At 42.4% G+C, this 442691-nt stretch carries 395 protein-coding genes and 3 tRNA genes (2 of these 398 only partly in view); 230 read left to right on the top strand and 168 right to left on the bottom strand.

The features are described 5' to 3' along the window. The 4 genes from AB3N61_RS12095 to AB3N61_RS12080 all read right to left on the bottom strand — a co-directional run. A protein-coding gene (locus AB3N61_RS12095; protein WP_367897701.1) for a PilZ domain-containing protein crosses the window boundary here: on the bottom strand, positions 1-924 show its 5' portion. Its footprint begins 540 nt before the window's first position; only the first 924 of its 1464 coding nucleotides appear in the window; it begins with the start codon at positions 922-924; its stop codon lies off the left edge, out of view. After that, the gene (locus AB3N61_RS12090) at positions 896-2755 is read right to left on the bottom strand and encodes a SpoIIE family protein phosphatase (protein ID WP_367897700.1); all 1860 of its coding nucleotides are present in this window, start codon (positions 2753-2755) and stop codon (positions 896-898) included. The genes AB3N61_RS12095 and AB3N61_RS12090 overlap by 29 nt, the downstream gene beginning before the upstream one ends. A 525-nt stretch (positions 2756-3280) precedes the next feature. After that, positions 3281-4705, bottom strand: coding sequence for a Kelch repeat-containing protein (locus AB3N61_RS12085; protein WP_367897699.1), 1425 nt, complete (start codon positions 4703-4705; stop codon positions 3281-3283). 153 nt (positions 4706-4858) lie between these two features. Next, positions 4859-5746, bottom strand: a complete 888-nt coding sequence (locus AB3N61_RS12080) for a pirin family protein (RefSeq protein ID WP_367897698.1) — start codon at positions 5744-5746, stop codon at positions 4859-4861. Positions 5747-5886: 140 nt separating this feature from the next. Between AB3N61_RS12080 and AB3N61_RS12075 the strand changes: the two genes are divergently transcribed. The 8 genes from AB3N61_RS12075 to AB3N61_RS12040 all read left to right on the top strand — a co-directional run bounded on the left by AB3N61_RS12075 (position 5887) and on the right by AB3N61_RS12040 (position 10332). After that, complete coding sequence (locus AB3N61_RS12075) at positions 5887-6183, top strand: ArsR/SmtB family transcription factor (RefSeq protein WP_367897697.1); 297 nt, start codon at positions 5887-5889, stop codon at positions 6181-6183. A 6-nt stretch (positions 6184-6189) separates the two neighbouring features. Continuing rightward, positions 6190-6666 (top strand): SRPBCC domain-containing protein, encoded by a 477-nt coding sequence (locus AB3N61_RS12070; RefSeq protein WP_020771027.1) that lies wholly within the window; start codon positions 6190-6192, stop codon positions 6664-6666. Positions 6667-6677: 11 nt separating this feature from the next. Beyond that, positions 6678-7568, top strand: a complete 891-nt coding sequence (locus tag AB3N61_RS12065) for an alpha/beta fold hydrolase (RefSeq protein WP_367897696.1) — start codon at positions 6678-6680, stop codon at positions 7566-7568. 60 nt (positions 7569-7628) lie between these two features. Further along, complete coding sequence (locus AB3N61_RS12060) at positions 7629-8099, top strand: ankyrin repeat domain-containing protein (protein WP_367897695.1); 471 nt, start codon at positions 7629-7631, stop codon at positions 8097-8099. 383 nt (positions 8100-8482) lie between these two features. Continuing rightward, positions 8483-9307, top strand: coding sequence for an outer membrane protein beta-barrel domain protein (locus AB3N61_RS12055; protein ID WP_020771061.1), 825 nt, complete (start codon positions 8483-8485; stop codon positions 9305-9307). Between the two features lie 6 nt (positions 9308-9313). Beyond that, positions 9314-9601 (top strand): TRL-like family protein, encoded by a 288-nt coding sequence (locus AB3N61_RS12050; RefSeq protein WP_020771028.1) that lies wholly within the window; start codon positions 9314-9316, stop codon positions 9599-9601. Between the two features lie 2 nt (positions 9602-9603). After that, on the top strand, positions 9604-9966 hold the full coding sequence (locus AB3N61_RS12045) for a TRL-like family protein (RefSeq protein ID WP_367897694.1): 363 nt from the start codon (positions 9604-9606) through the stop codon (positions 9964-9966). Between the two features lie 3 nt (positions 9967-9969). Further along, positions 9970-10332 carry a TRL domain-containing protein gene (locus AB3N61_RS12040; RefSeq protein ID WP_367897693.1) on the top strand — a complete coding sequence of 121 codons (363 nt, stop codon included), beginning with the start codon at positions 9970-9972 and terminating at the stop codon, positions 10330-10332. A gap of 196 nt (positions 10333-10528) precedes the next feature. On the opposite strand, the gene AB3N61_RS12035 is transcribed toward AB3N61_RS12040, so the two are convergent. Together AB3N61_RS12035 and AB3N61_RS12030 are read right to left on the bottom strand one after the other, a co-directional pair. Beyond that, positions 10529-13507, bottom strand: coding sequence for a SpoIIE family protein phosphatase (locus AB3N61_RS12035; RefSeq protein ID WP_367897692.1), 2979 nt, complete (start codon positions 13505-13507; stop codon positions 10529-10531). Between the two features lie 321 nt (positions 13508-13828). Continuing rightward, a complete protein-coding gene (locus AB3N61_RS12030) occupies positions 13829-14680 on the bottom strand; it encodes an NmrA family NAD(P)-binding protein (protein WP_367897691.1) in 852 nt (283 codons plus the stop codon). Positions 14681-14809: 129 nt separating this feature from the next. On the opposite strand from AB3N61_RS12030, the gene AB3N61_RS12025 reads away from it, so the two are divergent. After that, positions 14810-15715 (top strand): AraC family transcriptional regulator, encoded by a 906-nt coding sequence (locus AB3N61_RS12025; RefSeq protein ID WP_367897690.1) that lies wholly within the window; start codon positions 14810-14812, stop codon positions 15713-15715. Positions 15716-15828: 113 nt separating this feature from the next. After that, the gene (locus AB3N61_RS12020) at positions 15829-19011 is read left to right on the top strand and encodes a SpoIIE family protein phosphatase (protein ID WP_367897689.1); all 3183 of its coding nucleotides are present in this window, start codon (positions 15829-15831) and stop codon (positions 19009-19011) included. Positions 19012-19035: 24 nt separating this feature from the next. Here AB3N61_RS12020 and AB3N61_RS12015 read toward each other — a convergent pair whose 3' ends face one another. The 3 genes from AB3N61_RS12015 to AB3N61_RS12005 form a co-directional block, all read right to left on the bottom strand. Beyond that, positions 19036-19797, bottom strand: a complete 762-nt coding sequence (locus tag AB3N61_RS12015) for an ABC transporter permease (RefSeq protein WP_020771029.1) — start codon at positions 19795-19797, stop codon at positions 19036-19038. After that, positions 19794-20729 carry an ABC transporter ATP-binding protein gene (locus AB3N61_RS12010; RefSeq protein ID WP_020771055.1) on the bottom strand — a complete coding sequence of 312 codons (936 nt, stop codon included), beginning with the start codon at positions 20727-20729 and terminating at the stop codon, positions 19794-19796. Before AB3N61_RS12010 ends, AB3N61_RS12015 begins: the two co-directional genes overlap by 4 nt. 254 nt (positions 20730-20983) lie before the next feature. Further along, on the bottom strand, positions 20984-21307 hold the full coding sequence (locus AB3N61_RS12005) for a DUF2834 domain-containing protein (RefSeq protein WP_020771046.1): 324 nt from the start codon (positions 21305-21307) through the stop codon (positions 20984-20986). Between the two features lie 154 nt (positions 21308-21461). Here AB3N61_RS12005 and AB3N61_RS12000 point away from each other — a divergent pair, with 154 nt between their 5' ends. Next, positions 21462-22892 carry a RecQ family ATP-dependent DNA helicase gene (locus AB3N61_RS12000; protein ID WP_020771057.1) on the top strand — a complete coding sequence of 477 codons (1431 nt, stop codon included), beginning with the start codon at positions 21462-21464 and terminating at the stop codon, positions 22890-22892. Here AB3N61_RS12000 and AB3N61_RS11995 read toward each other — a convergent pair. After that, entirely contained in the window at positions 22889-24865 is a 1977-nt protein-coding gene (locus tag AB3N61_RS11995; RefSeq protein WP_367897688.1) for an ATP-binding protein, read from the bottom strand. The two genes, AB3N61_RS12000 and AB3N61_RS11995, sit on opposite strands and share 4 nt — an antisense overlap. A 505-nt stretch (positions 24866-25370) precedes the next feature. On the opposite strand from AB3N61_RS11995, the gene AB3N61_RS11990 reads away from it, so the two are divergent. From AB3N61_RS11990 to AB3N61_RS11970, 5 genes are all read left to right on the top strand, one after another. After that, positions 25371-26327: an NAD-dependent epimerase/dehydratase family protein gene (locus AB3N61_RS11990; RefSeq protein WP_367899095.1), complete on the top strand. Its 957-nt coding sequence runs from the start codon at positions 25371-25373 to the stop codon at positions 26325-26327. A 393-nt stretch (positions 26328-26720) separates the two neighbouring features. After that, entirely contained in the window at positions 26721-27869 is a 1149-nt protein-coding gene (locus AB3N61_RS11985) for a cytochrome-c peroxidase (RefSeq protein WP_367897687.1), read from the top strand. 33 nt (positions 27870-27902) lie between these two features. Then, positions 27903-28988, top strand: coding sequence for a metallophosphoesterase family protein (locus AB3N61_RS11980; protein ID WP_367897686.1), 1086 nt, complete (start codon positions 27903-27905; stop codon positions 28986-28988). Positions 28989-28997: 9 nt separating this feature from the next. Continuing rightward, positions 28998-29441, top strand: coding sequence for a c-type cytochrome (locus AB3N61_RS11975; protein WP_367897685.1), 444 nt, complete (start codon positions 28998-29000; stop codon positions 29439-29441). Positions 29442-29452: 11 nt separating this feature from the next. Next, the gene (locus AB3N61_RS11970; protein ID WP_367897684.1) at positions 29453-29935 is read left to right on the top strand and encodes a hypothetical protein; all 483 of its coding nucleotides are present in this window, start codon (positions 29453-29455) and stop codon (positions 29933-29935) included. Between the two features lie 180 nt (positions 29936-30115). On the opposite strand, the gene AB3N61_RS11965 is transcribed toward AB3N61_RS11970, so the two are convergent. From AB3N61_RS11965 to AB3N61_RS11890, 16 genes are all read right to left on the bottom strand, one after another. Continuing rightward, positions 30116-30865 (bottom strand): hypothetical protein, encoded by a 750-nt coding sequence (locus tag AB3N61_RS11965; protein ID WP_367897683.1) that lies wholly within the window; start codon positions 30863-30865, stop codon positions 30116-30118. 128 nt (positions 30866-30993) lie between these two features. Further along, positions 30994-32472: an MBOAT family O-acyltransferase gene (locus AB3N61_RS11960; protein WP_367897682.1), complete on the bottom strand. Its 1479-nt coding sequence runs from the start codon at positions 32470-32472 to the stop codon at positions 30994-30996. A 58-nt stretch (positions 32473-32530) separates the two neighbouring features. Continuing rightward, positions 32531-33745: an adenylate/guanylate cyclase domain-containing protein gene (locus tag AB3N61_RS11955; RefSeq protein ID WP_036090647.1), complete on the bottom strand. Its 1215-nt coding sequence runs from the start codon at positions 33743-33745 to the stop codon at positions 32531-32533. 78 nt (positions 33746-33823) lie between these two features. After that, complete coding sequence (locus AB3N61_RS11950) at positions 33824-34900, bottom strand: carboxylate--amine ligase (RefSeq protein ID WP_367897681.1); 1077 nt, start codon at positions 34898-34900, stop codon at positions 33824-33826. Further along, positions 34901-35446, bottom strand: coding sequence for a hypothetical protein (locus AB3N61_RS11945; protein ID WP_367897680.1), 546 nt, complete (start codon positions 35444-35446; stop codon positions 34901-34903). 100 nt (positions 35447-35546) lie between these two features. Next, positions 35547-36311, bottom strand: a complete 765-nt coding sequence (gene pstB / locus AB3N61_RS11940; RefSeq protein ID WP_020771022.1) for a phosphate ABC transporter ATP-binding protein PstB — start codon at positions 36309-36311, stop codon at positions 35547-35549. 34 nt (positions 36312-36345) lie between these two features. Further along, complete coding sequence (gene pstA / locus AB3N61_RS11935) at positions 36346-37290, bottom strand: phosphate ABC transporter permease PstA (RefSeq protein ID WP_020771041.1); 945 nt, start codon at positions 37288-37290, stop codon at positions 36346-36348. A 22-nt stretch (positions 37291-37312) separates the two neighbouring features. Next, positions 37313-38395: a phosphate ABC transporter permease subunit PstC gene (gene pstC, locus AB3N61_RS11930; protein ID WP_367897679.1), complete on the bottom strand. Its 1083-nt coding sequence runs from the start codon at positions 38393-38395 to the stop codon at positions 37313-37315. A gap of 61 nt (positions 38396-38456) precedes the next feature. Further along, positions 38457-39296, bottom strand: a complete 840-nt coding sequence (locus AB3N61_RS11925) for a phosphate ABC transporter substrate-binding protein (RefSeq protein ID WP_036090626.1) — start codon at positions 39294-39296, stop codon at positions 38457-38459. 173 nt (positions 39297-39469) lie between these two features. Further along, the gene (locus AB3N61_RS11920; RefSeq protein WP_367897678.1) at positions 39470-39925 is read right to left on the bottom strand and encodes an LA_3150 family lipoprotein; all 456 of its coding nucleotides are present in this window, start codon (positions 39923-39925) and stop codon (positions 39470-39472) included. Between the two features lie 21 nt (positions 39926-39946). Continuing rightward, positions 39947-41623, bottom strand: a complete 1677-nt coding sequence (locus AB3N61_RS11915; protein ID WP_367897677.1) for a hypothetical protein — start codon at positions 41621-41623, stop codon at positions 39947-39949. A 426-nt stretch (positions 41624-42049) separates the two neighbouring features. Continuing rightward, positions 42050-42643 carry an energy transducer TonB gene (locus AB3N61_RS11910; protein ID WP_020771049.1) on the bottom strand — a complete coding sequence of 198 codons (594 nt, stop codon included), beginning with the start codon at positions 42641-42643 and terminating at the stop codon, positions 42050-42052. Continuing rightward, positions 42640-43059, bottom strand: coding sequence for an ExbD/TolR family protein (locus tag AB3N61_RS11905; RefSeq protein WP_020771021.1), 420 nt, complete (start codon positions 43057-43059; stop codon positions 42640-42642). The genes AB3N61_RS11910 and AB3N61_RS11905 overlap by 4 nt, the downstream gene beginning before the upstream one ends. A gap of 3 nt (positions 43060-43062) precedes the next feature. After that, on the bottom strand, positions 43063-43482 hold the full coding sequence (locus AB3N61_RS11900; protein WP_036090623.1) for an ExbD/TolR family protein: 420 nt from the start codon (positions 43480-43482) through the stop codon (positions 43063-43065). Between the two features lie 32 nt (positions 43483-43514). Continuing rightward, positions 43515-44327, bottom strand: a complete 813-nt coding sequence (locus tag AB3N61_RS11895) for a MotA/TolQ/ExbB proton channel family protein (protein WP_020771039.1) — start codon at positions 44325-44327, stop codon at positions 43515-43517. Between the two features lie 178 nt (positions 44328-44505). Then, positions 44506-46560 (bottom strand): glycosyl hydrolase family 5, encoded by a 2055-nt coding sequence (locus tag AB3N61_RS11890; RefSeq protein WP_367899094.1) that lies wholly within the window; start codon positions 46558-46560, stop codon positions 44506-44508. Between the two features lie 771 nt (positions 46561-47331). Here AB3N61_RS11890 and AB3N61_RS11885 point away from each other — a divergent pair. Then, a complete protein-coding gene (locus AB3N61_RS11885; protein ID WP_367897676.1) occupies positions 47332-47721 on the top strand; it encodes a nuclear transport factor 2 family protein in 390 nt (129 codons plus the stop codon). A 162-nt stretch (positions 47722-47883) separates the two neighbouring features. Here the strand turns inward: AB3N61_RS11885 and AB3N61_RS11880 are convergent, their stop codons facing one another. From AB3N61_RS11880 to AB3N61_RS11860, 5 genes are all read right to left on the bottom strand, one after another. Continuing rightward, positions 47884-50838, bottom strand: a complete 2955-nt coding sequence (locus AB3N61_RS11880) for a TonB-dependent receptor domain-containing protein (RefSeq protein WP_367897675.1) — start codon at positions 50836-50838, stop codon at positions 47884-47886. Positions 50839-50867: 29 nt separating this feature from the next. Next, a complete protein-coding gene (locus AB3N61_RS11875; RefSeq protein WP_367897674.1) occupies positions 50868-51485 on the bottom strand; it encodes a hypothetical protein in 618 nt (205 codons plus the stop codon). 53 nt (positions 51486-51538) lie between these two features. After that, positions 51539-52771, bottom strand: coding sequence for a hypothetical protein (locus AB3N61_RS11870; RefSeq protein WP_367897673.1), 1233 nt, complete (start codon positions 52769-52771; stop codon positions 51539-51541). A gap of 134 nt (positions 52772-52905) precedes the next feature. Further along, complete coding sequence (locus AB3N61_RS11865; protein WP_367897672.1) at positions 52906-53217, bottom strand: LIMLP_04285 family protein; 312 nt, start codon at positions 53215-53217, stop codon at positions 52906-52908. Positions 53218-53389: 172 nt separating this feature from the next. Beyond that, positions 53390-55078, bottom strand: a complete 1689-nt coding sequence (locus AB3N61_RS11860; RefSeq protein WP_367897671.1) for a putative bifunctional diguanylate cyclase/phosphodiesterase — start codon at positions 55076-55078, stop codon at positions 53390-53392. A gap of 538 nt (positions 55079-55616) precedes the next feature. Between AB3N61_RS11860 and AB3N61_RS11855 the strand changes: the two genes are divergently transcribed. Further along, positions 55617-56738 (top strand): alkane 1-monooxygenase, encoded by a 1122-nt coding sequence (locus AB3N61_RS11855; protein ID WP_020770213.1) that lies wholly within the window; start codon positions 55617-55619, stop codon positions 56736-56738. Positions 56739-56869: 131 nt separating this feature from the next. Here AB3N61_RS11855 and pepN read toward each other — a convergent pair whose 3' ends face one another. Genes pepN through AB3N61_RS11840 form a run of 3 tightly spaced genes read right to left on the bottom strand, consistent with a single transcriptional unit; the run spans position 56870 to position 61272 of the window. Then, entirely contained in the window at positions 56870-59416 is a 2547-nt protein-coding gene (gene pepN, locus AB3N61_RS11850) for an aminopeptidase N (RefSeq protein ID WP_367897670.1), read from the bottom strand. A gap of 2 nt (positions 59417-59418) precedes the next feature. Then, positions 59419-60678 carry an MFS transporter gene (locus AB3N61_RS11845; protein ID WP_367897669.1) on the bottom strand — a complete coding sequence of 420 codons (1260 nt, stop codon included), beginning with the start codon at positions 60676-60678 and terminating at the stop codon, positions 59419-59421. Positions 60679-60687: 9 nt separating this feature from the next. Continuing rightward, positions 60688-61272 (bottom strand): NUDIX hydrolase, encoded by a 585-nt coding sequence (locus AB3N61_RS11840; RefSeq protein WP_367897668.1) that lies wholly within the window; start codon positions 61270-61272, stop codon positions 60688-60690. Positions 61273-61913: 641 nt separating this feature from the next. Between AB3N61_RS11840 and AB3N61_RS11835 the strand changes: the two genes are divergently transcribed. From AB3N61_RS11835 to AB3N61_RS11825, 3 genes are read left to right on the top strand one after another with little or no spacing between them, the layout of a single operon-like run. Next, complete coding sequence (locus AB3N61_RS11835) at positions 61914-63935, top strand: ATP-dependent helicase (RefSeq protein ID WP_367899093.1); 2022 nt, start codon at positions 61914-61916, stop codon at positions 63933-63935. A 4-nt stretch (positions 63936-63939) separates the two neighbouring features. Then, positions 63940-64584 carry a tetratricopeptide repeat protein gene (locus AB3N61_RS11830; protein ID WP_020770254.1) on the top strand — a complete coding sequence of 215 codons (645 nt, stop codon included), beginning with the start codon at positions 63940-63942 and terminating at the stop codon, positions 64582-64584. Next, positions 64488-66848, top strand: coding sequence for an LIC_12586 family protein (locus tag AB3N61_RS11825; RefSeq protein WP_367897667.1), 2361 nt, complete (start codon positions 64488-64490; stop codon positions 66846-66848). The genes AB3N61_RS11830 and AB3N61_RS11825 overlap by 97 nt, the downstream gene beginning before the upstream one ends. Positions 66849-66986: 138 nt before the next feature. Here the strand turns inward: AB3N61_RS11825 and lpxB are convergent, their stop codons facing one another. The 7 genes from lpxB to sucC are packed head-to-tail and all read right to left on the bottom strand — an operon-like array spanning position 66987 to position 74495. Further along, positions 66987-68264 carry a lipid-A-disaccharide synthase gene (lpxB, locus tag AB3N61_RS11820; RefSeq protein WP_367897666.1) on the bottom strand — a complete coding sequence of 426 codons (1278 nt, stop codon included), beginning with the start codon at positions 68262-68264 and terminating at the stop codon, positions 66987-66989. Then, positions 68212-69066, bottom strand: coding sequence for an LpxI family protein (locus tag AB3N61_RS11815; RefSeq protein WP_020770187.1), 855 nt, complete (start codon positions 69064-69066; stop codon positions 68212-68214). The genes lpxB and AB3N61_RS11815 overlap by 53 nt, the downstream gene beginning before the upstream one ends. A 2-nt stretch (positions 69067-69068) precedes the next feature. Next, the gene (locus tag AB3N61_RS11810; RefSeq protein ID WP_367897665.1) at positions 69069-69308 is read right to left on the bottom strand and encodes an FmdB family zinc ribbon protein; all 240 of its coding nucleotides are present in this window, start codon (positions 69306-69308) and stop codon (positions 69069-69071) included. A gap of 25 nt (positions 69309-69333) precedes the next feature. Further along, positions 69334-70767, bottom strand: coding sequence for a hypothetical protein (locus AB3N61_RS11805; RefSeq protein WP_367897664.1), 1434 nt, complete (start codon positions 70765-70767; stop codon positions 69334-69336). Between the two features lie 18 nt (positions 70768-70785). After that, positions 70786-72384, bottom strand: a complete 1599-nt coding sequence (locus AB3N61_RS11800) for a TolC family protein (RefSeq protein ID WP_367897663.1) — start codon at positions 72382-72384, stop codon at positions 70786-70788. A gap of 27 nt (positions 72385-72411) precedes the next feature. After that, complete coding sequence (sucD, locus tag AB3N61_RS11795) at positions 72412-73296, bottom strand: succinate--CoA ligase subunit alpha (RefSeq protein WP_020770232.1); 885 nt, start codon at positions 73294-73296, stop codon at positions 72412-72414. A 26-nt stretch (positions 73297-73322) separates the two neighbouring features. Beyond that, the gene (gene sucC, locus AB3N61_RS11790; RefSeq protein ID WP_020770261.1) at positions 73323-74495 is read right to left on the bottom strand and encodes an ADP-forming succinate--CoA ligase subunit beta; all 1173 of its coding nucleotides are present in this window, start codon (positions 74493-74495) and stop codon (positions 73323-73325) included. 496 nt (positions 74496-74991) lie between these two features. Between sucC and AB3N61_RS11785 the strand changes: the two genes are divergently transcribed. Continuing rightward, positions 74992-76479 carry a sulfurtransferase gene (locus AB3N61_RS11785; protein WP_367897662.1) on the top strand — a complete coding sequence of 496 codons (1488 nt, stop codon included), beginning with the start codon at positions 74992-74994 and terminating at the stop codon, positions 76477-76479. Positions 76480-76581: 102 nt separating this feature from the next. Here the strand turns inward: AB3N61_RS11785 and AB3N61_RS11780 are convergent, their stop codons facing one another. The 3 genes from AB3N61_RS11780 to AB3N61_RS11770 form a co-directional block, all read right to left on the bottom strand. After that, positions 76582-77028: a DoxX family protein gene (locus AB3N61_RS11780; RefSeq protein ID WP_020770258.1), complete on the bottom strand. Its 447-nt coding sequence runs from the start codon at positions 77026-77028 to the stop codon at positions 76582-76584. A gap of 256 nt (positions 77029-77284) precedes the next feature. Continuing rightward, positions 77285-77920, bottom strand: a complete 636-nt coding sequence (gene ruvA / locus AB3N61_RS11775; RefSeq protein WP_367899092.1) for a Holliday junction branch migration protein RuvA — start codon at positions 77918-77920, stop codon at positions 77285-77287. A gap of 312 nt (positions 77921-78232) precedes the next feature. Then, the gene (locus AB3N61_RS11770) at positions 78233-79339 is read right to left on the bottom strand and encodes an MBL fold metallo-hydrolase (RefSeq protein WP_367897661.1); all 1107 of its coding nucleotides are present in this window, start codon (positions 79337-79339) and stop codon (positions 78233-78235) included. Between the two features lie 191 nt (positions 79340-79530). Between AB3N61_RS11770 and AB3N61_RS11765 the strand changes: the two genes are divergently transcribed. Both AB3N61_RS11765 and AB3N61_RS11760 read left to right on the top strand, forming a co-directional pair. Next, on the top strand, positions 79531-80472 hold the full coding sequence (locus tag AB3N61_RS11765) for a fatty acid desaturase family protein (protein ID WP_367897660.1): 942 nt from the start codon (positions 79531-79533) through the stop codon (positions 80470-80472). 11 nt (positions 80473-80483) lie between these two features. After that, positions 80484-83609: an efflux RND transporter permease subunit gene (locus AB3N61_RS11760; protein WP_367897659.1), complete on the top strand. Its 3126-nt coding sequence runs from the start codon at positions 80484-80486 to the stop codon at positions 83607-83609. A gap of 153 nt (positions 83610-83762) precedes the next feature. Here the strand turns inward: AB3N61_RS11760 and AB3N61_RS11755 are convergent, their stop codons facing one another. Together AB3N61_RS11755 and AB3N61_RS11750 are read right to left on the bottom strand one after the other, a co-directional pair. Further along, positions 83763-84242 carry a hypothetical protein gene (locus AB3N61_RS11755; protein WP_020770181.1) on the bottom strand — a complete coding sequence of 160 codons (480 nt, stop codon included), beginning with the start codon at positions 84240-84242 and terminating at the stop codon, positions 83763-83765. Beyond that, the gene (locus AB3N61_RS11750) at positions 84239-84421 is read right to left on the bottom strand and encodes a hypothetical protein (protein ID WP_020770200.1); all 183 of its coding nucleotides are present in this window, start codon (positions 84419-84421) and stop codon (positions 84239-84241) included. The genes AB3N61_RS11755 and AB3N61_RS11750 overlap by 4 nt, the downstream gene beginning before the upstream one ends. A gap of 306 nt (positions 84422-84727) precedes the next feature. On the opposite strand from AB3N61_RS11750, the gene pyrB reads away from it, so the two are divergent. The 13 genes from pyrB to AB3N61_RS11685 all read left to right on the top strand — a co-directional run bounded on the left by pyrB (position 84728) and on the right by AB3N61_RS11685 (position 96527). Then, a complete protein-coding gene (pyrB, locus tag AB3N61_RS11745) occupies positions 84728-85654 on the top strand; it encodes an aspartate carbamoyltransferase (RefSeq protein WP_020770246.1) in 927 nt (308 codons plus the stop codon). Positions 85655-85664: 10 nt separating this feature from the next. Further along, positions 85665-86024, top strand: coding sequence for a DUF2203 domain-containing protein (locus tag AB3N61_RS11740; RefSeq protein WP_020770201.1), 360 nt, complete (start codon positions 85665-85667; stop codon positions 86022-86024). A gap of 4 nt (positions 86025-86028) precedes the next feature. Next, the gene (locus tag AB3N61_RS11735; RefSeq protein ID WP_020770228.1) at positions 86029-87255 is read left to right on the top strand and encodes an LL-diaminopimelate aminotransferase; all 1227 of its coding nucleotides are present in this window, start codon (positions 86029-86031) and stop codon (positions 87253-87255) included. 181 nt (positions 87256-87436) lie between these two features. Next, positions 87437-88456 carry an adhesin OmpL37 family surface protein gene (locus AB3N61_RS11730; protein ID WP_367897658.1) on the top strand — a complete coding sequence of 340 codons (1020 nt, stop codon included), beginning with the start codon at positions 87437-87439 and terminating at the stop codon, positions 88454-88456. Next, positions 88456-89112, top strand: a complete 657-nt coding sequence (locus AB3N61_RS11725) for a PROCN domain protein (RefSeq protein ID WP_367897657.1) — start codon at positions 88456-88458, stop codon at positions 89110-89112. The genes AB3N61_RS11730 and AB3N61_RS11725 overlap by 1 nt, the downstream gene beginning before the upstream one ends. Positions 89113-89220: 108 nt before the next feature. Further along, positions 89221-90342 carry a PAS domain-containing protein gene (locus AB3N61_RS11720; protein WP_020770264.1) on the top strand — a complete coding sequence of 374 codons (1122 nt, stop codon included), beginning with the start codon at positions 89221-89223 and terminating at the stop codon, positions 90340-90342. A 208-nt stretch (positions 90343-90550) separates the two neighbouring features. Next, entirely contained in the window at positions 90551-91978 is a 1428-nt protein-coding gene (gene rho, locus AB3N61_RS11715) for a transcription termination factor Rho (protein ID WP_020770244.1), read from the top strand. A 20-nt stretch (positions 91979-91998) separates the two neighbouring features. Beyond that, positions 91999-92199, top strand: coding sequence for a 50S ribosomal protein L31 (gene rpmE, locus AB3N61_RS11710; protein ID WP_008592280.1), 201 nt, complete (start codon positions 91999-92001; stop codon positions 92197-92199). 376 nt (positions 92200-92575) lie between these two features. After that, positions 92576-93370, top strand: a complete 795-nt coding sequence (locus AB3N61_RS11705; RefSeq protein ID WP_020770233.1) for a pentapeptide repeat-containing protein — start codon at positions 92576-92578, stop codon at positions 93368-93370. After that, positions 93357-93548, top strand: coding sequence for a hypothetical protein (locus AB3N61_RS11700; protein WP_008592353.1), 192 nt, complete (start codon positions 93357-93359; stop codon positions 93546-93548). Before AB3N61_RS11705 ends, AB3N61_RS11700 begins: the two co-directional genes overlap by 14 nt. Before the next feature lie 136 nt (positions 93549-93684). Beyond that, positions 93685-94002, top strand: coding sequence for a hypothetical protein (locus AB3N61_RS11695; RefSeq protein WP_367897656.1), 318 nt, complete (start codon positions 93685-93687; stop codon positions 94000-94002). Between the two features lie 43 nt (positions 94003-94045). Further along, positions 94046-95971: an esterase/lipase family protein gene (locus AB3N61_RS11690; RefSeq protein ID WP_367897655.1), complete on the top strand. Its 1926-nt coding sequence runs from the start codon at positions 94046-94048 to the stop codon at positions 95969-95971. Positions 95972-96089: 118 nt separating this feature from the next. Continuing rightward, complete coding sequence (locus AB3N61_RS11685) at positions 96090-96527, top strand: hypothetical protein (protein WP_367897654.1); 438 nt, start codon at positions 96090-96092, stop codon at positions 96525-96527. Positions 96528-96594: 67 nt separating this feature from the next. On the opposite strand, the gene AB3N61_RS11680 is transcribed toward AB3N61_RS11685, so the two are convergent. From AB3N61_RS11680 to AB3N61_RS11670, 3 genes are all read right to left on the bottom strand, one after another. Further along, positions 96595-97254, bottom strand: coding sequence for a TetR family transcriptional regulator (locus AB3N61_RS11680; protein ID WP_367897653.1), 660 nt, complete (start codon positions 97252-97254; stop codon positions 96595-96597). Further along, a complete protein-coding gene (locus tag AB3N61_RS11675; protein WP_367897652.1) occupies positions 97244-98245 on the bottom strand; it encodes an SDR family NAD(P)-dependent oxidoreductase in 1002 nt (333 codons plus the stop codon). The genes AB3N61_RS11680 and AB3N61_RS11675 overlap by 11 nt, the downstream gene beginning before the upstream one ends. Positions 98246-98403: 158 nt before the next feature. Next, entirely contained in the window at positions 98404-99504 is a 1101-nt protein-coding gene (locus AB3N61_RS11670; RefSeq protein ID WP_367897651.1) for an AraC family transcriptional regulator, read from the bottom strand. Between the two features lie 750 nt (positions 99505-100254). Here AB3N61_RS11670 and AB3N61_RS11665 point away from each other — a divergent pair. Beyond that, complete coding sequence (locus tag AB3N61_RS11665) at positions 100255-102006, top strand: C45 family autoproteolytic acyltransferase/hydolase (RefSeq protein ID WP_367897650.1); 1752 nt, start codon at positions 100255-100257, stop codon at positions 102004-102006. A 113-nt stretch (positions 102007-102119) separates the two neighbouring features. Here AB3N61_RS11665 and ispG read toward each other — a convergent pair whose 3' ends face one another. Further along, complete coding sequence (gene ispG / locus AB3N61_RS11660; protein WP_367897649.1) at positions 102120-104117, bottom strand: (E)-4-hydroxy-3-methylbut-2-enyl-diphosphate synthase; 1998 nt, start codon at positions 104115-104117, stop codon at positions 102120-102122. 192 nt (positions 104118-104309) lie between these two features. Here ispG and AB3N61_RS11655 point away from each other — a divergent pair, with 192 nt between their 5' ends. The 9 genes from AB3N61_RS11655 (at position 104310) to mdoH (ending at position 119293) form a co-directional block, all read left to right on the top strand. After that, on the top strand, positions 104310-104936 hold the full coding sequence (locus AB3N61_RS11655) for a hypothetical protein (protein ID WP_367897648.1): 627 nt from the start codon (positions 104310-104312) through the stop codon (positions 104934-104936). 350 nt (positions 104937-105286) lie between these two features. Next, positions 105287-106183 carry a hypothetical protein gene (locus AB3N61_RS11650; RefSeq protein ID WP_367897647.1) on the top strand — a complete coding sequence of 299 codons (897 nt, stop codon included), beginning with the start codon at positions 105287-105289 and terminating at the stop codon, positions 106181-106183. Positions 106184-106313: 130 nt separating this feature from the next. After that, positions 106314-108308 (top strand): hypothetical protein, encoded by a 1995-nt coding sequence (locus tag AB3N61_RS11645; RefSeq protein ID WP_367897646.1) that lies wholly within the window; start codon positions 106314-106316, stop codon positions 108306-108308. Between the two features lie 225 nt (positions 108309-108533). Beyond that, positions 108534-108851 carry a hypothetical protein gene (locus AB3N61_RS11640; RefSeq protein WP_020770179.1) on the top strand — a complete coding sequence of 106 codons (318 nt, stop codon included), beginning with the start codon at positions 108534-108536 and terminating at the stop codon, positions 108849-108851. Between the two features lie 70 nt (positions 108852-108921). Beyond that, the gene (locus tag AB3N61_RS11635; protein WP_367897645.1) at positions 108922-110199 is read left to right on the top strand and encodes a hypothetical protein; all 1278 of its coding nucleotides are present in this window, start codon (positions 108922-108924) and stop codon (positions 110197-110199) included. Positions 110200-110486: 287 nt separating this feature from the next. Next, positions 110487-114974 (top strand): glutamate synthase large subunit, encoded by a 4488-nt coding sequence (gene gltB, locus AB3N61_RS11630; RefSeq protein WP_367897644.1) that lies wholly within the window; start codon positions 110487-110489, stop codon positions 114972-114974. A gap of 155 nt (positions 114975-115129) precedes the next feature. Beyond that, positions 115130-116725: a glucan biosynthesis protein gene (locus AB3N61_RS11625; RefSeq protein ID WP_232421016.1), complete on the top strand. Its 1596-nt coding sequence runs from the start codon at positions 115130-115132 to the stop codon at positions 116723-116725. Further along, positions 116712-117122: a hypothetical protein gene (locus AB3N61_RS11620; protein ID WP_367897643.1), complete on the top strand. Its 411-nt coding sequence runs from the start codon at positions 116712-116714 to the stop codon at positions 117120-117122. Before AB3N61_RS11625 ends, AB3N61_RS11620 begins: the two co-directional genes overlap by 14 nt. After that, positions 117119-119293 (top strand): glucans biosynthesis glucosyltransferase MdoH, encoded by a 2175-nt coding sequence (gene mdoH, locus AB3N61_RS11615; protein WP_367897642.1) that lies wholly within the window; start codon positions 117119-117121, stop codon positions 119291-119293. Before AB3N61_RS11620 ends, mdoH begins: the two co-directional genes overlap by 4 nt. Positions 119294-119458: 165 nt before the next feature. Here the strand turns inward: mdoH and cfa are convergent, their stop codons facing one another. From cfa to AB3N61_RS11580, 7 genes are all read right to left on the bottom strand, one after another. Beyond that, a complete protein-coding gene (cfa, locus tag AB3N61_RS11610) occupies positions 119459-120577 on the bottom strand; it encodes a cyclopropane fatty acyl phospholipid synthase (RefSeq protein ID WP_020770237.1) in 1119 nt (372 codons plus the stop codon). Positions 120578-120789: 212 nt separating this feature from the next. Then, complete coding sequence (locus AB3N61_RS11605; protein ID WP_367897641.1) at positions 120790-121905, bottom strand: glycosyl transferase; 1116 nt, start codon at positions 121903-121905, stop codon at positions 120790-120792. Beyond that, entirely contained in the window at positions 121905-122705 is an 801-nt protein-coding gene (locus AB3N61_RS11600; protein ID WP_020770194.1) for a TrmH family RNA methyltransferase, read from the bottom strand. Before AB3N61_RS11600 ends, AB3N61_RS11605 begins: the two co-directional genes overlap by 1 nt. Beyond that, positions 122702-123574: a class I SAM-dependent methyltransferase gene (locus tag AB3N61_RS11595; protein WP_367897640.1), complete on the bottom strand. Its 873-nt coding sequence runs from the start codon at positions 123572-123574 to the stop codon at positions 122702-122704. Before AB3N61_RS11595 ends, AB3N61_RS11600 begins: the two co-directional genes overlap by 4 nt. Positions 123575-123578: 4 nt before the next feature. After that, complete coding sequence (locus AB3N61_RS11590) at positions 123579-124826, bottom strand: class I SAM-dependent rRNA methyltransferase (protein ID WP_367897639.1); 1248 nt, start codon at positions 124824-124826, stop codon at positions 123579-123581. 67 nt (positions 124827-124893) lie between these two features. Continuing rightward, entirely contained in the window at positions 124894-126180 is a 1287-nt protein-coding gene (locus AB3N61_RS11585; RefSeq protein ID WP_367897638.1) for a citrate synthase, read from the bottom strand. A gap of 154 nt (positions 126181-126334) precedes the next feature. Next, a complete protein-coding gene (locus AB3N61_RS11580; RefSeq protein ID WP_367897637.1) occupies positions 126335-128590 on the bottom strand; it encodes a transglycosylase SLT domain-containing protein in 2256 nt (751 codons plus the stop codon). Positions 128591-128647: 57 nt separating this feature from the next. On the opposite strand from AB3N61_RS11580, the gene AB3N61_RS11575 reads away from it, so the two are divergent. The 6 genes from AB3N61_RS11575 to AB3N61_RS11550 all read left to right on the top strand — a co-directional run bounded on the left by AB3N61_RS11575 (position 128648) and on the right by AB3N61_RS11550 (position 133636). Continuing rightward, positions 128648-129928, top strand: a complete 1281-nt coding sequence (locus tag AB3N61_RS11575) for a hypothetical protein (RefSeq protein ID WP_367897636.1) — start codon at positions 128648-128650, stop codon at positions 129926-129928. Between the two features lie 288 nt (positions 129929-130216). Then, complete coding sequence (locus AB3N61_RS11570) at positions 130217-130987, top strand: hypothetical protein (RefSeq protein WP_020770206.1); 771 nt, start codon at positions 130217-130219, stop codon at positions 130985-130987. A gap of 118 nt (positions 130988-131105) precedes the next feature. Then, entirely contained in the window at positions 131106-131570 is a 465-nt protein-coding gene (locus tag AB3N61_RS11565; protein ID WP_367897635.1) for a GNAT family N-acetyltransferase, read from the top strand. 166 nt (positions 131571-131736) lie between these two features. Next, positions 131737-132180 carry a bactofilin family protein gene (locus AB3N61_RS11560; protein WP_008592184.1) on the top strand — a complete coding sequence of 148 codons (444 nt, stop codon included), beginning with the start codon at positions 131737-131739 and terminating at the stop codon, positions 132178-132180. 17 nt (positions 132181-132197) lie between these two features. Beyond that, positions 132198-133172: a PdxA family protein gene (locus AB3N61_RS11555; protein ID WP_020770238.1), complete on the top strand. Its 975-nt coding sequence runs from the start codon at positions 132198-132200 to the stop codon at positions 133170-133172. After that, positions 133172-133636 (top strand): hypothetical protein, encoded by a 465-nt coding sequence (locus tag AB3N61_RS11550; protein WP_020770229.1) that lies wholly within the window; start codon positions 133172-133174, stop codon positions 133634-133636. The genes AB3N61_RS11555 and AB3N61_RS11550 overlap by 1 nt, the downstream gene beginning before the upstream one ends. On the opposite strand, the gene AB3N61_RS11545 is transcribed toward AB3N61_RS11550, so the two are convergent. Then, positions 133611-134309 carry an ArsR/SmtB family transcription factor gene (locus tag AB3N61_RS11545; RefSeq protein WP_367897634.1) on the bottom strand — a complete coding sequence of 233 codons (699 nt, stop codon included), beginning with the start codon at positions 134307-134309 and terminating at the stop codon, positions 133611-133613. The genes AB3N61_RS11550 and AB3N61_RS11545 overlap by 26 nt on opposite strands. Positions 134310-134381: 72 nt before the next feature. On the opposite strand from AB3N61_RS11545, the gene AB3N61_RS11540 reads away from it, so the two are divergent. The 5 genes from AB3N61_RS11540 to AB3N61_RS11520 are packed head-to-tail and all read left to right on the top strand — an operon-like array spanning position 134382 to position 138347. Beyond that, entirely contained in the window at positions 134382-134954 is a 573-nt protein-coding gene (locus AB3N61_RS11540; protein WP_367897633.1) for a class I SAM-dependent methyltransferase, read from the top strand. Between the two features lie 53 nt (positions 134955-135007). Continuing rightward, the gene (locus tag AB3N61_RS11535; protein WP_020770236.1) at positions 135008-135337 is read left to right on the top strand and encodes an ArsR/SmtB family transcription factor; all 330 of its coding nucleotides are present in this window, start codon (positions 135008-135010) and stop codon (positions 135335-135337) included. 41 nt (positions 135338-135378) lie between these two features. Next, a complete protein-coding gene (arsB, locus tag AB3N61_RS11530) occupies positions 135379-136443 on the top strand; it encodes an ACR3 family arsenite efflux transporter (RefSeq protein WP_367897632.1) in 1065 nt (354 codons plus the stop codon). Continuing rightward, the gene (locus AB3N61_RS11525; RefSeq protein WP_367897631.1) at positions 136440-137063 is read left to right on the top strand and encodes a hypothetical protein; all 624 of its coding nucleotides are present in this window, start codon (positions 136440-136442) and stop codon (positions 137061-137063) included. Before arsB ends, AB3N61_RS11525 begins: the two co-directional genes overlap by 4 nt. 21 nt (positions 137064-137084) lie before the next feature. After that, positions 137085-138347, top strand: a complete 1263-nt coding sequence (locus tag AB3N61_RS11520; RefSeq protein WP_367897630.1) for a circularly permuted ATPgrasp domain protein — start codon at positions 137085-137087, stop codon at positions 138345-138347. Between the two features lie 59 nt (positions 138348-138406). Here the strand turns inward: AB3N61_RS11520 and AB3N61_RS11515 are convergent, their stop codons facing one another. Together AB3N61_RS11515 and AB3N61_RS11510 are read right to left on the bottom strand one after the other, a co-directional pair. Next, positions 138407-139261 carry a sterol desaturase family protein gene (locus AB3N61_RS11515; RefSeq protein WP_367897629.1) on the bottom strand — a complete coding sequence of 285 codons (855 nt, stop codon included), beginning with the start codon at positions 139259-139261 and terminating at the stop codon, positions 138407-138409. A 69-nt stretch (positions 139262-139330) separates the two neighbouring features. Next, positions 139331-140383, bottom strand: coding sequence for a helix-turn-helix domain-containing protein (locus tag AB3N61_RS11510; protein ID WP_367897628.1), 1053 nt, complete (start codon positions 140381-140383; stop codon positions 139331-139333). 518 nt (positions 140384-140901) lie between these two features. Here AB3N61_RS11510 and AB3N61_RS11505 point away from each other — a divergent pair. Further along, positions 140902-141888, top strand: a complete 987-nt coding sequence (locus AB3N61_RS11505; RefSeq protein WP_198289320.1) for an ATP-binding protein — start codon at positions 140902-140904, stop codon at positions 141886-141888. Here AB3N61_RS11505 and AB3N61_RS11500 read toward each other — a convergent pair. The 8 genes from AB3N61_RS11500 to AB3N61_RS11465 form a co-directional block, all read right to left on the bottom strand. Then, a complete protein-coding gene (locus tag AB3N61_RS11500) occupies positions 141885-142955 on the bottom strand; it encodes a protein-glutamate methylesterase/protein-glutamine glutaminase (RefSeq protein ID WP_036089947.1) in 1071 nt (356 codons plus the stop codon). The two genes, AB3N61_RS11505 and AB3N61_RS11500, sit on opposite strands and share 4 nt — an antisense overlap. Then, a complete protein-coding gene (locus AB3N61_RS11495; protein ID WP_020770259.1) occupies positions 142952-143761 on the bottom strand; it encodes a CheR family methyltransferase in 810 nt (269 codons plus the stop codon). The genes AB3N61_RS11500 and AB3N61_RS11495 overlap by 4 nt, the downstream gene beginning before the upstream one ends. Positions 143762-143764: 3 nt before the next feature. After that, a complete protein-coding gene (locus AB3N61_RS11490; RefSeq protein WP_367897627.1) occupies positions 143765-144280 on the bottom strand; it encodes a chemotaxis protein CheW in 516 nt (171 codons plus the stop codon). A gap of 12 nt (positions 144281-144292) precedes the next feature. Then, on the bottom strand, positions 144293-147244 hold the full coding sequence (locus AB3N61_RS11485; RefSeq protein WP_367897626.1) for a methyl-accepting chemotaxis protein: 2952 nt from the start codon (positions 147242-147244) through the stop codon (positions 144293-144295). 34 nt (positions 147245-147278) lie between these two features. Further along, positions 147279-149306: a chemotaxis protein CheA gene (locus AB3N61_RS11480; RefSeq protein WP_020770872.1), complete on the bottom strand. Its 2028-nt coding sequence runs from the start codon at positions 149304-149306 to the stop codon at positions 147279-147281. Further along, positions 149296-149604 (bottom strand): lipid asymmetry maintenance protein MlaB, encoded by a 309-nt coding sequence (locus AB3N61_RS11475; RefSeq protein WP_367897625.1) that lies wholly within the window; start codon positions 149602-149604, stop codon positions 149296-149298. The genes AB3N61_RS11480 and AB3N61_RS11475 overlap by 11 nt, the downstream gene beginning before the upstream one ends. Positions 149605-149633: 29 nt before the next feature. Beyond that, a complete protein-coding gene (locus AB3N61_RS11470; RefSeq protein WP_020770679.1) occupies positions 149634-149996 on the bottom strand; it encodes a response regulator in 363 nt (120 codons plus the stop codon). A gap of 558 nt (positions 149997-150554) precedes the next feature. Next, positions 150555-151823, bottom strand: coding sequence for a response regulator (locus tag AB3N61_RS11465; RefSeq protein WP_367897624.1), 1269 nt, complete (start codon positions 151821-151823; stop codon positions 150555-150557). A 392-nt stretch (positions 151824-152215) separates the two neighbouring features. Here AB3N61_RS11465 and AB3N61_RS11460 point away from each other — a divergent pair, with 392 nt between their 5' ends. Then, positions 152216-152602 carry a DUF1304 domain-containing protein gene (locus tag AB3N61_RS11460; RefSeq protein ID WP_367897623.1) on the top strand — a complete coding sequence of 129 codons (387 nt, stop codon included), beginning with the start codon at positions 152216-152218 and terminating at the stop codon, positions 152600-152602. Positions 152603-152737: 135 nt separating this feature from the next. Here the strand turns inward: AB3N61_RS11460 and AB3N61_RS11455 are convergent, their stop codons facing one another. The 3 genes from AB3N61_RS11455 to AB3N61_RS11445 form a co-directional block, all read right to left on the bottom strand. Further along, complete coding sequence (locus tag AB3N61_RS11455) at positions 152738-154315, bottom strand: HEAT repeat domain-containing protein (RefSeq protein ID WP_412758373.1); 1578 nt, start codon at positions 154313-154315, stop codon at positions 152738-152740. A 32-nt stretch (positions 154316-154347) separates the two neighbouring features. Further along, a complete protein-coding gene (locus tag AB3N61_RS11450; RefSeq protein WP_367897621.1) occupies positions 154348-155028 on the bottom strand; it encodes a hypothetical protein in 681 nt (226 codons plus the stop codon). Between the two features lie 84 nt (positions 155029-155112). Beyond that, positions 155113-156387: a hypothetical protein gene (locus AB3N61_RS11445; protein ID WP_020770649.1), complete on the bottom strand. Its 1275-nt coding sequence runs from the start codon at positions 156385-156387 to the stop codon at positions 155113-155115. A 579-nt stretch (positions 156388-156966) separates the two neighbouring features. Here AB3N61_RS11445 and AB3N61_RS11440 point away from each other — a divergent pair. From AB3N61_RS11440 to AB3N61_RS11310, 27 genes are all read left to right on the top strand, one after another. Further along, positions 156967-157818 (top strand): hypothetical protein, encoded by an 852-nt coding sequence (locus tag AB3N61_RS11440; RefSeq protein WP_367897620.1) that lies wholly within the window; start codon positions 156967-156969, stop codon positions 157816-157818. A gap of 109 nt (positions 157819-157927) precedes the next feature. Further along, positions 157928-159109: an MFS transporter gene (locus AB3N61_RS11435; RefSeq protein ID WP_036090446.1), complete on the top strand. Its 1182-nt coding sequence runs from the start codon at positions 157928-157930 to the stop codon at positions 159107-159109. A gap of 40 nt (positions 159110-159149) precedes the next feature. Continuing rightward, positions 159150-160034 carry a 4-hydroxy-tetrahydrodipicolinate synthase gene (gene dapA, locus AB3N61_RS11430; protein ID WP_367897619.1) on the top strand — a complete coding sequence of 295 codons (885 nt, stop codon included), beginning with the start codon at positions 159150-159152 and terminating at the stop codon, positions 160032-160034. Between the two features lie 55 nt (positions 160035-160089). Continuing rightward, positions 160090-160851 carry a 4-hydroxy-tetrahydrodipicolinate reductase gene (gene dapB, locus AB3N61_RS11425; protein ID WP_052005235.1) on the top strand — a complete coding sequence of 254 codons (762 nt, stop codon included), beginning with the start codon at positions 160090-160092 and terminating at the stop codon, positions 160849-160851. Between the two features lie 12 nt (positions 160852-160863). Then, on the top strand, positions 160864-161703 hold the full coding sequence (gene cdaA / locus AB3N61_RS11420; protein ID WP_020770781.1) for a diadenylate cyclase CdaA: 840 nt from the start codon (positions 160864-160866) through the stop codon (positions 161701-161703). Continuing rightward, entirely contained in the window at positions 161696-162760 is a 1065-nt protein-coding gene (locus AB3N61_RS11415) for a hypothetical protein (protein WP_020770691.1), read from the top strand. Before cdaA ends, AB3N61_RS11415 begins: the two co-directional genes overlap by 8 nt. After that, positions 162757-163137 carry a holo-ACP synthase gene (acpS, locus tag AB3N61_RS11410; protein ID WP_020770763.1) on the top strand — a complete coding sequence of 127 codons (381 nt, stop codon included), beginning with the start codon at positions 162757-162759 and terminating at the stop codon, positions 163135-163137. Before AB3N61_RS11415 ends, acpS begins: the two co-directional genes overlap by 4 nt. Positions 163138-163143: 6 nt before the next feature. Then, positions 163144-163365 (top strand): tetratricopeptide repeat protein, encoded by a 222-nt coding sequence (locus AB3N61_RS11405; protein ID WP_020770751.1) that lies wholly within the window; start codon positions 163144-163146, stop codon positions 163363-163365. Positions 163366-163374: 9 nt separating this feature from the next. Then, the gene (locus AB3N61_RS11400) at positions 163375-163758 is read left to right on the top strand and encodes a bactofilin family protein (protein ID WP_020770824.1); all 384 of its coding nucleotides are present in this window, start codon (positions 163375-163377) and stop codon (positions 163756-163758) included. 22 nt (positions 163759-163780) lie between these two features. Beyond that, on the top strand, positions 163781-164041 hold the full coding sequence (locus AB3N61_RS11395) for a hypothetical protein (protein ID WP_024864096.1): 261 nt from the start codon (positions 163781-163783) through the stop codon (positions 164039-164041). Between the two features lie 7 nt (positions 164042-164048). Further along, positions 164049-164918: a 30S ribosomal protein S2 gene (gene rpsB / locus AB3N61_RS11390; RefSeq protein ID WP_020770855.1), complete on the top strand. Its 870-nt coding sequence runs from the start codon at positions 164049-164051 to the stop codon at positions 164916-164918. 11 nt (positions 164919-164929) lie between these two features. After that, the gene (gene tsf / locus AB3N61_RS11385) at positions 164930-165529 is read left to right on the top strand and encodes a translation elongation factor Ts (RefSeq protein ID WP_020770773.1); all 600 of its coding nucleotides are present in this window, start codon (positions 164930-164932) and stop codon (positions 165527-165529) included. Between the two features lie 3 nt (positions 165530-165532). Further along, positions 165533-166285 carry a UMP kinase gene (gene pyrH, locus AB3N61_RS11380; protein WP_020770666.1) on the top strand — a complete coding sequence of 251 codons (753 nt, stop codon included), beginning with the start codon at positions 165533-165535 and terminating at the stop codon, positions 166283-166285. Next, on the top strand, positions 166275-166829 hold the full coding sequence (gene frr / locus AB3N61_RS11375; protein ID WP_020770650.1) for a ribosome recycling factor: 555 nt from the start codon (positions 166275-166277) through the stop codon (positions 166827-166829). The genes pyrH and frr overlap by 11 nt, the downstream gene beginning before the upstream one ends. Positions 166830-166831: 2 nt before the next feature. Further along, positions 166832-167557, top strand: a complete 726-nt coding sequence (locus AB3N61_RS11370; RefSeq protein ID WP_020770882.1) for an isoprenyl transferase — start codon at positions 166832-166834, stop codon at positions 167555-167557. Next, on the top strand, positions 167550-168464 hold the full coding sequence (locus AB3N61_RS11365; RefSeq protein ID WP_020770618.1) for a phosphatidate cytidylyltransferase: 915 nt from the start codon (positions 167550-167552) through the stop codon (positions 168462-168464). Before AB3N61_RS11370 ends, AB3N61_RS11365 begins: the two co-directional genes overlap by 8 nt. A gap of 7 nt (positions 168465-168471) precedes the next feature. Beyond that, a complete protein-coding gene (gene dxr, locus AB3N61_RS11360; protein WP_020770838.1) occupies positions 168472-169641 on the top strand; it encodes a 1-deoxy-D-xylulose-5-phosphate reductoisomerase in 1170 nt (389 codons plus the stop codon). Beyond that, complete coding sequence (locus AB3N61_RS11355; protein WP_020770713.1) at positions 169635-171326, top strand: site-2 protease family protein; 1692 nt, start codon at positions 169635-169637, stop codon at positions 171324-171326. Before dxr ends, AB3N61_RS11355 begins: the two co-directional genes overlap by 7 nt. 9 nt (positions 171327-171335) lie before the next feature. Then, positions 171336-173072, top strand: a complete 1737-nt coding sequence (locus tag AB3N61_RS11350; protein WP_367897618.1) for a proline--tRNA ligase — start codon at positions 171336-171338, stop codon at positions 173070-173072. A gap of 17 nt (positions 173073-173089) precedes the next feature. After that, positions 173090-174304 (top strand): tryptophan synthase subunit beta, encoded by a 1215-nt coding sequence (trpB, locus tag AB3N61_RS11345; RefSeq protein WP_020770597.1) that lies wholly within the window; start codon positions 173090-173092, stop codon positions 174302-174304. Further along, the gene (gene trpA, locus AB3N61_RS11340) at positions 174301-175107 is read left to right on the top strand and encodes a tryptophan synthase subunit alpha (protein WP_020770814.1); all 807 of its coding nucleotides are present in this window, start codon (positions 174301-174303) and stop codon (positions 175105-175107) included. The genes trpB and trpA overlap by 4 nt, the downstream gene beginning before the upstream one ends. Before the next feature lie 284 nt (positions 175108-175391). Then, positions 175392-177719, top strand: a complete 2328-nt coding sequence (locus tag AB3N61_RS11335) for a CHASE2 domain-containing protein (protein WP_367897617.1) — start codon at positions 175392-175394, stop codon at positions 177717-177719. Between the two features lie 24 nt (positions 177720-177743). Beyond that, positions 177744-179657: a 1-deoxy-D-xylulose-5-phosphate synthase gene (dxs, locus tag AB3N61_RS11330; protein ID WP_367897616.1), complete on the top strand. Its 1914-nt coding sequence runs from the start codon at positions 177744-177746 to the stop codon at positions 179655-179657. Positions 179658-179703: 46 nt separating this feature from the next. Beyond that, positions 179704-180174, top strand: coding sequence for a tetratricopeptide repeat protein (locus AB3N61_RS11325; protein ID WP_020770601.1), 471 nt, complete (start codon positions 179704-179706; stop codon positions 180172-180174). A 138-nt stretch (positions 180175-180312) separates the two neighbouring features. Beyond that, complete coding sequence (locus AB3N61_RS11320) at positions 180313-180933, top strand: GNAT family N-acetyltransferase (RefSeq protein WP_367897615.1); 621 nt, start codon at positions 180313-180315, stop codon at positions 180931-180933. Positions 180934-181029: 96 nt separating this feature from the next. Then, positions 181030-181971, top strand: a complete 942-nt coding sequence (locus AB3N61_RS11315; protein ID WP_367897614.1) for an alpha/beta hydrolase — start codon at positions 181030-181032, stop codon at positions 181969-181971. A gap of 4 nt (positions 181972-181975) precedes the next feature. Further along, positions 181976-183031 (top strand): alcohol dehydrogenase, encoded by a 1056-nt coding sequence (locus AB3N61_RS11310; protein ID WP_367897613.1) that lies wholly within the window; start codon positions 181976-181978, stop codon positions 183029-183031. Positions 183032-183208: 177 nt separating this feature from the next. Here AB3N61_RS11310 and AB3N61_RS11305 read toward each other — a convergent pair whose 3' ends face one another. Both AB3N61_RS11305 and AB3N61_RS11300 read right to left on the bottom strand, forming a co-directional pair. Then, positions 183209-183709 carry a hypothetical protein gene (locus AB3N61_RS11305; RefSeq protein WP_367897612.1) on the bottom strand — a complete coding sequence of 167 codons (501 nt, stop codon included), beginning with the start codon at positions 183707-183709 and terminating at the stop codon, positions 183209-183211. After that, positions 183706-184074 carry a hypothetical protein gene (locus AB3N61_RS11300; RefSeq protein ID WP_367897611.1) on the bottom strand — a complete coding sequence of 123 codons (369 nt, stop codon included), beginning with the start codon at positions 184072-184074 and terminating at the stop codon, positions 183706-183708. Before AB3N61_RS11300 ends, AB3N61_RS11305 begins: the two co-directional genes overlap by 4 nt. Before the next feature lie 277 nt (positions 184075-184351). Here AB3N61_RS11300 and AB3N61_RS11295 point away from each other — a divergent pair, with 277 nt between their 5' ends. Continuing rightward, entirely contained in the window at positions 184352-185038 is a 687-nt protein-coding gene (locus AB3N61_RS11295; protein ID WP_020770770.1) for a hypothetical protein, read from the top strand. Between the two features lie 437 nt (positions 185039-185475). Next, complete coding sequence (locus AB3N61_RS11290) at positions 185476-186354, top strand: SDR family oxidoreductase (protein WP_367897610.1); 879 nt, start codon at positions 185476-185478, stop codon at positions 186352-186354. Between the two features lie 247 nt (positions 186355-186601). On the opposite strand, the gene AB3N61_RS11285 is transcribed toward AB3N61_RS11290, so the two are convergent. Continuing rightward, positions 186602-189136, bottom strand: a complete 2535-nt coding sequence (locus tag AB3N61_RS11285) for a Crp/Fnr family transcriptional regulator (protein ID WP_020770789.1) — start codon at positions 189134-189136, stop codon at positions 186602-186604. Between the two features lie 174 nt (positions 189137-189310). Between AB3N61_RS11285 and AB3N61_RS11280 the strand changes: the two genes are divergently transcribed. Next, positions 189311-190447 (top strand): DUF1343 domain-containing protein, encoded by a 1137-nt coding sequence (locus AB3N61_RS11280; protein WP_367897609.1) that lies wholly within the window; start codon positions 189311-189313, stop codon positions 190445-190447. Positions 190448-190626: 179 nt separating this feature from the next. On the opposite strand, the gene AB3N61_RS11275 is transcribed toward AB3N61_RS11280, so the two are convergent. Continuing rightward, positions 190627-190863, bottom strand: a complete 237-nt coding sequence (locus AB3N61_RS11275; RefSeq protein WP_020770642.1) for a hypothetical protein — start codon at positions 190861-190863, stop codon at positions 190627-190629. 6 nt (positions 190864-190869) lie between these two features. Beyond that, positions 190870-191520 carry a hypothetical protein gene (locus AB3N61_RS11270; RefSeq protein WP_367897608.1) on the bottom strand — a complete coding sequence of 217 codons (651 nt, stop codon included), beginning with the start codon at positions 191518-191520 and terminating at the stop codon, positions 190870-190872. Between the two features lie 43 nt (positions 191521-191563). Between AB3N61_RS11270 and AB3N61_RS11265 the strand changes: the two genes are divergently transcribed. From AB3N61_RS11265 to AB3N61_RS11255, 3 genes are read left to right on the top strand one after another with little or no spacing between them, the layout of a single operon-like run. Further along, positions 191564-193714: a carboxy terminal-processing peptidase gene (locus tag AB3N61_RS11265; RefSeq protein ID WP_367897607.1), complete on the top strand. Its 2151-nt coding sequence runs from the start codon at positions 191564-191566 to the stop codon at positions 193712-193714. Then, positions 193711-194757, top strand: coding sequence for an LIC11966 family surface protein (locus AB3N61_RS11260; RefSeq protein ID WP_020770847.1), 1047 nt, complete (start codon positions 193711-193713; stop codon positions 194755-194757). Before AB3N61_RS11265 ends, AB3N61_RS11260 begins: the two co-directional genes overlap by 4 nt. 53 nt (positions 194758-194810) lie before the next feature. Then, the gene (locus AB3N61_RS11255; RefSeq protein ID WP_367897606.1) at positions 194811-195440 is read left to right on the top strand and encodes a CDGSH iron-sulfur domain-containing protein; all 630 of its coding nucleotides are present in this window, start codon (positions 194811-194813) and stop codon (positions 195438-195440) included. Between the two features lies 1 nt (position 195441). Here the strand turns inward: AB3N61_RS11255 and AB3N61_RS11250 are convergent, their stop codons facing one another. Further along, a complete protein-coding gene (locus AB3N61_RS11250) occupies positions 195442-196374 on the bottom strand; it encodes a hypothetical protein (protein WP_367897605.1) in 933 nt (310 codons plus the stop codon). A gap of 449 nt (positions 196375-196823) precedes the next feature. On the opposite strand from AB3N61_RS11250, the gene AB3N61_RS11245 reads away from it, so the two are divergent. Next, entirely contained in the window at positions 196824-199547 is a 2724-nt protein-coding gene (locus AB3N61_RS11245; protein ID WP_367899091.1) for a TonB-dependent receptor plug domain-containing protein, read from the top strand. Here the strand turns inward: AB3N61_RS11245 and AB3N61_RS11240 are convergent. After that, positions 199544-201004, bottom strand: a complete 1461-nt coding sequence (locus AB3N61_RS11240; RefSeq protein WP_367897604.1) for a bifunctional ADP-dependent NAD(P)H-hydrate dehydratase/NAD(P)H-hydrate epimerase — start codon at positions 201002-201004, stop codon at positions 199544-199546. The genes AB3N61_RS11245 and AB3N61_RS11240 overlap by 4 nt on opposite strands. A 1-nt stretch (position 201005) precedes the next feature. Continuing rightward, a complete protein-coding gene (locus AB3N61_RS11235) occupies positions 201006-202160 on the bottom strand; it encodes an LIC_12708 family protein (RefSeq protein WP_367897603.1) in 1155 nt (384 codons plus the stop codon). 360 nt (positions 202161-202520) lie between these two features. Here AB3N61_RS11235 and rimP point away from each other — a divergent pair, with 360 nt between their 5' ends. Both rimP and nusA read left to right on the top strand, forming a co-directional pair. After that, positions 202521-202946, top strand: a complete 426-nt coding sequence (rimP, locus tag AB3N61_RS11230; RefSeq protein WP_232421038.1) for a ribosome maturation factor RimP — start codon at positions 202521-202523, stop codon at positions 202944-202946. Between the two features lie 2 nt (positions 202947-202948). Beyond that, positions 202949-204319 carry a transcription termination factor NusA gene (gene nusA / locus AB3N61_RS11225; protein WP_020770631.1) on the top strand — a complete coding sequence of 457 codons (1371 nt, stop codon included), beginning with the start codon at positions 202949-202951 and terminating at the stop codon, positions 204317-204319. Between the two features lie 65 nt (positions 204320-204384). Here the strand turns inward: nusA and AB3N61_RS19015 are convergent, their stop codons facing one another. Then, a complete protein-coding gene (locus AB3N61_RS19015; RefSeq protein WP_412758419.1) occupies positions 204385-204636 on the bottom strand; it encodes a hypothetical protein in 252 nt (83 codons plus the stop codon). Here AB3N61_RS19015 and infB point away from each other — a divergent pair. The 7 genes from infB to dut are packed head-to-tail and all read left to right on the top strand — an operon-like array spanning position 204527 to position 212859. After that, positions 204527-207427: a translation initiation factor IF-2 gene (gene infB / locus AB3N61_RS11220; protein ID WP_412758412.1), complete on the top strand. Its 2901-nt coding sequence runs from the start codon at positions 204527-204529 to the stop codon at positions 207425-207427. The genes AB3N61_RS19015 and infB overlap by 110 nt on opposite strands. Before the next feature lie 7 nt (positions 207428-207434). Continuing rightward, a complete protein-coding gene (rbfA, locus tag AB3N61_RS11215; RefSeq protein ID WP_020770775.1) occupies positions 207435-207788 on the top strand; it encodes a 30S ribosome-binding factor RbfA in 354 nt (117 codons plus the stop codon). Positions 207789-207822: 34 nt separating this feature from the next. Next, positions 207823-208671 (top strand): tRNA pseudouridine(55) synthase TruB, encoded by an 849-nt coding sequence (gene truB / locus AB3N61_RS11210; protein WP_367899090.1) that lies wholly within the window; start codon positions 207823-207825, stop codon positions 208669-208671. A gap of 51 nt (positions 208672-208722) precedes the next feature. Further along, positions 208723-208989 (top strand): 30S ribosomal protein S15, encoded by a 267-nt coding sequence (gene rpsO, locus AB3N61_RS11205; protein ID WP_020770754.1) that lies wholly within the window; start codon positions 208723-208725, stop codon positions 208987-208989. An 11-nt stretch (positions 208990-209000) separates the two neighbouring features. Continuing rightward, positions 209001-211088: a polyribonucleotide nucleotidyltransferase gene (pnp, locus tag AB3N61_RS11200; RefSeq protein ID WP_020770709.1), complete on the top strand. Its 2088-nt coding sequence runs from the start codon at positions 209001-209003 to the stop codon at positions 211086-211088. Between the two features lie 42 nt (positions 211089-211130). Continuing rightward, positions 211131-212423 carry a M16 family metallopeptidase gene (locus AB3N61_RS11195; protein ID WP_020770621.1) on the top strand — a complete coding sequence of 431 codons (1293 nt, stop codon included), beginning with the start codon at positions 211131-211133 and terminating at the stop codon, positions 212421-212423. 1 nt (position 212424) lies between these two features. Further along, on the top strand, positions 212425-212859 hold the full coding sequence (gene dut, locus AB3N61_RS11190; RefSeq protein WP_367897601.1) for a dUTP diphosphatase: 435 nt from the start codon (positions 212425-212427) through the stop codon (positions 212857-212859). Positions 212860-213063: 204 nt separating this feature from the next. Here dut and AB3N61_RS11185 read toward each other — a convergent pair whose 3' ends face one another. Both AB3N61_RS11185 and AB3N61_RS11180 read right to left on the bottom strand, forming a co-directional pair. Further along, on the bottom strand, positions 213064-213483 hold the full coding sequence (locus AB3N61_RS11185; protein ID WP_020770784.1) for a type II toxin-antitoxin system VapC family toxin: 420 nt from the start codon (positions 213481-213483) through the stop codon (positions 213064-213066). Beyond that, positions 213477-213716: a type II toxin-antitoxin system Phd/YefM family antitoxin gene (locus tag AB3N61_RS11180; protein ID WP_020770823.1), complete on the bottom strand. Its 240-nt coding sequence runs from the start codon at positions 213714-213716 to the stop codon at positions 213477-213479. Before AB3N61_RS11180 ends, AB3N61_RS11185 begins: the two co-directional genes overlap by 7 nt. A gap of 280 nt (positions 213717-213996) precedes the next feature. Between AB3N61_RS11180 and AB3N61_RS11175 the strand changes: the two genes are divergently transcribed. The 13 genes from AB3N61_RS11175 (at position 213997) to AB3N61_RS11115 (ending at position 229290) form a co-directional block, all read left to right on the top strand. Next, a complete protein-coding gene (locus AB3N61_RS11175) occupies positions 213997-216870 on the top strand; it encodes an FtsK/SpoIIIE family DNA translocase (RefSeq protein ID WP_367897600.1) in 2874 nt (957 codons plus the stop codon). 100 nt (positions 216871-216970) lie between these two features. Then, on the top strand, positions 216971-217702 hold the full coding sequence (locus AB3N61_RS11170) for a LolA family protein (protein WP_020770625.1): 732 nt from the start codon (positions 216971-216973) through the stop codon (positions 217700-217702). 25 nt (positions 217703-217727) lie between these two features. Continuing rightward, a complete protein-coding gene (locus tag AB3N61_RS11165; RefSeq protein WP_020770794.1) occupies positions 217728-218855 on the top strand; it encodes a helix-turn-helix domain-containing protein in 1128 nt (375 codons plus the stop codon). 8 nt (positions 218856-218863) lie between these two features. After that, entirely contained in the window at positions 218864-220189 is a 1326-nt protein-coding gene (gene rimO, locus AB3N61_RS11160) for a 30S ribosomal protein S12 methylthiotransferase RimO (RefSeq protein ID WP_367897599.1), read from the top strand. Next, complete coding sequence (gene pgsA, locus AB3N61_RS11155) at positions 220186-220920, top strand: CDP-diacylglycerol--glycerol-3-phosphate 3-phosphatidyltransferase (RefSeq protein WP_020770675.1); 735 nt, start codon at positions 220186-220188, stop codon at positions 220918-220920. The genes rimO and pgsA overlap by 4 nt, the downstream gene beginning before the upstream one ends. Continuing rightward, complete coding sequence (gene trpD, locus AB3N61_RS11150) at positions 220910-221920, top strand: anthranilate phosphoribosyltransferase (protein ID WP_020770617.1); 1011 nt, start codon at positions 220910-220912, stop codon at positions 221918-221920. The genes pgsA and trpD overlap by 11 nt, the downstream gene beginning before the upstream one ends. A gap of 54 nt (positions 221921-221974) precedes the next feature. Next, on the top strand, positions 221975-222313 hold the full coding sequence (gene yajC, locus AB3N61_RS11145) for a preprotein translocase subunit YajC (RefSeq protein ID WP_020770750.1): 339 nt from the start codon (positions 221975-221977) through the stop codon (positions 222311-222313). A 41-nt stretch (positions 222314-222354) separates the two neighbouring features. After that, positions 222355-223065: an SRP-less Sec system protein gene (locus AB3N61_RS11140; RefSeq protein ID WP_020770643.1), complete on the top strand. Its 711-nt coding sequence runs from the start codon at positions 222355-222357 to the stop codon at positions 223063-223065. Positions 223066-223075: 10 nt separating this feature from the next. Then, on the top strand, positions 223076-225019 hold the full coding sequence (gene secD / locus AB3N61_RS11135; protein ID WP_367897598.1) for a protein translocase subunit SecD: 1944 nt from the start codon (positions 223076-223078) through the stop codon (positions 225017-225019). Then, complete coding sequence (secF, locus tag AB3N61_RS11130) at positions 225012-225950, top strand: protein translocase subunit SecF (protein WP_020770734.1); 939 nt, start codon at positions 225012-225014, stop codon at positions 225948-225950. Before secD ends, secF begins: the two co-directional genes overlap by 8 nt. Beyond that, a complete protein-coding gene (locus AB3N61_RS11125) occupies positions 225947-227266 on the top strand; it encodes a bifunctional diaminohydroxyphosphoribosylaminopyrimidine deaminase/5-amino-6-(5-phosphoribosylamino)uracil reductase RibD (protein ID WP_367897597.1) in 1320 nt (439 codons plus the stop codon). The genes secF and AB3N61_RS11125 overlap by 4 nt, the downstream gene beginning before the upstream one ends. Next, positions 227251-227856 (top strand): riboflavin synthase, encoded by a 606-nt coding sequence (locus AB3N61_RS11120; RefSeq protein WP_020770716.1) that lies wholly within the window; start codon positions 227251-227253, stop codon positions 227854-227856. Before AB3N61_RS11125 ends, AB3N61_RS11120 begins: the two co-directional genes overlap by 16 nt. 228 nt (positions 227857-228084) lie before the next feature. After that, the gene (locus AB3N61_RS11115; protein ID WP_020770886.1) at positions 228085-229290 is read left to right on the top strand and encodes a bifunctional 3,4-dihydroxy-2-butanone-4-phosphate synthase/GTP cyclohydrolase II; all 1206 of its coding nucleotides are present in this window, start codon (positions 228085-228087) and stop codon (positions 229288-229290) included. Here the strand turns inward: AB3N61_RS11115 and pdxH are convergent. Genes pdxH through AB3N61_RS11100 form a run of 3 tightly spaced genes read right to left on the bottom strand, consistent with a single transcriptional unit; the run spans position 229287 to position 231903 of the window. Further along, positions 229287-229928 carry a pyridoxamine 5'-phosphate oxidase gene (gene pdxH / locus AB3N61_RS11110; RefSeq protein ID WP_020770805.1) on the bottom strand — a complete coding sequence of 214 codons (642 nt, stop codon included), beginning with the start codon at positions 229926-229928 and terminating at the stop codon, positions 229287-229289. The two genes, AB3N61_RS11115 and pdxH, sit on opposite strands and share 4 nt — an antisense overlap. 4 nt (positions 229929-229932) lie before the next feature. Beyond that, complete coding sequence (locus AB3N61_RS11105) at positions 229933-230778, bottom strand: prepilin peptidase (RefSeq protein ID WP_367897596.1); 846 nt, start codon at positions 230776-230778, stop codon at positions 229933-229935. A gap of 9 nt (positions 230779-230787) precedes the next feature. Then, positions 230788-231903 (bottom strand): pyridoxal phosphate-dependent aminotransferase, encoded by a 1116-nt coding sequence (locus AB3N61_RS11100; RefSeq protein ID WP_367897595.1) that lies wholly within the window; start codon positions 231901-231903, stop codon positions 230788-230790. A gap of 368 nt (positions 231904-232271) precedes the next feature. Here AB3N61_RS11100 and AB3N61_RS11095 point away from each other — a divergent pair, with 368 nt between their 5' ends. From AB3N61_RS11095 to AB3N61_RS11065, 7 genes are all read left to right on the top strand, one after another. Then, complete coding sequence (locus AB3N61_RS11095) at positions 232272-235301, top strand: AAA family ATPase (RefSeq protein ID WP_367897594.1); 3030 nt, start codon at positions 232272-232274, stop codon at positions 235299-235301. Between the two features lie 34 nt (positions 235302-235335). Further along, positions 235336-235818, top strand: a complete 483-nt coding sequence (gene smpB / locus AB3N61_RS11090) for an SsrA-binding protein (RefSeq protein ID WP_020770603.1) — start codon at positions 235336-235338, stop codon at positions 235816-235818. After that, positions 235819-237195 carry a ribosome biogenesis GTPase Der gene (der, locus tag AB3N61_RS11085; RefSeq protein WP_367897593.1) on the top strand — a complete coding sequence of 459 codons (1377 nt, stop codon included), beginning with the start codon at positions 235819-235821 and terminating at the stop codon, positions 237193-237195. Next, entirely contained in the window at positions 237192-237827 is a 636-nt protein-coding gene (gene plsY, locus AB3N61_RS11080; RefSeq protein ID WP_367897592.1) for a glycerol-3-phosphate 1-O-acyltransferase PlsY, read from the top strand. Before der ends, plsY begins: the two co-directional genes overlap by 4 nt. An 81-nt stretch (positions 237828-237908) precedes the next feature. Then, positions 237909-238595 carry a hypothetical protein gene (locus AB3N61_RS11075; protein ID WP_367897591.1) on the top strand — a complete coding sequence of 229 codons (687 nt, stop codon included), beginning with the start codon at positions 237909-237911 and terminating at the stop codon, positions 238593-238595. Positions 238596-238658: 63 nt separating this feature from the next. Continuing rightward, positions 238659-238871 carry a hypothetical protein gene (locus AB3N61_RS11070; protein ID WP_008592748.1) on the top strand — a complete coding sequence of 71 codons (213 nt, stop codon included), beginning with the start codon at positions 238659-238661 and terminating at the stop codon, positions 238869-238871. 113 nt (positions 238872-238984) lie between these two features. Continuing rightward, positions 238985-239917: a DMT family transporter gene (locus AB3N61_RS11065; RefSeq protein ID WP_367897590.1), complete on the top strand. Its 933-nt coding sequence runs from the start codon at positions 238985-238987 to the stop codon at positions 239915-239917. Here AB3N61_RS11065 and AB3N61_RS11060 read toward each other — a convergent pair. From AB3N61_RS11060 to AB3N61_RS11045, 4 genes are all read right to left on the bottom strand, one after another. Then, positions 239914-240135 carry a hypothetical protein gene (locus AB3N61_RS11060; RefSeq protein WP_036090349.1) on the bottom strand — a complete coding sequence of 74 codons (222 nt, stop codon included), beginning with the start codon at positions 240133-240135 and terminating at the stop codon, positions 239914-239916. The genes AB3N61_RS11065 and AB3N61_RS11060 overlap by 4 nt on opposite strands. A 12-nt stretch (positions 240136-240147) precedes the next feature. Then, positions 240148-241359 carry an EAL domain-containing protein gene (locus tag AB3N61_RS11055; RefSeq protein WP_367897589.1) on the bottom strand — a complete coding sequence of 404 codons (1212 nt, stop codon included), beginning with the start codon at positions 241357-241359 and terminating at the stop codon, positions 240148-240150. A gap of 191 nt (positions 241360-241550) precedes the next feature. After that, positions 241551-242792 (bottom strand): MFS transporter, encoded by a 1242-nt coding sequence (locus tag AB3N61_RS11050; RefSeq protein ID WP_367897588.1) that lies wholly within the window; start codon positions 242790-242792, stop codon positions 241551-241553. Between the two features lie 3 nt (positions 242793-242795). Then, on the bottom strand, positions 242796-243476 hold the full coding sequence (locus tag AB3N61_RS11045; protein WP_367897587.1) for a heme oxygenase (biliverdin-producing): 681 nt from the start codon (positions 243474-243476) through the stop codon (positions 242796-242798). Between the two features lie 249 nt (positions 243477-243725). Here AB3N61_RS11045 and AB3N61_RS11040 point away from each other — a divergent pair, with 249 nt between their 5' ends. Continuing rightward, positions 243726-245054, top strand: a complete 1329-nt coding sequence (locus tag AB3N61_RS11040; RefSeq protein ID WP_367897586.1) for a Fic family protein — start codon at positions 243726-243728, stop codon at positions 245052-245054. A gap of 8 nt (positions 245055-245062) precedes the next feature. On the opposite strand, the gene AB3N61_RS11035 is transcribed toward AB3N61_RS11040, so the two are convergent. Next, positions 245063-246115: a serine/threonine protein kinase gene (locus tag AB3N61_RS11035; protein WP_367897585.1), complete on the bottom strand. Its 1053-nt coding sequence runs from the start codon at positions 246113-246115 to the stop codon at positions 245063-245065. Between the two features lie 161 nt (positions 246116-246276). Next, positions 246277-248100, bottom strand: coding sequence for a motility associated factor glycosyltransferase family protein (locus AB3N61_RS11030; RefSeq protein ID WP_367897584.1), 1824 nt, complete (start codon positions 248098-248100; stop codon positions 246277-246279). A 77-nt stretch (positions 248101-248177) separates the two neighbouring features. Between AB3N61_RS11030 and AB3N61_RS11025 the strand changes: the two genes are divergently transcribed. The 3 genes from AB3N61_RS11025 to thiH are packed head-to-tail and all read left to right on the top strand — an operon-like array spanning position 248178 to position 252900. After that, positions 248178-250961 carry a chromosome segregation SMC family protein gene (locus tag AB3N61_RS11025; protein WP_367897583.1) on the top strand — a complete coding sequence of 928 codons (2784 nt, stop codon included), beginning with the start codon at positions 248178-248180 and terminating at the stop codon, positions 250959-250961. A 9-nt stretch (positions 250962-250970) separates the two neighbouring features. Continuing rightward, a complete protein-coding gene (locus tag AB3N61_RS11020; RefSeq protein WP_367897582.1) occupies positions 250971-251783 on the top strand; it encodes a thiazole synthase in 813 nt (270 codons plus the stop codon). Continuing rightward, positions 251764-252900, top strand: a complete 1137-nt coding sequence (gene thiH, locus AB3N61_RS11015) for a 2-iminoacetate synthase ThiH (protein ID WP_367897581.1) — start codon at positions 251764-251766, stop codon at positions 252898-252900. The genes AB3N61_RS11020 and thiH overlap by 20 nt, the downstream gene beginning before the upstream one ends. A gap of 82 nt (positions 252901-252982) precedes the next feature. Here thiH and AB3N61_RS11010 read toward each other — a convergent pair whose 3' ends face one another. The 3 genes from AB3N61_RS11010 to AB3N61_RS11000 form a co-directional block, all read right to left on the bottom strand. Further along, positions 252983-253270: a Cys-rich protein gene (locus AB3N61_RS11010; RefSeq protein ID WP_020770848.1), complete on the bottom strand. Its 288-nt coding sequence runs from the start codon at positions 253268-253270 to the stop codon at positions 252983-252985. A gap of 23 nt (positions 253271-253293) precedes the next feature. Then, a tRNA-Met gene (locus AB3N61_RS11005) sits at positions 253294-253367 on the bottom strand. Between the two features lie 124 nt (positions 253368-253491). Continuing rightward, positions 253492-254739: a hypothetical protein gene (locus AB3N61_RS11000; RefSeq protein WP_020770641.1), complete on the bottom strand. Its 1248-nt coding sequence runs from the start codon at positions 254737-254739 to the stop codon at positions 253492-253494. Between the two features lie 319 nt (positions 254740-255058). Here AB3N61_RS11000 and glnA point away from each other — a divergent pair, with 319 nt between their 5' ends. Both glnA and AB3N61_RS10990 read left to right on the top strand, forming a co-directional pair. Next, entirely contained in the window at positions 255059-256480 is a 1422-nt protein-coding gene (gene glnA / locus AB3N61_RS10995) for a type I glutamate--ammonia ligase (RefSeq protein WP_020770730.1), read from the top strand. 221 nt (positions 256481-256701) lie between these two features. After that, entirely contained in the window at positions 256702-258417 is a 1716-nt protein-coding gene (locus AB3N61_RS10990; RefSeq protein WP_020770797.1) for a hypothetical protein, read from the top strand. Between the two features lie 44 nt (positions 258418-258461). Here the strand turns inward: AB3N61_RS10990 and AB3N61_RS10985 are convergent, their stop codons facing one another. After that, positions 258462-259220, bottom strand: coding sequence for a hypothetical protein (locus AB3N61_RS10985; protein WP_020770858.1), 759 nt, complete (start codon positions 259218-259220; stop codon positions 258462-258464). A gap of 237 nt (positions 259221-259457) precedes the next feature. Here AB3N61_RS10985 and AB3N61_RS10980 point away from each other — a divergent pair, with 237 nt between their 5' ends. After that, entirely contained in the window at positions 259458-261380 is a 1923-nt protein-coding gene (locus AB3N61_RS10980; protein ID WP_020770765.1) for an alginate export family protein, read from the top strand. A gap of 233 nt (positions 261381-261613) precedes the next feature. Next, the gene (locus AB3N61_RS10975) at positions 261614-263020 is read left to right on the top strand and encodes a cytochrome c biogenesis protein CcdA (protein ID WP_367897580.1); all 1407 of its coding nucleotides are present in this window, start codon (positions 261614-261616) and stop codon (positions 263018-263020) included. A 297-nt stretch (positions 263021-263317) separates the two neighbouring features. Here the strand turns inward: AB3N61_RS10975 and AB3N61_RS10970 are convergent, their stop codons facing one another. Together AB3N61_RS10970 and AB3N61_RS10965 are read right to left on the bottom strand one after the other, a co-directional pair. Next, the gene (locus AB3N61_RS10970) at positions 263318-264280 is read right to left on the bottom strand and encodes a prolipoprotein diacylglyceryl transferase (protein ID WP_020770874.1); all 963 of its coding nucleotides are present in this window, start codon (positions 264278-264280) and stop codon (positions 263318-263320) included. 71 nt (positions 264281-264351) lie between these two features. Continuing rightward, positions 264352-265368 (bottom strand): M23 family metallopeptidase, encoded by a 1017-nt coding sequence (locus AB3N61_RS10965; RefSeq protein WP_020770816.1) that lies wholly within the window; start codon positions 265366-265368, stop codon positions 264352-264354. A 59-nt stretch (positions 265369-265427) separates the two neighbouring features. On the opposite strand from AB3N61_RS10965, the gene pcnB reads away from it, so the two are divergent. Beyond that, on the top strand, positions 265428-266891 hold the full coding sequence (gene pcnB, locus AB3N61_RS10960; protein WP_036090346.1) for a polynucleotide adenylyltransferase PcnB: 1464 nt from the start codon (positions 265428-265430) through the stop codon (positions 266889-266891). A 7-nt stretch (positions 266892-266898) separates the two neighbouring features. Here pcnB and recJ read toward each other — a convergent pair whose 3' ends face one another. The 6 genes from recJ to AB3N61_RS10930 all read right to left on the bottom strand — a co-directional run bounded on the left by recJ (position 266899) and on the right by AB3N61_RS10930 (position 272324). Further along, complete coding sequence (gene recJ, locus AB3N61_RS10955) at positions 266899-268803, bottom strand: single-stranded-DNA-specific exonuclease RecJ (protein WP_367899089.1); 1905 nt, start codon at positions 268801-268803, stop codon at positions 266899-266901. 2 nt (positions 268804-268805) lie between these two features. Further along, positions 268806-269126: a bactofilin family protein gene (locus AB3N61_RS10950; protein ID WP_010515397.1), complete on the bottom strand. Its 321-nt coding sequence runs from the start codon at positions 269124-269126 to the stop codon at positions 268806-268808. 174 nt (positions 269127-269300) lie between these two features. Further along, the gene (locus tag AB3N61_RS10945; protein ID WP_020770822.1) at positions 269301-270470 is read right to left on the bottom strand and encodes an iron-containing alcohol dehydrogenase; all 1170 of its coding nucleotides are present in this window, start codon (positions 270468-270470) and stop codon (positions 269301-269303) included. An 82-nt stretch (positions 270471-270552) separates the two neighbouring features. Continuing rightward, complete coding sequence (locus tag AB3N61_RS10940; protein ID WP_020770676.1) at positions 270553-270876, bottom strand: flagellar biosynthesis anti-sigma factor FlgM; 324 nt, start codon at positions 270874-270876, stop codon at positions 270553-270555. A 12-nt stretch (positions 270877-270888) separates the two neighbouring features. Then, on the bottom strand, positions 270889-271638 hold the full coding sequence (gene rsmI / locus AB3N61_RS10935; RefSeq protein ID WP_367897579.1) for a 16S rRNA (cytidine(1402)-2'-O)-methyltransferase: 750 nt from the start codon (positions 271636-271638) through the stop codon (positions 270889-270891). Next, positions 271635-272324, bottom strand: a complete 690-nt coding sequence (locus tag AB3N61_RS10930; protein WP_367897578.1) for an LIC11073 family putative lipoprotein — start codon at positions 272322-272324, stop codon at positions 271635-271637. The genes rsmI and AB3N61_RS10930 overlap by 4 nt, the downstream gene beginning before the upstream one ends. A 94-nt stretch (positions 272325-272418) precedes the next feature. On the opposite strand from AB3N61_RS10930, the gene AB3N61_RS10925 reads away from it, so the two are divergent. Beyond that, complete coding sequence (locus tag AB3N61_RS10925; RefSeq protein ID WP_412758372.1) at positions 272419-273138, top strand: LIC_20245 family lipoprotein; 720 nt, start codon at positions 272419-272421, stop codon at positions 273136-273138. Here AB3N61_RS10925 and nadE read toward each other — a convergent pair. Together nadE and AB3N61_RS10915 are read right to left on the bottom strand one after the other, a co-directional pair. Then, positions 273135-275024 (bottom strand): NAD(+) synthase, encoded by a 1890-nt coding sequence (gene nadE / locus AB3N61_RS10920; RefSeq protein WP_367897577.1) that lies wholly within the window; start codon positions 275022-275024, stop codon positions 273135-273137. The two genes, AB3N61_RS10925 and nadE, sit on opposite strands and share 4 nt — an antisense overlap. Before the next feature lie 130 nt (positions 275025-275154). Further along, a complete protein-coding gene (locus AB3N61_RS10915) occupies positions 275155-276402 on the bottom strand; it encodes a 3-deoxy-D-manno-octulosonic acid transferase (RefSeq protein ID WP_367897576.1) in 1248 nt (415 codons plus the stop codon). A gap of 6 nt (positions 276403-276408) precedes the next feature. Here AB3N61_RS10915 and AB3N61_RS10910 point away from each other — a divergent pair, with 6 nt between their 5' ends. Further along, positions 276409-277026 (top strand): dehalogenase, encoded by a 618-nt coding sequence (locus AB3N61_RS10910; RefSeq protein ID WP_367897575.1) that lies wholly within the window; start codon positions 276409-276411, stop codon positions 277024-277026. On the opposite strand, the gene AB3N61_RS10905 is transcribed toward AB3N61_RS10910, so the two are convergent. Next, on the bottom strand, positions 276998-277738 hold the full coding sequence (locus AB3N61_RS10905) for a flagellar filament outer layer protein FlaA (protein WP_412758371.1): 741 nt from the start codon (positions 277736-277738) through the stop codon (positions 276998-277000). The genes AB3N61_RS10910 and AB3N61_RS10905 overlap by 29 nt on opposite strands. 99 nt (positions 277739-277837) lie before the next feature. On the opposite strand from AB3N61_RS10905, the gene AB3N61_RS10900 reads away from it, so the two are divergent. From AB3N61_RS10900 to proC, 3 genes are read left to right on the top strand one after another with little or no spacing between them, the layout of a single operon-like run. Next, a complete protein-coding gene (locus AB3N61_RS10900; RefSeq protein ID WP_367897574.1) occupies positions 277838-278527 on the top strand; it encodes a hypothetical protein in 690 nt (229 codons plus the stop codon). A gap of 14 nt (positions 278528-278541) precedes the next feature. Next, positions 278542-279207 (top strand): YggS family pyridoxal phosphate-dependent enzyme, encoded by a 666-nt coding sequence (locus AB3N61_RS10895; protein ID WP_367897573.1) that lies wholly within the window; start codon positions 278542-278544, stop codon positions 279205-279207. Continuing rightward, positions 279204-279983 carry a pyrroline-5-carboxylate reductase gene (gene proC, locus AB3N61_RS10890; RefSeq protein ID WP_367897572.1) on the top strand — a complete coding sequence of 260 codons (780 nt, stop codon included), beginning with the start codon at positions 279204-279206 and terminating at the stop codon, positions 279981-279983. Before AB3N61_RS10895 ends, proC begins: the two co-directional genes overlap by 4 nt. 117 nt (positions 279984-280100) lie before the next feature. Here proC and AB3N61_RS10885 read toward each other — a convergent pair. Continuing rightward, positions 280101-280173: transfer RNA gene (locus AB3N61_RS10885), tRNA-Met, on the bottom strand. 199 nt (positions 280174-280372) lie between these two features. On the opposite strand from AB3N61_RS10885, the gene AB3N61_RS10880 reads away from it, so the two are divergent. From AB3N61_RS10880 to AB3N61_RS10825, 12 genes are all read left to right on the top strand, one after another. Further along, on the top strand, positions 280373-281437 hold the full coding sequence (locus tag AB3N61_RS10880; protein WP_020770619.1) for a sensor domain-containing diguanylate cyclase: 1065 nt from the start codon (positions 280373-280375) through the stop codon (positions 281435-281437). Positions 281438-281503: 66 nt separating this feature from the next. Continuing rightward, positions 281504-281734 carry a hypothetical protein gene (locus AB3N61_RS10875; protein ID WP_020770850.1) on the top strand — a complete coding sequence of 77 codons (231 nt, stop codon included), beginning with the start codon at positions 281504-281506 and terminating at the stop codon, positions 281732-281734. 240 nt (positions 281735-281974) lie between these two features. Continuing rightward, entirely contained in the window at positions 281975-282943 is a 969-nt protein-coding gene (locus AB3N61_RS10870) for a retropepsin-like aspartic protease (RefSeq protein ID WP_412758370.1), read from the top strand. Next, the gene (mnmA, locus tag AB3N61_RS10865) at positions 282936-284090 is read left to right on the top strand and encodes a tRNA 2-thiouridine(34) synthase MnmA (RefSeq protein ID WP_367897570.1); all 1155 of its coding nucleotides are present in this window, start codon (positions 282936-282938) and stop codon (positions 284088-284090) included. The genes AB3N61_RS10870 and mnmA overlap by 8 nt, the downstream gene beginning before the upstream one ends. After that, positions 284087-286351 (top strand): alpha-hydroxy-acid oxidizing protein, encoded by a 2265-nt coding sequence (locus AB3N61_RS10860; RefSeq protein ID WP_020770732.1) that lies wholly within the window; start codon positions 284087-284089, stop codon positions 286349-286351. The genes mnmA and AB3N61_RS10860 overlap by 4 nt, the downstream gene beginning before the upstream one ends. A 254-nt stretch (positions 286352-286605) precedes the next feature. Continuing rightward, a complete protein-coding gene (locus AB3N61_RS10855; RefSeq protein WP_020770876.1) occupies positions 286606-287817 on the top strand; it encodes a PilZ domain-containing protein in 1212 nt (403 codons plus the stop codon). A gap of 64 nt (positions 287818-287881) precedes the next feature. After that, positions 287882-288781, top strand: coding sequence for an RluA family pseudouridine synthase (locus AB3N61_RS10850; protein WP_367897569.1), 900 nt, complete (start codon positions 287882-287884; stop codon positions 288779-288781). Next, complete coding sequence (nhaC, locus tag AB3N61_RS10845; RefSeq protein WP_020770843.1) at positions 288778-290226, top strand: Na+/H+ antiporter NhaC; 1449 nt, start codon at positions 288778-288780, stop codon at positions 290224-290226. Before AB3N61_RS10850 ends, nhaC begins: the two co-directional genes overlap by 4 nt. A 188-nt stretch (positions 290227-290414) precedes the next feature. Then, positions 290415-292421 (top strand): plastocyanin/azurin family copper-binding protein, encoded by a 2007-nt coding sequence (locus tag AB3N61_RS10840; RefSeq protein ID WP_367897568.1) that lies wholly within the window; start codon positions 290415-290417, stop codon positions 292419-292421. 51 nt (positions 292422-292472) lie between these two features. Continuing rightward, the gene (locus AB3N61_RS10835; RefSeq protein WP_020770698.1) at positions 292473-292787 is read left to right on the top strand and encodes a PLDc N-terminal domain-containing protein; all 315 of its coding nucleotides are present in this window, start codon (positions 292473-292475) and stop codon (positions 292785-292787) included. A gap of 16 nt (positions 292788-292803) precedes the next feature. Beyond that, positions 292804-293838: a multicopper oxidase domain-containing protein gene (locus AB3N61_RS10830; protein WP_020770599.1), complete on the top strand. Its 1035-nt coding sequence runs from the start codon at positions 292804-292806 to the stop codon at positions 293836-293838. Continuing rightward, entirely contained in the window at positions 293835-294443 is a 609-nt protein-coding gene (locus tag AB3N61_RS10825; RefSeq protein ID WP_367897567.1) for an SCO family protein, read from the top strand. The genes AB3N61_RS10830 and AB3N61_RS10825 overlap by 4 nt, the downstream gene beginning before the upstream one ends. 151 nt (positions 294444-294594) lie before the next feature. On the opposite strand, the gene AB3N61_RS10820 is transcribed toward AB3N61_RS10825, so the two are convergent. The 3 genes from AB3N61_RS10820 to AB3N61_RS10810 all read right to left on the bottom strand — a co-directional run bounded on the left by AB3N61_RS10820 (position 294595) and on the right by AB3N61_RS10810 (position 295841). Further along, positions 294595-294936 carry a DMT family protein gene (locus AB3N61_RS10820; protein ID WP_052005237.1) on the bottom strand — a complete coding sequence of 114 codons (342 nt, stop codon included), beginning with the start codon at positions 294934-294936 and terminating at the stop codon, positions 294595-294597. 91 nt (positions 294937-295027) lie between these two features. Next, positions 295028-295423: an Hsp20/alpha crystallin family protein gene (locus tag AB3N61_RS10815; protein ID WP_367897566.1), complete on the bottom strand. Its 396-nt coding sequence runs from the start codon at positions 295421-295423 to the stop codon at positions 295028-295030. A 10-nt stretch (positions 295424-295433) separates the two neighbouring features. After that, the gene (locus tag AB3N61_RS10810) at positions 295434-295841 is read right to left on the bottom strand and encodes an Hsp20/alpha crystallin family protein (protein WP_020770722.1); all 408 of its coding nucleotides are present in this window, start codon (positions 295839-295841) and stop codon (positions 295434-295436) included. Between the two features lie 267 nt (positions 295842-296108). Here AB3N61_RS10810 and purU point away from each other — a divergent pair, with 267 nt between their 5' ends. The 3 genes from purU (at position 296109) to AB3N61_RS10795 (ending at position 299794) form a co-directional block, all read left to right on the top strand. Beyond that, positions 296109-296972 (top strand): formyltetrahydrofolate deformylase, encoded by an 864-nt coding sequence (gene purU / locus AB3N61_RS10805; RefSeq protein ID WP_367897565.1) that lies wholly within the window; start codon positions 296109-296111, stop codon positions 296970-296972. Positions 296973-297011: 39 nt separating this feature from the next. Then, positions 297012-298418: an SLC13 family permease gene (locus AB3N61_RS10800; RefSeq protein WP_020770639.1), complete on the top strand. Its 1407-nt coding sequence runs from the start codon at positions 297012-297014 to the stop codon at positions 298416-298418. Positions 298419-298573: 155 nt separating this feature from the next. Next, positions 298574-299794 carry a CapA family protein gene (locus AB3N61_RS10795; RefSeq protein WP_367897564.1) on the top strand — a complete coding sequence of 407 codons (1221 nt, stop codon included), beginning with the start codon at positions 298574-298576 and terminating at the stop codon, positions 299792-299794. Here AB3N61_RS10795 and AB3N61_RS10790 read toward each other — a convergent pair. Together AB3N61_RS10790 and AB3N61_RS10785 are read right to left on the bottom strand one after the other, a co-directional pair. Next, positions 299791-300195 (bottom strand): type II toxin-antitoxin system VapC family toxin, encoded by a 405-nt coding sequence (locus tag AB3N61_RS10790; protein ID WP_367897563.1) that lies wholly within the window; start codon positions 300193-300195, stop codon positions 299791-299793. The two genes, AB3N61_RS10795 and AB3N61_RS10790, sit on opposite strands and share 4 nt — an antisense overlap. After that, on the bottom strand, positions 300179-300457 hold the full coding sequence (locus tag AB3N61_RS10785) for a FitA-like ribbon-helix-helix domain-containing protein (RefSeq protein ID WP_367897562.1): 279 nt from the start codon (positions 300455-300457) through the stop codon (positions 300179-300181). Before AB3N61_RS10785 ends, AB3N61_RS10790 begins: the two co-directional genes overlap by 17 nt. A gap of 316 nt (positions 300458-300773) precedes the next feature. On the opposite strand from AB3N61_RS10785, the gene rpsF reads away from it, so the two are divergent. From rpsF to AB3N61_RS10720, 13 genes are all read left to right on the top strand, one after another. Then, the gene (rpsF, locus tag AB3N61_RS10780; protein WP_036090335.1) at positions 300774-301049 is read left to right on the top strand and encodes a 30S ribosomal protein S6; all 276 of its coding nucleotides are present in this window, start codon (positions 300774-300776) and stop codon (positions 301047-301049) included. Next, positions 301042-301482 (top strand): single-stranded DNA-binding protein, encoded by a 441-nt coding sequence (locus AB3N61_RS10775; protein ID WP_020770685.1) that lies wholly within the window; start codon positions 301042-301044, stop codon positions 301480-301482. Before rpsF ends, AB3N61_RS10775 begins: the two co-directional genes overlap by 8 nt. 14 nt (positions 301483-301496) lie before the next feature. Beyond that, a complete protein-coding gene (gene rpsR, locus AB3N61_RS10770; protein WP_020770767.1) occupies positions 301497-301811 on the top strand; it encodes a 30S ribosomal protein S18 in 315 nt (104 codons plus the stop codon). A 10-nt stretch (positions 301812-301821) separates the two neighbouring features. After that, positions 301822-302286, top strand: coding sequence for a 50S ribosomal protein L9 (gene rplI, locus AB3N61_RS10765; protein WP_020770849.1), 465 nt, complete (start codon positions 301822-301824; stop codon positions 302284-302286). Between the two features lie 12 nt (positions 302287-302298). Further along, a complete protein-coding gene (dnaB, locus tag AB3N61_RS10760) occupies positions 302299-303621 on the top strand; it encodes a replicative DNA helicase (RefSeq protein WP_020770672.1) in 1323 nt (440 codons plus the stop codon). A gap of 123 nt (positions 303622-303744) precedes the next feature. Next, the gene (aspS, locus tag AB3N61_RS10755) at positions 303745-305550 is read left to right on the top strand and encodes an aspartate--tRNA ligase (protein WP_036090417.1); all 1806 of its coding nucleotides are present in this window, start codon (positions 303745-303747) and stop codon (positions 305548-305550) included. 4 nt (positions 305551-305554) lie between these two features. Continuing rightward, positions 305555-306523 carry a PhoH family protein gene (locus AB3N61_RS10750; protein WP_036090330.1) on the top strand — a complete coding sequence of 323 codons (969 nt, stop codon included), beginning with the start codon at positions 305555-305557 and terminating at the stop codon, positions 306521-306523. Further along, positions 306523-308931, top strand: coding sequence for an HD family phosphohydrolase (locus tag AB3N61_RS10745; RefSeq protein WP_020770825.1), 2409 nt, complete (start codon positions 306523-306525; stop codon positions 308929-308931). The genes AB3N61_RS10750 and AB3N61_RS10745 overlap by 1 nt, the downstream gene beginning before the upstream one ends. Before the next feature lie 64 nt (positions 308932-308995). Then, a complete protein-coding gene (gene ybeY, locus AB3N61_RS10740; RefSeq protein WP_412758411.1) occupies positions 308996-309415 on the top strand; it encodes an rRNA maturation RNase YbeY in 420 nt (139 codons plus the stop codon). After that, positions 309388-310161, top strand: coding sequence for a DNA repair protein RecO (gene recO, locus AB3N61_RS10735; protein WP_367897561.1), 774 nt, complete (start codon positions 309388-309390; stop codon positions 310159-310161). The genes ybeY and recO overlap by 28 nt, the downstream gene beginning before the upstream one ends. A gap of 265 nt (positions 310162-310426) precedes the next feature. Beyond that, positions 310427-312193, top strand: a complete 1767-nt coding sequence (argS, locus tag AB3N61_RS10730; protein WP_367897560.1) for an arginine--tRNA ligase — start codon at positions 310427-310429, stop codon at positions 312191-312193. After that, positions 312190-313446 (top strand): nicotinamide-nucleotide amidohydrolase family protein, encoded by a 1257-nt coding sequence (locus tag AB3N61_RS10725; protein ID WP_367897559.1) that lies wholly within the window; start codon positions 312190-312192, stop codon positions 313444-313446. Before argS ends, AB3N61_RS10725 begins: the two co-directional genes overlap by 4 nt. Further along, complete coding sequence (locus AB3N61_RS10720) at positions 313443-314531, top strand: hypothetical protein (RefSeq protein ID WP_367897558.1); 1089 nt, start codon at positions 313443-313445, stop codon at positions 314529-314531. Before AB3N61_RS10725 ends, AB3N61_RS10720 begins: the two co-directional genes overlap by 4 nt. A 5-nt stretch (positions 314532-314536) precedes the next feature. Here the strand turns inward: AB3N61_RS10720 and AB3N61_RS10715 are convergent, their stop codons facing one another. From AB3N61_RS10715 to lepB, 9 genes are all read right to left on the bottom strand, one after another. Then, positions 314537-315547: a hypothetical protein gene (locus AB3N61_RS10715; RefSeq protein ID WP_367897557.1), complete on the bottom strand. Its 1011-nt coding sequence runs from the start codon at positions 315545-315547 to the stop codon at positions 314537-314539. Between the two features lie 231 nt (positions 315548-315778). Beyond that, complete coding sequence (locus AB3N61_RS10710; RefSeq protein WP_367897556.1) at positions 315779-316774, bottom strand: response regulator transcription factor; 996 nt, start codon at positions 316772-316774, stop codon at positions 315779-315781. A gap of 1 nt (position 316775) precedes the next feature. After that, positions 316776-317900 (bottom strand): LIC_12097 family sensor histidine kinase, encoded by a 1125-nt coding sequence (locus AB3N61_RS10705; protein WP_036090326.1) that lies wholly within the window; start codon positions 317898-317900, stop codon positions 316776-316778. A 5-nt stretch (positions 317901-317905) separates the two neighbouring features. Beyond that, positions 317906-318670: an endostatin-like outer membrane lipoprotein LenA gene (gene lenA, locus AB3N61_RS10700; protein ID WP_367897555.1), complete on the bottom strand. Its 765-nt coding sequence runs from the start codon at positions 318668-318670 to the stop codon at positions 317906-317908. Then, on the bottom strand, positions 318606-318986 hold the full coding sequence (gene secG, locus AB3N61_RS10695; RefSeq protein ID WP_367897554.1) for a preprotein translocase subunit SecG: 381 nt from the start codon (positions 318984-318986) through the stop codon (positions 318606-318608). The genes lenA and secG overlap by 65 nt, the downstream gene beginning before the upstream one ends. Before the next feature lie 134 nt (positions 318987-319120). Continuing rightward, positions 319121-319873 carry a triose-phosphate isomerase gene (tpiA, locus tag AB3N61_RS10690; protein WP_367897553.1) on the bottom strand — a complete coding sequence of 251 codons (753 nt, stop codon included), beginning with the start codon at positions 319871-319873 and terminating at the stop codon, positions 319121-319123. 21 nt (positions 319874-319894) lie between these two features. Beyond that, positions 319895-321082, bottom strand: coding sequence for a phosphoglycerate kinase (locus AB3N61_RS10685; RefSeq protein WP_020770774.1), 1188 nt, complete (start codon positions 321080-321082; stop codon positions 319895-319897). A 3-nt stretch (positions 321083-321085) separates the two neighbouring features. Continuing rightward, positions 321086-322093, bottom strand: a complete 1008-nt coding sequence (gene gap / locus AB3N61_RS10680) for a type I glyceraldehyde-3-phosphate dehydrogenase (protein ID WP_020770702.1) — start codon at positions 322091-322093, stop codon at positions 321086-321088. A gap of 202 nt (positions 322094-322295) precedes the next feature. Continuing rightward, positions 322296-322853, bottom strand: coding sequence for a signal peptidase I (lepB, locus tag AB3N61_RS10675; protein WP_367897552.1), 558 nt, complete (start codon positions 322851-322853; stop codon positions 322296-322298). Between the two features lie 249 nt (positions 322854-323102). Between lepB and AB3N61_RS10670 the strand changes: the two genes are divergently transcribed. The 5 genes from AB3N61_RS10670 to topA all read left to right on the top strand — a co-directional run bounded on the left by AB3N61_RS10670 (position 323103) and on the right by topA (position 328889). After that, positions 323103-323660: a gamma carbonic anhydrase family protein gene (locus AB3N61_RS10670; protein WP_367897551.1), complete on the top strand. Its 558-nt coding sequence runs from the start codon at positions 323103-323105 to the stop codon at positions 323658-323660. Positions 323661-323711: 51 nt separating this feature from the next. Further along, entirely contained in the window at positions 323712-324782 is a 1071-nt protein-coding gene (locus tag AB3N61_RS10665) for a hypothetical protein (protein ID WP_367897550.1), read from the top strand. Between the two features lie 123 nt (positions 324783-324905). Further along, entirely contained in the window at positions 324906-325835 is a 930-nt protein-coding gene (gene cysK / locus AB3N61_RS10660; protein WP_020770710.1) for a cysteine synthase A, read from the top strand. A 322-nt stretch (positions 325836-326157) separates the two neighbouring features. After that, positions 326158-327006 carry an oxygenase MpaB family protein gene (locus tag AB3N61_RS10655; RefSeq protein ID WP_367897549.1) on the top strand — a complete coding sequence of 283 codons (849 nt, stop codon included), beginning with the start codon at positions 326158-326160 and terminating at the stop codon, positions 327004-327006. Between the two features lie 38 nt (positions 327007-327044). Next, positions 327045-328889, top strand: a complete 1845-nt coding sequence (topA, locus tag AB3N61_RS10650; protein ID WP_367897548.1) for a type I DNA topoisomerase — start codon at positions 327045-327047, stop codon at positions 328887-328889. Between the two features lie 89 nt (positions 328890-328978). Here topA and AB3N61_RS10645 read toward each other — a convergent pair whose 3' ends face one another. Further along, complete coding sequence (locus AB3N61_RS10645) at positions 328979-329779, bottom strand: ABC transporter ATP-binding protein (RefSeq protein ID WP_020770812.1); 801 nt, start codon at positions 329777-329779, stop codon at positions 328979-328981. After that, positions 329766-331247, bottom strand: a complete 1482-nt coding sequence (locus AB3N61_RS10640; RefSeq protein WP_020770626.1) for an HDOD domain-containing protein — start codon at positions 331245-331247, stop codon at positions 329766-329768. Before AB3N61_RS10640 ends, AB3N61_RS10645 begins: the two co-directional genes overlap by 14 nt. Positions 331248-331361: 114 nt before the next feature. Here AB3N61_RS10640 and AB3N61_RS10635 point away from each other — a divergent pair, with 114 nt between their 5' ends. Then, positions 331362-331649 (top strand): hypothetical protein, encoded by a 288-nt coding sequence (locus tag AB3N61_RS10635; RefSeq protein WP_020770764.1) that lies wholly within the window; start codon positions 331362-331364, stop codon positions 331647-331649. Positions 331650-331729: 80 nt separating this feature from the next. Then, positions 331730-331972 carry a hypothetical protein gene (locus tag AB3N61_RS10630; protein WP_020770807.1) on the top strand — a complete coding sequence of 81 codons (243 nt, stop codon included), beginning with the start codon at positions 331730-331732 and terminating at the stop codon, positions 331970-331972. Positions 331973-332006: 34 nt separating this feature from the next. Here the strand turns inward: AB3N61_RS10630 and AB3N61_RS10625 are convergent, their stop codons facing one another. The 4 genes from AB3N61_RS10625 to AB3N61_RS10610 all read right to left on the bottom strand — a co-directional run bounded on the left by AB3N61_RS10625 (position 332007) and on the right by AB3N61_RS10610 (position 334354). Beyond that, entirely contained in the window at positions 332007-332177 is a 171-nt protein-coding gene (locus AB3N61_RS10625; protein WP_367897547.1) for a type II toxin-antitoxin system HicB family antitoxin, read from the bottom strand. A 245-nt stretch (positions 332178-332422) separates the two neighbouring features. Further along, positions 332423-333271, bottom strand: coding sequence for a hypothetical protein (locus tag AB3N61_RS10620; protein ID WP_367897546.1), 849 nt, complete (start codon positions 333269-333271; stop codon positions 332423-332425). 187 nt (positions 333272-333458) lie between these two features. Further along, positions 333459-333815, bottom strand: coding sequence for an aspartate 1-decarboxylase (gene panD, locus AB3N61_RS10615; protein WP_020770793.1), 357 nt, complete (start codon positions 333813-333815; stop codon positions 333459-333461). Positions 333816-333820: 5 nt separating this feature from the next. Then, positions 333821-334354 (bottom strand): type II toxin-antitoxin system antitoxin SocA domain-containing protein, encoded by a 534-nt coding sequence (locus tag AB3N61_RS10610; RefSeq protein ID WP_036090410.1) that lies wholly within the window; start codon positions 334352-334354, stop codon positions 333821-333823. Positions 334355-334368: 14 nt separating this feature from the next. Between AB3N61_RS10610 and lipB the strand changes: the two genes are divergently transcribed. From lipB to AB3N61_RS10580, 6 genes are all read left to right on the top strand, one after another. After that, entirely contained in the window at positions 334369-335022 is a 654-nt protein-coding gene (gene lipB, locus AB3N61_RS10605) for a lipoyl(octanoyl) transferase LipB (RefSeq protein WP_020770878.1), read from the top strand. Between the two features lie 65 nt (positions 335023-335087). Beyond that, a complete protein-coding gene (locus AB3N61_RS10600) occupies positions 335088-336104 on the top strand; it encodes an LIC_12071 family protein (RefSeq protein WP_367897545.1) in 1017 nt (338 codons plus the stop codon). Positions 336105-336110: 6 nt separating this feature from the next. Next, positions 336111-336815, top strand: coding sequence for an STAS domain-containing protein (locus tag AB3N61_RS10595; RefSeq protein WP_367897544.1), 705 nt, complete (start codon positions 336111-336113; stop codon positions 336813-336815). 38 nt (positions 336816-336853) lie between these two features. Further along, positions 336854-338443 (top strand): murein biosynthesis integral membrane protein MurJ, encoded by a 1590-nt coding sequence (gene murJ / locus AB3N61_RS10590; RefSeq protein ID WP_367897543.1) that lies wholly within the window; start codon positions 336854-336856, stop codon positions 338441-338443. A gap of 20 nt (positions 338444-338463) precedes the next feature. Beyond that, positions 338464-338685, top strand: a complete 222-nt coding sequence (locus AB3N61_RS10585; protein WP_036090404.1) for a DUF167 domain-containing protein — start codon at positions 338464-338466, stop codon at positions 338683-338685. Next, on the top strand, positions 338678-343627 hold the full coding sequence (locus tag AB3N61_RS10580; RefSeq protein ID WP_367897542.1) for an LA_1737 family protein: 4950 nt from the start codon (positions 338678-338680) through the stop codon (positions 343625-343627). The genes AB3N61_RS10585 and AB3N61_RS10580 overlap by 8 nt, the downstream gene beginning before the upstream one ends. A gap of 54 nt (positions 343628-343681) precedes the next feature. Here AB3N61_RS10580 and groL read toward each other — a convergent pair whose 3' ends face one another. Both groL and groES read right to left on the bottom strand, forming a co-directional pair. Continuing rightward, positions 343682-345319, bottom strand: coding sequence for a chaperonin GroEL (gene groL, locus AB3N61_RS10575; protein WP_020770883.1), 1638 nt, complete (start codon positions 345317-345319; stop codon positions 343682-343684). An 18-nt stretch (positions 345320-345337) separates the two neighbouring features. Further along, positions 345338-345625 carry a co-chaperone GroES gene (groES, locus tag AB3N61_RS10570; protein WP_020770638.1) on the bottom strand — a complete coding sequence of 96 codons (288 nt, stop codon included), beginning with the start codon at positions 345623-345625 and terminating at the stop codon, positions 345338-345340. Between the two features lie 237 nt (positions 345626-345862). Here groES and AB3N61_RS10565 point away from each other — a divergent pair, with 237 nt between their 5' ends. The 3 genes from AB3N61_RS10565 to amt all read left to right on the top strand — a co-directional run bounded on the left by AB3N61_RS10565 (position 345863) and on the right by amt (position 350291). After that, on the top strand, positions 345863-347374 hold the full coding sequence (locus AB3N61_RS10565; RefSeq protein WP_367897541.1) for a deoxyribodipyrimidine photolyase: 1512 nt from the start codon (positions 345863-345865) through the stop codon (positions 347372-347374). A 79-nt stretch (positions 347375-347453) separates the two neighbouring features. Beyond that, positions 347454-347789, top strand: coding sequence for a DUF962 domain-containing protein (locus AB3N61_RS10560; RefSeq protein WP_020770677.1), 336 nt, complete (start codon positions 347454-347456; stop codon positions 347787-347789). A 228-nt stretch (positions 347790-348017) separates the two neighbouring features. Then, complete coding sequence (gene amt, locus AB3N61_RS10555; RefSeq protein ID WP_367897540.1) at positions 348018-350291, top strand: ammonium transporter; 2274 nt, start codon at positions 348018-348020, stop codon at positions 350289-350291. Positions 350292-350296: 5 nt separating this feature from the next. On the opposite strand, the gene AB3N61_RS10550 is transcribed toward amt, so the two are convergent. Then, a complete protein-coding gene (locus AB3N61_RS10550) occupies positions 350297-351574 on the bottom strand; it encodes an adenylate/guanylate cyclase domain-containing protein (RefSeq protein WP_036090400.1) in 1278 nt (425 codons plus the stop codon). A gap of 233 nt (positions 351575-351807) precedes the next feature. Between AB3N61_RS10550 and AB3N61_RS10545 the strand changes: the two genes are divergently transcribed. Continuing rightward, positions 351808-352497 carry an oxidoreductase gene (locus AB3N61_RS10545; RefSeq protein WP_367897539.1) on the top strand — a complete coding sequence of 230 codons (690 nt, stop codon included), beginning with the start codon at positions 351808-351810 and terminating at the stop codon, positions 352495-352497. A gap of 98 nt (positions 352498-352595) precedes the next feature. Here AB3N61_RS10545 and AB3N61_RS10540 read toward each other — a convergent pair whose 3' ends face one another. From AB3N61_RS10540 to AB3N61_RS10530, 3 genes are all read right to left on the bottom strand, one after another. After that, positions 352596-354356 (bottom strand): acyl-CoA dehydrogenase family protein, encoded by a 1761-nt coding sequence (locus AB3N61_RS10540; RefSeq protein ID WP_367897538.1) that lies wholly within the window; start codon positions 354354-354356, stop codon positions 352596-352598. Positions 354357-354698: 342 nt separating this feature from the next. Next, the gene (gene lipL32, locus AB3N61_RS10535) at positions 354699-355505 is read right to left on the bottom strand and encodes a major surface lipoprotein LipL32 (protein WP_008592267.1); all 807 of its coding nucleotides are present in this window, start codon (positions 355503-355505) and stop codon (positions 354699-354701) included. A gap of 262 nt (positions 355506-355767) precedes the next feature. Continuing rightward, positions 355768-356166 (bottom strand): ParB N-terminal domain-containing protein, encoded by a 399-nt coding sequence (locus AB3N61_RS10530; RefSeq protein ID WP_020770623.1) that lies wholly within the window; start codon positions 356164-356166, stop codon positions 355768-355770. A 195-nt stretch (positions 356167-356361) separates the two neighbouring features. On the opposite strand from AB3N61_RS10530, the gene metK reads away from it, so the two are divergent. From metK to AB3N61_RS10515, 3 genes are read left to right on the top strand one after another with little or no spacing between them, the layout of a single operon-like run. Then, positions 356362-357522 (top strand): methionine adenosyltransferase, encoded by a 1161-nt coding sequence (metK, locus tag AB3N61_RS10525; RefSeq protein ID WP_020770880.1) that lies wholly within the window; start codon positions 356362-356364, stop codon positions 357520-357522. After that, a complete protein-coding gene (locus tag AB3N61_RS10520; protein WP_367897537.1) occupies positions 357522-358481 on the top strand; it encodes a transketolase family protein in 960 nt (319 codons plus the stop codon). The genes metK and AB3N61_RS10520 overlap by 1 nt, the downstream gene beginning before the upstream one ends. Positions 358482-358522: 41 nt before the next feature. Then, entirely contained in the window at positions 358523-358837 is a 315-nt protein-coding gene (locus AB3N61_RS10515; protein WP_036090316.1) for an ATP-dependent Clp protease adaptor ClpS, read from the top strand. Between the two features lie 90 nt (positions 358838-358927). Here AB3N61_RS10515 and AB3N61_RS10510 read toward each other — a convergent pair whose 3' ends face one another. Both AB3N61_RS10510 and lsa23 read right to left on the bottom strand, forming a co-directional pair. Continuing rightward, positions 358928-360103, bottom strand: coding sequence for a MaoC family dehydratase (locus AB3N61_RS10510; RefSeq protein ID WP_020770653.1), 1176 nt, complete (start codon positions 360101-360103; stop codon positions 358928-358930). A 74-nt stretch (positions 360104-360177) separates the two neighbouring features. Next, positions 360178-360777 (bottom strand): surface adhesion protein Lsa23, encoded by a 600-nt coding sequence (lsa23, locus tag AB3N61_RS10505; RefSeq protein ID WP_020770681.1) that lies wholly within the window; start codon positions 360775-360777, stop codon positions 360178-360180. A gap of 98 nt (positions 360778-360875) precedes the next feature. Here lsa23 and AB3N61_RS10500 point away from each other — a divergent pair, with 98 nt between their 5' ends. Beyond that, complete coding sequence (locus AB3N61_RS10500; protein ID WP_412758369.1) at positions 360876-362843, top strand: M3 family metallopeptidase; 1968 nt, start codon at positions 360876-360878, stop codon at positions 362841-362843. Positions 362844-362849: 6 nt separating this feature from the next. Here AB3N61_RS10500 and AB3N61_RS10495 read toward each other — a convergent pair whose 3' ends face one another. Both AB3N61_RS10495 and AB3N61_RS10490 read right to left on the bottom strand, forming a co-directional pair. Continuing rightward, positions 362850-363086, bottom strand: coding sequence for a hypothetical protein (locus tag AB3N61_RS10495; RefSeq protein WP_020770757.1), 237 nt, complete (start codon positions 363084-363086; stop codon positions 362850-362852). A 120-nt stretch (positions 363087-363206) separates the two neighbouring features. Next, complete coding sequence (locus AB3N61_RS10490) at positions 363207-363860, bottom strand: glutathione S-transferase family protein (RefSeq protein ID WP_367897535.1); 654 nt, start codon at positions 363858-363860, stop codon at positions 363207-363209. 177 nt (positions 363861-364037) lie between these two features. Between AB3N61_RS10490 and AB3N61_RS10485 the strand changes: the two genes are divergently transcribed. From AB3N61_RS10485 to AB3N61_RS10465, 5 genes are all read left to right on the top strand, one after another. Then, positions 364038-364820 (top strand): SDR family NAD(P)-dependent oxidoreductase, encoded by a 783-nt coding sequence (locus tag AB3N61_RS10485; protein WP_367897534.1) that lies wholly within the window; start codon positions 364038-364040, stop codon positions 364818-364820. A gap of 18 nt (positions 364821-364838) precedes the next feature. Then, on the top strand, positions 364839-366023 hold the full coding sequence (locus AB3N61_RS10480) for a sterol desaturase family protein (RefSeq protein WP_367897533.1): 1185 nt from the start codon (positions 364839-364841) through the stop codon (positions 366021-366023). A gap of 156 nt (positions 366024-366179) precedes the next feature. After that, a complete protein-coding gene (locus tag AB3N61_RS10475; RefSeq protein WP_020770652.1) occupies positions 366180-367361 on the top strand; it encodes an acyl-CoA dehydrogenase family protein in 1182 nt (393 codons plus the stop codon). 88 nt (positions 367362-367449) lie between these two features. Then, positions 367450-369621: a 7TM diverse intracellular signaling domain-containing protein gene (locus tag AB3N61_RS10470; protein ID WP_367897532.1), complete on the top strand. Its 2172-nt coding sequence runs from the start codon at positions 367450-367452 to the stop codon at positions 369619-369621. A gap of 209 nt (positions 369622-369830) precedes the next feature. Then, on the top strand, positions 369831-370538 hold the full coding sequence (locus tag AB3N61_RS10465; protein WP_412758368.1) for an START domain-containing protein: 708 nt from the start codon (positions 369831-369833) through the stop codon (positions 370536-370538). A 13-nt stretch (positions 370539-370551) separates the two neighbouring features. On the opposite strand, the gene AB3N61_RS10460 is transcribed toward AB3N61_RS10465, so the two are convergent. After that, positions 370552-371412, bottom strand: a complete 861-nt coding sequence (locus AB3N61_RS10460) for an LIC_11366 family protein (protein ID WP_367897531.1) — start codon at positions 371410-371412, stop codon at positions 370552-370554. Positions 371413-371550: 138 nt separating this feature from the next. On the opposite strand from AB3N61_RS10460, the gene asd reads away from it, so the two are divergent. Genes asd through AB3N61_RS10445 form a run of 3 tightly spaced genes read left to right on the top strand, consistent with a single transcriptional unit; the run spans position 371551 to position 374598 of the window. Further along, on the top strand, positions 371551-373773 hold the full coding sequence (gene asd, locus AB3N61_RS10455; protein ID WP_020770661.1) for an archaetidylserine decarboxylase: 2223 nt from the start codon (positions 371551-371553) through the stop codon (positions 373771-373773). Between the two features lies 1 nt (position 373774). Next, complete coding sequence (locus tag AB3N61_RS10450) at positions 373775-374104, top strand: DUF971 domain-containing protein (RefSeq protein WP_367897530.1); 330 nt, start codon at positions 373775-373777, stop codon at positions 374102-374104. After that, positions 374101-374598: a hypothetical protein gene (locus AB3N61_RS10445; protein ID WP_020770745.1), complete on the top strand. Its 498-nt coding sequence runs from the start codon at positions 374101-374103 to the stop codon at positions 374596-374598. The genes AB3N61_RS10450 and AB3N61_RS10445 overlap by 4 nt, the downstream gene beginning before the upstream one ends. A 28-nt stretch (positions 374599-374626) precedes the next feature. Here the strand turns inward: AB3N61_RS10445 and ilvA are convergent, their stop codons facing one another. The 7 genes from ilvA to AB3N61_RS10410 all read right to left on the bottom strand — a co-directional run bounded on the left by ilvA (position 374627) and on the right by AB3N61_RS10410 (position 380116). After that, a complete protein-coding gene (gene ilvA / locus AB3N61_RS10440) occupies positions 374627-376144 on the bottom strand; it encodes a threonine ammonia-lyase, biosynthetic (protein WP_367897529.1) in 1518 nt (505 codons plus the stop codon). Positions 376145-376191: 47 nt separating this feature from the next. Then, positions 376192-376626 (bottom strand): DoxX family protein, encoded by a 435-nt coding sequence (locus AB3N61_RS10435; RefSeq protein ID WP_020770683.1) that lies wholly within the window; start codon positions 376624-376626, stop codon positions 376192-376194. Positions 376627-376664: 38 nt separating this feature from the next. Continuing rightward, the gene (locus AB3N61_RS10430; protein ID WP_367897528.1) at positions 376665-376883 is read right to left on the bottom strand and encodes a hypothetical protein; all 219 of its coding nucleotides are present in this window, start codon (positions 376881-376883) and stop codon (positions 376665-376667) included. A 135-nt stretch (positions 376884-377018) separates the two neighbouring features. Next, on the bottom strand, positions 377019-377489 hold the full coding sequence (locus AB3N61_RS10425; RefSeq protein ID WP_367897527.1) for an SRPBCC family protein: 471 nt from the start codon (positions 377487-377489) through the stop codon (positions 377019-377021). Positions 377490-377556: 67 nt separating this feature from the next. Continuing rightward, the gene (locus AB3N61_RS10420) at positions 377557-378012 is read right to left on the bottom strand and encodes an SRPBCC family protein (RefSeq protein WP_020770596.1); all 456 of its coding nucleotides are present in this window, start codon (positions 378010-378012) and stop codon (positions 377557-377559) included. Between the two features lie 114 nt (positions 378013-378126). Beyond that, a complete protein-coding gene (locus AB3N61_RS10415) occupies positions 378127-379695 on the bottom strand; it encodes an MFS transporter (protein ID WP_020770851.1) in 1569 nt (522 codons plus the stop codon). A gap of 61 nt (positions 379696-379756) precedes the next feature. Continuing rightward, on the bottom strand, positions 379757-380116 hold the full coding sequence (locus AB3N61_RS10410) for an ArsR/SmtB family transcription factor (protein ID WP_367897526.1): 360 nt from the start codon (positions 380114-380116) through the stop codon (positions 379757-379759). 324 nt (positions 380117-380440) lie between these two features. Between AB3N61_RS10410 and fliN the strand changes: the two genes are divergently transcribed. The 17 genes from fliN (at position 380441) to AB3N61_RS10325 (ending at position 397168) form a co-directional block, all read left to right on the top strand. Next, the gene (gene fliN, locus AB3N61_RS10405) at positions 380441-381514 is read left to right on the top strand and encodes a flagellar motor switch protein FliN (RefSeq protein ID WP_020770724.1); all 1074 of its coding nucleotides are present in this window, start codon (positions 380441-380443) and stop codon (positions 381512-381514) included. Continuing rightward, complete coding sequence (gene fliO, locus AB3N61_RS10400; protein WP_020770604.1) at positions 381511-382299, top strand: flagellar biosynthetic protein FliO; 789 nt, start codon at positions 381511-381513, stop codon at positions 382297-382299. The genes fliN and fliO overlap by 4 nt, the downstream gene beginning before the upstream one ends. Before the next feature lie 56 nt (positions 382300-382355). Further along, the gene (fliP, locus tag AB3N61_RS10395; RefSeq protein WP_367897525.1) at positions 382356-383150 is read left to right on the top strand and encodes a flagellar type III secretion system pore protein FliP; all 795 of its coding nucleotides are present in this window, start codon (positions 382356-382358) and stop codon (positions 383148-383150) included. After that, positions 383147-383410, top strand: a complete 264-nt coding sequence (fliQ, locus tag AB3N61_RS10390) for a flagellar biosynthesis protein FliQ (protein WP_020770865.1) — start codon at positions 383147-383149, stop codon at positions 383408-383410. The genes fliP and fliQ overlap by 4 nt, the downstream gene beginning before the upstream one ends. Before the next feature lie 9 nt (positions 383411-383419). Then, complete coding sequence (gene fliR / locus AB3N61_RS10385) at positions 383420-384199, top strand: flagellar biosynthetic protein FliR (protein ID WP_020770785.1); 780 nt, start codon at positions 383420-383422, stop codon at positions 384197-384199. A 53-nt stretch (positions 384200-384252) separates the two neighbouring features. Further along, positions 384253-385464, top strand: a complete 1212-nt coding sequence (locus AB3N61_RS10380) for an EscU/YscU/HrcU family type III secretion system export apparatus switch protein (protein WP_367897524.1) — start codon at positions 384253-384255, stop codon at positions 385462-385464. A 15-nt stretch (positions 385465-385479) separates the two neighbouring features. Then, entirely contained in the window at positions 385480-387597 is a 2118-nt protein-coding gene (locus AB3N61_RS10375) for a flagellar biosynthesis protein FlhA (protein ID WP_020770725.1), read from the top strand. A gap of 39 nt (positions 387598-387636) precedes the next feature. Continuing rightward, on the top strand, positions 387637-388911 hold the full coding sequence (gene flhF, locus AB3N61_RS10370; RefSeq protein ID WP_367897523.1) for a flagellar biosynthesis protein FlhF: 1275 nt from the start codon (positions 387637-387639) through the stop codon (positions 388909-388911). A gap of 40 nt (positions 388912-388951) precedes the next feature. Next, positions 388952-389857 (top strand): MinD/ParA family protein, encoded by a 906-nt coding sequence (locus AB3N61_RS10365; protein ID WP_020770813.1) that lies wholly within the window; start codon positions 388952-388954, stop codon positions 389855-389857. Continuing rightward, positions 389854-390339: a hypothetical protein gene (locus tag AB3N61_RS10360; protein WP_367897522.1), complete on the top strand. Its 486-nt coding sequence runs from the start codon at positions 389854-389856 to the stop codon at positions 390337-390339. Before AB3N61_RS10365 ends, AB3N61_RS10360 begins: the two co-directional genes overlap by 4 nt. Before the next feature lie 241 nt (positions 390340-390580). After that, positions 390581-391381, top strand: a complete 801-nt coding sequence (whiG, locus tag AB3N61_RS10355) for an RNA polymerase sigma factor WhiG (protein WP_008592176.1) — start codon at positions 390581-390583, stop codon at positions 391379-391381. 153 nt (positions 391382-391534) lie between these two features. Continuing rightward, entirely contained in the window at positions 391535-393517 is a 1983-nt protein-coding gene (locus AB3N61_RS10350) for a FapA family protein (RefSeq protein ID WP_367897521.1), read from the top strand. Positions 393518-393522: 5 nt separating this feature from the next. Continuing rightward, entirely contained in the window at positions 393523-393888 is a 366-nt protein-coding gene (locus AB3N61_RS10345; RefSeq protein ID WP_020770739.1) for a hypothetical protein, read from the top strand. A 65-nt stretch (positions 393889-393953) separates the two neighbouring features. Further along, the gene (locus AB3N61_RS10340; protein WP_367899084.1) at positions 393954-395162 is read left to right on the top strand and encodes a hypothetical protein; all 1209 of its coding nucleotides are present in this window, start codon (positions 393954-393956) and stop codon (positions 395160-395162) included. Continuing rightward, on the top strand, positions 395162-395443 hold the full coding sequence (locus tag AB3N61_RS10335) for a DUF370 domain-containing protein (protein ID WP_008597280.1): 282 nt from the start codon (positions 395162-395164) through the stop codon (positions 395441-395443). The genes AB3N61_RS10340 and AB3N61_RS10335 overlap by 1 nt, the downstream gene beginning before the upstream one ends. Positions 395444-395505: 62 nt before the next feature. Further along, entirely contained in the window at positions 395506-395991 is a 486-nt protein-coding gene (gene gmk / locus AB3N61_RS10330; protein ID WP_367899083.1) for a guanylate kinase, read from the top strand. 73 nt (positions 395992-396064) lie between these two features. Continuing rightward, the gene (locus tag AB3N61_RS10325) at positions 396065-397168 is read left to right on the top strand and encodes a DUF3089 domain-containing protein (RefSeq protein ID WP_367897520.1); all 1104 of its coding nucleotides are present in this window, start codon (positions 396065-396067) and stop codon (positions 397166-397168) included. Here AB3N61_RS10325 and AB3N61_RS10320 read toward each other — a convergent pair. The 7 genes from AB3N61_RS10320 to fliF all read right to left on the bottom strand — a co-directional run bounded on the left by AB3N61_RS10320 (position 397134) and on the right by fliF (position 404112). Beyond that, positions 397134-397526 (bottom strand): TOBE domain-containing protein, encoded by a 393-nt coding sequence (locus tag AB3N61_RS10320; protein ID WP_020770644.1) that lies wholly within the window; start codon positions 397524-397526, stop codon positions 397134-397136. The two genes, AB3N61_RS10325 and AB3N61_RS10320, sit on opposite strands and share 35 nt — an antisense overlap. Positions 397527-397532: 6 nt before the next feature. Continuing rightward, positions 397533-398174, bottom strand: a complete 642-nt coding sequence (locus AB3N61_RS10315; protein ID WP_020770708.1) for a periplasmic-type flagellar collar protein FlbB — start codon at positions 398172-398174, stop codon at positions 397533-397535. Positions 398175-398331: 157 nt separating this feature from the next. After that, positions 398332-398904: a flagellar export protein FliJ gene (gene fliJ, locus AB3N61_RS10310; RefSeq protein WP_020770705.1), complete on the bottom strand. Its 573-nt coding sequence runs from the start codon at positions 398902-398904 to the stop codon at positions 398332-398334. Between the two features lie 3 nt (positions 398905-398907). Continuing rightward, the gene (locus tag AB3N61_RS10305; RefSeq protein WP_367897519.1) at positions 398908-400272 is read right to left on the bottom strand and encodes a FliI/YscN family ATPase; all 1365 of its coding nucleotides are present in this window, start codon (positions 400270-400272) and stop codon (positions 398908-398910) included. Between the two features lie 246 nt (positions 400273-400518). Then, positions 400519-401442: a flagellar assembly protein FliH gene (fliH, locus tag AB3N61_RS10300; RefSeq protein ID WP_008592071.1), complete on the bottom strand. Its 924-nt coding sequence runs from the start codon at positions 401440-401442 to the stop codon at positions 400519-400521. Position 401443: 1 nt separating this feature from the next. Next, a complete protein-coding gene (locus tag AB3N61_RS10295; RefSeq protein ID WP_367897518.1) occupies positions 401444-402412 on the bottom strand; it encodes a FliG C-terminal domain-containing protein in 969 nt (322 codons plus the stop codon). After that, entirely contained in the window at positions 402412-404112 is a 1701-nt protein-coding gene (gene fliF, locus AB3N61_RS10290; protein ID WP_020770743.1) for a flagellar basal-body MS-ring/collar protein FliF, read from the bottom strand. The genes AB3N61_RS10295 and fliF overlap by 1 nt, the downstream gene beginning before the upstream one ends. Positions 404113-404357: 245 nt before the next feature. On the opposite strand from fliF, the gene AB3N61_RS10285 reads away from it, so the two are divergent. Next, positions 404358-405098 (top strand): TrmH family RNA methyltransferase, encoded by a 741-nt coding sequence (locus AB3N61_RS10285; RefSeq protein WP_367897517.1) that lies wholly within the window; start codon positions 404358-404360, stop codon positions 405096-405098. 28 nt (positions 405099-405126) lie between these two features. After that, a complete protein-coding gene (locus AB3N61_RS10280; RefSeq protein ID WP_020770629.1) occupies positions 405127-406008 on the top strand; it encodes a DUF4349 domain-containing protein in 882 nt (293 codons plus the stop codon). A gap of 229 nt (positions 406009-406237) precedes the next feature. Here the strand turns inward: AB3N61_RS10280 and AB3N61_RS10275 are convergent, their stop codons facing one another. From AB3N61_RS10275 to AB3N61_RS10250, 6 genes are all read right to left on the bottom strand, one after another. Further along, a complete protein-coding gene (locus AB3N61_RS10275) occupies positions 406238-407344 on the bottom strand; it encodes a discoidin domain-containing protein (RefSeq protein ID WP_367897516.1) in 1107 nt (368 codons plus the stop codon). Position 407345: 1 nt separating this feature from the next. Continuing rightward, entirely contained in the window at positions 407346-408359 is a 1014-nt protein-coding gene (locus AB3N61_RS10270; protein ID WP_367897515.1) for an N-acetylneuraminate synthase family protein, read from the bottom strand. A 274-nt stretch (positions 408360-408633) separates the two neighbouring features. After that, complete coding sequence (locus tag AB3N61_RS10265) at positions 408634-410589, bottom strand: LTA synthase family protein (RefSeq protein WP_367897514.1); 1956 nt, start codon at positions 410587-410589, stop codon at positions 408634-408636. Positions 410590-410591: 2 nt separating this feature from the next. Next, complete coding sequence (gene feoB, locus AB3N61_RS10260; RefSeq protein WP_367897513.1) at positions 410592-412733, bottom strand: ferrous iron transport protein B; 2142 nt, start codon at positions 412731-412733, stop codon at positions 410592-410594. A gap of 3 nt (positions 412734-412736) precedes the next feature. Continuing rightward, on the bottom strand, positions 412737-412970 hold the full coding sequence (locus AB3N61_RS10255; RefSeq protein WP_020770792.1) for a FeoA family protein: 234 nt from the start codon (positions 412968-412970) through the stop codon (positions 412737-412739). Next, positions 412967-414268 (bottom strand): ABC1 kinase family protein, encoded by a 1302-nt coding sequence (locus AB3N61_RS10250; protein ID WP_020770612.1) that lies wholly within the window; start codon positions 414266-414268, stop codon positions 412967-412969. Before AB3N61_RS10250 ends, AB3N61_RS10255 begins: the two co-directional genes overlap by 4 nt. 195 nt (positions 414269-414463) lie before the next feature. Between AB3N61_RS10250 and AB3N61_RS10245 the strand changes: the two genes are divergently transcribed. Then, positions 414464-416467 carry a helicase gene (locus AB3N61_RS10245; RefSeq protein WP_020770863.1) on the top strand — a complete coding sequence of 668 codons (2004 nt, stop codon included), beginning with the start codon at positions 414464-414466 and terminating at the stop codon, positions 416465-416467. Positions 416468-416589: 122 nt separating this feature from the next. On the opposite strand, the gene AB3N61_RS10240 is transcribed toward AB3N61_RS10245, so the two are convergent. Then, entirely contained in the window at positions 416590-416862 is a 273-nt protein-coding gene (locus AB3N61_RS10240) for a hypothetical protein (protein ID WP_010515454.1), read from the bottom strand. Positions 416863-416947: 85 nt separating this feature from the next. After that, positions 416948-419497: a methyl-accepting chemotaxis protein gene (locus tag AB3N61_RS10235; RefSeq protein WP_257587973.1), complete on the bottom strand. Its 2550-nt coding sequence runs from the start codon at positions 419495-419497 to the stop codon at positions 416948-416950. Between the two features lie 97 nt (positions 419498-419594). Here AB3N61_RS10235 and AB3N61_RS10230 point away from each other — a divergent pair, with 97 nt between their 5' ends. Next, on the top strand, positions 419595-420548 hold the full coding sequence (locus AB3N61_RS10230; RefSeq protein WP_020770885.1) for a metallophosphoesterase: 954 nt from the start codon (positions 419595-419597) through the stop codon (positions 420546-420548). Between the two features lie 7 nt (positions 420549-420555). Here AB3N61_RS10230 and AB3N61_RS10225 read toward each other — a convergent pair whose 3' ends face one another. Continuing rightward, positions 420556-421674 carry a tetratricopeptide repeat protein gene (locus AB3N61_RS10225; RefSeq protein ID WP_020770630.1) on the bottom strand — a complete coding sequence of 373 codons (1119 nt, stop codon included), beginning with the start codon at positions 421672-421674 and terminating at the stop codon, positions 420556-420558. A 249-nt stretch (positions 421675-421923) separates the two neighbouring features. Between AB3N61_RS10225 and ilvB the strand changes: the two genes are divergently transcribed. The 4 genes from ilvB to AB3N61_RS10205 all read left to right on the top strand — a co-directional run bounded on the left by ilvB (position 421924) and on the right by AB3N61_RS10205 (position 428521). Beyond that, the gene (gene ilvB / locus AB3N61_RS10220; RefSeq protein WP_036090303.1) at positions 421924-423633 is read left to right on the top strand and encodes a biosynthetic-type acetolactate synthase large subunit; all 1710 of its coding nucleotides are present in this window, start codon (positions 421924-421926) and stop codon (positions 423631-423633) included. Next, positions 423630-424109 (top strand): acetolactate synthase small subunit, encoded by a 480-nt coding sequence (ilvN, locus tag AB3N61_RS10215; RefSeq protein WP_020770835.1) that lies wholly within the window; start codon positions 423630-423632, stop codon positions 424107-424109. Before ilvB ends, ilvN begins: the two co-directional genes overlap by 4 nt. Positions 424110-424320: 211 nt before the next feature. Continuing rightward, a complete protein-coding gene (locus AB3N61_RS10210) occupies positions 424321-426396 on the top strand; it encodes a methyl-accepting chemotaxis protein (RefSeq protein ID WP_020770726.1) in 2076 nt (691 codons plus the stop codon). Between the two features lie 49 nt (positions 426397-426445). After that, a complete protein-coding gene (locus tag AB3N61_RS10205; RefSeq protein ID WP_367897512.1) occupies positions 426446-428521 on the top strand; it encodes a methyl-accepting chemotaxis protein in 2076 nt (691 codons plus the stop codon). Here the strand turns inward: AB3N61_RS10205 and hemW are convergent. Together hemW and AB3N61_RS10195 are read right to left on the bottom strand one after the other, a co-directional pair. Continuing rightward, a complete protein-coding gene (gene hemW, locus AB3N61_RS10200; RefSeq protein ID WP_412758410.1) occupies positions 428518-429696 on the bottom strand; it encodes a radical SAM family heme chaperone HemW in 1179 nt (392 codons plus the stop codon). The two genes, AB3N61_RS10205 and hemW, sit on opposite strands and share 4 nt — an antisense overlap. Beyond that, the gene (locus tag AB3N61_RS10195; protein WP_367897510.1) at positions 429692-431476 is read right to left on the bottom strand and encodes a glycoside hydrolase family 3 protein; all 1785 of its coding nucleotides are present in this window, start codon (positions 431474-431476) and stop codon (positions 429692-429694) included. The genes hemW and AB3N61_RS10195 overlap by 5 nt, the downstream gene beginning before the upstream one ends. A 108-nt stretch (positions 431477-431584) precedes the next feature. Here AB3N61_RS10195 and AB3N61_RS10190 point away from each other — a divergent pair, with 108 nt between their 5' ends. Then, on the top strand, positions 431585-432265 hold the full coding sequence (locus tag AB3N61_RS10190; protein WP_367897509.1) for an arylesterase: 681 nt from the start codon (positions 431585-431587) through the stop codon (positions 432263-432265). Positions 432266-432403: 138 nt separating this feature from the next. After that, complete coding sequence (locus AB3N61_RS10185; RefSeq protein WP_412758409.1) at positions 432404-434518, top strand: molybdopterin oxidoreductase family protein; 2115 nt, start codon at positions 432404-432406, stop codon at positions 434516-434518. 39 nt (positions 434519-434557) lie between these two features. Here AB3N61_RS10185 and AB3N61_RS10180 read toward each other — a convergent pair whose 3' ends face one another. Genes AB3N61_RS10180 through AB3N61_RS10165 form a run of 4 tightly spaced genes read right to left on the bottom strand, consistent with a single transcriptional unit; the run spans position 434558 to position 436295 of the window. Continuing rightward, positions 434558-435010, bottom strand: coding sequence for a VOC family protein (locus tag AB3N61_RS10180; protein WP_367897507.1), 453 nt, complete (start codon positions 435008-435010; stop codon positions 434558-434560). Positions 435011-435014: 4 nt separating this feature from the next. After that, positions 435015-435410 (bottom strand): hypothetical protein, encoded by a 396-nt coding sequence (locus tag AB3N61_RS10175; RefSeq protein ID WP_020770602.1) that lies wholly within the window; start codon positions 435408-435410, stop codon positions 435015-435017. 1 nt (position 435411) lies between these two features. Next, on the bottom strand, positions 435412-435915 hold the full coding sequence (locus AB3N61_RS10170; RefSeq protein WP_367897506.1) for an SRPBCC family protein: 504 nt from the start codon (positions 435913-435915) through the stop codon (positions 435412-435414). After that, positions 435912-436295, bottom strand: a complete 384-nt coding sequence (locus AB3N61_RS10165; RefSeq protein WP_020770736.1) for an ArsR/SmtB family transcription factor — start codon at positions 436293-436295, stop codon at positions 435912-435914. The genes AB3N61_RS10170 and AB3N61_RS10165 overlap by 4 nt, the downstream gene beginning before the upstream one ends. Before the next feature lie 101 nt (positions 436296-436396). Here AB3N61_RS10165 and AB3N61_RS10160 point away from each other — a divergent pair, with 101 nt between their 5' ends. Then, entirely contained in the window at positions 436397-436999 is a 603-nt protein-coding gene (locus tag AB3N61_RS10160) for a DJ-1/PfpI family protein (protein WP_367897505.1), read from the top strand. On the opposite strand, the gene AB3N61_RS10155 is transcribed toward AB3N61_RS10160, so the two are convergent. Further along, positions 436982-438040 (bottom strand): ThiF family adenylyltransferase, encoded by a 1059-nt coding sequence (locus AB3N61_RS10155; protein ID WP_367897504.1) that lies wholly within the window; start codon positions 438038-438040, stop codon positions 436982-436984. The two genes, AB3N61_RS10160 and AB3N61_RS10155, sit on opposite strands and share 18 nt — an antisense overlap. Before the next feature lie 79 nt (positions 438041-438119). Between AB3N61_RS10155 and AB3N61_RS10150 the strand changes: the two genes are divergently transcribed. From AB3N61_RS10150 to clpX, 8 genes are all read left to right on the top strand, one after another. Further along, a complete protein-coding gene (locus AB3N61_RS10150) occupies positions 438120-439064 on the top strand; it encodes a GTP 3',8-cyclase MoaA (protein ID WP_367899082.1) in 945 nt (314 codons plus the stop codon). A 1-nt stretch (position 439065) separates the two neighbouring features. Next, positions 439066-439308 (top strand): MoaD/ThiS family protein, encoded by a 243-nt coding sequence (locus tag AB3N61_RS10145; protein WP_020770875.1) that lies wholly within the window; start codon positions 439066-439068, stop codon positions 439306-439308. 1 nt (position 439309) lies between these two features. Next, a complete protein-coding gene (locus AB3N61_RS10140; protein ID WP_367897503.1) occupies positions 439310-439747 on the top strand; it encodes a molybdenum cofactor biosynthesis protein MoaE in 438 nt (145 codons plus the stop codon). Continuing rightward, positions 439734-440345 (top strand): molybdenum cofactor guanylyltransferase, encoded by a 612-nt coding sequence (locus tag AB3N61_RS10135; protein ID WP_367897502.1) that lies wholly within the window; start codon positions 439734-439736, stop codon positions 440343-440345. Before AB3N61_RS10140 ends, AB3N61_RS10135 begins: the two co-directional genes overlap by 14 nt. Before the next feature lie 141 nt (positions 440346-440486). Next, a tRNA-Gly gene (locus AB3N61_RS10130) sits at positions 440487-440558 on the top strand. 34 nt (positions 440559-440592) lie between these two features. Then, a complete protein-coding gene (gene tig / locus AB3N61_RS10125) occupies positions 440593-441981 on the top strand; it encodes a trigger factor (protein ID WP_020770827.1) in 1389 nt (462 codons plus the stop codon). Further along, a complete protein-coding gene (clpP, locus tag AB3N61_RS10120; RefSeq protein WP_020770662.1) occupies positions 441972-442565 on the top strand; it encodes an ATP-dependent Clp endopeptidase proteolytic subunit ClpP in 594 nt (197 codons plus the stop codon). The genes tig and clpP overlap by 10 nt, the downstream gene beginning before the upstream one ends. 12 nt (positions 442566-442577) lie before the next feature. Then, positions 442578-442691, top strand: the beginning of a protein-coding gene (gene clpX, locus AB3N61_RS10115) for an ATP-dependent Clp protease ATP-binding subunit ClpX (RefSeq protein ID WP_020770752.1). 1158 nt of this gene lie beyond the right edge of the window; 114 of the gene's 1272 nt are visible here — the first part of the coding sequence; it begins with the start codon at positions 442578-442580; its stop codon lies off the right edge, out of view.

Genomic DNA, 442691 nt, shown 5'->3' with positions numbered 1-442691 from the left:
TAGAACGCAGAGTTTTCCTTCTTTATTCCTCAGTCTATCTAAGATCGTTCTGTAAAAGAAATTCTGCCTATGAAATACCGCCTGTGCGGATTTCAGATTCAAGGTACATTTATGAAGACTTTTTCCTAAAAGGTTGGTTCCTTCGTTTGTATCCCGATAGATCGCATCCATCATCTCGAAATCGCCTGCGTAGCCTAATGGCTTTGTTGTGGCTCTTTTTACGAAAGGATCCAAGAAAAGATAACATTGTAGTTCTTCCCTAAGATAAGAGAAGTTGTAGTTGATCTCGACCGGATCCAGCTCGTGGTAGAGTTCGTTTGTTTTTTCCTTTAAGAAATTATAAATCGGGCTCAAAAGAAGAAATACGGATTTATAAATTTCTTCTTTCAGATTGTATCCCACAGCGTATTCATGATCGTTTAGGCTGGATTCGAGTTGAGACAATAAAGGTTGGATACTTTGGATTTTCTCCTTGGTTTGAAATACTATGGATAAGGCTTTCTGATGGGGAGTTTTCGGTTCTGCAGATTCTACTCGGATCTTTATCCCGGTTAAGGAATCGTGAATGGCGCGAAATAGGTCTAAATGGATCGGTTCGTCAAACTGAATCCCGTATTCCCACCCTTTTTCAGATCTTTTTTCCCAGCGAATCACTCCGCTTAGTTTGCGACTGTATTGTAGAACATCGGTAAATATGCTCATGTCCAACACAGAGCCGAGTACGGCTTCCCCCGAGATCCTTTTTTCGCAGATGATCCTCGTGCCGTATTTGGAAATATCCCCCAGCGAGGCTTTCGCGGAACTTTCCTCTTTATTCACTGAGTGAATTTTATAGAAGCAGCTATATGTCGGAATAAAAACTTCTTCTTTAGGGAGGAGTTTTTCGTAACTTTTATCAATTTGATTTGATGAGGTCTTTCCCATTATGATTTCTTAATTTACCTAAAAGATTTATCGCCGTTTGATTTTGGGGTTCGAAAGAGAAGACCTCTTTAAGTAGAAGTTCCGCCCTTCTTCTGTTCCCGAGACGGCGATACGAATCGGAAAGTACCAGAAGATTATTCACGTGATCCGGTTGGCGGTAACGAAAACGTTCCCCTTGCTCCACGGATTCTTTGTAATCCCTATGTCTGTTGAAAGTTTTGGCAAGAAAGTAGAGATAATTACTTTCACCAGGATAGATTTCCACTAATCGTATTGCGGCTTGAATAGACTCTTCTATATCTCCGTTTTTAGAAGAGGAAGATACTAATTCCTTGAGAACTTCTAGATCTTCAGCGTGTTTATAACCGTTTGTGTGCGTTCCGTTTTCGGAATATTGAGATGGGGCTCGTAAGGAATTACCCGGTCCATTCTCCCTTTTTGCCGGATCGAAGGAGATTTTTACTAAGGAAAGGTCGTCGATTATATCTCCCGAGTCTTTTAAGATGGAAACTATTTCCCTTAATTCGCCTTTTCCTTGTTCGACGATATGTAGGAAGAAGTTTTCGTCTTCTACCATACTTTTGCCGCCTATGGTTGGATCGAACACCATCAGGTCTTCTCTTCCGTCTGATCCGAGGATCAGTTTATCTCCCGGTTGGAGCTGGAATAAACTTACGAAAAATCTGCTTTTGATCTCCAACATTCCGATCTTTCTAAAGTATATCTGAGAATCGATAAAGGAGGCTCTTCCGTCTCTGTATAATACCGGAAAAGGATGTTCTGCATTTATGTAGTATACCAGACCGGATTCTTCGTCCACGAGTCCGATCACAAGAGAGATCATCATCGCTCCGTCGAAACTTTCGAAGGTCTTTTGCAGTTCAATCACTGCGTTTCTTAACCAACGCTCCGGATATTGGTTTTGGTTCGTTTCCAACATTTTGGTCCTTTGGATCATAGCATGAAATACAGCGCCGAAAACGATCGCCCCACCTGCACCTTGCAGGGATTTTCCCATAGCGTCTGCATTTACAAAAACGACGTATCTTCTCCCCTTGAGAGTGATAACGTTCGAAACGCTTATATCTCCGCCGATCTCTTGGGTCCAATTTTTAAAGGTGAATTTCTTCTTTTGGCTAGTGAAGAATTCCACAGGAACGATCTCACTTTTGGAGAGATTCAAACTTAAAGGTTGCAATACCAGAGAGGTGAGGAAATAATCCCCGTCCTGCTGGGACTTCAAGGTGCTGATTACATCCATCTTTTCGAATTCGGATTTTGTGAGATTGAATTTGAAATGAGCTATGGTAACCGAAATGATCATGGTCCCAGCTAAAAAATACAGGTTATTGATTATCGAGATCAATTTGTAGTCATGATCGAAAATCAGATTTACTACTAGATATTGAACGAGAATGATCCCGCTATTTAAGGCTCCTTTTACGGCATTCCAAGGTAGGAATAGGTTCACGGCGATCAAAACTAGATTTAATCCGGCATAATACGAGGATTCGAATCCTCCTAAACGTGCCGTCATTAAGGTGATTATTCCGCCGACAACAAAGGTAAAGACAAACGCATGCACCGTATTCCAAGCGTTTGGTTTGGAAAAACGTAATATTATATATTGTATCAATACGAAAAAGGAAGCGAAGGCTCTTAACGATAGAAAATAGCCGAGGTTCTCGTCCAAATATTCTTTCGGAATGATAAAATAATCTAAACCTCCGAATATAGGGACCAGGGTGAAACCTAGGATACAGACGGTTTGGATCCATTTTTTTTCGAGGGCCCAGACGAATCGCCTGAAACTTTGCTCTTGATGAATCATCAGTTGAAACCTTTTTTGAATGTTTTTTGGGGATTCGGGAGACGTTAGTTGCGGAGGTAAGTTAGTCAATAAATATTTTATTCAATCCTGCGGAATCTATTTTATTTGGAACGTTTGTGTTAGTCGATCTTAATTGATAAGATTTTTGTTTTAGTTCGCATAACAATTTAGCAGTCTCTTGCGCGGTGCAAAAACTTTAAGTAATTCGAATGCGAAGCTTTGGTGCTTTGCGAAAAGAAAATCCTAATTTAGGATTCTGGCAGTATATTATTCGAATTTGCGGATATATTACGATTAGAATGTTTGTTAAGATGTGCTCTCTTTCTTCTCTACGGGGAGGAGTATTTTTTCCGTTTTAATATTAAATATTTATAATTCTATTTTTATGAGTTTGGATATTTTTTCTGCCGCAGCCGAGTTTGAAAAGGATTGGATTGGCGACATGGCCTAGTGTTATTATAAAAAGCTGAAAAGTCCTATTTTCAGCTTCTTCTATTTTAATATTTCTGAATATTATTGAATATATTAAAGGCGGACTTTCCATAGGTCATTTTGAAATTCATTGTTTCCATTTGCATCTATTCCTTGTCCGCCGAAGATCCAGATATTTCCCCTGGAGTCGGTCCATCCGCTTGGTCCAAAGCGACCTCCCGGATAATAGCTAGTTCCTGCTTTTCCTTTGGGTCCGAAGTTGCCTGCCTGGGTAACAAGATTCGTTCCTCCTTTCCAAGTCCAGTTCTTCCCATCGAAGATCCAAAGATCATTCAACTGTCCGGAGTCACCGTTCGCGTCCACTCCGAATCCTCCGAAAATCCAGATCCTACCATTCGGAAGTTTTCCTCCTATACCGTTTCCCCTAGATCCGATTCGATTCTGAGAACCGGCAATATTCTTTTTCCCATATATTCCAGTCTGGTTCGCCGAGTTAGAACCTCCTTTCCAGGTCCAATTGGTTCCATCGAATTTCCAGAGATCGTTAAATTCACCGTCGTAACTAGAGCCGCCGAATAACCATAAATTGTCGGAAGAGTCGACCCAAGATATGGACTTTCCCCGAGAGGAAGGAATATTACTAACTGCAGGAACGTTGACCGTTCCCCAATTTCCATCCCCAGGGCCTCCTATCGTTTTTGGTCCTGCCACCCAAGTCCAATTGGTCCCATCGAATTTCCATAGATCGTTCAGCGTAGATGGAGTGCCAAAGGATTCTTCTAAACCGGCGTTTGCTCCGAATATCCATAAATTATCTGCTGAGTCTATCCATCCTGCTGCTCCTTGCCGTCCTCCCGGAAAATTGGCAGCATTAGCTATACCCTTGGTGCCATAAACTCCGTTTGTATTTTTGGTATTCGGACCCGCTACCCAGGTCCAATTGATCCCATCAAATTTCCAAAGATCGCTAAAACAATCCCCACTGTTTATACCCGCGCAACCTCCAAAAAGCCAAAGGTTTCCGGAGGAATCGACCCAAGTGGTTCCGCTTACTCTTGCTCCAGGTTCATTCGCTGGATCAGCTACACCTTTCGTTCCATAAGCTCCGGCGGAGTTGACTGTATTCGCTCCTTTTACCCAAGTCCAATTCGTACCGTCGAATTTCCAGAGATCGTTTAATCTTCCGAAACCTGTGCCAGGATCTCTACCGATTCCGCCGAATAACCATAATTGATTCGAGGAATCTATCCATTGCATTGCGTCTTGGCGTCCTCCGGGAAAGTTCGCAGGATCAGCCACTCCTTTTGTTCCATATACACCTAAGCCGTATCCACCTCCGAGTGCATCAAAGGATCGACCACTTATCCAGGTCCATTCGGCAGGTAAATCGGAAGATCCTCCTAATAATGCCAGCAAAGCAAGAGCGCTATTTCCGCCGCTTCCATTCGAACAAGAGAATAAGAAGAATATAAAGAAAACGGCATATATGTTTTTTCGAATTCGTTTAAAGAGGGTCATGGAGACATCCCAAGTGTTAGGTATTAGGTAATAGTATCTAGATTCTTTGAGAATATCTATTGGTACTAATACCTAATTATCAGGGATAGGCCGTAGTTATACGGAGTCCTTTCGAAAGAAGGCGAGCCTGATCTCCATTTGAAACGAATGTTCTTATTCTGAGCCTTGGAGTTTTTCTAAGACACCCATTTTTCCGCTTTCATAATCTTTTAAGGCTTCTGCAATTTCAGAGGACGTGTTCATTACAAATGGCCCGTATCCAGAAATTGGTTCATCGATAGTTGCACCTCCCAAAAACATAAGCTTCGCATCTTGGGTAGCCTTAAGAGTAAAAGTATCATTCTCTTTTTCTAAAACTGCAATTTCTGCATTTTCAATTAACTGAACCTCGTTGATTGTGACAGATCCATATGCTACGAAAACAACAGCTGTTTGATTGACTGGAACCTTAAACTCAACCAGTTTGTCGGCCTTAAGATTAATGTCCCACAGATTGATCGGAGTAAAAGTCGATGCAGGACCTTTTGTTCCATTAAAATCACCGGCGATTACTCTTACATTCCCAGCTCCATTTGGAAGTTGGATCACTGGAATATTTTCCTTCTTGATCGATTGGTATTTGGGTTTGGTCATCTTATACTCTTTAGGTAAGTTGACCCAAAGTTGAACACCATGTAATTCGCCACCTTTTTCGGAAATTTCCTTTCCATGAAACTCCTCATGGACTAGTCCTGAGCCTGCTGTCATCCATTGGACATCACCTGCTTTAATTACGCCACCGCCCCCGGAAGAATCTCTGTGTTCTATTTCTCCCGAATAGATGATTGAAACTGTCTCAAATCCTCGATGAGGGTGTTCTCCAACGCCGAGACGATGGCTTGATCTTGATGGAGGAAATTCGGCAGGGCCTAAATAATCCATAAGTAAAAATGGGGAAATATCTTTAGCTATGTCGTTGTAACTGAAGATGGATCTTGCTGGAAAACCGTCTCCGACCCAATGCGGTGTATTCGCTCGCTGAGTAAATAATATCTTTTTCATATATAATAGACTGTTATTTTTGCATCTTTCATTGCGGAGAATTGTAAAAAATACTCAAGTAAACGCTTGACTATTTCGATGGATAGCTTATACTCAAGTAAATGCTTAACAATTCATCTTTGGACAGGATCTTCTATGCTTTGTCAGATCCAACTCGCCGTGATATAGTAGAAAGATTAACTAAGAAGCCAGCTTCTGTAAGCGAGCTTGCCAGTCCCTTATCCATGAGCTTGGCTGCGGTTGTGCAGCATATACAAATATTGGAAGAAAGCGGTTTGATCAAAACGCAAAAAATAGGTCGGGTGCGTTCTTGTAAGGTTGAAACGAATTCATTGGAGCTGATCGAAAACTGGGTCTACCAGCGCAGAAAATTCTGGGGAAGAAATTTGGATCGATTGGGAGAATTTTTAGAAAAGAAGGAGAAGGAAAAGAAGTAAGGAATCATGGAAAAATTGAAAGTTGCTCACGAAATTTTTAGTATTGAAAGAGTGTATCAATCCTCCCCGGAGTCCGTGTATTCCGCATGGAGTAATGTGGAAGCAAAATCAAACTGGTTCATTGGACCAGGTGAATGGTCGGTAGTACAGAGAAAATTGGATTTTCGCGTGGGGGGAGAAGAAACTCTACACGGTCGTTTTCCTAACGGAAGGGAAACCTTATACAAAGCTAGGTTTTCCGATCTAATCGAGAACCAAAGGATCGTTTTCACGTATGATATGATCTTGAGCGGAAAGATCCATTCGGTATCCATCGCTTCCGTGGAGATCGAAAAAGTAGATTCTTCTGATACGAAACTCACGTTTACGGAACAGGTTGCATTTTTAGACGGGACCTTTGGTCGGGAAGGTATGGCTTCCAGAAGAGAAGGAACCTTAGCACATTTGATAAGATTAACCGATTATCTTGAAAAAGTAAAATAAGGTGTACTAAGATGAAAGTTTATAATTTAATACATTATGTTTTTATACTGTTTTTTCTGGCAGCTTGTTCGGCTAGTAGGCCGTTTCAACTCCGGGAGACTCCTCCTAAGATAGGATCTGAACCTATTGAAAAAGGTCTGGCTCCGATCAGAGGTATCCAGATGTATTACGAGATCCATGGCGAAAAGGATGGAATCCCTCTAGTCCTGCTGAATGGCGGTGGTTCAACGATAGAAGTGACTTATAGTAGAATTCTTCCGATTTTCGCTCAAAATCGAAAGGTAATCGCTTTGGATGAGCAGGGTCATGGAAGAACAACCGATAGAAATGCTCCAGTCAGTTTTGATACTTCTGCGGAAGATGTAGTCGCTCTTCTCAAATTTCTTAAAGTTGAACAGGCGGATATTTTCGGGTTTAGTAACGGTGCAAGCGTGGCTTTACAAATAGCGATAAAATATCCGAAACTTGTGCGCAAACTTGTATTTGCCTCTTCCATTACAAAGAGAAACGGAGCCTATCCTATGTTTTGGAATTTTATGAAGAACGCAACTTTCGAGAATATGCCTCAGGCCCTTAAGGATGCCTTTCTAAAAGTTAATCCGGACCCTCAAAAATTGTATACGATGTACGAGAAAGATGCTGTTAGAATGCGTAACTTCAAAGATCTTAGCGATAAAGAAATAAGAACTGTCGGAATTCCTACTTTGATCCTACTCGGGGATAGAGATGTTCCAAAATTGGAGCATGCGGTTGAGATGGTCCGGATGATTCCCAAGGCAAGGCTTTTGGTCTTACCTGGCGGGCATGGTGATTATTTAGGAGAAGCTATCATGTCCCAAGGAAAGGATCGATATCCTGAATTGACATCCGCCTTGATACAAGATTTTCTGGATTCTCCGTGAAGATAAGATCAAAATCCGGATACGAACAGTCTATTTTCTAAATATAGATCGGGAAATTATATGTTAGATTGGATTAAAAATTGGATGGAAAATTACAAGGCGACAAAAAGGGGAAAAGAATTATTCTCTAAGATCCAAACCGGAGACAAACAAGGTTTCAGAAAAATTTTGGATCTTATTCCCAACAATGGCGAGCTGAAAGAATGTACTAAAGGGCTTTTGGGTTTTTGCGCATCCGAGATCCAAGATCCGTTTTATTTGGAAACTTTACTGAACGTAGGCCTAGACCCGAATCTTCCGGATGGAAACGGGATTTTCCCAATTCATAAAGCGGTGGAAAACGGTAAGTTGGAGCCTGTTCAGATATTGTTGGAGCATGGGGCGGATCCGAATGTTGCCGATCCGAAAGGAGTGACTCCATTACATATTTCTTATAGTTACGACGGTCTCTCTGAAATTACCGAACTTCTGATTTCCAATGGCGCAGACACGGAAAAAAGAGATAATTTAGGCAAGAGATATTTAATGTAATTTCACCTGCTGTCGAAAATTTCGCATTGAATGAGGATGTTCTAGAATAATTATCGTACGCTTTCTTCCGATTACTTTCTAACAATCTCGATGAAAGCGTATTTTCTAAATATTCTTTAAAACAATTTTTCTCTTCTGCACTTTTATGCCCAAGATGAAAATTCGAATTTTCTACTTGTACATTGATCTCAAATCGAAGGTTGTTTTTTGCTCAAAATAGGATTTTAATCCTGATTTTCGCGAAAATAATTCCGCAAAACGGCTAACGAACCCCATTCTGGTCAAAAAACCGTAAAAAATTCCGATCTGAATAACTTTTTTCTGGCCCAATTGGGGAAAGAATGTATAGCTTCCGTAGCTAAACTTAATCGGGCAGGCTTTGGATGCTAAGTTTTCGTTCTTTCTTCTATCTATTTTTATATTTTATTCCTGTGTTTTTATTAGCGGAACCGAATCCAGGACAAGCGGAGCATCCTTACGGATTTTATAAAGGGATCTTTCTTCTTTCGGGCACTACCGGAAATTCTTTCCATACGGGAGGAAGCATCATCTCGAGAGAAAAAGAGATACAAAAAAATCTGAAAACGGAGACAACTTCCGGTCAGACTCCTCTTCGTCTTCTTGGTCAGGACGTTTCTCCTCCGTTGGGCCTTCCTAATTCTCAATTTTCCACTCCGACTTCTTTTCGGTTTTTTTTCGAATATGGAGTAACTGATAAGATCGGATTGGGTTTTGCGGCTAGTTCTTTCTCCATGGATGCGACTAATAATAGGGAATATTTAGATCTTCCCCGTTTATCTTCAAGCCAACCGAACCCGACATACGTAGAGGCTTTTCCCTATACTAAAAGATTTTATAATGATGTAATGTATTCTTTGGTAGTTTCCTTCCATCCAGTATCTAGATCTAGGGTAGATCCCTTCATAAATTTGGAAGCCGGGCTTGTTCAATATTCGACCAGTTCGAGAAATATACATCCGAGTTCCGTATTCGAACCGATTACTTCCACAGGAACGGGATACGGTGCGAGAGCGGGAGCAGGTGTAAATTTTTTCTTAACGCCTGAGTTCGGTTTACAATTGGAAATTTCGGGTCAAAAAAAATGGCTTAAATCGGATATTATCGGAAATACTACTTTGGAATCCGTTCAGATCCAAATGGGATTTTTATTCAATTTCGAAAATATTGCTAAATATTCCGAAAGGTAAACCTGCTTGAATCGAATTCTATTTTCTATTTTTACGGTATTTGCTTTATATACTTGTAAAGGTATCGTCTATCGTCAGGAAAAGATCCCAGGGAAAATCGGAAATGTGGAAGGTTTAAAAAGTGCAAAAGTGTGCGCATATAATTTTCTATTTTTGGTTTCCGCCGGAGATGCGAGTATAACGGAAGCGAAACGACAGGGAGAGATCTCTCGGATCCATTCCATTGAAATTGAAGTCTCTTCTTTCTTTTTTATTTTTTTTAGACGTCATTGTTTGATCTTAACGGGAGATTGAGTATGGATCCTGGAGTTTTTTACAAAAATTCTGTCGGAACATCTTTTAAAGTTTTGTTCGTGTTACTTTCCTTCTTTCTCGGATTAAACTGTATGAGTTTAGGAGATTCTTATCGTCCGATCCCCGGGCTTCTATATAATAGTGTATCTTTCGACGGTGATTTTAATCCTCAGAATACGGTTCGTCCTCTCAGATTCGGGAAAGGATGTGTACATCATATTTTTAGGATCTATTCTTGGGGAGATGCGGCAGCGGGATCCATTGCTTGGAGAGAATTGATCACAAAAATATCATATATAGATCATAGTGTGACGGATTTTTTCATCTTCTACGGACGATATTGTACGTATGTGTATGGAGAATAATTTATGAGGATTCCCGTTTTTTTCTTAGTCCTACTTTTATTTTGCTCCTGTTTTCCGGAATATAGAGTTCCCTATAGCGCTTTAATCATTAGCGCCAAACACACTTCCCGAGGAGAATCTAATTTATTCTATCCTTCTCGCCCGGACCAAAATTCGAATATAATCGGCCAGGCAAGGTTAATTAAAGAAGGTCGTTCATGTTCTTCTTCCGTTGCCTATTTGGACACGTACGTTTTTATAAAAGGTGGAAGCGTTAGGGACGCAGCTCAAAGCGCCGAGATAAAGTTGATCGGTTCCATTGAATATTCGCATTTAAATATATTTGGGATCTTCATAAAAGAGTGCGTTATCGTGCGAGGGGAATAGGTGATTTGGTTCTTTCAAAATTTGTTTTTCTTCCCTGTTTTCATGAAATATTTAGATCCGGAAGGATCTCGATTCTACAGGGGCATGGAGGTTTTTTGAATCGATTCGACTCGTATCTATTTACCTTTAGTGTCTGACATTTCTTTCGATGCCTTTTGCGGTTTTCAGAAAACCATGGAATGAAATGTGGTAAAATTCAAGATTCCATATCTAATAATCTTTTCAACTTACGAATATTCTTATTTTCCGGATCTATCTCTTCCGCTGTTTTTGTGAAACCGATTGCTTCTTCTCTGTTTCCTAATAGTCTATTTAGATCGGATAAGTGGACTAGATTTTGTACGTTCATAGGCTGCATTTGGTTTACCATCATAGCCGCTTCCAAAGATTGAGCTAAGTTCCCGATCCGTTTTTCCGCGATGGAAAGATAGTACCAAAGTTCAGCCGTATCAGGGTCTTGACTCAAATATTTACTTAAAACTTTGACTGCTAAAGGATAGTCTTTTTCTTTAAAGCTGATCAGACCTAGTAGTTTATTCAATTTTTGATTATTATTATCCGTTGCGTATGCGTCTAGTAGAATGGAGATCGCCTTTTGTGCCTCTCCGTTACGGTATAATTCTTTTCCTTCTTTATAAAGGCTTTGTAGAACTACTTTATCAGCAAAATCGTTTCGATCTTCATTCTGTTCTATCGCAGGAGCGTTCACTTCTTGGAAGCCGATCCTAAGGATGGAGAGATCGTCTATGACTTCCCCGATACTTCTGATATTCTTCTCGATCGTTTTTATATCTCCTTGAGATCTTTCCACAACATCTAAGAATACATTCTCGTCTTCGTTTATGACCCTCTTGTTATTATGTTCGGAAAGTAAAAGATCGTCTCTACCGTCCGACGCGAGTATGATTAGGTCTCCGGGATGCAGTTGGAATTTTTTCACCTTAAATTCGAACTCCGAGTCCAATCCTAATTTACGAAGTTCTAATGTATTTTCTATAAAGGATGCCTTCCCGTCCCTATATAATACCGAGAACGGGTGTTCTGCATTCCAATAATACATTTCTCCGGTATCATCGTCGATCAATATCACGGTCGCGGAGATTACCATTGTCCCGTCGAAACTTTTGAATACCGAGTGGACTTCCGTATAAGTTTCGGCCAACCATTCTTCCGGAGTTTTAGCTAATATTCGCTTGTTAGCGGCGGATCTTGCCATGATGGAATTCATCACGACCCCCATGACCAAAGAACCTCCCGCTCCTTGCATCGATTTTCCCATGGCGTCTCCGTTCATTGCCATAGTAAATTTTCTATAATTATCAGGGGTTCCCAATCTGAGATTTCCGGTTAAGCAGATATCTCCACCGAGTTCTCCTTGTTTGTTGCGGAATTCGAAATATTTCTTTTGTCTGATGATGAAGTTCGTGTTAACTTTGGAAGACTTGTTTGCGTTATAAAAGAGCGGTTTTGCAAGTAGAGAAGTTAAGAAGTAGTCCCCATCTTGCTGGATCTTGAGTCTTTGGACCTCTTCCATTTTTTCCTGAACTTCTTTCGTACGTTCTTCTACTTTTTCTTCCAGATGGTCCGCATGTTCCTGCAGTTGCTCCCGAGCGCCTCGGATAGAGTCCACCATCGAATTGAATGACAGAGATAAAAAACCGATCTCATCCATAGCTTTAATCGGAACATTTACGTTCAGATCTCCATGGTTGACCTTCTCAACACCGGATAATAAATTATTGAGAGGATGTATTAAGCTGACTCTGAGTAGGATAGGGAATGCTATCAATATAAAGATAGTCGTTCCGAAAATGATCAGTATCAACCAACGAGCGACATCGTGGATCACTTGTCTGAATTCTACATAGGCGAACCCTACCTCGTATCTGGTCTGTCCGATTACAAAATCATAATGGATATAAAAATCTCCAGCGACCCTGAAAAGCCTGGAGCTTAAAGGGAGATCCGTTTCTTTCATTTCTTTAAGGGTGATTGTCTCTAATTCGGATTCCGTTTTTCCTTTATGGATCTTTTTATTCTTTTCTACTCCTTCTTTGAGTTGTTGGGTTTTATAATATTTTTCTCCTTCTTTTAGAATAGTCTGGTTTAAACCGTCTTTCGAAAAAAGGATCTCATATTTATGATCGAAAATCCCCGGCCCGATCGGACGCGATAGAACGTATCTTACATTGGGAGGAAAGTTCGTGTGACCGTTTCGGATTTCCGTTTTGACCGCGTTCATCTCCACTAAATCCTCTTTTTCGATGGATTTGTCTGTTGAGAATAACGTAATGTAGCTGATCGCTCCTAAGGCTAACACAACCGTAACCACGGCGCTGGAAAGTATCTTGCCCATGAAGCTTGTCGGTTCCGGAGAATGGTTCAGATACGCACTTTGAATGGAAAATATCGTAATTACCGATAGGATAAAGTATGCTATCGCATAAGTATCATAGGATAAAACTCCGGACTTATTTAGTATGTTATTGTAAGCATTCAATAGGTTCAGGGTGACGGTAAGTAAAAATGCCCTTAGGGCGATCCCTTCTTTTCTTGCCGGGAGTGCGAGTTTCATGAAATACAGCGGCAGAAAAATAAACGATTTTACAAGAATGCGGGCGGGAAGAGCCAATAAATCCGCCGAAGTATTCCATTTATGGAATATTCCGGAATAATGGGAGAAATGGATCGTTTTTCTAATCAAAATAACGGTACTGATGATAAAACAAAGGAGGATGGCAAGGCTAGCTTCCTTTCCGAAATCGAAGCTATAATGGTGTGCAGAAAAAAGATAAATTTTCTCTTTCCCCGCGGTTTTTAGGATAAAGTGTATCCAGGCTGCTAAGGCGATCACTAAGGATAACGGAATGACCACCTTGGATTCTTTCGGATGAATGTTTCTTGGAAAATTATAACAGAAACCGATAAATCCGACGATCCCGAAGATCACAAAAACGGTTAAGTATCTATGATATGCAGCTACTGGATGAAATATGGAATAGGAAAGAAAGTATCCCAAAAACATGATCCCATATCCCATGTACATTATAATTAAATAATATGTAGGCAGGGTCCTGTTCTTCTTGAACACCAAAAATCCGCTGAGAACGAATGTTAAAAGGAATAAGGAGAAAACTCCGCTTGCATGATGAGAAAATAGAATGGAGGCTTCCATATCGGACTTGTTAGATTTTGATTAAATGACTAAATGTCAAGAGGATTCCGGAATACTGGATAAATAGCAGGCAGCGAAATTGTAATTTCGGATTTTTATCGATCGTTTGATCGACAAAAAGATTTTTATGAAGTGAAAACGAGAGATATTAGAAAATCAGTTCAAATTTGTTTCAGAATTTATGCTAAATTGCGGAGCGCACTAAATCTTTCGTACTATTTTCTTCATTCGTCTTTTTAAGATTAGGTGATTGAAGATTTTGCAAGCGCTCGACCTTAAACGAACCGTGGATCTGATCAAGGTCGAACAAGAAAATCGGTTTTAATTCAACCAAACCTTTTTGTTTTGATTTGCATACTCATCAAAAGAGATAGGATCCTTTCCTGTAATCTCCCGAACGGTATTTAGTATGGGAGAAGAATGGCCTTCTTTTAAAGCACCTGCGATGAATACCATAAAACTTGCATAGTCCTCTGGAACACCCGCTTGTAAAAGGTTTGTCTTGAATGTTTCCGGACTAATATCAGAGTAACTGACCTTTATACCGGTATGTTTGGAAATTTTTTCGGCAACTTCTTCGTGCGTGAGCGCTTCTTTTCCGGTCAATGTGATCCCTTTTCCGTTAAATTGGTCGTTCAAAAGCGCGGAAACCACGGAAGAAGATATATCCTCCGTATGGATAAAGCTGGTCTTGGCATTTCCCGCCGGGAAAGATATCTTCTTATCCTTTAAGATCCCGGGGAGCCAGTATGTTTGGAAATTCTGCATGAACCAATTCGGCCTTAAGATCGTGTAAGGAACTCCCGAGTTTTCCAAACTTATTTCCAATTTTCTGAATGGAGCTTCAGGTGGAGCGAAGTCCACTCCCATGGCGCTCATCAAGACAACCTTTTTTAGAGAAAGCTCCTTTGCTTTTTCGAACCAAGGGTTTAATACCGCATATTGGTCCGTATATCCTGGGGGAGAAAGGAAGAAGGCTCTCTCCACTTTTTCCAATATCTCTATCCCTTTTGTAGGTTGGGTTGCATCCGCAAATACCCAATGTAGTCCGGGAGCTTCTTTGCCTGCTTCTGGTTTTCTTGTACCCGCATACACTTCATGTCCTAAGTCCAGTAGTTTAGAAATTACGGAACCGGAGATCTGTCCTGCTCCGCCATAAACGAAAATTTTCATTCGATCTGTTCTCCTGTAACTTTTGATGATACAAGATGTTTGTAAATTAGGCTATGTCTCAGGAACTAAAAAACATATCCAAGAGTATAAATGAATCGACTTTTAGATATGCTAGTCTATTTTTAAAATATGGATATTCTCTCCGAAATATTGACCAATGCCGGTTGGAAGGCTGATTTACTCGCCAGGACTTCTCTTTATAAACCCTGGGGATTTCGTTTTCCATGCGAGAGGAGTGGTGGATTCCACATTCTTTCCCAAGGTTCCTGTTATGTTAGGATCCAACAAAAACTCATCCCTCTAGAAAAGGGGGATATTCTGTTCGTTGCGAAAGGTTTAGATCATGAGTTAGTGTATTCCCCAAAGGATAAGGTTGTGGATATTTCTAAATTTCGAGATATGTCCGAAAAACAAAAGAAGTCCGAAAAACTTCCCTTAACTACGTTCGTTTCCGTTAGGTACGAGGTCCCGGGATCGGCACAGCATCCGTTCTTCTTGGAACTTCCGGATTATATTTTAGTAAAGTCTTCCGATGTTCTGGCGCATCATCCATTAAACACCACTCAAGTATTGGTTTCCCAAGAATTGGATTCGGGTATCGGTTCCGATCTAATACTACAGAGGTTAACCGACATTCTTCTTTATTACGTAATCCGACATTGGCTCGAAACACATCCTACTACTTCTCCCGGTTGGAGAAACGTTTTTAAGGACGAAAAGATCTTAAGAGCATTGGAGGCATTACACGGAAAGGTTTCTTATCCTTGGACCTTGGAAAAATTATCCAGAGCGGTGGGAGTTTCTCGGGCTTCCGTTGCAAATCGATTTAAGGAAGTTTTGGGATGTACTCCCATGGATTATTTGGCAAAATTAAGAATAGAGAAGGGGAAAACTCTGATGGAGAAGGAAAATTTTACTCTGGAAGAGATTGCGAGGACTGTCGGTTATTCATCCGCATTTGCTTTTTCGAAAGCTTACAAAAGGATCCACGGTCTTTCTCCTCGAAATTCCGAGCAGGAGAGATTGGGGGCATAGTCGATTTCTTCCGTATAGGATCGTCTAAATACGGGATCTCCTATAACCGGTTCTAATCTACAAACAATCTTCTTGACGGAAACCGGTTTCAAGATTCTTTTTAGGCTTCCGATATGGATCAATTCTATTTCAATTTTTACTTTTTCGGTTCATTATTAGCCTGTCTTTTTTCCATTTACGTTACCTTCTTCTTCTTAAGTATCAAGGACAGAAGTAAGGCCGCGTTCCATTTGGGTCTTTCCACTTTGGCGATGACCCTTTTTCATTTCGCTTATATTATCGCGTTCATTTCTTTCGATCAATGGACCATCATACATCGTTGGCTGGCAATTCCTTCTCCTATGATGGGATTTACGCAATGTTTCATATTCTTCTTTTATTTTCCGAATCCTCGTAACGTTAAGTTCGGTTTAACCGTTTATTCTATTTTATATGCAGGGCTTGCGATCGTAACTGCTACATTTATCGCAGTGACATTACAATCGGATCATCGTTTTAATATAGGAAGTAATTATTGGGATTTCGAATCCCATAAGTTCTATAAAATTTTTTCCATTATAATTTTGATATATAACTTTTCCTTTTTAGCTTCCGCCACTTGGAGGGCAGTCGTGGAAAAAGGAAAAGAAAGAAGATGGATCATTTATATTGCGATCGCGTATTCTACGATCACCATCATTCCGGGTATCCTGAATGTGATGAGCAGGGATGGGTCCATTTCTAGGAAAGTTTTCCAGCATACTACGGACATCGCGCTCGTAGTCGGTCTCTTTTTGGTCCTGATCATTTATGCAAATGCCACCAAAGAAAGGACCACCATCTTAAGTAAGATCGTAGCCGTGACTATGGCTACTTTTCTTTTGGCGTTTCAGTTGGTTGGTTATGCGATATTAAACGGTTACGATACGGCTTTTGATTCCTTGAAAGGACAAGCTTCCGAACTTGCAGCCGTCCAAGGAAAAAAGCCGGAAGGATTTGCCTATCTTCTCTCCTTCGATCCCGAATCCAAAGAATTCATCATGGAAAAGGGGGAGAAGGACTCTCGATTCGATTCGGAAGATCGATTGGAGATCAAGTTTTTCAATCTGACTCGGAAACTTACCGATCTAGGGACATTGAGTGCAAAGGATAGATGGGAGAGATCCAAGGTAATCCTTTCCGATTCTCCGAAGGAATTTTACGCCTATTCCGAAGGGATAAAGGATTTTTACGGATCAAAGGGAGATGCAAAAGTATCAGATGCGGAGCTGGTCGATTTTTTTAGGTTTCTGAATCGAAAATTGAATATTGTTAAAAATAAATTTTCCAATCTTCCTTCTAAAACGGATCAGGCCGCCGTATCCAAACTTCTAAATTCGGAAGAGATCGGTTTAAAGTCGGTCCTAGAGCAGGTCCGTAAAAAAGTGGAGAAGGATATTTCTTCCGGAAAATCCGAGTTGGAGGTCAGAACTTCGTTTATTCTTCCGTTAACTTCTTTAAGAGAAGTAGGTGAAAGAATGTATAGAGGAGCCAAATTTAATAAGGCCAACGAAAAAACTCCTGAATTCTATTTGGCCTATTTGGTAATCCACCCTCAAAACGGGAAAATTTACGAAGTCGGATTCACTTATAAATCCTTCCGAGAATATCTACATTCACCTTCCTTAATATTAGTGATCTGTCTTTTGGCCATGGTTGTCACTATCAGTTTCGGATTCAGATTTTTCTTTCAAAACGCGATCGTAAAGCCGATGGAAGAGGTTGTGGTAGGATTGACCGAGGTGAATTCGGGAAATTTGGAATATAGATTGGTTCCGAGAGTGGAGGATGAGATCGGATTTATCGCTCGTTCTTTCAACAGAATGGCAAGGTCCATTCAGGCCGCTAGAAAAAGATTGGAACAATATGCTAACGAATTGGAGGAAAAAGTAAAGGATAGAACCAAAGAATTGGAACAGACCTTAAACGAGGTGCAGGAATTAAAACAACAACAGGATGCGGATTATTTCTTAACTTCTCTTCTGATCAAACCGTTAGGTTCGAATAAGGCAAATCAGGAAAACGTAAAGGTGGAATTTCTTTTGAAACAAAAGAAAAGGTTCACTTTTAGGAAACATGAGGATGAGATCGGCGGGGACCTGAATATTTCCAATCATATAGATTTGCAAGGGAGATCTTACACCGTTTTTCTGAACGGGGATGCGATGGGTAAATCCATGCAAGGTGCAGGCGGTGCTTTGGTTCTGGGATCCGTTTTTGAATCGATCATAGAACGAACTAGAGTAGTGGACACGATCAAAAAACAATCTCCGGAACGATGGTTAAAAAACGCATTTATAGAATTGCACAAAGTATTCGAGAGTTTTGACGGTTCAATGCTTGTTTCTTCCGTGATGGGATTAGTAGATGATGAACTTGGAATATTGTATTACATTAATGCGGAACACCCTTGGACAGTGTTGTATAGGGACGGGATCGCAAGTTTTATTGAGAACGAGTTCATGTTCCGCAAATTGGGGACTACGGGCATAGAAGGCACTATTTTTATCAAAACTTTCCAATTGGAACCCGGAGATTCTATCTTTGTTGGGTCCGACGGTCGGGACGATATTATCGTAGGTACTGATTCGGATGGGGACAGGATCATAAACGATGACGAAAAGTTATTCTTAGACTCCGTTGAAAAAGGAAGAGGGGATCTTCAGGAAATATATAATGTTATTATAAATAATGGGAAATTGAGCGACGACCTATCCCTCATCCGATTGTCATTTATAGGGAACGGAAAACAACAGATCCCTCAGGATGAAAAGAGGCAGAGGATCAAGGAGCTGCTTAGGAATGCAAAGGAAACCTTCTTGAATAAGGATACTCAAGAAGCGCTTAGTTATTTGGAAGAGGCGGAATCTTTGGATAGCAGGGTTCCCGAGGTGAAAAAGAATTTTATTAAATTATTCCTGAAACTGAAGGATTACCAGAAAGCTGCCAGATACGCCGAGGATTATTTTAAGATGAATCCGATCGACAGCGAGATCCTATACGTGGCTTCTTTTGCGGCAAGGAAGGCCGGTCAGATCAGAAAGGCCTTGGATTTTAGCGAACGTCTACGTTTAAGGGAGCCTTCCCATATTAAAAATCTGACAAATCTTGCCGAGATCTACATAGCTGTCAAAAATTTCGACAGAGCGGAATCTATCTTGAAAGACGCATTACGTTTGGATCCGCGCAACGAATCCATTTTAAAGGTGGAAGCACTTCTTAAAAAGTATTCCGGCCGATTGGAGAACGGGAGTGGACAGCCGAAGGAATCTAAATAAGAGGACCTTCGGCAAATAAATTTATTATTTCTTAATATGATATCCGGTTTTGAACATCCAAGCGATAACGCAAAGACAAGAAATCAGGAAGAATAATATCATTGTTAAGCTGATTTCCAGGCTAACATCGCCGATTTCGTAAAAGCTCCATCTGAATCCGCTGACTAAATATAGGATAGGATTGAATAGAGTAACCGTTTGCCAAAAAGGAGGAAGCATATTTGCGGAATAGAAACTTCCTCCCAAAAATACCAAAGGTGTGATGACAAGCATCGGGATCACTTGTAGTTTTTCGAAATTATCCGCCCATATCCCTATGATAAAACCGAATAAACTGAATGAAACGCAAGTCAGTATCAGGAAGAACACCATCAGAAACGGATGAGCGATCTTGATTTCCACAAATAAAGAAGCGGTCGCAAGCATGATGGACCCTAATATCAGAGACTTAGTGGCGGCAGCACCTACAAAACCTATGACAGCTTCCATACTGGAAACCGGCGCTGAGAGAATTTCGTAAATGGTCCCGGTAAATTTAGGAAAATAGATACCGAATGACGCATTTGAAATACTTTCCGTCAATAATGAAAGCATAATGAGTCCCGGAACAATAAAAGAACCGTAGGGTACTCCGTTTACTTCTTGTATCCTTGATCCGATTGCGGAACCGAAAACGATAAAATACAAAGAAGTAGAAAGAACCGGTGACGCAATACTTTGCATCAACGTCCTTCTTGTCCTTGCCATTTCGAAAAAATAGATGGCTTTGATTGCATTCAAATTCATTTGGATTCCTTCACTAATTGTACGAAAATTTCTTCCAAACTGCTTTGGGTGGTATTCAAATCCCTGAATTCAATTCCGGATTTTTTCAATTGTTCCAAGAAACTTGCGATCCCGGTTTGTTTTTCCTGGCCGTCGTAGGTATACAATAATTGTTTTCCGTCGTTCTTTAATTCCAGTTCGTAACCGTTAAAGTTGTTCGGTAAACTTTGGAGAGGAGAAACAAGATCCAATAAGATCTGTTTTTTCCCGAGTTTATGCATGAGTTCTGTTTTCTTTTCTACCAGGACTAACTCTCCCTTATTCATGATCCCGACCCTGTCAGCGATCTCTTCCGCCTCTTCGATATAGTGTGTCGTGAGAATTATAGTGACACCTTTGTCTCTTAAGGCTCTTACTACATTCCACATGTCCTTTCTGAGTTCTACATCCACTCCTGCGGTGGGTTCATCTAAAAATAAGACTGTCGGTTCATGTGATAATGCCTTTGCGATAAGCACCCTTCTCTTCATTCCTCCGGATAAGGTCATAATCATCTGGTCCCTCTTTTCCAAAAGAGAAAGAGACGTTAGGAGTTCTTCGATATATTCTTTGTTAGGCGATTTTCCAAATAGTCCCCTGCTGAAATTTACGGTAGTCAAAACGGATTCAAATGCATGGACGGTGAGTTCTTGGGGAACAAGACCGATCATGGATCTTGTTTGCCTATAATTTTTGATAATATCGTAACCGCCTACGGAAACAGAACCGGAACTAGGAGTAACGATCCCGCAAATTACGGAAATCAAAGTGGTTTTTCCGGCACCGTTGGGACCTAAAAGGGCGATGATCTCTCCTTTTTCAATATCCAAGTTTATGTTTTTTAAGGCTTGGAATCCATTCGAATAGGATTTGGAGAGATTTTGTATCGAAACAATGGGGGAGTTGGACTTCATACGATTCCTTCAAACCGTTCAATAAATTATAAGAGCCTATCCTAAAGGTTCAGGCTCTTGAAGCCCGAGGTCGAATACTGATCGATAACCTAAGTTTTTGAACGGGCTATGAGATTATCCAAAATATTAAACGGGAATGGATTGGCCCACACCAATTTTAGAAGAGAGAAAGGTTTTGTGATTTAGTGGAAAAGGGTCGGTTCCCGTAAATCGGAAACCGAATGTTGGAATTCTTACAAATGGAGAGAACCGTATCAATTTCGATCTTGTTTTGCTCGGAGATAAATATAGTAAGCCGCTCCCACTGCCACACCGGGAACCACACCTAGTAAAAGTGCGATCCATCCATTTTTGATCCCTTTTGTTTTTGCTTCGTATACGATCCAGACCGCTAATACTAGCCAGGTAAAAATGATATCCAGTGCATAAGCGCTGGAGAAAGGATTCACAAATCCTCCTAAAAACGCGCCGATAATATCGAAGTTTTGCGATAAAGGTGGAAGCACTAAATACAAAAAGCCCGCGGTAAATAGGGAGCCTAATAGGATCAGCAGAATTCTAAATGTGGAAAGATTCATTTTCGTTCTCTTGGTTGAAAGTTATTAGCAAAGGATTAGGATTTTTGTAAGGAGCGCGAGAGAAATTTAAAGACGGAAACTTTTTTGTTCTAGAAAAGAATAAAAAACAGGATTGGCAAAAAGTGGATTGGATCCAAAAAGGAAACCAGTCCGAATGCCCGATTTACAAGAATTAAAAAAGAAGTTCGGTGTCTCCGAATTCAGATCCTCTCAAGAAAAAATTATCAGAGACGTTTTAGAAGGCAAAAACTGTTTAGTGATCATGCCGACAGGGATGGGCAAATCCTTATGTTACCAATTGCCTGCTCTGGCCTTGGAAGAATTGACTGTAGTAATTTCTCCATTGATCGCTCTCATGCAGGACCAAGTGGATAAATTAAAATCTTTGGGGATAGACGCGGAATTTGTGAATTCATCAATTTCAAAGGAGGAACGTACACTTCGTTATGAAAATATAAAGAAGGGAAAATACAAAATTCTTTATGTTTCTCCTGAAAGATTTCGCAAATCCTCATTTTTGGAAATTTTCAAAACCAGAAAAGTCTCTTTGTTGGTGGTGGATGAAGCGCATTGTATCAGTCAATGGGGACATGATTTTAGACCTGATTATACAAAAATCTCCGAATTCAGAAAGATATTAAAATATCCTACGATCATCGCGTTGACTGCCACGGCGACTAAGGATATACAAAAGGATATGATCCGACAGATCGGATTATCCGAATCCGAGATTGAAATTTATAATGAAGGGATCTCTAGACCGAATCTTTATTTAGAAGTAAGGACTTTTGTGGATTCTTCTTCCAAATCGAAGGGACTCATCTCTTATCTAAAAAATCTAAAAGGAAATACGATCGTATATTTTAATCTGATCAAAAATATAGAAAGTTTTTCGGAAGCTTTAGATATGGAAAAGATCCGTTATAAAGTATATCATGGCATGCTTCCTGCCGATAAAAGAAAAAAAATACAAAACGATTTTCTACATTCGAAAGATACGTTACTTTTAGCTACGAATGCGTTCGGAATGGGAGTGGATAAGGCGAATATTCGGACAATTATCCACGCAGAGTTACCTTCTTCTTTGGAATCCTATTATCAGGAAATAGGAAGAGCGGGGAGGGACGGTAATTTATCGGATTGTCTTCTGTTTTATAACCAGGATGATCTGTCCGTTCTTATGGATTTTATCGAATGGCAGAACCCGGACAAAAATTTTATCAGCCGAGTTTATCAGGTTTTAAGATCGGTGGGAGAAAAATTATCCTCCCTGGGTTACGAAGAATTGCAATCAATGGTGGTACATAAAAACAGAGGGGATCATCGTCTGCAAACGGTGCTTAGTCTTTTCGAAAGACATGGAGTTACTTCCGGAGAATTAGAAAGGGGATCGCTGGTGTTACGTGGAGAATTACCGGAAGTTTTGACGGATCCGAAAATATTGGAGGAGCGAAAGAAAGCGAGTTTAAACCGTCTGTATCAAATGCTCATGTATTTGAAATCGGAGAAATGTAGAAGGGAATTTTTATACGGATATTTCGGTGCAACTTTTCATTCTTGCGGAAATTGTGATATTTGTTCTTAAACTCTTGGGATACAGAACGTAAATTTGCATCCTTTTTTCTCTTCCGATTCGACTGAAATTCTCCCGTTATACGCTTTTATAATACTATAGACCAAAGGTAAACCTAGGCCGGTCCCGGATTCGTTTTTGGTTCCTAAACGAGTGGATTTGATCTCCGTGGAGAACAGATTCGGGATCATATCTTTCGGTATTCCGATCCCCGTATCTTCTACGAAAAATTCCGGATCATTCTTCTCGTTGGAAAATCCTATACTGATCGTATCATTTTCTTTGCAGAACTTTATGGAATTGGAAACTAGATTGATGAATATTTCCGAAAATAAGGTCCTATCTACGTTTAACTTAACGTCATCCGGGATTTTGTTAATGATCCGGATCTTTTTTGCTTCCGCTTGAGGAAGAAGTTTTGCCAATACTCCTTCTACCTCCGGATACACATAAATTAGGTTATTGTCCAAAGGAAAAGAACCTGATTTTAGTCTATTTAGATCCAAAAGTGTCGAGATCATTTCTAATGATTGGGACGAAGTATTCTCCGCTCTTGAGATCCATTCCAATAAGGACTTGTCATCCAATTGTTTGTAATCGTTCCGGATCAATTGTAATATTCCGATGACTGTCGTGATAGGGGACCTTAAGTCATGGGTTACTAAAGATAAAAAAGTGTCCTTGAGTGAATTCGCTTCTTCTGCAACGTGTTTCGCTTCCGCTAATTGTTTGGTTCTTTCCGTGACCTTTTGTTCCAGCGATTTTTGGAGTTCTTCCAGTCTTACAAAAGCGTTCGAGAATCTAACCGAAAGCATTATGGTTTGGGAGAATAGGAATGCGAGAAGTCCCCAGCTTGCCAGATATTCCGCATTTATTAGCAGGCTTTGGTTTAAAATATCGTTTAATGTTGTTAAAAATAAGATTAATGAGCCAACGGTAAATAAGATTGAGCCTTCCCTTCTTCTCACGATACAAATGGTGATCATTACGAAAAAGTAAAGTATGCTTACACCCACGAAACCTTGGAATATTCGAATATAGTCCATATACTCCGTGGACGGAAGTGCAAGGACTAGGACGAAGAATATGGAACTGACACCTATGGATATATTGTTGAAGTAGCGATGGAATTGTTCGTCAGGAAAGACTGCTTTTAGAAAGACGGAAAATAAGGGAAGTGCCAAGACAAAAGTTAGGATATCCAGTTTATGGATATACACCCAAAAAGAATCCGTTGTGACCTCGTATATGAATACCGATCCGGTAAAAAATCCTCTGATACTCAGATCTATGCAGAATAATCCGAACCAAAGCGCTGATTTGTCGACTCTTCTCATCAGGAATAGGATCAAATGATATAATCCCATAAAGAATGTGGCGCCAAAAACCACCCAGCCGAGAGCGACCTGCCTTTTTTTCTCTTCGAATACGGCTAAGGTATTTCCTAACTTAATGGGCTTACGAAGTCCACCGGTAATATGATAAAAATTTGATATTTGTAAGGTAAGTTTTAATTCTTTGGACCCTTCGTCTATTAGAACGATAGGATGTTTATACGAAGGGATCATTTCCGTTCTGGAACTTCCGATCCTTCCATTCTCGATCAATAATTTTCCGTTCAGAAATAGTTTAAATGCGGTGGAGACGTCTCCTATTTGAAAAGCCAAGTCTTTTACCGGTCTGTCCAATAGGACGGTGAGTTTATAAGTCCCGAGTCCTTCTCCCTCATGTCTTTTGCCGTTCTTTATAAACGAGTTCCAGGCGCCGGGAACGGGGATAAATCCGTCTTTTATGAAAGTTTCCGGAGTTAGGATCCCGTCGGCAAATTCCCAATGTCCGTTTAAGGCAACGGTTGAGAAACGATCTCTATCCCAATCTCTCAGATCTAAAATTCCTTCCTTTGCTTGTGGAGAGTAGATCTCGGCTTCTTGAGAGCATCCCATAAATGCCAAGAGGAATAGCAAATGAAAGATAGATGGCCTCATTCCGATATCTGGTCTCCAGTTTATTCTTCGCTAGAAACCTGTATAGAAAATTGTATAAGATTATTTTTAAAAAAAAACGAAAAACCGTAAGGTGGATCCATTTAACGCCGAGTTACCTGATATAAATCATTTCATGATTAGGTTGAAGTATTGTGGAAAGATCCGATTTATAATTTTTATCAAAGTTTTCACGATTGAAAAACGTAAAAACCAAAACAATGGATATATGCTCTTCCCAAAATCATAAAAGGTCGGTGAAGATTTATTCGTTTACTTGCAAAGTAAAAATATGCTCTGGAATCAATATTCTGCGGAATCAACCTTCAAGATAGCGATCCTAGAAATTCTAAGAAAGTACAACCTGAAACATTAATTCGATGCAAAGGACAGGAAGAAGGAACAATACTTGCAGTTAGACTCCGTCCTAATTTCAGCAAGACCGATCTTCGGATTTTCTAGTATACTTCCCAAACTTTTTCTTGGAGAATTGGATTTTGGAGAAGATATGAATCTATTTATCACTGGCGCGTCCGGCTTCGTAGGCGGCGCAATTGCCCGCCATCTAAAGGAAAAACATAAGATAAAAGTATTGTCCAGATCTCCAAAGACGGACTCTAGTTTGTCTGAACAGGGGTTTGAAATTGTAGGCGGAAGTTTGGAATCTATTACTCCTCAAAATTTGGCAGGAACCGATATCGTAATCCATTGTGCTGCTTTCGTAGGTCCTTGGGGAACATACCAAGATTTTTGGAAAGGAAATGTGGAAGGAACTACTCGATTGTTAGAGGCTTCTCAAAAAGCAGGGGTCAAACGGTTTATTCATATGGGAACGGAAGCGGCTTTATTTTATGGGCAGGATATGATTCAGATAGACGAGACTTATCCTTATCCTAAAAAAACTCCTTACTATTATAGCCGTACTAAAGCGGAAGCGGAAAAAAGAGTAGTCTCTGCTAATCGTCCCGGGTTCGAAACGATTGTTTTAAGACCTAGGCTTGTTTGGGGACCAGGAGATACATCCGTTCTCCCCGTTTTGAAAAAGATGGTGGCGGAAGGAAAGTTTATGTGGCTGGATCAGGGAAGAGCCAAAACTTCCGTGACCTGCATCCCGAATTTGGTGCACGCAACCGAACTTGCGTTAACCAAGGGAATACCGGGCCAAATCTATTTTATCACAGACGACGAAGTCAAAACCGTAAAAACTTTTTTGACCGAGATGATGCAAACCCAAGGGATTACACTTCCTAAGGCTTCCATACCTTCTTTTATAGCAGGGTTTTTAGCGATGATAGTTGAGGGGATCTGGAGAATTTTAGGAATTCGTAAAGAACCTCCGATGATGAGGTTTCCTGTGGATATTATGGGAAAAGAATGTACCATCCGCATAGACAAGGCCAAGCGAGAATTAGGATACAAACCTGTAGTCAGTGTGGCACAAGGTTTAGATTTGATGAAAGGTTAAGCGCCTTGCATTAGGCTTCGATATTAGAAGTGTATTTCCGGTTCGCCACAATCACCTCTTGGCGGACCTTCAGAAAATTTTTAAGAAAGATAAAACCTGGCAAACTGGGAAATAAATAAGAAATAAATTAGTTCCTTATTAATATATTGGAACGGCTTGGAATACGTCGCTTTACTTGAATTCTACTGTAAGAATGTTTAGTCTTTTATTATAAAACATACTTTAAATAAAACGAATGTTTTAACTTGCTAATGTATTTTGACATTTGCTCTCAAGTTGGAAGATAAAAAATTCTTAGAAACATCGTTTTTTCTGCCTTAGGGTCTTGACCTATTTTAATTCTAGAACTATTCTAAGCGAAAATTTTATCGGCCATTTCGAATGAAAGTTCTTATGTTTTCACAAACCCGTTCCAAATTTTTAGGATATATATTTATTATATTCATATTTTATTGTACAGGTTGTGATTCTCAGAAGAAAAAAGAGATAGATCTTACCGAACTGACTTATGTTCCGAGCGGGATTTTAGGACTCCCGGATTTACCTGTCCCTAAAAATAATCCTCAATCCGCCGATAAAGTTTCGTTAGGCGCCAAATTATACTCAGACAAACGATTTAGCTTGGATGGAACAGTCTCTTGCGCCACCTGTCATAATCCGGAACAGGCGTTTGTAGACAAATTGAAGGTCTCTAAGGGGATTAAAAATTTTACCGGAACGAGAAATGCTCCTACCGTATTGAACGCTGCCTATTACAAAACACAGTTTTGGGACGGAAGAAGGAAAGATCTGGAGGGACAATCCAAAGATCCTCTTTTAAATCCCGTAGAGCACGGCTTATCCAGTCATGATGATCTAATAAAGATCGTAAAAGCGGATCCGGATTATTCTGCAAGGTTCAAGACAGTATTTGGGGTCGATTCGGATTCGATCCATATAGATCATGTAGCCTTAGCAATCGCTTCTTTCGAAAGGACGATCATTTCGGGAAATTCTCCATTCGATCGTTATAGGTTCGGAAAAGAAGAGAAGGCTCTTTCCGAGTCCGCGATCCGGGGTTTAGCTTTGTATATGGGAAAGGCACGATGCCAAGACTGTCATACGATAGGCGAAACGAACGCAATTTTTACGGATGATAAATTCCATAACCTGGGAGTGGGTTTTAAAAGGATCCAACCTAAGCTGGAAGAGATCCTTCAAAAAAAAGCGGAATCCAAGACCGGTCCGACTTCCGACGAAGAAATACTTACGAATCTAGAATCTTCCGAGCTAGGTAGATTTGCCGTTACGGGAATTAATGAGGATCTGGGAGCGTTTAAAACTCCCGGTCTACGAAATATCGCATTAACTTCTCCTTATATGCATGACGGAAGTCTAGCGAGCTTAGAACAGGTCATTGATCTGTATGATAGAGGCGGAGAAACAAATCCGTTTTTAAGCAGCGGTATTCGTCCGTTGGGGCTGACCGGTCAAGAGAAAGCGGATCTGGTGTCTTTTTTAAAATCCTTAACAAGTCCGGTTTTGCCTAAAATGCCGAAATAAACGGACCTTATACGTTTTCACGAGGAGGGAGTTATGGAAGAAGGAAAGCTAAGTAGGAAAGATTTTTTACGCAGAACGGGTGGTCTACTCGCTGCGAGTATCGTACCGATGAGTTTGGTGGAGATTGCTTGCGGGGGAAGAGGGAAAGGTACTCATGAAAAATTTACTTTCGCTTTTATATCGGATCCTCACCTAACGCATATTAAAGGAACGAATTTTGTTCGGAATTTCGATAGCGGTCTGAATAAGGCGATCGAAACGGTCAACCTGATGTTCCCTAGGCCCGACTTTGTCGTATTTGGAGGAGATCTGGCGCAGTTAGGAAAAAGAGAAGAATTGGATCACGGTATGGAACTTCTTTCCAAACTTAAGGTTCCTGTTAAATACGTGATCGGAGAGCATGATTATTATTTAGATTTGGGAAATTATTGGCAGGATAAGATCAGCAAACTCAATTATTCTTTCGATCATAAAGGGGTTCATTTTGTGGTTTTGAATAGTATTTTAACCTATGATACATGGATCAAACGTTGGAAGACTCCGGAAGAAAGAATGAACGAGATGGCCCGTTTGGATAATCCGAACGGTTCTCCGTTTATGGTGGGTGACGACCAGATTACCTGGTTGAAAAAGGATCTGGAAAACGTAAAAAGTGGAACTCCGTTAGTGGTTCTTTCTCATTCCCCTTTATATAAAATTTATAAACCTTGGAATTTCTGGACGGACGATGCGGAAACGATTCAATCTATTTTGAGTAGATTTGATAATGTAACCGTTTTTCACGGGCATGTTCACCAAGTTTTATACAACCAAATCAAAAATATTAGTTTTTATGCATTGATGTCTACTGCTTGGCCATGGCCTTATCCGGAGAGTTATACTCAGTCACCGAATTATATCCCAAAGATGACTGTTTTTATGAACCGTCAAGATCCATTTCATGAAAGAGACGGAACGGGTTGGGCGTTCGTGAACATGGATAATGCAAGAGAGGAAATGCATTATAAACTTTGGGAAAACAAGGATCGGATCGTAAAATACGACGATTCTGCAGGTCATCCGGTGGATTCTGAATACCAAAAACCGGAATCTAGAATCCTTCCTCAGACTCACTATTAGGAGAATCTTATGGACCATCCGCATATTTTTAGAGATCGATCTAAATCCAAAATTTTAGTCGGGATCAGTGTTTCCATATTCTTTTTGATTTTCGGGACGGTATCCTTAGTCTTCGGAGACGATTGGGATAAATCGAACGAAGATAAATGGAATGCAGCTTTTATGGAAACGGTTGCACAGGGAGAAAAACTTTTTCATGGGCCTCAATTGGGAGGAAATACGGTCCAATGTGCCATGTGTCATCCGAATGCGACGAATACTCATCCGGAAACTTATCCTAAGTTTCAAAAACAGATCGGAAAGGTTTCCACATTGAGGGAAATGATCAACTGGTGTATCCAAAACCCTTTGCAAGGAAAACCTTTGGCGTATGACGATCCTAAGATGATCGCTCTGGAAGCATATATTATGTATGAAAGAAGGAACTCGGTCTTGTCTCCGGGAAAACATTAGGGGAAATGAATATGATCCGATCTAGTTTGTTTTTAGGGATCCTTTTGATTTTGTCCCTCTCCTTGGTTTTTTGCGGATCCGAGATCAGCGATTCCAGATGTAAATCGGATCTGGAAAAAGGACTCTCTTTGTTTGGGACTGTGGAAGATATTCAGGCGGATAAACCTGTCTCAGTAAAAGAATCCATCTCTTCGGGAAGTAAGGATCTTCTCTACATCCCCTTCTCCGCAAAAGTAAGACTAAAGGAAGATGTTCGCAATTATGTTCATCATGCCCAAGAAGGAAGGTATCACAGGGAATATGTGGGTTGGGTAATGCAAAATTCCGTAAACAAATCCGGAACGGAGAAATTATTACATTTTTCGCTGCTTGCTAACCTTTCTTCCTCTCGGTGGTATGATGCGAAAAGTGGGCAAATCATTCCCTTAAAAGGAGTTCTAAGATATAAAAAAGAAGGAAGTGAATGGGTTTCCCTGGGTGCATTTGATAATTAACATTTTTGAATATGCAATGGTCGAGATCTTCTCGGTTTTCAGCAATCCGAGAAGATCCCGCTTTCATTACCACAGCACTTGATCCGCAGGGACCCTTGCGGATTCTTTTTATATGAGAATGCTCATTAGAATGTGTACAATCCAACAAGTGATCGTTCTAACGGAGCAATTGGAACTTCTCTAAGGTAAGGATTCTGCGTATTCTTTCAATTTGGATAAGAACCGATCTGCTTCCGGATAGGACAAATGTAGAGCATCGCTGTCTTCGTAGACATCTTTATGATCGATAAACCAAAGATATTGAGAAGGAGGAAAATATTTCTGAACAGTCTCTCTGGTCCTTGTTTCCTTTGCGGAGACCAGGATTTCGGGATGCATGGGCATTTCGAAAAAAATGGGCCGGACACCTTTGGATTCTAATTCTTTTAAGACGGAAGATAGATACGTCATTCTATCATCCAATTTTTTCTGATCTACCGCGGCTCCATACCAACGTTTTACTTCTTGTAGATGTTCTTCTTTTAGTCGATTGGAAATTTCAAGAGCTTGTTTTTCCGCTTCGGGATTTTGTTTTGCTTCGGCGGCAAAAAGGCGATCCGTAAATTGGAGCACAAATCCGACTGCATAGTTTAAGGGTTGTTTTTCCGATCTGAGGACCGGGAAATTCCGTCTGGTAAAAACGAAAAAGGGATCGGTATTCTCTAAGGAGAATTTTTCGTTCTCTTTTACGGAAAGTTGATTTACTTCAATCAAAACGAATTTGGGAGAAGTATCCGAATATTTTAATATAGATAATCCTGTTAATGCACCTTCTCCCACTAGAGAAAGATTAAACCAGCCAGTGCCGGGTTTTGGTAACATTCTATCCGACATGGAAGATCCAACGATCACAAATTTGGAATCTTTTCCTTCCGTTAAAAAACTTTCCACCCGGACCCGATTATGCTGCCACCAACTCTGCTTGGGTATTTTATAGGGTGAAAAAAAATGCACAAAACCGGAATACAACCCTAAGAAAATCAGAAAAATAGTAATGAGTCGGATAAAAAATTTCATAGTTAAAACTGAAAATAGATAAATGCCGCAGATGGTCCTTTGTTTAAAACGATCAGAAAGAGTAGGAATGCATAACCTATTATCGAAACTTTTTCGATCGTTTCTTCCGAATACTTCTCTTTATAGTCCGTCCTAGAAGTTAGGTTATCGATATGTATCCGGTTCTGGGCTTCCAGAGCCGACCGGCTCTTAAACCATCCGTATAGATGATATAAAAACACCGGAATGGAAAAGAATATTAAGAATGTGCAAAGTTCCCAGTCTGTTCCCAAACTTAAATTCGTTCCTAATAATTTTAAATATTTCACCGCTGTTCCAAAATCAGGCAACCGGAATAGTAGCCACAAAAGAGAAACGCTTAAGAATACGAATCCGGCCTTTATAAAGGAGAAAAAACGATTCTCGGGTAGTTTGAAGGGAAAATTCTGTTCTAAAAATCTTTCGATCAATAACAAGAGCCCGTGACCGATTCCCCAAACCATATATCTCCATTCAGCTCCGTGCCAAAGTCCGCCCAATGCCATGACCAAAAATAGATTTATATAGGTCCTTACATTTCCTTTTCTATTTCCTCCCAAGGGAATATACAAATAATCCCTAAGCCAAGTAGAAAGAGAAATATGCCATCTTCTCCAAAATTCCGAAAAGGTGGAGGATATATAAGGAAAATTGAAATTTGTAGGAAGTTTATAACCGAATAGGAATGCGGTTCCGATCGCGATCAATGAATATCCCGCAAAGTCCGCAAAGATCTGAGCGGAATAACCGAAAATCAATAGTATTAAAGTAAGAGTAGAATGATGGGAATTATAAGGAAAATCGATAACGAAAGTAAGATCGTTCAGGTTGTCCGCGATCACCGTTTTTAAAAAATAACCTAGGATCAATATTTTTGCAGCCTGGATCCATGGAATATCTTTGAAGTATTTTGTTTTGATCTGCGGAAAAAATTCCTTTGCCTTAACGATAGGCCCTGCTACCAACTGGGGAAAAAAATTGATATAGAGAGAAGATTGCAGGATCAGTTTAGGGTAGGGAACCTTCTCTTTGAAAATTTCCGGACCTATCCTATAAAAATCCACCACCATGCTGATCCCATGGAAGGTATAAAAGGAAATACCGATCGGAAGCGGGATTAGAAAGATCCAATGTAGATCCGAGGTCCCCGAATTTCCCAAGAAAGTTTTGGCGAATAGCCCGCTATATTTAAAGAAAAATAATACGGTTAGGTTCAGGACTACACCTAATGCTAAAACCCCTTTTTTGGATCTAAATTCCGGGGACTGGATCAGATATACGATACTCGCATTCCAAAAGATAGAGAATAAAAGTAAGATGAGTAACCAAGGATCCGTGTATGCGTAAAAGTAAAAACTCGCGGCGACTACTGTCAGAAGTTGAAATCTTTTTAAGAAGGGGATATAATAAATAGTAAAGGTAATGAGTAGGAATAAAAAAAATCCAAAACTATTAAAATTCATAGGAAAGAAAATCTGACTGGTTCAAATTCTTTCCTGGAATCCTTAGGTCAAGAACCTATTATACTTCTCTGGCTCCCTTTACCAAAAACATTTCGATCTCTCCCTTGTTCTTGGCTTTTATCAATCCTCTGGACTCGCAGATAAAATCCTCTCTCACAAAATGGAACGTATCCAAGGAGATATTCACTTCTCCCGCTACTCCGGAACTTTCCATACGACTTGCGGTATTGACCGTGTCTCCCCAAATATCGTAGGCGAATTTTTCGGTCCCAATGACGCCGGCGACCACACTTCCCGTATGGATCCCTAAACGTAATTCCCAGGTAGGAAGGCCTAATCTCATTCTTTCTTCCTTTTGCTTTTTCATAAATTGTTGGAATTCCAAACCGCAGAACACGGCATCTCTTGGATGAGTACGATTCGGAGTAGGAAGTCCACCCACCGCCATGTAAGCATCTCCGATGGTTTTGATCTTCTCCAAGCCGTATTTTTTGGCGATCCTATCGAATTCCGCAAAGAAGAAGTGTAGTTCTTTCACAAGTTCTTCGGGACTCATTTTTTCGGCAATTTGCGTGAAACCCGCCATATCCGTGAATAATACCGTAACACTATCATAACGTTTTGGTTGGACACGATCGTTCATTTTTAATTCGTCCGCTATCGATTCGGGAAGAATATTCCGAAGCAGGTTGTCCGATTTTTTTCTCTCTATATTCAGGTTCCTGCTGAGTATAAAGATCAGTATACCGGTCAGGATTTGAACGAAAATATAGTTTCCTCCGAGATCCATATATTCGGAGTCTCTATCTTTCTGCGGAACGATAAAATTCGGATAAAAGTATTCGAATATATATAGAAATCCCGTAACAAATGCGTAAAATCCATAAATAAGAAATATATTATGGTTTTTTAAAAGAATAGTGGCGATCACCAATGCAGGAATAAAATAATAATGGTTTCCTCCGTTAGATCCCCCATGTAAAAACCAAAGAGAGGATAAATATACTAGTATTGTCAAATTTAGAGGCCAGAACAGAACGTAATAAATATTCCTAAATCTGGAAAAATAGTACATAATAAGGAGGATAGAACCGGATATTAAATTTAGAAGAATGACCCGATGTGAATATTCTGTTTTCTCTTCGAAGAAGGAGCCTAATATATTCAAACTTCCGTTTACAAGGGAAATTGCATTGAACAATCTATGCTCTAAGGAATTCTTCTTTGGGTCCCCAAAGATCAAATAAATAAGCTGGATTAATTTTTGTTTCATAAGATTGTCCGGAACTTGAGAAGTCTGAATATTCGGAGCAGGGCTAAAACTTTCATAAATCGGAAAAAATTGCAAGTCTCAACTGGAGAGATCGGACACAATCCTGTCTCCGAAATAAAAATTGTACAAAACTTTTAGTATAGAAAATAGACCCGCACCTTTCGCTTTTGATTGTCTGGAAATCTCAAATAGTATCTTCCATTGGGAGATTAGTATGGAATATCGTTCTTTGATGGAAAATCTGGGATCGTATAAGTTGGTGGATTCCGAAGTGACCCCGTTCAGTTCCACTACCTTCAGATCTTTTCCTTCCAAAAAATCTTTGAGAGACGAAAATCGGATATCGTATCTTCCAAAATAAAAACCCGTAAAAGAGGAAGAGATCTCGTGGATCTTGTTCTCCAATTCAGGAGTGATCCATTCAGATCCGTCCAAAAATAAAGTTCCTTGGCAATGATTTCCTGCTTCCGTAAGAAGTATATTTTCTCCTAGTCCAGGGATTCGTTCCCAAACTTCTGAAAATCTTTTTCGGAATTTTTCCTTTTGTATTTTAAATCTGGGATGGGTTTCCACTAATTTGGAAAGAGATGAGGTCCCGTCTCCGATCAACTTTGGAAATACTTTTCTGGTGATCGAGAATATATTACCTTTGGTTTCGTTCGGATATCTATAATAAAAAACTCCAACCTCGAAAGGACCAGGGTGATATTCTTGGATAAGTAGATCCACATTCGATTCTAACAAACAATCTTCCAAATGTTTTTGACTTAAGATCTTTCGGACACCTTGTCCTCTTTGCCCGGAATCCGGCTTGAGTATGATGGGAAATCCTAATCCAAAAGTATTCATTTTTTCTAAAATAGAATTTACGTCTTTGGAACCTTTCGGAACTAGGAAAAATTTTAATACGTGCTGAGGATCCAAATTTTTTAAGATCTGATATTTCGATTCTCCTACGAGACCTCCTAACGGAATGCCTGGATTGACGGCTGCAATTGACCCGAATCCTAAGGAAGAAAATGAACCGGATCGAATAGATCGAATGGATTCAAAAACGATATACGGGATCAAAGGTAGATACAACTTCCAAGTGGGCCAAAATTCCATCGGATCGGATTGTTCGAGTAAATCTTGCTCGGTTTGTATCTCTAACATTTAGATGACCGGATCCCAAGCGAGAATAGAAAGATTCGCTTTGTATTGTAGTGTGGAGATCGCAAAACCGAAACTTTCCGGAATATCGTCGAACCCGAGATCGTGCTCAAGCGCAACTCTTACGATCGCTTCATGGTGGATCGTATGCTCTTGTACATAAAGTAATTCTCTATCCCAGGAAGATTTTACCACATTTTCCGAACCGGAAGAAGAATGGACTAAATAAGAAACTTCAACTTCTCCCTCCCAATCTTTTAGCTTGAATTCTCTTACTAATTCTTGAAATCGATAAGCGGCTGCTTCGGGGGAATTTTCGTAGATAGGATTTCTTTCTCTTTGGTCGTAGGTAACAAACCTTATATCAAATCCGTTTAATAAAGCTTCCGCAAATTCTAAACAATGTCGGACCTGTTTACCTATACTCGCCCCGGACAGTAAATGTAAAGGGCGAGCATAATTTCTTTCCGGGAGCCTAAGGAGTAATTCTGCGAATCTTAAAAAGATGATCTCGAGAGAATCTATTAAATCTGATTTCGTCTGCCTCATTGAGGGAAACTTCGAATAGTAACGATTTAAGTTACAGTATAGAATAAAAAAACGCCCACAGAATGCGGGCGTTTTTGCTCGGGAAACATATACATTCGGATCAGCCGAATTTACCTGAAATATAATCTTCCGTTTCCTTTTTAGAAGGATCATGGAACATCTTTTTGGTAGTATCGAATTCCACCAAACGGCCCATATAGAAAAAACCGGTATAATCGCTTACCCTAGCTGCTTGTTGCATATTATGAGTAACAATCACTATCGTATAAGAGTCCTTGAACTCGGAGATAAACTCTTCCACTTTTTTAGTGGAGATCGGATCCAATGCGGAGCAAGGCTCATCCATTAAGATCACCTCCGGATTCATTGCGATCGCTCTTGCGATACATAATCTTTGTTGTTGTCCTCCGGATAGCCCAAGTGCGCTATCATTCAACCTGTCCTTGACCTCTTTCCAAAGTGCGGACTTTCTCAGACTTTCCTCGACTATATGGTCCATTTCGTCCTTGGAGACTCTGCCGTTCAGTTTCAGACCGTAAGCGATATTTTCATAAATAGATTTAGGAAAAGGGAAGGACTTTTGGAAAACCATTCCGACCCTTTTTCTAAGTTCCACAACGTTCATTAGGGGATCATAAATGTTGATACCGTCAATTTCCAATTTACCGTTTACTTTGGAACCGTCGATCACGTCGTTCATACGATTGATCGATCTTAAAAAAGTGGATTTTCCGCAACCGGAAGGTCCTATGAACGCAGTGACCTTCTTCGCATGAATTTCCAAAGAGATATCATGTAATGCCTGGTTTTCACCGTAGAAAAAGTTGAAATGGCGGGATTTTATTTTTACTTTTGTATCTTTCATCTGAGATTAACTCCTCGCATCTCCAATAAAAACGTTATACATGGGTCTTGCCCCTGGATTTTCTGATTCTGTATCTTAAGAATGTTGCGAAAAAACTCATCCCGAAGGTAAGAGTTAATAATACGACCGTTGTTGCATATTGTTTCGGCATCGCAGCATCCACGTCCGGCGATTGGGTCGCCAATACGAACAAATGGTAGCCTAATTGCATAAATTGATCGGAAAGGTGAGAAGGTAATTCCGGCAAGGAATACACAACTCCTACGAATAGGATTGGAGCCACTTCTCCAGCTCCTCGTCCGATCGCAAGGATTGCTCCCGTTAAAATCCCGGTCAAAGAATTCGGTAAGATCAATTTCCAGATAGTCTGCCACTTAGTTGCGCCTAACGCGAGACTGGACTCTCTCATTTCTCTCGGAATACTTCTCATAGTTTCTTCCACGGAAATAATAACTACGGGTAAGGTGAGAATTGCTAGTGTAGCTGCAGCCCAGATTAGAGCCGGTTTGCCCCAAACAGGAGTGGTATTGTTCGCAACATAATCCATTCCTTTTCCGATAAACTGGATGAAAAAACCGACACCGAACAGACCGAATACGATGGAAGGAACTCCCGCCAAGGTATTGATGGCAAACCTGACCGTCATAGCGAACCTGGAATCTCTTGCAGTGTATTCGGAAAGAAAGATGCCGGTAGCTGTTCCTATCGGAATACTACATAGGACCATTATAAAAACTAGATATACTGTTCCATAGATAGCCGGAAAGATCCCGCCTTCTAAGTTATTATTCCTAGGAGCTTCGGTCAGGAATTCCCAACTGACTCCTGAAAATCCCTTATAGAATATATTCCCGAGCATGAGTAGGACAGCTGATAGAATCAGTCCCGTAGCAAGCATGGGAGCTCCGAGAGCTAATATGGAATATATTTTATCTCGGATGACTCTTTTTCTTTTGAGTCTGACTTTTTTCCATTTCAAAGAAGTTTACCAAATTTTGTTCTTAGGAGCCTTGGAACTTTCTCATAAGCCGCTTTTTGACGTACAGCTCAGTGATGGCGTTCAAGGAAAAAGTGAATAGGAACAGAAGTACTCCCAGGAAGAACAGTATATTATAATGTTCCGATCCCCAGATAACTTCTCCCATCTCCGCACCGATCGTGGCGGCAAAAGTCCTGCTCGGATCAAATATGCCGAAACTCATCATTGGAGCGTTGCCAGTAGCCATAAGGGCGATCATCGTCTCTCCGAATGCTCTTCCGACGCCCAAAAGTACAGCGGCGAAAACTCCAGGCAATGCAGCAGGAAGCATCACTCTATAAGCGGTCTGCCATTCCGTAGCTCCTAATGCCAAGGAGGCCTGTCTATACGATTGAGGCACTGTGCTTAATGCGTCTTCTGCCACCGTAAAAATGATCGGAGTAACCGCTATCGCAAGGCCTATTCCTCCGGTGAGAGCGTTTAATCTGAAATCTATATCGAAGGTTGCTTTTACCACGGTGGCTACGTCCATTAAGCAGAAAAATCCGATCACTACGGAAGGGAAGTTAGCAAGCATTTCGATGGCAGGTTTAACGATCTCTCTTACTTTTCTAGGTACGAAAAACGTAATATTCAATGCAGCTAGAATAGCCAAAGGTGCTCCGAGTAAGATCGCTATGATCGTAGTTTTTGCAGTCCCTACGATCAAAGGTAAAATACCGAATTTAGGAACGGAAGAAACAGGCTGCCAAACCTTGCTGAAAAGATTTTCGAAAAGGGAAAGTTTTTCGGGCTCAGGAGAGGGGACAGCTACCGTTTTATTCAACTCCAATGTATCTCCGTCCGGATTGTATTCCGTAGGAGTATCCGAACTGGAATCAGGGTTATATTCCGTAGGGGCCTCGGAGCTTTGTGTAGTAGAGCTGACTTGCGGAGAATCCGAGAAGAATAAGGAAGAAGCTTCTCTAAAGACGAAGAAAAATATGAGAAGAATAATAAGGATGGAGGTTGCGGCGGTTCCTTTTACCAAGGTTTCCGCGAAAACGTCTATTTTTCTTCTGCTCGGATGTAAAAGATATCTCAGCAGAGGATCGAGTTTGCTCATTGAATATTCCGATTTCTGGATTTAAGATCGGCTCCCGTTTCCGGGAGACGATCTCACAATATTACTTTTTCTTAAGAGGGAAGTAACCTACGTCCTTCACTACTTTTTGTCCGTCTTTTCCGATCACCCAATCGATAAACTTTTTGGTTTGGTCTTTTGGTGTTTCTCTTAGATAAAAATAAAGATATCTGGAGATAGGATACTTGTTGGTCAAAATATTCGCTTCGGTCGGAAGTTCCGCTTTAGAATTTGCATCCGCAGAGACCGCTAGATCTTTGACTCCGGAAGCGTAAGCCGCACCGCCGTAACCGATGCCCCATTTATCTTTGGAGATCGCGTTCACTAGTGCCGCAGTTCCTACCATATGTTGTGCAGAGGGATCAAAGTCTTGTTTTTCCAAAACATGCTCTTTGAAATACTCATAAGTCCCGGAGTTGTTCTCACGGCTATAGAGTACGATTTTGTGATCTTCTCCGCCAACTTCTTTCCAATTGGTGATCTTTCCCGTGAAAATTTTACGGATCTCTTCTACGGAAAGTTTCGCAAGTGGATTCTTTTTGTTTACATAAAGAGAAATACCGTCGATTGCAACCTTGATTTCCACGCCGTTGGATTTATATTTTTCCTTTAACTGTTGGATTTCTTGAGGTTTGAGAGGACGAGAAGCGGAACAAATATCCGTGGTCCCGTTGATCAGAGCCGCAATCCCGGTTCCGGAACCTCCTCCGGTTACTTGGAATTGAACGGATTTGTCAGGGAAGGTTTCGGTCCATTTTTGGACCAGGATAACCATTGTGTCGGATCCTTTAATTGTGATTGTCTTTTTCTCTTCCCCGGATACGGAAAATGAAGAAAGAACGAATACTAATAAGACAATAAGTCTTAAACCTATCTTTTTCATCTATTTGATATTTCTCCTGAAATATTTTTGGATCGTAAACGAGAACCGTTACGAAAGGATTTCTCAAATATTACAATCCTGATACACTCTGTTCTATTGCATAGATTTGGCATTCTAACGCATTCTACGAAAGTAAGTCCCTGCCTGCAAGAAAGTACAGGGACTTTTTAGGATTAGTTGTTAGGAAATCCTACCGCCGCTTTGATCTTATTACCACAATCTCCCCCGGCTTGCCCCAGGTTTGGATCACAGGTATAATACCTAAAATTCACAGGACTCGCATTTGTAGGGATCCCTGAGCCCAAGAAGCCTAAACTACCGCAAGTAGAAGTGGAAAGAGCGGATTTTCTAAGTTCCGTATCCAGAGAATGTCCGAACATTACGTAAAGATAATAATTTGTGGGAGAGATTGTGGAATTGGAAGTTCCTAATACGGTAAAATGATCGTAACATTCTCCGGTATAGTCCGTGAAATTTCCCGCGACCTCCACTACTACTATGGATTGGTTCCCATCGTCGGGAGTTCCAACTAAGGCTCCTAATAAAGCCGAATCATCCTTTGTCTCTGAAGAGCAAGAAATCGCCAATAATCCCAAAAGTGGAAGTATGAATTTAAGTTTAGATTTCATAAAATTTACCTTCTCCTCTTCTTAATCTAACCTGGTGTTCAAGTGGTCCGGTGAAACTGTTCCGGTCCAGAAAGTTGCCTGAAGTTGGAAATAGACGGTTTGGTTATTTATAACCGCAGGTTCACGAGTTACCGGATCCACTCCTAATTTTAAAATAGGGATCTGGTAGAACAATTGGGCCTTGAACAAGTGTTTGTCCCCGAACAGGTTCAAACCGACCCAATAGTATTTTTTCATATCCGTTTCTTCTATCTTACCGTTACGATTGAAATCTCCTTTTAGGAAATCATATCTGAAAACGGGCATAATATAATACTTATCGAATATTTGAATATTATAACCGACGGTCGCTTGCCATCCGGAAAGATTGTTTGAAGCCGCTCCCGTATAAGTAGTATAGGCTCCGCTCAAATAGATGCCGTTCCAAGACATGGTTCCGTCGTAGGTATAGCCTCTTAGGTCCAGATTTTTTTGGCAGTAACTGGTTTGGTAGCTGGCAACAGTGCAATCGTAAGTGCTATTGTCCGCAGTCGTTTGAGTCGTAAAAAGATACTGAGTTGGAGCTCCTCTTGGGATTGCTCCGTCCACTGCAAGAGTGGACGCAGGACCGGAACTAAAGCTTGCGTTCTTAGTCTGCATGGCGGCGGCACCCAGGGAAATTTTCAGATCTTTTTGGAAGATCTCTTCCCCTTCCTGCCAACCGACATTACTTCCGTTTTCCTTAACAAGACCTCCGAGAACATTCCATTGGACTCTGGCAAAATATAGAGGAGAATTTAAGATAGGCTGGTGTGGTCTTCCTGCAACCGTTAGATCCTGGCGTCTACCTGTTCCATAGTCACCCCCTGCACCGTGTCCGTTACCTGCCATTAGATCGATGGTCAGATATTTTTCGTATTTCCCTTCGAAAAAATCTTTCAAAGGGGAAAGTCTTAGATTCACACCCATATCGAACTGGGGATAAGCGTTAGTCATATAAGAACGTTCTAATGCGATGAAGTTTGCGGAAGACATCAGATATTCTCTGTGGAATTGAGTAGGTAATTGACCGAAACTCAACCGTGCTCCTAATATCGGAATATTCACAAAAAGGAATGCTTCTTGGATATAACCTCTCCCTTCTTTCAAGGAAACATTGGTTACTTCTCCTGTAGAGTTCCTGGATTGAGTGATATAAGGGGCGTTCAGCATATTTTCTCCCCTGAGGTTGATCATCATTCCCCACCAAGACCCGCCTTGGTATTGGATCCCTAAACGAAGACGTCTGAAATGCCAATCTACTGAATTGAAATCCTCGCTTCCGTTATTATAGTTGGACCCTGTTTGTGCCGAAATACCCCTGAATTGCATTCTTCCAGTGACGGTAAGTCTTTCCTTTTGGATTTCTTCCGGTCTGTTTGTTAAATGATTCGGATATGGGTTGAATTTAGGATCGTTCTTGTTGATTGCCTTATCCATTTTGCTCTTAAAACGACCGGGACCTGGTTTGGTGAATAATTGTCCGTCTTGGTCTTCATAGAGAGTGAATTCATCCGGCTTCGGTTTTTCCACTTTAGGAGGTTCGCTTGCTTGCGCAAGTTCCGTTCCTGGAGAGCTTCCCTGGGAGAAGATCGCCTGGGAATAGATTACAAGTCCTAGAATAAGAAAATGGGGTTTTTTCCCCCCTAAGTTCTTTCTTTTTTTAGATTTCTGCTTCATTCAGAGTTACCTTTCGATTCGCTTCTAGGTTTTTTGCTCGAGCGAATTCTTTTTTACGTTTAGGTAACAGAATGACCTCTTTATGTTACAAAATGATTACATAAAGGCAAGGATTTTGTTACAAGCCGTGTTTTTGGAGGTTTTATGCAATTTAGGTATCATTTAAGTTACAGAAATAATACCGGATTATCTAATCGTATGATAAGTCCTTCGGTTCCAAATCGAAACTTTTCTTCGTATCGATGAAGGTCGGATAGAAGGAAGAGCATTCTTGCCGTAAGCAAAAGGATCGGAAAACGAAACTTGAAGTCGTTCATTTAAAAGTCGGAATATATAAATTCACTCATTCTTTTTGGGAAAATAAATGGAGTGTAAAGGGAAAAGGGATCTTCTTCTTACGGAGAAGAAAGAAGAAGATCGATCGTGTTAATAGAGAGAGAAATTTACCGGAATATAAACTTTTACTGTAATCGATTTTCCGTCCGCTTTGGAAGGGGAATATCTTTTCTTATAAAAAGCCTCAACTGCTGCATCTTCTAATCCGTAACCTAAGGATTTTCCGACGGGTTTAACTCTTAGAACCTCTCCGGTATCTGCAATAATTACTTCAAGAGTGACTCTTCCGGTAATACCAGCAGATCGAGCTTCATCCGGATATTTAGGAGTAAGATTCGGAGTAAGATCTATCGGCTCCGTAGCGCCTAGTAAGAGTGCATCCTGAGCTCCTGCGATCCGAGAATCCTCTTTTTTCTTGATAGTATCTGTAACTTCGAATTCTCCATCATCTGGAGCTTCTCCCACATTCGGATCCTGGATCACAAGATTCTCCACGAAAGCGACTTCGTCGATCAGCTTATCCAGGTGATCATACGTAGTAGGAGGAGTGTACCAGAAAAGAAGTGCTGCGATTTGTAGAACAGCGGAAGAACCTAAGAAGGTTTCCATTCTGTAACGGTCCACAAATCTGCGGAGACCGGACTTTTTTTTGGAAGAAGGAGGAGGAGAAACAACTTGGTTCATTTTAGACCTCCTCCTTGTGTGGTTTTAGTAACTAGAGAAATTTTTAAAGCGCCTGCTTCTTTCAAAAGTTCGAATACATTGTCCAGGTCCGCGTAATCCAATTCTTTATCCGCGTGGATCAGAACTTTCAGATCCGGAGTTGTTGCAAGTTTTGCACGAACATTATTGATCGCTTCATTCAAGGGCATCCTTACTTGGTTGAAGTATATGGACTTCTCCTTATCCGCGCTTAAATATAAATTTGCGATTTTTTTATTAAGCTGCTCTCCACCGGGTACATCCGGAAGAGCGATGGGAAGATCGGGGTCCGTATCCAGGACCGAAGTCACCATGAAGAATACCAAAAGAAGAAAGGCGATATCGGCCATGGAGCTGACCGGAATAGAAGGTGGAGCTTTTTTCTTTTTAAGTGCCATATCTTATTTTAATCTTTTTACGGAGACTTGTTTAAATCCTCTCAACTGCACGGCAGAAAGAGCATCCAGCATATTTCCGTATTTTGTTTCACCGGTCGTTTTGATCAGAGCGACTTTCTCATCGATGTTGGGGATCTCCAGATCGTTCAGATCTTTTCTGAATTCCTTCAGATCCTTGTAATCACGAGTTCCGAGGACTTTATTCCTCATCTTGATCGTTTCGCCGGCCACCAATATCTCGTAGATATTCTCGCGTAATACTAAGGTAGGGTTGGAGTTTTTTCGGGGAAGTTGGATATTTAGTCCCTCCTTCACGAAAAACACCGCGGTCACCATAAAAAATACGAGAAGAAGAAACGCGATATCCGACATGGAAGAGGCGGAAATTTCCTCCAAACCTCTTTTTTTCCTAAGCTGAATCATATTCCTGTCCTAATAAATTGGAAATACTAAGCTTAAGCTCTTGCGTTACGTTTCAGGAATTCTTTATAAATTCTGTTTGCAGCTTCTTCTACTTCGGAAGTAAATCCGTCGATCCTGGAAGTCAGGTATTGGTGGAAAGTCATCGCCGGGATCGCGATGATCAAACCGGCCGCGGTGGTGATAAGAGCTTCTTTGATACCGCCCGCTACCACTTTTGCGTTCACTTGGTCCGCGTTTGCGATCGCATCGAATGCGTTGATCATACCGGAAACTGTTCCTAAGAACCCGATGAGAGGAGCGATAGTCGAAACAGCCGCTAAGATCACAAGACCTCTTTCCAGGACCACGATCACTTCCGCAGCTTCTCTTTCGATACCTTTTGCGAAAATTTCAGCGTTACCCGCGGAAACATCGATACCGTTTTTCAGAATGTCGGAAATTTTATAAGAAGGATTCGCTTCGATAAATTCTTTCGCACCTTCGAAACCTTTTTCATCCACCTTCTCCCCTAAATCTATATTAAATCCTTTCGGAAGAAGTTTGGAAGTAGTGAGAAAGTAGATCCTTTCGAAAATAATTCCGAGAGCGATGATGGAAGAGAGAGCCAATGGATACATCGTCCATCCACCCTTATTGAACAGATCCACAAATCCCCATGTTCCGCTTTTTTCGACCGGGGCAGGTTGTTCGGCAGGTTTTTCTGCGGACGGTTGTTCGGTTTTATTTGCGTCGGTAGGCGCAGCATCTTGAGAGAAAGTAGGTAGAGTTGCAGTAAGAACGAATCCTCCTACAAGTGCAATGGCGATCCATTGACGTAGAGAGAGATTAGTATATCGATTATGCATAGCTTTCGGAAGCTCCATAAGAAGTAATGAGACATTTTTACGAGATTTGAGTTACATATTTATTACGAAGCGGTTACGGGTTGGTTAGTTTGGGAGCGTAAGGGTCGCATTCCATTTTTCGGAGTTTTGATTGATTCCGTTTTGTAACCAAAATTAGGAATACGACCGTTTCTAACGATTATTTAGAAGGATAACCTCCGTAGGTCATTTTTCCGATCATATAGATCGGACTCTTCTTTTGTACCAAAACTCTTGTTTTGAGCTCGTTTTGGATGGATGATAGAAGAGTATCCGAATAGCTGGTTCCTGCCGCATCTACTGCTACTAGGAAGTGAACCGAGTTCTCCGGATCTTCATCCGCATCCAGATCGTCCCAAACCGCTAAAATATTTCCGGAACCGTTCACTCTACTCGGATCAGGGAAAAAAACGGCTTCGTTGGATCTATTTTGGGGGCTTGTGGGAATTCCTTTATTATAGATTACTTTGTCGGTGATCAGAACTAGATCGGAACCGGAAAAATGAGGAGGAATGTATACTTCCGTAGGAGCATCGGAACGTTTACCTGTCCAGATCACTACGATAAATCTTCTATCTCCGAAATGATTTGTGCCGGTATCTGTAGTCCGAACCGCTCCCCATTTAAAGACATTATTCCATGTATCATATCCGATCGTATTATAATAGAAACTCATGAGAGAACCTTGGATCTTTCTTGGATAACCTCTTTGTAGGACGTGATAGTCCATATTGGATTTGGTTCCATAATTTCCGATTACGGAGAAGTCCTCGTCGTTCCAAGCATCCTTAGCGGTCAGAAGTTTGGAAGTATTACCATTCATGTATTCTTTATGATTATCGTAATAATAGTCCCAATGCCATTCCGTACCGGACACGACAGGGTTATAGAAATCGGCGAATCGAGTTTTCTTAGACTGTTGCTGGTCGGAGATTTCCATGGCTTGGTAGACTCCGCTGATTAAACGTGCAGTGTCCTGAGCTCCTACTCCTTTCAATTTCATTCCGAACTCGCTTAAGAAAACGGGAATATCCAAAAATCTAGCTTCTTTTCTTATCTCATCCAATGCTTTGAAATAAGTTCCATTGTCGATCCCCGTTAGATCCAAACTCAATCTACCTGCATCGTAAAAGTGAGAATTAAAAACAAAACCTTGGCCAGGTTTAGAAGTCAAATAACCTCCGCCTGTCGCAATTCCGCCGAAGTTGGTATTCCAAAATACCATCGGCTCCGCGTACACCCATTTGTTTTCCCAACCGTTTTGGTCCAAGGATTGTCTTACCTTATAATAGAAAGGCCAAAGTTTTTGGTTGTCCCATTGAGCGGGCGAAAGGCCTTCCATACCTCCGTCTGCCGGTTCGTTGAATGGATCCAGTCCGAGAACATAATCGAACTCTTGACTAGATAAGTTATTTTTAATATAGGATAAAACTTTTCCGATCTGCCAGATATATTCCGTTTGCATGTTCCTAGTACCATTGGGAACCGAGATCGGGGCGTTATTCCAAAAATTACGGAATCCTCGGCGGACCGCTTCGTTGGTAAAAAGATTTTGGCCCCAAATAAAACAGATCCCGCAGGATTCCTGAGGGTAAGATCCGCCTGAAATTATCCACGCAGGAGCTCCGTTTCCGGTATACCAAGAACCTTTATTAAATAAATATCTGGAGAATAAGTCCTGGTGATAATCCAATAAGATGTACATTCTGCGCGCTGCGGCCGCTTTAAGTTGAAGGATGACAGCATCCAGATATGCATAGTCGATCGTATCCACGGAAGGATGGACTCCTTCCCAAGCGATTAAATATCGAACCATATTGGAGCCTGCAGATTGACCAAGAAGAGAGAAAGCATTCTCCGCATCCGCAGTATTTCGAAATGGCTTAAATCCATCGGAAAGAAGTTTCGTATTCCCAGCTAAATTAAACCCTCTGAAATACGTTTCCCTTCCTAAACCATCCACGAAGATCCGATCCGTTGACCCGGAATAAGATTTTGTTCCCAGTAGAATTTTCCGATCGGATTCGGAACCTATATAATCCAGAGAGTGAGAAACGGTTGCGGAGTCTGTTGCGGCATTTACTTCGTATTTGTTTGTTTGTCCTTCCGATTCGGATATGTTTAACAAAGAAAAAACGGAATTATCGATATTGCCTGAGCCTACGTTCCCACAAGAAGAGAAACAAACAATCATCAATGCCATTAGTATTTTCATATAGAGCTTAGGAGTCATGTGTAGCGATCTGAGATGAAAAATTTCGAATGGAAAGAAATTTTTAATGAAGTGGAAATTAATTTAAAAAAGACGAACTTATTTATTCATCTCGTTATTTTTTATTAATCGAGAGAGATAAGTGAATTGTAAGAGAATTATTTCAGTCGTGAATTATGATGGAGTAGTGATTTTAAAATTTGGACTATGGTGAGCGGCTGATGTGTGGAGCCTGCTTCTGTTTGGGAAAACATGTGCAAAAACCGCCAAGCGAGAACAGTCAGTGTTTGCTGTAGTTCAAATAGAATGAAGCTTGGATGGTTCCGATTCAAAATTAGTTTTTTGTGATACGGGATTTTTTCTTTAAAGTTAGTATTTACATCAGATGGCTTTTATTTACTTACAATTTTGGTGTTAATACTTCATGTTCTTTACTTTAGATGTTTTTGTTGCTTATGTAAGAGAAGTATAATTCATTCATTTTATACATTTAAGAAAGGATAATCGGCCGAAACAAGGCAGGAGTTTTGCTGAAACTCTTATAAAGGAACTAATTTTCTAATCCCGGACGGCAGTAAAATCAATTAGAAGAGTCTCGCAGCTCTCAGGTCTAAAGGGGGAGGGCCACATTTGGGATTACAATCCTGGGTGGAATGAATGCGTTTCTCCATACTATTAAGAATACTAAGGATTTAAGAAATGTGTATTTTTTGTTGACTATCTGAGTGTAGAATAAAAGTGTGTATATACACATATTGGAGTGTTCGAGGCTATATGAATACCCTGGAAAAAGAATGGTTGGAAAATTTTATTCGGTTTTGGGCGGCGCCTCAAAGCCGGTTTGAATTATTGCGTTCCCTATTTGCAGAAAATATCAAATTGATTGCACCAGGAACACCAACAGTGCGCGGGTTGAGGCGTGCGCTCATGTTGTTTGAAAAAACATTCCAAGAGATGCCTGACCTGCACGCAACTATACATCGTTATGCATTTAGAGACGATATATTATTCATAGAGATGACTTTCATGGCGACCATCGCGGGTGAATCATTCGCTTGGGATAACATTGATCGGTTTTTGTTAGCTAATGGAAAAGCTTTGGAAAGAAAGGCATTTTTTGATCCAACGGAATTGCAGAGACGTATCGGTAATCATTCCAAGTGAACTTGATTAGCATTTTGGGGAATTCCATGCCCCCATAAAAGTTTCACATGTAGACCAGTTCTAAGAAATTGTCTCCTTGCTAACCGAAGAGAGTATTCAAACTAATTTCAAAAAAAAGCCCTGCAACTATAGCAGGGCTTTTTAGTCGGAGAAGAATCCGAATTACATTTTATAACTTGCGGAAATCGAGATAGAGATACCTTCCCTATATTTGAAATAGGTTTGTTCTACCCCGTATACGTTATCCACTTGAGTCGCTTTGAACATAGTGTTGGTAATATTCCGGACCGCAAATTTTAGATCTAGATGTTCTCCTTTTTGCCATCCGTAGATAAAATCCAAAACGCCAGCGGGCTGATGAATAGCGTTTGGCAAACCGTTTCCGCCGACGACGACTATCCTTTCCGAGAAATAATTATAGTATAATCCGAGACTATGGTGTTTTTCCTTATCCGGAAAGTAGGTAAACTTAAGATTGAATACTCTTTCAGATTGTCCTTGCAGGGATCTTTTAATATCCGTAGGAGCAAGTCCAAAAAGTTCGGAATAAATGGATACATATCCGAGTCTTGCCGCGTAGTATTCGGATTCGTTTAGAACGGTTACCTTTGATTTAATGAAGAATAGATTTCCTTCGATCCGGAAATGATTCCAGAAATCTTTTCTATAATCTAACTCGATCCCTTCGATATCTCCTTGCTTTGCGTTTGCATAGGTATATCGAACCTGCGGTTGTCCTGCTACAGGGATACCGATTTGCTCGATAGGATCAGACATTCTCTTTTTGAAAATTGCCGCTCCGATATAATCGGTTGCGGTCATATACCATTCGTATCTCAGGTCGTAGTTATGTATGTAGGTACGATTTAGGTTTGAATTTCCTTGCACTCGGTCCGCACCGAAATACGGAGTAAAAAAGAAGGGGGATAATTCCCGAAGATCCGGTCTGGTTACCGTTTCGGAATACCCAAGTCGCAAGTTCATATCTTCTTTAAATTCCCAGGTTAGGTTTGCAGAAGGAAGAAGGTCCCTTGTTCTTAGATTTCCTATCCCGTTATTATCCGCCTGGCAGATCCCGTTCGCAATAGAGTATTCTCGGATTACGCTGTTTTTTATACTACAGCCGCTTCCGTAAATTTGAGAAAGAGAAGTTTCATACAGATAAGAATCTTTTAAAGCAAACGTTGCAACCGACTGACTACTATCTTCATATCTAGCTCCACCTAAAAAGTTTAGCTTGGATGCGATAGGCATTTCCAATTGAGCAAAATAAGCATGTAATTTTTGTCCGGCATTGTACGCATTATTATCTCCGAACCTTTCTCTAAACTGTCTATCTCCGTTCAGTAAGGTAATTGGGTTGAAAGTGATCTCTCCTGGTACCGGATAAAAGTCGATCGCACTTGGTGCGACGGCTAAATTTTCCTGAAATTCCCTAAATCGGAAAGTTTTAGTCCGATCCAAAGCCATTCCTCCAAACTTAAATTTGGACTGTAAACCGTCCCATTGTTTGAAAGGAATCGTATATTTCGCGTTTAAGGAAGCAACATCGTCGATTGTATTCGAAAAGTATCGTTGTCCATCCGGGTTTCCGGCCCTTCTCGGAATACTATTAGTACTTAACCAAAGTTGATTTCGTAAATCCGGTTGGTCTCTATCTGCTCTGGCAAAGTTTCCATGCCATTCGAATTTATGAGGTCTATCTCCGAACGGAGTCCATGCATGAGTTCCACCTACGGTTTGGTTGATTAACGTTCTGCTAGTCCATTCCAAGGATTGGCTGATATAGTTGAAATTATCCACTCCGTTAGCTCCGGTGGCATTTCTAACTATCTTATCCGACTGGATTGTATAGAGTAATTTGTAATAGATCTGTTGACCTTCCTTTAACTGAAAGGTGACATTCGCGTTATTTCCGAAATTTACTTCTTCGTTCCAGGTCTGGACATCTTCTCGTTTCAGCACCGCTAAGGAGGTAAAATCCGTTAAAAGAGGACTTACAGCATTTTGAGCTTGGAATCTGCCTTCCACACTTTGACGGTACCGAAAGTTTCTGGAATAAGTAGATCCGACTAAAACTCCGATCCTCATGTCTCCACTTTGGTTTAATTTATATGTATTACCGAATGAAAAATTAAATGATTTATCCCAAGGAGCGGTGATTTCTTTAGAAGACCATTCATTAGAAAAACCTGAAACAGCCATAGTACTAACGGTTTGTTGCGATAAATTGCTACTCGGTGCAAAAGGAATAGCGTCCGGAAGGGCGCTTACAACTCCAGGGAGCTTTTGGTTACTACCTGTCATCCCCAAAATGTTCGCAGCCCCACCACCTTCAAAAGTCTGGAAGGGACGGCCTGTAGTAATACTATTATAACCTAAGCCGAAACCCATACTTGCTTCCATTTTATCCGGGTAGTCTTTTGTCTCAATTTTTACTATACCTCCTGAAAATTCTCCGGAATCTTCAGGTGCGAAAGTTTTGATGATACGAATGTTTTTGATGACACTCGCTGGAAATAAATCCAAAGGGATCACCCTTTTATCCGGTTCAGTCGAAGGAACCACGGAATCGTTTAACACGGTAGTCGAGTATCTTTCACCTAAACCCCTTACAAAAACGAATTTTCCGCCCACAAGTGTAATTCCGGTAACCCTTCTAAGAACATCCCCTGCGGAGGAATCCGGACTTTTTTTAATCGCTTCTTCCGAGATCCCATCGGACACAGTCCCGGATTTTTTCTGCAATTGCAATAGAGCAGACTCTGATTTATTCAACCCTCTCCCTTGCACATTTACAGTATCCAAAGTTTTTGCGCCTAAGGTAACATTTAAGTTTACCGTTTTGCCTGCTTGGATCGTAACATCTCGGACTACAGGATCATATCCGGAATATTTGAATTCCACCTTATGCTGTCCCGGGGGAAGATCCATATTGAATTTTCCGTCAAAATCCGTACGCATCGCTTTACCTGCGGATCGAACGATGACTGCAGTCAAATTAAGAGCATCTCCCGAATCTGCGTCTATGACGGTTCCTATTAAACGCCCCGTAGCCTGAGCTTGCAAGACCGTCGTTGTTAAAAACAGCGAGAGAATGGCTAAGTATTTTTTCATCTGATGTGTTTTCCCTGGATTATTTTTTGTCATGGAGCGACGATACAAACTTTGTATCTTCCACCTGTAGATAATATGGATTTGATTTCTTCTAAGGAAATGATCTTCCCTGATGTGGAAATTTTGACTTCTTCCACGGAGATCATTTCGATCGCGTTGTGTTTACGAGATTCTTTGGTCCGTATTTGGACAGAGGTATCCGGTGTTTGTAATGAAATCGGTTCCTTAAATCGGGAGCGAATTCTGGCAATCCCCATCGATTGTCTAAGGTGAAAAAAATTCTCCCTTTCCTGGGGCTTCATATACACCATCCCGTATCTTTCCAATAGGATATTGGGCATAAGTATATTTTCTATTTCGTGAGCAGTGCAGATCGAGGCTGGAAATTCTGTTTTTGAAGTTAAAATATCATTTAAAAAAGTGCGAACAGCGTCTTCAGGATTTGCGGCAGAATGATTTAGAGTGTATTCTGCTTTGACTTCGGCTAATAAACGAGCTATATATTTTCTTTTCTCTTCGGGTTGATTGGAGTATGTAGAGAGAACATCTTCTTTGTAGCTGTCCAAATTTTTCCCACAAAAGGAAGAGAATGAGAAGGAGAAAAGGGCAAAGAGTAAAAATGTTCCTGAGATATTTTTTTGTTTCATTCTTTCGGTAAAATCGGTCCCGACCTCGGGACCGATTTTTTAGTTATTCGAAATTAATTGGCTCTATAATAGGTCCAACCGTTATACCATTGTCCGTCTGAACCGTTTCCACCATTAACGGAAGCATTCAATAATGTGTAGTTCGGTACTGTTGAGAATTCACAACTGGAGTCTTCGCCGGTGGTTGTGATTGTTGCATCCGCATCGGCTGTAACGGAAGAAAAAGCTGTCGTAGCAAAAACATTGGTGAAGCCTACAGTAGTCGCAGGACCGCCGCCGCCATTAGCGGAAACCTGACCGTTACCGGAGGATCTTTGTACCATTACACCGTTAGAAAGATTTCCTTGGAAGCCTTCTCTGAATCTTGCAATTTGGGAGCCGGAAACGACATCCGGTATACCTACGAGGGTAAAGTTAGTGATAGTCGCGCTAAATGAATCGTCACGATAGCCGGCTACAGGTGCGGCTCCATTTGAGGCAAATCCATCCATCTCAAAATTTCGAGGATCGGCGGAATAGACTCCTCCGCAAGCGGATGGGTATTTATGGGAGATGAACTCGGTAACAGTTCCGCCGTAGGCTTCGTCTAAGTCCAAGTCGTCATCCATGGTACCAGTAACAAGAATATGATCCATATTCACGCTTCCACCCCAAGCTTCTATTCCATCATCTAAACCTCTATGAATTTGAACGTATGAAATAGTAGTTCCACTTCCAACTCCATACATGGAGAGACCGTTTAGTTCATCGTTTGTTGAAACTTCGTTACCTGCAAATTCGATCCGTACGTAGTTTAATATTCCGGAATTATCAGTTTCAGTTGCGGCAGCAGTAGTTAGTCCGTATGGTTGTGGATTTACACCTTCTGTTTCCCCCGCAGCTGCGCCGGAAGCATTCCCAACGATTACGATACCACCCCAATCCCCAGGTGCGCGAGAACCTACATCAAAACCGGATGTAAATACAATTGGGGAACCCGCTGTTCCATCTGCGAAAATTTTTCCACCTTGGAGTACTAGGATATATGATCCTGGAAATCCTTTAACCGTGGTTCCGGCAGCTACGTTTAGAGTGCCTCCGTTTTCAACGGTCACGATTCCGCATAAGGAAACAGTTCCGGACCAGTTATCCGTACCTGTGATACTTCCCGATTTGCAACCGCCGCTCAATAAAGCTAAGAATGCCGCAGAGTCATTTGATTTACTTGCCGGTGGGCAATTGATGTAAGTTATAGAAAGTGCAAAGACCGAAAAAACACTAAGCACTCTTTTTATTTTTGTTTTCATAAACAAAATATCTCCTTCGAATGATCCGAATATTCGCTTATTTGCGCTGAAATGTTTTCGAACCTACAATAGAACATAATCCTTTATCTTTACGTACACGTTACGTCTGGATTAGAGTTGGATTAAAAACTTGGTTACCAAGGTAAAAGAAGGAACAATAGTCCGAACCCGCCAAGGATCCCGTAATCAGTATATCTTTCCTTATCAGGATAGTTTTCCTGTTCCTTTTGTTTCCACTCCACAGGTTTGGCTTCTACAGTAACGGACGTTCTGTCAAAACCTCTACGGGAGCCGTCTTCGAACTCAACGATCACACCCTGTTCCGTCTGAGAGGTTTTTACGTTCTCGATCACTTCTTTGGTTTTGATATTGGTCACGGTGTCCGCAGAAAGGGTCCCCAAACATATTAGAAAAATTGAAATTGTAATAAAAGTTCTCGTAATCATAATGTAATACTTCCGATTCGCTCTATCCTCCTTATGGAAAGTATGGATACTCCTGCAATTCGATTAAGGAGAGAACTGTTACAAACAGATTAAATGTAATAAAGGGAAAGGCCGGAAAGTTTGGATTCGGATCGATCGATGCGGACCAGTCGATCTGTTGTTAAAAGTTGTTTTAGGTTTGGACGAACTTCTCCAATTCTTCCAAAAGGATCGGTTTACTTAAGAAATATCCCTGCGCTTCATCGCAACCCAGATCCTTGATTTTCCGCATTTGAGCCTCGGTTTCCACACCTTCCGCGGTGATTCGAAGTCCTAAACTTTTTCCCAAAGCAACGATCGTTTTGGATATTGCCAAAGAATTCGGATCCGTTAGAATTTTGCGTACGAAGGATTGGTCCACTTTGAGTGTTTTGAGCGGAATTTTACTTAAATAAGAAAGGCTGGAGTAACCTGTTCCAAAATCGTCCAAGGCGAGGGAAATCCCCCAGGAATGTAACTCTCCTAAAATTTCCAAAGCTGGCTGCGTATTGGTGATTAAACTCGATTCGGTGATCTCCAATTCCAGATCTTCCACACTCAAATCGTTTTTCTCCAAGATATCTAAGACCTTCTTCGTGATATTCTTATCTTCCAATTGTTTTACGGATAAATTCACCGAGATACGGATCGGGGGAATTCCTCTTTTTTTCCAATTTCCTAAGTCCTCCATTGATTTGGAAAGGACCCATTCGCCCATCTCAGCTATAATCCCACTTTCTTCCGCGATCGGTATGAAGATAGTAGGGGAGATGAGCCCGTATTCCGGATGTTTCCATCTGAGTAATGCTTCTGCGGAGATCTTTTTTCCGGTTTGTACTTCTATTCTGGGCTGGTACTGAAGGAATAATTGGTTTTTAGATATTGCAAGTCTTAGGTCTTTTTCGAGTAGGTATTTCTCCTTCATTCTTTCCTTCCATTCGGAAGAATAAGTTTGGATCTTTGTGGTCCCCGAAAGTTTTGCTTGGTTTAAAGCAGTCTCCGATTTCCATAAAAGTTGATCGGACGATTTTCCATCATAGGGAAAAACCGAAATTCCAATCTGTATCTCGGAAGAGATCTGATGGTCTACCACATTCAAAGGAGAAGATACGCTGTTTTGGATCTTTCCTGCCCAGATCTCCGAATCCGTTTCTAAAATTTGGGAAGAAGAAGGTGAAGGAAAGAAAGAAAACTCTCCATCTCCTGTCCTTGCCAGGATGGTTTCCGGGCCGAGCATCGTTTCCAATTTTTGGACTAAAGCTCTCAGATATAGGTCCCCTATATGCACACCGAAATTGGATCGGATCTGTTTTAAGTGAGTCGCTTCTAAAGATAGAACAGGAAAACTTAATATTTCCTCTCTCATGGAAAGTTCATGAAGGGAACTACTCAGTCTTTCCAAAAATAGATCCCGATTCGGTAGTCCGGATAAACCGTCATAGTTAGCCATATAATGGATGAGCTCGTCTAACTTGCGCACAGCGGTAACCGTGTCCGCCATCAAGGAACCGGCTTCATCTTGGAATATTGTGGGTAAATTCGGGAGCTCTCTCTCACTCAGATATCTATTCAATGATCTTGAAGTAAGCATCACCGGAGCTAAAAGTTTATGTAAGGCGAGAAGAGTGGCCGCAGTTCCTGCAAGAGTTGCCGCAAGAGCAATCCCTAAAATTTTAAGGGCGGTTTGAAAATCCTGTACGGTGGATAAAATGAAAAATAATAAAAGTGTGATTAAGGGAACATGTGTCCCAAAAAAGGCCACAAGCATAATTTTACTGGAATAGGTTTTAAGAATTCGGATACGACTAAGATAGGAATAGAAATTTAATCCGTTAAGACTCATTAAGGGTTTCCTCGGAATGGGAACGTTATACGTTTTCGCGTGGGGGAAGTTTTTCGTCTTAAGGAAGGTGAAGTTTTCTTCTCATAAACCATGCTTTTGAAGAGGCCTTCCGAAACAAGGATAAAAATCGAAGGGGCTAGACCGAAGTGTGTAGTTGATAATTTATTTTTTAGATGTAGGAGTTCGACAGGCCCACATGTATGAGATTCTTCCACTTGTAAGGGAAGACTATTGTAAATTCTGTAACAATGTTGCGGCAGAACCTCCGTGAACTCTGTCCGAATCAAATGCAAAAACATGTTTCGCACAGAGACACGGAGCACACAGAGAGTTGGAAAAGAGCAAATGTATCTCTACAGTTCCCGCACCATTCCTTTATGATTTCCCGATCCGGCTTATTATAAAACAATTGTTAGAAAAAATATTCGTTTTGAAATTTTTTTCTTGCCTCGAATTCAGCGTATGTTATAATACCAAACGTTCGAAATAAATTAAATCGATTGATTTTCCCGGAAAATCTGGGATAGGAGAGAGAGAAATGAGTGTTGGGAAAAGATTATCCTTTTTGATTGCATACCTAATTCCGGTTTTGGCCGTGTTAGGTTATTATTTGGGTGGATACTATAATTTTTTAACTTTGGCGGTGGTTTTCGGGATTCTTCCGATCATGGACCTTTGGATCGGTCCGGATGCGAGCAATCCTAAGGAAGAAGATGTCCCTGAATTGCAAAAGGAATTCTATTTTAGATTCCTGACCTATGCTTGGGCTTGGATCCAGTTCGGATTGGTGATTTGGGCTCTGTGGGAAGTCCAAACCCAACCTCTTTCTACATTGGAATGGGGAGCTTTTGTTTTAGCGATCGGTGTGAATACAGGTGGGATCGGAATCACCGTAGCACACGAATTGGGGCATAAGAATACAAAGATCGAGCAATGGTATTCCAAGTTCATTCTTATGACCGTATGTTATATGCACTTCTTCATAGAACATAACCGAGGCCATCATGTGAATGTTTCCACTCATGAAGACCCGGCTTCCAGCAGGAAAGGGGAGTCCTTCTTTTCTTTTTATCCAAGAACCGTTTTTGGAAGTTTGACAAGCGCTTGGAATTTAGAGAAAAAAAGATTAGGTAAGCTGGGAAAATCCGTTTGGACTTTGGAGAATGAGATGATCACATCCATGATCATTCCTCTTTTATTTATTTCCGCGGTGACGGGGATATTTTATGCGATCACCGGAAATTTGAACTGGCAGGTGCCTGCATTTTTCTTTGTGCAAAGTTGGATCGCATTCTCTCTGTTAGAGTTGGTGAACTATATCGAACATTACGGCTTAGCTCGTAAGGAAGTTTCTCCCGGAAAATTCGAGAAGGTTTTACCGATCCATTCTTGGAACCAAAACTTTAGTTTGTCTAACGCGTTTTTGTTCCAATTACAAAGACATTCCGATCATCATGCAAACGCAGGAAGAAGATACCAATCCTTACGTCATTTCGAAGAAAGTCCGCAACTCCCTTACGGATACGAATTGATGATCCTTTTGGCTTTATTCCCACCTTTATGGTTTAAGGTAATGGATAAAAAATTAGATGAATGGAAAAAACAACATGGAGAAACTTCGGTAAACTCCTCCGGAAAAAGGGAACCTGCTACCACATAATCCAGTCTAAAATATAGATCTTTTTGGTTAAGAGTTGGAGGCTGCCCTCTAACTCTTCTTTTTTCTTAGGGAATTAGAAAGACCGTTTAGATCTTATAGACCGTTTCAAAAATTAGGTTATCGCTTAGTGTTTAGTCACGGGCTTCAAGTGCCGATAGGCTCTTATACTTTTCCAAAACTTTCAAGGTTCTTTGCATATCGTCCCTCTGCTGTTGGAGATCCTTTCTCAATAATTCCGGTAGTTTTTTATTTTGGTCCAGAAACTCTTGTGTCCTTTTTAACAGATTCGGATCCGGCTCAAAAGAAGGGAACATGAGATGTCCGAATGCGGAGGCAAAATGAGGATCTCTTGTTTCATACACGGAGATCACCGAGTTAAAATACTCCTCCGTATAAGTAACCAGCAGATCCTTTTGGTGATTCCATTGGAATCCTCTCATCCCATATCTTAAAAAATCCGTCGAATCTCCGTCGATCGGTTTCAAAAATCTTTCCCAGGATTCTTTTTTGGTTTTAGGGTCCGGGAAGGAGACTTTTGCTAAGAACGCTTTTTTTGCTCCCAGATCGGTATTGTCTTTAGTAACTTCTTCTTCGATCCGTTTAGAAGATTCCGGATCTCCGTGGGCGCTTAGTCTGGAAAGAATGACCCAACGTCTCTCTTGGTCCATTGCGATCCCTGGAATACTTTTTTTCTGATCCAATAATTCTTTTAAGTATGCGAGTTGTTCGGGAGATTTAGAAGTATTTTCTAATATTCTAAACCATAGGATCTGTTCTTGTTCCGGGTTTTGGGCTAAAAGCGATTTTTGCTTGGCGATACGATTAAGTTGATCGGACCAGGTTCGCTTTTCAGTCTCCGGAATATAATTGTCTATTACCGTCAAAGCTTTGGTAAGTATATGACTGTTTCGAACGGAAAGGTCAGGTTCTTTCAGTCCTTGGTCCAAGGCTAATTCCAAAAATTCCTTGGGAGAAAGTTCCGCATCTCTTACCATCTGCCATAAACTTCCCCATACAACTCTTCTGGAAAAACGATCCTTTAGAGTGTGTAAGCTTCTTTTTAAGATTGGAAGCGATTCTTTACTTAGATAGGTTTTGGCATAGGCGAAGTCTTCGGTGTTTAAGAGTAGAAGGTCCGCTTCTCCGGTATAATTTTCCTCCAATAGGGTTTCTTTTCCTTTTACGAGAACTCTTTTTTTCCAGACTTCTTCCAATACTCCGTTCTTTTCTCGGAATAATGTTGCTTGAAGTGCGTGCGTGCGTAAAAGTCCGTTTGTTGCGGAAGGTCCTTGGTGTAAAAACAATCTACCGTTTTGTCGGACAGGACTGAGAGTGTTGACTCCTGTAGTTTCCAACCATTCCTTACTCCAACCTCGGATATCGATGCCGCTTGTTTCCGACATGCAGGAAAGAAAATCGTTTAGGACTGTGTTCTTTTCGGCATGTCTTTTAAAATAAAGCCGCATCGCATCCCTGAATTTTTCTTCTCCCACGTAGTACATCAATTGGCGAAGAACGGAAGCCCCTTTGGAATAAGAGATCCCGTCGAAATTGCTGATCGCTTCCAAGGTATTTTCCGCTTTTCCGGCGATCGGGTGGGTTGTGGAAAGTTGGTCTTCTCTATAAGCCCATTCTTCCCTTACATAAAAATGTTCTAATGCGTCCGGGAAAATTTTCCCTTTGGACATGGAATAATAAGAAAGATAATCCGCAAAACTTTCGTTTAGCCAGAGATCGTTCCACCATTTCATTGTGACCAGGTTTCCGAACCACATGTGTACCATTTCGTGATACACAGTGTTGGCTCTATTTAGATATTCCGAGTAGATCCGTGGCCCGCGGAAAATATAACTTTCGGAAAATGTGACCGCTCCCACATTTTCCATGGCTCCCATATTGAATTCAGGCACGAATATCTGGTCGTATTTTCCGTACGGATAGGGAATCCCGAAATATTCCTGTAAAAAACCGAACGCTTCCTTGGTGATCGCAAACAAATTCTCCGCATCCATATATTTGGAGAGGGACTTACGGCAGAATATTCTAAGAGGGATCTCTCCCGCTTTATCTTCCCAAACCGCATAAGGACCTACGATGAGAGAGAATAGATACGTGGAGAATTTTTTGGTCTTCTGGAACTTTATGTTTTTATAATTTCCCTGGGTCTCTTCCGATTTCGGGACCGTGTTGTGGATATAGGTCCATTCCGAAGGTCCGGTAATCTCCAACTCGTAAGTCGCTTTTAGATCCGGCTGGTCGAAAGAGGGGAATAATCTATGAGCTTCGAACGGCTCGAAGTCCGTATGCATGTATTCCGCTTTGTCGGAAGGATCCGTAAATTTATGAAAGCCCGAACCGCTATGATCGAAGGCATTTTTGTATTTTACTTTGAGTTCGTTTTTACCTTCCGCTAATAATTCTCCGGATAAGAATAGTGCGGATTCTTTTTTTTCGTAATTTGTTTCTTCTTTACCGTTCAGCCAAAGGATCTCGATCTTTTTGGAAATAAAATCCACTTTGAGTTTCCCTTTTTTGCCGCCGTTGTATACGAATCGGACTGTGGTCTCTCCCTCGTATTCTTGGGATCCTTTTTCTAGTTTTAATTTTAAGGTGTAATCCACTTCGGAGATCTGTCCGGAGCGGAGCATTGCCTCTTGTTGGGTAAGAATATTATCCATATTTAAACCGTTATATCCTTTAGATCCATTTTTCTTAGACGAGGTGCGATCGCGGTAACGATCCCTACCGTTAAAAGAGTAAGAGTTCCTCCTAATACCACGGAAGGGACTAGGCCAAATGCTTTGGCGGCGGCTCCCGATTCGAATGCTCCCAACTCGTTAGAAGAACCTATGAAGATATTATTTACCGCGGAGACTCTTCCCCTCATATGTTCCGGGGTATACATCTGAACGATCGTATGTCGGATCACAACACTTACCATATCGAAGGAACCGCTTACGACCAGGGCTGCGCAAGATAGATAAAAATTCTTGGAGAGCGCGAATACGATCATACAGATCCCGAAACCGAATACGCTACTGAGTAGTATAATTCCGGAATTTGTTTTGGGAGGTTTGACTGCGATAAATAACGCACAAAGCACCGCACCGATCGCTGGAGCCGATCTTAATATTCCGTAATATTCCGGGCCCATTCCTAAAACTTCTCGGGAGAATGTCGGTATAAGTGCAACTGCTCCTCCGAATAATACCGCAAACAGATCCAAACTGATCGCGCCTAAGATCAATTGGTGGCCGAATACGAACTTCCAACCGGTTCCCAAACTTTTCCAGATGGATTCCTTCTCTCCTTGTTTTTCCGGAACAGGTTTGGACGGAACTAATAATAGCAGGAATAAGGAAAAAACCATAATGCAGAAGTCCGCAAGATAAGCCGTTTGTACTCCGTTAAATCCGGTCAGAAGTCCGCCAAGCATCGGACCTAAAACCGCGGAACCCTGCCAAGCAACACCGCTCCAAGTCGCAGCATTCGGAAAAATTTCCTTAGAGACTAATTGGGTTTGAAAAGCTGCGATACTAGGGGATAAAAACCCTCTGCAGATCCCGGAGAAAAAGATCACAGAATAGATCGGATAGACCCAATAATTTTCGATAACCCATTCGAAACCGGGAAGAGTGAATAATAAAAGTAAGAAAGAACTGAAAGTCAAACCGGTGAGTGAAAGGAAGATGATCTTTTTTCTTGGAATACTGTCCACAACCAATCCGGAAAATAGGGAAACTGCAACGTTAGGCACAAGCTCTGCAAATCCTATGAGACCCACGAAGAATGCATCGTGAGTGATATGGTCAATCTGCCAAAAGACCACAGTGGATTGCATAATGAATGAAAGTGTGACCAAAAATTTTCCGGCCAAAAAATTCCTGAATTCAGGGACCTGTAAAGAGACGAATGGGCTCGTGCTTGCGGTTTTTGTCATGAGATAGTTCTACTTCTTCTTTTCTCCGTATTTTAAAAAGAACAATCCGAATGCGGCGACGACCATCCCATGGTGCAGGATATTCTTATCTAAAATTTCGGGGACTTTGTTTAGAGGATATTGATACACTTCTATTTGTTCGCTTTCATCCAGATCCTGTCCACCAGGGTGAGGATAAATATTTCTGGCAATATAAGTATGACACCAGTTATTCAGGATTGCCGGATTTGCGGAAATTTTTCCTAAATATTCCCAATCATCCGAGGCAAAACCGGTCTCTTCTCTCAATTCTGCCTGAGCGGATTCTAGGAGGGAGTTTTTGTCCGCGATCCCACCGGGGATTTCCAGACAATAAGAATGTAAACCGTGTCTGTATTGATCGATCAGGATCACGTTTTCGTCCTGGGTGAGTGCGATCACATTCACCCAATCCTTAGATTCTATTTTGAAAAAATTCCCTGAGATCGTTTTGTCCGGAGAAACTTTCGGAACGGAGACTAACTCGAAAATCGGGGTTTTGAATATGGAAGTTTCTCTTCCTGCTTCCCAGAGATTGGAATCGGGGAGGTAATTTTCTGGGAGGAATTCTTGCATAGTCGAGCTTTCTTCCAGTGTTTTGAAATCCATTCAGATTCGCAAACCTTTGCCTGTACACGGTTGACAAGAAGAGAAAAATCAGGATTATGTCGCTTATACCTGGGGTTCGAAAATCAGGATTTTTCGGATCCAGGGATTATTTTGCCCTCATAAATCGGATGAAAGAAGAAACGAATCAAAGTCTGGAGCTAGATCTGTTTTCCCATTTGGAAATTCCAGAAGAGAAGTCGGAGGAGCCTGGACAAGAGCCGCCGCTCCTCAGCTTTTCGGAAAGTATTTCGATGGAAGAAGAAGGTCCGCAAATGGTAGAAACTCCCGCTCCGTCTCCGCACGAAGAGATACAAGAGGAATCCTACGGTTCTTCTTTTTATGAAGAAGATGATTTCATGGAACCTGAGTCAACGGTAGGAACTCCAGAGCAAGTCGAAGTCTCAATTCCCGCTTTGGAAGAGTCGGATTCCTTAGAAATTCCAATTTCGGCCGAAGTTCCATCGAATTTAGAGGAAGTTTCAAGGGAAAAGGATGTCGACGCATCCGAAGTATCCCCGACCTCCGAAAATTCTAGTTCCGAAGAAAAACTTCCCGCCCCCAAAAGAAAGAGAGAAGAAAGACCGAAAGAGTCTCGGGATTCCGCTTCCATTTTTCAGAGTCTTTCTCCCGAACAAGCCCGCGCAGTCCAAACGGTCCACGGGCCGCTTTTGATTTTTGCAGGTGCCGGTTCCGGAAAAACAAGAGTGATCTCGAATCGGATCGCCCATATGATCCAAGATCATCATATTCCTGCGGGAAAGATCGTTGCATTGTCTTTCACAAACAAAAGTGCCAAAGAAATGGGAGAAAGGGTCCGCAAACTTATTCCAAGGAACTTATTAAAAGGGATCGTACTTTCCACCTTCCATTCTCTCGGGCTCGGAATATTAAAAAAACATATTGAAAAGCTGGGATACAAACATCCGTTCCTTCTTCTGAACCAAGCGGACCAAGAAGGACTTGTCACAGGCATGCTTGTGGCCCAAAAGTTGGAGCCGAAACGTCCTCAGATCATGGAAGTCCTTTCTAAAATTTCCAGGATCAAAAACTCAGGGTCGGATTATTTGGCGGATATGAGAACCTCTATGAATGAGGGAGATCTTTTAGCTGCTTCTCTTTTTCAACAATACCAAGATACTTTAAAAGAACAGAACTCGATCGACTTCGACGATTTGATCCTTCTTCCTTCCAAACTTCTAAGACAGTTCGAAGAAGTAAGAGACGAATACCATAAAAAGTACCAATACTTCATGGTGGACGAGTTCCAGGATACCAACCCGATCCAATACGAATTTTTAAGAGCGCTCATGGGTGAATCGGACAATCTCTGCGTAGTCGGGGACGACGATCAATCCATCTATGCATTTAGAGGTTCGGATGTAAGCTTGATCCTTGGATTCGAGAACGATTTTAAAGGTGCGAACGTTATCCGTCTTTTGGAAAATTATAGATCCACGGATATCATAGTCTCCGCCGCAAACTCTCTCATTCGTCATAATCTTTCCAGAAGATCCAAGGAACTTTTTTCCAAGGTACCCGGCGCCCTCAAGGTGAAGTATGTGGAAAGAGGGGACGAAAAAGACGAAGCGGAATGGGTAGCGGAAAATATCCGAGAAGAGATCATAAAAGAGAAAAGAAAGGGAAGCCAGATCGCGATCTTATTCCGTACGAACTTCCAATCCAGACCTTTCGAAGAAGCATTCCGAGCCAGGGAAATGCCTTACAAGGTGGTAGGCGGTTATAACTTCTTCGACCGTAAAGAGGTCCGAGACTTGATCTCTTATATTCGTCTTATCGCAAACCAAAAGGACGATGCGTCTTTATTACGAATTATTAATTATCCGAAACGGGGGATCGGTGCAGGATCCATTTCTCTTGTGCATGAAAAAGCGGCTCAGAACAAGGAGTCACTCTATGAGACATTATTCCGAGTATGCGAATCCCCCGATTTTATCCCGGATCTGAACCGTAAAATCTCCTCCGAGATCTATAATTTCGTAAATCTGATCGAAAAGGCAAAGAAAAAGTTCTCTTCTTCGCCCAGATTATTTTTCGCCTTACGAGAGTTAATCGCAGATCTGGGACTGGAAAAAGAGATCGTTTTGGAAGAGAAAGAGGAGAAGGTAGCAAAGGCTCGTATTTACAATATGTCCGAGCTTGTGAATATGTTGGCTTTCTTCGAAGAGAACAACGACTCCGGCGAAAAGCCTACTTTATTCGACTTTATCAACCGTTTGGCGATGCTTATGGAAGACGAGCCTTCGGATGAGAAGGAGGACAATCGAGTACAGTTACTCACCATTCACCAGTCCAAAGGGTTGGAATTCGAGTCTGTTTATGTCGTAGGATTAGAAGAGGGAATTTTGCCTTCCGGAAGGGCTACTGTAGAAGACCAATCTGTGGACGAAGAGCGGCGTTTAATGTATGTAGCGATGACTCGGGCGAAGAGGCATTTATGCTTGACAGGTGCCGCCAATCGCCGCAAATTTGGGGAGCAATTGGCCTCCGAGCCTTCTCGCTTCCTTAAGGAGATAGATCCGGAGACTTTGGACTGGCTTTCCAACGAGGAAACCAGGCAGCAGGAGACTAGCGATTTCCTGCAAGAACTCGAAAAATTGAAAATCGGATGAGAAAATGAGTAAATATCTGACAATATTGTTTATCGGAGCTCAATTCCTCCTCTACTGTGCAAGTACACAAAAAGAAGGGGCGGTTTCCGCCAATTTAGAGACCCAGGTCCGAGCGGAAATCAAGGGAATAGACCAACAATTAAGCGATCTACACCCTGAAGATAAAAGACGTTCCGAGCTACTCCTCCAAAAATCCAAACTACTACTAAAAATCGAATCTTTCAAAGAAGCTTCTCTCGTTTTGAGAGAATTGCAAAACTCCAAAGAAGGTCGCAATCTTCAACATTTGGACCATTATTTAGGTTCTGCCTATCTCGGGATCAATGACTATGATAATGCTATCGTGCATTTCCGTAAGTCGGACAATGTGGATCGCGATTTTGAGTCGGTAACCCGCAAAAAAATGTGGGCAAAAGCCTATTTCGAAGACGAGAAATACGGCCAGGCTTTGGGTATTTTAGGTAGAGCTTCCAGAGAGAAAAATTTCGAAAAAGATCTATTCTACTATGAAACCGTAGTGGTCAGCTTCTACAGAATTAAGGAATACAAAAGATGTCAGTTGGTTCTGGAAGAGGGATTACAGAAATTTCCGGAAAGCCTAGTACTGAAGGAAACCTCGGAGAAAATCAACCAGGTTCTCCAACGGTAATTTTTTTCTCTTTTTCTCTCCCTAAAAATCCATTCTTCAAAAAGGACAGTGTGACGTTCCGGATCGCTGTCCCATCTAAATTGTATCGATTCGTATCTTCTTCTTTTTCAAAGATACAATCTATCACCGAAAAACCTTCCTTTAGAAAGATCTCCATTGCTCTTGTTGTGGTATTTCTTCTTTTAGCCGCTGCAAAAGAAACAGCAGAATGGTACTTCGTGAGAAGAGTTCTGGACCTCCGAGGAGTGAAGGAACTCACACGAGGATTCATTAACGAAGAACTGGATAGGGCGGTGACTTTGGGAGTCGTAGAATACGAATTCCCGAACCATGTATTTATAGAAGATTTGAAAATTTCCAGCGACGAAGACTTTGCTTCCCAACGGATGATCTTCAAAGCGAACAAGATTGAATTATTACTACGAGGTCTTTGGAAAGGACAACCTTCCGTAAAAGCGATCCGAGTGCGTAATGCACAACTGAGTATCGATCTGGAAGATCGGATCTCGGGAGAAATTCTTTCCTATATCCATAAGATCAATATTCCAGAGATCCGATTAGAGGATACAACAGTCACTGTTTATAAGGGTGGCAAAGTACTTCTGGAGAATGTAAAGGGGATCGATTTTACGATCAGAAAAGAAGATACTAAGATCAATGTCCAAATTTCCGACTCTTTATTTCCTATTCCGGGTTTTAGATATGTTAGCGGAAAGTTCAGTACGGATATCGGAAGTAAGAACATGAACCTCGAGATCTTGTTCAAGAATGCAAAGGCGGAATCTTCCGGAGGTTTGTATTCGGAATTCTCCCAATTCTATCCGAAAAAAGGAAAAATTTCCGGTCGGGCTGTTTTAGAATCGGACGGAACCAATCTGAAGGTCCAAGGTAATACAGAATTTTCTAATGTAAAAGGGATCGTATTACAGGAACTTCCTTTACAAAGTGAAGTTTGGGAATGGAAAGAGATAGATCTGGAACATGAATGGACTCGCTCTCAAAAAGGAGAATTCTTTACGGAAGAGCACAAGATATTGGTGGGAGAAGATAAACTCACTCTTCTGAAATCTAAAAACGCAAAAGGACTAAAATCCTGGGATTTAAGCCTTACGGTCCAAGATCTAGACGATATCCGGAATTTTCTACCTGTTTCTTCCGATCTGGAAACGCTAGGCGGAAGTCTGGATCTACATTGGAAGGGAACGGAGACCGGAAGTTACGGAGATTGGATGAAGTCCGAGGCAAAATTTTCTCTCCAAAATTTTAAATGGAAGGATCCTTATTTGGACCTGGAAATCAAAGATGCGGAGTTAGGCTGGAACCTTTCCGGGATTTTGGAAGCAAAACTGAAAGGAAAACAATTCGGTCTTCCCTGGTCTGCAAATCTGAAAGGTAAAACAGGATACAGAAAGGGAGTCAAAGGAGACGGGAGTTCCTATTTTCCTTTACAGGGAGAGTATAATCTCGAGTTAGAGACTGACTCCATCGTTCTTTCCAACTTTTTTCCTTTGTATAGTTCCGTTCGTCAATGGATCAGAGAAGATATCCATACCAGAATGGAAAAATTGATCCCTGAAATTAATTTTACCAGAACTCCTATCTATAAATATTTTTTGGAAAATCCTACGGGAAGTCTCAAACTTCTTGCTAAGGAAGTGAAATGGGATCTTGGACTTCCTAGTATGGGAAAATTGGATGTAGGTTTGAAATTTGCACCTTCTCAATCTCGTTTGGATGCAAGTATTACGGGTTCCGGAACCGCTAAGTTGAATTCTTATTTTACTTACGGAACGGATAATCCTTACTTCGGGATCGATTTTGAGACCATCAATTTAGCTTGGGGAGTTCCTAGCTTTTCTTTCTGCGGCGGTGAATTGATCCCAGAAACTTTGGACTCCGACGGTAATATTAGATTTAACGGAAATAATTTCTTAGACATTCACGATAGAATGTACATCACCATAGACAAGGTGAAACTTTCCAATACGATCTGGAAAGGTAAGGGAGAATTTCCCGTGCCTGTTCCTCCTAAGTTCGAGATGGGATTCGATTATTGGAACCCTGGGAGTCCTCCAAAGCGAAATGTGTATTGGAAAGGCGGAAACGTGAACGCTACTGCGAACTCTTATGTGGATTCCGACTTCGTAAAATATTTTGTGACAGGGAATACTTACTCACTTTCCAGTGAATCCATTTCGGCGGTTCCTATCTCCGCGTTTGCATTTAAGATCAAAGAGAATAGCGCGGGTTGCGTGAAAGAGTAAGGTCGTGCCCACCCTCATTGGGCGGGGGCCGGCGCGGTGGTACGCGCTTACCGAAAAGTTCCTTATCACAAAACTTGCATTCCTGCAAACTATTTTTGTGTCCTATACTTGTAGGAGTTCCTACAGGCCGAGATCTTCTTAGACGGTAGTTGGCTTTTCTTTCAAGAATTGAAGGATTGCCCGGCTCGCGTTCTTAGAACTATGCTCCTCTCCTAAGGATTCCTTTACGGAGCGGATCTCTTCTATCATCTGGTTCCTGTACTTTTTGTTTTTTAGGATGGCCATTGTTTCTCTCACGGTTTCTTCCGGAGTACATTCGGCCTGTATGAGTTCCTTCACGGTTTCTCGTCCGCTCAGGATATTGACGAGCCCTATAAAAGGTGTACGGATGAGAAGGGCAGAGATAAAATAACTGAGCAGGCTGACCTTGTATAGGATCACCATCGGTTTTTCAAAATATACAACTTCTAAGGTTGCCGTTCCGGAAGTTACAAGGACAATATCGGAAATTTCGATACATCTCAAGGAACGATCGAATAAATATTCGATCTTAATACCTGGATGAGCTTCTTCCGTTTCCTTAATTTTCGTTTGGATAAACTCTTCTTCTTTTACGTTGATATTCGGAATGAGAAAGCGAACATGTTTTTTCTCCGCTTCGGCTTCGGCATGAATAAGTGCCGCTGATCGGAGTAATGTATCCAACATTCTATGGATCTCACCGGATCGGGAGCCGGGCATAAGAGTGATCGTCTGTAGATGCGCTAGTTGTTTCTCGTCGACCGGGATCGGGGCCTCTTTTCGGATCTTCTCCTTAATCCTCTGGGCAATCGGATGCCCTACAAATACGGAACGAACTCCGTAATCGTCGTAGATCTTTTTCTCGAACGGAAATAATACCAACATCAGATCGATAGATTCTTTGATCTTATGGATCCTTCCGAAATTCCAGGCCCAGAGTTGGGGAGAAACATAGAAGATCACTTTGATCCCTAATTTTTTAAGTCTAGCTGCAAGCCTTAGATTGAATCCTGGATAATCGATCAGGACGGCATGTGTGCAAGAACGCGCAACTGCTTCTTCTACCAATCGATCCATAAGCGCTTTTAAAAATTTGTATTTGAATAGTACCGCGGTGAATCCGATCACGGAAAGTTCTTCCATATTTTCTATGGAGTCGAAACCTTCTTCCAACATTCTGGGGCCGCCAATCCCAAAAAACGTAAAGTCAGGATCATGTTTTTTAAGTTCTTTTAATACTTCTGCCCCGAGTAGATCGCCTGAATGTTCCCCGGCTAACATCATAAATACGGGAGAAGAGGGTACGGAAAGGTTTTCCGTCCTGATCTTGTCTCCGGCCTTTTTAGGCTTTAGGGAGCTTTTTTTGGGAAGAGTTAATTTTCGAGACGTTGCCACGGCCGATGCTCAAGATATGGATTTTCAATTTTTCTGCAAGGTTAATAAATTCGGAGGGATTTACGATTATGGTCTCTCCTTCCCGAACTGCGAGCGTATCGCAGTTATGCTCGCTCATTACTTTTAAGGTTTCTACTCCGACTGTAGGTAGATCGAATCTAGGGTCTTGGCTTGGTTTGGAACTTTTGCAAACGACTGCCTTTCTTTTTTTGGCGAAACTTCCGCCTCTTCGAATTGCTTGGTCCGTTCCTTCCACCGCTTCGACTGCCAATACGGATTTGTCTACGACGACTACCGCTTGGCCAATATCCAGGTGTGCGATCTTCTCCGCGTATTCCATTCCGAAGATTACGTCTTCAACCTGTTTTTTGTCCAATGCTCTTTTTGTATAACGTCCTTCCGGAAGTAGAAGAGACTTTAAGTAAGTTTTTTGGGAAATAATATGAATACCTTGTTTTTCGAAATCTTCCGCCACCGTTTTGAAGATGGAATAATCATGGCGATTTACCATTCTGGCGAGTAAAGCGAGCGCTTTTAGATCGAAGTTCAGGCTTTTGAATATGATCTCTTTTTTAACTTTTCCTAATAGAAGAAGTCTATCTATCTGATTTGTTTTGCATACTTTTAACACTCCGCCGATCTTCGCGATCCGGATCGGGATCACTCTATCCGGATAATTTCCCGGAGTAAAATCGGACTCGGCTATGGAAAGAAAGAACGGATCTTCCCCGGCGGCTAGAGCTTCTCTCATGCCTATCTGAGGAAGATTTCCTCCTCCCGCTAATATTCCTAAACGTCCCAAACTTAGTTGGAAGAAGAACCGGAAGAGCCGGTGGATGATTCGGAACTTTTGGAAGAAGATTTATAGTCCGTAACGTAAAACCCGGAGCCTTTGAAGATAATCCCTCCTCCGTTAGAGATCAACCTATCTACTTCTCCGGTTTTACCGCAAAGAAGACAGGTAGTTAAGGGATCGTCCTTCATGGATTGAAAATGTTCGAAAGTTTGTCCGCAAGCCTTGCATCTATAATCGTAAGTAGGCACTGATTTTCCTCGCTCGATCTAAAGATCAAAATAAAAACTTAAAACTAAACGCTGCCGCATTGGAATCGGATCTTTTTTCCGCTTGTTGCATACAGAGTTTGAATAGAACTCCCTCCGTGGAGGTAAGGTCTTCTTCCGGAGAAATTCCTTGTAATACGGTTTTTTCTCCTACTAATAAAGACGCCGATATCGCTCCGTTTGCGGAAAAAATTCCTAATTGGAATCGTTTCTTTCCGCCTGAATTCCCAAGTATATATTTGTTCCTATTGATGGAGATACTCTCTCTGTCAAGGTCGATTTGATAGGCGGACTTCCACTCGCCGGGTCTGCCTGAATACAATTTAAAAATAGGAACGGATTCTTCTCCGCTTAAACTTGCCGTTAAAAATTCCAAAGATCTAAAAGGTTCTTCTACGATCCTACAAATCTCTTTGTATTTTCCCGTTTTAGATCTGTGTAGAACGATCCCATAATCTCCGTCTAAGGCTAATTTTTCCGTAGGAATATATTCTCCATGAAATCCCGGAGGAAGTTTATCTTCCGTCCAAAATGCAAAGTCCCAGGCTTGGCTTTTTTCGGACTGGGAGAATGCTAAAAATGTTTCCTCGGCCTTTACGTTTGGATAAGGATCTTCTTCTAAAAAATGGGAGAAGATCCAGCCCGAGATCTGCAACTCAGGAATATATACTTGGACCCAATTTCCTTTTCTTCCTTGTACTGTTTCGGAACGGGGATCCTTGTCTAATGCGTAAAGTAAGACGCCTTTTTTCAAACGAGCTTTTCCGGGGTTTTCCGTTCCCGGGCCGGTCCTAAGATTCGTATTCTCTCCGGTGTTTTTAAATCTGGATCCGAGTAACGTGGAGTCTTCTCTAACGGAAAGAAAACCTAATAATTCTGAAAGATTGTTTTGGTCGGAGTCAGAAAGTTTAGTCTCTCTTCTCAAAACTTTTTTCAAAACGGAAGAATAAGAAGAAATCCCTAATGTAACCGGATTACTTCGGATCAGTTCCTTTAAGTCACGCAAGAATAGAATATCATCTTCCCATTCTCCTGCGATCTCGATCCTGGAAAGGATCGCCTTTTGTCTCCAGTATCCGCCCGGTCTGAGTTGTAGGATAAAAGGATCTTCGAATACGGGAAATTCCCCCTTGGATTCGAGGGATTTGCCAGAGCTGATGCCGTTCTCTTTTAGGAGTCTTGCCGAAATTTTCGCCCTGTCTTCCGAGTCTTTAGTGATCAGTTCCGCGTTTAATTTGAGAATTGACTGGGAAGCGTAAAAAAGATCTTCCGGAGTAGGAGAGGAGGACTTTTTTACAAGGGAGATTACCTTCTCCCATTTTTCCTTTTTATAATATTCGTAAATAGTGTCGGATGGTTTGGGCCAAAAACGAACGGTAAGCCATACGATCAGCCCGAATAATACGATCCCGAATATAGAAAGGAAAAATCCGCGTTTCAAAGAGAACTACGAAACCTTTTATTCCAAATTAGGAAGAAGTTTTTCCGCATCCAGATCGAATCTTTCCAAAAGCATGTTTTTAGCGATATAGTATCTCATGAGATCTATATTAAAATTCACTTTTGCTTGGGTAAGACTGAGCTGGTCTCTTACCAAAGTATCCAACGCGTTCTTAACTGCTACCGCATCCGCTCTTCCTTGTTGGAAGCTTCGAACCACACCGTTATAATAGTTTTGAGTTTCTTTTTCGGTGACTATCGAGTTTTTATAAATTTTATAACTAGCTTCTAAAGAATCGATCCTTCCTCTTAGATCGTCTCTCACTTCATTCTTAACTTCGTTCTCTTTTAAAGTTGCCTGACGCACTCCGATCTCGGAATCTCTTCTGCCTGCTGCCACTCCCTTATCGAATAACGGATAAGCGAAACTTACTTTTCCGTTGAAGTCTTTGTAACGTGCAGACTGCACGCCGTCTGTAGCGTCCGTAAAATTTTTATCAGGGCTAGTGATCGTTTGCGCTTGTGAAGAAGCGGAGCCTGAAAGAGTCAGACTAGGCAACTGATCACTTTTGGCGTTTTTTAACATAAGTTCGGCGATCTCTTTTTCTCTGACTGCGTTTAGATAATCCGATCTCTTTTTGTAAGCGATCTCTAAGTCTTTATTGTAATCGGGTTTCTCCGGAATTTCTTCCATGAGGTCCGTTTCTTCCGAAAGATCCAAATCGCTCTCTAATTTTAAAGTACGAGCCAATTTTCTTTTTGCCTCGTCCTTTTGAACGACTGCGGTTTCTAATTGGCTATCGGCTTGTGCAAGTAAGGCGTTCCACTGGTTGACTTCGAATCCTTCCGAAAGTCCTAAACCTTGTTTACGCACGGTAAGATTTCTAATATTGCTTACGTTTTCTTTTAATCTGCGGAATGTTTTTAAGGACTGTAATTTAACCGAATAATCCCAGAAATCCACAAGGGATCCTACGATCGCTTCAGAGATCTGCAAAGAGACTTGGCTTTTCGCCATTTCTTTTTGGTTATCCAGGATCTTCTCCTGATTCCTTCCTTTATAACCGAACGAATTCTTTAGTAAGTCCTGAGAAACCGTAGCTGTAATAAATCCCGTATAAAGAGGAGGAAGTGCGAGTCCTGCAAAACCGGAAGTGAGCGGGTTGTTCTTATCCTCGAAAGCGTTGGAGTCGAATCTTCTATTACCCGCTTCTAACTTGAAGTAGGTCCCGGTAGCACGGATGGTTTTTTCAATCCCTCCCTTGATCGTATCATCGGAAGTTTTTGTTCCGGTAAAGACGTTGTTTTGGTTCAAAGGAAGCACGGTTTGCCTGAAACTCCCGTCGGCTACTAATCTCCAAGAATATTGGGACTCGGCTTTCAGGTAGTTTGAATCGGTTTTTGCCAATTCATATCTTAGGTTTTGTAATTTGAAGTTACTATCTAAAGCCCTTTTGACGGTTTCTTCCGTAGTTAACTTCAGGACTTTTCCGGATTTATTTTCTTGGGAAAATACTCCGGAAAGACCCGAAAGGAGGATAAGGTTCGAAACCAAAAAGACGGAGATCGTCTTCCAGCTCATTGTATTGGTCCAAAAATTCCCGTTTTCTAATTTCATAACCTTTCCTCCGATTAAAGTATTAGATTAACCTAATGCTTTTTTCATTTTTTCGCCGACTTCGGCGATAGATTGGCAAACAGAAATGCCTGCATCCTGCATAGCTTTCATTTTGGAGGAAGCAGTTCCCATCCCTCCGCTGATGATCGCACCCGCATGCCCCATCCTTTTCCCAGGAGGCGCAGTTTGGCCTGCGATAAACCCTACTACAGGTTTTTTAACATTAGCTTTGATATAAGCGGCAGCTTCTTCCTCGGAAGTTCCACCGATCTCTCCGATCATTACGATACCTTTGGTTTCAGGGTCTTCGTTCAGAAGTGTTACCGCTTCTGTGTGGTTCATTCCTGGAACAGGGTCTCCACCGATACCGATCACAGTGGACTGTCCCAAACCATGTTGGCTTAACTGTGCAACCGACTCGTAAGTTAAGGTCCCGGAACGGGAAACGATACCGATTGTTCCTGCTTGGTGTATAAAACCGGGCATGATCCCCATTTTCACGTTGTACTTCGGAGAAATGATCCCTGGACAGTTCGGTCCGATCAGTCTGGTTTTCGAATTTCTTAAAGCGCTATACACTTTCAACATATCGTGAGTTGGGATTCCCTCAGTGATACAAACCACCAGAGGGATCTCGTTAAAAATTCCTTCTAAGATCGCGTCAGCAGCGAATGGAGGCGGAACGAAAATGATGGATGCGTTTGCACCTTCGTTCACCATCGCGTCTTTTAGGCTATTGAATACCGGAACCGCCTTACCGACTAAGTCGGCTTTTTGTCCCCCTTTTCCTGGAGTGACTCCGCCGACCACATTGGTTCCGTACTCGATCATCTGCTGGGCATGGAAAGAACCTTCTTTACCGGTAATACCCTGAACTACAACTCTCGTATTGTTATCTACTAATACTGCCATGTTATATTAAGTTAACCTTATGTTTTTTATTTAATGGCTTCCGCCACTTTTTTGGCCGCGGTTCGAAGATCTTCTTCCGCGATGATATTCAGACCGGATTCGTTTAGGATCCTTTTGCCTTCTTCCGCATTGGTTCCTTTCAAACGAACCACTAACGGAACGTGGATATTTACAGCTTTAGCGGCTTCGATGATCCCCAGGGCGACTCGGTCACAACGAACGATCCCTCCGAAAATATTCACGAAGATCCCTTTTACGTTCGGATCACCCAAGATCAGTTTGAATCCGTTAGTAACGGTAGTAACGTTCGCTCCACCGCCTACGTCGAGGAAGTTGGCCGGTTCTGCTCCTGCAAGTTTAACGATGTCCATAGTTGCCATTGCAAGACCTGCACCGTTCACCATACAGCCGATGTTTCCGTCTAACTTAACATAGTTGATATTGTATTCGCTAGCTTGGACTTCCAAAGGATCTTCTTCGGAAATATCTCTAAATGCTGCGTTTTCAGGATGGCGATACAATGCATTCTCGTCCAGATCGATCTTACAGTCACCTGCCACGATCTCGTTCTCTTTGGTAAGGATCAAAGGGTTGATCTCTAATAAAGATGCATCTTCTTTAATATACGCATTGTAAACGGAAGTCAAAAGTGCTTTGAAAGACTTATGGGATTCGGCTGGAAGTCCCAGGTCGAAAGCGAGTTGGGAAGCTTGGTTCGGTTGTAATCCGATGCCCGGATCGATTGCGATCTTTAGGATCTTTTCAGGATGAGTTTCCGCAACTTCTTCGATCTCCATTCCACCTTCGGTAGAAGCCATGATGATTGTTTTGCGGATCGCGCGATCTAATAAGACACTTAAATAAAATTCCTTCGCGATATTGATCCCTTGCTCCAGATAAACTTTCAGGACTTTTTTACCTTCGACTCCGGTTTGAGGAGTGATAAGTTGCATGCCAAGGATCTTGTCGATAGCTGCTAATGCGTCTTCTTTGGTTTTGGTGACTTTAACTCCGCCGCCTTTTCCTCTTCCACCCGCGTGGATTTGGGCTTTAACGACAACTACAGATGCTCCCGTTTTGGAAGAAACTTCTTCATGGGCTTTTGCACCGTCTTCTTTTTTATCAATTACTACGCCGAAAGGAACTTTGGCGTTATGGCGTCTCAGGATTTCCTTGGCCTGGTACTCGTGAATTTTCATGAATCAACCTTGTTTTTTTGGATGTGAGTTCAGTTTGGAATGCTTTTTCTAAGGATTTTACCTGGAAGAATCCTGTCCATCCCCTTTCAGCAGGAGTTCCAACAAGAGATTTTAAATGAAGAGACAAACCTAAGTCCAAAAGCCTCCGCGACTTCACGTCTCTGCGTGAGCCTATGATTTTTACTTTTGAAGATGTTTCGGGCCGGGGGTTCGGACAAAAAGATTCCTCGGAGAGGGCGGCAGCGGCGGGACTCCAGATTTGCAGCTCATCTGGGTCCTAGTCTCACATTCGGAGCAATACTGTTGCTCCTCTGCGCTGCGACTGGGGGAGTCATCTCCCTTCGAGACATATCTGTGGTAATACTTTAGAAACTCACTCAATATATTCTCCGTTATTACGCCCGTTTTTCTGTTATATTGTATATTTCGGGTGATTTTGTAATCCTTCCAAGCAAAAAGAGCTAACTCGTGGCTTGCCGCGTTAGGAGAAATATATATGAAGGTGATCTATATTGGGCTAATACTCGGCCTAGTTTCGGGGACGTTTGTCTCCTGCGATTCAGGGGGTGGCGATTCTAATTCCGCATTGGCGGTTTTGGCAGGTTTTGGAAATTCCATTCCGGTCAGTTCGGCTTCGGATTTAACGAATGAGTCTGCGGCTTCTTATGATGATAACGAATGGGGGCTCATCACTGCTTCTCGTCTGGAGTCTTGGGTAAGCGATTGGCAAAACCAAAAGCCTGCTCATATCAGCGGTAAACTTGTGATCTTACAGAGTAGTCTTGCGAATAATTTTTCGGGAGATACGAGCGGGAGATCCTACATCAAGTCTGATAATGCGAACGGAGTCTATGTGTATCATCTGGACGATTTCCAAGCTGGATTTCGTTTTAATCAACAGAGAAATACCGGACTCATTCGTAACTCAGTTCGTTACCAAGCGGATGGGGCAACTGTGGACCAATGGCTTCAGGTGTATGGGATCAATTTGAATACGGATCTGGTAGTTTTTGCGGTCGGGTCCGCGAACAATAACGGTACCGCTTATACGAACGGAAGTCAAACCCAGGATATTACGAGAGGGATTTATTGGTTGAGATATTGGGGAGCGGATATCAAACATCTTGCGATCTTAAACGGAGATATCAGGACCAATTTTACGAACGCTACTTATCTTTCCGCGACGAAGGATACGGCCCCTAATGCTAACGGGAATTTTAGCGTAAAACAATTGAAAGTGGATAATACGATCATCACTCTAACTTTAGAAGATATCATTAAGATCGTAAAAGCGAATGGGGCGGCCTCCGTTTCCGGACTTACCGGGACACAGATCATAGTAGATGCAAGACCTACCGCTCAGTTCGATCAAACTGTCGGAATCACGAATGCAGGAGCGAATCATATCACTACCGCTTGGAATGATTCCGGCGCTCCTGCTGCAGGTGTGAGTGGAACTCCTAAGAAGTATGTTTTGTTTGAGACCAGGATCAAAGGAGCGAAAACGTTTCCTTGGGCTTCTCTATTGGACACTTCTGCTACGGGATATAGATTCAAGGATAAGGCGACTCTTGCCGGTATTTTTGCAAATACTGGAACCGGTGGAGCGGGTTATACTGCAGGAGCTACGATTGTTTCCCAATGTAGAACAAATTTCGAAGCTCAGGTGAACGGTTTTGTATCTCAGAATATATTAGGATATCCTACTGTATTCTATGACGGTTCTCTGGTCGAATGGACTTCTCTTGTTGCGGAATATCCGGACTCCACAGAAGGTACTAGTTTTAACAAACTTTCTGTAACTTCTCCTTTCAGAACGGATACTAGTGATTTGAGTTATGCTCCGAGCGGGACCATCAATTATAATTCATACGCTTCCGGTGGAACTGGTAGCCCCTATGTGACTGTGGCCCAAGCTGATATCGATCCTTCTGCAACTACTACACGTAAGGCGCAATTGGAAGATAAGGCTTATAAATATTAATTTCGAAAACCTCCGTGTTCTCGGTGGGCTCCGTGCGATCTAAAAGTGTAAAAACATTTCGCACGGAGAACACTGAGTTCACAGAGGGGTTGCAATTTTATTTTAGAGTGAAGAAAGGATCGCTAGATCCAAAGAGTAAGCTCCTCCGCCTGTAATCGCTAACGCGATTGCAAGTCCGATGGCCAATATTTGGAATTCGTAACCTTCTCCTTTTTGAGCTCCGAACCAGTTGATAAAAAATCCATGTTCTCTGTGAACGAGTAGGGCTGCACCTAACATGATGATACCGATTGAAATTGCGGAGAAACGAGTGAGTAGTCCTAGGACGAGTGCCACCGAACCGAAGGATTCACCTATGATGACTAAGAATGCGATGATCCCTGGAAGTCCCGCAGTTTGTGTAAAATAACCGTAGGTTCCTTTGAATCCGTAACCGCCGAACCAACCCAATAACTTTTGGGCGCCGTGCGGGAAGATTACGATCCCGAGGGTTAATCTTAAGACCAGTGGAACGATATCGTTGCTGGTTGCTAAAAGTGTTTCTAACATTTTGAATACTTCCTTCTATTAATTTAGGAATTAATAGTTTATTATTAAAGTATATTACTTTGAATATGAAGTATTTCTTACAAGTTTTTTTCACCTGGGTCGGCCAAAAATCGGAAATTTTTTCAGGTAGGAACTCCCGTTTCCGGACTTGAGTTGAAGAATACGGCAATAGATTGCCGATTTGGCAGGTACCCAAAGAGGCAAAAGGGAGGTTCGCGCTGTTATTTGTTTCTCGGCAAGGTAGAACCGCGCTAATTTATAGATTTTTCAATATCTCTCGGATCAGTTCTCCTGTATCCGTAAAACTTTGTTTTTTTAGGATTTTCTCCACTTCCTTTAAAGCGGATTTGTCTTCAAATCCTAATTGAACGAGTGCTTGTACTGCGGTTTCCTTAAAACGATCTTCCGGAGAAGGAAGTCTTTCTTTGGAAGTTTCCGGAATAGAAGGATCCTCGGAACCTGCTTCCAAGAATAATTCCAGTTTTTTTAGATTTTGTTTTACTTCGAAAAAGATTTTTTCGGAGGTTTTGGCCCTGACTTTCGGGATTTTTTCCAGGTCCTTTGCTTCTCCTGAGGAAGCGATCTTATGCAATTCCCAAGGACTGAAGAAGGATAAAACTTTGAGAGCGGTCATTTCGCCGATCCCATGCAAGCCCTTCATCACTTTGAAAAATTCTTTATCTCTTTCTTGCAGGAATCCGAAAAGTTTTTGTCCTCTTTCGTTGATGGAATGATGTATATGCAGTCTGACTTCTTTTGCGGAAGTTTGGTATTCTTTCAGTTCCCAATAGGTTTTGAAGGAAATTATTATTTCATAAGTTACTCCGTGAACATCTAAGTACACGGTACCAACTTCTAGTTTTCGGATGGAACCTTGGAGTCCGGAGATCATTTCAGGAAGGTTAAAAAGGGATACGTTTGGAGGCAATCATTTCCGCAAATCCTAAAAATTTCGGTTCGCTCTTAATTTGTATTTTTGTTTATTCGGCGGGGAACTTGTTTTACTTCGCTTTGCTAATATGTATAAGTTCCTTCCTTCTCTGCCGTCAAAAGAGGGGGAAGAAAAACTTATGCATATTAATATATTGTAATGTATTTTAGGGCCGTTTTTCGTAAATCGATTTTAAGGAAACATCCTTGAATACAATTTTCGACCTGAATTCAAGAAAAGTTTCAGTAGTCTTTTAAGGTAGATTTTTGGAAATCATTCCAGGTCTATTCCACTTCCGATAGTCCAAGGTAGAATTTTAACCCCATCCTTATTTCCCCAGGAAATTCCGTCGGAACTAGGATAGATCCCTTGTGTATCCGGCGAAGAAGGAAAAGATAATCTTTGTTTTAGATCCAGCATTGGCTCCTTGGGAAGATCGTCCCCTAAAGGAAATGTTCCCCAATGGATAGGTGCAAATGACTTTGCATTTAGATCCTTGGTCGCCACCAAGGCTTCCTCGGGTCCGATATGCGCATATTTCATAAACCATCTAGGTTTATACGCTCCGATAGGTAGAAGTGCGAGATCGATGGGTTTACCCAGTCGTTCCGAGATATTTTTAAAATGGGAAGAATATCCTGTGTCTCCTGCAAAGTAGACGATCTTTCCTTGGGCTTCAATAGAATAACTTCCCCAGAAATATTGGTTAGTGTCCGTGAATCCCATTCTACTCCAGTGATGTGCAGGAAGAAATGTGATGTTTACCGAATCCTTACCGCTAACTTGGCCTAACTCTTGGGAGACGGTTTTTCCCAGCTTTTCTTCTTCCGAAAAGGATTGCATGCCGGAAGGGAGAAGTATCAGTAGGTCCGGATTTTTACTTCTTAGGTAACGCAATGTATCCCTGTCCAAATGGTCCCTATGAGCATGACTCACTACTACAAAATCAACCGGAGGAAGATCCTCTTTCGGGATAGGAAGTTCGACTAGTCTAGACACAAGGATAGGAGCTTCAAAAATAGGGTCCGTCAGAACATTTACCGTTTTTCCATTTTTTGTGGAAGAGATCCAAACCGTTGCATGCCCGAACCATACCACTCGCACTTTTCCTTCCGGAGCGATCAAATCTTCCGAGTTTCTTTCCAATACTAAGGGAAGTTCTTCAGTTAGTCCTTCTACAGTAGGTGGATCTTTGGGACCTAAGACCTTCCAGCGCAGAATTGCCAAAGGAGATTTACCCTGTAATTCTTCATCCGGATCCAAATTATGATATCTGCCTTCTCTATAACTGGGGGACTTTAGTCTGTCCGGATCCAGGGGAAAACAATAGAAGGACGAGAATGCAAGTAAGAGAGTCGCAGGATAGAATATTAAATTCATATTGTTGTTTTGGACCTCTTGTAACATTTTTGGAGCCGAATTTTTTCAAAAGAACAGGGTCGGTTTAATTTATTTCCATTCTGTCGGCCTGGATGAGAACTAAATATTTTTTTTCAAACCGACCGATGTCGCCGCTACCCAATTCAGCAGGTTGCTTGCAGAAAATTCCGATCTCACCCGATCTATCCTAAATGGAAGCTTCTATCCAAATCAGGGAACTACCTTTTGCGAAAAATAGAAAACTTTCGCTGACGGTATTAATTCTATTTATCGGCTTCCATTATTTGTTACCCTGGGGACTCTTAAATGAGGAGTTTCCATATTGGATAGCTTGGGTTTTTGCCGCAGTTTTAGGACCGGTATCCTATACTTTTTGGAATTTGATCCATGAAAGTATCCACGGGAATTTTTCAAATGAAAGAAAACAAAATCATCTTTGGGGACGATTCCTTTGTATCGTGTTCGGAGCTCCTTATTCCGTTCTGAAATGTAGTCACTTGATGCATCATAAGTTCAATAGGGAGCCCGGGGATAGGATCGAATTTTTTGATCCTTCTTCTCGAAAGCCTAGATGGTTCCAGAATTTGAATTATTATTTCAGAATTACTGTGGCCACATACATTTTCGAAGTTGGTACTGGGCTTTTACTTTCACTACCGTCTCGTTGGACAAAACCGATCGTGGATCAATTCATTGAGTATCCGATAGAGGAAGGTTTTTTTAAATGGATCTATCGCCCCGAAATTTTGGAAGAATTACGAAAGGATATTTTTTGGATCTTGGCCTTTTATATTCCTTCTTTTTTGCTTTTCGGGAGTAATTGGCCTTTGTTGGTATTTCTTCTTCTGAGTAGATCCTTTTTTATATCATTTTTTGATAATGCGTATCATTATGGGAAAGAAATTAATGATAAAAATTCGGCTTATAATTTAACTCTACCTGAAACGGTAAGCGCGTTTTTTTTACATTTTAATTATCATAGGATCCACCATCGATTCCCGGGATGTTCCTGGGATCGATTGCCGAAACAGATGGAAGTTTGCGGAGAAACCTGGGATAAAAGTTTTATAAAACAAGCATGGAGCCAATGGGGCGGGCTCTTAGAACCTTTGGATGGAAAAATTTCTAAATAAAAAGAAAATATATGAGAACAATAATACAATCTTTCATACACAATAGACTCTTCATGTATTTGGGGGTCATATTCATTTTTGCCGCGGGGGGAATGTCCCTTTGCGGTTTGCGCAGGGACGCTTTTCCGAACGTAGATATGAAACAGCTCGTAATCACTACGAAATTTCCCGGGGCTTCTCCGGCGGACGTGGAATTGCGGGTAACGTATCCTATCGAAGAAAAGATCAAGGAAATAGACGGCATTGATGAGATCCGTTCCTTCTCCCGTAACTCCGTTTCGGACATAGACGTTCGTGTAAGCTTAGAGGAAAAGGATCCGGAAAAAGTTTTGGATGAGATCCGAAGAGCCGTAGACAATGCTATCTCCGATTTTCCTCCGCAGGTTACGGAAAAACCGAAAATTACGGAAAGAAAATCTGGTTCCTTTCCGATCATGGATTTCTCCGTTTATGGCGGTAAGGACGAGATAGAACTTCATACTATCGCGGAATTTATAGAACTGGAATTGGAAAAGATCCCGGGAATAGCCAGAGTGGACGTATTCGGAAAACGTGATAGAGAATGGCATATACTCGTAAACGCGGACAGATTAAAACAATACCAATTGGATCTTTCGGATATTACAAGAACGATCCGTACTCGGAATATTAATTTACCTGCAGGTTCCGTGGATTCGGAGAATGCATTCGATCTCAGGATTGACGGTGAATTTAAAAGTCCTTCCGAGATCGGAAAGATCCCTATACGGACCAACGATATATTCTCCACCGTGCGTATCGGAAATCTGGCAAGGGTAGAGGATACGTTCGAATATCCGAGATTCCTTGCGATCGCAAACGGACAGCAGGGGTTGGTTCTTTCCGTGATCAAAAAAGAAAGAGCGGATGCGATAGAAGTCGCAGACATGGTCCAAACCAGACTAAAAGAACTGGAAAAAGTTTACCCTGAAAGCATTAAAACATTCAAATTAAATGATGAAGCAAAAAGGACTAAGAACAGATTGAACGTGGTTTCTTCGAACGCGCTCATCGGGTTTTTAATCGTTTTCGGGATCCTGTTTTTGTTCTTGGATTTCCGGACTGCAACTTTGACTTCCATGTCCCTGCCGATCTCGATGCTTATGACATTTGCGGCGCTTCCGTTCTTTGACGTTTCCTTCAATATGATCTCCATGATGGGACTCATCATCTCTCTCGGGATGCTTGTGGATAACTCCATTGTGATTTCGGAAAACATTTATACCTATATAGGCGAGAAGATGGACAAAACTTCCGCCGCCTTGAAAGGGACCACGGAAATGTTGGTGCCGATATTCGGATCATATCTCACTACCGTGGCCGCATTCCTTCCCATGTTATTTATGGCGGGGATCATGGGGAAATTTATCTGGCAGATCCCGCTTGTGGTGATCATCGCATTGACTGCAAGTTTGATCGAGTCTTTCTTATTTCTTCCCTCCCGTATCGCGGCTTTTGCGAAAACTCCGGAAGAATTAAAGAAGGCATCCAAATTCAGAAGAACCTTGGACGATTTTTTTGCAAGAATGGAGGAAAGGTTCGCCGATTTTGTAGCTTTGATGATCCGAAATCGTAATAAATCCTTCTTTGCGATCCTGCTAATCGTTATGAGTTCCTGCGGTGTCATGTCCCAGATGGACTTTATTCTTTTTCCGAAGGAAGATATTGAGATCTTCCTGATCAAAGCGGAGTTTCCTCCTTCTTCTCGTATCTTCCAAACCAGAGATAAGATGAAGTATATGGAAGAGATCTTGAAAAAGATCCCTAAAGAAGAATTGGTGAGCTACTCCACCAAGATCGGAGTGCAACAAACAGATCCGGACGATCCATTATCAAGATTCGGAGAAAACTTAGGAGTGATCATGGTATATCTCACTCCGGAATCTCAAAGGGTGAGAAAAGCCTCCGAAATATTAGCTTCCATTGAGGATGATATTCGAAAAACTCCAGGACTCTCCGATGTATATTTGGAAGAAATGGCGATGGCACCTCCGATCGGAGCACCTATTACGATCGGAGTACTCGGAAAAGATTACGAAGTTCTAAAAAAAGTTTCCGCTGATCTACAATCTTTCTTAAAAGGGATCAAGGGTGTACATTCGGTTCGAGATGATTATCGGAACGGACGAAAACAGATGTATATCCAGCTCGATGAGGGATTGGAAAGTTTTACCGGAGTTTCAACCTTCTCCGCTGCAAACATGCTCCGAACAGCATACGATGGAGAAAGAGCGGGTAATGTTCGGCAAGGGAAGACCAAAATTTATCTGAGAGTCATGTACGATAAGAGTTTCCGAAAAAATCCGGAAGAAGTCAAAAGTATTCCTCTTCGGAATAAGGCCGGAAATATCACCAACCTTGCCAAAATTTCCAGAATGGATCTGAAAGATTCTCCTGAATTACTTTCTCATAGGGATTTTGAAAGAGCGATCACGGTGAATGCGGATATTAAGATGGAATCCGGAATGACTTCGAGAGAAGCAAATCAGAAGGTAATCGACGAGTTCAAACCTTTGATCGAAAGACAATATCCCGGAGTATCCATTGTGTTCGGAGGAGAGGAGAAGGACACACAAAGATCCATGGCCTCGCTCGGAAAAGCGGGACTCATCGCGTTACTCGGGATCTTTATTATTCTTGCGTTAACCTTGCAGAACGTGGTAAGGCCTATACTAATCTTGAGCACAATTCCACTTGGGTTTGTGGGGATCGTAGCAGGATTCGTATTGTCCGGAAAGGCATTCAGTTTCTTAGCTATGATCGGTATCATCGGACTCGCAGGAGTGTTAGTAAACGCCTCCATCGTGCTTGTGGATTGTATCGATTCTATCCGTAAATCTTCCAATGCACCTTTGGATGAGATATTACTCGAAGCAAGCCGCAGAAGATTCCGTCCTATCTTATTAACCACATTGACTACCGTTGCGGGACTTCTTCCTACTGCGTATAGTGTTGGTGGATCGGATCCGGTTTTGATTCCTATGACCTTAGCCTTAGGTTGGGGACTTGGATTTGGGACACTGGGAAGTTTACTTTATGTTCCTGTAACACTTTCGGTATTCACTAATCTAAGAGCTAAGATGGGGTTTACGTCGAAGCCCGCGCCTAAGCATCACTAAGAAAGCAAAAATAAAGGCGCACGGAACTCACCGAGGACACAGAGAAAAATTGGGAAAACTAAACACCAAAAACTCTCTGTGAACTCAGTGTTCTCTGTGCGAGATGATTATACTTTGAATCTTTCTAAAGCCTGGTACTGAAACTTGATGATTTTAAGATCGATCTTGTTCTTCTAAAATTGCTTGGAGTTCTGCAATCGCTTCAAAGTCTTTTGGGCGACCGCTTGCTTTTTTAAGTTCGATCAGTTTTCGTAAACCGATACATTTACATTTTTGTCCAAAAATTTCCAGATCTATTGTGTCATTCTTTAAACTTTCGTAATTTCCACCGGGAACCTCTGCTAGAAGATCTATATCTCCTAGATCCGTACTTAAGGTGAAATTCAAGCCAGAAGAAAGAGTTCTTTCATCGAATTGAAAAGGTAAATTTGGAGGAGCTCCTCTTAGATATGGATGTAAGGAAGAAAACATTTCCGAAATCTTTTTGCGATTTTCAGAGGATCTAGAATAGATCAGATCAATGTCGGTAGTTAAACGGGAAGAACCGAAGGCAGTTGCCGCAAGACCTCCGATTAAAATATAATCTATCTCGGCATTCTCTAATAGTTCTAATATCTTCTCAAATTTTGTCATTTATGAGATTGCAGCCATTTCTTTCCTGCCCGTCTTGTTTCTTCGGCAACCTGTTGGAGTTCCTCCAATTTACGAATACGTTCCGTCGGTGTCAATTTTAGATTCTCCCGAATTAAGGTTCGATCTATATCATTCTTATATATATCTATAATTTCCTGGATGGAATCTTTCTCGGTCATAGAAAACTTCTACTAAAGATACTCTTTTACAAAGGTTGGGAAAGCTTTTTTTAAACGATTCAATCTCTTCACTAACCGGAATCGAAGCACCATTAAGAGGAAAGTCTCAGAGGATTAAGAGGCTCGGAGATATTTTCACACAGAGGCACAGGGCCGCAGAGAGGATTTGAATTTTAGTTAACCCAACTCCGTGTCTTTGTGGCTTTGTGTGGGAAAAACGCTGTGTCTCTTTTTGACTCTGTATCTCTATGCGAAACTCGCTAATTCTCTTGCCTCCGATCCAGGTCGGATCAATCTGTCCAGAAAATGGCGTACGAGCATAAGAATATCCTGGATACGGACCAGTTTTCCAAAGAGGATCTGGACTTTTTAGTCGAAAGAACTCGAGAGATGGAAAGGCTGGTGGAGCAAAATAAGGCCTTTGGGATCTTAGAAGGCAAACTTCTGGCATCTTTATTTTTCGAAGCTTCTACAAGAACCAGGCTTTCCTTCGAGGCCGCCATGGAAAGACTGGGTGGAAGGGTTATCTCCACTGTTGGTTTCCAATTTTCTTCCATCTCTAAGGGGGAAACCCTGTATGATACCATGAAAATGGTAGAGGCTTATGCAGACATAGCGGTCATCCGACATCCGGTAGAAGGTTCTTCTAGGATTGCGGCAGGTGCCGTAAAGATACCGGTCATCAATGCGGGAGATGGGGCAGGGCAACATCCTACTCAAGCGCTACTGGATCTATACACGATCATTTCCGAAAAAGGAAAATTGGATGGACTTACTCTTGCCTTCATCGGCGATCTAAAATACGGAAGAACGATACACAGTTTGATCAATCTTCTCCGCCATTATAAAGTTCACTTGTACCTGATTTCTCCGCCTGAGCTTGCGCTACCCGAGTCTTATAAGAAGGGGCTTGCAGGATTTCCGATCACTTTCGAAGAATCGGACGATATCAAAAAAGTTTGGGAATGCGACGTAGCCTACGTTACCCGCATCCAAGAAGAGAGATTTCCGGATCATAGGGAATACGAAAGATTAAAAGAATCCTTCAAGTTGAACAAAGAATTGATACTTGCTTCCAAAAAAGAGACAACAGTGCTTCATCCTCTTCCAAGAGTGAACGAACTCTCTACGGATGTCGACGATCTTCCGAACGCGGCATATTTTCGTCAGGCAAAATACGGAGTGGTGAGCAGAATGACATTACTCTGCCTTTCGTTAGGCGTTCGTTTTTAAACGGAGTGGAATGGAACGTAAGATCTGGACATATGAAGAAGCTCGTAAAATCCTTCCCTATGTCCGATCCATCACGGAAGAATTTTACGAAACCGTGGGAAAGGTTCACCAAGAACTGAAAAACGGATTATACCAGGAGAATGAACAAGAAGCCAGAGAGACCAAAGTGGAAGAACTTCTGGTGGAATGGTCCGGAAAGATCCGAGAACTTGGTATAGAGGTCAAAGGGCTTTGGCTCGTGGACTTCGACAACGGAAAAGGTTATTATTGTTGGCATCTGGGAGAAGAGGATCTTCTTTTCGAACACGGATACGACGAGGGTTTTGCGGGACGCAAACCGATCCAAAACATAGACGAGGATTACGAATAATTCAATGGCGAATATAAACGAAAATTATCTGAAATTAAAAGCTGGGTACCTTTTCCCGGAGATAGCAAGAAGAGTAAAAGTTTATTCAGAAAAACATCCTAACGCGAAGATCATCCGATTAGGGATCGGTGACGTTACTCTTCCTTTGGCTCCTGCCGTTGTGGATGCGCTTGTTTCTGCATCGAAAGAAATGGGAACTCCGGAAGGATTCCATGGATACGGACCGGAGCAGGGATATTCTTTCTTACTCAAAGCAATTGCGGATAATGATTACGCTCCTCTTGGTGTAAAACTGGACGAGAGCGAAATTTTTGTATCCGACGGATCCAAATGTGACTGCGGAAATATCCAAGAAATATTCTCTGGGGACGCAAAAATCGCGATCGGTGATCCTGTATACCCTGTGTATGTTGATACAAACGTAATGGCAGGAAGAACGGGAGAAGCTGGACCTGACGGAAGATATGCTAACCTGATCTATATGCCTTCCACTAAAGAAAATGGATTCCAGCCTGATTTCCCGAAAGAGAGACCGGATCTGATCTATTTATGTTTTCCTAATAATCCCACCGGAACAGTTGCTTCTAAAGAATCTCTCAAAGCTTGGGTGGAATACGCGAAAAAGAATAATAGTATTATACTCTACGATTCCGCATACGAGGCATTCATTTCCGAACCGGGAGTTCCAAGATCCATTTACGAGGTAGAAGGAGCTAAAGAGGTCGCGATAGAATTTCGCTCCTTCTCCAAAACCGCAGGATTTACCGGACTTCGTTGCGCTTATATCGTAATTCCTAAAGAATTAAAGGGAAAAACAAAAGACGGTCAGGAAGTTTCGATCGGACAACTTTGGAGCAGAAGACATACTACCAAGTTCAACGGTGTTTCTTATGTGACTCAAAAAGCGGCAGAGGCAATCTACTCTCCTCAGGGCAAAAAAGAGATCCGCGCAAGTATCGATACTTATATGAGTAATGCCAAACTCATCCGAGAAGGATTGATCAAGGCGGGATACGAAGTATTCGGCGGGGTGAACGCGCCTTATATCTGGCTCAAAACCCCGAATAATCTCAGCTCATGGGACTTCTTCGACCATTTATTGGATAAGGCCCAGGTGGTAGGAACTCCAGGCTCAGGTTTTGGACCGGCTGGAGAGGGTTACTTCAGACTTTCCGCCTTTGGCAAAAAAGACGATGTAATCGAAGCAATCCGCCGGATTAGTTCTCTTTAATTTTATCAAAATTTCGCACAGAGCTCACAGAGAACACGGAGGGGTTTCTTTCATGTAGGAACCGCCAAATCCTCTGTGATCTCCGTGGCCTCCGTGCGAACCAAAAAACCTGACTTAATTCCTCAAAAAAAGAGAATATACATTTCGAGACCCTGCCGATAGACTACTAGTAGGGAAAGCTATGGGTTCGAAATATACACGCATTCTTCTTTTATTATTCGCTGCGGCGCCGATTTTTTTCACGGATAGGACTTACGCGGTTTCTCCCGACCAGACAAATCTCGCGATCCTGATAGATGAGAATAAGATAAATATAAAGTTCATCAATATTTGTGTGAGTAATCTTGCACCACCGTTGGAAGAAGGTGCGGGACCTAAATCCCAGGCAGGAGTGGCAACCGCTGCGGAGAATGCCCAATCGGGACAAAAGACAACGACCGGTGGGCAGGAAGAACTTTTCAAAAAATTGAATACTTTGGACAATTATAGATCCTTCAAAAAGGCAAACCAAGCGGACTTCAACGGAAATATGTGGTATTTCCAAAGTAATTACAGTTTATCTTATAAAAACCTGAAATCCGCCCAAGGGGAAATGAAAGATATTTTCCAGGTAGTTCACGAGAATTATATCAAAACCGCTCGTATTCTTTTGGAAGCCGCTTCTCCGATGATCATTCGTTCCAACGATAAGATCGCACAACATTTATTGAAGCTTGGTTTCCGAGATCTGAAATCTTCGGAGGACAATTTTACCAGCGCTTATAATTCTTCTCCGTACCAATTCAGAGTGAAGCTGGTCCTTTTCGGAGAAGGGATCAAGATCGCAAGAAGGGCCAGAAGATTCGCACTTCTTGCAATGATCGCATCCAAAACTCCGAATGACGATAAGCGCGAATTCCAGTTCGTGAACCTGGACGAGGTCAGAAATATCGCGGAGAAAGAAAATATTTCCGATTACGATCGTATCAGAAACACACTTATCGATTATATAGATAACGAATTACTCTCCCAAAAGATCGCTCCTCCCGGAGAAGGAAAGGACAATCCGGTAGATATACTGGAAGTCCACGATGATAATTATAGTTTTATCACGAATGGAAGGGTTTCTTTTTTAGAAAAAAGTAATGAAGAGATCCGTGTGGACGATATCAACAAAAAAGAAGCGCTACCTCCGGTTCCTCCGCAAGGAGGGAGCAACTAATGGATCTTCCGACTCCTGCCGAGATCATTTCCCTGAGAGTAAAGGGAAGGGGGGTTTGGAAATGGCTGGTAGTATTTTCCGTACTCGCGGCTACAATTCTGGCAGGAAGGATCTATTCTTCTCAGTCCACACAAGGATTCAGAGAAAGAAAAAAATCAGTGGATTCGAAAGTTAGGATACTAAGAGAGATCGGAAATTCTTTCGAATCTTCGGAACTCAAAAAAGATCTGCAAAAAATAGAAAATTATTCCGCAGACCTGAACTCCGCTTCCAAAGCGGGAAGTATTCAGGAAAAGACGGATAGCCTAGCGTTACTCGAAAGAGCGTTGCCTGAATCCATGAAACGTTGGTCCGAATTCGCGGAAACTTCTTCCGATAAATTACTCCAACATGTGGCAAAAGAATCCCGTTTTTTAAAAATGGAATCCGAAGATCGTCATCCGCTTACCGCCAAGGAAGAAGAGAAGGCAAACGATTACTTTAGAATGGCAAGAGAGGAATGGCTTTCCGGAAATAAATTCCGCCGAGACGGTAATCATCTTTACGCATTAGTTCTATATAAGAGATCTTTAAAATACTCCCTTTCCAGCTTGAAAGTATCCAAACTTCCTTATCCGGAAGAATACCGCAAAGCTGCAGACCGCCTCATTAAGTAATAGTCTCAAATCAAAAAAACTATCCTAAGCGCAGAAAAAAGTAGAGGAATTTTCTCGGTTAGGCTTCAAAAGAAGTCATTCGGGAGGAAAATTATCCTCCTTCTTCCAATGAGAATCGAAGTTTTATATAAATTTTTTCTCTATAGCCCTGCCAGTCATTTACCTGTTTGGGAAGAAGGAAAAGGTATACTAGGATTACTCCCTAAAGAAAGAGTTTTAATGGAACTTGCGGACTTAAGCGCTTCCGAAAGGGAGTTCGAAAGGATCCCTGAAGAGTTTCTTATCCGAGAAATTCCGGAAACCGTTCTTGCATTTTTCCAAAAACAGAGGGCAATACCTGTTCTAGGTCCCTTGGGAGAAAAATTAGAAGACTGGGACAAGCCCAGGTTTCTCGCAGAACTGAGTAGATCGTCTTGGATGGCAAAGGAGACGGAAAAACCAAAACCTTCTCCGCAAAAAACGGAAGAAGAAAAAGAGAAACAAAACCAGTGGTTTATGGAAGTACTTCTCCAAAACTTTCCGGATGGACTGATTGCCACAGACCTGGATGGACATACCGTATTTTATAACGAAACGTTCGAAAAAGAGATACTGGTCAAAAAATGGTTTAGAGACAGTATTCTTCAGGCGGAAAAACTTCTGAAAGAAATGTCCAAAGACCTACTGGGAAATTATCTCAAGACCCACGAGTTAAGATTGGAAGAAGGTAGACTTTCCGTTCAGACATTTCTTCCCGATCTGGATTCCATCGTTAGAGTATCTATCCTAAAACAAAAAGGAAAACCTCTGGGTTATCTGTATCATTTCTCCCCGGCTTCCGCAAAACTAAACAGCCAAGACGGAGAAGGGATGGAATTCCCTTCCGTTACGGAAGCGTTCAATCAAAAACTTCCTCTAGAGACCGTATTAAAGGAAGTGGAAGGAAGTTATATTTACCATACACTCAAAAGAAACCAAGAGAACGTTTCCCATGCAGCTTTGGATCTGGGAGTACCAAGAACCACATTACAAAATAGAATTAAGTTTTTGGATCTAACGGGTAGGTTTAAATTGAATAAGGACCAGCCGATTCCTAGGAAAAAAACCGGTAAACAAACTTCGACCAAGAAGACTGTTCCACAAACAAACAAACCTGCAATCGCGGAATCCAAAACTAAACCGGCTTCTAAAAAAAAGTCGGTAAGTTCGAAGAAAAAATCCGCGTCTAAAAAAAGGACAAAGCAAAAATAAAATCCTTGACAGAGCCTGTAATCTGGAAATAGTCCACATTAAGAGCCGACCCTTTCCTCTCTTCCGAGCAGATCGTTCGTTTGAAAAAATAAGGGATTCCCCGGTCGCTTAAAAAAGAACCGACTACCCGGACCCTTCAAAACCCGCTCTTAATCGAATAAAAATGAATACAGGAAGGTTCTCCTTCCAAATCCAATAACGGTATTCCATGGCTAACCCAAGACGAGACTCCAAGCCCCGAAACAACTATCAAAACAACAATAACGACTCTTCCAACGATACAAACGAAGAAGAACCGAATTTACCGGAAGATGATCCGGAAACGGCGGAGATTCGTTCCCGAAAAAGACGTCGGGGTTCCTATGAGGGACCTACGCCCGCTCCTATAGATCTAGTAGCGCTCAAAAAAACATCCATTGCGGAACTGATCGAAGTCGCTAAAAACCTTGGCGTAGAGAATACAGGCGGACTAAAAAAGCAAAACTTAATATTCGCCATCCTACAGGCCCAAGCAGAGAGAGAAGGACAGGTCCATGCAGCGGGGGTAATGGAAAGATTACCCGATGGATACGGTTTCCTAAGATCTCCCGATTATAACTATGTTCCGGGACCGGACGATATTTATGTGTCTCCTTCTCAGATCAAATTATTCGGGCTCAGGACCGGAGACACTGTAGAAGGTCAGATCCGTCCACCGAAAGAATCCGAAAGATTCTTCGCGATGCTCCGTGTAGAAACCGTAAACGGTTATACACCGGACGTAGCAAGCAAACGTGCGTTATTCGACAACTTAACTCCGCTATATCCGAACGAAAGATTGAGAATGGAACATGATCCTTCTCAACTCGATACAAGGATCGTAGATCTAATGTGTCCGATCGGAAAAGGACAAAGAGCACTTATTGTTGCGCCACCTAGAACAGGTAAAACGATCCTGATGCAAAACGTAGCCAATGCGATCACAAGCAATCACCCAGAAGTTACTTTGATCGTTCTACTCATTGACGAGCGTCCGGAAGAAGTGACCGATATGGCCCGTAATGTAAGAGGTGAAGTGGTCAGCTCAACATTCGACGAACCTGCTACCCGTCACGTACAAGTTGCGGAGATGGTGATCGAAAAGGCAAAACGTCTTGTGGAACATGGAAGAGATGTGGTCATTCTACTCGACTCCATCACCCGTTTAGCTCGCGCTTATAACCAGGTCATTCCGACTTCCGGAAAAATACTCTCCGGTGGTGTGGACTCAAACGCACTTCACAAACCGAAACGATTCTTTGGAGCCGCACGAAATATCGAAGAGGGTGGATCTCTCACGATCATCGCAACGGCGCTCGTGGATACCGGATCCAAAATGGACGAGGTCATCTTCGAAGAATTCAAAGGTACCGGTAATATGGAGATCCACCTGGACAGAAAACTCTCCGACAAGCGGATTTTCCCGGCAATTGATATCAATAAGTCCGGAACCAGGAAGGAAGAACTTCTACTACCTAAGGAAACCCTTCAGAAGGTCTTTGTTCTCCGAAAAGTGCTTTCTCCCATGAGCATCACAGAAAGCATGGAATTATTACTCGAGAAGATGAGGCAGTCTAAGACTAACGAGGCTTTCTTGGGTAGCATGAACGCCCAATAGGCTTTGGAAAAGGGGACAACATGAAAACAGACATCCATCCTAAATACGCTGACGCCAAAATTCGCTGCGCTTGTGGGGCAGTTTACGAGACTCGCACTACGGTCGGAGACATCCACGTGGAAATTTGCTCCAACTGCCACCCATACTTCACCGGAAAATCCAAAATTCTGGATACAACCGGTCGAGTGGACAAGTTCAAGAAAAAATACAAGATCTCCTAATCGACTTTGGGAGAGATTCGAGTGCAAGGTGGATTGCTATCTATCGATAGCACCGACTTGCATTCGGCAGTCGTCTTCTCGCTCCAAGGGGTTTTCATTCAAGCGTATCGAGTCCGGCAAAAATTTTGCCTCCTTCCGTTCGGCAACCCTTCGGGTTTTTCGCTCCCTACGGGTCGCTCAAAAGGGTCGCTGCGAAGGGGGCGTCCCCTTCGCTTGCAGCGAAGGTCGGGCTCCTTCCGAGCTGCGCTTGCGCTCCGGTCGCTTCGCGACTGCTACGCACTCTTCGGATCCCTGACGCGGACAAAAAAGAAATCTTCCTTCCTAAAAGTGCTTTCCTGCGCTATCAACAAAGTCTAATCTAAGAAAGGCAATCATCATGTCAGTAATGGATTTTAACAGATACAAAGAGATCAACGACCAAAGGTTGAACTATAGAGAAATGGAAGATGCAACCGTGGTTTCCAATTATCGGAACGTTGGTTGTGGAGACGGGTATCGTATTTATCTCAAGATAGACGAAAACAGAAAAGTCACCGACGCAAGTTATACTACCACTGGTTGTGGGTTCGGGATCGTTGCACTTGCTATGGCAACAGAGATCGCAAAAGGAAAATCCATAGACGAACTAAAAAACGTCACTGTAGACGACGTTGAAAAACAATTCGAGTTCCCGGAACGCAGAAAAAATTATCCTGAATCTGCAGTAGCTGCTCTCCAACAAGCGATCCATGATTACGAAACCGGAGCGGGAGTCCCGAAGGAAAGAAGGATTACTGCTGCCAAAGCAAAAGAAATACTCTCCCAAAAAGGAAACCTAAGAGGAGAGGATCTATCTTCTATCATATTAGAAAAAGAAGATTTACATGGTGTGGATTTTTCCGGAGCGAATCTAAATAATGCATTCTTAACCAATTGTAATTTTTCGGGTGCTAATTTCGAAGGAGCACGACTTCGTGGTGCATTCTTGAATGGAGCGGACCTAACAGGCGCCAATCTAAAAGGTGTGGATCTACGCTGGGCAAAACTTGCAGGAGCCAAGATCGAAGGCGCTGATTTTACGGATGCAGTCTATGATATAGGCACTCGAGTGGACCAAAGACAAATACATATTTTCTCTTCCATGAAGAAGGAAGGAAAAGATATCTATATGGAGAAACATGAAGCCGGGTGATAAAGCTAAACTGACCAAAAGAAGTTTTCTTTTAAAAGGAGTGATCGTACTTACCGGCGCTCAAGTAGAGATCCAGGAAATCAACGGAGACAAGGTGTCCGTTCTTTATAACGATCGGGAAGGTTACCCGCACACGATCGAAGATCTCACTCTCGCGGATCTAGCACCGATTGAATAAAACTCTGTCGCGCTTGCGACTTTGCGCAAAAATTCTCAGTGTCTCTTAAAACTCTGCACCTAACACGGATCAAGTTTTAAATCTGCTTTACAAATCGACAGGAAAGTTTTAAGTTCCTCGCGGAGAAATTAGAGAGATGATACAAAGAACACTCATTATTATGCTATTGGCTGTGGTTACTTCTATATCCGCAATATCCTGTTCTTGGATGGACGATGTTCCGATCCTCACCTGGTTTGTGGATGACGACGAGGAAGAAAGAGAAGAGTTTCATGACCTTTTGGTATTGATAGCGATTGCTTCAAATAGAGGTAATAACGGAAATTTGACCGTAGAAAATCTGGAAGTAAAAACAAAAATCGCTTCTTTATCCGATACAAACAGGGCAGCATTCTGCTCCTTATTGCAAACTCAAAACAAAAAAGATTTCCAAAATTACTGTTTGAATCCTTAAGAGAGTTCGAACAGAGTTCACAAAGAACACGGAGTTAGGTCACATGGGTAAAACTTTTCGTAACTCCTTTAACCTCGGTGGGCTCCGTGTTCTCCGTACGAAAAAAAACGTTTTGCAAAAGTTTTTCATTCTAGGCCTTGTTTTCTTCTTCCAATGTACAACGGCGACATATTCCACAATTTCCTATTCAAAATACGAACAGATTCGTACTGTTCGTGAAAACGCGATCTCTTCCAAAAATTTAAGTCTGATCACGACTCGTTTTTTAAAAAGTAACGATCTATACAAAAGATACCAAGAAACTCCGCAGGTAGTCATCTACGATTTGGACAATCGTTTAGTGGCAATAAAAACCAGAGAACTTGCGTATTATCTGTCCGAATTATGTTATCATGCCGGATCGGACCTGGATCTGGAAGATCCAATGTTTGCAAGAATGTTCGCTTCTTCTTTAGTGTACTCCTATACATATTTATTCGATAAGAAGGCGATCCCTGCTGCGGATCCTTTCTCAATGGAATTTAGGTTTGCACTTGAAACATACAATAGATCACTCGCACAATTAGTTCGATTTGCCAAAAAGAATAGAAAACTTGCCAATCTAACGGACTTAAGTCTTCCGCTTATAAGAGGCACTCTTTCCATGACTAAAGCGGAAGTGGATACCGCTTGGACGCCAAAAAATTTTTTGGAAGTAGAAGTCGCTTACGATTATAAGAACGGAGGATTTTCCAATCAAATCAGTAAATTCGGGATAGGAACTCCTTTAATTCTCATCCGAAAACATCCCGAAAAAGAACCTATCGAAAGAAGAAAATACGAATTCGTAGCGGGTGTAGGCCAGGCTTATCCCGGAACGGCTCTTGTAACATTGGAAGAATCTTATTTAGAAAATCGTAATTTAAATCTGAAGGCGATCATACATCTGTATGATCCGGTTCATAGGGACCGGGTCCAATTTTCCGGATTAGATCTGCCGATGGAGAGCGATACAACCACTCCGCTTGCATATATGTTATCGGGAGCGGAAAAGAGGGACGGATTTTTCGCTAAGTTTGACGGAGAGGAAGCCTTGCAACGAAAGGGGCTTTATCTGGTCTATCCTTATCGAAAAGGAAAGATACCTGTGGTGTTTGTGCACGGTCTTGCTTCTTCTCCATTTATATGGTTTCCCATGATTAACGAACTTTTAGCGGATCCTAAGATCAAGGACAATTACCAATTTTGGGTCTACTGGTATCCTACGGGAAATCCGATCACCATTTCCGCGGCGGATTTTAGGGATACACTTCGAGACCTGCGAAAGACGTATGATCCAAAGGAAGTAGATTCCTCTTTTGATAAGATGATGATCGTAGGTCATAGTATGGGTGGACTTCTTTCCAAGCTGACGGTGACCAGAAGTAAAAAAGAAGATTGGATGAAAGTTGCTAACGTTCCCCCCGAAAAATTCGATTCTTTGAATTCCGAATCCAAGGAAGAGGTTCGACGAGTATTCGATTTTAAACCATTACCTTTTGTGAAAAGGGTAGTATTTATAGCTACACCTCATAGAGGTTCCAATCTTGCCGAAGGATTTTTGGCTTCTATCGCTAGGATCTTGTTCGTTCTTCCTAAAGGTGCTCTTAATAATATAGGAAAAGTTTATAAGTTTTTAACCTTAGACTCCGAGGAAGAGTCCATTCTTCCGGAAACCTATGGAGTGGATGGGCTTTCTCCGAACAGCTTGTTCATGAAGGTAACCGGAGAATTAAAACCGGAAGTTCCGTTCCATTCTATTATAGGGAATTCTAAGTTTAGGGATTTGGAATGGATCAACGATTCCGTAATATCTTACGATAGCTCTCATTTGGACGGGGCCGAGTCCGAAATCCTGATCGATTCGGATCATTCTGTCCAAGATCACATGCCTACGATTATAGAGATCAAAAGGATTCTCTGGGAACATTCAGGGATTTCCGGAAGATAGATCGCCCTCCTTTATTGTTTACTCAATATATTATTTACTAATAATATTATAAAAGTTTTGTTCTTGTTATTTTGTTCGATTTTGTCGCGGTAAAATTGAGTATGTAATTTGGTATATAATGTATTACTTATATACAATTTGGGATAAAAATTTTTTTATAAAAAATAAACAAATTCATTTGCTTTGGATGTGGGGTCGCTTTTTATTCGAAAAAAAAAGTGAGATTTTTACTATGTTAAGAATTTTTGTGTCTGTATTGTTGGTGCTTAGCGTTAGTTTTGCTAGTACTTCTTGTTCGGATCTTGATGATCTAAATCCGTTTAACACCGAGGATGATCAGGAGGAGGCTATGGATAACTTTATTAAACTTTGGTTTATCGTAGTTGCGACCGGGCAAGCCATGGCAAATAACCCTCCGCCTTGGTTTCCTACCTCTACAAATGTGGAAGATGCCAGGGCTGACTGGAATAAATTAGATCCTGCTAAAAAAGCAGAGGCTTGTGCAATCGCATTTGCCAGTGGGGAGAAACCTCCTGCGGAGCTTTGTACGAAATAGAAAGCGAATTAACTCGGATCGGTGGCGTGGCGGAATTTCCTTGGTCAGCACGTTGCCGGTCTTTTCTTTAAGAATTCATTCCTTTCCATAACCAATCAAAGGACTCGGAAAGTACCTGATCCAAATCTCCTTCTAAGAGCCAAAGGTTCTTATTTTGGAATGCCTCTTTTACTTCTTTGGGAGGATTGTGATGCTGCCAAAGCATCAATGCTAAAAAATAAAAACGTAATATAAATTTTCTGGCATTCGAGATCGTAAGTCCGGTTTCTCTGGAAAGCCAGATTCTTGCCAGTTCGTCCATTCCATCGGAAGTGTTCTTTTTGAATTCGTATAAAAAGGCCCGGTCCACATTACTTTCTAAAATTCCGGGTATTATAAGGCCTACGAACATGAAAGTTTCGTTTTTGGAAAACTGATGAATGATCTTCTCCTTTAGTTTCGCTAAAGAATATTCGGGGCCTTGCAGTAACTCCGCCATTTCCTTAAAAAATAATTCCGTTTCCTGTAAATGAAGAGTAAGAAAAATTTCTTCTCTCGTTTTGAAATAAAAATAGATCACACCCTTTGTGACTCCTGCGGCCTCCGCAATCTCCTGGGTGCTGGGCAGCGGATGTTTTTGTTTCACCAGAAGCTTCCGCAAAGCAGCCACAATGGACTGCTTTCGGATCTCTTTTTCTTCCGGCCTTCTGGCTCTTTTTTTATCCACTCTCAGGAAACTATACGGCACCCGACAACATCCAGTCAACTGTCTCTTGCAGAGATTTTTTGATAGGCATAGGCTTCCATTGGAATTCCTTTGCTAATCGATCCGAATCGTATTCCTGTTTTCTTTGGAGATAATCTTGCACTATCTCCGAGTTGATCTGTCTATCCAAACCTGTGACTGCATGTTTTAATGCGTCCAGATAGGGCATGGCACGAACGATAAAAGAAGGAAGTTCCTTTCCGGTCGTTTTTACCTTTGGATGGATCTCCTTAACTAGTTTGCAAATTTGAGAAACGGAAAAAGTTTCCCCGGTTGCGATATATCTTCCTTGTGCGGAGGGATTTTCATAGGCAAGGATATGCGCCATCGCAACATCTCTCACATCCACATAGGAGAAAGTCATCTTCGGTGCGAATGGAAGTTGTCCGTTTAGGATGTCTTGGATTAGCTTTAAAGAAGATGTTGGTTGAGTGAACTGGGGACCCAAAATGGTACCAGGTAGAACAGTCACTAAGTTTAAGCCCAATTTTTTCGAAAGTTCCCAGGCCAGTTTTTCGGATTTGGTCTTGGATATTGCATAAGGTTCTTTCGCTGAATCATTCCAAGCGGATTCATTCAGAGGAGGTTCTCCTTCTGCAATTGTGCCCACTGCCGCAATGCTGGAAGTATAAATGATCTTTTTGATCCCCGCTTTATAGGCTTCTTCCAGAATATTTCTGGTTCCGTTAATATTCGGTTCCACTACTTCTTTCCACGGATCTTTAGCTGTCAGGTTGAACGCTGCTGCTACTTGAAACAGACCATCCTGTCCTTGGAGAACCTTGCGAAGAGATTCTCTATCTCCCAAATCCGCGGAGACCAGTTTCACTCCTAACTTTTTCAGGTTGGCTGTCTTCTTTGCATCATTCGAATCTCGGACCGCAGCCGTTACTTCATAACCTCTTTCTTGAAGAAGTTTTACTAAAGAAAAACCTAAGTGTCCATTTGCACCCGTTACCAATACTTTTTGCATGAGTTCCTACCTCGTTAATTAATATACTATTAGACATTAAATAATATACTACTGGTAAATTATATAGCAAAAACTAATGATGAAGGAGAAACGTTTGAAAATCTTCATGGCTGTCAATTTGGCAGTATTTGAGGAGGGGAGTGGTTTTAGAATTCATCTTACTGTTTCGGATTACCCCCATCCTTCCTATACGTCGCTGGTGACATCCCCGTAAACTTCACAAACTGTGAATGAAACGTTGACTTCGAATTAAAACCAACGGCAAAAGCGATATCTAACACCGAACTATCAGGTTCTTCCTTTAAACGTTTGCATGCTTCCTGCACTCTGTATCGATTGATGAGTTCGTAAAAATTCATTTTGTGAACTTCGTTTAAATATCTGGAAGTTTGGTGCAAATTCAGTCCGAGTTCTGCAGCTAAATCCACAAGTCTTAGTTCGCTATCCCTGTATAAATATTTGATTTCTAATAGTTCTTTCAGTTTTGCATTTGCTGCTTCTATTTCTTTGGTGAGTAGAGGAGTGTTTTGGTATTTCGCATTTTGTATGACTTCGCTGATTTCGCTAAAAAAACCTGGATGTCTTTCTCTGACTAAGAAGAGTAGAAGGACCATGACGCAGATGAGAGAAGCTCCTAGATCGAACAAATATTTGTTCTTTAGAAAGTAGGCGGTTCCTATGAGTCCGTTTGCGAATACGGGCAGAAGTAATACTAACCATACCAATTTTAATTCGTACATTTCGTATCTTCTGCTGACCTTGTGATATAGATAAAGGCAAAATAGGGAATATACGGAAACTTGGATACTTGCAAGAAAACTCCCTAAATGAGCCCAATCCAGCCTGAATTCCTTTGCACCTTGTAGTACCTGGGTTTTTAGTTCGGAACTATCTTGAGAAAAGTAGGCAGATTCAAAAACGGCGAATAATAATACGGGTGAAAAATGGAGTCCATAACGAATGAGTCTTTCTTTTGGACTTTCTTCTTCGGTTTCTAAGAAGGAACGGATATAGGTATAGATGAGCGGTCCTACGAAAAGGACGCTAGTATGTAAGAATATAAATAGATAAGGAATTTCTAATAGATCATCCTGCAGATACCAGGAATATCTAAGTAGTATGGTCCCGGTAAGGGTCATAATGAGCACTAAGATCCGATTCCCGGAGCCTGGACGGATAATTTCCAGATAGGCGTATAGAAATGCGGCTCCCGCTCCGAACTGCAGGAATTTTAGGAAAAATATATGTAGGAGTTCCATGACTGACTTTTTGGATCGGATGCTATTTGATTTCTCATCCTGTTTTCTGCCAAATAGATTTGGGTCCCTGCGGCCAAATGCGGAGTGCTCTCGATCGTGCCTCCGGCTATCTCGAGCTTGCTCGCTCTCTACGGATCGCTCGCAAGGTCGTTGCCAATCGAACGACCCATAGGGAGTGAGATTCCCGAAGGGTAGCGGAGCAAAGCGAAGCTAAATTTCAAACCAAACAAATTGCACCATAATCACAGACCAGCTCCCTATGGGTCGCTGCGGTCAAATGCGGAGTGCTCATTTTAGCAAGGCTTTCGATTCAGGCTAGTGGTTTTGATATAACTTTTCTCTCGTTTGCCCTTCGGCCACCGACTCGCTAAAGCGGTCGTTACCTCGCTCCCTATGGGTCGCTGCGGTAGGGATACGAAGGGCTTTAGTCCGGGCGAAGCCAGGATGAGCGCGAATGCGCGAACCCGAAGTAGCCCGGTCCGAGCATCGCTCGGAACCGCCCGACATTTTGTCTGTAGGACTTCCTACAAAATTACCCCGCGAAAGAGGCTTGAAAAGGAAGGGATTTACTGATAGAGGGAAAATTGTCGTTACCAGGGTACCACCGACCGGCCCCCGCCCACGAGGGTGGGGAGTAATTACAGCCAAATCGTGCATTGGACCTCCTACAAATGTCCGATCCGATAAGTTCGGCTATCCGAACCTATGGAGGCGGTCGATGAGTGGGCGAAGATCTGCTATGATAAGCCTATGAATTCGGAAACATATCCTCTAGCTGTATTACAACTCAAAGGCTCCCAGGAAGAGATGGGACGACAATTCGGTGAGATAATGAATACGATCGGACAATTCGAACCGATCTTCGATTTTTATCCTGTGATGGCCCGCAATCTTTTGTTGGGAAGTTTACCTCGTAACAATCGGAATTTTTTGGCGAAGGGGGCGACTTCTTTGCTGGTGAATTGGATGTCGAGAAGGATGAAGAAGAATAGACCTTCCGAATTTTCGGCTCGCACCATCGCTGCTCTGACTGCGGCAGGTCGTTCTCCGAAACTAGAGAAGGAACTTTTTACTATGGATTCTTTCCAAAACTCCGTCGGTTTTTTGGGTGCAATCCAACTTCTCCCGGAACTTGCGCATATGAGTCCGAGTAGAAATCCTCAGATGCTTCCCGCTTGTACGAGTGTTGCCGTTTGGGGGGAGCAAAGCCGGGATGGTAAGTTATATCACGCTCGTAATTTCGATTTTCCAGGTGTGGAAGTTTGGGACAAACGTCCGATTGTTGTTTTTTGCACTCCCGAAAAAGGTTTACGTTACGGTTATATTGCTTGTAGAGGTGCGGATGTTCCCGGGATCACCGCTTTTAATGAAGCTGGGCTAACGATTGCTTTCCATACTCGCTTTCATAAAAAAATCGGCTTTAACGGTTTGGGTGTGATCGACTTCGGTCATAAGATCATTTCGGAAGCGAGATCTATCGAAGAAGCTGTGAGTATCGCCAAAAAACATAAGATCAATTCTACTTGGGGACTCATCGTCACCAATCATAAGGAGAAGGGCCCGAAGGCTGCGATCATCGAAACCAATTATGGGAATGTGGATGTGGTTTATCCTAATTTAGGAAAAGATCATATTGTGAATACGAACCATTACCAAAGTGAAAGATTACAGGAAGGAGAGATAATGGCGGCTCCTGTTTTCTATCATCATTGTATCAGTCGTTTTGATCGAGCGGAAGAACTTCTTTCTTCACAAAAGAAGAAAAAAGGGACAAGTGTTGTGGATCTTCAGAATATCTTGAATGATTCGATCGATTGTTCCAGCGGCGAATCTCGCACTATGGGATCTACCATTCGTCAGATCACTTCCGTAAAGTCCGTGGTGATGAGCGTGGAAGCTCGTAAAATTTTCGTCTCAGTGGGAACTGCTCCTACGGGAAGCGGTCCTTATATGGAAATTCCTATGGTTTGGGGAGAGCCAGGTTATAAGGTTTTGGATCTTTCGGATATTAAAAAGGATAAAGGGCGGAAGGTTCCGAAATCCAAGGTCGCTAAAGCGGGTTCTGCGATTCAATATTATAAAAAAGCAATGCTTATTAACGACGACCCGGGAATGGGCGGTATTGACGATATAATTCTGGAATTACAGAAGGCAAATGAGGAATTTTCCGGCAAAGATCCTTCTATACTTTTTTTAGAAGCAATTTTATATCTGGAAAAAGGGAATCTGAATAAGGCTTCGTTCCTATTGGAACAGGCGGAAAGTTTGGAGACTTCTTCTTTCAGAAAACAACAAAGTGCATTGTGGTTGGCAAGGACTCAGTCCGTTTTGGGTAAACAAAAAATAGCGGATCATTTTTACGATAAGATCAAAAATTCTAAAACGGAATTTGCGACTCAAGTCTGGAAAAAGAAGGTTTTCCAAGACAAGGGTAAATATTCCGCGAGAAAACTGAGGCAGGTGTCTCCGAATTTTATTATCGTAGAAGCGAACGAGCTTTAAAGAAAGGTTTCGCACAGAGAACACTGAGGGCACGGAGTATATTGAAATGATCGCCATGTAGGAGTTCCTACATCCGGTCTCCTCGGTATTCTCAGTGGGCTCTGTGTGAAATTTTAAATACTTGTAACTGATTCTCTTTCCATCCACATTCCGGAGTCTTTGATCAGTTGGACCAGTCTTTCGTCTGCTTCTTCGGAAGGAACGTTTTTGAGTACGATCTCTTTCCCTCTATATAAATGCACTTTGCCTGGGCCGGCTCCCACATAACCGAAATCGGCATCCGCCATTTCTCCTGGACCGTTTACGATACAGCCCATGACTGCGATCTTGACTCCTTTGAGGTGGCCTGTTTTTTCTTTGATGCGTGCAGTTGTGGTCTGTAGATCGAATAACGTTCTTCCACAAGAAGGGCAGGAGATATATTCCGTTTTTGTAAGACGTAATCTGGTTGCTTGTAGGATATCAAATCCTAGTTGTAGTACAGCTTCCGGTTCGCTGTCGATTACCTTGATCCGTAACATATCCCCGATCCCGTCGGTCAACATTCCGCCGATCCCTATCGAGGACTCGTACAATGCGGTCTCCATATCCGGATATTCCGCACTCAGGAAGATCGGGTAATCGAAATCACTGAGTATTCGGGCTAGTTTTCTATAATCGTGCAATATATGAAAGGTTTGGACCGAGAACGTTACGGATTCTATTCCTGCATTCTTGAATTCCTCGGGTAATCCTTTTAGACTTTCAAGTTGGTAGGCCTGGACATTGAGTTCGGTGATCCCTTTGCCTTCTCTTTTATGCAAAAATTCTAATAAAGAATCCCTGTTTTGAAAATGATGGAACGGATCAACTGTCACTTTAGGGAAAGGGATCAGATCTTCCAATACGTCTTCGAGCAAAAGTTCGTTTTGTTCAACGATAACTCCCATCGGAACGGAGGAGGATTTGCTTGCGGATATACATTCTTCTCTTAGGAATTCGTCGGAAGGAAGAGGTACGGAGACCATTTCCAATTCCAAGGATCTGGATCTTGCATAATTTTTGAGCGAAGCGAGCTCCTGCGAAAATCCGCTTTCCGATTCGAAAGGTAAAACTGATTCGATCCGAACCGAATGATTTTCTCCTATCGGAAGATTTCCCACTTGGATCGGCCTGCTATAAAATTTTTGGTAAGAATAAGGATTTCTGAATTCGGAATATCCTTGGTTTTGCGTTTCCGGAAATCTGAGTTTATTGTATTTGTCCGCGAGTAATCTTGCGACTGGAACTTCGTGGATCGGATCTTCCGTTAAAGAAACTCGGATCGTGTCTCCGAGCCCGTCTTCCAATAATGAACCGATCCCGATCGCGGATTTGATCCTTCCGTCTTTTCCGTCTCCTGCTTCCGTCACTCCTAGATGTAACGGATAATCCATCTGCAATTCGATAAAACGACTGCATAATAATCTGTAAGCCTGAACCATTACCTGCGGATTCGAGGCCTTCATGCTGACTATAATATCTTTATAAGAAAGACTTTCTGCGATACGGATAAATTCAATCGCGGACTCCACCATACCTTGCGGTGTGTCTCCGTATTTATTCATGATACGATCGGATAAGGATCCGTGATTGGTGCCTATTCTCATCGAGACTCCCAACTCTTTACAACGAAGTACTAATGGACTGAATACTTCCGAGATCTTTTCTAATTCTTCTTTGTATTCTTGTTCCGTATAATCCCTAACTGCGAATTTTTTCTTATCAGCGAAGTTACCCGGATTGATGCGGACCTTCTCTACCCATTCTACCGACTTCATTGCGACACTCGGAGTAAAATGGATATCCGCTACAAGCGGGACTTTGCTTCCTAAACGTTTGAGCTCCTTGCGGATATTCGGTAAGTTATCCGCATCCGGTTGAGAAGGTACGGTCAATCGAACGATCTCACAACCTGCGGCTTCTAATTCCAGAATTTGTCTAACGGAGTTTTCGGTATCCCTTGTGTCCGCAGTGATCATGGACTGGATACGGATCGGATTGTTTCCACCGATGCCAATATCTCCTACTTTTACCTCTCTGGTCCTGCGGCGTTGGTAAGAGAATGGAGAATGATTGTATCGGAAGTTCATGAGTGCTCTCTTGTTCCATTAAGAAGAGAACGAACCGCTTGTCATTTAGGATTTTTCCGGAATTAGCCCCAATCGGAAAGGTTTTTTAAGGAATTGTAGTACGTTTTATTGCGGAGCGTAGCAGCCAAAAGGGCGGACAAATTCATTAAATTGACTGAAAAAAGCCAATCAACAGGATTGCAGGAACCGGATATGAATCTGTTGAAACGGTTTTTTGCTAGGATCGAATCCCCTGATGATGCGGAGTTTTTTTTGAACTCGGCCTCTTATGTTTTGCTTTTGATCGCGTTTTTGCAAAGTATTCTTTATACCTTTCTTTTGGGTTCCTTTCTCAATTTCTATATGGATATTCTTCTTCTTTCTATCTTCGGGATCGTGATCCGATTCTCTAGAAGTAGGGTCTCCGTTATCCTTCTTTGTATTTTTTCCTCGGTGATTCTTTCGGGAACTATTTTGACTTTGTTCGGGATCTGGACAAGCGTTGGAAATAATATATTGCTAGAGTTACTATTACTTCTTCTTTCGATCCGTATTGCACTGGCGAGTTTTCGATTCCATAAGCTGAAAAATACAAAACTAGTTTGGAAAAATCTTTGGATCAGACATCTTATCGCTCTCGGTCTGGCATTTATAATTTCTGCTTCTCTCTTTATTTCTCTTATATTGGTCTCTAAATTTTTAGGGATCACCAAAATGAACAGTCTTCATGGAGAGGTTATTTTCGAATCTTTTCCTATTTCTTATATTCTTCTTTTACTTCCGATCTTTCCTTGGGCGAAAAAAAGAAGAATGTATTCCGAACCTGAAATCCTTTCCTGAAGCCTTGCCATTCTTTCCTTTTTTAATGATGTTTGGGGGGAAGAGCGACTGTAGTGAACGTTATATTAAATATGAGCTTTTCCTCACTTTTTTTCTAACAGGAATAAAAAATCTAAAAAAAAGATCACCACGATTTGTTGTGCTGGTAAGTTGCCGGGGAGTCTATATGCGCGCATAACGTATCGATTGATCCGTAGTTTTGAAATCAAACCATCGGATCAATTCATATAACACCCGTTTGTTCCTAAATTTGTGTCGTTCATTCCGAGCCAATCCGGGAAATTTCTAAAAAACTCGGAAAAATTCACCGGGTATCGATTAGTTGGGAAAAACGTTAGATGGGAATTGGGATGGATCCTATATATATAAAAAGCCGTTTTACCAAGATACTACCCGTGTTCGGGATCTTTTTTGTTTTATATTGTTCCGAGGATGCAAAGAGTATTGCGGAGTTGACCGCTGCCGCGAAGGCGGTTTTAGACGGAGTGACAGCTCCCATTCCGGTTCCTCCTGGGGATCCTGCTCCTCCGGGGCAGCCTGTGAATGCGCCTGATTTGCAAGATTCTACGATCACAAGTTTCGATATTTCCGATCCGGACGAGCATAGTTATCTCGGTTTGTTTTCCATACAGGCCATCAATTTTAACCTACCGGTCCATGATAATACAACTGTCTCCGCATTTATAGGAGGCCAAAGTATGAAACTGATGCCGGATAATACGGTGGTGAATTCATTCTCACATTGGACAGTCACCGCTGGACAATTGGCTCAGCCGGGGGCGAATCCTCCCGCGTTAGTCGGTCCTAGCGACAGAAAGCTGAAGATATTGATCGTTGCTCGGAATGAATTTGGTATTTCTTCCAAAGTGAAACAAGTGGGCCAAACCCATTTTTGCACCGGAGCTGCCGTACTTCCTGCGACTATAGGAAACTGCGGAACATTCTGTGCGACCGCTACGTTAAGCGGGGATCAGGTGGAATTTAAAGCCCAGAAGACGATTGCCCAGGATAATTTCGAATATTTATACATAGATGTTGGTGCGGCTCAGCCGATTTCTTTTTCCATTCCCGCTGTTTCTTTGGGATTTTTCGAAAAATTCGAACCGATCGCCGCCGGGACATACGAAGCAACTACTAGTTTGAATCGTTCCACTTTCGAATATATGTGTGTGGAAGTCAGCGCGTATTCTTTTGTGGATCCGCCTTTTGACATTGATTTTATCAAAGGGAAAGTGATTATTCCTTAATCTTAATACGTATGTGAAAATTAAAAAAAATAATGTTTATCGGGATCTAATGAATAGGTTATTTAATTTTTTATTAATATTCAGTTTTTCTTTTTTGGCAGGATGTTCTTCGGAAGGAGGGGTTGATCCTATGTCCGCGTTTCTTGCGGTCATTTCTCCTTCTCCTCCTGGGGAAGATATTCCGCCGCCTGGAGAAGCAGGAACTCCCGCATGGGTAAGTGCTTCCGACGCAATGTTCAGTGATAAGGTGGAGATTCACTGGGAGCCGGTTCCTGCCCAAGAATACAGAGTATTCAGAAAGTTGGCATTCGAATCTTCATACCAGCAGATCGGTTCGGTGACTGATCCCGCTTTTACGGACTCTATTTCGAACTCTCAAAGTTCTTTTCAGTATGCGATCCAAGTCGTCGATTTGGAAGGGAAAATTTCTCCGATTAGTCTTTTTGATACTGGAACGGTCGGTTTCAATTCTTCTTGTTCCACAAAGTTGAATTCCTTAGGAGGAGGAACTTCCCTTTACGCCCGGTTTAAAAACGGTTTTCCGGGGGCTGCAGTATCAGTTTCCTCTTGGGGAAATTCCGTGTTAGTTACTAGCGGAGGGAATGTTTATTTACTGAATGCGAATGGAGATATGATCGGTGTTTGGACCGGGATCTCCCCTAAAACGATCGTCGTGGATGCTGCCAATCGTATTTTTGCTTTGGCGGGAATGAAGGTATTCGAGCTGAATTCCGACTGTTCCCAAACAAGTTTGATCGATCTTCCATCGGATTCCGAACCTAAGGATTTGGCCTTGGATACCGCGGGAGATTTGTATATCAGCGAAGCGAATTTTGATACGGGGACAGACCGTATTTTTAAATATTCTTCTGCCGGTAATTTACTCAAGACTTGGGATCTTCCGGGAACATTCAGAGAACCTTATGCGATCTATATTCATCCTTCCGACAATAGTTTGTTAGTTGCGGATAATTCTTCCTTTAATTTATTCCAATACGATATAAGCGGGGATACTCCTAATCAGATTGCATCCAAACAGATTACAGTAGGACAAATTATCGATATGACGATGAGTGGTTCACAGATCCTGGTTGCCATTCAAAAAAATACCTTTCCGGAAAACGGACCTCATCTAGTTCGATTCCATAGCGGGATGTCCGGAGGTTCCGCGACTATGAAGATCAATCCTGCCGGGCCTTCTACCATCGCAAGTATCGCGACCGATAATCGGAATGGAAACGTTTTTGCTGTGGATACCGAACGATCTTCTATCCTTTCTTGTGCCGCTCCTATCTTTACGAATTGTTCTCCTGTATTGATCGGAATTTCTCCTTTGAGGATCGTTCAAGATACAAAGAAAAATTTTTACATTCTTCATGCAACAAAACAGATCACTAAGCTGAACCCGAACGGAGCTCATCTTTCTAATTTTGTTTTACCTTCTTTCCAGGGATCCTCCGTACAAGGTGCGGATCTGGAAATTGACGGAGACTTCTTATATATTTCCGGTAGAAATTCTTCGGATACAAAGGTTTTGGTAAAAGTTAAAACGGACTTTACCGGGGTGACCACTCGCACGTTACCTGCGAATTCATTCGTTCCTTTCACGAATATCGCCGTTACGGACGGAAAAGTATTCAGTGATTTTGTGGATATGGGGGAAGAAGACTTCTTCACTTATTTGAATTTCTCTTCTATCAATGGGGGAGGGGACGGAAATTATTTAGATAATTCTTATAGAGAATTTTTTATCATGAGTACACAAGAGTTGGAAACGGACTATGCCGGGAATTTTTATCATATGATCGTAGGAATGGGCGAAAGTGATATTCATACTTCCATTTCTAAGTTCAATTCCAATACTTTAGATTGGAATAATTTGGCCCAATCCGCTACGACTCCTTTCAAACAGATCACAACGGACAAGTCAGGGAATTTATATACCCTAGAAGGAACTTCGAATAACGGATACAAAGTGTTTAAGCGGGATGGGAACTTTACGGAATTGAATCAAACTTCGATTCCTACGAACCAGATTTCTCCGTCGGCTTTTTATGTTTCCGATACGGGAGATTCTTCCTTTTTAGCGACTCCTTGGAGTTTGCACAAAATTATGTTACCTTAATTTATTTCGCACAGAGCACACAGAGAGCACGAAGGTGTGAGCAGTCTGTTGGAATTCCTATAAGATTTCCTCCGTGGCCTCCGTGCGAAACTTTCGCCTATCGGTAGAAACTAAATTTTCCAAAAGTAAAAAAAATCCATCTCTCGAATTTGAGATCGGGGGGTGGAAAATCCGATACTTTGGTTATAGAAAGTCTAAAAAGATTTTCAAACAAAGGGCCTCGGTATGGAATATCTGGAACCAAAAGACCTGACGGAGAATAAATCATACCGCATCCGCCTAACCGTTGCGATTTATAGAAATAATATTTTATCTTATAAGAATGATATAGTAGTTCCTTCCGTTTACATTAGGAGGAACGAAGCGAGAGCTCATATCCGAAAAGAAGTGACAGAACGTCTGGCCCATTCTTCTTTTTTCCGTTCTCCCCGTCCGGATTATGATCTGGTCCGTTATTCCGAAGAGGCCACTTGCAACACATTCTTGAGATACAGGATCATCAGCGGAAGCCCCAGCGAAGAAACGATTCCTAAGACTGTTTAAGAGAGATCCGTAACTTAATTGTCTTGAATTCCGGTCTAGGGTTGTAAAAACTTGACTGCGAATCCAGATTATGGCAGGTCCAGACAGAAAGGTCATAGAAAAAAATTCCCATGGAGAGTACGTTCTAACCGCGTACGGGGAATTTTTAAGTTATTTCCATACTCATATCCAACTTTTCGGGACCTTGATCTCCGCTAAAAAAATCCCTGCTAAAGAACAAGAAGCTCTTAAATCAAAGATACGTTCTTATATCTCGAGTAATGTCCAAAAGACGGATCATTTTTTCGATCAACTTCCTCAATTCGCTCAGTTTCTCGGAATGGGTTCGGGGGAACTTTCTTCCTACATGAACCGAAACTTCTTGGGGGCGTTAAATAAGGTAAAAACGAAACTTATCGAACAAGAGTCCGCCGCAGAGCAAACCCCTCGTAAGAAAAAATATTCTAAAATTTCTGAAGAGATCTTAGAAGGACTTGGATTTACATTTCCCGCAGGTCATAAATTCGAATCGGAAGAAGGAATGATCTATTTGGTAGATATAGCTACCGGCAAAAAAAGAGAAGCAGCTGCCTTGGGAGAAGTAGCCAGAGAAACCGCAGCAGCGGGTGCCGCTGCCAGACCTGTCCAAGCTGCTCCGGTGCGTAAAGGACCGGAAACTCCTATTTTAGAAGAAATATTAAAAAAATATGGTGAACTATTCTCCGGTAAACCTTTGATTATGAAGGTAGAAGAATTGGAGGAAGACGATTCTCCAGTCCAGGTGGGAGAAGATATCCTAGCGGATGTGGATGATCTCCATTTCGACGGGGATTTTGGAGGCGATTCTCCAAGTTTCTCCGAACCTCCTGTGAGTATTCCGTTTTCCAAATATATGGATCAGGTCGGGAAGGTCCGGGTATTCCAAAAAGCGGGACAGCTGGAAGAGTATAAACGTTGGGTGGCTTCTTTACCTGTCGAAGAGAATGCACTCGTACAATTACAAACTTCTCTTTTAAAAGAATCTAAAGGAGAAGTGGTAGAATGGGATGGGACCCTCGGCCAATTAGGAGCTCGCACCGGTCTTTCGGAATCTAGACTCAGAAAGGTTTTGGAACTAGGTCGTGATTTTTTCCGCATTCGAAACCAATTGGAATCTTCTTGGAACAAGGCGAGAACTGCAAGCCCGGCGGTGGCCGAACTTGTAAAAAAAGCCTGGCCTCATATCCTGAGGGTCATGGATGAATATCCTGATTTCGCTCAGATCAAAGGAAAGATGGACCAGCTTCTTTCTCGTATCCCTGACTCTAGCCAAAGAAAGATCCTAACCGATCTATTCTTAAACCCAGTTCTTTCGATCCGCAGAAACTAGTTTCGCACAGAGACCACGGAGGGCTTGCTCTACCTTATATCTCCGTGAACTCAGTGCTCTCCGTGCGAACCTGAGGCTGATATAAGCCGTATATATGCGATTTGGCTCTGGATTCCTTTAAAAAGATCGTTTTCAAACTAGGCACTCGTAAATTTACTGGTCTAAGAATCGGACATTTGCTACAAAATTCAGCCAAACATCGCGTGGGTGGGGGTTCCCCGTCCGTGGACCAAGGCAAAGAGTAGAGTCCCGGATTTTATACCAACCCTAAAGAGGAACCTTAGCGGATGTTACACCTTGACGAACAGTTGCGGATCCAAAAGTACTTGGAGGAGAACGGTCTATACGACAGATCCTTCGAGCGCGATAACTGCGGAGTAGGCTTCGTCGCTTCTTATAAGGGCGAGTCCAGTCACCGAGTTGTATCTATGGGTTTGAAGGCGGTCGCATGCCTTACCCACCGTGGAGCCGTAGATGCAGATATGCAAACCGGAGACGGCGCCGGGATCATGATCCGTATTCCTAAAAAACTGTTTGCGAAATACATCGAAGAGATGGGTCACAGACGCCCAGATGAGGATTCTATCGGTGTGGGGATGGTGTTCCTACCAAGAGAGGACATAGACAAACAAGATGTTTGTCGTAGTCTCATCGAATCAGCACTAATGCAATTCAACTTCAAGCTATATGCTTGGAGATATGTTCCCGTAAATCCGGAGGTTCTGGGACCTAAGGCGAACGCTTCTCGGCCTCAGATCGAACAAGTATTGATCGGAAAACCGGATGGGATGTCAAACGAGGATTTCGAGACTAAATTATTCCTGATCCAAAAGAAAGTGATGAGAGATGCGCTCAGGCTTTCCATGAGCGAGGATTTCTATATTTGTTCCTTCTCTTCCGAAAGGATCACATTCAAGGGATTATTCAATGGAAACCAGGTCTCTCAGTTTTACGAGGATCTAAAAAGTGAGGAGATGGTTTCTCCTTATTGTATCTTCCACCAAAGATATTCCACAAACACTTTCCCAAGCTGGGCTTTAGCTCAACCTTTCCGGATCTTAGCACATAACGGAGAGATCAATACCATCGTAGGGAATAGGATTTGGATGCTTGCAAGGGAAGAGGAACTGGCCTGTGAAAAATGGGGGGAGTTCCAAAAAGAGATCCATCCGATCATTCGACCTCATTTATCCGACTCTGCAAGTTTAGACAACGCAATGGAAGCGATCGTACGTTCCGGTAAGGACGTTCTTCATGCAAAAGCGATGTTGATACCGAATGCGTGGAGTAAGAACGTTCAGATGACTGAAGGACTGAAATCATTCTACGAGTACAATAATACTCTTACCGAACCATGGGACGGGCCGGCTGCACTTGCTTTCGCAGAAGGTGATTGGGTCGGAGGAAGTTTAGACAGAAACGGACTTCGTCCTGCAAGATATGTGGTCACCGAGGATGGACTCGTCGTCATGGGCTCCGAAACCGGTTTAGTCCACATCGACGAAGAGATCATCACCAAAAAAGGAAGATTAGGTCCTGGTGATATGCTCGCGATCAACCTGAAAGAAGGTAAGATCTATTTTAACGAGGACGTCAACGCTCTATTCGAGAAAAAATACGATTATAGAGAATGGTCCAAAGAGAATGTGGAGTATCTGGATCAAACTATTGATGAATCTATTACTAAAACCATCACTTATTCCGGAGACGAACTGAGAAGAAGACAGATTCTTTTTGCGTATTCTCCATATAAACAAAAAGCGGTAATTAAACCTCAGGCGATCGCAGGTAAAGAAGCGATCGGTTCCATGGGAGATGATACTCCTCTTTCTATCCTAATGCTTTCTCGTATCGGACTATATACTTATTTCCGCCAGAGATTCGCTCAGGTGACAAACCCTCCGATCGATTATCTGAGAGAGAAGGGAGTTACTTCTCTTTATACTCGTCTCGTAAAGAAGACAAATCTTTTCGCGGATGAAAAACCCCAGAATTGTCTAGTACTTTCTCATCCATACCTAACCAATCTCGGATTACAAAGGATTAGGGACAAGGACGGAAAACAATACAAAGTCCTGACTTTGGATGCAACTTTCGAAGCTCATCATGAAGAAGGTGCGGCAAGAAATTATCTAGAACTTGCATTGGACCAATTACTTGCGGATGCGGTAAAAGCTGCGGAATCCGAAGTGAATATACTGATCTTATCGGACAAAAAACTGAACAAAGACCGTGCACCTATTCCTATGGAATTGGCAGTAGCAGCGGTCCATAATCATTTGATCCGAAACAAAAAACGTGCAGCGACTAGTATCTTAGTGGAAACCGGATCCGCATTCGAAATCCATAATGTGGCGGTTCTGTTAGGATATGGAGCTTCCGGTGTGAACAGTTACCTGATCTGGGACACTCTTCATGACCTATGGTCCAAGGGAGATTTCGATGCGGAAGACGGTACTCGTCCATCTTTCGCTACTCTATGCAGCAACTATCGTGCAGGGGTGGATGACGGACTTCTGAAGATCATGTCTAAGATGGGAATTTCCATCATGTCTTCCTATGTGGGCGGACAGGTATTCGAAGCGATCGGTCTTTCTCGAACTCTAATTTCTAAATACTTCCCGGGAACTTATTCTAGAATTTCCGGGATCGGTATCGGGGGTATCGAGCAGAATATTCTGCGCAACCACGACTCCGCATTCAATAAAGAGATTAATCCGGAAGACTTTATCTCCGAAAAGGACGACCAACCTCATAGATGGTCTCCTAAAGTAGTAAAATTCATCCGCAAAGCGGCGGTGGATAATGATTATGAAGCATTTTTGGAAGCTTCTAAGTTAATGGAAGAAAGTGATCCGATCAATATCAGAGATCTATTCGATTTCGTAGATCGTGCACCTGTTCCGATCGAAGAAGTAGAAACGGTTTCCGAGATCCAAAAACGTTTCTTAACCCCCGGTATGAGCCATGGCGCTCTTTCTATCGAAGCTCACACCGACCTTGCGGTCGCAATGAACCGCTTGGGAGCGAAATCTTCCTCCGGAGAAGGTGGAGAGAATCCATCTCGTTACGTCGTGGATTCGAAAGGGGATCTGGCGAATTCTTCCATCAAACAAGTCGCTTCTGGAAGATTCGGAGTGACTTCCGAATATCTGAACTCTGCAAAAGAGTTGGAGATCAAGATCGCTCAAGGAGCTAAACCGGGAGAAGGTGGACAACTTCCAGGCAAGAAGAACAACGAGGAGATCGCGACGAACCGCCATACTCCTCAGGGAATCGATCTGATCTCTCCTCCTCCTCACCACGATATTTATTCGATCGAGGACTTGTCTCAGTTAATCTACGACTTGAAACAAGCCAACCATACCGCTCAGGTTTCCGTTAAACTGGTATCCGAAGCGGGAGTGGGAACGATCGCAGCCGGTGTTGCAAAAGCGAACGCCGACGTGATCCTGATCTCGGGGCATGTGGGGGGAACCGGAGCTGCTTCTCTTACTTCCATCAAACATGCCGGATCTCCTTGGGAGCTTGGGCTTTCGGAAACACATCAAGTTTTAGTAATGAACGGTCTGCGTGATAGAGTGGTTCTCCGTACGGACGGAGGTATCGTTTCCGGAAGGGACGTGATCATCGCTGCATGTTTAGGTGCGGAAGAATACGGGATCGGGACCGCTTCCCTTGTGGCGTTAGGTTGTATCATGGCAAGAAAATGCCATTTGAATAACTGTCCTACGGGGATCGCTACCCAAGACCCTAAGTTCAGAGCGAAGTACAAAGGATCTCCCGATCAGGTCGCTACTCTGATGACTCTTCTTGCTATGGAAGTTCGTGAGTATCTGGCTAAGTTGGGATTCCGCTCTATGGACGAGATCATAGGCAGAACGGACCTTCTGAAACAGATTACACGTTATGAACAAGACCGCTTGGATTCTTTGGATTTGAATCCGATTTTGGTACGTCTTCCTCTTCTTTATGACCCTAAGAAGAAAAAAGACAGATTCGTAAGAAGAGAATCAGTCGGTGAAGTTCTGGACGATCGTATCCTAAAAGATGCGGAGCCTGCGTTAGAAGGAAAAACTTCTATGTCACTTTCTTATTCGGTGAAAAATACGAACAGGACTGTGGGAGCGAAAGTTTCCGGAATTATCGCACGTAAATACGGCTCCAAAGGTCTTCCCGGAAAATTGGAAATTATTCTCGAGGGAACCGCAGGTCAGTCCCTAGGAGCATGGCTCGTAAAAGGAGTACAGATCACTCTTCACGGGGATGCAAACGACTATGTTGGAAAAGGACTTTGCGGTGGAACGATCGTAATTCGCAAACATAGACGTTCCAAATTAAAAGCGTATGAGAATGTGATCATCGGCAATACCTGTCTTTACGGTGCTACTTCCGGAAAACTTTTCAGTTCCGGTAGAGCGGGAGAAAGATTCGGAGTAAGAAACTCCGGAGCGGATGCGGTTGTAGGCGGAGCAGGCGATCACTTCTTAGAATACATGACTAGCGGGACAATCGTTTGTTTGGGAACAGTCGGTAAGAATATGGGCGCCGGAATGACCGGAGGAAAGGCTTACTTCTTCCAGAAAGATTGGGAGTTGGAACCTTTAATCAACAAAGAATACGTGAAAATCGTGGATCTAGAAAACGAAGATTACGATATCATAAAGTCTTTAATTACTGAACATACCAAGTTAACCGGATCCGAACTTTCTGAAGAGATCTTGAAAGCTTGGGATGATTCCAAAAAGTATTTTGTGAAAGTGACACCTAAATAAAGTTAATTTTTAGGATCTGATTTCGCGTATCAAGGGCAAGGTTGAGATGAGTTCGATGGGGATTCGGGCTTAAAAGACCTTGCCCTATCTATGTACGAATGATACACTGGTCATGAGATCCGTTCTGTCGAAAGGAAGGATAAGAATTGTTACGTTTGCATATAATTCTAGCCTTTGTGGCGACTGCCTTACTCTTTGCCGTCGCAGATAGACAGCAGAGGCGGGATAGAGAAGAACCCGATTTCTCTTCTTCTCCTTTGCTTAGCGTGAGAGAGGGGGAAATTTCCGACCAACAAACTCATCCTACCTTCAAATTCTCATTCTCCGACCTCAAATCAAGAGCGAGGGCATTATCCAAACTACGTTACATTCCGCCTAGACGTTCCACTACCGACTTTTTAAAAGGTCTGCCTTGGGACCAATACAAGAATATTTATTTCCGTCCCGAAAGATCCGTATGGAAAAAGGAAGGAAATCCTTTCCAGTTGCAGTTTTTACATCCTGGGCATTTATACAATACCAATGTAAGAGTATTCGAAGTACGAGGTGATTTCGCAAGAGAGATCCCTTACGATCCTTCCGCCTTTGATCTATCCAAGTTAAAAGGTGTGGGAGAACTTCCACCTAACCTGGGTTATTCGGGATTCAAGATCCACTTTCCGATCAATACACAAGAACATACGGATGAGTTTGCCGTCTTCCAGGGTGCAAGTTATTATAGGATCATTTCCAAAAAACAATGGTATGGGCTTTCCGCTCGTGGGATTGCAGTCAATACTGGTATGCCTTATCCGGAAGACTTTCCTTCTTTTCGGGAATTTTACGTAGTCAAACCGGACAAGACCGATTCTTCGATCACGGTATATGCTCTTCTTGACGGAAAAACTGCTACTGGTGCTTACGAATTCCAGATCACTCCGGGAAAAATTTCCGCCGTTAAAGTAAGTGCAGAGGTGACTCTGAGGACGAAGGTAGATCGGCTTGGGATCGCTCCTTTAACCAGTATGTATTGGTATAGCGAGACGCGAGGAATTCCTAAAGGACAAGCATATCCTGAATCCCACGATTCCGACGGCTTATTGATCCATTCCGGAAAAGGAGAATGGATCTGGAGGCCCCTTGACAATCCGAAACGTAGCACTACATATTCTTTTCATGACGAAAATCCAAGAGGGTTCGGACTGATCCAAAGGGACCGGGAATTCCAGAATTACCAACATAGCGAAATGAAATACCACCTCCGGCCGAGCGCCTGGGTGGAACCTGAAATTCCCTTTGGAAAAGGGGCAGTTCATCTTTTGGAAAATCCTACCATCCAGGATTCGGATGATAATATGGGGGCTTATTGGATGCCTGAGCCTCTTCCCCAACCCGGAACTCCATTCGATTTTTCTTATACGGTTCGTTGGCCGGATACGGATCCGCTTCCTGATTCTTTGGCAAAAGTGGTAGCTACCCGGATCGGGGACGCACAAGGAGATCCGGACTTGAAGATGTTCTATGTGGATTTCAAAAGTTCCAACTTAAGTTCTTTGGATCCGTTCGCATACATTCAGGCAAGGATAGATACGGGAGAAAATGCGGAATTATCCGAATATTCCGTTCAAAAGATAGAAGAGACAGGAGTATGGAGACTAACCTTCGGAGTATATCCTAAGAACAAATTTAGGCCATCCGATCTGAAGGCGGCATTGAGCAGAAACCAAGAAATCATTTCTGAAACCTGGAATTTCGTACTTGAGCCGAACTAAGAAAAAACAGGAATTCGAGAGAGACTCGGGTCCTTCGGGAAATCCTCATCTTTCCAAAGAATGGGAACGTCTGGAACTTTACTTAAGAGGGATGGGGATCGAAGATAGTTTAGAGATCCATAATACTCTTTCCAAAGTTTTCGAAAAATCCAACTCCTCGGACAAAAATATATTCGAAATTTTTAAAGAAGAAACCTCCGTAAAATTACATCGTGAGTGGGAGAGTAGCTTGCCTCCTTTGGAGCCCGGTTCAATGGTTCCTAGACCGATCGATTTCGGGCCGCTTGCGGACTTGGCTTCTCCTTCTGCGGAAAAACCGGAACCCGTTGCTCTGGTCCTTACTGCATTATTTTGGGCCGCTGTTTATATCTCTCTGGCTTTTTGGTATTTTTCATGACGACGGAAACTTTTCCTACAAGTATACCCGAGCCTGAAGGGATCTTAAAAGAAGCCTTTGACTCCAGAAAGTTTACGTATAGAAGATTGGGTTTCGTGGGAGTTCTCGGACTTCTTTCCTTATTCGGGATTTATTTAGAATATCGTTTTCTTCTAATAAACGGGATCTCTCCGCTTGAATGGGCGACACTTTTGCTTTTCTGTTTTTTATTTCCTTTATTGGCATTCGGTGCCACCACCGCGATTTTTGGGACGATCCAAAGGATCAGAGGCGGAGATCCCACACGTATCTCCGGTTTGATTGCCGGACAGAAAGTGCACCCGAACGAACTCCCGCCGACCGCAGTAGTGATCCCGATCCATTGCGAGGATGTCGCTAGAGTAGCAGCAGGTCTGGAATCCATGATGAAGTCCGCTGCCTCGGTGGGTCTCGGAGAAAACTTGGACTTCTTCTTATTATCCGATACTACCGATCCGGACATTTGGCTACAGGAAGAGAAAGCATTCTCTAAACTTTCCAGAAAACCGGAAACAAAGGGAAGGGTATATTACAGAAAAAGAAGGATCAACCTGAACAAAAAATCGGGGAATATCGCGGATTTCTGTAGGAGATGGGGAAGACGTTATAGGTATATGATCGTCTTGGATGCGGACAGTCTGGTAACCGGTGAATGTATGCTGAATCTGATCCGTCTCATGGAAGCGGTGCCTAACGCAGGAATCATACAAACCGTACCAAAGATCGTCCGAGGAAAAAGTTTGTTCCAAAGGCTCGCACAATTCGGGACCTGGCTGGGTAATCCTATTTTCGGAGCGGGATCTTATTATTGGCAGGTATTTTCGGGGCCTTTCTGGGGCCATAATGCGATCGTACGATTAAAACCGTTTATGGAACATTGCGGACTTCCCGGTTTACCTGGAGAAGGTGCCATAGGAGGAAAGATCCTTTCCCACGATACGGTAGAAGCGGCCTTAATTAGAAAAGCTGGATATACTGTTTGGTTTGCATACGATTTAGAAGGTTCTTACGAGGAATGTCCTCCCAATCTTCTGGAAAGTTTGAAAAGAGACAACCGTTGGTGCCAGGGTAATCTACAACATTTTTGGTTCTTGTTCGTAGGTGGACTGCGGATTTCCAGTAGGATTCATATCCTTCTGGGGATCTTATCTTACGGAAGTTCTCTTCTTTGGGCTTTACTTTTGATTGCCACTAGTTTTACCGTAATGGCGGATACTGATTATTATCGTTTGGCATCTATTCCGGAAGAATGGGCACAATTTCAGGAAAGCATGTACCTTCCCGTATTCTATGGATTACAAATTTATACTATATTAATATTATTCATGCCTCGAATTCTTTCTTTTTTGGACGGTTTATTTTTCCGTAGAAAAGAAAGTGGGATCGGATTTTTCTCTTTTATCTTTTCCTTTTTTGTAGAGTTTATCCAGTCGGTGATCTTGGCTCCAGCCTATATGGTCCAATATACCAGATTTCTATGGATGACTTTCTGGAATAGAAAGATAGAATGGGGGCCTCAAAACAGGGATCCGGCTCAGGGGATCGATAGAATGGCAGCGGCTCGCGCCTTACTCCCTCAGGCATTTTATGGTACAGGAATTTCTATATGGTTATTCGTTTATTATCCTGTTCTTTTTTATTGGTTATTACCGATCACCGGCGGTTGGCTTCTTTCTTATTTCTGGGCAGTATGGACTTCGTCTTCTAAGCAGGGGGAACTTTGGAAAAGAAGGGGATTTCTTTTAACTCCCGAGGAAACCAAAAAGGATCCTCTTTTGACGGATACTGAAAAATTTGAAAAAGAATATTCGGAGTTTTTGGAGGGAATGGGATCGGGAAGAGGGATTTTTCTGTCCGTAGTAGATCCTCTTCTATTCCGTTTTCATACTTCTCGTTTGAGAACTCGAAAGAAAGAGTCGGATGCACGCAAAAGATATATGGATACTCTGGTCTCTAACTGGAAAGAATCCGGTCCTGATTCTTTGAATCCAAAGGAAATGAATAGACTTCTTTGGGATAAACGTACATTAAACGACCTACATTTTTGGTTTTGGGAAACGGATCTTTCGAAAACACATCCGTGGTGGAAGGAAAGATTTTTAGAATACCAAACCAGGATACGCAGAGAACAGATTGTTTCCTGGTTTAGATAACGAAGTCGCAGAGTAAGCAAGAGTTACTGAGTTGTTTTCGCGCAGAGATGCGAAGTCGCAGAAGTGATGCGATGTTGGAGTTCCTACATCGCCTTCACGATTCGATTAAAGTTTCAAAAACCTTGGTGCTCTCCGTAATCTCAGGGTTCTCGGTGCGAACCCTTTTTACCTCACAGCTTGATAGACTTCTTCTCTGGCTCCTTTAGAAAACACGAACTGCCAGAGTTGGATTTTCCGGGAGCGAAATGCACCTGCACAGCTTAAAAGATAAAATTCCCACATTCGTCTGAATCTTTCTCCGTACTTCTTCTGGATCCGGCTCCATCCCTTTTCAAAATTATGATACCAGGCCATGAGTGTCTTATCATAATCCGGACCGAAATTGTGAAGATCTTCCAATACGAAAAGGTTTTCACTCGCCTTGGTAATCTGCGCTGCAGAAGGAAGATGTGAATTCGGAAAAATATATTTTTCGATCCATCTATCGGTCACTTTGTGAGAATCATTGGAGCCGATCGTATGAAGTAAAAATAATCCTTTATCCTTTAGAGATTTATAAACTATTTCCATATAGGTTCGATAGTTTTTGTAACCGACATGTTCCATTTGGCCCACGGAAAGGATGGAATCGAAATTGTCTTTCACATCTCGATAGTCCAACAATTCGTATTTTACCTTTAGGTTTTTGGATCTTGCTTCGGCGAGTGCCAATTGTTCTTTGGATACGCTGATGCCAAAAACTTCCGCTCCATATTCTTTGGCTGCATATCTGGCAAGTCCTCCCCAGCCACATCCTATATCCAATACCTTCATTCCCGGTTGGAGATCCAACTTCCGGCAGATCAGATCCATTTTGTTTTCTTGGGCTTGGTCTAAGTTGTTAGCGTTCTTCCAATATGCGCAGGAATAAACCATTTCCTTGTCTAACATAAGCTCGAATAGATCGTTCCCAAGATCGTAATGTCTTTCTCCGACCACGAAAGCCCTGTTTTTAGACTGTCGGTTTAATATTACGGATTCTAGATATAGAAATAGATTCCCCCAGGTCTTCGCTGCTTTCTCTATACCTTTATCTAATAGCCTCCGGACTGTTTCGTCGAAACGATCGCATTCGAACCAACCGTTCATATAAGCTTCCCCCAAACCGAGAGAGCCGTTGCTGAGAATTTTTTCGAATAATCTATCGTCCTTTACTCGGATGTCCCAATCCGCATTTCCTCCGAAGCTGACTCCTGCCTTTGCAAATAATTCTTCTACTTTACCGCGAACTCTTTCTTTCCACATGATGTTCCTCCCTAAGCAATCGCAGTCGGGGCTTAAAATACTCGATTTTTATACGGAAGAAAAGTAAAAAAAGTAGGAGAGCGTGTTCCAAAGGGTTAACACTCTTTAAGCGAGGAGTTGATATTCGTCAATCCTCGACGGTAAGTAGCGGTTTGAAATAGTTGTGGACCGTATTCTATTTTGCCAAACGCATGTTAGTCGAATGAAGATACTTACTTGATAAGTTCAAGGATCGAATCTTGGATCTCTTGGATGGCGTCGTTTTGAAATCTGGGATCCGGAATAACGTTAGAGGATATCGCGACCTTGGAAGCTTCCTCCCAACGGAAAGAAAATAGGTCCTTTTGAGAGATATAGGAGGATCGATAATGAGATTGTAGCGCTTCTACCAAATATTTGTATTCAGGAAAGTTGCCTCTATCAGTGTAAAGTATGGGAGTTTCTGCAAAATAGGACTCACTTAAGATCCCATATCCCGGTTTGGTCAATACGAAGTCGCTAGCTCTAAGTAGATCCGGATAATGGCAATGTGGAATGGTTACGATCCCCAGATTATTTTTAGCCTCTATCTTCCATTCGATTCCTCCGATTACGATCCTTCTTTTGGAAGGGTCCCATTCTCTCCAATCGAATTGAGAGGAATCGATTCCATAAGCTCCGAAAGAAAAAAGATAATATTCAATTCCTTCTTCAAAGCCGTAATACTTTCTGGCCTCTTCTTTAGTTAGATTGGGCTTACGTCCTAATAAACCGATGTTTTTGGTTGAATGGATGGAAGTGACCGGACAAGAAAGGGGAAGAACCAGCCCCAAATCGCAAAGCGCGTATTCTTTCTTTAACTCTTCGGAATATTTTTGGAATATGGAAGATTTATAATATGAATAGATATAATCCCAGGTAAAATTTCCCAAAAATAAGGAAGGGATCTTTAGATCGTAGGAGATGAGAAAGGGAAAAGAAGAAGAATCAGACCAAATTATATCCGGTTTTTCTCTTTTAATCACTTCCGTTTCCGATTGTAGGAGTGATTCTTTATTCTTCTTAAATTCTAAAATTTCGGATTCGGTGGAATCCAGATCCATTCCGAGAGAATCTTTCTGGACGATACCAACGTCGCTTCTCGTTTTTCGAAACTGGATCCTTGGTCTGACTTTTCCCCAAATACCTGAAAGATCCAGGGAAGATGTAAATTCTTCTCCTCTGGGAGAATGAATGGTCGCGGTCCATTCGGGATTTTGGAGTAATATCCGGATGATCGCTTCTAAGCTGCGGCTAATATGACCAAAGCCGTGGCCGCTCACGAATGCGGAAATATGGATCTTTTTCATTACCGATTCTGTCGAAGTACTTCGTACATTAAAATTCCTGCGGACATTGCCAGATTTAAACTGTCTGCCACTCCCTTCATGGGAAGAGAAATATAATGGTCACTTTGAGATCTTGTATATTCACTTAGACCGTATTGCTCGCTTCCGAAAACAAGCGCGACCTTTCCTTTTAAATCCGCATCCCAATATAAGGAGTTTGCCTCGGGGGTCACTGCGAAAGTTTTATAACCTGCATTTTGTAGAATAGGATAAAGTTCCTTAATATCGGACTGGAAAACATCCAAGGTAAATATTGTTCCGGTGGAAGAGCGGATAACGTTCGGGTTGAATAGATCCAGTCTTGGGTCCGCAACGAAAACCTTATGAAATCCTGCGCCTTCTGCGGTCCTTAAAATGGTGCCGAGATTTCCCGGTTTTTCCACACCTTCGATTACGAGTATCGGATCGTCCGATAGTTTCGTATTAGGGGATAAGGAAAAGTCAGGCAACTCGGCGGTGGCAATCAAACCGTCCGGTCTATCCCTGTATGAGATTTTTTCGAAAATCTGTTTCGGAACGAGGATCGTTTTCGCATCTATAGAAGATACGAGGTCTTCTTCATTTTCGCCTAAATAACAAGCGGGGCAGATAAGTAAATATTCGAATTTGACCTTGCCTGAGACTTTCGCTCTTTGAATCTCTCTAAAACCTTCTATAAAAAATGTACCGGATTTCTCCCGGTTCTTTTTTTCTTTTAATCCGGAGATATATTTCAGCTTTTCATTTGAAAAACTGCTGATTTCCAAAATGTTTTTTTTCAAAGTTTTACTCTATTCGAATAAAATACGCAGTTGGAACCCGCCGGATGTAATCTTCCCGTGGACTCCGAAATGGAAAGTTCTTCCGTGAGATAATTCCCGGGAGTTTTGATCCTTCCTTCCAGAATCCTTCGAAGCGCCAAAGGACTGAATCCTGTGGAATGACAGGTCAAGAATACGAACTCCGGCTTATTATCGCATAATTTCATAAGAAGGTCCATCATCTCAGGCAGATCTTTTTCGATTTTGAATACTTCTCCGCTTGCTCCTCTTCCGAAAGTGGGAGGATCCAAAATGAAACCTATATATTTTTTCTCTCTTCTGATCTCTCTATTCAGGAATTTTAATACATCTTCCACGATCCAGCGCACTTTTTTTCCTGCGAGACCGGAAACTTGTGCATTCTCTCTGGCCCATTCTACCATTCCTTTGGAAGAATCCAAATGGCAGGCATCCAAGCCGCCGGCTAATACGGATAAGGTGGAAAGTCCCGAATAAGCGAATAAATTTAAAACCTCTCCCTGTCCGGATAGTTGTGAAGAAACATTTCGGATCCGATCCCAATTACTCAATTGTTCCGGAAAGATCCCAAGGTGCCCAAACGGTGTAAAACGTATCTTAACCGTTAATGGCGGGATCTGGATAAGAAACTCGTCTTCCGAATCCGGTCTGGATGCCCCTTTCCAACTCCAATTTCCACCACCCTTATCGCTTCTGTGATATTCTCCATCGGCGTCTTTCCAAAGAGAAGGTTGAGTAGGCGGCCATGCGGCAACCGGAGAAGGACGGATCACTTTATACGGGCCCACTTGTTCTAACTTTTTGAAATTTCCGGAATCGATGAGTTGGTATGTATTTTTCGTAGTGCTCATAAGTTCACTGATCTAAGGGCTCGCATTTTTTATAGATATGGACCTTGAAATATTTCCCTTCCGGAAATTCCTTACGCGTAGGATGATCCGGTTCCGGTCTTAATTTGAAAAGATCTTTGTACTTCCATCCTTTGTTTGCCAAGGTTTCTCGACCAATCTTTTCGAATTCGGACTCCAAGATTCTTCCGGAACAAGAAAGTAAGATCAGGTCTCCTCCCGGTTCCAAATGAAAGAGTGCCTTACTAATTAGACTACGATATGCTTTTTTGCCTGCGGGGATAGAGGCCTGGTTCGGAGTCAGATTGGGTGGATCCAATATGATAAGTGAAAATTTTCGGCCTTCTAAAAATCCCCAGTCTTGGAATAGATCCGCTCGGACAAGAAGATGTTTGCCTTTTGTGAAGATCGTGTTTTTTTTCTCGAAATTCGGGATCTCTTGTTCGGGTAAAATGCGGGACGCAAATTCTTCAAGAGCTTCTTTCGCTCCATCGGCAGATAAGACCGACTTTGCCCCGGCTTCTTCCAAACAAACGGAAGTGAGTCCGGTATGAGAGAATAAGTGTAGGCAATCTCTGTCGCGGGCTAATTCCGATTTTTCTAATATAAACGAGCGAAGATTTCGTACATCTAAAAAGAATCCGCCTTTCTGACCAGGGATCTTCGTTTTCCAATGTACCTGATTCAGAAAAATTTTTTCCTCGTAGGGGATTTCCTTTTTGCCACGCAGAAAACGAACAGGCAAAGATTTTTCTGAACCGATTCTCTGGGGAGAGATCCAAACGATCTGTTTTGGGATTGGTTCTTCCACACTAGGAGCTGCCGAATAAAGAAGCCGAACTACTAATCTGGAAAACTTTTGTAAAGATTGAGAGTAGGTCTGGACGACCCAAGTGGATCCATATCGATCCACTGTAACTCCAGGAAAAAGATCGTTCTCTCCATGTATAAGTCTGTATGCGTTCGTTTTTGTTCTAAGAGGTTTTCGAAGTTCTAATGCATTCTCAATCGTTTGCCTTAATTGAAAAAGGGAGAAATCATTTCCTCTTTGGATGATCCGTATTCCGATCGGACCGGAAGAAGAATAGATCCCGAATCCTAATGTTACGTTCGTTCCGGAAACAAGCCTCATCCAATCTCCATCTTTGAATGCGGAGATCGCAGTGGATAATTTTCCGTTTAAGATCCACGGATGTCCCGAATTCAGGATGAATTCGGTTGTTTTGTTGAGTTGGTAACGGCGAAAACGGTTCATTCCAGAATACGTAAAAAAAGGACAGAGCGTAACCCTGTCCTTTTAAAATTATCAGCCTTAAAAAATTTTACTTTTTCTTAGCGTCGTCATAAGAAGTATTCGTAGCACCCGTATAGATCTGACGAGGTCTTCCGATCTTCATATCGGGAGATTCGATCATTTCTTTCCATTGAGCGATCCAACCCGGAAGACGTCCCATCGCGAACATTACAGTAAACATGTTCACAGGAATTCCAAGCGCGCGATAGATAATACCGCTATAGAAGTCCACGTTCGGATACAATTTTCTTTCCACGAAATAAGAATCTTTGAGCGCAGCTTCTTCTAATTCTTTAGCGATATCTAATAGAGGATCGTTCACTCCAAGTCTAGAAAGAACCGCGTCGCATGCTTTTTTAATGATCTTAGCGCGAGGGTCGAAGTTTTTATAAACCCTATGTCCGAATCCGGAAAGACGGAATGCGTCGTTTTTATCTTTTGCTTTTTCTACGATCTTTTTCACAGGAAGACCGGAAGCTTTGATCTCTAGTAACATTTCTAACACTTCTTGGTTGGCTCCTCCGTGACGAGGCCCCCAAAGTGCGCAGATCCCTGCGGAGATCGCCCCATACAAGTTTGCGAGCGATGAACCCACCAAACGAACGGTAGAAGTGGAACAGTTTTGCTCATGGTCCGCGTGAAGGATCAAAAGCAAATTGAGAGCTTTTACGATTTCCGGATCGATATAATAGTCTTCACTCGGAACGGAAAACATCATATTCAAGAAGTTGCTGCAATAATCCAGGTGGTTCATTGGGTGAACTGTGGGTTGGCCCAATGATTTTTTATAAGCGAACGCAGCGATCGTAGGAAACTTCGCTAAAAGACGAACCATAGAGATATGTCTATGATCCGGATTTTCCGGATCATAAGAATCTTGGTAATAGGTGGAAAGGGAACCGATCATTGTGGACATGATCGCCATCGGGTGACCGTCTTTTGGGAATCCATTATAAAGACGTTTTAGATCTTCATGGATCAAAGTATGCATAGTCAGCTCTTTGTCCCATTCTTGTAGTTCTTTGTCGGAAGGAAGATGACCGTAGATCAAAAGGTAAGCCACTTCGGTGAAGCTTGATTTTTCGGCCAATTGTTCGATCGGGATCCCACGGTATCTTAAGATCCCTAATTCTCCGTCCAGGAACGTAACCGCGCTAGTGCAGGCTCCGGTATTTAAATAACCGTTATCTAATGTAATGTATCCTGTTTGCTGTCTGAGTTTGGAGATGTCTATGGCCTTTTCGTTTTCCGTTCCCGTAATGATGGGTAGTTCATATTCTTTACCGTCGATTTTTAAGATTGCGGTGTTTGCCATTTTTTACTCCTGTTAGATGAATGATATCGGACGAACCGGCATAAGGTAGACCTTGGGACATTGAGACGAAATGAAAGACTCGGCCCGGTCCTTAGAACTATCCTATGAATCGGAAATTCTAGACAATCCAAAAAAAAGAATCCGTTTTGTCCGCTCAGCGGTTTTTGTACTGCCTTAAACTTTGGTAATTATAGTAGTTCGACGTTACGATCCTGCAATAATCACGGGGTTCTTTGAGAGGAAGTTCCTCTAAAAAATGATTAAAATCTCCGTGATAATGATTTCGTTTCCATTTTCTGAGATTTCCGGGACCTCCATTATAAGCAATAGAAGCCCATTTCAAATCGTTTTCATTGGAGGAGAGAAGGTATTTTAGGAATTTTGCACCCATTTGGATAGAAATTTCCGGATCAAAAAGAGAATAAGGACCAAGTCCCAAACCTTGGGCTAACCCTTTTCCGGTAGGTCCCATAATCTGCATGAGTCCTCTCGCATTGGAAGAAGAGACTGCATTCTCCTTAAAAAAGGACTCCTGTCTCATGACCGCATACACGATATCTTCTTCGATCCCGAACGATTGGGAATAATGAGAAACAATATCCCTATGGGGTCTCGGATAGATCCTGGAAGCGAGTTTAGAAGGAAGAAGGATCACATCATCAGGGATCCTTCTTCTTTTCATTAGATTTCTTGTATGGAAGACTGTCAGATATTGGTTACCGGTCACCTCTCCCAGGGCGGCCAAAATTTCGTCTTTTTCCTCTTCGGATGATCCGGTTTGTAAAACGTATTTATCCACGAGAGAACTTGCGTAAGCCATTTCTCCGATCTCTAAATATTCTTTAGCATTTTGTAATAGATGGTTTCCTCTCACCTTGCTATGAGCGGAATCGATCCGAATATCCAAGGAGAAGGAGTCGGGAAAATAAGCGAATTCCAGATCTCTTCCCAGGATCTTGTCCGAATATTTGGGATCTCCCGAGGTTAAGGAAAGATATTCGAATAATGAATCCTTACTTCTAAGAGGACTATCCGGTTTCTGTATGGAAGAGATCTCCGTCGCAAATTCTTCCCGGATCACTCTGGTGTAATAAGAACCCGGAATGAATTTATAATAAGATCGTAACCAAGAGAGAAGTTCTTCCTGTTTACCCTTGGATTTTAAACTTCTCAAATACCAATAGACTAATCTACCTTTGACGGGAAGATTCGGGATCCGCTTTAGAGCCTCTTTCCAATACGATTCTTCCAGAAAATGGGAATGATCCCCGATCAAAAGATCGATCAGCTCGTCTTGTCGGATCAAATTATAAGGATTTTTTTCCAGAGAAGAAAGTAGTCCGTTAAAATATTTATCCCTTTCTCCCAAACGTTTATAAGCTCGTGCATACGCATATTCAACGGATTCGGAAGAAGAAAGATTCGTTTTTTCTAATAAATCCAAACCTGATTTTGCAAGATTTTGGTTGGAAAGTTCCACGGACATCGCCGCGGTAAATTCGGGAAAATATTCCGCAAAACTTCTATGCCTGGAAAAAATGGAAGAAAGTCTTTCCGGATAATATTGGACTAACCCTCTTGCGGCTGCTTTCCAGCTTTCCGGCCTTTCAAATGTGGTAGAACTAAAATATTGGTGGGATGAAATGAAGGATTTTTTATCGCTACTATTTAAGAATGGCAGAAATAATACTCCTTTTTCCAAAGGGATCTGTTTATAAAAAGATTCTCCTTTCCAAGTCCTTAGATCCGTATAAATATCTTTTTTAACGTAAGAAGGAACATTTCCATCTTCTGCGAGAGCGTATAAAAGATTTTCTCCTTTTTGTGTTTCACCGAATTTGTACAATGCCTTGGCGTATCTATAGTAAGCCATGGCTCCGAAATATTCTTTTTTATCCTTCTCCGAAAAACTTTCGGCGTAATCTTTTGCCTCTTTGAATTCTCCGTTTTCGTAATGAATCCTTAGTATTTCCCCGATCACATTTTTATACACCGGATCATAGTCCGGAGGAAGTTTTTTTAAATATGAGATAAGTTCGGAAGAAGATACACTTTTTCTTTTAACCATTTCCTCATACAATTTCCAAAAACTCATTTTGGTGATTGCATTCAAAGGGGGGAGAGGGTTCTTGATGATACCCTGAAGTTCGTCCTTGGTGACGCCTACTACAAGTCTGCCCTTTAAAAGGGAAACCAGATATCTAAATTTATTTCCATGGTCTCCGTCCGGATGGTTTTCATGAAAACGTACGAGAGCATAGACCTCGGACTCTTTGGAAGGGGACCTTTCCCGGAAAATCCTGCGTATTTTTTCTAAACTATAGGATTTGACCAAGTATTTTAGGTCGTCGTCCGCAAAAAGACTGCCGACAACTAGAAACGGGAGTAACCCCAGAATCGTTTTTTTCATGCGATTCTTCTCACTTAATCCGCCTTAAAAAGGGTTCAACTCCAAAAAGGAGTCTTTATGCATATATCGGTATCAAATACGGAATGGCCTGAAATAACTTTAAAACATCCGGACTTCGAAAGTAAAAAACTGGATCGAAAACCGGATACGGAAGTCCTGCGACTCAAAACAAAAATATTAGACCATTATAGCGGAAGTATCTTAACACATTTGAGGCCCTCACATTGTTTCAGGGCGGACTTATTCGGAAGATTCGTATTCCATTCTCCCCGTCTGGACTGGATTAGAGAAGACGGGATCACCGAAAGAGAAGAAAAACTTCTCCGCTTGTTCTTCCAAGAATTATTGGATGAGCTAAAAGGGAATCTGGTTTGGGACCCCGAGTTATTTTTCTTATGTTCCGCGTTCTTACTTTGCGAGGACAGAATTCGAGATTACCAGGAATTGGTGGATTCTTTCGGAGAAGAGCTGAAAGAAGCAAAAGAAGGAAGAAGATTATTATACTTCTTAGGCGCAATCCCCGAGTCCGAAAGTTTTCTGAAAGAAGGTCTAGAAAGAAAAGAAAGGATCAGCTATAACCATAAACGACAAGGATTAAACCAAGAAGAGCAGAATGAATTATTCGATCTGGTAATTTCTTCCCAAGAGCCTGATCTGGCAGGACTTGCTTACTTCTATTTTAAGGATAAAAGAGAAGGCATCCGAAATATAAAAGTTTTAGATGCGAGCATTGCGAGAAGGATCGAAGAATTTTCCAGAACGGAAGCGGATTTTTTCTTGGACCAATATTCGCTCCGGCATTCGATCCTGGATAGATTCTTCTTAGTCAAAAAATGTAAACCGAGAGACTTCGTATTCGAATGGGTCGCAGAGGAAAAAAAGAAAAACGGAAGAGAAGAACTAAAAGAAACTCTACGTGATTCCATCCAAGAAGGAAGCGACGACTCCTTATTCGAACGTTATAAGATCTTAAAAGAACAAGGGATGTCCTACACTCTCAGACCGTTCGAACTTTTGGTGCTTTGGAATTCTACCTTGGCAGGAGAATTGGATTCCGAAATGATCGGAGTCCGCGCTCAAACTCCCGGTTCCTATCTAACCCAAAGAGCGATTGCAGTCCAAGAATTTAAGGATAAAAAATTCGAGGCATTCCGAGAGAGATTGGTCCTGACAGGAAGATTCCAATACTCTCCCGAGATGGTATATCTAAAAGCGATCTCTCTGTTAGAGACGGGTCCAGTGGAAGAAGGTGTTCAGCTTATGGAGTCCTTGGTGTATAAATTCCCGCAGTCCGATTTTTTAAGATTGGTTTTGGACAGGTATAAAAGTAAGAGTTAAGGATTCTGATGTAGGAATTCCAACCTGGGTTTCAAGACAGCCCCCACCCTGCATTGGGAATGGGGGGAGTGGCTTGTGGGAGCGCGCATTTTCCTTATCACAAAATTCTTCCTCTGTCAATAAAATCTTCCTTTTCAAATCCATGTAGGAATTCCTACAAAATCTAAAAAATTCTCTCTCTAAACTCCATGTTCTCTGTGCGAAACTTCCTCTAATTTGAGTGTAAATTGGCTGGAGAATTTCCTTGCCTTAGAACTGTACTTCTTTTACAATTTGCCCTAAGACCCCATGGCCATCACCCAAGAACAGATCCTCGAACTCCAACGTCATCAAAAGATGATCCAGCAATTGGAGAAAATCCAAAGATTGTCCAAAAACGACGAACAAAAGTATCGGGTATCCCGGGATCTGGAAAAATATCGAAATCGGATGAGGGAGATTTCCCCCGAGGGAATTCCGGATAATCTCGAAACTGCCGCAGAGCAGATCCGTATGTTCCGTGAAAATCCGGACGCCGCTGGCCGCATCTTGGCCAAGTATCCGATCATGAAAATTTCTCCGAATTCTAACGATACGGAAGTGAATCAAATCGGAACCTGGATCAACGTTTTAGATCGGGAGTATCTTCCTATATTAAATGAAACTCATATTCGTTTCGATTTCTCTCACGGGAACGAGAAGGACGGAGTGGTCAAACATATGGAAAATATCCGCCGGAACATTAAGGTTCTAACCGAGACGATCGAAGAATACCAAGCCGCCGAAAAACAGGATTTCAGAGAACAGTTAAGCCGGATGAAAAACAAACAGACCCGTATTTTTATCGCGGAAGCTTTCGAAATGTTCCAAAAGTTTAATGAATTCCTCTCCAAGGTTTTGGGCGAGTTCAAAGCGGGCGGGGGAGTGATCATGAATATAGAAGATCGGATCACTTTTAATTCTCGTTTTGAGAAGGCTACCGAGTTGGAAGGCAAATCTATTCCGGAGGCTTTGGAAGAATTTAGGGAATTCACTGCGGAAGTTTTAGATCGAATCAACGTTCCGAATATCAAACACTAGATCCAAAATTCGTTTGTATCAGGCGAAGGAGTAAAGTAAAAAAGATTTTGAACTTTTTATTGGGAGATGTTTACAACTTTGCGGCTTTGTGTAAATATCTCCGAGCCTCTTGGTATAGATGAATCATACGATCAGAAAACTTTCTTCCGACGAAACCCCTCCTATGGATCTCTTACTTCTTGCAGATCCTGATCAGGAGATCATTCTTTCTTATTTGGATAGATCTTCCGTGTTTTTGATGGAGTCGGAGAAGGGAGAGTTGATCGGAGTCTACCTTCTTCTTCCCACCCGACCACATACTGTGGAAATCGTGAATATTGCGGTCTCGGAAAAATTCCAAGGCCAAGGATTCGGAAAAAAATTACTCGCTCATGCCTCGGAAACCGCAAGGTCCCAAGGATTTCTAACTTTGGAAATTGGAACGGGCAATTCGAGCATTGCTCAATTGGGCCTCTACCAAAAATCCGGCTTCTCCATTTCTGGGATCGATTTTGGATTTTTTCTCAGGAATTATCCGGATCCAATCTGGGAAAATGGGATCCAGTGCAAGGATATGATCCGATTGAGCCGGCATTTTTCTTAGGATTTTCCGGAAATTCCGGGGCATGAGTTCCTATAAACTGCTACAGTCCGAGACCGGAGTAAAAACCGTATCGAAACTAAAAAATTCCTTTTCCTATGCCCAGGGGGCCGTTTAGCTTGTGTTTACACCGGATCTATTCGATCCGAGTCTATAGGATTCAGAATTCATGGCACTTGTTAAGAACTCCTCCGAAGTTACAAACTCCACAATCGGCGAAAATTCCTACTTTAACGGAAAATTCTTTATCAACGGATCCTTAAAGATTGATGGAAAGTTCGAAGGAAAATCTCTCCAAGCGGAACAATTGTATATCGGAGCTTCCGGTAAAGTTCGCACAAACATCACTGCTGCCAGCGTTATTATAGAAGGTATCGTAATCGGAAATATCACCGCTCGTAACAGAGTGATGCTTCTTCCTACTTCCAGAATTTTGGGAGATATCCGCACTCCGGAATTGATCATTCAGAATGGAGTGGTGTTGGAAGGACGTTGTATCATTTCCAGCGACCTAAAACATTCCAACAAAGACCATATCGAATTGGAATATGCTAAGGATTCCTTAACCTTAGAAAGACTTTTCGGTAAACAAACAGCAGCTAAGGAAGCTTAGATCTCCGGTTTTCGGCTTTGGTTCCCATCCTTATCACAGAGGGAGACCCTTGTGGGATCGGGCCGGAAATTCTTCAAAAGTCTAGGGAGAAGTTAAACACTCTCTCCCGACAAAGACAGATCCTACTTATTCGTTCTAATTCTTCTCTTTCCTATTCTGATTGGCAGGAAATCAAAGATCCATTTTCCCTTACTTCTCCTGGATTGTATCTTTGGAGAACGAGTTCACTTTCTTCTTCCGAACAAAAATCTTTGGCAATCGGTAAACCGAGTGCGACTTCAGGTAAGGCCGCTTTTTCAAGTTTAGAAGAAGCAGTCCGAATCCAAAAGAAAATCGGCGGTAACTTGATCACTCTTCCTTTGAGTAAAGAATGGGTGATCAAAGCCGGAATAAAAAAATTCACAGGCCATACGGAATATCTGGCTGAGATCTATCGGAAAAAAACCTACATGCTAATGGCAGGTAGAGAACTGAATGTTCTTCCTTTAACCACTCATGTACCTTTGAAGAAAGTTCCTTTCTACTTGAAAAAAATCCATTTAACCAGTTTCATTTCTGCCGTACGATCCGCTCCTATCTCGCAAGGAAAAATTGCATTCTTAGGTTTGAATCCTCATGCAGGAGAAGGTGGTAAGGTGGGAGACGAGGAGAAGAAGATCCTGATGCCGATCATTTCTAAGATGAGAAGGGCAGGATTAGACGTCACGGACCCTATCTCCGCAGACGGTGCGTTCAGCGAAACTTCCCGGGCAAAGTATTCTTTGTTTTTGGCTTGTTACCATGACCAGGGGCTCATCCCTTTTAAGATGTGGGAGGGAAAATTCGGAGTGAATTTGACTTTGGGACTGGATTTTATCCGGGTTTCTCCGGATCACGGAACCGCTTTCGATATCGCGGGTCTCGGAAAAGCGGATCCTGAGAGTTTTCTGCAATGTTTAGAGTGGGTGTCTAAGCCGGTTTCTGCCGAAAATGATCTTAGGAGATCTTATTGATGTTTCTCGCCCAGTCAGGTTCCTTATTACAGCAGATCGTATTTCCCATTTTTTTAATTTGGTTTGTGGGTTTGACATTGGTGCTGATCCGAAACGATATAGAGATCATTTGGAAGATCGCTACCTTTTTCGTATTTGTGTTCTACTTCTTTCAATTTTTTCCCGAGTTAAAAGAAGCGTATGAAAGATTGTCCAAATCTTATCCTTCCGAGATCTTGAGCTGGCTTTACGGTATTCCAAGGGCGATTTACTTTTTCCTATTATTCCTCTGGCCGATCGCAGTGGTCCGCATGTATTATACGGCCTCTCCCGTTTTAGCGAATATGACAGCAAGGACTTTGGTGGCAGCGACCTTGGCATATTGGATTTTCTTTTTGGCGTATCACCAGTTCACGGGGCAGATCGATGAGTTCTTTAAGACCAAGTTTATCGAGTGGATCACGATCGTTCCGACGGGGAAGTGAAGCCGCCTTTCTTTAACCGAATCCCCTTATTCGCAAATTCCAAAGGACCTTCCGGGATACGATACGCATTGTATCCTTCTGTTCTTAAAATTTTGACCGCTTCTTCCGAGAGGACACAATATTTCCCTCTGCAATAGGCTAAGATCTTTTTACGTTTAGGAAGTTTATCCAGCCTGGATTTTAGTTCTTTAAGAGGAATAGAGATAGAACCAGGCAAATGTCCCGCGTTGTATTCGTTTTCAGGCCTCACGTCGATTAATACAGTATCTTTGGACAATACTCGCTTTAGAAAGTCTTTATAATCTAATCCTTCCGTCTCTTGATCCGGATCGAAGAAAGACTTCATCTCCATTTGGATCTCCGCATTGAATTTATTGCCTGCAGAATAGATTGTATTGAATATTAGGATACCTGCTTCTTCTATTTGATAAAAAATGTTCCTGCCTTCTTTTCTGTCCCGGACAAGTCTTGCTTCCTTTAAGATCTGAAGGTGATGGGACGTCGAAGCGATACTCATTCCGATCTCTTTAGACATTAGATCGACATTTTTTTCCGCTTGGATTAATAGGTCCAATAGTTCGATACGTTTTGGATCGGAAAGTGCCTTTCCGTATTTTGCTAGGGAAGAATAGATAAAATTCTTAAATTCCCGCCCGGTTTTTATAGAGTTCATAGATCCTCAAATATTCAAATAAACATTTGAATATTTGATTGACAAAGTCAAGCTATTTATTCGAATAGGGGCATGAAAGTTAGAGATAGCGGGATGCCCGAGGCGGCTTATTGGGTCACCCTTTTCGATGTTCCTTTGATTTTAGAAAGAATGGATTTGCTTCTTGTGGAAGGGAATATCGTCGAATTTGGTTCCGGATACGGGACTTTCACCCTTCCTCTTGCTGAGAAAAATAAAAGCAGTATCCTTGCTTTGGAGATTGAGCCGGAACTTGTACGGGACCTAAAAGAAAAGGCAGAACTTATGGATCATAAGGGGATTTCGGTTTTGGAAAGGGATATTATTTCTTCGGGGACCGGGTTAAAAGAAAACTCTGCGGATTATGTAATGATCTTTAATTTGTTACATTATGAAGATCCTGTTTCTATTTTAAAAGAGGCGTTTCATATCTTAAAACCGAGAGGAGTTGCCGGAATCGTACATTGGAATTACGATCCGAATACTCCTCGAGGACCAAAGATGGAGATCCGTCCTAAGCCAGAGGATATACATAGGTGGGCAATAGAGGCGGGATTTAAAATCGGATCGGAAAAACCGATCGATCTTCCTCCTTATCATTACGGTTTCATTGCGAAAAAGGAATAGAGATCTAATTTACACTTGTGCTAAATTACGGGGCTCATCTTGAATAGACCATAATGGGAATTACCAAGACAGAGTTATTTAATAAGAGGCAGAATAAGATTGCCTCTTATGCAAAGGCACTAGGGCATCCTGCCCGTATCGCGATCTTGGAGTACGTCCTCAAAAGAAAAGCCTGCATCTGCGGAGACTTGGTCGAAGAACTCGGACTAGCCCAGGCCACGATCTCCCAACATCTAAAAGCATTAAAAGATGTGGGTATTCTGCAAGGGACCATCGAAGGCCCGTCTATATGCTATTGTATCAATAAAAAAACTTGGAATGAGATCGAAGGATATTTCGTTCCTTTTCTTTCTCAGGTCCCCGAAAGCGGAAATTCCTGCTAAAACCTCTTGACATTAATCGTAATATTGCGATTTAACGATTAATGTCTTCTAATCTCGTTTCCGAAAAAAAATTATCATTTATAGATAAATTCCTGACTATTTGGATTTTTATCGCTATGGGGATAGGGATCTCCCTCTCTATTTGGTTCCCCGGTTTTGTAGTTTGGATCCGAAGTTCGGATTTTGGAGGTACAAATGTCCCGATCGCTATCGGGCTCATTTTTATGATGGTCCCACCTTTGGCTAAGGTGAATTTTGCAAGAATCCCTAAAGCATTCGGACGGATCGATCTGATCCTATATTCTTTATTTTTAAATTGGGTGATCGGTCCCTTGCTGATGTTCGGGTTGGCATTCCTTTTCTTTCCGGAAAATCCGGAATACCGGGTAGGGTTGATTCTGATCGGAATTGCGCGTTGTATTGCGATGGTTTTAGTATGGAACGATCTTGCGGACGGTGATCGTGAGGTCGCTGCAGGGCTTGTCGCTTTAAACAGTATCTTTCAGCTCCTTTTTTACGGGGTTATCGCTTATTTTTTTGTAAGCGTTCTTCCCGGGACTTTCGGATTTACGAACTCTTCCATACATATAAGTTATTGGGATATTGTATACAGCGTATTGATCTATTTAGGGATCCCGTTTTTACTGGGTTTGGGAATTAGAAACGCAAGTTTACGCCTCAAAGGAGAAGAATGGACGACTCAAAAATTATTACCATCCATATCTCCCATAACCCTGATCTTTTTACTTTTGACGATAGTCTTCATTTTTAGTCTAAAAGGGGAATCGCTTATAAATATCCCTTGGGACGTTCTTCAAATATCCGCTCCTTTGCTTGTTTATTTTCTTTTAATGTTCTTTCTGAGTTTTGCTTTAGGACTTTTAATAAAAGCGGATTATCCAAGGAACGTGGCGGTTTCCTTTACTGCTGCGGGAAATAATTTCGAATTAGCGATCGCTGTTGCGATCGGGACCTTTGGTATCGCTTCCGGGCAGGCGTTTGTCGGGATTGTTGGACCGCTCGTGGAAATTCCGGTCCTCGTTCTTTTAGTGGAGATCGCGAAAATATTCAGAGAGAAATTTTATGTAAAGGGTAAGACCGCATGAGCGCTCTTTTTAGTCCGATCCAGGATTTTTTAAGCAAAAGAAAAAACGAATACTCATTTATTTCGGAAGAAAGAAAGGAAATATTGCTTCAGTTTGCAAACGAGATTAGAGGATTAAAATTAGATCAGAATTATTGCGAGATGATATTCGTATGTACTCATAATTCCCGTCGAAGTCAAATTGCACAAATGTTTGCATTCGCCTGCGCGGAATATCTTGGACTTTCCGGGATCCGGTCCTATTCAGGAGGAACTGAGGTTACTTCCTTTCATTCAAACTCGGTCCAAGCGCTTGCCAAGATCGGCTTCAGGATAGAAAAGGAACAAGAGACGGAAAATAATCCTAGATACCTTGTCTCTTACAAAGATAACGCTCTTCCTATCTCGGCATACTCCAAACTTTATTCGGATCCTGCGAATCCTAAGAAGAAATTTATAGCCGTTATGGTTTGTTCTTCTGCAGATGAAGCTTGTCCTTATGTTCCTGGAGCAGGAAAAAGGATCAGTCTCCCGTACTCGGATCCGAAGGAATTCGACGGCACGTCCGAAGTTCTAAAAAAATACGTAGAAACATCTGAAACGATCGCAAGAGAACTTCTTTTCGTAATGGATCATGTCTAAGGATAAAGAGCGGATCTTCGAATGGAAACTAACTTAGCGGAAATACTGAATGAAAAATGTTCTTGTTCTACTTTGAACAAAGAACGCCTGAGTGAAGAAGCGTATAAATTCCCTGTTCCTGAAATCAGGACCCGGGGGATCGAACATTTTTATTCCGAAACACCTTCTTTTATCAATATTTCGGATCAGGAGAAGATCCGCCAAATTTTATTTTCTATTCGGAAGGCCTTACGTTTACCGGCAGTACGAGATCGCATTTTGTCGGATTACGATCCGATCGAAAGAACAAAGGATATTTCCGGAGGGGTCTTTCTTAGTTTGGATTTTCATCAGACAAAGGAAGGTCCTAAGCTCATCGAGATCAACACGAACGCAGGTGGGGCTTATTTACAGTTAAAACTTTTGGAAGCCCAGATCGGATGTTGTAAGGTTGTGGATATCGCCTTGCAGAATGCGGAAGCTCTCCAAACTTTGGAGGAAAAATTTTTTTCCATATTCATGGACGAATGGACTTCCAATGGAAGAACGGGAAGGCCGGGCTTTATCGCTATTGTGGACGAAAATCCATCCGATCAGTTTTTATATCCGGAGTTCTTGTTATTTAGAGACTTATTCAGATCCAAAGGTATCCAATCGGAGATCCTCGGCCCGGAGCAGATCGAACTTATAGGAGAAGAACTTCACTTCGAGGGAAAGAAGATCGATCTGATTTACAATAGATTGACTGATTTTCATTTATCCGATGTTTCGAATTCTAAAATTTTCCAAGCGTGGAAAAATGAAAAAGTAATCCTTACTCCGAGTCCGGTCGATTACGACTTATTCGCACGAAAGACGAACCTTCATGTTCTTTCGGATAACGATTTTCTAATAAAAGCGGGGTTTGATAAGAAGGATTCGGAAATCCTAAAATCATCCGTTCCTGATACGAAAATTGTAAACTTAGGGAATGCGCAAGAACTTTGGGAAAAACGAAAGCATATATTTTTTAAACCTAAAGAAGGTTTTGGCGGTAAGGCCGCTTATTATGGAGGGAAACTTACAAAAGGAAAGTTTTCGGAAATCATAAATGGGGAATACATAAGCCAGGAATTTATTCCTCCATCCGTTCGGGTCACATCCGTCACCGGAGAAGAAAGAGAATTAAAGATGGATATAAGGGCATATATCTATAACGACGAGATTCTACTTTTAGCTAGTCGGTTGTATCAAGGACAGACTACGAATTTTAGGACTCCTGGCGGAGGTTTTTCTCCTTTATATACATTGCCTGAAATCGTATAGATTGGGTTAGGATCCGCACCCGGTTCGGGGCGGATCGATTTCCAGTCGTTTGTATTCGGTTAGATACTCTCCTGCAATTCTCTTCGTTCCGGTTTTCTGTTGGTTATCTCCGCAAAAGTTTTTTCGTATTCCGGATGAACTGTTCCGAATAGATAATCCCAAACTGTAGTATAAAGTCCAAAGTTGTATCGGAAACTTTGGTGGTGCATATCATGGTTCGTATTCGAATTCACCAATTTTAAAACCTTATTCGTACCCATCCAGCTTGGAAAAATTTCGTAACCGCTATGACCTAGGACATTACGTATGATTTGGAAGGTCATAAAGATCATCAAAGCCAGAGGATGGATCGGGAATGACATGGCAACGATGGGCATAATAAGAGAATGGATCAATGCTTCCCAAGGACTGAAAGAATAGGCCGTCCAAGGAGAAGGTGTTACGGAGTCATGGTGTATCTTGTGCACTCTCTTATAGAGCCATCGAGTATGCATTAATCTATGTGTCCAATAGAAGTAAAAGTCCTGGATCACGAAAATTAATATCATACTTAAAATAAGATATCCCCAACCATGATCTTCTATACGTCCGTAAAATTTAAAGTATCCGTATTTTCTAAATAGAAATACGATCAAAGTCACGGAGGTGTATACAAGTACTGAAGAAACAGAATATAAGAATTCTTTTCTAAACTGAGACGGCTTTGCATTCTTCTCTTGTATCTTCCTATGTTGGAACGGATGTTTCCAAATGTAGAAGACCAAAAACGCCAAGCCGGCGAATAGAACGTATCTTACAAAATCTATTAGGAATATGATTGGGATTTGGGGAACCAAATCCATCATGTATTGAAATAATTGTTTGTGAAAGCACATATTTGATCCTTTGCTCCTGTGTAGGATTTGATGGATCATTAAAACATTTTTCCGGAATTGTATCCGATGGATTCCGGACAATATCTGATCGATTCCGGATTCGATCGGTTATTTTACCTGGTTTTTTTGTTTTCTAAAATCGCTAGGGGTCATTCCTACAATTTCTTTGAATGCTCGGTTGAATGGTGCAAGGGATCCGTAGCCTAGATCCATTGCGATCCTAAGCACTTGAAAATCGTTTTTACTCGGATCTGAAAGTATAAACTTTGCTTCCTGTATCCTGAATTGATTTAGGAATTCGTTGAAGTTCCGATATCCTAGTCCTTTATTGATCAACCTACGGACCTTCTTCTCCGGAACGTTTAACTGTTTGGCCAAGACGGAAATGGTCAGGTTTTCCTGCAGAAACACTTTTTGGACCTTTAAGAGAGAATCCAATTTTTGCAATAGGGTTTCGTCTAAAGGTTCATCGGAAACTTCTTCCGTTTGTATTTCTTCCGTCGGAAAAACGTTGTCTCTAAACTGGAATATCCGAAAGGAAATGAAAAATACCAATATAAAAATGAAAGAGGAGTTGATCAGATCTAATTGGAGGGAATATCCGGAATCTTTGGTGATCACTTCCATCAGTACGACGGACATACTATAGATCCCGGTTACCCAGGAGAAGATTACCCTGAATTCTCTTCTGGATTCCAGCAAATCGATATTCTTATCTTTTAAAACTTTTCCTAAGGTGAGTAAAATGAGTCCAAGGTAAAATACCTGGGGCATGCTGAACAACACTTTGGCAAAAATGGTGTTTTGGCTTCTTATATCCGAGGCAAGAAAAACATAAAAACAGAATATATTCAGGGAAAGGAATAATACCGCATGCCAGGTTTTTAATTTGAACCCGTCTTCGAAAAGGCTTGTTACGAACAGATAAAAGAAGATAGAAACCGAAAAACATCCGGTATGTACCAGGATTAGAATAAACGTATTCGTAGAATGGTCCAACCAAGGACAAATAAAATAAGCGATCAACGAGGAAGTGAATAAACTTCCTAGAATACTACGAGTGCTTAGTTTTACCCTGATGAGGAAGTTCAGGATCAAAAATCCTAACTGAGCGATCGTGGCCGCTTTTAAATAATGGATTAAGTCGGTAGTTTCTAACATTTGTACTAAAAATAGATATTTATCCTAGGGCTCCTTTTAGGAAGGAACACTTTTCAATGAATACACTGTCTTTCAATCTAAAATTCATTCGGCAAGTATTTGTCGAAATTTAAGAAGAGTTGCGATAATTCGTAACTTAAGTAAGCTAATATTTCAGGGAAAGGAAGGCTTTTCGCGGAACAAATCGTCCTATAACGTAGAGAGGACCATCGATGTCGGTTTCCAATACTTCCAATCCGGATTATATATCTTCAGAAATTTTTCTTAGGTCGAAGCTAATACCGATCTTCGATGTCTGGTCTTCCTCTTTTCCGAAGGAAGAGTTTGCGGTCTTTGATCCCGACCTGAGATGTGTATACTTTCGATTACCTTCTTTTCATCATGGGTCCGGGAACGCGGATTTTTTGGGGAAAAAATATTCTGAATTTGGTCCGGATTTTTTGCCAATCGAGGATGATAAATTTTTACACGTCCTAAAAGGAAGCTCTTTTGAAATTGAGAGTAATTTTGGGGATAGAATGTTTCAGATCCGTATCTCTCTTCTTACGTTTCCGGATACCGAAACGAACCTGATCTTTTTGGCATTAAATGAGCTCGCCAACGAAAGAGGCGCAGACATTTCGAATATTACCGATAAACAAATGTCTTTTTTGAAGCGGGAACAATCTTTATACAGGGAGATCATTTCCATATTTAACTGGAGACAAGAGATAGAAGGGAAGGGGGGAAATAGGATTTGGATGCAGCAGGCTCTTCCCAATTTGAATACTTCCTTAATGCAGGGTTCCGGTATAGGAGCTTTAATTACTTCCTTGGGAGCTTTGTTTGAGACAGCTCAGAAAGATGATAAGAATGCAATCGTACCCCTGGCTTTTATGGATCTGCTGGAAGAGAATTTTCAAGTTACGAAAAGACTGATCAAAACGATGGCTGATGCCCAAATCGTTTTTGAAGAAAATTATCTGAACACGGAAGAATTATCCTTAGCCGAAATTTTGAATCTTGTGGACGAGCAAGTGGATTATATGCATGATATGCTTCAGATCAAGAAGCAGAATGTGGTAATGTCCGTTTTGAAAAACTTAGAATCTCAAAAAGTCGTTATCTGCAAAGAAGCTTTAAAAACGATCGTAAGAGAGATTCTCATAAATGGTATGAAATATTCGCCCGATGGTGCGGAGATCATCGTTCTTTATCTTAGGACAGATAACAATTTTATAATGAAATTCATCAATCCTCCGAATTATAAAGAGATAGAGAATTTGGACTGTAAAAATTCCGAAGAGATCGCACTATTCCAACCCTTTTTCAGACTAAAAAAAGCTGTAGATGAAAGATATACCAAAGAGGAATTCGGGATCGGTCTAGGGTTGCCTGTCGTTCGAAAGTTGGCTGAAGATATGAACGCCAGAGTCTATTTTACAGTCACAAAATCTAATATTTACGAAAAAGAAGAACGCGAAGTTTGTATTTCTTTGCAGTTTCCGATGATTGTTCAGCGTTAGAATCGACTTCCGGAATGTCCGGCTTTCGAAAGTATTTCGGAAGCCATTCTTCTTAAGGGAAGTATCGCTTCCGCTGCTCCTAATTCAATTGCTTCCTTAGGCATTCCGAACACTACGGAACTAGATTCATCCTGGGCCACGGTGTGTGCACCGGATCTTTTCATTTCTAATAATCCTCTAGCCCCGTCATCTCCCATTCCTGTCATGATGATCCCTACTGAGTTCTTTCCTACCTGTTGAGAAACCGAACGAAAAAGTACATCCACGGAAGGTCGATGCCGATTGATCGGGGGACCGTCTTTTAGATCCACGTAAAATCTTGCTCCGCTCATTCGAATGGTCATATGTCTGTTTCCCGGAGCGATCACTGCTCTTCCGGGTGGGATCTCGTCGCCTTGTTCGGCTTCCTTTACTCCTACCTGGCAGATGGAATTCAAACGTTTGGCGAATTGTGCGGTGAATTTTTCAGGCATATGTTGTACGATTGCGATCGGAGGGGAAAGAGGGGGAAGTTCCGTAAGGATCGTTTCTAACGCGTTTGTTCCTCCGGTAGAAGTTCCTATGGCGACTAATTTCCATGTGGTATCCGCGGATAATTTATGGTCGATAGGATTTTTAGTTAGTAGAGGTTTGCTAGTATTCGAGATCGCTAATTTGGAAATTCTTGATTGGGAAGCCGCCTGCACAATCCTTAGGAATGTCTCAGCGGATTCCTCCAAAAAACCGCCTACATTCAATTTCGGTTTCGAAATGATATCCACGGCTCCCGAGCTGAAAGCTTCCATCGTGACAGCAGCTCCTTCCTGAGTTAGGGAGGAGCAGATCACTATCGGAGTAGGTCTTTCCGCCATAATTTTTTTTAAAAAGGATATTCCATCCATTCTCGGCATTTCGATATCTAGTACGATTACGTCCGGCCAATAATTTTGCATTTTTTGGAGAGCGAAAATCGGATCCGACGCGGTAAAAATTTCCGAGACATTCGGATCTTTTGTTAAGATCGTAGTTAAATTCTGGCGAACGACTGCGGAGTCGTCCACTATCATTACAGAATAACGTCCGCTCATATTTTTTGATAAACGGAAGTCCGTATTAATTTAAAATTACTTCGAATGCCCGTTAATGATTCAGAGTGACCTATAATAAGGATCGCTCCGGGAGAAAGAATGGATTCGATCATATCTATGATCATTTGTTTTTCTTTCGTTTCGAAATAGATCATTACGTTCCTTAGAAAAACTATGTTCGGTTTGAAACTTCCGGGTAATTTGTCGAGAGTCGTAAGGTTTGCCACTTCGAAACGGATCCTGGATCGGATCTCCTTCGCAAAAGTAAAATACCCGGTGAATTCCTCTTTTCCTTTCAGACAATAACGTTTTAGATAATGTTCCGGTATCTGTTCCGAACCCTGAAGCGGATAAAATCCGTTTCTTGCCTTTTCGATACTATCATTGCAAATATCGGTTCCAAGGATCGACCAATTGTCAGTACCCAATTTGTCCTGCATGATCAATCCGGCGCTATATGCCTCTTCTCCGGTGGAGGCGGCGGCGCTCCAGATCCTAGTGGGAGAATTATTCCGATTTTCTAATATACTTTCAAGGAAATTATAATGGGCAGGTTCCCTAAAAAAATGGGTCACATGAGTCGTAATCAGACTAATGAAAATATTTCTCTCTTCTTTATTTAGATCGTCCCTAATTATATTCAGATATTCTCCGTAAGAGTTGCAATTACGGGCTCGTACACGCTTGGATAAACGGCTAGCGATCAGGTTCTTTTTCTTTTCACCCATACGGATGCCCGTATATTTGAAAATTAGGGTCGCAAAGGAAACGAATTCGGATTGGCTTAGGGTAAAGTTCGCATTCATCCTTTATGACCCTGCTGCAGCGAGGTTTTCGATCTCTTCCTCAGTTTTCTCGTATAGGGAAATTACTTCGTTAAAATCAAGCATCATTGCCGGATTGAGAAGTATGATCACCCTGTTCTCGAGTTTTCCTATTCCTCGGATAAAATCGGTCTTGATATTAGCTCCGAAAGCGGGAACCGGATCCACACTTTCCGGGGGTATTGTCGCAACCTCATTCACCGAATCTACTAAAATCCCGGCGATAACCTTATTATCATCATTAGGGATTTCTAAAATGATAATACAGGTGCGCTTCGTAGGTTCAATGTCGCGGCTCTGGAATAATTTTGCCAGGTCCATTACGGAGACCACGTTCCCTCGAAGATTGATTACCCCGCTGATGAACTTGGATGTTCTGGGGACCCTTGTAGGTTCGCGAAATTCTAAGATCTCCCTTACCTTAAGGATCTCCACTCCAAACTCGTCCTGACCCAGTCGAAAAGTGAGATATTGGTTTGCATTAATTTGCATTGCTCTCATCGGAATATCTCCTTAGAACCTTCCGAACTTCGATTCATTGAAGTCATGGTTTCCGTTTCGGTGTTCTTTTGAACTGCCGGAAGATTTTCCCGCGTATGCCGGCTCGAAAGTGGAACCGGAATAAACTTCGTCTACACCGTTGATTTTGAAATGTTGGACCACCTTCTGCAAACCTTGGGCTTGGGCAGATAACTCTTCCGCCATACTGGACAACTCTTCGGAAGCGGCGGCATTTTGTTGGGTAACACGATCCAATTGGCTCATTGCCGTATTGATTTGTCCCACTCCTTGTTTTTGCTCTCGACTTGCGGCGGAAACTTCTCGGATCAGATCCGAAATTTTAGTGATATTCGGGATGATCTCTTCGATTAAGCTTCCCGCTCTCTCGGCTACATTCACCGAATTTTTGGCGAAGTGACTGATCTCTCCCGCGTAACTTTGACTTCTTTCAGCGAGTTTTCTCACCTCGTTGGCTACCACTGCGAATCCCATTCCATGTTCCCCTGCACGGGCCGCTTCGATAGCTGCATTCAATGCAAGAAGGTTGGTTTGATACGCTATATCTTCCACGGAAGTGATCTTTTCGGCGATATCTTTCATGGCTTGGACCGCAAGACGGACGGCTTCTCCACCTTCGTTGGCATGGTTAACCATGCTGGAGGCCATTACTTCAGTCTGTCTTGAATTGTCCGCGTTCTGTTCAATCGTCGCCGTCATTTCTTCGAGAGAAGCGCTTGTTTCTTCTACGTTAGCCGATTGTTCCGTTGCACCTTGACTCATCGTTTGAGAAGTGGCGCTTACTTCTTCGGCTGCGCTTGCAAAAGAAGAAGCGGCTTTTCCTACTTCCGAAATACTTTTGGAAAGTTTGTCGATGGTACTATTTACCGAGTCTCTTAGTTCGCCTAATTTACCTTTATAGTTTCCTTTTACGAATTGGGTAAGATCTCCTTGTTCTAAAGAGGATTGGATATCCATCACCTCATTGATCGGCCCGACTATCGCCTCTAAAGTCGCGTTTACTCCTTCGATAATCCGCTTGAAGTCTCCTTTGTGTTTGGTTGCATCGGCCCTAGTATCTAATTTACCTAATACAGCTGCCTCGGCCAATTCGTTGGCATCCGTTATTAGCCCTTTGATATTTGCGCGTACTTGATCGATTGCTTCGTTGATAAATCTTTTTTTACCGGGAAGTTTTTCGATATCGGCATCCATATTTCCTTCGCCGAATTGTTTGAAACACTCCATCGCTTTTTTCTTAACGGCGATATGAGAGAAGACCATATCATTAATACCATCCGACATGGTTTTGAAGGCGCCTTTGAACTTGGAACTGTCGATCTTAATGTCTATATCTCCGGCTTCATGTTCTTGGGACATTCTGGACATCTCTTCGATCAAACCTTTGATATTCGCTCTGACTTGATCGATTGTCTCGTTTATAAATTGTTTTTTACCGGGAAGTTTTTCGATATCGGCATCCATATTTCCTTCGCCGAATTGTTTGAAACACTCCATCGCTTTTTTCTTAACAGCGATATGAGAGAAGACCATATCATTAATGCCTTCGGACATGGTTTTGAAGACGCCCTTGAACTTGGAACTGTCGATCTTAACGTCTATATCCCCGGCTTCGTGTTCCTTGGACATTTTCGACATTTCGGTTATTAGGCCTTTGATATTCGCTCTGACTTGATCGATTGTCTCGTTTATAAATTGTTTTTTACCGGGAAGTTTTTCGATGTCGGCATCCATATTTCCTTCGCCGAATTGTTTGAAACACTCCATCGCTTTTTTCTTAACGGCGATATGAGCAAAGACCATATCATTAATACCATCCGACATGGTTTTGAAGGCACCTTTGAACTTAGAACTGTCGATCTTAACGTCGATATCTCCGGCTTCGTGTTCCTTGGACATTTTTGACATTTCGGCTATTAGCCCTTTGATATTCGCTCTGACTTGATCGATTGTCTCGTTTATAAATTGTTTTTTACCGGGAAGTTTTTCGATGTCGGCATCCATATTTCCTTCGCCGAATTGTTTGAAACACTCCATCGCCTTTTTCTTAACGGCGATATGAGCAAAGACCATATCATTAATACCTTCGGACATGGTTTTGAAGGCACCTTTGAACTTAGAACTGTCGATCTTAACGTCGATATCCCCGGCTTCATGTTCCTTGGACATTTTCGACATTTCAGATAAAAGGTCCTTCAGAGATGTTTGGAGCACGGATAATTGTAATAGTAGACCGTTTTGATCCGAATGATCCAAATCGATCTCACTAGATAGATCTCCTGACGCGATCTTTTTCGTTATCTTTGACAAAAGAGAATAATCTCCGCCTAATTGTTGGCGGATTTGTATTCCGATCCTCCAACTAAGAATGGCAAATAACGTTATTATTCCTAACGAAAGTGAGATCAATAGGATGGATACGCTTAAAACGGAAGACTCGGTTTCCACCCCTTTTTGTTTAAAGGACGCTGTGGCATATTCCGATCTGTTTTTTAGAGAAGTAAGAAACTTCTTGGCTGCTATCTCTTCTTTAGCTTTGAATTCGTTTTGTTCTAAAGTATTAGCGTTTTCGAGTAGGATCCCGTTTGCGAAGGTTTGTAAATATTCTTCCGTATAGGATTTAACGGATGAGATCAGTTCTTCCTCTTTTTTATCCGAGACGCGAGCGGCACTTTCGGATAAGTAGGAAGAGATCGTATCCCGATTTTTTCTGATTTGGGACACGATTTCCGACCTACGGTTCTGATCCGTATTCGAATAATTTTCGAGAACCAACGACCTTAATTCCGAAAAAGAAGCCGATATGTTTTCCCAATTTGAAGAAGAGGGCGAACTACTTCCGTCTTTATGGATGCGATTCATCTGGTAGATGGAAAGTCCGTCTATAATTCCAAGACCGACTAAACCTATTAGAATAATTGCAAGTAACTTCTGTGCAATGCTCATATTTTTCCTCCGACTCCCGGTTGGGACGTCAATATTAATTCGAAGCCCCCGAGAGGCTGGTAATTTGCTGATTCAGTTCATTGTTTAGTGTGTTTTCGTTGTTTAACCTGACTTTGGAAAGCAACGTTGTCGTATCTATAATCATTGCTACGGAACCGTCTCCCATAAGAGCGAATCCGCTAACACCCTGGGCATCTTCAAAAAGTCCGCCTAACGGTTTTATGACGGAATGGATCCTACCTAAAAGTTCGTTAACGATCAATCCCGCTTGAAGATTCCCCGAGTTTACGATGACTAGGTTCCTTCTTCCTTCCGTTCCTATCGGTTCTCCGAACCAGTCGTTCATATCAACGCAAGGCAGGACTTTGTCGCGAACCTTGATATAATTTTGTTCTCCGACTAGGAATTCCTTAGGATGGAATTCCATACATTCCTTCACCATGTCTAAAGGGATCGCATATTTGTTTTTTCCGATCCTCAAAAGGAATCCGTCGATATTCGCGAGAGTAAGTGGAAGTATGATCTTAAATGTGGTCCCTTTTCCCTTTTCTGAACTGATCTCTATTCTACCTCGTAACGACTCTACGTTTTTTTTGACCACATCTAATCCAACCCCTCTTCCTGAGAGTTCGGTTACGCTTGTAGCCGTGGAAAATCCAGGTTCGAATAAAAGTGAATAGATCTGGTCCTCTTTGATCGCATCTCCTTCCTTATAAAGGCCTTTCTCCTTCGCTTTTTTAAGGACTGATTCGGGATCTATTCCTCTTCCGTCATCGGATATCTCTATAAAGATCTCGCCGGCCTTATGCGAAGCAGCTAATATTATCAATGCTTCGGAAGGTTTTCCTAAACTTGTCCTTTCTTCTTCCGAAGACTCGATTCCGTGATCTATAGAATTTCGGACCATATGCGTTAACGGATCGACTAGATTGTCTATTAAGTTTTTATCAAGTTCGGTTTCTCCGCCCCTGATCTCCAATCGGATGGATTTTCCGGTTTGTTTTCCCAGTTCGAAGACCACTCTAGAATACCTGTTAAATAGGGTTTGGACGGGGACCATTCTGAGTTTTAAACTATTGGAACGTATTTCTTCTAAGAGACGAGACATCCTATGCGTGAGTTCCTCTAAGAATTCGTCCTTTAGGTTTAGAGCTATCTGATGAAGGGCGGAAGAGATAACTACAACTTCTCCCACTTGATCTACTACTAAGTCCAACTTATCCGCATCGACCCGTATACTTCTGGAGGCCGAACTTTTATTTTTAGGCCCGGTTTCCGATTTTTCCTGAAATCCGTTTTGATAAGTGATACCATTTTGATCGGAGTGAATAGAAGAAGGATCTGAAACGGATTCGAGTCGGATTTTCATATCCGAGCCGGCAAATTCGAAAGATTCTAGGATCTCTTCCTCAGTAAGATCCGACTTATAAACAACTTCTATATCGAAAAAGCAACCGGATGCTTCCAGGTCAGAAAATTTAGGGATCTTTTCTTCATCCAATACGATCTCGCTTAACGTACCTTTTTCCGAAAGATATCTTAGGAAAGGGTATGGATCCAATCCGTTAACGAATAAATTACTACCGCATGAAATATATATCTTCCAAGTTTTGTAATTGTCGTTATCCGAATTTTTTTCGGGGGTTATTTTGACCGAAGTTAGGGAGCCGGGGCTATGTTTGGAAAGGTCGAAAATAAGATTTTCACCTTCTTTTAATATCTCCTCGCTTTCGAATTCTCCTAATTCGAAATTTTCCAAGCGTAAAAATAAGTGGTCCTTACATTGTAGAATAATTCGGATCAGATTGCTTGAGGGTTCCAAATTACCGGAACGTACCTTATCTAAGGTTTCTTCTAAAAAATGTACGAAGTCCGCAATTTTGGAGAAATCGTACATACCGGCGGTCCCTTTAATTGTATGGACCGACCTGAATAACGAATTCAGTAGTTCCTTTTCTCTGTTCCCTTCACCGATCTTAACTAAGTCTCTTTCGAGAGACTCGAGCATGTCCCTGGTCTCGGAAACGAAATCCGTAAAGCCGGGTTTTTCCCTAGGATCCATGGTTTATTCCTTCGTTTGCCGTTCCGAGATACGAACCTAATAGAAAATCTTTATTATAAAATCTTATTATTCTTTCCACAGATTCTGAAGGAGACATCACGACTAGTTTGTTTCCGTTTGCCTCAAGTTCCTTACGTATTGAGAGTAAAAATTGCAAAGAGGATGTGTCGAACTCGTTAATTTCAGAAAGATCCAAACTCAGATCGGTGTCCGTGTATGGAAGGAGCCGGGAGCGTATTGCAGCTAACTTACGAGCTCTTAATTCTCCCTTGATTTTTATTTTATTTTTACGGTTCATATCCATCGACAAAATGAAAAGTTTGTTCTTTAAACCACTAATTTAGAAACGGAGGAAAGTAGTTGGTCCATACTGAAAGGTTTTGTGATCCATGCCCGTATCCCTTGAGCTACTAACTTTTCCTTCATTGCAGTTTGGGATTCTGTAGTTAACATTACGATCGGAAGGAACTGATAGTTACCGGAAGATTTGACCTTTTCAACGAACTCTACTCCGTCCATGATAGGCATGTTCACATCGCAAACGACCAGCTTAAGATCGTTGCTCAGTAACTCTAAACCTTGAGCTCCATTCTCCGCTTCCAATACTTCGTAACCTTTTGATTCCAAGGTTACCTTCACTAATTTTCTCTGGGCAGGAGAATCATCTACGATCAATATTTTTTTAGACATACAATATACCTCACACTCGACAGAGTCTACGTATCTAATCCGATTGAGTTGCATTAGATACTCTTTATGTAATTGGATCTTATTCCGGATTTTATTTCGGAAGAGGATTGTTACTTAACTTTCCCGAATGAAATAGACGATGGGAGAAGCAAAATCATTCAATAAATTTCGTTTAATAGAAATATTTCTTTGCGGAATGATTTTTTTATAGAACGGGTTGCTTGGAAACCGTATAACGTGACTCAATTATTTTCTGAATGAACGATAGCTTCCTTTGTAATATTTAATTTAAAGTTCATTGAATGTCAAATGAGGCAAAATTCGTCTGATTTGCATTCTGGATTTATCCCTTGTGAGGTATGATTGTTCGAAAAGTACGTCATGTCCTTTTGGCGTTCGTTTGTTATTCCAAAGTATGAAATATATTTCGAGGGATTCTTTTGATTTGGTATCAAACATTTTATATGAATAGGAAACATTTTCTGTATAATTTGCTTTTTGGAGACACGATTCCCGAAAATGAGGATTACGTGTTTGGAATAATAGAATTAGCGTGTTCTAATTTTTAATAGGCAAAGAAACTGTGGCTAGTACTACTTCTACAGGTTTTTCTCCTATAGAATGATCAAGAACGTTATGTATGCTGAATATCCCACCGTGTTTTTTTATTACAAAATCGACTATCGTTAACCCTAAACCGGTAAAATATTCCTCACCTTCCAAGGTTTCATCCACGAAACCCGCGAGTCGATAGAACGGTTGTTTGACCAGTAGTTCTTTGTTTTTAGGGATACCTGGGACCGATCGCAGATCGAATTCGTTTTTCAGATTGATATTCAAGTATCCCCCGGAAACGGAAAGATAAATGTTTATGACAGAATTATTAGATGAATATTTCAGGGAATTTACCAACAATTCGCTGAATATTCTGGAAAGTGACTCCGCGTCCACATCTAGATTGAACCCATTGGGAGGAGGCGTTATTTGAGGGATGAATATGTTCTTTTTTTCCCTATATTGTTGGTTGGAATTCTCCAAATGTAATCTGGATTTTTCCAATAGATCATAGATCTCGGAACTATTCGTCTTTCTCAAGGAATTTTGGAAGTCCTTGTTGAGAATCGATAAACTCTTTTCTAGAGAGCTAAGCCCTTTTTTCACATAAAATGAATTCTCAAATAGTAATTCTATAATGTCTGAGGAGAAATTATAGCCCGATTCTTCCCTTTTAGCGTTCGCCTGGAGCATTTCGACTATACTTACGATTGCTCCGAAGCCTCCTCCGCTAAAAAAGCTTTGTTTGAGATTATTGAGAGTACTTTTGGAAAGATCTACATTCTTTTCCAGATCGGTCAGCCAGGATTGTTTGTACAGGATCCAATTCAGTTGGGCTTTAAGACGTTCTTCGTTCTCCTGTATCAGGATCCTTTCACTCTCCTTTAAGCGTATAAATTCCGAAATCCTGTTTAAGACTTGGTATAATCTTTCCCTATTGATCGGCTTGATAAGATAGTCGAAAATCCCCAACTTCATCACTTCGATAATAATTTCAGGAACATCGTTCCCGGAAATTACGATGAATAGAGACTCGGGCTTTTTCTCTTGTATCTTTTTGATAAAATCAAATCCGTTCATTACGGGCATTTCTAGATCGACTAAAAAGAGGGAATAGTCAGCTTTTTCGGCCATTTCGCTGCCGATTTTCCCGTCTGGAGCAGTATCCGCCTCCACGCCGAAACTTCTGGCTAATCTAGCGATCAATTCTCGATTTTCCTCCTGATCTTCTATGATCAAAATTGGATTATGTAGGTTTAATCTTAATGCCATGGTCAAAACAGTGCGTGTTTCAAAAATTTTGCATATAGAATGTTTAAATTCGGTGCTTTAAACTTCCATTTTTCGGACCTATTGAAATTTATTTCCTAAACGTTGTAAAGATGAAAATGTGAAATATTTTATATTAAATCATAAATAATTAATATAATGGATCTCGGATCATTACGTCATTCTCCCTTTCATGCATGGAATTGGTCCTGGTTAAATCAAAATTAATTATAGAAAGTTCCGCTGGGAAAATCGAAGAAGTACATTATATCCGGTTCAATCCACCTCTTTTATGGCTCTTTACCGAACAAACGTTAATTTTTAAAAGAATCCTCTTTACAAAAAAGGATCATATATTAAAACTCCCCGGGATTTTAATCCGGGGGGAAAACGTAATGATTTTAGCCGCAAGAATTTTGGCAGGTATCGTCGGCCTATTGCATGTTTGGATCTTTATTATGGAAAGTGTATTATGGATGCGACCTCGCATTCATAGAAGATTCGGAGTTTCGGATACAAAAACGGCAGAGGCGATGAAGGCTGTTTTTTTGAACCAAGGTTTTTATAATTTATTTCTTGCCATTGGAGCATTGTACGGAGCGATCTTTTTCGAGATCCATCCCGGTTATGCTCCGGCGATCTTGGCATTCTCTTGTCTTTCCGTTTTCGGAGCAGGGCTTGTGTTGTTAGTTTCTAAACCTGCAATGGCAAGGGCTGCGATTATCCAAGGACTTCCTCCTTTGATTGCAGTTGTTCTGTATTTTATTTCCTGTAACGGATAAATTTTTATGATCGATCCACTTGAAAGTTCTGGGGGCAACTTGAAGGCTACCTTCGGGTGGATCGATTTTTATTTAAGATCACTCGATACAAAATATTGCGGAAAGTAGATCCGAATCAATCAAGTCTCTCGAAAATTACGGATGATTTTTAGAAAAATCTAATATATACCAATTGACCCATTCGTTCCTGGAGTTGAACTTTAGCCCTGTTATGGATTTTAATGCGGAAATGATCAACTTTCTGTTTCGAAACGGAGAATTTTCTTGCAGCAATCTAATAAGGATCGGAACACTTGCCGGATCTTTTTTTGCTCCTAATTGAGAAACGGCCACCTGATGAAGATTGATATTTTCGCTTTCCGCATATTTTTCCAAAATTTTGCGAGATTCCTCTCCCCGAATGGAGGTGATCGCAGATAATGTAATCGGAGCTAGATCCGGAAAATCTTCCGTTTTTTTATCTAATAGAGATAAAGACTTCGGGGAAGCGATCATTCCTAAACTTTCAGAAGCGATCTTGGCAAGTTTTTGGTCATTTGATCTGCTTGCCTCCTCCACATAAGGAAGAGCCTCTTCCGAACCTATTGCGCCTAATGCCCAAACGGCTCCGTATTTTGCTTCCGTTAGATCTTCTTTTAGTGTCTTAACTAGAACCGGGATACTTTTTTTATCGCCCAAATATCCCAAGGACTGTGCGATGATCTCTCTATCGGGAATAGTAGGATCTAATAACGTTTTTTCTATCTCTTCTCTTGCTTTGGAAAATTTGATACGACCTAAAACATGAGATGCGGGAGCTTTTGTTAGGGGTTTCCCTTTCACTAAAACCTCTAAAATACGGGTAGAAAAACTAGGATCCGGAACTCCAATCAAAACATCTGCCGCCCTGTATCGGATCTCCTTGTCTTGGTTTTCTAAAATGGGAAGCACTAGGGGCAAAATTTTAGGGTCCTTGATCTCAACGAGAGCAATGGAAGAGTTCTCCCTTCCCTTATCAAAATCCGCCTGTAAAGCTTTTACTAAAAGTGGAATGGATTTTTTGCTTCTAACCTTTCCCAGTGCCAGGTAGGAGGCCGCCAACGTGGGGCCGGGCTCGGAATGTGAGGCGAGATCGATGAGATAATCTTCTGCTTCGAGAATATTCAATTTTCCTAATGCCATAGCGAAAGTTTTGGCCTTGTCCGAGTCCTTATTCAATTTTGCCCGGGTCAAAATGAAGTTTCCGGATTGCCTTGCGTTGATCCGGACTAAAGTATCTACAGCCAGTAAACGAATACTCGCGTCTTCATGATTTAAAAGGCTCGCCACACGATTTCCCGCTTGAGGATCTTCCATTCGTGAAATAGACTCCAAAACGGTTCCCAGATCAATGCCCGACTTAGGATCCAGAAAGTTTAGAATTTCAGGAAGAGAAGATCTGTCTTTCCAGATCCCTAATGCCAGGATTGCAGGTCCTCTTGTGATCGCTTCCGAGGATCTCATCCATTCTCGTGCGATTGGAATGAACTTCCTTTCGTTTCTGGATGCTAATTCCAAAATTGCCTGGGATCTCATCCTCGGATTTTGGCTTTTTAGATCGGATACCAATTGTTCCAGGCTTGGTCCTTCTTCTTCTTGGACTTCGGGTAAAAGTTCTGGGCGAGGAGGACCGAAACATCCAAAAGTCGATCCGAACACCATCGTAGCATATATGAGAGATAATCTAAATATCATAAAAACAGAATGTAATTTGAACATCTTTAATATCATCTAGGCACCGATTCGGAAGCTTGTATCAGTTGTGTTAATTCCTTCTGCCAAGCTGCAAGATCGGAATTTGCTTGAGGGATCTGGGAAGTATCCATTCTACCTTGTTGGATCGCGTATTGGACCAATTGGATCCTGGATTCTAATTCGGAAATTTTATAAGAAAAATAGGCCCTCTGTTCTTCCGGAGTTACGTTCGGATCTGTCGGCCTAGTGGGGACGGAACCGGGGTGGTCATATTTGCTTGCATTTCTCGATAATGCAAACTTGGATTCGGCAGAAGTGATCTTATCCAATAGTTCTCTTGCTTTTTTTTCGTCTTCCGAAGTAAGCGGAGGGCGAAATTCTTTCGGAATATATATATTACGCGGGAATCTTGCCGCAAAGTCGATCCATTCCTCTCTTATCTTTTCTCTTTCTTCTTCCGATTTTTTTTCTCTAAATGCCGCAGGCCAAAGTCTTTTAGCGGAACCTTCCAAGTCTGGATCTTCCTCGAAAGGGTGAGGAGCGTCCGGGAATTCCAAGGTATCACTGCCGTATTTTCGATCCACTGCTTCGGAAGCTTCTTCTCCTAGACTGGGAGACGGTGCTTTTTTTTCCGGCCAAATAATAAATAAAAAACAAAGAATAAGAATAAACGCTCCTGAGATCCAGGGCCAGTAAGAACGAAAGAATTGCATTTTAATAAAAAGGAAACTGAAATTAGGAAAATTGATTTATAGACCGTTTCCCGCCCGAAACCGAGCGGGAAACACTTCGAACTCTTAAACGAATATCCCGATGACCCAGGAAATAAACTGGCCGAACAGAGTGTCCGTCAGGAATTTTTTCAAGTCAATCGGATTACGATTTAAGGAATCGTAATACCAAGCGGTGTATTCGCTCACTTGCGGGATGGAATAACCGTATCTGGAATTGATCGCTTTGATCAATTCGTTCGCAAAGACTGCATGACCGTACATATTCGGATGGACACCGTCCAAACCGAAAATTCCCGGCTGGCCGGGGAGAGGCCAGTTTGCCTTTGCATAGCCCGGACTATAACCGGAAGGACTTTTGATCAAACGACCGTTCTCTTTCAGATCATCGAAAAGGACTTTAAGATCCGCTAATGCAAATCCCATAGCGACAGCCTGAGCCTTCACCTCGTTGTTTATGGAAGTTAAGAAATTCGTAATAGTATTCACTTCATTCTTATCTAAAACTTGAGAAGGATCGGAAACTGAAGAACGGAAGAAGGCCTTAAGACCGGAGTAGTTCGTTCTACCTTGAGGATCGTTATAGTTTTCCAAAAATGCGATAGAGGTCACATTCGGTACGGTGAACAGTACTCCACCTTTAATGGATCCGATCGCAGCCATTTTGGACATAGTGGAACGGATATCTCGGAGAAATCTTGCTTGGTCCAAGCAGTCCGTAGAAGTGCTCAACGCAGTACAAAGTACATGATTTGCAGCCGCCGTCCCGAATAAGAAGCTAGGTTTTACGGCCTGCATAACTTGCATCTGAGTCCCGGAACTTCTTAAACCGAATTGATGGAATTTATCCGGAGATTGACAATCCGGAACTTGGACCCAACGATAGGTATACCAATACCAAGTAGCCCAGTACCATTCCTTGGCCCATGTCGTTGCGTTAATGTTCTCACACTTACCGGAAGTTTGCAGAACCGTAGTGTAATCCGCACCGGTGATCCCTGCATGTGTCGGAAGTCCAACAGTTGATCCGTTCCCTCCGATAATGGAAGCAGCGATGCAGAATACCCCACAATCACCTTTGAGCACGTCTTCGAAATTCAAATAGGGCCCATTTAACACGTTATACGAAACGTTCGAGCCGGCTTGTTTGGAAACTAAAACCGGATAAGCCCAGTTTTGAGTTTTTTCTTCTACGGTTGCGCCATAAAAACCCTGGCTTAAGGAGTCGCCGATTACTCCGGGTCTGGAAAACATCTGCACTTGGCTTTGTGCCGAAAGCGTAGAAGCCCCCACGATTAGGAAAATCCCGCTTAGGATTTTCCGAAAGTTTCGAATGTTCATTTTTAAATTAACTCCACTCTCTATTGAAGGAGATTTCTATATTCTCTTCGAGCCAAAGCATATAAGGTGGAGTTATGAAGTCAATTTCCAAATGGAAAATATTTTTTTCTATATTGAACATTCGTAATATTACAAAGTGACAGCTTTGAGCGAACGGTGTTAGTAGTTAATGTTTGATATATAATTAAATTTTTATAATATATTCTTGTATCCCTCGTATAAGTGATTCGATGGCAGGCTATATGATCGTAAACACTGTTCGTTCCATGGATCTGCTACTTAAGGGCTCGAGCAGGCGCCTCTTTTGTGTATACTTTTACTTCGGTTTGCAGTGTATCCCCAAACGACTAAGAGTGTGGCCCTTCGCAGTGCAGTTAGTCGAAAGTGTTGTAGAATATCGGAAGATTGTATTGGAAGGTCCACGGTGATGCCTTGTCCTAAGAAATTGTCCACATTACAAAAAGTGATCAGCTGTTTATCGTGCTGTCGTTTTTGCGGTTTTTTATTGCCAGAACATCCAAATAATGGATTGAACCGATCTTGTTTTCGCCTAAGATCATATTTAAAAAGAAATAAATTATGTTTAAACTGTCCCGGATCGTCTTATTGCTTTTTTTATTTCAAATCGATTGTTTAACCGTGTCCTTAAATCGAAGGATAGAAAGAGTCGATTATGATCCTATTCAATTCAAGAACATATTAGGGTTATATAAAGATAAAGAATCCGAGCTTTATGTGAAGTTTTTGGGAAAAAATGAAGATGCTTTGGAAAAGGAATTTTATCTAAAAATCCCAAATTCCAATTCTTTAATTTCTCAGGAAGATTTTGCCAAAGGAATATTCGAAGTGTGTACGGATTGTTCTCTTATTAAATCTTCGGTCCATAAATTCCGAGAAGGTCAAATCCCTTTATTGTTCGGCGATATTATTATAGATATGGCGAATACTGCTATTAGAAAAAATTTATACGAAGTTGGAGTAAATATTTTAAGTGAAGAGGTTACATTTAAAGATATTGAATCGGCGAAATGGGATGGAGGTTCTTTTCTTCTTTTGCAAAAGTCGGATGGCAAAAAGATCGTTTTGATGGATTGTGGAAATGAGTTTTGTCGACCATTCCAGCATGATGAGTATTTTCTAAAGGACTGGAAAATTCCCATCCCTTTGACTAAATGGGCTCCAAAAAACGGAGTTCGGGTCCGGATTGGAGCTACAGCCAATTACGTTTGGATGGAGGCGGATGAAAAATTAAAAAATCGTGAAAACAATAAAATAACGGCGGTAATTCCCGATCGTATAGAACGAAAAGATCCTGCAAAACCTTTCTTTTATATACTGTATCCTTTTACATATTTAGGAGATATACTGCTAACCCCGATCTATACGATTGCATTAATCATCGCTGGACCAAGTTACGGCGGGAAGAGATAAATTTTTAAAAACTTCTATTGTTCCTATATGAATTCCGCGGTCTCGATACGAACCGAAATCTTGCGAATTCCGCTTGCCGGGGGAGTTGATCTTTCTCAAGATCCTTACCGTGATACTTTTCTATTATCTCTCTTCTATCCTGGGTCTACTTGCGGGAAATATGTTCAATTACACCGCCATAATCCTTTCCCAAAGTATATCGGATTCGGATACGTTTTCGGCTTACGTATTCTTCTTCGTATGTTTTCCCCTGCTGTTTTTGAGTTTCACTGCGGGGAGATTATTGGATAAGTATTCCAGGAAATGGTTACTTGCAGCGGCTCAGATCTCAATGGCCTGCGGTTCCGGATTTGCCGCTTTGGCCTTACATTTAGGTTGGATCTCTCCCGGAAAACCGTATCTTCTTTTAGTATCTTCGGTGCTTTCCGGGATCGGGCTTTCTTTTGTGATGCCCGGAAGATTTGCGATCCTCGGTGATCTATTAGAACATTCTAAAATAGGAAAACACAGTGTTTGGTTGAACACTCTTGTACTTTTCGGATACGGACTTGCGCCTTTGGTGGCCGGATATTTTAAGGAATACTTCTCCTTTAAATATGTTTTTATGGGAATTGGTTCCGCTTATATTCTGAGTGTTTTCTTTTTGGTATTGATCCCGGTACAGATGAGAGAAAGAGGTCACACTGTTTCCGGCCCGGGGATCTCGGAACTAGTTGCTTATTTAAAAAAATCCACTCTGGTTTCTCAATTCCTTTTACTTATGGGCGCAGTTGTCCTGTTAGTCGGTCCCGTCCAGGTACTTCTTCCTAAATATGCTAAAGAAATATTAGGATTAAGTGAAGGAGCAAGGGGCGCATTACTTTCTTCTCTTGGAATCGGGCTTGTGATCGGAGGAGGAGTTACGTTTCTTCTTCATGGTTTAAAAAAGAAGGGGCATATTCTTTTTGGATCGGCCCTTTTCAGTTGTTTACTTTTTTCTTTGGTTCCTTTTCTTGCCGACAGTTTGGTGTTGACCGTAATATGTTTTTTCTTGTTCGGCTTTGTGACCGGAGTGATCATCACGCTTATCCCGGCTGGGATCCAACAAAATACGGAAAATCATATCAGAGGTCGGATCCTCTCTTTATATAGCCTGGTTTTTCTCTTGGTTCCTGCATTCTCCGGAATTTTGTCCGGATTTTTCTCGGACCGGATCGGAATTCCTTCCACATTCGTATGGTCCGGGTTTTTGGAAATGGGTGTATTAATCTATCTTAGCTGGAGAATGGATCAGGTAAGGAGTCATTATTAAACGGTTGCCAAATCGTCCAGGGATCAGGAATTTATATATTATGTTTCAAGGCGTATTTACTGCCATTATTACCCCATTTAGGAACGGGAAAATAGATTATGATTCCTATTTTTCGCTTTTGGACAAACAGATCCAAGCGAGGGTAAGCGGGGTTGTGCCATGCGGTACCACCGGCGAATCTCCCACTCTTTCCCATGAAGAACACGCGGAACTGATCCGCGAAACCGTGAAACATGTCAAAAAGCGGATTTTGGTCGTGGCCGGTACAGGTTCCAACTCCACCAGAGAGGCTGTGGAACTGACAGAGGCAGCCTGCAAGGACGGAGTCGACGGTATACTCCAAGTGAATCCGTATTACAATAAACCTACTCAAGAGGGTTTATTCCTTCATTTTAAAGAGGTCGCGGATCATTCTTCCGTGCCTGTGATGTTGTACAATATTCCCGGTCGGACTTCCGTGAATTTATTGCCGGAAACCGTTCTTCGTTTATCGGAACACCCTAAGATCAGATCTATGAAAGAAGCTACGGGGGACCTGGGACAGATGTCCAAGCTCATTTCTCTGGTTGGGGACAAGATGACTGTTCTTTCCGGAGACGATAATTTGACTTTGCCTCTTCTCTCCTTAGGTGGAAGGGGCGTGGTTTCCGTGATCTCGAATCTATTTCCTGAAAGTTTGGTGAAGCTTGTCGAATCTTTCCAAACAGGAGACTTGGCAGGCGCTCAAAAAATCCATTATGATTTCTTGGAATTATTCGCGTTGGCGTTCATCGAGACCAATCCTATTCCGATTAAAGCAGCGATGAGCTGGAACGGATTCTGCTCGGCTGAGATCCGTCTTCCGCTGACTTCTTTGAGTGCAGGTCCCGGCGCGGATCGTTTGAAAAAAATAGTTTCCGACCTTTTAGCGAAAGGTTATAAATAAGGTATTCGATTTGGCCCGCAAGAATCGTGTCGCAGTCATTGGCGCTTCCGGCAGAATGGGGAAGGCTATTATCCAAGTGCTTTCCCAATCGAAAATTTCGGAACTTTCCGCTGCGGTAGTAGGTAAAGGTTCCGTTTATTTGGGTTTGGATTCCGGTTTACATTCCGGACTCAAACAAAATGAAATTTTGTTTTCTGACGATCTTTCCAAATCCGTCGCCGAATCGGATACGGTGATCGATTTTTCTATCCGGGAAGTATTACCCGAAGTTCTATCTATCTGCAAGGAATCCAAAAAACCCGTTGTTGTAGGTACTACAGGTCTTGCGGATTCTCATAAGGAATTGTTAAAAGAAACTTCTAAAATAATTCCGATCGTGTATTCTCCCAATATGTCGATCGGTGTGAATTTACTTTTTAAACTGACCGAAATTGCAGCGAAAGTGATGGGGGACCTGGCGGATATAGAGATCCAAGATATCCATCATCGTCATAAAAAAGACGCACCTTCCGGAACTGCGGAAAAACTCAAAGCAATCCTTTTGGAGACTCTTTCCAGGACGGAGTCGAATATTGTACACGGTCGCCATGGAATTCTTCCGGAAAGGGACCCTAAAGAAATCGGGATCCATACTCTTCGAGCGGGAGAGGTAGTGGGAGATCATACCGTCTATTTTTTTACTCCGGAAGAAAGAGTGGAAATTTCGCATAAAGCCCAGGATAGAAAAACTTTTGCAGTCGGCTCGGTAAAAGCCGCCGAATTTTTGATCGGAAGAGAAAAGGGCCTTTATGATATGTTTTCCGTATTAGGGTTATAAAGGGTTCTTGGAATGGATTTTTTAAAAAACATCAGTTTATTCCAAAGTGATAAGTTCGGGATCGTGATGATCCTGGATATCCTGATCGTTAGTTTTTTAATTTATCAATTTTATTCCACCCTTCGTAGAACAAGAGGGGTGCAGCTTCTTTTGGGGATCGGTTTTATTTGGGTGCTCGGGATCTTCGCCCAAACTTTGAACTTTGAACTTTTGGATTGGATCATAGATAATATCCGTCCGGCGCTTGTGTTTGCGATCATAGTACTTCTGCAGCCGGAACTTCGCAAGATCACGGGTGATATGGCGAGGCTAAGATTATTCCGTCCTTTCCTTTTGAAAACCGTAACCGATCTGGACGAGATCGTAGAAGCGGCAAAGATCATGGCTAAGAATAAAACAGGTTCTCTCATTGCGATCGTTCGAGAACATAGTCTCAAGGATATCGCGGAGCAAGCAGTCCAACTGGATGCGATTCTTTCCACGAGTCTGCTCCTTACCATATTCAAAAAAAATACTGCACTTCACGATGGAGCAGTCATCATTGAGCAGAACCGTATCGCATGCGCGGGAGCATTCTTACCGATGGCCCAAAATTTGGACGATGCTCGTATGGGAGCAAGACATAGGGCGGCCCTAGGGATCGCGGAAGAATCGGATGCCGTTGTAGTCGTCACTTCGGAAGAAACCGGAGAGATTTCAGTATGTTATGACGGGGAAATGATCCATCCGGTCAAACCGATCGAATTAAAAAATCTTTTGAACACTATTCTTCATGAAAAGAAATCAGGACCGGGAAATCCGAATTCCGATAAAAGGTTAGAATCGGAAGAAGCAGGGGACTCGAATGATTAAGGCCCTTCTGAACAATTGGCAGGCAAAATTAGGCTCTATCATTCTTGCCACATTATTCTATATTAATTTACAAAATTCTAAAATTCTTGTAAGAGAAGTAAACATCAAGATTGAATATCCTAAATTAAGTAACGGATTGATCATCGCCAAGGGGTCGGATACTACTTTTCCGGTTAAAGTGGAAGGGGTGCGGGATTACGTAAACTTCTACACTCCTTCCTTGAAGGCTTACATTTCTCCGGCGGATCTTCATCCCGGGGAAAATATTGTAAACGTGGTCCGATTTGGAGGAACAACTCCAGGATTAAGGATCTCTAAAATTCCGGGAAAGGAGAAGGTCCGGATCATTGTCGAGTCCAATGTCAGCAGGACACTGGTGCTTGAGCCAAGATTCCAAGGAGATCCGCCTAAGGATTATATCAAATCTTCTCATTTCGTTTCTCCCACTAGCCTAGTCGTTGTAGGTAATCCATCCGAGTTCGATAAAGTAGGTAGGGTAGCCGCTCTGCCTGCTATCTCTTTGAAGGATAAAACGAAAACATTCACTCAGAAATTTAAGGTACCGGATCTTCCTGCGGGATTAAAATACAGGGACAATATAAGAGAAGTTTCCGTAACGGTGAATATTGTAGCGGATTCTTCCACTCCGGGAGAGAGTATTGTTTTAGGAGTTCCCGTAAAATGCCAGAACCTGGATAAAAATCTGGAAGCGGAATTTTCCGAACAGGAAGTTTCAGTAAAATTACAATCGAAAACTCCGCTACGAAGTATCCAGATCATCAAGGGTCTAAATGCGAGTGTGTTCTGTTCCCATAAATACGATCCCAAAACAAAAAAGATACTGCCCGATAGCAAACCGGTGGTTGCAAAGATCCGTTTGGAAAAAGCACCTAGTTTAAAATCCGTCGAGATCCAGGGAGTTTTTCCCGATCGAATTTCCATTTTGTATAGAGTCCGCCCGGATATCGGTCAGGATGGAACCGGAAGCGAAGAAGGGGGAGACGGAAACTCGGATCCGGGCTCGGAAGAACCTCTGCCGGAGCCTGAGGAAGAATGAAGATCACAGTAGGGAATGATATAGTAGAAAATTCCAGGATCAGGGACTTACTCAATAAACACGGCGAAAGATTTTTGAAAAGAGTGTTTTCCGAAACCGAGATCGCATACTGCTCAGGAAGGAAGGATCCTGTACCACATCTTAGTGGAAGATTTTGTGTAAAAGAAGCATTTATCAAGGCGATAGAGCCGGGACACAAGGTCCTTCTTGACATGAGAGAAATCGAACTTTTCGGGAAGGAATTCGGAAAAAAAGAATTGGTACTTCACGGAAAATCGAAAGAATTGTTCCTCGAGAAAGGTTATAGTGGTGTTTCCGTATCCATCAGCCATGCGGAAAATTATTCCACTGCAATTGTCGTTCTCTATAAGGAGTGAGCTATAATGATCACCGAGTCTTTTAAACAAACTCTGAAATTGTACGACGAAGGTCTCGCATTGTACAAGAATAGAAAGTTCAAGGAAGCTTGGGAATTGTTCAAAAAAGCAGTAGAGATCACTCCAAACGACGGACCATCTAAAAAATATATAGGACGCTGCGAAGCATTTATAGCGAATCCTCCTCCGGAAGATTGGGATGGGGTTTTCGAGATGAAAACGAAATAATCTGGTATCATGTCAAAAAAAGCCGCAACTGCATCCAAACCAAGCCGCACTGTAACCGAATTCGGGACTATCTCCACTGTTTTAGGAAGAGGCACGCATTTCTCTGGCATTCTGAATTTCAAAAAACCGTTGGAGATCTCCGGTGAGTTCCAAGGAGAAATAGAATCCGAAGGATTTCTATTAGTCAGCGAGGGAGCCAAGGTCAAAGCCAATATCAAAGCCGGTACAGTAATCGTCGGAGGAGAGATCACAGGAAATGTGATCGCTACCCAGCGCTTGGAAATGCTTCCAAGCGGAAAAGTAAACGGAAACATTAAGACTGCCAAACTGCAGATCGCAGACGGCGTGATCTTCGAAGGCAACTGCGAGATGATCCTTCCTAATAAGGATTGACCCCTAGGTCCAACCTGGAACATTGGTATCTGCTAGCCCGAAACGACCTATGGACGGCGGAAAAGCGGCCAAAATCGCATTAGCCATCTTTTTAGGAACCTTGGCCGGAGCCGTAGTCGGAGTAATCATCGACAACGTTTTTGGGGTCCATATCCTCTCCGTCTACCTCTTACAAGAACCGGTTCGGCTGGAACTTTACGTAATTAAAGTCGAAGCACAAGTTACCCCTGCAAGTCTTTTGGGACTTGTGGCGACATTGTTCTTCGTACTAAAAAAGGGGTAAACAACTCATGTCAGTAATTTCCATGAAGAATTTACTGGAAACCGGAGTACACTTCGGTCACCAGACAAGAAAATGGAATCCGAAAATGGCTCCCTATGTCTTCACTGCAAGAAACGGGATCCATATCATCGACCTTCAAAAAACCGTTCAAAAAGCGAAAGAAGCTTATGACGCATTGAAGAAGGTTACTTCCGAAGGAAAAAAAGTCCTATTCGTAGGAACGAAAAAACAAGCGAGAGGAGCGATCGAAAGAGAAGCACTCCGTTGTAGTATGTTCTTCATTAATAACCGTTGGCCGGGCGGACTTTTAACCAACTGGAATACCGTAAAAAAATCCATCGCTCGTTTGAAAAAACTAGAGGGAATGGAAACGGATAACACCTTCGAAAAAGAAGTAAAAACTAAAAAAGAAGTATTATCTCTTCGCAGAGAGTTGGATAAACTCCGCAAAACTTTGGGTGGGATCAAGGACATGACCAGCATTCCTGAAGTTCTTTTCGTGATCGATCCTAAAAAGGAAGAGATCGCCGTAAAAGAAGCTCGTAAACTTGGTCTAAAAATTTTCGCAGTGGTGGATACCAACTGTGATCCTGAATTGATCGACTATCCGATTCCAGGTAACGACGACGCAATCCGTGCGATCTCCTTATTCCTCGAAACCATGTCTAACGCGGTAATCGAAGGGACCGGAGGAGTTGTGGAGCAGCCTCGCTTCAGCGAAGATCTGGATTCGGAAGCGCTTGCTCTGGAATACCAAGGTGAGTACGACGAAAGTGGTAAGTTCATCATGGACGAGGATCCGGTTACTCCTAAAAAAGAAGAATCGGCTCCAGCAGCGGAAGTTACTACCACTATTGAAATCGATAAAGGCGAGTAAGAGGGAAGATCATGTCAGCATCTACTACCGACCTTATTAAGGAACTGAGAGACCGCACCGGTGCGGGATTGATGGATTGTAAAAAAGCTCTTCAAGAGAACAATAACGATCTAGATAAATCTGCAGATTGGTTGCGTGAAAAAGGGATCGCTAAGGCTTCTAAAAAAGCGGGACGTGTGACCAAAGAAGGAAGAAATATTTCCTATATCCACGGAGACGGAAAGATCGGAGTCCTTTTAGAATTAAACTCCGAGACCGACTTCGTTGCACGTAACGAGGCTTTTGAAGCGCTCGGAAAAGAGATCTGTCTGCAAATTGCGGCAATGTCTCCATTATACGTGAGCGAAGAACAAGTCCCTGCGGAAGATATTGAACGCGAAAAGAAGGTGATCGAAGCACAACTTAAGGAAGAAGGTAAAAAACCTGAACAGATCGAAAAGATCGTTCCGGGAAAGATCAAAAAATACTTCTCCGAAGTTTGTCTTTTGAACCAAGCGTTCATCAAGGATAATAACAAGACGGTTGATGATCTGGTTAAGGAAGCAATCGCGAAGTTCGGTGAGAATATCACTGTTGCCCGCTTTACTCGTTACCAGGTTGGCGGCCTCTAAACCTTGTCTCAGGAAACTTCTAAGTATAAAAGAATTTTGATTAAACTCTCCGGCGAGGCACTTGCCGGAGAGGGAGAATTCGGGATCGATAGCAATAAGGCCCATTCTCTTGCGGAAGAGATCAAAGAAGTTCATTCATTAGGAGTTGAGATCGCTCTGGTTGTCGGTGGGGGAAACCTGATCCGCGGAGCGAGTCTTGCTAAGATGGGAATGGACCAAGCCACCGCAGATTATATGGGGATGCTTGCCACCATCCAAAACGCATTGGCTCTACAAGATGCCTGCGAGAAAAAGGGACTCTACACAAGGGTTCAATCCGCAATCGATATCCATTCCATCGCAGAAAGTTATATCCGCCGAAGAGCGGTCCGACACTTGGAAAAGAAAAGGATCGTGATATTTGCAGGCGGGATCGGTAACCCTTACTTTACCACTGATACCGCGGCAAGTTTAAGAGCGGTAGAAGTTGGATGCGAAGTCATCCTAAAAGCCACCAAGGTGGACGGTGTGTACGAAGCGGATCCAAAAAAAGATCCTAGCGCAAAAAGATATACTCATATCTCCTTTATGGAATCCATCAAACGTAGACTGAAGGTTATGGATTCTACCGCCCTCAGCCTCTGCATGGAAAACAATATGTCGATAATCGTATTTGACATTTTTAAACGGGGCAATTTAAAAGATTTGGTTCTTGGGGACAAAAAAATAGGTACCCTAATTTCCAACTCGGAGGATATTCGGATCGATGGCGAATGAAGAATTAATCAACGCAATGAAATCCAAGATGGATAAGACCGTGGAACTCCTAAAAAAGGACTTTGCGGGAGTCCGGACTGGAAGGGCCAATCCGGCATTGATCGAAGATCTGAGAGTGGAATATTACGGAACTCCTACTCCGATCAATCAATTGGGAAATATCTCCGCTCCGGAGCCAAGGCTTCTAGTGGTTTCTCCTTATGATAAGGGAATCATGAAAGATATCGAAAAGGCGATCCAAGCTTCGGGACTAGGCTTACAACCTACGAACGACGGGGTAGTCATTCGTATTATCATTCCGGAACTGACAGGGGAAAGACGTAAAGAATTGGCAAAAGTGGTGAAATCCAAATCGGAAGAAAAAAAGGTCGCTATCAGGAACATCCGCAGGGATGCGATGGAAGATCTTAAAAAACATTCCGAAGGAATTTCCCAGGACGAATTAAAAACTCTGCAAGACCAGGTGCAAAAAATTACGGATTCTTACATTGACAAATTATCCGCAATTACCGCCGAAAAAGAGAAGGAAATCACTACGGTCTAAGTTTGGCTTCTTCCCAAAAAAAAATTCCCCGTCACGTTGCCGTCATCATGGATGGGAACGGAAGATGGGCGACATCTAAGGGACTCTCCAGGTCCGAAGGACATAGGGCAGGGGCGGACGCGATCGATCGTCTTATGGACTCTAGTCTTTCCTTAGGTTTAGAGGTAGTTTCCTTATACGCATTTTCTACCGAAAACTGGAAGCGTCCGATCACTGAGATCCGATCCATATTTAATCTATTGGTGGAATTTATAGATTCTCGTTTGGACAAGATCCACGCCAAGGGAATTAGGATATTACATTCCGGTTCTAAAAAAAAGCTTAGTTCCTTAGTTTTATCTAAAATCGATCATGCGGCAGAAATTACCCGCAAAAACCGAAAATTAACTGTGAACTTTTGTTTAAATTACGGGTCTCAAGAAGAGATTTTAAATGCATTTTCCAGATTAGTGGAAGAAAGAAAGAAGAAGTCCATCTCTATCCAAAAACCGATCAGCATAAAAGAACTCGAAAAATATTTGTATACGTACCCCCTTCCGGCGGTAGATTTATTGATTAGAACCGCCGGGGAAAGGAGATTATCCAATTTCCTTCTATGGCAATCCGCTTATGCGGAGCTTTTTTTTACGGAAAATCTTTGGCCTGATTTCGGAGACAAGGATCTGAGAGAGGCGCTGGATTGGTTCCGGGGAAGGACCCGAAAATTCGGAGGTTTAGAGAATGGGTGAAACTACAAAAAGGATCCTTTCTGCGGCTGTGCTCGTAGCCCTCTACCTGTTCATGATCTTTTACAGGGATTTTTATTATTTACAAACGTTGGCGATACTTCTCATCGGGGGAGTGATAGGTCTGACTGAATTTTACAGGCTTTCCGATCGAGGCCAGGACGGAAGACCTTTCAAGGGGACCGGGATATTCTTCTTTATTATAATATTATTGATTTATTATTTTAGATTTGTAGCCTCCCAGAATAAATTCGAGCCGCCAATTTTCTTTCAAACACATTTTAAATTGTTTGTGCCTAGTTTCGATGCGGTCATATTCTCTTTCGTATTACTTTTCCTATTCAGTTTCCTTCTCCAAATTTTGAGAAGACCATTGGATGGCGCCATCTTCTCCGTTAGTTCCACGATCTTGGGAGTTGTTTATGCTGCGATCCCACTCGGACATTTACTTCTTCTATTGGGAATGAACGAAGGGATCTATTATGTATTCTTAGTATCCGTTGCGACATTCTTAACGGATGTAGGCGGATATTTCGGCGGGCGTTGGTTCGGTAGAAATCCTGCAGGACTTGCCATTTCCCCTAAAAAAACCTGGGAAGGATACGTTTCCGGGATCATAGTGGCAATGATCTCTGTATTCGTTCTGAACATACTTTGGGAGAGAAGCACCGGAGTCGCTCCTTTAGTTTCCGGAGCGGAAGTATTCCTAATTTCTTTAATTTTGTCTTTGGTGGGAGTCGTAGGAGATCTATTGGAATCCGCTATGAAACGGGATGCTAAAGTAAAGGACTCCGGGAATTTGATCCCGGGCCATGGTGGTATTTTGGACAGAGCGGATGCTTTACTTTTGACCGTCCCTATCCTTTATTTTTATCTCCAGATAAAGCTCGCCCTGGGATTTCCGGTCTAATAACAATATGAGAAGAGGCGTCTCTATACTGGGTGCCTCCGGATCGGTAGGAGAGTCTACTCTCAAAATACTCCGCCAATTTCCGGAAGAGTTTCGGTTAACTTCCTTTAGCGTTCATTCCAATTTGCAAAAAGCGGAACAGGTCGCGAAGGAATTTCAACCGGATATTCTATGTATCAGTTCCGAAACCGCGGACCGCAGCGTGCTAGGAAATAAGATCGGAAATACGAAAGTATTGTACGGATCCAAAAGTTTGGAAGAGATCGTTTCTGCTCCGGAAATAGAGACCGTCGTTACTGCAGTCGTAGGTGCAAGCGGGATACGTCCTACTGTTGCCGCAATCAAAGCTGGTAAAAAGATCGGGATCGCAAACAAGGAGACTCTGGTAAGCTGCGGACCCTATATCAAAAGTTTATTAGAAAAATCTAAATCATATCTGGTCCCTGTGGACTCGGAACATAATGCACTCTTCCAACTTTTGGAAAATATGAAGAAGGATTCACTGGAGAGGATCGTTTTGACCGCTTCCGGAGGCCCTTTTCGTAAACTTCCGATCGAAGATCTTCCGAAAGTAACCATTGAACAGGCTTTAAAACATCCTACTTGGAATATGGGTCCTAAGATCACGATAGATTCCGCAGGAATGATCAATAAGGGATTGGAAGTCATCGAGGCTCATTTTCTTTTCGGATTCTCTTATGATAAGATAGGTGTGGTCATTCATCCCCAAAGTGTGGCTCACGGTCTTGTAGAGTCGAAGGATGGAGCAAGTTTTGTGTACGCTTCTTATCCCGATATGATCTTTCCTGTGGCGCATTCATTATTTTATCCTAATGTAGTCCCTGAAGTTTTAAGAGCCCATCCTGCCACTTCTTGGGGTAATCTGGAATTTTCGGAACCGGATTTGGAAAGATATCCGGGGTTGGCTTTGGCATACGAGGTAGGAAAGGCAGGCGGAATATCTCCTTCGATTTTTAATGCAGCGAACGAAGTGGCTGTGGAATTATTCTTACAGGGTAAAATTCTTTTTACCGAGATCCCGACTCTGATCCGCAACGTTTTGGAAAAAATTCCAAATTCGTTTCCCGGTGATTTGGAAGGATACGAAGAAGCGGATAGAAAGGCAAGAGAGTTGGCCTTCCATTTCTCTAAAGATAAGGTAGTGCATTTATGTTAGCAGATATTTTAGGCATCGTTTTCATGTTGGCCCTTTGTATTTTTATCCATGAGTTGGGACATCTCATCATGGGTTGGGTCGTGGGGGTGAAGGCCAGGATCTTCTCCATCGGTTACGGAAAAGGGATTTGGAAAAAGAAAATCGGTGAGACCACTTTCCAAGTCACCGGTATTCCGTTAGGCGGTTATGTTTTATTCAAGGGAGACGAGAGTGGAGCATTAAAAGGGGAGAAAGGAGAATTTTTATCCACTCCTCCGTTAAAAAGAATGATCCCGGTTTTCGGTGGACCGTTATTCAATTTGATCCTCGGTTTTTTTATCATCTTCGGTTTGTATGCCATCGGCTATGCTCCTACCGGGACTAAAATTTATATAGAGCCGGCAGTGTACGAATATTCTTCCGGATACCAAGCAGGTTTAAGAACCGGAGATAAGATCATCTCCGTAAACGGGACCAAAACGGAATCCAAATACGAATTATTATCGGAACTTGGACTTGCCCGAGGAAAAGATATCCAACTCAAAGTAGAAAGAGATGGAAAAGAATTGGAATTTCATTTTGCAGATCCTCAGATCGGAGTAGACTTTGCAGGAGAAAGGCTCGTACAAGTGGACTTCGCTTACGGATCCATGCTGAGTCATTGGTTCTTGAAAAAACTTTCTTTCTTGGATCCAAACGGAGAAGCGGCAGAATATAGAAAAGAGAGAGAAAGAAAAGCCGCTTTAGATCCGAAACTTTCTCCCAGAGAACTCGCCCTGCATGAAGCCAGGTTGAACAAGGAAGCGATCGAATCTAGGGCCTTAGACTATCTGAACGATGGGGACAGGATCTTGTCCGTAAACGGAATAGAAGTGCATACTGTTCCGGAACTGCAACGTACTCTTGGAAAATTCCAAAATGAAAAAGTAAAATTAGAAGTAGACCGTAAGACGTATCCGCTACTCAATCCATGGACTCGAGAAAAAGCGGAAGTGGAGATGACACCTCTTGCCGCGTTCGTTGTGGAGCTAAAAGATGTCCGAGATAGAAAATATCCCGAGATTCCGATTAGCACGATTAGCCTCAGAAGCCATGACCCCGAGATCAAACTGAAACTTTTAAGTTTGAAAATGGACGGTAAAGCTTTTGCGGATCTGGAAGATTTTAAGAGAACTGTCCAGGCTAAAATCGGTAAAAGAGTGCAGTTGGAAGTCCAAGGCCAAGTTTGGGATGCCACCCTAGGATTTTATCAAATCGGTCTTTTAGGTTTCACAGCTAAGATGCATGTGAAAGAGGAAAGTATGGATCGAAAACTTTCCTTCGGAGAGGCATTTTTACAATCCGGCAAAGACGTGGGGAAAATGATCAGCGATAACCTAAGAGGACTCGGGATGATCTTTTCCGGACGATTGAAGGTAAAGGATAGCGTTTCCGGTCCGGTGGGACTTGCCAAAGTCTCCGTTCAATTCTTAGAAGACGGTTTTTATTCTTACTTTCAGTTCGTGGCATTTATTTCGATCGCTTTAATGATAATGAATTTACTTCCGATTCCTGTGGCCGACGGTGGACATATCGTTTTTTTCACATACGAGGCGATCGCCGGTAGACCTCTACCGATGGCTGTTCAAGAACAAGTTTTGAGATTGGGATTCTTCTTCCTTTTATCCTTGGGCCTCTATGTGACTTATCACGATTTCTTAAGATAATCGAGAGTCATGAGAGCATCTAAATATTTAGTACCTACGGAAAAAGAAAATCCTTCGGACGCGGTAGTCGCTTCCCATAGGCTAATGATACGTGCCGGCCTGGTCCGAAAATCAGGTTCAGGATTTTACTTTTTTCTGCCATTAGGACTTAGGATCCTAAAAAAAATAGAAAATATTGTCCGCGAAGAGATGGACGCAACCGGTGCATTGGAATTCGAACTTCCGATCATGACTCCTTCCGAGTTTTGGGAACAATCCGGGAGATGGAGCGCCATGGGACCGGAAATGATGCGAGTCAAAGACCGTCATGACCAATGGTACGCGCTCGGTCCCACTCATGAGGAATCCTTTTCCTATTTGGTTAAACCTCTTTTGAAATCATACAAGGATCTGCCGATCAATGTGTATCAGATCCATACTAAGTTTCGAGACGAGATCCGTCCTAGGTTCGGAGTGATCCGTTCCAGAGAGTTTATTATGAAAGATGCATATTCTTTCCATCTGGACGAAGCCTCTTTGGAAACCACTTATCAAGATATGAGAACCGCGTATCGTACAATTTTCCAACGTTGCGGTTTGAAGACGATCCCTGTGCAAGCGGATTCGGGGACCATGGGCGGTTCCGCTTCCGAGGAATTTATGGTGGTTTCTCCGATCGGAGAAGAGACACTTCTTCTTTGCAGCGACTGCGGTTATAACTCCAATAGCGAAAAAACCCCTTTTATTGCCAAAGCGGAAGATTCTCCCAAAGGTCCTAAAGACAAAAAAGAGGTCGCGACTCCGGGGAAAAAATCCATCGAAGATGTAGCCGCTTTTTTAAACGTTCGCCCTCAAGATACGATCAAAGCGGTCGCTTTCCAAAACGGAAAAGAGAAACTCTTGGTATTCCTACGCGGAGATCTTGAACTGAATGAGCACAAACTTAAGTCTTATTTAAAATGGTCCGAACTGGACATGATCCCGGAACCTGAATTAAAAAATTTGAATTTAGTTCCCGGATTTATCGGGCCTTCCGACGTAGGCGCCGGATTTAAGGTGATTTTGGATACTTCTATCCAAAAAGACGGAGCGTATGTGGTCGGTGGAGGAAAAGAAGACTTCCATATCCAAGGATATGTTCCTTCTTCCGAGATCAAGATCCAATACGAGACGGCGGATGTGGCTCTCGCAAGAGAAGGGGACCCTTGCCCTACCTGTGCAAAGACCTTAAAGGCGGAAAAAGGCATCGAGGTCGGTCATATCTTCAAACTGGGAGATAAATATACCAAGTCTTTCCAGATCCAGGTTCTAGACCAACAAGGTAAGGCAAAAACGCTAACCATGGGATGTTACGGTATAGGTGTGAACCGTACTATGGCCACAGTTATCGAACAATGTAACGATGATAAGGGGATCTACTGGCCTATCAGTATTGCTCCTTTTGAGATCGGTCTTGTGACCCTCACAAAAGGTGCAGAGCAGGATGCAAAAGCATTAGAATTTTATGAAAATCTAAAGAACGAGGGATTCGAGGTTTTCTGGGACGAAAGAGACCTGGGACCGGGTTTTAAGTTCAAGGATTCGGAATTGATCGGTTTCCCGATCCGTATTACTGTCGGTAAAAAGTTTTTCGAGTCCGGAGAAATTTCCATCTATAATCGTAAATACGATAAGGATGAGACTTTCCAATTTACGGATTTCGACGATCTGAACACCAGAGTGGAAAACCTACGTCAGGAATTATACCAGGAGTTGTTGGGAGATTAATCCCTTCAAATACTGTCATGGCTAAAGAACGCAGCTTCACGGAAAAAGAAGGATACTTCGGAGATTTTGGCGGAAGATATTCCCCTGAGATATTGACCGAAGCCCTGATCGAGTTGGAAGATACTTACAATAAACTCCGTAAGGATAAAAAATTCCAAAAGGATCTGGAGTTTTACAGAAGGAATTATATCGGAAGACCTTCTCCTCTTACCTATGCGGAGAAGTTGACCAAGGCTTGGGGTGGAGCTAAAATTTGGCTCAAGCGCGAGGACTTAAACCATACAGGCGCTCATAAGATCAATAATACTATCGGCCAGGCGCTGATCGCAAAGGCAATGGGCAAACGTAGGATCATCGCAGAAACCGGAGCGGGTCAACACGGTGTGGCAACTGCGACTGTAGGTGCATTATTCGAATTTGAGACCGCCATCTTTATGGGAGAAGAGGACCTTCGTCGCCAAAAACTGAATGCGATCCGTATGCAGATGCTTGGTGCAAAAGTGATCGGAGTTTCGTCCGGGACTGCAACCTTAAAGGACGCTACTTCCGAAGCGATGAGAGATTGGGCATTAAATGTTTCTAATACTCATTATATCGTGGGTTCGGTGATCGGGCCTCATCCTTTTCCGACAATAGTCAGGGATTTCCAAAAAGTGGTGGGAGAAGAGTCCAAAAAGCAGTTCAAAAAAGAAAACGATAAACTCCCGGATGCGGTTGTCGCTTGTGTAGGCGGCGGATCCAATGCAATAGGAATGTTTTACGGATTCTTAAATGATAAAAAAGTAAAACTCTACGGTGTGGAAGCCGGCGGAAGAGGCTCTTCTCCCGGAGAACATTCCGCTACGATGCTTTTCGGCAAGACGGGATTTTTACACGGGACCAAGACACTAGTCATCCAAGACGACGGAGGACAGGTAGTTCCGGCTCATTCCGTTTCCGCCGGATTGGATTATCCCGGAGTGGGGCCTGAACATGCTCATCTTCATTCTACCGGAAGAGTGAAATACGAAACCGTTTCCGACCAAGGAGCCTTGGACGCATTTATGGAAGTCTGCAGGGTAGAAGGTATCATTCCTGCATTAGAAACCGCTCATGCTTTCCGATTTGCCAAGGACCTTGCAAAAGAACTTGGAAAGAAAAAAGATATTCTGATCTGTCTTTCCGGAAGGGGAGACAAGGATGTTGCAGAAGTAGCGAGACTTGTTGGTCTTATGCAAGGAGATTCGATTTGAGCGCGATTAAGAGCGTTTTTTCAGATTCCAAAAGCGCATTCATTCCGTATATTTCTCTCGGTGATCCGAACTACGATCTATGTGTGGATTGGGCGGACGCTCTTATCAGAGGTGGTGCGGATATTTTAGAACTTGGGATCCCATTCTCTGATCCTGTGGCGGACGGACCTGTGATCCAAAAGGCATTCAAACGTGCTCTTGCCAATCCGTTCTCCATGGATAAAATTTTGGAAACCACGGAAAAGATACATGCTTTACATCCGCATATTCCGCTGGTGTATTTAACGTATTTTAATCCGATCTTTCATTACGGTTTTGAAAAGTTTGCGGAAAAAGCAAAGATCGCTGGTATCCAAGGAATGATTATCCCTGATCTTCCTTATGATACCCCCGAAACCGACGAACTATTCAAATCCTTGAAAAGAAGAGGAGTGGATCTGATCCATCTAGTCACTCCAGCGACTCCATTGAATCGTATGAAGGGAATTCGTGATTTTGCTTCCGGATTTATCTATTATGTGACTTCCTATGGAGTGACCGGCGAAAGAAAATCCATTTCTTCGGATCTAGAAGATAGGATCAAAACAACTAAGGAAGTTTTTTCCCTTCCTGTGAGCGCAGGATTCGGGATATCGGCTCCGGACCAGGCGAAAGAAATTTCCCGGTATGCTGACGGGATCATCATAGGTTCCGCTGTACAAAGGATCATAGAAGAGAACGGGTCCAATCCTAGTCTTTGTAGAAAAAAACTGGAAGAGTATGCACAATCGATTTCCGGATCTTTGAGAGGAAAAAATTCCTAAAGCCGCAAAATTTCGTATAAAGCTCACAGAGCACACGAAGTTGAAAATGAATGAACTGATCTCGGTGTTCTCCATGCGAACCAATAAAAAATGACCTCCTCTTGTGTGAAGTAGAGTAGGCTGTATTATAGGAATTCTTTCGAAAAATCTGACTGAATTCCTCAGATCTATGTGAGAAACACCTCTAAGATTTCATCCTCCTAGTCGATATTTTCTTTCCAAATCTGGGAAGAAAATTGACGAAACCGTCCTGGTAGAGAGAATCTTCCGGATCGGAGGAAAGAATGAGCGAGTCCAAACCAGCCCAGAAATTTACCGTACTGGATATTATTTTCGGGGTTACTACAGCCCTCGGTATTCTGGCACATTTTTATTACGCGTTTTTTTCCGAAGCTGAGTATTCACTTCAACTTCTGCTATTAGGCGCACTTTTTTTATTTTCTTCTTCTTACTTCTTCTATAAGACGATTACTAAGGTTGCGAAGAATCCTCAGTTAATCGGAAGTCTTTGGTTAGCGATCCTCGTTTCCTTAGTTTGGTTCGATCTATACGTAGCATTTACTCCTGTCTCCGAGTTGGAAGAAAATTCCATCTCTTGGAGATTTAACGTTCTTCGTAACCAAACGGACGCAAGAGTGGAGAAGGAGTCGGACAAGGGAGATTTGGAACAGATCCAATTAAAACCCCCTGAAAAAGCGAGAAGGGACATCAATATCATAGGGATCACTACCAAAACCTTGGATCAACTAGGTGGCGTATGGCCTCTACCTTGGAAATATTACGCAAAGATAATAGATAAATTCGCTTCTTCTACCAACCATCTCATGTTCGACGTTTTCTTCCTGGACTATAAACCGGGACAGACGGATGAAATGGCAAAGGCTCTTTCCGGAAATCCAAGAGTTATGTTCGACTATCCTATGGAGACCAGCTTGGAATCCAAGAGCACGATCATCAATTTGGAAAAAAGGACGGAGATCCTACGCAAATTCAAATTAGAAAATGTAAAGGACGAGCAAACGGGACTTTCCTGGTTAAAATTCCCACAATCTCCGATCGAACCAATTGCGGAAAAATCCTCCGGTTTAGGTTTTGCGAATATTAAAAAAGACGAATCGGGTCTGAACCGTAAAATGCCGATCGTCGCCAAGATCCTGGGTTCGGGGCCGGGAAGACAAGACGAATATTATCCTTCTATCGATCTCGTTATCGCTTGTAATTATTACGGCGTCGACGTGCAAAAAGATGTAGAAGTGGTTATGGGCGAATATGTGAAGATCAAAAATATTCCCCAAAAGAATATCAGCTATTTCGACCGTAAGACCTTAAAAATGGTCACGGAAGATATTATGGCAAAGCCGAATGAAACTCGTGAGATCACTATCCCGATCGACGAGTATGGGCAGATGGAGATCAACTTCCCGGGAGGATTATATTCTTATAATACTACCGAATTCTTCGAAGTATCGGAAGGTTGGGATAACGAAACCGCTACTCAGGTAAACAATAATATCTTCCTAGTGGCGATGTTCTACGCTACAGGAAGAGGGGCCGCAAAAGATACCCACTTGTCTCCTTTCGGAGATATGTCCGGGATCGAACACCACGCTCACGCGATCAATACCATCCTGAACCAGGACTTTCTCTGGGACATGCCTCTTGCTGGGAATTTCCTGATCTTCTTCTCGATGGCGTTCGTTGTGGGACTTATCTTGCCTAGGATGAAAACCTCTTGGGGATTTTTGTTCATTATAGGGATCGCACTTCTATACAGCGTCATCACATTATACGATTTCTCCGAATTCAATATAGTTCATGTATTCCCATCCGTGGTAATTGAGCAGTTCTTTATATTCGTGGGGATCATCGTGTATAAGATCTTAACGGAAGAAGAAAACGTAAAATATATCCGCACCACATTCTCCAAATTCGTCTCCAAAGACGTTGTGGACGAACTTCTTAAGAATCCTGAAAATCTGAACTTGGGAGGATCTAAGAAAGACATCACCATTTTCTTCTCGGATATCCGCGGATTTACGACCATGTCCGAAAAAATGGGTCCGGAGGAACTGGTTCAATTCCTGAACCAATACCTTTCGGAAATGACCGAGATCATTATCGAGTTTAAGGGAACGATTGATAAATACATGGGGGATGCGATCATGGCTTTCTGGGGGGCTCCGGTTCCCCTCGAAGACCATGCTTACTATGCCTGCGCTGCTTCCATTGCACAAATGAGAAGACTCGCGGTCCTGAAGGAAGAATGGAAAGCTAGGGATCTTCCCGTTATGGACATCGGTATCGGATTAAATTCCGGTCCTGCTGTCGTGGGGAATATGGGAAGTTCCCACCGGATGGACTATACTTGTATGGGAGATACCATTAACTTGGGATCTCGTCTGGAAGGATCCAACAAGGAATATGCCACAAATATTATTATTTCGGAATATACATACGAAAAGGTCAAGGACCGCGTTATTGCCAGAGAACTGGATCTAGTCAAGGTAAAAGGTAAAACCAAACCTGTCCGGATCTATGAACTGATCGACTTAGTGAACGAAGAAGACTTAAAACTTCTGAGGAGACCTTTGCATTCGGTAGAGCAGTCCTGATGACCGTTAAAAAAGACGGAATACATGCAACAGGAAGATTCGTTATTGAACGGGATCCGCCTTCCGGCGGATCTCAGAAAATTACCTCTGGAGGAACTGCCTAAACTCTGTTCCGAGATCCGAAATTATATCATCGATACTCTCTCCGGGATCGGAGGGCATTTCGCAAGTAACTTGGGAGTGGTGGAACTCACCGTCGCTTTACATTACGTTTTTGAAACTCCAAAAGACAGATTGATCTGGGATGTAGGACACCAAACATACCCTCATAAGATCCTGACCGGCAGAAAGGAAAAACTTTCCACCGTCAGAAAATTTAAAGGACTTTCCGGATTCCCTAAAAGGGAAGAATCGGTTTACGATCTATACAATACGGGACATGCCGGCACTTCTATTTCTCAAGCGCTCGGAGAAGCGGTTGCTCGAGATCTGACCGGAAAAGATTACGCTGTCGCAGCTATTATCGGGGACGCATCCATCGCAACAGGAATGGCTTTGGAAGCGATGAATCATGCGGGACATCTTAAAAAAGACCTGCTTGTGATCTTGAACGACAATTATATGTCCATCTCCAAGAATGTAGGGTCCATCTCCAATTATCTGAATAATATCATCAGCTCTCATTTTTATCTGAATTGGAAAAGGATATTTTATACTTTCCTAAAATGGCTTCCTATAGTAGGACCCGCGATGGAAAGTTTTTTCAGAAGGGTTGAAAAAGGGTTTAAAGACGTTTTCACCCCGGGCGGTCTATTTGAGGATTTAGGTTTTATCTATATAGGACCGGAAGACGGTCATGATGTGATCCGTCTGGTGAAAATGCTCGGAAAGATCAAGACTATGAAAGGTCCTGTTCTTTTCCATACGATCACCCAAAAAGGGAAAGGGTATGTCCCGGCGGAAAAGGATCCGATCAAATACCATGGGGTCACTCCGTTCCGCAAGGAAGACGGGGCCATGGATTCGGGCGATTCCTCGAAAATTTCTTACTCTAAGATCGTGGGTAAGGTGCTTTCGGATATGACGGAAAAAAATCCGCGTATTGCGGCAATTACTCCGGCAATGATAGAAGGTTCCGGACTGGGGGAATACGTTTCCAAATTCCCGGACCATGTGTATGATGTGGGGATTGCGGAACAACACTCTGTTGCTTTTGCAGGGGCAATGACGAACGGGGATGTGATCCCTTATATGTGTATTTATTCCACCTTTTTGACCAGAGGAATGGACCAACTGGTGGAGGATGTTTCTCTTATGAACCTACCCGTCCGTTTTGTGATCGATCGAGCAGGTTGTGTTGGGCCGGATGGAGAAACTCACCAAGGATTATTCGATCTAAGTTATCTTCTATCCTTACCGAATATGGATGTGTTTGTACCTTCTTCCGGACAGGATTTGGTGGATTCACTTCGTTATATGGAGCATTACGATAAGTCTCCGATCGCGATCCGATTCCCTAAAGCAAGTGTGGAACTTTCCAATTTAAATTTTAACGTGGAGAAGGATCTAAAACCCGGAAGTTTTAGAGTGCTGCAAAGAGGAACAGATATCGCTATTCTCTCCATCGGTTCCATGTTGGAAGAAGCCAAGAAGGCGACAAATCTCTTGGAACAAGAAGGGTATTCGGTCACATTGATCGATCTGGTTTGGCTAAGACCTCTTGGAAAAGAGGCTTTGGACGAGGAACTTTCCCATGTTCGACATTTTGCAATTCTGGATGAGAGTTACATAGACGGTGGGGCCTCCGGATACTTGTTGAACCGGATCTCTCCGGAATATCTGGGACGTTTTATCAAAACTTTCGCATTTCCCCCCGAGACTATCCACCACGGAGAGAGGAAGGAAATTTTCGCGGAGTACGGTCTGGATGCTCAGAGTATCTCCAAGTTTCTTCGGGAAAACGTAAAGAAGGAAGTCCTACACGGAAAACGGAATTAAGCTATTTCAAGAGGCGTCCGAAAATAAAAATAAAACGGGTAGATAATTGGAAAACCTGACGCCTGAAGACAAACTCGAAGCATCTAAATTTTTTTATAGAACCGGCGATTTGGATCGTGCGGAATTCCTACTAAAATCCTCTTTGGAAGATTCCGAAAATCATGAGACCTATTTTTTTCTAGGTCTGATCGAAAACCAAAGAAACAACTGGAAAAAAGGTCTGTATTATTTCTACCGTTCGGTAGAAGTGAATCCCGAATATGGGAATCCTTGCAATGAGATAGGTATCCTTCTGCTTCGTATGGGAAGAGAAAGAGAATCCGTTTTCTGGCTGAAAAAATCGCTTCGTTGTACTTTAAACGACGCACCTCATATTTCGCTTTTTAACCTAGCAACTCTTTACAAGATCTGGAATCGTCCCGAAAGATCCCTACAATATCTGCATAAGGCAATCGTAATGAAACCCGATTTTGAAGAGGCAAAACGCCTGAGAGAAGAGTTAAATTCGGCTATCTAACGCGAGAAGCTTATTTCGCACAGAGATCACGGAGAACACAGAGTTGTGATTTACCCTCGGTGATCTCTGTGTTCTCCCTGCGAACCCCAAAATTTATCTTTTCATCCGATTTACCGGTTTCTATTTTATCCCTTACCGATGGAAAATTCTCTAATTACAATTCGCCCTGCCAAGCCGGAAGACGTGGCGGCCACCGTTCCTTTGATCTATAGTTCCGGTCCGGCAGCCTGGGATTACGTGTTTAATGAGGGAAAAATTTCCTCTCAGGACTTTTTGACCAAATCTTTCCAAGGGACAAAAAATACGTTCAGCCATAAGAATCACTATGTGGCAGAAAAGAACGGAGAGATTGTCGGAAGTATCGTTATTTTCCGTTCCGAGAACTTCTTCTTTCAAAATGCTGCGACTGCAGGAAATATTTTCCGGATCTACAAACTCAGAGCGCCTAAGGTTGCCATCCGCGGATTGAGTATGGAGGGAATGATCCAACCGCCTAAATCTGGAAGATTATATCTGGGACATATAGCGGTTCCGGGGAAAGAAAGAAGACAAGGAATAGCGGAGAAGCTGATAAGGTTTGCCGTTTCAGTATACCCAGGTTACGAAAAAATTTCTCTCGATGTTTCCCAAGAGAATCCCAATGCACAAGGTCTGTATAAAAAATTAGGTTTCGAGATCGTGGAAGCCAGGAATTTTTCCGGGCCTAAGGGGTTAGTTCCCAACCATTATTATATGGAAGCGGATCGTTCCTCCTTCTAAATCCATTTAATTGCATCCCGATCTATAATCTGGAACGACAAATCGTCGGATTTCTAATATACTTTTCCTTCTTACTCGTTCGAAAAGGAGAAAAGAATGGAATTTGCTCCGGAGATGTTGGAATATGCAAACCTAATTTCCTCAAAAGGGCTTACGGGCTTTACTCAGGGAAGCGTCCAGGAAAGAAGGGAAGGTTATTCCGCAATCGGAGAACTTTTGGGGGAAGGTCCGCTCGTGAAGGAGATCCTGGATTTCTCCATTCCTTCTAAGGACGGAAGCGTATTCATAAAAAATTATATCCCAAGAACGGAACCTAAATCCAAAATTCTCTACTTCCACGGAGGCGGATGGGTGGTCGGAAGATTAAAAGATTTCGATCCATTCGCACGCAAACTTGCTGAAATCACTTCCAGTATCGTTTCACTTGTAGATTATAGATTGGCTCCAGAGTTCCCGTTTCCTCTACCACTGGAAGATGCTTATACTTCTTTGGAATGGATATCAAATCAAAAGGAAAATATTTGGAAAGATCTTCCCTTGGTGGTGGCAGGCGATAGTGCGGGTGGGAATTTGGCTGCTTCTACCATTATGCGAGCCAAAGAACTGTTCGGTCCGAAAATCGATCTGCAAATCCTGATCTATCCTGTTACCGAAACGATCTGTAATACTGATTCTTATAAGGAATTCGAGTTCGGCCCCGGTCTTACAAAAAAAGATATGGAATGGTTTATCGCTCAATATCTTCCTGATCCGAATACTAGATCGGATCCGAAAGCTTCTCCTTTATTTCAAAAAGATTGGAAGGATCTTCCTCCCGCGATTGTATTTATAGCTGATATCGATCCTCTTAGAGATGATGGAAAACTATATGCAGAAAAACTAACAGAAGCCGGCGTATCCGTATTGTTCAAAGAATTTAAAGGATATACTCATGGATTTTTTACGAAGGTGAATCTTCTCAAGGCTCCGGAAGAAGGTTTGAGAATGATTTCTGCAGAAATGGATCGTGTTTTCAGACGAAAAGAGGCGTTACTTTAAAAAAATGAAAAGTGTTAGATTGGTGGAATTCGGTTCTTCTTTACAATGGGAAGAAAAACAAGATCCGGAGCCGCAAGATACCGAGGTATTATTGGAAGTGATCTCTTGCGGAGTCTGTCATTCGGACCTTCACTTACGAGACGGATACTATAAAATAGGCGGAGAAGAAAAACTATTCGTAAAGGACAGAGGGGTTAAACTTCCCCTAACTCCAGGTCATGAAGTTGTCGGCCGAGTTTTAAAAAAAGGACCTAAAGTCACTTCCGTTTCCGTTGGAGAGATCAAGTTAGTTTATCCTTGGATCGGTTGTGGGACTTGCGAAGAATGTGAATCCGGAAATCCGCAACTTTGCTCCGCTCCTAGATCCTTGGGGATTTATCAAGACGGAGGTTATTCGGATCGGATTTTGGTCCCGGATGAAAGATGGCTTTTAGATATTTACGATCTTTCTCCCGAATACGCTTGTTCTTATGCGTGTGCAGGACTCACAGCTTATGGCGCTTTGAAGAAGGCACTGCCGCTTAAAAAAACGGATACTTTGGTGATCATTGGAGCGGGCGGCCTTGGAATGTTCGCTTCTCAATTGATTCCTTTTCTTACGGATACAAAGGTGATCTTTTTGGATCTAGAAGAGTCCCGTTTGGAAAAACTAAAAGAGCTCGGATTTTATACGGTTTCTTCTTCTCATCCAGATGCTGCGACCGAGATAAAGAAGATCTCAGGCTCCCTGGGAGTTTCCGCAGTCATCGATTTTGTGAATAATAGCGCCACTTCTTCCTTAGGATTTTCACTTTTGAAAAAGAATGGGACCTTGATCGGGGTCGGGCTTTTTGGTGGAGAGTTAAAGATCCCGACCCCGATCCTTTCTCTCAGAAGTTTAACGGTTTGTGGAAGTTATACGGGTTCTCCGAGAGAGCTGAAAGAACTACTACAACTTGTATCCGAGAAAAAGATCCGTCCTGTTCCGGTACAGGTCCGGGATTTAAAAGATGCGGATTCGGCTTTGAACGATCTATCTTCCGGGAAAGTTTTGGGAAGACTGGTATTATCCCGGAAATGAACCTATTTTTTATATTCGCACCGAGTTCACAAAGAACACGGAGGGTTGGTTAAGGACTTTGCGGCTTAGTGTGTGAATTCTTATGCAGATTGTTTCATTCCAAAAAAACACTAAACTAAGAAGAATTATGATTTTACAAAGCTCAGTGAGCTCTGTGTTCTCAGTGCGAAACAAAACCTACAAATTTTGAAATTCAGGAGGAAGAGATACCTTCGGGTCTTCGTTTGTTTCTAAAATGGGAATTTCCTTACCTTTCCAGGCTAATTTGAGCCCTTGATCAGATTCGATCAAATATTCGCTTAAAGTGGAAGAAACATTTCTCGCAATCTTATACTTTAGAAAAAGATGATCCTTTTTCTTGGCGAATAATTCTCCTTCGGAATCCGCTGCGATCTGCAAAGATGAGAGTGGTAATTCTTCTCCGGAATCGCTTAAAAAAAATAATTCTCCGTCCTTTTCCCAGATCCGGATCAGATTTAACGGATAACCGAATAATTCCAAATATCCGTTTTCGGAAAATTCTCCGTACTGATTGTCAATGTAGATCCCGTCTTCCGCCTCCTTTAGATTCTTGCGGAAATACTCGAGTACGTCTTTTTGTTCTATCTTGGCCTCGCGGAAGATCCAATCTCCGTTAGGCAAAACCTTTATCTCGCTGTCCAAACGTCTCGCCGTCATTCTTCTTCCCTTTCTCTGTAACGGAATGCGACCCCTTCCAAAACTTTTGCATCCTTTGAGATCTCCGCCATATTAGTAGTATACCCTTCCGCGGAGCCGGTTTGAAAAATTGTGGGGGGAATGGGGACCATTCCTACATTTGCGAGATACATTCCGTCCATACCTCTGTCAAAAAGTTCTTTTTTAATCTTTTCGTAATAGAATTTTTCTATCCGACCGTCCCCGAAGTTCCGAACGATCAGTCTTCCGTATGTTTTGTAATTCCTACGTTTTGGGGGATGTTTCAGGATCTCAATCTGCTCCCATCCCGCTTTATGGGATACAAGTGTTGTCTCTCCCGGGTTTCCTTCCTGGATAAATTCCACCGAAAAGCAGGAAACCATGGTTAGGCAGGATAGAAGGAGGATTCCCTTCCAAAACTGAATCTTTATTCCGGCTTTTGAGCGAGTTAAAATGGGGAGAATGACCATTCCTCCCCATTCAAGGAGCGCACATTCCGGGGACAAGCGGTTTTTTTGCATAGCCAAAAGAGGGCTTTTCAGACTTGGTTTTTTTTTATATACTCTCCCCGGATCCCCGGTAAATTCTCGCGAAATTCGGAACCTCGTTTAAGCTGGTTCCTCCGGGCCACCAAAAACTCGTATGGAAGACATAGATCTCAAAAAACGCGCGAGAGAAAACGTTTTAAAAATAGGGTATTGTACTCTGGACGAGCTGGAAGAGAAGGTGAAAGCCTTCCGGGTGATGAACCAGAACGCAGCCAAAAAAAGATACCTGATTACTAGAGAACCAATCTCCGATTCCGCTGGAAAAGTTTTAGTTCCAAAAGCGGCGGAGATAGATATCTCCACTGCAAAGTTACTTAGACGTCATTTTAAACCAACCAGCGAATTCAAAACGTTCCAACCTGACGAAGGTATCGTAATCATCTCCGACATGACCTCCGCGGAAGGTGTTTCCTTCACCATGGATATCGTAACCCAGATCATGAACTTGGGCGGTGGAGCTTATGAGGGATTTATAGATCGTGTGGATAGTTTCGGAGATTTCATCAATCTTCTTAAAAAGTCGTTATTTCCCAGGTTGATCATCATCGGTTACATCCCGCAAGATAAGATCCAGGGTGAATTGCTGAACTTCGTACGGGTCAAACGAGTAGATAATTATCTAAGAGCCATGGAACTCACTCATACTGCATTTAAACCTCAGGCATATTTCCCGAAAGTCCGCCAGGTAGAAATTTCCCAAGAAGATCCTAAGTCTTGGGGACGTTTCGTGGTGGAGATCGTAAGAGAATACACTCGTCCTTATCTATTGGAAGAAGTTTAACCTCCTTTTAAGTGCGCTTGTAGGAGTTCCTGCAAACGTAACGGGGCGGCTCCGAGCAAAGCTCGGACCGGGCTACTTCGGGTTCGCTCACGCTCATCCAGGCTTTGCCTGGACTAAAGCCCTTCGTATCCCTGCCGCAGCGACCCAAAGGGAGCGAGGCACCGACGGCTTTAGCGAGTCGGTGGCCAAAGGCCAAACGAGAGAAGAGTTATAATCAAAACCATTCATCTGAATCGAAAGCCTTGCTAAAATTAACACTCTGAATTTGGCCGCAGCGAAAAGAACTCTGCGATCTCGGTGCCCTCTGTGCGAACTAAAAAAGAGGAACAATCTCACACATAGCTCAGGAAGCTTAAAATTTACTTGTAACTTTTATTGTTTCAAGTAGTCTAACAAATTAAATCTAACTCGAGACCGAATCAGGTTTAAGGATCCAAATGAGTATTACTTCAGAATCAGTATTAGTGACCGGAGCTTCCGGCCATCTGGGAAGAATTATCCTAGAGGAATTATTAAAAAAAGGTCATAGCAAGATCATTGCTACAACGCGTAAGCCGGAAAGTTTAGCGGACTTTGCAAAAAAAGGGGTAACTGTAAGAAAGGCAAGCTTTGACGATCCGACAAGTCTTGTTTCCGCATTCCAAGGCGCGGATCGGATCCTGATCATTAGCACGGACAATATCGGAAATAGGATAGAAGAACATAGTAATGCGGTCGATGCCGCAGTAAAAGTCGGAGCAAAACGAATTCTTTATACTTCTCTGGCAAAAGCCGACGAAATCCCGGTCACTTTTGCATTCGAGCACGAGGGAACCGAAGAGAAGATCAAACAAAGCGGAATCGCATACACAATTCTTCGGAACAATATGTATTCTGATTATTTGATCCCAAAATTACAACATGCAGTTGCAAGCGGTTCCATTTACGGTTCGGGTGGAAATGGGGCCTGTGCCTATATATCCAGGAAGGATTGTGCGAAGGCGGCAGCCGCTGCTTTACTTTCCTCCGATTCCGGAAATAAAATTTTAGAAATCGGCGGACCTAAGGCTTGGACGTATTCGGAACTTGCAAAATTCACTTCGGATCTAGTGAACAAACCCGTTTCCTACGTGGACATTTCTGCGGAAGACCTTTCGAAGGCCTTAATCGGAGCTGGAATTCCAAAACCGATGGCGGATGCTTTGGCTTCTTTCGACGTTTCTATTCGAGAAGGTTATTTGAAAGAAGTAAATTCGTCCGCAAAAGATCTGATCGGAGAAGCGCTTCAGGACGTGACTGAGTTACTCAAAGAAAATAAATCAGTTTTAGTCTCGTAAGATAGAAAACAGATTTCGATTAAGTTGTAGGAGCTCCTACAAACCGGAGTTTAGACAGAATTATCGTATGTAGGAGTTCCTACAAGAGGTCCAAATGAAGTGTCTGAACTCCAACACGGTATTGAGAGTTGTATCTTGGAGTTCAGAAGCGACAGCGATGCGTAGATCTTTAGTCCCGGGCAAAGCCCGGGATGAGCGTTAGCGAAATCGAAGCAGCGCGATCTTCGCGAAGCGAAGAGTCGCCCCATTAAACTCGATAGAATTCCAAATTTTCGCGAAGCGGATCCGGAAGACTACCCAAAGCATTGATATATTTTTTATATCTGTTTTCCAGCTCGGTAAACTTTCGGGTCCGAATATTCACGAACCTATTATTGATCTCTCCGAAGGCAGGCATTTTGGAGACCTTCTCCCGGATCGTTCTTGCAAACGGAATATGTCGATAAAAAATCCCGCGGACCACTCGGTTCAACCGTTGCACACCTTCCGCTTCGTACTTGATCCAAAGTTGGTAATCGTTTGCAAAAATATCTCTTTCGTTTCGGAAACGTTTGAATTCGGCAGCTAACTTTTCTTTGATCTCTATGGAAAGGTCTTTGTTCTTCTTGTAGAACTGAACATAGTCCATATAGTCTGCAGTGATGGATGGATTTCCTACGTTATTCCATTCAGGTCCTAAGATCGTTTTACAAAGCTCCCATCGGAATGCTGCAAACGCATCGATTAAAAGGGACTTTAGATCACCTTGGACAAAAATAGGGAGAACGATCCTACCTCTACTTTCTTTGGAACCGGAACCTCTGTGAATGGAAAGTTCCTGCCACATCATGATCTTGCTGCCGATCGAAGGAACGATCACAAAATCCGGAACGATCGCCCTTTGAACGAACTCCTTATTGATCCCCATTTCCGGATTATTATAGATCACCTCTCTATTGAATACGGAGAAGTCCACAGCCATAATATCGTGGATCGTATCCGTCAGCATTTTTTTAGTCACGTACGCTTTGCCTAGAGGGATTTGAGAGTGATACTTTGTGAGGATCGGCAAATAAGTCGCCAAGGAACCGGTGGTGAGTCTAACGTTCGCCTCATACATTGCACCGAACTCGAACTTTAATCTGGCTTCCGGATTATCTATATCCGGGGGAAGATCGGATTCTTTTTTGAAAACCGCATTTCGGTTGTCCATCTTGACTTTGTCGAAGAAATTCTGACCGAGTTCGTCCAGGGAAGTTGGGCATTCTCTTTTATAAATTTTTTCCAACCATTCCGTTCCGTAATGGATCGGAATATCCGAAGCGGAGGTGATCGCGTCCTTGAACGTGGACATGAATACCAACTGCGAATCATCTAGTAAAGTTTCGTCGAAGAAACCGTATTTCAACATCAGGTCTACCGGTTTTGGGACATTCTTCCCTGAGTTGATATACTTTTGGAAGCATGCAGCGTAAATATCGAAGTAAGTTTTTGTAATGGACCTTCTTAATTTACGAGTATCGTTGTCGGAATCCAATGGATTCTTTAAGGACTTGAGTTTTACCATCATCGCGGAAAACTCTTTGATAGCATCTCCACCCATACCTGAGAATTGGATGATCGTGGATGCGGAATTTGCCAATTCTTTTCGAATTGCAGTCGCATCTGCGGAACCATCGACGGAAACTCCACCCCCGTTCGAGGCCGCTTTTGCAGTCGGATTAGATGTTTCGAATTTTTTAGCAAGACCGATTGTCTTTTCTAAAAACGGTTTAATATTAGGAGAAGGGGTTGGGACCGCAGAACCGAAAAGTGCCTGATGACCTGCAAGAGCCCTTTCTATTTTTTGGGAAACAACCTGTAAGATCGGGACCACAAACTCGGGAGGAGCGGTTGCATAACCGTTCGCCGCCATATCCAAGATTAGGAAATATTTTTCAGTAAGGCTTTCTACTCCGCCTAATAGAAGAGAGAAATTTTCATCTAATTCTTCTAATATGTTTCTCGCGTTTTCCGTAATATTGTTCTGCACCCTTCCGAGTTTGTCGCAAACATAGGAAACCATAGTCGGGTCGGGAGCGAATAATTGTGCCAGAAGATTCGGGTCCGCTAAGATGATCTTACGGACAAAATTAAATTCCCCGTCTTGGAATTCTATTTCTTCCGGATAATATTTGACCAAAAGCTGAGAATGATCTTCTTCTACATAATTTGCAGTCGGTCTCTCCGGTAGAATTCCACCATTATCGAAATAATGTTTTAAATTTTCCCGAGTTAGTCGGAGTACCGGATCCACAATGTCGGAACTTGGATCCGCGATCGGTTGTCCGGGTTTGATATCCGGAAAAACACTCGGGTTGAATTGATAATACAGAAGAGAAAGATTATCGTTCGTCTTTCCCATGTCGGAAGCGATCTTTCTGAGTTGGTTCACTCTTTTGAAAGACTCGGTGATCTCTCTCAAAAGGGAACGACCCACCATGATGCCCAAGGAACTTCTGGCTGCGAGAGAACGACCAACAGTAGACTGGGACATAACATACGTAGAGAGCACACAGTCTTGTTCCGCAACAATAGTAAACGGATAACGTCCGCTGCCGAAAAGTGCAGAGGCACCAGGAGTCAAATTCGCTCCTGAAATTTTGAATAACTCCAGTTTTCTGGAACCGGGAGCTTCTACCAAATAACGCAAGGCTCCGCTATGCAATACGTTGAGAGAATTCGCGGCGCTTCCTTCCGGAAATAAAACCGTCCCGGCTTTTATTGTTACTTTTTGATTTGGTACGCTTGTATCTAATGCCATACGATTGCTGTTGGGCAAATTAAGAAGAAAACTATCCTTCCCTAAGAATGGAAACTCTTTTTTAAAGGAATCTCTAAAAAGGACCTTGCGGATAAGGCAAAAGATTTCCAAGACTAAGGCGCTAGATAGTCCTGCTTGACTCCTATAGATTCCCGGAAAAAACCTCTTTAGAAAATGAAAAAAAACAAAATTCTCTCCGATGCCAAATCCATCGGAATGCTCACCAACCAAAGCGCATACGGTTGGAAAGGCGACTATCATTTCCGGATTATTCAGAAAGAGTACGGACTCAAAAAACTCTTTTTACCCGAACATGGACTTTTTGCAGAGCTGCAAGACCAGGTCTCCGGAAGCGGGCTTATTTATAATATGGGAGAAACGGAAGTATTAAATTTGTACGGAGATAACGAGGAAACTCTTATTCCTACCGAAGATGCCCTATCCGATCTGGACACATTGATCGTAGACATCCGAGATGTAGGCGCTCGTTATTATACGTTTTTGACCTCGGCATTGTACGCGATGCAGGCGGCGGATCGACTCGCCAAAAAAGGAAAACCAAGACCTCGCATTTTAATATCGAATGCAAAAAATCCCGCAGGCCCCAAAATAGAAGGGACTCCCTTAGAAAAAAAATTTTCATCATTCGTCGGCGTAGAAGGCACATTACACCGACATGGCCTCTCTGCCGCGGGCCTTCTAGAATATTATAAAGATACATTCCAACTGGATCTAGAACTGTATCGATTGGATCTGTATCCAAAAAAGAGTTCCGAGTTCTTATGGGTCCCGCCTTCTCCTAATATTCCCGCCCAAACAACTTGTTACGTTTATACTGGGCTTTGTCTTTTAGAAGGAACCAATCTATCGGAAGGGAGAGGGACAACTCGGCCATTCGAAACATTCGGTGCACCATATATCGACGATCTGGACGGATCATTATTGGAAAAACTGCAAGAAAAACAAAAAGGGATCTTTCGACTTCGACCTTTAAAGTTTATTCCGACTTTCCATAAACATGCGGGAAAAGTTTGCGGAGGTTACCAGATCTTATTAGATAAACCTAAAAAATTCCATAGCTTGCTATTCGGATTATCGCTTATTCGCATATTGAGAGAATTCTATCCGAATCAGTTTGAATTCCTACAAGGCCCTTATGAATTCAGATCCGATCTACCGGCGATCCAACTTTTGGTAGGAGACCGGTTCCTTCTGGATTATCTAGATGGAAAAAGATCCTACTCGGAGATCCAAGATTATCTGGAAGATACGGAAAAAAAATGGAAGAAGGTCACAAAACATTACTGTTAAAAGTATAATCGTGTCGCTTCGATGTAGGAGATCCAACTTGGGTACGGAGATCGCCCCCGCCCAGGTTCGGGTGGTGGAGGAGGGCCCGTGGGAGAGCCCTTGCTCCTGTATCATACAATTCAAATTTATACAACAAAATTTTAGATCTTACTTTTGTTGGAATTCCAACATCGATATCATCAAAGTGGAAGTCTAGAAAATTCTGCCTTTAATTTTTGCAAATCTCCCAAAAGATCCGTGGGAGTTGGACGGATATTCTTTGCTAATTGAAGAGCATTCTCTATCAAATCCAAGATCAACTTTTTCTCGGTTACAGCCCTAATCTTAGGCATATGACTCCAATCTTTTTTGAATAAGGAAGCTTTTTCGTCAACGATGGCGACTATCTTGTTTAATGTTTGGATCTCTTCGTTCATGATATCTCAAAAATTAGGGATTTCTAAAGAAATGTTTTCGTTTTTTCGTAGAATTTCCGCATGAAAGGACCTTTTTTTTACCCCTTGGAAGGCGCCGCTAATATTATTCCACATGGACTTTTCGTGAGTTCTGCATTCCGGAGGAAGAGCGGAGAAACGTTCGGAAGAAATTTCGTATCGGAAAAAATTCGTACTACCAGGTTCCAAAGTTTTAGATGCTAAGGTCCAAGAATCTTCCAAACAATTCAGATCTCCGCTTTTTATAAAAACCCGGATCCTGGTTCCCTCGTTCGGAAAAGATAGACGTTCCGTTCCTTTGTTCTTCAAAAAAAGGAAGAAGATCGGAAATTCCTTAGAATTTTCCTTACTGGAGGAAAGACGATAACTCACAAAACCGGAAGAAATTTCCTTGGACTCGGTTTGTCCGCTAAAAGCCAAAGGATTTAAAAGTTTGGCTACTACGGAGAAAATAAACAGTAATAGTATAACGTCAAAAAAAAGGATTAACTTGGAACGGTTTTTGGATTTGCCTGCATCCCTACTTTTGCGCAGGAAATCCTGGAATTCTTCCGGAGAGCGGGAATGGTAACCTTTACTCATATTAGATATTCCTAGGTCCTTTTTCCATACAATACTTTCTAATAGAAAAGATTGCAAGCATTCCTGATCCGTTTTTGGAAAGAGTGGACCTGTAAATGGATTGATCGAATTTTTTGCTCCGATAGAGATACGTATTTCAGTGTACTTTTCCAAACTTTCATATTTACGTAAGAAGGAAGTCTTACTTATACTTCTTCTCTTTTCTATCTCCGCTCCCGCGCAGACCGGCCAGGGTTCAAACACGGAAAAAAAGGTCAAAAAGGTCCTTTCCATAGTGGCAGAGCATCACTATTTGGCAAGATCCAGGATCCAACCCAGTTTATCAGAGGAAGTCAAACGTTCCTTTTGGATGAGTCTGGATCCGCAGGGATTTTATTTTCTCAAAGAAGATCTGGATCTATTGGGAAGAAGGTCCTTTCGATTGGAGTCGGAAGAAGTAGGCCAAATTTCCTCCTTCTTCTCAAATTCATTAAATCTCTTTAAAGAGCGTCTTAAGGCCACTGAGGATTACCTAAATGAATTAGAAAAATCGAATTCCCCTCTCGTTACGAAAGGAGAATTCGAATTTTATCCCCAAAGAAAAACGGTATTTCCTAAAAATAAGGAGGATTGGAAGGATAGATGGGTAAGTTATCTTAGATACAAGGTTTTATCTTCTAAATTTTACTCGGAACCTTTTTCCAAAAAGGAGGACTTTCAAAACGGTTTGCTTGCCTCGGAAAAAATACTTAGAAAGGAAGTCATCCAAAGGGAGAAAGAAAGGATCAAAAATATTCTGGAGCATCCTGACGGTTTTGAGCCTTATTTGGAATCTATATTCTTAAATTCTATATTAGAAAAATTTGATCCTCATAGCACTTTTTTTTCGGCATCCGAAAAACAAAGGTTTGAATCTTCTCTTTCTTCAAAAGGATATTCTTTTGGGATCGTTTTTAATCGTAGCTTTTTTGGCGACACAAAGATAGAAAGATTAATCCCGGGAAGTCCAGCTTGGAGGTCCGAAAAAATGAACCGGGGGGATAGGATCTTAGAAGTTCGATTTCCTGATGATAAGAATAGAACGGTTGTTACCTCCGATTTTTCTCCTGGAGAAATGGAATCCATACTTTCCGGGATTAAGACTAAAAAGGCAGTATTTAAAGTCAGAAAGAATGACGGACAAGTCTTAAATGTTCACCTGATCCAAGAAAAAATGGGTCTGGAAGAAAATTCCATTTCCAGTTACATTTTGAACGGTAAACACAAAATAGGTTATTTGTATTTACCGGCTTTTTATACGGAATGGGAAACGGAGGGGGGAGGTTGTGCTCAGGATATTGCAAAAGAGATCCTTAAATTAAAAAGAGATAATATTAAAGGGCTGATTCTGGATCTGAGAAATAATGGAGGAGGTTCTTTGGAAGAAGCGATAGATCTTGCTGGGATTTTCGTAGATCAAGGGCCTTTATTCGTGCAAAAATCATCAAATGGAGAATTGATCATAATAAAGGATACGAATCGGGGGACTATATATGACGGGCCTATGCTCGTTTTGCTGAACGGGCAAAGCGCTTCCGCTTCCGAATTTTTAGCTTCTGCATTACAAAATTACAATCGGGCTTTGGTGATCGGAAGTCCGAGTTATGGAAAGGCAACTTCTCAAATCCTTCTCCCTCTAGAAGAGAATAGGAAAGGAAATTCTGATTTTCTAAAATTGACCACTCATTTGTATTTTGGTGTCCAGGGAATGAGCCACCAGCAAAAGGGAGTCATTCCCGATATTCCTTTGCCTGATCTTTCCGATCTGTCCGGAAGGGAAAAGGACGTGCCGGAAGCGATCCGAACGGAACAGATCTATAAAGAAATAACTTATAAAAAATTCCCCGATCTGGGCCTTTCGGATATCAAAGACGATAGTGAGGATCGAGTCGACGACGATCCGAATTTTTCCAAGATAGGTTCACTTTCTTCTAAACTTCGCAAAAAAATAAAATCTATGGATCTCATCTCTTTGGATAGTGGGGATTTTTTTGAAGAATTTTCGGAATTAGCAAAATTTTACGAGGAGTATCAGGCCGCAACCAGGAGGAAATCGAATAGTTTTACCGTAGATACTCATTCTTTCGATCAAAGTCTGGAAAAGATGGATTCTTATACGAAAGAGATCAATTCGGAAAGAAAAACAAGATTGGAAGAGGATCTATACATAGACGAAGCATATAAAATTATGCAGGACTATATGCAAACATACGTAAGGAAAGGTCAAAAATGAAACAATCACTTAAAAAAACATTCATTCTATTCATAATCTTCGGTTTTATTCTCACTGGAAAAATTTTCGCTAAAGACTCCGCGTCCGCTTTAAAACATATGAACGAACTCACCGGCCCGAGTGAGCAGATCGGAAAAGAAACCTTAGCTTATGTGCAGGCAATCGCTCATAGTAAAAATCCCTCTTTGGTAGAAAACAAAAGACGAGCGATCATCGTTTCCGTCGAAAAAGCGATCTTAAATGCGAATCAAGCCGTTCCATACGATGGAAATTCCGACTATAAAAATTCTGTACTAAAATATCTGAATACCATGTACACTATTCTAAGAGAGGATTACGGAAAACTAGTCAACTTACAGGAAGTTGCAGAGGAATCTTACGACGCGATGGAGGCCTATATGTTGGCCAAAAAAAAGGCCAACGAAAAACTGAAAGAGATAGGCGATGAGCTGAAAGAAAAAGAAAAAGAATTCGCCTCTAATAATAATATTAAACTCATAGAACAACAGGACCCTACTAGCATTAAATTGAAAAAGGCGTCGGAAGTTTTGAATTACCAAGGAGTAGTCTACTTGGTCGATTTCAAAAGTTACAAACAGGAAATGTATCTATTGGATGCTCTTAATAAGAACGATCTAAACGGTATAGAGCAGAACCGTTCAACTCTCGAGAAATATGCAGAAGAAGGTCTTTCCGAATTGGAAAAAATTCCTGCGTATGAGGGAGATTCCAGCTTACTTGTCGCTTGCAAAAATGCCTTAATTTTTTATAAAACGGAGGCGTCCGAACAATTTCCTGTTTTAACCGAGTTTTTACTAAAAAAAGAACAATTCGAAAAATACAAAAAAGCGTTCGATTTGAAAAGTGCCAAGGATAAAACCCAAGAAGATGTGGATCAATACAATAAACTTGTAGCCGAGACCAATCAATTGGCGGATAAGTTCAATAAGACCAACCAGACATTAAACAAGCAAAGGTCCACTTTGATTGCGCAATGGAATAAGGCGAATTCTACCTTTTTATCCAGGTATGTTCCTAAATGATTCTGTTGCATTGTTCTTAAAAATCGTGCATACTTGGTGTCGGGAGCAATGACATGGAAATCGTAAAAGGAAAAGAAGCTACCATTCTTTTCGACGGAAAGAAGTGTATTCATTCCAGAAACTGTGTGTTGAGTAGACCGGATGTATTCGTTCCGAATGTGGAAGGAGAATGGATCTATCCTGACAAAGCAAGTGTGGAAGAGATTAAATCTTTAGCTTTGAATTGTCCTTCTGGTGCGATCCGTTTCGAATCGAATGATCCTTCTTTTAAAGAAGCTGCTCCGTTCGTAAATGTTTTGAGAGTGAGAGAAAATGGCCCTCTTGCGATCCATGCGGACATCGAGTTAGAAGGTGTGGAGAAACAATTTAGACTCACACTTTGTAGATGTGGAGCTTCTACCCATAAACCTTTTTGCGATGCGACTCATGTGAGTATCGGATTTACGGCAACTGGAGAACCGCCTGTCCAAGAATCTCAATCTCTACCGATTCGTAATGGAATTCTAAAAATAGAACCCACTAAAAACGGTCCTTTGAAGGCGAGCGGGAATTTAGAAATTTGTTCCGGGACCGGAAAAGTAACAAATAGAACCACCGAAACGTACCTTTGTCGTTGTGGTGGTTCTTCCAATAAACCGTATTGCGATGGAACTCATCGCAAGATCAAATTTAAGTCCGAGTGACTTATTCAGCGAATCTATCGTTTAAGGTAGCGCATAAATGAGTCGCTTCCGCATCCGTACCATATTCACAATAGCTAAGATACATAAAAGGATTCAGACTTAAGCTTGTATCAAAAACGTTTGGATCTTGGTAAGCGGCACTAACGGTGAACAAGTTTCCTGTTTCGGAATTTCTTCTGACTGCCGCGAATGCTCCTGCATATTTTTGTTGGATCAAAGCATGGACCGCTTGGACGCATGGATTTTCCACTCCGCCTCCTACGAGCGGACTAAAAGCATTGCCGATCGCTAATAGATGAGCGGTCAGATCTCCGTTTTGGTACAGGCCCAGATCAGCCACCGTTGAAGCATCCACTTGTGTTTGGCTATACGCCGTCGCTTTTACCGGACCTCCGAAGCCTAACGGTGCATGTAAAACCACCCAAGCATCTCCTACAGACGGATCACCTGCACCCAAACCGTTGGTCAGAAATGTTTGGCTTTCCGTAAGGAAACTTGTGACCGGATAGAATCTAGTGTTTGTCATTCTTGCTGCGAACTCGTCGGGCGAATTCACATCAGGTAGAGCATTCCAATTCTGATCGTCGATGGCTTGTATCCAAGTTGCGAATAACGCGGATGTTCTTTCGCATGCTTCCCCGGTTCCTGATCCTATTGCATCCGTGATCGCCTTGGCTCTTACGTAGTCCGCTCTTTCTTTAGCGGCATATTCCGTATGAGTGTTTCCTTCTAGGTTCGCTTGATTGCAGCCCGCATTCGGAACTCCGGTGAGAGTAACTTCATATCTATTCACCTCGCTCCTATACGTGGCTTGCGCGCAATGATTGCTTAACGCTTGCGCGATCACAATCCCCAGAAAACCGTTGATATCGTTCTTTTTACTTCCCTGGCATGCAAAGAAGAAAAGAAGAAGAGCTAGTGATATTCTTTTCATCGAGCCCATAATTTTCTCCTGGCTTTTTGTCGATTCGCCTCGAATCTTATAGCGTTCGTTATAAAGAGGAAATCTTTATTCAAGTTTCATATAACTATTGTTATGTGGTATATTTCTTTCATGTGCGGTCACAATACGAGTAATGAAATGTGGCAGTTCTTTTCTTAGTATAAGTGGGCTTAGAGGATTATTCTGAGTGATACAATTGAGTTAAAATCGACTACGAAAAATGTACTTTGTTTCGGGAAAACTTCTCCATTTTACTTTTATTGAGTATGTCCCCTTTTTCCGGACTTTCTCTTACTATTTAAGGTCGGCTTTTGAAATTTTTGGGAAACTTGTGGAAGATTGAATTTCTAAAAGAAATCGGGAGATTTATCTTAATATCTGGGATTTCGTTGGATTTTTCATATTTACGAATCTTATCGATGGATCTAAAAAGAGGGAGAATGTTCGTAAAAAAATTCCTAGAGAAAAACAACATAGTTAAAAGAAAATTTCTTCTGGGTGTCTTACTTTTTCTGGTCCAAACTCCATTGTTTTCGGAAAACAAAGTTACGGTCGAAGTGTTCTTTCTCTCCGAAAGGGACAAATCTCCGATTTCGAACCTTAGGTTCTTATTGAAGGAGACCGGTAGGTCCTATAGTACGGACCCTTTCGGAAAAGCGATTATTGGGGTCCAATCGTTCGGATCTTACGAATTGAGAATCGTTTCTTCGGACAGGATCATAAGTAAGGAGATCATCGTAACTTCCGATCGGCAAAAAATCATACTTACGATCAAGCCGGAGACTCCTTCCGGTATCCATATTGTTGCTAAAAAAGAATCCGAGTCCTTATCCAGATATTCACTACAGCAAGAAGAGATTATACGACTTCCAGGAGCACAAAACGATTCGTTAAAAGCGTTACAAACTTTACCCGGGATCTCTGCAGTACCTCCGGTCGGTTTGACTTCCTCCAGTTTTTCCAATCTAACCAATTTAGGTAATCTTGCAGGTTCCAGTCCATATTCCAATAGCGATAGAGGTTTCCTGGTAATTCGGGGAGGGGGAACTCTGCAGAACGGATATTATTTGGATGGGTTCCCGATGTCTTATCCGTACCACTTAGGGGACCAATCGTCCGTATTAAACAATAATATCATAAGATCGATCAACGTATATTCGGGGGCCTTTCCTGTCCAATACGGATTCGCGACGGGAGGGATCATCGATATAAGGACTCCGGATGAAGTTAAAAAAAATCATTCTATTATAAATGTGAATACATTCTTGTCGGACGTTTATCATCAGCATAAACTTTCCGAAAACGCATTTGCGATAGTTTCCGCAAGAAAGTCTTATCCGAATTATACTCTCATGCAGTTTTATCCGGACGGGATCCCTCAAGACGCAAAGTATGCTGATTACGAGGACTTTCAGACTAAATTTAATTGGAAACCCGGAGAAAATCATACGATCACAGCAATGTTCTTCGGAGCAAAGGACCTGCAGAAATATTCGAAAACGATGGAAAATGAGTTCGATCTGGGAAACGCCCTAAGCCGTCCGCCGGTAGGGATCGATAGAAGTTTCGGAACGAGCGGACTTAGATACGTTTTTAACAATGGTTCCGGGATCGAGAGTTCTTTCTCTATTTCAAATAATTCTTTTAAAGAAAATTATGAAATGAAATACGATAATCCCCTGAGCGGTGAGAGGATATTCGGTTTTGGGAACGTTACGAGGCAAAATCTTACTTTTGCGGAAAACAACAACAAGATCCGGATCCTGGAAAATTATCTATATTTTCGTTTTGGTGCCCAGTATCGTGAAACAAATATCAAGCTTAACGGACAGGATATCGAAACGAATAATTCTCAATTCCTGGAAATTTTCAACGACTTGCTCGATTCCAACCGTCAATTCAGGGCCTTATTCGAGGGTGACCGTATCCATACCAAGGAGATTGCGCAATTTGCGGAATTAGAATTTAGGCTGGGAGGTTTTCGTTTTTTACCGGGTTATCGCAACGACTACTATGATAAATCCGGTGAAAAAAAAGATTCCATCAGAGCTAGGATCGAATACGAATTTGTTAAAACCGGAACGAAACTTCTTGCAGGATCGGGAGAACATTATAACGCACCGACTAGAATAGAACAATATTCCTCCAAATCGGGAAATCCTAACTTAAAAATGGAATATTCTGTCCATTCTTCCGTAGGCATCGAGCAAAGTATCGGGACCGATTATCTGATAAAGATAGAAGGTTTCCATAATACTTATTCCAACTTGGTGACTCCCGATTCCAATATCCAAAATCCCTATACACCCAACAATCAGATCCGAGATATCGTGAACGATCCGACTTACGTGGTGGAAAATCCTTATATAGTAACTAACTTGAATTATTCGAATCTAAGAGACGGATATTCCAGAGGTATTGAGATATTCCTTAAAAAGAATCATAACGGTATAAAAAGGATATTCGGTTGGCTTTCCTATACGAATTCGATCTCGAAACGGAATAATCATCAGGCCAGATTAACGGACGACGAGCAAAGGCAAAGAACGATCGACAATAGTATGAGGACCCTTATTTACCAGACGAATTATGAAGGGAACTATATCAATTTTTATGACGATGGAAATTACGAAATTTTATACGATAATGATAAGGAGGAATATTACGATTACGACCGTACTCATATGTTAAGTTTCGTGGGAGGTTGGAAGTTTTTGGATGATTGGCAGATCGGCGGAAAATACATGTACCTTACCAACGTACCTATCACTCCCATCGTAGGTTCCGAAAACGCTTCCGCGGGAAGTTCCACAGGGATTAATCTGTATCTGCCTACGTATTCCAAGGATTATAATTCCGCAAGATGGCCCGACTTTCACCAATTGGATATACGTTTGGACCGCTTTTATAATTATCAATGGGGTTATATGAACGTTTATATCGAATTCATAAACTTCTTCGGAAACAGAAATCAGATCAGTCAGAACTTCAATAATTTATATCCTTATTCCACATACTCCCTACAAAATCCGTTAACTGGAAATATGGTTCAGCCGACAAACCCGGAACCGATCTATAACTCCAATTATATCAATTCCAAAACGGGAAGCGGGAACGTTTATTATCTTCCTTTGATCAGTGTGGGAATGCAGGCCAAGTTTTAATCGATCAACGTTCGGATTTTCTTACGTATCCTACCTGCAGTAGGATACCCTTTGCACAATTCTGCGCAGTAAAGTAGTAAGCTTTGAGATAACCTGACCGATTCTATTATATCTTCGCCTCTGGATAAGAAGAATGTTAGAATTCCAACAAGAAGATCTCCTGTTCCCATAACTGCCAGTTTGGGTTCTTGGAATTCCCAGAAGTAAGAGTCTCCTTCGGGAGTGAAAAGAATAGAAACCGATCCTTTCAAAAGTAGGTAGGTTCTTTTTTCCTTTGCCCAAACTTTTGCATCTTCCAATGCCGAATATTGGCTTTGGTATTTTTTTCCAATGATATAAGACCATTCACCTAAGTGAGGAGTGAGTATTGTGTTAGGACCTAAATATTTTTCATCCAAATACTTGAATGCGCCTGCATCAAACACCAGGGTTGTTTCTTTAGAAAAAGAGAATGAAGGAAGATCGGCGGGGGCAAGCCCTGGCCCGGCACATACTACACTTGCTTTTTGGACAAACGGATAATCCGAAGATTTTTTAGAAGTTTCCAATTGGGAGACCATAAAGGAGGGATCTTTTTTTAGGACTTTTGTAAGAGTATTCGCGGACGGAGTGAGTATTTGGGAAATCCCGCCTCCCAATTCCTGGAATGCAAGCGCAGAGGATAGGATTGCTCCGGACATTCCTTCGGATCCGCCTACAAATACTGCCGAGCCGTTTTTATATTTATGGGAATCTTTTTCTCTGGAAAGTTTAGATACTAACTCTTCTCTCTTCGCTCTCGGTAAAAGATATTTGGAAGTAAGGGATTCTTGTCGCAAGAACCCGATGGGATGAAACGATTTTTTTTCTTTCGATAAAGGATAGAATACGTTTTTGAGTTTAGGTGATCCGATTTCCGCTAAAATATCCGCGGCAAATGGGATTTTTTCATCCGGAGAATAGCCGGAAACCGCATCTACGCTTACGATTAATAAAGAATCTTTTAATCTTTCTTTGGCAGAGTGGATCTCGATAATTGTGGTAGAAATTTCTCCGGATAATGGGCCCTTAAATCCGGTTCCTAAAAGGGAGTCCACTAATACTTCTCCGGGATTTACGAGATCCGCTTTAAATTTTTTTAAAGGGAAATTTCGGATTTTCAGTTCTTCTGTTAGATTTTTATAATATTTTGTTTCTTCGGAGAAATTGCCCTCTTTTGAATAAATCTCGACTTCGAGGTCTTCTGCCTTTAAAAATTGGGCTAAGGCGTATCCATCTCCTCCGTTATTTCCGGATCCGCAAAATACAATGATCTTCTTTGCGGATCTAAAAACTTTTTCCCAGGTTTGGAAGATGGAAAGTGCGGCAAATCCCATGAGTAAAGTCCCCGAAATGTTTCTATCTCGGATGGTTTGCTCATCTAGGATTTTTGCTTCTTCTTCGTTAAATAATACCTGGAAATTAGGATATCCGTTCATTTTATTTCCATTTATGGATCTCTAAATAACCGGATCTGATCTTCATGGAATAGATTTCATCGTTCGTATCCATCCAAGTTTCTCTCCAAAGTCCGCGAGGAGGAGGATAGTTTAGGCGGATATTATTCACATGGTTCCCGTCCTCGTCATGCACTTGGAGCCGGATGGAATTTCCTTCTTCCACTTCCGTTTCCCAGATAAAAAAATTATCGTTGTTTAGGACCCAGTATAACGTTTCGGACGGATCTTGGATCTCTTTTATCGGAATGATCCTCTTGTCTTTAAGTTCGTATTTTAGGATCTTTCGATTTTTGAATCTTCCGGATTTGGTTTCGTAAAAACTAAAGGAACCGAGTATATATTCTCCATCAGGATGCGAAAAGAATGAATCCACATACCAAGTGTAAGCCTCTCCTTGATTTAGAGAATCTTTGAAATCGATACCTTCTACCTTTTGTTTTAATTTTCCTAACTCGTCAAAAACGCTAAGCCTCATCGCTCCGTTGTGTCTATGAAATACGAATAATAGATCGTTATTTCCGGCTTCCATTCTTTCCACATATCCGAAAGGAATAGAACCTCCCGTACCGTCCGCATAGATCGTTTGAGAAAGTTTTCCGGAATCGTTTATTTTTAATATCACGGAAGGAATGGCTTCTTCCGCGTCCGTGCGGAATTCTCCGGATTTTTTAGCGTAAATATTCTCAGCTACTTTGTCCGACTTTGCATCTTCTTTGGAAACTCTGGACTGAACATAAATATCATCGTTGTCGGAAACGGTAACTAATCCGATCCTTCCTAATTTGACATTGAAATTTTTGACCTTGTCCTGTTTTTCTTTGGAATTACCGATCACAAACTTGAGATCACCGTCGGAGTTGAATGCTTTGATCAAAGATTGTTCGAAGTCCGGAACGTAAATTACTCCGGAAGCGACAGCTACTTGGTTCGGAACGTTCGTCGGAACCCGATTGACTATACTCACTTGTAATTCTTTTAGATCTTTTCCTAATTTAACTCTTCCATATAGATATGGATTGTAATCATCCACTCGGAATTTGGAACAAGCCCCTATCACTAAGATAGAACATAAGAAAAAGGAAAGGTATTTGCGGACAGATGAGGTCCCGATCTTGGAAGTGGAGGAATTTTGCATGGTTCTTATAAAAACCCGAGCCTTTTTTCGGTTTGCCCGGGACATTTCGTTACCATCCTTCTTTTTAGTATAAGAAAACAAGCAATTTCGCTCGTAACAAGAGGATGGCTCGGAAGTGAGGTTATTTTTTACTTTACACTAGGGTAAGGTAAAAATATTTTGAATTGGTATCGGGAACCACCCATTGAATTTGTATGGGAAGCCTGAAAAATTCGGATGATCCGAACTTTTGTAGGTTGTATTTTCCTCTTTTTTGAGGCAAAACGAAGCGGTTCAGAGACTCTCTGTAAGGCCGGCGTGACAGTCAGTAAAGAAGTTATCGAAACGATCTTAGATCGAATCCTTCTCGCTCCCGTCAAGCTGTATGCACTCATGGTTAGCCAAAGGCCAAACCATACGCTGATCGAGGTAGAGCTGGATCACCTCGAGCACCCGTACGGTTCCGTCAGCCTTCTGGAATGTGAGCAAGTTTCCAGAAAACTGAATGAAGAGTTGGAACGGATCTCACCGGATCTGAACTATACTCTCAAGGTTTCTTCCGCCGGTGCGGAAAGAAAACTGGTGATTCCCGAGGATCTGGATAGATTCCGTGGAATACCGGTACGACTCGTCTTTAAAGCGGAAGGGTCGGGCGATAAGGAAGGAATCTTTAAGATTCTGGATAGGAAAGAAGACAGGATTTTTTTAGAGCCGTTTTCCAAAAGGAAGGCCAAAGGTTCTAAAAAAAAGGAAGTCATTCTGGAATTGAAGGATATACTGAAAGGAAATTTGTACGTAAGTATTTGATTATGGCAGTTAAGAAGAAAGAAGCCGAAGTCAATCTGTTGGAAGCAATCCAACAATTTTGTGCCGACAAGTCCCTAGACAGGGAAGCCGTGATGGGAGTCATTCGTGATTCCTTGATTACCGCGTACAAGAAGAAGTCGGGCATCGAAACTTTGGAAGAAGATGAGAATCCGATCAAGGTAGAATTTGCTTCCTCCGGAGATGGGGAAAATGTCGTAATCGTAGTATCCCGTAAAGTTGTGGAATCCTCTCCTAAAAACGGTTTGGAAATTTCTTTGGAAGACGCGCAAGCTGTCTATCCTAACGCAACTGTGGGTGAAGTTCTGGATTTTAAAGAAAAGCCGATGGAGCTTTCCAGGATCATTTCCTCTCAGGCAAAACAAATGGTATTCCAACGCTTGAGAGATATGGAAAAAGAACTTCTATATCAGGAATACAAAGCAAAAGAAGGCGAACTGACTCATGGATATTTCCAACGTTGGAAAAAAGACGCTATGTCCATCGATCTTGGTAAGGTCGAAGGTATCATGCCGAAACGTGAGCAAAACCCCGGAGAAAAATATCATAGCGGGGACCGCCTGAAAGCAATTATACAAAAAGTGGAACTTCGTCCTAGAGAACCGATCCCTGTGATCACTCTTTCAAGAGCCTCTGCGGATTTTGTTCGTAAACTTTTCGAAATGGAAATCCCGGAGATCTACGACGGACTCGTAGAAATCGTAAACGTGGCTCGTCAACCGTCCATTCGTACCAAAGTTGTAGTTTATGCTACCAGAGGAGATATAGATCCTGTGGGTGCCTGCGTTGGTATGAAAGGGGTGCGTATCCAATCCATTGTCAGAGAATTAGGAAACGAAAGAATAGATATCGTTCAATACTCTTCGGACCCGACGGAGTTCATTGCAAACGCGATTTCTCCGGCAAAACCTTACGATGTAAAGGCGGATTCCGTGGGTAGAGAAGCAATGGTAATCGTTCCAGAGGAACAATTATCTCTTGCAATCGGGATCAACGGTTCCAATGTAAAGTTGGCGTCACAATTAACCGGATTTAGGATCGATATCAAAACGATAGCCCAGTACAATGAAGAGTTCTCTTCTCCGGAAGCAAGAGAGAGATTGGATAAACTATTCAGTCCTCCAGCTGCCACTACGGAAGAAGAAGACGACGATGGAGCAACTGCTCTAGAGGATCTACCTGGACTTTCTACCCGCTTGATTGGCCTATTAAGGAGCGCAGGGATCAATAACGTCGAGACGTTGATCGAGATCAGCCAGGATGACTTGGCAAAACTCCCCGGCATAGGACAGACTACCGCCGCTCAGATCTTAAGGATATTGGCGGAATCTGTAGAGTGGGTGGAGGAAAGCTGATCTCCTCAATTTGAGGGTAGGGCTTTAAGACCCGTTTTCAGTACATCCCGTACTTGACCAGGACATTATATGGAAGAAAAGAATAAATCAATCAAGGAAAAGCTCCAGGGTACTGCTTCTACCGACGCAAGTAAGAAGAAGAAGCTGGTTATCAAGAAGAAGCCGGATGAGAAGACACCTTCTGCCTCTGCAAAGAAAGAAGCTCCCATCGAACCGGCTTCGGGTAAACCGGCCGCTGCGGCTTCTTCCGGTCCAAGTGCCCCGAAATCTAATCCTAATCCTCCTAAAAAAGAACCTCTCTTTCCTGAACCAAGCACTCGACAAGAACCTCCGGTTCCAAGATCTGCTCCTCCGGAACATATATTAGGAGAAGGTAGAACTCCTTTTCAAAGAGAAGACAATAATATTATAGTATCTCGTCCGAACCAAAGACCGACTTATTCCAATCAGAACAGAGAGTCTGGAGAATCGAGCGGTAATTATCGAGGCAATCGCCCCGAAGGTGGCGGATACCAAAACCGAGAAGGCGGCGGCGGTGGATATCGCGGCGGCCAGGGTGGTGGTTACCAAGGTGGCCAGAATCGCGAAGGTGGTGGATACCAAAACCGAGAAGGCGGCGGCGGTGGATATCGTGGCGGCCAGGGTGGCGGTTATCAAGGTGGTCAGAATCGCGAAGGCGGTGGTGGTTATCGTGGAGGCCAAGGCGGCCAAGGTAGTGGATACCAAGGTGGTCAAGGCGGCGGCGGTTATCGTGGAGGCCAAGGCGGCCAAGGTAGTGGATACCAAGGTGGTCAAGGCGGCGGCGGTTATCGTGGAGGCCAGGGCGGCCAAGGTAGCGGATACCAAGGTGGTCAAGGCGGCGGCGGTTATCGTGGAGGCCAGGGCGGCCAAGGTAGTGGATACCAAGGTGGTCAAGGCGGCGGCGGTTATCGCGGGGGCCAGGGTGGTCAAGGCGGTGGTGGTTATCGTGGAGGCCAAGGCGGCCAAGGTAGCGGATACCAAGGTGGTCAAGGCGGTGGCGGTTATCGTGGAGGCCAAGGTGGTCAAGGCGGTGGTGGTTATCGCGGGGGCCAGGGTGGTCAAAGCGGTGGTGGTTATCGTGGAGGCCAAGGTGGTGGATTCCGTGGTGGTCCAGGCGGCCAGGGTGGCGGATTTAGAGGCGGTCCTGGTGCAGGAGCCCCACCTCCAGGTTTAGGACCTGTTGAGGGAGGAAGAGGAGTTCCTTCAGGCAAAAAACGTAATGATAAAGATAAAGGCGGAAGACCGGATGGACAGGACGGTTCTGAAAATTCTAAATTCTTCCGACAAACATTCAGAAAACCTAAAGTAAGCGGACCTACCGGCGTATCCGTACCGAAAGAGATAACTCTTTTGGAGAATGTCCAAGTAGGAGAACTGGCTAAGAAAATGAATCTTAAGCCGGGAGATGTTATCGGAAAACTCATGAAAATGGGTATGATGGTGACCATCAATAATATCATCGATGCCGAAACGGCTTCTATTCTCGCAGACGAATACGGTTGTAAGGTAAAAGTAGTTTCTCTATATGAAGAAACCCTAATCGACGAAGAAAAAGACAGCCCGGAAGATTATATCCATAGACCTCCGGTCGTTACCATCATGGGTCACGTTGACCATGGTAAGACCAAACTATTGGATACCATCCGTAAGTCTTCGGTCATCGATACCGAGTCGGGTGGAATTACACAACATATCGGCGCTTACCAGGTAAAAACTTCCAGAGGGGAAATCACCTTCTTGGATACTCCTGGTCACGAAGCGTTTACTTCTATGAGAGCAAGGGGAGCTAAGGTTACGGATATAGTAATCCTGGTAGTTGCTGCGGATGACGGAGTAATGCCCCAAACTTTGGAAGCATTATCTCATGCAAAAGATGCAAAAGTCCCTATCATAGTTGCGATCAATAAAGTGGATCTACCTACTGCAAATCCGGACAAGATCATGCAGGAACTGGCAAACCACGGACTCCAATCGGAAGAATGGGGCGGGGATACGATGTATTGTAAGATCTCCGCGAAGGAAAATATCGGGATCGATAAACTTTTAGAGTCAGTGCTTCTACAAGCGGAAGTTCTGGATCTGAAAGCTAACCCTAAACGTAGAGCTAAAGGTACAATCGTTGAAGCAAAACTGGATCCGGGCCGCGGAGCGGTTGCGACAGTTCTGATCCAAAACGGAACACTGAGAGTGGGAGATCCATTCGTAGCCGGGGTATTCTCCGGTAGGGTTCGCGCGATGTATGACGATTACGGTCATCTGATCAAGGAAGCAGGACCTGCTTTCCCAGTGCAGGTAACCGGACTTGACGGAGTGCCCGATGCGGGAGCACCTTTCGACTCCGTAGAAGACGAGAAAGAAGCGAGAAATATCTCTCAACACCGTATCGAATTCGAAAGGATCGGAAACGCAGGAGCTACAGGTTCCAAAGTCACACTGGAAAACATGAACGAGTTCATCAAACAGGGTGCATTAAAAGAACTGAAAGTTATCATCAAAGCGGACGTTCGCGGTTCCGCGGAAGCGATCAAGGAAGCTCTGGAAAAACTTTCCACTTCGGATGTAAAACTGAACGTAATTCAGTCCGGTGCGGGAGCTATCGTCGATATGGATGTGATGCTTGCATCTGCATCCAATGCGATCATCATAGGATTCCATGTTCGTGCGAATCCGAAAACGATCGCACTCGCCGAAAAAGAAGGCGTTCAGATCAAGTATTACAGCATCATCTACCAAGTTGTGGACGAGATCAAGATGGCGATGGAAGGACTTCTCGAACCGGAAAGGATCGAAGAAGTTATCGGAACCGCAGAGATCAGAGAAGTTTTCAAGGTTTCCAAGATCGGAAATATCGCGGGTTGTATGGTTACTTCCGGAAAGATCACGAAAGCTTCCGGTATCCGTGTGATCAGCGACGGAGTTCAAGTATTCGACGGAAAACTCAAGTCTCTTCGAAGATTCAAAGACGAAGTAAACGAAGTGGTGAACAATTTCGAATGTGGTATCCAGTTGGAGAACTACAACGACTTCAAAGTCGGCGATACGATCGAAGCTTATACTGTCACAGTAGTAAAACGGAAGCTGGAGTAGTGTTAGAGTGAATCCGATCCGTAAAAGGAAAATCGAAGCGGAGACGGTTCGAACCGTCGCCATGATGATCCTGGCCGGAAAAGTCAAGGACCCCAGGGTCCACATGGTTTCCGTTCATAGATCGGAACTCTCGGACGATTCCAAAAATCTGAAAGTATACGTTACGGCTATTTGCACGGACAAAAAGAAGGAAAAATTACTCGCCGGCTTAAATAGTGCCTCGGGTAAATTTGCCGCTACTCTTTCCACAAAACTCAATCTTAGAGTTACACCCAGGATGAGTTTTGTTTGGGACGAAGAATATATCCAAGGTTTAGATGAATCCCTCCGACTTACGAGAAAACCAACAAATCCGGACTGAATTCGGATTTCTTCTCTTGGATAAACCGGTTGGAATGACTTCTTCCGATCTGGTTTTAAAAGCCAAAAAGACTCTTGGACTAAGGAAAATAGGTCATACCGGAACCTTAGACAAGGCAGCCTCCGGTTTAATGGTACTACCTGTCGGAACTTCTACTAGCTTCTCCCAAGTATTTTTAGGGAAAGACAAAGAGTATGAGGCCGATGTGCAGTTCGGCTTTTCCACCGACTCTGGTGATCGAGAAGGTCTGGTAGTCGAGGATTGGGAAACTTCTAAGATCCAAAAATGGTACCAAGAATTCATGCCCAAGTTGGAAGAAATACTTTCCAAGGTTTGCAGTTGGGAAGAACAGATTGCACCCGAGGTTTCCGCACTTAAGGTTCAGGGACAGAGAAGGGCTAAATTGTTTAGAGAAGGAATTTCAGTTCCACCAAGCATTCGTAAGATCAAAATATTCGAATTCGAAGCGGGAGACTTTTGCCCGGAAGGTTTCAAATTGAGGGCCAGGGTTTCGGGCGGGACGTATATCCGAAAGCTTGTGATGGATATCGGAGAAGTAGCTGGGATCCCGATGTGCCTCAAATCCTTGAACCGAACCAAAGTGGGAAAACTGAAGTTAGAGCAAGCGGATACCTACGAAGCGTTATTGCTCGGGAAAGCGATCATCCACCCCCCGGAAGAGATCCTGGACATTCCCTCGGTTGAAATCCCAAGCACCGAAGTAAAAGACGTTTTTCATGGAAAAAAGATCAAATTGGACTGGATCCCGGCCCAGGAGTTCCTACTCACCTCTCCTGAGGGAGAGATTTTGGCATATTGCAGAAGGGAAGGTCTGCCTGGCAGCCTTTCCTATAAATATTTGAAGGTCTTTTCGAAAATTTAGCTTGGACAGGGGCCTAGGCCCCCGAAAATTGGCAACAGGTACAATCAAACTATGGTAACTACGGAACAAAAGCAGCAAATTATTTCCACATTTGCAAAAGGAAAGGGGGACACCGGTTCAACGGAAGTTCAAGTCGCCCTCCTAGATGCTCAAATTAAAGATCTGAACGAGCATTTTAAAACTCATAAGAAAGATTTTCATTCTAAAACAGGCCTTCTTAAATTAGTAAGCAAACGTAAAAAATTATTGGAATATCTAAAACGCCAAGATCTAGAACGTTACAAAAAGCTAATTGAAACTCTCGGACTCCGCAAGTAAGGGGTCCGTTCATGGCTAAAACTATTAATGGCCAATTTGGCCGTGATTCCATCACTCTCGAAACGGGAGATTGGGCGAAGCAAGCCCACGGGTCCGTCGTATATAAAACCGGAAATCTCGTTCTATTAGCAACCGTTTGTGCCGCCGATGAACCTAAAGAAGGACAAGACTTCTTTCCGCTAACGTGCGAATATTCCGAAAAAGTTTATTCTGTAGGTAGATTTCCTGGCGGGTATTTCAAAAGAGAAGCGAAACCTTATGAGCATGAGGTTTTAAATTCCAGGATCATCGATAGACCGATCCGTCCTCTTTTTCCGGAGGGATATTTCTGCGAAGTACAATTGCAGGTAACCGTTCTTTCCGCGGACAATGAAATTTCCACTGCAGGTCATGCGTTAAATGCAGCTTCCGCAGCATTAACGATCTCTAATATTCCTTTCAATGGTCCGATTGCAGGAGCCAGAGTAGGAAGAATTAACGGAGAACTCGTAATCAACCCAGGCAATAAGGAGATCCTGAATTCGGATCTGGATCTGGTAGTTGCAGGTACTAAAACCCATATCGTAATGATTGAAGGTGAGGCGAAGGAATTATCCAACTCCGAAATGTTGGAAGCATTAAAATTTGCCCACGAACATATCGTAAAATTCGTAGAGCTTCAGGAAACCTGGGCTGCACAACTGCAAGTAGTCAAAAAAGAAGTTAAACTTAAAGTTAAAGACGAAACTCTTTTAGGCGAAGTCCGTAAATACGCTTTCGATAAGATCTCCGCAGCAAATAAAACTGCCGACAAAGCTTCTCGCAATAAAGAGATCTCTAATGTAAACAAAGAAGTGGTTGAACACTTCAAAGAGACCGTAACCGAATCCGAAAAGATCAAGGACATCAAAAACTTCTTACATGAACTCGAATACGAGATCGTAAGAGAGCAGGTATTAAAAGAGGGAGTTCGTTTCGACGGAAGAAAGTTGGACGAGATCCGAAATATCAGCGTAGAAATGAGTCCTCTTCCCGGAGTTCACGGTTCTGCGGTATTTACCAGAGGGCAAACCCAATCCCTTGGAACTGTAACCTTAGGAACTGCGGCCGACAATCAACGTTACGAAACATTGGAAGGTCAAAAAGAAAAGAACTTCATGCTTCATTATAACTTTCCTGCATTCTCAGTGGGAGAAGTTAGAAGGTCTTCCGGGCCGGGGCGTAGAGAGATCGGTCACGGAAATCTGGCGGAAAGAGCGTTAAAACTCGTACTTCCTAAGCAAGATGATTTCCCTTACGTGATCAGAGTGGTTTCCGAAATTTTGGAATCCAATGGATCTTCTTCCATGGCTTCCGTATGCTCCGGATCATTGGCTCTTATGGCAGCAGGGGTTCCGATCAAGTCTGCTGTTTCCGGGATCGCAATGGGATTATTTTCGGACGAATCCGGAAGATTCGCTGTATTATCCGATATCGCAGGATTGGAAGACCATTTCGGCGATATGGACTGTAAGATTGCAGGCACCAGGAAAGGGATCACTGCATTCCAGATGGACTTAAAAGTAACGGGTGTTGCGTTTAACGTTTTAGAAGCGGTGTTTACTCAAGCGGAAAAAGCTCGTTTCCATATCTTGGATGTGATGGAAAAATCCATCTCCAAAGCTGCGGATACAGTCTCTCGCACAGCGCCGAGAATTATCGTAAAATATATACCGAAAGATCGTATCGGGGAACTGATCGGTCCAGGCGGTAAAAATATCCGCGGGATCATCGAAGCTTCCGGAGCGGATATCAATATAGACGATGATGGAAAAGTCACTATCGCGGGTGTCAACCAAGAGCAGGCTGAAAAAGCCGCAGGAATGGTCGAAGGATTCTTCGCAGAAGTGGAAGTAGGGAAAATTTACGAAGGCAAAGTAAAACGTATTACCGATTTCGGCGCCTTTGTGGAGATCCTACCGGGCAAAGAAGGACTTTGCCATATTTCCAAGCTGGATTCAAAGCGTGTGAATTCGGTTAAAGACATCGTGAAAGAAGGTGAGATCATCCGTGTCCGCGTGTTGAACGTGGATAAAACCGGAAAGATCGATCTTTCCAGAAGAGACGCTCTCGAAGTTTAAAAAACGAATTAGACCGGCGAATTTTTTTCGCCGGGTAGTACATTGGTTTTTCTAGAAGAAAAAAATCATAAAATAAAATTAGGGAACGGACTTACGGTTCTGTTCCAAAGAGCTCCTTATTCGGTAAGTGTGTCTATGGGAGTGTACGTAAAAGTAGGCTCCAGATCGGAAACTTTGGAAACCGCAGGTTACTGTCATTTCTTGGAACATATGCTTTTCAAAGACACGGAAAAGCGGACCGCAAAACAACAAGCGGAAGATTGGGAAAGAGTAGGCGCTTATTCCAACGCAGCCACTTCTAGAGAATACACTTACTTTCATGCAACCTTAGCTTCCAGAGATCTGGAATTAGGATTGGAATTACTTTCGGAGATGATGTTCCGTCCTTTGTTCAGGGACCAGGACATCCGCACCGAAGCGGAAGTTGTCTTGGAAGAAATGAAAGGTTATGAAGATTCTCCGGAAGACGCGATTCACGATTTCTATTATAATAATCTATTTTCGGGAAATTCTTTAGGAAGAGATATTATCGGGACGGAAACTTCTATCCGAGGAGTGACTCCTTCTAGTCTTCGGAAATTTTACGAGACCTATTATCATCCGGAAAATATGATACTTTCTCTTTCCGGAAATTACGAGCCCGAGTTCGTCTTCGATCTAGTCTCCAAATACTTCTCTCAATCCGTTAAAAAAGGAAAAGAAGGAACATTCGAAACTCCTAAAAAAGAGTTCGGATATTTTCGCAAAGGGAATAAGGAGACGGAACAAGCCTATTTCATTTTAGGCGGCGAAGGTTTTCCTCGAAATTTTCATGATGCGACAAGATTATCCCTTCTCACGCATGTTTTAGGCGGGGGAATGTCTTCTCGTTTATTCCAAAAAGTTCGGGAAGAAAAAGGACTTTGTTATCATATCACAAGTTATCCTTCTTCGTATCGTGATGTGGGGATCAATTCGATTGTTTGTTCCACTTCCAAAGAAAGGTTTGCGGAAAGTTTGGAACTGATCTTGGAAGAATTGAGGCTATTCGTGGATAAGGGCGTGACCTCCCAGGAATTGAAGGACGCAAAGACCAACCACGAAGGTAGTCTTTCTATCGGTTATGAACACACCGAAAGTAGAATGAACAATATCGCTTTCCAGGAATTATATTACGGAAAGTATAATTCCTTAGAAGACAGGATCAAAGAGATCCATTCCGTTACGGAAGAGGAAATTAATCAAACTGTCAGAAAAATATTCGCACTTCCTAAATTACATCTTTCCGTTTTGGCGAAACTAAAAGCGAAAGAAGAGCAAAAAATAAAATCCATTTTCGGATCCTACTCGTACTAATATGAAAATTCCGGTGAAAAAACTAAAAGAGAAGGCTCTTCTGCCGGAGATCAAAACTTCCGGTTCCGCAGGTTATGATATTGCAGCTTGTTTGGATTCCACTCTGGAGCTCCCGGCGGGGGAAGTCGTTTTAGTTCCTACCGGGCTTTCTTTCGCGATCCCGGACGGATTTCATTTTGAGATCAGGCCACGATCCGGATTTTCCACTAAGTTTAAGATCCTGATCCCGAATACTCCAGGTACGATCGACTCCGATTATAGAGGCGAATTGATGGTCCCTCTTTTAAATCTGGGAAAAGAGCCATATCTACTAGAAGATAAAACTAGGATTGCACAACTTTTGATCCGCCGTACCTGGCATACCGATTGGGAACTTGTAACTGAACTACCTGAATCCGAAAGAGGAGCAGGCGGCTTCGGTAGCACTGGGTTCTAAAACTTAGAAATGTCTGTTTCGCACAGAGACCACTGGGTTCACAGAGGGGAAAGTTTTTGGATACGTTAATTAAAGCCCTTCATATCTTAGCGCGAATCCAAATCTATTCTAATCTTATTTTACACGAAGCCGCAAAGAAGAAAAGATCCCGAATTTATTTTCCAAAAAACTCCGTGTTCTCTGTGCTCTCCGTGCGGACGTCTCTTATTTAAAAACTTCTATCTTTAATTTTTTAGCTACCGCAGAAACTTTTTCGTCAAGGGTCGCTAAACCAGCGCCTTTACGGATACAAAGTTCCAGATAAGAAGCATCGTAAGAAGAAAGTTCGTAGTTGACTGCCAACTCTTGGATATGTCGAAACACTTCGAAAGAAAGATTGATATCGAATTCGATCGGAAGCGATTCGAAAATCGAAACGATCTGTTTGCTTTGGGGACCTGTGAGTCTTTTTCTTCTTTTAGAAACTAGCAGTACGTTATTGAATTCGTACCACCAAAGGCTGGGAACCACCGCACGGACGGTCTTACCGATCGATTGTAAAAATTGATCGGCCTTGGGAGACTTTTCGTCCGGTAGAAAACTTGCGGCTGCTAAGGAACAATCTAATACCCAGAGTTTTACCATTTGCGGCCTTCGTTGATAAATTCTTTAATATTTACCTTCGAAGAAATGCTAGCTCTGATCTTTTTTAAAGTGTTAAGCCCCTCTTTGGGATCGAATTCGATCTCTTCCGAAAAGGGGACCAATTTTGCAATAGGTTTGCCTCTATGAGTGATCACAAAAACCTCTCCTGCTTGGACTTTTTTGAGTAATTCCGATAAATGGGTCTTCGCTTGGAAGGCGGAAACCGATTCCATGTTTACGTTCATCGTAAACACTAGTCTATTAACTGGTTGATTCGAATTTTCAACTAAAAAACAGAAACAAGACCGGAAAACTGATTCCGGATGAATCGAGAAAAATGTTTCGCACGGAGGCCACGGAGCGGGGTTATTTTGGGTTTTTGAACAAATCAAAGCTCTGTGTTCTTCGTGTGCTCTGTGCGAAATTCGTAGCTTTCTTTTTTGAGTATTTAGCTACTTTTTCACGGATTAAGTCTCTTTTCGGATTTTAATTTTCTGCCGATGCTTAGGGAGTATGGATAGAAAGGACCAAATAGTCGGACAAAATTTTGTGATTTGGGAAAAAGGAAGGGCCGCATTGCCGTATCTTCTTCTTTTTACAGGGATTTTTCTGACCCTTTCCTTGGGTTCTTTTACCATCGCTGAAAATGGGGTACAGGCCAATCTTTTTGGAAGGCTTGGTCATTACCTTTCCTGGGGATTTTTGTATCTATTCGGGAATGCATCCTTCGTTCCCGGGATCATGCTCATTCTTACGGGTGGGATCCTTCTCGCGAAACCTGCTCAGGATATTACGAACAAACTTCTTACGATTCCTTTATTCTTACTCGCAGTCGCGGTGAGCCTGAACGTTTTCGGAAATATTTCCACGGTTCCTTTTGCATCTAACGGTGGAGTGCTTGGCCAAGCATTAGCTGTTGCTCTGGAATATCTTCTCGGTTCAACGGGGAGACTTCTCATCCATTTTGTGGTCTATTTTTACGGCATTCTTGTGTATCTGAACGAATCTCCGGTCCATTTTTTAGGAAGGCTACTTGCACAAAGCGGTCGGGACTGGAAGGAGCAATGGCTTTCCGGTTATATGAGTGGAAGAACCAAAAAAGAAGAAGAAATCCAAAATTTCGAATCTACATTTCCGAAAACCAAAACTACAGATTGGTCCAAAGGATTATCCGGTATGATGGGTTCCATCAATTCATGGAAACAAACCGACTCTGAAATTTCGGAAGAGAATGTTCCTCCTTGGTTTCGCAGAGAGGTTTCGGGTCATTCTTCGGACAAGCAGAACTCTGTGAAAACTCCCGCAAATTTAGAATCGTATATTCAGAAAGTAAAAGGGAACTCTAAGGTCGCTTCCTTAAGAGAAGCTAACGTGCAATATAAAAATTCCGGTCTTCTCCAAGGCTTTTTTGAAGAAGATAGAAAAATTTTCCAATTTCAAAGCGCTTCCACTCGTCTGGTGGAGAAGGTGTACGGAGCTCCCGAAAGAAAAGAAGAAGTTCCTTCCGTTTCTAAAAAAGCCTGGGAGATCCTGGATCTTAGGAGTGAAACTTCTTCTCTTACTTCTTTCCATAAAGAGGAAGTTTTGTCTGTCGCTTCGGAGACAGAAGAGCTGGAAGAAGAAGTCCAGCCGTTCGTTTCTAACAAAGAAATTATAGAGGAAGTTTCCGCAGAAGAGGAAGACTTTCAAGAAGAAGGCGAGGAGTTTGAAGAATGGACCGAAGAGGAAGATTTTTCGGAAGAACTGGAAGACTCGGAAGAAGACGATGAGGAAGAAACGGAAGGATCCGACGAATTGCAAGAAATTGTGGAGGTCGAAAAGCCTGAGGCGATCGCCGTGCCGGAGGAGGTAGTCCCAAATACGTTACCTTCTCCTGTTGTTGGAACTCCCACAACGGCATTCGAAAAAAAATCGGAGAAACCAAAACAATCCGAACTTCCTTTTGCACCTGTTTCCATGGTACCGATATTCCGTTCTAAACGTTCCGTATATCATATTCCTTTAAACCGTTTGAAAAGTAATCCTACAAAAGTGCAGGATGCACTTTTTAAAGTGGAATCCGAAAAGGTGGCTTTCGAGATCGAGAATGCTCTGAAAGTGTACGGCTACGAAGCCAAAGTTGTGGGTTGGGAAAGAGGTCCGATCATCACTCGTTACGAACTCACTCCTCCTCCGGGTGTAAAACTGGGAAGGATCACTTCTTTGACGGACGAGCTTAGGATGTATCTTGCCGTTAAAAATATACGTATCGTTGCTCCTATCCCGGGCAAATCCACGATCGGTATAGAAGTTCCGAATAAACATAGAGAGGATGTCTTCCTTGGAGATATTTTACGTTCTTCTTTAGCTCCTAAACCTAAAAAGGACCTGAACATAGTTATCGGTAAGGATATCTCCGGTAAACTTGTCTCCATCGATCTGAATAAACTTCCTCACTTGCTGGTAGCGGGAACTACAGGTTCGGGTAAATCCGTTTGTTTGAATGCGATGATCGCTTCTCTGGTCTTAAATCTTTCTCCGGAAGAAGTCCGGTTTATCATGATAGACCCTAAGATGGTGGAACTTACTCTGTTCGAGGATATTCCTCATCTTCTTATGCCTGTGATCAAGGATGCCCGTAAGGCGACCAAATCCCTTTCTTGGGTGATCCAGGAGATGGAAGCACGTTATGAGGCCGTTTCCCAATTGAAATGTAGGGACTTCCGTTCTTATAACGAGAAGGTCGAAGAACATTATCACAAAGAAGGTTATAATAAAATGCCGTATCTCGTGGTGTTCATAGACGAGCTTGCGGATTTGATGATGGTATCCGGGAAAGATCTGGAAGATGCGATCACTCGTATCAGCCAGAAGTCCAGAGCGGTGGGGATCCACTTAGTGATGGCGACCCAAAGGCCTTCCGTGGATGTGATTACAGGTCTTATCAAGGCCAACTGTCCTGCCAGGATCGCATTCCATGTGGCCCAAAAAACGGACTCCAAGATCATCCTGGATATGAACGGAGCGGAATCCCTTTTAGGAAAAGGAGATATGTTGTACAAATCTCCTACTTCCGCGGACCTAGCAAGGATCCAGGCTCCGTTTATTTCGGAAGAAGAGATCGAGAAGATCGTGGAAGAGGCCAAAAAATACGGAGCTCCTACCTACGTAGAATTCGATCTGGAAGAAGAAACCGAATCGGAATCCGGCGAAGAGATGGACGAGGAGCTATTCGACAAGGCCTGGGAAATCGTAAGAACGGATAGAAAAGCAAGTGCAAGCTATTTGCAAAGACGTTTGAAAATCGGCTATAATCGGGCGGCTCGGATCATGGAATTAATGGAAGAACGGGGATATGTTTCTCCGATCCTGGGATCTAAGGGACGGGAAATTTTAAGGTCCGCTTAAAAATTGACCGGTTTAGGAATTTCCAGGCCGGGAAAAGAAACCAAGTGACAGGGGGGCGGATACCCGCCACCCTGGAAAAAAATCCCTGCATTATTCGAGAATGAAAGATAACAGAAGCAATCGTTCTATATTTATCGCCCTCGGCCTTGTCGTTTTATTCGGCAGCTTCTCCCTAGGCGCTCAGTCCTCCGCGAAACACCATTGGAATTCCCCATCGGAAGTGGTTAAAAAAGTCAGAAAAACTTTTTCGGACCTGAAATCCTATAAGGCCGATTTCGTGATCCAAACGGAAGCGAACAAAAAGGTAGTCACTAAAAAAGGTATCTGCTATTATAAGAAGGGCGGAAAGATCAAATACGAATTTTCGGATCCTGCCGGAGACGAGATCGTTTCCGACGGCAAAACTCTTTGGATCTTTATAAAAAGATTGAATGCTGCCGGTAAACAGGACCTTACATTAAATAAATCTAATAAATCCGGTCCTATCTTTTCGCCAATGACGGAAGAGGGGCTTTCCAGGATTTTCAGAAAATATCATTATAAATTCGAATCCATAGAACAACCTCAGATTTCTCCTAAGGACAATCGCCAATATTTCGTTTTGGCTTTGGAGCAAAGAGAAAAGATCGGCGGATACGAAACAATGACTCTTTACGTGGATGCCCAGACTTCTTTTATAAAAAAAGCGGTGGCAAGCGACGGAAGAGGTAAGACCACAACCGTGGAATTTTTCGGAGTAGATCCGAATGCGGATATCGAGGACGGGGTATTTAATTTCCGTCCGGATGGTAATTCTAAAATCGTAAATAACCCCTTGGTTTCGGAAGAATAAATCTTCCTAGGAAAGGAGAGCGAAATTGAATCAGAAACGAGTAGGGCAAATCCTTAGAGAGGCTAGGGAAGAAAAAAAGCTCACTGTAAAGGACGTATCCAAGGATACGAATATTTCCGTTAAATACATTCTCGCGTTGGAAACAGAGGACTATGCTCAGTTTCCGGGAGAAACTTTTACCATCGGTTTTCTAAAGAACTATGGTAGTTACTTGAAGTTAGACACGGGGATGCTGATCAATTTATACAGAGGGGAAAAGATCGAAGAGTCGCAAGCTCCCTTGGAAGAATTAACCAAACCTACTTCTAATTTTTATTATGATCTAAATTTCGATAAGAACAAACTGATCACCGCTATCTCGGTCCTGATGGTGGCAATTGCCGCGGTTTTACTTTATACGTTTATCGACGGATCTTCTTCGGATGACGAGATTACGGAAGAAAGTAGAAGAAAGTTGGAGATCCCCGAAAATATAGATTTTATCAATCGTTCCGTTCCGGAAACGAGACCGGAAAGTTTTATCTTAACTGCGAACCAAGGTGTGAGCTTTAGCGCTTCCAACCAACAATGTAAACTTTTCATTTCCTCCGTGGAACAAGGATCCGATACGAATACTGCCGTTCTTGCCTTCAATGTGTATCCTGAATTGACTGTTTATAAATTCAGATTATCCGAAGGACAGGAAAAAGTCCTTAGCTATTCTATTCCGGAAATTTCTTCCTTACGCAGAAGTATCCGTATTTCCGCTCAAAGTGTGACCGGAAGTTCCGCAAAAGTCCTAGTTTCCTTAAGTGAAGAAGAGAGACAAGGAACGACCGTTCAGCCCAACCCTCAGGGGGAGGATTCCACAAAAACTTTGGGTGATGTTCCGATCCAAGTCACATTATTTTTCTCTAAACCAAGTTATGCAGAGTTCATCATCGACGGTCAGATGGGATTTAGAGGCCTTGTTCAAGGTGGAGAGAACAAAGCCCTAGAAGCGAAAGATCGTCTTGAGATCAAGGTAGGAGACGGTTCCGCGGTGGAGATGATCCAAAACGGCAAACCGAAAGTTGTCTTAGGCCGTCCCGGAAAATTAGTGAAGAAAGTTTATATAAAAACGCCAAACCCTTACGATAGCACACAGTTTATCATTAAGGAGTTGGGCGAGTAAGGCTTCGGTTGGATAAAAAGTTCTACATCACCACTCTTGGATGTCCCAAAAATACCGTGGACTCCATGAGCATGCACCATTCTCTTTTGGAGGAGGGTTTTCTTCCGGCTACAAAACCGGAAGAGTCCGACTTCCATCTGATCAATACCTGTACTTTTATTCGCTCGGCAACGGAAGAAACCATCCAAACAATTTTGGGCGCTGCCCAAGCTAAAAAACAAGAAGGCCAGAAACTGGTCGTTGTAGGATGTTTTGCGGAAAGATATCCGAAGGATATCTCCGCAGAAATTCCGGAAGTGGATCTGGTTTTCGGGACCGGAAAATATTCCCAAGCCGGAAAGATCATCAAAGAAGCTTTCCGCCGAGAAATCTCTTCTCCTGCAAAAACCGAATTTAATTCGGATATCGTTGAGAGAATGAAACTTTCTCCCGAGATAGAAAATTACTCCAAACCTTACGCTTATGTAAAAGTTTCCGACGGATGTAATAGAGGTTGTGCATTCTGTATCATTCCTTCTCTTCGTGGAAAATTCGTGGATTCTCCTTTGGCTGATATCATCCAAGATACCAAAAGAGCAATCGCGGCAGGAGCAAAAGAGATTTGTCTTGTTTCTCAAGATACTGTCTATTACGGAAAGGACTCGGACAAACTTCTGGAGATGATCAAAGCGGTCTCGGATATTGAGAACCTGGAAATATTAAGATTATTATATTTATATCCGGACAAGAAGACGGAAAAGATCCTGAGGCTTATGGGAGAAACTCCAAAGATCGCTCCTTATCTGGAATCCCCTCTCCAACATGTTTCCGAAAGAGTATTAAAAAACATGAATAGAAGCGGTGGATATTCCCAATTCAGGGATCTGTATTCTCTTGCAAGAGAAGTGAGACCGGACTTGGAGATCAGAACTTCTTTCATTTTAGGTTTTCCTGGAGAGACCGGAGAAGATGTGGATGAGATCTTACGTTTTGTGGAAGAAACTCGCCCGGAAAAACTGAATTTATTCTCTTATTCTCCCCAAGAAGGAACCAAAGGTGCGGATCTAACCCAAACGGTTTCCGATAAAGAGAAGGCCAAAAGGATCAATCTGATCCGAGACGCTCATCTGAAAATCCTGCAAGAGATCCATGAATCTAGGATCGGAAAAACGTATACTGCGATCGTGGATGGACTCGAAGGAAACACCACAATCGTCAGACGTTTACAAGACGCTCCCGAAATAGACGAAGTGGTGTATGTGGAAGATCCTTCCTTGAAGCCGGGAACGATCGGAAAAGTGAAAATCGAATCCTTCTACGAATACGACATGATGGGAACTTGGTTGGAATCTTGAATCCGAATATAAACTTACCCAACACTCTTACCGTACTAAGAGTCGCATCTCTTCCTTTTTTTATCTGGTTTTTGTACCAGAAGGAACAGGCGTATCATATTGCCGCTTTGGTCTTATTTTCTCTGGCATCGATCACCGATTTTATAGACGGTTATCTGGCCAGAAAATGGAAACAAGAGACCGAGTTCGGAAAGTTCCTGGATCCTCTTGCGGATAAGATCATTGTTGTAGGTTGTTTTACCACATTCATTTTTCTGCATGAACAAATCGAACTATGGATGGTTATCCTGATCATCGGAAGGGATATGCTTATTACCACTTTACGATATCTTGCGATCCGTTTGGGTAAATCCATCCGGACTACCATGCTTGGAAAGGTAAAAACCGCCTTCCAGATGGGAGCGATTATTCTGATCTTGATCTTCTTCATATTAGTTTCTTCGAATAAAAGAATACTGATCAACGAGGTCTATCAAAGCGGCAAACTTGCCGGTATGACCGTTTTTGGGATCGCTTCCGAAAACGCGGTTGCATTCGTGAAGGTTTGGAAGGAAAACGGTGCGCCCGGCTGGAACGAATTGGTTTTCGGATTGGGTGGATTTGTTCCGTATTTCGGAATGCTTTTGACCACTCTAATCACTGTACTTTCCGGAATACGTTATTTGATCTCGAACAGGGAAGTGATCCGTTACAGCTCTATACGGAGGGCATTCGGTAAAAATGGAAATTAGACAAGCTATCATCAAAGTCCTGGAAAAAAAGAATCTTACAGTTTCGGAAGCGGAAACTTCGATCAATTCCGTAATGAAGGGAGAAGTGTCGGAGATCCTTCTTGCATCCTTTTTGACCGCAATGAGAGCAAAGGGAGAAACCGTAGACGAACTCTTGGGTTTTTGTCTAGCGCTTCGCAGGAACGCGCTTAAACCGAAGACCGTTTTTCCTTTCGATATGCTGGACACTTGTGGGACAGGCGGAGACGGAAAAGGAACCGTGAATATTTCCACACTTTCTGCAATCACTCTTTCCTCTTTAGGGATCAAGGTGGCAAAACATGGAAATCGTTCCGTTTCTTCTCATACCGGTTCCAGCGATATACTCGGAAGATTAGGTTATAATACGGAGAAGACCCAAGAGGAAGTGGAGACCCACTTAGTAGAAAACGGATTTGCTTTTTTATTCGCTCCGATGTGGCATCCGTCCATGAAGTTTGCAGGTCCGGTCCGAAAAGAATTGGGGTTTCGGACCTTATTCAATATGATCGGGCCTTTAAGTAATCCATTCTCACCTCAATACCAGATTATTGGAGTGTACGAACCCGAATTGACGGAAACTTTTATCCGGGTTCTACAAGGTTTAGGTTTGAGAAGGGCCTTAGTATGTCATTCCCGAGACGGCTTGGACGAATTTTCCATTTTCGAAAAAACGGACTATACTCTATTGGAAGATGGAATTATCTCGCGAAAAGACTTTGATCCGAAAGATCTAGGCCTAAAAGATCTAAATCCTGCGGAAGTATTTACGAGCGGCCCGGACCAAGCGGAGTCCTTGGCTCGAAAAATCCTAGCCGGGGAGAAGATTGCCGGCACTCATGCGGTCGCCTTAAATGCGGGAGCAGGGCTTTTTACCTTGGGGAAGGCCCCATCTATCCTAGATGGATACAAAATTGCACTAGAACAGTTGGCTTCCGGAAAAACGGGCGCCTTCTTTCAAAATTTAATTACCAAGGGATAATAAAGGAAAATACTGGTCTCAAAAAGGACCAAAAAAGGAAGCACAGGTTTCAACATGCTTAGCAATTTTCAAAATGTATTCTTATTAGCCCAAGCGGATCCGGCAGGAGCTCAGGGAGGTGGATTTAATACTCTATTATTTATCCCGATCCTATTTATCATCCTGTATTTTATCGTGATTCGTCCTCAAAGAAACGAGGAAAAGAAAAGAAAGGCGATGATCGAGGGTCTACAAAAAGGGGACGTGGTTATCACTTCTTCCGGGATTCATGGCAAGGTCGTGGAATTTAAGGATAATAACGAGTCAGTGGTTTTGGCAATCGCGAAAGACACCAATGTTACCTTCAATTCCAGCACGATTTTAAGGAAGAAGGAAAAAGAGAAAGAGGCGTAATTTCCGTCTTTCCGATAGTATCAGTATAACCGGTGCGTATCATGAATAAGATCCTATGCTTCCTTCTTTCCATCTCTTTGGCCTTTCCGATTTTCGGACAGGACGGAGAAGAAATCGATTTTTTGGATAAGGTTTCCGAACCTAAGAAGACAACCACTTCTTCCAAAAAAACTCCTCTTGCAAAAGCTTCTAGAAAGAAAAAAGTAAAGAAGAATGCAGGCAAAAAGAAGAAGGCTGTAGAGTCCAAAGAGACCGAGCAGAAAGAATCCGAGCCTAAGAAAAAAGTAGATCCGGAAATCGCACCGGAAGATCCGACTCAGGGAAAAAATTCCGGGGATCCCAACGGACCGAACGAGACCACCGAGAGAAATTTAAACAAAGAAGTTTCTAATCCGGAAGTTTCCGCGGAGATCCAAAAGCCGTACTGGCTCAATGAAGAAACAACTTTAAGTCCGAGAAATCTTCCGGGATATAACGCAAACGTTTCTTCTTTACCTAAGGAAGATATTTCTATCCGTGAGAAGCTGGGAGAGATCCTAAAACTCGGAGACGATAAGAAAAAAGAAGAAGAGAAAAAAAAGGCTGCGGAACAAAAAGAGCAGGGAGCTATAGCCGGATTTTTCTCGGAACATAAAAAAGCGATCATCATCATCGCCATTATACTTGCTTTTGCTTTATACCAATTCAGAGCCAAAGGCGCACGCGTCACTCGGCGTTCCCCGGTGACCATCAACAAAGTGAGAAGAGACTAGGAGTCCGAATTTGAAATCTGTCCAATGGATTTTCGTTCCAATATTGGTAGTGGCAGCGTCATTGACGCTTCTTTACCCGAACTTCGCCGAAAGGGAGTTGGAACTAGCAGTAAGAAAAGAATTTAAACAATTACCGGAAAATACCCGCAAAGAATTACTTTCCAATTTTGCGGAAAGATGGAAAGCCGATTATAACCCGCAAGGCGCATGGCAGATCGAGCCTGATTCAAGCGTATTTCCGGAGCAGGATTATTATTTAGTCAAAGGAAGATTTATCACTTCCGCAAAGATCAACCAGCTTTCCCAGGAAAACCAAGAATTGATCTTAGAACCTAAGAACAAACTTAGGCCTACTTGGGTAGAAGAATATATTTTCGGCGGAAGACCGCTTGCGATCCGTTTAGGATTGGATTTACAAGGTGGAATGAGAGTCGTTCTGAAAGGTGATTTCGACGATTATACTTCCAAATTAAAAGATTCTTATTCGAAAGAGATCGAAGAACTTACTCGTAAAAAAGACGATCCTGGTCTTTCCGAAAAAGAAAGAAAAGAAGCTCAGGACAAACTGCAGGAGATTGAAAGTTATTTCGAATTAACTCCTAGCAGAAAACTGGCAGAGTTGGAAAAAGCAAAACTGATCATAGACAATCGGTTAACCAACCAAAACCTGACCGAACCTCAGGTGCGTATCCAAAAGGACCAAGATTCAATCGAGGTTTCTTTACCGGGAGTAAGCAACTCTTCTCAGATCTTAGACATTATCCGAAACACTGAAACCGTAGAATACCGATTGAGAGAGCCTTCCGATCCTAATAATCCGAATTCCAGAGGTACGTACCACGATGCCATTGAGTTTGAAGAAATGAAACTCATGAGCCAGGGAAAAAGGGAAGAAACCGAGATCGTAAAATTCCAGAATATCGTAAAACAGAAACTAGGAAGAGACGAGCAGGACAGATTCCTGGTAGCTATGGAGAAGAAGTATAATATTCCTGAAAAATATAAACTGTACGTAAAATGGTCCAGAGCGAATAATCCTAAGGCATCCCTTCTTCCTAGAGAATTTGTGGTTTTGGAAAGAGCGATTTCCCTAGACGGAAAGGACATGAGAAATGCTCGAGAGAGTTACGACCAGAACAGACTTTCGTATTACGTTTCCTTCTCCTTAACTTCTCAAGGTGCGGAAAAGTTTTTTGATATCACTTCTAAAAACGTAGGAAGACAACTTGCGATCGTTTGGGGGGACAAGGTCATTTCAGATCCTGTAATTCGTAGTCCGATCGCTGGCGGTAACGCTCAGATAGACGGAGAATTCGGACAAAAAGAAGCCACGGATCTCGCAAATGTGATCAGTGAGGGAGCGCTTCCGATCCCATTAAACGTTTTAGAGATGAGATTTATCGGTCCTACCTTAGGGATCGAATCCATCGAAGTAGGATTAAAAGCGGTCCTTTTAGGATTTGCTCTTGTGATCGTGTTCATGCTGGTCATCTACAGATTGTCCGGTTTGGTTGCGGATATCGCGCTTCTTGTGAACGTTATCATACTTATGGCTCTACTTTCACTGATGGGATTCACTTTGACCTTGCCCGGTTTTGCAGGGATCATCCTAACTGTGGGTATGGCGGTGGACGCGAACGTGATTATTTATGAAAGGATCAAAGAAGAATTGGCATCCGGAAAACATGTTTCGGCCGCGGTTGCCCAAGGTTTTGAGAACGCTTTCTGGACGATCATGGACAGTAACGTAACCACTTTGATCTCCGGGATCTTGATGATCAAACTAGGGAACGGACCGATCAAAGGATTTGCGATCACTCTTTGCTGGGGTATCGTAACCTCTTTGTTCACATCCTTGTTCTTGAGTAGAATGATCATGGATTTATTAGTAAACAAATTCGGAGTTCGTAATCTCCGGATCGGATTCAGAACTTTGGAGTCCAAAAATGTTTGATTTTATAAAATATAAATACGTATCCATTACTTTCTCTGCTATTCTGATGATAGTCGGATTCGGAGTTACTTTCGGAAAATACGGCGGATTCGCTACTTCTTTGGATTTTGACGGCGGTTTAAGAGCCGTTGTAGAGTTTCCTGAAAATGTGGAACGTAAAAATTTGGAGGAGTATTTCTCCTCAAAAAAATTGGAAGCTGTTTTGGTCCTAATGGATAAGGAAAAGAACGATTACCAGATCGATATTGGCCTTGGTTCCGTAGATCAGATCAAAGAACTTTATAACGAAAGAAAAGGGAAAGACAGTATAGAAGCAAAACAAGCATCCGCGATCGATGCTTTGATCGGACTTTTACAAGAAGACTTTAAATTAGAAAAAAAGAAAATCCTCTCCGCGAATCAAGTCGGTTCCGTAGTAGGAGCCGAGTTGACTTCCACAGGGGTTTCTCTATTAAGTTTAACTCTTTTCTTTATCATGTTGTATTTGAGTTTCCGTTTCCAATTCAAGTTTGCCTTGGGTGCGATTTTGGCTCTCATTCACGACTTAGTGATTACGATCGCGTTTATCGGATTTTTCCAGATCAAACCTAGCGTTCCTATCATTGCGGCGCTTCTTACCTTATTAGGTTATTCGATCAATGATACGATCGTGGTATTCGATAGGATCCGCGAAAATGCCGGAAATTTGAGAGATACTTTCTCCCGAGTGATCAATATTTCGATTAACCAAACTCTTGCGAGGACCTTTAATACTTCCGTGGCTACATTGATCTCCGTGGTTGCGATTATCATCGGGGGAGCTGTGGAGTTGTATGACTTTGCTTATGTTCTTACCTTCGGGATCATCCTTGGAACATTCTCCTCGGTGTTTATCGCAGCACCTCTCGTTGACATCTACGATTCGTTGTACAAGAGGTGGAAACGCTCTTGAACTCTTTCCTCCCGGAAAAAATTCGGGAGGAACTGATCCGTTATTCCTTTGTCTCCACCGGATATTCCAGTCCGAATCCTCCGGTGGCATGCGTTTTGGAGGATGCCAACACCGGAGAGATCTTAGCTTCCGCTTCCACACAAAAAACAGGACAGAATCACGCTGAAAGAGAAGCCTATCGTCTGTTTCGGGAAAAATTCCCAAACGGAAAAAAACCTTCTCATAATGCGTATGTGACCTTAGAACCCTGTTCTCATTACGGTAAAACCCCTCCTTGTATCGATCTATTCTTAGAAGAAAAACCGGTTCGTTTGGAATACGGATGGAAGGATCCGAATCCTTTGGTTTCTACCCATTCCGGTTTGAATAAACTCGCAGAAATAGGTATCCAAGTTTTCGAAAATCCTGAGTTAGCCGAAATTGCTTCCGGATTTTTATTCGGGTTTAAGTCTAGGATAGAAAGAAAAAGACCGGCTCTATTGCTAAAAACTTCTCTCAGCAAGGAAGGTTATTTCAGTTCAGGAGAAGGGCTCCGGGAGAAAATTTCCTCGCTTGAGTCGGATATATTTCTCTCTATGATCCGAGCTAAGGTGGATGCGATCTTGGTCGGGCCGAATACTGTAAAAGTGGATGAACCGGGTTTGGATTTTAGAATACCTTCTGCTTTACCGCAGCTCGCGCCGAAAATTTTGTATGGGCCCGAAAATTCCGGTATTCATCAAAATGTAAATACTAACCTAAATGCCGCTGCGGATCAAAGCTTCGGTAGGAACTCCTACAAAGGATTTTCCGGATTGGTCGCAGCGGTTTTGGAACATTCTACCGATCCGGATATTTTCCAGATCCATAAAGAAAAAGAGAAGGATTACCAACCTCTAAGAGTTTTCTTTTTGCCGGAACAAAATTCCGTCAGTGAAAATTTTTTAGAAAAACAAGATCGGATCAACGATAGAATTGGAAAGAAGAACGCCGCTTTCTTTATGGATGAGAAAAAAACGTACGATGCAAGTTTTGTCGGCAAGTTAGAAACCCTTTCCAAGTTTTCTTTGGAGAAGGTCGACTACTCGGATGTTTCCAGGATTTTTGAAGTTTTATATTTTTGGGAGATCAACACAGCGCTTGTAGAAGGGGGAAATTTTCTATACAGACTTTTTTCTCCCGCCCTTATCGATGATGATGCGATCTTAGAGATCCAATCGAATACTGTTTCTTTTCCAAAAGGAATCTTGCCGGAATGGACAGGGAAATTTTCCATGGAATGGAAGACCGAACTCGGTTCCGATCTTTGGGGGGTGGGAAGATGTTCACAGGACTGATAGAATGTACCGGAAGAATCGAATCCGTCCAAGACACAGGTGACGGTAAAATTTTTAAAGTAGCCACCGTTTGGAAAGATCCTGACCTAAAAAATGGGGATTCTATTTCGGTCAACGGAGCATGTCATACCGTAACTTCTTTCCAAGAGAATGGGAACAAATTCGAATTCTATTCTTCTTACAAAACTTTGGAACTTACCAATTTCGGAAGTTTTCAAGTCGGGACAAAGATCAATTTAGAAAGGTCAGTCCAACCCCATACAAGAATGGGAGGTCATTTCGTGACCGGCCATGTGGATTTAACGGGGACGATTCTACTTTCCGAGGAAAAAGATTCAGGCAATGTAAGAAGGTTTGTAATTTCTCACGATCCTTCATTCACCAAATATTTTGCGGTCCGTGGTAGTGTAACTGTGGACGGGATCTCTCTCACTATTGTGGATTCCAAGCCGGGAGAATTCGAATTAGTTTTAATCCCCGAAACTCTACATGTCACAAACGCCTCCGAAGCCTGGAAAGTCGGAGCCAAGGTAAACTTAGAAGTAGACCTGATTGCGAGATACTTAGAGCAACTCGGAAAATACAGCTAAGGGGTTCGCACGGAGAACACAGAGTGCACGGAGAGAAAGAGTTGTAGGAACTCCTACATCGAGAACTTTCCGATTTCCCCCTCAGTGACCTCTGTGCGAAATTAGAGGGTCGGAAGTTTATTCCCCGACAGGTATTCTTGGTTCGATTTACCAACTATCAGTCTCACTTTTCCGAGTTGGCCCGGATTTATCATGGAAAAAAAACAGTCCAAGAGATGAGGTGGAATCATGATCGGCTCCATTGAACAGGCAATCGAAGATATAAAAGCGGGGAAGATGATCATTCTCGTTGATTCCGAAGATAGGGAAAACGAGGGGGATCTGGTTTGTGCCGCCCAATTCACCGACAAAGAAAAGGTGAATTTTATGGCCACCTACGGACGGGGGCTCATCTGTTTTCCGATGGAGGGGGACAGACTCAGGCAACTCGGCCTGAACAGAATGGTGGACGACCTAAGTTTAGGTGACAAACACGGGACTGCATTTACCGTTTCCGTCGATGCAAAACACGGGACTACTACCGGGATTTCCGCCCAGGATAGAGCTACTACCATCCAAGTCCTGATTGATCCGAATACTACTCCGGGCGACCTGATGAAACCCGGTCATTTATTTCCTTTACAGGCCGTTTCCGGAGGAGTGCTCAGAAGAGCGGGTCATACCGAGGCTTCGGTGGATCTGTCAAAACTTGCGGGACTTTATCCTGCCGCGGTGATTTGCGAGATTATGAACGATGACGGAACCATGTCTCGTCTTCCTGATCTGGAAAAATTCGCAGAGAAACACGGACTAAATATTTACACCATCGAGGATCTGATCCGTTACAGAAGGAAAAAGGAAAATTTAATCCATCTGGAAGTGGAGACAACTCTTCCTACCGAGTATGGGGATTTTTCCGTCAGAGCATATTCTACCATCATAGACGATAAGGTCCATGTTGCATTAGTAAAAGGTAAAATTGATAAAGACGAACCTGTAATGGTCCGTGTACATTCCGAGTGTTTTACCGGGGATATTTTTGGAAGCGGACGTTGCGATTGTGGACCTCAGCTCCATTCCGCTCTATCTATGATCGCTCAGGAAGGGAAGGGGATCCTTCTTTATATGAGACAAGAGGGTAGAGGGATCGGTCTTATCAATAAGCTCAAGGCTTATAATATGCAGGACCAAGGTTTGGATACTGTAGAGGCAAACGAGAAATTGGGGTTTGCTCCCGATCTCCGAGAATACGGAGTGGGCGCTCAGATCTTGAAAGACATTGGTGTCGGTAAGATGAAACTTCTAACCAACAATCCTCGTAAGATCGTGGGTTTGGAAGGTTACGGTCTGGAAGTTACGGATCGTATCCCTATCGAGATCAAACCTACGGGGAATAATCACCATTATTTATTCACTAAAAAAATGAGAATGGGGCATCTACTCGGACTAAACTAAGGTTGTAGTCTGGTTTTTGTCCAAGCGGCGCCTACTTTTCGGAATAAGACCCGATCATGTAGGCGACTTCTTCGCCCTTGCCAAAATTCCATTTCAGAAGCTTCCAATATATATCCCCCCCAGTTTTCAGGCAGGGGAACTGTTTTTCCTTCGTATTTTAGTTTTAGTTCTTCATAATGTTTATCTAAAATAGATCTGTCATCTATCGGATCGCTTTGAGAAGAAGCAAGTGCGCCGATTTGGCTTGCGAAAGGTCTAGAGTGGAAATATTCTTCCGAATTTTGCCTGGAAACCTTGGAGATTTTTCCTCTGATACGGACCTGTCTTTCTAATTCAGCCCAGAAAAAAACAAGGCAAGCATTGGGATTAAAATCCAATTCTTTTCCTTTGGCGCTAGCATAATTGGTATAAAACTGGAAGCCCTCTTTTTCGATCCCTTTGAGTAGAACGATCCTTGCATCGGGCATTCCGTCTTTTCGGACAGTCGCTAAAGTCATTGCGGTCGGCTCTCTGACTTCGGAACGGACCGCTTGGTCGAACCAAGTTTTAAAAAAATCGATGGGAGAATCTGCTATATCTTTTTCGTCCAGAGAAGCTTTGCTATATTCGTTTCGAATATCGGAGATCTTATTTTGCATACTGCTATAGAATGAGATCCGCCCAGTTGGGAAGTAAACCCGAATTTGAAAACATTCTAGCCAGAAATGTCAATGCTAGTCCGATCGAAAAATATACACCCATCGGGATCGGGACTTGCCTTAAGGTCTCTCCTTTTTTTCTTTTTAGTACCGTTACTATGATCGCAATCCCGTAAGAAGAGTTTAAGAAAAAAATCCACCAAGGATGGGTGCATAAGAATGCGAATGCAGGCGCGAATATTGCGTCCGCAAATCCCATTCCTGTAGGAAAGATAAAATACACTAAAAAGAATACGGCGGAGAAAGAAACATACACGATTAATTCGGTTTTGCCAGGAACAGAATCGAATAGTAGATAATTTGCTAAGGTTCCAAACAGAAGAATGAAGGGCAAATTTTCATAATCTAAGGAAAATTTTTTAAAGTCGGTACTTGCCGCTATGAGCAAATGTCCGCATAAGGCTACGAATGTAAAACTTCCGAGTAATTTTCCGGAAAAGAGAAAAGAAACTACGAATAATAATCCGAATACCGCCTCCGCAAGAGAGTATAGAGGATTGATCGGGGCCTTGCAGTTACTACATTCTTTTTTGGAGATCCAATATCCGAATACCGGAATGATAGCGGCTCCTTTGATCTTTGTCCCGCAAGACTCGCAGGCAGAAGGTTCTATTAGGATCTTTTTAAGTCTAAAAAGTTTGGAGCCGATTTTTCTTTCTTTTCCATAATAAAATCTGAGGATCCTATAAGCCAGGGTAGAATAAAAACTTCCCATAGAAAAGGAGACTAATACGCCTCCTATCCATATAAAGAAGAGTAAACTTGGGAATTCGTTATAGTACTCCGCCAAAATATTCTCTTAAGAAGCCAATTCTTTTAGGGCGGTTATACCTCGTTTCAGATTCTCCCATTCGGAAGCAAAACTGATACGGATATATTCTTTGGAATCTACAAATATATAACCGGGCACGAGGATCAGGCTTTTTTCCTTTACCGCTCGTACGATAAAATCGTCGTCCTTCTCCTTTATTTTTAAGAAGAAGTAGAACGCACCCCCGCTTTTTTTCAGTTGGTAATGGTCTTTTAGATTTTCGTAAACATAATCCCTTTTTTCCTTATAATCGTCGATATAAGGTTGCATTTCCGTTTTGAGCGCCTCAATTCCCATCCATTGGGTGACGGAAGGTGCACAAACCAAAGTGTATTGTTGCAAAGTGGTTAATGTTTTTATAATAGGAGCAGGAGCGACTATGGATGCGAGTCTAAGTCCGGTCATACTATAGGTTTTGGAAAATCCGGAAAGAGTGATCGCTCTTTCATAAAAAGACCCGACGGATAAGAATGATTTATCGTAGTCGAACTTCTCGTAGATCTCGTCGGAGATGAGATAGGCTCCCGTTCTTTCCGCGAGTTCTGCAAGTGCAGCTAGTTGTTTTTTAGTTAAAACTGTTCCGGTCGGATTGGAAGGAGTGGAGAAAATGATGATCTTCAACTTCTTATCCTTGAATGCGTTCAGGTCTTCCGGTTGGAAATCTTCGGAAACGGTATGCATCTTTCCGCCGTAAATTTTGATATAAGCAGGATACATCAAGAAGTGAGGAGTAACGACTAGACACTCATCTCCTTCGTTCAGAAGTGAATTGAATAGTAATAAAAACGCGGAGCTGATCCCGGAAGTGACTAAGATCCGATCGGGACTTGCGTAATCGATCTGATTTTCCTGTTTGTATTTCTGGGAAAGAGCTTCTTTTAGTTCCGGAATTCCTGCCGTTAATGTATAAGCGGTTTTTCCGTCACGTAGAGCTTTGACCCCGGCTTCTATAATATTCGGAGGACAGGGAAAATGAGGTTGTCCGATGGAAAGGTTGATCGGGTCTTTTAATGTCCCGGCAAGTTCGAATGCTTTTCGGATGGCTGAGGAATCCAAACCTTGGATTCTTTGCGCTAGTACGTAATCAAGGGTACTCTGGCTCATATAAATACGCTAATGTAGAAGCCGTTTGATGAACAAACGGAAATTGAGTTTGTGAGTAGAATTTTTTCGCACAGAGGCCACGGAGAACACAGAGAAGAATGAGACACTAAGATACTGGCACACAGAGTCACAGAGCGCACAGAGAATAGGATAAGTTTGGGGGATTGTCGTGGGAACTCCAACATCACTCCTCTCCGCGCCTTTGTGTCTCTGTGTGAACCTAACTCTGAGTCTCTTTCAAACTCCGTGGCCTCTGTGCGAAATTCCTTAGTGGTCTCCGTGTGAATCAGTTGGAGTTCCCAACCAATCGTTCTCAGAAATAACGAAATGAGATTGCCTCGGAATTCCACTTTCCGGATCTTGGGGACATGGATACAATTTCAATCGCCGGCATCAAAGTACCTAAGTCTAAATTAGGAAATAACTCCGGCTCTTTAGGTTCCGATCTGGTGGAAACGGATTCCACGATCCGGAATTTGCAAAACATTCTGTATCCTCTTCTGGAATCTCGTCCTGTGCTTCTTGTTGGAGATGCCGGGGTCGGTAAAAACGCACTTATCTATTATATCAACTTCAAGAGAAATCATCCGACTGCAAGATTCAGCTTTAACGAGGACACTCTTCCCGAAGATCTGATCGGTTCTTATCGTTTGCTATTGGACGGAAAAGGATTCGCTTGGGGAGACGGGCCTTTAACTTCCGCTGTCAGAAGTGGCGCAAGTTTTGTGGCGGATGAGATGAACCTCTGTCCACCTCATATCATCAAACGTTTTTCCACAGTGTACGAATCCAATTATCTGGAACTGATCGAAGGAGACGGATCACGCATTCACGGGGCGGATGGTTTTAATTTTATAGGAACCCAAAATCCTTCGGAAGGATTCGAGGGACGTAAACCGCTTCCTTTCGATATCACCAGATATTATTCCACAGTATTCATAGATCCTCATACTCCCGACGAGATCCTGTTCATTTTGGGAAAATTATATCCGAACATGAACACCGATATTTTGAAATCCTGTATCCGTATTTCCTTGGAGACCGAATCCAAAGTGATCTCCGGTACATTAGGAAAAGGTGATCTAGAAAAATATCACTTCAATATCAGAAATCTAAAAAAACTTTGTAATCGTATCCTGGCTTTAAAGGCGGATCAGCCCGAGCTTAGATTCAGAGAACTTTGGAATTTTTACGTGGAACCTTTCCGCAAGGAAGAAGATAGAAATTCCCAAATAGAACTTCTGCTCAAAGAAACCGGATTAAAATCCAAACCGAATCTTCCGGAGCCTAAGTTCGAAGTGCATAAGAGTTCCTTATTTTGTAACGATAAGGAGATCCATGTTACCAACGAAAAAACCGCAAAAGAAATTCTATCTTCGGTTCCGATGCCTTTAAAGCTAAGAGAGTTTGCGGAGAAGGTCTACTCAGCAGTCCAATTTAAGGAAAATGTTCTGATCGAATATTCCGAAGAACAAGATCCTCAGCTCATTCTACCTTTGTTTACAGAGATCAGCGGCGTTCCTCTAGAAGCGGTACATCTTTGTAAAGGGATCCATACTGCGGATATTATAGGGGCTTTAAAACCGATCGCCGGTTCCCAAGTAGGTTGGGTGGACGGCCCACTTACCAAAGGAATTAGAGAAGGTGGGAATATTCTCATCACCAACCTGGAAGCAGCTGGCGCCGAACTAGTCGAAAAATTGAATATGCTTACGGATGATGCAAGGGCTCTCGTTCTTCCTCCGGAAAGTTCGGAAGAAAAACCCCTTTCTTTGAAGGAGGATTCCCGCATATTCGCGCTGAAATTATTCAGAAAGACCAAGTCTACACCTACCATTTCCAGAGCCTTTCGTAACAGGTTTACTTCCGTTTTGTTTCCAGAATTAGAAGACAATGCGACATTACAAGAGATCCTAAACTTCTATCTTCCTGAAGGAGACCTTGTCTCTAAAATGGCGGAGTTCCATATTAAAATTAAGGATCTTTCCAAAAAGAGAACGATCGGTTCCGCGAATTTGATGCCTTATACATTCGGACTTTCTAATCTTCTGCAATGGAAAGATCATATACTGCGTTATGCGGAAGAGTCTCTTGGAAAAGAGGGCCTGCGCGAGATTGCTTTTAGAGGCGGAAAGATCGCTTACTCTAACCAAGTCTCCGATCCTGGAGAAAGAAAAGAATTGGAGAGAATTTTAGAATTCTCCTTATCAGGGATCGAGATCGTATCGGACTTCTTCCAAACTTTGGAAGATAAGAAAAAAAAAACTCTGACCCCTTCTACGGAAATCGAAAAGAAACGTTGGTGGGATCCGGAACTACATAAAAGAGAGCCTCTAACAGGAAAGGCGGAACTCAAAAACTCCGGAAGGGAATTAAGAGAAGGCCTGGAGATCAATACTCCTGAAACCGGCGGCCAAAGAAAAGAAGGGCCCGACGCTTGGTACGGACAAGAGACCAGAGGGAATATGGGCCAAGGAGAACCTGCAGGCGGAGGCGGAGCCTGGGGGTATCGCACGGAAGAATTATACAAAGCATTCTTAGCAAAACGTAGGATACTTTGGGAATACACCATCCAAACCAGCATCAAAGAATTTAAGGAAGTTTTCGGGCGTAGTTTGGAAGAAGTGGAACTGAACCTGGAAAGACTTTTTGATCCGGCGATAGACATCAATCGGATGTATAGAAGTGAAGGTTCTCGAATCGACACTCGAAAATATATATCCTTTCTCTCCGGAAAAGGAGACTCTAAGGTATTTGATAAGACCACGATCGATAAGGACGAGGAAAAACTAAAAGGTGTAGAAGTGGCCTTTCTCGTTTCCAAGTCGCGTAGGATCTTCAACTTCGAATATTCCGTCGCCACATTATCCGCTATGCTCTCTAGCGCTCATATCCTGGATGAACATGACGTAAACTTCTCCGTAACGGCTTATTCGGATAGAATGAACCGAAAAGACAGGATCGATCTCGTCCAGGTGAAACGAATGGACGAATACTTTGATTCTAAAAAGGAGGAGGAGATGTTCGATTCCCTCCGTTCCGACTGGCAAGGGGACTCGATTGAGGAATACCAGCTCTTAGAACAGATAGAATCCTACTTTTCCCCGGAGGCACAGACGAAAATACTGGTAATGATTTCGGACTTTAGGGGACAAAGGGGTAAAACGGAGATCGAGCAAGAGATCCAATCCCGGGATAATAAACGTCTAAAAGCCGAGATCCTAAAACATTCGAATAAAAATTACGTGTTTTTGGGTGTGGGATTGGGACGCAGATATATTGCAGAGCATTTATTTCCGGATTCCATCCAAATCACTTCCGAAAACTTTTATAATATGCCGAATTTAATCGGAGCAGAACTGGGAAGATTGATCCTCACTCACCATTCTTCCCGATAGCGGTAAGCGCGGGGAATTCCCGCTCCTGGGAACTATGGCAACGAAAAAAGAAAAAGACAATAGCCCTCAACCTCTGGTCAATAAAAAGGCCAAGTTCAACTTCGAATTGATCTCATTCATCGAAGCGGGTATCGTCTTGTCCGGATCCGAAGTCAAAAGTCTCCGAGAAAAAAAAGCAAACCTTACCGATGCGTTTGCAAAAATAAAAAACGGAGAAGTTTACCTAGATGGTTTTTCCATCACTCCATACAAGAACGGAGGATATGCAAATCATCCGGATATCCGTCCTCGCAAACTTCTTTTGAATAGAAAAGAGATAGATAAGTTAGATAAACAGATCAAAGAAAAGGGATTGGTGCTCGTCGCTACTAAAGTTTATTTTAAGGATAACCGTTGGGCCAAGGTGGAGTTAGCATTAGCAAAACCTAAAAAACTCTACGATAAACGGGAAGATATGAAAAAAAGCGACGCAAAACTGGAAATCGCGAGAGCGATGAAGGCCAAGAATTACTCTTAAATGTCCTCTAAAAAAAGAGTTCCGATTATAAGTATCGTAGGACGCCAGAATGTTGGTAAGTCCACTTTATTCAACGCACTTCTGAAAAAGAAATTAGCGATTACCGAGGATTATCCTGGTGTGACGCGTGATGTTCTTCGTGCTCGTGTTTTAAATCCGGAGAAGGGCCTGGACTTCGTCTTATGCGATACACCCGGTTTGGATATAGAAAGGCCTGAAAGTCTGGAAGAAGCGGTTCTCGAAAATGCTTTCCGGCAAGTCGCAGAATCCGATCTGGTAGTTTTTCTTTTGGATCTACACGAGGTTACTTCGTACGATTCCAGACTCATTGATAAATTCAGAAAGGATCCGGAGTTAAATCAGATCCCCGTTTTATATTGTGTAAACAAAGTGGATCATCCGGAAGATGAAGAAGACCTGGATTCTTTTTATAAGATGGGTCTGTCGGAAATCCTCCCGATTTCTGCGATAGGAAGAAGGAACCTTCCTCTTCTATTAGAAAAGATAGCATTCTTACTGCCGACCGCAAAAAGAAAAGTCCAAACCACAGAAGAAGGGGAAATTTCCTCTGGGGCTACTGAAGACTTCAGTCTTGCGATCGTAGGAAAACCGAACGCTGGAAAATCCAGTTTATTAAATGCACTTTGCGGATATGATAGAGCGGTTGTGAGTGAAGTTGCGGGAACAACCAGAGACTCCGTCGATACAACAGTCACGTTCGAAGGCAAAAAGATCCGTATCACGGACACTGCAGGGATCCGCAGAAAATCGGATAAGGCAGAAGCCTTGGAATTTTATTCTTACCAACGGACTAAAAGAACCATCCAGAATTCCGATGTGGTCATTCATCTTTTGGACGCGCTCAAAGGTTTCGGAGAATTCGACAAAAAGATCGTAGGAATGCTCCAAGAAGAAGGGAAACCTTTTTTACTCGCGGTAAATAAATGGGATGCTATCGAAGATAAGGATAACGATTCCTTTAAAAATTACCAAGAACGTTTGTATTCGAGGTTTCCTCTTTTAAAAGAAATTCAGATCATCACTTTAAGCGCTAAGGAAAAACAGCGGATCCATAAGATGATGGAGATGACCATCGATCTGGCATCCCGTTCTAAGAAAAAGATCTCCACCTCGGAACTGAACCAATCACTCAGAGCATGGATGGCGGAAGCCGGTAGGTCTTTCTCCGCGAACAAACCTCCTAAGATGTTGTATTGTACCCAAGTATCCGTTTCTCCGTTTCATTTGATCTTATTTGTGAACCATGTGGATTATTTTAAATCCAATCTATTGACATTCATTAAGAAGAAGCTGACCGAAAAGTATAATTTAAAGGGAATCCCGATCCGTTTGGAATTGAGGTCTGATCGGAAATGAACGAACTGTATCTATTCTTCTTACCTGCGTCTTTTCTTTTAGGTTCCGTTCCTTTTGGGTTTTTAGCCGCAAAGTTGAAAGGAATAGACATCAGACAAAAAGGAAGCGGGAATATAGGTGCCACAAACGTTACCCGTTTGCTAGGTTGGAAAATAGGACTCCCCGTTTTACTTTTAGATATTGCAAAAGGTGCCGTTTTTCCTCTTGCGATACGATTTTTATACGAAGATTCCCAAGAATACCTTTCCCTTTTTTGCGGAGTGGCTGCGGTCCTTGGTCATATGTTTTCTCCTTTTTTAAAATTTAAAGGAGGGAAGGGCGTGGCGACCAGCTTCGGAGTATTTGCAGTGCTTTCTCCCGGTCCGATCCTCATTACGTTGATCGTATTTTTAATTCTAAAAAAGATCTTCGGTTTTGTGTCCATCGGTTCCATAGGGGGAGCGATCACTTTGCCTATTTCCTACTATCTACTTTCTCTTATAGACGGAAAAAGTTATAATACGCCTATCTTTTGGGCGATCGTCTGTATTAGTTTCACGATCTTAGTACTTCATAGGACCAATCTGATCCGTTTGCTCAAAGGACAAGAATTCGCTTCGGACAAAGAAAAATATTCCAAAGACCAAGAATAAACTTTTTCTAAAATTTCCAAAGGCCGGTTTTAAGCTTGAATTCGGAAGCAACCGGATTTAAAAATCTTCCTTAAGGTTTTTATGATTCATAAGGAGATAGACGAAAACCGTACCAGGGAAGAGAAGATCGAGAGTCTCAATAGATTTTTGCAGGCCCATCCCTTGGCAGAGATCCAAGATCTATACAAATGGCTCTATTACGGAGAATTCGGAGAGGTCGCCATCCAGGAATTTTATACCGAAAAAAAGAACGCTCCGGAGCTTCACTCTATGTTAGAAGAGTTAAGATTCGACGGTGATCATAATATTTCTCCAGAAAATGTTTGGGAACCTCTAGGTTTTTCCCAAAGATATCTAATGATATATCTTACACCTTATTACAATATGGAATATCCTTTGATGAGAATCGTAAATCTGATCCAACGATCTTCCGCATTCCAAGGATATCGAATGAGATTCAAATTGGATTGGATCTTACTCAAGGACGAGATTGTCTCCAGAAACGTCGGTTTCACCAAGCAGGACTTTATTAATTTTGAAGACAGGATCCAATTTCATCAATTACCCGAGTTGGACTTCTCGGATACATTCAAACAGAATTATCCGGCTGCTAAAAGGATTATCGCAGCCAAATTATTCTTCGAATATTTTCCTGAATTCATTGGAGAGCCGAAGGGATTCACATTACTCGAGGATGAGGCAGGTTCTTCCATCCCGGAAGAGGAAGACGAGATGGTCTACCCTCGCTGGGAAGGCGAGGCTCTGTAAAAATTTATTTCTTTACAGAACTCCCTAAATAGTCTAAATTTTGTAAAAATAGGATTCGCAGTTATGTTACAAGAAATCAACGCGGCTGGAAGTAATAACCGAGCAGCCCAACAATTCTCCCAATCCGAATTCACCATCCGTAATATGCCGGATCGTCTTCATCCGCTCAGTAACATGGATACAGTTGTTACAGCGCCGAAGAGTCTCGCCAAGGTAGGCGTAAATACCGACGATCAAATTACTCGCAGGGGTTATCTAATCGATCTTAATGCATGATCTTTCAGATACAGACTAAAGTCGAAAGGAAAACCCGGCACTTAGGCCGGGTTTTTTATTATACTCCTCTTCAAGAGGTGAACAAAAAAACTGGTAATGAGGCAGAACTAGGGATGTTCCAAAATCAATCTATAAAATTCTTTATCCTTCTCGTAATCGCCATGGTAAGTTGGGGATTCGCTTGGCCTTCCGCCAAATCGATCGTGGGCACGGAACCTCCTATCGTGATCGTATTCTGGAGATTTTTAGCGACTGCGATCTCTTTGGTCCCGGTCCTGATCCTCAGAAGAGAATCCATTGTCTTACCCGACAAAAAAGGCTTATTACAAGTTGCGATTGGTGCTGTCTTATACACGATATACAATCAATTTTTCCTATTAGGACTTAGTCAGGGATTAGCGGGAGCTGGCGGGGTATTAGTGACCACGATGAATCCCATCTTTACGTATATCTTGGTCCATACTTTCCAAAAAAAACTACCTTCCGGAAAAGAATTCATAGGTTTGTTCATAGGATTAACCGGCGGATTTTTACTCTTAAAAATTTGGGAAGGAGATTGGACGATGTTGTTCCAATCGGGGAATGTTTACTTTTTACTTTGCGCATTCAGTTGGGCCGTTCTAAGCATGAACAGTCATAGTACAGGACAAAGGATGTCTCCGATGGTTTACAGTTTTTACGTGTTCAGCATTGGGACGGTGTTCGATCTATTTCTCGCATTTCCTTATGATCTGAGCGGAGTGATGGATAACGATTGGAACTTCTGGCTCCAACTATTTTATCTTTCCGTAATATCTACAACCTTTGGGACCACAGTGTATTTTTACGCTTCCAGCAGATTGGGATCCAGAACTGCAAGTTCGTTTATCTTCCTTGTACCTGTGACAGCACTTTTGGGGAGTTGGATCTTTTTAGGAGAAGAGCCTAAATTAAGCACCTTACTCGGCGGAGTGTTCGCGATTTCGTCCGTGATCATATTGAATAGGACGCAGGTAAAAAAAGAAGAAGTTTTGGCGATAGAAGAAGAATTGGAAGTTCCGAATTAACCCCAATTACTTTGATAAAAATGTCTACCTTTCGGAGCAACCTGGAAACCTTCCGGGTGCTCTACGATTAGACTTGCTTCTTTCAGATCTTCTAAATGAGGTCGTAATTTCCATTCGGAAAGGGAAGTATTCAATTCCAAATCCCTCATAGTAAGAAATCCTCCTTGGGAAGACGCCCTATAAATATCTTGTAGGATTTGATTTTCAATACCGCTCATGAAAGCCGTTTTTTAATACACACGAGGAGCGGTCACGTCCAAAAATACGTACGCACCTGATTCCACTTCCTTACTGAAAACGATCAGATCTTTTACGGCGTCGCTATCAAAGTAACGCTCACTCATTCCCCAATCATCGGGTTTTCTCATGGAGTCCCTAAGTTGCCTATAAAAATAGGGAAGATAAGACCAGTTTTTACCGATCCCATGACTCGTTTCCCGAAAGGAATCTTGTCCTGTCCTCATATAATAAGGGGATAATTGTGTTCCCTTGGAGTCGGTTATGTAAACTCTATGGATCTCTTTGGAGGATTGGAATACGGTATAAGCGTCAATCAGATATCTATTAGCTATCTTTAATACAGGAAAAGGATTTAAAAGTTCACCTAAAGTCCGTCTGATCTTATTCTCGAAATTCAACTCTTGGCGTAGAGTTTCCATTTTTTTCTGATGGAAAAATTTTACCATCTCTTTGATGGATAGAGACAGTTCTTTGCCGGTGGAAAGCTCCGCGCCGGGTCTCAATAGCAAAAATCCCTGTAGAAATCTTGCTCCTCCTTCTAATGCAAAATACAATTCTTCTTGTGTTTCTAAACCTTCGTATAAAACGGAAGCTCCTAAGGAGAATGCAAGGTCACGGATATGTTCCAAAACTTTTCTCACGGAAGGAGAACGAGAAGAAGCTCTGATCAATCTCAGATCTAATTTTAAAAAGTCCGGGCGAAGAAGTCCCACTCTTTCTATTCCGGATGCTTCTGAACCTAGATCGTCCAATGCGATCTTGAATCCATATGCACGCAAAAGGTCCACTGCTATCCTTAACGAATCCAAGCTTCCTGAAAACTCTTCTTCCGTTACCTCTAAGATGATACGATTCGGCTCTATTCCATATTCTCTTGTTAAACGTAATAATCTAAAAGAATCTATTCTTTCATTCTCCAGTTCCCTATAAAGACGATTGGGAGAAATATTCAGAAATAATTTGGATTGGTAAGGATAAACTTTAAGTATTTCTAAAGCTTTTCTCCAGAGTCCTTCTTCCAGTTCTCCCAGTTCCGAGTCGGATAGGCCTGCCTCTGTTGAAAATAAATAGCCCGCGGAAACAAAACCATCTACTGTTCTTTTACGAGCCAAAACTTCATGGGCGAAAATTCGCCCATCTTCTACGGACAAGATCGGTTGGAAGAATGGGATGATTTCCGTTCTCCTAGCTTGTAAGATCATTATCCGTTATATGAGATGTTTTTATCGCTATAGTAAACTTAAATCTAAAACGAATCTCGTTTTAAAGAGGAAATACGTTAATATAACTAAATTTGTTTGATATTATTAACGCCTGATTATTCAGGAATTGAGATTAACAAAGTCGGTGAACGAAATATATTCTAAAAACTTTATAGATCGTATCGATCGAGTCATCTTTCCTTCTCTAAAATTTTAGATAGCAGGGGAAGAGTGCTTAAAACCAATAAAACTTCTAAACCTCCATACAAGATCCCTGTGAATTCCAGAGCGGAAGTTTTATCGTACAATTGACTAAGTGACTCTTGAGCATAAACGGAAACTATAGGTCCCAAAAGAAATCCCAAGGAACCAAGCCCGGTAAACACAGTCATTACCACTGCATTAAAACCGATGGGGGCGAGTGAAGAAGCAAGTCTCATAGCAGGGACATACATGATCCCGGCACCTATACCGCATGCAATCATAGACAAATACAGTCCGGATGAACTGTTTAAATAGCCAGTGCTCGCTTGAGCGACCCCGTAAATGAAAGAGCCGATCCAAACTAAGGAGATGGAATTCCATCTTCTGGAAATAAGTGCCGCAGGAAGTGACAACACACTCATTAACAGAAACATTACTCCGAAAAGCCCGCCGACCTGACCTGGGGAAAATCCCAGATCTTCTCTGAGATGTAAATTTAAGGAGCTTAAAAAATAACCAACAGTAAATCGATCCACAAAATGGAAAGCGATCGGAACGAGTAATAAAGGAGAAAGAACTAGTGCAGTTTTAGTCTTTTGCCACCCTTCCCATTCTAATTTTTTTAGGTTACCTTCTTCCAAGAAGAAGAAGGATAAAATTCCCAAAACCAAAAGAATAAACCCGCCTACAAAAAACGGTAGGAGAGGATCTTTATTCCCTAAAAATCCGAGAGATTGGCCGACACCTCCTCCTAATGTAAGAAGTGTTCCGCCTAATCCGAATAAGATTCCTTTATTATAAAAACTAGATGTTTGGTCTTTTTCTCTGTCCGAAATACAGGTGAGAAGTAGGCCGATCACAAAAATGTGAGCCCCTCCTTCCAAAAATCTCAAAACAAATAGAGATGAGATATTCGGCATAAACGGGAGGAGGGCTAACAAAAACGCATCCAATATAGCAAAAGTCCCGATTAATTTTTTTCTCGTTCCTAATTTATCCGATAGCCACCCTGCCAAAGGTGAGAATAAGAAAGAACCAAGCATGGCGGAACTTTGGAACCAGGCTACTCCGTATCCGGTTCCACCCAATCTATCTTTTATAATCTCTTTATATACCGGCACGATCATCGTAACCGGAAGCATAGTTAAAAAGATGAAGGATAATGTGATCCAGGGAAAAGAATCCACCTCCAAGGAGGAGGATTCTTTTTTGGCAGATACTTTTAACAAAAATCAGTGCCTCGCAGGACTCGCTAAAACTTCTTCGAATTTATCTTTGCCTATTGAGGAGATCAAGGTTTCTTCCAACTCGTCGAAAATTTTTCCGTTCAATTTGAAAACTTCGTTCGCCTCTTGCACGATCTTTTGTTTTTCGGAATCGGACAAAGGAAGAGAATCTAATGTGTTTCTATATTTATCCTTAAAATCTTTCGGACTAGAAATCTCGGGAAACTCGTAAAAATCCAGACCGGATGTTCCTTCGATCCCTAAAGCTTTAGCTGCCACTCTTTTTAGGATCTGACCGCCGGAAAGATCTCCCAAATAACGAACATAACTATGAGCCACTAATAATTCAGGGGAAGTATTTGCAGTTTCTCTAATATGTTTTACGTAAGCTTCCGTTGCAGGAGTCGCCTTTGGAGAATGTCCCGGTTGGAAAAAATGTGATAGGTCCTTTTCGATCATCGCCTTTCTATATAATTCCGGGAATCTGATCTTTCCTACGATTGGATGGTCTTTTTTGTTTTCCAGCTCTTCTTCCATTGCTGCATACACGAAATAAAAAGATTCCAAATGTTTTGCGTAACTTTTGGGCTCCAAGACTCCTTTCATGAAGCAGCGAATGAATGCGTTATTTTCCGCGATGGTATGAGATTCGGAGGTTCCGTCTCTTAATGCTTGGGCTAGGCTCATGGGGTTTCTCCTGACAATACTGTGACAAATCTCTAATTTTAGACTTGAGAGTCAATCTCAAAAAATTGGATTTTGGCAGAATCTCGTGGGTTGGGGATTTTGTAGGCACTTCGACAGGGAAAAAGGGTCCGGGATGAATTAGATAAGCTTACATTTGCGGCTAATTCAGGTTTGGAAGCTGCACTTCATTATTAAATTCATTGCTACTAGTTCACAAATGACGAATCTATAAATATGTCGATCTCTGAAATGATCCAACAAATCGATGATCTAAAATCAAAAATTGATGCACTTCGACCAATTCCGGACGATACCATGGATCGAATTATGAGAAAGTTCCGGTTAGATTGGAACTTTCATTCTAATAACATTGAAGGAAACTCTCTTACTTTCGGAGAAACGAAGGCATTCTTGCTCCACGGTCTTACTGCGGCCGGAAAACCTTTAAAGGATCATCTGGATATCAAAGGACACAATGAAGCAATTCATGAATTGGAAGATTTTATTAAAGAGAATAAACCTTTAACTCAATTTATTATTCGTTCCTTTCATAAATTATTATTGGTAGAACCATACGAAACGGAAGCAATTGATCAAAACGGAAAAAAGATACTTAAAAAGTTCCAGCCGGGAAAATATAAGGAATTTCCCAACCATGTAAAAACAATAACAGGCGAAACTTTAACTTTCACTGATCCTTTAAAGGTCGAAGAAGAGATGCAGGCACTTCTGATTTGGCATGAAAAAGAAATGAAAGAAAGAATGCTCCATCCGCTTGTCTTTGCAGCCACTTTTCATCACGCTTTTATTAAAATACATCCTTTCGATGATGGTAACGGCAGACTTGCGCGTATTCTAATGAACTTAATTTTAATAAAGAATGAATATCCTCCTGTAATTATTAAGACGGAAGATAAGGAAAATTATCTTAGAGCTTTGCAAATTGCTGATGGAGGGGAAATTAATACTTTTGTAGAATACGTCGGACAGCAGTTGATTCGTTCTTTGGAAATTATGTTGAAAGGAGTTAAAGGAGAAAATATAGAAGAACCGGGTGATTTAGATAAAGAAATACAGCTTGTGCTGAAACAAATTGAAATCTCAAAAAAGGATATAGTGAAAGCTAAGAAGGATGCGCTGAATCTGAATTACACATTTAGAAATAGTTTATTTCCTCTAATGAAAAAACTTGAAATAATTACTTATAAATTTAAGGAATTCTATCACGAAATCGAAAATGAGTCAATTATAACCTTGAATTCTGGCCATCAAATAACCTTTCAGGATTTTGTAGATTTTGAGTATTGGGTAGACCACAGCGAACAAGAATTAGATATGCTGAGATCCGTTATTATTTTGGGAAGGCTTAAGGGATTTAAACATTCTTCAGAAACAGGGAACGATTATAGCTTCGCATTAAATATTAGATTTAATGATTTTAATTATGAAATCCAAACGGGGACAGCGGGAATAAAAGAAATTGGTTTATATGACCAAATTATTCCAACTGAGAAAATCGAGAAAATTTGTAATTATGTAGGAAGGGAAATCTTAATTTTTATTAAGAATATTCAGTGATTAACCTCCTAATCCTCCATATCCCAAAAAAAGTCCTTATTCGTAAGTTCGGACTCTTCCGTTTTACCAAAAGAGTTCCTGCCATCCGACTCGGAAGATACAGGAAGATCCGAACCCAATCTTTCCAGATCCTGGGTTTCTTTTTCCCAATATTCTTCGGTCCCGAAATGAGGAAACGCATTCGGGAAAGAAGGATCTTCCCAGCGTTTTGCGATCCATGCAGAATAATGGATATAGCGTAAACCTCGTAATGGTTCCACGAGATCGAACCAAGAATGGCGAAATTCCCGAAACTCGCGGTAGCCTTCTAAAAAGATCTCTCTTTCGTATTCGGAAGAGGAGTCGCCGAAAGGAAGAAGCATCCAAAAATCCTGTACTGCCGGCCCGGTCACAAAATCGTCGAAGTCTATAAAGCATAGTCCGTCGGATGTCTGTATTAAATTTCCTTTATGGCAATCTCCGTGGATCCGATGGAACGGCATATCTTTGGAAGCTTCTGAGAAGGAGTGAAATATCCTGCTGGCCGCTATTTCGTATCTTTTCCATAGATGAGCGGGCAGGAACTCCTTCTCTTTTAAAAACCGCAATGGCTCCTCGCCGAAATTTTTCAGATTGTATTGTATCCTATGTTTTGCCTGTTTAGAGGCGCCAATATTGTGTATTCTGGCGAGTAGTCTTCCTATTTGGACTAAATTGTTTTTGTCCAGCTCTTCTACCAGTCTTCCTTTTTGTAGAGGCCAGATCGTATAATAAATTCCCTTCGTTTCTCGGACTGTGACTCCGTTTTCCAAAGTCAGGGGAGCGACTACAGGTATTTCTCCTTCCTCCAACTCCTTTAGAAAAGAATGTTCTTCTAATATTTGATCCAGAGTCCAACGTCCCGGACGATAAAATTTTACTACAAGCCTTCCGCCTTCTTCCAAGCCTACATCGTAGACTCTGTTCTCTAAGCTGTTTAAGGCAAGGCAGTGTCCTGAAACGGAAAAACCCGCATCTTCTACCGCCGACAAAACGGAGTCTATATCCAGTCGATTGTAGAATTCTTTCCCAGGGGTTTCCATCTCCACTAGTATTTAAGAAGGGAAGAGGATTCATAGGATTTTTTGGGGATATAAGAAGGCGAGTTCGGACGGAGAGAACCGAGGTCATGGAGGAATTAAAAGGTATACGGTTTTTTTATCTGCAAATACTTCCTATACTCCGTGTTCTCTGTGCGAGAAAACTAGCTTCCAGCTATAAGTTTTCTGCGGAGCATAGTGAACTCTTTGAGTATTGCGCCCAAGAAAAGTTCTTTTTTGCGGGCTTCGTCCAGTTTATCTTTATGGCGGAGAATATATACTTCCGTTTTTCGGATAAGATATCTGAGATCTTCCCATTTTCCTAATGTGTTTCGAAAAAGAGAAAGTAGATCTGCATAAACTTCTTCTTTTTTTTCCGATTTGGAGAATTCGTTTTTGATCCTATCGATTGTTTCTAATAATTCTTTTTTGAAATCCGTAGGAGATCCCACCAAGGTTTCGTTAATCAATTCCGGTTTCCAGGCAGGGAATTCTTTCCAAAAGTATTTGTGATTTTGGAATCCGCTTAGGATCCGGGTGGCTTCTTCCGGTCCTATATTTTGTGCATTTTCTATTTTGGCGCCTTGTGTGTTTACATTATATACCGGAAAGTCCAAGGACTTACAAGATTCTTCGAACCAATGTCTGTACAAGTCCAAAACATAATCCGTCAATACTTCTCCTCCAGTGACGGAAGGGACGTATCTTGTATCTCTTTTTCGGACCACTGCTTCATTGATTTTTTCTAAACTTGTTCTTCTGGAAAGTAAAGTAAGCCATTTTTCGTTATGGTGAGTTCCTGTGGAATGGATCTCTCTGCCGGAATAGGCCAGATCTTGGCCGACCAAAAAGCAGGGTTTACATCCAAGGCTTCTGAGTAGATCGAATGCGGTCGTGGCGACACTTCCTCCGGATTGGATGTCTCCGATCGGACCAAGCAGTGATTCCGCACTGGAACTTCCTGCGGTCGCTTCTCTTTTTAATTCTCCGGAAGCATCTACCAGATATTTTGCGGTAATACTATGGACTATGGATTTAAATTTCAAATTTCTTAATATAGGAGGGGAACTAACCAGGTCCGCGAATAACGGGATTGAGGACGTATCCTCTCCTAAAAAATGGAATACGGAATGCGTTTGTGCGTCCAATGTCATTACTCCGTCAGGTACGATTCCATATTTGAGAAGAACTTTGAGAGACGTATCGCAGGACATTACAAAAACCTTATCTCTAATAGTTTTAATCCATTCACATTGTCTGCGCAGGTTCGGTCCTGCGGATACGAGTAGGGAAGGTGTTCCGTTAAATTTTTCTTTTAAAAACTCGATTTTTGTCCTTGGGCTCGGCGGCGACAGAAAGTTTGCCGTGTTTACGAGAGAATTTCTCACCCAAATCCTTTCGAATTCGAATTTGGTGAGTAGGTCACTCATCTTAGAAGATAAAATTTTTCGAAGTCTTATATCCGTTTCCGCATAGAACATTTCTTCCAACGAAACGCTTGCTGCGTTTCGTAGTATCCTGATGCCGGAAACTCTTTCCACCGGAAGGGACTCCAGATAATTCCAAAGAAGAGAGAGTGAATTTTCTCCCAAGAACAAATGTTTTCCCGGGACTTCCATCACCGGTTCCAGCCATTCTTCCCAAAGTGGAAAGAGTAGGTCTTTGTCCTTGTCTATGAGTAATAAAATTTGGCCGGGTTCTAATTTGGATTCTACTTCTCGGATCAAATGAGGATTTCCGAGCCCTAAAATTGCTACGAGATCGGTGGATTGAATGGAAACGGAATCCACTTGGCGTTTTGCTTGGGTAAGGGGAGAAACTGAACTTGCCAAGGCCCTCCCTTTTTTGGAGAGGAAGAACTCGTTTTGGTTTTTGGCAGCCTCTAGTCGGAACTCCAACGGCTCGGTTGGAGGATTTTGGAAATACAGGCTGAGATAGGGCTTTTTCCCGAATATTTCTCTTGTTTTTTCCGGGAGATCGTGAGACATAATACTCCTAAGCATTCCAGAGTCCGCCCGATTCTGGTCACTTGCAATCAATTTCCCAAAGAAACACAAAAATACATATGTATCTTAAAAGCCTGAATATTGTTGGATTCAAGACCTTTGCGGACGAGACGGAAGTCCTTCTCGATCCGGGATTTACCGCAGTTGTAGGACCTAACGGTTCCGGAAAATCGAATATAGTCGACGCTTTAAAATGGGTCTTCGGCGAAAAATCCGCCAAGGGTCTTCGAGGTGATAAGATGGATGATGTCATCTTTCACGGTTCCGAAGCTCGTAAGCCTGCGGGTTTTGCGGAAGTCAGCGTTGTCTTCGATAATTCTTCCAAACTGATCAAGATGGATTATCCAACCATCAAATTGACCCGCAGATTATACGCGGATGGAAATAACGAATATCTAATAAACGATTCTCGCGTCCAACGTAAGGAAATCGAAAAGATCCTCCTCGATACAGGGATCGGAAAATCCAGCTATTCCATTATGGAACAAGGGAAAGTGGATCGTATCCTTCATTCCAAACCGGAAGAGAGAAGGCTGATCTTCGAAGAAGCTGCAGGTATTTCCAGATTCAAGATGGAAAGACAAGAGGCTCTCAAAAAACTTTCGGACACCAACCAAAACCTTCTTCGTATCCAAGACATTATGAATACGATGAAAAAGGAAATGGAAGTTAAGGAAAAACAAGCGGAGAAGGCCGAAGAATATTTCCGACTCAAGCAAGAGTTGGACGAAACGGACAAGATCATCCGTTATATCAAGTTTTCCACTCTTACGAGAAAATTTGAAACCTCCGAGAATGAGTTGAAAGAGATCAAAGAAAAGAACAGAGTTCTTTTGGAAATGATCTCTTCCGAAACCGGAAGGATCGAAGAGTTGGACCATCAAAAGTCCGACTTGGAGAAGAAGGTCGCTGAGATCGATAAAAAACTTTTGGATCATCTCACCCAAACCCAGATCCAAAAAGACAAGGTAGAGAGTAATAAAGGGATTATCCTAGATTATTCCGATCGTATATCCGACATTAGAGAATCCTTAACTAAGGAAGAATCCGCTCAGAGTCTTCTGCAGATCGAAAAAGAAAAGCTGGAAAAAGAAGCGATCGATCTGGAAGGAGAAAGTAAATCCTTAGAGCTTGGCATCGAGGACCTTCGTAAGAATAAAACGGAGATAGAATCCAAGATAGAGGCGGAAAATACTTCCATCCAAGAAAAGGAAACAAAGATCCAGTCCAATGACAAACGACATGTGGAACTGAGAGAAAGACTAAAAGAAGTCATTTTTGATCTCATCTCCCAATTGGAATCCCGTAAAAAAGAAGCCCAATCCACGGAAGCGGAAAGAAATCGTCTGAAGGAACTCCTACTCGGAGAAGCAGACAGGATCCATTCCGTAGAAGCGGAATTAAAATCCGCATTGGATTCGTATAGCGGAGAAGAAACTAAAAACAAGATCTCCTACCTAGCCGGGAAACTGGAAACGGAAAAGTTCAGATCTCAATTGGGAGAATATTTCTCCTTGGAAGACAGCATCCGCAGTTTATTATTCGATAGAGACGGATTTTTATCCCAAAAAGAAGGTTTAGACCAAGAGATCGAAGATCTGATCTTAGAGAACGAAAATCTGACCAGGTCTATCAAAGAATCCGGACTTGCCATTGAATCTTTACGAGAGGAAGCTGAGAATATCCGTGAAAAGATCGTTTATTTAGAAAAAAGGATCTTAGAATTAAATTCCGAGAGGAATGCTAAATTAGAATCCGGCAAATCTCTTTCCGAAAGGATAGAAGAGACCCAAAAGAGGATCTTGGCAGCACAAGAGTCCATTAAAACTTTAGGCTTTAAAAAAACGGAATTCGAAAAAGAAGTGATCGAACTGGAACAACAGATCGAGAACAGATACAATGAATTTTTAGAAATGAGCCGAGCTTTGGATTCCGAAAAAGAAGCGCTCAGGAATATCGTAAAAGAGATCCAAGGTTTAAAAAACGAGATCCAGAAAAACCAGGAAGATTATAAGAACTTATTCCCGATCTTGACCGAAAAGGAAAAGGCGGTCTCGGTTTATAAGGTCCAACTCGAATCCTTCTCCGAAGAATTGTACAACGATTATTCCATCTCCGAACAGGAACTTGCCGACGAGTTCAAAGACAAAAAACCTGAAAAGGGAGAGAGCGAGACCAAGCTCAAACGTTTAAAATCCGATATCCAGATGTTGGGTTCCATTAACCCTCTTTCTATCGAAGAATATCGAAATGTAAAAGAGATCTACGAACACCATCGTACTCAAAAAGAAGATATCGAAAGATCCAAAAACGATATCACGGAGATCCTGAAAAACATCAACGAAGAGTCCGAAAAACTTTTCAGAGAAACATTCGAAAGGATCAAAGAAAATTTCCAGGAAACATTCTCCACTTTGTTTAATGGGGGAAGAGCGATGCTCGAACTCGTGGACGGAGAAGACAGCTTAAATGCCGGCATCGAGATTATGGCGGAACCTCCCGGTAAACATGTCCAGAACCTTAGGCTTTTATCGGGTGGAGAAAAATCCTTAACAGCGATCGCGTTGTTATTCGCGATTTATATGGTAAAACCTTCTCCATTTTGTTTCTTGGATGAGATCGATGCAGCACTCGACGAGGCGAATAAACTTCGATTCTGCCAGATCTTGGACAAGTTCAAGGACAAGTCCCAGTTTGTGGTGATCACTCACGCTCAGTCTACGATCCACAGGGCAAATTCCATTTTCGGGGTCACAAACGAAGAGCCTGGAATTTCCAAAATTATCAGCTTGAGACTGGACGAAGCCAGAGATTTTGCTGGAAGAGCGACAGAAGCAGTATAATCTGGAATTGTGGCGGAATCAGACGATCTAATCATCGCAGGCAGAAGGTTCAAATCCAGGCTGTTTTTGGGTACCGGCAAATTCTCTTCCGGTACCGCTTTGGAACAAGCGATCCATTCTTCCGGAACGGAAGTAGTGACTGTCGCTCTTCGTAGAGTGGACCTGTCTTCGCCCCAAGACGATATTCTGACTAAGATCGATCGGGAAAAAATATTACTTTTACCGAATACGAGCGGCGCCCGGGATGCGGAGGAAGCGGTCCGTCTTGCAAGACTTTCCAGAGAATTAGGCGGGGGTAATTGGGTAAAACTAGAGGTGACCCCCGATCCGGTTTACCTTCTTCCGGATCCGATCGAAACACTCAAGGCCGCCCAGATCCTGGTAAAGGAGGGATTTCATGTCCTACCTTATATCAACGCTGATCCGATCCTTTGTAAACATTTGGAAGAAGCAGGATGTGCCACAGTGATGCCTCTCGGTTCTCCGATTGGGACTAACCAAGGCATTCGCACCCTGGCAAATTTAGAAATTATTATAGAACAATCCAATATACCGGTAGTGGTCGATGCAGGGCTCGGCCTTCCTTCCCATGCCGCCCAAGCAATGGAGTTGGGAGCGGATGCGGTTTTAGTAAATACGGCGATCGCGATCGCAAAAGGTCCTGCCAAAACAGCGTACGCTTTCAAACTTGCAACGGAAGCGGGTAGGATTTCCAGATTATACTCCAATTCCGGAACTTCCCGATCCCAAAAAGCATCGGCTTCCAGTCCTCTCACAGGATTTTTAGAAGAAGAATCTAGAAATGTACACGGAGTTATTTGACAAGATCTCCTTCTCGGAAGCGAAGGAAAGAGTATTATCTAAATCTAATATAGATATAGAGTCCGCACTCCATACCTCATCTTCCGGGAAAGCGCTCAATTTCGAAGAATATCTTTCTTTATTGCATCCGACTGCCGATCTTTATTTGGAAGAAATGGCCCAGCTTTCTCTAAGCTTGACCAAAAAAAGATTCGGCAATACGATCTCTCTCTATATGCCGATGTATCTTTCCAACGAATGTAGGTCCTCCTGTGTTTATTGCGGATTCAGTTTTGAGAATAAGATCCCCAGAAAAACATTAAACGAGTCGGAGATCCGGGCCGAGTCGGAAGTTCTTTATTTCAAAGGGATCAGGCATGTTCTGATATTAACCGGAGAAGATTACTCTATTACAAATTTAGAATATTTAAAATCCGCGGTGAGGGTCTTAAAAGCATATTTCGATTCCATCTCCATAGAAATTTACCCTATGGACCGGGAAAAATACGAGGTATTGATCGGGGAAGGAGTGGAAGGTCTGGTAGTCTACCAAGAGACCTATGATCCGGAGGTCTATTCCAAATATCATCTGCGTGGGATGAAAAAGAATATGAGATACAGACTAGAGGCTCCGGATAGAGGTGGGCTTGCCGGCTTTCGACGTATCGGAGTAGGAGCGCTTCTCGGACTTTCTGATCCATACGGAGAAATGTTCCGTCTTGCTGAACATGCACATTATCTTTCTAAAAAATATTGGAGAACTACGATCCAAGTTTCCCTTCCTCGGATGAGACCGGCGGAAGGTGAGTTCGATAAAACGATCTCTGTATCCGATAGAGAGTATGTTCGATTTTTATTCGCGCTCCGTCTTTTTTTACCGGACAGTGGACTTGTACAATCCACCAGAGAATCCGTTCGGATGCGAAACCATTTGGCTGGAATGCCGATCACTCATATGTCCGTGGAATCTAGAACGGATCCCGGAGGTTATTCCGGCGGAGAAGAATTAAAACAATTCGAGATAGAAGATTCTAGAAAGATCCAAGAATTTACGGAGATGTTAAAGAAGAAGGGACTGGACCCGGTCTTTAAGGATTTCGATCGGGCATTTTTTCAAGTACCCGATCGGATTGGCTAAGAGTCTACTGTTACGTCCCGGCTCTTTATACCCGGGATCATAGACGTATCAAGAACTTAAGTTTTGGTGCAAACGATAAGGATTATTTTTTTCCTTTATAACTTTCCATCAAGCAGGAGTTGAAGGCTGTACATTGACCTGCATGTGTTTCATAACAAGAAGTAACCGCTGTATAATTTTTGCGGCAGGTATTTAAACATCCGGCTCCGACTTTTTGTTTATCTGCAGCGCTAAGTTTTTTTTGCCCTTCTACACAGTTTGTATAAAAATCACAGATCTGATTGCATGCTTGGCTTTGAGCGGAAACGGAGGAGAATCCGGTGAAAACCGTGGCTAGCAATATTACGGTCGCAAGAATTGTTTTTTTCATGGGTGTGTTTTCTCCAAAGGACCTAGCGACGCAGGGATTCGAACCCCGGACCTGCGGATTATGATTCCGTTGCTCTAACCAGCTGAGCTACGTCGCCGTTATTCCTAGGAAATACCTCTGAGAGGTATTTACCGGTCATTTTTTTTGAATTACCGGCCTTGTCAAAGATTTCTCTCCGGGAGATCCGAAACCTTTCCTAGGATAATCTGGCCTTATATTCTTTAATCAGACCTTTGCCCAAGAAGATTGTTCCAGCTTTCGGGCGTTTTTCCATTCCCATTTTGTTCAAAAGTTGGTAAATTTTTTCTTTCTAATAGAAGATTTTCCAGACGAGACTGTAATGTTTTTCCTAAATTTTCCCATTCAGATTTGAGTTCATCCGGGAAGGAAAGTTTAGAATGGGATTCCATTTGGGTGAGAAGGTCAGGGATCAGCTTTTCTTCCAGCTCCTTCTTTCTAAGTTGGAAATGTTCGGATACGCGAATTTGAGAATGTGAATATTCTTCTTCCAATCTTGTAAGAAGGAATCTGTCGGATCGGCCGGAATATTTATCCAATAAACGGACGACTCTTTCCTCGAAGATCGCTTCCATTCCGACTTCCGTTTTCGGATGGGATTCTTTTTCGGTCCATTCTTCCAATTTACGCAATGTATCTTTAGTTTGCGGCCTTTCTTCGATCCACCGAGAAACTAATTCTTCATAGGCTTCCGTAAGAATACATACGAGGATCAAAAGTTGTAGTCCGAAGGAAAAATAGAACTTTGGTTTGAAAACAAATCCTTTCTCCGACTCTATCTTTCCCAATGCGGATAGAAGGGAGAAAAATTTGGAGTCCGCTCTTTTATATATGAACTTTTGGATCGCTATTTCTAATTCGGAAGAGCTTTGGGAATTTAATTCGTATTCGTGGATTTCTCTGATATCCGTTAAAGAACCTATAAAAAACGCCTTTGCTAAGGAAAAGGAGAAAGAGTATCTTTTTCCATTCTCTCTTCTTCCCCATAATTTTCTTTCGAGTAATAGAGAATCGGAATGTTTCTCTTCTTCTTTCCATACGATCTCAGGGATACAATGGATCTCTTGTCCAAAAATTTTGTTTAAGTGTTCTTGGCATTTTTCTAATTTTCCTAAAACACAAAAGTAAGAGTCCGTTAGGCTCTTTTCATCCGAGATCCAAAAGCAGAGTTTTTTCCCGAATAATACGGGTGGGAGTAAATAGGAGAAGGAAACTGGATCAGGAATGTCCACCTGTGTTCGGACAGGATAGGAGGGAAGGCTGGAGAGAAGTTTTGAAGAAGGGACCCAGTCTGCTAAGGGAACTAGAAGGTATTCTTCGGCTCCGTTCTCCTTTGCCCATGCCAATACGGATTGAAAATATTCTTTAGAGTTCGGAAATTCCGTTTCGGCATATATTTGACCTGAAAAAGAAAGTTCGGATGGATTAGGCCATTTGGCAAGGGTCTGCATGGTTTCTCCCATGATTATATTTTGAGCGTAGTGTACCAAACTAACGCAAGGGACAGGTCGAATAGAAGCAGAACTTTCGTTCTGAAAAATCTATCGAATCCATTCAATCGGAGTTTTTTACTGATTGCCTCAGGTTCAAGGATTTTTAGCCTGAGCATGGACTGCTTTTCCAGGGGCTCCTTCTTTTTTTACACAGAGGGAAGATACTTGCAAGATGGGTATTAGGATTTGGCACATCTCTTGCATGAGCATAAGCAGGACACGCTTTTCGCGTGCGAATTAGAGACCCCTAGTACAAACATATAGGAGATAAGTATCAATGGCGAAAAATGCCGCAGAAGTGATCGCTTTCGCAAAAGCGAACAAGATTCTTTTCTACGATTTCCGTTTTACGGATATTAAAGGAGCTTGGCACCACGTTTCTTACCACGTAGATTCCGTAGACGAAACTACTCTTAAAGGACTTCCTTTCGACGGTTCTTCCATCCCTGCTTGGCAGCCGATCCATAAATCGGACATGCAGTTGATCCCTGACCCGACTTCCATCTTTTTGGATCCGTTCACTGCAGATCCTACTCTTGTAGTATTCTGCGACGTTTGGGACATCTATAAAAACCAAGCTTATGAGAAATGTCCTCGTTCCATCGCTAAAAATGCGGTGAAATATCTGAAAGATTCCGGGATCGGTGACACCGTTTATTTCGGACCAGAGAACGAATTCTTCTTGTTCGACAGCTTAAAGGTAAGAGACGCGATCAATATTCAGTATTATGAATTAGATTCTTCCGAAGGTATTTGGAACTCTCACACAGATATGCCTGGTTCTATTAACACAGGACACCGTCCAGGAACCAAAGGTGGTTACTTCCCGGTAGCTCCTGTCGATTCTCAAGTGGATCTTCGTGCGGATATCGTTAAGACACTTCACAAGATCGGAATGGAAACTTTCGTGGTTCACCACGAGGTTGCTCAGGCTCAAGGAGAGATCGGAGTTAAATTCGGAACTCTTATCGAAGCAGCGGATAACGTTCAAAAACTGAAATACGTTGTTAAGAACGTAGCTCATAAATGGGGAAAAACCGCAACCTTTATGCCTAAACCTCTTTACGGAGACAACGGTAACGGTATGCACTGCCACCAATCCATTTGGAAAGACGGCAAAAACCTATTTGCAGGAAACGGATACCAAGGCTTAAGCGAAACCGCTATGAATTATATCGGTGGAGTTCTGAAACACGGAAAAACCGTAGCTGCTTTCACTAACGCATCCACTAACTCTTATAAGAGACTTCTTCCAGGATTCGAAGCTCCTGCGATCTTAGCTTACTCCGCTCAGAACCGTTCCGCTTGCGCGAGAATTCCGTTCGTAAGCGGTGAAAAAGCGAAACGTGTCGAGTTCCGCTTCCCGGATTCTTCTGCGAACCCTTATCTTGCATTTGCTGCATTGCTTATGGCGGGACTTGACGGTATCCAGAACAAGATCGATCCGGGACCACCTCGGGAAGAAGACTTGTTCGAACTTTCTCTGGATGAGATCCGCGAGAAGGGAATCCAACAAATGCCTCACACTCTTAGAGAAGCAGTCGAGCATATGTTGGCAGGTAAAGAAATTTTCAAAAAAGGAAACGTATTTACCGAAGAGTTCATCCAAACCTACAAAGCCTACAAATTCGAAACCGAAATTTGGCCTTGGGAAGGACGTCCTCACCCGTTTGAGTTCCTTACAACTTATTCTTGCTAATCGTAAGAATACGGTATGGATTAAAAAACCTCGAGATGTTCTCGGGGTTTTTTATTTTTTGTACTGAAGGATCTTAGTTCACTCTTTGTTATTTTAAACTATTTACAGGTTAAAATACATTCTTCTCATTTTATTTCCGTTTACCCGTTGTTGACAAATGCGATAAAGTTAAAAGCATAGACATCCAATAGTAGATGGAACTGGCTAACGGATATCTCCCAATGAACAATAATTTTTTAAATCAACCTAAAATAAAAAGAATAACAGAAATTATTCTTAAGGCTGTTCCATTTTTTGTCATCGTATGGGCTGTTTATTTTGCTAATAAAAACAAGTTTTTACAGGATGATGCGTTCATTACGTTTAGATATTCGGAAAATTTTGTGAACGGGTTCGGAATTGTATTCAATATCGGAGAATATCTTGAAGGGTACACAAATTTTCTTTGGATGTTGTTTGTGTCGTTAGGAATCCTGTTTAAACAGGCTCCTGAGAATTTTTCGATTCAATTGGGTTTGTTTTTCTATTCAGGTTCTTTATTAGTCTGGTATAGAATAGCAAAATTACTATTTAAATCTAACACTTTTCATATTGTTGGATTTCTGTTTATATTAGGTTTTAATTATTCTTTTTCTTCTTATGCGACAGGTGGACTGGAAACTTCCTTAATTACTTTTTTAATTAGTGTTACCGCCTATCTTACTTTGCGAACTTATGATCAACCGAAGTTTTCGGCTTTATCTTTGATTTTTTTGAGTTTTACTCTTTCTTTATTGTTTTTAACTCGAATGGATGCCGGTTTAGTCGCCATAGCAACAGGTATATTTTTATTGTTTAAAGTAAGAAATCAAGGGCGTGAATTATTTCGCTTTCTATTTTTAATAAGTTTTCCCTTCGCAATTATCGTTGGTTTGTGGTTTCTCTGGAAATTAAAATATTATGGGCATATTTTTCCGAATACTTTTAATGCTAAAGTAGGCGGCAATAATACGGACAGTCTACTCGCAGGAATCGAATATTTTCATCTATTCTTTTCTATATACTCACTTGGCCCTTTTTTAATATTAGGGATTATATTAGCGTTTTATAAATCGAATTTTAAAGCCTATTCCTTTCTCGGGTATTTGGGATCGTTAGTCGGATTGACTTCTTTATATATTATTTGGGTCGGTGGAGATTTTATGGAATTCAGGTTTATGACTCCTATTTTACCGCCAATAATTTTAGCTTTGTTCCTTATTTATCGGGAACAGGCAAGGCCCAATTTATTAATTGCCTCTATCTTAATTGCAACCAGCGTTTCATCATATTATTTTCGATTGCAAGATAGATTTTTTCTAGAACCTATTTCTAATTTTTCCGGAATGGAAACCACTCGTATGCTGGAAAAACATTTGAAGTCTCCGTTTGAAAATTGGAGCTCGATCGGTAAAAAATTCGCCGAATATTTTGGGAACTCGCAAGTTCGTTTGGCGGTAACGGCTGCTGGGGCGATTCCTTACTATTCGAAACTTTATACTTTAGACATGCTAGGATTAATGGATTCGAATGTCAGAAATCCGGATAAGTTCCTCACGAATGAGAGATTGAAGAGTGGTCATAAAAGATTTTCCAAAGTAAGTTACTTGAAGGAAAAGAAAATTAATCTGGTTATCAGCCATCCCATTATTAACTTAACGAATGATTTTGTAGATCAGTTTCCCGTGGAAGCGTACGTTATAAGTTCAAGAATGCCTAATTTAAAGATGAAAAGAGAAGTGGTTTTAAGGGAATTTTTCCCGCATATTTCTGATGAAGAAATGCAAAGTATACAATCTTTCAAATTGCTTTGGATTCCGATTAATGAGTCAATCAAAGTCCTTACGATCTATTTAAATCCCTCGGAAGACATTGATAGAAAGATCGCGGAAAATAACTGGGAATTAATTCAACTTTGAGTTCCTCTTCTTTTAACTAGATAAAGAAGAAGTTCCGGTTGTTTTTAAGGGATCTGATCTAAATTCGGTTTATCGGCTTCCGGATATTTAGCCAGGTATTCTCCCACAGTTTCTCTTTTTTTAGTCAATCTTTCCCTATGGTCGGAAATGATCTGACCGAAATCTAATTTGCCTGTGATGATCTCGTATCTTTCCGTTTCCATGGTACCTAGATCCAGATCGTAATCTATCTCGGAAGCCTGGTCCGCATATTTTCTGGCAGCTTCCCAGTAAGGAACAGCTTCTTTGTAAAATGAATCAGCTACCTCGAAGGACTGTTTTAGCTCGTGAGCGAAATCTAAATTATAGAAATATAAATGCCTTTTATCAAATTGAGAAGCGATCCTCATATAAGATCTCATGATCTGTAGATTCATATGCATGAAAATCAGAAGTCTGTATTTATGATATTCTTCTTCGTTTGTTACCCGGCAGAGTGCATTCCTGGGGTGACGGAATCTTTTTTGTAATCCTGCTTTTAAGAAGAATATGTTTCGCCTCAGTTCGTTCTCTTTATAATGAAGTTTGAGACCATACATTTCGTAATAATCTTCCAAAAACTTCGGTTCCCATTTGTGGAGTTTGTATGGGACCCAGTCCGAAAACTTGGTATATACACCATTCTTCTCGTATTCGTAATTATAATCCAGGTCCGGTTCCGTGCTGATGGAGACAGGGATAGAATTCAATTTTTGTAAAGTAGGGGAGAATAACAGAAAGACTAGGGTGGTAATTCTGGCTAGAATTTTGGTCTTTCTCGACATACTACCTAATTCTATCGGCCATTTCTTACAATCCTGGAAGGGAAAAGAAGTTCCGGAACATTCTACTTTAACAGAGGTGATTCTATCTTGTTGTACAGAATGGTTGATTTTGGGGTCGAAAAAGCCACTACGGAGCAAGAAATCTGGGAAAACATCAATTAAATTGTTTACAAAATCTGTTAAACTTTTATATATGTCCGTTATATTGGATTTTATCCAAAATAAGGGACTCCATATATGTTAAAAAATACAGTTACAAGCCCTCCGAGTCGGAACAAAAGATATTCACTTTTACCGGTCCGATTCTTTTTGTCTGTCGGACTCTTAGGATTCGGAACTCTTTGGGCCCAGGGGCTAGAGCCCCCTAAACAGGAAACGGTGACACAGGCCGAGACCACTCCTTTGAAAGCGCCTGCCGCCGAAGAAAAACCTTCCACCCCTTCTACCCAAACTCCAGCTACGACTGCTGCTCCTGCGGGGGATACAAAGGATAAAGATAAGGAGAAAGCACCTGCCGCTCCATATAAAAGTCCATGGAAAGGTAAGTTAGAGGGGGAGTTACTCGGAACTTTACTCTTAACTCCGGAACACCAAGATGCAGTGAAAAAAAATTCTAATCTATGGATTACGGATAATCTTCGTTTCGGTTTACAGATTCGTCCTAGATTCGAAAATTTTAATAATCAGGATTTCGATAGATCCACAAACGATTCCAAGAACTACGTCACTCAAAACAGCCAGTTCTGGACCCTTTTGGATATCAATGAGTCATTCGCGGTAAAATTGACCATCCAAGATACTCGTTTATATGGGCAATACAAGGATCCGAGTGGAACAGGATACGGACCAACTTCTTTTACGAATTCTATTGGAACGGCTTATGCACCCGGAAGCACGGTGCCCGTAAAAAATAATACGGATATCCGAGAAGCTTATGTGATCTGGAAAGATTTCCTTCCTTATACCAAACTGTATCTAGGTCGTCAGGTTTTTTCATACGGAGATTCTCGGATCATAGGCGCTCGTAACGATAGTCAGATCGGTAACTCTTTTGATGGGGTAAGAGTTACATTTGATACCAAAACCTGGTCCACTCATGCAGGTTATACAGTTCTTGCAGAAGAGAGTAACGGTCCGAACGGATTTGTGACTGCAAATAATCAGAAAGTCGGCGGAGCAAAAGCTCTGAACGATACGTATCTCGCTTTCTTATATAATACTTGGAAACCTTCCGAAGAACTCGTAGTCGATCTATACGAGATCGGTGTTATCAAAAAGTATAATACTACTACAGCAACCGGACCTCTTGTAGATCCGAATGAGAGAACGAACGGTCGAGACAATCTTTTCACTACCGGTATTCGTTTAAGTAATAGAACCGCTTCCGGTAGAAGTCTTCCTGTAGGAAAATCCTGGGACTGGGGAGTGGAATATGCAGCCCAGACAGGAAGTACCGGTCAAACGATCGATGCTTCTTGGGACATATTGAATACTACGATCGGAGATGGAGCGAACAAACATGCTGCCTATAAGGAAACAGTTCAGCATGACGCTTCCTTCTTCTTGGCTCAAACAGGTTATAACTATAAAGGTTTCCGAGTAGGAGTCCAATTCGCAAGAGCTTCCGGCGATCCGAATAGAACCGATGGAAAATCCGCAACCTGGGATCCTTTATTTGCCACAAGATCGGGTGGATTCCCTTATTTCGATTCAGGGAACGGTATCGCAAACTCAGCCTTTTGGTCGAATGTAAGAACTTCTTCCATTCATATTCAGTACTATGATGATACTTGGGGAAGATTCATTTTCGCGATTTACGATATTCGAAAGGATAAGGTTCAAGACGCGTGGTATGACGGTAACCGCAACGCAGTTACGGGAAGCACGGGGTACGATGCAAACGGAGACTTTGTAACGAATAAGACGGTTACCGGAAGTACTGAAAATTATGCCAATAATCCTTTCCTGAAAAATTGGCAACCAGGGCACAGGCTTTTATTGGAATACGACCTGATTTATATCAAGAAGATCGGCGACTACTTCTCTATCTGGGCCGGAGCTACCGTTCTTTATGCGGGAGATGCGATCAAAAACCAAAAACAATTCAATATCGATAAAAATAGTACCTATTTTTCACTTACTCTTCAGTTTGCCATCTGAATCGGGTAAACCCTCGAGCCCGGCCTTTTTTTGAGAAAGGATCGGGCTTTTTCTATCCTTTCCCCCTTTCCGCTCGTCCAAACAAGTACAGACCAAATCTAGGGGTTGTCACAGATCCGGGAATTCAGGATTGACCATACTTTTAGAAATCGCAACTTGGTTTCGAAAGTTATGGTGTCGATAATGAATCTTAGGAGAAAGAGAAATCCTATTTAGGTCTAATCGTCCATCCCATGAAGAAAATTCGGATCCTTCTCTCTCCAAAATTTAGGCTTAGAGCCGGACTTTTCATATTCTTCTTTTTTCTAACGAACTCATTACAAGCCCAATCCCAGGCTGTCTCAGAGTCCTGGATTTCCTCTTTGAACAGATGGCTAGAAACCGGTATCTCTGGTTCCGAATTCGGATTTAATTCCGCGATCTTCCTGGTATTAGGAGGTCTTTGTGCAAGCCTTCTTCCTTGCGTTTACCCTTTATACCCGATTACTGTAGGAATCATCCAGGCAAGGGGGGAAACCGCCACGAACAAAATGTTCCATCCATTGGTGTATTACACCGGATTGGCGTTCATGTATTTTTGTTTCGGACTCGTGGCAGGAATTTCGGGAGGAGCCTTCAACACGGTACTTAGATATCCCGGAACAAATTTATTTTTAGCGGCACTTATTTTTTTACTAGGACTTGCTTCATTAGGATTTTTATACTTACCGATCTTCCCGAATAAAGAATGGAGAGGTTGCCAAGGTTGGAAAGGCACCTTCCTCTTGGGAATGGGAGCAGGTTTTCTTTCTTCTCCTTGTGTTGGACCGATCGTCGTTGCTATTTTGATCCAAGTAACTGCCGGAGTCCAAAGTATCAGTATTTACTCGTTGGCCGTTTCCTCTTTCAAGATGGCATTATTCGGACTTGGTCTTGGGTTACCGTTTTTGTTTTTAGGAGTGTTTGGGCTTTCTCTTCCTCGCGGAGGTAAATGGACTAGATGGATTCAGTTTGTCTTGGGATTCGTGGTTTTTTATTTTGCATGGTCTTATTACAACAAAGCAATGCAATTATGGTCGGTTCCTTTCGATTTGAGTCTTTGGATCTTAGCTGCAGCCTTTGGGGTTTTGATCACCGCATATTTTTATCAACCTAAGTCGCTTCTTCGTACCGAAAGAATGAAGAAGGCGCTACTTCTCACGGGACTGATCTGTTCTAGCGCGATCCTGATCCGACTTGCCGGTTGGGGAACAGTTCCAGGCGGGACCAAGAAGGATTTGGTGGAAGAGCATGGAAATTTAGAATGGCATCGAATTTCCGAGACTGCATTTGAGACGGCTCGTAACGAAGATCGTTTGGTATTTGCGGACTTTTACGCGGATTGGTGTTCTAATTGTAAGGCCTTCGAGGACTTGACCTTATCCGATATGAATTTGAACCAGGCCCTAGGGAAAACGATCCTCCTAAAGATCAAGGATGATGATAAGGATTTTATAATATATGAGAACGATCCTAGATTTCCCGAATTAAAGATCGGTCTTCCTTTTTTTGTGATCTTCTCTTCGGACGGGAAGGTCCTTTTTAAAACTACGAATTACTTAAACACGGCGGATATGATCCGCACCATCAAAGGTGAGAAGTTCCACGCCTCGGGGGAGTGAGGCGCAGAGATTTTTCACACAGAGACGTGGAACCGGAGAGAGGGATTAATTTCGCACGGAGGCCACTGAGTTCACAGAGAAATGTGATGTAGGAATTCCAACACGGATTTGGAAGAAAGCCTCTTGTTGACTAAGGATGGATTTTGTGATAAGGAGGATCAGGTTTCCCGCGAGCCACTCCCCCCAATCCCAATGCAGGGTGGGGGTGAGCCTTTTTCCATGTAGGAGTTCCAACAAAGTTATTGATTTCACTTCTGGGAATTCTTACGGTTGTGAACTCTTTGCAAAATTATTGAATTAAGCCGGAACAGGTTCCTTCTCCCAGAGTTTCCATTTCACTAAGAAGTAAATACCGACTAGTATGATCGCGATAGATACATACTGAGATTGTGAAAATCCATGCCAATAGTATCCGTTCAAGAAGGTAGTAGTCTCTCCGGTTGCTCCTGGAATGTTTGATTGGACCGGAGGATCGAAAAATGGGATCACTGCCTTATTCACTCTTAAGAATTCGATACCTAATCTTGCGATTCCATGTAGGATCAGATATTGAGCGCCTAAACTAAATCTTTTGAAGTTCTGGAACCTGGCCCACTTTTGGAAGTAGACGAAGAATAGAAAAGATATAACCGATTCCATGACCGGAGTATTCCAAACGGGAACCCCGCTTGGGACAGCGCTCGTAGGCCAGTAGGTGAATGTTAAAATTGGAATGTCCGCATGCGTTGCGAATCCGTAACAGCCGTCTCCTGAAACAAAACATCCCAATCTACCGATCGCATATCCTAATGCCATACTAGGAACCGCTGCATCCAAATAAGCTTTTATATCCAATTTGTTTTGGATCATATACAAGCTGATGAATAAGATCCCGAATAAGAATCCTCCGTAAAATACCAAACCGCTGCCGGAGAATAAACTGGACCAAAGTCCCGGGCGACCGGGAAAACCGTCAAAGTGAGTGAGTGGATATAAGTATTTTCCGTCGAAACCCGGAGTATCTACAAAGATTTGGTCCCAGATCTCAAAGATAAAAAATACCTTAGCACCGACGAATGTTCCGAAAACTCCTAATATCAAAAGCCAATCCGCATGGGTCGGATCCAAATGTTTTCTTTCTAATTCTTTGGGTAAAAAATAAGAAGCCGCTAAAAATGCGATGACTACTAAAATGCTGAATGTGGAAATTCCTTCCCAACCGCTACTTATGTATTTCTGGACGAAAGGTACGAGTCCGGGAATATCTATGACTTTATACATGGTTCCTTCTTTGGATCTTTTTTCCCTTATATTCGTTCCCCGAATCGGGAAAGTTTCGGAGAGATTAAAAATTATTCCATATTTACGAATTCTGCCGGGTCCATAGGAGGATCATAACCTATATGAACCTCATAATGCACATGAGGCCCTGTGGCTTTCCCTGTGGAGCCTACATTTCCGATGTGCTGGCCTCTGGTCACTAATTGTCCTTTTTCTACTAAGACGACGGAACAGTGACCATACACCGTATAAAATCCGTTCAAGTGGTTGATACGAATACTTTTTCCAAGCCCTCCTGCGGATTGTCCATTATCTTCTATCACACCCGGAGCAGTTGCGTAGATAGGAGTTCCTTCTCCTGCTGCAAAATCGATCCCTGAGTGGAACTCTCCCATCTCCACTAGACCGAAAGGATCCACCCTTCCTCCGAACGTGGAAGTCACAAATCCTACTCCCGGTTTCAAAGGCCGACCTCTCGGCATAGCGTATAAAATGGATTCTCTTTCTTCCAAATAATCAAATGCGTTTTGGAATGCATGTTTGATCTTGTATAATTCGATATTTCTTTCTGCAAAACCTTCCACCGTATCGGAGTATAGATCCATGTTAGTCGAAGATTCCGGAATATGTTTCTTTAAACTAAATTCAGGTACGTAATCAAATGTGAGAATTCTTTTCCAAGGAACTTCTTCCCAAGCGACTAGGTTCAACTGCTCCGTCTTTTTTTCTAATCCGGTAATTTCTTTCTTAGCGTCTTTGAGAAGAGAGTTATAATAGAGAAAGAGTCCCACATTATTATCAGTCTCTCGGATCAACTCACGATTCGGTACGAAAAAGAAGTTCATGTAGACCACGAAAGCGCTCGCAAGCAGAAAAAGTAGAACGGAAAGTACTCCCAAGAATGCTGCCATAAAAACACTTAGCTCCACATTCAGAACAGCTTCGTGATCATGAGGCACGAGTAGGAAAGAAATTTTCCGAGACCCTTTTTCTTTGATTTTTAGCCAGGAAGAACGAAAGCGAAGATACTTGATCTTCAGCCTTTCTGCGGCTTTGGGGCGGTCTTCGAACTTTGCCTCGTTGTTCATAGATTTTTACTTGCAGGTAGGGGTCCGACAGGGATTATAGGACTTAACTATCCCATCATATGAAATTTCTGTCCAATCTCTTCAAGAAAAAAATAGGATCCGTCGACGACATTCTTATTTATCCGGAGGGACGGAGATTTTATCGGGATTCACATCCGATCCGCAAGACCATGATCGACGAGGATGCTGTTAAGATCATCCATCGTCTCCACAAATTCGGATACAAGGCCTATATCGTAGGCGGAGGAGTGCGGGATCTTCTCTTGGGACGCAAACCAAAAGATTTCGACGTAGTCACAAACGCGACTCCGAATCAAATTAAAAAAATCTTTAATAACTGCCGTATCATCGGTCGCAGATTCAAGATCGTTCATATTCTTTTTAAGGGAAAGGTGATCGAGGTCAGCACTTTTCGTTCTCTTCCGGAACATCGTTTCGAAAAACATGTGGAAGAGCAGGACTATCTGATCAAACGAGACAACAAATTCGGAACGCCTCAAGAAGACGCTGCACGAAGAGACTTTACCATCAACGCGTTATACTATGATATCCGTAACGATTCCATCGTGGATTATGTGGGCGGATACGAAGACATCCAAAGTAGACAACTCAGAGTGATCGGAAATCCGGATATTTCTTTCAGAGAAGATCCTGTCAGAATGTTGCGTGCAGTTAAGTTTGCAGTTCTTCTCGGCCTAAAAATAGACAAAGGGACTTCCAAGTCTATTAAGAAGAATGTCCACGAGTTGGAAAAAGCTTCTTCCTCACGAATGTTGGAAGAATATAATAAAATTTTCCGCACTTGGAGGACTTCTCTCATCTTCCAAGGTATGGCCCAAAATTCTCTTTTAGAAGTTCTGTTCAAAGAAGCTTTTGAGAAAGAAAGAAAGAAAAATCCGGATTTTGGGGACAAATTTTTAGAAACCAGAATCGGAAAACGTTTGGTGATCGCGGATAAATTATTGTCCGAGAGAGAGGAACTCACTCCTCAGATTTTCTATGCACTTTTATTTTCCGACCTCGCGGAAGAATCTTTAACGAAGAAGAGCGGGGGACACCTGGTCGCTTCTTTAAAACAATCCTTGGAGCCTATTTTTCAGAGATTAGGGACTCCTAAAAAAGATAAGGAAAGATTGATCAAGGTTTTCGCTTCCCAAGAAAGATTTACTCATACCGAGGACGATAAAGCTTCTCAAAATAATTTCTTCCGAAAGAAAGATTTTTTCTACGATGCATTTTATGTCTTTAAGATCAATGGGATCGCGGACAATAATGATCAAGCCTTGCAATCCGCATTTTTTTGGGAAATCTCCCTCCGAAAAAGACCGGTTTTACCGAATAGTATTGGCGGCGGAGGCCGAAAAGAGAGAGAAGGCCGTCCAAATAGAAACCGGAAAGAAAGAGAAGGCGGTGGTGGCAGATTTAAGGATCGTAATAAAAAGGGCCGTCAAAACGGGGAAGGCTCGAAGCCGCAACCGGAAGCAAATTCGACGGATTCCGATTTTACCGACTCAGAAGACTGATATTGATCTATTCGAAGGATTGGATCACGAATTGAAGACTGGTTTTCCCTTTGAAAGTGTTCTCTTCCAAACAACCCCAGAGATCCAACTCACCTTTTTCCCTTAACGATTGGGAGAACTCTTCCGCCTTATTCCAGATAATTGCTTGGATGGATTCGGAAGACGACAGAATCTTAAACCTTGCATGTTTGCCGTCCGACAAAGGACGATAAGAAAGTATTCTCGCACCTTTTACGGAAAGTAACGGCGCTGGATTTTCCATTCCGAAAGGTTCGAATAACCCAAGCTCTGTATATAAATTTTCTCTTAATTCTTGAGGACGGAGACTCACGATACTTTTAGTTTCTTCGTGGAGGCTGGAAACTTTTTCGGATTCCAACCAGTTTCCCGCTTCTTGGAAAAGGATTTCTGCTAACCTAGGGATCTGATCTATGGAAAGAGAAAAACCTCCGGCTTCTTTGTGGCCTCCGAATTGATGAAACACATTCTCCGCTTTTTTGAGAAGGTTTAGTACGTTCTCACTGCCGTACGCTCTTACACTTCCTTTAGCATGTCCATGATCCGGTGCGATGAATACTACGGGTCTTTTGTATTGTTCCACAAGTCTTGTGGCTACGATCCCGGAAACTCCGGGTTCGAAATCAGGTTCGTAACAGAAAAGGATGGGTCTTTCCGTTCTTTCCCTTTTTCTTTTTAGAAAACCTTCGACCCGGAATAGATTTCGTTTGGTTCTTTCTCTTCTTTCTTCGTTTAATTTTAGAAGGTTCGTTGTAAGAGATTCCGCTTCCTGCTGTGAGTTGGAAAGAAGAAGCCCGAGGGCCGCTTCCGTTTTCTGCATTCTACCTGCAGCGTTCAATACCGGTCCTATGCTCCATCCCAGATCTCTAGAGAGTACCTTCTTCTTATCTAGATCCAATTGAGAGAGAAGTTTTTCCAAGCCGGGACGATGTGAAAAATCGCCCGTTTTGATCTTTTGTAATGTGGAACATCCTTCCTTAACGATGATCCGATTTTCACCCACCAGAGGCATCATGTCGGTGATCGTACCGATAGAAGCAAGGTCTAAATTTTTTAGAACCTGCTCCCAGATCGCTGGAGAAGAAGAGATCTGAGAATGGAAAACTTCCCTTTCCGGAAATTGAGTCTTGGAAATCGCGGACCAATCTATAAAATTTCCGGAAAAATGTTTTTCGGCTTCCGACTTATCCCCTTTAAAAAGTTTGATCCCGTTTTTTACGAGTGATCCGCTGAAAAATGTCTCTCCATCGGGGATCCAGACCAAAGAATTATAATGTTCTAATGTAGTATAAAGCCAGGCTGTGATCAGTTTCCAAGCGATGACGGAAGTGCAGATCTTTTCGGTAGGATAGAGAGAATCTCCTCTTTTAGGAGAGATAAGCTTGCAAGAAGAAGGTATTCTGTCCGGTATTTCGTGGTGGTCTAATACCACTACCTGCATTCCTTCCTTATTCAATTCTTCTATTTCTGCGCTGTTACTTGTTCCGAAGTCGAGAGTTACAAGTAAGTCCGGTCGAACCTCTCTCACATATTTCATAGCAGGTTCGCAGAGGCCGTAATCTTCTTCACTGGAAGTTTTTACGTTCAGTTTTCCAGGATGTATTTCTCGTAAAAAATTGGCTAGTAAGCTAGTGGAGCAAACTCCGTCGCTGTCTCTATCCCCATAGAGTAAGATCGATTTTTTTTCCCGAACGGCCGATTGGAGAATACGGATAGATTCATCCATGTCCGGCAATAAAAACGGAGAAGGAAGATCCGCAATCGTTTCGGTCAGGATCTTGGAAGGATCGGAAACTCCTCCGAACTTTGTCCCGAATACATGGTATTGGAGGGGGGTCAGGCCTTGGATGGAAGATTTTGGTAGGTTTTGAAAATCCGGTCCATGCTGGGGCATAATTACATGATACAATTTCCGCTGAATTTTGCCCCTGATTCGATTTCCAGATCCGGGGTGCGAACATCACCGACTAATTTTCCGGTCTTGCGGACGGAAACTTTGGAGGCAGCACTGATATTTCCTTTTAGGTCTCCCTCTATTTCCAAGGTCCCGGTCTCGATATCTGCCTCGACTCTTCCGGTCTCTCCCACGATCAACGAACCCGTGGTCTCAATGGTGCCTTTGAATTGGCCCTTGATCTTTAGCGCGTTATTGAAACGTAGTTTGCCTCGGAATTGGATGTCTTCCCCGATAATCGTGTCTATAGATTCTTCACTCATGAGTCTCCATTCTCGGACCCCGATCGGACCTTTCAAATGTTTTTCGAAGACATAAATCTGTTTTTTTGGGTTCGCACAGAGCTCACGGAGGGCACAGGGAAAAGGGACTACCGGATGTAGGAGTTCCTACAAAATAAACTCTCCGTGATCTCAGTGTTCTCCGTGCGAAACGAACTAGAACGCTGCGACTAGAATTGTTTCGATCTCGTTTTTAGGAAGTTCCCTAGGAAGAGAATCCAAGAAAGGAAAAGAAGAAGCAAGACTTGCGATCCCTGGCAGATCTATCTTACGCACCTCGTATTCGGAAAGCCTTTGCGGTATCTTAAGTTCGATATAAATTTTACGGATCCCTTCTACCGCTTTGATGGCCGCCTCGATTACAGAAATATTGGTGATGTCCTCGTCCAAGGCCTTTGCGATCATAACGTATTTTCCGGCGGAGGAAGTGAGGTTGTATTCCATCACGTGGGGAAGAAGAATGGACATTGCCTGGAAAACGTCCAGGTTCGTTAGGTTAGAAGCAGCCAATGAAAGTGCATAACAAAGTCCTAATGAACTGGAAGAATGGGACATCCCCACAAGAAGGCTCGCACCGAAGATCGCGTTTTTATACTGTAGGTTTTTAGGGTCCCTGATCGCAGGCACAAGATTCTTATAAATGATCTCTATCGCACGAAGGGAAGAAGAGTTTGTGAGTTCGTTGGAATATTTGGAAAGAATACTATCCACTGCGGCCGCTAAAATTCCAACTCCAACTTTTGCCACGTCGGCAGAAGTCATAAAACTACTGATCTTGGCGTCGGCGATCACCATCTCCGGAAAAAGAAATTCATTCGAGTAATAACGAACAGTCCTATCGTCATCCATGTATACTGTGGCGGTCGGGGAACATTCCAATCCCATTACAGGATGAGTAGGGATCAGAATAAGAGGGATCGGTTTTTTCAGCCTAAGATTTTTTTTCAGGATAAAAACGTCTTCAGCGAATGCGTCGTTATTCGCAAGTAGAGCGACTAACTTTGCCATATTCAAACTTTCGTAAGAACCGTAACCTATGATACAATTTGCGTTGGAGATCCTGGCAAAGTAGGCGGCAGTATCTAGTTCTTTTAATGTTGGCTCCTTCTCTATATTGTCGTAGAGAATGACACCGTCTATATGTTTTTCTAGAGAAGTTTTGATGATGGAGAACTCGTCCATATTCTCCAACTCGCTTTGAGTGGAAAGAATGACCGCACGATTGCCGATATTTTTGACGAAGTTCCCCATTTTAAAACCGCAATCGACTTCAAAATGGATTTTGGTGGGAAAACTAAAATTGATCCAGTCAGGGAGTATCGGCATTTTGTGTCGTTCTCCCTTTTAATTGAGAGGAAGTATGAAAAATCCGGAATCCAAGGGAAACAATTCCGGATTTAATTATGGATTAACGGCCTAAAAAGGATTCTGCGATACGATCAGCTACTGCGTTTAAGATCTCAGGGCTGAGATTATCGTAATCTCCGTTCTTTAATTTTTCCTTCACTTCTTTCAGCTTGTTAGAACGTTCCGAATCCACCGGACTTGCTACGATCTTTTGTGCGATCGTTTGCACTTCCGCTTGGATACGAGCTTCCGAAGCCTTTTGTTTTGCCGTGTCGGAAATAGAAATATTGTCGAATGATTCCTTAGATTCGGTTTTGCGTACAGGAGTCGACTTACGTGGCTCGTAAGATCCTCCACCAATGCCGCCAATTTTATCGATAGTCATGGGTTTTCCCTCTCACTCCAAAGTATCGGCATCTCCGACACGTCCGTTAAGCATTTTTTTAGGATTTGTATAGATTAGCACCACAAATTCTCCCTTTTCCGGGAATTTCAGGGATTCCAGCGTCTGAACGGGTTCTATTTTCAGGATTTCTTCATGGATTTTGGTTAATTCCCTTCCTAAAAGGATCGGAGAATTTGGAAAAATTTCGCGGATAGCAGACAAGGTGTCTCGGATCCTATGGACCGATTCGAAGATGGTAAGCACCCCTTCGAAGTTTTCCCATTCCTTGAGCTGGTTTCTTTTTTTGCCCTTCTTCTCTGATAGAAAACCTAAGAAGAGAGAAGGTTGTACCTGCCACCCGGAAACGGAAAGCATGGAGGTGAGAGCGCTTGCTCCCGGGATCGGAACGATCGGAATATTCTCCTCTCGTAAAATTCGAACTAGTTGGGAACCGGGATCGGAGACTCCGGGAGTTCCTGCATCCGAGACCAGGGCCAAAGTTTTCCCGGATTTTAGATCTTCTATAATACCTTTATAAGGTTCGGTTCCTTGGTCCTTGTATAAGGTCCTTGTCTGGGTGGAAATTTCGTAGGTTTGGAGAAGTCTTCTGCTATGTGAAGAATTTTCGCAATAGATAATATCCACCTGTTTAAGAACTTGGACCGCTCTGAATGTGATATCTTCTAAATTTCCAATCGGGGTGGCGACAACATAGGCGGTACCTGGTCGGACGATAAATTTAGAAGTCGGAGCTTCGATCATAGATTACAACCCGGCGGAGATTCTCCCGCTGGGCAGGCGCAACCGGTAGCTGCATTTCCCTTAGTACAAGGATTACAAGCGGTTCCGACAGGACAAAGAGATTGGGTGGAAGCAGAACAGCTTGCCACAGTACATGCAGTAGGATTACAACTGGTATTGGTCCCGCAATGATCCGGATAGATGGAGCTACATCTTGTGACCGGAGTGGACATATTCGAAGTGATCCCAGTATTCAATAATGCTCTTAATGTAAAAGTATAAACCTCACATTTTTGGAACATCTGCACAGGCGAGAATGGCTGCAAATTTTCGATCGTATGAGTTACTACATTGGATGTGGAAGCTTGGACCGCTAGCTGAGGAAAAGAAGGTTGGACCCCGTTTTCCAGATATAGATTTGCGTTACTGATGGTTTCTCCCGCGGAAGGAATCGCAAAAGTGATATAAAGATTATAACCTACGAATTGAGGTTCCAGGTTGGTAATATAATATTTCAGATCGTATTCAGGCCGATGCGAATCTAGATTATCATACTTAGCAGTTATGGAAAAAATCTGGGGAACACCCACCGGTGTAAGGAACACATAAGGAGACTGGGTTACATCGGTATTCGTTCCGCAAGAGGCGAAACATATAAAAAACGAGAATAAAACCGCCTGAACGGCAGGGTTTTTTAGGTTGCCCATCTTTAGGGTCTGTTGGATTCTAAATTTACAACCCACAAGGATAGAATTCGACCTTGGAGTGGTCTTACAACTAAAAAACTGAGGCTTCCTCACCGTGACTAGAGTTCGAACATTATTAATTTCCGTAGTTTTTGTAGTATTCTTCATTTTCTTATTGGTAGTCCTATTTTGGACCGACGACGACAAATCCGAATCCAAAAATAAACAAAGCGAAGCGGAAACATTAGCCAGTATTTTTGCCGGAGGATCGGGATCTACATCCGGGCGTTCTGGTTATGGAAAAACAGGCGCAGATCCTTCTTTATTCGATTCCGACTCTGCTTTTTTCAAAGCGGGAAAAGCGGAATATCGGGAACCGGAAGCGGGGGAGCCTTCTTCCGAAAATAAACCGGGAGCGCCTATTGCCGATTCGGATAACCCTGTAAATCCTCAAACAGGAAAACCGTATACAAACGAAGAGATGGAAAGATTTGCTCAGTTAAAGGAGAAGTTTCCGAATAACTCGCTTCTTCCTAGCCGGATGAGCCCAGCGGAAAAAGAACAGAGAAAAGTATTCGAACAAAGAGTGTCCGAAGCTACTAGAGCAGTCTTAAGCCGTACCGCATCCAAGGAGCAAACGGTAACGTATTACGATTATATGGAAAAACAATCCAAGGATAGATTGGAGATCGTAAAATACTTGGTGGATCTGCAGAAAGGTTCCGGAGATCCAGAACAAGAAAAGAAATTAGAGACCATCCAACAAACTATGATCCAACAATTGGAACAAGTGCAGAAGGATAAACAAAGAGCTTACGAACAAGCCGGACTTTAAAAAGAGATCTCGCTCAAGATCGGAAAACGGAAGCTGGATTTAGGATCCAAACCGTATTCGTCCAAATGAAAAGAAGGCGGAAGCCTTTCTCTTTTCCATTGGCTTGCGGAGAATAATTTTAGAAATTTCTTTTTGCCTTCCTCCGCTTCTTTGGGATCGGACCATTCTTGGGATCCTAAAAGATGATCCGGAGATTTTCCGAGGAATACAAAATTCCTTTCTAATTTTTGGAGAAGAGGGTAAGGCATTAAGTCCTTCTCGTCTTCTTGTTTTTCCGAAAGCGGCTTTAGTTCGGCGGTAGGTTTGGCATTGAGAATTTCTTCCAGCGATTGTATTCGAGGAAGAATAATATCTTTTCCTTCATAAACATTCTTTAACCAAGAAAGTAAAAATTCCTTACTGACTCCGGTGAGTGGTGCAACGGAACCGGAAGAATCCCCATCCATTGTAGTGTATCCTACGCTCGCCTCACTTCTATTTCCCGTTGAAAGCAGAAGATGGCCATTCAGATTGGCAAGTAACCAGATTAAAGGAGACCTGACTCTGGCTTGGATATTTTGTAGCGCAAGATTATGTTCTTTCCAGTTCGGAACAAGACCTTTGACGGCGGAAATTTTTTCCAACATGGATTTTACTTCCGAATCCACAGTGATCTCTGCATGAGTAAAACCTAATTCTTCCGAAAGTTGTTTTGCGGAATTTTTAGTTTGTTCGGAGTTATTTTCCGTTCCTTGGAAAAGTGTGAATAATAGATTTTTAGGATCGAATCCTAAGGATTCCAAATATTTGGGTCCGAGTTCTTTTTCGGAGAATAGGATTGCCGCCTTTACAAGAAGTGCACAGGTAGCGCTATCCGCCCCGCCGGAAAGTGATAATGTATATCCTTTTGTTTTGGATTTGATCAGATAGTCGAATAGACCAAGAGAAACGGCTCGGGTAAAATCATGAAATAGATCCGACTTGGAAACTTGGACAGAATTATTAAAGTCCTTTTGGGACCTGAGAGGCTGGATCTCTATTCTTTGCAGACCTTTTCCTCTGGATCTAAATTCTCTTGTGCCGGAAGATCTAAAATTCCTTGCACGATTGGATCTAAGTTCGGTGGAATCGAGATCTAAATGAGTACTTTCAAAATCCGTAAAGTGAAGTTTGGGGCCTTCTTCTTTTATATTTCCGTCTACGATCCCCATACAACCGCCTTCGAAGATCAAACGGCCTGACTCGTTTCCGTCTAAATTCGCATATAGGATCGCCGTAGAAGAATTTCTGGAAGACTCGGAGAACATTTTTTTTCGGATTTCTTGTTTTCCCAAAGCAAAGTGAGAAGCCCCCGGAGAAAGAATAAGATCCGCTCCTGCTTCTACCAGGTATTGTCCTGGTCGTGTTTGGACCCAGGAATCCTCACAGATTTCTATTCCGAAATTAAAATCAGGACTTTCAAAAAGGATGGAGCCGAAAGGAAGTTCCGATCCATCCGGAGTGATCGCATAATTTCTGGATTCTTCGCCCTTTGTGAACCATCTATTTTCGTAATGTACTCCTGTTTGTGCTAGGTTCTGTTTCGGGACAAGACCAAGGATTTGCCCGTTCTGTAATACCGCCGACACATTAAATAGATAAGGACTTTGGAAAAACGGAAGCCCGACAATTACTGTCTTACCGGAGCTAGCCTTCGCGATCTCTAAAAGACTTTTCCAAGACTGTTCCCAAACCCAAGGAAAATAAAAAGTGTCCTCACAACCGTAACCGGAAATACAAAGTTCCGGAAAAAGGATGAGAGAAGAATTTTGATTGGCCTGGATCGCAGACAGGATCTTTTCTCGATTTCCTTTAAAATCCAGTGCGGTCGTTTTTAAACTTACGGCTGTGCAACGGTAGACGGACATTTCACTCCTAGTATCCTAATATCGGGACTTGAGAAAAGGATTTTTTGTTCCGCACGGAGTTCACAGAGTGCGCGGAGTGCGGGATGTAGGAGTTCCAACAACGCTCGTTAAACTCAATTCCTCTGTGTTCTCAGTGCTCTCTGTGCGAACCGATCTCCAAATATATCCTTTCCGCTGCACCTCTGCCTGTTTCCACAAATTGGCGATTGGAAAAACGAATGGCTTCTTTTCTTTCGGCGCTTAATTGTAGTATTTCTAAAACTTCTTCTTTCGTGCGGATAATAAATAACCCGCCTCTATGATTGAGTTCAATCGCTTCCGGAGCATGGTTGATCCTAGGACCGCTCAAAAGTGGAAGTCCGAAATAGGCAGGCTCCAATACATTATGCACTCTATTATGTATCGCTCCTCCTACGTAGGCAAAGTCCGCGGCTCTATACGCGTGCGCCAAGATCCCAAGCACATCAAATAAGATGACTCTGGAAGAAATCGAATCAAACTCCCTCCGAGAATACAAAGTATAATCCGGAGTGAAACTTTTGATCTCCGATTCCAACTGTGTGATCCTTGTTGGATCCGTTTTATGGGGGAAGATCCAGAATGCGGTATTTTGGAGAGAAGGTTCCTTTAAAAGCGGAAGTAGTAGTTTTTCACAAGGCTCGTATGTTGATGCGAGTAAAAATACCTGAGAGAAAGGATAATTTTTGGGTTTTTTAAATTCTCTTTGGCTTGTTTCTATTTTTTGGATTACAGAATCGAATCTGGAATCTCCAAGTGTTTTGATGAATTTTTTTGGTCCGAGTAATTCTTTGAACTTCTCTTCCCCGGAAGAATGAGAAGTGAGAATTTTATCGAATAAGGAAAAGGCCGCTTTATAGAATTTTTTTTGGACAAATCCTTTTGGAGAAGTAATCACGGCTGAAGCAAGGACGGTCTGGATCCTTCTTCTTTTAGCGGCTAAAAGTAAATTAGGCCAACGATCCCAAGCCATACATACTAAAACATTGGGAGAAAATTTATTAAAGATAAAATTATAACTCCAAGGAAAATCCAAAGGCAGACGAAATTTCAGATCCGCCGGAAACGCCTCTAAACTGGAATCTCTTACGGAATCGGAGAATACACTTTGGAGAAGAAAAGTTTCCGGTTCCTTCTTCTTATATACTAAAGCAAGCGCCTTACATTGGTCCAGTTCTCCAACCGAAGCCGCGTGTAGCCAGACCACTTTTTGTGCTTTAGGTGCGAAAGGGTAGGAAAGTATCCTTCTCTTATCTTCTTTTCTGATTTTGAGAAAATTTTTTGCGCTCGGGAGGAAGAGTGAGAAAACGAAAATCCAGGGCCAAAGAAGGATCGTCAAAATCCGATACGTTATTAGCATAGTGGTATGAGATCTCCCCTTTTTGTATTCGACCTAATGGATACCTTGATCCAGGACCCATTTCATCTGGCATTAAAAGAACTTTTAGCCAGAGAACATTGGGAAGATTTTAAGAACGGTCGGGAAAAGCAAGCCTTCTTGGATTTTGAAATGGGAAGAATCGAAGAAGAGGATTTTTTCCGTAGATTCTATTTGGATTCTCATAAGGACAAGGGACTTCCTCATCCCAAGGATTTGAAGGAGAAGATGTTTTCTAAGATCAATCCTATTTCTGAAACTTTGGGGATCGTAAAAAGCCTCAAGGGCAAAGGTTTTTCCGTGGTTCTTGCGAGTAATTATTCAATTTGGTACAAAGAAATCCTGAAATTTCCGGAGATCGGGGAAATTCTTCATTCTCTGGATGCGATGTATTTTTCCTGCGAGATGGGTGTGAGAAAACCTGCCCAAGAATATTACCAATGGATAGAGACCGATTTCCCGGGAAAAGATTATGTGTTCGTAGATGATAACCCCACAAATGTGGAAGTTGCAGGTTATATGAACTGGAATGCGTTTAAGTTCAATCCTAAAAGACCGGAAGAGCTAAAGGATTTCCTTACAGAGCAGTACCCCAATTGTCTTTGATATCCGCTCCCGGATACGATTCTTCTCTGCTGTCTATGAGTATCCCCAATCGGTCCATGTAAAAATAAAATTCACCCTTGGGTTGGAAAGGATTCGGCTTGATCCGGATGGAAACCAACTCTAAAGGAAAACGAAGAGATTGGTTCAGTCTGATATTTTTTGCAGGCACAGCAATTTTGGTCTCTATCCTTTTCCAGCCGTCGAATTTCAGATCTCCCAGTTCTAGAACGATCTCTTTGGATTTTTTCTGATGGAATACCAACTCCAAAACCACGTTATAATTATTGGAATAAGCCCAGAAAAACACGCGGGTTGGAATTCCGATCGGAAGACGGATCGGCTCCTTAGGGCGGATCTCCAGATGTTCATGTTTTGGATTTTCGAAGAATGTTTGGACCATCATGGATCTGTATTCTTCTTTTGGAGAAGCCTTGTACAATTCTCTTTCTTTCAAGAATGCGGGAGAGTCGGGGATTTGGGAAACATAGTCTATCCTATTTAAGAAGGATACTCCTCGGTACACTTCCCAAGGTCTTTCTCCTTCGAATGAATCCACTAGAAAAAGATTGTAATGCTTCCAATCGATTAATACTTTTTCTAATTGAAGGACTCTACTTGCCTCATCCTGGTCCCGTTTGACTGGAGGTGCCCAGGTAGCTTTAGGAAGGATCCAAAAACTTAGGCAAAAACAGAATAGAAAGGTCCGGGCCACTCTAGATCTTTCGGTAGATTTTACGGATCTCCTAATAAGAAGCCGGGTTTTTTGCCCAATTCTCGGGTTTTCCGGGCCGATAATTCAATCAGGTATTTTATGAACCGGGATATTCTCAAAGTCCTATTGAGCGGATTACTCATCCTGCTACTTGGATCTCTTGCATTTTATTTATATGTGGAGAGGGAGCGGATTGCCGCTTGGTACAAGGATAAAAACGTCCAAGTAGAGGAGAAGTCCCAACCGGAACGTACCATACTCACTCCCGAAGAAGTACCTGACGGAAAAGATCTATCTTCTCCGAACCAAAACTTTGACTCCGATTTTTCCAAACCCAAGGATACGGTTACCGAACCTTCTTCCCAACCGTTGCCAAAAGACTATGAGGTTCCGGGTTTAGGAAAGGAGAAGAAGGATACGAAGGACTCAGTTTCTACAAAAACTTCAGAGAAGCCCGAAAAAGTTTCCGAAACTTCCGATCTTCCTAGAAGAGAAGAAATGGAACGCCATAGAACAAAACAAAGGGATGAAAGTGTAGTAGAATACGACGACGGTCCTAAACTGAAAAAAGAAAAACGTCATTCTAAAAAGTACAAGAAAAGAAGGACGGCCCATTCTTCCGTAAATGCTAAGATCAGTTCTTTGGAAAAAAGAGTAGGACGTTTGGAAAAAAAACTGGGAATGAAAAACGGGTCCCCCAAGAAAAAAAGTAAGATGTCTTTACGCAAACGTGTGGAGATCCTGGAACAAGAAGTTTCCGGTCTGAAAAAGAAATCCAAGTCAGAATAGTTCCCTATAAAGTCGTGGGAGTTTCAGAAAATTATAAAACGATCATGCAAGAACTGGAGTCCCTAAAACAATTAGGAACTCCAACACTCATCGCAGTTTCCAAATTCCAACCCAAAGAAAAAGTACAAGAAGCGATCGCCGGAGGAGTGATCCATTTCGGAGAAAACAGGGTCCAAGAGGGGATTGAAAAATTTTCGGACTTGGGAAAACCGGAAAAGGATTTTATACTACATCATATAGGTCCCGTTCAATCTTCTCATATTCGAAAGTACGCAGGATTATATTCTTTTGTGCATGGAGTAGGTTCACAAAAAATTTTACAAGAATTGAAAAGAAGAATGGATGGGGACCGCTGGAAGATACGGTATTTCCTACAAGTCAATCTAACAAAGGAAGATACAAAGTCGGGATTTTCGAAAGAAGAAGTCCTGGCCCTTCTTCAAAAAAAAGAAACTCTCAGTTCGGAATTCTGTATATTAGAAGGATTTATGACCATGGGCCCAAGCTCCGGAGATCCGGAAGAAACCCGCAAGGTATTCCAAGAGATGGCTAAGATCCGAAAAGAATTTTATCCACAAGGAAAATTGTCCATGGGAATGTCCGGTGATTACAGAATTGCATTGGAAGAAGGTAGCGATTATCTTAGAATTGGGACCGCAATATTCGGAGAAAGAACATGAAATATAATAAGATCGGTATCATAGGTTGCGGAAATATGGGAGGAGCGATTTATCGTTCCCTTCAATCTAGAAAGATAGATGTAATAGGTTTTGATCCTTATCTAGACCCAAAAAAAGCGCAAGGAATGGTTCTGGAATCGGATTGGTCCCAATTCCAAAAGAAAGCGGATCTTTTGATCTTAGCTGTAAAGCCTGCGGAGGTTTCTAAAACTCTTAGATCCTTGGAAGCTCCGAAGGCGATTCTTTCCGTAGCGGCGGGAATTGATACTAGGATACTTTCTTCTTCCGCTCCTAACGGATCCAAAGTGGTCCGTATTATGCCGAACCTTCCTATTTTAGTGGGAAAGGGAGCTTTGGGCTACTATGGAGACAAGGAATTATACGAAAGTCTGCGGGAGATCTTCTCTCCTATCTCTTATTGTTTGGAACTTTCCAAAGAAGAATTATTAGATGCGGTAACCGGTCTTTCCGGTTCAGGGCCTGCCTACGTACTTAGGTTTATCCAAAGTTTGGCAGAAGGTGGAGTTGCCTCCGGTTTGACATATTCTCAAGCGTTGGAACTTTCCATACAAACCGTGATAGGTGGTGCTGAATTACTGGCAAAAGAATTGGAAAAGGACCCAGATACTCATCCGGAAGTTTTGAAAAACAAAGTAACTTCTCCCGGTGGAACAACGATCGCAGGTTTGGAAGAGTTGGAGAAGAATAAATTCCCTTTTGCTGTGATCTCCGCAGTGAAAAGAGCAACAGAACGTTCTAAAGAGTTAGGAAACTAAATAGAAAGGATTAGCAAATAAGAGATTTGTTTCTTTTTTATTAGGAAAGAGTAGAAAAGGTAGAAATTAAACGTCTCTTTGTCTACTTTTGAGGATAATGTTTGATGTAAAACGCTCTAGCGCGGACAGGATTCGAACCTGTGACCTTTGGGTTATGAGCCCAACGAGCTACCGGCTGCTCCACCGCGCGGCGTCTAAAACCATGTTTCCGTACCCCAGGCTGAAAGTCAAATGAAAAACCAAAAAGAGTTTGATTTCCCCGAGGAAAGCTTTTTGATGCTACTACCTCTTGCGGATCGACTTCACGGAAATTGTTCAAAGTCCGTAGGCGAAGAAACGGATTAGCGAAATAAATTATCTTTTCAATTTAGTATTGGGAGATTCCACAGTTGATCGGAAAAGACAATGATCCATTGATGATCGAATATTATGAGAAGAAGATCTATGATCAGAAACAACTTCTCGAGATCAGTAAGGCTCTTAATTCCACACTAGATTATAAGTATCTAATCGATGCTATTTTAAATATTTGTTTAGCTCAATTGCAAACTTTGAGCGCGGCTATCTTTTTAGCACCGGAAGCTGACTCTAATTATTTTGAATTGGAACCTAGTTTCAAAGGATTCGACCTTGCGGAAGATGATGCAGGGTTCCGGATTAAAACAGATGCACCTTTAGTTACTTTTTTAGAAACCAAACTGAAAGCAATGACTCCCGATCAGATCGAAGAGTCCATGGGCTTAAGTCCTGAACTGGAATTTTTAAGAAGAATAGGCGGAGACCTCATCATTCCTTTGAATGCAAAAGGGAAAGTGAACGGGTTACTTCTTTTGGGTGAAAAGATCACCATGGGAGAATGGATGGAAGAAGATAGAGACTTCCTTACCACTCTTTCCACTCTAGCTGGGATCGCAGTGGAGAACTCAAGACTCTACGAACTTGCAACCGTTGATATGATGACCGGTTTGAAAGTGCATCATTACTTCCAGACTAAACTGAAAGAAGAGATGGAACGTTGCCGTAAAAAAAGAACGAATCTTGCTCTTCTATTCACCGATGTGGACAACTTTAAAAAGTTCAATGATACTCATGGGCACCAAGCGGGGGACCAGGTACTTATCGAGGTCGCTGCAAGGCTGATCCAATGTGCGGGCAAACATGATATCGCCGCCAGATACGGTGGAGAGGAATTCTGTTTGGTCATGCCTGGAGCGGACTTAAAGCGGGGATTTGAAATGGGAGAACGTTTGAGAAAGGCGGTAGAGGCTACTTCTATTCCGAATCCGAACGGAGGTCCGGATTTCCAAGTCACTCTTTCTATTGGGGTTTCCGAGTTTTGGGCAAGTGATAGAAACAATAAGGATCTTATAGAAAGGGCGGATAAGGCGCTTTACGAGGCGAAACACTCCGGTAAAAACAGGACAATTTCCTTCCAAGTTCCGGTCCAAAACTAGTTTTTTCCCGTTTTTGTGAAGATTTTTCGGCTTATCGAATTCTAAAATTCGGCCGAAACCTCTAACATGGAAAAACAACTTGAGCTGGACCATTATTATATCAGCCAGATCGAAGAGGCGGAGCTCGGAAAACGTATCCGTAACCGTGCTTTAGGAAGAGAAGAGTTCGATTTTTCACCGTATTCCTGCTTTATAGAGTATAAAGCAAAGGATACTCAGACAGGAATAGAGTATCGGGATTGTGTGATCGACTATACACGTTGTCCAAATTCCCGTTGTATTAAAAAACTATTGTAATCTTAAAACGAACTTTAGGTGTTCGCTTTTCTAAAATTTTCTACTTAATAAGTCCGTTCCAATACTTGGGTAATCGATCGCTATTAAGCCCTACGCTCCACGAGTCCGGACGTTTGGACAAGCTCGTATAAAAAAGGATCGATTTTTTCCGCAAATTTGAGACCCTAATCGGGCTTTCGAACACTTACGATGCTTTTTTTTCCGAATTGTACATTCAAAAAAAGAACTATTCTTTCCCGAATGATTCTTACGTTATTCTTTTTTTCTTTAGCGGGATGTACTAGTTTCGATTTTCGGAATTTATTCTCAGGTTATATCCGCTATGAAAAAGACGCAGGGGGGATCTGGATCCGTCTTCCTTTAAAAGAAGTGGATCATCTTCCCGTAATTTATCTCGCTTTAGATAAAGATCGGGAACCTCTTAGATTCCTGATCGATACGGGTGCATTCGTTTCCTTTCTTTCCGAAGATCATGTGCCGGAAAATTCTCCTAAAAAAGTTTTGAGTGCAAGTTTTCCCGGCGGTTCCGTTCAGTCGGTACGAAGAACGATCAAAAATGATCTGTTCATAGGAGGGATCCGCCCATTCGAGTCTGTGGAATTTTATTCACATGTGTTTCCCAAAGAATTGAGAGTGGATGGGATCCTAGGAATGAATGCATTCTTAGGTTCGGTAGTTGTTTTGGATCTACCGGATAAAATTTCCCTATGGAGATCTTCTACGTCCAGTCCTGCACCCGGCTTTTTGGAAGAAAATCTATTTCCAATGTTTTTGAAGTCAGGGCAACCGTCTGCAGTACTTCTTCGCCCGCCGGGAACTCGAAAAGAATCTTGGATCTTGGACACCGGGGCCGAATACAGTGTTCTAGACTGGGAGACGATCAAATCAGATCATCCAACGGAATATGTGGAAGGAAAAGAAGCGACCGTATTCAACTTCGGTGGTGGCCGGCTTTCGGCAAAGATCAGAACGCTTCGGCCTTTTTGTCCTGTTTTTGTGAAAAACGATTCTGAAGGGATCGGTTTCTGCACTCCTGAACTCGAGGTATTTCCTGGCGGGATTCCTCCGGATGCTTTGCATTCGGACCATAGAAGAGGGATCGTCGGGATATTAGGTCGGAATTGGATGGAAAACTATCGAATTCTTTTGGACACAAAAAGGAGTCTTATTGGTATAGTAGGAAAGGAATCGGTCTTAGGGAATGAATAAGGGTAAGATCATAGTAGCGATGAGCGGAGGGGTGGACAGTGCGGTTACCGCAGGTCTCCTCATGGAAGAAGGTTACGAAGTGATCGGCGTCAACCTGCGCACATGGGAATATGAAGCACCTGCCTGCGATACCACTAAAAAATCCTGTTGTTCTCCCGAAGATATCAGGGACGCGAGAGACGTTGGTCTCTCCTTAAATATCCCTTTTTATGTGATCAAGATGGAGAAACTTTTCCAAGAAAAGGTCATAGATAGGTTCGTAAACGATTACAAGGATGGAAAGACTCCGAACCCTTGTGTGGAATGTAATACTTTCGTGAAGTTCGGCGCTTTATTCGAAAAAGCGAAAGCATTAGGAATTGATAAAATAGCTACCGGACATTATGCAAATATCGTCGAGGTGGACGGCAGATATGCCGTCTCCAATGCGCAGGATATGAATAAGAACCAAGCGTATTATCTATACGGCTTGTCCCAAGAGAATCTGAAAAATACCGTTTTTCCTTTGGGTGGAATGACTAAACCAGAAGTTCGTGAGATCGCGCGTAAGATGGGGCTTCCGGTAGCAGAAAAAGCGGAGTCACAAGAGATCTGTTTTATTCCTGAAAACGATTACAGAAAGTTTTTGGCTAAGAAGAATATTAACTTCACTCCCGGCGTATTCAAATTACAGAATGGCGAGGTAGTCGGAGAACATTCCGGAAAAGAAAACTTCACGATAGGACAAAGAAAAGGTTTAGGTATCGCTTGGAAGGCACCTTTATATGTGATCTCTATCCAAGATGACGGGACGGTCGTTTTGGCGGAGGAAAAACAAACCTTTGTGGAATCCTTTATCGTAGAAGATCTGAACCTGCAAGCTTGGGCTCCCGTTTTAGAAACGGAAAGTTCCGAATGTAGGGTCCAAGTCAGATATCGTTCCCGTCCGATCAAAGCAAAAGTAGTACGTAACGAAAACTTTATACAAGTATTTCCTTTGGAAGAAGTAAAGGGTGTAGCTCCCGGCCAATCCGCAGTCTTCTATCCGAAGGATAGCGACTATTTACTTGCAGGTGGGATCATCCAAAAAGGAAGTGTGACCACTTACGAAAAATCCGATCTTAGCACATTCCAAAATTCGGAACTAGGAGTAAGCGTTCTTCCGTGAGTAAAAAAATCGCAGGTAAGACGATCCTAATCATAGGCGGAGGACTTTTACAGGTTCCGATCATCCAAACGGCAAAAACGATGCTTCTCAGAACGGTGGTAGCGGATATGAATCCGGAGGCGCCGGGTCTGAAAATTTGCGATCTTCCTCTTATCATGTCCACGAAAGACATAGAAGGAATGGTAAGAGAGGCTAAAAAATTATCCGCAACTACTAAGATAGACGGAGTAATCACCGCAGGAACAGACGCCAGTATGACTGTGGCTGCAGTAGCCAATGCACTGGATCTTCCTGGGATCCGATTCGTGGATGCGGAAGCGGCTTCCAATAAAGTAAAGATGAGGGAGCGCCTGAAAAAGGCAGGGGTTCCTATTCCGGGATTTGCTCCCGTATGGAGTATCCAAGATACACGCGACGCGTTGGAATTCCTACAATTTCCGTTGGTAATGAAACCTGCAGACAATATGGGAGCTCGCGGGGTTGTAAAAGTAAATAATAGAGAAGAGCTACAGGCAGCATTCAAACACGCAAAAAAATATTCTCCTACCGGTGAGATGATCTTAGAAGAATATATGCCCGGTCCCGAAGTTTCCGTGGATGCGCTCGCGTGGGACGGCAAATTTATGATCACAGGTCTTGCGGACCGTATCATAGAAAGAGAACCTTATTTTATAGAGATGGGCCATAATATGCCTTCCGCTCTTTCGCCAGAGATCCAAAAAGAAATAGAAGATGTGATGTTTCGAGGAATGCAGGCGCTTGGGATCAGAAGAGGTGCAGGAAAGGGCGATATCAAAGTGACTCCTACAGGAGTAAAAGTAGGAGAGATTGCCGCAAGACTTTCGGGCGGGTTCATGTCCGCTTTGACTTTCCCATTATCCAGCGGGATCAATTTGAATCGAGCCGCTATACTTATCGCTCTGGGGGAAGAGCCTGATAATTTAGAACCGTTATTTCATAGAGTATCTATCGAAAGAGCGTTACTCGCGCCTAAGGGAAAACTTCTTTCCATCGATGGATTGGAAGAGGCCAAAAAGATAGAAGGAGTTACCGATATCTTTCTTTTACATAAGGTGGGAGACATTATCCCGGAACCCACGAATAATATTGAAAAAACAGGACATGTGATCATCTCCGCGGAGAATTTAAGTCAGGCTGAAAGTATATTCTCCAAAGTATTGGAAACCGTTAAATTTACCTCGGACGAATTATACTCCATCTCCGAAAAAGAAATCGCGGCTAACGCGCGAGCTCGTTTTGGAAAAGAGATTTGCTGGGTCTGTAAGGTATGTGATGGGACGGATTGTGCTTCCGGTGTTCCCGGAATGGGCGGAGTCGGAAGAATGCTTAGCTTTCAGGACAATACCAAGGCCTTGGAAGAATATTCGATCCTACCCAGATATATCAGAGACAATGTGCAGGCAAGCACCGAAAGTCACTTTTTTGGACAGAAATTATCCACATCTTTTATGTGCGCCCCAATGACAGGTGCGATCACGAATATGAGCGGAGCCATGGATGAGTATACTCTCGCCGCGGTTTTGTTAGAAGGATGTTTGGCTTCCGGCAGCTTAGCATGGTTAGGCGATGGCGCAAGCCCGGAAAAATATCTGATCATTCTGGAAGCTCTTAAAAAGGTGGATGGAAAAGGTGTACTTATTTGTAAACCGCGAGAAGACGAAGGGCTCATCAAAGAAAGATTCCAAGAAGCGGAAGCGCAAGGTGTTCTTGCTCTAGGAATGGACATAGATGCAGTGAATTTCAAAACTCTGGTCCAGAAAAAGATCCCTTCGATCACAAGAGGAGTGGACGCTCTTTCTAAAATACGTTCTTATACAAAACTTCCTTTTATCCTAAAAGGTGTGATGAGTCCCGAAGATGCGATCCTTGCAAGAGAAGCTGGTGCGGATGCGATCGTTGTTTCCAATCATGGGGGCAGAGTATTGGACGATATGCCAGGGACTGCGAGAGTTCTCCCTAAGATCCGAGAGGCCTTAGGTGCTGATTTTCCGATCTCAGTGGACGGCGGTGTTAGAAGCGGCGCCGACGTTTTCAAAATGCACGCATTAGGTGCGAACAATGTTCTCATCGGGAGACCTATGGCGATTTCCGCGGTGGGCGGGGGTGTGGCTGGAGTCCGTTTTTTAGTGGGCCAATATACCGAAGGTTTGGCACAGGCAATGAACACGGTAGGAGTTTCCAAAATTTCCGAGATTAGGAAAGAATTTATTTTCAGAAAAAAAGAAGAGACTTCTTCTTAAACTTCCAGTTAGATTTTTCTTTTTGCCAGACTTTTGATACAATTCCACAATTGGTTTCCCGGTTGTCCCCCGAACGTATTAGTAGAATATAATGCAAAGTATAGAATACTATTCCGGTTTGGCGCTTTTGCGAAAAAGAGAGAGGAATGATCCGGAAAATTCCTTGAAACCAGTAATTTCCTTTCCCTAAACGAGGGAGCCGTTAAACTCGGATTCCTTGCCAAAGGGTCTGGGGATTCCTTTAGGAGGAACGTTTGGATAGGACAGTCAAGGAAACAGAGGCTCTGACTAAAATCCTCCAAACATTGTTTGCGAGATTGCCGGTTTCCGTGGAAATTAAGGGCAGATCCTATCCCGCAAAAATCGTAGGGGTCAAAGACGGTCTTTATCTTCTCGTTTCTTTACCCGGAAAATCGGATGGGGAGAAGACCAGGATCCTATTTCTTACTCATAATAATCATTTTTTCCACGGTGTTTTTACGGTTGTCCAGAGGAATGCGGGTAACGGTTTGGAATTGTTGAGGATCCAGGCGGTAAAGGTCAGCGAGGCAAAACGGGCCCAGGGCAGGGTGGAATTGGAAGGTGGGGGCGGAGAGCCGATCATTCTCACCAATATTATCAATCAATTACACTTAAGACGTTCATTAGGTTTTATTGATAAAATAGTAGAGACTATCCTTCAGAAACATGCCAAAAAAATGAAGGAAACCTATCCGGATTCTTTGATCTATTTTTCGGATCGAATGGATAACAGGCTTAGGATCATGTACAATTTCGAACAATCCATCTTCGTTACCAATCGTTTGGAAAGAAGTTCGGGCGGAGTTGGACAAAATTTTGTTCCGATCGAGGAATACCTAAAACTTCTGGCATTGAATAAGTTAGAATCCAGATTTATTTCCGAAATTTCGGTACTGATCCGTTATAAAAATTATACACCTCTCGGTTATGTTCAGGTGCTTTCCGACAAACCTATGGATACGGAAGATTATAATAAGATCACATTATTTGCCGCCGCAATTTCCAGGGATGTGATCGCTTCCGGGTTTTTCCAGGAGTCCAAAGAAAGATGTATCGCAGAGGATATCAGTAGGAGTGGACTCGGGTTTTTCCACGCGCAATCCATTTTCTTTTCCAGAAGTTTTGCAGTGGGAGAAATTTTGTTATTCGATCTGCAAATGAATCAGGAACTGAAAGGGACTTATCGGGCCGTTATCCGAAATATCACGAACACGGACAAAATGTTCCGTATCGGTTTACAATTCTTTAATTTGAATTCTAAGGAAGAAGAGATGTTGAACCGATTTGTGGATTCCAGATTAGGCCCGGGAGAAGGTTCTCAAGCGCCTGAATCGACAGAACAAGAGTCGGATACTCCCGTGGAAGGAGAGTCTGCTTCCGAGATGGAAACGGTATCGGAAGATATACCTGATATGGGATTCGAAGGAGAAGAAGAGTCTGTCTAATTCTCTTGTACAGGAAGGTCTTAGAACAAAGATCGGGAAAGAAGAGGCCGGTTCCAGACTTGACGTGTTTCTCGCTTCCAGATTCACATACCAATCCAGGTCCAATTGGAGAAAAATATTAGAAGAAGGTAAAATACTCGTCCAAGGAAAGCCTGCAAAACCTTCTTACTCCATCAAAGAAGGAGACGAGATACTTTATCTTCCGGGAGATAGTTTCGAACCTCCCATCCAAACGGACTTTAAAATTTTATACGAAGATACACGTTATATTGCGGTGGAAAAACCGGGTGATATTCCGATCCATAGCGCCGGAAGATACAGGAAAAACAATCTCACGGATCTTTTAGAAGAAGATCCTCGTTTCGAAAAAATATATACGATCCATAGATTGGATAGAGAAACGTCCGGAGTGGTCGTTTTCGCAAAAGATCCGGAAGCCGCTTCAAAATTAGCCGATCTATTTTCCAAAAGAAAAGTAAATAAAACGTACGTATCCTATGTTTGGGGAAATTTTCCGGCTCGCCTCCAGGCAAAGGGATTTTTGACTTCGGATCCTTCTTCTTTAATCCGCAAAAAAAGAAGGTTTCTTTCCGAAACTTCGTTTCAGAAATTAGAAATACCGGAACAAGATTCGGAAACCTGCGAAACCGCTTTTAGGAAAATTGGAGAAGGTATCTTTCAGGGATTATCTTTTTCTAAAGTATATTGTTTTCCTAAAACCGGAAGGCTTCACCAAATTCGTGCTACATTGTATTCTTTAGGATTTCCGTTAATCGGAGATAAAATTTACGGCAAAGATGAGAGAACCTTCCTGGAATTTATTGAAGGGAAAGATCCGGATTTAATCCAAAAACTCGGAATGGAAAGGCAGGCATTACATTCGATTTCTCTTACGTTCATTCATCCGTTTACGGGATTAATAACGAAGATACGATCCGGTTTACCGCAGGATTTTCCTGAATGAACGAAAAACCTGGATTTTGGATCTCCTTATTTCCGCTGGGATTTTTGGTATTTTCGTTAAGTACGGCGGGATTTTTATTCGGAAGTGGGATCGCAGAAGGACCGGCCCAAATTTTATTATTCAGTGCGGGTGCGATTTCCGCGGGAATTTCCAGGCTCAGGGGCATCTCTTGGGAGGAAATAGAGGACACCGTTTTGGATTCTCTGAGAAACGTATTGCAGCCGATACTCATCTTACTTTTGATAGGGGCATTGATCGGGATTTGGATCCGTTCCGGGATCGTGCCGGCACTCATTGTCTGGGGTTTAGAATTATTAAAACCGGAGATTTTTTTACCCTCAGCGCTCATCTTATCTTCCGTGGTTTCTTTAGCCACAGGAAGTTCATGGTCCACTGCGGGAACCATCGGAGTCGCATTGATCGGAGTGGGGGCCGGCCTTGGGAAACCTTTGGGGATGGTAGCCGGGGCGGTTGTTTCGGGTGCCTATTTCGGAGATAAACTTTCTCCTTTTTCGGAAACGACAAATCTTGCATCCTCCATAACAGGGGTCTCCCTTCTATCACATATCCGTAATATGGCTAGGACGACGTTACCTGCATTCGGGATCTGTCTTTTAGCGTTCGGATTTTTAGGCTGGGGTAGCGGCCAGGGAGAAACGGAAACAGCTACAGAGCCGGTGATCTCCGCACTAAAAGCGGAATTCCAGATTTCTTGGGTTTTACTTTTTCCACCTCTTCTTACTTTCTTTCTCATCTACTTTAGGGTTTCCGCAATTCCTTCCATATTTATAGGGATCTTGAGCGGTGGAGTTTGTTTTGTTCTGACACAATCCAATATATATGCAAATTCTTTAAACTTGCAAGATGCAACTTCTTCCGCTTTTAAAAATTTAGTTTCAGCCGCTTCAGTAGGCACAAAGGTGAAAACCGGACATGCGGTCGTGGACGGATTATTATCCAGAGGAGGAATGTCCTCGATGCTTTCCACAGTTTGGCTGATTATCTCCGCTATGTTTTATGCAGGGATCATGGAAGGAGGGGGAATGACCCAAGTTTTAGCGGAAAAGATGTTAAATTGGGCGAAAGCGAGAGGTTCCTTATTCACTGCCACGGTATTTACCTGTGTAGGCACCAATCTTTTCTGCGCGGACCAATATCTAGCGATCGTGGTCTCAGGTAAAATGTTCAAAGAAGCGTATTCTAAAAAAGGATTGGATCCTAGAAATCTTTCCAGATGTTTAGAGGATTCGGGAACAATGACTTCCGCTTTGGTTCCTTGGAATTCCTGCGGTTCCTTTATGGCGACAGCTTTAGGAGTTCCTACACTTGTGTATCTTCCCTACGCATTCTTAAATTTACTTTCTCCATTATTCTCCTTAGTCACCGGATGGACAGGTTGGGGATTGGCGGGAAAAGATCCTGAATCTAAAAAAGATTATATCTGATATCTTTTTAGCTTTTAAGAAGAATCCGCTTTCTATAACATTTGCTCGATTATAAATCTTAGAAAAATGCTTGTGTCATCACGGCGATATGCGAAAATACTAAAAAAGTGAGCAAAAGCTCACATTTTAAAAAGGCATATCTCGGGTGAAATTCCCGAGTACTTCGAATATATAGGAGAGGAGTTCCGATGCCTAAATTCCATTTAAAAGAAAGGTATATTCCCGTTCTAGGACTATTAGTTTTGGGAATTTTGATGGGGGCCTTCGCTTCTTCTTGCAGCAGCAAAGAAGGAGAAACGACGGAAGGTTTTGCCCATGTGGTCATGGTGGATAATGCATTTTCTCCCCCTATGCAAAAGATCCCTGTCGGCGGTCAGATCGAATTTGTCAATTCAGGGGCCAATCCTCACAATGCGATAGCAGTGGATAAATCCTGGTCTACCGAAAAGAGTTTCGGTAATATCGTAATGCCAAGAGGGGCAAAGGTAAAGATCACTTATCCGAAGGAAGGCGTTTTTCCTTACTATTGTAGCTTTCACGCATCTCCGGATGGAAAGAGCGGAATGGTTGGGGATATAGTGGTGGGAAACGCGGCTTACAATCCTGCGGCAAGAGCCGGTAAAGATTGGAAGGTTGCTGAAAAATTTTCGGGAACCACACGTAAGGTTCCACAAATGTATCCTACTATCCAAAACGCAGTGGATGCTGCCTCTCCTGGAGATCTGATCCTGATCGACGAAGGTGTATATTACGAAGAAGTTGTGGTCACCACTCCTTCGATTACCTTAAGAGGAACGGATAGAAATAAAGTCATCTTAGACGGTCAATTCCAAAGGGCGAACGGTGTGATCGTGGTAGGCGCGAACGGTGTAGCAGTGGAAAACATGACTGCAAGGAACTCCACCTTAAACGGTTTCTTTTGGACCGGTGTAAAAGGATATAGAGGTTCTTATCTTACCGCCTATAATAATGGAGACTATGGAATTTACGCTTTCGACTCGGTGAACGGAGTATTAGAACATTCTTATGCTTCCGGTTCTCCTGATGCGGGAATTTATGTGGGTCAATGTTATCCTTGTAAAGCTATCCTTTATGACGTGATCTCGGAGAACAGCGCATTAGGTTATTCCGGAACGAACGCCGGTGGAGAATTATACATCCTGAGTTCAATCTGGAGAAATAATATCGTAGGTCTCGGACCGAATTCGTTGGATAGGGAACTTCTTCCTCCGGAAAGAGAGACTACGATTATCGGAAATTTGATCTATGATAATAATAACCTGACGGCTCCGATCAAACCTCTGGAATATCCTACTTACGGAACGGGGATACTGATCGCAGGCGGTATTAATAATGTGATCAAAAATAACGTAGTGATCGGTCACGATAATTACGGGATCGCGATTTTTCCGAATCTGGACGAAAATTTCTGGTTCTCGCATAGGAATATCGTCGAAGGAAACATAGTACATTCTTCCGGTTTTGGGGACTTGACACTTGCAGGACCGATCAGTATCGGGAACTGTTTCTCTAATAACAAATTCCAAACCTCCGTTCCTCCTTTGTTGGAAAAAACGAATTCTTGTGCTTCCGGCATTAGATTCCCGATGGGAGGAGAAATTTTCACTGCGTATAACGCACTTTCTTTGATGGTGGATGCGACTCACGGGAATTATCCGAGCGGAGATTGGAAGAACCAACCGGTCCCTCCTCCTCAAACGAATTTACCTGGCGGAGTTTCCGCACCTATCAAACCTGCAATCCATCCTTTCGAAGACTTCGGTTTAGATTTGGATAAGGTGAAACTTCCGGAGGAAGCGGCTAAAATTCTCGCGGAAAGAAAACCGAAATTCGGGGACGTTTTAGGCGGGTTTTCGGTACCTAAACCATTGGATATCCAAATCGTGATCTTCCGTTGGTTTGGATATTTACTTCCACTTCTTCTTTACGTATGTTTGGTCAGTTTGAGTGTTTATGACCTGGTTTCTAAAGCGGAAACAAGCGTCGGTAAATACGTTTGGTTGGCATTTGTTTCCTTAGTGCCGTACATCGGAGGAGGAGCGTATCTTCTTTCGGGCAAATCTTCTTATCCTAAATACTTGAGGTTCACTCTTGTCTTTGCAGGATTTGGAGCCTCCTTGGCCTTCATTTTCTACCTTGGTTTCACCATAGTAGGGAACGTAGGAGCGGGTTGATCTCAGGAAACTTAATACATTAGAATTTTAGAATATAATAAGGAGTTATTTATGGAAACTGCTCAATTTTACGATCCGGGATTTTTTACCTTACTTTTCAACTTTTACGGATACTATATTTTCTACATTTTATTCGCTCTTTGGGCGCCGCTGGCCCTGATCGATCTGTCTAAAAGAGACGATGTGGATCCTAAAAAAGGAAGTCTTTGGACCGCTGCGATCATTCTTGTCCCTTTGTTCGGGGCAGGGGCGTACCACTTGGTCGGCGGTTCTAAGATCCCGTCATGGGCGAAGAACAGCCTTGTATATGGGGGGATCGGTCTTTTGGTCTTAACACTTCTGATCTCTACCATCGCAAGATTCTAATAAACGGGAATTTAATATGAATCGGAAGGAATTCCTTCGTTGGTTAGGAATTGGCGGTGCCGGACTCGCTGCGGGGACCGGGATCGCCGGAATTACCTCGGGTAAAAAAGAAGATCCGCTTTGTAGGACCGGGGCTTCCGTTCCGGGACCGGCATCCACTTCACCGAATCCTTCTATCCGGCTTCCTGGATCCATAGGGGGGAATTCCTACGGAAGTATGATCCACCCACCAATGTTCGCGGACTACACGTTCTTATCTCGGATGGAATTACATAGTTCGATCCCGCAAGCTCCTTCCGGTCCCAAATTTCGTTCCGAAGTGAATATTATAGAAATGCCATTGACTGTCGCTCATAACACTGTGGTGGACGCTTGGACTTTCGACGGCGTTGTTCCGGGGAAAGTGATCCGTGCAAGACTTGGTCAGGAAATGGAATTGCTCTTTAGGAATCATTCCAATCATCCTCACTCAGTCCATTTTCATGGGACGCATGATCCCGGGCAAGACGGTTGGGAGCCGATCGCTCCGGGTGCGGAAAGAGTGTATAAAATTACTGCAGGTCCGATCGGTTTTCATCCGTATCATTGTCACGTTCCTCCTTTAGCGAGCCATATGTCGAAGGGCCTTTATGGAGGATTTATAGTCGATCCTCCAGGTGGAAGACCTCCTGCTTTGGAGTTCATGTTGATCCTTGCTGGTTGGGATCTGAACGAGTCCGGAAGAAACGATATCTATGCTTGGAACGGTATTGCTGGATTTTATGACCGTTTTCCGATCAAGGTGCCCGTGGGAAAAAAAGTAAGATTGTACATCGCGAATATGACGGAACATGATCCTATTGCTTCTTTTCATCTTCATTCCCAAACATTCGATGTGTATAGGACCGGGACTAAACTTGTGCCGGATGAACACACCGATGTGATCACTCTGGGGCAGACGGAAAGAGCGATCGTGGAATTTACTCTCACTAAAAGGGGAAGGTATATGTTTCATCCTCACCAGACCCATATGGCTGATAGAGGGGCAATGGGTTGGATCGTAGCGGTATGAATTTTTTTAAAACGAATTATAAAAACATAATTTATTCTTTATTGATCCTTGGGGTCGGTTTTGGTGTGGGTTTTTATATGAAGAAGAAACCTTCTTCTCGATTCGCATCCGAGGCTCCTGTTGTGGAATGGAAAACCGCCATTCTAAAAGATACGGAAGGAAATTCTGTCAGGCCATCCGAATTGCCCGGGAAATTGTTCGTTGTTTATTTCGGATTTTCCCATTGTCCCGATATGTGTCCTATGGCTTTGAATGATATAGAGAACGCATTTACGGTTTTAAAAGAAGATTCTAAAGACATTACTCCAGTCTTTATCACGATCGATCCGGAAAGGGATACTCCGGAAGTTTTACGAAAATATATTTCTCATTTTCCCGGAAAAGAACTCGTAGCGTTGACGGGAGGTAAAGACCAGATCAGTACTTTGCAGAAAGGTTTTGGAGTATTCTCCCAGAAGACCCAAATTCCGCAAGGGAACGGTGAATATGGAATAGATCATACCTTATTTATATATCTCGTTGATAGAACCGGAAATATCCTAAGAGCTTACCCAACCGGGATCAAAGGAGAAGAATTAGCCAAGGAAATCAGTGAGTTATTATAAAAGCCTGTCCCCAAAGGGCCAGGCTCTTGAAGCCTGAAGTCAGGTATTAAAAGTTAGTCCAAGTTTTGGGACGGACTATAGATTCTATTCCGGTTTGTTAATAAAATAGAATAGTATTTTCTGTGTTCTCGGTGGCGTCTCTGCGAAACAATTATTCTTTATCATAAAAAGCGAATACAACTGCAAGGATTACTAGGGAGAAGCTGACTGCGTGATTCCATTTCATTCTTTCTTTTAACACCAAAATCGCAAATCCCACAAAAATTGTGATCGTGATCACCTCTTGTAATATCTTAAGTTGGAAACCGCTTAAACCGTCTTCCGCATAGCCAATACGATTTGCCGGGACCATGAGACAATATTCCAAAAACGCAATCGCCCAAGAGATCAGGATTGTTTTCCAAATGGGGAAGTCCTTGAAAAATTTTAAATGACCGTACCAGGCAAAGGTCATGAATAAATTGGAGAATGTGAGTAATAAAAAAGTCCTCATAAAGTCCAGGAAAACCGAACGGATGAATGGAGGCAAAAAAAAACCGGACTGAAAGAGTCCGGCTGACAAGTAAGGATTTGCTGAAAAACAATTATTGAGTTTTTACTTCTATCTTTTTGCTCAAAGGTTTCTTTCTAGGCAGTTTTAGCCTCAAAACACCGTTTTGAAGGACTGCAGAAATTTTATCTTCGTCCACGGGTTCGGATAATACGAAGGTCCTTTTATAATCTCCGGTCCCATATTCCGAATATCTTAAGTTTCCATTCGGTTCGGAAACGCTAGTCTTCGCAGAGATTCTGAGCTCGTCCTTCTCCAAGGAAATTTCCAGGTCGGATTCCTTTACGCCTGGAAGATCCAAGACCAACGTATGTGCCTCTTCATTCGAATATAGATCCGTAGAAGGAGTGAAGGTCGGTCTAGGTCTTTGGGTTTTTTCCTGTTCTGTGACCGCTTTATCTTCTGTTTTTAGTAATTCTGAGATGCTCATCTTTTTCTCCTTAAGCTTTTGCTTCGATCCTTATCTTTCTTGGTTTTTCACTCTCGAGAATTGGAAGAACTAAGGTTAAAACTCCGTCTTTTACGGTCGCCTCTACCTTCTCGGAGTCTACTGCAACCGGCAGTTCCAGTCTACGTTGGAATTTGCCTTTTGCTCTTTCTATCCTGCGAGGTTTGTCTTGTGTGTATTCCTTCCATTCACCTGAGATTGTGAGAAGGTTATGAGCCACAGTGATGTCCAGATCTTCTGGAGAAAGGCCTGGAACCTCGGCAGTTACGGTGATCTTGTCCTGGTCCGTATAAACATTTAACGCAGGATATACTTGCCCGCCTTCCCAGACTGGATCGAATAAATTATGGAATCTATTTTGAATTCTTCTTACTTCGCTAAAAAAGTTTGGGTGTCTCATTTTTGCCTCCTGGGCTTATTTAGCACTTACATATATAGAGTGCCAAAATCGTAAAAAGTTTCAATTATTTTTTGGGAAAATTAGCACTTTTTTATCCTGAGTGCTAATGGGGGGGGAAGGGCCTTTCTCCTTAAAGCCCAGGGCAATTTTGGTCCAAAACAGCATTCTTAGAGGAAAAAAGAAGATATTCCTTTTCCGGTTTGGAAGAAAGATTAGCCGAAGTTTTAGACGTCCTAGACGATTCTTTCGATCCGGAAAGGAGAAATTTTGAACTCGGAGCCCATTCTGAAAAAAAATAGAGTACTTTTGATCCGCTGTAAAGACGAGGCGGGGTTGATCCATAGGATCACGGGATTTTTGGCAAATATTGGAGCCAATATTGTCGGAAACCAGGAATTCGTAGAGCCGCTGGAAAAAGTATTTTTTATGAGAACGGAATACTCTCTCGAGGACAGCAATCAAGAAGAGGGGTTACTCTCCGAACTTGCAAAAATACTTCCGAAAGATTCGGAACTTACTCTATCTAATCCTAAACTTCCTAAAGTGGTTTTACTTGCCACGAAAGAGCCTCATTGTTTGGGGGATATTCTTCTACGCTGGAGATACGGGGAATTACCCATGGAACTTTTGGGTGTGGTCTCCAATCACGAAATTTTAGGAGATCTGGTCCGGGACTTTAAACTTCCATTTTATCATATTTCCAGCGAAGCAGTTAGTCGAGAAGAACATGAAAAAGAATTGGATTCTTATTTAAAGAGACTTCAACCGGATTGGATCGTACTTGCGAAATATATGAGGATACTCACTCCGGAATTCGTAAAAAAATGGGAACATCGTATATTAAATATCCATCATTCGTTCTTGCCTGCATTCGTAGGAGCAAAGCCGTACGAGCAAGCATATAAGCGCGGAGTCAAGATTATAGGAGGAACCGCTCATATTGTGACCGAAAATTTGGACGAGGGTCCGATCCTAGTCCAAGACGTTTGTCATGTGGACCATGGTTATTCTCCGGAACGTCTGGTCTTGTACGGGAGGGATCTGGAGAAGGTGGTTTTGTCCAAGTCTTTACGTTTACTTTTGGAAGACAGGGTTATGATCTTCCAGAACAGGACTATTATTTTCGAATAAAACGGATCCGGTCCTGAATATTAATTATTTAGAATATATATGAAGTTAAAATACGTCGGCATTATTTTTTCCATACTACTTTCCTTTGTTCCTATCCTATTTTCATTCTACGGATATGTTCCGCCTTCGGTCGCTGGAATGTTTTCTATTTTTCTGATCGCGGCAGGATTATGGATCTTTGAAATAATTCCTGGGCATGCGACCTCTATTTTGATCATATTTTCCGAGATCATTCTTTTTTCCAATCCGGGTAAATGGGAATTTTTAAAAGAATATTCAGGTCCGGGAAAACCGACCACTCCGAGCGTATTTTTGGCATCTCTTGCGGATTCGGCAGTGATCTTGTTCTTGGGAAGTTTTGCTTTAGCTAAGGCCTGTGTAAAAGTAGGGGTGGATCGTTGGTTGGCAAATCGTGTCCTTCCTTATTTTGGGACTTCTCCTAAATATGTTTTACTCGGGCTAATGTGTATAACCGCAACTATCTCGCTTTGGATGAGTAATACCGCCACTGCATCTTTGATGATCGCATTGGTATTTCCTTTGCTCATGGTTTTGGACAAGGACGAAAAATTTAGAAAAGCGGTATTGATCGGAATTCCGTTTGCCGCGAACTTAGGGGGGATCGGAACTCCGATCGGTTCCCCTCCGAACGTGATCGCATTTGCAAATTTAAAGAACCAAGGATACGGAGAATATATTTCTTTCGGGACTTGGATGCTAGTTGCGGTCCCACTTTTGATCATTCTACTTTTTGCGGCCTGGTTTTGGCTTCTTCGGACTTTTCCGGCGAGTGAGGGTTTAAGTCTTTCTCTTCGTTACGAAACAATCTCGGAAGAAGGGGCCGAAAAAAGATTGAGATTCGTTTTGTTCGGATTTTTGGCAACGGTGTTTCTATGGTTGACAGAGTCTTTTCATGGGATCCCGGCTGGGGTAGTGGCACTAATCCCACTCCTTCTTTTTACCGCGTTCGGAATATTAGAAACCAATGATTTACGATCTTTGGAATGGGATGTGTTGATCTTAGTAGCCGGCGGGATTGCTCTCGGAACCGGGATAGAAAAAAGTGGAGCAGGGATTTGGTTCGGGGAATTGATCGGCAATCAAGCCGGACCTGGAGAAAGTCTTTGGGTATTGGGGATCTTCTTCTCTGTCGGGCTTTTTCTTTCCACATTCCTATCCAATACCGCTACCGCAAATCTTCTGGTTCCTTTAGCGCTTCCGGTTGCCAATTTGTTACTTCCCGGAAATGAATCCTATACGATTCAATTGGTTTTAGGGTCTGCGTTAGGCGCTTCTTTGGCAATGTCCTTACCTGTCTCCACTCCTCCGAATGCCGTTGCCTACGCAGTGGGAGGTTTTGAGATCAAGGACATGGCCGGAGTCGGGGTGAAGATAGGGATCTTGGGACTTGTTTTGGTCCTTTTTGGATTTTTAATTTTCAAATAATAGATCTTAAAAAGTACCCGTAAAATGTTCCGAATTCGGATCAAATATTTACTATTTTGTCTTAGGATTTTTATCCGTTCTACACCTTGAAAGTTTTCTTTCTTTTTTATTATTTATTTCCTAAATAAAAACATATCTAAAAACTGTCTGGAAAGATGCGGTTTTTTCGAAAACACTTCGTTCTCTCGATTCGGGTCCTTTTCCGTATTCCGTTTTTACTCTCGCTTTACTGTGCAGGAGTTCCGGAAAGTCCTTCCGGCTCCGAAAAACCTCCTGAAATACAATCAAACATCGTAGATACGATCGAAACCCGAATAGGAAAATTTTTCGGAAAAGAAGAAGATCCCGAAATAGTAAAAGTCCTCATAGGCGGGGATGTGATGTTTAACTGGGGGATCCGGGACACGATCAAGGCGAAAGGAGAATTGGCTCCGGTAAAAGGTTTAAAATCCGTTTTTGAAAGTGCAGACCTAAGAATTTTAAATTTAGAAACACCGGTGGTTTCCGAAAAAAGTTGGGACCATGGCAAGGCTTACGTCTTCCAAGCAAAAGAATCCGATCTGGAAAGTATGAGCTTTTTAGGAGTGGATCTTGTTTCCCTTGGGAATAATCACGCAATGGATCATGGTCCTGAAGGTTTGGAAGAAACTCTTAAATTTTTAGGGGAAAGAAAAATCGCTTCTATTGGGGCCGGAAAAAATTTAGAATTCGCGTTTCGTCCTTGGATTTGGGAAGGGAAGGATACGAATCTCAGAATTTATTCCGCCACTAATGTAGCGGAAGGTAGATCCCATTACGCCGGTCAAAGCCCAGGTGTTATGCCTTTGGATCCGGAGCTGATCTTGAAAAAGTTCCAGCTAGAAAAATCCCAACCGAATTCAGTGCGGAACGGATCTAAAAATTCTAAAGGAGATAAAAAATCGAAACCTGTTTCTCCCGGAAAACAATTTAGGATACTTTCTCTCCATTGGGGAGTGGAATATTCTCCTTTTCCGACGATCGAGCAGAGAAAGATCGCAAAGACCTTGGCCGACGGGGGATTGGATATTATCGTAGGGCATCATCCGCATATTCCTCAAGGTATCGAAAAAATAGGAAATACGATCGTATTCTATTCTTTGGGAAATCTGATCTTCGGAAGTAGGAACGCCTACTTAAATCATAACTTAATCGTAATACTCCATATCAAAAGAAATAAATTGATCAATATTGAGCTTGTTCCTATTTTCGGAAAATTCCAAAACGAGGACCATTTAGTCAGACCTTTAGAAGGAAAAGAAGCTCAGGATTTTTTAAAAGAAATCGCGGTCCTTTCCCAAGACCTGGGCACTAGGGTTCGGATCGAAGGAGACAGAGGTTGGGTGGAACTGGACTAAGCTAGGTAGGCCCAGTTTTCGATCCTCAGTCCTGGAATTTTTTGGAAATGTTTTTCGTTATTCGTAACTAAGGAATAATTCAAATACAAGGCTGTGGAACCGATGAGCAGGTCAAAGTCCTCTATGGAGTTTCCTTTTTTCTGTTGGATAGCTTTGAGTTCTCCGTACGTTTCCATGATTCCTTCGGTCAATTGGATCACCGGAAAAAGTTCCGCAATCCTTCGAACTGTAGCTAGATTTTTTTCCTTATAGGAGGATTTCTGGGCTCCAAAAATCAATTCCCCATAGGTGATTACAGAGATCGATTTGATGGAGTTTTTGCGGTTCAAAAAACTTTGCCGAACAATCGGATCTTCCTTTAAGCTATAAATGATGATATCCGTATCAATCAAATAGCTCATCTGCATCCTTTCCTAAGGTGTTCTTGGTTCTAGAGGAACGTATTTCTTGAACGATCTGGTCGGGACTTCTATCATCCATCCAGGAACCTGATAGCTCTAAGAAACCTAAGGTCTTACGTTCCGATTCTTTATTGTCATGTGCTAGATAGTTTTCGATCATAAGAACTACTTCTTGGCTTATGGATCTGTGTTCCATTTCTGCTCTCCTTTTTAATGCTTCGTAGAGCCTATCGTCTATGTCCCTGACTTGTAAGTTTGCCATATTCTGGACCTCCCAGAAAATAGTAGGTTTAGCTTCATGAAATCGCAAGCAAAATTCATGAAATATAGAGTCATATGGTAGAAAATAGATTCCTTCGTGTTTTGGAGAATCAAAGAATGCATTCAGAAGATGAAAATTAGAAATAGAGAAAGACTTTGGAATATTCATTCCAATTACGCCTTAGCACATTTTTGGGAGCTAAGACGCCCAATTCTATTCCACTTGACCCCTTGCCCCTAAAGCCGAAAATAGGACAAAATCCGGTTCTTCTGCTCGCCGCAACAACGCAGACGGGCATTTCCCATAGGAGAAACTTTTGAGAAACTACGAGATTACTACAATCACGCGTTCTACCGCGAAGGATATTGCTAAAACTGAAGTCCTTGAGATCTTCAAGAAGCATTCCATCAACGTGACCGCAGAAGAAGATTGGGGTCAAAAAAAACTTTGGCATCCGATCCAACACCAAGACTACGGAATATTCACTCACTTCAAAGTGAATGCAGAACAATCCGCCTTAGAAAAGGTAGAGCGGGACTTTGGTCTGAACCAAAATTTACTTCGCTCTATGATCGTCCGCCTCAATGGCTAACGATATCAATCGGGTGACCCTTGTTGGGCGCCTGACCCGTGATCCGGAATTTAAAACCGTAAACGGGACTTCCCTTGTGAATTTTTCTTTAGCGAACGGTCGCACGTATGTAACCGGCGGAGAGAAAAAAGAGGAAACTCATTTTTTCGACTGCGAGGCTTGGGGAAAAGGCGCGGATATCATCCAGCAATACTGCAAGAAAGGAAAACAACTCGTGATCGAGGGACGCCTGAAGCAGGATACCTGGGAAACCATGGAAGGCAAGAAGGCTTCCCGCATTCGTATCGTCGTGGAAAATTTTCAGATGATAGGCGGTGCTAGGGAGAATGGAGGCGGGGAGTACGGCTCATCCGCAAGTAGCGGAGCTTCTTCTTATTCATCTGCACAAGATGATATGGGAAGCCCGGGAATGGACGACGATATACCTTTTTAACGAGGACAACAATCATGTCAGATAACGAAATACAAGAAGAATTAAAGCAGGAAATGACTGCTGAGGGCATACCTCTAGACCAAGAAGGAGGACGCCCTCCAAAAAAACAAAACAAGTACAAGAAGAAAGTTTGCCGTTTCACAGCAGACCCTGAACTTGCTAAGCAGATCAATTATAAGAACACCGAACTTTTGGAAAGATTCATTACCAACCGCGGTAAGATCATTCCAAGAAGGATCACCGGGACTTCTGCAAAGTATCAAAGGATCCTTGCAAGAGAAATCCGCAAGGCGCGCAGCATCGGTCTTCTACCGTTCAAAGTAAACTAAGGAGAAACAAATGAGAGTAATATTACAAAAAGATGTTTCTAACTTAGGAGATGCGGGAGATGTAAAGGAAGTTGCCGACGGTTTCGCTCGTAATTTTCTTTTCCCTCAAAGACTCGCTGTAAGAGCTTCCGAAGGAAAGACCAAAATGGCTCTTCACCAGAAGAAACTTGCGGATCTCAAAAAGGAAAAACGCAAAAAAGATATGGAATCCGTATCGAGCGGATTGAACGGAAAAGAATTTGAAATTTCCGTTAAAACCGGAGGCGGGGATAAACTTTTTGGAGCGGTAACTCCTGCTGATGTGGCAGCTTTGTTAAAAACCGCGGGATTCGAAGTAGACAAGCGTAAGATCGAATTCCCAGAGCCTATCCGTAACCTAGGTTCCTATAAATTAAAAGTGCGTCTTGCAGAAGGTATCCTCCCGACTATCACTGTACATGTGAAGAAAGAGGAAGTCGTTTCTACCGAAGCGTAACCCGGAACAAGAATGCAATCCGACTCCTTGTTTGAATTGGAATCCGAGAAATCTTTTCTCGGGTTTCTGCTTCTTAAAGGAGCGGATAATCTAATCGATATTCCCCTCGTTCCCGAGGATTTTTACCAAGATACAAACAGAAGGATTTACAAGGCAATTCTGGACCTTGTGGACAAAAGGACCGCGGTAGATCCGGTTTCGGTTCTAAACTTCTTAAAAGAAAACTCTCTACTCAAAGATCCGGAAAGAGAATACGAATATATTTACTCCCTCTATAAGGATTCCGTAGTTTCCCATCCTTTGGGTTATTATGCGGAAAGGATCAAACGTCTTTCCGAAAGAAGAAAATATTCTAAATTATTAATGAACGCCCTGGAGCTGATCCAGAAAGAACCGGGTGAAAACGAATCCGTTTTCAACCAAATCGAACAGAGCCTTACCGAGGTTTCCAGATCTGCGGATGTAAAAGGACTTCTTCCTGTTTCTCAGGATAAGGCCGCACTTTCCGAATATATCAAAGATATCATGGAGAGTAGAGGTCAGATCAAAGGCCTCCGGACGAATTTTACCCAGTTCGATGAAATGACTTCCGGATTAAAGGAATACGAGATGATGGTCCTAGCCGCGAGGCCGGGTAACGGTAAGACTACCTTGGCCTTGAATATCGCATCCAATGTGGCTTTGATCCATAACCGACCTGTGGTCATCTTCTCCTTAGAGATGAGTCGAATGGAACTTCTACTCAAACTTGTGTGCTCCTATGCTCAGGTGGAATCCAATAAATTAAAACGTTCCGAAGTGACCAAGTCGGATGCCCCCAAACTAATCGATGCAATTATCAAGGTAACTTCTTCTCCCCTATATATCGATGACTCCGGAGCCTTGAGTGTGGACGATTTTAAGGGACGGGTACGTAAACTTCTCACCAATGAAACTCTTGGCCTTATCATCGTGGACTACCTGCAGCTCATGAACGATCCCAAAAACAGGGACGGGGGAAGGCAACAAGAGGTGTCTTCGATTTCCAGGGCACTCAAGCAGATGGCAAAAGAAGCAAGATGTCCCGTGATCGCACTTTCTCAGATGAACCGATCTATCGAACAGAGATCCAAGGACCAAAGACCTCAGCTTGCCGACTTAAGGGAGTCCGGCGCGATCGAGCAGGATGCGGATATTGTTACATTCATCTACCGGGGAGAGAAAGGAAAGGACGAAGAGGAAGATCCTAGAATGAAAGGGATGGCGGAGATCATCATCGCTAAAAACAGGTCCGGTCCAACCGGTTCTTTTCCACTTGCCTTCCGACCTGAACTTTCCAGATTTGATAACGTGTAGTCCGGCAAGGCCGGATTTCTACTGGGCCGTCTTTATTAATCGAAATGATGGCTCGGATTTTGTCCGTTCCGGAAAGAAGTTTTGGAACGAGCTTTTATAATACAAATTAAGGAACTGGATTCTTTGGAAGATTGGATTTTAGAAGGTTATAAAGCAAGAGCCTGGGCGGGAGAAACGTCCGAAGCACAAGAAGGAAAAACTCTAACTCTATTCGGCTGGTCTTTCCGATTCCGGGACCAAGGCGGGGTCATCTTCGTGGATCTCCGAGACAGGACCGGAATACTCCAAGTAGTGCTACGTAAAGAAATCTTGGGAGAAAACTTTGCGGCAGCGGAAAGGATCCGCTCCGAATATGTGATTGCTGTCCAAGGAAAATTGAAAAAACGTGATGCGGAAAGTATCAACCCCAAGATGAAAACCGGGACGATCGAGCTCGTAGCGGAACATCTGATTATTCTGAACCAGGCAAAAACTCCTCCATTTTCCTTGGATGAGTTCGAAGAGATCTCGGAAGAGAACCGACTCAAATACAGATACCTGGATTTCAGAAGAGACGAACTTAAAAACAGAATGTTAAAACGCCATGAGTTCGTATTTGCAATTCGTAATTATCTAAACTCACGTAAATTTGTGGAGATCGAGACTCCGATCCTGAACAAGTCGACTCCGGAGGGTGCACGCGACTTTTTGGTACCTTCTCGCTTAAACCCGAATTCATTCTATGCTCTTCCTCAATCTCCTCAGATCTTCAAACAGATCCTGATGGTGGGAGGAATGGAGAGATATTTCCAGATCGTAAAATGTTTCCGTGACGAGGACTTGAGAGCGGACAGGCAGCCTGAATTCACTCAGTTGGATATGGAATTCTCCTTTGTTTCCCAAGAAGAGATCCTTTCCGAAATAGAAGGTCTTTTTTCCCAAGTGATGAAGGATGTGTTCAGTCTAGATCTCAAGGGTCCATTTTCCAGAATGCCTTATAGACAAGCTATGGAAGAATACGGTTCCGACAAACCGGACCTCCGTTTCGGAATGAAACTGGTAGATGTTTCCGAGATCGTAAAAGATTCCGATTTCCAGGTGTTTGCAGGAGCGGTTGCGAACGGTGGAGTCGTAAAGGCGGTTTGTGTTCCGGGAGGTTCGGTGATCTCCAGAAAAGAGATCGAAGACCTGACTGCTTGGTTGAATAGAGATTATAAAGCGAAAGGCCTTGCCTACATGAAACACGGGGCAGAAGGACTAGAATCCACGATTACAAAACGATTTACTCCGGAAGCTCTTTCCAAGATCGCAAGCGCAGTCGGTTCGAAAGAGGGGGATATGGTCTTTTTCGGAGCGGACGAAAGAGAGATCGTAAACCATTCTTTAGGCGCATTACGTCTGAAACTTTCGGAAAGATTTGACAAACCTGCAGAAGGAAGCTTTCATATTTCCTGGATCGTGGACTTTCCGATGTTCGAGTGGAACAAGGACAGCAAACGCTGGGATTCCTTACATCACCCGTTCACTTCTCCGGGAGATTCTAGTTTGGAAATTTTTTCTTCCGAGGAAAGACTCCAAAAAGAAGCGGGAAATGCGCTCGCAAAGGCATACGATCTGGTGCTAAATGGTGTGGAGATCGGTGGAGGTTCCATTCGTATCCATTCCAAAGATGTGCAGAATCGAGTCTTCTCCACTTTAGGGATTGGGCCGGAGGAAGCGAAAGAAAAATTCGGCTTCTTATTAGAGGCCCTGGAATATGGGGCTCCTCCTCATGGAGGGATTGCTTTCGGAATAGACCGGATCTTGATGCTCTTGACCGGCGGAAAGTCCATCCGAGACGTGATTGCATTCCCTAAAACCCAGAAGGGCGTTTGTTTAATGAGCGAATGTCCGTCTGAAGTGGAAGAGAAACAGCTCCAAGAATTGAAGCTTAGGTTGATAAAGGTTTAATCATATCAGGAAAGAACAATTTACTTTCGAAAACCAGGACTTGTATCGTAAGATCTGCGGGATCAACGATACGGGTGTCAGAAATTTGGAAAAACAATTGGAGATCGATCTGATCCCAAGGGGCAACGGTTTCCAAGTGGAAGGAATCCCTACAAAGGTGGATTTCGCCCTGGATTTTTTCAGATTATTGGAAACCAATTATCGGGACAGACCGGATCGGGATTTTACGGATTCCTTCGATTTCGGTTATCTTCTTAAACAAGCCACTCGGGAAAAAAAGAAGGAAGAGCGTAAGTCCGACGACGAGCCTTTCAAACCCACTGAAAAGATACTTACCACTTACAAGGGAAAACATCTTTATTCCAGGACTAAAAACCAGGAAAAGTATATTCAATCTTTCTTAAATAATCTGATCACTTTCGGGATCGGTCCTGCGGGAACAGGTAAAACATTCCTATCAGTAGCAATGGCTTGCAGGTTTTTGCAGAATGGGATCGTGGATAAGATCGTTTTAACAAGGCCGGCGGTCGAAGCGGGAGAAAATCTCGGTTTTTTACCTGGGGATTTGAACCAAAAGGTGGATCCGTATCTTCGTCCCGTTTATGATGCTTTGAACGAATGTATCGGTTTCGAAAAGACCCAAGAATATATCGCACTTACTAAAATAGAGATTGCACCGGTCGCATTTATGAGAGGAAGGACTCTTTCCAAAAGTTTTATCATTTTGGACGAGGCCCAAAACTGTACTCTTGCTCAGTTAAAGATGATTATGACCCGTTTGGGCCGCAATTCTCGGATGTGTATCTCCGGGGATGTGACCCAAATCGACTTAGAACATGGTAGATCCGGATTCGATCGTGTGGTAAGCTTGTTCAGACAGACCGAAGGAATTGGCCAGGTGTTTTTCGGAAAAGAAGATATCACGAGACACCCTCTGGTTGAAACCATCGTGAGGAAGTTCGAGGAATTGTAATGTTTCCCTTGGGATCACTTTTAGAAAGAGGAATGGCTTGGATCACGGATACCCTGACCAAGATCCGTCCGATTTCTTTCGTGAGAAAATTCCAGGTAATTCTCACGGCGATCACTTTGATCATCGTGACCTGGATGCTTGCGATCCCGTTTTTCGGTCAGGACAAAATTAATCTTTCTCAGGATGGTCCTTATTCGGAAGGCAAGAATGCTTTGGATAAGGTCGTTTCCACCAAAGATATCGTTTATGAAGACGAAGAAAAAACGAGAGCAAAAAGGCTGAAAGCCTTTCAATCCGCTCCGAATTTTTTTGATCGAGACTATCGGGTTTTAACCGATGTAATTCGCCCTGCGATCCAAGAGGATATGGAGAAATATAGGGAACCGAAGCCAACGGGAGAAGTGAAAACTTCCGCGGAATTATTGGCCGCGGTTCCTAGATGGAAGAATAGATCCAAAGAAGAGCTGGAACTTCTGCTCAAAACCCCGGGCAAGTCAAGGGTCAGGGATCTAGTCCAACAATATAGTAATTTAGTTTTTTCTAATTTTTGTATTTTAAGAGACCAACCGGCGGATTATTCCGCTATCCGTTCCGCGGAAGCTCGGATCCGCAATTCAGGCGCAAGCGGGAATAAGGAGCAGATCTCTTCGGTAGAAGGAACTCTTGTAATTCCTCGTATGTATCTCTATAGAGACAGCGCTACGGTAGAAATTCTCAACCGTTTGGCCGCGGAAAAATTACAGGCCACGGATCCTCAGCTTCTTTCCGTTATCCAAAAACTCGCGCTGACTTATGTGTATTCGAACCCTGCTTGTACTTACAACGCGGAAGAAACCAAAAACCAAAAACAAGCCGTTATGGACAGAACCGAGCCTGTGAGTAGCAGGATCAATGCGGGAGAAACCATCGTCAAGGCCGGGGAGATCATTACTCCGGATATTTATAAGAAATTGCTGATAGTGAATAGATACGCCACTCGAGCAAACATCGCGTCCATCATTTCTATTCTTCTCATTCAATCCATTTTTGTAATTATTGTATACGCGTTTTTGAAGAAGTACAATCCGAAACGATTGAACGACGTATCGAGTAACGTGATCGTGTTCACGTTAATCTGGTCTTTGGTGCTCTGGACGTATTTAGCTTCCAAGGCTTTTTTTAGTTTTGAGAATAGTTACGATTCCGTCTTTTATTTCGCGCTGGTGATACCGACAGGAATGGTTTGTTTGATCCTATCCATGATCTATGACGAACAATTATCGATCGCGATCGGGTTTTTCCTTTCGTTCTTTGTGTTCGCAGCTTCCAGATATAATCCTACTTCTTTCATTCTTGCTTTCGTAATGACAGTGGTTGCCGCCACTTACGGAAGAAAGATGAGAAAGAGGATCGATTTTATCAAGGCCGGGTTCTATATGGCCTTGGTCCAGATGCTCATCTCTTCCTCCGGGTACCTGTTCGATTCCAGGAATTATTGGGTAGCGGTTCCTTCCGGCTCTCATTTGAGAGATCTTTGGGAATCGAATATATTCAGGTTATATTTATTATGTTTAGTGAATGGGTTTGTCTGTTCCACATTGACCCAGCTGCTTCTTCCTATTTACGAGTATGTATTCAATATACCTACAAGATTTAAGCTGATGGAACTTGCGGATACAGGACACCCGTTACTGCAGGATTTACTGACCAAGGCACCTTCTACTTATACTCATACTTTTTTAGTGGCTGCTATGTCGGAAAGAGCGGCTCAAAACTTGGAATTAGATTGGCTATTGACTAGAGTGGGTGTGTATTTTCACGATATAGGTAAGATCCCGAATGCAGGATTTTTCGTAGAGAACCAGCATTTGATCCCTAAAAAGGAAAACATCGATAAGAATAATCCTGCAAAAGCGGCAAAGATAGTCATTGATCATGTCTTGGACGGCATCGAGATGGCTAAAAAAGCTAGGCTTCCGCGGGAAGTGATCGATTTTATTCCGGAACATCATGGAACTTCTACCATGGCTTTCTTTTATCATAAGGCGCTTGCGGAACTTTCTCCCTCTCAGAAGAAGAAACTCAAAAAAGCGGACTTTCAATATCCGGGACCGAAACCTCAGAGAAAAGAAACTGCGATCGTCATGATTGCGGACAGCTTGGAGGCTGCGAGTAGATCCTTGGAAGAAGTGACACCCGAATCTTTAGACGCTCTTATCACTAAGATCGTAAACGGCAAGTTGGCGGAAAACCAATTGGACGAATGCGGACTTACATTAGGAGATCTGGAAGTTGTAAAATCTTCCTTTAAGGAAGTTCTTCTTTCTAGTCTTCACTCTCGACCTAAATATCCGAAACCTGAGGATACAAAAGCATTAGAGGAGAAGAATAAAAATATCTTGGGGAAACAGGCCCCAAAGAGCCACTAATTTGTTCGAGTTCTCTTCGGATTTCGATCCGAATTCGCTTCCTTCTTGGTTATCTAAACCCGCATTGGAATCTCGTTGGAAAATTTTAAGTGCATTCTCTTTTCCTAATGTAAATACCGATCTTTCCTTGGTTTTGACCGATGACGAATCGATTCGCGAATTAAATCGGGTCCGCAGAGGAAAAGATTACGCAACGGACGTTCTTTCGTTCCCATTAACTTTTGATCTGACTCCTTGGGAACTTCCCCCCCGGAAAAAAGAAAACTTCGGTCCTATCTTAAGCCTAGGAGAGATCGTGATCTCTTGGGAAACTTGTAAGACCCAAGCAAAAAGTATAGGTCATAGTGAAGAAGATGAATTTTTCAGATTATTCGTGCATGGTTTTTTACATTTGATCGGTTACGATCATGAACGAGGAGAAAAAGACGAGGCTCTAATGAAGGAGAAAGAGGATCTATGTCTGGATCTAATCCTGGGGCCTTAAGAAAAACCACCGGTATCGTGATGGAAAGCCGCATCCTTCCGGAAGGAGATGCATTCTTGCGACTTCTACCGGAAGATGGAGAAGTGGGAAGTTTTCGAGTCAAAGGGATCAAAAAAAGTAAAACAAGACCCATTGCTGCAGTGGAACCAGGATCATTAACGGTCTTAGATTATTATTTCACACAAGGACGGGAGACCTTTAACGTAAAAGAGATCGGTTTAGTCAGAAGATTCGATAAGGCAAAAACAGGGTATTCAGGAACCGTTTTGGTTTCGTATCTAGTGGAATTAGTCTCTTCTTTTTTAACGGAAGGAGGCTCTCACCCGTTGGAATATAAACTTCTTCTGGGTGCCTTAAAAGAATTGGATGAAGACGGTTATAAACCAGTGTTTTTGCCTTTTTTCAAGCTCAAACTATTGTATGTGGGCGGGTTTTTATCAAAGGAGATGGAATGTGCAAGCTGTGGAAAAAATCTCTCGGAGATACAATCCTGCAGTTTGGACGAGACACATTTCGAGATCGTATGCGGGGAATGCGGAACTCCTAAACCGGACAAGTTTGGACTCGTATTATTCGTTCAAGATTGCCTTGCCTTAAGATACAGGGACCTAAAGGACAAAAAGATTTCCCTTGAACTCCTGAAGGAGGCGGATAGCTTAAGCAACCGGGCCTTAAAACCGCTTCTTGGAAAAAGACTCAAATCGGAACCTATGTTGTACGAATCCTTAGGGGAAAATCTTGGATAAACTTTTTAAAACCGCATTTTTAATGATCTATACTGTGGGTCTGATTTTTCTGATCGTTCTTCAGGAAAGATGGGGGAAAAAGGATTTTCCACCTCGTCCCGTAATAACCGAGGTTTCCAGGTGCCAATATCTTGAATGTATCCTCAGGGAGAAAAATCTGGTCCTTGGGGCCCTGGATAAAAGTTGGAAATTGATCGGAAGCAAGAGATTGTTTCCGGATTGAGATGATGTCCCCTAAAAAATAGGAACTACTGCAAAAGATAGAATGAAAGAAACGGATACTCTTAAACAACTCGTTTTAGAAGCTTTAAAGGAAGGAGTAAAACTCTATTGCGAAAAGGAAGCGTCTAATGTTTCTTTTTCCGATCTTAGGATCCGAATAGAATATTCCAGAGAGGAATCCTTTGGAGATTATTCCACTTCTTTTGCTTTGGAAAATTCCAAACTTTTAGCTAAAAAACCTTTGGATTCGGCAGCACTTCTGGTAGGTTATCTGCAAACAAGAACGGATCTATTCGAGAAGGTGGATTTTACTCCTCCGGGCTTCGTGAATTTTAGGATCTCTCCTTCCTTCCTCATCCGTTTTCTAGAAAACACGGTCCAGAAAAAAGAACTATTTCCTAAATTAAAAAATCCTAAAAAAATAAATTTGGAATTCGTAAGCGCGAATCCGACCGGACCTTTGAATATCGTATCCGCAAGAGCTGCCGCTACCGGAGAAGCTTTTGCCAATCTGCTTAAAGCAGTCGGACATTCGGTGGATAAGGAATTTTACGTGAACGATTACGGGAACCAGGTGTTTTTGCTTGGTGTTTCCACAATGGTGCGTATTAGAGAGGCTCTGGGAGAATCTTCTTCCATCCAAGAGAATGCTGAGGATGGAAGATCCATTGAAGAGTTACTTTCCGACAATGTGATCCCAGCGGAGGGATATAGGGGAGATTACCTTAAGATCATCGCTAAACAATTATTAGAAAATCGCCATAGGGAAAAAGAGATCAAGTCCCATCTGGAAAAAAAGGAATATTCCGCTCTTGCGGAAAAATGTTCCCGCTGGACCGTGGAGTCCAATCTGGTTTGGCAAAAAAAAGATTTGGATCTATTCGGAGTAAACTTCGATCGATTTTTTTCGGAAACCACACTTCACGAATCTGGAAAAGTTTTAGGAGTGCTCGAAAACCTAAAAAAGTCCGGCAAAGTTTTTGAAGAAGAAGGGAAACAGGTCTTTAAATCAGAGGATTATGGAGACGATAAAAATCGTGTGGTTGTTCGGGATGATGGACGTCCTACATACCTTCTCGCAGACATAGCTTATCATAATGATAAAATTTCCAGAGGTTACGAGAAGATCATAGATATATGGGGACCGGACCATCACGGATATATCGCAAGACTTGCGGGTGCTGTTCAGGCGTTAGGTTATCCAAAGGAAAATTTCCAAGTGATCATCGCCCAACAAGTGAATCTTCTTATGGCCGGCCAGAAGATGAAGATGAGCAAACGTGCGGGAGAATTCCAAACAATGGAAGATCTGCTCGGATATTTGGGAAAACATGCCAAGGATGTTGCACGCTATTTTTTCACGATGAGATCCTTGGATTCCCCGTTGGATTTCGATCTAGATCTGGCAAAGGACGAATCGGATAAAAATCCCGTATTTTATTTACAATATGCTCATGCGAGAGTTTGTTCCATCTTCAGGGAAGTAGGGAATAACTCGGATGCAAACGCATTAAAAAATCTTGAAATGACGGAAGAGAGAAAACGACTTCTTTTCTGGATCTCTCGTTTTCCGGAAGAGGTTTTGGATGCCGCGGCCACCTTGGAACCGCATCGGATCGCGAATTATCTCCAAAATCTAGCAAGAGCTTTTACGCAATTCTATATCGCAAAGAACAATAGACTGAAAGATGCCGATGAGTCTACAAGACTCGGACTGGCAAGGATTTGCCAAGCTGTGCGTGTCGTACTGGCCGAAGGTTTGGCTCTACTTGGAGTTTCCGCCCGCGAAAGATTGGAGAAAGAAGAGTGAATTCTCCTAGGGTCACTGTCATTTCCACGGGTTCGGAGCTGACTGCAGGAAGAAGCCAAGATACGAATTCGTCCTGGATCGCAAACGAACTCTTTGGACTCGGATATTCTACTGAAAAATTCCTGGTATTACCCGACGATCCTAAACTGATCCGAAAAGAATTACAAAATTTGGCTCTTGGAGCTTCGAAAGAAAATCCGGTCCTTCTTGTGATGACCGGTGGTCTTGGACCTACTGAAGACGATTATACTTTAGAAGTAGTATGCGAACTTACTTCTTCTCAACCAGTTCTGAATGAAAAGGCGAATGACAGGCTCCAAGCATTGTATCGTCTTCGCGGAAAAGGATTCCAAGAGGCGTTAACCACGGCATTACGCCAAGTTTCCATTCCTTCTAATTCCACCGCTCTGAATAACTCTGTAGGAATTGCTCCGGGATTTTGGTCGGAGCTCCAACCGGGAGCGTACCTGGCCTGCATGCCCGGGGTCCCATCCGAGATGGTGACCATGTTTAAAGAGGAATTAGTTCCCCTGATCCAAAAACAATTTCACTCTGGTGAATTATATTCGGATTTTCTCTTTATCTGGGGAATGAGCGAGTCCTTATTCCAACAGGAATTTATAATAGATATCGAGCCTTTGAAGAATGGAAAAGCAGTCTGGGGCGTTGCCGCCAAAAAAGGATTTATACGAGTTACTTATCAGTCTGAAGACAAAAATTTAGTCCAAGAACTCATCCAAAAGACCAAAGAGAAATATCGTGGACTTTGTACGGGGGACTTATTCGAGGAATTTCCTAAACTTCTCTTAGAAAAAAAACTCACCATCGGAACGATCGAAAGTTGTACGGGCGGACTCGCTGCGAAAATACTTACAGACCGTGCAGGTTCTTCGGAATACTTTTTAGGTTCCGTGGTCAGCTATTCCAATTTGATCAAAGAAAATCTAGTAGGGGTTAAAAAAGAAACCCTAGAAGCTCATGGTGCGGTGAGTGAGGAAACTGCAACAGAGATGGCGGATAAGGGAGCAATGCTTCTCGGGACAGACCTTGCGATTAGCATCACGGGGATCGCTGGCCCTGGTGGTGAAACTCCTGCAAAAAAGGTCGGGACCGTATTTATAGGAATCCATATCAAGGGTGAAAAAACGGAAGTGAAGGAACTCTTTCTCCCTTTTAAGAGAGAATTGTTCCGAGAAGTAGTGGCCGCTACTTCTCTTTATCTAATGTACAATCGATTGAGGAAACTTGTATGATCTCTAAAATTTTGGCCTTAAGTTTTGTGCTATTTTTAGGGTTTTATTATTTTTTAGGAAATCCGTATGAGCCTGCGAGAACGGTACAAAAAACCTGGTACTGGAATAAAGAATCTAAGCTTGCCAGCTTTCCTGACCCGCGCAGTGATTTCGATCCAGAAAAAACCATCAACGGATATAAAACCAAAACTTCTTATATTAGAATTCCTTGGGGAGAATCCATTCCGACCGACGATTCCCTTCGAATAGAATATCCACTGAGAGCCAAAGGATATTTAGCGTATAAAAAGATTGGAAATTCTGTAGAGTTCTTTTCCGAATCAGGAGAACTTCTTTGGACCAAAGAATATAAAAGTTATCCTCGTATTCATCCGGATGGAAATCTTGTGCTCTTTTTGTCTGGAGATAATAACCAAGTTTTGGTTTCCGATATTAACGGAAATTCTTTGGGCGCTAAAAAATTGGACGGTAGATTTTTAACCGATGTCTCCTTTGCTCCAAAAGGAATTTCTAATGGAGAGACCGCGGTACTTTTTTCGGGCGGGGAATTATTCCTTTTGGACGGAAAGGGAGAAAAACTTTTTGAAGCTAAGTTAGGGGAGAAGGAACCTGTTTTTGCAAAAAGCCTTTCTATCTCAGCGAATGGTCAAAAACTCGCAGTTCATTTCCTGAAAAACAATAGAGACTTTATCCGAGTGTATGACAGAGACGGTTCCGAATCGGAAGAATGGAATTTAGGCCGTGTGATCCCGTATAAGGTAAATCTTGCAGTTTCGGATAATGGAGGGGTTCTCGCTGGCTTCTCCGATAAACTAACCTTATATTCCAAATCCGGAAAAGTAATCTTCGAAAAAAATCGCAACAAGGCACAATCAGTTTACCAAACGGTATTCCATTCGGGCTCTTGGTTTGCGGGTGAATGGGAAGGAAACTTATTCTTCTTAGATGAAGAAGGCAATATCCTTAAAGAAGAGAAGATCCGCACCGGAGAAAAGCCGTTTCGTTTTTATTCTTCTGGCCGCAAAGGAGAAGCATTCTTAGAAGGTGGGAACGATATCGTGCTTTATAGGGAATTGGTAAGATAGAAAAGTTATTTCCAAGTTGCATATTGGACTCGATTCGTACCGTCTACAGCAACGACCACGAATTTATCATTTCCATAAGCGATCCCCTTCCAAAAATTGTTTTCAGTTTGTTGGCGAGCTGTCCAGTTAATACCGTCAGTCGAGGTCATAATTCGATTTGTTCCGGTAGCGGCCGCTGCCATAAATAGCCCGTTCGCGTAATACACCTCGTACCATTCATTTTGTTCCGAAGCGGAGCGAGCAGCCCAATTGATCCCATCCTGTGAAGTCATTACTCTATTCGTGCCGGTCAAAGCAACCGCTACAAAAAGATTATGCCCGAAAGTAACAGAACGCCAATCGTTCGGTTCTGCTGCCGTGCGCAGAGTCCAGTTAATCCCGTCTGAAGAGGTTCCGACTCCGCCACTTGAGCTGACTGTCACAAATTTATTATTAGCGAACACCACGCTGCGCCAGGACTGATTTGCAGGTGCGGACCTTGGGGTCCAGTTGATCCCGTCCGGAGAAGTTTGAAATGTCGACCCGTCAGCCACTGCAATGAAAAGCCCTTTACCATAGGTCACCCAATTGTAATTTAGCGCAGGTATCGTTCTGCTCGTCCAGGATATCCCGTCGGGGGAAGTCATGACGCGGTTTGTGCCTGAATTCGCAACTGCCACATATAGGTTATTCGCGTAAGTTATCGATAACCATTGATTTGCCTGGGCAGCCGTCCTAGATGTCCAAACTTTGCCATCGGAAGAAGTCATTACTCGATTCGTGCCGTCTTGAGATAATGCAACAAATTGATTCCGAGCAAAGGTAATTGCCGCCCATACATTTGCTTCCGTTGCAGAGGCGCTTATGAATTCACCTAGTTTACAATTTTCGGGGTGGATTTCGCAATTGTTATTTGTGAGCAATAAAGCTGCTAATACTAGGTTGTTATTATCCTTATCGTTGCTGCAGGAAACGGTAAGTGTGTTCAAAAATAAGCTGAAAATTATTACTCGAGTTATATATAAGGATTTTTTCATGTTTAAAGTTCGCTACTTGAGTTATTAATGAATTACGACGATATAGTGTATCGTATTAGGATTAAAATAGAACGGATAAAATCAAGCCCTAAAGTTCGGAAGAATATATTATTTAATTTAACCCTGACTATAAATAGAATTAATTATTTCCCAAATGGTTCTCATCTCTGCGTGAAATTACCCTGCGCTTTTTCTTAACTCCGTGGACTCAGTGTTCTCCGTGCGAAAAACTCAAACCTCATAAATCGAAAGCGACTTATAACCCTTATTTGTTTGCTTGTCTAATAACGCGATAATTTCAGTTCGTCTGTCCTTCTCTATATTAAAGATCAACTGGTCCGAGATCTCTCTACAAATATATAAACCACGACCGTGAGAATCCGCAAGACCTGCTGGCAAACCCGAAGGACTGTCCACAGTGATATGCCTGTCTAAACGTTTTAGAATTTCTTTTTTGTTCAAGGAGCCGAAATGATCGCGGACTACTACAATATAAGAATTTTCTGCAATTCCATAGCCGATCTCAAAATAATCCGTCTCTGCGAGTTGTATATGTTCTAAAGGAACGAGAAGATCGCGAGAAGGAAGTTCATACTGGTATTTAGAATTTCCCTTGGAGTCTCTTGGAGCGCGGATCATGGCGTTGGAAGTGAGTTCTTCTAAAATTTGTTGTACAGCGTTAGGCGCTCCTTTTTCGATCAGGAATTTACCTACACGGTTGCAGATATAATTCCGATCCTTGTCGGAACTGATCTTGCGGAACACGATGCCGTTTTCCGGAGGGACTAAAAATTCCTCTTCTCTATCTCCTTCCAAGATCTTGAAATCCGGACCAAAATATTTTTCTACTCCGAAGATGTCCTTGTAGAGAAGTTTTTTGACCATGATCGTGATCAGATTGATGTCCAAGAAGGAATATTTAGGTATAATATTCCAGATATCGTGTTGGTAAGCGAAATTGATATAGTCGTTAATATTATAAGCAGTCATTAAGGAATACTGGACGGAAGGATATTCCTTTTGGATGGTCTTGATCAGATCCAACCCCGATTTCCCAGGCATACGTATATCCGTGATGACAAGATCTATATGTTCGTTAGAAAGTATTTTGACCGCTTCATCGTAATTTTCTGCATCGAAAACTTCGTAATCTCGGACCAGGATATCTTTAACCGCTTCCCGGATGGAATGTATATCTTCTACTACTAAGATACGATGATGGGACAATTTAGTTTCCTTTTGGTTGTACTAAGGGAAGAGAAATTTTAAATCTGGTCTTTCTATCGTAAGAACGAACTGTTAATTCTCCGGAATGTTCCCTAACGATGGAATGACAGATAGAAAGTCCGAGGCCTGTTCCGATTCCCGACTTATTTTTGGAGAAGAATGGAGAGAAAATTTTATCCAGCATATCTTCCGGAATCCCGCCCGCGGTATCTTCCACAAAAATATGCATCATATTACGAGTGCGTCTAACCTCTACTTTGATCTTACCTTCTCCATAATCGTAAGCTTGTAGGGAGTTTTTGAAAAGATTAATAAACAATCTTTCCATCTTAACCGGATTGAATTGGAAGGTCATACCCGGTTCGCTTAAAATTTCCCATTCGGTGTTTTTCGAAAGAACAGGGTAGACCCAGGTGACCGAGTCCTTGGCCTTCATGATGGTTTCATGAATATCTGCATTGGTTGTGACTAGTTTATCCGGTTTAGCAAAACTGATCACATCCAAAACGATCATTGCGGCACGGGTAAGATCCTCTTTTATCATCTCTAATCTTTTCCGAAAAAAAGCAGGATCCATGCTGGACAAATTATTCATTAAATTCTGGAGAGTGAGGCTCATTCCTGTGAGTGGGTTATTCAACTCATGGGCCACACCGGAGATGAAAATTCCTAAAGAAGCAAGGTTACGGATCCTCAGATTTTCCTCATCTTTTTCTTTGATACGAGTGATATTACTGATCTTCTCTACAATCGAAACTATACTTCCGTCCTTTCGGATCGGGAAAAAATCCAGGTATAACGTTTCTTTTTGGTCGTTCGCCACATGAAAGATCTCGCGCCCAACTTCTCCCTTTCCTTCAAATTGTGCGTCGAAGTCGGATTCATTCTCATGATGATCCTTCATTGGACAGTAAGGACAAACTGCAGTACGATTGTATAGAACCTCGTAACATTTTCTGCCCAAGGTAGAAGGAAAATCAGGCTCTCTAGAAAATTCAAGAGTGGCCTTGTTTACACGACGGACCCTAAAGCCCGAGTCTATTAGAACTAGGGGCTCCGTGATTCCGTCCAGAATTGCTTGGAGTTCCTCCGCTCTTTCGTGGAGGTTTTCCATTAGGGATGACATCCGGATCAATATTCTAGGGATTCTTTATAACTTTGCAGTAATTTTTTTTGATTTCTGGAAGAATGTTGGGCCTGCATTTCCTGAAGCCTTAGAACGTGCACAAAAAAATCTTCGATCAGTTTTAAGTAAAATTCTTTCTTAAACTCGGATCTATCCCGGTTTACCCCCTCATCAGGTAGAAAATTCAGAGGATATTCCGCCTCTTTACCGTTCCGGTCCGCATAAATCACAAGATCATCCACATTATTATCCAAAGGAGTATTATCGGTCATTCGGATCATGATGGTGTCTTCTGCGGAATAATTTGCGGTTTTGATTTCCGATACCACCTTGGAAAGGGTGGATCCGTTAAATTCCAGAAGAATGGATTTTTCTTCCGCTCTTTCTATCCCACCCGGGTTAGGGGATTGGGTGACTGAGAATTTCGTGATCTTCACACCTTTACGGTTCGGATAATTTCCCACCCATGTTACCAAGGTCCCGATGGGGAGGGCATCCATTCTTTCGAATTTTAAAAGTTCTCTGGCAACACTCAAACTTTCATAGGCGCGCAAGATGCGTTGGTTCAACATTTGGGTAGAAGAAGTGTTGGAATTTGCCTGGGATTTTGTCCCATCCTGGTTTTGGGCGTTTATGGAAAGAAACGAAAGAAGAAGGACTAGAAGGAAGACGGCTTTAGGAGCCGCCTTCGTAGAAGAATCAATATTACGGTTTAGATTGCGCTGGAGTTTCGGTACTTGGAGCGGTAGTAGGCGCAGTATCTTGGGCATTGGTCCCTCCTTGGTTGCCCTGTGCCTCTTCCGCACCAGGTGGAGGAAGGATCTCAGGCGTTGGAGTGGTATTGTATCCACTAGACTTCGCAAAAAGGAAAGAAAGAATCAGGGACAATGCTAAAAAAGTGAGTCCGGCAACTCGCGTTGCTTTAGTCAAAACGTCCGCAGTAGAGGAGCCAAAAACGGATTGGCTTGCGCCTCCACCTAGAACTCCACCCATTCCTCCTTTGCCTGTTTGGATCATAACAAGAAGGATCAGAAATAGACTGACAAAAACAAAAAGAACAAGGATGGTTCCGGTGATAAATCCCATAAGTCGAATTCCTAAAGGTAAAAAGGTATGTTTTTTGGCGAAATAAACCGCTTTAGATCCAAATTACCGCCAAGCCCTAGGCTGACAAGCCGTTTAGTAGTTTCCTAAGCGGCTTCTAAGCTAGCCGGCAGTAATTAGAATAAAGCTAAGAAGCTTTCCAGTTTCTGGCTGGCCCCGCCTACGAGCCCTCCATCTATGTCTGCTTGGGAGAGGAGTTCCTTCACGTTATCGGCTTTTACGGAACCTCCATACAGAATAGGCATAGCATCCGAGATTGTTTTCCCATTTTGGAATAATCCCGAAATTTCTTTTCTAATAAATGCGTGGGCTTCCTGGGCTTGAGCAGGAGTTGCAACCTTTCCTGTTCCGATGGCCCAAACAGGTTCGTAAGCCACCCAAATGCGAGAGAATTGGTCGCTTTCAATCGAACCTAAACCTTCTTGGATCTGTTTTTTCAGGACCTCGAAAGTTTTTCCGGACTCTCTTTCCGCCAAGGTTTCTCCCACACAATACACTGCAGTAAAACCGTGTTTTGCAAGATAAGAGATCTTTTGGTTACAGAATAAGCTGGTCTCTCCTAAAAATTGTCTTCTTTCGGAATGGCCTACAAGAGCAAATTTGATGCCTAGTTCGGAAAGTTGGTCCGGACCTGTCTCACCTGTCATAGCAGTTAATGGAGCAGGGTAGATATTTTGGGCCCCGACGGAAATTTTCGAATTTTCTAATATTCTGGCAACTGAAGCCAGATGAATGGAAGAAGGAAATACAACCGCCTTTTTATTATCCGGGAGAGAAGAGGACTTTTCCTTTAGGCCGCTTGCAAGAGCAATAGCCTCCTTTTCGGAAAGATTCATTTTCCAGTTACCTGCGATAATTTTAGGGCGCATATATATTTCCTTTGATTCGTTTTAGGTTTTTTCTTTCAGAAGGGCCACAACTCCAGGGAGTTTTTTTCCTTCTAAAAATTCCAAGGAGGCTCCTCCTCCGGTAGAAACGTGAGTGATCTTATCTTCCACTTTCGCCTTATTGATCGCTGCGATGGAATCTCCACCACCAACTACAGTTCTAGCTTTGGACTTAGAAACCGCTTTTGCGATCGCCATGGTACCTGGTGCGAATTTGTCGAATTCGAAAACTCCCATTGGACCGTTCCAAACGATCGTAGCCGCATTCTTAATTACTTTTTCGTAATTTGCGATCGTTTTAGGACCGATATCCATTCCCATCCAACCGTCTAAAATTCCCATCTTGTCCACGGTTTTGGTCTTTGCATTCGCATCGAATTTATCTGCGATCACATGATCCACAGGAAGTTGGAAATCCACGCCTGCGACTCCGGCTCTTTCTATCAGTTGAAAAGCTTCCACTTCGAAATCTTTTTCTACTAGGGAATTTCCTACCGGGATCGCTCTGGATTTAAGGAAGGTATACGCCATTCCTCCGCCGATCAAAATATGATCCACTTTTTCGATCAGGTTTTTGATCACGCTGATCTTAGAAGAGACTTTAGAACCTCCGATGATTGCCACGAAAGGTTTTGCAGGGCGGGAAAGAAGAGAAGAAAGTTCGGTGATCTCTTTGTACATCAACAAACCTGCGAAAGCAGGCAGAAGATGTGCAATTCCTTCCGTAGAAGCGTGGGCTCTATGAGCCGCACCGAATGCGTCGTTTACGTAAACATCAGCAAGAGCAGCCAGGCTTTTTGCAAAAGCCGGATCGTTTTCCTCTTCTTCTTTATGAAAACGTAAATTTTCCAGGACTAGGATCTCGCCGTCCTTTAGTTCTTTGGAAAGTTTTACCGCATTCTCTCCGATTACATCTTTGGAGAATATTACGGAAGTTTGAACTAGTCCTTTAAAAACTTCGTAAACAGGTTCCATAGAATATTGCGGATCCGGTTTACCTTTAGGGCGTCCGAGGTGACTTGCGATCACTACGCGAGCGCCTTTTTTTACCAATAGTTCTATTGTAGGAAGTGTTTTTTCAATTCTAGTCTTGTCGGAAACTTTACCGTTTTCCAGAGGGACGTTAAAATCGACCCTCAGAAAAACTCGTTTCCCCTTGACGTCCTCGTTTTCGAGTCTGGGTAATTGCATCGATTAACCTTTTTTAGCCATATAACGGATCAGGTCTAAAACTCTATTAGAGTAGCCCATCTCGTTATCATACCAGGAAACTAATTTGAAGAACCTGGAATTCAATTCGATACAAGCATCCGCATCAAAAATAGAAGAAAGAGTGGAGCTTAAGAAATCGTTAGAAACAACCATCTCGTCCGTATAACCTAAAATTCCTTTCATGGAACCTTCGGAAGCTTCTTTCATTTTTGCGGAAATTTCTTTTAGGCTAGTCTCTTTGGTAGTTCTAACGGTCAGATCCACAACGGAAACGTCCGGTGTAGGAACTCTGAAAGACATACCGGTAAGTTTTCCGTTCACTTCAGGAATACAAAGGCCGACCGCTTTTGCTGCTCCTGTAGAGGCTGGGATGATATTTTGCATAGCGCCTCTTCCGCCTCTCCAGTCTTTTTTAGAAGGACCGTCGACGGTAGGTTGAGTAGCGGTAGTTGCGTGGATCGTGGTCATCAGACCTTCTTCAATTCCGAAATTGTCCAGAACGACTTTAGTGATCGGAGCAAGACAGTTCGTAGTACAGGAAGCGTTGGAAACCACATGATCCTTACTTGGATCGTATTTCTCGTTATTTACTCCCATAACGAAAGTAGGGATGTCCTTGTCTTTTGCAGGAGCAGAGATCACCACTTTTTTCGCTCCGGCTTTGATATGTTTTTCAGCGCCTATACGATCGGTAAATAAACCTGTGGATTCGATCACATAGTCCACTTTCAGATCTTTCCAAGGGAGTTTTTCAGGATCTCTTTCGGATACGCAGAGAACTTTTTTACCATCTACGATAAGTGCGTCGTCGGTATGCGAAACGGTTCCGTTAAAACGGCCATGAGTAGAATCGTATTTTAAAAGATATCCTAGGTTGTCCGGAGTTACTAGGTCGTTGATTGCTACAAATTCAATATTTGGGTCTTTGATCCCGGAACGGAAAACCAATCGGCCGATTCGGCCAAAACCGTTGATAGCGATTCTTGTCATTTTCTTCCCTTTATTTCCTTAATGTTATTTGATAAAACAGGAGCCTTTGGCTCTTCAAATACATGTTTTTATAACAAAACCATCCTGAAAATCCGTTTTTTTGGTGTTTTGGTTCGCACAGAGGGCACTGAGATCACGGAGAGAGTTCATTTTTTAACTCTGTGTACTCCGTGTGCTCCGTACGAAAAGAAGGGACTTGGGGTTAAAATACCTTGCCTATGATCTTTTCGAATGGCAAAGGGCCGAAATCTCTGGAATCCACGCAGTCATCACGGTTATCGCAAAGTAAAAAGTAATTTCGATCTTCTACCGTTAGGTTGGAAAGATTGTCTCTAGTAGAATACGTGCCTGAGAAGGCCGGTCTTGCGTCCTTGAATTGTAAGGAGAATGTGGACTTTTCCTGATCCTCGGAGATTCCGTTTCTGTAAAGTACCTTGTCCTTAATGGAGATCTGGTCTCCCGATTTTCCCATGATCCGGACCAGGACCACTTTTCCTTTTTGTGTCGGATGTGCCACTAAGATCACATCGCCTAAAAACAGGGAGGAATCCCTGACGAAGCGGGAGATATAAATTCTTTTTCCTTTCGGAAAGGCAGGAGACATCTCTTCCGTTTCCGGGACGAAGGGAAATACGAACCAGATCCGAACCGCGGTCGCAAATAAAAATCCAACCACAAGAGAGATCGAAAGTATCTGAACGAATTTCTTTCTATCGAATTTTTTTTCCTTCTCTCCGAACTCTTTTTTCAGCGGGAACATTATAAGGCTAAGGTATGAATGTGCAAAAAAAGGTCAAAGTAGATTTTATTCAGGTCAAGGCCTATATGATAAAAAGATTTTTTTGTTTAATTACTCTCCTTAGATCCCGGAAATAGAAAAAGTTGTATAACTCATATAAAGAGAAAACTCGCTGCTAGTCTCAGCGATATCTTCGGAATAAGATCCGTAATTTGCACTTGTGCGGTTCTTGGAATACGATAAGATAGGATTTCGATTTAGGAAAAATATATGCAAGAAGTTCATTTGGCCGGAAATATTTTAGAATATATGGGCAAACATCCCTCGTTACGAGAGGGAGTTTTTCTAGCGCCTGGCTCTTTGGTAGTGGGAGATGTGCTGATCGGAAAAGATTCCTCTATCTGGTTCCAAACTTTGGTCCGAGGAGACGTAAATTATATTCGGATCGGAGAAAACGTAAATATACAGGACATGACAGTGGTCCACGTTTCCAGAAACACTCATCCTGTTGAGATAGGTAATCATGTTTCCGTGGGGCATAGAGCGGTTCTTCACGGATGTAAACTAAAGGATCATTCTTTTGTGGGAATGGGTGCAATCATAATGGACGGGGTAGAGTTGGGAGAATACTCATTTGTGGCGGCGGGGGCCATGGTAACTCCGGGTAAAATTATTCCACCGGGAGTGATGGTGATGGGATCTCCTGCAAAGATCGTAAGAGATATAACCGAAGACGAAAGAAATCTGATCGAAAGGACCGCTGCAAATTACGTCATGTATAAAAATAATTACCTGCAAGATCCATTCTATAGGATCAGTGGAGTTTAATTTCCAAAAATTTTCCTATACGTTTCGGGAACTTGCGGAATACTTTACTATGTGATCGAAACAAAAGCTCCGGGAGTTTATCTAAGAGGAACAGGGGTTATCGGTTGGCCTCTAGCTTCTTTGTTATTATTATTAAAGAATAAATTTGGCGGCTTCCAAGTATTTGTAGAACCATACAAATTACAAAAATCCGAAATTCCTCAGATACTTTCTCTGCTCGAAAAAGGTGGGGTCATCGTAGACGATGGAACAAACGGGGTCCGGGATTTTTTTCCGGAATGGATCTCCAAAGTGGACGCGCTGTCCCAGTCTCATGTCGTATGCGATTCTTCTCCCCCTGGAGTCGCAGACAAAAGAAAATCGGAATACTCCGAATCAATTTATGATCGGATCCAACTTTTTATCGCTCAGGGGAGTGAACATTCTTTTGGACCTCAATTTTTGTATCCGGAAAGTTCTCCGATCCTGGAAAAAAATCCTCCTAAGTTCATCCATGTTTCTACCTGCAATACTCACACATTAGCCGGAATACTTAGGCCATTCTACTCCGATAAACCCCAAGAGCTGAAAAACATCTTAGAAGAAGCCGATTTTTTTGTGATCCGAAGGGATGCAGACATGGCTAAGAACGATCCTCACGTTACCGGGCCATTGTTGGTTCTTCCCGAATCGGAAACAGGTACACATCATGGAAGATTATTGAACGAAGTATATGCGGATCTTGGGTTTAAGATTAAATTGGGATCTTCTTCCGTAACGATCAATTCTCCCTATATGCACTTGATTCGTTTTCATCTCCGCTTAAAGAGGGAGATCACGAAAGAATGGTTGGTTTCCAAGATAGACAACGATCCGTTTTTAAGCACAACCGAGCTTGTTTCCACGAACTCCATTTTCTCATCCGGAAGAGATCGCGGATTGTACGGACGAATATTCTCTCATGCAGTATTTCCACTTTCTGCCTTGGAAGTGAACGGCAAAGAAGTGCGAGGATATGCGGCCACGCCTGGAGACTCTAACGTACATATTTCCAGCATCTATGCGGTTTATAAAGGTTTAGGGCTTTCCTGGGGGCCGGAAACAGAGGCCTTTTTAGCAGGAATTGTCTTGAAAGAAGTTTAAGCCATCATAGAAATATCCGCACAGTTTTGATCTTTTTTCATTGATCGCATTTGATATAGTGAAAAAGATGTTTAATATATTGACAAGTTCACAAAAATCCAGCTGAAAAGGTAGGAATTCCTAATGAAAGCAAATAATATCTTAGAGACGATCGGTAATACTCCCCATGTAAAAATCAACCGACTCTTTGGATCTAAATACAATGTATATTCTAAATTAGAGCGTAGCAATCCAGGCGGTTCTATCAAGGATCGTATCGCGCTTTCTATGATCGAGGACGCTGAAAAAAGCGGAAAACTCACTAAGGATACGGTAATTATCGAGCCGACTTCCGGTAACACAGGTATCGGTTTGGCTCTGGTCGCTGCTGTAAAAGGATACCGTTTGATCCTGGTTATGCCCGAGTCTATGAGTGTGGAAAGAAGAAGAATTATGGCAGCTTACGGCGCCGAATTCGACCTGACTCCTCGTGAAAAAGGAATGCCTGGAGCAATCGAAAGAGCGAAACAATTAGTTGCGGAAAATCCAAAAGCTTGGATGCCACAACAGTTCGAGAACGAAGCAAATATTCAAGTTCACATCGAAACTACTGCGGCCGAGATCCTGAAAGATTTCCCTAATGGAGTGGATGCTCTTATTACAGGAGTAGGAACAGGCGGACATATCACTGGAGTTGCTAAGGTTTTAAAGGAGAAGTTCCCTAAAACCAAAGTATTCGCAGTCGAGCCGGAAGCTTCCCCTGTAATTTCCGGAGGAAAACCGGGACCACACCCAATCCAGGGAATTGGAGCAGGATTCATTCCTAAAAACTTACACACCGATCTACTCGACGGAGTAATCCAAGTTTCTAAGGACGAGGCTTTCCAATACGCATTACGTGCAGCAAAAGAAGAAGGAATTTTCTTAGGAGTGTCGTCCGGTGCGGCTTTAGCGGCGGTCGCTAAAAAACTTCCTGAACTTCCGGAAGGATCTACGGTTCTTACCTTCAACTATGATACCGGTGAAAGATATCTTTCTATAGAAGGACTTTTCCCAGTTCCTTCCAACGGTTAAGAATAGAATACAATCTATCTCTTTTAAGATCCCGGCGGTAAAACGTCGGGATTTTTTATTTTCACAGAACATATCGCACAGAGCGCACGGAGTTCACAGAGAGGTTTGTAAGAGTAAGTTCGTACAATACCTCTGCAACCTTGTGTCTCTGGATGAAATCTCGTATCTTAAAACTCTCCGTGGCCTCTGTGTCCTCCGTGCGAACTCTTATCGTTTGAGATAAAAGTATCTAAATTAATTACTTGCGTTTCAAATTAAACCGAACATCTGTGCGAAAAAGCGGGAAAATAAAAAGTTCGATACCAAAGGAAAAAATAAACAAATGTTCAACCGTTTGAGAATATTAAAACAAATTAATAGGTTAGATGCAGAGAAGGATGCACAAAAGATCGTATTCCTTTCGGGAAGTTACGATTTTCCTCAGGATGTGGAGATCTCGCTCGCTATTTCATTTTTTAGGACATTCGCGATCCCTTCTATTTCTAAAATATTAAATACCACCAAACGATTCGAACTAGCAGGACAAAAAAGATACGATGATACGGCGTTGATCCTCGCTGAATTTATAGAGAATGGACTGGACAGCGAAAGAGGAAGAGAGGCAATGAGAAAGCTGAACCAGATCCATAAAGAATACGATATCAAGAATGAGGACTTTTTATACACTCTCACAACTTTTATTTTCGAACCGGATCGTTGGAATCGAAAGTTCGGTTGGAGAAAGAGTACTGAAAAAGAAAGGTTAGCCAATTTTTATCTTTGGAAGCGGATCGGAAAAATGATGAATATCAAAAATATTCCGGAAACTTACGAAGAAATGTTGGAGTTTAATCTAAATTTCGAAAAGGAAAATTTCCGCCGCACTCCTGACTCGGAACAAGTTGCGCTTGCGACTATGAAAATTGCTTCCGCCAGAATTCCTAAGATCCCCGGTTTGGAATATTTAGTCTATCATGCGGTTTATTCTCTTATGGACAAACCGCTCAGAGACGCAATGGGATTTCCCAAACCGAATCCGATCGTTGCCGCTTTTACCTTTGCGGTTTTGAAATTCAGGGCATTCTTCTTACGATATTTTTGGCCGCCACGAAAAACACCTTATTACGTGACCAAACGAAATAACCCTACCTATCCGAACGGATATTTGATTGAAGAGTTAGGACCACATTAGAAAAATACGGAAGGACCGGAATTCCGGTCTGTTCCCAAATGTCAGTCCTCGTACTTGTAGAATCTCCTACCAAAGTAAAAACTATCTCTTCCTATTTAGGCAAAGAATACAAGGTGCTCGCCACCTACGGACATATTTTGGATCTTCCACCGGATCGTATCGGGATCAAAATTGAAAAGGATTTCGAACCTGAGTATGTGCCACTTAAGGGGAAAAAGAAAGTTTTATCTTCCATTTTAAAAGAAGCAAAGTCGCATTCCTCTATACTCATCGCAACCGACCCGGATCGAGAGGGAGAATTTATCGGATATATTCTGGCCCAAAAATTAGGGAAGAAGGTAAAAATCTCCCGGATCCGCTTCCAAGAAATACAGAAGGAAAAAATTTTACAGGCAATCTCTGAACCGGATGAGATCGATCTATACTTGGTGGATTCCCAAAAAGCCAGGAGGATCTTAGATAGGTTGATCGGATACAAGATCAGTCCATTTTTGTGGAGGGCAGTCGGCGGAGAAGGTCTTTCCGCAGGAAGAGTACAATCGGTCGCACTCAAATGGATCTGCGAAAGAGAGGAAGAGATCCGTAACTTTATTCCGGTCACTACCTGGCTTGTTTCCGCAACCGCGTTTTATGGATCCGGAGAAAATGAAAAAGTCGTTTTTTATCCGAAAAGAGAGGCATTTGCCACTCAAAAAGAAGCTTCCGAATTCCTAAATTCTATATTAACAAAAACGAAAATTTTGCGGATCACCGAAAGAAAGGAAAAGCTAGGAGAAACACTTCCTCCTCCACCTTTCACGACCGCAACTTTACAGCAAGAAGCCTTTCGGGTCTTAAAATTTGCCGCTTCCAAAACAATGAAACTCGCCCAGGAATTGTATGAGGGAACGGATCTTGGAAAAGGAAAATCCCAAGGACTCATCACTTATATGAGGACTGACTCGGTCCGGATCGGAGAAGAAGCAATCGGAGCCATCCGTAAAAAGATCGGCTCCAAATTCGGTCCAGAATTCGTATCGGATAAGGCCCAAACTTATAGGCTCAAAAAAACAAAAGGGAAAACGCAGGATGCTCATGAAGCGATCCGACCTGTAGATATATTTTTAGAACCTTCTTCCGTATTCGAAATTACAGATCGAAATCTCAGTAAGGATTCCAAAAAATTATACGAACTGATCTGGAAAAGAGCAGTCGCTTCGCAAATGAAACCGGAGGCTTGGAAAAGATTAGAATTTGTAGCAAACGGCGGTGGAGAAGTTTGGGAAGGAGGAAAACTTTTTAGTATAGATCCAGGTTATAAAAAAATCTATAATGTAAGTGCGGACCTTCTTCCGACTTGGAAAAAAGGAGAAACTCTAACTCCTGATTCATGGGAGATCCAAGAAAAAACGACGGAACCGCCTCCCAGATTTACGGAGGCAAGTCTTGTCTCCAAGCTGGAAAAAGAAGGAATAGGAAGACCTTCCACATTCGCTTCTATCCTGGAAACGTTATATAAAAGAAAATACGTATATTCCGAAAAAGGAAAATTATATTCGGAGACTCTAGGAGAAAAAGTGAATGCTTTCTTGCAGGCTGCCTTTGCAGATCTTTTCCGGGAAAAATTCACTTCCGAAATGGAACAAAAATTGGATTCTATCGCGTCCGGTGAAGAAAGTAGATCCAAGGTTCTTTCCGAATTTTATTCCATCCTGGATTCTCAATTAAAAAAAACGAATATAATGGAGATCAATAAGCAGCTAAAGGAAAGACCGAAGACACCCAAATACGGTATTTGCCCAGTATGTAAAGAAGGGGAGAGGGTTCGAAAAAAATCCTCAAAGAAAAAAGAATATTATATATGTTCTAGATTTCCGCAATGCGATTACGCGGAATATTTATAGGGTTCGCACAGAGCACACCGAGTTCACAGAGAATAAATGTTGTTCACAAAGACCTCCGTGTTCTTTGTGATCTCCGTGTGAAAGTCTTGCTATTTCCTTTCAGTTACTGCTACCCAGGTGCCGTTCCTGTTTTCCGCTTCTACCTTTCGGTCGTATAGCTCGGAAAGTCTCGCTGAACTGAATGCTTCCTTGATCTCTCCTGAGAACAGAATTTTCCCTGATTTCAAAAGGGCTGCGTGCTCGTAAAAGGGCGGGATCTCGTCGATCCTGTGTGTGATATAAATAGAAGTGAAGTTTCGATTTTTCTTATATTCGTCCAAAAAATCTATAAATTCTTCCCTGGCGGTCAGATCTAATCCTGAGCAAGGCTCGTCTAAGATCACAAATTCGGGAGAAGTGCACATTGCTCTTAAGAAAAGTACCTTCTTCTTTTCTCCGGACGATAATGTTCGAAATAGCTGATTTCGTTTAGCGCCGAAACCGTTTTCTTCTAAAATTCGTTCCGCTTCTTTTTCTTCCCAAGCATTGGATTCTCTATAGAAACCGATGGTATGAAAAAAACCGGTAAGAAGTACGTCGTAAACGGTAAGACTTTTTTGGAGTGCGCTTTCTTGCTGGGAAGAATCCAGGATACCTATCTTATTCCGCAAGATCTGCAGAGGAGTTTCTCCGAACGTCTCACCGAAAAGATTGATCCTACCTGCGGTGGGCCAAACAGATCCATAGATCAAATTTACGAGAGTTGTTTTTCCTGCGCCATTACGACCCAAGAGCACCCAATGTTCTCCTGAATTGATCTGAAAATCGATCCCATCCAGAATAGGTGTCCCGGATCTATAAAACTTAATTCCGTGTAAATTGAGTAGATTATTGGATTCAGTTTTCTTCATTCGCGATCTCGTAGGCTTTTGCCAATTTTTCGCAGGTTTCTTCGAACTTTGCCTTATCGTCTAACTGGAATTTTTTTAGTATACTCGAATCGGCTGCATAATAGCTAGCTTTCTTATCCAGATAATCGCACATCATATTTGCCACGTATACGGAATCAACTAAATCCGTATAAATCGTGTTAGTCGCCATGAAGGCTCTATGATGGAATTCGATCATATGTACAAGGTCCGGTGGAAAATCCCATTTTCTAGCAAGCATTGCTCCCAAAGTGGGATGAGAAATACCAGTGGAAATTTCCTCTAAGATGGTGGAGTTGGAAAGGTCCCGATGCTTTTGGTAAGACGCCAGACGTTTGAATAATGTAGGATCCAATGAAAGCAAAATAAATTTTCCTAGATCATGGAGTAAGGCACCGACTGCTGCGATATCGGAAAGTTTTCCGAGTCCCGCTCTTTGAGAAACCTGTCTTGCGAAATAACTCGCGAGGTTGGAATGATTCCATACTTCCTGTAGTTTGGAATATCTGCCTTCCATGATTTTTCGCACACCTGAGACATACAAAAGATTTCGGACGTTCTTCAGTCCCACAACCTTAACGGCTTGGACGATTGTATTTACCTTATTCCTACTCGCGAAACCCGCAGAGTTGGAAAGTTTTAGAAGGTCAGCGCTAATAGCAGGGTTTCTTTCTATTTCGTTTGCAATCACTCCCAGATCCGAGTCAGGATTATTACAAAGATTGATGATCCTTGTTAGAGTATGAGGTAGTGGGGGAAGTCCATCTACTTCCGCCAAAATCTTGTCCTTGAGCTTGGTGGCCACATCTATTGGAACGATCTGTTTCGGGATCACTAAGGTCGCTCTTGTGATCTTGCCGTCTGTCTCTATCTTAAACTTATCTGAACCTATGCCTGAGTTTTTTAATAATAACTGTATGAGAACTAAACCGAGGCCCGCACTTTCTTGGCTATCCGCCATAGAAAGAAATGCATCGGAAAGATCATTGAACTTGCTTGCGGATTCTAATCTTGCTTTGATCCTTTCGGATTCTTGAGGCAGAAGTGCCACATCATTCTCTATCAAAAAGATCAGGTTTTGGTTCATGATCTTTGCTCGGAGACGAACGGAGAGATTGGAACCTTTGAGCACCTTCTCCTGTTCATCCCATTTATGAATGATATCTTCCAGAAAACGTTTCATCCCTTTATTATAATGAGATGGTTCGTTGATATTCAGCCCCTCAGTCAGAAAAAAAAGCCTTTTGGCGTTCGCTTTATTTGCGTTCATCAAAAGTTCTTTCAGAATGGTAGAAACCACTTCCGTGAGGAACAACCTATCCAAGTTCCCCAAAACCTGAAGTAGCAGAAGATAGATCTGCTGGTGATCCTCGTCCGAAATAAATCTATATTCCAGTTCGATATCTTTTCCGGATACGAGGGTTTCTGTGAGTTCGGTCGGATTCAGCATTCCCTCAAATTTGGGTCTAAACTCCCTTGTCGCAAGAAAAAAAATGCGCTCCATTCTTCCGATTGGGCACCTGTTTGTCCGGGGATAACCTAAAATATTAGATGGGGGCCGGAAATGGAGAAGGAGCCGAAAAATTCAGAACAAGGATCCGAAAAGATCGGAGAGGATTTACAGGAAGAACTGAGATTTTTTCTGGAAAATCGATTGGATGGGCTTTTGGACGAGGCGGAGAAGTTTCGGCAGACCAAACAATCGTACAGTAAGACCCGATCCAAGTTTTTGAGAAAGGAATTCAATCCCGAAAAAAACCAGGGATTTTTGCCATTTCTTTATTCCATTTCGAATAGGCGGGAGGGGAACCGGGAGGAGCCGGAGTCTAAAGTATCAGGGGATGAGTCTTGAAATGGGAGCTTCCCCAGATTATTTTCTCATTAGCCAAATAAAGATGGACATTTGGATGGAACGATTCATGGTAGAGGCGAATGGATAGCGACTTCTTCTTCGAAGAGGCTCCTGAGGACTCGGAGAGTCGAGATATCTTAGATATCATGGACTCCTATCGGTACATGAACTCCTCTTACTTTTTCGATTTTATATCGGATGGTAGATGGGATCATGGAAAAGGTTGGGTGGAGAAAAACATCGACCGAGGACAGTGGACCACAAGATTCGTTCCGGGCAGTATTGACCGTTACCAAAGGCCAGGATCTGGTCAAAGTCCCTGAGCACAAAAAGGACCCTTTTTCGGGTCCTTTTTTATTATACAGATACGAGAGTAACTCTCGATGGGACGGGTATTGGTTCTCCGTCTTTTCTCAATCCTTCTAAATGAAACTCTATTGCTTCTTTGATTCGTTTTGTAACTTCTTCTTCTGTTTCTCCGACCGCAACGCAAGCCTGTCCAGTGCTATTTTCATATTTAGATTTCACGCGAAGCCCTAAGGAAAGTAGTTATAAATTTAGAAATAAGGATCTTTGCGTTCTTTGTGCCTTGGCGTGCCTAAAAAATTAGAAAGTTTCGCACAGAGGGCACGAAGCACACAGAGGAGCGGTTTTCTAGGAAATCAAATATACATTTTCTCTCGTGATCTCTGTGTTCTCCGTGCGAACCTAAAATAAAAAAGGACCCTTTCGGATCCTTCTTTCATACTGAGATTATTGTTAAGAAATTATTCTTAGTTCACCAGTTTCAAGCCGTTGATGTCTATGATCTTACGATAGACTAATTTGTTCTTCTCTTTTTGAGGATTGAAGATCAAAACAACAACCTTGTTAAAAGTAAAATATCCGGGACGATACTCCGTGTAATGATGAGAGAAGATCGTGGATTTGTATTTAGCATTGTAAATAGTATAAGTGTGTTTACTTAAAGTATCGTGCTTTTGTTTTTGCAGATCTTCCGCAGTTTGAGGCACAAAATTACTGATCAGTACTTTATCCTTCGTAGGACCTTCTTCGCCGTAAAGAACGATAGGAAGTGCATCCTTTGGATTGTTGGTAAGGTAATGAACTAACTCGTCCAGATTCGGGTTTGGGAATTTTACTTTTTCTCCTCTCGCGATCTTTTCGTCGTAGCTCTTCTTGATATCTCCGAATCTCTTCTCCCCCCAAACATTCTTATTATCCAGTTTTGCAGGAACTAAGTTATGGAAGTTCACCACTTTTGTGTTTTCTTCCGCATCGTATTGTCTCCATTTAGGGAAGGGGACTAATTCTCTGCGATCGTCCACTTTCGAAAGAGGAGTTTCGTTTACCGCTAAAATATAAACGGAGAAGTTTGCCGCATCGAAGTCTCTATTCTCGAGTTCCACCATTACGTCCATGAACTCGCCTTTTCCGTTATCCGCATGTCTACGGAAGAAGGAAACTTCTTTGACTAAGAGTCTATCGTCGTAATATGCGAGTGGATAGTATTCCACTCCTTCGGAACCTTTACTTTCCTTTTCTGCGTTGTTTTGGCCGGAGATGCCATTTCCAAAAAGGACGAATAATAGGATAAAAGAAAATTTTGCGACGGATTTCATGCGTTTATTGTCCCAGTACGGTTCTTCATATTGAATATCGACTTCTCAGCCCCGAAACTTAGCCGTTACTTCTTGTTTTTCCTCAAAAAATGAGAAGAATTCCCAGAATGATGGAAAACCGATCAGATTCTATCCGGGGTACAAATTTAGTCCAGCGGTTTAAAGTTGGGGAGAAAAGCCTAGGGAATTAGGCTTTTTTGATATGGTTCTTTTCGTCAACGAGAACGACTTGGGGTTTGTAACCTTTTGGCAGGTCCTTTTCTTCCAGGGATCCGTAGGAGATGATGATTACTTTGTCTCCTTTCATTCCAAGACGGGCAGCAGCGCCGTTCAAACAGATCTCTCCGGAACCTCTTTTGCCTTCGATCAGATATGTCTCGAATCTGGACCCATTGTTCACGTTTACAACGGAAACTTTTTCGTAAGGGAACATTCCGGCGGCGTCTACTAAATCCATATCAACCGTCAGGCTTCCCTCATAATTAAGGTCCGCGTCGGTTACGGTGGCTCTATGGATCTTACCTTTGCAAACAGTGATGAGCATTTGGTTTACTCGCTAAAAAGTACCTTAAATATTTTGCCCGAGATATTCAAAAGCGTTTTTCTCTTAAAGAAATGTATTTTAGTGTTAATAGTTTCTTTGCTAAACTTTATTTCCGAGAAAAGGGGAGTAATCACGTAATTCTCATATAAATTCGGATACACTCTATTTTCGTCGTAAACACTTCCTTTGAAATTTTCCAACACCTTGCGAAGAATCCTTTTTTCCTGACGATTCAAGTCAATTTCATCCTCATGCTCGGTTCCGACCCAAGTTAATAAATAACCCGAGATCCCGGTCTCGGTCAATTTTGGGGTCACATCTATTAGACGATTTTCTTTCAGGTGAAGAAGCGCCTGATTCAATTCCATCGGATACGGAGAATCTTCCAAATGGATATATTTTTGTTCCGTAATCACTTTGGCGTATTTTTGGAAGAATACTCCGTCAGAAAGATAGATCAATTTTGCAAGTTCCTGACGGTTTCTTCCTTTCGGGGATCTTTGGAGTATAAAGGAGATGACTTCGAGCAGCTTTTCCATAAATAATACGAGTTGTGCAGGCTTTTTCCCTGAAAAATCCCCTTCCATACGAAGATTACGTCCGCTTCCAGGAAAAGTCCCGGGAAAATCGGAGGGAATCGATTCTATTTTTAGAACACCCTCTTACGATTACCGGGGGGATCAATTATAATATCGACAATCTTCTCCGAAATGAAGACTTCCTTTCCGAGCACGGGATCTCTCTTCAATACATAAAAAGAGGTGGGGATTATACCGCTCACGAGCCCGGACAGATCGTTACCTATGTACATTTGGACTTAAAAAAAAGAGAAATTTCCATCTCGGAATTTCTGGACGGGGTCTTGGAAGCCGCAATTTATTCCACAAAGAAAGTTTGGGGTTTGGATCTGGTAAAAAATCCGAATGCTCCCGGGCTTTATCTTTCCGATTCTCCGAATCGTAAAATTCTTTCCATGGGAGTTTTGTTTAAGTCCTGGTTCACTAGTTACGGGATCGCTCTGAACGTTTCTAATGATTTTTCGGCTTTTCAGTGTATCCATCCTTGCGGCCAGGATTGGAAATCTATGATTTCCGTGTCTCAACTGGGACTTCCGAGCGGAGAAGAAAAAAAGAAGGAATGGATCCTGGCTTTTCGGTCCGGATTTCTAAGAAATTTAAAACCCGTAAAAGAGGAAATCCGCGCCTAAAAGGGATTTTATTCTTTAGAAAAAAGCCGAAATCGGCCGATTTTTAAAAGAAGAGAGGTCCTCAGGTGCAAATTTTTAAACATATTCTATTTTTCCTTTTAGCACTTTTGGTTTGCGAAGGAATCGCTGCCGGAGCCTCTGCTTGGTCTTATTTAGAATCTTCTCTTGCTTCTTTCGAGCAGATCAAAAATCTTTCGGACCAAAGAGCCAGAGATACGATCGGCGCTATCTCCAAGTCCAGTGAAGGAAAATTAAGCAAGGACAGATTGGACGATTTGAATTTTGCATTCACTCGACTCGTAAAAGTGACCTCAGGCGACAAGGAAGGATTTATCATTTCCGAGATCAGCATGACCGACGATTCAGGGATCGTTCTTGCATCTTCTAACGAAGACTATGTGTCCGATCCGAGAGCAAAAAGAAAACCGGAACCTAAGTTTTTATCTCCAAGTTATACTGCCGCTCATCACTTGAGAAAATGGCAGATCGGTACTCCGATCCTTTTGGGAGAAAAAAATACATTTCAAAGCGACAAACTGATGCAGATCGTTTCTCCTTATTTCCCGGAAATTTCCGAACCAAGTGTTCTTCTATCTATGGCGGTATACCATCCCGAAAAATTGGAAAGAGTGGCTTCTCTTCACATGAAATATGAAAGAGGGAACTTTGCTCATTTTGTGAAGATCCAAACGGAACTTTTCTGGTGGACTCTGCAGAATAATGCGATCATCGCTCTTATCTGCGCTCTTATATTAGGATTTGCTCATTTACTCATTAAGAGCGTTCGCACTTCTTTTACTCAGGACGGAAGGTATATTGCCGATCCTTCTTCTCCTCCTTTATGGGAGAAGGTGGACTTTGCCCAAACACAAGGGCCTATTCGTTGGAGAGAGAGTTCTTCTCCTTCTCCTTCTTACCAGAGTCCGGCGCCTGTCTCCCAGAGCCATGTTCCGGCGGCACCGGTGGTCGCGACACCGAGCCCTGTAGCAACGACTCCGACTCAAACGATGTCTGCCCCATCTGCTGCGCAGGCAGTCAATCGGGAGAAAGCGGAAATAATAGACGCTATATATCTAGGATAAACTTTTTTGGAAATTCATACTACAAAACTGGGACGTATATTGAAGGTAACTCCTAAGGGAGTGCTGGATTCCTATTCCGCGTTCGACCTGGTGCGATTTATCAAAACACGCTGGGAAGAAGGGGAGAGACTTGTGCTAGTCAATTCTCGTTTTGTGGATTATATAGAAGAAGACGGGATCTCCGCACTTGTGGAATTAAAAAACTTCTTCGAAAAATTCGGCGGCAACATCGCGTTCAGCGATTGGAATGAAGAAGGTCTACTCGTTTTAGGATTATTCGGTCTGAACAAGAAGCAGAACTTTTTCGCACATGAAAAGGACGCGGAAGTCTGGCTTTCTTCTTTGAAAATCGAGGATAGAAGGTCAAGATCCGATAAGTCGGAAACTGTCTCTTCTCTCAGGCAAACGAAGCCGATCCAGTTTTATTCTAGTCCATCTTCCGGTTTGAGCAAGTCCGATGTATATGTTCCTGAGATCAGTACTGTTCCTATCCCGGGACAAGAACCTACAGAGAAGTCTAAGATCGGAAAGGATCTGGACCGTTCCTTGGAACAGGTAAGAAATGTCCAAGAAAGGATCTTGTACTGTGAGTCTTGTCGAGCAAGACTTCGGATCAAAACTCTTGGTCGTCATCAATGTCCTAATTGCGGAATTCAGTTTGACGTGAGTCGCACCGGTGGAGTTCGATACATGGAGAAACTATTCAGTTAGTTTCGAATTGTTCGGAAACACCGAACATGTAGGATCTCTTGTCCCAAGCAGCCAGAAGAAGTTTTGCTCTTTCCTTTTACACCCTCGTTTCCAGAATTTTAGGAGTGTTCCGAGACCATTTTATGGCCGTGTCTTTCGGGACAGGTACGGTGGCCTCCGCATTTTCAGTCGCTTATAGATTGCCGAATATGTTCCGTAATTTATTGGCGGAAGGAACTCTTTCTCAATCATTTATGCCGTTGTATTCCGATGCGGAGAAGGAAGGCGTAATGGCTGCTCGTAAGATGAGCGGAGCCGTATTAAGTTTTCTTTTTGTAATCCTATTAAGTATTGTAGTAATCGTTTTTACATTTTCTCCCTTTGCTCTTCCCATCCTGGTAGGGGGATCCCCCGAATATTCGGGTCTTGTGGTAGAGCTTACCTATATTCTATTTTTCTTAATCGTTACGGCAAGTCTCTCTTCGATCTATATGGCGATCTCCAACGTCAAAAATCGATTTTTCGTTCCTTCTCTTTCTCCTATCATTCTGAACTTAAGTTATCTCACCGTATTTTTGGGAATTTTTCCTTTTGTAGAATGGGAACTATTGACCAAAGTAAGAGTTTTATGTTTTGCGATCGTGGGAGGTGGGATCATACAGTTAAGTGTTCAGGCCTGGTACGTTTCCAAAAACGGAGAAGGCCCGATTTTTTCCTGGAATTATAAACATCCCGCTATTTTAAAAATATTTAAACTGATGTTACCTGCCGCTGTCGGAGGCGGTTTTTACCAACTCGGGCTTTTGGTGGATATATTTTTAGCTAACTATGTGCAGAATACGAACCCCGGTTTAGGAGCCGTAGTTAGTTTGGATTATGCACAAAGGCTAGTGCAACTTCCTACCGGGATCATTGGAGTCGCGCTTGCGACCACAACTTTGCCTTCATTACTTTCTTCCTTGAAAGAGGATAAACATTCCGAGGTCCCTAAGGAAATGTTGGGAGTTTTAGGATTTGCGGGATTTTTGACCGCACCGGCAGCTCTTGGAATCGGGATTTTGGCCGGTCCTATCTTGGATTCCATATATTACGGGGGGAGATGGGACCATATCGCGACGGAAACTACGATCTTACCTTTGATCTTTTATTCCTTAGCTGTACCTTTCTACAGCATGAATAAGGTTTTGATCTCCACTTATTATGCCTTTCAAGATACTAAAACTCCGTTGCGAGTCCAAGCATTTACATTTGTTCTGAACCTGATCTTGAACTTTTCCCTCATTTTTTTATTAAAACATTCCGCAATCGCATTATCTTCCGCCGTATCTACCGTCGTAACTTGGACCGTGCTTTCTAGTAACCTGAAAAAGCATGATGTCGCTTTTCCTTGGGAAGGATTTCTTTCTAAAATCGCAAAATTGATCCTACCACTTTTAGGCATGGCTGTATTTTTATTCTTTTACAAAGAAATGATACATCCTAGGGCCCTAGACTATTTCGCGGAAAAGGGCTTAAGTTATGCGAATTCCTCTCGGGTCTCCCTCTGCGCCGCAATATTTCCTGCAATGGCAATTTTTTTCTCGATCAGTCTGCTTTTGGGCCTGGAAGAGATACGGTTAATAGCTGGAAAAATATTTCGTAAGAAGTAATTTTGCCCGGAAGATCCGCGGTGAAAATTCAGATCAGGGTAAAACCGAATTCTAAAAAACCGTCCGTAACGAAAGGGGAAGACGGTGTTTGGGTCATCGCAGTCAAAGAGCCTGCCATCGAAGGTAAGGCGAATGATGCTGTGGTCCGAGCTGTCGCGGAAGAATTTGGACTAGCTCCTTCTAAGGTAAAAATTCTAAAGGGAGAAAAGAGTAAGTTAAAACTTCTGGAAGTTTATGATTAGGAATTTATCGAAACTTAGGCAAATTTCATTCTTAATTTCCGTTCTTCTAGTTTGTTTTCATTCGTGGGAGTTGGGCGCAGTCGATTACTTCGACACATTGACTGCTGAAAAAAAACCGATCTTAGGAAGCGATAAAGAGGATAAGTATCGGTTCAGGCTGCCTCCTTTTGCAAGTGAAGAATATTGGGGCCCACATTATTCCCTGAATATTTTGGTTCTTTATACCCGAACGAATTATCCTAAGTTCACCCAGACCAGTTTTTTTCCTCTCATCGATCATCTATCTGCAAAGGAAAATGAATCCTTTCGTTCTTATTTTTTTCCCTTCTATTACGCACAACGTATTCAGGAGCCTCAGTCCGATTCGGGTGTGAACTTTTCCTTATTTCATTATAACTCGTACGAATCAAGGGGAGAAAAAATTTCGGAGAGTTGGGTATCCTTTCCTTCTTTTTTTCCTTTGTTCGGCAGAAGTAAAACGATTGAAAGCGGCAAAGAGGAATCCTTTTACTTTGCGGTTCCCTTTCTTTTTTTTCGGAATCGGAACTTAAATGACGATTGGAACCATTTTCTGATCTTTCATTGGGGAGAAGATAGGGAATCTTCTTACGGTTCCATTCTTCCCTTGGTGTATTGGGGTTCCGGTAAAAGAAAATTCCATTTTAGTTTTTTCCCTATCTTCTTCTATAATACACTCTATAATTCTTATTCCGATAAAGAGAATTTTCATTTAACCGTCTTTCCGTTGTTCTCTTATAATTCTTGGGATGGCGGAGAGGAGGGTTCCTTCTTGACCCCACTTTTCGGTCAGACCTGGAAAGAAACCCCTCAATTGGGAGGAGGGGGAAAGAATGAGGAAAAATTTTCCTATTATCTGCTATTGTTCTTAAATCGAAGCTATCATAATGGAGAATTACAAAATTATAATGCTAATATTCCGATCGTATTCAATAGAAAATGGGAGAAAGGAGGGAAATCGGATACAAACGTATTATTGATCGGCGGTTGGAGTGCGAACGAGAAGGGGGATTATTCTTCTTCTTACTTGTTTCCTCTGATGTTTCACAAAAAGAACGATTACTTTTACCTGTTTCCCGCTTATTTCGACAACGGCACGGAAAAATTCGGTATAATTCCTCCGTTCTACTATAGTCGGACCGCAACGGATCTGGACTTTTATGCTTTAAATTTATATTATACGAAGGATTGGAGAGGATCATCCAAGTTTTTGTTTTTCCCGCTCTATTATCATTCGTTTAAACCGGATGAGTCAAAAGTGATGACTCCGATTTTTTACTATTCTTCGGATATTTCCAAAACTACGACTCTATTTCCTTGGTTTCTTTTTTATCGACATAAGGAAAAAGAAGCCTCTCAGAATTATTTTATCAATACTTATCTTTCTTGGAACGATCAGGGGAAATTTCAGCGCGGATTTTTCTTTCCTCTTTGGTTTTATAAATCACAGGAGTATTTTCACTTTCTTCCTTTATGGGCGAAAGGAAATCAAGCTGGGAATGAATATACTTGGATCATTCCGTTATTCACTTATTGGAATAAGACTAGGACTTGGGTAGGTCCATTCTATTCCAGGAGGAACGAGGCCGGAGATCAATTCGACAGATGGATCCTATTTCCGTTCTGGTATTTTTACAGGGATTCTTGGCAAGGAAATAAATCCGAAAGTTACACACTTCTGCCGATCTTCCAGTGGAACGACACTTCGGAATACAAGGAACTCATAACCCCTCTGTCCTATTCAAAAGAATATAAGACAAAGTTCGAAAAATATTCGTTAGTTACATTGTATGAACGATACGACACCGACCAGGAATCCAGAAGACGGGTCTATCCTTTTTATTTTTCCAATAGTACAAACGAGTATTCTTATTGGAATGTGCTCGGGCTTTTCGGGAGAGGTTTTGATAAGGCGGGAGATGCAAAGTATAGTTACGCATTTCCGTTCTATTTTTATAAACGGGATAGTTTTCGTTTAGTCCTGCCTTTTTATTTCCGTTTCGGGAAGGATCAAGATATTTATACTCATTTCGGACTTTTTCATTATTGGAATCGTTCGGCAGAAAAAGACAATACGTGGATCTGGCCTTTATTATGGTTTTCGAATGTGGATAAGGTCCGTAAGGAAGAGTTTACCACTTGGTTTCCTTTATACTGGAATTGGGATAATCCCAGGTCCAAAGGGGATATGTTCCTTCCTCTTTGGTTAAACTATTACGAAGCGGATAAGTCCTTAGAATTAAAATTAGCTTATTCTTCTTCCAAAACTTTAGGAAGTTTTACAAGTTCCGCGACCGGATCCATCGGAGCGAATGAAAAGGATTATTATTTAGACGCGGATATCTCTTTGTTCTATAATTTGTTCAGTATATCTAGCAGAACGTCGGTCGGAAAAGAAGAAGTACAATTTTGGAAGGAAACTCACCCGGCGGAATCTTCCTCTAAGATCATTCTTGAGCAAGTTCAAGAGAATAATTCGCAGCAGAAAGATGGTCTTGGTCAATATAATAGATTAACCAGAGATAAGGTCCGGTCATTCTGGGGAGTCAGCGCTCTCTTTGGGATTTTTAGTTATGAGAAGGGAGACGATAGGCGACATTTCCGACTTCTTCCTTTGAGTTGGTTTTCTTGGTCCGAAAGAACTTCGGATAAAGTGTATGCGGCTCCGTTATTCTTCTGGAGTCGGATCGGGGACGAATCATATTTCGTTCTTTTTCCCTTTTATGGAAGGCAGGAACAAAAGGAAAATTTCCAAGAATCCTATCTTCTTTTAGGTTTCCTAAGGGGAAAACAAGGGGAGGTAAGGGATTATTCGGTTCTTTGGCCTTTTACACGTTTGTATTTTTCTCCGGATGCCTGGGGATTTCGGATCTTTCCTTTGGTCGCACACGACCAATCAAAAGATCATTCTCGCACGATTTCTCCTTTGTATTATAGAAAACGGATCGTGGAAGGTACTACTACCACCAGGTCTTTTCATTCTTTACTTTTGCCTCTGTTTCATTCCGGTTCGGAGTCTAGCCAAAACCAGGATCTATTCCAAGAAAAGTCTTATCACCTCTTAATACCGATCTATTTAAGTTTCGGTTCTAAGGTGCAGTCCTCATCCGGAGATTCCTACGAATCCAACTTTTATACTTTATTATCGGCATATTCCAGTAAGAAAGAATTGAACGGCGGTGAGTCGACTTCATTGTTTACTCCATTCTATTATTCTAATAGATCAAAGGGGGCTGGAGAAACTTCGGAGCAATCCACTAAGGTGGATTTTCTTCCGATCCCGGGTTTTTATTGGAAAAGAAATCTTTCCGAAAGTAAATTCTTTTTGCTCGGTTATTATAGCGAATCATCCGCTTTCGTTTCTAAGGGGAATTTTCTGGGTCTGGTATCTTCTTCGACTGAGAGAAATGGAGATAGGGTCTCCAATCGTTTTCATATATTTCCCTTTTATTTTTCCGGTTCGGAGAAGGAAGGGGAGAAGGTCGTCGAATCTTATACTACCGTGCCGATCCTTTATTACGGTTATAACAAAGGGAATGGTTCCGGATGGAATGTACTAGGAATACTGAACGGCTCCGGTTCCGATCAGGAAAGTTCTTTTGCAATTTATCCTTTCTATTCCAATAAGGAAAAAAACGTTCCTAATTTTTATAAAGAAAGAGTTACCTGGGGACTTTTGTATTATTCGGGTAGGACAGAATTCCAAGAAGGAAGTTGGAATTCGTTCAACGCAAATCCTATCGGGATCTTTTCTTCTTCCGGGAGTAAAGGTTTGGAAACTAGTTCTTCCTTTTACTTTTTGCCGATCCCACTGTTATATTCATTTTCCGAAAAACAGAATTCGGAAAACCGGGAATATTTCAAAAGGGATGTGACCTTTCTGAAATTGATCGATTATTCCAAATACGAAACAGTTTCCTCAAAAGAAGGTAGCACGGAGAAGGTTGTGGACCAATGGAGGGATTTTACCGCATTTTTCCTTTTTTCGAATACGTTACACACTGTTAAAGATCTAAAAAAAGAAGAAACGACTAGTTCTTATTTTAAGTCTTATCTTTTTCCGGTATATAGATTCGAATCGGAGAACGATCCTTTTAAAAAGGAAAAACACTTAAACTTTTTGTTAATTACCGATTATAAATCCGGAAATTCGGGCTTAGAAAGATTAGTAATCGGACCGGCTTTTTACCTGAATAATTCGAGTCGTACGGCGTTTGGCTTGGCTCCACTTGCTTTTACTTGGAAAGAGAATGATTCTAGATTATGGTTCTTCTTAGGGGCCTACGGTTATAAGGATAAGGATTGGTCCCGTTGGGGATTTGCGGGGGTTTTTGATACTTATTACGAATCCGCTTACAAAAGGAGAAATCTAAATTTCTTTTTAGGTTTGATCCATACGGAATTGGAGGACCAAAGAACGAAGGTAGCGGTCTTCGGTGGACTACTCGGAGGATATGAAAGACGTCCCGATTATTCGGATACGAATTTCCTTTGGTTACGTTGGAAATCGGTTCCGGGAGAGACCCTTGCGAATTTCCTACCGGTCTATTATTATCATTCGGATCCAGCCGGAACAGCAACTTTGATCCCGCCGGTTTTAGGATATTTCTCTTCTGAAAAGGACGGAAGATTCGATATGCTCGGATTAGGACTTTTATATTATAGAAATCAAAAAATTTCCAAAGAAGAAGATCTGATGCTTGTAGGTCCCGGATTATTTTACTATAAACAATATGGGAATAGTATGAACGGCTTGCATGCGATGGGAATTTTGGCAATTCCTATAATGGGAGGCCTTCTTTGGGATTGGGAATACGAGACCAAGACCAAATATAGCAAATACTCTATTCTAAATTTATTATATAGCCACACGATCACCAAGGATGGGAAAGAGATCGATCGAGTCCTCGGTATCAAGTTATAAAAAAAGCCGAGGATTACTCCTCGGCCTTTTACTTTCCGAAAGGAAGAGCAGGCATTACATCATGCCGCCCATTCCTCCCATACCGCCCATTCCACCCATAGGAGGCATTGCGCCTTCTTTTTCAGGTTTGTCGGTGATCGTAACTTCCGTAGTCAGGATCATGGAACCGATAGAAGCCGCATTTTGGAGAGCGGAACGAACCACTTTCGCAGGGTCTACAACTCCCGCTTGGAGTAGGTCTTCCCACACCATAGTAAGTGCGTTAAAACCTTCGTTTCCTTTTTTACCTTTTGCATGCTCTACGATCACGGATCCTTCCAAGCCGGCATTAGAAGTGATCATACGGATTGGCTCTTCCAAAGCGCGGAAGATAATTTTTGCTCCGGTAGCTTCGTCTCCTTCGAGTTTCAGCGCGCCTACAGCTTCTTGTGCTTTTAGAAGAGTGAGTCCGCCACCTGGAACGATTCCTTCTTCTACCGCAGCGCGAGTAGCGGAAAGAGCGTCTTCCACACGGGTTTTCTTTTCTTTCATTTCCACTTCTGTGGCTGCACCTACGTGAATTACCGCAACTCCTCCGGCAAGTTTTGCCAAACGTTCTTGTAATTTTTCACGATCGTACTCGGAAGTAGTATCTTCGATCTGTTTTTTGATCTGACCTACACGGCCTTGGATGTCTTTAGAAGCACCTTGTCCTTCGATGATGGTGGTGTTCTCTTTATCTACGGTAACTTTTTTAGCGCGTCCCAGTTGTTGAACGGTTGCGTTTTCCAGTTTCATTCCGAGATCTTCGGAAATCACTTGTCCACCGGTAAGGATCGCTATATCTTCCAACATCGCTTTACGACGATCTCCGAATCCAGGAGCTTTAACAGCCACGCAGGAGATGGTTTTACGAAGAGTGTTTACTACGATAGTAGCTAATGCTTCACCTTCTACTTCTTCCGCGATGATAACTAAAGGTCTTCCGGCTTGAGCTACTTTTTCCAATACAGGAAGAAGGTCTCTCATAGAAGAGATCTTTTTATCATAGATGAGAATGTAAGGGTCGCTTAAGGTTGCGATCATCGCTTCCGGATCGGTTACCATATAAGGGGAAACGTATCCGCGGTCGAATTGCATACCTTCTACCACGTCTAACGTAGTTTCGATGGACTTTGCTTCTTCTACGGTGATAACTCCGTCTTTTCCGACTTTGTCCATTGCGTCAGCGATCAGATTTCCGATCTCTTTATCGTTGTTAGCGGAAATAGTCGCAACGTTAGCGATGTCTTTTTTATTTTCGATCTTTACGGAACGTTTTTTGATGCTATCTACAGCTGCGGTAACCGCTTTGTCGATCCCGTGTTTGAGTGCCATAGGATTTGCACCCGCTGTAACGTTTTTCAATCCCTCGTTAATGATGGATTGAGCGAGAATAGTAGCGGTGGTAGTTCCATCTCCAGCAACGTCATTCGTTTTTGTGGAGACTTCTTTTACCATCTGAGCGCCCATGTTCTCGATGGCGTCTTCTAGTTCGATTTCTTTTGCTACGGTAACCCCGTCCTTAGTGATTGTAGGAGATCCGAATTTTTTGTCGATTACTACGTTTCTTCCCTTAGGACCTAGGGTAACTTTTACAGCGTTTGCAAGTTTGTTGACGCCTTCTAAAAGTTTGCGTCTAGCTGTTTCATCATACTCGATAACTTTTGCCATTTTTCTTTCCTCGGCCTATTACTTTTTCACGATGGCAAGAATGTCGCTTTCGCGAATGATTAAGTATTCTTTGCCTTCGGATTTGATTTCAGTTCCGGAATATTTGCCGTAAAGAACGACATCACCGGGTTTAACTTCTAGAGGTACAAGCTTCCCGTCTTCATAACGTCCGCTTCCTACTTCTACAACTTTTCCTTCTTGCGGTTTTTCTTTAGCCGTATCAGGAACGAAGATGCTGCCGATCTTTTCTTCAGCGTCTTGTTTAGGCTCTACCAAAACACGGTCACCTAGCGGTTTAATCGCCATGACTTTCTCCTTTTTAGCACTTGAATTATATGAGTGCTTGAATGTAAATTCCAGGAAATCCGAAACAGGGACAGGCGGTCAAGCACTTTCAGGTCAAGAGTGCTAAAATATTGTCTATATTCCGTCTAAAGGCCGGAATTTTTCATTTCCCGTTTTCTGCGGGGGGAAGTCTAAGAGCGAATTGGAAGTTGCAGAGTTTCGCACGGAGACCACAGAGTTCAGAAAGGATTAAGGTATTTGTTCTCAGAGAGAAATTTAATCAGGGTCCGGGAAGGAAATAAAAAGCCGGTTTTAGAAGGAGGAGAATACATTCTTTATTGGATCCGTGCCAATCGAAGAATGTCCTGGAATCATTCTTTGGATTATTCCATCCACCTTGCTAAAAAATTTAAAAAACCCCTGGTCATTTTTGAATCCGTCATGATGGATTTCGAGTGGAGTTCTCCAAGATTCCATCGATTCCTTTTAGAAGGGATTTGTGACACAGCGGAAGATGCATCCCGTGCCGGTTTCACTTATTGGCCTTTTGTGGAAACGAAAGATCATTCTCTTTCCGAGATAGTTCCTGGGATTTTAGAAAAAGCCTCCATTGTGATTACGGATGATTTCCCTTGTTTCTTTCTGCCGGAACACGCGGAGAAGATCGGAGAGATCCTAAATTGCAAACTTTTACTTGTGGATTCCAATTCGATTACTCCGTTGGCTTCTTATGAAAAATCTTTCGGTTATGCCAGAGTTTTGAGACCGAAACTTCATGACAGGTTCGTGGAATCTTATGTGCATAGATCAGAGCGTAAACCGAATCCGAATCGAATTCCAAATTCTGATACTTTAAAAAAACCGAATTTTCTATTTTCAGGGAAGAAGGAGGATATTCCCTCCTATTTGCAGAAAATGAATTCCCGGTATCCGTACCTTCTTCCCGTTTCCGGTAAGTTGGGAGGAAGGAAGGAAGGATTGAAACTTCTAAAAAAATTCCTTATGGAAGGACTTCCTTTCTATTCGGAAGAGAGAAGTGAGCCAAGACCCCCGGAAAGGATCAAATCTTCTTCTTTATCGCCTTACTTACATTTCGGAATGATCTCAGTGGAGGAGATTGTCACTGCGGTTTTAGGGTCGGATCCTAATGTAAATTGGAGTCCGGATACTTTAAATCATTCTTATAGAGGGAAGAACGAAGGATTTTTTCATCCAAACCCAAATATAAATTCATTTTTGGATGAACTCCTCACTTGGAGAGAATTGGGTTATCTTTTGTTCTATAAGGAGCCTAGTTTCAGAAAAGACCTCTCCATTCTTCCGGATTGGGCAAAACTTTCTTTGGAGACTCATAGAGGTGATAAGAGAGAATATATTTATACCAAGGAAGAATTTGAGAAGGCGATCACTCATGACCCGATCTGGAATGCCGCTCAAAAAGAATTAGTTTTAACAGGTACCATCCAAAATTATCTCAGAATGCTTTGGGGTAAAAAAATAATAGAATGGTCTTCTTCACCGGAAGAAGCATTTCGTATATTAGAAGATTTGAATCATAAATATGCGTATGACGGTCGGGACCCTAATTCTTATACGGGTATTCTTTGGTGTTTTGGAGCATTCGATAGACCTTGGTTCCCGGAAAGGCCAGTGCTTGGAAATATCCGCTACATGTCCTCGGATTCGGCATCTAAAAAATTCAAATTAAAACCATATTTGGAGTATATCCGGTCTCTGGATGGGATATCGGATCTCCCACTTTTTAAATAACGAACGTTATTGTAAATAAAAGAGAAGTTGTTGCGGATTCTTTTTCCCTGCCGTATTATGTAGTTCCGGAGGGACAAAGATGACTGAAAACAAAAAATATGAAACCCTACAGGAATTCTGGCCATTCTATCTGAGGGAACATTCGAATAAAATGAACCGGATATTCCATTTTATAGGAACCTCATGCGCTCTGGTCTTTATTCTTTCCGCAATCTTCTATCTAAACGCTTGGTACTTACTCGGGGCATTGTTTAGCGGATACTTTTTTGCATGGATAGGGCATTTTTTCCTAGAAAAAAACCGTCCTGCCACATTTACGTATCCGTTCAAATCCTTTGTAAGTGATTGGAGGATGTATTTTTGTACAATCACAGGGCAATTAGGTAAGGAACTGCAAAAGGCAGGCGTAAAATAATTTTACTCGGATGCGAAGTCGTAAGAGTTCCTTCCTTAAAGGATAAAACGTTACTTGCGATTTCGCATCTCTTACCTCAATTGGGGGATTCGCTTCTGACCCCGAAATACGTCTAGTTCGTTTATTAACTCTACGTCATAAATTATTATAGACTAACGTTTTTTTCTTTCTCAATCCAGGATCAATCGATATAAATGCTCATTCTTAGAACGAAGAGAGGTTCTCTCATTGGATCACGTTCTTCCCGCCGCCAAAGAATTAGCAAAGAATGTAGACATCTTATGGGTGATTTTCGCCTCCGCTCTTGTCTTTTTTATGCAAGCCGGTTTTCTACTCTTAGAATCCGGATTAGTCCGTTCTAAAAATTCGATCAATGTTGCGATCAAAAATTTACTCGATTACGTATTCGGAACCATTTGTTTTTTTCTGATCGGTTACGGATTTATGTATGGAACCAGCTTGGACGGTTGGATCGGTAAGGATCTATTTCTTTTAGAAGGTTTGAATACGGGAAAAGAATTCGCGTTCTTTTTATTTCAAGTCACTTTTATGGGAACTGCGGCAACGATCGTATCCGGTGCAGTCGCGGAAAGGATACGATTCCAAGCCTATTTAGTTTGTTCCATTTTTGTTTCCCTACTGATTTATCCCGTGTTTGGTCATTGGGCTTGGGGGGGAGGTTGGCTTTCTAAATCGGGTTTTCACGATTTTGCGGGAAGTTCAGTAGTACATTCCGTTGGAGCATGGGTGGCTCTTGCGGGAGTGATCGTTCTTGGACCAAGAAAAGATCGGTTCGATTCCGAGGGAAAACCTAGGGAATTGTACGGTCATAATTTACCTTTTTCCGTTTTAGGAACTTTTATTTTATGGTTCGGTTGGTTCGGATTTAACGGAGGAAGTACTCTTTCTCTAACGGATGAGGTTCCGAAAATTATAGTTAATACAAGCTTAGCTGCCTGCTCCGGATGTAGTGCTGCGATCCTGTTCGATTATATCACAAAAGGTGTACCCCATGTCAGCGGGGCCATTAATGGTGTTCTTGGGGGATTGGTTGCGATTACTGCCGGTTGCGACGTAATGAGTCCGGGGGCTTCTTTACTTACAGGGTTGATCGCAGGCGTCTTAGTGGAAGTAGCCGCTTGGATTTTGGAAAACATACTAAAGGTGGATGATGTTGTAAGTGCATTCCCGGTCCATGGGGTCGGAGGGATCTGGGGAACTCTGGCCGTAAGCGTATTCGCTCAAGAAGAAGCGCTCCGTAGTTGGAACCAATGGCAGGCACAACTTACCGGTGTGGCGGTTTGTGCTGTTTGGTCCTTCAGTATGGGGCTGATCTTATTTTTCTTAATGAAATTTACTATATCGATTCGAGTCACTTCGGAAGAAGAAGAGAGAGGATTAAACGAATCGGAACACGGCGCCAAAACCGTTTGGTTGGATTTGATGAACGCAATGAAGTACGTCGCAGATTCAAAGGACTTGAGAAAAAGAATCGATGTAGATCCGGGAGTGGAATCGGGAGCAGTTGCGGAATTATTCAATCGTTTACTTTTGAGCTTAACTCAGATCATCGGAGTGGTAAAGGAAAACTCGGATAAGATAGAAAACGAATCGGAACTTTTGGAAAATTCCACTTTAATGATCACTAAAGAGATCGAAAAACAGAAGGAAAGGACCATATTGATCCGGGAAACATCCGACTTATTGGAATCATCTTTAAAGGCTGTTTTAGATCTGGTCCGAGAGGAAAGAAGTAGATCTTCCGAAATGAGAAGAATGTCCGAAGAGATGTCCCAAGGTATGAAGGAACTTCAAACGGATATTCTGACTTCCGGCCAGATCAGCGAATCCATACAATCGATTGCCTTTACCGGTGAAAGAACTTTGGAAAGAACCGTAAAGAGTATGCAAGGTTTAAACGGTTCCGCTAAGAAGGTGGAAGAACTTGTAGGGATTCTCCAAAAAATTGCGGAACAACTCGGGATGTTATCGATTAACGCAGCGATCGAATCCGCAAGGGGAGGAGATAAGGGATTTGCAGTTGTAGCGGAACAAATTTCGGTCCTTTCGGAAAAAACCGCATCCAACGCGAAACAGGCGAATAAATATCTAAAAGAGATTTGGGAAACGGTTAACGGTTCCTTGCAGTCTTTATCCGAAACAGTCGATTCCTTTAAAGCGATCTTAATCCAGATCCCGAAACTTTCAAAAACTATGAAGGATGCTTTAGAATCCGTCCGTGAATATTCCTCCAGATCGGAGGATCTGGAAACCTCCATACAGGGAGTGGCACATATGAGCGAATCCGTGGCTGGAGATATGGAAAAACGTTATTCCGAACTGAATAGAATGAGGGACTTTTTCTGTGAAATTGAAGACGGTGCAGTTCGGATCGGAGCACTGCTAGAAGATTTACAAAAGATGAGTCTTATGTTAAGCGGCCAAACGATCCGAATGCATCGAGTAGTGGATATTTTTCAAATAGAACCTAATGTAGGTTAGGAACATCAAGCTCCCACAGCGACAACGGTTACTAATTTTTCTCTTCCTTTGACCTGTACTGGTGGAAGTGTTTCTCCAATAAAATTTGCTCCTGCAAGTTTCCAAGTTTCTTCCGAGACCAAAAGTTCTTTTCCGAAATTTTTGGTGAGAGATTCTATTCTGGATGCGGTGTTGACTGCGTCTCCGATAACCGTAAATTCGGCTCTTCTGCTGGTTTCTATATTTCCGGAGAAAACTTCTCCCGTATGGATCCCGATCCCTATTCGTACGGGTTCTAATCCTTTTGTTTCTCTATCCTTATTAAATTCTCCTAATTTTTCCAACATCTTCTGGCCACATTGTAAAGCGCGGATCGCGTCAGAGGCAGGATCTGCAGAAGGATATGGAGTTCCGAATGTTGCCATAACCGCGTCGCCGATATATTTGTCCAAGGTTCCGCCGAATTCAAAAACACAATCGGTTAATGTTTCTCTAATGGAAGAAAGGAATCTGCTTAATTCTAAAGGATCCATATTTTCGGATAATGCGGTGAAGTTTCGGATATCGGTAAATAATATGGTGGCAGTTTGTCTTCTTCCTTCCAAGACGTTCGGGTTTGTCATCATTTCTTCCACCATTCCGGGGGAGAAGTAGCGAGAGAGTAAGGAGCGTTGCGCTTCTCCTTCTCCGATTCGTCGGATCATGATCAGTGTCCTTAGAATACCGAAACAAAAGAAAAATGCCAGGATCATGTACAAAATTGGGCGACCGAAAAGAATATCCGTCAACAGAACGTTAGGCCCCATCACATAGTCACCCCAATCTTGGGCGAAAACAACTTTATCGGTTAGGATCGCAGCAGTAAAGATCCCGAAATAGACGGCATAAAATAAGATCACACTTAAAAGTACGTATCGGAGTCGGAATTGGATCAAAGAAAAAGCTAAAGGGAAAAGATAAAAATTCAGCATCGGATTCTTTAATGCGAAACCCAAATCGAACTTATCCTGGTGAAGAGTGTAATATAATAATATCGCCGTAATAATGATAAAATCCGCAACTAACGCCAAATAGGAAAAACCTTTGATTGCCCAATGAGTGCAGGTCCGGATCACGTATGTATGAGCGACAGTGATCGCTGCATATACTCCGAATCCGATCCCATTCGCTAAAAAGTTTCCGTTTTTCCAATTCACTACGATCTGGATTGCGAAAAATACGAGAAGAACGTACCGAAATACGTTGGAGATATAGGCGCCTAAGGTTTCCTCGTTTTCCAAAACTTTTCGAACGGAATCATCCATTTTTTTCCGGTCCGTAATTTCCAAAATATTACAAAGAAACTTAGGTAGATAATCTCTTAAAGGCATAGCTCCCCAAAATACTCCTTTCCATTTTTGATTCAATCGTTTCTTATTGTTTTCGACCGATTCGGCGAACAAAAGGGTTATACTAATTCTTCAATAAATCTCCGAATCAGTGGAACTTTTATACAAAATCAAGTTCGAATCAGACCTTCGATAAACAGGATGGAAGAATGGATCATAGAGTAGCGATCGTGGCAGGCGGAACGGGTCTTGTAGGCAGTGAGCTTGTTCAGGAATTATTGATAGATCCATCTTGGAACAGGGTTTATCTTCTGGTCCGAAAACCTTTGGAATGGACACATTCAAAATTAGAGTTGATCCTTACCGATTGGGAAAAGCCGTTAGAGTTTCCTCCTGGGATAACGGACGCATTTTGTACTTTAGGAACTACGATCGGCAAAGCAGGTTCTAAGGAGAATTTTAAAAAAGTGGATCTGGAGTATCCGTCCAAATTCGCTAAAGCCTGCAAGGATAAGGGTGTAAGATCTTTTTTTATTGTGACAGCTCTTGGTGCGGATCGTGATTCTTTCGTTTTTTATAATCAAGTGAAAGGTGAGGTAGAAGCGGAAATTTCTAAACTTGGTTTTGAGACTCTTGGGATTTTTAGACCTTCGCTTTTGGAAGGAGATCGAAAAGAATTCCGATTAGGAGAGAAGATCGGGTCTAAACTCGCCTTCTTGATCAATCCTTTACTTATTGGTCCTTTTAAAAAATACAGATCCGTTCATGCTAAAACCGTTGCTAAGTCCATGTTGAACCTAGCCTGGTCCGGCAAAACAGGAAAGCAGATCATTGAATCGGATCAGATCCAGGTATTAGGATCTTCTTCCGCGAGAGCGAATTTAGATTCTATTCTTTAATTTTTGGCGCACAGAGTTCACAGAGAGCACTGAGTAAAGCAATGTTGGAACTCCTACATCGCACTTCTTTCTGTGTCCTCCGTGGTCTCTGTGAGAAATTAGGCTAGAGCTACTTCTTTCTTATTCTGGATCTTAATTTTATTATATTCTAATAGAGCTTTGCTGTCCAGGTTATAAGAATGAACCAAAGCCGCTCTTTCTCTTCGGGCCTTTGCTTCCCCATCTAGCTTTTTTAGGCCTCTTTCTAAAACGACTCCAATGATGACCCTGGTAGCGGATTCCACTAGTTCGAATGCAACCTCGTCCTTGGATATTCCGTTTTCCAAGGAAGTATAAATGGAATGGGACTCTTCCATTTTTTTGCGGTTTTCCAATAGTTCTCCGGAAGGGGAGAAGAAGCTCATTTCTTCATCTAGGTATTGTCTCAAGATCCCTTTGGCGCCGAGACCTGTGACAATTCCGCCAATTGCGGCAACGACCTGCAATTGTGTGGTTCCTTCATAGATATTTGTGATCCTGACATCTCTATAGATCCTGGAAATATCATAATCGTAGGTATAGCCTGCACCTCCGTGGATCTGTAATGCGTCGAATGCGATCTTATTTGCCTGTTCCGTAATATAATATTTAGATAATGGAGTGAATAAATTGGCGAGTTTTTCCCATTTTTTGATACTTTCGTTCTTTTTGATCTCTCTTTCGTCTATCCCATTCTCTTTCATTTTTTCGGATTTCCAATGGTAAAGGTCTATGGATCTGGAGGCTTCTTGTAGAATGGAACGCATCGCCAGGATCTCTCTATCCATCAGATCCAACATCTTTTTCACTGCCGGAATATTTTTGATCTTCTTGCCGAATTGTTCTCTTTCGTCTGCGTATTTTTTAGCCTCGTAATAAGCTGCGGCACCGATTCCCATAGCCTGTCCTGCGATGGAAAGTCTTGCACCGTTCATCATTGCCATAGAGTATTTTACGAGTCCGTAACCTTCTTCTCCGATCAATATACCCGGAGTGTTTTCATAAACTACTTCGCAGGTGGGAGAACAATGTAATCCCATTTTTTTTTCTATTCCTGCAATCTCTACATCTTCACTTTTGACTAAGAAAAAAGAGAGACCTCTTGCTCCGCTTGTCGGGCTTCCGGTCCTAGCTAATGTAAGAATGATGGAAGGTTTATCATCGAAACCGCAACCATGAGTGATAAATCTTTTGGTTCCGGTGATTCTCCAGACCCCGTCTTTCCCCTGAATCGCTTTTGTTTGTAAGTTAGGAAGATCGGATCCGTAGTTCGGTTCAGTAAGAGCCATGGCTCCGCATAGTTCTCCCGCGGCCATTTTGGGAACATAAACTTCTACCATTTCTTCGGAACCGAATCTTTCTATGGTCTCGGCTAAATTCATACATCCTAAAGCGATTGCAAGCGAACCGTCCGCTCTGGAAAATATTTCCATTAGCATTGCCTGTACCGTACAAGGGAGTCCTAATCCTCCATGTTTACGTCCGATGGAGTAAGGGAGAATGCCGGCTTCTTTGACCTGATTGACCGCGTTTATCATTTCCTTAGGAAAGTGAACTTTACCTTTTTCGTATATTAAACCTTCTGCATCCATTTTCTGCGCGAAAGGTGCTACTTCCTTTCCGGCGATCTCTCCCGCGGATTCCAATATGGATCTGTAAAATTCGATAGCTTCTTCTTTACTTCCCGGAGCTAACGCCAATTCTTCTTTTCCGGTCTTTTCGTATTCTTTTTTGTCTGAAAATCCTTGTTCGAACGCTTCTACGATCTCTTCCCAGTCTATTAAGGATTCGAAATATTGTTTTAAGTCTTCGTTTTCTAAGAAATAATTATTTACGATCATGGAGTTTCTCCGAATAAAAATGAACTATTGTTCATTGTGATAACGTTCCTTAAGGAAGCCTTATGATATGATTTCTATATGGAAAGGGAAAATTGAAGGTGAATGTAGAATTTTTGGGGTTCGCACGGAGACCACGGAGTTCACCGAGCTGGGAAGGCGTTATTAGAAATTTTTTAATAGAAGCTGGGTGCTTACGTGGACTATATATAGGAATTCCTACACAACTTTCTCTGTGACCTCAGTGTTCTCTGTGCGAGATCGGAGCTTATATTGGAACATAAAAAAAGCCGCCGGTTTGACCCGACGGCTTTCGGCTTTCAGCAAAGCGGGAAAAAAGAAGGATTACTTCTTATCTCCAGCAACTGCAGCTTTCAATTTTTCTTCTGCATCAACAGCCAATTTTTGCAATTCAGCTGGGTTTGCGTGAAGAATCGGAGAAAGACCTGGAACACCTGGAGGGCCAAGAACTCCAACAGTAGCTACGAAAGAACCTTTAACTTCGCCTACTTTGTAAGTAGTGAAGGTAATTCTGTATAAACCGCGAACTAAAAGTTTTTTAGTGTCGATGTTTTTCAGTTCGTCCAAGCTTTTTGGAATATTAGGAATTTGGATACGAAGTAAAGAGTTGTACTTGTTGTGACGCTCTTCATTGTAAGTATCGTCTCCATCATCATTGTCGCCAAGATTTTGAAGAGCTTTTCCTTTAGCTGCTCCTTCGATTTGGTTCGGCATAATAGCTGCTAAGCGCTCTACGCGAATCCAAGTATCGAACCAGTTCGGCATGCTTTTTTCTTCCGGAGTTGCAGCTTTGAAAGCCTCGCTCACGAAGTCGCCGCTAGATGGCTCACCGATTTCTCCGGTAGGGGAAATTAGGCGAACACCTAATTCAACGATAGCTGCTGGAACCCAAATATAAAGGAAATATGATTTCTTTCCGTTTACTACTGCGTCAGCGGCTTGTCCTGGTTTGATGTATCCCCAATAGTTCACAGTTTCGGAATAAGGTGCGAAAAGCTTCTTAACTCCTACTCCTGGAATGTCTTGCTCTCCGACCGAGAAATTACTTTGTAGGCCGGGGAGTCCACCGATACATGCAGCAAAGCTGACCATTATAGCGGTGGAGATTATAAGGATCGAAGATTTTTTCATTCGAGAGATCTCCTTGGTATGGATTGCTCAAGATAGAGAAGAGATTCCTTTTTGTAAATCTAATTAATAAATTTTTGTTTCCTGGCGTCTTGTGGCAGTGCAAAAATTTTAAAAAAAGGATTTCTAATGTCGGATTGGGTTTTATGTTCCGGACTTGTTATAGTTAAGCAGGATCTTATAACGGGTTCCATTTGGAGTGGAAAAAAATTTCCAGATTTCCGAATGGAAACGTTTCGATTTAGATGGAGTTGACTCTTATCAATTATTTCTTAAAAAGCCAGGACCAAAACCATTCCCAAAGATCCATAAGCCAGGCGAATAATCTACCCAGGATCCCCGTATTGGAATATCTTCTTAATAGTTTTTGAGCCCTTTCCTGTTCTTCCGGGGTAAACGGTAGCCGTACATTGTTTTCCTCGGCTTCGATCAAAACCCTTTCTTTTTTACTTCGTACATCTACGATCCGAACATCTACATATTCCCAACCCAGAAGTTTCACACATTCTAGGCGTCTTTCGCCGGAGACTAATTTATTGTCCAGGTCGATAATGATCGGATGCAAAAGCCCTAAGTTTTGTATGGAAGATTTCAGACCGTGTAAGTCGCCTAAATCTTTACGAATGCGGTTCTTTACCTTAATATCGGAGACCCGAATTTTCATCTAAGAAATGCTTTTTCTACCGTATAAATCCTACAAATCAATTTCATAAGTTTTGACTAAATTTCCGTCCGAACCCCATAAGATTGGAAAAACCTCAGGTCGGATTCACTTGACAGTGACAACTTGTATAGGTTTATAGTTTTAAGCGGGGAAGATTCTCCCCATAGAAATAATTTTAACAGGAATTACAATCGAATGTCCCTTCAAGACTTCATCTTTACCTCGGAATCCGTATCGGAAGGACATCCTGACAAGGTTTGCGACCAAATTTCCGACGCAATTCTGGACGCTTATTTAGCTCAGGATCCGAAATCCAGGGTAGCTTGCGAAACTTTAGTGACTACCAACCTGGTAGTAGTAGCCGGAGAGGTAACTAGCAAGGGAAAAATCGACGCCGTAGAGATCGCAAGAAATGTAATCAAAGATATCGGATATAACGATGTTTCCCTCGGATTTGATGCCGAGTTTGCGGTAGTTTCGTCCCATATCCATGCCCAAAGTCCTGACATTTCTCAAGGTGTAACAGAGGGCGAAGGTCTTTTTAAAGAGCAAGGGGCCGGAGACCAAGGTTTGATGTTCGGGTTCGCGATCGACGAAACTCCTGAACTGATGCCGATGCCTATCTACTACTCTCATGAGTTAGTTAAACATCTGGCTGGATTACGTCATAACGGAAAATTGAAATGGCTCCGTCCGGACGCAAAATCCCAGGTAACGGTAGAGTATAAAAACGGAAAGCCGACTCGTGTGGATACCGTGGTAATTTCTACCCAGCATTCTCCTGAAGTTTCCCATAAGCAGATTGAGGAATCCGTGATCGAAGAATGTATCAAGAAGGTAATCCCGGCAAACTTCTTGAAAGATACGAAATATTTTATCAACCCGACAGGGCAGTTCATTATCGGCGGACCTCACGGAGATACCGGTCTGACCGGACGTAAGATCATCGTGGATACGTATGGCGGTTATGGAAGACATGGTGGAGGGGCATTCTCCGGAAAAGATCCTTCCAAAGTGGACCGTTCCGCAGCCTATATGGGAAGATATATCGCAAAAAACGTGGTAGCAGCAGGACTTGCTTCTCAGTGTGAGGTGCAGTTGGCCTATGCGATCGGCGTTGCAGAACCTGTTTCGGTTCACGTGGACACTTTCGGAACCGGTAAATTTTCCGAGGAAGAGATCGTAAAAAGGATCAGAGCAAACTTCAAACTGACTCCAAGAGGGATCACTGAGTCCTTACAATTATTAGAGAAGGGAAGAAAATACAGGGAAACCGCAGCTTACGGACATTTCGGAAGAAGTGGGGAAACATTTACCTGGGAAAGAACTGATAAAGCGGGAGCATTGAAAGGTTAATGGGAGTAGTATCCGCATCTAGCGCAGATCAAAAAGCAACCAGAGACGGTTACGGGGACGCTTTGCACGAATTAGGCGCACAACGTTCCGATATCGTAGTACTAGACGCGGATCTTTCCGGTTCTACTAAAACCAATAAATTCGCAAAAGCATTTCCGGACCGTTTTTTTAACGTAGGGGTTGCGGAGCAGAATTTGGTGGGTCATGCTGCCGGACTCGCTCTTGCAGGTTACGTTCCATTCGCTTCTTCTTTCGCGATGTTTTTATCCGGAAGAGCCTGGGAAGTGGTGCGTAATAGTGTAGTTTATCCTTTTTTGAACGTGAAATTAGTCGCTTCTCACGGTGGAATTACGGTAGGTGAGGACGGAGCTTCTCACCAATGTATCGAAGATTTTGCCACTATGAGAGCTATTCCTGAAATGGTGGTGATCTGTCCTTCCGACTATAACGAAACTAAACAGATCATTCATGCGATTGCGGATTATAAAGGACCGGTTTACGTACGTGTAGGCCGTCCGAATCTTCCATTGATCGAAAGAGAAAATTATAAATTCGAGATCGGAAAGGCGGAAGTGATGAGAGAGGGTAAAGACGTCCTTATCATCGCAAACGGAGTTCTGGTAAACGAGGCAATGATCGCCGCAAAAGAACTGGAAGCGGAAGGTATCCAAGCCACTCTTTTGAATATGGCGACTATCAAGCCAATCGATAAAGAAGCAATATTAAAATATGCGAAACTTTGCGGTGCGGTTGTCACATGCGAAGAACATAATGTGATCGGTGGACTCGGCTCCGCAGTCAGCGAATTCTTATCCGAAGAATACCCGGTTAGAGTTCTGAAACTCGGAATGAAGGACAGTTTCGGTAAGTCCGGAACCTGGTCAGGGCTTCTGGATTATTTCGGTCTTAGATCCAAAAACATTGTAGAACTCGCAAAAAAAGCAGTCCAATCCAAATAACAAACAGCCCGGTGTTTTGCCGGGCATAAGTTTTTCGTGCCATGCCTAACTCACCCTCGATAGAAGAAACCACCACAGAAGATCCGGTGCAAATCGGAGGACCCTGGAGAGTGGTTTTATGGGATGATAACGAACACACTTACGAATATGTGATCACTATGCTCATGGACGTTTGTAAGATGACTCCGGAACAAGCTTTCGGTCACGCCGTAGAAGTAGACGCCCAAAAAAAGACCGTCGTGTTTGCAGGCGAATTGGAACATGCAGAACATATCCAGGATCTGATCCTGAATTACGGACCGGATCCACTTTTGCCTGCATCCAAAGGCTCCATGAGCGCAACGTTGGAAGGATAAGTTCGCACAGAGATCACTGAGAACACGGAGAGATTTAAAATTACTAAATCAAAAAACTCCGTGAACGCTGTGCCCTCAGTGCGAAACGAATTACTTCTTCTTAACTAGAATCTTTCTTTCGATCTCGAAAATTTTCTCAGGAAGTTTTTCTTTCCCGTGTTTTTTCTTATCGTTCTCTTTTAAGAATAGATCCGCTCCGAATTTTTCGAAGGCATCGTTTGCCTTGATATTTTTCAGGCCGATAAATTGAAGATGAACTTCTCCCGCAGGAATGCCGAATTCGGTTCCTCTGTCTTTTACAGCCAGGACCCTAGTGATCGCAGTCACAGTGTCGCCGCTGAAAGAAGGTTGGGTATGGTATCCTTCAGTGAACCCGAGATCCCAGATAACATTTTCAGTCACATCTCTGGAAGAAAGTCCGCATAACCATGCAAATACGAGTCCTCCGTAAACGACAGGTTCTCCGCCCATTGGTCCGGAAATCCCGGAAGAGTAAAGTTTGTCGTAATGAAGCGGGTGAGTGTTCCCGACTCTGTAGGTCCAAGGGAAGTGTTCGTCGGTAATCGTTCTTCCGTTTTGGTGGATATAGATCTGACCCGCTGCGAAATTTTCGAAGTAGGTATCCGTCCAGGTAGCGGTCTCGAAACCTTTCGGGAATTTTAACTCAGGGAGTTCGATGACCGGGCTGTCAGTTTCTGGGAAGAAAGCGTCTTTGATCACAGGTTTCGGAGTTCCTTTCGGTTTTCCGTTAGAGTGATAGATCATGATCTTTCTTTCGTATTGAAGTACTAATTCCTTGTTTTGGTTCAAACAGATCGTGCGAACATGAACAATCCCCGGCTTATCCGCACCCTTATCGTCTATTTTGATAATTTTGGTTTTAGCGGAAAGAGTATCTCCAGGATATACCGGTTTCAGGAACTGAACGTCATAGTATCCAAGGTTCGCGAGCGCTTTTTCGGAATCGTTTTGTACCCCTAAGGAAAGTGCCACGTTGAACACCATCAAGGGAGAAACTAATAGATCCTTAAATCCGTGAGCTTGTGCATAAGGAGCGGAAAGGTAAAGTGGGTTTGCTTCCATAAACGTGGTAGCAAACTCTTGTGCAAAAGAACGATCGATGGTCAGTTCTCTCGGATGTTCGAAAATTGCACCTTCTGTAAATTCTTCCAGATATCTACCGTAAATACCCCGTTTTACGGTTCCGGTTTCCACCGGAGTTTTGGGACCTAGTTCCGCGAAGGGGGAAGTAGGGATTTTAGCCATATGAGAACTCCCGCTTAGTTTTTAGTTTCTTCCAGGATTTTGAGATCCTCCGCTCGGAAAAGGCTTTTTCGGCTTCAGTAAGTCCCGAAATAGGCATCCAATTGGCTTCTGGCTCCGAAACGAAACTCGGAAACTTGGATCTCTTGTTTGGAAAGCCCCGGATTATTGTCCTTCTCCCCAAACATATGATTCCAGGTATTCACATAAAGAATGGGCAGTGAGTTCCGATTTTGCAAAAGAGAAGAAGAAAGTATCCTATCCTTATGAACCACCGGGTCTTCTTGGAAGATTTGGTCTCCTGAATAAACATTTTTCAAATCCAATTGAAATGTTTTTCCATCCGGTTCTAGTCGGACTAAAAAGGACTCAATGTCGTAGGTCCGACCATAACGAAACTTTCTGTAGATCCTATAAAAAAAATCCTTCCAAGAACTTGGATGGATCTCGTCCCGAAATACTAAGCTAATTTCCCACTCGAATCCATGAGGGGTAATGTTTGCCTTACAGTAGACCCCTACGAGATCATTGCCTCTCTGCACATCTATCTCGGGTTGGGACAATACGAAAAGATTCGATTTAGGGCAGATCCCTTCCGTAGTTTGGAATACAGGTAGAGGGGGGCTTGTGCAGCCCAAGTAAAGAAGGCAAATAGGGATAAAAAAATAAGATCTCATAAGATAAGGTCGGAATGCAGGAATTCGAATCAGTTTTTCAATCTTGTCAAGATGGAAAATAGGTGCTTTTCCATTCGGGAAGAGAAAGTCTGGAATCGATGAGTCCAGTAGTTCTATTCAGAGAATTTCCCCAAACCCCACTTTCCGTACAAAAGCAAAGGGTGAGAGAAAAGATCCAAAACTCAAAAAAGGTTTTGGAAGAAGTTTTAGAGAAGAGAGATGTTGTAAATTACGAGTCCGTAATACGACCTCTGAACGACTCTATGGAGGAATTACAGGAAGAATTTACGGTACTTTCTCACCTAAATAGCGTTAAGAATAGCGAAGAAACTAAAGAACATTATACGGAGATCCTGCCGGAGATCACCGAATTCTATACCGAACTCGGACAAAACGAAAAATTATTCAAACTATACTCTCAAATTTATGAGAAGGAAAAATCCTCTTTAGACAGGCCTAAAAATAAGGTTCTGGAAGACGCGATCCTTCAATTCAAACTAGGTGGAGTGGGACTTCCTGAAGATAAAAAAAATCGTCTGCAAGAAATTCAACTCAGGCTATCCGATCTTTCCAACCAATTCTCCCAAAATCTTTTGGACTCCACAAACTCTTTCGAGATGAAAATCGAGTCGGAAGAAGACGTTAAAGAGATCCCTGAATCGGACAAAACATTGTATAAAAACGAGGATGGGACTTACACATTCACACTTCAGTTCCCGAGTTATAATTGTTATATGACTTATGGAAACAATCGATCCAAAAGAGAAGAATTATATAAAGCATACGTAACTCGCGCTCCCGGGAACGGAAAAATTTTAGAAGAGATCCTGGCCCTTCGAGACGAGTCCGCTCGATTATTAGGTTATAAAAATTACGCCGAAGCTTCTCTTGCAACGAAGGTGGCGGATTCTCCCGAGCAGGTGTTGGATTTCCTAGAAAGGATCGGAAAACTCGCAAAACCTATAGCAGAGAAAGAAATGAGCGAACTCAAAAAATTTGCAGTAGAGTTGGGTATTTCGGACTTCCAAGCGTTCGATAGCGCGTATGTTTCGGAGAAGTTGAAAAAGAAAAATTACGATTTTGATGAAGAACAGACACGTCCTTATTTCGAAAAGAATACTGTCGTAAAGGGTACCTTCTCCTTTTTGGAAAAACTTTTAGGATTAAAATTCGATAAAACCGACGCTCCGATCTGGGATCCAAAAACCGAAGTGTATCATGTAAAAAACGGCTCAGAAATTATCGCAAGATTGTACTTGGATCTGGAGGCAAGAAAGGACAAACAGGGCGGGGCCTGGATGAATCATTGGGAAACTCGCAATAAACTTTCCGGTAAAACGATCTTACCTTCCGCGTTCGTGGTTTGTAATTTCCCTCCTTCCAAAGATTCCGCTCCTTCTCTCTTAAATCATTCGGATGTGGTGACATTTTTCCATGAGATGGGACATGCACTCCATCACCTATGTGCAAAAATAGAAGAACCTCCTGTCAGCGGGATCAACGGAGTGGAATGGGATGCGGTGGAATTTCCTTCCCAGTTTTTGGAAAATTTCGCGTATGAGCCTGAAGTATTGGACTTCTTCGCATTTCATTATGAAACCGGAAAGCCAATGCCGAAGGAACTTGCTCAAAAGTTGAAGGATACTAAAAACTTCTTAGCCGCAATGGGAGTGGTTCGACAGCTAGAATTCGGAATTTTTGATATAAGGATCCATCTCCAAAAATATTCGGAAGAACAGGTGCAGAATATTTTGGATACGGTTCGAAAAGATGTAAGTGTACTTTTTCCGCCCGAATATAACAAGTTCCAGAATGGATTCGGGCATATTTTCTCCGGAGGATATGCGGCAGGATATTATAGTTATAAATGGGCGGAACTTTTGGCGGCCGATGCATTTTTTGCGTTTAGATCCAAAGGAATATTCGATGAAAACCTGGCGGAAAAATACAGAACTGAGATCTTAGAAAAAGGAGGATCAGAAAACGCCATGGTGTTATTCAAACGCTTTTTAGGACGAGATCCGGAGCCGGACGCTCTATTAAAACTCTATGATTTAGTAGCTTGAGTAGCTTTACGAAAGTTTTTTGCGGAAACTTTGAAGTAACTGTTCGGTGCCGGAAAGTAGTAATTCTACCTGGTCGGAGTCGATATTATAGACTACATTGGTCTTTAGGGAGTCTTTAAAGGCGTTTGCGTCTATCGCTTTCTGATCGTAACTATCCTTTAAAAAATTGTACCATCCGGCTAGGATCACTTTTAAGTGAGGAAGTTCTTTGATTGGGACCGAAATGACTTTCTCTGCTTCCATAAGGACACCAGCAGGTTAATTTGCGAAGCGAACCAGTCAACCAGATTTTTTGAAACTAGGTTTGATCCGAATTTTTCTCATAAAAAAACGCAGCGCACAAAATCCGACTATAGATCCGATCTATTTGCGGAGTCTTTTTAGAGCTTTCATCACGACTGACTTCGGTTTGTCCACTTTTGCTGCGTTCGGATTTTGCATCATCATATCCAGATATGCTTGTAGTCCCGGAATTTCGAAGAGTGGATTCGGAGAGATCCAATCCGCGATATGATCGTTTATGATCTGAAAGGTGGCAAAGGCGGAACAATCCGCTGCAGTGAATTCCGTTCCTGCGATATACGGAGAAAATTTCGTCACTCTGGAAAGCGCTCTCGCTCCTTTTTGGAGGGAAAGTTTTGTTAGTTCCACAGTTTCAGGTGAAATTGTTTTTCCTTCCACAATGGATTCGTACAATCTACGGGCGGGTATATCTATATAATTTTCTATGAAGGATATAATCGTTCTAACCTGAGCCGCTTCGAACGGATCTGCCGGGATCAAACGTTTGCTATTTGGATACGCGTCGTCCAAAAATTCCAAGATTGCTTGGGACTCTACCAGATACTTTCCGTCCACTTCGAGATAAGGAATTTTTCCCATTGGGCTTTTTTGTAGGAACTCCTCGTCTTGGGAGAATGGTGTGCGAATTTCTTCGAACTCCAAACCTTTTTCCAGGAGTGCCAATTTGACCTTATTCGTATAATTGCTGATCGGATAACCGTATAGTTTTATCATAAGAGCTGAAGATCATCCAAATACAAGTAGTAAGGTAAAGTCTTTTTCATAAATTAGATAGGAAAGAATGGGAAGTCGGTTGAATTTTTAATTTCTACTTTCCTGAAAGGAAATCTAAATCTAAAATTGGCTGCGATAAAAGAGTTTATAGTCTTTTGAAAAGGAATCTTATCGATCATGAAAAAAACAGCATTAATTACCGGAGCTAGTGTCGGCATCGGTTATGAAATTTCCAAATTGGCCGCAAAAGACGGTTACGATCTCATACTAGTAGCAAGAAATCTCAAAACCTTAAACTCCGTAAAAAAGGAAATGGAAAGTTTGGGGGCGAATGTGGAAGTTCTTTCCGCCGATCTGTCCGATCCCAAGTCTCCTAAAAAAATTTACGACTTCGCCAAAAAGAAAAAAGCGATCGTGGATCTTCTGGTGAATAACGCAGGTTTTGGAACGAACGGAAAATTTCATTCATTAGATTTGAAAGAAGAATTGGATCTGATCCAAGTCAATGTGACTTCCCTTGTGGAGTTAACTTATCTTTTCGTCCAAGATATGAGAGAAAGACATGCGGGAAAAATTTTAAACGTAGCTTCTACCGCCGCTTTCCAGCCGGGACCAATGATGACGAATTATTATGCTTCCAAAGCGTATGTTCTATTCTTCTCGGAAGGTCTTGCGGAGGAAGTTCGTAAAGACGGAGTGAATGTTACCTGTCTTTGTCCAGGACCGACAAAAACGGAATTTTTCCAAAGAGCGGAAATGGATAAATCTCCAATCTTGAATAGCGCTTTGGTTCCTAAGGCAGATGCAGCTTACGTGGCAAAGATCGGTTACCAAGGAGTAAAGGCGGGTAGAGCAGTCGTAATCTCCGGAGTGGCGAACAAGTTACTTGCTCAATCCGTTCGTATCACTCCTAGGTTTTTGGTCCGCAAATTGGCAAAAATCTTAAATACGGTAAATTAGATAGTAAGAGAGTGGGATATGCAAGAAACGATTTTGGACAAGGCGGTTCCTTTTTTTTTAGGACTAGCTTTGGTGGAATTTATTTGGGGAAGAAGGAAGTCGGTTTACAGATGGAATGATTCCGTTTCCGATCTGGCGACAGGGATCTTATACTCTTTTACGGGAGTAGTGATCACTTTAGGCGCCATTATTCTATATGATAAAATTAGAATATACTATTCCGTCCAGACTCTATTTAATCTGGGGGAATTTCCGTCTTCTGCTCCTTTGGTGAAGACCTCTAACGGTTGGGAATTTAACCTGGAGGCGTTTTTTGCATGGACATTCGTTTTGATCGCTGTGGATTTTATCTACTACTGGTTCCATAGGGCCACACATGAGATCCATTTTCTTTGGGCCTGTCACGTCACTCATCATTCCAGCGAAGAATTTAATCTAACCGTAGCGCTTCGCCAATCCATGTTCCAAAGGATTTTTGAATATACTTTTAATCTACCTTTGGCCCTTTTGGGAATTCCGTGGTGGATGTTCTTTATTTGTCACGGGATCTTAAAGATCTACCAATTCTGGGTCCACACAAGGCTGATCGGAAAATTGGGTTGGATGGAACATTTACTTTTAACTCCTTCTCATCATCGAGTCCATCATGGAAGAGATCCTGAATATTTGGATAAGAACCACGGTGGAATATTGATCCTCTGGGATAAATGGTTCGGAACGTATGCGGAAGAGAAGAAGGAGCCGATCTACGGACTCACGGAACCTCTTCCTACATTCAATCCGATCTGGGCAAATTTACATGTGTATGTTTCCCTTTGGAATTTAGTGAAGGCCACACCTAGTTGGAAAGATAAACTTCTTCTTCTCGTCAAAAAACCGGATTGGAGACCGAATTCTTTGGGGGGAGAGAAGAAGGTTTCGGAAATAAATAGGTCGACCTATAAAAAATTCGATCCGATCATTTCTAATTCCAGAAAAGTTTACGGAGTTTTGCAGTTTCTCCTTCTTGCGGGACTTTCCGTTTATCTATTAAAACTTTTGAAACTAGGAAAGATGTCTCTGGCCTTATATTCGGGCTTCGGTGTTTGGTTCTTCTTTGCATTTTTAAGTTTAGGTCTTGTATGGAACGGAAGACCCAAGATGGAAAAATGGGAAGTGTTAAAGTTTGCTTTATTAGGTGTTCTAGTTTGGAATTTGAAATAAAAATTTAGAACGCCTCCTTTTAGTTCGTATAACAAACAATCCATTTATTCTTACGAGCGAAGTAAAAAGCTTCGCTTGATCATTCCACACCTGCTCCTAAAGATTGCCCAGGGATCAAAAACCGAATTTGAAAAAGAATATCATTGGGAGGCAAGCTTGAATTCACCGCTTCAATTCGAATTACCAGAGGAATTACAACAACTTAGAGAACTGGTCAGGGACGTGGTCAGAAAGGAAGTCGTTCCGAATAGAATGCACTACGACGAAAACAACGAATATCCGAAAGCTATTTTACAAAAATTTAAAGAAGCCGGATTATACCAGGCATTGTTCGACGAAGAACACGGCGGTTTAGGTTACGGAATGATGGGGGGTATTGTCCTCGCAGAAGAAGTTTCCTGGGGATGTTTGGGAGTAAATACCGCATTTACTTCCACAAAATTAGGTGCTCTACCGATCGATGTGGGAGGGACCAAGGCTCAAAAAGACAAATGGCTTCCTCTTCTCGCCTCGGGCGAAAAAACGGCCGCATTCGGTCTATCGGAACCGGGAGCAGGTTCGGATGTTCCGGCGATGGCGACTACTGCTGTGAAAAAAGGAGACCGTTACGTTTTGAACGGAACCAAACAGTGGATCAGTAGTGCCGGCCAAGCTGATATCTATACTGTGTTCGCAATGACCGATAAGGACAGGGGGCCAAGAGGGATCTCTTGTTTTATCATCGAAAAAGGCACCAAAGGATTTTCCTTCGGAAAGAAGGAAGACAAGTTAGGGATTAGATGTTCTGAAACAAGACAGCTCATCATGGAAGACTGTGAGATCCCGGAAGAAAATCTTTTGGGCGGAAAAGAGAATATGGGATTCTTACATGCGTTCAAAACGTTGATCCTCTCCCGGCCGGCAGTCGCGGCAGGAGCGGTCGGTTTGATGCAAGGTGCTTTCGATGCGGCGATCGAATACGCTAGAGAAAGAGAGCAGTTCGGGACTACGATCGCTTCTTTCCAAGCCATCCAGCACATGCTTGCGGATATGGCGATCAAGATAGAAGGTTCCAGACTCCTCACTTACAAAGCTGGCGTGTATGCGGAAACCTTCCACAAAGACGCCGCGAAATTTTCCGCGATGGCAAAATGTTATGCATCCGATTCTTCCGTCCAGGTTGCGTCTGATGCGGTACAAATTTTCGGCGGGTACGGGTACACCAAAGAGTATCCTGTGGAAAAATTTTACAGGGACGCTAAAATCCTACAGATTTACGAAGGCACAAGCCAAATCCAAAGGAACGAAATTGCCGCAGGACTCATAAAAGATGCGGCTTCCAAAACCAAAAAAGGCTAAAATCCTCTTTTAGTCTCCCAAGGGAGAATTTTGACTTGCTTGCCGATCCGGCAGAAGTCAAACTTTTCCCTCCGGTTTTTTAGAAAGAGTGAAAGGGCGTTTAGACATCCAGAAATTTTTACCCTGGAGAGTTTTTTGTAAACTCTCGTTCACTTTTTTGACCATTGCCGTTTTTAGTCCTCTTTTAGCATTCGATCCTTCTTCATTGCCTTATGAGGGGGTCTCTTTGGTTCCCCATGCGGAGGTTTGGGCAGACGAGGAAGGGGACTCGAACTTTGAAAAAATGCAGAAGAAGGAGTTTTATCCTCTTTCTTCCGCGAGTTTAGGCTATTCCGATCTGACTCATTGGTTCAAGATCCCTCTAGAAAATAGATCTTCTCATTCCGTTTCTTGGATATTAGAGATCCATTATAGCCAATTGGATAAGGTGGAATTATTTCTGGCCTCAAAAGGGGACAAAGTTTTATTCCGCGGGGGAGATAGAATTCCCTTCGAAGAAAGACCGATTCAATATAGATTTCCGAGTTTTCCTTTAGAGTTAAAGGCAGGAGAGAAGGACACGGTCTATCTTAAGATCCAAACCAAAAGTTCGGTGAACTTCGCGGCCTTCGCATATAAGTCCGAGGATTTTTTCTCAAACATTAGCGATGATCAGATACTACTCGGGATCTATTTCGGGTCTCTTTTAGTCATGGCATTATATAATCTATTTCTGTTCCTATCCACAAAGGAAAAGACTTACCTGGCATTTTTCGGGTATGTTGGCGCAGGAGTTTTGGCCCAATGGTCCCTTCATGGTTACTCCTTTCAATTTTTCTGGCCGAACTCTGTGGTTTGGGCAAGTCATATCATCACTTCTTTTACGTTCCTAGTTTCCGGTACCACGTCGGATTTTATCCGACTTTATTTTGACGCTCCTAATAACTATACGAATTCGAACAAAGTTTTAAAAGGAATATCAATTTTATCTTATATACTTGTAATTGTCGGATATTTTTTTCCATTCGGTTTTGCACTGGCACTTTACGTGTTTTTATCCACTATCCTGTTGGCTGCGATCCTGTATCTGGGTTTCCAGGGGTTCTCCAGGAATTTAAGGCCCGCACTTTTCTTTTTAGGAGCTTGGCTTGCACTTGTCGCGGGTGCATTCGTATTCGTCTTAAGATTTTCCGGGATTATTCCTCATACGATCTCATTGGCGTATTGGGGAGTGGAGATCGGGACTGCGATGCATATTCTTCTGTTAGCTTTGTCTTTGGCGGATCGAGTGAACGGTCTATCCAAAGACCTTTCCTCCAAGGTGGAAGATCTGAACGAGGCAAAACAAGCGATAGAACAATCCGAGCTCAGATTTAGGAATTTGTTCGAGGGAGCGGAAGAACTTCTTCTTACTTTGGATCAAGAGGGGAATATCAAGGATGCAAACCGTACTCTTTCCAGACTTACCGGTTATAAACCTGCGGAAGCAGAAGGTAAAAACTTCTTAGATCTGATCTATACTCCGGATACGCAGGAAGATTCTATCGTATTTCTGCTCGCGAAAGAAAAATTGGAAGAACATTTGCGAACCAGAAAAACGGTCGAATTTCATTCGGAGTTCAAACAGAAATATGTAATGGAGCCTAAACCGGTAAAGATCCGTCTCCAATCCTTCGAGAGTGAGGCCGGAAGAAAAGTGTTAGGTAAGGTATCGGAGATTTCCGAAGATATTCTCTCTCGTTTTTTGGTCTCGGAAAGTATGCATTTTACAGTGAACAATTATCTCAGAAATGCGGATATATTAAGTAGGCAGCTTACTTCTAATCTCAGCCAGTTTGCAGGCTCAGAAGTGATCACAGCGATCCGTACTTGTCTCAGAGAAGTTTTGATCAATGCGATCGAACATGGGAACCTGGGGATCAGTTTTGATGAAAAAACGGAGGCAATGAGATCCGGAAATTATATGGAGTTCATCCAAAAAAGACAAAGAGAGGCTTTTTATGGGGCAAGGAACGTAAAAGTCGCATATTCTCTCAATTCTAAACGGATCGGTTTCGAGATAGAGGACGAGGGTGACGGTTTTGATTTTAAGAAGATCTTAAATTTGGACGGTGAAAAACTGAACGAGGAAAGTTATACCCATGGACGCGGGATCATGATGACTCGAAAAGTTTTCGATGTGGTAAAATTTAATGAAAAAGGAAATAAGGTGCTTCTCATCAAATACCTACAAAAACCTCTTAAATACAAAAGAGAGCCAAGTTCCTTGGATTTCGATTAATGTGTATTTCGAAAATACTATAAAATATATTGGAGTGAACTTTTTGCCTCCCCCTCCGCCTGCACATCCTGTGCAGACCTCCGGGGAGCTTCGCCATCGTGGCTTCGCTCTCAGGCAAATAAATCATTCCAAAAAATTGTTTCGTGAGTATTTTTGAGATAGTTTCAAATCTATTTTCCGGACCTGTTAAACAAGATCCGATTTTACGGTTGATCCGATCTCTAATCGGTTTAGATCATTGTTTCGATCCGGAGTATTCGGCGAGAGGTTGTATTTTAATGAAACATTTCTATTTTATCGTTTTTCTATTGATCCCAATGCGGATATTTTCTTGGGATCTGGAAAAGGAGAAAAACGGGATCACTGTTCATACTAGAGTCGTCGAAGGTTCCGAGTTAAAAGAATTCCGCGGAAAAACGAAACTCAAAGCGGCTCTGAGTACGGTGATCTCATTAATGGAAGACAACCCGAATTACGTTACTTGGCTGAAAAATTGTAAACAAGCGGAAGCCGTAAAAGTTTTGAATACAAAAGAAAAGTATATTTATATCCAGAACGGGGCTCCTTGGCCTGTGAATGATCGGGATTTTGTGATCCATACGATTTTCAGTCAGGACAAAAATACCGGAGCAGTGACTTATACGATTCGCCCTATTGCAAATATAGTAGCGGAGAAAGATGGCATAGTAAGAGGTACTCTTAAAGGATTTTGGAAATTTGTTCCTGTAGGGGACGAGGTGGAAGTTACCTATCAATTGCTTAGCGAGCCTGGTGGTCGTGTACCCACGTCTATTGCGAATTTTGTAGTAGTGGATATTCCTTACGAAACTTTAAGGAAAATGAAAGAAAAGGTAACCGAGTCCAAATACATCAATTCCCCTAAACATCCGGATTTAATCCTACCTGATCCAAAGTAATTGAATTAAGTTTTTATAATTTATAATTCACCCCGAAAAATAAGCCGCCATAGGCGGATTGCATATCCAATTTTCTGGAATATTGGTTGGAGAGAAGGATATTGTCTTGGTTGGCCGACTCCGTGAGAGGGGAAAGCCTTCCGTCCTGTCTGATATAAAAGGACGACGTATCTCCGTTAAAGGAACCGTCAAAAGAAGTAATATTGATCCAAGCCAAGTAGGTCCCGAAACTTAAACTCACTCTTTCATTAATCGGATGGAGGAGAGAACCTTCCAGTCTGAATTCTAACCCGCTACCTCTCATATTTCCATCTTGTTGGTAATATTCACTTCCGTCCGTGGCATAACCTTTTGTTATCCACAATGCTCTTGTGATTCCGAGTCCAAGCCCTGTTTCCCAACGGAGATATCTATTCAGTCTTCCTTCCTGCCAGACCATTCCTAAAATATAAAAATTTTCCATTTGGAAATTCAATTGTGTATAAAATGGTTCTGAAGTTAAATTCGTGAGATGAAATGGATCGAAGTATCTGTATCCGCCTATCATTCCGATCTTAAAACTTTCGCTCAGTCTGGTCCTAGCTAAAAATTCTCCTTGGATACTTCCTCTTGTGTTTTCCTGTTTTGTTTGGCTGGCCACAAGTGGATTTAGGTTGGAACTAAAACCGTTTAAATTCTGATCGAATCTGTTCGGTCCTCTCATCCCAAAACCGAATCTGGCACCGAATTCCCAGGTATCGGAGACATCGGAAACCCTGTTTTCCGGCATTTCCTTCAGTTTCGGCGAGCTTGTGCTGGTTTCTTCCGCTCCTAAGGAAATCATTCCGAACAGAATTCCGGTAATTACGACTGAAGAGAGACTTACTCTTCTCATTTTGGGTCCGGACTGCGTTTCAAAAAGGAGTGGTTTTGGGACTGGATGCGTGAAAACTGTGTAGGAACCCGGCATGCTAGCAGAATTTTCCGGGCCTAGAATTGTAAAAGCCTTTATTTTAAGGAAAGATTGATTGGAATGCTGACTACTAAACTATTTCCGTTCTTGGATTTGGATCTTCTAAAACCGTATTTTTACTTTTTAGTTTTTATCGGTTTATATCTTACCTTCCGCTTAAAATTCCCCCAGGTCCGATTTCTATTTTTAGCGATCAAAATTTTTTCCGGCAATATGGACTACAAAGGTTCACGAGGACGTTTGGTTCATTCTCAGGCATTCTATGCAGGAACAGGTTCATCCTTACTTCCTGGGGCTATATTGGGGTCCGCCTTGGCATTGGTCTTGGCAGGTCCAGGGGTCCTCGTTTGGATCTGGCTTTCCAGTTTTCTGATCATGCCGCTACGTTTTGTTTCTTCCACATTGGCGATCCGATTCAGGATCAAGTTAGAAAGCGGAAGATATCTTTCAGGGCCGATGTATTTTATAGAAAAAGCGCTTAGAGCTAGATGGCTTGCGATCGCTTTTTCTTTAGCCTGTTTGTTAACGGTACTTTCCATGGGAAGTGCTATTCCGATTTTAGGGGCTTCTTTTTTAGCGCAGAATGGACTGGATATACAAGGGATGACCGTTCCGTTTTTGATCTCCATCGTGGTCGTATTCGTCGTGTTAGGTGGGATTAGAAGGATCGGAAGAGTTTCCGCTTACCTGGCTCCGATAGGACTCATTCTATTTTTCTTAAGTTATATCCTATTGTTCAAGGATCATTTAGGAAATTTTTATTTTTTCTTAGAATCCGTATTTAAAGAAGCGATGCAACCGTTCTCTTTATTATTAGGCGGAGGATTTTCTCTCGCAAGGATTTTTAGCACCGGGACTGGAATGTTCTTCTTATCGACTGAAACCGGGATCGGAAAAAGTGCGGGAGTGGCAGGAGTGGTTCGTACTGATTCCGCCGCAAAACAGGGGATCGTAAGTATGCTTGCCACCTTCTTCGAAGGTTTCGTGATCTCTACCCTTGTGATCTATGCGTTATTCTCCTTCGGGGTAAAAGATCTTGAGTCGGTAAAAAATTTCTTAACCGTATTGGTGAAAGGTCCTACGGATCCCTCAAGATTGGCATTGTTTGCGTCTTTTTTACTGTTTTCCATAGTCGCGATCTCCGGCTGGTTTTATACGGGAGAACAAAACGCTAGATATATCTTCGGAGAAAAATTCGCAAACGTATATAGGATCTTATTCATAGCGTCTTTACTCGGTTCCGCATACGCGTATGTTCAATATGGGGAAGAATTCCTATTACAAGTATTCGGAATAGGATATGGACTGGCGCTGATTACTGCGGTTCCGGTTCTCATTAGTTTGGTACTGTTAGCTAAGGTGGCCCAAGCGGAACTCAGAAAATTCCTGGAAGGCGGGGCGCATTACGAGATCTTTAAGGACTTTTATCTTCTTCTCCTATCTATTCTGCCGAAAAACCTGGTTTCATTACTCTTCGGGATCTTGGCTTCTTTACGATTGCCGAGGTTTATTATGATCCCGATTTTAAAGGCATTCGCAAAAGCGTATAAGATCAATTTGAACGAAGCCGAATTAGAGATACAAGAATACAATTCTCTAAATCAGTTTTTCACCAGAGCGTTAAAAGCCGGAGCAAGGATCATCGATTCTGCGGAGAATGCGCTTGTCTCTCCTGTGGACGCAAGGATCACCGGTTTCGGCGATATCAACGACCAGGTGATCTTACAGGCAAAGGGAGTGGACTATAACTTGAAGGAATTGATCGGAGGAGAAAAATATCTTTCCAAATTCCAAAACGGAAAATATATCACATTCTATCTTTCTCCTCAGGATTATCATAGGATCCATTCTCCCGCATACGGAAGAATATTAGGATATTATTATGAACCTGGAAAACTTTTCCCTGTGAACGAATTGGCGGTTTTTGGGATCAGAGGACTTTTTCCTAAAAACGAAAGATTGATCACATTCTTACAGACCGAATTCGGACTAGTTGCAGTGATCAAAGTGGGAGCTTCCAATGTGGGTCGTATCCGTGTGACTTACGATAAGAAGATCATCACGAATACCCTCATCCGAACAACAAAGGAAGAAGATTATAAAGACGTTTCCATCATGATTGAAAAAGGCGCCGAACTTGGAAGATTCGAAATGGGTTCCACCGTGATCCTGATCCTCGAAAGGGATACTTTCGATTTTGCGGACCTTCCTCTGAACGAAAAAGTGACTTACGGAACCACGATCGGAACTTTTAGAAAACAGGTCTTAAAACTTCCTAGATAATATGAGCCTCAGTCTAAAAGCAACCACACCCGAAACGATCGAATTCGACGAGAATATTCTAAAAATAGAATGGAAGGACGGAGTTATCTCCGAATTCCCTCTATTGGAACTTAGAAAAAGATGTCCATGCGTGGTTTGTAAGGGCGGCCACGGAGGGAAGATTGGAGCTACTACCGGCGGGATCAAAGAGGCCAAATTATTATCTTTTTCTAAAGTGGGAAGATATGCTGTCAACTTGGTCTGGGGAGATTATCATAATACCGGGATTTATAGCTTCGATTCTCTTCGACTGTATTGGCAGGGAGAACCTGGGGACCTGGGAATTCCATGAATCGGGTCCTTTTTATCCTTTTAATATTTTCCGTCTTTACTTCTCTTTCGACTTCGCCTGAGAACAAAAAAGAACCACATTCTCCCCTTAATCTGATTATTCCTTTCGATTGGTTCCCAATGGAACCGTTTGCAGGAGGGATATTTGCTGCAAAAAACTATAACGAATCTGCAAGTGTTCTAATCACTCGAAAGGAATTAATAGAGCCCGTCGATCAAGGCGCCTTAAATAAGGAATTACAGATGGGCATCATAGATTCCATCAAAAAAGGTAACGGTAGGATCTTGGAATTCGGAGAATCGGAAGTGGCGAGTCGTCCCGCGTTCCGAGTACATTATAAAGATAAAGGTAGCAATTTGCATATTTTACATATCACCTTATTTAAGGAAAATGTAATGTATGGCATTATGTTTTTTTGTATGGGCACGGATCCAGGCAAAAGATACGATGTTCAGAAAATGGTCAAAAAGGCCTATTTTAGAGTGGATGCCTAATTCCTAAATATTTCGCTCCGGCTCCCGATCAAACATTGTTTAGAAACATTCTGTATGCGGGATTGTCCGTTTCTTCCTCATAGGGATACCCTAAACTTTTTAATCTTTCCCTGAAACCTTCCCGATCGGGAGAAGGTACTTGAAATCCGACTAAAACCCTTCCGTAATCCGCTCCATGATTCCTGTAGTGGAATAATGTAATATTCCAGTTGCTTCCTACCGATTCCAAAAATTTAAGCAAGGCTCCCGGGCGTTCCGGAAACTCGCATCTAAGAATAATTTCATCTTTGAGCTCGGAAACTCTTCCGCCTACCATATAACGGATATGGATCTTTGCGGTCTCGTTCGCGCTGATGTCCAAGACCTCATACCCTAAGGATTCCAATTCGGAGATTACTTTTTCTTTTTCGGAATGGGAGTCTTTTAATTTTAAACCTACGAACACATGTGCCTGTTTCTCGGTGGCATATCTATAATTGAACTCTGTGATGATCTTGTTTCCCAAGGTTTGGACGAATTTTAGATAACTTCCGGGTTTTTCCGGTATTGTGACTCCTAGTAAAATTTCTCTGGCTTCTCCGATCTCCGCTCTTTCCGCCACATGTCTGAGCCTATCAAAATTCATATTGGCACCGCTATTGATCGCGATCAGTGCCCCTGTGCGATTTGTGTTTTGGTTGGCATAAAATTTTAATCCCGCTAAAGATAATGCGCCTGCCGGTTCTGCGATCACTCTCATATCCTCGAATATATCTTTAACTGCCGCACAGATCTCGTCCGTGTTCGCTACTAGTACGTCGTCCAAGAGTTCTTTACAAACTTTGAATGTTTCTTCTCCTGCTTGTCTGACTGCAACTCCATCGGCAAACAAACCGACTCGATCTAAGATCACTCGTTTACCGGCAGAGATCGCTTCTTTCATGGAAGCCGCGTCTGCCGGTTCCACCCCGATAACCTTGATTTCAGGTCTTAAAAATTTAATATAAGAGGCAACTCCGGCCGCTAAACCTCCTCCACCCACTGGGATAAAGACAGCTTCTATCGGACCCGGATACTGTTGTAAAATTTCCAAACCCACGGTACCTTGTCCTGCGATCACATCCGGATCGTCGTAAGGATGGATAAATTTTAGGCCCTTCTCACTTTCTAATTTTCTAGCATGAGAATATGCCTCGTCGAAAGTATCCCCGTGTAAAATGATCTCTGCTCCGAAATATTGTACCGCTTCTATTTTGATGGATGGAGTAGTGATCGGCATGACTATGATTGCCTTGATCCCTAATTTTTGAGCGGAAAGTGCAACGCCTTGTGCATGATTACCGGCGGATGCGCAGATCACTCCTGATCTTTTTTCCTGGGGAGAAAGTCTGGAAATTAGATTATATGCTCCTCTGATCTTAAAGGAGAATATCGGCTGGAGATCCTCTCTTTTTAAAAAAACCGAAGAGTTTAATCTTCTGCTCATTCGTATCATCGGGTCCAAGGGAGTATGGACCGCGAGATCGTAAACTCTTGCGTCTAAAATTTTGCGGATATAATCTATCACTAAAAAATCCCCAAGAGCAAAAACAGCTCTTAGGGATAGAATTTAACCTACTTGGATTTACTTCCAAAGATTTTTTGATCCAAAGAGAATCTTCCAGCTCCTACGGTCAAAAATACCAATGCAATCGTAAAAAAAACTCCTGCCAATTCGTAGGATCTCCCGCCTGTCAGGTTTATAAAAGAATCCCCTAAGATCACCGAATGGAAATATGCAGCTACGATCATTGTGCATACGATCCCGAAAGAAGCAAGCCTCGTCAGAAGTCCTATCACCCATGCTATCCCACCGCCGAATTCGGAGAGTGCGGCTAAAAATTGGAAAAAAGAGGGGACTGAAGAATCGGGTCCCATCCAATGCAGAGGATCTTGTATCTTTCCCCAACCGTGTAATATAAACGCGTAACCGCAGATAACCCTTGCTATTAAAATGGCTATATCCGCTTTAATATTCAAAGTCTCATTCTTAAAAATGTCGAAATTCATCCAATATGTCCTTTAAATTATAGTAATATTCTGAAGTATTAAGATTCTTGGATCCTGCGGAGAAGTTCCGCTAATTTATCCAAGGCCTCCTGCCAAAATCGGTTTATCTCCTTTTTTTCGTCCGGAACCGAAAACAAACTAGTAAAGAAGATCTTTTTTTTACGAAAAATATCATTCTTCGTTTCTTTAGTCCGGATATCTTCCGAATTCGGCGGTTTATGAAAATAGCGGGAGTAACCTCCCACTTTTTCGTCCATCTTAAACCCTATTTTTTTTCCTCTTTTGAAAAGGAAAAATGATGATCCAAAAATTCAGTATTTGCAACAGATCTGCTTTCATATTCTATTTCCTTAATATTTCTTTCGTTTGAACGAATGGCCGATCCGGATGGATTACTCGAAAATTGCCGTAAGTTTTTCCAGAGTTTGGGTCCAACCTTCTTCCATACCTTCCACTGCAGGGATCAGTTCCGGATCCACTTTGATCGGAAGTGCTCGCACTTGAAGTTCGGTTTTTGAACCCTTGTCTGCGAAAAGAATTGTTATCAAAATCTCAGCGGCAGGTTTTTTCCCGTCCATCTCGAATGCGATATAAGAGGAGAACACGATCTTTTCCAAAGGAACGATCTCTTTATAGGTCCCGTTCATCGGATTGATCCCACCTTCAGGATCTTTCATGTGGATCAGCATTTTTCCACCTGGACGAAGATCCAGTTGGCAAAGGGGAGCGGTAAATCCATGCGGGCCCCACCATTGTGATACCATATTCGGATCCGTCCAAGCCTTCCAGACCAGGTCTCTAGGAGCGTTGATAGTCCTAGTAAGTATCATTTCTTTAAATTCAGATTCTTTGGTCTCGCTCATTGGCTTCTCCTCCGCTTTTTAAAAAATTATTATATTCGAAAATACTTCGGGATCGGTCCGAAGTTCCTTATTTCTTTTCCAGGAATTCTCGTAGACGTCCGAGAGTTTGGCCAAGTCCATCCACCGCGTATTTGGAGATCTCTTTAGCTTCTTCTTCGCTTGGGAATATGGTTCTCATGGTAAGTTTCGTTTTGGAGCCCTCTTCCTCGAAAAGAACGATAACATGAAATTGTTTCGGGTTGGCATCGTCTCCATGGTCGTAAACCAGTTTTTCAGGTTTCACTACTTCGATATACTGGATATGGTTCGGATAATCCGTTCCATCCGGACCATGCATCATAAATCTCCAGATCCCTCCCGGTTTTACGTCCATTTCGTGGATGGTATTCGTAAAACCGTTCGGTCCCCACCATATCGCTACTTGTTTCGGGTCTGTCCAAGCTTCCCAAACCAATTCTCTTGGGGCGTCGAAAGTTTTAACCCCTATAATTTCTTTTCCAACCAGGGAAATTTCTACCTTCATTTTAGTATCCTTATTTATTATCAGTATCAAATCTCAAATTCTATCGTAAGTGTAATCTGTTACGGGTCTTAATGTTCTAAATCTTTGGAGCCATTATATTACTTTATTATAATATTATCCGGTTGATTTTTCCAATTCTGCCGGTTCTATAACCGCTTTGGCTTCTTTTTTGTCTTTTAGTAGGTAAAAGATCGTAAATGCCAAAACGATCGAGATCCCCACACTCAGTAATGAAACAAAATGTAAAGAGTCGGTAAATGCACCTCGAGCGGTACTCAGCAGTATCTGTTTACTCGGCTCCGGAAGTTCTTTTGCCACGGCTACCGCAGAAGCCAGAGTATTATGAGAACTTTCGAATTGTTGCGGAGTCAACCCCGGAAGATCAATGGAATTGATCCTGGACTTAAAGATGGCTACACCTATACTTCCAAGCACTGCGATTCCAAGAACGCCGCCGAATTCGGCTGCTGTTTCCGAAATAGAAGCGGCTGCACCCGCTCTTTCCGGAGGTGCTGAACTAACGATGATATCCGTTCCTAAGATCACAACTGCACAGATCCCGAGGGACATGATCAGAGATCCAAAAATGATCATCCAGATCCCGTTTTCCGAATGAATCTGAGTGTATAAAAACATTCCGATCGCAAGTAATAGTAAACCGCTTAACATTACGTATAAAGGACGCATATAACGAACTACGATAGGGATGGTAAGTGAACCGATCACGTTGCCCACAGCTCCAGGCAGTGTCCAAAGTCCAGCTTCCAAAGGAGAAAGTCCTAAAACCAATTGTAAATATTGGGATATGAACAAGAAGGTTCCCAATGCCACGAAGATGGTCATCGTATTTCCTGCGACCGCAGCGCTGAATGCGGGAAGTTTGAACAATTCAAGATCTATCATCGGATCGGCCAAAGTGGTTTGTCTTTTGATAAAAATCGCTCCGACTAAAAGTCCGGCAAGTATAGTAAGAATCTGGATCATTCCCCAGCCGTTCTCTGCGATCTGTTTCAAACCGTAAATGATTGAAAGTACCGATATCAGGGATAGAACGGCACTTGGCAGATCCATTTTGCCCGCATTCGGATCCTTGAATTCAGGAAGAAGTTTAGGCCCAACGATCAGAAGAAGTACCATAACCGGAACGCTCATCAAAAATACGGAACCCCACCAGAAATATTCCAGAAGGACTCCGCCTACAAGAGGACCGATCGCTCCACCGAGAGAGAAACTCATTCCCCAGATACCGATCGCAAAAGTCCTCTCTTCGGGATCCAAAAACATATTACGAATTAAAGATAGAGTAGAAGGAGCCAAAGTAGCCGCGGTAATCCCTAAGATCGCACGGGTTAGGATCAAAATTTCGGAACTAGGAGAGAATGCCGCTAACACGGATGCTACTCCGAACGCTGCCGCCCCATAAAGTAAAAGTTTACGTCGGCCGATCCTATCTCCCAGATTCCCCATGATCACAAGAAAACCCGCGACCAAAAAACCGTAGATATCCATGATCCATAATTGTTGAGAAGGAGTCGGGTTAAGATCCGCCGACAATTGAGGAGCCGCAAGATAAAGAACCGTTAAATCCATCGCATATAGTAGGCAGGGCAGTGCGATCACCGCTAAGCCAATCCACTCTTTTTTAGTGGCTTTGGAAGTGTTTTCAGTTTTTATTTCAGACATTCTGAACGTACCTTTTTATATAATTCTAATATAACACCGGGACAAATTCGGAAATAACGGCCTATTTTCCCGACTCTAGGTTTTTTCCTTGGAGTTGCTGGAGATATGCATCCAAACGATCCAAACTTTCTTCCCAAAAATGGCGGTAATGATCCAACCAACCGGAAGCTTCCTTTAGCCCCTCCGGTCGTATCTTGCAGGGTCTCCATTGGGCCTCTCTTCCCCTTTCAATCAGTCCGGCTTTTTCCAAAACCTTCAGGTGTTTGGAAATTCCGGGTAAGCTCATATTAAAAGGTTCCGCCAATTCCTTAACAGTTGCCTCTCCGGAGACCAAATAGAGAAGGATCTTCCTTCTAGTTGGATCTGCCAAAGCGGAGAAGGTATTGTTCAATCGATCGGATTCAGTGTCATATTTAACCATTTAGTTAATTTACCGTTTGGTAAAATACGGGACATCAGATCGCCAGTCAAGCCTAATCTACATAAAAATTCGAAAAAAACTGGTATAGGATGCCGGTCTGGGAAAGGTGGGGGTTGCGCACAGAGGCACGAAGATCACAGAGGCGCAAAGTCGCAGAGAGTAAGATTTTTTTGGGAAACGAATTGACTATCGGAAAAATTCGAGCTGGAATAGTGGTTAAGTTCCCCGGCCTTTTCCTACCGATTTTCTGAGCAAGAAAAAAAAGGGTCGACAAATTTCTTTTTATTATGTCTCCTAATCCAAAACTAAGAGAGAGTGCCCCAGATGGGTGAAGGATCCCTTTCCCAGGAAGAAATAGACGCCCTTTTAGCGGGTGCAAATGACACATTCGATCCAGGCAGCAGCATGGCTGCCGGAGGCGGGTCCAAGGAAGCTGCCGGTCTTTCTCCGGTAGATCGAGACCTTCTGTCCGATTTTCTTTCTCATTGTTTTATGACTGCGGGAAATACTTTAGCAGCCATTCTTTCCAAAACTTCCAATTTTATGAATCCTACCTCCGAGGCCAAATCCCGGAAGGATGTGGAAGCGGAACTCAAGTCCAACACGTTTTTATTATATTCTACCTATTCAGGAAATCTGAACGGAAGAGTTGTGCTTGCGATGGCCGCGGACAATGCGGCTCGTATTGCGAACATGATGATGGGTGGATTTGATTCGGGTGGTCTGGACGAAGGCCAACTCCAGACTCTCAGAGATAGTTTAACTCCCATCATGGGAGCGCTTCAATCGCAGATCGCTGCTAAAACCGGTGGTGGAGTGAACGGTTCTCCTGCAGAGACTCGACATGTAACTTCTCCTGCCGCATTAGTTCTGCCGGAAGGAGACCCTCTCGTTCGGACCTTCTTCAATTTAGCGATAGAAGGACTTCCTTCTTTTAGAATTCAGTTCATTCTTTCTTTATCTATGGCGAATGATATTCTCTCTCTTTCCAAAAGATCCGGAGGAGGGGGAGGCGATTATGCTTCCGGCGGCTACCAAGGCGGAATGGGCGGTGGCGGAGGAATTTCCCAAGTCGGAATGAAGGGAGTTTCTTTCCCGAATCTTGCGACTGCAAGCGGCGCCCAAGGCACTCCGAACCTGAACCTTCTCATGGACGTGCAGATGTCTGTGACTGTGGAACTCGGAAGGACCAAGATGTATATTAAAGATATCTTAGGTTTGGGGGAAGGTTCCATCATCGAGTTGGACAAGTTGGCAGGTGAGCCTGTGGATCTTTTGGTAAACGGTAAGTTGATCGCGAAGGGTGAGGTCGTGGTCATCGACGAAAACTTCGGTGTACGTGTAACGGATATCGTAAGTCCGGCCGATAGGATCAAGCCGGAGTCGGGAGGCGGATGAGCCGAATTTTTCAAACGATCCATTCGTTTTTTTCAGGATTCGGCTCCCTCGCTTTGGCGTTCGGAGTCTTTTGTATTTTATCGGGTATTGCCGGAGGATTATACTCTCAAGGTTCCGAAAGAGAACAAATGGACGAAGTTCTCAAAAAAGAATTAGGCACAGCTGATAAAAAGGCCTCCGAGTCTACGGCACCTTCTACTCCTAAACAAGAAGAGAAGAAGGAAACTGTCCCGGAGTCGACACCGAACCCCGTGGAAGAAAGATACAAACCTGTTTCGGATGGGCCGAGTCTTGCGGGAATACTTTTTAGGATCGTTCTAGTACTTGGAATTCTTTGTGGAGCAGCGTATTGGGTCTTGAGGACTCTCGCAAAATCCAGAGAAGGCTCCCTTCCCGTTCGAGGAGAAATGAATCTTCTCGGTAGTTTGAGCTTAGGCACGAACAAACAGTTACAGATCGTAGAAGTAACCGGGCAAATTTTCGTATTGGGTGTGGCAGATAACGGTATTAATCTAATCTCCGAAATTACGGATACGGAGACCAAGGCAAGACTGCAGAGAATGAGAGACGAATTTAAACCTCCGGAAGGCGGCTTTCTCGTCACAGCTCTGGAACAGTTAAAGGATTTGAATATTCGTCTGACCGGGAAGTCTGAGGAAGAGGAACAAACGCTTCGCCAAACTCCCGGAGAAAGAAAAGAGAAACAGAGAAAACTCAAAGAGAAGTTAGACGAAATTAAGAAGGAAAGGAATAATCTGGAAAACGGATTATTCGATTCGAATTAGGGGGAAAAGTGGGAGAGGGGTTCGCTACACTGGCAGGGAAAAAGTTTTCCGATAGTATGAGACATAATAGAGTTATGTGGAAGATACTTTCGGGCATTCTTCTTTTTGCCGTTTTGATCTTGGCAATCCCGGAGGAAACTTACGCGCAGGCAAATGCCCCTAGGATCCCGATCCCGAATTTGAATATCAATGTGAACGAAGCGAAAGGTCCGAGAGAGACAAGTCTTTCTCTCATGATCTTGTTCTTAGTCACAATTCTTTCCTTAGCACCTGCCATTGTGATGTCTCTGACTTCTTTCACCAAGATAGTGATCGTTTTGGATTTTGTGAGAAGGGCTCTTTCTATCCAGAACCTTCCGCCTAACCAGGTAATGGTGGGACTCGCGTTATTTATGACATTCTTTATCATGGCACCTACTTTGAATATTGTGTACGAGAAAGGTTTAAATCCGTACATGGAAGGTAAGATCGATACAAACGAATTTTTTGATAAGTCCATGGTCCCGCTTAGAGAATTTATGATGAGACAGATCGGGACAAGCGGCGCCAAGGACGTGGCCTTATTTTTAAAGATCGGAAAAGTGGAGAATGTAGAATCCTTCGACGATGTCCCGAATTACGTTCTCATCCCCGCATTCATGCTTTCGGAAATCAAGAAGGCGTTTTGGATCGGTATCATCATATTTATTCCGTTTATCGTAGTGGATCTTGTGGTTGCTTCCGCACTTCTTTCCATGGGTTTGAACATGCTTCCTCCCGTGATGGTAAGTTTGCCGTTTAAATTGATCTTATTCGTTCTTGTGGATGGTTGGAATTTAATCGTCTACGAGCTCGTAAGGAGCTATAAATGACGGAAGTAGATGCAATCACTCTGATCCGAGACGCGCTGTTTGTGACTCTCAAACTTTCTTCTCCCATTTTGCTGACTGCGATGGTAGTAGGACTTGTTATCGGAATTTTACAGACCACAACTTCCATCCAAGAGCCAACGATTGCTTTTGTTCCTAAGTTATTATCCATTTTTGCCGTAATCGTGATCTTTGCGGGATGGATGCTTCAGACGATGACGGATTATACCAGGGATCTTTTCCTGATGATAGAGAAGTTTTAGATTTTAAAAATGGAATACTTTGTAGGAAATTTCCAAGTTTTTCTTTTGATCCTGGCAAGGATCGTGGGGCTTCTATCCGTTGCTCCTGTGTTTTCCTTTGCCTCGATCAGCTTCCCGCAGAGGATGACTCTTGGATTTCTGATCTCCGTAATTTTATTTCCTGTGAGCGCTTCGTTTGTTCCTCCGATCCCGGGCAATATGGTTGATTACGGTTTAGTTGCCGTAGCGGAAACCTTGATCGGAGTCCTCATGGGATTTTTGGTCAGTTTGGTATTCTCTTCCTTCCAAATGGCTGGAGAATTTTTTAACGTCCAACTCGGTTTCGGTTACGCGGAGATATTGGACCCGATCTCGCAAACGAGTCTTCCTGTGATCAGTACTCTTAAAAATATGTTGGGTATGCTTCTATTTCTCTCTTTGGGAGCATACCGTTTTCTATTCGAAAGTCTGGTATATTCATTTGAGAAGGTGCAGGTTTTGAAACTTGTGCCTGAGATCCAAGACGGACTTTACAAGGCGATGGAAGAAGCGGTCGGTGCGATGTTCCTGGTCGCTTTCAAAATTTCTCTACCGATACTCGGAGTTTTATTTTTAGTTACTGTTTCCGAAGCATTGATGGGAAAGGCAGCTCCTCAGTTGAATATTCTACAACTGAGTTTTCCGATCAAGATCGCGATCGGACTAATCGTGATGATCCTGATCGTTCCATTCCTGATCACTCAGATGGACAATGCTTTCCAACTTTCCTTTGAGAAAATGAACCTGATGTTGAAGGGATGGCCGAACTGATGGTAGTCTTTTCGAAAAGTCTGTTGGAACTCCGACATCGGTCGTATGTCCGCATGTTGGAGTTCCTACAAGCGAAGTTGCGAAAATTAGGAATATTCTACTCTAATCCGATAGTGGAGTTCCTACACGTAACTCCACAAACACAGCCAAAACTCGCCGCTATCCCGTTTCGCATCGACCTACAATTATTCGCAGCGGAAGATGAGGGACGTACCCAACCGGCCAGCGAAAGAAGAAGAAGAGAAGAAAGAGAAAAGGGAAATGTTCCTAAAAGTCCCGAGGTTGCCTCTGCCATCGTTCTTCTCGCAGGGATCGTTCTCATGTATCTCATGGGGGAGTATTTTTTTATGAGATCTTATTATCTTTTAAGAAAATATTTCTTCGGAATACGTTCGGCGAATGTGGTCAGTTCCGAAACGGTGAGCGAACTTTTAAATAACGCACTTGTGGATATTACACAGCTACTTCTTCCTTTGATGGGGATCACAGTGGTTGCAGCAATTGTGGGTAACGTTGTCCAGACCGGGTTTTTATTCGCTCCTAGGGCTCTTGCATTAAATTTCGGGAGGATCCGCCCGAATTTCAAAAAGGTACTTCCGAACCGACAAACATTATTTGGACTCATCAAGTCCTTGGTCAAAGTTGTCGCAATCGCTTGGGTCTCTTATTTTGTCATCGAGAAGGACTTTTTCAAGATCTTGATGCTCGGGAATATGGGCCTCGAAGAATCCGTTGCATTAATCACTTATACGGCATTCAAAATTTTTATCGTAGTAGGGATACTGTTGCTCGCGATCAGCATCGGGGACTATTTCTTCCAAAAATACGAATATGAAGAAGCGCTTAAAATGACTCCTTCGGAATCCAAAAGAGAAATGAAGGAGCAGGACGGAGATCCTTCTTTGCAGGCCAGAAGAAGACAAATGGCCAGAGATCAGATCAAAAAAAGCAAGATGCTGGCGGAAGTTCCCAAAGCGGACGTTGTCATTACGAATCCCACTCACTTTGCGGTAGCATTGGAATATAAACCGAATAAACACAAGGCCCCTATCGTTATAGCGAAAGGAGTAGATGATTTCGCATTACGTATAATCCGTGTCGCAAAGGCGAACGATATCGCCACCGTGGAAGACCGCCCAATGGCAAGAACACTCTACGACGAGGTGGAGATCGGTCAGGAAGTCCCGGCTAAATTCTATACCGCACTCAGTGTGATCTTTACGAAACTCGAATCTTTTCGGAGAGCGTTCAGAAACGCTTCTTAGACCTAGGAGAATATTATGGATAAGAAATGGTATACACAATCCGACTTCATCCTGGGTGCGGGAGCCGTTGCAGTGGTTGGAATGCTCGTTGTTCCTTTGCCTGGATTTGTTTTGGATATTCTGATCTTATTCAGCTTGGCTTTGAGTCTACTCATCGTTTTGACTTCCTTGTCCATCAAGGAACCGTCCGAATTTTCGATTTTTCCTAGTTTATTATTGATCACGACTATCTATCGTCTGGCGCTGAACGTTTCCACAACTAGACAAATTTTGTCCAAGGGTCCCGCAATAAATAGTGCGATCATAGATGCGTTCGGTTCTTTCATCGTGGGAAGCGAATCCGGTTTAAGTAAGTATGTGGTCGGATTTATTATCTTCTTAATTTTAGTGATCGTTCAGGTATTAGTGATCACTAAAGGAGCGACCCGTATATCCGAAGTGGCAGCAAGGTTCACATTGGATGCATTGCCTGGTAAACAGATGGCAATCGACATGGAACTTTCCACTGGAAATATAAACGAGGCGGAAGCTCGTAAAAGAAGAAAGAAGATAGAACAAGAAGTGGATTTTTACGGTTCCATGGATGGAGCGAGTAAATTCGTGCAAGGTGATGTGCGAGCAGGACTTATCATCACCGCGATCAACCTGATCGGAGGTGTTGTCATCGGTGCAAGCATCCGCGGAGAATCTTTCATATCTGCGATCGAAACGTATGGAAAGTTCACCATCGGAGACGGACTTGTTTCCCAGATCCCTGCACTTCTCACTACTGTAGCTACGGGTATCATCGTCACCCGCTCCGGATCCGAATCGGATCTAGCGAAACAATTTAAGACACAACTATTTGCGAACTCCAAAGTATTATATGTTGTCGCGGTCTCTATGGGACTCGGCGCATTTATCCCCGGTTTACCTTTTATTCCGATGGTACTTCTTGCCGGCGGACTCGCTTACTTAGCATATTCTCTAGAAAAAACCGTGCAGGAACAACTCGAGGTTTTGGAGAAGAAGGAAAAAGAGGCTGTCGGGGATCGCAAACCTCGGGATTATTACGATGAACTTAGGATCGAGCCGATCGAGATCGAATTCGGTTATCATCTGGTGCCTTTAGTGGATGCTTCCCAGGGCGGGACATTGATGGACCAGATTTCCAACTTAAGAGGAAAGTTTGCACGTGAAAGCGGGATCGTCATTCCTCCTATTCGTATATTAGATAATTTGGAAATACCTCCGGATCAATTTACGATCAAGATCAACGGAGTGGAAGTCGGCTCCAGCACGATCCGTCCGGAAAAACTTATGGCTATGCCTTCTGCGGAAAGCCAGGACCTTTCTTCCATCGAAGGGGAATCTTTCTTGGAACCTGCCTACGGAAGGACTGCAAAATGGATCTCTGCTGATTCCAAAGGAGATGCGGAATCCAAAGGTTTTATCGTAGTGGATTCTTCTACTGTTATCATCACATACTTAAGAGAATTACTTGCGACTCATGCTTCCAGTTTGCTTGGAAGAGAAGAAGTCAAAAAACTTCTGGATCATTACAGAGCCCAATATCCGACGCTTATCCAAGAATTGGAAGCGGACAAACCAGGGAATTTGGGAATGTTACAGCAAGTTCTTCAAAATCTTCTCAGAGAAGGTTTGGGCATCCGCAATCTTGTCCCGATTTTGGAAACGGTCGCAAACAAGATGAGCAAGTATCCGAACCCTTATGTTCTTACGGAATTCGTAAGGCAGGCAATCTCCAATACGATCGTAAAAGATTATATGGTGGACGGAAAACTTCAGGTCATCGTGGTAGAAGGTCGTGTGCTCGACAGATTGAACAAATCTCTCGCGCAGGATCGTTTGGAAGGAAGGGATATTTTAGTCCTCCCTCCCGATTTCCAAAGAAGACTTTTGGAATCCGTGGCGGATATGAATCGCAGGGTCCAAGAAGGAAGAGGATTCCCGATCTATGTGGTGAACAGAGAAGTCAGAATGCCTTTCGCTTATTTTTTAGCGAAGGAATTTCCGCCTAGGAACTTTGCGGTACTCGCATTAGAAGAGGTTCATTCTTCCGTTCCTACCGTGATTGCCGGGGAACTTAAGGTGACACAAGCCCAGGCGGCGGAACCGGCGGAAGTGAGTTAAGAAAACGTAATATTTTAATCGAAAAAACAGGAGGATAGCATGGATTTCGCAAAGATTAGGGGCAAGGATCTACAGGATTGCCTAATGCAGATGAAGATGAAATACGGCCCGGAAGCCCATGTCATCGAGCATCGGATTTTGACCGAAGGTGGGGTATTCGGGACAGGACTCATGGCCCGGAAGGTCGTGGAGATCCAAGTCGGTATCCCGGAAAAGGCAAGTTCCAGAGAGAAAGTGGAGAAAAAACTCCAAGACCTAAAAGAACTATTAAAACAAAAGTCCACTCTGGGCTCCGAAAAAAGAAGAAGTCTGGAAGAATTACCGAGCTGGGAAGAAAGAACTTCTCGTCCGAGGACTTCTTCTTTGCCAAAAGAACTAATAGAAGTCACCTCCGAAGAAACCAGATCGGATGAGGATTTAGGTCTTTCTTTTTCCAAAGAGTTCGAGCCTAAAATCGGAAGGCCGATCCGTAAGGAGCAGGATTCCAATATCCTTAAAATGAGGGATAAGCTTGTTCGAGATGGAATGAGCGAGGCATACGCGGAAGAAATTATTTCCCAAGTGGAAGAGAGACTTTCTCCATTGGATCGTTCTCGTACGGTGGCAGTTCAGGAAAAAATTATAGAAGTACTGTCCGAAAGAGTGCAGGTTGAGCCGGATATTTTTAAAGGAACCAGAAGAGGACAGAGAAAAGTGGTCTTTTTTGTCGGACCTACAGGCAGCGGAAAGACGACAAGCATCGCAAAACTAGCCGCTAAGTACCATCTTCATATGGGAAAATCCGTGTCTTTATACACAACCGACAATTATAGGATCGCGGCGATCGAGCAACTGAAACGCTACGCGGATACCATGGAAATGCCTTTTTATGCGGTAAAAGATCTGAAACGTTTTCAGGAAACCTTGGCAAGAGATGGCTCCGAGTTGATCCTCATCGATACTGCGGGTTATAGCCATCGGAATGTGGACCAGTTGAGTAAAATGTACGGATACCTTTCGGCTTTCGGAGAAAGGGACAACGTTGAAAATATCCTTGTATTATCCGCCACATCTTCGTATCATCACACCCACTCCGTAATGAAAGCCTACGAACCCCTTGGATTCCGTAGAATTTTATTAACTAAACTGGACGAAGCGGAATTTTTGGGTGGATTTCTGGAACTAGCCGATACACTTAATAAGGGTTTTACCCATTTAAGTGTTGGTCAAGAAGTTCCCTTTGATATGATCCCAGCGGAAAAACACCAACTCGCTGAATGCGCAGTAAATCCGGAAAAAATAATCGAGATCCGTGGAGAAGTATTCTCCGCTTAGGGTTTCGGTAAAAACCTAAGTCCCAGAGAAAGAGGTTAGGATGGACCAAGCGACTCAGTTGCGGAAACTTACCGAGGGTAATACGAGTTTAAAACTCGTGTCTTCAACCAAACCTATGACTAAGATTATAGCGATCGCTTCCGGAAAGGGTGGGGTCGGTAAAAGTACTATCTCAGTTAATCTCGCCATCTCCATGGCTAAGGCGGGACAGAAGGTCCTAGTATTCGACGGAGACCTAGGACTTGCTAACGTGAATGTGATCTTAGGGATTATCCCTAAATACAATTTATATCACGTAGTCAAGGGACATAAAAGCCTAAAGGACATTATCATCCAAGCTCCGGAAGGGGTGGATATTATCGCAGGTGCAAGCGGCTATTCTCAACTTGCGAACCTAAATGATACCCAAAGAAATAATTTGATCAAAGGATTCGCAGATCTGGATTCTTATGATTATATGATCATAGATACGGGAGCAGGGATCAGCTCTAACGTGATCGGACTCACACTTCCTGCGGATGATGTGATCGTAGTTACTACACCTGAACCTACGGCGATCACAGACTCATACGGACTCATCAAAGCGATCGTTTCCCAAAGCAGAGACAAAAATCTTAAGATGGTGGTGAACCGTGTACGTTCCGCCATCGAAGGGAAGAAGGTTGCGGACCGTGTGATCGATATCTCCGGTCAGTTCCTGGAAGTGAGAGTTGAAAATTTAGGATTTATCTTCCAAGACGACGAGGTGGAAAAAAGTATCCGGGAACAAAAACCGTATATCATTCATTCGCCTAAGAGTAAAGCAGCAGCTTGTTTGAATCGTATCACATATTCTCTTCTGAACCAGGAAATGGATGGTGGAGATGATTCCGGGATCACCGGCTTCTTCAAAAAATTCTTCAATTTCGTGGACGTTCGAGAAAAACAACAGAGCGAGGAAGAGTGAACCTGCAAATCGGTTTTCTCGGTTTTTTCTCCTTTTTAGGACTCATCATAAGTCTGGTTTGTGGAATCATGGTCGGAAATTACTTCGGCCATATTGCCCTCGTTACATTTTTGTCCACGGTCGGAATGGCTGTTTTCGGATTTGGTGTATATTCCGTTTTAGCTTCCAAGGTCCCTGAATTTTTAGATCTACTCGGAAATTTCACCGGTGCATCTGCCGGCGGAGAAGAGGATGGGCTCGAAGGCGGAAATCGCCCTTCCTATTCGGAGCATGCGGATATGGATACTTCTACCGCTCATTTTGATTCTCCGACGAGTGCAGATGAGATCCGGGCCGCTGCAAGCGGAATCCCTCGTAAAAAAGCGGATAAATTCGGAGATCATATTATCGTAGAAAATATCGCGATCAAAAATGAGCCGAAGTTGATGGCAGAAGCGATCCGGACAATGCTCGCCAAAGACGACGGTAACCAGGAAAAATAGTAAAAATCTTTCCGACCGGGATCCTACCTCGGCCGGAATTCCTAGGGTACGATTTCCACCCACCGAGTATCAAATTCTCCGAATGTAGGATCTCTTACATCGAGTAAAATACCCGATTTCCGCACAGAAACCCAATGAGACAAAAAACTGCTTGATTTCCCTTTTTTGAGACAAAAAATGCTATTGCAAATCGGTTTGGTCCACGACACTCTTAAGCAGAGGACCACCCTATTCCGTTGTTATGTCCAAACTTTTCGAAAAATACAATAATACGGATGAAACCGAGCTTTGGAAGTCCTATAGAGACTCTAAAGACCAGAATATTCGCAGTTATCTTGTAGAAAAATACTCTCCTCTAGTCAAACATGTGGCCGGTCGTATTGCGATCGGTATGCCTCAAAACGTTGAGTTCGATGATCTTGTTTCGTACGGTGTATTTGGTCTTCTAGATGCGATCGAAAAATTCGATCCGGAAAGACAGATCAAATTTAAAACCTATGCGATGACCCGGATCCGAGGTTCTATCTTCGACGAACTTCGTTCCATCGACTGGATCCCTCGCTCCATTCGCCAAAAAGCGAAACAGTTGGAGCAAATTATCGGGATGCTCGAGAACAAAGAAGGCGCTCATGTTGAGGATGAAGCGATCGCAAAAGAAATGGGGATCTCCGTCGAGGAGTTCAACTCGCTTCTTACTAAGATCAGCGGTACCTCACTCGTCTCTTTAAATGATATTTGGTTCCTTGGCGATGAGAACGACGAGGTTTCTTTCATGGAGACGTTAGAATCTCCGATGAATATGAACCCGGACACCATCATCGAAAAAGAAGAGATCAAAAACGTGATCGTGGAAGCGATCAAAACCCTTCCGGACAAAGAAAAAAAAGTAATCGTTCTTTATTATTACGAGGATCTAACCTTAAAGGAGATCGGAGAAGTATTAGAAGTAACCGAATCCAGGATTTCCCAACTTCATACGAGAGCCGTGGCAAGACTTCGTAGTAAATTAGGAAAGGTGAAATCGGTTATTAGTAAAAAGTAATAAACTATACGCGCAAGAACCCACGTTTTTTATAAATGGAGGGAATGGGAAGTTTGGAATATGTATCGCTTCCTATGGGGCGCGATACACCCGTTCTCCGGGGAATCTGATTTTCAAAACACCCGGACCCGATTTGTAGGAGGACAAAGGTTCTTGAGTCTTACATCCTTTCTAAAAGACCAATCCAAAGAACTAGACAAGCTCGAAAATGAGCAGGTAGAAGTCATAGCTCCTACATTGGAAAAATGTCTTCAGCTAGCTGCCGCTCATCTAAAGAGAAAATCGCACGAAATCGACTATATAGTAATTAAACGCGGAAAGAAAAAATTTTTCGGCTCCGAGCCTTGGCATATTAGAGCATCCATCCTACCGGAAGATACTTTCTTAGACGAACTTTCGGAATTGGACAAAAAATTAACGGGTGGCTCAGGCAAGCTAGTCTCCAAAGATCTGAAAGAGTTCCTTCAGCCTAAGGACAGAGACGGAAGAGCAGTCGTTCAAATTTTCAGAAACGGAACATATCTCACAATTTATCCGCCTTCCGGTGATGGAAAAGCAATCGAACTTTCGGAAGTTTCTCGCAGACTTTCCGTTCGAGGAATAAACGAAGTAGACGACGGCCAGATCAAGAAGATCGTAAAAGAGGCCAAGGGTGAACCCATCTATATTTCCAATATGAAACCAAGGCAGGGTGCCGAGGCGAAAATGGTATTGGATATTGCTCCGGACAAGATGAAAGCCAAGATCACTTTCATTCCTCCAAAACCAGGCGGAAGAGATCTGGAAGTAAAAGATGTAGTCAATTATCTCAAGAACGCCGGGATCAAATACGGTGTAAAAGAAGAAGAGATCCAAAAAAGGTTGGAAGACGAATTCTATAACCAACCTTTCACCGCCGCCGAAGGAGATCCTCCTGTAAACGGAAAGAATGCACAGGTCATCTATCATGTTCGTATCAGTAAGAAGGTAGTCTTCCGGGAAGACGAATCCGGAAAAGTGGACTATAAAGACATGGACTTGATCGAGAACGTAGTCGTTGGACAACTTCTCGCGGAAAAAATTCCTGCGGAGAGAGGGAAATACGGCCGCACATTATTTAACGAACTTCTTCCCGCAAAAGACGGATTAGACACGGAACTCAAACAAGGAAAAGGAACCATCCTTTCCGAAGACAGGACCAAACTCACTGCGGAAGTGAACGGTCAGGTCGTTTATGCAAGCGGTAGACTCTCGGTGGAAACCGTGTATAGGGTCAACGGTGATGTAGGAATCAAGACAGGTAACGTTACTTTCTTAGGTTCTGTGATTATCACAGGAAACGTAGAAGACAATTACTCAGTTAAGGCAGCCGGAAATATAGAGATCTACGGCACGGTCCAGAAAGCAAATGTGGAAGCTGACGGAGATATAATCATTCGCCAAGGGGTTTCCGGAAGGGACGAGGCCCGTATTGAATCCACAGGTGGGAACGTAATCGCAAAGTTTATCCAGAACGCGACCGTTGTGACGGAAAAAGACGTGGTGGTCCAAGAGGGAATTCTTCACTGCTTTGTGAGCGCGGGTGGAAAAGTGATCTCAAATGGTAAGAGGGGACAGATTGTAGGAGGTACAATTCGCGCTTCCGATACGATCTCTGCAAAGGTCATAGGATCCTCCGCCAACCCACCTACGGAACTGATTGTAGGAACAGATCCTAAGGTATTAAAACAGATCTCCGAATACGAAGAAAAACTGGCTGAAAATCAGGACAAGTTCGAACAAATCTCTAAAAGTCTTAAGACGCTTAAGGCGAGAAAGGAGAACGACCCTGCTTCCTTCACCCAGGACCATGAGCAACAGTTGATTAAAACCAGTAAGGCCGCTGAAAAGCTGGAGATCCGGGTCAGAGAATACGAAAACGAGATCCAAAACCTTAAGACATATATAGAGGAACGGGCCGCAAACGGCAAGATCAGTGTCGAAAAGACCTTATATGGCGGGGTCACCATCAAGATTAAAAGTGCGGACTTCAAGACTCGTAACGAGATCAAACATAAGACCTTTGTGGAAGAAAACGGGGTGATCCGACAATTGCCGTTCCAAGATCCTGAACCGGATAAAAAAGACTGGAGAAAAAACAGATCTAGAGGAAAATAAAGGATATGAGGCTGAACGAACCTCTTTCCGGATACGGCGCGGCGAATGATCTCGTCCGAAGGGCTATGGTGGAGAACCCACATACTCTTTCCAATGTGATCGCTCAGAACGAAAAATCGATCCGTGAATATTCCATAGATAAAAAGTATGCGGTGCAGATGTACACCGAAACTTTCTCTTTATCTCCGGAATATAGGGAAAGACTTCGCAATTCATACACCCAAAGGATCGGAGAAATAGAAAAGGAAATCCGTTCTTTTAAAGGGCCAAAACCCGAGGGTGGTAAGGAGAGAATTTTCTCCTACGATAAGAGCGGTAGAAAAACCGAAATTCGGACACCTACTCGTTCTACAGTGGACTATATAGCGTAATAAAAACTCGCACCGGGTTTTCCCGAGGAATGTTGTTGGAAATCCTCGAAAAGGACGCTCGTGCGATGGAATTATTCACAGTCCTATTCTTAAACATTATTATAGCTGTAGGCTTGTACGTAGGTATATCCGCGCAAGTAACAAAGAGGATCCGTTCTCATATGATCCGTCGTATCAACGAAGAGATACGGACCTTGGTGGACGAGATCCAGACGGAAACGGAAAGCCAGATAGAACTTCTAAATTCCAAGATCCAAGCCTATAAAATATTGGTACAACGTTCCGATTCCTTGGAAGAAAAATACAGATCCATTCTCCAAAAATTGGAATCACTTCCGGAAAAAATACTTTCTACCGAAGGGCAAAAATTAGAAAAACAGAATATAATTCCCGAACCGATTTTGGAATTCGAGAGTGTCGAAGAAAAATTGGAAGCGGAAGAGCCTTCTATCCTTACTCACCAAGAAAAGGTCCAAAGCTCCGATGAGGAAAAATTTAAGAACGAGTATCTGACTCTAATTCGAGAAAAGCAAAAAGAATTAAAAGCCGCTCCGACCGAATCCTTGGAGAAAAGAAAACAAGAACTCGCTGCAAAAGCGGGAGAAGGAGTCGGAAGGCTCTATAAACAGAATCTGAGAGAAAATTATTCTCCGGAAAATCCTAAACCCTTCTTGGATCCGGAAAGAAAAAATCTGAAAAAAGAGCCATCTTCCGTTTCCGAAGTGGATTCAGGAACTTTGGGAATTCTGAAAACCTTCGGCAAGAAGATCAAGGACGTGATGGGTTGGAAAGATGCTCAGGAATTGATGTCCGAAATTTCTCCTACAAGGACTCCTCAACCTATGTACAACCCAAGTTCTACATTCGATATTTCTTTGGATGGAGATCCGTTCGAAGAGAATAAAATCGAATTTCCGGAAAATATTAGCGGAGGATCTTTAAAAGCGGAGCCGGAGTATACGCCCGAACTGGATCCTAAGAAAACGAGTTCTAAATCCAAAAGGACCGACAATAAAATTCCTGTGGAAGAGAATTTCGGAAAAATCCTGGAAAGGAAGATGACGGGTTACACTCCTCAAAAACCGGATTCCGTAAAAATTTCATCCGAAACTGCGCTAAAAGACCTGGGAGAAGGGGCGAGTAAAATAGAGAAGGTCGTTTTCCTCTTGAAAAAAGGATACTCCCATGAGGAAATCTCAGAAGCCTTGGATCTCGCCACCGGTGAGGTGGACATTATCGAAAGATTTAGGTTGGAGAGAAATAGGAGGACCTAATGTCCCAATTTAGCGTCTTGAACGTTGGTTTTGGAAATATAGTTATGGTTTCCAAGATCGTGGGTATCATTCATTCGGATTCAGCTTCCGCAAAAAGGATCCGAAACGAAGCCAAAAGTAATAACAGTTTGGTAGACGCGACTCAGGGAAAAAAGACCAGGTCCATCATAATCACGGACTCTAACCATCTGATCCTTTCCAACTTAAGAGTGGAAGCCCTCACAAGAAGGATAGAAAGCAGGGATAATTCCATCGCTGAAGAAGAGGAAGAAAAGGACTGAAATCTCCCAAGTTGATCGTTCTATCCTCCGTAGCAGGAGGAGGCAAATCCACACTCATCCAAATGATAAGGGCCAAACATCCGGATTTGGCTTTTTCAGTTTCCTGTACTACTCGGCCTCCACGTCCGGGTGACAAGGAAGGTGTAACGTATTTTTTTCTAACGAAGGAAGAATTCGAGTCCGGGATCGATCGGGGAGAATTTTTAGAATGGGCCAAGGTCCACGATAATTATTACGGAACTCCCGCCAAATTCGTAAACCTATGTATGTCTTCGGGCAAATCGGTCATTATGGATCTAGACGTGCAGGGAGCCGCACAGCTAAAACGAAAGCTTGGGGAAGAAGTGATCACAATCTTCATACTTCCGCCTAACGAAGAAGAATGGGAAAAAAGACTTCGCGGTAGAGGGACTGACTCCGAGGAAAGTATCCTGAAGAGGATCAAGAACGGAAAGGAAGAATTAGCTCATAAAGACGAATTCGATCATATCATTATAAACGATACACTGGAGCTCGCGTTGTCCCGTCTGGAAGAAATACTATTTTAGTAAATTTCGGACAAATCCCGGAAACCCGGATCAATTACTCCTGTCTTATTCGTTGACTAAGGATCGGATAAATATGAAATTCTTACCTTCTTCTATCTTCATTCTGCTACTAACCACTTTCAGCTTCCAATGTATGTTCCTGATCAAACCCAGGAAAGATTTCGAAAAAAGTAAGAACTTACTCGCTCCAGACTATTCTAAGTCGGAATTTTGGGCCGCACATCCCGACAAAAAAGATAATGCCGATCTTGTTCCAGAAAATTCAGGTTTAAAAGAAAACCAGTCTATCGCAGAGGCGGATACTTTTTATATCCATCCAACCACCTTGCTCCTACGACCCAAATACTGGAATGGAGATCTAAAGGATGAGAGTTTAAACGAAAGAACGGACAAACATCCAGTTCGGACCCAGGCAAGTGCGTTTAACGAATGTTGTAAAGTTTACGCTCCTCGGTATAGACAGGCTGCATTTTTTGTTTTTACAAAAGATGCTTCCGAAGGACAGGCCGCTTTGGATTTTGCCTACGAAGACGTGAAAAATTCCTTTTTGTATTATATGAAACACTGGAATCAAGGAAGACCCTTTATTATAGCTTCTCATAGCCAAGGCACAAGACATTCTATCCGTTTACTAAAGGAAGTGATATCTACTAATCCCGAATATAAGAAAAACTTGATTGTCTCTTATTCGATCGGATTTCCTTTTAAACAGGAAGAGACAGGTCTACCGGTGTGTTCCGGTCCGAAAGAAACGGGATGTGTGGTGGGGTGGAATTCCTATATTTGGGGATATTCGCCAGGCAGATTGTTGGACAGATATGGAAAAGATACCGTTTGTGTGAATCCGTTGAGTTGGAAGCAGGACGAGGAATATTCTCCGAAGTCCGAAAATTTAGGAAGTGTGAACAGAAGTTTTGATCAATTGATCCCTGGAACTGCAGATGCAAAATGTAATTCCGGAGTTTTATGGATACACGAGCCTGAGATTTCTCGGACGCCGAATTTAGGAAAGGACGGGAATCTACACACAGGAGATTTTCATTTTTTCTATTCGAATATTAGAAAAAACGCAAAAGAGAGATTGGAAGTTTTTTTAAAAAATCGAAACTCTAAGGGAGTCTCTGTTTGCTTCGTGCGAAATACTAGTTTGTGCAGTAAGTCTGTTCTATCACGATAGAAGGCATATCCGTTCTTTTGCCGTCCAGATCCAACTTCTTATTCTTTAGATAAAATCCGCAAACTTCCACATAGGAACCTACGGAGACTCGGTTCATTAAACTATAATCGTCTGAATCAAGGACAACGGGTTTTCCGGAAAAATGGACTACAAATCGGATAGAATTTCCTTTGTACAAAACATGGGTCACTGTTCCGGCAACTCGAACGGTTTCTCCTACAGCTTTGCCCGGATTATTGACCAGTTCTTCGCCGGAAACATATTTAGGTTTTACAGGAGCGGCTTTTTTACTCTTAGAGTAAACGGCTCCTGAAGATAGTACTAGTATAGAAAAAAAGAGGATGGTTTTCTTCTTCATAAAATTTTAAAGTTCTTCTGATTCGGAATTGGATTCGGGAGCCTTTATCACGTCGGATCTGGACAACCATTTATTCGTAATATTCGCCCTACGTTCCGCTGGGAATAAGGTGAGAAGGTAAGTAGTGATCGTTTGTCTACCGTCCTGTTCCGCATCCTTGTCCATTTGGATAAATACGTCTATGATGTCCTTGTCAGGCCAATTGGTCAACATCTGCACGGCATTGTCCGGAGGCATATTCGCTACCTTCTCTGCCATGACCTTAACCAATTTACCTCTACTATTTCGTTCGGATTCGGAGGACTTGAGCTCATTCTCCTTGGAAGTAAGACCTCGTTTCAGTTCCTCGATCTTTTCCAATTCCGCTTCGAGACGTTCTTTTTCTTTTTTAAGCTCTTCTTCTCTTTGAGAGATCTCGTCTCGGTCTTTGGCGAGTCTTTCCATTTCTTTACGGAATTCCAACTTCTCTAATTCGGAAGGAGATTCTGAATCGGGGTTAACTAAGCCGGGTTCAGTCCTTAAAAAAGGAAAAATTTCGGCAGCGTCTATGATCTGAAAATAATGAAACGCAAAAAATCCGATCAACACTAAGAAGAAGATCAGAAGTACTAAATATACTGCTCTTGCTTTATCGGTTAAACTTGCCACTTCTTATACCCGAATGTCCAGCCTGGATCCTGAAATTCTTTTTTCCAATTCCCCAGCCTTATTCTCTAAATGGGAAATCTTATCTTGGAGATTTGCCATGCTCCCGATTAAAGGATCGGAAGATTCTACCGTTTTACGTACTTCTAAAAAGGGGAGGTCACTTTTTATAACGCTCGTAAAGTTTTCTGAGTTCAGAAAGTCCCGCATCTTCTGTACCGGTGCGCTCGATACCTCCCGTATCATAGGTAAATACTTTCGGATCCCGTTTAGATCTATCATCCCCATAAATTTCCTCCCTAGTTTTCCTATAAAGATCTGCTAAAAACTGCTCTTCTGCCTGGATTTTTTCCGCCTTTCGATAGGTATGTAAATACTCCTTAAAGCGGCTTTCCTTGAGAAGTTCCAGTACCTTCTTCTCTTTTCTTGCCTCCGATACTTCCGTTCTTTTTTTCTCCACGGGTTCGTCGAAGGAACGGATCTCGGTTTCTAACTCCGTGTTCCGGGTCAGAAGTTGTCTCATATACGTTTGCAAATAGGAATACTCCCTAAGGTCCGTACTTCCTGAGAGTTCAGTAGAAGATAGGGAACGTATCCTTGATTCGTTGGAATCTATTTCGGATTTACGCTGGTTGACTTGGGCCACTAGTTCCGAAAGTTCTTTGAGTTTTTGATCCTCTTTGATCTTTTTTAGACGAAGCACCGGATCGAGTCTGAATTGGAATCTTTTCATTGATTAAAATTCCTCTTCTTCTCTTTCTTCTTTTAAGATATCCTTTAAGCCGCTGATTGTTTGGGGAAAAAGGCTTCTTTCCATAAGTTTTTGTTTGAGATAAGAATCGATCTTATCTTTTTTCCGGATGGCAAGATCCACTTTAGGATCCGAACCTCTTACATAAGCGTTCAATAAGATCAATTCTTCCACTGAGTTATAAGTGGAGATAAGTTCTCGGACCATTCCGGCTCGCATAAATTGGTCTTCTTCCACTATGAATTGCATTACCCGGGAGAGAGAAGCGGGGATGTCGATCGCAGGATAATGATTTCTTTCCGCTAATTTACGAGAAAGAACGATGTGACCGTCTATATAACCTCGGACAGCATCCGCGACGGGATCTTCCATTTCGTCCGTGTCCGTTAGGATCGTATAAAATCCTGTGATACTTCCTCCGGATTTGGAGGTACCGGAACGTTCAACAAGTTTTGCTAATTTAGTAAAAACGGATGAACTAAAACCTCTGGTGATAGGAGACTCATGGTTGGAAACCGAGATCTCCCTATTTGCATGGGCGAATCTCGTCAAGGAATCCATCATTAAATTTACATGAAGTCCTTGCTCTCTGAAATATTCCGCAACGGAAGTGGCGAGTAGGGCGCAGTTTACCTGTTCCATCTTAGGCGCGTCGGATGTGGCGGCAAATACGACAGACTTGGCAAGACCTTCTTTCCCGAGGTCTCTTTCCAAAAATTCGTTCACCTCTCTGCCTCGTTCTCCCACGAGTGCGATCACGTTAACATCGGCATTCGTAAATCTTGCGATCATACCGAGTAAGCTTGATTTTCCCACACCGGATCCGGAGAAAATCCCTAATCTTTGTCCTCTACCTACCGTTAAAATTCCATCTATGGCTCGAACACCTGTAAGAAGAATGTCCCGGATCACAGGTCGATCCAGAGGATTGATACTTTCTCCCTCCGGCGATTTTTCTTCGGAAGTTATGATGAGTCCTTTTTTGTCGATTGGACGTCCTACACCGTTTAGCACGCGGCCCAGGAGTTCTCTTCCCACGGGAACATTCAGGCTTCTCCCCGAAGAGAATACGAACGCATCCGGATACACACCTTCTACAGGACCCAAAGGCATGAGTGTATATACATGATTTTCGAAGCCTACGATCTCGCATTGCAGGTAACCTTCCGTTCCTGCTTTTTGGACTTCCATGATCTCTCCGATCTTGGAATCGGGAGGTCCTTCCGAATAGATTACGTTTCCGGAGACACGAACGACTCTTCCAGATTTGCGGATGGTTTCTGTGCGGTCCAAGATCAGGAAATACTTGGAGATGACGTCTACCTTTTCGTGGAACTTCTTCTCTATCATAATCTTGGCTCTTAGATACCGGATACTGTCCCTAGGATTTTACCCCGAGTCAAGTGATAATGAGAATATAACTGAATTATGTCACATCTGAATAAAGAGAGAAATCCGTCGAAGCTATTACAAAATCCCCTTCCAAAGTTCCCTTCAGCTATTGTCGGGTTTGAGTGCCTACAAAGAAAACCCCCCTGACCCGACCGCCTGGAACGGCGGCCGGGTAGGAGACTAAGTTTGGACGTGAATGGTGGATTAGATCGGCTCCGCATTTCGAATTGCTTCTTCGATTTCTTTGAGCTGTGTGGAGATCCTTGCATCGATGGCTCCAACGTCCGTCTCGATGATGACCCCACCTCTGTCGACGCGGGAGTCTTCGTAGATATTGACCTTGCGAAGAGATTCCATAAGTTTGATAAGTTCGTCTTTGTGAGCCGTGGTGATCTCCAGGTCCGCAAAGTTGACCCGGATATCCACACGGTCCCTGTCCTTGATCCGTTTCAGGGCTTCTCTAATATTATTGAGTACGATTTCTTTACGTTCAATGATCTCGTCTTTGATGATCTTACGAGCGATGATCAGGATCATCTCCACCATCTGTTTCTCGGATGCTTGGATAAGTTCCGCACGGATATCGATCGCTTTACCCACAATGGTCCCGAGACGGTCGATGAGGCGTCGGACTTCTCCTTGGCCTTTTCTGAAACCAACTTCTCGTCCTGCTTCAAATCCTTTTAAGTAGGCCTCATGTTCGATCTCCGCCGTTTTCATTTCGGCTTCTTTGATCATTCTTTCGGCTTCCATCTTGGCTCTTTCCAAGATCTGTTCCGCTTTGGCTTTGCCGGAATCCTCTTCGAGTTTGATCTTCTCTTTTGAATCCTGGATCATTTGGAAGGCTTTTTTACGACCTTCTTCCTCGATCTCCTCCGACTTGCGGCGGGAGTCCTCGAGCATGGTTTTGATATTTTCTTCCGTTTCTTCTTTATAACGGTTGAGCTCGGCCTCGATCTCTTCGATAGAAGGACCTTGGTATTGCTCGATTATATTTCCTTCTTGGTCGACTTCGAACTCTTCAGCGTCTTCGTCCCTATGGAATTTTTTATATTTATCCGGGATCTGCAGCTCTACTTGATCCTGCATATCCGCGATTTGGATAGGTTTGAAGACTAGTTTTGCCATATTAGTTCTTTCTCCGGAACTTGATTCTTCCTGATTCTACGGATTCCTTAAAAATTTCAAGTAGTCCGTTCTGGGCGGTTTCAATCTCTGCCAGGGAAACCGGTCCCATAGAATCTTCTTCCAATCGGATGGAGGAGGCGAGCGTTGGGTCCAACCTCTCCAGTAAGACCTGTTTCGTTTCCGGTTCGGTGCCTTTAAAAGCGGTCGCGGTCACGATCGGATGGATCTCGGACAAAAACTTGTTTAGGGCATCTCGGCTCAGATCCATCAGGTCTTCCATTCGGAAGAAATGCTTATTTATATTTTCGGCAAACGAATGGCTCTTTTCGCGTATCCGCGAGAATAATTTCTGGGAATCTTGGGGGTCCAATTTGCCCAAAAGTTCCGCGGCCCTCTTTCCGCCCTTGTCCCTGGTAGGAACTCCAGACTGGGGAGATTTCAGGACTTCCCGTTTGAAGCGTAAGAACCTTTCCAAGGAGTCCAAAAGCCCCGCAGAAGAAAGGTCCAAATTCCGGATGGCAAGTAGGATCTCCTCTTGGGTTTCTTCCGGGAATTCTTCCAATACTCTGGCAGAAGTATCCGGATCCGCATGGCAGAATACGAGCGCGATCCTGTCTGATGATTCTCCGGCTACAATTTTGGAAAGTTCTTCCTTGGTATAGGACTTAAGTTCCTCGGACCATTCCGGTTCGGCAACCAGATCTTCTTTTAAGATGGTTTCGAGTTCTTGGATCAAAGCCAGGGTGTCTCGATCGATCCCTTCTTTCGGTACGCTGGAGAGTCCTTCTAAGAAGGACCCTAAAAGTTCTCTTTCTTGTTTCGCTTCCAGTTTTCCGGACTTGTGAAAACTTTCTAAAAGTTTGGACGTATCCTGAGGGCCAAGATGACGAAACACTTCCGGGGGAAGATGCTCCCCCAAGATTCGGAGGAGCTGTCCCGCCCGGTTTCTTTTTCCGGACAGGATACTCATTAGGTTGCTTCCTCTTCAGAGAGCCAGGTGCGGAGAAGTTGGGCCACTTCTTCCGGTTTTTCCCTGGCCAGGTTGATCGCGTTTTCGAGAAGTTCTCTTCTGAGTTTTTCGTCCAGAGAGAGTTCGACTTCTGCGCTTCCGTCGTCCATGACTCGGAGAGCAGCTTCTCTCATCATCTGCTGCATTGCTGCGAGTTCTTCTTCGCGTAGTCTGCGGCGTCTTGCGATCTCTTTTTTGATCGCTCTGTAAATGAGGATGGTAAGTATTAGGAATAATACGATGACCAAAGAGGCGATGACCATTTGGCGGATCGCTTTCTGTTTTCTTAATTCTTCGTCTTCTGCAGCGAATTGAGCGCTTCGATCTTTTGCAATGCTGATTACGGAGATTTGGTCCCCTCTTGCTTTATCTATTCCTACGGCTGCCTCTAAGTTTTTACGAATAGTTCGAATATCGTCATCCGAAACAGGGATATATGTTCTGTCGTATCCTGTTCCTTCCGCATTTTCTTTTTTAGTCCATTGACCGTCCACAACTACGGAGAGGTTGACTTTTTCGATCTTCCAAGGTTGTTTTTGGACTTCGCTCACTCTTCTGTTGAATTCGAAGTTATTGATATTCTCCGTTTTCTTATAATCCGCTTTTTGGTAGTCGGTGTCTTTGTAGCCGGGAGGAAGATTCGGTTCCGTTCCTGCGGGTCCGTCCGGAGTAAAACCTCTTCCGGTGAATTGTTCGCTGGTTTCTTTTGAAGAAACTTTTAAACTGTAACCGTCCACGATCTTTAACTCGGAGTATGGAGTGTTCGGATCATCCGGTCTTTCGATCACCGGAGAGACTTGATTATCTTTATAAGATTCCTTGTCCCAATTTAACATGTACTCGAAGCGGGTGATGTCCACTCTGTCTTCTCCGCCTAAAAACCAACGAAGAGTGTTTCTTACGTCGATGAGTCTTTGTATCCTTTGTTCTTCTTGGATTCTTAATTTCTCTTGAACCACTCTGAGTTCTAATCTTTCTTTTTCCAGGTCTTCTTCGAAGTCGGAAATGATCTTGCCGTCCGCATCCGCAACTACTACGTTTTCCGGTTTGAGTTTAGGCACCGCTCTGGAAACCAAGTTTACGATACCTTTGACTTCTTTTTTGGAAATCCCTTCGACTCCCGGGATAAAATGTAAAATAACCGAGGCTTTTACCGGAGAAGCATTCGAATTGAATAGTTCATCTTCCGGGATTGCGATATTCACGAATGCTTTGTCAACAGGGCGAAGTGTCATCAAGGATTGTTCGATAGCTCCTTTGAGCGCTCGATACTTTTTGATGTCCTTATCGAACTGGGTCTCCGTGAATTTTTCCACGTTGAAGAGTTCCCATCCTTGCACCCCGGCAGGGATCAGGTTCTCTTGGGCAAGTTTTGTGATAATTTCTTGCCTTTGTTCCGGATCCACACTCACGATGCTCGTGTCTCCGGAGCTATACGAATAGCCCATCGAGTCCAATTTTTTGGTAACCTCTGCAAAATCCTTCGCAGTTAGGTTTTGGAAGAGTATAACTCTATTCTTTTGAGAGGAAACGGTTGTCAGAAGCCCTAAGGCAACGACCACAGTGATCGCTACTCCACCTAAAATCAGTTTCTTTGTAGTATCTAAAGAGTTGAAGAACTCCTTGATATTGTTCAGAATCTTCTGTAATTGCTCGGGCATTTTCCTTCACCACCGGACAAGATAGGGGACATAATAGATTTTCGGAAACAAAGTACAATCCCTTTTTAAAAAAACTTTAGAATTTTTTTATTTTCTCCGGATTTTTTATATTATCCCTTTTGGTAAGTGTCTCGACGCAAAAAAATAAACCTTGCCGTACGGAATTACTTGATATGTGTTTAGTGTCGATTCGCTGGCTTCCAAGTTTCTCTGTAAAATTGTCTAGGAAATAAAACATTTTGAACATGAAACTGGCCCGGGAACATTCAAATTTTATAAACCTCGAAGAAGCAAAGAAGTTGGAAGAGTATTTTAAAACTCTAATATCAGCGGAGAAGGTCTCAAAGATCCAAGAAGTCGCCTCTTTTCGAACAAAGTACTTAACAATTGTGTTGGAGGATATATTCCAACCTTATAATGCTAGCGCTCCGGTACGGACTTCCGAATGTTTAGGTTTAGCCGAGATCCATGTTGTGGAAAATAAAAACTCTTATAAACCGAATGAAGGTATTGCTTTAGGCGCACAAAAATGGATACAGATCCACAAATACCAAAAGCCGAATTTCGATAATACTAGACATTGTATAAGCGGTTTGAAAGAAAAAGGGTATCGAATCGTGGCAACCTCTCCTTATACTTTCGAAAATTCCTACGAACTAGATACCTTACCGTTAGATAAACCAAGCGCCATACTATTTGGATCGGAAGAGCATGGGTTATCTTCCTATGCCAGGGAAGAAGCGGACGTATTTCTAAAACTTCCCATGTACGGATTTACGGAAAGTTATAATATTTCGGTAACAGTAGCTATAGTACTTTCGCATCTTGTGTTCAGGTTAAGAAAGGAAGTCCCGAATTGGACCTTAACGGAGGAGGAGAAGGTGTATATCCGAAATTCGTATTATAAAAAATGTCTTCATAACGGAAATCTTGTCGAATCCGACCTATTACAAAGGATCAGATCGGAAGCAACAAGGGTCCAATAGATCACTTCAGCCAAAAAAGTAGGGTAGGATGGAACAATATACCAGCGTTTCTAAGTTTATTAAAAAGTTTTCACTCGTATTTGGAGGAATTTTCTTATTTCTATTTATATTCCGGCTCATTTACAGTTATGCGGTCGGTCCTGAAACGAATATTGTAAACCAAGAACAAGGTTCTTCTATCAATTTCGACTATGGGCGTAAAAACTACGCCTCCGAAAAGTTTTATGCTCCTCAGGACAAGACTACGATCTCTGCATCTTCTCAAAAATACGAGAAGGTGGCCGCGGTTTCTTCCAAAACTTCCGAGTTCGAGGAGAACGAAAAGAAAACACGCAAGATGGTAGAGGATGCCAAGGGTGTCATCCAATACGAACAAAGATCCGGACTTCCCGGCAAAAGAACATTGCAGTTGGGAATTGGAGTAAACCCGGACGAGTTCGATTCCATGGTTGAATCCATCCAGACAATCGGAGTTATAGATTCTATTTCCGTGAACAAGACGGACAAAACGAACGAATACAAGAACATCACCGCTACGCGGATCTCTTTAGAAAAATCTAAAGCAGGGCTTTTGGGTTTAAAGGGAAAGAACGGAAAGATAGAAGAATTGATCTCTTTGGAAAAAGAAATTTTAGAGATAGAGGGTAAGATCCAAGACCTAGGGGTGAAGTTAGGAGAATTCGATCAGGAGAATGAATTTTGCACGATCAAATTTACCTTAAAGGAAACAGGTGCCGTTTCCGGAGGATTTGTTACTTTATTGAAAAAATGTAAAATATCCTTAGAGTGGACCATCAAATACGGCCTATTATTCTCTTTCTTATATGCATTTGCAGCTGTAGGAGGATGGATCACTTGGTTTTTCGGAACGAAAATTTTAAATTACCTGAGATCTAAAGGAATTCTTTAAGTATATTTTTTCGCACGGAGTTCACGGAGAACACAGAGAGTTTGATGTAGGAACTCCAACAGGATCGGAATCGGATTTGATTTTCCGTGTAGGAGTTCCCAAAGGATCAAAATCTAACTTGATTCCGCGTGTTGGAGTTCCTACAAATAAATCTCCACGGCTCTGTGTGAAAATAGTCTCTGAGCCCTTTAAACTCAGTGACCTCTGTGTGCTCCGTGCGAAATAAACTTTAATTTAAGTTCGATTTCGAAAAGAAAAACTGCAGAAGTTTCCTCATTTGATTTGTAGGAACTCCAGCACCCAGATATTCTCCGTCCACCCAGATCTCGAAATGTAAATGGATGTTTTCGTCATTCCCTTTTGCTTCTCCCATGAGACCTGAATTGCCAACGTTGCCTATCTCTTCACCCGCTTTTACCTTTGCTCCGGGTTTGATCCCTCTTTTAATCGAGGAAAGATGATTGAAAGAGGTCATAACTCCGTTTCCATGATCGATCCAAACCTGTCTTCCTCCAAAATCTTTTTCCACATAAGTAACTCCGTTTTTCTGAGCTAACGTGGAATATTTTTGGAATTCCGAAAGTGTCATAGGAGAATAATCCAGATCCGCGCGTATGATGGTTCCATCTGCGGGAGAAACCAAAACATCATCGAAGGTCAAACGTCTAGGTGGACCGATCTTCTCCCGTTTATAATAAATGTCTAATCCTTTGTGGATCCCGTTCCTGTATTCTCTGGGCGCGCCTGGAAGTTGATAATCTTTTTCCGGAAGAAGTCCGTCCGGAACAGGGTATTGATATCCTGTGAATTTATTGGAAATCGAATTTAGGACGGTTCCATTCAGCAGGATCTTAAATTCTCCGATCACGATACTCTTTTCTTCCGTTTTAGGAAAATATAATCTAAGAATGGATGCATCGATCGGAGGAAGATTATGATGGTTCACTAAGTCCACTCTATCGTTCTTAAAAATAGTTTTCCAATTTTCCTGGTGAAGGACTTGGATCTCGTATTCTTCTGCTGCTCTTTTTCCCCGGAACATAGGCACTAAAATTTCTATTGCATTGATCAGTCTTTTGGAACCGAAATCTACGATGATCCATTCCGGTTTATTCCCACCGGAAGAATACCAATACGATTTTGGATTGGAATCGAATAGATTGAAAGCTCCATATTCTTCATCGTAAGAAGAAGACACGGAATAAGAAAAAGGAGCCACTGTCACTTTTCCGAAGTCCAAAAAATCCACTTCGGAACCCAGTGAGCCGTAAGACTTGGGAGCTGCGGATAGACCGAAAGAAAGAGCCGTAAATAAAAGACAGATTTTTCGGATCATATTAAGATAAAAAAGGTTCTCCCGGATTTGGTCCTTTACATTGTTTGACGAGGGACTTTGCCTCATCCAGCTTCCAAGAATCAAAATATCTTTTATCCTCCTGGCTTAGATCCGGACGAAGTGCGATCGGATTTCCGCTTTGATCCGCGTAAATCCCTCTTCTTCCGAAAAATCTACCCCCTGCTTCTTGCGGTTGCACTACCTTCTTCTTTTCTCCCCTCATTTGAAATGCAAGTTTTGCATTTTCTACATAGGATTTCAGTTCTGGAGGATCTACAGAGATTGTATGGTCAGGTCCGGGAAGTGTTTTGTCCAAGGTAAAATGTTTTTCTAAAACGCCTGCGCCTAACGACACTGCCAATGCGCCAGCGATACTTCCTGCAGTATGATCCGAAAAACCTAAAGGACCATTGAATATATTTTTATAATATTCTATAGTTTGCAAATTCGCTTTTTCTGGAGGGGTGGGGTAAAGAGAAACACAATGGAATAATACCAGATCCTTTACTTTTTCGGATTCCAAGAGTTCCAATGCTCTAATAACTTCGAAACCTTCCGCTGCGCCGCTAGATAAGAATAAAGGAAGTCCTGTGCTTGCACATTTTTGCAGAAGGTGTTTGTTTACGATATCTCCGCTCGCAATCTTAAGAGCTTTTACTCCTATATTTACTAAAAGGTCTACGCTTCCAGGATCTAAAGGTGTGGAGAAGAAGAAAAGGCCTTCTTCCTTTGCCGTTTTTTGGAATTCAGTGTGCAATTTTTCGGAAAGCTCGTAGGTTTGGAAAATATCCACGAGAACTTTCGCCTTAGGATTTTTAATATCTAAAAAGTTTTCGGTTCTGTAGGTTTGGAATTTTACCGCATCCGCACCCGCCTTTTTTGCAGCCTGGATGGTCTTCTTTCCTAATTCCGGATCTGCGTTATGATTCAATCCAATCTCGGCGATTATAAACGGGGAAGAATCCGGACCGATTTCCCATTTTTCTTCCAAACGAAAACTTTTTGAAAAAGACATTCTTTCTCCTGAAATGAGAGGTAATACCCTTAAGACTAAGATCGGAATACTTAGCCGGAAAGGGAAGGATGATTTCTCTCGGAATTCAGTCTAAGTAGCAAGGCAAGAAAATAAACATAGATCTGTTTGTTGGAGCTCCTACAAATTTTAGGACAGAAATCGATAGGAAAAAAATCCGATTTTGTGCGATGGGTTCGGGGTACCACCGACCGGCCCCCGCCCAGAAAGGGCGGGGAGATTTTCTACCAATATCCGATTCCCCAAACCTAAAAATTTATTTCTCCGGAAAGATCCGATTCGTATTTAAAAGTTCATAACTCAGATTTAAAAACGCCTTAGCTTTCCGCTCATATTCGTCGCAGGTTTCCTTGATAGAGGCGCACTTGGCCTTGCTCTCACTCCAAGGCATTGGATACGCTTCTCTTAGTTCCCCTTCCGTGGACCTATAAAGTGCATATTCATTCTCGATCCAACCTATTACGCTAGAAAATGCAAAATAAGAACCGCTCGTTTTGGGTTGCGGAGAATTCGAAAGCAGATCCCTACCGAAGGAGGAAAATTTTACTTTTTTGCCCACAAGCCCCAAAATGGTCGGAATCACGTCCAATTGAGAGGAAATTTTAGGATCTAATCCCGGTTTTATATATTTGGGAGAATAAATTAACAATGGAATATTACGATCTTCGAATGGATTTAGATCCCTATGATGTGTATGATCCGCAACGAATATGAAGATGGTATTTTGGAAGTAAGGGGACTTTTCCGCCTTCTCCATAAATCTGCCGATGGACTCGTCCGAATAGGAATAGGTATTAAAATAGTCGGAATCTTTCATCGTTTCCGGATAACGATGTCTCGATGTCTCAGGAACCTGATATGGATAATGTGTGGTAAGCGTGAGACTGACCGCAACAAACGGTGGTTTCGCGTTTGAGATCGTCGTATGCAATTCTTCTAATACGTCGCCGTCATAAAATCCCCAGGCTCCCGATCTATATTTCCCTGTTTTTTCGATTTCTTCTTTTCCGATGATCGTGTCGAAACCCCAATGAGGAAAAAGAAAACTCATATTATCAAATCCTACATCTCCTCCATGCACAAAGTAGGTGGAATAGCCGACCGTTTTTAATAAAGACCCAAGGCCGCCGAAATTTCCTAAAACCTGATGAGTCCTCACCACTGTGATACCGGGACGATCCGGAATGCCTGTGAGTACTGACATTAGGCCGTTTACGGTTCTTCCTCCTGTGGCAAAAAAATTAGGAAAGTATCTGCCTTTTTGCGATAGGGAGTTAAAATAAGGAGCAAGTTCTTTTCCGCCAACGATCCCATCACCGTTCGGCTTAAGGAATTTTCCTGTCCAACTTTCCAGAAGAATGAGAACTATATTCGGGGGAGTTTCCTTTCTGGTTTCCGAAGTTTCTCTTAGAAGCGGATATTCGGGATCTATAAACTTTGCACCCGCGTAATCGATCTCTTTTCGTACGATTCGAATCGATTCTTCTTTAGACATTTGTAATTCGGGCAGAATGGACTTGGACTTAAGGTCCATAATGGTTGTGAATACTCCGTTTAACGGAAGTTGGTTTAAAAAAGGATTTTCCGAATGAATAGCTTCCGTGGATCTTAACGGTCGGGGTTGGACACCTCCTCGGAACAAAAGTAAAACTAGGATGATAGAGATCGGGATCTGTGCTAATTCCCCGTATTTATTTTCCGGAGAATATTGATATCCATTGTATTTTACAAAAAGATAAATTAGTGCGGGAAGTCCCGTAAATATTCCGAGCAATCCCAGGACCACTTTTAAGGTGTCGTTTTTGATCCCGGCTTCTATCAGTATAAGTAGGTCTTTTCCTAAAAATACGAATCCTTCATAACCTAGATGTTTGTCAGCCTCTCCGAAATAGATCGTATCTCCGATCAGATGTCCGGTCATCCATAAGAATAATGGAATCGGAAGAATTCCCCATACATATCTATAGTACTTCCAGCGATTCGGATAATGAAAGGAAGATAAGATCCAGGAGATCCCGATTACGATGGAGATCACACATAGATCAAAGCGAATCCCGATCAAAAAGGAGTTGATTACTTCGCTGATCGAGGAATTTCCCAGTTTAGGGAAGTAGATAAAGAGTAATACGAATCTAAAAGCGGTTAAAAGGATCAGAAAACAAAAAGAGTAGAATAGAATTATCCTAAGGTTTGCAGGTAGCCTTTTTATCATTCTTAATTCCAGCCTAAAAATTTAGAAAAATGGAAAACTAAAAAAGAGGAACTATATGCAAGAATCGTCATGTAAGTGAACATGAAGAACGGCCAGAAAAGGGAGTTTGTCTCTTTTTTCACAACGGCAAGAGTGGACATACATTGGCAGGCAAATGCGAAAAATATAAGTAAGCTGAGTGCGCTTGCGATCGTCCAGACCGGTTTTCCGGTTTCCGGATCCTTGTCTTTTCTGAGAGCGGATCGTAGATTTTCATCTTCGGAATCTTCTCCTTGGACACCGTATACGATCGATAATGTGGATACCATTACTTCTCTCGCTGCAAACGAAGTGATGATCCCAAGTCCCATTTTCCATCCGAAACCGATCGGTTCTAAGACGGGCTCCATCATTTTTCCCATTCTACCTGCGTAGGATTCGGAAATTTGTAAGGACTTCGCTTGGGTCGGGTTTAAATTTTCGGTTTTGGAAACTTCTACCCTTGGATAATTTGCTAAGAACCAAAGTATAATGGAGATAAATAGGATTACTTTTCCGGCATTTTCAAGGAAGGCTCTGATCTTCTTATAAACCGTAAAAAATAGACTTTTGAGAGAAGGCCATTGGTATCTCGGAAGTTCCATTAAAAAATAAGCAGGTTCCGATCTGAAAAAAGTTTTTTTGAATAGGAAAGCGGCTCCCATGGAGGCGAACATTCCTAATAGGAAAAGACCGAATAACGCTAGAACTTTAGGGGAGAAGATCCCGAAAATCGGCTCTGCGGAAAATACAGTACCTATCACTAAAATATAAACCGGATATCGGGCGGAACAAGTGATCAAAGGAGATACTAGGATTGTCGTAAGTCTGTCCGCTTTGTTTTCGATTGTTCGGGTACCCATAATTGCAGGTACTGCGCATGCCGCACTGGAAAGTAATGGGATAAAAGATTTACCGGAAAGCCCGAATTTTCCCATGAACCTGTCCATTAAGAAGGAAGCTCTCGCGATATATCCGCTTTCTTCCATGATCCCTATAAATAAGAATAACAAACTGATCTGTGGAACGAATACCAAAACAGCTCCGACTCCACCTATCATTCCTTCTTGGATGAGGGAACGCACCGGTCCGTCCGGTAAATAATTCCCGGTCCAATCGGCAAGATCGCTAATTCTTGCTTCTATCCAATCCATGGGCACTTCCGACCAGGTGAATAAGAACTGAAATACCAAGGCCATAATCCCTAAAAAGACGATAATTCCCCAAATAGGGTGGAGAAGTATTTTATCCGCAAATCCAAGTATACCTTTTTCGGTTATCTCGGAGCCGGAGACCGCCTTGGATAAAAGTTTTTTGATCCAGATGGATCTTTGGACTAGTTCTTCTCCATAAGAGAATTCTAATTTAGACTTTTGCCATTCGGAACGAATGAATTTTTTGGTTTTTTCCGGGAAAAAATTAGAAGAAGGAAGTCCAGTTTGTAGGATCTCTCCGCTAAATTCTTTAAAACTATTCTCTAATACGAATCGGACCGAATCGGGATCGTCAACGGAAAGTTTGGATAGTACGGACTCTATCAGTGCGGTCCTTTTTTTGTCCCAGGAAAAATCCGGATTTGGGATCTTATAAGAAGAAACGTCCATCAAAACTTTTTCAAAAACTTCTACACCTTCTCCCGATCTTGGATTTACGAAATAAAAAGAAACTCCAAAGGCCTTGGATAAAACTTTTAGATCTAAATGAACTCCCTTCTTTTCCAAGGTATCGTTCATTGTGACTGCGACGATCATTGGGATCTTGAGAGAAGATACCTGTAATAAAAATTGGAGCCCTCTTTCTATCGCAACCGCATCCAATACAAAAATGAGTTTGTCTTCAGCTCCTCTGGAAAGTAGAATGCGGGTTGTTACCTGTTTGTCTTCCGATTCTCCGCCTAAACTATAAGCACCGGGAAGATCCACAATATGGACCGTTGTATATTCCGTATGGATACTTCCTTCCGCTTTTTCAACGGTTACGCCATGGTAGTTCCCCGTTTTTTGTCTAAGTCCGGTTAGTCTATTGAATAATGTGGATTTGCCGCAGTTCGGATTACCTGTAAGTAAAACCCGGAACTTCTCCGTTTTGTGTTCCAAAGCCTGTATTTCAGTATTTAATAATTTCATAAACTAATTCAATTCAAGAAGGTCCGCTTCCATTTTTCGAATGGCCAATCGGACAAGTCCCAATTTTACGATCATCTTGTCCTGGTCCTGGAATTTTCGGACCACGGTGATCTTTGTCCCCGGAAGAAACCCCATATCTAAAAGATTTCGGATTAGTCCCGTTTTTCCGTATTCGTTTTTGATTCCGGTGATCTTGCCGGATTCTCCCTCTTCTAATTCGAAAAGTTTGGATTTCATTTGATAAATTTTTCCCTATCCCGGATCAGATCCAGTTCCGGCGCGAAAGATTTGATATATCTGTCAAAATATAAGATTTGTTTGATCAAAAGTCCGAATTCTTTAGGGATCTTTAATCCGTTACGATCGGAGATATCCCTGAACTCGAAAAGGATAGCGTTCATCTTTTTTTCGTCGAAGGCGTCCAATTCCCCCATTTGAATATCTAAGACCATTTTACTCATCTGATCGAAAACCGTTTCCAGGTCCTTGGCTAATTTTTTCTCGTCTATCCCTTGGGCAGTCCCATCCATACGAACTAAACCGTTTGCGATCCGATCCGTTCTATTCAATGCAAGTCCTTCCAAAAAGATCATTAGGCCTTCCCAAACTTTGGAGGAGATCCTTCCTACGATCCCGAAATCGATAAAACCTACCGTTCCATCCCTAAGGATCATTAGGTTTCCTGCATGTACATCTGCATGAAAAAATCCCGATCTTGAAAGTGTGGAAAACCAAATCTCCAAAGCATCCGAAAGCGTTTTAGAAGGATCCTTACTGAACTTGCGCAGAGAGGTTTCGTCGGTGATAGGAGCTCCATAAAATTTTTCCATGACCAAAACTTTTTTGGTGCTGAGTTCTTTATAAATTTTAGGGACTCTTGCTCTGGTCTCTCCGTTGGAGAGAAGGTATCTTTCGAATTCTTCGCAATTGTTTGCTTCTTTTATAAAATCTATCTCTTCTAAGATCGAGGATTGGAACATTCCTACCATTTCGGAAAGTCCCGATTTATTCAGGCCGGGTACAAAAATTTCGAATAGTTTGGATGCTAAGAATAGTAGGTTAAGATCCGCTCCTAACGCACTTTCTATATCCGGCCTTTGCACTTTTACTACTACGTCCAAGCCGTCCTTGGTCACTGCGGAATGGACTTGCGCAATGGAGGCGGATGCCATCGGTACGGGATCTATACTTTGGAATAAGTTTTGAAAATCTCTACCCAGTTCTTTTTTTAATACTTTCCGGACATCTGAAAACGGAAGTGGTCGTACGGAATCCAAACATTTTTGCATCTCCGTTACGATCTCTTCGGGAAAAAGAGAAGGGGCCGATGCGATAAATTGGCCCAATTTAATATACGTTGCGCCTAATTCCTCAAACGCTTCTCTCAATCGGACCGGAATATTACGGGATCCACTTCCTCCAGTGGCCAAATCCTTTAAAAGTAGGATGGTTTTAGTGGAAAAAACATAACTGCTGGTCACTATACGACTAGCGCTGTTTACCCCTTGCAGAAGTTGGTCTAGGAATCCTGGCATTTCAGCTCCAGATTAAGATAACTTGAAAGAAGCACAATCCAAATCAAGGAGAAAGGAACCTCCATTTGGGATAAAGGAACCCGAAGAAGGGTACTCGGGTCTATTTTGTATGTTCAGCCGAGAAAACCGTATTTTGGTTTACGGGAGCGGCGAGAATTAGAGTATGGCTCTCGAACGATAATTTCGGTCAGTGGTATGAGTGGCGAATCGGTTTTATTGCAAGAATTAGAAAAACTCGAACTGAACGACCTAAAGAAGACCGCCTCTCTCTGGAACATTCCCAAGCTCCCGTTCAAAGAAAAGAATAAGAACGTTAAGTTTCTTTTCGATAGTTTTCTCGACGAGTTTTACCTCAAAGGTGTACTGGAAAAACTCACAGTACTCCAAGTTAATATCTATACCTCTATCTTAAAAAATAAGAATGTCCTCACTCTGGGAGAGATCTCCCGAAAAGTAAACATTCCGCCAATCAATGTAGAGATGGAACTAAACCTTCTCCGCAAATACCAACTCGTATACCAAAGAAAAAACAGAGAAAGACTTACCAATAATCTGGATAAGTATCATGCGTATGACGAGCTGGCTGCTCTAGTTTCTTTAGATCAAAATCTCAAAGGGGACAAATACAAAGTCTCCGTCGAAAAACTTCTAGATCGCAAGAAATTGACCGACATTTCCAATGAATGGAAAAAGGCCGTCAAGGCCCCTGCAAAAATAGATAGTATTCGTAAGTTTATCACTCATGCGACTTCCGACGAGGCGTATGAGGCGGCTATCCAATCCTTATCGGAATTGGAAAGAGATACCGTCGTCAGGATCTATTTAAGCGGTGGTGCAGCTGACGCGGACGATATCAGAAGTTTTATCGTGATGAGCAGGGGCAAATACGAGACTATTATTCCTTCATTAGTCGAAAAGGGAATGATCGCCGATGTTTGTTTCGTAGAGGAGAAGTTCGTTAGGATCTTCGCTCTTCCGGAAGAACTTCTTAAACATATCCAGAACAATCCGATCCTTCCTTCCGTTAAAAAAGGAACTCGCCAGAGACAGGAAAAACTCGCCACCAACGAGTTGGACTTCTTCTTAAATACGAAAAAATTACTTTCATATATCAGCAGAAAGGGCTTGGTTCTTGCAAAATCCGGCAAGGTTAAACAGGCGGATCATAAAAGAACAGAGCAGGAATTATTAAATCCGGACATCAGTATTTTCCCAGAAAAAAGCCAGATCTATCAGATGGAACTGATCCTTCCGATCCTGAAACTTTTGAACCTGGCGGATATCAAAGGGGAGAATATCATTCTGAGAGGGGATCTGGACGGTTTCCTCAGCAAGGATATTTTCGAGATCATGAAACTCGTCATCCATGAGGTGAACGAGGCCAGAATGAAACGGGTGAATCCTCCGGAAGTTTTCCAACCGACGGAAATGCCTTTTTACGATAAAATGATCTTGGACAAATGTGTAAATCTGATCATCAAGTCCAAACGTATCCATCTTTCCGTTATTTTCTCGAATATTATCAGGGAACATCTGATCTTTAGCCCTGGCTTCCGCACGAAAAATTTCCAGACGGATCTAGCGGATCTTCGTAAGGAGATCATGAGTGCGATCTTCTATCTGCATTTATTCGGATTATTAGAAGTAGAATATCCGAGCCGTTTCCTGACTCTTTCCAAGCTGGGAGAATATTTCTTCCAAACGGGAGAGTTGGCAGGAGTTACGGAGAAGGGTGGAATTACGATTAACCCGGACTTCTCCGTGATCGCGTTCCCGGAAAAAGTTTCCATATACGGAATTCATCTTTTAAAAGCTTTCACAGAACTCAAAGACTACGATAGGGTGTATACTTTTGTTCTGACCAAAGAAGCCTATCAATTAGGAATTCTTTTGGGATACAAAACGAACGAGTTTGTGGATTTCTTAAAAGCATCTAGCAAAGCGGAACTTGCCCAAAACCTTCTATTCTTATTGGAAGACTGGGGTGGGAACCTGCCTGTGGTGGAAGTCGCGGAAGATTGTGTCCTTGTACGCACGAAAGACCAGAATGTAATGGAACTTCTACTTGGACAGATCAAAGGCAAAAAAATCGTTTTGGACGAGATTGGACCAACCGCAGTGCTTGTGGACAAAACTCGTGTCCAAGACGTAATCACAGTCGCTGAAAAACTGAATCTGATCATCAATTTAACTAGATAGTTTTTTATTTCACACAGAGGGCACGGAGTTCACTGAGGTGAGTTTCGTTGTTTGGAGATCTTTTGTTTTTGTCTCCGTGATCTCTGTGTTCTCCGTGCGAAACACCGAAATCGGAAAGTTTTTCAATCCGGGGTGACTTTGATCTTGGTTTTGAATTCCCATTTGCGGAAGGGAGCTAAAGCTTGTAGCCTTTCTTCACTCACGAAAAAAAGACCTTCCCCGAATTTAACCAATCCACCCTTATAATGGGCGTATTTGGTTTTGTGATCGATCAGACCTATTTCTTTTACCTTATTCCAATCATCACAAGTTTTCAGGGTGGGCACTCTCCGGAGATACAATTCCTTGATTGAACCGTCCCTTACAGAGTCCCTTAAGATCTTTTCCCATTCCATATATAGCGCAAATTAGAATAAATTCTCTAAAATGCAACTAAGTTTCGAAATCTTCTTTTTCTCCCGAAATTCCGGGGTGTGACTTTCAAAAATGAAAATACTCTGCTTGGTTTTTCAGATCCTCGGATAAATGGGCAAGTCCCACGGAACCGGAACTCAATTCTTCCGTGGAAGATGCGTTAGATTGGGTCAGGTCATTGATACTAGAGATCGTTTTTGATATTTCTTCGATCGCCAATTTTTGCTCCTGTATCGCAGTTTGGATACCTTCCGATCTTTCCTTCACTTCCTGGCCTTTTTTGTTCACGATCCGATTTCGGACCAATTGTTCTCCCATTACGGAAGATACTTCGTTCATTCGGATATAGATTGTCTCTATCCTCTGAATAATCCCCCCGATCACGCTTACCGTATCTCGGATATTGCTTACTCCGATCCCTATCTCGGTTTCGTTCGCTTGGATGATACTTTCAATCTCCTTCATACTTTCCGAAGTTTTATCCGCGAGTTTGGAAATTTCATCTGCGACCACCGCGAATCCTTTTCCTGCGGCGCCTGCTCTAGCCGCTTCGATGGCTGCATTCAAGGCGAGAAGGTGGATCTGTTCCGAAATGGTTGTGATGATCTCTATCACACCTGTGATCTGGTCCGAACTCTGGGAAATTTTTCGGATACTTTGATCGGTGAGTTCCAAAGATTTTCCGCCTTTTCTTGCCTCGTCGGTGATCTCTTTTACATGAGAAAGAGTATTATCCAGATTTTCGGAAGTGTTTTGGATGGAAGAAGAAAATTCCTCCATCTCGGAATCCAAAGAATTCAAAAGACTGACTTGCTCTTTTGTTCTGTAAGAGATCGCATCCATTCCGGCGGAGATCTCCTCGATAGAAGCGGAAATTTCCTCCGAGGCTGCCGCTTGGTTTTGTGCATTATCCGAGATGGTCTTTAATGTATTCGACATTTCCTCGGAAGAATTTGCCAGACTATGAGAAGCATCGAAAATTTTCTGAAGTACCGCTTTAACTTTACGATTGAACTCGTTGATACTAATCGCCATCTCTCCGATCTCGTCCCGGGAGAGAACATTGAGTTTATGGGTCAGATCTCCTTCCGACATTTTTTCGATCAGGTTTTTGCTATCTCTTAAAGGTTTTAAACTTTTGGAAAGAATGAAGTAGATGATAAATCCGATTACAAACAATCCGCTAAAGGAAATCGCCAACATATAGAAGATAGTCGAGATCGCTTCTTTGGAAACCTCTTCATTTACGATGGTTACGAAAGATCTAAATCCGTACTTTTTGTTCGTATGTACCACCATGGATTTATAAGCGCCGTCCATGACATACTTGATTGGGACCCCGTCTTGCGAGTTCGTGAAAAATTTTGCGAAAGGGAGATCCTCCATCTTTTTTAATCTCATATTTTCGCTGATATGATTTAAGAAGGTCATTTTAGGAGTGAGAAGTCCCGGGTAACCCGTTTTTCCGATTTTGATGGATTGGATGACCGGATTTGTAAGATCTCCTATCCGAACGGAGAATACCAGAAATGCTTTGGAGCCGTCATTCAATTCAAATTCTCTAATATATAAAATGACGGGAGAACCGTTTTGGGGTGAATTGGAAGGTTCGCTAAAGAAGAATGCCTTTTCTTTATTTGTATTTCTGATCTCGTCCGCTCCCGGAAGTTGGAATGCGGATGTTAAGGGAACGATCGTACTACTTGCTAAAGTTCCTGTCCCTACGGAATGAGAAAACCACTCTCCCGTTTCTTTCCAGACAGCTATTCCTTCGAATCTTTGGCTGGATCCTAAAAAATTATTTAGAAAATTCTCCGCTTCTTTCCATTTTTTTTGAGAGACCAGAAGACCTAAGGTTTTATTTCTGATGATGAGTTCCGCTTCTTCTTCCGTGTCCTCATAGATTCCCTGGGTAAGGAGGTCTAAGGTATGAGCCACATTCAACATCTGGTTTGTATACGCATTCTTTAAAGATTCAAAATTGAGTTTGTAAACTACCAGAGAAACTCCGATCGCCAAAACTAGAACGATGGAAAAGAAAACCAAAGCCAAGGTCCGGGTCAGATTGAGTTTAACCAACGACTCCAATGAAATAGAACCGAAGAGATCCGTATTAGCTAAATTGTCCTTTAGCCAATCGGTGATAAGATAAAAATAGACTGCGCTCGCAAGTCCTCCGAAAACGATCAGTCCTAAAAGAATGGAATAATCCGTTTTGCTGATAGGCAAAAAGATCCCGAGTGAAATTACAAAAATTCCACCACCCATCCAAATCCTAACCAGGATGTCCAATGCGTGAAGAATGGGAAGTCGAAAGACGGTCTTTTGGGCCCCGATAACCGTATCTCGAGTTACTGCACCTTCCGCAAATTGTTTGGTATATTTTCGTAACGGTTTTAATTTATATATGGAAGAAAGTGAACTGGTGACGAGCCCAAGGACAAAAATCGCTCCCATGACGAACCAAAGTGAGGGATCCGCGTCCTTTAGATCTAGGTCCATAAAATGGACCAAAAATACGATCGCAAATGGAGTTCCGATCAGATACCCTAAACCTTCCGTTAAGAACAGAAACCTAGCGGAGAATGCGGAAATTTCTTTGTTTATATTTTTCATGCGTGATCCTGGTTGATTTTTTTTCGACCTAGTACGATCTAAAAAAGTTTCTTTTAAAAAGCCGACAAGGTGAAACTTTAAATTTGGGAAGGAAAAATTGATATTTGATTCTTTTGATAAGCGGATCGCTGTCGTGGGCGATATTCACGGATTCTGGACTTGGGTCGATACGGAATACTTTTCCAAAAGCAATTACGATTCTGTGATATTCACCGGAGACCTGGGAAACAATCTCCCGGGCAATACGAACAAGGTCGCACAACTCATCTCTAAAGTTCGGAAACCAAAGTATATCATTTTAGGAAATCATGATACTACTTCTATCCCGCAATTGCTTATGGAAATCACGAATGCCACACCTAATATGGGTTACTTAAGTCATACGTTCCATCTGCTTCGATACAAAAAGCTGCTTAAGGATCTGGGTGATACCAATGTATGCCAGTACAATCTTTTCGATATGAGCAAAGGGCTTTCCCTTTTAGGAGCTAGGCCTCTTTCTATGGGAGCTAGGTTTAATTTTCAAATATTCCTTAAGTCTGTTTTCGGAATTTCTTCGTATGATGAGTCTGAGCGAAAACTTCTGGAATTGATCCAGGACATTGATTTTCAAAAGCAGGATCTGATCGTTCTTGCCCATAACGGTCCTGCCGGTTTGGGAGTTAGGGCGCACGATATTTGGGGTTGCGATTTTAAAAGTGAGGAAGGGGACTTTGGAGACAAGGACCTAGGAAATTTTATCAGAAAGATCGTGGATCAAAACAAAAGACCAAAAGTAGTGATCGCAGGTCATATGCACCATTCTTCCAGAAAGTTAAGGGTAAAGACAAGAATTTGGAAAAAGAAAGAAGAAGGTATACTGTATCTAAATCCGGCCAGAGTCCCTCGGATCTTTTCGGATAAAGAGGGAAATATCTGGCACCATCATGTCGAGTTAACTAGAAAGAACGGGACCTGGGATGCGGAGGCGAAATATTTGAAGAATGGAGTAGAGGAAAGTTTCCCCCTCCCAGAGTTTCTTGAGAGGGAGAAAAATCGGATAGAAGGATAAGACTGAATTATTCCGAGAAAGAATCCAGCTTTTGTTTTACTTCCTCGTTTAAAGGCTGCTTTTTGTGGAAATCGTTTAACAGTTTGAGAGCCTCGTCCCTTTTTCCCATATCGGAATAGAGTTCCGAAAGTTCCACTACAGGGCGAGGGTCCATCGGAAATTTTTTGTGAAGATCCACATAAATTTCCTCCGCCTTGTCTCTTGCACCTTTCATCTTCAAAGAAGATGCTTTTCCAAGAAGTGCAAAATAATCCTCACCTTCCGAAAGAATTCTATTAAAACATTCTAATGCTTTATCGAATTCTCCCATACCTCTTAAACTATCAGCGTATCTGTTGATGATCAGTTTATTGTCCGGATCGAATTCCAGAATCCTTTCCCAGAACTCGTTCGCTTTGCGGAAATCTTTTTTGCCGCGATAAGATTCCGCCAAACCGTAGAGTGCGAAGAAGTTCCTTGGATCCAGGTCCGCCGCTCTGCGATAATAGCGGATCGCCTCATCAAAGTCTTTGATCTTACGATAACTGTTACCGATCTCTGTCAGGATCTTGATATTATCCGGTTGGATAACCAACAGTTTTTCCCACCAGCTAATTGCGTCTTTGTATCTTTGGCAGGCAAAGAATAAATGCCCCAAACCTACGATCACATACTGATCCTTAGGATTGATCTGCAGAGCCTGCATATAATATACTTCCGATTCTTTGAAGTTTTTGAGTTTTCTATGAGCGTCCGCAACTCTACTTAAGATGGATGCGTCCGTGATCGTAATATGTCGATATTCTTCGGCTACTTCGATGACCCGATTGAGTAGGTTCATCTCTCTATAGCAGTTCATAAGTCCCATTAGGGAAAACTTATTGGATGAATCTTCTTTGATACATCTGTTATAAAAATCCAGAGCCTGCCTGAATTCCTTTCGTTTAAAATGAAGGTCACCCATCCCGACTAAACCGTAAGTATTACTCGGTTCTTTAGCCAGAAGTTCCTTCAATTTAGATTCGGCCTTGTCCCATTGTCTGCTATCCAGAAAACGGTAGGCTTCTTTTGCCAGACTTTTGATCTGAGCAAAATGTGAATCTTCTTCTTCCTTTCCTGCTTGGGGTTTTTCAATAGGCTCGTTCATCGGACCGACGTTCCTTTTTAAATTTAGAAAGAAGATCCGTGAGATTCTTCATTCAATTTTTTATTTAATATTACTTTGACGGATGAGTAAAGGTTTTCCTTGGTACTAAATCCGTAAAGAAAATTTGAAATTGGAAAAAAAGAGAGAAATCTCGGTTTGCAGCGCATAAAATAATGTGAAAGTTATAGTCCATTCTTCCTTCTTGACAGGGCCCTTACTTTGCATGGAATGGATTCTAACGAGGGAAAGATGCCGAAAACCGAAGCAAAAATCTCCGGTGCCCGCTTGATGGTCGAACTCCTGGAAGAATACGGAGTGGATATCGTCTTCGGATATCCCGGCGGAGCAATTCTGCCGTTTTACGACGAATTATATAAAAGTACTAAAATAAAGCATATCCTAGTCCGTCACGAACAAGGCGCTATTCACATGGCGGAAGGGTATGCTCGTTCCACCGGAAAGTTAGGGGTATGTATCGCTACTTCCGGTCCAGGCGCTACGAACCTTGTTACAGGACTTACTGACGCAAAACTAGACTCGGTTCCTATTCTTGCAATCACCGGTCAGGTCGCAACCAACGCGATCGGGACAGATGCCTTCCAAGAGGCGGATATTTATGGGATCACGATCCCGATCACAAAGTACAATGCACTGATCAAATCCGCAGATGAGATCGCTAGACATTTCCAAGAGGCGACTCTGGTCGCTTTAGGCGGAAGACCTGGCCCGGTTCTTTTGGATTTCCCAAAAGATGTGCAGACCGAACTCACCTCCGTTCGTAAAGCGGATAAACTTAAAATAGATCCTAGGCATTATCAAAAACCTCCGATCGGCGGAGATCTGGATTCTTTTGCGGCGGCATTGAATAAGGCGAAACGACCTCTACTTTATGTGGGAGGGGGAGCGATCAATGCGAATGCTTCCAAGGAGATCAAGGAGCTTGCGGAAAAGGGGAATATCCCTGTTACCACGACTCTTATGGGAATCGGCGCTTTTCCGGGTACTCATCAACTTTCCGTAGGAATGCTTGGAATGCATGGGACCGCTTATGCAAACAAGGCAGTATTAGAATGTGATTATATTCTAAATTTGGGGGCTAGGTTCGACGACCGTGTGGCTAAGCCGGGCGAGTTTGCGGAGAATGCTGTTCGCGCTCATATTGATATCGACACTGCGGAATTTAACAAAAGGGTTTCTGTGGATTATCTTCTACACGGAGACTTGAAAGAAGTCCTAAAAGCCCTGATCCCAAAAGTGAATAAGGTGGATCGTCCTGATTGGGTCGGATTTTTAGACACATTAAAGAAAAACCATCCGTTAGAATTTGATGATTCTACCGACACCATTAAGCCCCAGGGTTTCCTTCAAAAATTGTACGAAAAAAGTAAAGGGAAGGCGATCGTTTCCACGGATGTGGGACAACACCAGATGTGGGCAGCTCAATACTATCTTTTCGAAGAAGCGAATCGTTGGTTGACTTCCGGCGGACTTGGCACCATGGGTTACGGTCTTCCTGCGGCCATCGGAGCTAAATTCGGAAATCCTAATAAAACGGTGATCTGCGTGTCCGGAGACGGATCCATCCAGATGAATATCCAGGAACTGGCTACTATCGCGATGTACAAAAAAGGGGTAAAGATCCTGATCTTTAATAATAACTTCTTAGGCATGGTCCGCCAATGGCAGGAGTTATTTTACGAGGAAAGATTCTCCGAGTCGGAATGGAATTATAACCCTGATTTCGTAAAATTAGGAGAGGCTTATTCCATAAAAGGTTTAAGAATTTCTAATAAATCCGAGATTGATAATGCATTGGAATTTTTCTTGGAAGACGACGAGGCTCGGATCTTAGAAGTTATGATCCCAGCGGAAGAAAAAGTATTTCCGATGATCCCAGCGGGTAAATCCCAAAAAGACATGATTGAATTTTCCGACACGGTTCGGGCCGGTAAAAAATGAAACATATCCTAAAAATTTTGGTAAACAATCATCCGGGTGTGATGAGCCATGTGTCCGGCCTATTTACCAGAAGAAGTTATAATATAGATTCTATCGCGGTAGGCGTTACTCAAGATCCTGAGATCTCGAATATGGTGATTGTAGTCAAAGGCGACGATTCCGTAGTCGAGCAGGTAAAACGCCAACTTCTGAAACTTCCGGATGTGATCGAAGTGGAGGACCTAGCGTATCACGACTGTATTAGCAGGGAATTAGTATTGGTTGTAGTAAAAGTAGAGGATTCTAATCGTACAGAAATCATCTCTATCTGCGAAGTTTTCCAGGCGAAGATCGCGGATCTAACTAAGACTACGATGACCATAGAGTTTTCCGGCAATACCAGACAGGTGGAACATTTTCTGGAAATGATGCAGAAATACGGGATCCAAGAAATTGCGCGGACCGGTCAGATCGCTTTAAAATACAGATCTACCTGAACTCTCTAAAAGGGAAAATTTGCCCCGAAGGGCCAATTGTTACAATTTAATTACAATTTGTTTCGGTCTCGGGAATTGATTTCTAAAAAGAAGTATACTAACCTTAAAATGGAACGATCCGGAGTTCGGATCCTTTTTCTTTTTTACAATTTCGTTTCAGAATTTATTTTTTTGTTCCTTATTTAGCCTTTCCGCATTCTAATTCCCCCCTATGAGTATTAGGGCCCGAATTTCATTATACTTATCCTTAGTTTTATTTTTAGGTTTTGCTGTACTCACAGCGATCAATTCAGTGATCTCTTACCGAAGTTTGCATACGGAAATCGAAGCCGGTTCCGCATTAAGTGCGGAAAGATATACATTTGAAGTGAAAGATTATCTGGATTCCGCTATGGGGATGACCAGAGGTTTCAGGATGCTTCTGATCTTCTCTAATCCTAAAAGAGAAGAGGTTGTGGAAACAATGTTGGAGATCCTCCATCGAAATCCGAAATGGTTCGGGATGTGGGTGGTATACGAACCGGATGCTTTTGATGGTTTGGATGCTCAATATAAAAACAAAAAGGGTCATGATTCTACCGGAAGATTTATCACTTACGTTCATTCCGTAAAATCCATTACGGACGCTGTGATAGAACCTTCCATCAATTACGAGGCGACGGACGGGTCAGCGGACTTCTACCAGATCCCTAAAAAGACAATGGAACCTTTGGTAACGGACCCTTACACGTACACGGCCGGAGGAAAACAAGTGCAGATGATCTCTCTTTGTGTTCCCGTTAGTAATGGAGGAAAGTTTTGGGGAGTACTTGGGATGGACATTACGACTACCCAATTGCAAGAGACGATGGGAAGTATAAAACCATTCCGTGGTTTAGGATATTTGGCTCTGATCTCTCCAAAAGGAATTTATGCAGCGAACGGAGGTGATCCAAGTTTAGTCGGTAAGGTAATTCCTAACGCGGAAGAATTAAAACTTGTACAATCCAAATCCGAAGAACACGAACGTTTTACTTACGAGTCGGAAGGTTTTACTCATCATTTCTTTCCGTTCAAGATAGGAAAAGGACAAAAACAATGGATGATGCAGGTAAGTATTCCTAATTCCATTTTTACAAAGGAATTATTTAACGTACTTTTACAGAACGCCATTTCTTCTTTGCTCATCGTGAGTTTGATCGTGATCGTTCTCCATTTTATCTTCCAAAAATTGATTTCGACCGGATTATTGAAAGCGATCGGTTTTTCGGAAGAGATCGCTAGGGGGAATTTACTTGCTTCTTCCGATTATGATCGTAACGACGAGATCGGTGCATTATTATCAGCGATGAATACGATGAGAGAACATCTTTTCGGTGTGGTAAAAGAGATAGGAGTGTCCACAAACAAGTTAGCCGGAACAGCGGAGAAAATGGCGGTTTCTTCCAGGAGTTTCTCGGATGTGGCACAAACACAGGCTTCCGCAGCGGAAGAATGTTCCGCCGCAGTGGAAGAATTGGCTGCTTCCGCCCAAAACGTGGGTAGGTCCATGCAAAAGGCGGTCTCTAGCATGAGAGAGATTGACGGTAATGTGATCTTATTAAAAGAACAGATCGCAAGTATCAATGCGGAGATGCAAAGTTTGGTTAGCCTCGCTGCTTCTTCTAAGGAAGAAGCCGTTACCGGGGAATCCGCGATGAGTACTTCTAATCGTGCGATGGGCGCCATCGGGGAGAGCGCCTCCAGGATCAACGAGATACTTTCTTTGATCACTGAGATCTCGGAAAAGACGAACCTTCTCGCTTTAAACGCGGCGATAGAAGCAGCCAGGGCCGGAGAAGCCGGCAAAGGATTTGCCGTGGTCGCGGAAGAAATAGGTAAACTTGCCTCCCAAACTTCAAGTTCAGTGCAGGAAATAGGTGGACTGGTCAATTCCACCAATACTGCCGTTTCGGATGGAAACAATAAAATGGGAGAGGCGTCTCAGATCCTACAAAGGATCAAGGAGAGGGTGGACGAATTCGATAAATCTGCGAAAGCGGTCTTGAATTCCGTTAAAACCCAGGAATCCAACACCAAAGAAATCGCGGAAAGTGCAAACTCTTTAATGACCTTTAGTCTCCAAATAGAAGAAGCCGTAACCGAACAAAGAAGAGCAACCGAAGAGATCACGAAAACCATCGTCAATATCTCCGAAGGGACACAGGAGATTGCAAGTGGTGCGGATGATCTCACCTCATTCTCCGGAGATATGCACGGCCAATCCGAACAATTGTCCAATCTGATCGGAAAATTCAAAGTAAGTTAGAAAGAAAAAGCGTTCCAAAATTTCTTTCCATTTTAAGAATGGAGCCCTTATGAGTATTCGGCTCCGGATTTCTTTGTACATTTCTATCGTTCTATTTATCGCATTCTCCCTGCTTGCGACTTATAATTCCTATTCTTCCTATCAAAGTTTGAGAGAGGAAGTGGAACAAAGTTCCGACGTTACTGCGGAAAGATGGACCTATGAAATTATGGAACAACTGAATACTCTTATGGGTTTGATCAGAGGTTTTCGTTTCCCTTTGATCTATGCTTCTCCGCAAAGAGAACAGGTTGTCCAGACATTGCGTGAAATTATGAAACGCAACCAAGATTATTTCGGGATGTGGCTTTGTTACGAACCGAACGCATACGATGGGAAAGATAATTTATATAAAAATAAGCCGGGCCATGACGAATCCGGCCGTTTTATCCCGTATTTAAACCGGGCTCGTGCTACGGATATTGTGGATTTGGAACCATTACGAGATTATAATAATACGGATGGCACGGGGGATTTTTATCAGGTCACTAAAAAGACGGATAAGATGACTGTGGTGGGTCCTTACTATTATACGGTAAGCGGTAAAAATATCCTGATGATCTCTCTTGTGGTTCCGATTAGTGTGGACGGCCAATTTTACGGGGCCGCAGGTATGGACCTAGACCTGAAAAATCTGCAAGAAAAGATAGGGAATAAAAAACCTTTCCGGAACAAAGGACATATTGCGCTTATCTCTCCCGCAGGATTGTACGCGATCAATGGGGAGAACCCGGAATTATTGGGTAAAAAGATCCCGGATGAGATTGAGCTAAAACAATATCTCGAAAATGTAAATGAAGGAAAAAGATTCGTCTATGAGTCGGGTGGGAATACGGCATACTATTTTCCGTTCCATATAGGGAAGGATCCTAAGTTTTGGACTCTGATGGTGAGTATTCCAAATTCGGTATATTACGAAAGTATCGGAGATATTATTTTGAAGGCTGTACTTTCTTCTTTTTTAATATTGGTCGTCGTGTTGCTTTCCTTAAATTTAATATTCGACAGATTGGTGAGTTCCGGCCTTTTGAAGGCCATCGGTTTCTCCGACGAAATCGCTAAAGGGAATCTTACCGTTCAGAACGATTACCCCGTAAAGGACGAGATCGGCACATTGTTTATATCCATGGATCAGATGAGGGAAAATCTTCTCGGTGTGGTCAAAGAGATGCGATCTTCTTCCGAAAAATTGAGTTCTAAATCGGAGGAAATGGCTGTTTCTTCCAGGAACTTTGCGGATATCGCTCAGACTCAAGCGTCCGCCGCGGAAGAATCTTCGGCAGCGGTTGAAGAACTTGCTGCCTCGGCGCAAAATGTGGGTAAGTCCATGGAAAAAGCCGTGGAAAATACCAAAGAGATTGACGGTAACTCAATGAGATTAAAAGAGCAGATCGTTAGTATCAACCATGAAATGCAAGGTTTAGTTAATCTCGCGGTAGAATCCAAAAGACAGGCGGTGACAGGTGAAAACGCAATGTATGCTTCCACAAATGCAATGGGCGAGATCGGAGAGAGCGCGTCTAGAATTACGGAAATCTTATCTATCATTACCGAGATCTCCGAAAAAACGAACCTTCTCGCATTAAACGCAGCGATAGAAGCAGCCAGAGCCGGAGAAGCCGGTAAAGGATTTGCAGTGGTCGCAGAAGAGATCGGTAAACTTGCCTCCCAAACCTCGAGCTCAGTGCAGGAGATCGGAGAACTTGTGGATTCCACAAACGACGCGGTGATGAACGGAAACTCCAAGGTGGAAGAAGCTTCCCAGATATTAAAAAAATTGAAACAAAGTGTGAACGAATTCGAGATCTCCGCAAACAAGGTTTTGGCTTCCGTAAAAGACCAGGAAGCGAATACAAGTAGGATCCAAACCAGTTCCAATACCTTGACTTCTTTCAGCATGCAGATAGAAGAAGCCGTTATCGAACAAAAAAACGCGACGAATGAGATCACTAAGACGATTATCAGTATTTCGGAAGGAACCCAGGAGATTGCGGGCGGTGCGGATGATCTTACCACATTCTCCGGGGAAACCCAAATGTTAGCGGAACAACTTTCCAAATTGATAGAAAAGTTTAAAGTGGATTAAGATTCCTGGTTCGCTAAATCTAATATTTCGGAATCTAAAAATAGAACTGATTTTGGATCCCATTGAAAGATTGTCCCGTCCAAGGAACATTTTCCTTCTGTGGTTTTTTGTTTTAGTTTAGAAAGTATCCTTTCTTTTTTCTCCGGAAAGTAATCCAAAAAGTCTTTTAGATCGATCGGAAGAAATATCCTAAAAAGGGATATTAGGATCTCTTCAAATGGATCGGAAGTTTCGTAGAGGTCCGGATTTTTTCCGGTCCCATTGATATAAGCGGAAGTATTTCTTGGGTTGGAATACCTACCTGCAGGCAAAAAGCCATGGGCTCCGGGGCCGATCCCCAAATAATATTCATAGGTCCAATATTTCATATTATGCCTGGAATAAAGTCCCGGTTTGGAATAATTGGAAACCTCATACTGAATAAACCCTTTGGATCCTAAAAAATCAGGCAAATCTTGCAGGATTTTTTCCTGTATCTCTTCGGAAGGCGGGGCCATGGTCCCGGCTGAAACTTTCCGGCTGTATTCCGTTCCTTTTTCGACGGTAAGCGCATAAATACTGATATGAGAAACCCCGGATGCTAAGACCGAATTTGCATCTTCATAAAATTCCTTCTCTGTCTGTCCCGGAACTCCGAATATCAGATCCGCACCATAATTTTTTATTTTAGAAGTTTGTAATGCTTCTAAGGTCCTTGTATAGGTCTCCGGATCGAAATATCGATCCAAAAATTTCAGGTTTCTGGGAAGAAAGGATTGTATCCCTACATGAACCCTGTTGATCCCTGCGTCGTATAATCCTTGCAGATAATCCGGTGTCACATCTTCCGGATTACATTCTAATGTGATCTCTGAATCCGGAGAAAAATTTAGATTCTCTTTTAAAAATTTTATAAAATCCGTATATCTTGTGTAGGAGGCTTTGGAAGGAGTTCCTCCCCCGAAAAATAAACTATCAAAAACAAGGTCCCGGTAGTTCGGAAAATTTTTCAGTCTGAGTAGGACTTCTTCTTTATATTTGGAAAATAGACTTTCTTCCAAAGGAGAAGGTTCTAATCCGATCCCTTCCGAATAAAAATCACAGTAGCTACATTTGTGAACGCAGAACGGATAATGTACATAGATTCCCGGTCTGTTCGTTTTTTGTAGGACCGGGAGTCTTGTTTCCAAATTAATTCGTATTTTTACTGACGGAATCCGTTTCTGTTCCCGCAGACGCGGAAGCTTTTTTAGGATTCGGTTTTAGGATCAGATCTACAAGAGGGATCTCGTTCTTTCTGTCCAAAACGGAATAGAGTAATGCCTTTTTGGATTCTAAGGTAGGAGAAAAAGAAAATAATATTTTTAGATTGGATGCATCGGGTAGATCCAAGAATGGCGTTCCGTAATGCAGGCAAACGATCTCCACTTCGGGGAATTTTTGGGCCAGAGAAGCCGCTAGATCCAATTCGGTTTGAGTGAACGAATTGACGACTGCACGTTTTACTTCTTTCTTTTCCAATTTTTTACGAAGACCTGCAAGATCCGAATTAGAAAGTGAGCGAGATCTTAGATCGGAGACAAACTCTTCTCCTTTTAAGTAGAAAACCGTCTCGGTAGCGGATACTTGTTCCGGAAGGAAAGTTTTAGGAAAGGAAACGATCGCTTTTCTACTTACATCTCTATTTAGAGTATCTTGGTAATATTGAGAAAATAAATTATCCCTATTTTTATCCTGCTCAATAAAATGATTTTTTAATATTTCCGGCAATTCTTTCGGGAACACAGAATTAGCTCTTCCACTTTTGGCAATATCTCCAAACTCCGAAATGATCCCGTATTTTAGTTTATAATAAATTTGTCTTTTGACTGCTTCTTTTAGAAGGTCTTTCCCTTCTCTTATTAAGGTCCCTTTTTTATATGCTTTTAAGATCTGGTCTTTCATGGATTGAGTAGTAGGACCCCAGCTAGTCATTAAGACAATATCCGCTCCAGCAAGTAGTGCGAGCACACCAGGATCTTCTTTTTGGTAATGTTCGTCTATCGCATCCATTTCCATTGCGTCGGTGATGATGAGTCCTTGGTATTGGAATTCTTTACGCAAAAGATCTCCTAAAATTTTAGAAGAGAGTGTGGCCGGAAAATTCGGATCGATCTTAGGATAAACGATATGCGCGCTCATGATCGCATCCGCACCGTTTTGGATAGAAGTTTGGAACGGGATCAGTTCGAAACTTTTTAATTCTTCCAATGTTTTTTCTATTTTAGGAAGTCCTAAATGACTGTCCACATTGGTGTCCCCATGACCCGGGAAATGTTTGATGACAGGAATGGAACCGCCGAGTCTAGCTCCTTCTTCATAAGAAACTCCTGCGTTTAATACGGTTTCTAAATTACTTCCAAGAGATCTGGTATTGATAACCGGGTTGAATGGATTATTATTGATGTCCATGTCCGGTGCGAATAAAAAGTTGAGACCGAGTTTTCTCAATTGATAAGAAGTAACAAAGCCGACTTTTTTGGCCATATCCTTGTCTTTGGTTTGGCCAAGCGCCATGGCTCCCGGGAATTGGGTCACTCCGTCTTTGACACGGATCACTCTTCCTCCTTCCTGGTCTACGGAAATGAGTAAAGGTAAGCCGGTATTTTCTAACGCACTTGTTTGCAGATCTTTGTTCAAAGATTTGATCTCGGACTTGGAGCCCAAGTTTCTTCCGAATAAAATGACTCCGCCGGGTTTGATCGTCTCGATCTCTTTTTTCGCGATCGGATCCAAAATGGTTCCAGGGATCGCAACATGGATGACCTGTCCTACTAATTCTTCCGCGCTGAGTTTTGAAGTAATCTCCTCGGCTTGACGGAGCATTCCTTCTTGGATTTCCTGGGCTTGGAGTTCACTTCTGAATTGACCCAACCAAAAGTATAAGAAGATTAAGAAAGCGGCGGAAAAGCCTGCGATTAAAAACCGTTTGAACATACTTACTAGATCCCATTCGGTTGCGTATTCGTAAAGCAGAACTTACAGCCTTGGTTTTTGGGACCTTACCTGGAATAAATGAGGTCGGATTTGGAGATAGGAGAAAAAATGAGCCGTTTTTCGTATTATGGATTTTTTAGTATTTTAGTATTCTTTTCTTTTATTGCTTCCTGCAATAAAGAAGGATCCGAAGAAGAACGCCAGGCCACTCCTAATATGGAAACAAAAACAAACGGCAAAAAGATCCTATTCTTCGGAGACAGTTTGACTGCAGGTTATGGCTTGAATGGACCGGAAGAATCTTTTGCTCACCTATCCTTTTTAGAACTCCAAAAAAAATATCCTGGCCTGGAATACGTAAATGCGGGTGTAAGTGGGGACACTACTTCCGGTGGTCTTGCCAGATTAGATTGGGTTTTGAATACAAAATATGACGTATTCGTTTTGGAGCTCGGTGCAAACGATTCTTTGAGAGGACTACCTACAAAGATGACGGAGGAGAATCTTACCAAGATCATCCGAGAGACAAAAGCAAAATATCCTTCCATTAAAATTCTATTAATCGGAATGAGAACACTTCCGAATATGGGTCCTCAGTATGCAAAAGAATTTGCGGCCCTATTTCCTCGGATCGCTAAAAAGGAAAAGACCGAGTTTATGCCGTTCTTGCTGGAGGGAGTTGCGGGAGACAGAAGGCTAAACCAAGACGATGGGATCCATCCCACTGCAGAAGGTCATAAGATACTCTCCAAACATCTGGTGCCTTATTTGAACAAACTACTGAAATAGTTCGAGCTTCCAATCATTAAAGTACAACAAGATTCGGAAATGCTTGCTTTCTAATTTCGGATCGGAGATAACTCCTTCCTGGGACAGGGGCAAGAGATGGTACGTCAACATTATAGATCATGTACATTATGCGAAGCTATGTGCGGACTTAGATTAGAGATAGAGAACAATGTAGTAACCGCAGTCAGAGGTGATAAAGAGGATAAGTTCAGCAGAGGCCATCTATGTGCCAAGGGTCCTGAACTTAAAAATTTATACGAGGATCCGGACAGACTTAAATTTCCTATAAAACGTACGGAAGCCGGATGGGAGAGGGTAGACTGGGTCACCGCTCTAAGTGATATCGCCACAAAACTTGTAGAGATCCAAAACAAGTACGGAAACGATTCACTTGCCGTATATAGCGGAAACCCGAGCGTTCATAATTACGGTTCTATGTTATTCGGGCAAAGGTTTATAGGAAGACTTAAAACGAAAAACAATTATTCTGCGACTTCCGTGGACCAACTTCCTCATCAATTATTATCGTACTGGATGTTCGGTCACCAACTTTTAGTTCCGATCCCCGATATTGACAGGACCAATTTTTTTCTGATCCTCGGAGGAAATCCTTTTGCATCTAACGGAAGTTTAATGACTGTTCCGGATGTGAAAAAAAGACTGGGAGAGATCCAGGCAAGAGGCGGAAAATACGTAGTTATAGATCCGAGAAAGACGGAAACGGCAGTACATGCGGACGAACATCATTTTATCGTCCCGGGAACGGATGCATTCTTCTTACTTTCTATTATAGATATATTATTTAAGAAAAACTTAACCAAAAAGAGTTCTTTCATAAAAGAAGAAGATCTCCAAAAATTAAGATCTGTTGCCTCACAATATCCTGCTTCTGGGACGGAAAAACTAACCGGGATCTCTGCAGAATCTGTGGAAAGGATCGCCCTCGAATTTTCCAAGGCCTCCGGTGCGGTATGTTACGGTCGTGTAGGAGTTTCTACACAAGCATTCGGTGCACTCTGCCAATGGCTGATCAATTCCATTAACTGTATCACCGGTAATATGGACTCCGTGGGAGGAGCAATGTTTACTCTTCCAGCCGTGGACATGATTGATCCGAAAGGAGTGATGAAAAGTTCTCCCGGAAGTTTTCATACCTACGGCTCAAGAGTCAGGGACTTACCCGAATTTAATGAAGAATTACCTGTCGCAGCCCTCGCAGAAGAAATTTTGACTCCGGGACCAGGTCAGATCAAGGCGCTCGTAACTTCTGCAGGAAATCCCGTTCTTTCTACTCCGAACGGTTCTCAATTGGAGAAGGCGATCTCGAATCTAGAATTTATGGTAAGCGTAGACTTTTATTTGAATGAAACTACAAAACACGCTCATTATATTCTTCCGCCTAGCTCCGCTTTAGAACATGACCATTTCGATCTAGTATTTAACGTTTTTGCAGTACGAAATACTGCAAGATACAACCAACCTGCATTCGAGCCGGAAGAAGGAATGCTCCACGATTGGGAAATTTTTTCGGATCTGACTAAAAGAATAGAACTCTTAAAATCGGAAAAACCTTTGCCTAAAGAATTGATCCGAACCAAGATTACCCCTTCTGCGATCATCGATCACGCTTTGAAGTCGGGGCCTTACGGAGAAAAATCGGGATCTCCTGTCGGAATGAGTCTGGAACTTCTGAAAAACAGTCCGCATGGAGTGGATCTTGGACCATTGAAGCCTTGTTTTCCGGAAAGACTTTGGACAGAAGACAAGATGATCAGGTTAACACCAAAAGAAGTACTTTCCGATCTAGATCGATTGGCTAAATACGGACAAAAACTTCTCTCCGATAAAAATGAGAACGGTTCATTTTTACTCATCGGAAGAAGACATTTACGAAATAATAATTCATGGATGCATAATCTTCCGAAACTTATGACCGGAAAAGATCGTTGCACACTCATGATCCATCCGGAAGATGCAAGCGCTCTAGGCATTACGGAAGAAGAGGAAGTTTTTGTAGAATCCAGAGTGGGTAAGATCGGACTACCTGTCGAGATTACCGAAGAAATGATGAGGGGAGTGGTCAGTATTCCTCACGGATTCGGACATGCGAAAGAAGGAGTATCTCTCCAAGTCGCTTCAAAATTTGCTGGTTCCAGTATCAATGATCTGACGGACGATCAGGTGTTGGATGAACTTTCCGGAAACGCGGCATTTAGCGGTATACCGGTGTTCTTGCGTAAAAAATCTGCGTAAAACCAGTCCTAGATCCGCCCATCAAGGGCGGATTTGAAATTAATTTTTATCGTAGGCTTCTTGCAGTTTAGAGATATCTATCTTATACATTTGTAACATCGCTTGCATAACATTTTGCGCTTTCGTTTGGTTTTTATCGTATAGATATTTTTCCAAAATCGGCGGAATGATCTGCCAAGATAGGCCGAATTTATCTTTTACCCAACCGCAAGGCTGTTTGATGCCGCCTACCGAAAGTTTTTCATATAGATTGTCTATTTCTTCCTGAGTATCCGCGCTGATATAGATGGAAAATGCCTCGGTAAATTGGAAATGAGGACCTCCGGTGAAGGCCAAAAATTTTTGGCCTTCTATCTCAAAACCGGCGGAAACCATTCCTCCGCCAAGTTTCGTAAGATTTTCTATTTTCATATTTTTGAATATACCGGAATAGAATTGGAGTGCTTCTTCCAATCCCTTGTCGAACATTAAAAATGGGGTTACCTTTTGCATGTTCTTATCCTCTACGTTTTAAGTGGATAAAACCGCCGAGCCAAGACAATGGGATCGAAATTACGATGAGGCCGATCGAATACCAGGCAGGTCCCTGGTCTCCCATTTGGATATGACCTAGGGTGCTTGCGATCGTTCCGATCACACCTAGCGCGATCACATGCCCGATCGGACTATGAGGAGAAAGTTTAGCGGTAAAATATCCCCCCAAGATCGCAAGAGCCAAACGATAAGAGATCGCTAGAAGGAATAAACTGTCCGACATTCTTTCTCCCATAGGCGGATAACAATTCGTAACATGTAATACTGCATCGATCGTTATAGCAGGTATTACGTTGATCAAAATACCGGTAAAAACGGCTCCAATACTTTTTAAGATCGAAATTGTTTTTGGATTCATATTATTTTTTTCCTTCTAATGTAAGAGTATTGAGTAATGTTTCCAGGCGATTATAACTTTGGGCAGCGCCGCCTTCCATCGGGGATTTGATCACAATATCTCTTCCTTCTTTGGTTTCGTATAGAACATTGATCGTAACAAACGTTCTTCCGGATGTTTCTACAAAGGTTGTGGTGAGCAAAGCTTCTCCCGGATACCAAGGCTCATCAAAACGTTCGGTATGAATTAGCTTGTCCGGTTCGGAAATTTCCTTATACGTTCCACCTGCTCCCATAGTCGATCCGTCTTTTAGATATTTCCATACGTATCTGTATTTTCCGCCAACTTTCAAATCCACTTCGCATATATCTAAGCTCCAGCCGTCCGGACCGTATAACCAGCGTTTGATCAATTCAGGTTTTGTAAAACAGTCAAATACAAGATCTTTCCCGGCATCAAACTCCCGGGTCATTACGATTTCCCTGTCTCCTTTGGCTTCTACCTTTAAGGTTCCAATAAAGCTCATTCTATTCTCCTTTTATTTTTACGTTTAGGGGAAGTTTGTTTAGAAAGTTTTAATTCTTCTATCAGTGAATCCAATTGGTTGAATCTTCCTTCCCAGAATTTTTTATAATTTTCCAACCATTCGGTAGCCTCTTCCAAAGGTCTGGCCTCTAATTTGCGTAATCTTTTTTGAGCATCCTTGATCCCGGAAATGAGTCCCGCCCTTTCCAAAACCTTGAGATGTTTGGAAATTGCAGGTTGGCTCATGGAAAACGGTTTTGCCAGATCCATAACGGAAACCTCTCCATTTGCTAAACGTGCCAGGATCGCCCTTCTGGTCGGGTCTGAGAGGGCCGCAAAAGTTGCATCTAATCGATCGGAATAGCTAAGTGCATGACTCATACTTTATATAACCGTATGGTTATATATTTGGAATAAGCAAGTACTTTTTAGGAAATTATTTTCGAAATCGTTTGTAGTTGAGAATATGACAAAGAGGAATTATGGAGCAGATTATAGTTCATATTTTGGCATTTAACGAGGTGGAAGTTTTGGATCTTTCCGGTCCGTACGAAGTATTTTCCATCACTGAGAACGAGAATAAGGAAAAATTATTCAAAGTTTCCATAGTTGCCGAGAAGAAGGAACTCCTACATGCCAGGAACCGTTTTCCGGTTTTTCCTCATCTCACATTAGAAGAGGCAGGTATTCCCGATATTTTAGTCATCCCGGGAGGATACGGAGCGGAAGAAATAGAGATCCATAATAAAAAGTTACTTAGTTGGATCAAAGAAATGGAACCTAAGGTAAAGATCCTAGCTTCTATCTGCACTGGTGCATTTTTATTAGCGGAGGCAGGTATTCTGGATGGAATGGAAGTCACCACTCATTGGATGGACCAAGACACCTTACGCAAAAAATATCCTAAGATCAAAAAGGTAGTGCACGAAAAATTTATAGATCATGGGCATATTCTGACTTCCGGAGGAGTTTCCAGGGGGATCTTGATGTCCTTACATCTGGTCGAAAAATTAGTAGGGAAAAAGATCGCAGAGTTTACCGCGAGAAGAATGGAATTCGATCCTTATCTAAATGATGTCATCTAAGGCTAAAATTTTTCTTCCACCTTGCAGAGAATAAGCGGTGAGTCCTGCATCTTTTAGGATCTTGGCAGCCTTTTTGGAACGAATGCCTGATTCACAAATCGTAATATAGGTTTTTTCTTTAGAAAAACTTAATGCTACGTCCAAAGAAAGTTCAGACAGAGGAGAAAATACCGAATTTCCTATGGGCATTTCTTTTCTTTCTTCGAATTCTCTCACGTCTAGTAGGATGTATCTTGGATCTTTCTTCCATTCTTTCCAATCATTTAGATCGATTTCAACTTTGAATGTTTCTTCCCTTTTGCCGGAACCGCATTCGGTACAATTCGGATCCGCTTCTAAAAAGGTTTCGTAAAGTAAGGGAGATTCCCATTCCAATTGAAATGCAGAATGTGTAGGGGATTTTTCCGGAAAGAGTAAGTATTGTATAGCAAAAGATGCCTGGTATAGGCCTGCAATCGCGGTTTGTACTCCTAAAACTCCGCCGTCTTCGCAGGAAAGTAGATCGGATCCTTCTAAATTCGGATACAAACATTTATAACAAGGCCTTCCTTGAGGCGAGAAAATCGCGATCTGGGCGCTAGTCCTAAAAACGGAGGCCGTGACTAATGGTTTATGCGTTTGGATACAGAACCGATTGATCGTATATTTCGCTTGGATCTGGTCCGTACAATCTAAAATAATATCCCAATTTTTGAATATACTCGGATCGATCTTTTCCGAAAATATTTCAGTGAATGTTTCTAATTGAACGCCTGGAACTCTTGCTTGGATATATTCTTCTGTGACTTCCGTTTTTTTTCTACCGATATCGGAAAGTGTAAAAGCGGTCTGCCTATGAAGATTACTCAACTCTACCGAATCGAAATCCCAAAGGCCAAGCCTTCCCACTCCTGCCGTCGCTAGATGTAAGGAAGCAGGGGAACCTAAACCTCCGAGACCGATCACCAGCGCCGATTTTTGGAGTAGCTGCTTCTGACCGGACTCGCCTAAAAAAGGCAGTTTTGTTTGTCTGGAAAAATACTTCTTCTGTTCCGGACTCATCTCAGGAAAGGATCGTATATTTTCGCATGTCCGACAAGACTTTTTAATTGGCTTTCAGAAGTGTCCGGGTATGTTAAGCTTGGACATCGTGGACGCTTATGGTCGAAAATTCGAAGTGCTTAGAGTGAGTGTTACATCCTCTTGCGGTTTCGGCTGTGTGTATTGTGCTCCTGGCACCGCTTTGAATGGAGAAGGCGCAAACGGTTCTTTCTTAAGCGCGGAACTTCTTCGCAAAAACATACTTCTTCTTTCCCGTAAAATTTTACTCAAAGAGATCCATTTGACAGGAGGAGAGCCGACTCTACATAAAGATCTTCCCAAACTTGTACAAATCGCAAAAGAGGAGAAGATCCCGAATATTGCACTTACTTCCAATGGATTTTTTAGAGACGGCCTTATCCAGGATCTAAAACTTGCGGGTTTGGATAGAATGAATTTCTCCATAGATTCCCTCTCTCAGGAATCATTCTCTTTGATCTCAGGCAAAAATCTTCCAGTAATTCGTTTAATAAACAGGATCGAAGAAGCGATCCAGGAAGGACTGGAAGTAAAACTGAACTGCACCGTATTAAAAGGTTATAATGAAGACCAGATCCGTCCTCTTCTTCGTTGGGCGGGAGAAAGAAATCTTCCGATCCGGTATTTGGAACTCATGAAGATGGGACCTCTACGGGCAAAACATTCCGAGTTGTTTTTCTCCGCGGCAAAGATAAAGGAGGAGCTTTCTCAAGAATTCGATTTTGGACCGGAAGTCACTCCGATCGATTCTACGGCAAAATATTATCGCACTGCCGAAAATTTCAGATTTGGGATTATCGCAAATCATACGGAACCGTTTTGTGACGGATGTAATCGCCTTAGGATGGATCATTTGGGGAAAATTTACGGATGTTTAAGCGACTTTCGATCTTTCCCGGTTTCGGAAAACGAGTCTGAGTTAGAACATTCTTTACATCTTGCGATGAAAACCAAAAAAAACGAGTTTACCGGAAGCGAACTTTCTATGAAATATATAGGCGGATAAGATGGATATTCAGCTTTTATTTTTTGCCGCAGTCAAAGATCATTTTCCCGATCTAAAAAAAATCGAGGTCTCCGAAGGAGATTCTATTTATCATCTTCGTAAAATTCTTACTCATACAAACCCGGGTTCCGAATCCATCTTAAAAGTCAGTAGGTTTGCAGTGAACCAGTCTATCGTAGGCGACGATTTTATTCTGAGGGAAGGTTCGATAGTCGCGGTGCTTCCTCCTTCCAGCGGTGGTTGATATGTCCGTTTTAGAAACGTATTCCCATATTTCTTCTTCTCCTATTTTTGTTTCTTCTCAAGCGCCGGATATCCCTGAAATGGGCGGTTTTGTCCTATTTTCAGGGATCGTTCGAAATCTAAACGAAGGTAAGAAGGTCACTCATCTAGAATACGAAGCGTATACACCTATGGCGGACGAGATGATCCGTGGTATTTTGGAAGACGCTCGCAAAAAATGGGATCTTCTTCATGCGAACTGCATTCATCGGGTTGGAAAACTGGAAATTTCCGAGATTGCTGTGATCGTAGAAACCGGTTCCATACATAGAGCGGAGGCTTACGAATCCAATCGTTATATTATTGATCGGGTAAAACACGAGGTTCCGATCTGGAAGAGGGAATTTTATTTAGACGGTTCTTCCGAGTGGTCGAAGGGCTGCGTACATGAGAGCCATTGATTCTATAGGGATTGTACTTGCGGGTGGGAAAAGTTCAAGGATGGGAAGGGATAAATCCTTCTTATCCTTAAAAAGCCAGAAATTTTTTCTTTTAGAATCTTATAAAAAATTAAAGTTCTTATGTAAGTCCGTTCGGGTTTCCATTCGGGAGGATCAAAGGGAAGAATATTCCAAACATATAGAAAACAATTTTTTGGTGTCAGACTCCATCCCGGATCTAGAAGGTCCTCTCCAGGGGATTTTCAGTTCTTTTCTTCCTTTCAGGAACGATCCTAATATCCGGCACTTTTTGGTTTTGGCGGTGGATCTTCCTTATATGAGGATCAAAACCTTAGCGAGACTTTGTACAAAAAAAGGGAGCTTAGGCGCAGGAGTTTTTTATCAAACCGAAGAAGGAATTGAACCGTTATGCGGTCTTTACTCTTCCGAGTATCTGGGGTTTTTATTCCAAGAATTCGAAAAAGGAGCCTTAAATTCTTTTTCTCCTCAAATTTTAATCCAAAGAGGAAATCCTAGTCTTTTGGATATTCCGGAGGCGGAAAAATCTTCCTTTATCAATCTGAATTCTCCTGAGGATCTCAAGGCTCCAAAATCGTGAGAGCTTTCCCAAAATCCAAGCTCTTGAAGCCCGCGACTAGGTGTTGATCGATAACCTAGGTTTTAGGACGGACTATACGTTTCCGGTCAAAAACCGATTTACATAGGCCCTGAGAGAGAAATCATGGTTCTACCAACCAATGCGGGAATAGCTCAGTGGTAGAGCACCTCCTTGCCAAGGAGGGGGTCGCGGGTTCGAATCCCGTTTCCCGCTTACAGAAGTCCTCCACCTTCTGTCTTCTGAGACCATGGAATTCAAGACAAAGAAAAATCAAAACGCATCCGTAGACCTTAAGTTAACCTTTGATAAGAACGATCTCGAAAAAGCGTTCGAAAAGACGTATAAAGAAAAACAAAAGGATCTCAAGATCCCGGGCTTCCGTCCCGGCAAAGCGCCGATCGAAATGGTAAAACGCCATCTCGGAGACTCGGTAGCAAACGACGCAATCAATCTTCTATTATTAGAAACTGTCAGTGAACTTTCCGGGAAACTGGAACACAAGATGGTCCGTTTCCCTAAATTTACGGTCGAGGACTATGTTCCCGAAAAAAGTTTAGTGGCAACTGCCGTTTACGATACCGATCCGGAAGTTTCCCTAGGGAAATACAAAAAGATCAAGATCAAACTTCCTGAAGTGCAAGTGACCGACGAGGATATCAACGAGGAACTTCAGTTGGTCCGTAAACAACTTGCCAGAAAACTCCTGAGAGAACCGGGCGAAGGAGCCGAGAGCGGCGATATCGTAGACATGGAATTCGAAGTGAAGGAAGAAGGGCAGGAACCGAAAAACGCTAAAAACGGTTCAAGCGATTATAAATTAGGAGAACCGAATAATCTTCCCGGGTTTGACGATAACCTGTATGGGATTAAGACCGGAGAAACGAAGAACTTCTTCTATACTTATCCGAACGATTATCCGAGAGAAGATTTGGCCGGAAAGAAGATGGAATTCGCCATGACCTTAAAGGCGATCTACAAAGAAGTACTTCCTGAATTGGATGACGATCTTGCTAGCGAATACGATGGGTCTTCTTCTTTACAAGCTTTGAAAGATAAGATCAAAGCAGATCTACAAAAAAATTATACGGAAGCGGTCAAATCCAAGAAGATGGAAGACATCTACAAGGAATTGGTTGCGGATTCCAAGTTCGTATTCCCTGAGTCATATCTTACCGAAGAATCCGAGCATGTTTACCAAAATATGATGCAGGATGTTTTAGGAAGAGGTCAGGCCAGAATTCCAAAAGAACAGATCCCGAGTATCGAAAAATACGCGGAAATGGTAGGAAAACCCGTAGAAGAAGTAAGGGATTCCTTCAAAACCATAGCGGAGAACAGACTGAAAGGGTATTTCTCCAGACAGAAACTCGCTTCTGCGGAAAATATCGTTTTGACGGACGAGGATTTTGATCGGGAAATCTCAACCCTTGCCTCAAGATATGGTATGCCTGACGCCGATTTTAAAAAAGAATTGGAAAAAGGTAAACTTCTGGAAACTTACCGGGACAATTTTTTAGCAAAAAAGATAGACGATACCCTCTTCCAGCTTGTAGAAAAGAAATACAACGAGAAGATGAGTATCCGTCAGCTAAAGGAATTCCTTTCTAATAAGGAAACTGGAGAAGTATGGCAATAATTCCCACAGTTATAGAGCAAACCGGTCGCGGAGAAATGCGGTATGACGTATTTTCCCGCCTCTTAAAAGACAGAATTATCTTTCTCGGTGACGCAATTTCGGACGATTACGCGAACGTAATCATCGCCCAACTACTGTTCCTAGACGCGGAAAATCCGGACAGGGACATCTACTTATATCTCAATTCTCCGGGTGGATACGTATCTTCCGGGCTTGCCATTTACGATACTATGCAGTATATTAAGGCCGACGTTCGTACACTTTGTATCGGTCAGGCTTCTTCTATGGCGGCGCTTCTTCTGGCAGGCGGGGCAAAGGGCAAAAGATCCGCTCTTCCTCATTCCAGGATAATGATGCACCAGCCAACTGGAGGAGCTACCGGTCAGGCTTCCGATATCGCGATCCAAGCAAAGGAAGTCCTGAAATTAAAGCAGGTGTTGAACGGTTTGTACGCTAAACATACAGGCAAGTCCGTGGATGAAGTGCAAAAGGATACCGAAAGAGACCTTTACATGACTCCGGAAGAAGCCCAAAAATACGGGATCATCGATTCCGTAATTTCTATAGAGCGTCAAAAGAACTGATAGGGGGATCCCGTGGCAAAAAAACCGACCGGAACCAATAATAAACAAAAATTATTTTGTTCGTTCTGCGGAAAGGAACAAGACTCCGTAAAACGACTGGTTGCCGGTCCCGGTGTTTATATTTGC

The sequence above is a fragment of the Leptospira sp. WS58.C1 genome, from assembly GCF_040833995.1.
GTDB lineage: Bacteria > Spirochaetota > Leptospiria > Leptospirales > Leptospiraceae > Leptospira_B > Leptospira_B cinconiae.
Note: the sequence above shows the minus strand (reverse complement) of the source record. Positions and strands in the feature narration are given on the sequence as shown.

Bases quoted from the DNA above. Each gene is read 5' to 3' on its own strand.
- AB3N61_RS12090 (WP_367897700.1), bottom strand. From the start codon at position 2,755: ATGATTCATCAAGAGCAAAGTTTCAGGCGATTCGTCTGGGCCCTCGAA.
- AB3N61_RS12085 (WP_367897699.1), bottom strand. From the start codon at position 4,705: ATGACCCTCTTTAAACGAATTCGAAAAAACATATATGCCGTTTTCTTT.
- AB3N61_RS12080 (WP_367897698.1), bottom strand. From the start codon at position 5,746: ATGAAAAAGATATTATTTACTCAGCGAGCGAATACACCGCATTGGGTC.
- AB3N61_RS12070 (WP_020771027.1), top strand. From the start codon at position 6,190: ATGGAAAAATTGAAAGTTGCTCACGAAATTTTTAGTATTGAAAGAGTG.
- AB3N61_RS12065 (WP_367897696.1), top strand. From the start codon at position 6,678: ATGAAAGTTTATAATTTAATACATTATGTTTTTATACTGTTTTTTCTG.
- AB3N61_RS12060 (WP_367897695.1), top strand. From the start codon at position 7,629: ATGTTAGATTGGATTAAAAATTGGATGGAAAATTACAAGGCGACAAAA.
- AB3N61_RS12055 (WP_020771061.1), top strand. From the start codon at position 8,483: ATGCTAAGTTTTCGTTCTTTCTTCTATCTATTTTTATATTTTATTCCT.
- AB3N61_RS12045 (WP_367897694.1), top strand. From the start codon at position 9,604: ATGGATCCTGGAGTTTTTTACAAAAATTCTGTCGGAACATCTTTTAAA.
- AB3N61_RS12040 (WP_367897693.1), top strand. From the start codon at position 9,970: ATGAGGATTCCCGTTTTTTTCTTAGTCCTACTTTTATTTTGCTCCTGT.
- AB3N61_RS12035 (WP_367897692.1), bottom strand. From the start codon at position 13,507: ATGGAAGCCTCCATTCTATTTTCTCATCATGCAAGCGGAGTTTTCTCC.
- AB3N61_RS12030 (WP_367897691.1), bottom strand. From the start codon at position 14,680: ATGAAAATTTTCGTTTATGGCGGAGCAGGACAGATCTCCGGTTCCGTA.
- AB3N61_RS12025 (WP_367897690.1), top strand. From the start codon at position 14,810: ATGGATATTCTCTCCGAAATATTGACCAATGCCGGTTGGAAGGCTGAT.
- AB3N61_RS12020 (WP_367897689.1), top strand. From the start codon at position 15,829: ATGGATCAATTCTATTTCAATTTTTACTTTTTCGGTTCATTATTAGCC.
- AB3N61_RS12015 (WP_020771029.1), bottom strand. From the start codon at position 19,797: ATGAATTTGAATGCAATCAAAGCCATCTATTTTTTCGAAATGGCAAGG.
- AB3N61_RS12010 (WP_020771055.1), bottom strand. From the start codon at position 20,729: ATGAAGTCCAACTCCCCCATTGTTTCGATACAAAATCTCTCCAAATCC.
- AB3N61_RS12005 (WP_020771046.1), bottom strand. From the start codon at position 21,307: ATGAATCTTTCCACATTTAGAATTCTGCTGATCCTATTAGGCTCCCTA.
- AB3N61_RS12000 (WP_020771057.1), top strand. From the start codon at position 21,462: ATGCCCGATTTACAAGAATTAAAAAAGAAGTTCGGTGTCTCCGAATTC.
- AB3N61_RS11995 (WP_367897688.1), bottom strand. From the start codon at position 24,865: ATGAGGCCATCTATCTTTCATTTGCTATTCCTCTTGGCATTTATGGGA.
- AB3N61_RS11990 (WP_367899095.1), top strand. From the start codon at position 25,371: ATGAATCTATTTATCACTGGCGCGTCCGGCTTCGTAGGCGGCGCAATT.
- AB3N61_RS11985 (WP_367897687.1), top strand. From the start codon at position 26,721: ATGTTTTCACAAACCCGTTCCAAATTTTTAGGATATATATTTATTATA.
- AB3N61_RS11980 (WP_367897686.1), top strand. From the start codon at position 27,903: ATGGAAGAAGGAAAGCTAAGTAGGAAAGATTTTTTACGCAGAACGGGT.
- AB3N61_RS11975 (WP_367897685.1), top strand. From the start codon at position 28,998: ATGGACCATCCGCATATTTTTAGAGATCGATCTAAATCCAAAATTTTA.
- AB3N61_RS11970 (WP_367897684.1), top strand. From the start codon at position 29,453: ATGATCCGATCTAGTTTGTTTTTAGGGATCCTTTTGATTTTGTCCCTC.
- AB3N61_RS11960 (WP_367897682.1), bottom strand. From the start codon at position 32,472: ATGAATTTTAATAGTTTTGGATTTTTTTTATTCCTACTCATTACCTTT.
- AB3N61_RS11955 (WP_036090647.1), bottom strand. From the start codon at position 33,745: ATGAAACAAAAATTAATCCAGCTTATTTATTTGATCTTTGGGGACCCA.
- AB3N61_RS11950 (WP_367897681.1), bottom strand. From the start codon at position 34,900: ATGTTAGAGATACAAACCGAGCAAGATTTACTCGAACAATCCGATCCG.
- AB3N61_RS11945 (WP_367897680.1), bottom strand. From the start codon at position 35,446: ATGAGGCAGACGAAATCAGATTTAATAGATTCTCTCGAGATCATCTTT.
- pstB (WP_020771022.1), bottom strand. From the start codon at position 36,311: ATGAAAGATACAAAAGTAAAAATAAAATCCCGCCATTTCAACTTTTTC.
- pstC (WP_367897679.1), bottom strand. From the start codon at position 38,395: ATGAGCAAACTCGATCCTCTGCTGAGATATCTTTTACATCCGAGCAGA.
- AB3N61_RS11925 (WP_036090626.1), bottom strand. From the start codon at position 39,296: ATGAAAAAGATAGGTTTAAGACTTATTGTCTTATTAGTATTCGTTCTT.
- AB3N61_RS11920 (WP_367897678.1), bottom strand. From the start codon at position 39,925: ATGAAATCTAAACTTAAATTCATACTTCCACTTTTGGGATTATTGGCG.
- AB3N61_RS11915 (WP_367897677.1), bottom strand. From the start codon at position 41,623: ATGAAGCAGAAATCTAAAAAAAGAAAGAACTTAGGGGGGAAAAAACCC.
- AB3N61_RS11910 (WP_020771049.1), bottom strand. From the start codon at position 42,643: ATGAACCAAGTTGTTTCTCCTCCTCCTTCTTCCAAAAAAAAGTCCGGT.
- AB3N61_RS11905 (WP_020771021.1), bottom strand. From the start codon at position 43,059: ATGGCACTTAAAAAGAAAAAAGCTCCACCTTCTATTCCGGTCAGCTCC.
- AB3N61_RS11900 (WP_036090623.1), bottom strand. From the start codon at position 43,482: ATGATTCAGCTTAGGAAAAAAAGAGGTTTGGAGGAAATTTCCGCCTCT.
- AB3N61_RS11895 (WP_020771039.1), bottom strand. From the start codon at position 44,327: ATGCATAATCGATATACTAATCTCTCTCTACGTCAATGGATCGCCATT.
- AB3N61_RS11890 (WP_367899094.1), bottom strand. From the start codon at position 46,560: ATGAAAATACTAATGGCATTGATGATTGTTTGTTTCTCTTCTTGTGGG.
- AB3N61_RS11885 (WP_367897676.1), top strand. From the start codon at position 47,332: ATGAATACCCTGGAAAAAGAATGGTTGGAAAATTTTATTCGGTTTTGG.
- AB3N61_RS11880 (WP_367897675.1), bottom strand. From the start codon at position 50,838: ATGAAAAAATACTTAGCCATTCTCTCGCTGTTTTTAACAACGACGGTC.
- AB3N61_RS11875 (WP_367897674.1), bottom strand. From the start codon at position 51,485: ATGAAACAAAAAAATATCTCAGGAACATTTTTACTCTTTGCCCTTTTC.
- AB3N61_RS11870 (WP_367897673.1), bottom strand. From the start codon at position 52,771: ATGAAAACAAAAATAAAAAGAGTGCTTAGTGTTTTTTCGGTCTTTGCA.
- AB3N61_RS11865 (WP_367897672.1), bottom strand. From the start codon at position 53,217: ATGATTACGAGAACTTTTATTACAATTTCAATTTTTCTAATATGTTTG.
- AB3N61_RS11860 (WP_367897671.1), bottom strand. From the start codon at position 55,078: ATGAGTCTTAACGGATTAAATTTCTATTCCTATCTTAGTCGTATCCGA.
- AB3N61_RS11855 (WP_020770213.1), top strand. From the start codon at position 55,617: ATGAGTGTTGGGAAAAGATTATCCTTTTTGATTGCATACCTAATTCCG.
- pepN (WP_367897670.1), bottom strand. From the start codon at position 59,416: ATGGATAATATTCTTACCCAACAAGAGGCAATGCTCCGCTCCGGACAG.
- AB3N61_RS11845 (WP_367897669.1), bottom strand. From the start codon at position 60,678: ATGACAAAAACCGCAAGCACGAGCCCATTCGTCTCTTTACAGGTCCCT.
- AB3N61_RS11840 (WP_367897668.1), bottom strand. From the start codon at position 61,272: ATGCAAGAATTCCTCCCAGAAAATTACCTCCCCGATTCCAATCTCTGG.
- AB3N61_RS11830 (WP_020770254.1), top strand. From the start codon at position 63,940: ATGAGTAAATATCTGACAATATTGTTTATCGGAGCTCAATTCCTCCTC.
- AB3N61_RS11825 (WP_367897667.1), top strand. From the start codon at position 64,488: ATGTCAGTTGGTTCTGGAAGAGGGATTACAGAAATTTCCGGAAAGCCT.
- AB3N61_RS11800 (WP_367897663.1), bottom strand. From the start codon at position 72,384: ATGAAATTAGAAAACGGGAATTTTTGGACCAATACAATGAGCTGGAAG.
- sucD (WP_020770232.1), bottom strand. From the start codon at position 73,296: ATGGCAGTATTAGTAGATAACAATACGAGAGTTGTAGTTCAGGGTATT.
- sucC (WP_020770261.1), bottom strand. From the start codon at position 74,495: ATGAAAATTCACGAGTACCAGGCCAAGGAAATCCTGAGACGCCATAAC.
- AB3N61_RS11785 (WP_367897662.1), top strand. From the start codon at position 74,992: ATGAAGGTGATCTATATTGGGCTAATACTCGGCCTAGTTTCGGGGACG.
- AB3N61_RS11780 (WP_020770258.1), bottom strand. From the start codon at position 77,028: ATGTTAGAAACACTTTTAGCAACCAGCAACGATATCGTTCCACTGGTC.
- ruvA (WP_367899092.1), bottom strand. From the start codon at position 77,920: ATGATCTCCGGACTCCAAGGTTCCATCCGAAAACTAGAAGTTGGTACC.
- AB3N61_RS11770 (WP_367897661.1), bottom strand. From the start codon at position 79,339: ATGAATTTAATATTCTATCCTGCGACTCTCTTACTTGCATTCTCGTCC.
- AB3N61_RS11765 (WP_367897660.1), top strand. From the start codon at position 79,531: ATGGAAGCTTCTATCCAAATCAGGGAACTACCTTTTGCGAAAAATAGA.
- AB3N61_RS11760 (WP_367897659.1), top strand. From the start codon at position 80,484: ATGAGAACAATAATACAATCTTTCATACACAATAGACTCTTCATGTAT.
- AB3N61_RS11755 (WP_020770181.1), bottom strand. From the start codon at position 84,242: ATGACAAAATTTGAGAAGATATTAGAACTATTAGAGAATGCCGAGATA.
- AB3N61_RS11750 (WP_020770200.1), bottom strand. From the start codon at position 84,421: ATGACCGAGAAAGATTCCATCCAGGAAATTATAGATATATATAAGAAT.
- pyrB (WP_020770246.1), top strand. From the start codon at position 84,728: ATGGCGTACGAGCATAAGAATATCCTGGATACGGACCAGTTTTCCAAA.
- AB3N61_RS11740 (WP_020770201.1), top strand. From the start codon at position 85,665: ATGGAACGTAAGATCTGGACATATGAAGAAGCTCGTAAAATCCTTCCC.
- AB3N61_RS11735 (WP_020770228.1), top strand. From the start codon at position 86,029: ATGGCGAATATAAACGAAAATTATCTGAAATTAAAAGCTGGGTACCTT.
- AB3N61_RS11730 (WP_367897658.1), top strand. From the start codon at position 87,437: ATGGGTTCGAAATATACACGCATTCTTCTTTTATTATTCGCTGCGGCG.
- AB3N61_RS11725 (WP_367897657.1), top strand. From the start codon at position 88,456: ATGGATCTTCCGACTCCTGCCGAGATCATTTCCCTGAGAGTAAAGGGA.
- AB3N61_RS11720 (WP_020770264.1), top strand. From the start codon at position 89,221: ATGAGAATCGAAGTTTTATATAAATTTTTTCTCTATAGCCCTGCCAGT.
- rho (WP_020770244.1), top strand. From the start codon at position 90,551: ATGGCTAACCCAAGACGAGACTCCAAGCCCCGAAACAACTATCAAAAC.
- rpmE (WP_008592280.1), top strand. From the start codon at position 91,999: ATGAAAACAGACATCCATCCTAAATACGCTGACGCCAAAATTCGCTGC.
- AB3N61_RS11705 (WP_020770233.1), top strand. From the start codon at position 92,576: ATGTCAGTAATGGATTTTAACAGATACAAAGAGATCAACGACCAAAGG.
- AB3N61_RS11700 (WP_008592353.1), top strand. From the start codon at position 93,357: ATGAAGCCGGGTGATAAAGCTAAACTGACCAAAAGAAGTTTTCTTTTA.
- AB3N61_RS11695 (WP_367897656.1), top strand. From the start codon at position 93,685: ATGATACAAAGAACACTCATTATTATGCTATTGGCTGTGGTTACTTCT.
- AB3N61_RS11690 (WP_367897655.1), top strand. From the start codon at position 94,046: ATGGGTAAAACTTTTCGTAACTCCTTTAACCTCGGTGGGCTCCGTGTT.
- AB3N61_RS11685 (WP_367897654.1), top strand. From the start codon at position 96,090: ATGTATTACTTATATACAATTTGGGATAAAAATTTTTTTATAAAAAAT.
- AB3N61_RS11675 (WP_367897652.1), bottom strand. From the start codon at position 98,245: ATGCAAAAAGTATTGGTAACGGGTGCAAATGGACACTTAGGTTTTTCT.
- AB3N61_RS11670 (WP_367897651.1), bottom strand. From the start codon at position 99,504: ATGGAACTCCTACATATATTTTTCCTAAAATTCCTGCAGTTCGGAGCG.
- AB3N61_RS11665 (WP_367897650.1), top strand. From the start codon at position 100,255: ATGAATTCGGAAACATATCCTCTAGCTGTATTACAACTCAAAGGCTCC.
- ispG (WP_367897649.1), bottom strand. From the start codon at position 104,117: ATGAACTTCCGATACAATCATTCTCCATTCTCTTACCAACGCCGCAGG.
- AB3N61_RS11655 (WP_367897648.1), top strand. From the start codon at position 104,310: ATGAATCTGTTGAAACGGTTTTTTGCTAGGATCGAATCCCCTGATGAT.
- AB3N61_RS11650 (WP_367897647.1), top strand. From the start codon at position 105,287: ATGGATCCTATATATATAAAAAGCCGTTTTACCAAGATACTACCCGTG.
- AB3N61_RS11645 (WP_367897646.1), top strand. From the start codon at position 106,314: ATGTCCGCGTTTCTTGCGGTCATTTCTCCTTCTCCTCCTGGGGAAGAT.
- AB3N61_RS11640 (WP_020770179.1), top strand. From the start codon at position 108,534: ATGGAATATCTGGAACCAAAAGACCTGACGGAGAATAAATCATACCGC.
- AB3N61_RS11635 (WP_367897645.1), top strand. From the start codon at position 108,922: ATGGCAGGTCCAGACAGAAAGGTCATAGAAAAAAATTCCCATGGAGAG.
- gltB (WP_367897644.1), top strand. From the start codon at position 110,487: ATGTTACACCTTGACGAACAGTTGCGGATCCAAAAGTACTTGGAGGAG.
- mdoH (WP_367897642.1), top strand. From the start codon at position 117,119: ATGACGACGGAAACTTTTCCTACAAGTATACCCGAGCCTGAAGGGATC.
- cfa (WP_020770237.1), bottom strand. From the start codon at position 120,577: ATGTGGAAAGAAAGAGTTCGCGGTAAAGTAGAAGAATTATTTGCAAAG.
- AB3N61_RS11605 (WP_367897641.1), bottom strand. From the start codon at position 121,905: ATGAAAAAGATCCATATTTCCGCATTCGTGAGCGGCCACGGCTTTGGT.
- AB3N61_RS11595 (WP_367897640.1), bottom strand. From the start codon at position 123,574: ATGAGCACTACGAAAAATACATACCAACTCATCGATTCCGGAAATTTC.
- AB3N61_RS11590 (WP_367897639.1), bottom strand. From the start codon at position 124,826: ATGAACCGTTTTCGCCGTTACCAACTCAACAAAACAACCGAATTCATC.
- AB3N61_RS11585 (WP_367897638.1), bottom strand. From the start codon at position 126,180: ATGGCAAACACCGCAATCTTAAAAATCGACGGTAAAGAATATGAACTA.
- AB3N61_RS11580 (WP_367897637.1), bottom strand. From the start codon at position 128,590: ATGAAAAAAACGATTCTGGGGTTACTCCCGTTTCTAGTTGTCGGCAGT.
- AB3N61_RS11575 (WP_367897636.1), top strand. From the start codon at position 128,648: ATGCATATATCGGTATCAAATACGGAATGGCCTGAAATAACTTTAAAA.
- AB3N61_RS11570 (WP_020770206.1), top strand. From the start codon at position 130,217: ATGGCCATCACCCAAGAACAGATCCTCGAACTCCAACGTCATCAAAAG.
- AB3N61_RS11565 (WP_367897635.1), top strand. From the start codon at position 131,106: ATGAATCATACGATCAGAAAACTTTCTTCCGACGAAACCCCTCCTATG.
- AB3N61_RS11560 (WP_008592184.1), top strand. From the start codon at position 131,737: ATGGCACTTGTTAAGAACTCCTCCGAAGTTACAAACTCCACAATCGGC.
- AB3N61_RS11550 (WP_020770229.1), top strand. From the start codon at position 133,172: ATGTTTCTCGCCCAGTCAGGTTCCTTATTACAGCAGATCGTATTTCCC.
- AB3N61_RS11545 (WP_367897634.1), bottom strand. From the start codon at position 134,309: ATGAACTCTATAAAAACCGGGCGGGAATTTAAGAATTTTATCTATTCT.
- AB3N61_RS11540 (WP_367897633.1), top strand. From the start codon at position 134,382: ATGAAAGTTAGAGATAGCGGGATGCCCGAGGCGGCTTATTGGGTCACC.
- AB3N61_RS11535 (WP_020770236.1), top strand. From the start codon at position 135,008: ATGGGAATTACCAAGACAGAGTTATTTAATAAGAGGCAGAATAAGATT.
- arsB (WP_367897632.1), top strand. From the start codon at position 135,379: ATGTCTTCTAATCTCGTTTCCGAAAAAAAATTATCATTTATAGATAAA.
- AB3N61_RS11525 (WP_367897631.1), top strand. From the start codon at position 136,440: ATGAGCGCTCTTTTTAGTCCGATCCAGGATTTTTTAAGCAAAAGAAAA.
- AB3N61_RS11520 (WP_367897630.1), top strand. From the start codon at position 137,085: ATGGAAACTAACTTAGCGGAAATACTGAATGAAAAATGTTCTTGTTCT.
- AB3N61_RS11515 (WP_367897629.1), bottom strand. From the start codon at position 139,261: ATGATCCATCAAATCCTACACAGGAGCAAAGGATCAAATATGTGCTTT.
- AB3N61_RS11510 (WP_367897628.1), bottom strand. From the start codon at position 140,383: ATGTTAGAAACTACCGACTTAATCCATTATTTAAAAGCGGCCACGATC.
- AB3N61_RS11505 (WP_198289320.1), top strand. From the start codon at position 140,902: ATGTTTCAGATCCGTATCTCTCTTCTTACGTTTCCGGATACCGAAACG.
- AB3N61_RS11500 (WP_036089947.1), bottom strand. From the start codon at position 142,955: ATGAGCGGACGTTATTCTGTAATGATAGTGGACGACTCCGCAGTCGTT.
- AB3N61_RS11495 (WP_020770259.1), bottom strand. From the start codon at position 143,761: ATGAATGCGAACTTTACCCTAAGCCAATCCGAATTCGTTTCCTTTGCG.
- AB3N61_RS11490 (WP_367897627.1), bottom strand. From the start codon at position 144,280: ATGAGAGCAATGCAAATTAATGCAAACCAATATCTCACTTTTCGACTG.
- AB3N61_RS11485 (WP_367897626.1), bottom strand. From the start codon at position 147,244: ATGAGCATTGCACAGAAGTTACTTGCAATTATTCTAATAGGTTTAGTC.
- AB3N61_RS11480 (WP_020770872.1), bottom strand. From the start codon at position 149,306: ATGGATCCTAGGGAAAAACCCGGCTTTACGGATTTCGTTTCCGAGACC.
- AB3N61_RS11475 (WP_367897625.1), bottom strand. From the start codon at position 149,604: ATGAACCGTAAAAATAAAATAAAAATCAAGGGAGAATTAAGAGCTCGT.
- AB3N61_RS11470 (WP_020770679.1), bottom strand. From the start codon at position 149,996: ATGTCTAAAAAAATATTGATCGTAGATGATTCTCCTGCCCAGAGAAAA.
- AB3N61_RS11465 (WP_367897624.1), bottom strand. From the start codon at position 151,823: ATGGCATTAAGATTAAACCTACATAATCCAATTTTGATCATAGAAGAT.
- AB3N61_RS11460 (WP_367897623.1), top strand. From the start codon at position 152,216: ATGATTTTAGCCGCAAGAATTTTGGCAGGTATCGTCGGCCTATTGCAT.
- AB3N61_RS11455 (WP_412758373.1), bottom strand. From the start codon at position 154,315: ATGATATTTAGATTATCTCTCATATATGCTACGATGGTGTTCGGATCG.
- AB3N61_RS11450 (WP_367897621.1), bottom strand. From the start codon at position 155,028: ATGCAATTCTTTCGTTCTTACTGGCCCTGGATCTCAGGAGCGTTTATT.
- AB3N61_RS11445 (WP_020770649.1), bottom strand. From the start codon at position 156,387: ATGAACATTCGAAACTTTCGGAAAATCCTAAGCGGGATTTTCCTAATC.
- AB3N61_RS11440 (WP_367897620.1), top strand. From the start codon at position 156,967: ATGTTTAAACTGTCCCGGATCGTCTTATTGCTTTTTTTATTTCAAATC.
- dapA (WP_367897619.1), top strand. From the start codon at position 159,150: ATGTTTCAAGGCGTATTTACTGCCATTATTACCCCATTTAGGAACGGG.
- dapB (WP_052005235.1), top strand. From the start codon at position 160,090: ATGGGGAAGGCTATTATCCAAGTGCTTTCCCAATCGAAAATTTCGGAA.
- cdaA (WP_020770781.1), top strand. From the start codon at position 160,864: ATGGATTTTTTAAAAAACATCAGTTTATTCCAAAGTGATAAGTTCGGG.
- AB3N61_RS11415 (WP_020770691.1), top strand. From the start codon at position 161,696: ATGATTAAGGCCCTTCTGAACAATTGGCAGGCAAAATTAGGCTCTATC.
- acpS (WP_020770763.1), top strand. From the start codon at position 162,757: ATGAAGATCACAGTAGGGAATGATATAGTAGAAAATTCCAGGATCAGG.
- AB3N61_RS11405 (WP_020770751.1), top strand. From the start codon at position 163,144: ATGATCACCGAGTCTTTTAAACAAACTCTGAAATTGTACGACGAAGGT.
- AB3N61_RS11400 (WP_020770824.1), top strand. From the start codon at position 163,375: ATGTCAAAAAAAGCCGCAACTGCATCCAAACCAAGCCGCACTGTAACC.
- rpsB (WP_020770855.1), top strand. From the start codon at position 164,049: ATGTCAGTAATTTCCATGAAGAATTTACTGGAAACCGGAGTACACTTC.
- tsf (WP_020770773.1), top strand. From the start codon at position 164,930: ATGTCAGCATCTACTACCGACCTTATTAAGGAACTGAGAGACCGCACC.
- frr (WP_020770650.1), top strand. From the start codon at position 166,275: ATGGCGAATGAAGAATTAATCAACGCAATGAAATCCAAGATGGATAAG.
- AB3N61_RS11365 (WP_020770618.1), top strand. From the start codon at position 167,550: ATGGGTGAAACTACAAAAAGGATCCTTTCTGCGGCTGTGCTCGTAGCC.
- dxr (WP_020770838.1), top strand. From the start codon at position 168,472: ATGAGAAGAGGCGTCTCTATACTGGGTGCCTCCGGATCGGTAGGAGAG.
- AB3N61_RS11355 (WP_020770713.1), top strand. From the start codon at position 169,635: ATGTTAGCAGATATTTTAGGCATCGTTTTCATGTTGGCCCTTTGTATT.
- AB3N61_RS11350 (WP_367897618.1), top strand. From the start codon at position 171,336: ATGAGAGCATCTAAATATTTAGTACCTACGGAAAAAGAAAATCCTTCG.
- trpB (WP_020770597.1), top strand. From the start codon at position 173,090: ATGGCTAAAGAACGCAGCTTCACGGAAAAAGAAGGATACTTCGGAGAT.
- AB3N61_RS11335 (WP_367897617.1), top strand. From the start codon at position 175,392: ATGAGCGAGTCCAAACCAGCCCAGAAATTTACCGTACTGGATATTATT.
- dxs (WP_367897616.1), top strand. From the start codon at position 177,744: ATGCAACAGGAAGATTCGTTATTGAACGGGATCCGCCTTCCGGCGGAT.
- AB3N61_RS11320 (WP_367897615.1), top strand. From the start codon at position 180,313: ATGGAAAATTCTCTAATTACAATTCGCCCTGCCAAGCCGGAAGACGTG.
- AB3N61_RS11315 (WP_367897614.1), top strand. From the start codon at position 181,030: ATGGAATTTGCTCCGGAGATGTTGGAATATGCAAACCTAATTTCCTCA.
- AB3N61_RS11310 (WP_367897613.1), top strand. From the start codon at position 181,976: ATGAAAAGTGTTAGATTGGTGGAATTCGGTTCTTCTTTACAATGGGAA.
- AB3N61_RS11305 (WP_367897612.1), bottom strand. From the start codon at position 183,709: ATGACGGCGAGACGTTTGGACAGCGAGATAAAGGTTTTGCCTAACGGA.
- AB3N61_RS11295 (WP_020770770.1), top strand. From the start codon at position 184,352: ATGGAAGACATAGATCTCAAAAAACGCGCGAGAGAAAACGTTTTAAAA.
- AB3N61_RS11290 (WP_367897610.1), top strand. From the start codon at position 185,476: ATGAGTATTACTTCAGAATCAGTATTAGTGACCGGAGCTTCCGGCCAT.
- AB3N61_RS11285 (WP_020770789.1), bottom strand. From the start codon at position 189,136: ATGGCATTAGATACAAGCGTACCAAATCAAAAAGTAACAATAAAAGCC.
- AB3N61_RS11280 (WP_367897609.1), top strand. From the start codon at position 189,311: ATGAAAAAAAACAAAATTCTCTCCGATGCCAAATCCATCGGAATGCTC.
- AB3N61_RS11275 (WP_020770642.1), bottom strand. From the start codon at position 190,863: ATGAACGAAGAGATCCAAACATTAAACAAGATAGTCGCCATCGTTGAC.
- AB3N61_RS11260 (WP_020770847.1), top strand. From the start codon at position 193,711: ATGAAACAATCACTTAAAAAAACATTCATTCTATTCATAATCTTCGGT.
- AB3N61_RS11255 (WP_367897606.1), top strand. From the start codon at position 194,811: ATGGAAATCGTAAAAGGAAAAGAAGCTACCATTCTTTTCGACGGAAAG.
- AB3N61_RS11250 (WP_367897605.1), bottom strand. From the start codon at position 196,374: ATGAAAAGAATATCACTAGCTCTTCTTCTTTTCTTCTTTGCATGCCAG.
- AB3N61_RS11245 (WP_367899091.1), top strand. From the start codon at position 196,824: ATGTTCGTAAAAAAATTCCTAGAGAAAAACAACATAGTTAAAAGAAAA.
- AB3N61_RS11240 (WP_367897604.1), bottom strand. From the start codon at position 201,004: ATGAACGGATATCCTAATTTCCAGGTATTATTTAACGAAGAAGAAGCA.
- AB3N61_RS11235 (WP_367897603.1), bottom strand. From the start codon at position 202,160: ATGCAAAATTCCTCCACTTCCAAGATCGGGACCTCATCTGTCCGCAAA.
- nusA (WP_020770631.1), top strand. From the start codon at position 202,949: ATGGCAGTTAAGAAGAAAGAAGCCGAAGTCAATCTGTTGGAAGCAATC.
- truB (WP_367899090.1), top strand. From the start codon at position 207,823: ATGACTTCTTCCGATCTGGTTTTAAAAGCCAAAAAGACTCTTGGACTA.
- rpsO (WP_020770754.1), top strand. From the start codon at position 208,723: ATGGTAACTACGGAACAAAAGCAGCAAATTATTTCCACATTTGCAAAA.
- pnp (WP_020770709.1), top strand. From the start codon at position 209,001: ATGGCTAAAACTATTAATGGCCAATTTGGCCGTGATTCCATCACTCTC.
- dut (WP_367897601.1), top strand. From the start codon at position 212,425: ATGAAAATTCCGGTGAAAAAACTAAAAGAGAAGGCTCTTCTGCCGGAG.
- AB3N61_RS11185 (WP_020770784.1), bottom strand. From the start codon at position 213,483: ATGGTAAAACTCTGGGTATTAGATTGTTCCTTAGCAGCCGCAAGTTTT.
- AB3N61_RS11180 (WP_020770823.1), bottom strand. From the start codon at position 213,716: ATGGAATCGGTTTCCGCCTTCCAAGCGAAGACCCATTTATCGGAATTA.
- AB3N61_RS11175 (WP_367897600.1), top strand. From the start codon at position 213,997: ATGGATAGAAAGGACCAAATAGTCGGACAAAATTTTGTGATTTGGGAA.
- AB3N61_RS11170 (WP_020770625.1), top strand. From the start codon at position 216,971: ATGAAAGATAACAGAAGCAATCGTTCTATATTTATCGCCCTCGGCCTT.
- trpD (WP_020770617.1), top strand. From the start codon at position 220,910: ATGGAAATTAGACAAGCTATCATCAAAGTCCTGGAAAAAAAGAATCTT.
- yajC (WP_020770750.1), top strand. From the start codon at position 221,975: ATGCTTAGCAATTTTCAAAATGTATTCTTATTAGCCCAAGCGGATCCG.
- AB3N61_RS11140 (WP_020770643.1), top strand. From the start codon at position 222,355: ATGAATAAGATCCTATGCTTCCTTCTTTCCATCTCTTTGGCCTTTCCG.
- secF (WP_020770734.1), top strand. From the start codon at position 225,012: ATGTTTGATTTTATAAAATATAAATACGTATCCATTACTTTCTCTGCT.
- AB3N61_RS11120 (WP_020770716.1), top strand. From the start codon at position 227,251: ATGTTCACAGGACTGATAGAATGTACCGGAAGAATCGAATCCGTCCAA.
- AB3N61_RS11115 (WP_020770886.1), top strand. From the start codon at position 228,085: ATGATCGGCTCCATTGAACAGGCAATCGAAGATATAAAAGCGGGGAAG.
- pdxH (WP_020770805.1), bottom strand. From the start codon at position 229,928: ATGCAAAATAAGATCTCCGATATTCGAAACGAATATAGCAAAGCTTCT.
- AB3N61_RS11100 (WP_367897595.1), bottom strand. From the start codon at position 231,903: ATGAGCCAGAGTACCCTTGATTACGTACTAGCGCAAAGAATCCAAGGT.
- AB3N61_RS11095 (WP_367897594.1), top strand. From the start codon at position 232,272: ATGGATACAATTTCAATCGCCGGCATCAAAGTACCTAAGTCTAAATTA.
- smpB (WP_020770603.1), top strand. From the start codon at position 235,336: ATGGCAACGAAAAAAGAAAAAGACAATAGCCCTCAACCTCTGGTCAAT.
- der (WP_367897593.1), top strand. From the start codon at position 235,819: ATGTCCTCTAAAAAAAGAGTTCCGATTATAAGTATCGTAGGACGCCAG.
- plsY (WP_367897592.1), top strand. From the start codon at position 237,192: ATGAACGAACTGTATCTATTCTTCTTACCTGCGTCTTTTCTTTTAGGT.
- AB3N61_RS11075 (WP_367897591.1), top strand. From the start codon at position 237,909: ATGATTCATAAGGAGATAGACGAAAACCGTACCAGGGAAGAGAAGATC.
- AB3N61_RS11070 (WP_008592748.1), top strand. From the start codon at position 238,659: ATGTTACAAGAAATCAACGCGGCTGGAAGTAATAACCGAGCAGCCCAA.
- AB3N61_RS11065 (WP_367897590.1), top strand. From the start codon at position 238,985: ATGTTCCAAAATCAATCTATAAAATTCTTTATCCTTCTCGTAATCGCC.
- AB3N61_RS11060 (WP_036090349.1), bottom strand. From the start codon at position 240,135: ATGAGCGGTATTGAAAATCAAATCCTACAAGATATTTATAGGGCGTCT.
- AB3N61_RS11055 (WP_367897589.1), bottom strand. From the start codon at position 241,359: ATGATCTTACAAGCTAGGAGAACGGAAATCATCCCATTCTTCCAACCG.
- AB3N61_RS11045 (WP_367897587.1), bottom strand. From the start codon at position 243,476: ATGAGCCTAGCCCAAGCATTAAGAGACGGAACCTCCGAATCTCATACC.
- AB3N61_RS11040 (WP_367897586.1), top strand. From the start codon at position 243,726: ATGATCCAACAAATCGATGATCTAAAATCAAAAATTGATGCACTTCGA.
- AB3N61_RS11035 (WP_367897585.1), bottom strand. From the start codon at position 246,115: ATGGAAACCCCTGGGAAAGAATTCTACAATCGACTGGATATAGACTCC.
- AB3N61_RS11030 (WP_367897584.1), bottom strand. From the start codon at position 248,100: ATGTCTCACGATCTCCCGGAAAAAACAAGAGAAATATTCGGGAAAAAG.
- AB3N61_RS11025 (WP_367897583.1), top strand. From the start codon at position 248,178: ATGTATCTTAAAAGCCTGAATATTGTTGGATTCAAGACCTTTGCGGAC.
- thiH (WP_367897581.1), top strand. From the start codon at position 251,764: ATGTACACGGAGTTATTTGACAAGATCTCCTTCTCGGAAGCGAAGGAA.
- AB3N61_RS11010 (WP_020770848.1), bottom strand. From the start codon at position 253,270: ATGAAAAAAACAATTCTTGCGACCGTAATATTGCTAGCCACGGTTTTC.
- AB3N61_RS11000 (WP_020770641.1), bottom strand. From the start codon at position 254,739: ATGCAGACCCTTGCCAAATGGCCTAATCCATCCGAACTTTCTTTTTCA.
- glnA (WP_020770730.1), top strand. From the start codon at position 255,059: ATGGCGAAAAATGCCGCAGAAGTGATCGCTTTCGCAAAAGCGAACAAG.
- AB3N61_RS10990 (WP_020770797.1), top strand. From the start codon at position 256,702: ATGAACAATAATTTTTTAAATCAACCTAAAATAAAAAGAATAACAGAA.
- AB3N61_RS10985 (WP_020770858.1), bottom strand. From the start codon at position 259,220: ATGTCGAGAAAGACCAAAATTCTAGCCAGAATTACCACCCTAGTCTTT.
- AB3N61_RS10980 (WP_020770765.1), top strand. From the start codon at position 259,458: ATGTTAAAAAATACAGTTACAAGCCCTCCGAGTCGGAACAAAAGATAT.
- AB3N61_RS10975 (WP_367897580.1), top strand. From the start codon at position 261,614: ATGAAGAAAATTCGGATCCTTCTCTCTCCAAAATTTAGGCTTAGAGCC.
- AB3N61_RS10970 (WP_020770874.1), bottom strand. From the start codon at position 264,280: ATGTATAAAGTCATAGATATTCCCGGACTCGTACCTTTCGTCCAGAAA.
- AB3N61_RS10965 (WP_020770816.1), bottom strand. From the start codon at position 265,368: ATGAACAACGAGGCAAAGTTCGAAGACCGCCCCAAAGCCGCAGAAAGG.
- pcnB (WP_036090346.1), top strand. From the start codon at position 265,428: ATGAAATTTCTGTCCAATCTCTTCAAGAAAAAAATAGGATCCGTCGAC.
- recJ (WP_367899089.1), bottom strand. From the start codon at position 268,803: ATGCCCCAGCATGGACCGGATTTTCAAAACCTACCAAAATCTTCCATC.
- AB3N61_RS10950 (WP_010515397.1), bottom strand. From the start codon at position 269,126: ATGAGTGAAGAATCTATAGACACGATTATCGGGGAAGACATCCAATTC.
- AB3N61_RS10945 (WP_020770822.1), bottom strand. From the start codon at position 270,470: ATGCCGATACTCCCTGACTGGATCAATTTTAGTTTTCCCACCAAAATC.
- AB3N61_RS10940 (WP_020770676.1), bottom strand. From the start codon at position 270,876: ATGACTATCGATAAAATTGGCGGCATTGGTGGAGGATCTTACGAGCCA.
- rsmI (WP_367897579.1), bottom strand. From the start codon at position 271,638: ATGATCGAAGCTCCGACTTCTAAATTTATCGTCCGACCAGGTACCGCC.
- AB3N61_RS10930 (WP_367897578.1), bottom strand. From the start codon at position 272,324: ATGGGCAACCTAAAAAACCCTGCCGTTCAGGCGGTTTTATTCTCGTTT.
- nadE (WP_367897577.1), bottom strand. From the start codon at position 275,024: ATGTCCGTCTACCGTTGCACAGCCGTAAGTTTAAAAACGACCGCACTG.
- AB3N61_RS10915 (WP_367897576.1), bottom strand. From the start codon at position 276,402: ATGCTAATAACGTATCGGATTTTGACGATCCTTCTTTGGCCCTGGATT.
- AB3N61_RS10910 (WP_367897575.1), top strand. From the start codon at position 276,409: ATGAGATCTCCCCTTTTTGTATTCGACCTAATGGATACCTTGATCCAG.
- AB3N61_RS10900 (WP_367897574.1), top strand. From the start codon at position 277,838: ATGAACCGGGATATTCTCAAAGTCCTATTGAGCGGATTACTCATCCTG.
- proC (WP_367897572.1), top strand. From the start codon at position 279,204: ATGAAATATAATAAGATCGGTATCATAGGTTGCGGAAATATGGGAGGA.
- AB3N61_RS10875 (WP_020770850.1), top strand. From the start codon at position 281,504: ATGGAAAAACAACTTGAGCTGGACCATTATTATATCAGCCAGATCGAA.
- AB3N61_RS10870 (WP_412758370.1), top strand. From the start codon at position 281,975: ATGATTCTTACGTTATTCTTTTTTTCTTTAGCGGGATGTACTAGTTTC.
- mnmA (WP_367897570.1), top strand. From the start codon at position 282,936: ATGAATAAGGGTAAGATCATAGTAGCGATGAGCGGAGGGGTGGACAGT.
- nhaC (WP_020770843.1), top strand. From the start codon at position 288,778: ATGAACGAAAAACCTGGATTTTGGATCTCCTTATTTCCGCTGGGATTT.
- AB3N61_RS10840 (WP_367897568.1), top strand. From the start codon at position 290,415: ATGCCTAAATTCCATTTAAAAGAAAGGTATATTCCCGTTCTAGGACTA.
- AB3N61_RS10835 (WP_020770698.1), top strand. From the start codon at position 292,473: ATGGAAACTGCTCAATTTTACGATCCGGGATTTTTTACCTTACTTTTC.
- AB3N61_RS10830 (WP_020770599.1), top strand. From the start codon at position 292,804: ATGAATCGGAAGGAATTCCTTCGTTGGTTAGGAATTGGCGGTGCCGGA.
- AB3N61_RS10825 (WP_367897567.1), top strand. From the start codon at position 293,835: ATGAATTTTTTTAAAACGAATTATAAAAACATAATTTATTCTTTATTG.
- AB3N61_RS10820 (WP_052005237.1), bottom strand. From the start codon at position 294,936: ATGAGGACTTTTTTATTACTCACATTCTCCAATTTATTCATGACCTTT.
- AB3N61_RS10815 (WP_367897566.1), bottom strand. From the start codon at position 295,423: ATGAGCATCTCAGAATTACTAAAAACAGAAGATAAAGCGGTCACAGAA.
- AB3N61_RS10810 (WP_020770722.1), bottom strand. From the start codon at position 295,841: ATGAGACACCCAAACTTTTTTAGCGAAGTAAGAAGAATTCAAAATAGA.
- AB3N61_RS10800 (WP_020770639.1), top strand. From the start codon at position 297,012: ATGAAGTTAAAATACGTCGGCATTATTTTTTCCATACTACTTTCCTTT.
- AB3N61_RS10795 (WP_367897564.1), top strand. From the start codon at position 298,574: ATGCGGTTTTTTCGAAAACACTTCGTTCTCTCGATTCGGGTCCTTTTC.
- AB3N61_RS10790 (WP_367897563.1), bottom strand. From the start codon at position 300,195: ATGAGCTATTTGATTGATACGGATATCATCATTTATAGCTTAAAGGAA.
- AB3N61_RS10785 (WP_367897562.1), bottom strand. From the start codon at position 300,457: ATGGCAAACTTACAAGTCAGGGACATAGACGATAGGCTCTACGAAGCA.
- AB3N61_RS10775 (WP_020770685.1), top strand. From the start codon at position 301,042: ATGGCTAACGATATCAATCGGGTGACCCTTGTTGGGCGCCTGACCCGT.
- rpsR (WP_020770767.1), top strand. From the start codon at position 301,497: ATGTCAGATAACGAAATACAAGAAGAATTAAAGCAGGAAATGACTGCT.
- rplI (WP_020770849.1), top strand. From the start codon at position 301,822: ATGAGAGTAATATTACAAAAAGATGTTTCTAACTTAGGAGATGCGGGA.
- dnaB (WP_020770672.1), top strand. From the start codon at position 302,299: ATGCAATCCGACTCCTTGTTTGAATTGGAATCCGAGAAATCTTTTCTC.
- AB3N61_RS10745 (WP_020770825.1), top strand. From the start codon at position 306,523: ATGTTTCCCTTGGGATCACTTTTAGAAAGAGGAATGGCTTGGATCACG.
- recO (WP_367897561.1), top strand. From the start codon at position 309,388: ATGTCTGGATCTAATCCTGGGGCCTTAAGAAAAACCACCGGTATCGTG.
- argS (WP_367897560.1), top strand. From the start codon at position 310,427: ATGAAAGAAACGGATACTCTTAAACAACTCGTTTTAGAAGCTTTAAAG.
- AB3N61_RS10720 (WP_367897558.1), top strand. From the start codon at position 313,443: ATGATCTCTAAAATTTTGGCCTTAAGTTTTGTGCTATTTTTAGGGTTT.
- AB3N61_RS10715 (WP_367897557.1), bottom strand. From the start codon at position 315,547: ATGAAAAAATCCTTATATATAACTCGAGTAATAATTTTCAGCTTATTT.
- AB3N61_RS10705 (WP_036090326.1), bottom strand. From the start codon at position 317,900: ATGTCATCCCTAATGGAAAACCTCCACGAAAGAGCGGAGGAACTCCAA.
- lenA (WP_367897555.1), bottom strand. From the start codon at position 318,670: ATGCCCAAGATACTGCGCCTACTACCGCTCCAAGTACCGAAACTCCAG.
- secG (WP_367897554.1), bottom strand. From the start codon at position 318,986: ATGGGATTTATCACCGGAACCATCCTTGTTCTTTTTGTTTTTGTCAGT.
- tpiA (WP_367897553.1), bottom strand. From the start codon at position 319,873: ATGCGCCCTAAAATTATCGCAGGTAACTGGAAAATGAATCTTTCCGAA.
- AB3N61_RS10685 (WP_020770774.1), bottom strand. From the start codon at position 321,082: ATGCAATTACCCAGACTCGAAAACGAGGACGTCAAGGGGAAACGAGTT.
- gap (WP_020770702.1), bottom strand. From the start codon at position 322,093: ATGACAAGAATCGCTATCAACGGTTTTGGCCGAATCGGCCGATTGGTT.
- lepB (WP_367897552.1), bottom strand. From the start codon at position 322,853: ATGTTCCCGCTGAAAAAAGAGTTCGGAGAGAAGGAAAAAAAATTCGAT.
- AB3N61_RS10670 (WP_367897551.1), top strand. From the start codon at position 323,103: ATGCAAGAAGTTCATTTGGCCGGAAATATTTTAGAATATATGGGCAAA.
- cysK (WP_020770710.1), top strand. From the start codon at position 324,906: ATGAAAGCAAATAATATCTTAGAGACGATCGGTAATACTCCCCATGTA.
- AB3N61_RS10655 (WP_367897549.1), top strand. From the start codon at position 326,158: ATGTTCAACCGTTTGAGAATATTAAAACAAATTAATAGGTTAGATGCA.
- topA (WP_367897548.1), top strand. From the start codon at position 327,045: ATGTCAGTCCTCGTACTTGTAGAATCTCCTACCAAAGTAAAAACTATC.
- AB3N61_RS10645 (WP_020770812.1), bottom strand. From the start codon at position 329,779: ATGAAGAAAACTGAATCCAATAATCTACTCAATTTACACGGAATTAAG.
- AB3N61_RS10640 (WP_020770626.1), bottom strand. From the start codon at position 331,247: ATGCTGAATCCGACCGAACTCACAGAAACCCTCGTATCCGGAAAAGAT.
- AB3N61_RS10635 (WP_020770764.1), top strand. From the start codon at position 331,362: ATGGAGAAGGAGCCGAAAAATTCAGAACAAGGATCCGAAAAGATCGGA.
- AB3N61_RS10630 (WP_020770807.1), top strand. From the start codon at position 331,730: ATGGATAGCGACTTCTTCTTCGAAGAGGCTCCTGAGGACTCGGAGAGT.
- AB3N61_RS10620 (WP_367897546.1), bottom strand. From the start codon at position 333,271: ATGAAATCCGTCGCAAAATTTTCTTTTATCCTATTATTCGTCCTTTTT.
- panD (WP_020770793.1), bottom strand. From the start codon at position 333,815: ATGCTCATCACTGTTTGCAAAGGTAAGATCCATAGAGCCACCGTAACC.
- AB3N61_RS10610 (WP_036090410.1), bottom strand. From the start codon at position 334,354: ATGGAAAAGCTGCTCGAAGTCATCTCCTTTATACTCCAAAGATCCCCG.
- AB3N61_RS10580 (WP_367897542.1), top strand. From the start codon at position 338,678: ATGATTAGGAATTTATCGAAACTTAGGCAAATTTCATTCTTAATTTCC.
- groL (WP_020770883.1), bottom strand. From the start codon at position 345,319: ATGGCAAAAGTTATCGAGTATGATGAAACAGCTAGACGCAAACTTTTA.
- groES (WP_020770638.1), bottom strand. From the start codon at position 345,625: ATGGCGATTAAACCGCTAGGTGACCGTGTTTTGGTAGAGCCTAAACAA.
- AB3N61_RS10560 (WP_020770677.1), top strand. From the start codon at position 347,454: ATGACTGAAAACAAAAAATATGAAACCCTACAGGAATTCTGGCCATTC.
- AB3N61_RS10550 (WP_036090400.1), bottom strand. From the start codon at position 351,574: ATGGATGATTCCGTTCGAAAAGTTTTGGAAAACGAGGAAACCTTAGGC.
- AB3N61_RS10545 (WP_367897539.1), top strand. From the start codon at position 351,808: ATGGATCATAGAGTAGCGATCGTGGCAGGCGGAACGGGTCTTGTAGGC.
- AB3N61_RS10540 (WP_367897538.1), bottom strand. From the start codon at position 354,356: ATGATCGTAAATAATTATTTCTTAGAAAACGAAGACTTAAAACAATAT.
- lipL32 (WP_008592267.1), bottom strand. From the start codon at position 355,505: ATGAAAAAATCTTCGATCCTTATAATCTCCACCGCTATAATGGTCAGC.
- AB3N61_RS10530 (WP_020770623.1), bottom strand. From the start codon at position 356,166: ATGAAAATTCGGGTCTCCGATATTAAGGTAAAGAACCGCATTCGTAAA.
- metK (WP_020770880.1), top strand. From the start codon at position 356,362: ATGTCCCTTCAAGACTTCATCTTTACCTCGGAATCCGTATCGGAAGGA.
- AB3N61_RS10520 (WP_367897537.1), top strand. From the start codon at position 357,522: ATGGGAGTAGTATCCGCATCTAGCGCAGATCAAAAAGCAACCAGAGAC.
- AB3N61_RS10515 (WP_036090316.1), top strand. From the start codon at position 358,523: ATGCCTAACTCACCCTCGATAGAAGAAACCACCACAGAAGATCCGGTG.
- AB3N61_RS10510 (WP_020770653.1), bottom strand. From the start codon at position 360,103: ATGGCTAAAATCCCTACTTCCCCCTTCGCGGAACTAGGTCCCAAAACT.
- lsa23 (WP_020770681.1), bottom strand. From the start codon at position 360,777: ATGAGATCTTATTTTTTTATCCCTATTTGCCTTCTTTACTTGGGCTGC.
- AB3N61_RS10500 (WP_412758369.1), top strand. From the start codon at position 360,876: ATGAGTCCAGTAGTTCTATTCAGAGAATTTCCCCAAACCCCACTTTCC.
- AB3N61_RS10495 (WP_020770757.1), bottom strand. From the start codon at position 363,086: ATGGAAGCAGAGAAAGTCATTTCGGTCCCAATCAAAGAACTTCCTCAC.
- AB3N61_RS10490 (WP_367897535.1), bottom strand. From the start codon at position 363,860: ATGATAAAACTATACGGTTATCCGATCAGCAATTATACGAATAAGGTC.
- AB3N61_RS10485 (WP_367897534.1), top strand. From the start codon at position 364,038: ATGAAAAAAACAGCATTAATTACCGGAGCTAGTGTCGGCATCGGTTAT.
- AB3N61_RS10480 (WP_367897533.1), top strand. From the start codon at position 364,839: ATGCAAGAAACGATTTTGGACAAGGCGGTTCCTTTTTTTTTAGGACTA.
- AB3N61_RS10460 (WP_367897531.1), bottom strand. From the start codon at position 371,412: ATGAGAAGAGTAAGTCTCTCTTCAGTCGTAATTACCGGAATTCTGTTC.
- asd (WP_020770661.1), top strand. From the start codon at position 371,551: ATGCTGACTACTAAACTATTTCCGTTCTTGGATTTGGATCTTCTAAAA.
- AB3N61_RS10450 (WP_367897530.1), top strand. From the start codon at position 373,775: ATGAGCCTCAGTCTAAAAGCAACCACACCCGAAACGATCGAATTCGAC.
- AB3N61_RS10445 (WP_020770745.1), top strand. From the start codon at position 374,101: ATGAATCGGGTCCTTTTTATCCTTTTAATATTTTCCGTCTTTACTTCT.
- AB3N61_RS10435 (WP_020770683.1), bottom strand. From the start codon at position 376,626: ATGAATTTCGACATTTTTAAGAATGAGACTTTGAATATTAAAGCGGAT.
- AB3N61_RS10430 (WP_367897528.1), bottom strand. From the start codon at position 376,883: ATGGACGAAAAAGTGGGAGGTTACTCCCGCTATTTTCATAAACCGCCG.
- AB3N61_RS10425 (WP_367897527.1), bottom strand. From the start codon at position 377,489: ATGAGCGAGACCAAAGAATCTGAATTTAAAGAAATGATACTTACTAGG.
- AB3N61_RS10420 (WP_020770596.1), bottom strand. From the start codon at position 378,012: ATGAAGGTAGAAATTTCCCTGGTTGGAAAAGAAATTATAGGGGTTAAA.
- AB3N61_RS10415 (WP_020770851.1), bottom strand. From the start codon at position 379,695: ATGTCTGAAATAAAAACTGAAAACACTTCCAAAGCCACTAAAAAAGAG.
- AB3N61_RS10410 (WP_367897526.1), bottom strand. From the start codon at position 380,116: ATGGTTAAATATGACACTGAATCCGATCGATTGAACAATACCTTCTCC.
- fliN (WP_020770724.1), top strand. From the start codon at position 380,441: ATGGGTGAAGGATCCCTTTCCCAGGAAGAAATAGACGCCCTTTTAGCG.
- fliO (WP_020770604.1), top strand. From the start codon at position 381,511: ATGAGCCGAATTTTTCAAACGATCCATTCGTTTTTTTCAGGATTCGGC.
- fliP (WP_367897525.1), top strand. From the start codon at position 382,356: ATGAGACATAATAGAGTTATGTGGAAGATACTTTCGGGCATTCTTCTT.
- fliQ (WP_020770865.1), top strand. From the start codon at position 383,147: ATGACGGAAGTAGATGCAATCACTCTGATCCGAGACGCGCTGTTTGTG.
- fliR (WP_020770785.1), top strand. From the start codon at position 383,420: ATGGAATACTTTGTAGGAAATTTCCAAGTTTTTCTTTTGATCCTGGCA.
- AB3N61_RS10380 (WP_367897524.1), top strand. From the start codon at position 384,253: ATGTTGGAGTTCCTACAAGCGAAGTTGCGAAAATTAGGAATATTCTAC.
- AB3N61_RS10375 (WP_020770725.1), top strand. From the start codon at position 385,480: ATGGATAAGAAATGGTATACACAATCCGACTTCATCCTGGGTGCGGGA.
- flhF (WP_367897523.1), top strand. From the start codon at position 387,637: ATGGATTTCGCAAAGATTAGGGGCAAGGATCTACAGGATTGCCTAATG.
- AB3N61_RS10365 (WP_020770813.1), top strand. From the start codon at position 388,952: ATGGACCAAGCGACTCAGTTGCGGAAACTTACCGAGGGTAATACGAGT.
- whiG (WP_008592176.1), top strand. From the start codon at position 390,581: ATGTCCAAACTTTTCGAAAAATACAATAATACGGATGAAACCGAGCTT.
- AB3N61_RS10345 (WP_020770739.1), top strand. From the start codon at position 393,523: ATGAGGCTGAACGAACCTCTTTCCGGATACGGCGCGGCGAATGATCTC.
- AB3N61_RS10340 (WP_367899084.1), top strand. From the start codon at position 393,954: ATGGAATTATTCACAGTCCTATTCTTAAACATTATTATAGCTGTAGGC.
- AB3N61_RS10335 (WP_008597280.1), top strand. From the start codon at position 395,162: ATGTCCCAATTTAGCGTCTTGAACGTTGGTTTTGGAAATATAGTTATG.
- gmk (WP_367899083.1), top strand. From the start codon at position 395,506: ATGATAAGGGCCAAACATCCGGATTTGGCTTTTTCAGTTTCCTGTACT.
- AB3N61_RS10325 (WP_367897520.1), top strand. From the start codon at position 396,065: ATGAAATTCTTACCTTCTTCTATCTTCATTCTGCTACTAACCACTTTC.
- AB3N61_RS10320 (WP_020770644.1), bottom strand. From the start codon at position 397,526: ATGAAGAAGAAAACCATCCTCTTTTTTTCTATACTAGTACTATCTTCA.
- fliJ (WP_020770705.1), bottom strand. From the start codon at position 398,904: ATGAAAAGATTCCAATTCAGACTCGATCCGGTGCTTCGTCTAAAAAAG.
- AB3N61_RS10305 (WP_367897519.1), bottom strand. From the start codon at position 400,272: ATGATAGAGAAGAAGTTCCACGAAAAGGTAGACGTCATCTCCAAGTAT.
- fliH (WP_008592071.1), bottom strand. From the start codon at position 401,442: ATGGCAAAACTAGTCTTCAAACCTATCCAAATCGCGGATATGCAGGAT.
- AB3N61_RS10295 (WP_367897518.1), bottom strand. From the start codon at position 402,412: ATGAGTATCCTGTCCGGAAAAAGAAACCGGGCGGGACAGCTCCTCCGA.
- fliF (WP_020770743.1), bottom strand. From the start codon at position 404,112: ATGCCCGAGCAATTACAGAAGATTCTGAACAATATCAAGGAGTTCTTC.
- AB3N61_RS10285 (WP_367897517.1), top strand. From the start codon at position 404,358: ATGAAACTGGCCCGGGAACATTCAAATTTTATAAACCTCGAAGAAGCA.
- AB3N61_RS10280 (WP_020770629.1), top strand. From the start codon at position 405,127: ATGGAACAATATACCAGCGTTTCTAAGTTTATTAAAAAGTTTTCACTC.
- AB3N61_RS10275 (WP_367897516.1), bottom strand. From the start codon at position 407,344: ATGATCCGAAAAATCTGTCTTTTATTTACGGCTCTTTCTTTCGGTCTA.
- AB3N61_RS10270 (WP_367897515.1), bottom strand. From the start codon at position 408,359: ATGTCTTTTTCAAAAAGTTTTCGTTTGGAAGAAAAATGGGAAATCGGT.
- AB3N61_RS10265 (WP_367897514.1), bottom strand. From the start codon at position 410,589: ATGATAAAAAGGCTACCTGCAAACCTTAGGATAATTCTATTCTACTCT.
- feoB (WP_367897513.1), bottom strand. From the start codon at position 412,733: ATGAAATTATTAAATACTGAAATACAGGCTTTGGAACACAAAACGGAG.
- AB3N61_RS10255 (WP_020770792.1), bottom strand. From the start codon at position 412,970: ATGAAATCCAAACTTTTCGAATTAGAAGAGGGAGAATCCGGCAAGATC.
- AB3N61_RS10250 (WP_020770612.1), bottom strand. From the start codon at position 414,268: ATGCCAGGATTCCTAGACCAACTTCTGCAAGGGGTAAACAGCGCTAGT.
- AB3N61_RS10245 (WP_020770863.1), top strand. From the start codon at position 414,464: ATGAGTGGCGAATCGGTTTTATTGCAAGAATTAGAAAAACTCGAACTG.
- AB3N61_RS10240 (WP_010515454.1), bottom strand. From the start codon at position 416,862: ATGGAATGGGAAAAGATCTTAAGGGACTCTGTAAGGGACGGTTCAATC.
- AB3N61_RS10235 (WP_257587973.1), bottom strand. From the start codon at position 419,497: ATGAAAAATATAAACAAAGAAATTTCCGCATTCTCCGCTAGGTTTCTG.
- AB3N61_RS10225 (WP_020770630.1), bottom strand. From the start codon at position 421,674: ATGAACGAGCCTATTGAAAAACCCCAAGCAGGAAAGGAAGAAGAAGAT.
- ilvB (WP_036090303.1), top strand. From the start codon at position 421,924: ATGCCGAAAACCGAAGCAAAAATCTCCGGTGCCCGCTTGATGGTCGAA.
- ilvN (WP_020770835.1), top strand. From the start codon at position 423,630: ATGAAACATATCCTAAAAATTTTGGTAAACAATCATCCGGGTGTGATG.
- AB3N61_RS10210 (WP_020770726.1), top strand. From the start codon at position 424,321: ATGAGTATTAGGGCCCGAATTTCATTATACTTATCCTTAGTTTTATTT.
- AB3N61_RS10205 (WP_367897512.1), top strand. From the start codon at position 426,446: ATGAGTATTCGGCTCCGGATTTCTTTGTACATTTCTATCGTTCTATTT.
- AB3N61_RS10195 (WP_367897510.1), bottom strand. From the start codon at position 431,476: ATGTTCAAACGGTTTTTAATCGCAGGCTTTTCCGCCGCTTTCTTAATC.
- AB3N61_RS10190 (WP_367897509.1), top strand. From the start codon at position 431,585: ATGAGCCGTTTTTCGTATTATGGATTTTTTAGTATTTTAGTATTCTTT.
- AB3N61_RS10185 (WP_412758409.1), top strand. From the start codon at position 432,404: ATGTGCGGACTTAGATTAGAGATAGAGAACAATGTAGTAACCGCAGTC.
- AB3N61_RS10180 (WP_367897507.1), bottom strand. From the start codon at position 435,010: ATGCAAAAGGTAACCCCATTTTTAATGTTCGACAAGGGATTGGAAGAA.
- AB3N61_RS10175 (WP_020770602.1), bottom strand. From the start codon at position 435,410: ATGAATCCAAAAACAATTTCGATCTTAAAAAGTATTGGAGCCGTTTTT.
- AB3N61_RS10170 (WP_367897506.1), bottom strand. From the start codon at position 435,915: ATGAGCTTTATTGGAACCTTAAAGGTAGAAGCCAAAGGAGACAGGGAA.
- AB3N61_RS10165 (WP_020770736.1), bottom strand. From the start codon at position 436,295: ATGAGTCATGCACTTAGCTATTCCGATCGATTAGATGCAACTTTTGCG.
- AB3N61_RS10160 (WP_367897505.1), top strand. From the start codon at position 436,397: ATGGAGCAGATTATAGTTCATATTTTGGCATTTAACGAGGTGGAAGTT.
- AB3N61_RS10155 (WP_367897504.1), bottom strand. From the start codon at position 438,040: ATGAGTCCGGAACAGAAGAAGTATTTTTCCAGACAAACAAAACTGCCT.
- AB3N61_RS10145 (WP_020770875.1), top strand. From the start codon at position 439,066: ATGGATATTCAGCTTTTATTTTTTGCCGCAGTCAAAGATCATTTTCCC.
- AB3N61_RS10140 (WP_367897503.1), top strand. From the start codon at position 439,310: ATGTCCGTTTTAGAAACGTATTCCCATATTTCTTCTTCTCCTATTTTT.
- AB3N61_RS10135 (WP_367897502.1), top strand. From the start codon at position 439,734: ATGAGAGCCATTGATTCTATAGGGATTGTACTTGCGGGTGGGAAAAGT.
- tig (WP_020770827.1), top strand. From the start codon at position 440,593: ATGGAATTCAAGACAAAGAAAAATCAAAACGCATCCGTAGACCTTAAG.
- clpP (WP_020770662.1), top strand. From the start codon at position 441,972: ATGGCAATAATTCCCACAGTTATAGAGCAAACCGGTCGCGGAGAAATG.